General features: G+C 73.4%; 390 protein-coding genes, 1 tRNA gene, 1 rRNA gene, 14 pseudogenes and 2 riboswitches (2 of these 408 cut by a window edge). Of the genes and pseudogenes, 174 read left to right on the top strand and 232 right to left on the bottom strand.

The genetic code is table 11. From position 1 onward, the window contains the following. Positions 1-193: ribosomal RNA gene (locus J7462_RS04990) — 16S ribosomal RNA — on the bottom strand; it reaches 1,322 nt to the left of the window's first position. 946 nt (positions 194-1,139) lie between these two features. Between J7462_RS04990 and J7462_RS04995 the strand changes: the two genes are divergently transcribed. Together J7462_RS04995 and J7462_RS05000 are read left to right on the top strand one after the other, a co-directional pair. Beyond that, the gene (locus J7462_RS04995) at positions 1,140-2,489 is read left to right on the top strand and encodes a DivIVA domain-containing protein (RefSeq protein ID WP_219462199.1); all 1,350 of its coding nucleotides are present in this window, start codon (positions 1,140-1,142) and stop codon (positions 2,487-2,489) included. 240 nt (positions 2,490-2,729) lie between these two features. Continuing rightward, a complete protein-coding gene (locus J7462_RS05000; RefSeq protein ID WP_219462201.1) occupies positions 2,730-3,476 on the top strand; it encodes a cyclopropane-fatty-acyl-phospholipid synthase family protein in 747 nt (248 codons plus the stop codon). A 59-nt stretch (positions 3,477-3,535) separates the two neighbouring features. On the opposite strand, the gene J7462_RS05005 is transcribed toward J7462_RS05000, so the two are convergent. Beyond that, the gene (locus J7462_RS05005; RefSeq protein ID WP_219462204.1) at positions 3,536-4,306 is read right to left on the bottom strand and encodes a nucleotidyltransferase domain-containing protein; all 771 of its coding nucleotides are present in this window, start codon (positions 4,304-4,306) and stop codon (positions 3,536-3,538) included. 117 nt (positions 4,307-4,423) lie between these two features. Between J7462_RS05005 and J7462_RS05010 the strand changes: the two genes are divergently transcribed. Beyond that, positions 4,424-5,395 (top strand): helix-turn-helix transcriptional regulator, encoded by a 972-nt coding sequence (locus J7462_RS05010; protein ID WP_219462206.1) that lies wholly within the window; start codon positions 4,424-4,426, stop codon positions 5,393-5,395. A 236-nt stretch (positions 5,396-5,631) separates the two neighbouring features. After that, on the top strand, positions 5,632-6,582 hold the full coding sequence (locus J7462_RS05015) for an alpha/beta fold hydrolase (RefSeq protein ID WP_219462208.1): 951 nt from the start codon (positions 5,632-5,634) through the stop codon (positions 6,580-6,582). Here the strand turns inward: J7462_RS05015 and fxsT are convergent. From fxsT to J7462_RS05045, 6 genes are all read right to left on the bottom strand, one after another. After that, positions 6,576-10,484, bottom strand: a complete 3,909-nt coding sequence (fxsT, locus tag J7462_RS05020) for an FxSxx-COOH system tetratricopeptide repeat protein (protein WP_219462210.1) — start codon at positions 10,482-10,484, stop codon at positions 6,576-6,578. The two genes, J7462_RS05015 and fxsT, sit on opposite strands and share 7 nt — an antisense overlap. 2 nt (positions 10,485-10,486) lie before the next feature. Continuing rightward, on the bottom strand, positions 10,487-11,647 hold the full coding sequence (locus tag J7462_RS05025) for a TIR-like protein FxsC (protein WP_219462212.1): 1,161 nt from the start codon (positions 11,645-11,647) through the stop codon (positions 10,487-10,489). Further along, a complete protein-coding gene (locus tag J7462_RS05030) occupies positions 11,634-12,314 on the bottom strand; it encodes a TIR-like protein FxsC (RefSeq protein WP_208570628.1) in 681 nt (226 codons plus the stop codon). The genes J7462_RS05025 and J7462_RS05030 overlap by 14 nt, the downstream gene beginning before the upstream one ends. Before the next feature lie 213 nt (positions 12,315-12,527). Next, a complete protein-coding gene (locus J7462_RS05035; protein WP_219462213.1) occupies positions 12,528-14,807 on the bottom strand; it encodes an FxsB family cyclophane-forming radical SAM/SPASM peptide maturase in 2,280 nt (759 codons plus the stop codon). Between the two features lie 16 nt (positions 14,808-14,823). After that, complete coding sequence (locus J7462_RS05040; protein WP_219462215.1) at positions 14,824-14,997, bottom strand: hypothetical protein; 174 nt, start codon at positions 14,995-14,997, stop codon at positions 14,824-14,826. 96 nt (positions 14,998-15,093) lie between these two features. Next, on the bottom strand, positions 15,094-15,996 hold the full coding sequence (locus J7462_RS05045; protein WP_308290752.1) for a DUF4231 domain-containing protein: 903 nt from the start codon (positions 15,994-15,996) through the stop codon (positions 15,094-15,096). Positions 15,997-16,649: 653 nt separating this feature from the next. Here J7462_RS05045 and J7462_RS05050 point away from each other — a divergent pair. The 7 genes from J7462_RS05050 (at position 16,650) to J7462_RS05080 (ending at position 24,043) form a co-directional block, all read left to right on the top strand. Then, positions 16,650-18,509 carry a M4 family metallopeptidase gene (locus J7462_RS05050; RefSeq protein ID WP_308290753.1) on the top strand — a complete coding sequence of 620 codons (1,860 nt, stop codon included), beginning with the start codon at positions 16,650-16,652 and terminating at the stop codon, positions 18,507-18,509. Positions 18,510-18,862: 353 nt separating this feature from the next. Beyond that, positions 18,863-19,288: a helix-turn-helix domain-containing protein gene (locus J7462_RS05055; protein WP_219462217.1), complete on the top strand. Its 426-nt coding sequence runs from the start codon at positions 18,863-18,865 to the stop codon at positions 19,286-19,288. A 166-nt stretch (positions 19,289-19,454) separates the two neighbouring features. Next, on the top strand, positions 19,455-20,213 hold the full coding sequence (modA, locus tag J7462_RS05060; RefSeq protein WP_255598174.1) for a molybdate ABC transporter substrate-binding protein: 759 nt from the start codon (positions 19,455-19,457) through the stop codon (positions 20,211-20,213). Then, positions 20,210-21,019 (top strand): molybdate ABC transporter permease subunit, encoded by an 810-nt coding sequence (gene modB, locus J7462_RS05065; protein ID WP_219462226.1) that lies wholly within the window; start codon positions 20,210-20,212, stop codon positions 21,017-21,019. Before modA ends, modB begins: the two co-directional genes overlap by 4 nt. Continuing rightward, positions 21,016-22,077, top strand: coding sequence for an ABC transporter ATP-binding protein (locus J7462_RS05070; RefSeq protein ID WP_219462228.1), 1,062 nt, complete (start codon positions 21,016-21,018; stop codon positions 22,075-22,077). Before modB ends, J7462_RS05070 begins: the two co-directional genes overlap by 4 nt. A gap of 221 nt (positions 22,078-22,298) precedes the next feature. Continuing rightward, a complete protein-coding gene (locus J7462_RS05075) occupies positions 22,299-22,748 on the top strand; it encodes a CBS domain-containing protein (RefSeq protein WP_219462230.1) in 450 nt (149 codons plus the stop codon). Continuing rightward, the gene (locus J7462_RS05080; RefSeq protein WP_219462232.1) at positions 22,745-24,043 is read left to right on the top strand and encodes an SLC13 family permease; all 1,299 of its coding nucleotides are present in this window, start codon (positions 22,745-22,747) and stop codon (positions 24,041-24,043) included. The genes J7462_RS05075 and J7462_RS05080 overlap by 4 nt, the downstream gene beginning before the upstream one ends. Here the strand turns inward: J7462_RS05080 and J7462_RS05085 are convergent. The 5 genes from J7462_RS05085 to J7462_RS05105 form a co-directional block, all read right to left on the bottom strand. Beyond that, positions 24,025-25,314 carry a cation:proton antiporter gene (locus tag J7462_RS05085; protein WP_374197562.1) on the bottom strand — a complete coding sequence of 430 codons (1,290 nt, stop codon included), beginning with the start codon at positions 25,312-25,314 and terminating at the stop codon, positions 24,025-24,027. The genes J7462_RS05080 and J7462_RS05085 overlap by 19 nt on opposite strands. Positions 25,315-25,425: 111 nt before the next feature. Beyond that, a complete protein-coding gene (gene nhaA, locus J7462_RS05090; protein WP_219462234.1) occupies positions 25,426-26,754 on the bottom strand; it encodes a Na+/H+ antiporter NhaA in 1,329 nt (442 codons plus the stop codon). Between the two features lie 297 nt (positions 26,755-27,051). Next, positions 27,052-28,953, bottom strand: coding sequence for a molecular chaperone HtpG (gene htpG, locus J7462_RS05095; protein ID WP_219462236.1), 1,902 nt, complete (start codon positions 28,951-28,953; stop codon positions 27,052-27,054). 64 nt (positions 28,954-29,017) lie between these two features. Next, positions 29,018-29,680 (bottom strand): class I SAM-dependent methyltransferase, encoded by a 663-nt coding sequence (locus J7462_RS05100; RefSeq protein WP_308290755.1) that lies wholly within the window; start codon positions 29,678-29,680, stop codon positions 29,018-29,020. 102 nt (positions 29,681-29,782) lie between these two features. After that, positions 29,783-30,322, bottom strand: coding sequence for a DinB family protein (locus J7462_RS05105; protein WP_219462239.1), 540 nt, complete (start codon positions 30,320-30,322; stop codon positions 29,783-29,785). An 83-nt stretch (positions 30,323-30,405) separates the two neighbouring features. Between J7462_RS05105 and smpB the strand changes: the two genes are divergently transcribed. Continuing rightward, the gene (smpB, locus tag J7462_RS05110; RefSeq protein WP_219462247.1) at positions 30,406-30,909 is read left to right on the top strand and encodes an SsrA-binding protein SmpB; all 504 of its coding nucleotides are present in this window, start codon (positions 30,406-30,408) and stop codon (positions 30,907-30,909) included. Between the two features lie 25 nt (positions 30,910-30,934). Here smpB and J7462_RS05115 read toward each other — a convergent pair whose 3' ends face one another. Further along, positions 30,935-31,789 (bottom strand): hypothetical protein, encoded by an 855-nt coding sequence (locus J7462_RS05115; protein ID WP_219462248.1) that lies wholly within the window; start codon positions 31,787-31,789, stop codon positions 30,935-30,937. Positions 31,790-32,000: 211 nt separating this feature from the next. On the opposite strand from J7462_RS05115, the gene J7462_RS05120 reads away from it, so the two are divergent. Both J7462_RS05120 and J7462_RS05125 read left to right on the top strand, forming a co-directional pair. Continuing rightward, a complete protein-coding gene (locus J7462_RS05120) occupies positions 32,001-32,573 on the top strand; it encodes a helix-turn-helix domain-containing protein (RefSeq protein ID WP_219462249.1) in 573 nt (190 codons plus the stop codon). Beyond that, positions 32,570-33,832, top strand: a complete 1,263-nt coding sequence (locus J7462_RS05125) for an MFS transporter (protein WP_308290757.1) — start codon at positions 32,570-32,572, stop codon at positions 33,830-33,832. Before J7462_RS05120 ends, J7462_RS05125 begins: the two co-directional genes overlap by 4 nt. Positions 33,833-34,097: 265 nt before the next feature. Here J7462_RS05125 and J7462_RS05130 read toward each other — a convergent pair whose 3' ends face one another. Together J7462_RS05130 and J7462_RS05135 are read right to left on the bottom strand one after the other, a co-directional pair. Beyond that, positions 34,098-34,511: a type II toxin-antitoxin system Phd/YefM family antitoxin gene (locus J7462_RS05130; protein ID WP_219462250.1), complete on the bottom strand. Its 414-nt coding sequence runs from the start codon at positions 34,509-34,511 to the stop codon at positions 34,098-34,100. 85 nt (positions 34,512-34,596) lie between these two features. Beyond that, entirely contained in the window at positions 34,597-36,333 is a 1,737-nt protein-coding gene (locus J7462_RS05135; RefSeq protein WP_219462251.1) for a M28 family peptidase, read from the bottom strand. Positions 36,334-36,610: 277 nt separating this feature from the next. On the opposite strand from J7462_RS05135, the gene J7462_RS05140 reads away from it, so the two are divergent. Genes J7462_RS05140 through J7462_RS05150 form a run of 3 tightly spaced genes read left to right on the top strand, consistent with a single transcriptional unit; the run spans position 36,611 to position 40,088 of the window. Next, a complete protein-coding gene (locus J7462_RS05140; RefSeq protein ID WP_208570643.1) occupies positions 36,611-37,135 on the top strand; it encodes a PadR family transcriptional regulator in 525 nt (174 codons plus the stop codon). Next, entirely contained in the window at positions 37,132-37,812 is a 681-nt protein-coding gene (locus J7462_RS05145) for an ABC transporter ATP-binding protein (RefSeq protein WP_219462254.1), read from the top strand. The genes J7462_RS05140 and J7462_RS05145 overlap by 4 nt, the downstream gene beginning before the upstream one ends. Further along, a complete protein-coding gene (locus J7462_RS05150) occupies positions 37,809-40,088 on the top strand; it encodes an FtsX-like permease family protein (protein WP_219462257.1) in 2,280 nt (759 codons plus the stop codon). Before J7462_RS05145 ends, J7462_RS05150 begins: the two co-directional genes overlap by 4 nt. Positions 40,089-40,138: 50 nt before the next feature. Here the strand turns inward: J7462_RS05150 and J7462_RS05155 are convergent, their stop codons facing one another. Next, positions 40,139-40,600 (bottom strand): VOC family protein, encoded by a 462-nt coding sequence (locus tag J7462_RS05155; protein ID WP_219462260.1) that lies wholly within the window; start codon positions 40,598-40,600, stop codon positions 40,139-40,141. Positions 40,601-40,711: 111 nt separating this feature from the next. Here J7462_RS05155 and J7462_RS05160 point away from each other — a divergent pair, with 111 nt between their 5' ends. Further along, positions 40,712-41,779 carry a YafY family protein gene (locus J7462_RS05160; protein WP_219462262.1) on the top strand — a complete coding sequence of 356 codons (1,068 nt, stop codon included), beginning with the start codon at positions 40,712-40,714 and terminating at the stop codon, positions 41,777-41,779. Here the strand turns inward: J7462_RS05160 and J7462_RS05165 are convergent. The 5 genes and pseudogenes from J7462_RS05165 to J7462_RS05185 all read right to left on the bottom strand — a co-directional run bounded on the left by J7462_RS05165 (position 41,726) and on the right by J7462_RS05185 (position 45,491). Beyond that, positions 41,726-43,228, bottom strand: a complete 1,503-nt coding sequence (locus tag J7462_RS05165; protein WP_219462264.1) for a carboxylesterase/lipase family protein — start codon at positions 43,226-43,228, stop codon at positions 41,726-41,728. The two genes, J7462_RS05160 and J7462_RS05165, sit on opposite strands and share 54 nt — an antisense overlap. Before the next feature lie 152 nt (positions 43,229-43,380). After that, positions 43,381-43,815, bottom strand: coding sequence for an arsenate reductase ArsC (locus J7462_RS05170; RefSeq protein WP_219462268.1), 435 nt, complete (start codon positions 43,813-43,815; stop codon positions 43,381-43,383). 31 nt (positions 43,816-43,846) lie between these two features. Further along, a complete protein-coding gene (locus J7462_RS05175; RefSeq protein ID WP_219462270.1) occupies positions 43,847-44,326 on the bottom strand; it encodes a GNAT family N-acetyltransferase in 480 nt (159 codons plus the stop codon). A 59-nt stretch (positions 44,327-44,385) separates the two neighbouring features. Further along, positions 44,386-45,114, bottom strand: a pseudogene (locus J7462_RS05180) (aquaporin); the annotation flags it as partial. Further along, positions 45,111-45,491, bottom strand: a complete 381-nt coding sequence (locus tag J7462_RS05185) for an ArsR/SmtB family transcription factor (RefSeq protein ID WP_374197501.1) — start codon at positions 45,489-45,491, stop codon at positions 45,111-45,113. The pseudogene J7462_RS05180 and the gene J7462_RS05185, both read right to left, overlap by 4 nt. A gap of 76 nt (positions 45,492-45,567) precedes the next feature. On the opposite strand from J7462_RS05185, the gene J7462_RS05190 reads away from it, so the two are divergent. Beyond that, positions 45,568-46,014 (top strand): ArsI/CadI family heavy metal resistance metalloenzyme, encoded by a 447-nt coding sequence (locus tag J7462_RS05190; protein ID WP_219462273.1) that lies wholly within the window; start codon positions 45,568-45,570, stop codon positions 46,012-46,014. Between the two features lie 10 nt (positions 46,015-46,024). On the opposite strand, the pseudogene J7462_RS05195 reads toward J7462_RS05190, so the two are convergent. Then, positions 46,025-46,493, bottom strand: a pseudogene (locus tag J7462_RS05195) (HD family hydrolase); the annotation flags it as partial. A gap of 9 nt (positions 46,494-46,502) precedes the next feature. Next, positions 46,503-47,057 (bottom strand): hypothetical protein, encoded by a 555-nt coding sequence (locus J7462_RS05200; protein ID WP_219462275.1) that lies wholly within the window; start codon positions 47,055-47,057, stop codon positions 46,503-46,505. Positions 47,058-47,875: 818 nt separating this feature from the next. Here J7462_RS05200 and J7462_RS05205 point away from each other — a divergent pair. From J7462_RS05205 to J7462_RS05245, 9 genes are all read left to right on the top strand, one after another. Then, complete coding sequence (locus tag J7462_RS05205) at positions 47,876-48,667, top strand: GntR family transcriptional regulator (RefSeq protein WP_219462276.1); 792 nt, start codon at positions 47,876-47,878, stop codon at positions 48,665-48,667. Between the two features lie 231 nt (positions 48,668-48,898). Then, positions 48,899-49,045, top strand: coding sequence for a hypothetical protein (locus tag J7462_RS05210; protein ID WP_219462280.1), 147 nt, complete (start codon positions 48,899-48,901; stop codon positions 49,043-49,045). Positions 49,046-49,095: 50 nt separating this feature from the next. Continuing rightward, positions 49,096-50,259, top strand: coding sequence for a helix-turn-helix domain-containing protein (locus J7462_RS05215; RefSeq protein ID WP_219462281.1), 1,164 nt, complete (start codon positions 49,096-49,098; stop codon positions 50,257-50,259). A 59-nt stretch (positions 50,260-50,318) separates the two neighbouring features. Beyond that, the gene (locus J7462_RS05220) at positions 50,319-50,840 is read left to right on the top strand and encodes a hypothetical protein (RefSeq protein WP_219462284.1); all 522 of its coding nucleotides are present in this window, start codon (positions 50,319-50,321) and stop codon (positions 50,838-50,840) included. A 26-nt stretch (positions 50,841-50,866) separates the two neighbouring features. Then, entirely contained in the window at positions 50,867-51,535 is a 669-nt protein-coding gene (locus J7462_RS05225; protein WP_255597587.1) for a hypothetical protein, read from the top strand. A gap of 134 nt (positions 51,536-51,669) precedes the next feature. Continuing rightward, complete coding sequence (locus J7462_RS05230) at positions 51,670-52,350, top strand: response regulator transcription factor (RefSeq protein ID WP_219462286.1); 681 nt, start codon at positions 51,670-51,672, stop codon at positions 52,348-52,350. A 12-nt stretch (positions 52,351-52,362) separates the two neighbouring features. Further along, entirely contained in the window at positions 52,363-53,763 is a 1,401-nt protein-coding gene (locus tag J7462_RS05235) for an ATP-binding protein (protein WP_308290758.1), read from the top strand. 334 nt (positions 53,764-54,097) lie between these two features. Beyond that, on the top strand, positions 54,098-54,727 hold the full coding sequence (locus tag J7462_RS05240) for a Gmad2 immunoglobulin-like domain-containing protein (protein WP_219462290.1): 630 nt from the start codon (positions 54,098-54,100) through the stop codon (positions 54,725-54,727). A 204-nt stretch (positions 54,728-54,931) separates the two neighbouring features. Continuing rightward, the gene (locus tag J7462_RS05245; RefSeq protein WP_219462292.1) at positions 54,932-56,422 is read left to right on the top strand and encodes an MFS transporter; all 1,491 of its coding nucleotides are present in this window, start codon (positions 54,932-54,934) and stop codon (positions 56,420-56,422) included. A gap of 113 nt (positions 56,423-56,535) precedes the next feature. Here J7462_RS05245 and J7462_RS05250 read toward each other — a convergent pair. Together J7462_RS05250 and J7462_RS05255 are read right to left on the bottom strand one after the other, a co-directional pair. Then, positions 56,536-56,608 (bottom strand) — tRNA-Arg (locus J7462_RS05250). Positions 56,609-56,639: 31 nt separating this feature from the next. After that, the gene (locus tag J7462_RS05255; RefSeq protein ID WP_219462295.1) at positions 56,640-57,839 is read right to left on the bottom strand and encodes an RtcB family protein; all 1,200 of its coding nucleotides are present in this window, start codon (positions 57,837-57,839) and stop codon (positions 56,640-56,642) included. 617 nt (positions 57,840-58,456) lie between these two features. On the opposite strand from J7462_RS05255, the gene J7462_RS05260 reads away from it, so the two are divergent. Further along, complete coding sequence (locus tag J7462_RS05260) at positions 58,457-59,242, top strand: alpha/beta hydrolase family protein (RefSeq protein ID WP_219462297.1); 786 nt, start codon at positions 58,457-58,459, stop codon at positions 59,240-59,242. 73 nt (positions 59,243-59,315) lie between these two features. Here J7462_RS05260 and J7462_RS05265 read toward each other — a convergent pair whose 3' ends face one another. The 3 genes from J7462_RS05265 to J7462_RS05275 all read right to left on the bottom strand — a co-directional run bounded on the left by J7462_RS05265 (position 59,316) and on the right by J7462_RS05275 (position 62,115). Further along, complete coding sequence (locus J7462_RS05265) at positions 59,316-59,822, bottom strand: DinB family protein (RefSeq protein ID WP_219462299.1); 507 nt, start codon at positions 59,820-59,822, stop codon at positions 59,316-59,318. Positions 59,823-60,046: 224 nt separating this feature from the next. Continuing rightward, the gene (locus J7462_RS05270) at positions 60,047-60,889 is read right to left on the bottom strand and encodes a M15 family metallopeptidase (RefSeq protein WP_308290759.1); all 843 of its coding nucleotides are present in this window, start codon (positions 60,887-60,889) and stop codon (positions 60,047-60,049) included. After that, positions 60,886-62,115 carry a D-alanyl-D-alanine carboxypeptidase gene (locus tag J7462_RS05275; RefSeq protein WP_308290760.1) on the bottom strand — a complete coding sequence of 410 codons (1,230 nt, stop codon included), beginning with the start codon at positions 62,113-62,115 and terminating at the stop codon, positions 60,886-60,888. The genes J7462_RS05270 and J7462_RS05275 overlap by 4 nt, the downstream gene beginning before the upstream one ends. A 228-nt stretch (positions 62,116-62,343) precedes the next feature. On the opposite strand from J7462_RS05275, the gene J7462_RS05280 reads away from it, so the two are divergent. After that, positions 62,344-62,574: a hypothetical protein gene (locus J7462_RS05280; protein ID WP_219462300.1), complete on the top strand. Its 231-nt coding sequence runs from the start codon at positions 62,344-62,346 to the stop codon at positions 62,572-62,574. 141 nt (positions 62,575-62,715) lie between these two features. Here J7462_RS05280 and J7462_RS05285 read toward each other — a convergent pair whose 3' ends face one another. Both J7462_RS05285 and J7462_RS05290 read right to left on the bottom strand, forming a co-directional pair. Next, positions 62,716-63,495, bottom strand: a complete 780-nt coding sequence (locus J7462_RS05285) for a peptidylprolyl isomerase (RefSeq protein ID WP_308290761.1) — start codon at positions 63,493-63,495, stop codon at positions 62,716-62,718. 173 nt (positions 63,496-63,668) lie between these two features. Further along, positions 63,669-64,919 (bottom strand): D-alanyl-D-alanine carboxypeptidase family protein, encoded by a 1,251-nt coding sequence (locus J7462_RS05290; protein WP_219462303.1) that lies wholly within the window; start codon positions 64,917-64,919, stop codon positions 63,669-63,671. Between the two features lie 371 nt (positions 64,920-65,290). On the opposite strand from J7462_RS05290, the gene J7462_RS05295 reads away from it, so the two are divergent. Continuing rightward, entirely contained in the window at positions 65,291-66,484 is a 1,194-nt protein-coding gene (locus J7462_RS05295; protein WP_219462305.1) for a hypothetical protein, read from the top strand. Between the two features lie 186 nt (positions 66,485-66,670). On the opposite strand, the gene J7462_RS05300 is transcribed toward J7462_RS05295, so the two are convergent. After that, positions 66,671-67,390, bottom strand: a complete 720-nt coding sequence (locus J7462_RS05300) for a MerR family transcriptional regulator (RefSeq protein WP_219462307.1) — start codon at positions 67,388-67,390, stop codon at positions 66,671-66,673. Between the two features lie 134 nt (positions 67,391-67,524). On the opposite strand from J7462_RS05300, the gene J7462_RS05305 reads away from it, so the two are divergent. Next, the gene (locus tag J7462_RS05305) at positions 67,525-69,801 is read left to right on the top strand and encodes an excinuclease ABC subunit UvrA (RefSeq protein WP_219462308.1); all 2,277 of its coding nucleotides are present in this window, start codon (positions 67,525-67,527) and stop codon (positions 69,799-69,801) included. Between the two features lie 79 nt (positions 69,802-69,880). On the opposite strand, the gene J7462_RS05310 is transcribed toward J7462_RS05305, so the two are convergent. The 8 genes from J7462_RS05310 to J7462_RS31835 form a co-directional block, all read right to left on the bottom strand. Continuing rightward, positions 69,881-70,294 carry a protein-tyrosine phosphatase family protein gene (locus J7462_RS05310; protein WP_308290762.1) on the bottom strand — a complete coding sequence of 138 codons (414 nt, stop codon included), beginning with the start codon at positions 70,292-70,294 and terminating at the stop codon, positions 69,881-69,883. Positions 70,295-70,837: 543 nt separating this feature from the next. Further along, on the bottom strand, positions 70,838-71,431 hold the full coding sequence (locus J7462_RS05315) for a hypothetical protein (protein WP_219462312.1): 594 nt from the start codon (positions 71,429-71,431) through the stop codon (positions 70,838-70,840). A 463-nt stretch (positions 71,432-71,894) separates the two neighbouring features. Beyond that, complete coding sequence (locus J7462_RS05320; RefSeq protein WP_219462314.1) at positions 71,895-72,206, bottom strand: MazG-like family protein; 312 nt, start codon at positions 72,204-72,206, stop codon at positions 71,895-71,897. 210 nt (positions 72,207-72,416) lie between these two features. Beyond that, positions 72,417-73,055: a hypothetical protein gene (locus J7462_RS05325; protein ID WP_219462317.1), complete on the bottom strand. Its 639-nt coding sequence runs from the start codon at positions 73,053-73,055 to the stop codon at positions 72,417-72,419. A 12-nt stretch (positions 73,056-73,067) separates the two neighbouring features. Continuing rightward, positions 73,068-74,852 (bottom strand): DUF4012 domain-containing protein, encoded by a 1,785-nt coding sequence (locus J7462_RS05330; RefSeq protein ID WP_308290764.1) that lies wholly within the window; start codon positions 74,850-74,852, stop codon positions 73,068-73,070. A 119-nt stretch (positions 74,853-74,971) separates the two neighbouring features. Continuing rightward, positions 74,972-76,183, bottom strand: coding sequence for a glycosyltransferase family 4 protein (locus J7462_RS05335; protein ID WP_208570726.1), 1,212 nt, complete (start codon positions 76,181-76,183; stop codon positions 74,972-74,974). Between the two features lie 126 nt (positions 76,184-76,309). Then, complete coding sequence (locus tag J7462_RS31830; RefSeq protein ID WP_255598188.1) at positions 76,310-77,182, bottom strand: CpsD/CapB family tyrosine-protein kinase; 873 nt, start codon at positions 77,180-77,182, stop codon at positions 76,310-76,312. Next, a complete protein-coding gene (locus J7462_RS31835; RefSeq protein WP_255597588.1) occupies positions 77,077-77,766 on the bottom strand; it encodes a YveK family protein in 690 nt (229 codons plus the stop codon). The genes J7462_RS31830 and J7462_RS31835 overlap by 106 nt, the downstream gene beginning before the upstream one ends. Positions 77,767-77,953: 187 nt before the next feature. Between J7462_RS31835 and J7462_RS05345 the strand changes: the two genes are divergently transcribed. Further along, positions 77,954-79,831: a nucleoside-diphosphate sugar epimerase/dehydratase gene (locus tag J7462_RS05345; RefSeq protein ID WP_219462320.1), complete on the top strand. Its 1,878-nt coding sequence runs from the start codon at positions 77,954-77,956 to the stop codon at positions 79,829-79,831. A 60-nt stretch (positions 79,832-79,891) separates the two neighbouring features. Here the strand turns inward: J7462_RS05345 and J7462_RS05350 are convergent, their stop codons facing one another. The 11 genes from J7462_RS05350 to J7462_RS05400 all read right to left on the bottom strand — a co-directional run bounded on the left by J7462_RS05350 (position 79,892) and on the right by J7462_RS05400 (position 87,789). Next, entirely contained in the window at positions 79,892-80,095 is a 204-nt protein-coding gene (locus tag J7462_RS05350; protein ID WP_208570723.1) for a hypothetical protein, read from the bottom strand. 106 nt (positions 80,096-80,201) lie between these two features. After that, positions 80,202-80,471, bottom strand: coding sequence for a hypothetical protein (locus J7462_RS05355; RefSeq protein WP_219462322.1), 270 nt, complete (start codon positions 80,469-80,471; stop codon positions 80,202-80,204). A gap of 25 nt (positions 80,472-80,496) precedes the next feature. Further along, the gene (locus J7462_RS05360; RefSeq protein ID WP_219462324.1) at positions 80,497-80,916 is read right to left on the bottom strand and encodes a DUF1622 domain-containing protein; all 420 of its coding nucleotides are present in this window, start codon (positions 80,914-80,916) and stop codon (positions 80,497-80,499) included. Between the two features lie 57 nt (positions 80,917-80,973). Beyond that, a complete protein-coding gene (locus J7462_RS05365; RefSeq protein ID WP_219462326.1) occupies positions 80,974-81,561 on the bottom strand; it encodes a TMEM165/GDT1 family protein in 588 nt (195 codons plus the stop codon). A 338-nt stretch (positions 81,562-81,899) separates the two neighbouring features. Next, complete coding sequence (gene egtD / locus J7462_RS05370; protein ID WP_219462328.1) at positions 81,900-82,871, bottom strand: L-histidine N(alpha)-methyltransferase; 972 nt, start codon at positions 82,869-82,871, stop codon at positions 81,900-81,902. Positions 82,872-82,911: 40 nt separating this feature from the next. After that, on the bottom strand, positions 82,912-83,682 hold the full coding sequence (egtC, locus tag J7462_RS05375) for an ergothioneine biosynthesis protein EgtC (RefSeq protein ID WP_219462331.1): 771 nt from the start codon (positions 83,680-83,682) through the stop codon (positions 82,912-82,914). 16 nt (positions 83,683-83,698) lie between these two features. Further along, positions 83,699-85,036 (bottom strand): ergothioneine biosynthesis protein EgtB, encoded by a 1,338-nt coding sequence (gene egtB / locus J7462_RS05380; protein ID WP_219462333.1) that lies wholly within the window; start codon positions 85,034-85,036, stop codon positions 83,699-83,701. Beyond that, positions 85,033-86,268 carry an ergothioneine biosynthesis glutamate--cysteine ligase EgtA gene (gene egtA / locus J7462_RS05385; protein WP_219462335.1) on the bottom strand — a complete coding sequence of 412 codons (1,236 nt, stop codon included), beginning with the start codon at positions 86,266-86,268 and terminating at the stop codon, positions 85,033-85,035. The genes egtB and egtA overlap by 4 nt, the downstream gene beginning before the upstream one ends. A 147-nt stretch (positions 86,269-86,415) precedes the next feature. Further along, positions 86,416-86,616, bottom strand: coding sequence for a hypothetical protein (locus J7462_RS05390; protein WP_219462337.1), 201 nt, complete (start codon positions 86,614-86,616; stop codon positions 86,416-86,418). Next, a complete protein-coding gene (locus J7462_RS05395; RefSeq protein ID WP_219462339.1) occupies positions 86,613-87,149 on the bottom strand; it encodes a hypothetical protein in 537 nt (178 codons plus the stop codon). Before J7462_RS05395 ends, J7462_RS05390 begins: the two co-directional genes overlap by 4 nt. A 16-nt stretch (positions 87,150-87,165) precedes the next feature. Then, a complete protein-coding gene (locus tag J7462_RS05400) occupies positions 87,166-87,789 on the bottom strand; it encodes an RNA polymerase sigma factor (RefSeq protein WP_219462341.1) in 624 nt (207 codons plus the stop codon). A gap of 491 nt (positions 87,790-88,280) precedes the next feature. Here J7462_RS05400 and J7462_RS05405 point away from each other — a divergent pair, with 491 nt between their 5' ends. Together J7462_RS05405 and J7462_RS05410 are read left to right on the top strand one after the other, a co-directional pair. Next, entirely contained in the window at positions 88,281-89,705 is a 1,425-nt protein-coding gene (locus J7462_RS05405) for a serine/threonine-protein kinase (RefSeq protein ID WP_219462343.1), read from the top strand. Positions 89,706-89,821: 116 nt separating this feature from the next. After that, on the top strand, positions 89,822-91,084 hold the full coding sequence (locus J7462_RS05410; protein WP_219462351.1) for a nucleotide sugar dehydrogenase: 1,263 nt from the start codon (positions 89,822-89,824) through the stop codon (positions 91,082-91,084). 89 nt (positions 91,085-91,173) lie between these two features. Here the strand turns inward: J7462_RS05410 and J7462_RS05415 are convergent, their stop codons facing one another. The 4 genes from J7462_RS05415 to J7462_RS05430 form a co-directional block, all read right to left on the bottom strand. Further along, positions 91,174-93,651, bottom strand: a complete 2,478-nt coding sequence (locus tag J7462_RS05415) for an ABC transporter permease (RefSeq protein WP_219469997.1) — start codon at positions 93,649-93,651, stop codon at positions 91,174-91,176. A gap of 306 nt (positions 93,652-93,957) precedes the next feature. Next, complete coding sequence (locus J7462_RS05420; RefSeq protein WP_219462358.1) at positions 93,958-94,623, bottom strand: response regulator transcription factor; 666 nt, start codon at positions 94,621-94,623, stop codon at positions 93,958-93,960. Beyond that, a complete protein-coding gene (locus J7462_RS05425) occupies positions 94,620-95,852 on the bottom strand; it encodes a sensor histidine kinase (protein WP_219462360.1) in 1,233 nt (410 codons plus the stop codon). The genes J7462_RS05420 and J7462_RS05425 overlap by 4 nt, the downstream gene beginning before the upstream one ends. 57 nt (positions 95,853-95,909) lie before the next feature. Next, entirely contained in the window at positions 95,910-96,590 is a 681-nt protein-coding gene (locus tag J7462_RS05430) for a DUF305 domain-containing protein (protein WP_219462362.1), read from the bottom strand. A 139-nt stretch (positions 96,591-96,729) separates the two neighbouring features. Here J7462_RS05430 and J7462_RS05435 point away from each other — a divergent pair, with 139 nt between their 5' ends. After that, a complete protein-coding gene (locus tag J7462_RS05435; RefSeq protein WP_219462364.1) occupies positions 96,730-98,184 on the top strand; it encodes an LVIVD repeat-containing protein in 1,455 nt (484 codons plus the stop codon). A gap of 94 nt (positions 98,185-98,278) precedes the next feature. On the opposite strand, the gene J7462_RS05440 is transcribed toward J7462_RS05435, so the two are convergent. Next, positions 98,279-99,304, bottom strand: coding sequence for a linear amide C-N hydrolase (locus J7462_RS05440; RefSeq protein ID WP_255597590.1), 1,026 nt, complete (start codon positions 99,302-99,304; stop codon positions 98,279-98,281). A 160-nt stretch (positions 99,305-99,464) separates the two neighbouring features. Here J7462_RS05440 and J7462_RS05445 point away from each other — a divergent pair, with 160 nt between their 5' ends. Then, positions 99,465-100,691, top strand: coding sequence for an SLC13 family permease (locus J7462_RS05445; RefSeq protein WP_308290766.1), 1,227 nt, complete (start codon positions 99,465-99,467; stop codon positions 100,689-100,691). 40 nt (positions 100,692-100,731) lie between these two features. Here the strand turns inward: J7462_RS05445 and J7462_RS05450 are convergent, their stop codons facing one another. From J7462_RS05450 to J7462_RS05460, 4 genes are all read right to left on the bottom strand, one after another. Then, a complete protein-coding gene (locus J7462_RS05450) occupies positions 100,732-101,688 on the bottom strand; it encodes a hypothetical protein (RefSeq protein WP_219462370.1) in 957 nt (318 codons plus the stop codon). Positions 101,689-101,899: 211 nt separating this feature from the next. After that, entirely contained in the window at positions 101,900-102,205 is a 306-nt protein-coding gene (locus tag J7462_RS31840; protein ID WP_308290767.1) for a cellulose binding domain-containing protein, read from the bottom strand. Further along, on the bottom strand, positions 102,202-104,136 hold the full coding sequence (locus J7462_RS05455; protein ID WP_255597591.1) for a glycoside hydrolase family 9 protein: 1,935 nt from the start codon (positions 104,134-104,136) through the stop codon (positions 102,202-102,204). The genes J7462_RS31840 and J7462_RS05455 overlap by 4 nt, the downstream gene beginning before the upstream one ends. Positions 104,137-104,250: 114 nt before the next feature. Then, on the bottom strand, positions 104,251-104,778 hold the full coding sequence (locus J7462_RS05460; protein ID WP_219462372.1) for a 2'-5' RNA ligase family protein: 528 nt from the start codon (positions 104,776-104,778) through the stop codon (positions 104,251-104,253). A gap of 100 nt (positions 104,779-104,878) precedes the next feature. Between J7462_RS05460 and J7462_RS05465 the strand changes: the two genes are divergently transcribed. Further along, positions 104,879-106,597: a DEAD/DEAH box helicase gene (locus tag J7462_RS05465; protein WP_219462374.1), complete on the top strand. Its 1,719-nt coding sequence runs from the start codon at positions 104,879-104,881 to the stop codon at positions 106,595-106,597. Positions 106,598-106,654: 57 nt separating this feature from the next. Here J7462_RS05465 and J7462_RS05470 read toward each other — a convergent pair whose 3' ends face one another. After that, positions 106,655-107,026: a DoxX family protein gene (locus J7462_RS05470; protein WP_208570701.1), complete on the bottom strand. Its 372-nt coding sequence runs from the start codon at positions 107,024-107,026 to the stop codon at positions 106,655-106,657. 129 nt (positions 107,027-107,155) lie between these two features. After that, positions 107,156-109,492, bottom strand: coding sequence for an endopeptidase La (gene lon / locus J7462_RS05475; RefSeq protein WP_219462376.1), 2,337 nt, complete (start codon positions 109,490-109,492; stop codon positions 107,156-107,158). Positions 109,493-109,735: 243 nt separating this feature from the next. Between lon and J7462_RS05480 the strand changes: the two genes are divergently transcribed. Then, entirely contained in the window at positions 109,736-110,083 is a 348-nt protein-coding gene (locus tag J7462_RS05480) for an Lsr2 family protein (protein ID WP_208570699.1), read from the top strand. Between the two features lie 365 nt (positions 110,084-110,448). Here the strand turns inward: J7462_RS05480 and J7462_RS05485 are convergent, their stop codons facing one another. Next, complete coding sequence (locus J7462_RS05485) at positions 110,449-111,765, bottom strand: hypothetical protein (RefSeq protein ID WP_219462377.1); 1,317 nt, start codon at positions 111,763-111,765, stop codon at positions 110,449-110,451. Between the two features lie 306 nt (positions 111,766-112,071). After that, positions 112,072-113,196: a hypothetical protein gene (locus tag J7462_RS05490; protein ID WP_308290768.1), complete on the bottom strand. Its 1,125-nt coding sequence runs from the start codon at positions 113,194-113,196 to the stop codon at positions 112,072-112,074. Positions 113,197-113,199: 3 nt separating this feature from the next. Here J7462_RS05490 and J7462_RS05495 point away from each other — a divergent pair, with 3 nt between their 5' ends. Both J7462_RS05495 and J7462_RS05500 read left to right on the top strand, forming a co-directional pair. Then, the gene (locus J7462_RS05495; protein WP_308290769.1) at positions 113,200-114,309 is read left to right on the top strand and encodes a DICT sensory domain-containing protein; all 1,110 of its coding nucleotides are present in this window, start codon (positions 113,200-113,202) and stop codon (positions 114,307-114,309) included. 17 nt (positions 114,310-114,326) lie between these two features. After that, positions 114,327-115,043: a helical backbone metal receptor gene (locus tag J7462_RS05500; protein WP_219462379.1), complete on the top strand. Its 717-nt coding sequence runs from the start codon at positions 114,327-114,329 to the stop codon at positions 115,041-115,043. 32 nt (positions 115,044-115,075) lie between these two features. Here J7462_RS05500 and J7462_RS05505 read toward each other — a convergent pair whose 3' ends face one another. After that, positions 115,076-115,765 (bottom strand): CBS domain-containing protein, encoded by a 690-nt coding sequence (locus J7462_RS05505; protein WP_219462383.1) that lies wholly within the window; start codon positions 115,763-115,765, stop codon positions 115,076-115,078. Positions 115,766-115,988: 223 nt separating this feature from the next. Between J7462_RS05505 and J7462_RS05510 the strand changes: the two genes are divergently transcribed. After that, positions 115,989-116,552, top strand: a complete 564-nt coding sequence (locus J7462_RS05510) for a DoxX family membrane protein (RefSeq protein WP_219462385.1) — start codon at positions 115,989-115,991, stop codon at positions 116,550-116,552. 172 nt (positions 116,553-116,724) lie between these two features. Further along, positions 116,725-117,108 (top strand): FKBP-type peptidyl-prolyl cis-trans isomerase, encoded by a 384-nt coding sequence (locus J7462_RS05515; RefSeq protein ID WP_208570694.1) that lies wholly within the window; start codon positions 116,725-116,727, stop codon positions 117,106-117,108. 233 nt (positions 117,109-117,341) lie between these two features. Here J7462_RS05515 and J7462_RS05520 read toward each other — a convergent pair whose 3' ends face one another. From J7462_RS05520 to pdhA, 6 genes are all read right to left on the bottom strand, one after another. Then, complete coding sequence (locus J7462_RS05520; RefSeq protein ID WP_208570693.1) at positions 117,342-117,710, bottom strand: STAS domain-containing protein; 369 nt, start codon at positions 117,708-117,710, stop codon at positions 117,342-117,344. Positions 117,711-117,888: 178 nt separating this feature from the next. Beyond that, entirely contained in the window at positions 117,889-119,163 is a 1,275-nt protein-coding gene (locus J7462_RS05525) for an Ig-like domain-containing protein (protein ID WP_219462387.1), read from the bottom strand. 178 nt (positions 119,164-119,341) lie between these two features. Next, the gene (locus tag J7462_RS05530; RefSeq protein ID WP_219462388.1) at positions 119,342-121,021 is read right to left on the bottom strand and encodes a right-handed parallel beta-helix repeat-containing protein; all 1,680 of its coding nucleotides are present in this window, start codon (positions 121,019-121,021) and stop codon (positions 119,342-119,344) included. 203 nt (positions 121,022-121,224) lie between these two features. After that, positions 121,225-122,715, bottom strand: a complete 1,491-nt coding sequence (locus tag J7462_RS05535) for a dihydrolipoamide acetyltransferase family protein (protein ID WP_219462390.1) — start codon at positions 122,713-122,715, stop codon at positions 121,225-121,227. Beyond that, positions 122,712-123,728 (bottom strand): alpha-ketoacid dehydrogenase subunit beta, encoded by a 1,017-nt coding sequence (locus J7462_RS05540; RefSeq protein WP_219462392.1) that lies wholly within the window; start codon positions 123,726-123,728, stop codon positions 122,712-122,714. Before J7462_RS05540 ends, J7462_RS05535 begins: the two co-directional genes overlap by 4 nt. Next, positions 123,728-124,927 (bottom strand): pyruvate dehydrogenase (acetyl-transferring) E1 component subunit alpha, encoded by a 1,200-nt coding sequence (gene pdhA / locus J7462_RS05545; RefSeq protein ID WP_219470002.1) that lies wholly within the window; start codon positions 124,925-124,927, stop codon positions 123,728-123,730. Before pdhA ends, J7462_RS05540 begins: the two co-directional genes overlap by 1 nt. A gap of 72 nt (positions 124,928-124,999) precedes the next feature. Here pdhA and J7462_RS05550 point away from each other — a divergent pair, with 72 nt between their 5' ends. Then, positions 125,000-125,506: an Lrp/AsnC family transcriptional regulator gene (locus tag J7462_RS05550; protein ID WP_219462394.1), complete on the top strand. Its 507-nt coding sequence runs from the start codon at positions 125,000-125,002 to the stop codon at positions 125,504-125,506. 21 nt (positions 125,507-125,527) lie between these two features. Here J7462_RS05550 and J7462_RS05555 read toward each other — a convergent pair whose 3' ends face one another. Continuing rightward, positions 125,528-126,499, bottom strand: a complete 972-nt coding sequence (locus J7462_RS05555; protein ID WP_219462397.1) for a DNA polymerase domain-containing protein — start codon at positions 126,497-126,499, stop codon at positions 125,528-125,530. Between the two features lie 68 nt (positions 126,500-126,567). Further along, complete coding sequence (locus tag J7462_RS05560) at positions 126,568-126,804, bottom strand: winged helix-turn-helix domain-containing protein (protein ID WP_204922898.1); 237 nt, start codon at positions 126,802-126,804, stop codon at positions 126,568-126,570. Between the two features lie 187 nt (positions 126,805-126,991). Here J7462_RS05560 and J7462_RS05565 point away from each other — a divergent pair, with 187 nt between their 5' ends. Beyond that, a complete protein-coding gene (locus J7462_RS05565) occupies positions 126,992-127,186 on the top strand; it encodes a hypothetical protein (protein ID WP_219462398.1) in 195 nt (64 codons plus the stop codon). A gap of 10 nt (positions 127,187-127,196) precedes the next feature. After that, positions 127,197-127,817, top strand: coding sequence for an L-threonylcarbamoyladenylate synthase (locus tag J7462_RS05570; RefSeq protein WP_219462400.1), 621 nt, complete (start codon positions 127,197-127,199; stop codon positions 127,815-127,817). On the opposite strand, the gene J7462_RS05575 is transcribed toward J7462_RS05570, so the two are convergent. After that, positions 127,734-128,357 carry a hypothetical protein gene (locus J7462_RS05575; RefSeq protein WP_219462402.1) on the bottom strand — a complete coding sequence of 208 codons (624 nt, stop codon included), beginning with the start codon at positions 128,355-128,357 and terminating at the stop codon, positions 127,734-127,736. The two genes, J7462_RS05570 and J7462_RS05575, sit on opposite strands and share 84 nt — an antisense overlap. A 301-nt stretch (positions 128,358-128,658) precedes the next feature. On the opposite strand from J7462_RS05575, the gene J7462_RS05580 reads away from it, so the two are divergent. Then, positions 128,659-129,159: a hemerythrin domain-containing protein gene (locus tag J7462_RS05580; RefSeq protein WP_219462405.1), complete on the top strand. Its 501-nt coding sequence runs from the start codon at positions 128,659-128,661 to the stop codon at positions 129,157-129,159. A 105-nt stretch (positions 129,160-129,264) separates the two neighbouring features. On the opposite strand, the gene J7462_RS05585 is transcribed toward J7462_RS05580, so the two are convergent. Next, positions 129,265-129,702 (bottom strand): helix-turn-helix domain-containing protein, encoded by a 438-nt coding sequence (locus tag J7462_RS05585; protein WP_219462407.1) that lies wholly within the window; start codon positions 129,700-129,702, stop codon positions 129,265-129,267. A gap of 117 nt (positions 129,703-129,819) precedes the next feature. Here J7462_RS05585 and J7462_RS05590 point away from each other — a divergent pair, with 117 nt between their 5' ends. After that, positions 129,820-130,635, top strand: a complete 816-nt coding sequence (locus tag J7462_RS05590; RefSeq protein ID WP_219462410.1) for an SDR family NAD(P)-dependent oxidoreductase — start codon at positions 129,820-129,822, stop codon at positions 130,633-130,635. Between the two features lie 9 nt (positions 130,636-130,644). Here J7462_RS05590 and J7462_RS05595 read toward each other — a convergent pair whose 3' ends face one another. After that, positions 130,645-131,514 carry a metallophosphoesterase gene (locus J7462_RS05595; protein ID WP_219462412.1) on the bottom strand — a complete coding sequence of 290 codons (870 nt, stop codon included), beginning with the start codon at positions 131,512-131,514 and terminating at the stop codon, positions 130,645-130,647. Positions 131,515-131,695: 181 nt separating this feature from the next. After that, positions 131,696-131,785: riboswitch (ZMP/ZTP riboswitch) on the top strand. An 18-nt stretch (positions 131,786-131,803) separates the two neighbouring features. Between J7462_RS05595 and J7462_RS05600 the strand changes: the two genes are divergently transcribed. Then, entirely contained in the window at positions 131,804-133,240 is a 1,437-nt protein-coding gene (locus tag J7462_RS05600) for a glycine hydroxymethyltransferase (RefSeq protein ID WP_219462414.1), read from the top strand. Positions 133,241-133,589: 349 nt separating this feature from the next. Here the strand turns inward: J7462_RS05600 and J7462_RS05605 are convergent, their stop codons facing one another. From J7462_RS05605 to J7462_RS05630, 6 genes are all read right to left on the bottom strand, one after another. Beyond that, positions 133,590-133,841, bottom strand: coding sequence for a hypothetical protein (locus J7462_RS05605; protein WP_089003913.1), 252 nt, complete (start codon positions 133,839-133,841; stop codon positions 133,590-133,592). 115 nt (positions 133,842-133,956) lie between these two features. After that, entirely contained in the window at positions 133,957-135,264 is a 1,308-nt protein-coding gene (locus J7462_RS05610; protein ID WP_255597594.1) for a PLP-dependent aminotransferase family protein, read from the bottom strand. A 4-nt stretch (positions 135,265-135,268) separates the two neighbouring features. Continuing rightward, a complete protein-coding gene (locus J7462_RS05615) occupies positions 135,269-136,336 on the bottom strand; it encodes an alpha-hydroxy acid oxidase (RefSeq protein WP_219470006.1) in 1,068 nt (355 codons plus the stop codon). A gap of 161 nt (positions 136,337-136,497) precedes the next feature. Beyond that, positions 136,498-137,547, bottom strand: a complete 1,050-nt coding sequence (locus tag J7462_RS05620; protein ID WP_219462415.1) for an alpha/beta hydrolase — start codon at positions 137,545-137,547, stop codon at positions 136,498-136,500. 11 nt (positions 137,548-137,558) lie between these two features. After that, positions 137,559-138,776 carry a cytochrome P450 gene (locus J7462_RS05625; protein WP_374197502.1) on the bottom strand — a complete coding sequence of 406 codons (1,218 nt, stop codon included), beginning with the start codon at positions 138,774-138,776 and terminating at the stop codon, positions 137,559-137,561. A gap of 64 nt (positions 138,777-138,840) precedes the next feature. Then, complete coding sequence (locus J7462_RS05630) at positions 138,841-140,124, bottom strand: SGNH/GDSL hydrolase family protein (RefSeq protein WP_219470008.1); 1,284 nt, start codon at positions 140,122-140,124, stop codon at positions 138,841-138,843. Positions 140,125-140,480: 356 nt separating this feature from the next. Here J7462_RS05630 and J7462_RS05635 point away from each other — a divergent pair, with 356 nt between their 5' ends. From J7462_RS05635 to J7462_RS05645, 3 genes are all read left to right on the top strand, one after another. After that, entirely contained in the window at positions 140,481-142,097 is a 1,617-nt protein-coding gene (locus J7462_RS05635; RefSeq protein WP_219462417.1) for a class I adenylate-forming enzyme family protein, read from the top strand. A gap of 293 nt (positions 142,098-142,390) precedes the next feature. Further along, positions 142,391-143,596: an MFS transporter gene (locus tag J7462_RS05640; protein WP_219470013.1), complete on the top strand. Its 1,206-nt coding sequence runs from the start codon at positions 142,391-142,393 to the stop codon at positions 143,594-143,596. Positions 143,597-143,777: 181 nt separating this feature from the next. Continuing rightward, positions 143,778-144,461 carry an SGNH/GDSL hydrolase family protein gene (locus J7462_RS05645; protein ID WP_208566500.1) on the top strand — a complete coding sequence of 228 codons (684 nt, stop codon included), beginning with the start codon at positions 143,778-143,780 and terminating at the stop codon, positions 144,459-144,461. A 264-nt stretch (positions 144,462-144,725) separates the two neighbouring features. On the opposite strand, the gene J7462_RS05650 is transcribed toward J7462_RS05645, so the two are convergent. The 17 genes from J7462_RS05650 to J7462_RS05730 form a co-directional block, all read right to left on the bottom strand. Next, entirely contained in the window at positions 144,726-146,084 is a 1,359-nt protein-coding gene (locus J7462_RS05650) for a hypothetical protein (RefSeq protein WP_219462419.1), read from the bottom strand. Then, positions 146,081-147,055, bottom strand: a complete 975-nt coding sequence (locus J7462_RS05655) for an alpha-ketoacid dehydrogenase subunit beta (RefSeq protein ID WP_219462420.1) — start codon at positions 147,053-147,055, stop codon at positions 146,081-146,083. Before J7462_RS05655 ends, J7462_RS05650 begins: the two co-directional genes overlap by 4 nt. Before the next feature lies 1 nt (position 147,056). Next, entirely contained in the window at positions 147,057-148,025 is a 969-nt protein-coding gene (locus J7462_RS05660) for a thiamine pyrophosphate-dependent dehydrogenase E1 component subunit alpha (RefSeq protein WP_219462422.1), read from the bottom strand. After that, positions 148,022-148,819, bottom strand: coding sequence for a DUF3050 domain-containing protein (locus tag J7462_RS05665; protein ID WP_208566504.1), 798 nt, complete (start codon positions 148,817-148,819; stop codon positions 148,022-148,024). Before J7462_RS05665 ends, J7462_RS05660 begins: the two co-directional genes overlap by 4 nt. Positions 148,820-148,823: 4 nt before the next feature. Beyond that, positions 148,824-149,747 (bottom strand): phytanoyl-CoA dioxygenase family protein, encoded by a 924-nt coding sequence (locus J7462_RS05670; RefSeq protein WP_219462425.1) that lies wholly within the window; start codon positions 149,745-149,747, stop codon positions 148,824-148,826. Continuing rightward, complete coding sequence (hppD, locus tag J7462_RS05675; RefSeq protein WP_219462426.1) at positions 149,744-150,853, bottom strand: 4-hydroxyphenylpyruvate dioxygenase; 1,110 nt, start codon at positions 150,851-150,853, stop codon at positions 149,744-149,746. The genes J7462_RS05670 and hppD overlap by 4 nt, the downstream gene beginning before the upstream one ends. A gap of 70 nt (positions 150,854-150,923) precedes the next feature. Then, positions 150,924-152,183, bottom strand: coding sequence for a beta-ketoacyl synthase (locus J7462_RS05680; protein ID WP_219462428.1), 1,260 nt, complete (start codon positions 152,181-152,183; stop codon positions 150,924-150,926). Next, on the bottom strand, positions 152,180-153,796 hold the full coding sequence (locus tag J7462_RS05685; protein WP_219462430.1) for a class I adenylate-forming enzyme family protein: 1,617 nt from the start codon (positions 153,794-153,796) through the stop codon (positions 152,180-152,182). The genes J7462_RS05680 and J7462_RS05685 overlap by 4 nt, the downstream gene beginning before the upstream one ends. Then, positions 153,793-154,317 (bottom strand): beta-ketoacyl synthase chain length factor, encoded by a 525-nt coding sequence (locus J7462_RS05690; protein WP_308291096.1) that lies wholly within the window; start codon positions 154,315-154,317, stop codon positions 153,793-153,795. The genes J7462_RS05685 and J7462_RS05690 overlap by 4 nt, the downstream gene beginning before the upstream one ends. Before the next feature lie 26 nt (positions 154,318-154,343). Further along, on the bottom strand, positions 154,344-155,540 hold the full coding sequence (locus tag J7462_RS05695) for a beta-ketoacyl synthase (RefSeq protein WP_208566509.1): 1,197 nt from the start codon (positions 155,538-155,540) through the stop codon (positions 154,344-154,346). Continuing rightward, positions 155,533-155,778 carry an acyl carrier protein gene (locus tag J7462_RS05700; RefSeq protein ID WP_208566510.1) on the bottom strand — a complete coding sequence of 82 codons (246 nt, stop codon included), beginning with the start codon at positions 155,776-155,778 and terminating at the stop codon, positions 155,533-155,535. The genes J7462_RS05695 and J7462_RS05700 overlap by 8 nt, the downstream gene beginning before the upstream one ends. Then, complete coding sequence (locus J7462_RS05705; RefSeq protein ID WP_208566511.1) at positions 155,778-156,044, bottom strand: acyl carrier protein; 267 nt, start codon at positions 156,042-156,044, stop codon at positions 155,778-155,780. The genes J7462_RS05700 and J7462_RS05705 overlap by 1 nt, the downstream gene beginning before the upstream one ends. A gap of 158 nt (positions 156,045-156,202) precedes the next feature. Continuing rightward, on the bottom strand, positions 156,203-157,594 hold the full coding sequence (locus J7462_RS05710; protein ID WP_219470016.1) for a class I adenylate-forming enzyme family protein: 1,392 nt from the start codon (positions 157,592-157,594) through the stop codon (positions 156,203-156,205). A gap of 391 nt (positions 157,595-157,985) precedes the next feature. Then, positions 157,986-159,221, bottom strand: coding sequence for a beta-ketoacyl synthase N-terminal-like domain-containing protein (locus tag J7462_RS05715; RefSeq protein WP_308291097.1), 1,236 nt, complete (start codon positions 159,219-159,221; stop codon positions 157,986-157,988). A gap of 86 nt (positions 159,222-159,307) precedes the next feature. Then, the gene (locus J7462_RS05720; RefSeq protein WP_219462431.1) at positions 159,308-160,576 is read right to left on the bottom strand and encodes a beta-ketoacyl synthase; all 1,269 of its coding nucleotides are present in this window, start codon (positions 160,574-160,576) and stop codon (positions 159,308-159,310) included. Next, positions 160,573-160,977: a cupin domain-containing protein gene (locus tag J7462_RS05725; RefSeq protein WP_219462433.1), complete on the bottom strand. Its 405-nt coding sequence runs from the start codon at positions 160,975-160,977 to the stop codon at positions 160,573-160,575. Before J7462_RS05725 ends, J7462_RS05720 begins: the two co-directional genes overlap by 4 nt. Then, the gene (locus J7462_RS05730; protein WP_208566514.1) at positions 160,970-161,677 is read right to left on the bottom strand and encodes an SRPBCC family protein; all 708 of its coding nucleotides are present in this window, start codon (positions 161,675-161,677) and stop codon (positions 160,970-160,972) included. The genes J7462_RS05725 and J7462_RS05730 overlap by 8 nt, the downstream gene beginning before the upstream one ends. Positions 161,678-162,049: 372 nt before the next feature. Between J7462_RS05730 and J7462_RS05735 the strand changes: the two genes are divergently transcribed. The 4 genes from J7462_RS05735 (at position 162,050) to J7462_RS05750 (ending at position 165,352) form a co-directional block, all read left to right on the top strand. Then, complete coding sequence (locus J7462_RS05735; RefSeq protein ID WP_219462436.1) at positions 162,050-162,934, top strand: BTAD domain-containing putative transcriptional regulator; 885 nt, start codon at positions 162,050-162,052, stop codon at positions 162,932-162,934. Continuing rightward, positions 162,931-163,278, top strand: coding sequence for a TcmI family type II polyketide cyclase (locus tag J7462_RS05740; protein WP_208566516.1), 348 nt, complete (start codon positions 162,931-162,933; stop codon positions 163,276-163,278). Before J7462_RS05735 ends, J7462_RS05740 begins: the two co-directional genes overlap by 4 nt. 226 nt (positions 163,279-163,504) lie before the next feature. Continuing rightward, positions 163,505-164,785 (top strand): hypothetical protein, encoded by a 1,281-nt coding sequence (locus tag J7462_RS33560; protein ID WP_374197503.1) that lies wholly within the window; start codon positions 163,505-163,507, stop codon positions 164,783-164,785. Between the two features lie 360 nt (positions 164,786-165,145). After that, positions 165,146-165,352, top strand: coding sequence for a hypothetical protein (locus J7462_RS05750; RefSeq protein ID WP_145919792.1), 207 nt, complete (start codon positions 165,146-165,148; stop codon positions 165,350-165,352). 332 nt (positions 165,353-165,684) lie between these two features. Here the strand turns inward: J7462_RS05750 and J7462_RS05755 are convergent, their stop codons facing one another. From J7462_RS05755 to J7462_RS33565, 5 genes and pseudogenes are all read right to left on the bottom strand, one after another. Then, positions 165,685-167,793, bottom strand: a complete 2,109-nt coding sequence (locus J7462_RS05755; protein ID WP_255597596.1) for an amino acid transporter — start codon at positions 167,791-167,793, stop codon at positions 165,685-165,687. 261 nt (positions 167,794-168,054) lie between these two features. After that, a complete protein-coding gene (locus tag J7462_RS05760; protein ID WP_219462437.1) occupies positions 168,055-168,465 on the bottom strand; it encodes a hypothetical protein in 411 nt (136 codons plus the stop codon). Positions 168,466-168,581: 116 nt separating this feature from the next. Next, entirely contained in the window at positions 168,582-169,331 is a 750-nt protein-coding gene (locus J7462_RS05765) for a phosphotransferase (protein WP_219462439.1), read from the bottom strand. Between the two features lie 74 nt (positions 169,332-169,405). Further along, on the bottom strand, positions 169,406-170,176 hold the full coding sequence (locus tag J7462_RS05770) for a DUF5995 family protein (RefSeq protein ID WP_219462441.1): 771 nt from the start codon (positions 170,174-170,176) through the stop codon (positions 169,406-169,408). 116 nt (positions 170,177-170,292) lie between these two features. Then, positions 170,293-173,279, bottom strand: a pseudogene (locus J7462_RS33565) (helix-turn-helix transcriptional regulator). A gap of 186 nt (positions 173,280-173,465) precedes the next feature. On the opposite strand from J7462_RS33565, the gene J7462_RS05780 reads away from it, so the two are divergent. Next, entirely contained in the window at positions 173,466-175,655 is a 2,190-nt protein-coding gene (locus J7462_RS05780; protein ID WP_255597597.1) for an AAA family ATPase, read from the top strand. Positions 175,656-176,009: 354 nt separating this feature from the next. On the opposite strand, the gene J7462_RS05785 is transcribed toward J7462_RS05780, so the two are convergent. The 6 genes and pseudogenes from J7462_RS05785 to paaI all read right to left on the bottom strand — a co-directional run bounded on the left by J7462_RS05785 (position 176,010) and on the right by paaI (position 182,137). Next, on the bottom strand, positions 176,010-177,026 hold the full coding sequence (locus J7462_RS05785) for an ABC transporter ATP-binding protein (RefSeq protein WP_219462443.1): 1,017 nt from the start codon (positions 177,024-177,026) through the stop codon (positions 176,010-176,012). A 92-nt stretch (positions 177,027-177,118) separates the two neighbouring features. Next, a pseudogene (locus J7462_RS05790) lies at positions 177,119-178,114 on the bottom strand (ABC transporter ATP-binding protein); the annotation flags it as partial. Beyond that, positions 178,111-179,013, bottom strand: a complete 903-nt coding sequence (locus tag J7462_RS05795) for an ABC transporter permease (protein ID WP_219462447.1) — start codon at positions 179,011-179,013, stop codon at positions 178,111-178,113. The gene J7462_RS05795 and the pseudogene J7462_RS05790, both read right to left, overlap by 4 nt. Further along, a complete protein-coding gene (locus J7462_RS05800; protein ID WP_219462450.1) occupies positions 179,010-179,954 on the bottom strand; it encodes an ABC transporter permease in 945 nt (314 codons plus the stop codon). The genes J7462_RS05795 and J7462_RS05800 overlap by 4 nt, the downstream gene beginning before the upstream one ends. Positions 179,955-179,963: 9 nt before the next feature. Continuing rightward, complete coding sequence (locus J7462_RS05805) at positions 179,964-181,499, bottom strand: ABC transporter substrate-binding protein (protein ID WP_219462452.1); 1,536 nt, start codon at positions 181,497-181,499, stop codon at positions 179,964-179,966. Positions 181,500-181,756: 257 nt separating this feature from the next. Continuing rightward, the gene (paaI, locus tag J7462_RS05810) at positions 181,757-182,137 is read right to left on the bottom strand and encodes a hydroxyphenylacetyl-CoA thioesterase PaaI (RefSeq protein ID WP_255598210.1); all 381 of its coding nucleotides are present in this window, start codon (positions 182,135-182,137) and stop codon (positions 181,757-181,759) included. Between the two features lie 449 nt (positions 182,138-182,586). Here paaI and J7462_RS05815 point away from each other — a divergent pair, with 449 nt between their 5' ends. Together J7462_RS05815 and crcB are read left to right on the top strand one after the other, a co-directional pair. After that, positions 182,587-183,105: a CrcB family protein gene (locus tag J7462_RS05815; protein ID WP_219462454.1), complete on the top strand. Its 519-nt coding sequence runs from the start codon at positions 182,587-182,589 to the stop codon at positions 183,103-183,105. Next, positions 183,102-183,464 carry a fluoride efflux transporter CrcB gene (crcB, locus tag J7462_RS05820; RefSeq protein ID WP_219462456.1) on the top strand — a complete coding sequence of 121 codons (363 nt, stop codon included), beginning with the start codon at positions 183,102-183,104 and terminating at the stop codon, positions 183,462-183,464. The genes J7462_RS05815 and crcB overlap by 4 nt, the downstream gene beginning before the upstream one ends. A gap of 117 nt (positions 183,465-183,581) precedes the next feature. On the opposite strand, the pseudogene J7462_RS05825 reads toward crcB, so the two are convergent. From J7462_RS05825 to J7462_RS05895, 15 genes and pseudogenes are all read right to left on the bottom strand, one after another. Beyond that, positions 183,582-184,466: pseudogene (locus J7462_RS05825) on the bottom strand (sirohydrochlorin chelatase); the annotation flags it as partial. Beyond that, on the bottom strand, positions 184,463-185,056 hold the full coding sequence (locus J7462_RS05830; RefSeq protein WP_219462457.1) for a precorrin-8X methylmutase: 594 nt from the start codon (positions 185,054-185,056) through the stop codon (positions 184,463-184,465). The gene J7462_RS05830 and the pseudogene J7462_RS05825, both read right to left, overlap by 4 nt. Before the next feature lie 46 nt (positions 185,057-185,102). Further along, entirely contained in the window at positions 185,103-185,330 is a 228-nt protein-coding gene (locus tag J7462_RS05835; RefSeq protein ID WP_219462459.1) for a DUF362 domain-containing protein, read from the bottom strand. Positions 185,331-185,376: 46 nt separating this feature from the next. Next, on the bottom strand, positions 185,377-187,131 hold the full coding sequence (cobJ, locus tag J7462_RS05840) for a precorrin-3B C(17)-methyltransferase (RefSeq protein ID WP_219470029.1): 1,755 nt from the start codon (positions 187,129-187,131) through the stop codon (positions 185,377-185,379). A gap of 5 nt (positions 187,132-187,136) precedes the next feature. Next, positions 187,137-188,420, bottom strand: a complete 1,284-nt coding sequence (gene cbiE, locus J7462_RS05845) for a precorrin-6y C5,15-methyltransferase (decarboxylating) subunit CbiE (protein ID WP_219470031.1) — start codon at positions 188,418-188,420, stop codon at positions 187,137-187,139. 77 nt (positions 188,421-188,497) lie between these two features. Next, positions 188,498-189,649 (bottom strand): cobalt-precorrin-5B (C(1))-methyltransferase, encoded by a 1,152-nt coding sequence (locus J7462_RS05850; RefSeq protein WP_219462461.1) that lies wholly within the window; start codon positions 189,647-189,649, stop codon positions 188,498-188,500. After that, the gene (gene cobM, locus J7462_RS05855) at positions 189,646-190,476 is read right to left on the bottom strand and encodes a precorrin-4 C(11)-methyltransferase (RefSeq protein ID WP_208566531.1); all 831 of its coding nucleotides are present in this window, start codon (positions 190,474-190,476) and stop codon (positions 189,646-189,648) included. The genes J7462_RS05850 and cobM overlap by 4 nt, the downstream gene beginning before the upstream one ends. Then, positions 190,473-191,206 (bottom strand): annotated as a pseudogene (cobI, locus tag J7462_RS05860) (precorrin-2 C(20)-methyltransferase). The gene cobM and the pseudogene cobI overlap by 4 nt, the downstream one beginning before the upstream one ends. 122 nt (positions 191,207-191,328) lie before the next feature. Further along, entirely contained in the window at positions 191,329-192,654 is a 1,326-nt protein-coding gene (locus J7462_RS05865) for a cobyrinate a,c-diamide synthase (RefSeq protein WP_219462463.1), read from the bottom strand. Between the two features lie 136 nt (positions 192,655-192,790). Next, positions 192,791-193,402: a cob(I)yrinic acid a,c-diamide adenosyltransferase gene (gene cobO, locus J7462_RS05870; RefSeq protein WP_219462465.1), complete on the bottom strand. Its 612-nt coding sequence runs from the start codon at positions 193,400-193,402 to the stop codon at positions 192,791-192,793. Beyond that, a pseudogene (locus tag J7462_RS05875) lies at positions 193,402-195,752 on the bottom strand (VWA domain-containing protein). Before J7462_RS05875 ends, cobO begins: the two are co-directional and overlap by 1 nt. Positions 195,753-195,808: 56 nt before the next feature. Beyond that, complete coding sequence (gene cobN, locus J7462_RS05880) at positions 195,809-199,579, bottom strand: cobaltochelatase subunit CobN (RefSeq protein ID WP_219462467.1); 3,771 nt, start codon at positions 199,577-199,579, stop codon at positions 195,809-195,811. A 308-nt stretch (positions 199,580-199,887) separates the two neighbouring features. After that, a riboswitch (cobalamin riboswitch) is annotated at positions 199,888-200,017 on the bottom strand. A gap of 611 nt (positions 200,018-200,628) precedes the next feature. Then, complete coding sequence (locus J7462_RS05885) at positions 200,629-200,964, bottom strand: hypothetical protein (RefSeq protein ID WP_219462468.1); 336 nt, start codon at positions 200,962-200,964, stop codon at positions 200,629-200,631. Between the two features lie 131 nt (positions 200,965-201,095). After that, positions 201,096-201,989: an aldo/keto reductase gene (locus tag J7462_RS05890; RefSeq protein ID WP_219462469.1), complete on the bottom strand. Its 894-nt coding sequence runs from the start codon at positions 201,987-201,989 to the stop codon at positions 201,096-201,098. Positions 201,990-202,062: 73 nt separating this feature from the next. Further along, positions 202,063-203,304, bottom strand: a complete 1,242-nt coding sequence (locus J7462_RS05895; RefSeq protein WP_219462470.1) for an MFS transporter — start codon at positions 203,302-203,304, stop codon at positions 202,063-202,065. 536 nt (positions 203,305-203,840) lie between these two features. Between J7462_RS05895 and J7462_RS05900 the strand changes: the two genes are divergently transcribed. The 4 genes from J7462_RS05900 (at position 203,841) to J7462_RS05915 (ending at position 206,403) form a co-directional block, all read left to right on the top strand. After that, positions 203,841-204,647, top strand: a complete 807-nt coding sequence (locus tag J7462_RS05900; RefSeq protein WP_255597598.1) for a DUF3153 domain-containing protein — start codon at positions 203,841-203,843, stop codon at positions 204,645-204,647. Between the two features lie 100 nt (positions 204,648-204,747). Then, positions 204,748-205,092, top strand: a complete 345-nt coding sequence (locus J7462_RS05905; RefSeq protein WP_219462471.1) for a hypothetical protein — start codon at positions 204,748-204,750, stop codon at positions 205,090-205,092. 13 nt (positions 205,093-205,105) lie between these two features. After that, positions 205,106-205,714: a glycine zipper family protein gene (locus tag J7462_RS05910; RefSeq protein WP_219462473.1), complete on the top strand. Its 609-nt coding sequence runs from the start codon at positions 205,106-205,108 to the stop codon at positions 205,712-205,714. Next, positions 205,711-206,403 (top strand): carboxypeptidase-like regulatory domain-containing protein, encoded by a 693-nt coding sequence (locus tag J7462_RS05915; RefSeq protein ID WP_219462474.1) that lies wholly within the window; start codon positions 205,711-205,713, stop codon positions 206,401-206,403. Before J7462_RS05910 ends, J7462_RS05915 begins: the two co-directional genes overlap by 4 nt. 54 nt (positions 206,404-206,457) lie before the next feature. Here the strand turns inward: J7462_RS05915 and J7462_RS31865 are convergent, their stop codons facing one another. After that, positions 206,458-206,916, bottom strand: a complete 459-nt coding sequence (locus J7462_RS31865; RefSeq protein WP_255597599.1) for a hypothetical protein — start codon at positions 206,914-206,916, stop codon at positions 206,458-206,460. Between the two features lie 312 nt (positions 206,917-207,228). Between J7462_RS31865 and J7462_RS31870 the strand changes: the two genes are divergently transcribed. The 12 genes from J7462_RS31870 to J7462_RS05975 all read left to right on the top strand — a co-directional run bounded on the left by J7462_RS31870 (position 207,229) and on the right by J7462_RS05975 (position 218,822). Beyond that, the gene (locus tag J7462_RS31870) at positions 207,229-207,696 is read left to right on the top strand and encodes a phage tail sheath C-terminal domain-containing protein (RefSeq protein WP_255598217.1); all 468 of its coding nucleotides are present in this window, start codon (positions 207,229-207,231) and stop codon (positions 207,694-207,696) included. A 1-nt stretch (position 207,697) separates the two neighbouring features. Then, a complete protein-coding gene (locus J7462_RS05925) occupies positions 207,698-208,180 on the top strand; it encodes a phage tail protein (RefSeq protein ID WP_208566540.1) in 483 nt (160 codons plus the stop codon). A 1,035-nt stretch (positions 208,181-209,215) separates the two neighbouring features. Next, positions 209,216-209,995: a hypothetical protein gene (locus J7462_RS05930; protein WP_219462476.1), complete on the top strand. Its 780-nt coding sequence runs from the start codon at positions 209,216-209,218 to the stop codon at positions 209,993-209,995. After that, on the top strand, positions 209,995-210,870 hold the full coding sequence (locus tag J7462_RS05935) for a hypothetical protein (protein ID WP_219470035.1): 876 nt from the start codon (positions 209,995-209,997) through the stop codon (positions 210,868-210,870). The genes J7462_RS05930 and J7462_RS05935 overlap by 1 nt, the downstream gene beginning before the upstream one ends. Continuing rightward, on the top strand, positions 210,867-212,453 hold the full coding sequence (locus J7462_RS05940; RefSeq protein ID WP_219462479.1) for a phage baseplate assembly protein V: 1,587 nt from the start codon (positions 210,867-210,869) through the stop codon (positions 212,451-212,453). Before J7462_RS05935 ends, J7462_RS05940 begins: the two co-directional genes overlap by 4 nt. Continuing rightward, on the top strand, positions 212,453-212,791 hold the full coding sequence (locus J7462_RS05945) for a hypothetical protein (protein ID WP_219462480.1): 339 nt from the start codon (positions 212,453-212,455) through the stop codon (positions 212,789-212,791). Before J7462_RS05940 ends, J7462_RS05945 begins: the two co-directional genes overlap by 1 nt. After that, positions 212,788-213,294: a GPW/gp25 family protein gene (locus tag J7462_RS05950; protein ID WP_308290773.1), complete on the top strand. Its 507-nt coding sequence runs from the start codon at positions 212,788-212,790 to the stop codon at positions 213,292-213,294. Before J7462_RS05945 ends, J7462_RS05950 begins: the two co-directional genes overlap by 4 nt. Continuing rightward, the gene (locus J7462_RS05955) at positions 213,291-215,900 is read left to right on the top strand and encodes a putative baseplate assembly protein (protein ID WP_219462482.1); all 2,610 of its coding nucleotides are present in this window, start codon (positions 213,291-213,293) and stop codon (positions 215,898-215,900) included. Before J7462_RS05950 ends, J7462_RS05955 begins: the two co-directional genes overlap by 4 nt. Next, positions 215,881-216,570 carry a phage tail protein gene (locus J7462_RS05960; protein WP_219462484.1) on the top strand — a complete coding sequence of 230 codons (690 nt, stop codon included), beginning with the start codon at positions 215,881-215,883 and terminating at the stop codon, positions 216,568-216,570. The genes J7462_RS05955 and J7462_RS05960 overlap by 20 nt, the downstream gene beginning before the upstream one ends. Further along, positions 216,567-217,496, top strand: a complete 930-nt coding sequence (locus J7462_RS05965) for a hypothetical protein (protein ID WP_219462486.1) — start codon at positions 216,567-216,569, stop codon at positions 217,494-217,496. The genes J7462_RS05960 and J7462_RS05965 overlap by 4 nt, the downstream gene beginning before the upstream one ends. Then, positions 217,493-217,948, top strand: coding sequence for a hypothetical protein (locus tag J7462_RS05970; RefSeq protein WP_219462488.1), 456 nt, complete (start codon positions 217,493-217,495; stop codon positions 217,946-217,948). Before J7462_RS05965 ends, J7462_RS05970 begins: the two co-directional genes overlap by 4 nt. Before the next feature lie 124 nt (positions 217,949-218,072). Continuing rightward, positions 218,073-218,822 (top strand): hypothetical protein, encoded by a 750-nt coding sequence (locus J7462_RS05975; protein ID WP_219462490.1) that lies wholly within the window; start codon positions 218,073-218,075, stop codon positions 218,820-218,822. A gap of 361 nt (positions 218,823-219,183) precedes the next feature. Here the strand turns inward: J7462_RS05975 and J7462_RS05980 are convergent, their stop codons facing one another. Genes J7462_RS05980 through J7462_RS05990 form a run of 3 tightly spaced genes read right to left on the bottom strand, consistent with a single transcriptional unit; the run spans position 219,184 to position 222,334 of the window. After that, positions 219,184-220,008 carry a sugar phosphate isomerase/epimerase family protein gene (locus tag J7462_RS05980; protein ID WP_308290774.1) on the bottom strand — a complete coding sequence of 275 codons (825 nt, stop codon included), beginning with the start codon at positions 220,006-220,008 and terminating at the stop codon, positions 219,184-219,186. Positions 220,009-220,034: 26 nt separating this feature from the next. After that, positions 220,035-221,186 carry a dihydrodipicolinate synthase family protein gene (locus tag J7462_RS05985; protein ID WP_219462492.1) on the bottom strand — a complete coding sequence of 384 codons (1,152 nt, stop codon included), beginning with the start codon at positions 221,184-221,186 and terminating at the stop codon, positions 220,035-220,037. Further along, positions 221,183-222,334, bottom strand: a complete 1,152-nt coding sequence (locus J7462_RS05990) for a Gfo/Idh/MocA family protein (protein ID WP_208566549.1) — start codon at positions 222,332-222,334, stop codon at positions 221,183-221,185. The genes J7462_RS05985 and J7462_RS05990 overlap by 4 nt, the downstream gene beginning before the upstream one ends. A gap of 155 nt (positions 222,335-222,489) precedes the next feature. Between J7462_RS05990 and J7462_RS05995 the strand changes: the two genes are divergently transcribed. Next, the gene (locus J7462_RS05995; protein WP_208566815.1) at positions 222,490-223,506 is read left to right on the top strand and encodes a LacI family DNA-binding transcriptional regulator; all 1,017 of its coding nucleotides are present in this window, start codon (positions 222,490-222,492) and stop codon (positions 223,504-223,506) included. Between the two features lie 55 nt (positions 223,507-223,561). On the opposite strand, the gene J7462_RS06000 is transcribed toward J7462_RS05995, so the two are convergent. The 8 genes from J7462_RS06000 to J7462_RS06035 are packed head-to-tail and all read right to left on the bottom strand — an operon-like array spanning position 223,562 to position 231,239. Then, a complete protein-coding gene (locus J7462_RS06000) occupies positions 223,562-224,170 on the bottom strand; it encodes a bifunctional 4-hydroxy-2-oxoglutarate aldolase/2-dehydro-3-deoxy-phosphogluconate aldolase (protein ID WP_208566550.1) in 609 nt (202 codons plus the stop codon). Further along, on the bottom strand, positions 224,167-225,285 hold the full coding sequence (locus J7462_RS06005) for a sugar kinase (RefSeq protein ID WP_308290775.1): 1,119 nt from the start codon (positions 225,283-225,285) through the stop codon (positions 224,167-224,169). The genes J7462_RS06000 and J7462_RS06005 overlap by 4 nt, the downstream gene beginning before the upstream one ends. Beyond that, positions 225,282-226,244 (bottom strand): PmoA family protein, encoded by a 963-nt coding sequence (locus J7462_RS06010; RefSeq protein ID WP_308290776.1) that lies wholly within the window; start codon positions 226,242-226,244, stop codon positions 225,282-225,284. The genes J7462_RS06005 and J7462_RS06010 overlap by 4 nt, the downstream gene beginning before the upstream one ends. After that, positions 226,241-226,873: a hypothetical protein gene (locus tag J7462_RS06015; RefSeq protein ID WP_255597600.1), complete on the bottom strand. Its 633-nt coding sequence runs from the start codon at positions 226,871-226,873 to the stop codon at positions 226,241-226,243. The genes J7462_RS06010 and J7462_RS06015 overlap by 4 nt, the downstream gene beginning before the upstream one ends. Next, positions 226,870-227,751, bottom strand: a complete 882-nt coding sequence (locus J7462_RS06020; protein WP_255597601.1) for a carbohydrate ABC transporter permease — start codon at positions 227,749-227,751, stop codon at positions 226,870-226,872. Before J7462_RS06020 ends, J7462_RS06015 begins: the two co-directional genes overlap by 4 nt. Then, entirely contained in the window at positions 227,751-228,728 is a 978-nt protein-coding gene (locus tag J7462_RS06025; RefSeq protein ID WP_219462493.1) for a carbohydrate ABC transporter permease, read from the bottom strand. Before J7462_RS06025 ends, J7462_RS06020 begins: the two co-directional genes overlap by 1 nt. A 35-nt stretch (positions 228,729-228,763) precedes the next feature. Next, complete coding sequence (locus J7462_RS06030) at positions 228,764-230,104, bottom strand: ABC transporter substrate-binding protein (protein WP_219462496.1); 1,341 nt, start codon at positions 230,102-230,104, stop codon at positions 228,764-228,766. Between the two features lie 16 nt (positions 230,105-230,120). Beyond that, a complete protein-coding gene (locus tag J7462_RS06035) occupies positions 230,121-231,239 on the bottom strand; it encodes a LacI family DNA-binding transcriptional regulator (RefSeq protein ID WP_219462497.1) in 1,119 nt (372 codons plus the stop codon). Between the two features lie 240 nt (positions 231,240-231,479). On the opposite strand from J7462_RS06035, the gene J7462_RS06040 reads away from it, so the two are divergent. From J7462_RS06040 to J7462_RS06065, 6 genes and pseudogenes are all read left to right on the top strand, one after another. Continuing rightward, a complete protein-coding gene (locus J7462_RS06040) occupies positions 231,480-232,808 on the top strand; it encodes a Gfo/Idh/MocA family protein (protein ID WP_219462499.1) in 1,329 nt (442 codons plus the stop codon). Positions 232,809-232,947: 139 nt separating this feature from the next. Beyond that, a pseudogene (gene uxaC, locus J7462_RS06045) lies at positions 232,948-234,371 on the top strand (glucuronate isomerase). Further along, positions 234,368-235,672: an enolase C-terminal domain-like protein gene (locus J7462_RS06050; RefSeq protein ID WP_219462501.1), complete on the top strand. Its 1,305-nt coding sequence runs from the start codon at positions 234,368-234,370 to the stop codon at positions 235,670-235,672. Before uxaC ends, J7462_RS06050 begins: the two are co-directional and overlap by 4 nt. Next, the gene (locus J7462_RS06055; RefSeq protein WP_219462503.1) at positions 235,663-237,153 is read left to right on the top strand and encodes a mannitol dehydrogenase family protein; all 1,491 of its coding nucleotides are present in this window, start codon (positions 235,663-235,665) and stop codon (positions 237,151-237,153) included. Before J7462_RS06050 ends, J7462_RS06055 begins: the two co-directional genes overlap by 10 nt. Beyond that, complete coding sequence (locus tag J7462_RS06060; RefSeq protein ID WP_374197504.1) at positions 237,150-238,469, top strand: Gfo/Idh/MocA family protein; 1,320 nt, start codon at positions 237,150-237,152, stop codon at positions 238,467-238,469. The genes J7462_RS06055 and J7462_RS06060 overlap by 4 nt, the downstream gene beginning before the upstream one ends. A 43-nt stretch (positions 238,470-238,512) precedes the next feature. Continuing rightward, on the top strand, positions 238,513-239,859 hold the full coding sequence (locus J7462_RS06065; protein WP_219462506.1) for a polysaccharide lyase family 1 protein: 1,347 nt from the start codon (positions 238,513-238,515) through the stop codon (positions 239,857-239,859). Between the two features lie 128 nt (positions 239,860-239,987). Here J7462_RS06065 and map read toward each other — a convergent pair whose 3' ends face one another. Further along, positions 239,988-240,758 carry a type I methionyl aminopeptidase gene (gene map / locus J7462_RS06070; RefSeq protein WP_219462508.1) on the bottom strand — a complete coding sequence of 257 codons (771 nt, stop codon included), beginning with the start codon at positions 240,756-240,758 and terminating at the stop codon, positions 239,988-239,990. 66 nt (positions 240,759-240,824) lie between these two features. Between map and J7462_RS06075 the strand changes: the two genes are divergently transcribed. The 3 genes from J7462_RS06075 to J7462_RS06085 all read left to right on the top strand — a co-directional run bounded on the left by J7462_RS06075 (position 240,825) and on the right by J7462_RS06085 (position 242,590). Further along, positions 240,825-241,127 (top strand): helix-turn-helix domain-containing protein, encoded by a 303-nt coding sequence (locus tag J7462_RS06075; RefSeq protein WP_219462511.1) that lies wholly within the window; start codon positions 240,825-240,827, stop codon positions 241,125-241,127. 182 nt (positions 241,128-241,309) lie between these two features. Then, positions 241,310-241,813, top strand: coding sequence for an ATP-binding protein (locus J7462_RS06080; RefSeq protein WP_308290777.1), 504 nt, complete (start codon positions 241,310-241,312; stop codon positions 241,811-241,813). Positions 241,814-241,873: 60 nt separating this feature from the next. Further along, on the top strand, positions 241,874-242,590 hold the full coding sequence (locus tag J7462_RS06085; RefSeq protein ID WP_219462514.1) for an HD domain-containing protein: 717 nt from the start codon (positions 241,874-241,876) through the stop codon (positions 242,588-242,590). Positions 242,591-242,709: 119 nt separating this feature from the next. On the opposite strand, the gene J7462_RS06090 is transcribed toward J7462_RS06085, so the two are convergent. The 7 genes from J7462_RS06090 to J7462_RS06115 all read right to left on the bottom strand — a co-directional run bounded on the left by J7462_RS06090 (position 242,710) and on the right by J7462_RS06115 (position 249,294). Beyond that, positions 242,710-243,150 (bottom strand): barstar family protein, encoded by a 441-nt coding sequence (locus J7462_RS06090; RefSeq protein ID WP_219462516.1) that lies wholly within the window; start codon positions 243,148-243,150, stop codon positions 242,710-242,712. Between the two features lie 62 nt (positions 243,151-243,212). Then, a complete protein-coding gene (locus J7462_RS06095) occupies positions 243,213-243,584 on the bottom strand; it encodes a ribonuclease domain-containing protein (RefSeq protein ID WP_219462518.1) in 372 nt (123 codons plus the stop codon). Between the two features lie 341 nt (positions 243,585-243,925). Then, positions 243,926-244,540 carry a hypothetical protein gene (locus J7462_RS31875; protein WP_374197505.1) on the bottom strand — a complete coding sequence of 205 codons (615 nt, stop codon included), beginning with the start codon at positions 244,538-244,540 and terminating at the stop codon, positions 243,926-243,928. Beyond that, positions 244,473-245,168, bottom strand: coding sequence for a cellulose-binding domain-containing protein (locus tag J7462_RS31880; protein WP_308290778.1), 696 nt, complete (start codon positions 245,166-245,168; stop codon positions 244,473-244,475). The genes J7462_RS31875 and J7462_RS31880 overlap by 68 nt, the downstream gene beginning before the upstream one ends. Before the next feature lie 329 nt (positions 245,169-245,497). Beyond that, positions 245,498-246,352: a hypothetical protein gene (locus J7462_RS06105; protein ID WP_219462520.1), complete on the bottom strand. Its 855-nt coding sequence runs from the start codon at positions 246,350-246,352 to the stop codon at positions 245,498-245,500. A gap of 356 nt (positions 246,353-246,708) precedes the next feature. Next, entirely contained in the window at positions 246,709-247,413 is a 705-nt protein-coding gene (locus J7462_RS06110) for a glyoxalase/bleomycin resistance/extradiol dioxygenase family protein (protein ID WP_219462521.1), read from the bottom strand. Between the two features lie 78 nt (positions 247,414-247,491). Next, positions 247,492-249,294 carry an ABC transporter ATP-binding protein gene (locus J7462_RS06115; protein WP_219462523.1) on the bottom strand — a complete coding sequence of 601 codons (1,803 nt, stop codon included), beginning with the start codon at positions 249,292-249,294 and terminating at the stop codon, positions 247,492-247,494. A 248-nt stretch (positions 249,295-249,542) separates the two neighbouring features. Here J7462_RS06115 and J7462_RS06120 point away from each other — a divergent pair, with 248 nt between their 5' ends. From J7462_RS06120 to J7462_RS06155, 8 genes are all read left to right on the top strand, one after another. Continuing rightward, the gene (locus J7462_RS06120) at positions 249,543-249,968 is read left to right on the top strand and encodes a MarR family transcriptional regulator (protein ID WP_219470050.1); all 426 of its coding nucleotides are present in this window, start codon (positions 249,543-249,545) and stop codon (positions 249,966-249,968) included. A gap of 89 nt (positions 249,969-250,057) precedes the next feature. Beyond that, complete coding sequence (locus J7462_RS06125) at positions 250,058-251,395, top strand: FAD-dependent oxidoreductase (RefSeq protein WP_305072038.1); 1,338 nt, start codon at positions 250,058-250,060, stop codon at positions 251,393-251,395. A 230-nt stretch (positions 251,396-251,625) separates the two neighbouring features. Next, positions 251,626-252,360, top strand: a complete 735-nt coding sequence (locus tag J7462_RS06130; protein WP_219462525.1) for a lysozyme — start codon at positions 251,626-251,628, stop codon at positions 252,358-252,360. 113 nt (positions 252,361-252,473) lie between these two features. After that, complete coding sequence (locus J7462_RS06135) at positions 252,474-253,244, top strand: peptidoglycan recognition family protein (RefSeq protein WP_255597603.1); 771 nt, start codon at positions 252,474-252,476, stop codon at positions 253,242-253,244. Between the two features lie 36 nt (positions 253,245-253,280). Continuing rightward, on the top strand, positions 253,281-253,652 hold the full coding sequence (locus J7462_RS06140) for a helix-turn-helix transcriptional regulator (RefSeq protein ID WP_204922997.1): 372 nt from the start codon (positions 253,281-253,283) through the stop codon (positions 253,650-253,652). Beyond that, entirely contained in the window at positions 253,649-254,290 is a 642-nt protein-coding gene (locus J7462_RS06145; RefSeq protein WP_219462527.1) for an SRPBCC family protein, read from the top strand. Before J7462_RS06140 ends, J7462_RS06145 begins: the two co-directional genes overlap by 4 nt. A 73-nt stretch (positions 254,291-254,363) precedes the next feature. Further along, entirely contained in the window at positions 254,364-254,954 is a 591-nt protein-coding gene (locus tag J7462_RS06150; RefSeq protein ID WP_255597604.1) for an NADAR family protein, read from the top strand. A gap of 34 nt (positions 254,955-254,988) precedes the next feature. Then, complete coding sequence (locus tag J7462_RS06155) at positions 254,989-255,498, top strand: NUDIX domain-containing protein (protein WP_219462530.1); 510 nt, start codon at positions 254,989-254,991, stop codon at positions 255,496-255,498. 62 nt (positions 255,499-255,560) lie between these two features. On the opposite strand, the gene J7462_RS06160 is transcribed toward J7462_RS06155, so the two are convergent. Further along, the gene (locus J7462_RS06160) at positions 255,561-256,721 is read right to left on the bottom strand and encodes an LLM class flavin-dependent oxidoreductase (protein ID WP_219462532.1); all 1,161 of its coding nucleotides are present in this window, start codon (positions 256,719-256,721) and stop codon (positions 255,561-255,563) included. A gap of 129 nt (positions 256,722-256,850) precedes the next feature. Between J7462_RS06160 and J7462_RS06165 the strand changes: the two genes are divergently transcribed. From J7462_RS06165 to J7462_RS06190, 6 genes are all read left to right on the top strand, one after another. Beyond that, positions 256,851-257,819 carry an aliphatic sulfonate ABC transporter substrate-binding protein gene (locus J7462_RS06165; protein WP_219462533.1) on the top strand — a complete coding sequence of 323 codons (969 nt, stop codon included), beginning with the start codon at positions 256,851-256,853 and terminating at the stop codon, positions 257,817-257,819. Beyond that, on the top strand, positions 257,816-258,649 hold the full coding sequence (locus J7462_RS06170) for an ABC transporter permease (protein ID WP_219462557.1): 834 nt from the start codon (positions 257,816-257,818) through the stop codon (positions 258,647-258,649). Before J7462_RS06165 ends, J7462_RS06170 begins: the two co-directional genes overlap by 4 nt. Further along, positions 258,622-259,428, top strand: coding sequence for an ABC transporter ATP-binding protein (locus J7462_RS06175; protein ID WP_374197506.1), 807 nt, complete (start codon positions 258,622-258,624; stop codon positions 259,426-259,428). Before J7462_RS06170 ends, J7462_RS06175 begins: the two co-directional genes overlap by 28 nt. 14 nt (positions 259,429-259,442) lie before the next feature. Then, positions 259,443-260,861, top strand: coding sequence for a selenium-binding family protein (locus J7462_RS06180; RefSeq protein WP_219462559.1), 1,419 nt, complete (start codon positions 259,443-259,445; stop codon positions 260,859-260,861). Beyond that, entirely contained in the window at positions 260,858-261,493 is a 636-nt protein-coding gene (locus J7462_RS06185) for a hypothetical protein (RefSeq protein ID WP_219462561.1), read from the top strand. The genes J7462_RS06180 and J7462_RS06185 overlap by 4 nt, the downstream gene beginning before the upstream one ends. Positions 261,494-261,590: 97 nt before the next feature. Further along, positions 261,591-262,772 (top strand): molybdopterin-dependent oxidoreductase, encoded by a 1,182-nt coding sequence (locus tag J7462_RS06190; RefSeq protein ID WP_308290780.1) that lies wholly within the window; start codon positions 261,591-261,593, stop codon positions 262,770-262,772. 131 nt (positions 262,773-262,903) lie between these two features. Here the strand turns inward: J7462_RS06190 and J7462_RS06195 are convergent, their stop codons facing one another. Both J7462_RS06195 and J7462_RS06200 read right to left on the bottom strand, forming a co-directional pair. Further along, positions 262,904-264,280, bottom strand: a complete 1,377-nt coding sequence (locus J7462_RS06195) for an endo-1,4-beta-xylanase (RefSeq protein WP_219462564.1) — start codon at positions 264,278-264,280, stop codon at positions 262,904-262,906. A gap of 207 nt (positions 264,281-264,487) precedes the next feature. Then, complete coding sequence (locus J7462_RS06200) at positions 264,488-266,434, bottom strand: ABC transporter ATP-binding protein (RefSeq protein ID WP_219462566.1); 1,947 nt, start codon at positions 266,432-266,434, stop codon at positions 264,488-264,490. 234 nt (positions 266,435-266,668) lie between these two features. Between J7462_RS06200 and pgi the strand changes: the two genes are divergently transcribed. From pgi to J7462_RS06220, 4 genes are all read left to right on the top strand, one after another. Further along, positions 266,669-268,306, top strand: a complete 1,638-nt coding sequence (pgi, locus tag J7462_RS06205) for a glucose-6-phosphate isomerase (protein ID WP_219462568.1) — start codon at positions 266,669-266,671, stop codon at positions 268,304-268,306. 150 nt (positions 268,307-268,456) lie between these two features. Further along, a complete protein-coding gene (locus J7462_RS33190; protein WP_219462578.1) occupies positions 268,457-269,158 on the top strand; it encodes a FadR/GntR family transcriptional regulator in 702 nt (233 codons plus the stop codon). 119 nt (positions 269,159-269,277) lie between these two features. Then, on the top strand, positions 269,278-270,105 hold the full coding sequence (locus J7462_RS06215) for a sterol desaturase family protein (protein WP_219462579.1): 828 nt from the start codon (positions 269,278-269,280) through the stop codon (positions 270,103-270,105). Between the two features lie 146 nt (positions 270,106-270,251). Continuing rightward, complete coding sequence (locus tag J7462_RS06220; RefSeq protein WP_219462582.1) at positions 270,252-270,872, top strand: lysoplasmalogenase; 621 nt, start codon at positions 270,252-270,254, stop codon at positions 270,870-270,872. On the opposite strand, the gene J7462_RS06225 is transcribed toward J7462_RS06220, so the two are convergent. The 4 genes from J7462_RS06225 to J7462_RS06240 all read right to left on the bottom strand — a co-directional run bounded on the left by J7462_RS06225 (position 270,865) and on the right by J7462_RS06240 (position 274,806). Beyond that, positions 270,865-271,704, bottom strand: a complete 840-nt coding sequence (locus J7462_RS06225) for an ATP-grasp domain-containing protein (RefSeq protein WP_219462583.1) — start codon at positions 271,702-271,704, stop codon at positions 270,865-270,867. The genes J7462_RS06220 and J7462_RS06225 overlap by 8 nt on opposite strands. 202 nt (positions 271,705-271,906) lie before the next feature. Then, a complete protein-coding gene (locus tag J7462_RS06230) occupies positions 271,907-272,335 on the bottom strand; it encodes a YkvA family protein (RefSeq protein WP_219462585.1) in 429 nt (142 codons plus the stop codon). Positions 272,336-272,477: 142 nt separating this feature from the next. Beyond that, a complete protein-coding gene (locus J7462_RS06235; protein ID WP_255597605.1) occupies positions 272,478-274,202 on the bottom strand; it encodes an acyl-CoA dehydrogenase in 1,725 nt (574 codons plus the stop codon). Between the two features lie 52 nt (positions 274,203-274,254). Next, complete coding sequence (locus J7462_RS06240; RefSeq protein WP_219462588.1) at positions 274,255-274,806, bottom strand: PadR family transcriptional regulator; 552 nt, start codon at positions 274,804-274,806, stop codon at positions 274,255-274,257. 124 nt (positions 274,807-274,930) lie between these two features. Between J7462_RS06240 and J7462_RS06245 the strand changes: the two genes are divergently transcribed. Further along, positions 274,931-275,230, top strand: coding sequence for a hypothetical protein (locus tag J7462_RS06245; protein WP_219462590.1), 300 nt, complete (start codon positions 274,931-274,933; stop codon positions 275,228-275,230). A gap of 226 nt (positions 275,231-275,456) precedes the next feature. Here J7462_RS06245 and J7462_RS06250 read toward each other — a convergent pair whose 3' ends face one another. Beyond that, the gene (locus J7462_RS06250; protein ID WP_219462593.1) at positions 275,457-276,491 is read right to left on the bottom strand and encodes an ABC transporter substrate-binding protein; all 1,035 of its coding nucleotides are present in this window, start codon (positions 276,489-276,491) and stop codon (positions 275,457-275,459) included. Between the two features lie 72 nt (positions 276,492-276,563). Between J7462_RS06250 and J7462_RS06255 the strand changes: the two genes are divergently transcribed. Genes J7462_RS06255 through J7462_RS06265 form a run of 3 tightly spaced genes read left to right on the top strand, consistent with a single transcriptional unit; the run spans position 276,564 to position 279,530 of the window. Then, positions 276,564-277,637, top strand: a complete 1,074-nt coding sequence (locus J7462_RS06255) for a FecCD family ABC transporter permease (RefSeq protein ID WP_374197563.1) — start codon at positions 276,564-276,566, stop codon at positions 277,635-277,637. Beyond that, positions 277,634-278,698 (top strand): iron chelate uptake ABC transporter family permease subunit, encoded by a 1,065-nt coding sequence (locus J7462_RS06260; RefSeq protein ID WP_219462594.1) that lies wholly within the window; start codon positions 277,634-277,636, stop codon positions 278,696-278,698. Before J7462_RS06255 ends, J7462_RS06260 begins: the two co-directional genes overlap by 4 nt. Before the next feature lie 43 nt (positions 278,699-278,741). Beyond that, positions 278,742-279,530 carry an ABC transporter ATP-binding protein gene (locus J7462_RS06265; protein WP_219470065.1) on the top strand — a complete coding sequence of 263 codons (789 nt, stop codon included), beginning with the start codon at positions 278,742-278,744 and terminating at the stop codon, positions 279,528-279,530. Here the strand turns inward: J7462_RS06265 and J7462_RS06270 are convergent. Genes J7462_RS06270 through J7462_RS06280 form a run of 3 tightly spaced genes read right to left on the bottom strand, consistent with a single transcriptional unit; the run spans position 279,503 to position 282,134 of the window. Further along, on the bottom strand, positions 279,503-280,063 hold the full coding sequence (locus tag J7462_RS06270) for a GerMN domain-containing protein (RefSeq protein ID WP_374197564.1): 561 nt from the start codon (positions 280,061-280,063) through the stop codon (positions 279,503-279,505). The two genes, J7462_RS06265 and J7462_RS06270, sit on opposite strands and share 28 nt — an antisense overlap. A 35-nt stretch (positions 280,064-280,098) precedes the next feature. Continuing rightward, positions 280,099-281,454, bottom strand: a complete 1,356-nt coding sequence (locus tag J7462_RS06275; protein WP_208566597.1) for a cell wall metabolism sensor histidine kinase WalK — start codon at positions 281,452-281,454, stop codon at positions 280,099-280,101. Further along, on the bottom strand, positions 281,451-282,134 hold the full coding sequence (locus J7462_RS06280; protein WP_219462596.1) for a response regulator transcription factor: 684 nt from the start codon (positions 282,132-282,134) through the stop codon (positions 281,451-281,453). Before J7462_RS06280 ends, J7462_RS06275 begins: the two co-directional genes overlap by 4 nt. A 148-nt stretch (positions 282,135-282,282) precedes the next feature. Here J7462_RS06280 and J7462_RS06285 point away from each other — a divergent pair, with 148 nt between their 5' ends. The 4 genes from J7462_RS06285 to J7462_RS06300 all read left to right on the top strand — a co-directional run bounded on the left by J7462_RS06285 (position 282,283) and on the right by J7462_RS06300 (position 283,961). Then, positions 282,283-282,681 carry an STAS domain-containing protein gene (locus tag J7462_RS06285; RefSeq protein ID WP_308290781.1) on the top strand — a complete coding sequence of 133 codons (399 nt, stop codon included), beginning with the start codon at positions 282,283-282,285 and terminating at the stop codon, positions 282,679-282,681. Next, positions 282,678-282,947 carry a GlsB/YeaQ/YmgE family stress response membrane protein gene (locus tag J7462_RS06290; RefSeq protein WP_208566599.1) on the top strand — a complete coding sequence of 90 codons (270 nt, stop codon included), beginning with the start codon at positions 282,678-282,680 and terminating at the stop codon, positions 282,945-282,947. Before J7462_RS06285 ends, J7462_RS06290 begins: the two co-directional genes overlap by 4 nt. 124 nt (positions 282,948-283,071) lie before the next feature. Continuing rightward, positions 283,072-283,680: an STAS domain-containing protein gene (locus tag J7462_RS06295; RefSeq protein WP_219462599.1), complete on the top strand. Its 609-nt coding sequence runs from the start codon at positions 283,072-283,074 to the stop codon at positions 283,678-283,680. Continuing rightward, the gene (locus tag J7462_RS06300; RefSeq protein WP_219462601.1) at positions 283,674-283,961 is read left to right on the top strand and encodes a BON domain-containing protein; all 288 of its coding nucleotides are present in this window, start codon (positions 283,674-283,676) and stop codon (positions 283,959-283,961) included. The genes J7462_RS06295 and J7462_RS06300 overlap by 7 nt, the downstream gene beginning before the upstream one ends. A 118-nt stretch (positions 283,962-284,079) precedes the next feature. Here the strand turns inward: J7462_RS06300 and J7462_RS31895 are convergent, their stop codons facing one another. Beyond that, positions 284,080-286,794 (bottom strand): CDP-alcohol phosphatidyltransferase family protein, encoded by a 2,715-nt coding sequence (locus J7462_RS31895; RefSeq protein ID WP_308290782.1) that lies wholly within the window; start codon positions 286,792-286,794, stop codon positions 284,080-284,082. A gap of 95 nt (positions 286,795-286,889) precedes the next feature. Between J7462_RS31895 and J7462_RS06310 the strand changes: the two genes are divergently transcribed. From J7462_RS06310 to J7462_RS06360, 10 genes are all read left to right on the top strand, one after another. Next, positions 286,890-287,885: a zinc-binding alcohol dehydrogenase gene (locus tag J7462_RS06310; protein ID WP_208566604.1), complete on the top strand. Its 996-nt coding sequence runs from the start codon at positions 286,890-286,892 to the stop codon at positions 287,883-287,885. After that, positions 287,873-288,271 (top strand): 6-carboxytetrahydropterin synthase, encoded by a 399-nt coding sequence (locus J7462_RS06315; protein ID WP_219462602.1) that lies wholly within the window; start codon positions 287,873-287,875, stop codon positions 288,269-288,271. Before J7462_RS06310 ends, J7462_RS06315 begins: the two co-directional genes overlap by 13 nt. A gap of 3 nt (positions 288,272-288,274) precedes the next feature. Further along, a complete protein-coding gene (locus J7462_RS06320; RefSeq protein WP_219462605.1) occupies positions 288,275-289,309 on the top strand; it encodes a glycosyltransferase family 4 protein in 1,035 nt (344 codons plus the stop codon). Beyond that, entirely contained in the window at positions 289,306-290,283 is a 978-nt protein-coding gene (locus tag J7462_RS06330) for a class I SAM-dependent methyltransferase (RefSeq protein WP_255597606.1), read from the top strand. Before J7462_RS06320 ends, J7462_RS06330 begins: the two co-directional genes overlap by 4 nt. A gap of 135 nt (positions 290,284-290,418) precedes the next feature. Further along, positions 290,419-291,390, top strand: coding sequence for a lysylphosphatidylglycerol synthase domain-containing protein (locus J7462_RS06335; protein WP_374197565.1), 972 nt, complete (start codon positions 290,419-290,421; stop codon positions 291,388-291,390). Between the two features lie 12 nt (positions 291,391-291,402). Next, positions 291,403-292,059 (top strand): GTP cyclohydrolase II, encoded by a 657-nt coding sequence (gene ribA / locus J7462_RS06340; RefSeq protein ID WP_219462608.1) that lies wholly within the window; start codon positions 291,403-291,405, stop codon positions 292,057-292,059. Continuing rightward, a complete protein-coding gene (locus J7462_RS06345) occupies positions 292,059-292,796 on the top strand; it encodes a dihydrofolate reductase family protein (protein ID WP_219462611.1) in 738 nt (245 codons plus the stop codon). Before ribA ends, J7462_RS06345 begins: the two co-directional genes overlap by 1 nt. A 99-nt stretch (positions 292,797-292,895) precedes the next feature. Next, the gene (locus tag J7462_RS06350; RefSeq protein WP_219462613.1) at positions 292,896-293,639 is read left to right on the top strand and encodes a zf-HC2 domain-containing protein; all 744 of its coding nucleotides are present in this window, start codon (positions 292,896-292,898) and stop codon (positions 293,637-293,639) included. A 78-nt stretch (positions 293,640-293,717) separates the two neighbouring features. Further along, positions 293,718-294,413, top strand: a complete 696-nt coding sequence (locus tag J7462_RS06355) for a response regulator transcription factor (RefSeq protein ID WP_208566612.1) — start codon at positions 293,718-293,720, stop codon at positions 294,411-294,413. Next, positions 294,406-295,434, top strand: coding sequence for a sensor histidine kinase KdpD (locus tag J7462_RS06360; RefSeq protein ID WP_219462615.1), 1,029 nt, complete (start codon positions 294,406-294,408; stop codon positions 295,432-295,434). Before J7462_RS06355 ends, J7462_RS06360 begins: the two co-directional genes overlap by 8 nt. Before the next feature lie 59 nt (positions 295,435-295,493). On the opposite strand, the gene rfbA is transcribed toward J7462_RS06360, so the two are convergent. Together rfbA and J7462_RS06370 are read right to left on the bottom strand one after the other, a co-directional pair. Beyond that, the gene (gene rfbA / locus J7462_RS06365) at positions 295,494-296,369 is read right to left on the bottom strand and encodes a glucose-1-phosphate thymidylyltransferase RfbA (RefSeq protein WP_219462618.1); all 876 of its coding nucleotides are present in this window, start codon (positions 296,367-296,369) and stop codon (positions 295,494-295,496) included. Between the two features lie 44 nt (positions 296,370-296,413). Further along, positions 296,414-296,608 (bottom strand): hypothetical protein, encoded by a 195-nt coding sequence (locus J7462_RS06370; protein WP_219462621.1) that lies wholly within the window; start codon positions 296,606-296,608, stop codon positions 296,414-296,416. A 476-nt stretch (positions 296,609-297,084) separates the two neighbouring features. Here J7462_RS06370 and J7462_RS06375 point away from each other — a divergent pair, with 476 nt between their 5' ends. After that, positions 297,085-297,798 (top strand): AraC family transcriptional regulator, encoded by a 714-nt coding sequence (locus tag J7462_RS06375; protein WP_279632697.1) that lies wholly within the window; start codon positions 297,085-297,087, stop codon positions 297,796-297,798. A 116-nt stretch (positions 297,799-297,914) separates the two neighbouring features. On the opposite strand, the gene J7462_RS06380 is transcribed toward J7462_RS06375, so the two are convergent. Both J7462_RS06380 and J7462_RS06385 read right to left on the bottom strand, forming a co-directional pair. Continuing rightward, complete coding sequence (locus J7462_RS06380) at positions 297,915-298,952, bottom strand: enediyne biosynthesis protein (protein ID WP_219462623.1); 1,038 nt, start codon at positions 298,950-298,952, stop codon at positions 297,915-297,917. Continuing rightward, on the bottom strand, positions 298,949-300,856 hold the full coding sequence (locus tag J7462_RS06385) for a CRTAC1 family protein (protein ID WP_219462625.1): 1,908 nt from the start codon (positions 300,854-300,856) through the stop codon (positions 298,949-298,951). Before J7462_RS06385 ends, J7462_RS06380 begins: the two co-directional genes overlap by 4 nt. An 836-nt stretch (positions 300,857-301,692) precedes the next feature. Here J7462_RS06385 and J7462_RS06390 point away from each other — a divergent pair. After that, complete coding sequence (locus J7462_RS06390) at positions 301,693-302,478, top strand: helix-turn-helix domain-containing protein (protein WP_208566621.1); 786 nt, start codon at positions 301,693-301,695, stop codon at positions 302,476-302,478. 384 nt (positions 302,479-302,862) lie between these two features. Here J7462_RS06390 and J7462_RS06395 read toward each other — a convergent pair whose 3' ends face one another. The 9 genes from J7462_RS06395 to J7462_RS06435 all read right to left on the bottom strand — a co-directional run bounded on the left by J7462_RS06395 (position 302,863) and on the right by J7462_RS06435 (position 315,600). Continuing rightward, complete coding sequence (locus tag J7462_RS06395) at positions 302,863-303,450, bottom strand: copper resistance CopC family protein (protein ID WP_219462627.1); 588 nt, start codon at positions 303,448-303,450, stop codon at positions 302,863-302,865. Beyond that, entirely contained in the window at positions 303,447-304,028 is a 582-nt protein-coding gene (locus J7462_RS06400; protein WP_208566623.1) for a hypothetical protein, read from the bottom strand. Before J7462_RS06400 ends, J7462_RS06395 begins: the two co-directional genes overlap by 4 nt. Before the next feature lie 139 nt (positions 304,029-304,167). Beyond that, complete coding sequence (locus J7462_RS06405) at positions 304,168-304,803, bottom strand: MerR family transcriptional regulator (RefSeq protein WP_219462629.1); 636 nt, start codon at positions 304,801-304,803, stop codon at positions 304,168-304,170. Positions 304,804-305,181: 378 nt separating this feature from the next. Then, positions 305,182-306,540, bottom strand: a complete 1,359-nt coding sequence (locus J7462_RS06410) for a cytochrome P450 (protein ID WP_219462630.1) — start codon at positions 306,538-306,540, stop codon at positions 305,182-305,184. Continuing rightward, entirely contained in the window at positions 306,537-307,073 is a 537-nt protein-coding gene (locus tag J7462_RS06415) for a flavin reductase family protein (RefSeq protein ID WP_208566626.1), read from the bottom strand. Before J7462_RS06415 ends, J7462_RS06410 begins: the two co-directional genes overlap by 4 nt. A gap of 16 nt (positions 307,074-307,089) precedes the next feature. Beyond that, positions 307,090-307,533 (bottom strand): thioesterase family protein, encoded by a 444-nt coding sequence (locus J7462_RS06420; RefSeq protein ID WP_208566627.1) that lies wholly within the window; start codon positions 307,531-307,533, stop codon positions 307,090-307,092. A gap of 2 nt (positions 307,534-307,535) precedes the next feature. Then, positions 307,536-313,295, bottom strand: a complete 5,760-nt coding sequence (locus J7462_RS06425) for an SDR family NAD(P)-dependent oxidoreductase (protein WP_219462633.1) — start codon at positions 313,293-313,295, stop codon at positions 307,536-307,538. Between the two features lie 139 nt (positions 313,296-313,434). Beyond that, positions 313,435-314,409, bottom strand: coding sequence for a DUF1702 family protein (locus J7462_RS06430; protein ID WP_219462636.1), 975 nt, complete (start codon positions 314,407-314,409; stop codon positions 313,435-313,437). A gap of 135 nt (positions 314,410-314,544) precedes the next feature. Beyond that, positions 314,545-315,600, bottom strand: coding sequence for a carboxymuconolactone decarboxylase family protein (locus J7462_RS06435; RefSeq protein ID WP_219462637.1), 1,056 nt, complete (start codon positions 315,598-315,600; stop codon positions 314,545-314,547). A gap of 470 nt (positions 315,601-316,070) precedes the next feature. On the opposite strand from J7462_RS06435, the gene J7462_RS06440 reads away from it, so the two are divergent. After that, positions 316,071-316,817, top strand: coding sequence for a TIGR03084 family metal-binding protein (locus J7462_RS06440; protein ID WP_374197566.1), 747 nt, complete (start codon positions 316,071-316,073; stop codon positions 316,815-316,817). Positions 316,818-316,876: 59 nt separating this feature from the next. Here J7462_RS06440 and J7462_RS06445 read toward each other — a convergent pair whose 3' ends face one another. After that, complete coding sequence (locus J7462_RS06445) at positions 316,877-317,872, bottom strand: DUF1702 family protein (protein ID WP_219462641.1); 996 nt, start codon at positions 317,870-317,872, stop codon at positions 316,877-316,879. Between the two features lie 418 nt (positions 317,873-318,290). Here J7462_RS06445 and J7462_RS06450 point away from each other — a divergent pair, with 418 nt between their 5' ends. The 5 genes and pseudogenes from J7462_RS06450 (at position 318,291) to J7462_RS06470 (ending at position 323,898) form a co-directional block, all read left to right on the top strand. Continuing rightward, on the top strand, positions 318,291-318,860 hold the full coding sequence (locus J7462_RS06450) for a DUF5987 family protein (RefSeq protein WP_219462643.1): 570 nt from the start codon (positions 318,291-318,293) through the stop codon (positions 318,858-318,860). Beyond that, positions 318,857-320,494, top strand: a complete 1,638-nt coding sequence (locus tag J7462_RS06455) for an FAD-dependent oxidoreductase (RefSeq protein ID WP_219462644.1) — start codon at positions 318,857-318,859, stop codon at positions 320,492-320,494. The genes J7462_RS06450 and J7462_RS06455 overlap by 4 nt, the downstream gene beginning before the upstream one ends. A gap of 60 nt (positions 320,495-320,554) precedes the next feature. Beyond that, complete coding sequence (locus J7462_RS06460) at positions 320,555-321,625, top strand: carboxymuconolactone decarboxylase family protein (protein WP_308290783.1); 1,071 nt, start codon at positions 320,555-320,557, stop codon at positions 321,623-321,625. A 205-nt stretch (positions 321,626-321,830) separates the two neighbouring features. Next, positions 321,831-322,115 (top strand): annotated as a pseudogene (locus J7462_RS06465) (IS5/IS1182 family transposase); the annotation flags it as partial. Between the two features lie 502 nt (positions 322,116-322,617). Next, positions 322,618-323,898, top strand: coding sequence for an RCC1 domain-containing protein (locus tag J7462_RS06470; protein ID WP_374197567.1), 1,281 nt, complete (start codon positions 322,618-322,620; stop codon positions 323,896-323,898). Between the two features lie 233 nt (positions 323,899-324,131). On the opposite strand, the gene J7462_RS06475 is transcribed toward J7462_RS06470, so the two are convergent. After that, positions 324,132-325,808 carry an NAD(P)/FAD-dependent oxidoreductase gene (locus J7462_RS06475; RefSeq protein ID WP_255597610.1) on the bottom strand — a complete coding sequence of 559 codons (1,677 nt, stop codon included), beginning with the start codon at positions 325,806-325,808 and terminating at the stop codon, positions 324,132-324,134. A gap of 370 nt (positions 325,809-326,178) precedes the next feature. On the opposite strand from J7462_RS06475, the gene J7462_RS06480 reads away from it, so the two are divergent. From J7462_RS06480 to J7462_RS06535, 12 genes are all read left to right on the top strand, one after another. Further along, a complete protein-coding gene (locus J7462_RS06480; RefSeq protein WP_204960481.1) occupies positions 326,179-326,358 on the top strand; it encodes a hypothetical protein in 180 nt (59 codons plus the stop codon). Positions 326,359-326,458: 100 nt separating this feature from the next. Beyond that, positions 326,459-328,459, top strand: a complete 2,001-nt coding sequence (locus J7462_RS06485; protein WP_219462650.1) for an acyltransferase — start codon at positions 326,459-326,461, stop codon at positions 328,457-328,459. A 110-nt stretch (positions 328,460-328,569) separates the two neighbouring features. Beyond that, positions 328,570-329,496, top strand: coding sequence for an alpha/beta fold hydrolase (locus J7462_RS06490; RefSeq protein WP_219462652.1), 927 nt, complete (start codon positions 328,570-328,572; stop codon positions 329,494-329,496). A 215-nt stretch (positions 329,497-329,711) separates the two neighbouring features. Next, entirely contained in the window at positions 329,712-330,653 is a 942-nt protein-coding gene (locus J7462_RS06495) for an ABC transporter permease (protein WP_219462654.1), read from the top strand. After that, positions 330,650-332,611: a dipeptide/oligopeptide/nickel ABC transporter permease/ATP-binding protein gene (locus J7462_RS06500; RefSeq protein ID WP_219462656.1), complete on the top strand. Its 1,962-nt coding sequence runs from the start codon at positions 330,650-330,652 to the stop codon at positions 332,609-332,611. The genes J7462_RS06495 and J7462_RS06500 overlap by 4 nt, the downstream gene beginning before the upstream one ends. After that, positions 332,608-333,621, top strand: a complete 1,014-nt coding sequence (locus J7462_RS06505; RefSeq protein ID WP_219462658.1) for an ATP-binding cassette domain-containing protein — start codon at positions 332,608-332,610, stop codon at positions 333,619-333,621. The genes J7462_RS06500 and J7462_RS06505 overlap by 4 nt, the downstream gene beginning before the upstream one ends. Continuing rightward, on the top strand, positions 333,540-335,111 hold the full coding sequence (locus tag J7462_RS06510) for an ABC transporter substrate-binding protein (RefSeq protein WP_219462660.1): 1,572 nt from the start codon (positions 333,540-333,542) through the stop codon (positions 335,109-335,111). The genes J7462_RS06505 and J7462_RS06510 overlap by 82 nt, the downstream gene beginning before the upstream one ends. Before the next feature lie 157 nt (positions 335,112-335,268). Continuing rightward, a complete protein-coding gene (locus J7462_RS06515; protein ID WP_219462662.1) occupies positions 335,269-336,447 on the top strand; it encodes a nucleotide disphospho-sugar-binding domain-containing protein in 1,179 nt (392 codons plus the stop codon). A 105-nt stretch (positions 336,448-336,552) separates the two neighbouring features. Further along, the gene (rfbH, locus tag J7462_RS06520) at positions 336,553-337,857 is read left to right on the top strand and encodes a lipopolysaccharide biosynthesis protein RfbH (protein ID WP_219462664.1); all 1,305 of its coding nucleotides are present in this window, start codon (positions 336,553-336,555) and stop codon (positions 337,855-337,857) included. A gap of 218 nt (positions 337,858-338,075) precedes the next feature. Beyond that, complete coding sequence (locus tag J7462_RS06525; protein WP_219462666.1) at positions 338,076-338,447, top strand: YciI family protein; 372 nt, start codon at positions 338,076-338,078, stop codon at positions 338,445-338,447. Then, positions 338,444-339,661 (top strand): RNA polymerase sigma factor, encoded by a 1,218-nt coding sequence (locus J7462_RS06530; RefSeq protein ID WP_219462668.1) that lies wholly within the window; start codon positions 338,444-338,446, stop codon positions 339,659-339,661. Before J7462_RS06525 ends, J7462_RS06530 begins: the two co-directional genes overlap by 4 nt. Before the next feature lie 324 nt (positions 339,662-339,985). Next, positions 339,986-341,221 (top strand): acyltransferase family protein, encoded by a 1,236-nt coding sequence (locus tag J7462_RS06535; RefSeq protein ID WP_219462670.1) that lies wholly within the window; start codon positions 339,986-339,988, stop codon positions 341,219-341,221. Between the two features lie 293 nt (positions 341,222-341,514). Here the strand turns inward: J7462_RS06535 and J7462_RS06540 are convergent, their stop codons facing one another. Continuing rightward, positions 341,515-343,107, bottom strand: a complete 1,593-nt coding sequence (locus J7462_RS06540; protein WP_208566647.1) for a DHA2 family efflux MFS transporter permease subunit — start codon at positions 343,105-343,107, stop codon at positions 341,515-341,517. A 113-nt stretch (positions 343,108-343,220) separates the two neighbouring features. Between J7462_RS06540 and J7462_RS06545 the strand changes: the two genes are divergently transcribed. Beyond that, positions 343,221-343,592, top strand: coding sequence for a YciI family protein (locus tag J7462_RS06545; RefSeq protein WP_219462671.1), 372 nt, complete (start codon positions 343,221-343,223; stop codon positions 343,590-343,592). A 91-nt stretch (positions 343,593-343,683) separates the two neighbouring features. Here J7462_RS06545 and J7462_RS06550 read toward each other — a convergent pair whose 3' ends face one another. The 8 genes from J7462_RS06550 to J7462_RS06575 all read right to left on the bottom strand — a co-directional run bounded on the left by J7462_RS06550 (position 343,684) and on the right by J7462_RS06575 (position 353,837). Next, positions 343,684-344,811, bottom strand: coding sequence for an acyl-CoA dehydrogenase family protein (locus J7462_RS06550; protein ID WP_308290784.1), 1,128 nt, complete (start codon positions 344,809-344,811; stop codon positions 343,684-343,686). A gap of 138 nt (positions 344,812-344,949) precedes the next feature. Next, positions 344,950-346,527 carry a GMC family oxidoreductase gene (locus tag J7462_RS06555; RefSeq protein ID WP_219462673.1) on the bottom strand — a complete coding sequence of 526 codons (1,578 nt, stop codon included), beginning with the start codon at positions 346,525-346,527 and terminating at the stop codon, positions 344,950-344,952. A gap of 172 nt (positions 346,528-346,699) precedes the next feature. Next, complete coding sequence (locus J7462_RS06560; RefSeq protein ID WP_219462682.1) at positions 346,700-347,182, bottom strand: SgcJ/EcaC family oxidoreductase; 483 nt, start codon at positions 347,180-347,182, stop codon at positions 346,700-346,702. Positions 347,183-347,308: 126 nt separating this feature from the next. Further along, entirely contained in the window at positions 347,309-347,764 is a 456-nt protein-coding gene (locus J7462_RS06565; RefSeq protein WP_219462693.1) for an SgcJ/EcaC family oxidoreductase, read from the bottom strand. A gap of 31 nt (positions 347,765-347,795) precedes the next feature. Continuing rightward, complete coding sequence (locus tag J7462_RS06570; protein WP_219462701.1) at positions 347,796-348,278, bottom strand: SgcJ/EcaC family oxidoreductase; 483 nt, start codon at positions 348,276-348,278, stop codon at positions 347,796-347,798. A gap of 227 nt (positions 348,279-348,505) precedes the next feature. Next, complete coding sequence (locus J7462_RS31900) at positions 348,506-348,892, bottom strand: acyl carrier protein (protein WP_255597611.1); 387 nt, start codon at positions 348,890-348,892, stop codon at positions 348,506-348,508. Further along, a complete protein-coding gene (locus J7462_RS31905) occupies positions 348,877-349,563 on the bottom strand; it encodes a ketoreductase domain-containing protein (RefSeq protein ID WP_308291100.1) in 687 nt (228 codons plus the stop codon). The genes J7462_RS31900 and J7462_RS31905 overlap by 16 nt, the downstream gene beginning before the upstream one ends. Beyond that, a complete protein-coding gene (locus J7462_RS06575; protein WP_308290785.1) occupies positions 349,449-353,837 on the bottom strand; it encodes a beta-ketoacyl synthase N-terminal-like domain-containing protein in 4,389 nt (1,462 codons plus the stop codon). The genes J7462_RS31905 and J7462_RS06575 overlap by 115 nt, the downstream gene beginning before the upstream one ends. A gap of 397 nt (positions 353,838-354,234) precedes the next feature. Here J7462_RS06575 and J7462_RS06580 point away from each other — a divergent pair, with 397 nt between their 5' ends. Beyond that, positions 354,235-355,902 carry a (2,3-dihydroxybenzoyl)adenylate synthase gene (locus J7462_RS06580; RefSeq protein ID WP_219462703.1) on the top strand — a complete coding sequence of 556 codons (1,668 nt, stop codon included), beginning with the start codon at positions 354,235-354,237 and terminating at the stop codon, positions 355,900-355,902. Positions 355,903-355,967: 65 nt separating this feature from the next. Here the strand turns inward: J7462_RS06580 and J7462_RS06585 are convergent, their stop codons facing one another. Further along, positions 355,968-356,387, bottom strand: a complete 420-nt coding sequence (locus tag J7462_RS06585) for an SCP2 sterol-binding domain-containing protein (RefSeq protein WP_372443995.1) — start codon at positions 356,385-356,387, stop codon at positions 355,968-355,970. 390 nt (positions 356,388-356,777) lie between these two features. Here J7462_RS06585 and J7462_RS06590 point away from each other — a divergent pair, with 390 nt between their 5' ends. From J7462_RS06590 to J7462_RS06630, 9 genes are all read left to right on the top strand, one after another. After that, positions 356,778-358,067 (top strand): nucleotide disphospho-sugar-binding domain-containing protein, encoded by a 1,290-nt coding sequence (locus J7462_RS06590; protein WP_219462705.1) that lies wholly within the window; start codon positions 356,778-356,780, stop codon positions 358,065-358,067. Between the two features lie 8 nt (positions 358,068-358,075). Next, positions 358,076-358,906 carry an alpha/beta fold hydrolase gene (locus J7462_RS06595; RefSeq protein ID WP_374197568.1) on the top strand — a complete coding sequence of 277 codons (831 nt, stop codon included), beginning with the start codon at positions 358,076-358,078 and terminating at the stop codon, positions 358,904-358,906. 112 nt (positions 358,907-359,018) lie between these two features. Beyond that, a complete protein-coding gene (locus tag J7462_RS06600) occupies positions 359,019-360,260 on the top strand; it encodes a cytochrome P450 (RefSeq protein WP_208566658.1) in 1,242 nt (413 codons plus the stop codon). A 56-nt stretch (positions 360,261-360,316) separates the two neighbouring features. Further along, positions 360,317-360,547, top strand: coding sequence for a ferredoxin (locus J7462_RS06605; protein WP_208566830.1), 231 nt, complete (start codon positions 360,317-360,319; stop codon positions 360,545-360,547). Beyond that, entirely contained in the window at positions 360,547-361,293 is a 747-nt protein-coding gene (locus J7462_RS06610; RefSeq protein ID WP_219462709.1) for an SDR family NAD(P)-dependent oxidoreductase, read from the top strand. Before J7462_RS06605 ends, J7462_RS06610 begins: the two co-directional genes overlap by 1 nt. Before the next feature lie 195 nt (positions 361,294-361,488). After that, a complete protein-coding gene (locus J7462_RS06615) occupies positions 361,489-362,325 on the top strand; it encodes an alpha/beta fold hydrolase (RefSeq protein WP_219462711.1) in 837 nt (278 codons plus the stop codon). Continuing rightward, positions 362,318-362,887: a TetR/AcrR family transcriptional regulator gene (locus J7462_RS06620; RefSeq protein WP_219462713.1), complete on the top strand. Its 570-nt coding sequence runs from the start codon at positions 362,318-362,320 to the stop codon at positions 362,885-362,887. The genes J7462_RS06615 and J7462_RS06620 overlap by 8 nt, the downstream gene beginning before the upstream one ends. Beyond that, on the top strand, positions 362,884-363,258 hold the full coding sequence (locus tag J7462_RS06625) for a DUF4260 family protein (RefSeq protein WP_219462715.1): 375 nt from the start codon (positions 362,884-362,886) through the stop codon (positions 363,256-363,258). Before J7462_RS06620 ends, J7462_RS06625 begins: the two co-directional genes overlap by 4 nt. A gap of 298 nt (positions 363,259-363,556) precedes the next feature. Beyond that, positions 363,557-364,489 carry an oxidoreductase gene (locus tag J7462_RS06630; RefSeq protein WP_308290786.1) on the top strand — a complete coding sequence of 311 codons (933 nt, stop codon included), beginning with the start codon at positions 363,557-363,559 and terminating at the stop codon, positions 364,487-364,489. A 106-nt stretch (positions 364,490-364,595) separates the two neighbouring features. Here the strand turns inward: J7462_RS06630 and J7462_RS06635 are convergent, their stop codons facing one another. Beyond that, entirely contained in the window at positions 364,596-365,636 is a 1,041-nt protein-coding gene (locus tag J7462_RS06635) for an alpha/beta hydrolase (RefSeq protein ID WP_308290787.1), read from the bottom strand. A gap of 260 nt (positions 365,637-365,896) precedes the next feature. Here J7462_RS06635 and J7462_RS06640 point away from each other — a divergent pair, with 260 nt between their 5' ends. After that, the gene (locus J7462_RS06640) at positions 365,897-367,264 is read left to right on the top strand and encodes an NAD(P)/FAD-dependent oxidoreductase (RefSeq protein ID WP_219462716.1); all 1,368 of its coding nucleotides are present in this window, start codon (positions 365,897-365,899) and stop codon (positions 367,262-367,264) included. Between the two features lie 173 nt (positions 367,265-367,437). After that, positions 367,438-368,397: a hypothetical protein gene (locus J7462_RS06645; protein ID WP_255597612.1), complete on the top strand. Its 960-nt coding sequence runs from the start codon at positions 367,438-367,440 to the stop codon at positions 368,395-368,397. 124 nt (positions 368,398-368,521) lie between these two features. Here J7462_RS06645 and J7462_RS06650 read toward each other — a convergent pair. Then, positions 368,522-369,507, bottom strand: a pseudogene (locus tag J7462_RS06650) (LacI family DNA-binding transcriptional regulator). A gap of 219 nt (positions 369,508-369,726) precedes the next feature. Here J7462_RS06650 and J7462_RS06655 point away from each other — a divergent pair. From J7462_RS06655 to J7462_RS06670, 4 genes and pseudogenes are all read left to right on the top strand, one after another. Continuing rightward, positions 369,727-371,120, top strand: a pseudogene (locus J7462_RS06655) (PHB depolymerase family esterase). A gap of 306 nt (positions 371,121-371,426) precedes the next feature. Continuing rightward, the gene (locus tag J7462_RS06660; RefSeq protein ID WP_219462718.1) at positions 371,427-372,494 is read left to right on the top strand and encodes a hypothetical protein; all 1,068 of its coding nucleotides are present in this window, start codon (positions 371,427-371,429) and stop codon (positions 372,492-372,494) included. 117 nt (positions 372,495-372,611) lie between these two features. After that, on the top strand, positions 372,612-373,310 hold the full coding sequence (locus J7462_RS06665) for an SDR family oxidoreductase (protein WP_219462720.1): 699 nt from the start codon (positions 372,612-372,614) through the stop codon (positions 373,308-373,310). 299 nt (positions 373,311-373,609) lie between these two features. Further along, a complete protein-coding gene (locus J7462_RS06670) occupies positions 373,610-375,703 on the top strand; it encodes a cellulose binding domain-containing protein (protein ID WP_219462722.1) in 2,094 nt (697 codons plus the stop codon). A 52-nt stretch (positions 375,704-375,755) separates the two neighbouring features. Here J7462_RS06670 and J7462_RS06675 read toward each other — a convergent pair whose 3' ends face one another. From J7462_RS06675 to J7462_RS06690, 4 genes are all read right to left on the bottom strand, one after another. Continuing rightward, positions 375,756-377,651, bottom strand: a complete 1,896-nt coding sequence (locus tag J7462_RS06675) for a CocE/NonD family hydrolase (protein ID WP_255597613.1) — start codon at positions 377,649-377,651, stop codon at positions 375,756-375,758. Between the two features lie 127 nt (positions 377,652-377,778). Next, positions 377,779-378,690: a sulfotransferase gene (locus tag J7462_RS06680; protein ID WP_219462723.1), complete on the bottom strand. Its 912-nt coding sequence runs from the start codon at positions 378,688-378,690 to the stop codon at positions 377,779-377,781. A 3-nt stretch (positions 378,691-378,693) separates the two neighbouring features. Then, positions 378,694-379,731 carry a sulfotransferase gene (locus J7462_RS06685; RefSeq protein WP_219462725.1) on the bottom strand — a complete coding sequence of 346 codons (1,038 nt, stop codon included), beginning with the start codon at positions 379,729-379,731 and terminating at the stop codon, positions 378,694-378,696. Beyond that, the gene (locus tag J7462_RS06690; RefSeq protein WP_219462728.1) at positions 379,728-380,972 is read right to left on the bottom strand and encodes a glycosyltransferase; all 1,245 of its coding nucleotides are present in this window, start codon (positions 380,970-380,972) and stop codon (positions 379,728-379,730) included. Before J7462_RS06690 ends, J7462_RS06685 begins: the two co-directional genes overlap by 4 nt. Before the next feature lie 240 nt (positions 380,973-381,212). Here J7462_RS06690 and J7462_RS06695 point away from each other — a divergent pair, with 240 nt between their 5' ends. The 3 genes from J7462_RS06695 to J7462_RS06705 are packed head-to-tail and all read left to right on the top strand — an operon-like array spanning position 381,213 to position 384,602. Next, on the top strand, positions 381,213-382,148 hold the full coding sequence (locus tag J7462_RS06695; protein ID WP_219462730.1) for a sulfotransferase: 936 nt from the start codon (positions 381,213-381,215) through the stop codon (positions 382,146-382,148). Continuing rightward, the gene (locus tag J7462_RS06700; protein WP_219462732.1) at positions 382,141-383,031 is read left to right on the top strand and encodes a sulfotransferase; all 891 of its coding nucleotides are present in this window, start codon (positions 382,141-382,143) and stop codon (positions 383,029-383,031) included. Before J7462_RS06695 ends, J7462_RS06700 begins: the two co-directional genes overlap by 8 nt. Beyond that, positions 383,028-384,602, top strand: a complete 1,575-nt coding sequence (locus J7462_RS06705; protein ID WP_219462733.1) for a hypothetical protein — start codon at positions 383,028-383,030, stop codon at positions 384,600-384,602. Before J7462_RS06700 ends, J7462_RS06705 begins: the two co-directional genes overlap by 4 nt. Before the next feature lie 229 nt (positions 384,603-384,831). Here J7462_RS06705 and J7462_RS06710 read toward each other — a convergent pair whose 3' ends face one another. The 11 genes from J7462_RS06710 to J7462_RS06765 form a co-directional block, all read right to left on the bottom strand. Next, positions 384,832-385,677, bottom strand: a complete 846-nt coding sequence (locus J7462_RS06710) for a sulfotransferase (RefSeq protein ID WP_219462735.1) — start codon at positions 385,675-385,677, stop codon at positions 384,832-384,834. Further along, complete coding sequence (locus J7462_RS06715) at positions 385,674-387,287, bottom strand: flippase (RefSeq protein WP_219462738.1); 1,614 nt, start codon at positions 387,285-387,287, stop codon at positions 385,674-385,676. The genes J7462_RS06710 and J7462_RS06715 overlap by 4 nt, the downstream gene beginning before the upstream one ends. 6 nt (positions 387,288-387,293) lie before the next feature. Further along, positions 387,294-388,370, bottom strand: coding sequence for a Wzz/FepE/Etk N-terminal domain-containing protein (locus J7462_RS06720; protein WP_219462739.1), 1,077 nt, complete (start codon positions 388,368-388,370; stop codon positions 387,294-387,296). An 11-nt stretch (positions 388,371-388,381) separates the two neighbouring features. Then, entirely contained in the window at positions 388,382-389,881 is a 1,500-nt protein-coding gene (locus J7462_RS33195) for an O-antigen ligase (protein ID WP_219462740.1), read from the bottom strand. 64 nt (positions 389,882-389,945) lie between these two features. Next, entirely contained in the window at positions 389,946-391,172 is a 1,227-nt protein-coding gene (locus J7462_RS06730; protein WP_219462741.1) for a glycosyltransferase family 4 protein, read from the bottom strand. Positions 391,173-391,477: 305 nt separating this feature from the next. Beyond that, complete coding sequence (locus tag J7462_RS06735; protein ID WP_219462747.1) at positions 391,478-394,696, bottom strand: ThuA domain-containing protein; 3,219 nt, start codon at positions 394,694-394,696, stop codon at positions 391,478-391,480. A 443-nt stretch (positions 394,697-395,139) separates the two neighbouring features. Beyond that, positions 395,140-396,261 (bottom strand): sugar phosphate isomerase/epimerase, encoded by a 1,122-nt coding sequence (locus tag J7462_RS06740; RefSeq protein ID WP_308290788.1) that lies wholly within the window; start codon positions 396,259-396,261, stop codon positions 395,140-395,142. 466 nt (positions 396,262-396,727) lie between these two features. Beyond that, a complete protein-coding gene (locus J7462_RS31915; RefSeq protein WP_255598258.1) occupies positions 396,728-397,258 on the bottom strand; it encodes a TlpA disulfide reductase family protein in 531 nt (176 codons plus the stop codon). 43 nt (positions 397,259-397,301) lie between these two features. Then, positions 397,302-397,772, bottom strand: coding sequence for a hypothetical protein (locus J7462_RS06755; RefSeq protein ID WP_219462752.1), 471 nt, complete (start codon positions 397,770-397,772; stop codon positions 397,302-397,304). 76 nt (positions 397,773-397,848) lie between these two features. Continuing rightward, complete coding sequence (locus tag J7462_RS06760; RefSeq protein WP_308290789.1) at positions 397,849-399,894, bottom strand: M6 family metalloprotease domain-containing protein; 2,046 nt, start codon at positions 399,892-399,894, stop codon at positions 397,849-397,851. 273 nt (positions 399,895-400,167) lie between these two features. Beyond that, positions 400,168-401,085: a dihydrodipicolinate synthase family protein gene (locus J7462_RS06765; RefSeq protein ID WP_308290790.1), complete on the bottom strand. Its 918-nt coding sequence runs from the start codon at positions 401,083-401,085 to the stop codon at positions 400,168-400,170. Positions 401,086-401,308: 223 nt separating this feature from the next. Here J7462_RS06765 and J7462_RS06770 point away from each other — a divergent pair, with 223 nt between their 5' ends. The 3 genes from J7462_RS06770 to J7462_RS33200 all read left to right on the top strand — a co-directional run bounded on the left by J7462_RS06770 (position 401,309) and on the right by J7462_RS33200 (position 405,357). Then, on the top strand, positions 401,309-402,541 hold the full coding sequence (locus J7462_RS06770; RefSeq protein WP_219462757.1) for a CdaR family transcriptional regulator: 1,233 nt from the start codon (positions 401,309-401,311) through the stop codon (positions 402,539-402,541). Between the two features lie 381 nt (positions 402,542-402,922). Continuing rightward, a complete protein-coding gene (locus tag J7462_RS06775; protein WP_219462759.1) occupies positions 402,923-405,229 on the top strand; it encodes a M14 family zinc carboxypeptidase in 2,307 nt (768 codons plus the stop codon). Further along, complete coding sequence (locus J7462_RS33200) at positions 405,142-405,357, top strand: chitobiase/beta-hexosaminidase C-terminal domain-containing protein (protein ID WP_219462761.1); 216 nt, start codon at positions 405,142-405,144, stop codon at positions 405,355-405,357. The genes J7462_RS06775 and J7462_RS33200 overlap by 88 nt, the downstream gene beginning before the upstream one ends. Before the next feature lie 52 nt (positions 405,358-405,409). Here J7462_RS33200 and J7462_RS06785 read toward each other — a convergent pair whose 3' ends face one another. From J7462_RS06785 to araB, 12 genes are all read right to left on the bottom strand, one after another. Then, positions 405,410-406,081, bottom strand: a complete 672-nt coding sequence (locus tag J7462_RS06785) for a TcmI family type II polyketide cyclase (RefSeq protein WP_219462763.1) — start codon at positions 406,079-406,081, stop codon at positions 405,410-405,412. A 16-nt stretch (positions 406,082-406,097) separates the two neighbouring features. After that, positions 406,098-407,387 (bottom strand): cytochrome P450, encoded by a 1,290-nt coding sequence (locus J7462_RS06790; RefSeq protein ID WP_219462764.1) that lies wholly within the window; start codon positions 407,385-407,387, stop codon positions 406,098-406,100. Continuing rightward, on the bottom strand, positions 407,384-407,704 hold the full coding sequence (locus J7462_RS06795; protein ID WP_219462766.1) for a putative quinol monooxygenase: 321 nt from the start codon (positions 407,702-407,704) through the stop codon (positions 407,384-407,386). The genes J7462_RS06790 and J7462_RS06795 overlap by 4 nt, the downstream gene beginning before the upstream one ends. After that, a complete protein-coding gene (locus J7462_RS06800; protein WP_219462768.1) occupies positions 407,701-409,980 on the bottom strand; it encodes an FAD-dependent oxidoreductase in 2,280 nt (759 codons plus the stop codon). Before J7462_RS06800 ends, J7462_RS06795 begins: the two co-directional genes overlap by 4 nt. Positions 409,981-410,213: 233 nt before the next feature. Further along, the gene (locus J7462_RS06805) at positions 410,214-411,236 is read right to left on the bottom strand and encodes a LacI family DNA-binding transcriptional regulator (RefSeq protein ID WP_255597616.1); all 1,023 of its coding nucleotides are present in this window, start codon (positions 411,234-411,236) and stop codon (positions 410,214-410,216) included. A gap of 6 nt (positions 411,237-411,242) precedes the next feature. Next, positions 411,243-412,748: an L-arabinose isomerase gene (gene araA, locus J7462_RS06810; protein WP_208566690.1), complete on the bottom strand. Its 1,506-nt coding sequence runs from the start codon at positions 412,746-412,748 to the stop codon at positions 411,243-411,245. Positions 412,749-412,779: 31 nt separating this feature from the next. Beyond that, positions 412,780-413,772, bottom strand: a complete 993-nt coding sequence (yjfF, locus tag J7462_RS06815; protein ID WP_219462770.1) for a galactofuranose ABC transporter, permease protein YjfF — start codon at positions 413,770-413,772, stop codon at positions 412,780-412,782. Beyond that, the gene (locus J7462_RS06820; protein ID WP_208566692.1) at positions 413,769-414,839 is read right to left on the bottom strand and encodes an ABC transporter permease; all 1,071 of its coding nucleotides are present in this window, start codon (positions 414,837-414,839) and stop codon (positions 413,769-413,771) included. The genes yjfF and J7462_RS06820 overlap by 4 nt, the downstream gene beginning before the upstream one ends. Next, positions 414,836-416,383, bottom strand: a complete 1,548-nt coding sequence (locus J7462_RS06825; protein ID WP_219462771.1) for a sugar ABC transporter ATP-binding protein — start codon at positions 416,381-416,383, stop codon at positions 414,836-414,838. The genes J7462_RS06820 and J7462_RS06825 overlap by 4 nt, the downstream gene beginning before the upstream one ends. Before the next feature lie 62 nt (positions 416,384-416,445). Continuing rightward, positions 416,446-417,459 (bottom strand): ABC transporter substrate-binding protein, encoded by a 1,014-nt coding sequence (locus J7462_RS06830; RefSeq protein ID WP_219462773.1) that lies wholly within the window; start codon positions 417,457-417,459, stop codon positions 416,446-416,448. 167 nt (positions 417,460-417,626) lie between these two features. After that, the gene (locus J7462_RS06835; protein ID WP_219462775.1) at positions 417,627-418,304 is read right to left on the bottom strand and encodes an L-ribulose-5-phosphate 4-epimerase; all 678 of its coding nucleotides are present in this window, start codon (positions 418,302-418,304) and stop codon (positions 417,627-417,629) included. Beyond that, positions 418,301-419,998, bottom strand: a complete 1,698-nt coding sequence (gene araB, locus J7462_RS06840) for a ribulokinase (RefSeq protein ID WP_219462781.1) — start codon at positions 419,996-419,998, stop codon at positions 418,301-418,303. The genes J7462_RS06835 and araB overlap by 4 nt, the downstream gene beginning before the upstream one ends. A 384-nt stretch (positions 419,999-420,382) precedes the next feature. Between araB and manD the strand changes: the two genes are divergently transcribed. The 3 genes from manD (at position 420,383) to J7462_RS06855 (ending at position 422,500) form a co-directional block, all read left to right on the top strand. Further along, on the top strand, positions 420,383-421,591 hold the full coding sequence (manD, locus tag J7462_RS06845) for a D-mannonate dehydratase ManD (RefSeq protein WP_219462783.1): 1,209 nt from the start codon (positions 420,383-420,385) through the stop codon (positions 421,589-421,591). Between the two features lie 89 nt (positions 421,592-421,680). Then, the gene (locus J7462_RS06850) at positions 421,681-422,058 is read left to right on the top strand and encodes a hypothetical protein (protein WP_219462785.1); all 378 of its coding nucleotides are present in this window, start codon (positions 421,681-421,683) and stop codon (positions 422,056-422,058) included. Positions 422,059-422,212: 154 nt separating this feature from the next. After that, positions 422,213-422,500, top strand: a complete 288-nt coding sequence (locus tag J7462_RS06855; protein ID WP_219462787.1) for a hypothetical protein — start codon at positions 422,213-422,215, stop codon at positions 422,498-422,500. Between the two features lie 26 nt (positions 422,501-422,526). Here J7462_RS06855 and J7462_RS06860 read toward each other — a convergent pair whose 3' ends face one another. The 9 genes from J7462_RS06860 to J7462_RS06900 all read right to left on the bottom strand — a co-directional run bounded on the left by J7462_RS06860 (position 422,527) and on the right by J7462_RS06900 (position 433,909). Then, positions 422,527-422,937, bottom strand: coding sequence for a VOC family protein (locus tag J7462_RS06860; protein WP_219462789.1), 411 nt, complete (start codon positions 422,935-422,937; stop codon positions 422,527-422,529). Between the two features lie 10 nt (positions 422,938-422,947). Beyond that, a complete protein-coding gene (locus tag J7462_RS06865) occupies positions 422,948-423,391 on the bottom strand; it encodes a helix-turn-helix transcriptional regulator (protein ID WP_219462790.1) in 444 nt (147 codons plus the stop codon). Positions 423,392-423,458: 67 nt separating this feature from the next. Continuing rightward, the gene (locus J7462_RS06870) at positions 423,459-425,585 is read right to left on the bottom strand and encodes an alpha-glucuronidase (protein WP_219462792.1); all 2,127 of its coding nucleotides are present in this window, start codon (positions 425,583-425,585) and stop codon (positions 423,459-423,461) included. Then, positions 425,582-426,265, bottom strand: coding sequence for a DUF624 domain-containing protein (locus J7462_RS06875; RefSeq protein ID WP_219462794.1), 684 nt, complete (start codon positions 426,263-426,265; stop codon positions 425,582-425,584). Before J7462_RS06875 ends, J7462_RS06870 begins: the two co-directional genes overlap by 4 nt. Further along, complete coding sequence (locus J7462_RS06880; protein WP_219462797.1) at positions 426,262-427,815, bottom strand: xylan 1,4-beta-xylosidase; 1,554 nt, start codon at positions 427,813-427,815, stop codon at positions 426,262-426,264. The genes J7462_RS06875 and J7462_RS06880 overlap by 4 nt, the downstream gene beginning before the upstream one ends. Before the next feature lie 89 nt (positions 427,816-427,904). Continuing rightward, on the bottom strand, positions 427,905-429,542 hold the full coding sequence (locus J7462_RS06885; protein ID WP_219462799.1) for an extracellular solute-binding protein: 1,638 nt from the start codon (positions 429,540-429,542) through the stop codon (positions 427,905-427,907). A 53-nt stretch (positions 429,543-429,595) separates the two neighbouring features. Next, positions 429,596-430,537, bottom strand: a complete 942-nt coding sequence (locus J7462_RS06890; RefSeq protein WP_308290793.1) for a carbohydrate ABC transporter permease — start codon at positions 430,535-430,537, stop codon at positions 429,596-429,598. Further along, positions 430,534-431,514: a sugar ABC transporter permease gene (locus J7462_RS06895; protein WP_244252070.1), complete on the bottom strand. Its 981-nt coding sequence runs from the start codon at positions 431,512-431,514 to the stop codon at positions 430,534-430,536. Before J7462_RS06895 ends, J7462_RS06890 begins: the two co-directional genes overlap by 4 nt. Positions 431,515-431,524: 10 nt before the next feature. After that, on the bottom strand, positions 431,525-433,909 hold the full coding sequence (locus J7462_RS06900; protein ID WP_219462801.1) for a glycoside hydrolase family 3 N-terminal domain-containing protein: 2,385 nt from the start codon (positions 433,907-433,909) through the stop codon (positions 431,525-431,527). Positions 433,910-434,190: 281 nt separating this feature from the next. Between J7462_RS06900 and J7462_RS06905 the strand changes: the two genes are divergently transcribed. The 7 genes and pseudogenes from J7462_RS06905 to J7462_RS06930 all read left to right on the top strand — a co-directional run bounded on the left by J7462_RS06905 (position 434,191) and on the right by J7462_RS06930 (position 442,289). Beyond that, positions 434,191-435,231, top strand: a complete 1,041-nt coding sequence (locus J7462_RS06905; protein WP_219462803.1) for a LacI family DNA-binding transcriptional regulator — start codon at positions 434,191-434,193, stop codon at positions 435,229-435,231. 15 nt (positions 435,232-435,246) lie between these two features. Beyond that, on the top strand, positions 435,247-436,245 hold the full coding sequence (locus J7462_RS06910; protein WP_219462805.1) for an acetylxylan esterase: 999 nt from the start codon (positions 435,247-435,249) through the stop codon (positions 436,243-436,245). Positions 436,246-436,780: 535 nt separating this feature from the next. Then, positions 436,781-437,895 (top strand): annotated as a pseudogene (locus J7462_RS06915) (cellulose binding domain-containing protein). Positions 437,896-437,980: 85 nt separating this feature from the next. Further along, positions 437,981-440,034 (top strand): annotated as a pseudogene (locus J7462_RS06920) (family 43 glycosylhydrolase). Positions 440,035-440,114: 80 nt separating this feature from the next. Continuing rightward, complete coding sequence (locus J7462_RS31930; RefSeq protein ID WP_255597617.1) at positions 440,115-440,375, top strand: hypothetical protein; 261 nt, start codon at positions 440,115-440,117, stop codon at positions 440,373-440,375. After that, a complete protein-coding gene (locus J7462_RS06925; protein WP_308290794.1) occupies positions 440,345-441,640 on the top strand; it encodes a family 43 glycosylhydrolase in 1,296 nt (431 codons plus the stop codon). Before J7462_RS31930 ends, J7462_RS06925 begins: the two co-directional genes overlap by 31 nt. A 184-nt stretch (positions 441,641-441,824) precedes the next feature. Beyond that, a complete protein-coding gene (locus J7462_RS06930) occupies positions 441,825-442,289 on the top strand; it encodes a PaaI family thioesterase (protein WP_219462807.1) in 465 nt (154 codons plus the stop codon). Positions 442,290-442,420: 131 nt separating this feature from the next. On the opposite strand, the gene J7462_RS06935 is transcribed toward J7462_RS06930, so the two are convergent. The 12 genes and pseudogenes from J7462_RS06935 to J7462_RS06990 form a co-directional block, all read right to left on the bottom strand. Further along, the gene (locus tag J7462_RS06935; RefSeq protein WP_308290795.1) at positions 442,421-444,034 is read right to left on the bottom strand and encodes a polyketide synthase; all 1,614 of its coding nucleotides are present in this window, start codon (positions 444,032-444,034) and stop codon (positions 442,421-442,423) included. Next, on the bottom strand, positions 444,034-445,119 hold the full coding sequence (locus J7462_RS06940; RefSeq protein WP_208566712.1) for a branched-chain amino acid aminotransferase: 1,086 nt from the start codon (positions 445,117-445,119) through the stop codon (positions 444,034-444,036). The genes J7462_RS06935 and J7462_RS06940 overlap by 1 nt, the downstream gene beginning before the upstream one ends. Next, positions 445,116-446,396 (bottom strand): beta-ketoacyl-ACP synthase II, encoded by a 1,281-nt coding sequence (gene fabF / locus J7462_RS06945; RefSeq protein WP_255597618.1) that lies wholly within the window; start codon positions 446,394-446,396, stop codon positions 445,116-445,118. Before fabF ends, J7462_RS06940 begins: the two co-directional genes overlap by 4 nt. Before the next feature lie 141 nt (positions 446,397-446,537). Then, entirely contained in the window at positions 446,538-448,259 is a 1,722-nt protein-coding gene (locus J7462_RS06950) for a condensation domain-containing protein (RefSeq protein ID WP_219462809.1), read from the bottom strand. A gap of 32 nt (positions 448,260-448,291) precedes the next feature. Beyond that, the gene (locus J7462_RS06955) at positions 448,292-449,548 is read right to left on the bottom strand and encodes a cytochrome P450 (protein WP_219462811.1); all 1,257 of its coding nucleotides are present in this window, start codon (positions 449,546-449,548) and stop codon (positions 448,292-448,294) included. Positions 449,549-449,579: 31 nt separating this feature from the next. Then, positions 449,580-451,541 (bottom strand): ABC transporter ATP-binding protein, encoded by a 1,962-nt coding sequence (locus J7462_RS31935; RefSeq protein WP_255597619.1) that lies wholly within the window; start codon positions 451,539-451,541, stop codon positions 449,580-449,582. Continuing rightward, complete coding sequence (locus J7462_RS06965) at positions 451,538-453,601, bottom strand: ABC transporter ATP-binding protein (protein ID WP_219462812.1); 2,064 nt, start codon at positions 453,599-453,601, stop codon at positions 451,538-451,540. The genes J7462_RS31935 and J7462_RS06965 overlap by 4 nt, the downstream gene beginning before the upstream one ends. After that, a complete protein-coding gene (locus J7462_RS06970; RefSeq protein WP_219462814.1) occupies positions 453,598-455,787 on the bottom strand; it encodes an FAD-dependent oxidoreductase in 2,190 nt (729 codons plus the stop codon). Before J7462_RS06970 ends, J7462_RS06965 begins: the two co-directional genes overlap by 4 nt. Next, a pseudogene (locus tag J7462_RS06975) lies at positions 455,784-456,577 on the bottom strand (SDR family oxidoreductase). The gene J7462_RS06970 and the pseudogene J7462_RS06975 overlap by 4 nt, the downstream one beginning before the upstream one ends. Then, entirely contained in the window at positions 456,574-457,722 is a 1,149-nt protein-coding gene (locus J7462_RS06980) for an acyl-CoA dehydrogenase family protein (protein WP_208566718.1), read from the bottom strand. The pseudogene J7462_RS06975 and the gene J7462_RS06980 overlap by 4 nt, the downstream one beginning before the upstream one ends. Beyond that, complete coding sequence (gene aroA / locus J7462_RS06985) at positions 457,719-460,949, bottom strand: 3-phosphoshikimate 1-carboxyvinyltransferase (protein WP_219462817.1); 3,231 nt, start codon at positions 460,947-460,949, stop codon at positions 457,719-457,721. Before aroA ends, J7462_RS06980 begins: the two co-directional genes overlap by 4 nt. After that, positions 460,862-461,373 carry the 3' portion of an SDR family oxidoreductase gene (locus tag J7462_RS06990; RefSeq protein WP_255597620.1) on the bottom strand. 481 nt of this gene lie beyond the right edge of the window, so the window shows 512 of its 993 coding nt (coding positions 482-993); the start codon falls outside the window, past its right edge — the gene reads right to left on this strand; it ends in the stop codon at positions 460,862-460,864. Before J7462_RS06990 ends, aroA begins: the two co-directional genes overlap by 88 nt.

A 461,373-nucleotide genomic window follows, 5' to 3' on the forward strand; every position in this document is an offset into this window, starting at 1 on the left:
CCACCATGCGACAAGAGGTAATATTCGGTATTAGCCCCCGTTTCCGAGGGTTATCCCAAAGCCTAGGGCAGGTTGCTCACGTGTTACTCACCCGTTCGCCGCTCGAGTACCCCGAAGGGCCTTTCCGCTCGACTTGCATGTGTTAAGCACGCCGCCAGCGTTCGTCCTGAGCCAGGATCAAACTCTCCAACAAAAACCTGTTGAACAGCATCCTGACAACAAACAAATGTTGCCAAAGGAATCCCCACCAAACAAACCCGAAAGTCTGCCCAGCACGGGGTATAAATCATAATTGGCACTGGCTTATCAAGCACCCTGTTGAGTTCTCAAAGAACAACCACACACCACCCGAAAGCCCCGACCAACAGGACCCCCGACCTGGGGTATCTCGTTCACCGTGTCCAGCGCTTCCGCGCCAGGCACTTTTACTACGTTACCCGGTGGTATCCGCCGTGTCAAACCGCTCTGTCACGATCAACACCACATCAACCACAATTCCACACACCACGAAACCCCGGCTCACACCGGAAACCCCGCGATTGTCGACAAGCCGGCCGCTGCGGTCTCCCGCACGCTCGCCCGGTGCCCTGCCGGTTGTTCACCCTACTCGACTGCTCTCTGCCCACCAAATCGACCCACGGTCGATCGGGAGGCATTCCTGAGATCAGTGGTCGCGCTCCGGCCTTCGGGGCTTTCACCCCGGTGCGTCCGTTCCGCGCTGACAGAGAGAAAGTTACGCGCTCGCCGAGTTGACCGTCAAATCCAGCCGGTGCGTTCCCGGCCACACCCCCGGTCACCTGCGGCCGGGTGCCCCGACACCACCCGGGACGGCCGGCGGGACTCCACTGGTGACCCGCGCTGAGCTGCGGAAAGTCCACGGGGACGAGGCCAGGTGGGCCGAATGGACAAAACCCGGTGCGCACGGTGGACGCACCGGCCAGGGCAACCCCCGGACACCGGTGGACCCGACCGGAACGCGACCGTGCGGACGAGCGGCCGTCCCCGCCCGGATCGGTGCGTGGACCGCGCTCGGGGCCCGGTCACCCGCGGCACCGGTCGCCGGTAGTGTTTCGCCCCGTCGTGGCCCGCGGAGTCGCCCACGCGGACCTGGATCGCCGAGGAGTACGGAGGTTGGCTCTATGTCCACCGGGGAGGAGTCGTACGCGTCGCGTGACGACGGGACGTCACGGCCGAGCTTCGAGCTCGCGTTGCGGGGCTACGACAAGCGGCAGGTGGACCGCTACGTCGAGCAGATGGACGGGGCACTGTCGACGCTGACCGCCGACCGGGCCCGGGCCGCCGGCCAGATCCAGGGGCTGACCACGCACATCCAACGGTTGCAGGCGGAGCTGACCGAGTTGCGCCAACGGCCGGCCCAGGTGGACCGGGCGTCCTTCCGTGATCTCGGCCCGATGGTGGACCAGATCCTCGCCCTGGCCGAGAAGCAGGCTGCGGTGATCACCGACTCGGCCACCCAGCGGGCGAACCAGCTCCAGGGCGAGGCGGAGAAGACGCTGGTCGACGCCCGGGACCGGACCGCGCAGGCGCTGCGGGACCTGGAGGAGGAGTTGACCGCCCGGCGCGAGGAGCAGGACAAGGCGTACGAGCAGCGCCGGTCGACGGCTGACGCCGAGCTGGCCGAGGTCCGGGAGCGGGCCGAGAAGCTGCGGGCCGAAGGGGAAGCCGCCCACGAGCGGGCCCAGCAGGAGGCGAAGCGGATCAGCGAACAGACCGCCAAGCAGATCACCCAGACCCGGGCCGCCGCCGAGGCGTTGACCAAGGCCGCCCGGACCCAGATCCAGCAGGAGATCCAGGCGGCCCGGACCCAGAGCCAGCAGGAGCTGGCGCAGTGGCAGGCCACCGTGGAGCGGGAGGTCGGCGAGCGACGCGCCGCCGTCGAGCAGGAACTGGGCGAGCAGCGGGCGGCGGCGGAGCGGGAGCTGACCAACCAGCACAGCGCCGCCGAGCAGCAGATCGCCGCGCTGATCGCCGAGGCGCAGCAGTACGCCACGGAGGTCCGGCAGCGGGCCGACGAGCAGGCCAGCAGCCACCAGGAGCAACTGACCACGGTGCAGCGGGAGATCGCCGAGCGGCAGAAGGCCCTCACCGAGGTACAGGGTGAGCTGGACACGGCCCGTGCGCAATTGGCTGAGATCCAGCAGGAGGGCGACACCGTCGAGCGGGAGTTGGTGCGTACCCGACAGCTGTTGGAGGAGGTCCGACGCGACCTGACCACGGAGAACCGACGGTTGGACGAGGCCCGGCAGGCCGCCGAGAGTGTGGAGCGGCACGCCAAGGACGTGCGGGCCCGGGTGCAGCGGGAGGCCAAGCGGGTCGCCGACCTGGCTGCCGCCGCCGTGATGGCGGCTGCCGCCGGGGGCGGTGAGACCGCCGAGTATCCGACGGTGGCGGCCCGGCCGGCTGCGGAGCCAGCTGCCGACGCAGCGGTCAGCGAGCCGCCGGCCGACCGGGTGCCGACCAACGTCTGAGAGGTGGCGGGCGACCCGGGATGACATCGCTGGGCTCCGGTGGTGTCCCGCAGGCAGCCATGGCCCTGGAACTGCCCGGTGGCGGGCCGCCCGGGGCGAAATCACTGGGCTCCGGGCCGGTCGGGACGTAGCCTGACGGCCCGTCACCACGTCCCCCGATCGAGGTGTTTTCCGTGCCCGTGCTCCGCGTGCCGACCGTCCGCTCCCCGCGCCCGTTGCCGCACCCCTGGAGTCACCGACATGGACCTCGATCGTAGTTTCGTCATCCGCGAAGGCGACCTTCGCATCCTCAACCCGTTCGACGACGACAAGCTCGCCGCCCTGGGCCGGGCGATCCGGCTCCGCCCCGACGACACCCTGCTCGACCTGTGCAGCGGCAAGGGTGAACTGCTGTGCACCTGGTCCCGTACACACGGGGTCCGGGGCACCGGTGTCGACCTCAGCACCGTGTTCACGGCCGCCGCCCGGCGCCGTGCGGTCGAACTCGCCGTGGCCGACCGGGTCCGTTTCGTGCACGACGACGCCGCCGGGTACGTCCATCCCGAGAAGGTGGACGTGGCCGCCTGCGTCGGTGCCACCTGGATCGGTGGGGGCGTCGTCGGCACCATCGACATCCTGGCCAGGGCGCTGCGGCCCGGTGGGATGCTGCTGGTCGGGGAGCCGTACTGGCGGCGGGAACCGCCGGACCAGGAGACCGTCGCCGCGTGTCACGCCACCGCCCGGGACGACTTCGACGACCTGCCCGGGTTGATTCGCCGGGTCCAGGCGCACGGGTGGGACGTGGTCGAGATGGTCCTCGCCGACCAGGACAGCTGGGACCGGTACGCCGCGGCGCACTGGCTCACCCTGCGCCGCTGGCTGGACGCCCATCCGGACGACGACCTCGCCGAGGGGTTCCGGCAGGAGTTGACCGAGGACCCGGTCCGGCACGTGCGGTACCGGCGGGAGTACCTGGGGTGGGGGGTCTTCGCCCTGCTGCGGCGGTGACCACGGCGGTGGCGGCCCGACGTCGAGCGTCGGGCCGCGACCGGTGCCGCGGTGACCGGTCAGCCGGCGGTGATATCGGCCAGGATCTGCTGCTGGAAGGCGCGGGCTTCGGCGGCGGTCGGCGGTGGGCCGCCGTCGCGGGCGCGGACACAGCGGCGTAGCAGCTCCGGTTCGCGGCCGAGGGCGATCACCCGGTGGCCGGCGGCGGCCTTCGACAGCCAGGCGCCGTCACGGATCCGGACCAGGGCGCGGCAGGCGGCCAGGACCGCGTCCTCGACGCCGGGGGTGGGGCCGTCGCCGGGCGGGGCGGGCCGGGCCAGCCACCACCGCAGCGCCGCCACCAGCAACTGTCGCAGGTCACCCGGAGCCAGCTCGGCGAAGACCTCACCGGCTGGCGGCCCGGCCAACGGCAACCCCCGCTGGTGCAGGATGCTGCGGTCCAGGCCGTACCAGAAGTGGCCGTCGGCGGCGGGCCGGTCGGCCGGCGTGAAGGTGACCCGCGACGACATCCGCGCCCCGGTGTTGAGTTCCACCTCGAAACCGGGCTCCGGGGCGCCCGAGGCGGCCACCTCCCGCGAGTAGGTCACCAGTTCCAGGCCGCGCGCCGGGCAGGGCAGCGTCTCGTGCCGCAGCCGGTCCACCAGGGCCTGGCTGGTCCGTCGGGGCAGGGGGCCCCGGCAGACCAGCGCCACGTCGACGTCGCTGCGGCCGGGCCGGTAGGCGCCCAGCGCCACCGAACCGGCCGCGTAGGCACCGACCAGCTCCGGTCCGAGCACGTCCCGCGCACTGGTGACCAGGTCGGCGAGGTAGCGGCGTACGGCGGGATCCATGGTGGTCATCCTGCCCGCTGCCGGGGGGACCGGCGGCGGCGGAGTCGGTCGGCGGGCACCCCTGGCGCGGATGCCGTCGGTGGGACAGACTTGAGGCCCGACACCGAGGACGGGGGCATGGGCGGTTCCACACAGGACGATGCGGCGGCGGAATTCGTGCGGGAACTGGCCCACTGGCGACGCCAGCGGGGATTGTCCAAGAAGGAGCTGGCCGAGCGCACCGGCTTCGACCCGTCGTACGTCAGTCACATCGAGAACGGGCGGCACCAGCCCACCGAGGAGTTCGCCCGTCGGGTCGAGCTGGTGCTGGACAGCGGCAACCGGATCTGGCAGCAGTACGTCGCCTTCGCCGACGCCCGGGGGTCGGGGGGACGCCGCTCGGCACTCGGCCCGACCGCAGTGCCGCCGCCGGCCGGCTCGCACCTGGTGATCGAGGACGAGCAGGCCATGCTCTCCCTGGTGGACGGGGTGTACGAGTGCCGGTTCCGCCGGGTGCTGCACAGCGTGGGCACCGAGCCGATCACCCGGCACACCGTGCAGATCGACATCGACCGGTTCCCCGAGGATCCGGCCCGGTCCGCTCTTTTCCACAGCCACCACCCGCTCACCATCGACGAGGTGGCTTTCCGGGCGACCATCGGCACCGAGCAGGCCGAACCGATGCGGTGGCGGGTGAGTCGCAGCCGGGACGCCTTTCTCAAGATCGTGTTGTTGCTGGACGGTGGGGGCACCCCGATGCCGCTCTACCCCGGGCAGCGCACCGTCGTCGACTACGCCTACCGGGTGCCGGCGTGGAAGTTCGGTGACTGGTTGCAGCGTGACATCCGGCTACCCACCCGCAACCTGGTGATCCGGCTCGACTTTCCGGTCGAGACCGGCCCGACGGTCTGGGGCTCCGAGACCTCGTTCACCTCGGAGTCGACCGTCGAGGTGCACCCGGACCGCCGGGAGGGGCAGGGGCGGGTCGCGTACCGGTGGGTGGTGTCCCGGCCCCGACTGCGCGCGCAGTACCGGGTCGACTGGCGTTACGCCGACCCGCGTGCCGCGCTGGTCGACGCGCCGACGGATATCCGACCGTTGGCCTGCTGAGCACCGCCGCCGGGGCGCCCGGCGGCGCGGGCGGGCGGAGGCCGCCCGCAAGGCCGGCCCGTCCTGGCCGACAGGTGTCGCTTCCGACAGATCCGGCCTGTTGTCGGGCTCGGCATAGCGGTGCGGCGGGCTCGACCGTTAGGCTCGAAGGCTGAGCGGAGCCGACGGAAACCATCGTAGCTGCTCGATGCAAATCGCGAGTAACGGCTGGTAGTGGCACTGGAAGGCAGGCTGCAGTGACCCGAGAAGGTGAGCCTGGGCCGCGATACGCCCACCGTGCGGACAACAAGCGGGTGGCGTACGAGGAGTCCGGTGCTCCCGACGGGTTCCCCGTCTTCCTGATGCACGGCACACCCGGCAGCCGGCGGGGGCCGAAGCCCCGGGGCATCGTGCTCTATCGGATGGGGATCCGGTTGATCGCCTACGACCGCCCCGGATACGGCGACTCCGACCGGTTCGAGGGTCGGGACGTGGCCGACGCCGCGCGGGACGTGGAAGCCATCGCCGACCAGCTCCGGCTCGGCCGGTTCGCGGTGGCCGGCCGCTCCGGGGGCGGGCCGCACGCGCTGGCCTGTGCCGCCGACGAGCGCCTACGCGGCCGGGTGAGCCGGGTGGCGGTGCTGGTCAGTTTCGCGCCGTCGGAGGCCATCGGGCTGGACTGGTTCGACGGCATGAACCGCGACAACCAGCGCGGCTTCGGTGACGGTCGGCACGACACCGAGATCGTGGTCGAGGAGATCCGCCAGCGCGCCGCCCGGGCCGCCGAGGACCCCCGGTTCCTGCTGCGGGAGCTGATGACCCAGATGGGGCCACCGGACCGCCGGGCGATCAACGACGCGGCACTGCGCGGGATCATCTTCGACACCTACCAGGAGGCGTTGCGGGCCGGCCCGTACGGCTGGATCGACGACGTGCTGGCGCTGCGCCGCGACTGGAAGTTCGACCTCGACGCGATCGACACCACGGTCACCCCGGTACGCCTGTGGCACGGCGAGGAGGACACCTTCGCGCCGGCCAGCCACGGCCGGTGGCTGGCCGCCCGGATCCCCGGGGCCGAGATCGAGGTGCAGCCCGGCGCGGCCCACTTCGACGCCATGCAGCAGCTCCCGCGCATGCTGCGCTGGCTCGTCGACGGGCAGGCCCCGACGGGCACCGACGTGCTCATCGGGGCCCGACCCGGTCAGTAGGGGTGCGGGTCGAGGACCCGACGCACGTACCGTCCGGCGCGCAGCACCACCACACTCGGGTGTTCCTGCCCGATCCGGTCGGCGAGCCGGTCGGCCAGTCGCATCCGTCCGATGCTGACCGTCCCTCCGGTAGCCGCCTGTCGGGCCGTCTCCAGGTTGCCCAGGCTGCGCAGGGTGTCCGGGTGGTCGACGCCCAACGCCGCCGTCAACCGGTCCACCACCGCCTGCAACCGGGCGAAGCCCTCCTCGTCCTGGCCGGTGAGGATGGCGAAGACGGCGAGGTTGTTGTCCGCGCCCATGCTGAACGGATGCTCGGGCCCCAGCACCTCCCGTAGCCCGTCCGCCGCGGACACGGTGAGCGCGTACGCCTCGTCCTGCTCACCGATGTCCCACAGCGCCACCCCCCGGTTCAGTTCACACACCAGCGTGTAGGGGTGCCGCGCCCCGAACACCTCAGCGAGCGTCTGCTGCACCTCCTCCAGCTCCGCGCGGGCCTGCGCCCCGTCCCCCTCGAGCATCAGGTTGGCCGTCCGGCTCAACCGGCTGAGCAGGGTGTCCGGGTTGGTCGCCCCCAGGGTGGCCCGCAGCCGCGTGTAGGCGTCGTCGAGCAGCCGGCCGGCTTCGGCGATCCGGCCGGTGCTGCGCAGCGACGTGGCGAGGTTGGCCTGGCTGATCAGCAGCTCCCGGAACTGGTCGCCGAACAGCCGCCGGTAGCCCTCGATCACGTCCTGCAGCAGGGTCACCGAACCCTGGTAGTCGCCGGTCTCCCGCAGGTCGCGCGCGTAGTTGCCAGCTGAGAGCAGGGTGCGTGGGTGGTCGGGGCCGAGCACCACCCGCAGCCGACGGTAGGTGGCCTCGTCGAGGTCCAGGGCCCGGGTGAAGTCGCCGGCCAACCGGTGGGAGGCGGCCAGGTTGTTGGCCGCGTTGAGGGTCCGCCGGTGGTCCTCGCCGAACACCTCCACGCAGGCCCCGTGGGTACGCAGGTCGCGCTCCAGGGCCGGCCGGTAACGGCCGAGGGCCCGAAGGTCCGCCGCGTACCCCCCGGCGGTCATCAGGGTGTAGGGGTGGCTCTGGCCGATCAGCTCCTCCTGCTGGTGCAGGGTGTCCTCGTCGAGCGCCAGGGCCTGCTCGAAGCGGCCGAGGCTGCGCAGCAGGTTGGCCCGGTTGAAGCGCAGGTTGAGCAGTTGCACGCGCAGCGCCCGGTGCGCGCCGGTATCCGGGGAGAGCCCATCGAGCATCGTCGTCCAGGTCGTGTCCACCTCCCGGGCGTACTGCGCGCCCTGCGCGAAACCGCCGTTGAGGAAGATGTACCGGACCCGGTCGATGACCAACTGCCGGACGGTGTCGTCGTGACAGGAGACCGCGTCCGAGCCGTCCAGGTGCGGCCACAGGTGCCGGTACCGGACCTGGAAGACCGGGTCGTCCACCTCACCCGAGGGGCGGGAACCGGCGAGGATGCGGTGCACGTCGTGTTTGACCTCGGCCAGTTCCCGCTCGGACATCCGGGCCCGCAGCGCCGCCTGGAGCAGTCGGTGGATCTGCACCCGCTGGGCGTGCAGGTCCACCTTGATCAGGGCGAGCCGGTTGATCCGTTGGACCAGCGCCGCGGCGATGTCGCGTTCCGAGACCCGGTCGGTGACCTGCGCGGCGACCGACGGGTCGTGCGGGGCGATGACCTTCGCCACCTGGTCGCTGAAGAGCAGGTCGAGGGCGATGTCGGGGGCCAGCACCGAACCGAGTTGCAGCAGCCGGTAGGCGCCCGGGGACTGCTCCCGCAGGCCCTCCAACGACCGGCCCCACACGTCGCTGTCCGGGCCGGTACGCGCCAGGCCCGCCAGGTAGGTGGCGACCGAGTCGGGGCTCTCCGCGAGCCATGCCCCGGCCAGCGCCACCAGGATCGGGACGTCCTCCACCGCCTCGGCGACCTGCTGCGCCTCGGCGGCCGTCATGCCGCGACGGCCGGTACGACCGATCAGGTGGTTGACGCTCTCGCCCCGTTGGAAGGCTTCCACGTCGACCGCCCGCGCCAGGTCGCCCCAGTCCGGGTTACGGGTGGTCACCAGCACGTGCCCCTCGCCCTGGGGGAGGAAGTCCTTGACGTGGTCGTACTGGTCGACGTTGTCGAAGACGACCAGCCAGCGCAGCGGCGGCTCGTCGGCACCCCGGCCGCCGCCGTGGCTGAGCCAGTCCCGGACCGCCCGGGTGTTGTCCGGCACGTGCTGCAGGTCCGGCAGGTTGAGCCGCCGCCCCAGGTCGGCGAAGCGGACGTCGATGAACTGCGCCGGGTCCGCGTCCACCCACCACACGACGTCGTACGCGCCGTGGAAGCGGTAGGCGTACTCGGTGGCGACCTGCGTCTTGCCGATGCCCGCGCCACCGCGCAGCGCCACCGGGACGCGTTCGCGCGCCGCCGTCTTCAGCTCCTCCCGCAGGGCCAGCAGCAGGCCCTCCCGGCCGGTGAAGCGGACGTTGCGCGCCGGGGCGTAGAAGACCATCGGCTCGACGGCCGGGTAGCGGGTCGCCGGCACCGGCCGGTTCCGCCCGTCGACGGACCGCCCGACCAGTTCCCACACCTGCTCGGCGGCGGCCGAGACGCCGCGCTCGTGCACGGTGGCCCAGCTTCCCGGCGGGGTGTCCACCGACGGGGTGGTGTCGTCCAGATGCAACGCGAGCACGGGAGAACCCGCCTGCCGGGCGGCCCCGCCGAACGCCCGGCGGGCGGCGAGGTAGGACCGGGAGACCAGGTGCAGCTCACGCGAGGGCGTGCCGGCCGGCACCGACGCCGGGACACCCAGCGGGGTGGCCAACACCCGCAGGTCGACCGCGTGCAACGTGGACTGCACCCACTCCGCCCACGCCTGGTCCTCCGGCACGTACCGCAGCACGATCAACTCGTCGACGATCACCGGTTTGCGTTCGAAACGCTGGATCGTCTGCCGGCGCAGCCCGTCGTCCATCCGGGGCAGCCCGGTGACCGCACCACCGGTGATGTGCCGGGTCAACGCCTCGTACGCCGACAGCAGGCCCCGGCTGCCCGGCACGTCGCCGAAGGTCGCCAGGGTCTCCTCGTACGCGTAGTAGGCCCGGTAGGGCACCTCGACGGAGAGCCAGTAGTCCTGCCGTTCCAGGTCGGTCATGCCGCTGGGCAACCCGACGAACCGCTGCATGGCCAGCGCCCGGCCGGCGTCGGTCTTGGTCTTCTCCCCCTCGTCGACGCGCATCGGCACCGGCAGCACCCGGCGGGCCCGTCGCCCCTCGTAGCTGCGGACCCGGGCGGCGACCGTGGCGGCGCCGTCGATGCCCTGGTCGCTGAGGGTGAAGCAGTCGACCAGCAGGTCCGGCAGGTGGATGGTGCAGATCTCGGCGACGTCGCTGATGCCGGTGCGGCTGTCGATCAGGGCGTAGTCGTAGTGCCGCTTCATGTCCGCGCGCAGCGCGTCGAAGAACTGCGCCCCGCCGAGCCGGTTGTAGAAGTTCTCCCAGTTGAGTCCGGTGACGCTGGTCGCGTAGTCGGGGTTGTGCCGGCCGGCGAGCAGCAGGTCCAGGGTGCCGCCGCCGGGGAACTCCCAGCCCACCGAGAAGGCGTACTTGTGGACCCGGGCGTACTGCCGGTGCCAGTCGCCGGGGCGGGTGTCGACGCCCTCCTGCCGGCGGCGGGCGTTCTCCCACTCGTACTCCAGGATCAGGTCCATCACCCCGCCGGTGGAGGCGACCTGCTCCGGGTCGAGGAACGGTGCGAAGAACCGGTGCAGGCCGGGGGATTCCAGGTCCCAGTCGGCGACGAGCACCCGGTGGCCGTTCGCGGCGAGGATCCAGGCGGTGTTCGCCAACGCCATCGTGCGCCCGGTGCCGCCCTTGTACGAGTAGAAGGTGACGACCTGGCCGTCGTGGGGTGGAGTCATCGTCATGCCTTCCCTCGCCGTACGTCGAACGGTCCGGTCGCCCCCAGGGTCGGCTTCGGGTCGTGCGGGCCCTGCGGCGGATCGACCGGACCGTGCCGGAGGAACTGTTTACGCGCCTCGGTGACCAGCAGCGGGGCGCAGCGCTCAAACTCGTCGATGGTGCGCACCGGCAGCACCCAGGGGAACCGGGCGTCCTGCAAACTACCGGCGATCGCCTCGGGCGTCGGCTCGCCACGCGCGTGGTCGGCGGCGATGACGAGCGGGACCGCCCACCGCGGCAACCCGTCGAGTGCGGACCGGGCGGCGGCCACCCCGACGCCGGCGTCGACCAGCACTACCGCCGGGCTGCTGGCGGCCCGGTCCCGGGCCTCGGCCAGCTCGACGACCCGGGTGGGCAGGCCCAGCCGTTCCGCGGTCGCGGCCACGTAGTCGGCGACGGCCAGTTGGTGCTGGTCGCCGTAGGGCCGCCAGCGCGCCCGGTCGGCGGTGAGGGTGGTGACCACGAGCGCGGCGCCCGGCCCGTCGGGGACCGGGCTGCTGGTCAGCGTCGTCGCCCGGGACGGGGCCAGCGGCTCGTTCTCGGTCACCGTGACGATCCGGTCGGCCAACGCACCGAGCAGGGTGCGGTACTGGGTGCGGTAGGCGCTCAGCTTGCACAAAGCCCGCAGCCCGTTGTCGGCGTAGTCGGCGCGGTCGCCGGGGTCACCCACCAGGTCCAACGCCTGGACGGTCTCGGGACGGTCCCCCCAGGACGGCAGCGGCATCCAGAGCACCGGCAGCACGTGCCGCTCGGCCCGGCCGGCCGCCAGCCGGACCAGCCGGCTGCGGAAGGAGTCGCGTTCACCGAGCGCCCAGGCGTTGCGGAAGTAGTTCGGTGAGTAGAGGGGCACGAAGACGTGGGCGAGGCTCAACGCGTTGGTCAGCGTCCGCCTCAGGTCGACGCCGGGGCTGACCTGGCCGTCGAAGAATCCCGCGTCGAGCGGGCCGAGCCGGGTGGCGCGTTCCCGCACCGCGTCGGCGAGTTGGTGGAAGAACTGGCTGACCCAGTAGTCGGTGTCCGGCCGGGCGGCGTCGGACAGCGGGACGGAGTGCGCATAGCTGAGGAAGAAGTAGGTCTCCTGCCCGACGACGCCCGCCGGGGAGGAGGGGTCAGGCCAGGTCATGCCCGTCCTCCTCGAACTGGTCGGGCAGCTGCCGCAGATCGGTCGGCACCGCCGCCTCGACCCAGTGCGTGCGGTACGCGCGGGCGACCCGCTGGGCCAGTCGCCAGACCACCGCGTCGTAGGCGTCCTTGCCGTTGCTGCCGAGGCTGAGCAGTCCGTAGATGCCCTCCTCGTGATATTGCGGGGCGATGTCCGAGGGTAACCGGGTGGGGGTGAACATCTGCCGCTGCGACACGGGTGGGGGCATCCGCCGACGTTCCACCACCGACCAGTTGACGGGGATGACCGGGGTCTCCCCCGCCGACGGTTCGGCGTCCGGGCGGGGTACGACCCGCCGCCGGGTGAAGGCGTTCCACTCCCGGGCGCACCACGCGCTGCGCAGGTACTGCGGTGAGATCAGCGGGATGAACACCTGGCAGTGCCCGGCGGCGAAGGCCAGGTCGTCGGTCCACAGCTGTCCCCCGTCGAGCATCCGGTCCATGAAACCCGCCGTTCGTCCGGGGCCCAGGCCGAGCAGCTCGACGACGTGGTCGGAGAGGTCGACGAAGAGCTGGAAGACCTTCTGGTTGGTGTCCCGTGGGGGTGCCGCCACCCGGTTGCCGGTACGGGCGTAGCTGAGGAAGAACACGGGGGCGCTCTCGTCCTCCCGGAACTGTTCCTCCGCCACCTACCGCTCCCGCCCGGCGCCGCCACTCCCGACCGACCACAGTATCGATCGCCGCCAACTCCGCGCTGTCCCGTTCCTGCCGGTCGGGGTCCGGCGGCGTCGGCGACGGGCATCCGGGCCGGGGTCGGCCGGCACCCGGGCCGGTCCGTGGCCGGCGCACCGGGTCGCGACGCTGCGCACCACGACGATCCCCGCCGGCCGCTCCGGCGGGGGTCACCGCCAGTCGTCCAGGGTGGCACGCATCCGCTGGACGAAGCGCTGGCCGTCGGCGGTGAGGCTGCCCAGGTCGAGCAGCGCGTCGACCGTGCCGTCGGTCCATTCCCGGTAGCGCCGGTGGTGCGCCACCGCCTCGGCCCCGGGGCGGTGCCGCCACACGTCGGCGACGGCGAGGTGGGCGTAGACGCCGTGCAACGCGCCCTCCACCGGGCGCGGGTCGTCGCGCCAGGGCACCCGCAGCCGCCGGGCGTCGGCGGGGTCGAACAGGTCGCAGACGTCGAGGATCGCGTCGAGCTTGAGGTGCTGCACCTCGTGGACGAGCAGCACCGCCAGTGCGGCGGCGTCGACCGTCGGGGTGACGGCGACCGCGCCGAACGCGGACCGGGCGGCGGCGCTGCGGGACCGGCCGGACGGGTCGGGTCGCAGCGGCACCACGGCGCGCAGCAGGGCACGGACGCCGGTGGCGTAGCCGACGGCCTCGGCGTCGAGGCGGTGCACCGCCTGCCGGACCTGCGTCGTCCACCGGTCGGCGACCGCCGGGGTGAGCCGGGCCGCCACCGGCAGGTCGAAGCAGTCCCGGTACGGGTCGGTGTCCTCCAGGAGGATGGTCCCGTCGCCGGTGTACGCCGTCCGGGTCGGCTGCCACCGGTCCGGGTTCGGCCCCCGCAGTGGACGGACCCGGATCCGACGCCGGCCGGCCCGCAGCTCGACCGATCCGGCGCAGATGGCGACAGCGATAGTGTCGACGGGGGTGTCCACGACGAGCGTGCCGAGCGTCGGCAGGTGCACCGCGCCGGCCCGTACCGGCAGCACGAGGTCGGTGTCGACGCCGGCACGGACCGCTGCTGCGGCGGCGACGGCGGCGAGGTGGGGCAGCTCACCGGTCTCCCCGGCCCGGCACCGCTGGGCCCACCGCCGCACGAAGGGGTGGGTCAGGACGGTCTGGACGGCCTCGGGCGCGGCCACGTCCAGGTCCACCAGGAGCCGCCACCCGGCTGCCGCGACCGGGTCGGCGGTGGCGGCGGGGCTGAGCGCGACCGTCAGGGCGCGGGCGATGCCGTGGTGCACGGCGGCGAGCTGACCCATCGACTCCACACCGCCCCGCCCGGAGCCGAGGTCGTCCAGGACGGCGGACGGCAGCGCGTCGGCCGACCGGTCCGGCACCGGGCCGGCGGGCGTCGTGGTCGCGCGGACCAGCGCGGCCAGGTCGGCACAGTAGACGGACGGGTTGTCGAAGCCGCTGCCGGAGCGGTACCGGTGGGCGAAGAGGCCACCGCCGCACCGGCGTACCAACGGGCAGGACCGGCAGGTGGCGCAGAGGCCGGCCAGGCCGGTCTGCCGCACCGCGATGCCGGGATGGGCGGCCGCCTCGTCGACCGGGTGGCGGAACACGTCCAGGCCGGTGGCGGCCGCGCCGTGGAAGGCGGACTTGAGCGAGTCGACCTGTTCGAAGGTGCCGTCGGTCTCCACCACCACCAGATCGGCCGGGGCGAGCCCGACGGCCTCGGTGCTGGTGCTGCCCCCGGCGGCGGTGGCCAGCAGGGACTCCAGCAACCGGATCGGCACCGGTCGCCCGTCGGCCAGCCAACGCCGGTGGATCGTCAGCAGCCAGTCCGCGTAGGGGGTGGCCGCGCCGTCGGGGCGGGTGGGCGGCCGGTCCCAGTTGGCGTGCGGCAGCAGGAAGTCGATCCGGGGTGGTTGCTCGGCGAGCAGCGCCTGGTAGACCCGGAGCGGATCGTTGGCCAGGTCGACGGTGCACAGCAGGCCGGCGTAGGCGCTGCGGTAGTCGGGGCGGCGCAGCAGGGCCAGCCCCCGGCGCACCTGGTCGTAACTGCTCGCACCGGTGGCGTAGCGGCGGTGCCGGTCGTTGGCCGAACGGTCGCCGTCCAGGGAGACGCCGACCCGGATCTCGTGGGCGACGAGGACGTCGGCGATCTCGGGGGTGAGCAGCACCCCGTTGGACTGCATCCGCAGGTCGAGCCGGGCCACCGGGGTGATGGTCCGGCGCAGGGTGTCGGCGGTGGCGGCGAGCCGGGCCGCGCCGGCGAGTAGCGGCTCTCCGCCGTGCAGGACCACCCGGACGGTGCCGAGCCGGTGGTCGGCGGCGTGTTCGGCGATCCGCCGCGCGGTGGCCTCGACCGTGTCGGGCGTCATCAACCGGGGCTGACGACGCCACGACTGGTCGGGGTGTTCGTAGACGTAGCAGTGGTCACAGGACAGGTCGCATCGGCTGGTCAGCTTGAGGACGTACTGGCTGAGCGGGGCGACCGGAGGCACGGGCGGGTCGACCAGGTCAGACCGTCGAGCCGAAGGAGGCGACGTCGACCCGGGTCGGGTGGGCCGCCCGGCGGTCGTCGATGCGGGCCACGGCGACGGCCCGGTCGACCGGGATCTGGCCGAGTGGCGTACGCCGCACGTCGCTCATCGGCGCCGGGAACGGATCGGGCAGGCGTTGGGTGCGGTCCACGTGGGGCCCCATTTCGTGTCGGGAGTGGACGGAGGTCCGTCCACGTCGACGGCCAATCACAGATATCGATGATGCTATCCGCCACAGCGCGTCATGTCACTGCTGCGCAGCGCCATCTTCCTCGATCATCTTGGCCATCCAGGCGGCGTTGGACTGGGCGATGATCCGCTCGGCCTCGGCCACGAGCGCGTCGTCGTCGGTCCAGCCCAGGCCGGCCGCGCGGGTCGTCCGCAACCGGGTCAACTGGTCGGCCGTCCGGGCGTACTCCAGGTGCTGCTGCTCGAAACGCTGGGCCGCCCCGTAGCCGACCAGCGCCGTGGTGACCACCGCGGCCACCCCCACCCAGGCGGTCAGGCCCCACCCGTCACCCAGCACCCCGGCGGCGGCGGAGAGCAGTGCGGCCAGCACGGTCAGCCCGGTCGCGGCCCGGCCGATGCGCGCGGCGGACCGGCCGGCCCGCCGGGCGGCCGGCAGGTAGTAGCCCTCGACCTGCCGCTGCACCCGTTCGACGAGGTAGCTCGGCACGTCGGAGACGGGCGGTAGCGGACGCCGCCTGGCCGCGACGTCGAGGGTGTGCCCGACCAGGTCGCCGCCGTCGGCCAGGAGCAGGTCGTGGCGGCGCAGCAGGACGGCGTCGGCATCGGCGTCGGCGTACGGGGCGACGCGGGCGAGGTAGCGGTGCAGTTCCGCCTTCATCGCCTCGGAGGTCGCGCGGAACCGGGTCCAGGCCGCCACCGCGTCCCGGGAGGCCGCGCGGCCGGCCACCGGCACCAGCAGCAGCGACGTGGCGGCGACGAGTGCCAGCACCCGCCCGGCGGTGGGCGCGGGCTCGGCCAGTCGGGCCGCCGCGGTGCCGGCGACGGCGGCGGTGACGGTGAACGCGGCGACCAGCCGTCGTCCCCTGGTGATCCGTCGCTTGGCCCGTTGGGCGGCCTGCGACCAGATGCCCTGTCCCCGCCACACCTCGGCGGCGGCGAGAGTTCCGTCGATGTCCGGCACGCCCCGAATGGTAGGTGACCCGCGCATCCGACTCGTGCCCGCTGGGCCGAGCACGACGGACATGACGACGTTGTCGTACTGCTGGTCGACCGGGTGTATGCGCATCGGCCGCGCGTTCCGGCGAAAACGATCAACTGGGGCGGCCGACCGGACAGGATCCGGAGAGGACGACCTGTTCAGGGCGGGGTGCATGACGGTCGTTCATCGAGCGGCAACAGTCGTACCGACGACAGTGTCCGATGGTTGCCCCGGTCAACCCATTGATATGGGTGCCTACCCGTGTGATCGTGCCTCCAGTGGTCGCCAACCCCCGGCGACCTGCGACGGACAGTCACCCCCACCGGGCCGCCGGCAGCCCGGAGACCGCCCGACGCAACCACGCCTCAGCGCAGCATCGGCGCGCGACCCCACCGGGTCTCGCAGCGCCGCCCGAGAACAGGAGCACCCCCCTTGAAGCTCTCACCCCGCCTCGTCGCGCTCTCCGGCGCGGTCGCGGCCGGCCTGATCGCCGCGGGCACCACCGCAGCGGTACAGGCCGCGCCCTCCCACCCCGCCCCGACCCCGCCCAGGCCCGCGCCGCCGCCGTCGGCGCAGCCGGCTCGCTGGTCGCCAGCCGCCCCGGTTACCTGCACGCCAGCGCCGACGACGCGTTCGTGCAGCGGCCGGTCATCTCCTCCGAGGGCATGCAGTACGTGCCGTACGAACGCACCTACCGGGGCCTGCCCGTGGTCGGCGGCGACTTCGTCCTGGCGACCACCGCCACCGGGGAGGTCACCTACGCCTCCGTCGCCCAGCAGCAGAGCATCGGCGACCTGTCGACCACACCGAAGCTCACCACCACGGCGGCCGAGCGGATCGCCCGCGCCCAACTGCGCAAGGTCACCGGTGTCGAGGGCACCACGCTGGTCGTGCACACCCTCGGCGCCCGGCCCGCGCTGGCCTGGGAGACCACCGTCACCGGCACCGGCACGGACGGCCCCAGCCGGCTGACCGTCGACGTGGACGCCGTCACCGGCGCGGTGCTGGGCACCCAGGAACACGTCGTCCGGGGCACCGGCACCGGGGCGTGGAACGGCCCGGTCACCCTGACCACCACCCAGTCCGGCAGCACCTACTCGCTGAAGGACCCGGGCACCACCAACCTGAGCTGCCAGGACGCCGCGAACAACACCACCTTCTCCGGCCCGGACGACGTCTGGGGCAACGGCACCGGCACCAGCAAGGAGACCGGCTGCGTCGACGCGCTGTTCTCGGCGCAGACCGAGCACAAGATGCTGTCGCAGTGGCTGGGGCGCAACGGCGCGAACGGCAGCGGCGGCGCGTGGCCCATCCGGGTCGGCCTCAACGACCGGAACGCCTACTACGACGGCAGCCAGGTGCAGATCGGCAAGAACACCGCCGGGCAGTGGATCGGCTCGCTCGACGTGGTGGCCCACGAGATCGGCCACGGCATCGACGACACCACCCCCGGCGGCATCTCCCGGGGCAACACCCAGGAGTTCGTCGCCGACACCTTCGGCGCGGCCACCGAGTGGTTCGCCAACGAGCCGGCCAGCTACGACGCGCCGGACTTCCTCGTCGGCGAGAAGATCAACCTGGTCGGCAGCGGGCCGATCCGCAACATGTACAACCCGTCCGCGCTCGGCGACGCCAACTGCTACTCCAGCAGCATCCCGAGCCAGGAGGTGCACGCGGCGGCCGGCCCCGGCAACCACTGGTTCTACCTGCTGGCCATGGGCAGCAACCCGACCAACGGGCAGCCGACCAGCCCGACCTGCAACAGCAGCACGGTGACCGGTCTGGGCATCCAGAAGGCCATCAAGATCATGTACAACGCGATGCTGCTCAAGACGACCACCTCGTCGTACCTGAAGTACCGCACCTGGACGTTGCAGGCCGCCAAGACCCTCTACCCGGGCAGCTGCACCGAGTTCAACACGGTCAAGGCCGCCTGGGACGCGGTGAGCGTGCCCGCCCAGTCCGCCGACCCGACCTGCACCGGCGGCACCCCGACGCCCACCCCGACGGCGACCTCCACCCCGACGCCGACCCCGACCTCGGGCGGCTGCTCGGGCCAGAAACTGACCAACCCCGGCTTCGAGTCCGGCGGCACCGGCTGGACCGCCACCTCGGGCGTGATCACCTCGTCGGCCAGCCAGGCCGCGCACGGTGGCTCGTACAAGGCGTGGCTCAACGGGTACGGCTCGACCCACACCGACACCGTCACCCAGTCGGTGAGCATCCCGGCCGGTTGCCGGGCCACCCTGTCCTTCTGGCTGCACATCGACACGGCCGAGTCGGGCAGCACGGCGTACGACAAGCTGACCGTCAAGGCCGGCAGCACCACCCTGGCGACGTACTCCAACGTCAACGCCGCCAGCGGCTACGTGCAGCGCAGCTTCGACGTGTCGGCGTCGGCCGGCAGCACCGTCACCATCTCGTTCAGCGGGGTGGAGGACAGCAGCCTCCAGACGTCCTTCGTGGTGGACGACACCGCGCTTACCCTGAGCTGACCCCACACTGCCGGCAGCGGCCGGTCGTCGCACCCGCGACGGCCGGCCGTCGGCGTGTCGGCCCCCACCCGGCAGTCCGCGACGTGTCTGCCCGGTCGCGGCGACACCTGCGGCGGCCCACGATCCGGCTCGCTGATCTCCGATCGCCTCGTTCGCCCGACCCCGCCCGGCCCGGCACGGCGAACCGCTCTCCGGCCTCCGGGGCGGAGCCCACCGAGGTCGAGCTGGCCGCCGCCGTCACGGCCGCCTGCCACAGCCGGCCGCACATGCGACGATAGGACGGCATCGCACTTGGCTTCTACTAGTGATACGACCGCCTTCCGCCGGTAACTGCGAGTGGCTAGGGTGACCGGGTGAGCGTGTTTCGGATCAGTGAGGCCGCCGAGCTGCTCGGCGTCAGCGCCGACACCGTGCGGCGCTGGGTCGACGCCGGCCGGCTCCCCGCCCACCGGGACGCCCACGGGCACCGGCTCGTCGACGGCGTGGAGCTGGCCGCCTTCGTCCGCACCCAGTCCGCCGGCCCGGACGAGGGGGCCGAGTTCTCCTCGGCCCGCAACCGGCTGCGCGGGATCGTCACCGCCGTCGTCCGGGACACCGTGATGGCCCAGGTCGACATCCAGGCCGGGCCGTTCCGGATCGTCTCGCTGATGAGCCGCGAGGCGGTCGACGAGCTGGGACTCCAGGTCGGCTCGGTGGCCGTCGCGGTGATCAAGTCGACCACCGTCGTGGTGGAGCGACCCGCGCCCACCGGTCCGGCCAGGGGAAGGATCCAGCCGTGACCCACCCCGCCGCCGGCCCGGCCCCCGCCACGCCACCGACGGCACCGCCACCGCCGGCCCTGCCAACGCCGGTCCCGCCGACGGCACTGCCGGGACCGGCCCGGCCGTTTGCTTGCACCGGCTCGGCGGCGGCGCGGTCGGCCGGCGGGTCCGCGCCGTCGTCGGCCTGCTCGCCACGGCCACCCTCGCCCTGGCCGGATGTGGCGTGGACCGCACCGGTCCGGCTGACGACGGCGGCCCGACCGGCACGGTGACCGTCTTCGCCGCCGCGTCGCTGACCGAGTCGTTCACCGCCCTCGGCCGACGGTTCGAGGCGGACCACCCGGGCAGCACGGTCACCTTCAACTTCGCCGGCAGCTCCGCGCTGGCCACCCAGATCACCCAGGGTGCGCCCGCCGACGTCTTCGCCTCCGCCGCCCCGAGGAACATGGCCACCGTCACCGACGCCGGCCACGCCGCCGGCACCCCCACCGTCTTCGCCCGTAACCAGCTGGTCATCGCCGTACCCGAGGGCAACCCGCAGCGGCTCGCCGGGCTGGCCGACCTCACCCGGCCCGGGCTGAAGGTCGCCCTCTGCGCCACCCAGGTGCCATGCGGGGCGGCGGCGACCACCGCCCTGGACCGGGCCGGCGTCCGGGTCACCCCGGTCACCCTCGAACAGGACGTCAAGGGCGCGCTGGCCAAGGTGAAGCTCGGCGAGGTCGACGCCGCCCTGGTCTACCGCACCGACGCCCGCGCGGCCGACCGGGAGATCGACGGTATCGATTTCCCCGAGGCCACGCGGGCCGTCAACGACTACCCGATCGTGGTGCTGGCCGACGCGCCGAACCCGACGGCCGCCCGCGCCTTCGTCGCGCTGGTCCGTTCCGCGGCCGGCCGGACGGTCCTCACCGACGCCGGGTTCCAGCCCCCGTCGGGCCCGTGACCGCCCCCGCCCGCCGACGCGGCACCGGTCAACGGGTGCCGGTCGCGCTGCTCGTACCAGCTGCGCTCGGGTTGCTGTTCCTGGTGCTGCCGCTGGGCGGCCTGCTGCTGCGCACCCCGTGGACGTCGCTGGGACCGCGCCTCACCGCGCCCGGCGTGCTCACCGCGCTGCGGTTGTCCGTCCAGTGCGCCACCCTCGCCACGCTGCTCTGCCTCGCGCTGGGCGTACCCCTGGCCTGGTTGTTGGCCCGGGTCGAGTTCCCCGGGCGGCGGTGGGTCCGGGCGCTGGTCACCGTGCCGCTGGTGCTGCCGCCGGTGGTCGGCGGGGTGGCCCTCCTGCTGGTCTTCGGCCGGCGTGGACCGGTCGGCGGCTGGCTCGACACCACCTTCGGCGTCACCCTGCCGTTCACCACCACCGGTGTGGTGCTCGCCGAGGCGTTCGTGGCGATGCCGTTCCTGATCATCGCGGTGGAGGGGGCGCTGCGCGGCGCCGACCACCGCTACGAGGAGGCCGCCGCCACCCTCGGCGCGGGCCGATGGACCACCTTCACCCGGGTCACCCTGCCGTTGGTCGCCCCCGGCGTCGCCGCCGGGGCGGTGCTGTGCTGGGCCCGCGCGCTCGGCGAGTTCGGCGCGACCATCACCTTCGCCGGCAACTATCCGGGCCGCACCCAGACCATGCCGCTCGCGGTCTACCTGGCCCTGGAGACCGACGTGGAGGCCGCCGTCGTGCTCAGCCTGGTGCTGCTGACCGTCTCGGTGCTGATCCTCGCCGGGCTGCGCGACCGGTGGATCACCGGCCCGTGACCGGCCCGCTGCTGGACGGGCACCTGGTCGTCGACCGGGCCGACTTCCGGCTGGACGTCCGGCTGCGCGTCGCCGCCGGTGAGGTGGTCGCGCTGCTCGGCCCGAACGGCGCCGGCAAGACCACCGCGCTGCGTACCCTCGCCGGGTTGCACCCGCTCAGCGCCGGGTGGCTGCGCCTGGACGGGGTGGAACTGGACCGCCCGGACGCGCGGCGGTTCGTGCGGCCCGAGCATCGACCGGTCGGCGTGGTGTTCCAGGACTACCTGCTCTTCCCGCACCTGACCGCCCGGGACAACGTCGCCTTCGGTCCCCGCCGGCAGGGGCTGCCCCGGCGGGCCGCCCGGGAGCGGGCCACCGACTGGCTGGACCGGGTCGGCCTGGCCGCGCACGCCGGACGCCGACCCCGGCAGCTCTCCGGTGGGCAGGCCCAGCGGGTCGCCCTGGCCCGGGCGCTCGCCGTGCAACCGACCCTGCTGCTGCTCGACGAGCCACTGGCCGCGCTCGACGCGCGCACCCGGCTGGACACCCGGGCCGAACTGCACCGCCACCTCACCGACCACGCCGGGGCGGCCGTGCTGGTCACCCACGATCCACTGGACGCGCTGGCACTGGCCGACCGGCTGGTCATCGTCGAGGACGGCCGGGTGGTCCAGGAGGGCGACGCCGGCACGGTCACCACCCGGCCGCGCACCGACTACGTGGCCCGGCTGGTCGGGCTCAACCTGCACCGGGGCCGGGCCGAGGGCCGGCTCGTCCACCTCGCCGACGGGTGCGCCGTGCCGACCACCGACCGGCTCGACGGCGACGCCTTCGTGGTCTTCCCGCCCACCGCCGTCACCCTGCACCCGGAGCGGCCCGAGGGCGACGCCCCGCACACCTGGCCGGCCACCGTCGCCGGGGTGCACCGGCACGGGGACCACCTGCGGGTGCAGCTCACCGGGCCGGTCAGCACCGTCGCCGACGTCACCCCGGTCGTCGCCGCCGGGCTGCGGCTCCTACCCGGGCAGCAGGTCTGGGCGAGCGTCCAGACCGCCGCGACGCGCGTCTACCCGGTCTGAGCGCCATCCCGGTCGGCGACCGTGCCCTCTCCCGCCGGGGCGTGCGACAGCGGGCCGGCACGGCGACGGGCGGTGCCCGGGAGAAGACCGGGCTTCGGCTTCTCGGGCGACATGCCGACTCCTGTCCACCGACGGATCTCGTACTAGGGTGACGGCAGGTGTGCCGGGAAGACTGGTCGGCGTGCGGTAGCCCATGCCCGAAACACCTTCGAGGAGTCGCCGTGCGCGCCAAGGACCTGGCGGTGCCGTTTCCCACGATCACCCTCGACGCCCCGGTGCTGGAGGCTGCCCGGCTGCTCGCCGGGCACAACCTACCCGGGCTGATCGTCGTCGACGCCGCCGGTCGTCCCGTCGCGGTGCTGCCCGGCACCCAGGTGCTGCGTCTGGTCATCCCTGGCTACTGCCGGGAGGATCCGACGCTGGCCCGGATGATCGACGAGCCGTCGGCGGATGTCTTCCTGCGTGGGGCGGAGGGTCGTTCCGTGGCTGAGCTGCTGCCCCATGAGCAGCCCGGACCGCCCGTGGTCGAACCGCAGGCCACCGTCCTGGAGGTCGCTGCGGTGATGGCCCAGAAACGCAGCCCACTGGTCGCGGTCGCGGCCCGGGGCGCGGCGGTGACGGGCGGCATCACCCTGGACGCCCTGCTCGACCGGATGCTGGGTACGGCGTGAGCGGCCTGGCCTGGACGGCGGTGGCCGTCTTCACCGTCGCGTACATGCTGATCGCCACCGAGAAGATCCACCGGGTGGCCGCCGCCCTCGGCGGCGCGGCGGTGATGTTCCTGATCGGGGCAACCGACACCGAACACGCCTTCTTCTCCGAGCGGTCCGGCATCGACTGGAACGTCATCTTCCTGCTCATCGGCATGATGCTCATCGTCGCGGTGCTCAAACGCACCGGTGCTTTCGAGTACGTCGCCGTGTGGGCGGCCAAGCGCGCCCAGGGGCGACCGTTTCGGGTGATGGTGATCCTGGTGCTGATCACCGCCGTCGCCTCGGCGGCCCTGGACAACGTCACCACCGTGCTGCTCATCGCCCCGGTGACCTTCCTGGTGTGTGAACGCCTGGACGTGCCGGCGGTGCCGTTCCTCATCGCCGAGGCGATGGCATCGAACATCGGCGGCACCTCCACCCTGGTCGGCGACCCGCCGAACATCATCATCGGCAGCCGGGGCGGGCTGAGCTACAACGACTTCCTGATCCACCTCGCCCCACTGGTGGTGCTGCTGCTGGTGGTCTTCCTGGGCCTGTGCCGGGTGCTGTTCCGGCGGGCTTTCCGCTACGACCCGACCCGTGCCGCGCAGATCGCCTCGCTGCGGGAGAAGGACGCGATCCGGGACCCTCGCCTGCTCATCCTCGGGCTGGCGGTACTCGGCGCGGTGACCGCCGCATTCGTCCTGCACACCACCCTGCACCTCGAACCGGCGGTGGTCGCCCTGCTCGGCGGGCTGCTGCTGCTCGCGTTGTCCCGCCTCGACGCCGGGGAGGTCAGCCGGGACGTGGAGTGGCCCACCCTGGTCTTCTTCGCCGGCCTGTTCATCATGGTCGGCGCGCTGGTCAACACCGGGGTGGTCGAGCAGATCTCCCGGGCCGCGATCGACGCCACCGCCGACCGGCTGCTGCCCGCCACGATGGTGCTGCTGTGGGGATCGGCCGCGTTGTCGGCGATCGTCGACAACATCCCCTACGTCGCCACCATGAGCCCGGTCGTCGCCGACATGGTCAACGCCAACGGCGACACCGCCCAGTCCCGGGTGCTCTGGTGGGCGTTGGCCCTCGGTGCCGACCTGGGTGGCAACGCCACCGCCGTCGGCGCCTCCGCCAACGTCGTGGTGCTGGGACTGGCCGAACGCGCCGGGCAGCGGATCACCTTCTGGCAGTTCACCCGGTACGGGCTGATCGTGACCCTGGTCACGGTGGGGCTGGCCGTGCCGTACCTGTGGCTGCGTTACTTCGTGCTGGCCTGAGCGTCGTCGGTGTCGCCGGTCCGGTCGGGCCCGTCTCCCGGTCCCGGCCGGGAGACGGGCGCGGGGCGGGCGGCCCGCCGCCACCGGTGCACCACCCCGTGCCACGCCGGTGCCTCCCGGGCCTCGTCGAAGGCGCGCGCCACCACCACGTCGGTGGAGGAGTGCGCCAGGATCGAGATGACGATGGTCAGCGCGACCAGGTGGAACACCTCGTCACCGGCGGCGATACCGGACTCCAGGACCAGCAGTCCGTAGACGACCGAGGCGAACCCCTTGGGCCCGAACCACATCGCGGCGGCCTGCTCGCGCAGGCTCAGCCCCGAGCGCAGGAAGGAGATCCACAACGCGAGCGGGCGGGCCACCACGATCGCCAGCACCGCGAAGAGCCAGCCGGCCCACGAGATCTCGCCGAGGAACTCCACCGAGATCAACGCGCCGAACACCAGCAGCGCGGCCAGCTTCAGCAACTCGGCGACGTTCTCCCCGAAGTGCTCGAACGCGGCCCGTTCCCGGGGCCCGAACGTGGCCACCGTGATGCCGGCGGCGAAAGCGGCCAGGAACAGGTTGCCGTGGGTGACCTTGCCCAGCGCCAGCACGAGCAGACCGATGGCGACCCCGTTGAGCGGCGCGTACGCCGCCGAAGCGGCGAACCACCGGGTCCGCTCCAACGCGATCGCCGCCAACGGCACCAGCACCCCGATCAGCAACCCCACCGCCAACTCGGTGCCCAACTCCCCCAGGTGCAGGTCGTCCGAGCCGGCCGCGACCGCGAGCAGCACCACCACGAACGGCAGCGCCAGGCCGTCGTTGACACCGGACTCGACGTTGAGCAGGTGCCGCAGCCGGGACGGTACCTTGTCGTTGCCGACCAGCGCGGCGGCGAACACCGGGTCGGTGGGGGCCAGGATCGCGCCGATCAGCAACGCCTCCGGCCAGTCCAGCCCGGCCACGTAGTGCGCCAGCACCGCCGTCACCAGCAGGGTCAGTGGCAGGCCCCAGCCCAGCGCGCGGCCCGGCAGCCGCCAGGCCGCGCGCAGATCGGCCCAGCCGACCCGCATCCCGTCGGTGAACAGCACCGCGAACAACGCCAGCTCGGCCAGTTGCGCCACGATCGGCGAGTCGGCCCGTAGGTGCAGCACCCCGCCGGTGTTCTCACCGAGCAGGAACCCGGCGACCAGGAACAGCGCCGCGGTGGACAGGATCGTCCGGTGGGCCAACGCGGAAACCAGCACTGCGGCGAGCAGGACGGCGGCGAAGCAGAGCAGCAGCACGGCGAGACCTTCCAGGGGCACGGACCAGCACGGTGCCGACCAGACTTCCCGGCGCTCCTCGGATCGCCGTGATCATAGCGACCGGGTGGGGGCACCGCTGCGATGGCCGGGTCACCGCCCGGTGGGCCGCTCCGACTCCGGTTCGAAGACGTCCGGTACGCCGTCGCGGTCCAGGTCGATGCTCTCCGCGTCGTGCACCCGCCGGTAGACGCGTCCCCGGGCGCGCAGGATGACGCTGGCCAGCAGCGCAGACAGCAGTGAGCCGGCGAGTACGGCGATCTTGGCGTGGTCGTCCCGCTCACTGCCGAGGCCGAAGGCGAGTTCCCCGATCAGCAGCGAGACGGTGAAACCGATCCCGCCGAGCAGTGCGAGACCGAGCACGTCGAGCCAGTTGAGGCCCTCGTCGAGGTCGGCGCGGGTGAACCGGGACACCAGCCAGGTCGCGATCAGGATGCCGACCGGCTTGCCGATGATCAGGCCGACGACGATGCCGATCGCGACCCGGTCGGTCAACGCGGTGGCCAGGCCGGCGAGGCCGCCGACGGTGACGCCAGCGGAGAGGAACGCGAAGATCGGAACGGCGATCCCGGCGGAGATGGGCCGGACCCGGTGCTCGAAGTGTTCGGCCAGGCCGGGGCCGGCGTCCGGGCCACCGGCCGCCGCGCTGCGGACCACCGGGACGGTGAAGGCGAGCATGACGCCGGCCACCGTGGCGTGCACGCCCGACTCGTGCACCAGCACCCAGGTGAGGGCCGCCAGGGGCAGCAGCAGCCACCAGGACCGGACGCGGCGCTGCACCAGGAACGCGAAGGCGGCGAGCGGCAGCAGCGCGCCCAGCAGCGGGCCGACGGAAAGGTCCGAGGTGTAGAAGACCGCGATGATCATGATGGCGAGCAGGTCGTCGACCACCGCCAGGGTGAGCAGGAAGGTCCGCAGCGCCGACGGCAGGAACCGGCCCACCACGGCGAGCACCGCCAGGGCGAAGGCGATGTCGGTGGCGGTCGGAATGGCCCAGCCCCGGCCGGCGTCGGTACCCGCGCCGGCGGCGATCACGTAGTAGAGGACGGCGGGCACGACCACCCCGCCGACGGCCGCCGCCACCGGCACCGCAGCCCGGCGGGGATCCCGCAGGTCACCGGCGACGAACTCGCGCTTGAGTTCCAGACCGGCCACGAAGAAGAAAACGGCCAGCAGACCGTCGGCGGCCCAGGTGGCGAGGCTGAGATCCAGGTGCAGCGCCGCCGGGCCGACGGTGAGGTCCCGTAGCGCCTGGTACTGCTCCGACCAGGGAGTGTTGGACCAGACGAGGGCGATCAACGCCCCGACGAGCAGGAGTGCCCCGCCGACGGTCTCCTTGCGGAGAATGGTGGAGATGCGGCTGGTCTCGCCCCACGAGCGGCGGGCGAACAGGCTGGTACGGCGCCGGTCGGCGTCGGTCACGGAAACTCCTCGTCGGCAGGGGTCGCGTCATCCATCGCCGACCAGACTTCCCGGCACACCAGGACCCAGCCTATCCGCCGACGCGGCGAGCACATCGACGTTCGCGACCTGGGCACGAGGCCCGGACGCGGCCAGCACCCGCGGCGGCCCGCACAAGCTCCCGCGCGCCGGGGAATTCCCGTACCGCTTCCCCGACCGGGTGGCCCGGTCACCCGGTCGGAGGGGCGCTCGGCACGGTCCGACGAGACGCGGTGCGCTGGTCCCGGCCGGGCACCTCCCGGCCGGGACCGTGCCGGATCAGAGGGTACGGGCCAACCGGTCGGCGAGCAGCCGGGCGAACCGGGCCGGGTCGGCCAGGTCGCCCCCCTCGGCGAGCAGCGCCGTGCCGTAGACCAACTCGGCGGTCTCGGTCAGCCCCGACGTGTCGTCGCCCCGCTGGTGGGCGACGCGCAGGGCGCTGACCAGCGGGTGGGTCGGGTTGAGCTCGAGGATGCGCTTGACCGGGGGCAACTCCTGCCCCATCGCCCGGTACATCTTCTCCAGGGTCGGGGTGATGTCGTGGGCGTCGCCGACGATGCACGCCGGCGAGGTGGTCAGCCGGGACGAGAGCCGAACCTCCTTGACCGTGTCGGCGAGCGCCCCGCCGAGGAAGGTGAGCAGCTCGGCGTACTCCTTGTTCTGCTGTTCCCGGGCGACCTCGGTGTCCTTGCGTTCCTCCTCGGTCTCCAGGTCGACCTCGCCCTTGGCGATGGAGCGCAGCGGCTTGCCGTCGAACTGGCCGACCCGCTCCACCCACACCTCGTCGACCGGGTCGGTGAGCAGCAGCACCTCGAAGCCCTTGGCCCGGAACGCCTCCAGGTGCGGCGAGTTCTCCAGCATGGTGCGGTTCTCGCCGGTGGCGTAGTAGATCTCGCCCTGGCCGTCCTTCATCCGCGCCACGTACTCGCCCAGGGTGGTGGGCTCGGTGTCGTGGTGGGTGGAGGCGACCGAGACCAGCTCCAGGATCGTCTCGGTGTTGTCCGCGTCCTCCAGCAGGCCCTCCTTGACCACCCGGCCGAACTCACCCCAGAAGGTGGCGAAACGCTCCGGGTTGCCGGTGCGCATGTCCTTGACCGTGGCGAGCACCTTGCGGACCAGCCGGCGACGGACGATCTGGATCTGCCGGTCCTGCTGGAGGATCTCCCGGGAGATGTTGAGCGACAGATCGTGCGCGTCCACCACGCCCTTGACGAAGCGCAGGTAGTTCGGCATCAGCGCGGCGCAGTCGTCCATCACGAAGACCCGCTTGACGTAGAGCTGCACCCCGCGCCGGCCGTCGGCCTGGTACAGGTCGTACGGTGCGTGCGCGGGCAGGAACAGCAGCGCCTCGTACTCGAAGGTGCCCTCCCCCCGCATGTGGATGGTCTCCAGCGGGTCGGTCCAGTCGTGGCTGACGTGCCGGTAGAAGTCCCGGTACTCCTCCTCGGCGACCTCGTCGCGCGGACGCGCCCAGAGCGCCTTGCGGGAGTTGAGGGTCTCCTCGGTGGGTTCGCCGCCGTCGACGCCCGGCACGGTGGTGCGGATCGGCCAGGCGATGAAGTCCGAGTACCGCTTGACGATCTGCCGGACCGTGGCGAGATCGGCGTAGTCGTGCAGGTTGTCCTCGTCGTCGGCGGGCTTGAGGTGCACGGTGACCGAGGTGCCCTGCGGGGCGTCGTCGACCGTCTCCACCACGTACGTGCCCTCGCCGCTGGACTCCCACCGGGTGCCCTCGGTCTGCCCGGCCCGCCGGGTGAGCAGGGTGACCCGGTCGGCGACCATGAACGTCGAGTAGAACCCGACGCCGAACTGGCCGATCAGCTCGTTGCCCGCGTTGTCCTTGGACTCCTTGAGCTTGCGCAGCAACTCGGCGGTGCCGGAACGGGCGATGGTGCCGATCAGCGACACGACATCCTCGCGGGACATCCCGACGCCGTTGTCCCGGACGGTCAGGGTCCGGGCGTCCGGGTCGATCACCAGCTCGATGTGCAGGTCGGTGGTGTCCACGTCGAGGTCGGAGTCGACAAGCGACTCCAGCCGGAGCTTGTCCAACGCGTCGGAGGCGTTGGAGATCAACTCGCGCAGGAAGATGTCCTTGTGCGAATAGATGGAGTGCACCATCAGTTGCAACAGCTGGCGTGTCTCCGCCTGGAATTCCAGCGTCTCGGTCCGACTGCTCACACCAACCTCCTCGTACGGTGGGCCAGATCCGCGCAACAGGATACGAGGTATCGTGGCGGCCCGGTCACGCCCGGTCGTCGTCCCGACGAACCAGCAGGCTGGCCTGCGGGGTGCGTTCCATGGCACCGGCGAACTCCTGCGGCGCCCGGCACATCCGGGCCTGCTCCGGCAGTCCGGCGGCGCTCAGCAGCGCGGCCACGTGGTCCGGGCGGCGGCGACGGAACGCCAGCGCCACCGGGTGGCCCCACGCCTCGGTGTAGCGGACCGTCTCGTCGCCGACCTGGAAGGCGAGCAGGGCGTGCCCACCGGGGGCGAGGACCCGGCGGAATTCGGCGAACACCCGGGGCAGCCACTCGTCGGGCACGTGGATGACGCTGTACCAGGCGACCAGCCCGGCCAGCACCCCGTCGGCGACCGGCAGGTCCAGCATGGACCCCTCGACGAAGGTCAGGTCGGGGTGGGCGAGCCGGGCCTGCGCCAGCATGCCCGGGGACAGATCGAGCCCGGTGACGGCCAACCCGAGGTCGCGCAGGTGACCGGTGATCCGGCCAGGGCCGCAGCCGACCTCCAGCACCGGGCCGCCCCCGCCGGTCAGCACGGTCTCGGCGAACGCGGCGAGCATGGCCCGTTCGAGCGGCCGGGCGGCCAACTCACCACGGTTGCGGGTGGTGTACTCGGCGGCCATCGTGTCGTAGGAGGCGCGGGTCTCGGCGAGGAAGTCGGTCACGGCCGCGGACCCTACCGCCGGGCGGCTGCGCCGGGGGCTGCGCCACACCGCCCCTCGACGTCGGCCCCGGGCGGCCCCCGCCCGCGACGTCGCCCCGGGGGGTCAGCGGGTGGTCGTCGGGCGGGTGACGTCGTGTACGTGGTGCACCACGTCGTGCAGGAAGTAGACGGCGAAGCGGCGCACGGTGAACACCGAGCCGTTGCTGCGCCGGCCCGGCCGGTCCCACTGCACGGGCGTGACGGCGTCGAAGGCGGCGGCGGTCGACTCGGCCTGCGCGGCGAGTTCCCCGGCCACCCGGGCCGGTGACTGGTGGAAGTAGTCGTCCTCGACGGCGGTGGCGTCCTGGTCCCAGTTGGGGAAGACCGGGTCGTCCTCGTCGAGCATCAGCGCCAGCCGACCCCGGAAGATCCGGCAGGTGTCCCGCACGTGGCAGGCGTACTCCACCGGCGACCAGACGGTCGGCGCGGGCCGCCGGGTCGCGTCGGGCCGGGACAGCACGTCCCGCCAGACCGGGACGGTGGCGCGCAGCCGGCCCCCGGTGGCGTCGGCCCGCTGCGGCACGAAGCCGCACTCGGCGCAGCCGTCGTCGATGACGCCGGTCCAGTCCCGGTCCTCCGGTGTGATCGCCGCCCATTCCGACATGCGGCGATCCTGCCACGCGGGGGCCGGGCCGCAACCGACGGTAGGGTGTACGCCGCTGGCAGATCCGAGCGGAGGTGGTCGTCGTGTCGCGGGAAGCGGAGCGCAAGCTCATCGCCGCCAACAAGAAGGCCCGCCACGACTACACCGTGCTGAAGACCTACGAGGCGGGCATCGTGCTGGCCGGCACCGAGGTCAAGTCGCTGCGCGAGGGGCGGGTGTCGCTGGTCGACGCGTTCGCCCAGGAGAGCGACGGCGAGCTGCTGCTGCACGGCCTGCACATCGCCGAGTACGGCTACGGCACCTGGACCAACCACCAGCCCCGGCGGACCCGCAAGCTGCTGCTGCGTCGGGTGGAGATCGACCGGATCCTGGAGAAGCTGCGCGACGGCGGGGTGACCCTGGTGCCCCTGTCGATGTACTTCAGCAACGGCTGGGCCAAGGTGGAGATCGCGCTCGCCCGGGGCCGCCGCTCGTACGACAAGCGCCAGGTCCTCGCCGAACGCGACGCCAACCGGGAGATCGCCCGGGAGCTGGGTCGTCGGCTCAAGGGTCGTCGCCCGGCTGGCGGGGGCCGCCGGCAGGGCTGACCTTCTCCCGGAGTGCCCTGCGGGCTCAGCCGGGGGCGCGGTCGTCGGCTGCGGCGGTGTCGGCGGTGCCCGGGGCACCGGCCAGCACGATCGCGGCGGCCACCGTGGTCAGGGTGGCCAGGACCGCCCAGGGCAGCCAACCGGGCCGGACCCCGTCACCGAGCAGCAGCACCCCGGCGACCGACGGGACGACGATCTCGACCGCCCAGAGTACGGCGGTGACCGGCCCGACCGACCCGTGCCGCAGCGCGTGCGCGTAGAGGATCGTCCCGGCCACCCCGGAGACGACGAGTCCCCAGCTGACCGGCTCCCGCAGCAGGTCCCAGGCCGCCGCGCCGGGGTGGCCCAGCGGGTCGGGGGGCGGGGTGAGCGCCCGCGCGCACAGCGCGGTGATCCCCCAGGCGAGGCCGGCCAGGGTGGCGGCGACGACCGGTCGGGCCACCCGCAGGGCGGCGGCCCCGGCGGCGGCGGTCAGCACCGCCGTACCGGCCAGGCCGACCCGGAGCGCCGTCGACGCGGTGACCGGCGGTTCGGGGCCGGCGGCCAGCGAGATGACGGTCAGGGCGGCGACGGTGAGCAGGATCGCCGCGGTGTCGCGGCGGCGCAGTCGCGCGCCGAGCACGATCCGGGCGATGACCACGGTGACGGCGAGGGAGCCGGCGGTCACCGACTGGACCGCGTACACGGGCAGTTTCTGGAGGGCGACCAGGGAGGCGAGCCAGGCCAGCGTGTCGCAGGCCAGGCCGGCGAGGTAGAGCGGGTGCCCGAGGGCACGCAGGGTGCTGGCGCCGCGCCGCGCCCCGACGGCCTGGAGGACCGAGCCGACGCCGTAGGCGAATGCCGCGCCGAGCGCGAAGGTCAGCGCGAGCCCGGACGTCACCGCCCGCTCCCGGCCCGGTCGGATCCGGCCGCCACCGCCGATCCGCTCATCGACACCGCCTCCGGCTCGCGGGCCGGCCGGTCCCCCGGCCGATGCTCCCGTCGGATTGTCCCCGCCCCGCGTGCGGTCCGCAGCGCGTCGACCGGCGGCCCACTGGACCAGCTATACAAGAACTCTTGTACTTCATGTCTTGTTCTTTTACCGTAGCGGCATGACGGAGGAACACCCCCGGCACCTGACCGACCCCCGGGCGATGCGGGCGCTGGCCCACCCGACCCGGTTGCGGCTGCTCGGCGAGCTGCGCGTGCGGGGTCCGCAGAGCGTCGGCATGCTCAGCGACGCCATCGACGAGGCGGTCGGTTCGGTCAGTTACCACCTGGGCAAGCTGGCCGAGCACGGCTTCGTCGAGGAGGCCCCCGAGCACGCCCGCGACCGCCGCGAACGCTGGTGGCGGGCGACGCACACCCGGACCTCCTGGGAGCCGGTCGAGCTGCTCGCCGACCCGGAACGCCGGGCCGCCTCCGACCTGCTCCGCCGCGCGGTCCTCGACCGGTACACCGAACGGCTCGGCCACTACCTCGACGTCGAGGCGACCCTCGACCCGCAGTGGGTACGCGGCACCGCCAGCAGCGACTCATGGCTGCACCTGACCAGCGACGAGCTGATCGAGCTGCGGGCCGACCTGGAGGCGCTGGCCGCCCGCTGGCAGGCCCGCAGCGACCCGGCCCGGCCGGGAGCCGAGACCGTGTCGCTGATGTACCACGCCTTCCGGGACCAGCGGTGACGCCGCGCCACCGTGGGCCGTTGGTCGGCCTGCTGGTCGGTCACACGGTCTCGCTCACCGGCAACATGCTCACCCTGATCGCGCTGCCGCTCTACGTGCTCGCCGAGACCGGCTCGCCCGCCGCCACCGGCCTCACCGGTGCGGTCGCCGCCGTGCCGGTGGTGCTCGGCGGGGCGCTCGGCGGGGTGCTGGTGGACCGGATCGGCTACCGCCGGGCCAGCGTCCTGGCCGACGTGGTGTCAGGGCTGACGGTCGCCGCCGTGCCGCTGCTCGACGCCACCGTCGGCCTGCCGTTCTGGGCGCTGCTCGGGCTGGTCTTCGCCAGCGGCCTGCTCGACACCCCCGGGCAGACCGCCCGCAACGCCCTGCTGCCCGAGGCGGCCACCGCCGCCGGGGTGCCGCTGGAACGGGCCGTCGGCTGGTACGAGGCCAGCGAGCGGGGCGCCCGGCTGATCGGCGCCCCGATTGCCGGCCTGCTCGTCGCCACCCTCGGTGCGCTCCCCGTGCTGGCCCTGGACGCCGTCACCTTCGCGGTCTCCGCGCTGGTCGTGACGGTGCTGGTGCCCCGGTCGCTGCGTCCGGCCACGCCGACCGATCCGGCCGGCGGCGGCTACTGGCGGGAATTCGCCGCCGGGGTGCGGTTCCTGAGCCGGGAGCCGCTGCTGCGCGCGGTGGTGCTGCTGGTGCTGGTGACCAACTTCTTCGACGCGACCAAGAGCAACGTGCTGCTGCCGGTGGTGGCCGACCGGGAACTCGGCGGGCCCACCGCGTTCGGCCTGCTGGTCGGCGCGATGGGTGGCGGCGCGCTGGCCGGGTCGCTGCTGTTCAGCGGGGTCGGCCACCGGCTGCCCCGCCGGGCCACCCTCGTCACCGCGTTCGCCCTGGCCGGTGCGCCGCCCTTCTGGGCGCTGGCCGCCGCGCCGCCGCTGCCCTGGATCGTCGCGGTCTTCGCCCTGTCCGGCTTCGCCGCCGGTGCGATCAACCCGCTGCTCGGCGCGGTGGAGCTGGAACGGGTGCCGGCCCACCTGCGCGCCCGGGTCTTCGGGGTGATCGGGGCCGGCTGCTGGGCCGGCATCCCGCTGGGCGCGCTCGCCGCCGGGGTGGCCGTCGACGGCTTCGGCACCACGCCCGTCCTGCTCACCGTGGGCGGCTGCTACCTGCTGGTGGTGCTCACCCCACTGCTGGGCGGCCCCTGGCGCACGATGGACCACCCGACCACCCCCACCCGCCCAACACGAGCCCCCACACCGGTCAACTGAACCCCACCCACCCAGGCCCCGTGCCCCTTCCCGTTCTCGGTGATCAAGAGGTTTGCGTCAGCTTCGATCTTCAGATTGACGCAAACCTCTTGATCACTTGACGCAAACTTCTTGATCACCGGGGTGGGGTGGGGCGAGCGGGGCGGGAAGTGGAGTCGGGTGGGCATGACGCGTCTACCGGCGGGCGTGCCGGTCGTGGCACGGGTCGGGAGCGGCCCGGGCGTCGGGGTTGACGCGGTGGCCTTGGGTGTCGGGTGTGCCCGGGTCAGTCGCGGCGCAGGTCGGCCTGGGCGGCGCGGAGCCGGTCGACGGCGGGGTCGGTGCCGGGTGGGACGTGCCGGTCCAGCTCGGCCCAGACCTCGGCGAGGGCGTCGGTCATGGCCCGCAGCTCGGCGGCGTGCCGGCGGGCGCCCTGCCGGTGTGACTCCTCCAGCCGGCGGGCCCAACCCGCGGTCACCGTGCCCAGGCGTTCGTCGTCGGCGCGGGCCTGGGCGGCGCTGCGGGCGGCGGAGGCCGGCACGATCGCGGCGACCGGCCGGGGGTCGCCGTCGCGGGTGACCAGGGTGACCGTGTCGGTCAGCTCGGCCATCGCGATCAGCTGGGTCAGCCGGGTACGCAGCTCGCGCAGCGGCACGGATCGGGGTTGACCACTGTGGTGGGACAGCGCGGGGGCAGCCATGTCCCCATGGTCCGACCGGGGTATGACATTTATCGCCATGACGGTCCGGGTGGGGTGGACCAGGCGTCCACCCCACCCGGGTCGGTCAGCTCACCTGCAACGTCACGTCGTCGATGACGAAGCTGGTCTGCAACGAGGAGTCCTCGGTGCCGGTGAACTTCAGGGTCACCGTCTGGCCGGCGTACGCGCCGAGGTCGAACGAGCGCAGCGTGTAGCCGCTGGCCTTGTTGAGGTTGGAGTACGTCGCCAGCGTGGTGCTGCCGACCTGCACCACCAGCTTGTCGTACGCGACGGTGGTGGTCCGCTCGGCGGTGTCGATGTGCAGGTAGAAGGCGAGGGCGTAGGAGGAGCAGCCGGCCGGCACGGTCACCGACTGGGACAGGGTGTCGGTGCTGGTGCTGCCGTTGCCGTTGAGCCATGCCTTGTAGGAGCCGGTGCGGGCCGGCTGGCTGGACGAGTTGGTGATGACGCCGGAGGTGGCCGTCCACGGCGTGGTGCCGGACTCGAAGCTGCCGTTGCCGACGACCTGCCCGCCGGTGCAGCTACCGGTGCCGGTGACGGTGACGGTGTAGCTGGCCGTGCGGGTGGCCGAGCCGGTGCCGGTCACGGTGAGGGTGAAGCTGCCGAGGCTGGCGCTCGACGAGGCGCTGACCGTCATGGTGGCCGAGCCGCCGGAGGTGACCGACGACGGGCTGAACGAGACGCTCACGCCGCTGGGTGCACCGGAGGCCGACAGGGCGACGGTCTGGGCGCTGCCGCTGGTGGTGGCGGTGCTGACCGTGGCGGTGGTGGAGCCGCCCCGGGTGACGCCACCCGAGGTCGGGCTGACCGCGACGGAGAAGTCGTTGGTCGGGGTGCCGCCGCCGACCGCGAGGTCCCAGATGGCGTACGCGACGCCGTCGGCGCTGCGGTTGAGCCCGGTGGCGTTGATGTTGCTGGTGGTGTCGCAGGACGAGTGGTAGCACGGGTCGTACGCGGCGTTGGCGGTGCCGCCCCACTTGCTGGCCTGGGCGCTGGTCTTGCGGGCGCTGGCCCCCATCGCGTAGCCCGAGGTGGGGATGCCGGCCTGCTGGAACGAGTAGTCGTCGGAGCGGCCCTGGCCCTCGGTGTTCTCCTCCGGCGACAGCCCGAGGGAGTCCCAGTACGCCTTGAGCGGCGCGGCGGTGGTGGAGGTGACCCGGTTGATGAAGTAGCCGCCGTTGGTCGAGGCGACCATGTCGAAGTTGTAGTACCCCTTGATGTAGCCCTTCTGGGCGGTGGTCAGGGAGTTGACATAGAACTTGGAGCCCTGCAGGCCCTGCTCCTCGCCGTTCCACCAGGCGAACCGGACCCGCTTGCTCATGGTCGGGTTCTGCTGGGCGAGCACCAGGGCGTTCTCCAGCAGCACCGACGAGCCGGAGCCGTTGTCGTTGATGCCCGGTCCGGCGGCGACGCCGTCGAGGTGCGCGCCGAACATGACCACGTCGGTGGTCGGGCCCTGCGGCCACTCGGCGATCACGTTGTTGCCCTGGTAGGTGCAGCTGGTGCAGGTCTGCTCGGTGACCGTGTAGCCGGCGGCCTGGAGCTTGGACTTCACGTAGGCGACCGAGGCGGTGTAGCCGGCCGAGCCGGCCCGCCGGTTGCCGCCGTTGCTGGTGGCGATGCTCTGGAACTGGGCCAGGTGCGCCTGGACGTTGGCGACCTGGACGTCCGGCGCGGCGAGCGCGGCGACGGCCGGCGCGGCGGTGGCCGGCCGGGCGGTCGGGGCGGCCGTGGCCGGTGGCGCGGCCAGGGCGAGCGTCACCGCGGTGACGGCGGCGATCGCCAGGGTTCTGCGCTTCATGCGTGCTCCTCATGGGGGTCGGCGGGGCATCCGCCCGGGCGTCACCGTCCCGTCTGTCGGATGTGACCGGGGGTGGACGGGCGACCCGCGATCCGGGGGTGGGATCGCGGCGGAAACGCCGGGGAAGCAAACACTGACATGTATCAATCTGCGGGTCAATCCGTCGGACGGTGTCACATTCGCGGGCGACACCGCGGGGGTCACCGGGAGCCGGTCGCAACCACGTCGGCGCTGGGTGTAGACAACGCGCGTATACGCGGTGTGTATAGTCGCCGGCATGTCCATCGGCCAGACCTTCCTCGGCCTGCTGGAGGCGACCCCCCGGCACGGCTACGACATCAAACGGCGCTACGACGAACACTTCGGCCACTCCCGCCCGGTCGCCTACGGCCAGGTCTACGCGACCCTGTCCCGGCTGCTGCGCGGCGGCTTGGTCGAGGTGGAGGCGGTCGAGCCCGGCGAGGGCCCCGACCGCAAGCGGTACGCCATCACCGAGGCCGGCGTCGCCGACGTGGCGCAGTGGCTGGCCCGCCCGGAACAGCCCGAGCCCTATCTGCAGAGCATCCTCTACACCAAGGTGGTGCTCGCCCTGCTCACCGGCCGCGAGGCCGCCGAACTACTCGACGTGCAGCGCGCCGAGCACCTGCGGCTGATGCGGGAGCTGACCCGGCGCAAGCGCGGCGGCGATCTCGCCGAACAGTTGATCTGTGATCACGCGCTCTTCCACCTGGAGGCCGACTTGCGCTGGCTGGAACTGACCACCGCCCGCCTCGACGACCTGGCCGCGCGGGTGCGCGCATGAGCGCCCCGCTGCTGGTCGCCGAAGGCCTGCACCGCAGCTTCGGCGAGACGGCCGCACTGGTCGACGCCGGGCTGCGCATCGACGAGGGCGAGGTGGTCGCGGTGCTCGGGTCCTCCGGCTCCGGCAAGTCCACCCTGCTGCACTGCCTGGCCGGGATCGTCCGCCCCGACCGGGGCCGGGTCGTCTTCGACGGCCAGGACCTGGTGACGATGAGTGACGCCCGGCGCAGCGCCCTGCGCCGGGAGGCCTTCGGGTTCGTCTTCCAGTTCGGCCAGCTGGTGCCCGAGCTGACCTGCCTGGAGAACGTCGCGCTGCCGCTGCGGCTGGCCCGGGTCCCCCGGCGTGCGGCCGAGCAGCGGGCCGGGCAGTGGCTGGAACGGCTGGAGGTCACCGACGTGGCCGGCAAGCGCCCCGGCGAGGTCTCCGGCGGCCAGGGGCAACGCGTCGCCGTGGCCCGCGCGCTGGTCACCCGCCCCCGGGTGATCTTCGCCGACGAGCCGACCGGAGCGCTGGACTCACTCAACGGCGAACGGGTCATGCGGCTGCTCACCGAGGCCGCCCGGGACAGCGGGGCGGCGGTGGTCCTGGTCACCCACGAGGCACGGGTGGCCGCGTACTCCGACCGGGAGATCGTGGTGCGCGACGGGCGGACCCGCAACCTGGAGGTGGCGGCGTGACCGGTCGGGGCGCGCTCGCGGACCTGGCGATGGGTGCCCGGATGGCCGTCACCGGCGGCCGGGAGGGTTGGACCCGGGCGCTGCTCACCGCCGTCGGCGTCGGGATCGGGGTGGCCATGCTGTTGCTGGCCACCGCCGTGCCCGGGGCGCTCGACGCCCGGCAGGCGCGCGGCGACGCCCGCGACGACCTGCGGCTGGGCAAGCAGGTCGCGGCCGGCCCCGGCACCCTGCTGGTCCACCCGGTGGACGCCGAGTTCCGGGGCCGGCCGGTCCGGGGCCGGCTGCTGCGGCCGGAGGGACCGGCCGCGCCCGTCCCGCCAGGGCTGACCGCGCTGCCCGCGTCCGGCGAGGTGGTCGTCTCCCCCGCCCTGCGCCGGCTGCTCGACTCCCCCGACGGCCCGCTGTTCGCCCCCCGGCTGGGCGGCGCGAGGGTCAGCGGGACCATCGCCGACGAGGGCCTCGCCGGCCCCAACGAGCTGGCCTACTACCGGGGCGACGACCGGATCTCCGACGCGCAGGGGGCGACCCGGCTGGACAGGTTCGGCGGCGGGCTGCCCGGTGAGGGTCTCGGTCCGGTGCTGATGCTGCTGGTGGCGGTCATCTTCGTGGTGCTGCTGCTGCCCATCGCGGTGTTCCTCGGCTCCGCCGTGCGCTACGGCGGTGAACGACGCGACCGGCGGCTCGCCGCGCTGCGGCTGGTCGGCGCGGACACCACCATGGTCCGGCGGATCGCCGCCGGGGAGGCCGCCGCCGGTGCCCTGCTCGGGGTCGTCGTCGGCATCGGGCTGCTGCTCGCCGGCCGCCAGCTCGTCCCGCTGGTCACCCTCTACGACATCAGCGTGTACGCCTCCGACATCCGGCCCCCCACCGCGCTGCTGCTGGCCGTCGTGCTGGCCGTGCCGGCGCTGGCCGTGCTGGTGGCGATGCTGGCGCTGCGCGCGGTCGTGGTCGAGCCGCTCGGCGTGGCCCGGCGCAGCACCCCGGTCCGCCGTCGGCTCTGGTGGCGGCTGCTGCTGCCCGCCGCCGGCCTGGCCATGCTCCTGCCCGTGGCCGGTCTGCGCGAGGGCGACGGCGGGGTCACCCGCTGGGTGGTGCCGGCCGGCGCGGTGCTGCTGCTGACCGGCACGGTCACCGTGCTGCCCTGGCTGACCGACCTGCTGGTCCGACGGCTGCGCGGCGGCCCGGTGTCCTGGCAGCTGGCGGTCCGCCGGGTGCAGCTGGACAGCGCCACCTCCGCCCGGCTGGTCAACGGCATCGCCGTGGCCGTCGCCGGCACCATCGGCCTGCAGATGCTCTTCGCCGGGATCGCCGGTGACTTCACCACCGCCAGCGGGCAGGACACCACCCGGGCGCAGGTGCAGGTGCAGTTCCACGACCAGCCCGACCTGGCCAGGGTGCTGCGGCGGCTCGGCGGGGCCGAGGGGGTGACCGCCGCGACCGGCACCCTCAGCACCGTGGCCACCACCGACTCTCCGGACGGCCCACTGCTGGACATCCGGGTCGGCGACTGCGCCGCGCTGGCCGAGTTCGCCCGCCTCGACCGGTGCGTGGACGGGGACACCTTCCTGGCGTCCGATCCGGGTGACCCGATGGTCGTCCCCACCGGCGCGGTCCTGACCATCGAGGACGGACCCCGGTGGCGGGTGCCCACGACGGCGCGCACCGCGCAGGCCCGGCCCGACCCGGCGGGCTGGTTGCAGAACGCGGTGCTGGTCACTCCCGGTGCGGTCGGCTCGCGGGACCTCGGCCCGCTGCGGTCGACCGTCTACCTCAAGCTCGACCCGGCCGCCCCCGACGCGGTCGAACACGTCCGCAACGCCGCCGCCGCGATCGACCTGACCACGCCCGTGTCCGTGCTGTCCTCGACCATCGTGTCGCCCCGGTTCGCCGACATCCAGCGCGGCCTGGCCATCGGCACGGTCGTCACGCTGGTGCTGATCGCCACCAGCATGCTCGTCGGCACGCTGGAGCAGCTCCGGGAACGCCGCCGGCTGCTGGCGATGCTGGTGGCGGTGGGCACCCGACGCAGCACCCTCGGCTGGTCGGTGCTGTGGCAGACCGCCCTGCCGGTCGGGGTCGGGCTGGTGCTGGCGGTCGGGTTCGGGCTCGGCCTCGGCGCGGCCCTGCTGCGGATGGTGCAGGCCCCCGTCACGGTCGCCTGGCCGGTGGTGGGCTTCGCCGTCGGTCTCGGCGCGCTGGCCGTCCTGGCGATCAGCGGGCTGAGCATGCCGCTGCTGTGGCGGCTCACCCGCGCCGACGGGCTGCGCACCGAGTGACCGACCGGTCCGGGTCGGCGACGTCGCCGACCCGGACCGGATCAGGGCGGTCAGCCGGCGTACGGGGTGGCGACGTCGAGGACCCAGGTGACGCCGAACCGGTCGGTGAGCATGCCGAAACCGGGGGCCCACGGCGACGGGCCGTACTCCTCGATCAGGTCGGCGCCCTCGGCGAGCCGGTGCCAGAGCGCGCCGACCTCGTCGGCGTCGTCCCCCCGGACGGCGACGAAGAACCGCTCTCCGGTCAGCGTCGTGCCGTTCTTGCGGGTGGTGGTGGTCGGCGCGGCTGCGGCGGGGGCGCCGGCGGGCACGTCGTAGGCCATGATGGCGAAGCCGTTGTCGGCGGTGACCTGGCCGAAGACGACCCTGTCGGCGTCCGGCAGGTCCTTCGGCATCCCCAGGTCGCCGTAGCTGACGACGGTGCTGCGGCCACCGAAGACGGCCTGGTAGAACTCCAGCGCCGCGCGGGCGTCACCCCGGAAGTTGAGGTGTGTGGTGGCGGAGATGGCCATGGTCGACTCCTTGCTGATGGTGCTCGACGCCCGGAAGTGGGCTGGTCAGGAGCAAGATTCTCAGCAGTAGGTGACAGGTTGTGGCACCTACTGCGGGCAGAATCTCCACTCATGCCGACCACGTCCGCCCGCCTGCTCGCCCTGCTGTCGCTGTTGCAGAGCCGTCGGGACTGGCCCGGCGGGGTGCTGGCCGAACGCCTGGGCATCAGCCTGCGCACCGTGCGCCGCGACGTCGACCGGCTGCGGGAACTCGGCTACCCTGTCGCCGCCGTCAAGGGGCCCGACGGTGGTTACCGGCTCGACGCCGGCACCGAGCTGCCCCCGCTGCTGTTCGACGACGAGCAGGCCGTCGCCCTCACCGTCGCGCTCCAGGTCGCGGCGACCGGCGCGGACGGCGCACTCGCGGACGCCGCCGCGCGGGCGCTGCAGACCGTACGACAGGTGCTGCCGACCCGGCTGCGGCAGCGGGTCGGGGCACTCAGCGTGACCGCCGTCGCACGACCCGCCACCACGCCGACCCCGCCGGTCGACGGCGGGGTGCTGCTGGCGCTCAGTGCCGCCGTGCAGACCCGCGAGATCCTGCGCTTCGACTACGGGCCCGACAGCACCGAGCGCCCGGCCCGGCACGCCGAACCGCACCACGTCGTCACCTGGGGCGGCCGGTGGTACCTCGTCGCCTGGGACCTCGACCGGGCCGGCTGGCGGACCTTCCGCATCGACCGGATCACCCCGCGCCCACCCCACGGGCCGCGCTTCACCCCCCGACCGCTGCCCGGCGGGAACGTCGCCACCTATCTCACCGGGGTCTTCCGGGGGTCGGCCGGCGGGTCGGCGGACTGGCCCTGCCGGGGCACCGTGCTGCTCGACCTGCCCGCGGCGACCGTCGCCCGGTACACCCGCGACGGTCTCGTCGAGGAGGTCACCCCCGACCGGTGCCGGCTCACCCTCGGGTCGTGGTCCTGGGTGAGCCTCGCCGCCGCCGTCGCCCGCTACGACGCCGAGATCACCGTCGTCGGCCCGCCGCCGCTCACCGACGCGTTCGCGCTGCTGGCCGGCCGGTTCACCCGTACCGCCACCGGTGGTGTCGCCGCCGGGAAGTCAGCGGGTTCCGCCGCCGGGACGCGGTCAGGCCAGCAGGGGGAGCGCGGCGAAGGTGTGGTCCCGCCACAGCAGCCGTGACGTCTCCTCCGGGTACGCCACGACCGTCGGCCGCTCGTCGAAGATCCGGGTACGGCGACCGGCGTCGTACGGCGGCCAACCGGGGTCGCCGGTCGCGGCGAACGCCGTCCACGCCCGGCGGAACTGCCTGGACAGCTCGTGCGCCGCCGGCGGAGGCGGATCACCGATCAGCATCGCGGGCTGCCCGCTGGTCAGGTTGCCGAAGACCAGCGGCACGTCCAGGCCGTGACAGGCACCGAGGGCGCCGCCCAGGCCCGACGCCGGCCAGGTCAGCTCGTAGAGGTGGGCCCGGCCGCCACCGGCGACCTGCGCCTCGGCCAGGTGCAGGCTCGGCATCCGGAACAGCCAGTCCGCGTTGACCAGCTCGTACAGCTGCTCGTCGGTCGCGGCCGGGAACGCCTCCCGGTAGCGGCGGGCACCGTCCGGGCCCGGGGCCAGCATCCGCAGCGCGGTCCCGGTCTGCTCGGGCGTGACCTGGCCGAGCACGCCGTCGAGCAGGCTGAACAGGCGGTGCTCGTCGCGGGTGTGCCCGACGAGCAGGTCGACGTCGCGGGCGGCACCGTCGGCCAGCGCCCGCCACGGGGTCGCCGGCAGCACGTCACCGTCGACGACCGGCGCGAACGGGATCGGCCGGTGGGTGATCTGACCCCACCGTTCCCGCCACCTGACGATCCCGGCCGAGATCGCCTCGCCCACCGCCGGCAGCCGGTCCGCAGCCACCGTCGACAGGTCGGCCAGGGTCGGTCGTACCCCCAGCTCGGCGGCGCAGGCGGCGGTGACGTCGGCGGCCAGCTCGGGCGAGAGGAACGTCCCCGGGACGCTCTGCGCGACCGCCCGCCGCAACAGCCCGGCGGCGCGCGGCATGGCCAGCAGCGCGGCGACCGAACCGCCGCCGGCCGACTGCCCGAAGACCGTCACCCGTCCCGGGTCGCCACCGAAGGCGCGGATGTTGTCCCGCACCCACTCCAGGGCCGCCACCTGGTCGAGCAGCCCCCGGTTGGCCGGGACCCCGTCGAGCTGCCCGAAACCCTCGAAACCGAGGCGGTAGTTGAGCGTCACCACGACGGTCCCGCCGCCGGCCAGGTGCCCGCCGTCGTACTCCGGGAGGCCGGAACAGCCGACGAGGTAACCGCCACCGGGAATCCACACCAGGACCGGCAACCCCGCCGCCGGGTCCGGCTCCGGCGTCCACACGTTGAGCGTCAGCCAGTCGTCGCCGGTGCCCTGCGGGGACGTCCCGAACGCGTCGGGCTGCGGAGGCGGCGGACCGAAGGCGAGCGCCGGGCGTACGCCCTCCCAGCGGGATACCGGTTGCGGCGCGGCGAACCGGTGGGCACCGACGGGCGGCTCGGCGTACCGGATGCCCCGGAACACCGCGCGGCCCGCCTCCCGGCAGCCGCGCAGCACACCGGCCACGGTACGGACCTCCGGCTCGGACTCCGACGGCATGCTGGCCCCCTCCCCCGCTCCCGGTCGGCCGCAGCATCCCAGCGCCCGCCGACCACCGGCAAACCATTTAGGGCCTTCGAACGAGGTCGGTCACCAGGCCTGTCGGCGGGAGCCTCCACTGCGCTCGTGACGCGGGAGCCACCGGTGTCCGGTCAGGCCTCGATCCTGGCGTCCGGGGTCAGGTCGTCGAGGAGCCGGGCGACGTACTGGCGGATCTCGTCGCGGACCTCGCGGACGACGGACAGCGGCTGGCCGGCGGGGTCAGTGAGTTTCCAGTCCTCGTAGCGTTTGCCGGGGAAGACGGGACAGGCGTCGCCGCAGCCCATCGTGATGATCACGTCGCTGGCCTCGGCGGTGTCCCAGTCGAGGATCTTCGGCTCTTCGGCGGTGATGTCGATGCCGACCTCACGCATGGCGTCGACCGCGACGGGGTTGACGTGTTCGGCGGGTTCGGAGCCGGCGGAGCGGACCTCGACGGTGTTCCCGGCGAGGTGGCGCAGCCAGCCGGCGGCCATCTGGGAGCGGCCGGCGTTGTGGACGCAGACGAACAGCACCGATGGCGTGGTGGGCCGGGCGGGGGTGCTCATGGGTGGTGGACCTCTTCCGGTGCTGACGTGGCTAGGTGATGGTGGGGCTGCGGCGTTCGATGAGGATGACGTCGCGCCATCGGTCGTGGTGGCGGCCGAGGCGTTCGCGTACGCCGATGGTGCGGAAGCCGCAGGCGTGGTGCAGGGCGAGGCTGGCGGTGTTCTCGGGGAAGACCCCGGACTGGATGGTCCAGATGCCGGCCTGTTCGGTGGAGTCGATGAGTCGGTGGAGCAGGAGCCGGCCGACGCCTCGTCCTCGGGCGTCGGGGTGGACGTAGACGGAGTGCTCGACGACCCCGGCGTACACGCACCGGTCGGACACCGGGGTGCACGCGACCCAGCCGAGTACGCGGTCGGCAGCCGGGTGGTCGACGGCGACCCAGCGGTGTTCGGGCAGGCGGGTGCCGGTGAACCGGGCCCAGGTGGGTGGTTCGGTCTCGAAGGTGGCGTCGCCGGTGGCGATCCCGTGCCGGTAGATGTCGAGCACCGCCGGGGCGTGCTCGTCGGTCATCGGCACGAGATCGGGGCGGGGCGGCCGGACGCCGGTCATGAGGCGGCCCGTTCCGGCTGCGCCGGTGCCAGCTCGACCGCCACGCCGTCCGGCTGTCGAACCGTCGGATACCACCAGGTGATCGCGGCGACCGCGATCCCGACGGCGGCGAGCTGTGCGGCGACGAACCCGGCCGCCGAGGTGGGGGCGATGCCGGCGAAGGTGTCGGTGAACATGCGGCCGATCGTGACGGCCGGGTTGGCGAACGAGGTGGAGGCGGTGAACCAGTAGGCGCCACCGATCCACGCCCCGACCGCCGCCGGAGCGACCGCGGTCCGGCGGGCACGGGTGAGGGCGGCGATCAGCAGGAGGAGCCCGGCGGTCGCGACGACCTCGGCCAGCCACAGTCCGCCCCCGTCCCGCTGGCGGGTGGAGATCGTGACGGCGGGCAACCCGAACATCAGGTGTGCCAGCACCGTGCCGCCGATCGCACCGAGCACCTGCGCCACGACGTACGCGCCGAGATCACGGGTCGACAGACCCGCTCCCGTACGGCGGGCCTGCCACCAGTCGGCGAGCGACACGACGGGGTTGAGGTGGGCACCGGACACCGGGCCGAAGATGAGGATCAGCGCGCCGAGGGCGAACGCGGTGGCGATGCTGTTCTCCAGCAGTTGCAGCCCCACATCGCCCGGCGACAGGCGGGTGGCGGCGATCCCGGAGCCGACCACGGCGGTGACGAGCAGGCCGGTGCCGACCAGTTCCGCCGACGCCCGACGCAGCACGGCGTGCGGCGGGTCGGGCGTCACCGGGTCGGCCCGGTCGACGCAACGGCAGCCGAGACGTCCAGGAGCTGGGACAGGACGGCGAGGCGGGCCGGAACGATCCAGTAGTAGACCCAGGTGCCCCGGCGCTGGCAGTCGATCAGCCCGGCCTCGCGCAGCACCTTCAGGTGGTGGGAGATCGTCGGGCCGGTCAGGGTGAACGCGTCGGTCAGCTCGCACACGCACACCTCGCCGCCGGCCCGCGCGGCGATCAGGGACAGCAGCCGCAGTCGTACCGGATCACCGAGGGCCTTGAAGCCGCGTGCCAGACCGGCGGCGGCGTCTTCCGTCAGGGCCTCGGTGACCATCGGCGCGCAGCAGGCCGACGGGTCGGCGAGGACCGGCAGTTGTTGTCTCGACACCCGTCTAGTTTGACAAGCATCAAACCAGAGTGCAATCCTCTGCCTAGATAGTTATCTAAACAACCGGAGGTGTGGGATGTCCCGCGTCCAGCTCGCCCTGCGCGTCTCCGACCTGGAAGGGTCGATCGCGTTCTACTCGAAGCTGTTCGGCACCGAGCCGGCCAAGCGGCGGCCCGGCTACGCCAACTTCGCCATCGAGGAGCCGCCGCTGAAGCTGGTCCTGCTCGAAGGCACCCCAGACCAGGCCACCGCGATCGACCACCTCGGGGTCGAGGTGTTCGACGGCGCGCAGGTCACCTCCGCCACCGACCGACTCACCGAGGCCGGGCTGATCACCCTGACCGAGAACGACACCTCCTGCTGCTATGCCCTCCAGGACAAGGTCTGGGTTCGCGGCCCCGGCGACGAGCGCTGGGAGGTGTACGTGGTCAAGGGCGACTCCGACCAGTACGGCACCTCCGCGCAGACCCCGCCCGCAGCCGACGACGAAAGCACGTGTTGCGAGACCACGTCCCGCAGCTGACGCCTGGGGGCTACACCGGGGGCGGGGTGAGCCAGCCGAGGGGTTGACCGCTGAGGGCGGCGTCGGCCAGGCGGTGCGCGCCGGCGGTCCTCAGTGCCGCGCGTGAGCTGTCGATCCAGCGTTGGACGTCGCCGATGCCCTGGTGGCGGTATTCGACCGCCTGAACGAGGCATTCCAGCTTGTCGGCGTCGCGGGCGACGATGGCCTCAGGTGTCTCGCCCGCTTCGTACTCGGCGACGGCGGCGTTGACGAGGTCCGCGACGGCCGGCGGGCAGGCAGCGACCTGGTCGGCGGTGACCGTGGCGTTGGGTGCGGCGGCGAGATAGCGCCTGGCGATGTGCGGGATGTCGGTGATCCGGGTTTCCTGGGTGTCGTGCAGGACGCACAGCATCGACACCCGGGCCGGGTCGGCACCTTCCATGGCGGCGAGCATCATCCCGATCAGCGCCGGTCCGGAACGAGTGGTCGGCGATGGATTCGACGCTGGCTCAGTTCGCCGTCGCCAGCTCTGAGGCGTGCCCCTGCTCCACGCACAGCGCCGCCTTGGAGTAGCGGGCGAGCACCTTCCCGCCGTCGCGTTGCGGGTCAGCCAGGCCCACCGTCACGCACCTGCCGAAATCGGTGCCGACACTGTGCACCGTCACCCCACGCTGCTGCCAGAACGCCTGGTCGTCCCGAACCTTGGCGGCCCATTCCTCAAGATTCGCCGCCGAGTACGTGGCATCGACGAAGTCGACCAGCACCGCCGGCACCAGGGCGCGTACCGCCGCGTCCATACCGGCGGTCGGCACGCGGTAGACCAGCAGGCGCCCGCCCGGCATGTCCACGGCCACGCCGGCGTACGCGGCCGGCCACCGGCCCGGGGCGACCTCACCCACCCGAGCGCCAGCGTCCATCAGCGCCTCCTGACCTGGCCAGTACGACTGCCCCGGCACGGGCGACGAGGGCGGCGGCTGCGGCGCGGCCTGCGCGGCGACGGTGCCGCAGGCGGCGAGCGCGGCGAGCAGCGGCGCAACGAGCAGCGTAGTCAGACGACAGTGCACGGTCGGACCTCCTACGGGGCACGGCGAGCTGCACCATTCGGACACTACGGGTATAACGATCCGGTCGGTGAGGAGACTCACGGCCTCGACGCCCGGGGAGCATCAACGCGGACAATGACCCGACACCTGTGACGCCGCCTACGTAGCCGAACGAAGCACCTGGTGCCTGGTGGCTATGCCGGTGGTGGTGGAGTAGGCCAACCACTTCCGGTCCGGGGCGGTGCAGCTTATGCCGACCGCGACCAGCCGTTGTTTGAGCTGTTGAACGGCTTGCAGTGCTGTCGAATATGGCATTCAGGGGGACTCATTCCGGGCGGCACGCCTTGCCGCCATCGCGGACAGCTACTTCACTGTGACTCCGAGAAGTCTTTGTCGGAGTAGTAGGTAGAAGCCTGGGAGGCAGCCCAAGCATGAGCAGTAGGAGCTTGTCAATGACCGCACCAAGGAGGCGGAGGGATCAACCGAGGTTACCCGTCATGGCGGCCCCACGCCGTCGTGCGACTGAGGGAAACACAGACTCTCCTGCTGTCGATCGCGGCCGTACTCACTGCGGTGACGACGTTCGTGGTTTAGGTAGTCCAGCATTAGCCGACGCCGGGCGATCGAGGTCGAGCCGAAGGGCTTGACCTCGACACCTCGGCTGAGTGGCGTTGGAGCGTTAGACAGAAAGCACCGAAAAAGACACGTTAAGTAATCGATATTGTCTTATGACAGTCCATGCGACCCAGGTTAAATCTCTGGCGGCCGACCATTGGGTTGGTCGGATACCTGAACCGTCCCGCAAGTAGCCTTCTGTCAGACGACAGTTGGAGAATCCGATGAACGACGCGAGCGGCCACGGCCGGAAGCACAGCGCCGACAGCTTCGCTGCCGAGCTCAGGCGCAGGATCAAGGAAGGGATGAAGGGCTACGAAGCCGGCGCGAAGCTTCCCACCATTCGCGAGTTCGCCGCGAACCCCGACGAGGCCGTAGCACGCGGCGTTGCGGAGAAGGCCATCGATCGCCTGCGAGCTGAGGGCTTGATCGAGTCGCGCCGGGGCTCCGGCAGCTTCGTGCGGGCCAGCCGCATCCCGCGCACCTCGCCGGGCAGGCTCTCGCCAGATCGGTGGGGACGCGGGCTGTCGATCCAGGCACACGACTCGGCGAACCCACCGAAGGCCGTCGACGTCACAGTCGGCGATGTCGTACCACCGGCAGAGGTTTCCGATGCCCTCGGGGTGCCGCGTGGCGACGTCGTGCTGTCGAGGTATCGCCGTTACGTCCGGGACCGGCGTTCAGTCCAGCTCGCCACCGCCTATCTACCGACGGATCTGACCCGTGGCACGCGGATCGAACACACGGACACCGGACCCGGCGGCACGTTCGCCCGGCTCGCCGAGCAGGGCTTCCGACCGACGAGATTCGTGGAGCGGGTCATCAGCCGTGCACCGACTCCCGAGGAGATCAACGGGGTTGACGGGCGAGAGGGGCTGAGCCTGCGCCGAGAAGGCAGCCTGGTCTTCGAGATCACCAGGTATGCCTACGCGGACGATCGCTGCGTCGAGGTGTCCCTCATGGTGCTCGATGCCGAGATGTACGAGCTGGTATACGAGCTCCCCGCCGACAAGTAGCCCCAATAGACAGAAGACACGTTGATTGTCGGCGGACAATCTGCCATCCTTCCTGCGAGGGAAGGTCCCTGCACCGACCGGCTCCTTGTCGAGCACGGACGGGGTAGGGGCCACGGAATCGACCCCACGTAGGAGCGGCCCCATGCAGCACGATGCTGTCGTAACCCCCTGGTCCCATCACCACACCCGGGCAGACAGTCCCGCCGCCGGGGCCGGAGAGCGGGGGCGCTCGTGATCTCCAATGTGCTGTCGGTCCTGTTCGGGGGGTTGGTGCCGGGCTTCCTGCTCGGGTTGCTCGCCTTCCGGGTCAAGTCCCGGTGGTGTCCCCGCTGCGGCGAGTCCACCCACGCCCTGCCGGTGCCGGGGCACGACAGGTGACCGGCCCCGGCCGGCAGCGCACCGGCAGCGAGCCGCCGATCGGACGGAGGATGGCCGAGTTACGGGCCCGCCGGGGCATGAGCCAGCAGGTCTTCGCCGACCGGATCGGCAAGTCGAAGAGCTGGGTCGACAAGGTCGAACGGGGTGTGCGTACCCTCGATCGGCTCTCCGTCATCGAGACGGTGGCCGGGGCGCTCGGCGTCGCGCCGCAGCTCCTGCTCACCGGTCGGCACCCGCCGGCACCGGTCACCGACGTCGGTGCCGCCGTGGAACGGATCCGGGCCGCCCTCGCCCGGCACGACGCCCCGGCGTCCGCCCCGGTCGGGGCGGCGGTACGGCAGCTCGACGACCAGGCGGGCTACGCGTGGACGGCGTACCGCAACGGGCAGCACCCCCAGGTGTTGCGGATGCTGCCCGACCTCCTCGTCGACAGCCGCCACGCCTGCCACGTCAGCCTGGTGGACCCGCCCGTGCTCGCTCTGCTGGTGCGGGTCTATCGGCTCACCGCCCAGACACTGGTCAAGCTCGGCGACGCGCACCTGGCCTGGCTGGCCGCCGACCGGGCCATGATGGCCGCTACACGCGGTGACCCGATGCGGATCGGGCTCGCGGCGGTGTCGCTCGCGCAGGCGCTCCGCGCGCTGCGGCGGGGCCGGCTTGCCACGAACGCCGCGCTCACCGCCGTACGCCAACTCGACCCGGCGGTGACGCACGGCCACCCGCCGGCGGCGGCCCTGACCGGGACGCTGCTCGTCGAGGCCGCCCTCGCCGCCGCCGGTCACGGCGACGCCGTCACCGCCCACGACCTGACCGAACGCGCCGCCCACCTCGCCGCCGACCACGAACGGTACGACCAGGACGGCGTGACGTTCGGCCCCACCAGCGTCGACCTCGCCCGTGCCCTGACCGCGACCCGCCTCGGCGACCACCATCGGGCCGTCGCCCTGCACCGCCGGGCCACCGACCAGGAGGGTTGGCGGCGGCTCCCCGCCGAACACCGCGCCGCCCACCTCATCGACATCACCCGGGCCCACCTCGACCTCGGTGACCACGACGCTGCCGGGCGGGCCCTGGTCACCGCCGACCACATCGCCCCCGCCGAAGTCCGCACCCGCCCAGCCGCCCGGGCCGCCCTGACCGCCGTGCTCCGCGCCGGCCCCACCCCGGCCGACGTCACCCGCCTCGCCGCCACCATCGGCTTGACCCGGCCCTGACCTGTGCACCTGGTCGCCGGACCAGCCATGGATCTCCTGTGGGGCAGCACAATGACGGCATGAATCTTGCCGTGGTCCGTGCGGATGTCGCCGTGATCGACGATCTGTTGCGGTACATCGCCGAGCGCCCGGTCGACCTCAACGATCCGAACTGGATGGCCGAGCTCCGGCAAGCGCCGCCGCCGCTGGAAGAAGCCGGGGTGGTGGCCGAGGCGTCCGCCGCGCTCGATGCGCTGTTGGAGGCGTACGAAACCGGCGGAGCGCCGGCCCGTGCGGAGGTCCGAGACATCTTTCGGGCCTACCCCTCCTTCCGCTGGGCCGCCCACCTACCGGTGGCGTGGAATTCGGTCGGAGAGTTCCGCCGACGACTCGTCCATGTCTCCGCGATGGATCAGGGTGCCGATCCGCGCGACGAGCTGATGGCGATCTGGTCGCTGTGCAACCGAGCCCGCGAGTGCGCCATCGACGTCGAACCGGTGCTGCGCGAGGTGGCGAACCTGTCATCCGACGCGGATCTCCACGGGTTCGGCTCGATGCAGATGCTGATCATGCGAGGGCTGGAGGTACACGACCTCGGCTAGAAATCGCGACAGGGAGCCTGTCACGGTTGTTGCCCCGCTGTTACGTCACGGTGCGGGCGCTGTGGCACGGGCGGCGCACCGTCGACCTCGACCGGCCACCGTGGCCGGACACCGTCGACCGGGAGGACACCATGCGTACCACCAGGACCCTGATGGCGGTCACGGCCGTGCTGGCCGTGCTGCTCACCACCGTCGGCACGGCGACCGCCGCCGGCCGGCTCCGCGCCGGTGCCACCGCCGCACCCTACTGCGGGATCACCTGGGGCAGCGCGGGGAAGACCGGGGGCGACCTGAACCCGGCCCCACTGCTGACCACCCGCACCGGCCAACAGGACTGCTACGACCGGCTGGTCTTCGAGTTCGACGGGAGCGCCGACGGTTACTCGGTCGGCTACGGCGAGGTGTTCACCGAGGGGCAGGGGTTGGCGATGTCGCCGTACACGGCGGGCGGGGCGGTGCTGCGGGTGCAGTTGCGGGAGCCGGCCGTGGGCTACCCGTACCGGGCCGGCGACCACGTGGCGACGGTGCTCGGCTACCGCACCCTGCGCGACGTCGTCTACGGCGGCACCTTCGAGGGTTACAGCACCTTCGCCGTGGGCGTCCGGGCCCAGTTGCCGTTCCGGGTGCTGCTGCTCGCCGGCCCCGGCACGCACAGCCGGATCGTGCTGGACGTCGCCCACCAGTGGCAGGAGTGACCACCCGCCAGCCGCAGGAGTGAGCGCTCGTGGCAAGCGACCACCGGGCCGGGAGGCCGGCACCGACCGGCCCCCCGGCACCGACCGTTGCGCCGGGGCGGGACCGGCCGTCCCGGCACTACGCTGAGGACGTCATGGACGGCCGGGTGCTGCTGGTCGAGGACGATGCCTCCATCCGGGAGGTCACCGCCCTCGGGCTGCGTCGGGCCGGGTTCCGGGTGAGCACCGCCGTCGACGGTCGGGCCGCGCTGGCCGCCTGGCGGGCCCAACCCGTCGACCTGATCGTCCTGGACGTGATGCTGCCCGGCCTCGACGGCCTCCAGGTCTGCCGGGAGATCCGGCGCAGCAGCCAGGTGCCAATCCTGATGCTCACCGCGCGCGCCGACACCATCGACGTGGTGGTCGGCCTGGAGTGCGGGGCCGACGACTACCTGCGTAAACCCTTCGACCTGCCGGAGCTGGTGGCACGGGTCCGGGTGGCGCTGCGCCGGGGCGACGCCGGGCCCACCGAGCCCGTCCTGACGGTAGGGCCGCTGGAGGTCGACCCGGGCCGGTTCGTGGCCCGCCGCGACGGTCGGGAGCTGACCCTCACCGCCACCGAGTTCCGCCTGCTGCTGGAGCTGGCCCGCCGGCCCGGTCAGGTGTTCACCCGGGAACTGCTGCTGGACCGGGTCTGGCGGCACTCCCACCTCGGCGACTCCCGGCTGGTCGACGTCGCGGTGCAACGGCTGCGGGCCAAGGTCGACCACGACCCGGCCGCACCCCGGTTGGTCCGCACCGTACGCGGGGTCGGCTACAAGCTCGACCCGGCGTGACGGGAGGACACCGTGGCCGCCCGGGACGCCGTACCGCCGGGACGGTTGCGCCGCCGGCTGACCGTGGCGTTCCTGCTCGTCGCCGGGGTCTCCGCCGGGACGCTGGCCGGTGGGGCGTACCTGATGCTGCGGCAGGCCCGGTTGGACGCCTCCGTGCAGCGCGCCGCCGCCGACGCCCGCTACCAACTGGTGCTGGCCGGCCAGTTCACGCCGCTGACCGAGGCCCGCCGCGCCGAGCTGCTGGCCAGCTTCGAGGGCACCGGCCGGCACGTGCTGCTGGTGACCGACGACACCGTCGCCTCCGACCCGTCGTACGCCCCCTCCCCCGGCCCCGCGCTGCGGTCGGCCGTCGCCGCCGGTCAACTCGGCTACGAACGGATCGCCGCCGGTGACCATCGACAACTGCTCGTGGTGGGCGGGCGGATTCCCGGTGCCACCGCCGAGTTGTACGCGATCACCGACGAGACCGAGGTCGTCGGGGAGCTGACCCAACTCCGTACCGCGTTGCTGGTCGGCTGGTTGACGGTGGTGACCGTCGCCGCGCTGGTCGGCCACACCCTGGCCCGGCGCACCCTGGAACCGGTGGGCCGGGCCAGCCGGGCCGCCCGGGCCCTCGCCGAGGGGATGCTCGCCACCCGGCTGCCGGTGCGGGGCCGCGACGAGTTCAGCGACTGGGCGGCGGCGTTCAACGAGATGGCCCAGGCGCTCCAGGAGACCATCGACGACCTGTCCCAGGCCCAGGCCCGGGAGCGGCAGTTCACCGCCGACGTGGCGCACGAGCTGCGTACCCCGGTCACCGCGCTGGTGGCGGCGGCCTCGCTGCTGGCCGACCAGCTCGACGAGCTGCCCGGGGACGCCCGGCGGGCCGCCGAGCTGCTGACCTCGGACGTGGTGCGGCTGCGGGCCCTGGTCGAGGAGCTGATGGAGATCTCCCGCCTGGATGCCGGCGGCGAGCCGTTGGCCGTCCGGTCGGTGGACGCGCTGGCCCTGCTGCGCCTCCTCGTCGACGGGCACGGCTGGGCCGGCCGGGTCCGCGTCGACGGGGTCGCCGCCACCGTGCGGACCGACCCGCGTCGGCTGCGACGGGTGCTGGCCAACCTGGTCGGCAACGCCGTCGCGCACGGCGAGGGCACGCTGCGCGCCAGCACCTCGACCAGCGGCGGGAAGCTGGTGTACGAGGTGTCCGACGAGGGGCCGGGCATCGACCCGGTGCACCTGCCGCACCTGTTCGACCGGTTCTACAAGGCCGACCCGGCCCGGTCGGGGCGGGGCAGCGGGCTGGGCCTGGCCATCGCCCGGGAGAACGCCCGGTTGCTGGGCGGGCAGCTCACCGTGACCAGCACCGTCGGCGTCGGCACGACGTTCCGGTTGACGCTGCCGCACCACGGGCCACCCGGCGACGGTGGCCCGTGAACGGCCGTCACCTGCGGGGGCGGTGCCGGGGTCACCGTCACCGGGCGCGGTGGCCCCGGCACCGCCGGGCGGTCGTCCTGTTCGCCGCGCTCGCGGTGCTGACCGGCAGCTGTGCCGACACCCGGTCCGGCACCCTCGGGCCGGCCCCACCGCCGTCGCACCGGCCCACACCGCCACGGCCCCCGGCACGGCCGCACCCCTGCCGTCGGCTCCGACCGGCCGGCCGACCGCTCCCGACGACACCGGGCCGGCACCGGTGCCCCCGGCCGGCCCCACCGGCGGGGAACCGACCGGGACCGTCACCGTCGAGCTGTGGTTCACCAGGGACGGGACGTTGACGCCGACCCGGCGGACCCGCCCGGCGACGCCCGCCACCTCCCGGCTGGCACTGGCCGAGTTGGCGACCGGTCCCACCGCCGAGGAGGCCGCCGTCGGCCTGCGCACCGGGGTTCCGGCCGGGGTGGCGGTCACCCGGATCGACGGCGGCACCGCGACCGTCGTCACGCCCACCGCCTTCGCCGCCGCCGACGCCCCGCTGCTGCGGCTGCGCCGCGCCCAGGTGGTCTGGACGCTTACCCAGTTCCCCACCGTCCGCCGGGTCGTCTTCACCGGTGCCGACGCCGTGGTGCTCACCCGGGCGGACCTGGCAGACCTGCTGCCGCCGATCGTGGTCACCGAGCCGACCGTCGGCCGGCGGGTCAGCTCACCGGTCACCGTCGCCGGCACCGCCGACGTGTACGAGGCGACAGTGACCGTGCGGATCCTCGACGCCGCCGGGCGGATCCTCGGCACCGGCTTCACCACGGCCGACTGCGGCACCGGTTGTCGCGGCGACTACCGGAGCACCGTCGGCTACCGACTGACCGAGGACGGCGTCGGCGCGGTCGAGGTCTACCAGGTGTCCCCGCGCGACGGGGTCCCGGAGCACGTGGTCCGGATCCCCGTCCGGCTCGCCGCCGCCTGAGTCACCGACGCCGGCACACCGGGCCCGCCCGGGGCTCCGCACCCAGGTTCTCCGGCCGGCCCCGCGCCGTCGGCGTCGTTGCCCCGAAAGTGCGACCGGCTCCAGATCCGGCTGTGGGTCACCGACCCCGTCGATAACGTGAGGCCGAGATCGGCTCGGGTTTCCCCACCTCGGGCAGGTTCCCACCGTCACGGAAGGCGCGTCATGCCCGGTTCCTCCTCGGCCAGGCCGGGCGCATCCGACGCCGGGGCGTCGACTGCGGCGCACCCGCGACGCTGGCTGGTGCTGGCGGTCATCGCCGTCGCCCAGCTGATGGTCGTCCTCGACGCCACCATCGTCAACATCGCCCTCCCGCAGGCCCAGGCCGAACTCGGCATCTCCGACGCCGACCGGCAGTGGGTCGTCACCGCCTACACCCTGACCTTCGGCGGGCTGCTGCTGCTCGGCGGCCGGATCGCCGACTTCTGGGGGCGTAAGCGCACCTTCGCCACCGGCATGGTGGGCTTTGCGCTCGCCTCCGCCATCGGTGGCCTGGCCACCACCGGCACCCTGCTCTTCGCCGCCCGTGCCCTCCAGGGCGTCTTCGGCGCGCTGCTCGCCCCCGCCGCGTTGGCGCTGCTCACGGTGATCTTCACCGAGACGACGGAGCGGGCCAAGGCGTTCGCCGTCTACGGCGCCATCTCCGGTGGCGGCGCGGCCGTGGGTCTGGTCCTCGGCGGGGTGCTCACCGAGTACGCCGACTGGCGCTGGTGCCTGCTGGTGAACATCCCGATCGCCGCCGTCGCCCTCGCCGCCACGATCCCGCTGGTGCCGGAGAGCCGGGCGCACGGCGACACCCGGTACGACGTCCCCGGCGCCATCGCGGTCACCGCCGGGCTGGTCAGCCTGGTCTACGGCTTCACCAAGGCCGCCGAGGACGGTTGGGACGCCCCCGCCACCATCGGTTTCATCGCCGTGGGGGTGGTCCTGCTGGCGATCTTCGTGGTGATCGAGAGGCGCTCCCGCCACCCGCTGCTGCCGCTGCGCATCCTGCTCGACCGCAACCGGGGTGGCGCCTACCTCGCCTCCACCCTGATCGGCGCGGGCCTGTTCGGCGCGTTCCTCTTCCTGACCTTCTATTTCCAGGTGGTGCTGCGCTACACCCCGGTCGAGGCCGGCCTGGCGTCGCTGCCGGTCACCGGGGGCGTGCTGATCGCCGCCGGGGCGGCCAGCCAACTGCTGCCCCGCCTCGGCGCGAAGCCGCTGATGCTGGCCGGGGCCGCCCTCGCCGCCGGCGGCATGCTGCTGCTCACCCGGATCGACGTGGACACGTCCTTCGTCACCCACCTGCTGCCCGCGCAGGTGGTCATGGGCCTGGGCCTGGGCTTCACCTTCGTGCCCCTGTCCAGCCTGGCCCTCTTCGGCGTGCCGGAACACGACGCCGGGGCGGCCAGCGCCACCCTGAACGCCACCCAGCAGATCGGCGGGTCACTGGGCACCGCCCTGCTCAACACCATGTACACAAGCGCGGTCACCGCGTACCTGGCGACCCGGGTGCCGGACCCGGTCACCCAGGTCCGGGCGTTGGTGCACGGCTACACCGTCGCCTTCGCCTGGGGTGCCGGGCTGATCCTGCTGTCCGGGATCAGCACCCTGCTGCTGATCAGGGTACGCCGCCACGACCTGGGCTCCGGGGGCATGACGCACCTGGGCTGAGCCCTCGCAGACCGCGCAGCGCCGGCCCGTGCACCGCAGACCGCGCAGCGCCGGCCCGTGCACCGCAGACCGTGCACCGCAGACCGTGCGGCGCGGACGGGCCCCGCAGACCGTGCCCCGACCAGGATTCGAACCTGGGCTCTCCGGTTTCGTAGACCGGCGCGCTGTCCGCTGCGCCACCGGGGCTCACGGCCGACGCCCGGGGGCGTCGGCCGGTCTAACCCTTCACACACACCACCTGCTTGAGGTGGGCCACCACCTCGACCAGGTCGTCCTGCTGGGCCATCACCTCGGTGATGTCCTTGTACGCGCCGGGGATCTCGTCGACCACCCCGGTGTCCTTGCGGCACTCCACCCCGGCGGTCTGCACCGCCAGGTCGTCAACGGTGAACGTCCGCTTCGCCTGCCCCCGCGACATCCGCCGCCCGGCCCCGTGCGACGCCGAGCAGTACGCGTCCTCGTTCCCCCGCCCCCGCACGATGTACGACCCGGTGCCCATCGACCCCGGGATGATGCCCAGGTCCCCCCGGCCGGCCCGGATCGCCCCCTTGCGGGTCACCAGCACGTCCACCCCGTCGTAGTGCTCCTCGGCCACGTAGTTGTGGTGGCAGGAGATCGGCTCCCCGTAGCTGACCTGCGGGAACGTGTCCCGCACCACGCCGCAGAGCAGGGCCAGCATGACCGCCCGGTTGCGCCGCGCGTACTCCTGCGCCCACCACAGGTCCCGCCGGTAGGCGTCCATCTCCGGGGTGCCGGCGAGGAACACCGCCAGGTCCCGGTCGGGCAGGTCGGCGTTGTGCGGCAGGGCACGGGCCACCCCGATGTGCCGCTCGGCCAACTCCTTACCGATGTTGCGGGAACCGGAGTGCAGCATCAACCAGACCTGCCCGGCGTCCGGACCGTCCTGCTCGACGCAGACCTCGATGAAGTGGTTGCCCCCACCGAGGGTGCCGAGCTGGTGCCGGGCCCGGCTCTCCAGCTGCGCCACCTTCCGGTCCAGGGTCGAGAACCGGCCCCAGAAGTCGTCCCAGCCACGCTGCTCCAGGCCCCGGACCCGGCGCGGGTCGACCGGGTCGTCCCGCTTGGCGAAGCCGACCGGCACCACCGCCTCGATCGCGCTACGCAGCGGTGCCAGGTTGTCGGGCAGGTCGGCGGCGGTGAGCGAGGTCCGGACCGCGCTCATCCCGCAGCCGATGTCCACGCCGACGGCGGCCGGCGAGACGGCCTGCCGCATCGCGATCACCGAGCCGACGGTGGCGCCCTTGCCGTAGTGCACGTCGGGCATCACGGCGACGCCCTGCACCCAGGGCAGCGCGCCGATGTTGCGCAACTGCTGCGCCGCCTGCGGCTCGATGCCGTACGGGTCGGTCCAGACCCGTACCGGCGCCTTCGTGCCCGGCAGCGGGGTGAATGCCATGATCGTTCTCCTCGTTCCTGGGAGCAGGGGTGACAGGATTCGCACCTGCGACCGTCGGGTGTGGAATCCGGTGCGCTACCCGTTGAGCTACACCCCTCGGCGGGTGTCGGGGATCGAAAAAGCCGCCCGTTCCCCTGGTGGGGTGGGCGGCTGCGCAGGTCGCGCTGGCGCTATCCGCGCCGCCACCCCGATCGCCACCGACAACCCCGGGCTCGTTCGCCGGCTGTCAACAGCACGCCGCCGCGCGGCTGGGACCGCGTGGTCTCGGTGCTGAGGTACGGCGACACGGTGTGCTCCCCGGTTGGTCGGTGTGGCGTCGACGTCGAACCTAGGCGCGCACCCACCCGGGCCGCAACAGATATCGGTAGCTGCCGGCTATCGGGGCTCGCACATCCTGGACAGGATGTCGAGCCAGACGCTGCCCACGATGGCGACCGGGTAGGCCGCCTCCCGGACCTGCCCGTCGGCGGTCTGCACGGAGAGTGGATGCGTCGACCGGCCCGCGCCCGGGGGTGTCGAGGTCGATCACGGCGTCCTCGGTGGGCATGGCGACAGCCTAGGGCCGACGGCGGCGACGTCGTGTCCGGCAGGGCCGGCACGCGGTACGGTCCATGGCCATGGCATTGATGCGGTGCGAGTTCGACTCCGAGGCCCTGGGCATGAGCACGTCGATGACGGTGATCCTGCCGCAACCCGACCCGGCACGGCCGACGCCCACGGGGCCGGCCGACGCGGGCCCGCCGGTGCTCTACCTGCTGCACGGGCTCAGCGACGACGACACCGCCTGGACCCGCCAAACCTCGATCGAACGTTACGTGGCCCCGCTGGGTCTGGCCGTGGTGATGCCCCAGGTCGGCCGCAGCTTCTACACCGACGAGACGCACGGCAACCGGTACTGGACGTTCCTCACCGAGGAACTGCCCGAGGTCTGCCGGTCGTTCTTCCGGCTCTCCGACCGCCGGGAGGACACCTTCGTCGCCGGGCTGTCGATGGGCGGCTACGGGGCGGTGAAGTGGGCGCTGCGGCAGCCGGAACGCTTCGCCGCCGCAGCCAGCCTGTCGGGGGCGCTCAACGTCGCCCACCGCCGCTACAGCCCCGACCGGCCGCTCGACCCGGACGTCTGGCACACCGTCTGGGGTGACGCCCCGACCGCCGGCCCCGACGACGACACCGTGGCGCTGGTCGGCCGGGCCGGACCCGACACTCCCCCGCTCTACGTCGCCTGCGGCACCGAGGACTTCCTCTACGACGACAACGAGCGCTTCGTCGCCGCCGCCCGGGACCGGGGCGTGCCGGTGACCGTGGACTTCTCCCCCGGCGACCACGACTGGCCGTACTGGGACGCCACGATCCGCGACGTGCTGGCCTGGCTGCCGCTGCGCACCCGGCCCCCCGTCAGCTGAGCCGACGGGCGCGGCACCACCGACGGCGGCACCGCCACCGGGCCGCACGGCGCAGGGGCGCCACGGTGGGCGGTCAGACTCCCACGCTGCCGTCGACCGCCTCCCGCAGCAGGTCGGCGTGGCCGTTGTGGCGGGCGTACTCGTGCATCATGTGCAGCATCACCAGCCGCAGCGACACGTCCTCACCCCAGCGTGCCTGGTGGCCGGTGACGTCGAGCGAGGACGCCGCCAACTCGATACGTCGGGAGTGCGCCACCTCCCGCTGCCACGCCGCGAACGCCTCCGCTCCGGTGGACCCGGTCGGGTCGTACGCCTGCTGGTAGTCGCCGGTGTCCGACCAGAGCAGCGGCACGTCCTGCGCGTCGATCACCCGCCGGAACCAGGCGCGCTCCACCTCGGCGAGATGCCGCAACAGGCCGAGCAGGGTCAGCTGCGACGACGGCACGGCCCGCTGGCGCAGTTCCTCGTCGGTCAGGCCCTCGCACTTCATGGCGAGGGTGGCCCGGTGGAAGTCGAGGAAGGCACGCAGCGTCTCCCGCTCCCCGGCGAGCAGCGGCGGGCCGATCCGTTCGGTGGTCATGTCGGGTCCTTCACGGGACGGGACCGCCCCGGGCGGGCGGCCGGGAGCCGTCGGGCAGCCTAGCGGCCGATGGCTGCCCGACCCGCCGAAGTTCGTGCCGACCGGACGTGCGGGTGCTGGTCACCCGGCCGGCGTGGTGACGCGGCGGGCGCGGATCACACCGTCGGGTGGTGCCGGTGGTGGGCGTCCCGGCGACGTCCGTCCCGGGCCGGCGACCGGGCCGCTCAGCGGGGCAGGGACGCCCGGGCCACCGGGAAGTCGAAGTAGGTGTCGGGGTAGGGCTCGTCGGCGTACCGGTAGTGCCACCACTCCCGGTCGTAGTTGACGAAACCCTCCTGCGTCATCAGGCGTTCCAGCAGCTGCCGGTGGGTCCGGGCGGCCCCGGTGACCCGGGCGTCGGCGGTGTGCGCCAGCGGGTCGAAACAGTCGAAACCGGTGCCCATGTCGAGGCTGCCGTCGGCGAACCGTCGGTCGGCCGGGTCGGTGCAGGCCACCAGCGGCTGGCCCGGGGCGTACGAGGCGCGGGGCGGGGCCGGGCGGGGCTCCAGGGTCAGGTCGAGGGTGCTGCCCCGGCTGTGCGCGGTGGGGGCGCCGAGGTAGCCGTCGGCGAACAGCTTCGACTTGGCCACCCGGGGATAGAACTCCGCCTTCGTCTGCTGCGCTGCGGGGTCCTTCGCCCAGCGGACGAACTCGTCGGCGGCGCGCTGCGGCCGGTAGCAGTCGTACACCCGCAGGCTCAGCCGTTGGGCGCGGGCGGCGTCCTGCACCCGGCGCAACGCCTCGGCGGCGGTACGGGTGAGCAGGCACAACGGCTCGTCGTAGCCGTCCACCGGGCGGCCGACGAAGTTGTGCGGGCCGGCGTAGCGGATATCCACGACGATGCTCGGGTCGACCTCGGACAGCAACACCACGTCGGTGGGGGCACGTGGTCCGGTCGGGGTGGGCGTCGCGGCGTCCGCCTGCGGTGCGGGCTGCGGTGGCCGGTCGCAGCCCACCGCCACGAGCAGCACCGTGACGACCAGCAACCGGGCCAGCACCCACCGGGGGTGCTCCGCCCCGCGTCTCACCGCCGTCGGCGGACGTCGTGTGGTCGGTGGCGCAGGGCGAGCAGCAGCCCGGCGAGCCCGGCCACGACGGCGGCCAGGGAGACCGCGACCAGCGGACGTGACCAGGGGTGACCGGGCGGGTCGAGCCGGCCCGGACCACCGGCGGCGGCCAGCGGGGGCGGGGGGACGGCGGTCCCGGACGGGCCCGCCGTCAGCTCACCCGGGTTGACCAGTCGACCCACGGCCGCACCCCGGGGCACCCCGAACCCCCAGTCCAGCAGGGCCGCCCCCTGCTCCCAGCCCCGTTTGTCGACGACCTCCGCGCCGAGCAGGGTGACCACCAGCCGCCGTCCGCCCCGCTCGGCGGCCCCGACGTAGGTGTGCCGGGCCAGGTCGGTGTAGCCGGTCTTGCCGCCCAACGCCCCCGGGTAGCGGTAGAGCAGCTGGTTGTCGTTCTGGATCGGGAAGGCCTTCTCGCCCAACGCCGGCTGGGCCGGGATCATCGCCTCCCGCGTGGTGTCGTAGCGGCGGAAGGTGGTGTCGGCGAAGCAGGCGCGGGCGATCAGCGCCAGGTCGTACGCGCTGGTGAACTGGCCCGGCCCGTCCAACCCGGACGGGGTCACCGCGTGGGTCTGCAACGCGCCGAGCTGCCGGGCGTGCGCGTTCATCGCCCGCAGCCCACCGGGCAGCCCGTCGGGGCCACCGCCGAGGCGGGCCAGCGCGTTGGCCGCCTCGTTTCCGGACTTGAGCAGCAGGCCCAACCAGAGGGTCTCGATCCGGTACCGGCCACCCTCGGCGAAGCCCACGGCGGAGCTGCCGGGCTCGATGTCGAGGTCGCCGGGGGTGAGGGTGACCACCTGCCGGGGGTCGAGGGTCGGCAGCACGGTGGCGGCCAGCAGCAGCTTCTGCACGCTCGCCGGGGTGCCGTGTTCGTGCGGGCCGCAGCCGCCGAGCACGTCGCCGCTGTCCAGGTCGGCGACCAGCCAGGAGGTGGCCGGTACGGCGGGCGGCCTGGGTGTCCCGGCCGGCCGGACCTGGCCCGTGGTGGCCAGGGCGGGGCCGCCGACCGCCCGGTCGGCGGCCTCCGTGTGGGGCGGGACCGGTCGGGGCGGCCGGGACACCGCCGGCACCGGCGCACACGGACCGGTGGTCACCGCCCCGGCGGCGTCCGCCACACCGGCGGGTGCGACGACCGGCGACAGCAGCACGACGGCGATGACGGCGGCGGTACGTCCCCGAACTCTCACGCTGACGAAGGTAGTGACACCCGCCCCGCCGGTCCGGTGATCCGGCGAATCCCACCCGGTGGGGCGGCCGGGTCGCTAGCATGCGCCGGTCGACGGGGTGGCGCCGCCGGTCGGACCCGGGTCGGGGCCGATGGGCCGTGGCAGCTGCCAGCAGCCGGACGGCGGCGGGAGGTGTCGACGACGGTGGATGGGGGTAGCGGAGGGTAGGCACCGGTGAAGGAGGAGACCATGACCGATCCCCGTTACGCCCCGATCGGCCTCGCGGTCGGTAACGACCTGGTCGACGTCGACGACGTCGACACCCGTCCCGTGGTGGGTGCGGACGACGCCCGCGCCGACGCCGCCCGCGCCGGCGCGGAGGTGGACCTGTCCGACGGCACCCGGGACGGCGACGGCGTGCCGGTCGGTACGGCCGACGCGGACGCCGACCGGACCCGGGCGGCAGGCGAGCAGGGCTGACCGTCGGGCGGGGGTGGTCGCCCGCCCCCGCCCGGCAGGTGCGCCGGCCCGTCGGGCTGAGCCCGCACCGGCCGGCTCACCGGCGACCCGGGGTGCCCGCACCGGAGGGTGCGGTGGCCCGGGCCGCCGGGGCCGGACTGCTCAGTGGCCTCGGATCGCGCGGTGGATCTGCACCGGCAGGGCCGGGGCACCGTCCACCGGCGCGGGGTCCTCCGGGGTGGGCGCGATGCCACCGGCGGCGATCTTGTCCAGGGTCTTCAGCCCGGCCACGTCGATGGTGCCGAAGACGGTGTAGTTGGGGCGCAGCGCCGAGTCCGACTGGACCAGGAAGAACTGGCTGCCGTTGGTGTCCGGCCCGGCGTTGGCCATCGCGAGCGTGCCCCGGGCGTAGAGCCGGCGCACGCCGGTCGGGTCGGTCGGCGCGGGCGGCAGGTCGGTGGGCAGTTCGTCGCGGTAGCGGTAGCCCGGCCCGCCCTCACCCGTGCCGGACGGGTCACCGCACTGGAGCACCTTGAGCGTCGGGTAGGCGGTCAACCGGTGACAGGGCGTCCAGTCGTAGAACCGGTGCCGCGCCAGGTGCAGGAAGCTCTGCACCGTGCACGGGGCCTGCTCCCGGTCCAGGGTCAGGCCGATCGGTCCGTGGCTGGTGCGCAGGGTGACCCGGACCGTGCCCTCGTCCGGCGTCCGGCGCGGGTCCCGCGGCAGCGGCACCGGCCGGGCCGGTGGTTCGTCGGGCGTGGAGGTGTACGCGCACGGCCCCTTCGTGGTCCGGGCGGCGCTCGGCCCGTCGGCGGGCGCGGCGACGGCGGCGGTGCCACCGGCGACGACCAGTGCCGCCGAGGCCAGCGCCACCCCGGCGAGGCGGGTCAGCCGGCCGGCCGGACGCGACCCGGCGGCGAACGGTCGGGGTTCACTCGACACTGTGGTCCTCCTGGACTCGTGGTACCGGAGAGGCGGGCGGTACCGCAACGACCGGAGTCTATGGAGGGCCGGCCCGGTTGTCGACGCTGATCGACACCGGGCGGGGCGGCACCGCCGGTCCCCCGGGCGGGCCGCCGCGGGTCTCCGCGCGCCGCAGCCGGCAGTGCCGGCGGTCAGTCCCAGGCGACGCGTCGGCGGACCCGGCGACGGGTCCGCCGACGACCGACAGCGAACAGGACGGCCAACACCCCGACCAGGGCCGCCGCACCGCCGATCACCGCCGTGCCGAGCCAGTGCGGTGCGCCCACCGCCGCACCGGCGGGACCCGGGGCGGCGGCCACCGGGGCGGACGGCGACACCGACGCGCGGGGGGTGGTCACCTCCCCCGGCTCGACCAGCCGCCCGACCGAGGCGTCCCGGGGCAGGCTGAAGCCCCAGTCGAGCAGCCGCGCCCCCTGCTCCCAGCCACGCACCGGGCGGGCCTCCGCACCGAGCAGGGTCACCACCAGCCGACGCCCACCGCGTTGCGCGGCTCCGACGTAGGTGTGCCGGGCCAGATCCGTGAAGCCGGTCTTCCCGCCCAACGCCCCCGGGTACCGGTAGATCAACTGGTTCTCGTTCTGGATCTGGAAGCCGGGCTTGCGCAGTGCGGGTTGGGCCGGGATCTGGGTCCGCTCGGTCAGCGCGTACCGGCGGAAGGTGGGGTCGGCGAAACAGACCCGGGCGATCAGCGCCAGGTCGTACGCGCTGGTGAACTGGCCCGGCCCGTCCAACCCGGACGGGGTCACCGCCCGGGTCTGCCACGCGCCGAGCCGACGGGCCTCGGCGTTCATCTCGCGGACCCCGGCGGCGGAGCTGCCCGCGCCCAGCCGGGCCAGCAGGTTGGCCGCGTCGTTGCCGGACTGCAGCAGCAGGCCGAGCCAGGCGGTCTCGACCGAGTAGCGGCCACCGTCGAGCAGGCCGACGGCGGAGCTGCCGGGCTCGATGTCCAGGTCGGCGCGGGTCACCGTGACCACCTGTTTCGGGTTCAGCTTCGGCAGCATGGTGGCGGCGAGGAGCAGCTTCTGCACGCTGGCCGGGGTGGCGTACGCGTGTGGGCCGCAGCCGCCGAGGACCGCTCCGGTGTCCAGGTCGGCGACCAGCCACGACGTCGCGGTGACCGGCGGTGGCGCGGGCGTGCCCGGGGGAACGGTCAACCCTGGGGTGGCCAACGACTCTCCGCCCACCGTCTGCTGCTCGGGCACCGCCGGCGGCGGCGCGGGCCGGGGAGGCCGGGTGACCTTCGGCGTCGGCAGCTTCGGGCACGGCACGACGGTCGCGCGGGCCGAGCCGGCGCGGCCCGCGACGCCCGCGTGCGCGGGGACCGGCAGTGCCACGGTGAGGAGTACGGCCGCGACGGCGGCGGCCAGGACCCGGGCTCTCATGGTCAGGCACCCTACCGAGGCGGGGCGTCGCTCTCCCAGGGGGCGCGACCGGCCCGACGGGAGCGGGTCGCCTCACTGTCGATGATCACAGCATTACTCCACGTTACCGAAATTGCTGCCGCAGGGCACGGGCGGGATCGCTCCCATGCGCTCTGAGCTGCGGTTTTACCGACGACCACGGAGTGCGACCGGAAGCTCACCGAAATTCTTGAACGATCTCCGAGTGGTCCCCGTATCCATCGCCGCAAGGACGGACCGGGGCGCTGCCGAGTACGAGGCGGCGGACGACGGCCCACCTTCACCCCAGCCACCGTCGGACCGACCGGACGCGACACCCGTCGACGGTCCGCCGGAGATCAGAGGAGAGGTACATGGCCAGGCCAATGCGGAAGAATTCCGTTCTCAAGCTCGGCGGAGTGGGCGCCCTGGCGGTGCTGCTCCTGGGTGGCGGCCTGCAGCTCGCCTCCGCCGCCGAGAACACCGGCAGCAGCGCCGCGCAGACCGTGAACTGCCCCACCGTACGGGACAAGCTGCCGGCGGTCCCGGCGGCGGCCGCCGCCGGGGTGGAGCGGGAACTGGCCAACCTGGACGAGGAGATCGCCCGGCAGAACGAGCGGCTGGCCAAGCAGGCCGCCGACCCCCAGGGCGGCGCCAACTTCATCAACAACGCCATCCTCGGCCCGCTGAAGAGCAAGCGCGTCGCGGTGCTGGACCGCATCGAGATCAACTTCAACCGGGTCGGTGCGCAGCGGCCCAATCTGGACAGCCTGGCCACGTGCGGGTTGAACGCCCCGGGCGTCGCCAGTGTGCTGAACAGCTCCGTCAAGGCCGGCAACGCCGCCACCGGCGGGAACAACACCACTGCCGCCGCCCAGACGGTGAACTGCCCGACGCCGCAGATCCCCGCCGTCCCCGCCCAGGCCGCCGCGAACGTCCAGGCCGAACTGGCCAACCTCGACAAGCAGATCGGCGAAGCCAACGCCCGCCTCGCCCAGCAGGCCGCCAACCCCCAGGGCGGCGCCAACTTCATCAACAACGCCATCCTCGGCCCGCTGAAGGACAAGCGCCAAGCCGCCCTCGACCGCATCGAGATCGCCTTCAACCGCGTCGGCGCACAACGCCCCAACCTCGACAACTTCGCCGCCTGCGGCCTCAACGGCGCGGGTGCCGGGAACGCGGGCGCGGGCAACAACGGTGCCGGGAACAACGGCGCGGGTAACAACGGTGCCGGCAACAACGGCGCGGGCAACAACGGTGCCGGCAACGCGGGGAACGCCCGGACGGTGAACTGCCCGACGCCGCAGATCCCCGCCGTCCCCGCCCAGGCCGCCGCGAACGTCCAGGCCGAACTGGCCAACCTCGACAAGCAGATCGGCGAAGCCAACGCCCGCCTCGCCCAGCAGGCCGCCAACCCCCAGGGCGGCGCCAACTTCATCAACAACGCCATCCTCGGCCCGCTGAAGGACAAGCGCCAAGCCGCCCTCGACCGCATCGAGATCGCCTTCAACCGCGTCGGCGCACAACGCCCCAACCTCGACAACTTCGCCGCCTGCGGCCTCAACTGACCGGTCACTCACGGACGGCCCGGCGGATCATCCGCCGGGCCGTCCGGCTGTGCGCACCCACCCCGGCACACCCGACGTCCCACCCGGCTCAGCACACCCCCGCCGTGGTCAGCGCTCCCCCATCCAGCTCAGTGCGTCCCGACCGACCCGGTACGCCTCGGCCGACTCCAGCGCGCCTCGGTCGGCTCAGTGCGTCCCGGCCGGGCCGGTTTCGGCGAGGTAGTCGGCCAACGCGGCGGAGCCTCGCAGCCGACGCACGCTGCGGACGTGCAGGTCCTGCTCCCGCCGGGCGAGTTCGGCCCGCACCCGGTCCGGTCGGCCGGTGCTGCGCAACTCGTCGAGGACCGCGGTGATGATGTCGAACGGGTACCCGCCCCGACGCAGCAGCGCCACCACCTGCGCCGCCCGCCACTCGGCCACGTCGTACACCCGGTAGCCGGTGCCCCGCTGCCGGTGCGGGCGGAGCAGGCCGCGCTGCTCCCACAGGCGCAGCTGCGAGGTCCGCACCCCGACCTGGGCGGCCACCACACCGATCCGGGCGTCCCGGCGGGGCACAGCCGCCGCCGGACTGTCCAGCACCGTCTCGAAGGCGCCCAGCACCCGGGCGATCTCGGCCCGTTCGCGGTCCAGCTCGGCGTGCCCGGCGTCGAGCGCGGCGAGCGCCGCCGGCAGCTCACCCCGGTGCACGGCGGCCAACACCTCCCGGGTACGCGCCCAGCCGTGCCCTTCGGCCATCCGCCGGGCCACGGCCAGCGCCCGGACGTGGCGTTCGGTGAACATCCGGTAGCCGCTCGGGGTGCGGTCGGCCGGTGGTAGCAGTCCGTCGGCCAGATAGTTGCGCACCTGCTGGGTGGAGATCCCGGCACTGGCCGCGACGTCGACCAACCGCCACCGTCGCTCCCCCATCCGGCCCCTCCGCTCGCCCCCGTCCAGCCTAGTGGTTGCCACGTGGTTTGAGACTTTCCGCCCACCTGCACCCGGTCGGCTCGGCGTGCTCCGACGGAAGTCTCAACAGGAGCATGAATGAGAAAATCGAAGGTATGGAGCAATCAGCACGGTCCACCGCCGACCACCACGACATGATCGAGGTACGGGGCGCCCGGGAGAACAACCTCACCGGCGTCTCCGTCGACATACCCAAGCGACGGCTCACGGTCTTCACCGGGGTCTCCGGGTCGGGGAAGTCCTCCCTGGTGTTCGGCACCGTCGCCGCCGAGTCCCGCCGCCTGATCAACGAGACCTACAGCGCCTTCCTCCAGTCGTTCATGCCGAACCTGTCCCGCCCCGACGTCGACTCGCTGCGGAACCTGACCCCGGCGATCGTGGTCGACCAGGAACGGATGGGGGCGAACTCCCGCTCCACCGTGGGCACCGCGACCGACGCGTACGCGCTGCTGCGGATCCTGTTCAGCCGGCTCGGCGAGCCACACGTCGGCGGGGCCGGGGCGTTCAGTTTCAACCTCGCCGAGGGCATGTGCCCCACCTGTGAGGGGCTGGGCCGGGTCTCCGACCTCGACGTGTCGGCCATGGTGGACGTGGAACGCTCGCTCAACGACGGGGCGATCCTGGTGCCGAACTTCGCCGTCGACTCCTGGTACTGGCAGACCATCGTCGGGTCCGGCCTGTTCGACCCGGACGTCAAGCTCCAGGACTTCACCGCGCAGCAGTGGGCGGACTTCCTGCACAAGCCGGCCACCAAGATCAAGGTCGGGACCAACAGCTGGACGTACGAGGGGCTGGTGGTGAAGGTCCGCCGGCTCTACCTGGCCAAGGACCGGGAGTCCATGCAGCCGCACATCCGCGCCTTCGTGGACCGGGCGGTCGCCTTCGCCACCTGCGCCGCCTGCGGTGGTGCCCGGCTCAACGCGGCGACCCTCTCGTCGAGGATCGCCGGACGCAACATCGCCGAGTGCGCGGCCCAGCAGATCAGCGACCTGGCGGAGTTCGTCGGCGGGATCGACGCCCCGTCGGTGGCGCCGCTGGTGGCCGACCTGCGCGACACCCTGGACTCGCTGGTGGAGATCGGCCTCGGCTACCTCAGCCTGGACCGGGAGTCCGGCACCCTCTCCGGCGGCGAGGCGCAGCGGGTGAAGATGGTCCGCCACCTCGGGTCCAGTCTCTCCGACGTGACGTACGTGTTCGACGAGCCGACGGTGGGGCTGCACCCGCACGACATCAACCGGATGAACGACCTGCTGTTGCGGCTACGCGACAAGGGCAACACGGTGCTGGTCGTGGAACACAAGCCGGAGACCATCGCGATCGCCGACCACGTGGTCGACCTCGGCCCGGGAGCCGGCGCGGCGGGCGGTCGGATCTGCTACACCGGGGACGTGACCGGGCTACGGCGCTCCGGCACGCTGACCGGCCGGCACCTCGACCACCGGGTCACCCTGCGGACCGCCGTCCGCACACCCACCGGTCACCTGCCGATCCGGGGCGCCGACCTGCACAACCTGCGCGACGTCGACGTGGACCTGCCGCTGGGGGTGCTGACCGTGGTCACCGGCGTGGCCGGCTCGGGCAAGAGTTCACTGATCCACGGCTCGTTGCCCCGTCGGGACGGGGTCGTGGTGGTCGACCAGTCCGCCATCCGGGGCTCCCGACGCAGCAACCCGGCGACCTGGACCGGCCTGCTCGACCCGATCCGCACCGCGTTCGCCCGCGCCAACGGGGTGAAGGCCGCGCTGTTCAGCGCCAACTCCGAGGGCGCCTGCCCGACCTGCAAGGGAATCGGACTGGTCTACACCGACCTGGCCACGATGGCTGCCGTCGCCACCGTGTGCGAGGCGTGCGAGGGGCGGCGCTACACCCCCGAGGTGCTGAGATACACGCTGCGCGGCCGCAACATCAGCGAGGTGCTCGGCATGTCGGTCACCGAGGCCCGGGAGTTCTTCCCGTCCGGCCCGGCCAGGGTGGTGCTGGACCGGCTGGCCGAGGTCGGGCTGGGCTACCTGACCCTGGGGCAACCGCTGACCACCCTCTCCGGTGGGGAACGCCAGCGGCTCAAGCTCGCCGTGCACATGGCCGAGAAGGCCGCCACCTACGTGCTGGACGAGCCGACCACCGGTCTGCACCTGGCCGACGTGGACCAACTCCTGGCCCTGTTGGACCGGCTGGTCGACGCGGGCAACACGGTGGTCGTCATCGAGCACCACCAGGCGGTGATGGCGCACGCCGACTGGATCATCGACCTGGGTCCCGGTGCCGGACACGACGGCGGCCGGATCGTCTTCACCGGCACCCCCGCCGACCTGGTCGCGCACGGTGACACCCTGACCGCCAGCCACCTGCGGGAGTACGTCGCACCCCGGTGACCCCGGATCACCGCCAGCCCGTGGCCGACGCCCACGGACGCCCCTGACCGGCGGGCCGCGAGCACGGGACGCGGTGCGGTCAGCGGCCGGGAAGTCGCCGCAACCAGGCCCGCTGCCAGGGGGTCTCCACGGCTTTCGGGTGGTAGTGGTCGCGGACCCAACCCACCGCCTGTCGGGCCGGCAGTCCGTCGAGGATCGCCAGGGCGGCGAGGGCGGTGCCGGTCCGGCCGATCCCGCCCCGGCAGGCCACCTCCACCCGGGCACCGCCCTGCGCGCGCCGCAACGCCTCGCGCAGGGCGTCCAGGGCGTCCGCGCGGTCGACGGGCAGCCAGAAGTCGGGCCACCGGATGCGCCGGTACGGCCAGGCCGGGGCCGGGCCGGGCGCCAGGATCAGGGCGAAGTCGGCGGGTGACACCGCGTCGGCCACCCGCCGCCCGCGCACGGTCGCGCCGCTGGGCAGGGTGACCACGCCGGTCGAACTGGACCAGTCCACACCGCGATTCTGCCCGGTACGCACACAGCGCGCCGCCCCCGACCCGGGTGGGTCGGGGGCGGCGCGTGTCGATGTGCGGGTCGCCTCTCGGCGCGTGGCGCAACGCGGCTCCAGCCGAACGGAACTCCGCGACGGCATTTCAGGTGAGGCCCGGGGACACCGAACACACCGACACCCTCCACAACGCGGGACCCCACCTCCCCCTTCCCCACCCTCCAGTGACCCCCGTCACTCTCATGTGGCCGCCCCGCTACGACGCCGCACAGCCACGGCACCGGGCTGGCCGAGGTCGCCACCCGCCGCCGGCCACGACAGCAGTGCCGAGAACGAGGGTCTCCATGCACGAAGGAACCTTGCGTGGAGAGTTGTGGTGCCTGGGGCAGCGACAACTCTCCACGATCTTCGGCCGCTTCCGTCGGCCTCCCGGTCCGCCGGCATGACCACGTGCCGGCATGACGGCACGCCGGGCTGTCGGTGGGCGTGGTGTTGGCCGGCACCCCGGGCGGGGTGCCGGCCATCGTGGTCGTGCGGGTTTGCTGCGGGTCAGCTGTTCCAGTGGTGGGCGACGAGGTCGGCGGCCTGGGTTTCCCACTGGGCGTAGTGGTCGGGGTACGCCGACACCTGGACGGTCTGGGCGGCCTTGGTCAGGGGCATGTCGTGCCAGCCGTCGACCTGCTTGAGGCCCTTGAGGAACGCCAGGGTGGCGTACTCGGGGTCGGTGATCTGCTCCACCGTGCCCCAGCCGGAGGACGGGCGTTGCTGGAACAGGCCCTGGGAGTCGTGGTCGTTGCGGTCGCCGAGGTGGCCGAGGTTTTCCAGCTTCGACTCCTGTAGGGCGGTGGCGATGGAGACCACGGCGGCGCGTTCGTCCATGCCGGCCTTCTTCGTGGCGGCGATGATGGCCTTGGCGTTGCCGGTCTGCTCGTCGTTCAGGTCGATGCGGGACTGGTCGCCCTGGACGCCGTGGGGGATCAGCTTGGTCTTGTCCACGGCGGGCTTGTCGGCCTGCACGGTGGTGGCGGCGGGGTGGGTGTCGGTGGCGGCGTGGGCGTGGGTGGCGGGGCCGGCGAGGATGCCGCCGGTGAAGGCGAGGCCGGCGATGCCGAGGGCGGTCTTACGCAGGATGGTGGTGTTCATGGGGGTAGCTCCTTCGGGGTTGACGCCCGGGGACCGACCGGGGGGTCGGTGTGCCTGCCCGGGGGGCAGGCGTAGCGGGCGTGGGCACCACGTCGGGGCGCTCAGGTGGGGGGAGTTCGGGGGTCCCGGCCGGGGAGGTGGGCCGCTCGTGCCGGGGTCAGGTGTAACGACCGGGGTGCCGGGGCCATTCCCGCACGGATGCGGAGGCGGGCCGGTCGGGGGTGTTGCTGCGGTCGTCCGTGGGGGGTGTAACGACCGTCGGTGCCCGCTCATTCCGCCGGGGGGCGTCGGCCGGGCCGCCGGGGGGTGCTGCTGCGGTCGTACGCAGGGTGTAACGCCTGCGGGCCGGCCCGGATTCCGGCCCGGGGGTGCCGGCGGTCACCGTGGCGGAGAGCCGATGCAGACAAGGCGGACAATCGGCGCGTGCCCGCGACACCACACCACCCATCGGGGCCCGGAGGCGTCACGGGGTGATCCGCGACTCGACCTTCGCGGCGCAGGCGGTCACCACCGAACGGGCGTCCAGGCCCAGGCTCTCGATGGCGACCAGGGCGGTGAAGACCACGTCGGCGAGTTCGGCGGCCACCTCCGCGTGAGTGTGCGTGACTCCCTTGCGCGGGTTCTGGCCCAACGCCCCGATCCACGCCCCGGCCGCCTCACCTGCCTCCTCGGTGAGTTTGAGGATCCGGCAGGTCAGCTCCGTCTGGTCGGTGCCGTTCGCGGCGTCCAGCCAGGCGCGTGCGGACCGGGCCGCGTTCCAGATCGACTCGTCCATCCCGCCAGTGAACCGGACGGGGATGACGATCCGCGTCCGGGGGCGGTCGACACGCCCGACGTCGGTGGGCGGCGGCGGGCCACCCCGGCCGCCCGACGGCACACGCCCCGACGTCGGTGGGTGGCGGCGGGGCCACACCTGCCGCCCGACGGCAGGTGCCCGTCGGACCATGGGTCCGACGGGCACCTGTGCGTACCGGTGCGATCCGGGTCAGCGGGTCATACCGAACCGCTGGCGACGCCGCCAGCCGAACGCGGTGAGCATCAGCACCACACCGGCGCCGACCAGCCCGCCGCCGACCTTCAGGGGCGTGCTCAGGTTGTCACCGGTGACCGGCAGGTGCGGGTGCGGCTTCTTCTTCGGCAGCACGGTGATCGTCGTGCTGGCCGTACGGCCCGACGTACGCCCGGTCGCGGTGAAGGTGAGCCGACCCACGTCGCTCGGCCGGTAGCTCACGGTGAAGTTGCCATTCGCGTCGGTCTGCGCCGTGAAGTGCCGCGGCGCGGGCTGCGGCTGCGAATAGTCGACCTTCACCATCGCGACGGTGGTGCCGTCGCTGCGCCGGGCCGGCGCCTGCCCCGGAACGGCCGCGGCGAGGGGCGCCACGGTGACGTCGATGTCGACGATCTCGTTCGGCCCGAAGCCGGTGCCGGTGAGCACCACGGTCTCGCCGAGGAAGATGGTCGTCGGGTTGGCCGTCAGCGAGGGCGTGGTGGGCGGATAGTCCGGTGGCGGCTGCGGGGTGCTGGTGGTGGCGGGTGGCTGCGGCTGAGCAGCCCCCGCGGCGGTCGGCACGGCCACGATGGCCAGACCGACCGTCAGCGCCATGAGAATGCGGGATAGCCGCATGATGGTCTCCTCCTACTGTTTGCAGCTAGGTGCGGGAACTACTTGGGTGGTCCATGGGGTGGCGGTCGGTGTGTGCCAGAGTTCGGGGGTGCCGGTGGTGTTCCTGCCGGTGAGCAGGTCCACGTCGAGGGTCCGGGTGGTGCCGGGGGCGACGTCGACGGTGGCGATGACCACCTGCCGGCGACGCTCGATCCCACTGCCCAGCGGGGTCGCTTTTCCGTCGACCCGGGCGCTGAGCACCGTGCCGCCCGCCGGGCTGTAGATGGAGATCAGGGTCCGGGCCGTGTACGGGTCGCCGGCCATGCCGAGGCCGAGCACCGACTTGGCGAGACCCGAGTCGGGGGCCGACGAGTGCAGGGTGAAGCGCAGCTTGAGCTGCCGCCGCCCCTCGTCGGCGCAGTCACCGGCGGTGAGGGTCGCCGTCGGCCGCAGGTAGTAGCCGAGCTTCGCGCCACTGCCGTCGTTGAGGAAGACCCCGACGGTCGGGGCGGCCTCCTGTTCGGGGAGGGCACCGGCGAGCCGGGTGTCGGCGAACGTCCGCTGTTCCGTGGATCGGGCACTCCAGAACAGTATCCGTCTTTCCGTGATGGAGCGGTCTAAAGCCGACAAAAGCACTCTTGGGTTGACCTTCTTCGTGAGGAAGGCGTCGAACACGGCGGACGCCGACGCGGCGAAGAAGGCATCCTGGCCGTTGTCGTCCCGCCCCTGGTAGGCGTCGCTGAGCAGGGTGCGCACCACCTGACTGCTGACCAGGGTCGCGTCGCCCGGCACCTGCACCGGCCCGGTGGCCTGGAGCAGGTAGGACAGCATCACCGGGTCGACCGTCAGGACCCCGTCGACGGTCACCCCGCTGTGCCGCCGGTACATCTCCCGGTAGAGCTTCGCCGCGGCAGGGAAGTTCGGGCTCAGGTTGACGTCCGCCGGATAGATGCCCGGCAGGTCGGTGTAGAGCCGGCGTACCTCGTCGTCCACCCGCAGCGCGGGGGTGAACCGGCCGAACTGGGCGCTGGTGCCCTGCTCGCGCATCCGGATCCGCCCGTCGTCGGCGTGGATCACCGCGTACGCGCCGAACATCCCGCCGGTGGCGCGCAGTTCGGCGAGATTCTGCGACAGCAGCAGGTAACTGCGGGGCCCGTCCGCGCCGAGCAGGGCGGGCAGCACCCGGGCGCCCCGATCGGCCGCACCGGTCAGTCCGGCCAGCCGGTCGATCTCCGTACGCAGCTCCGCCAACGCGGTGCCGAGCTGACTGACCAGATCCTCGGCGCGCACCGCGTCGAGGCCGGCCCGGGACCTGCGGACGGCGGCGTCCGCCGCGCTCAGGTCCGCCGAGGCGGCCCGCAGCCGGGCCAGGTCCAGCCGCCCCCCGGACGGCACCAACGTGGTCAGGTCGGTACGCAGCAACGCCGGGAAAGCCTGCCGGGCCAGGTCGTCGATGGCCACCGCGATGGTCCGTACGGCCGCCACGTCGTCGCCGGCGTAGGGGACGTGCCGGGCGAGCCACCACCCGGGGTCACCGGTGGCGGTCCGGGCCGCACCGGCCTGCTCCTGCAACGCCGCCAGCGTGCGCTGGGCGCGGTCGAGGTCGCCGCCGAGCACCTGGGTGCTCAGCTCCCGGGCGAGCCCGGCCGCGTTGACCAGGTGGGCGCGTGCCTGCCAGCCACGGAAGCCCACCCACCCGGCCGCACCGAACAGCACCGACCCGACGACCAGGGCGACCAACAGGGCCCGCCGGACCCGCCGCCGGGTCCGCCGTCGCAGTCTTCGTCGGCCGCTGCGCGACCCACCGTTCTCCGCCACGCCGTGCTCCACTCTCGCCTGGGGCGATATGACCATCAGTGGGTTTTCTAGCATGATTGACGATGTTCTGAGGCTTGTACGGGCTTTTTACTAGTTGGTGGACCGGGCCCGGCCGATCGTCAGCGGCGGACCGCGATCTCCCGAAGCAACGCCTCGATCCGGTCCACCCCGGCCCGCAACGACATCTCCCGCAGATAGGTCTCCCGCCCTCGTCGGCCCATCTCGACCCGGGCCGGCGCGGGGATGGTGGTGGCCAGCCAGAACCGGTCGGCCAACGCGGCCCAGTCCTCGGGTGGGCAGGAGAGCCCGGCGCGGGCCCGCTCCACCAGGGCCGCGGTGTCCCCACCGGCCGAGGCCACCATCGGGGCGGCGCAGGCCAGCGCGGACTGCACCTTGCTCGGCACCGTCCCGCTCAGCTCGGGAAGGTCGCGCAGGGTCACCAGCTGGTAGTCGGCGGCGGCGTACAGCTCGGGCATGTCCAGCGGAGACCGCCGCTCGAGGAAGCGCACGTTGTCGGCGCCCAACTCGGTGGCGAGCCCCCGGACCCGCCGTTCCTGCGCCCCGGAGCCCACCAGCACCAGGTCCATCCGGTCGTCGAGCGCCGCCGCCGCCCGTACCGCGGTCTCCAGGCCCTGGCGTACGCCGATCGTGCCGGCGTGCATGACCACGCAGCGGGCGTCCCGGCGAACCAGCGCCTGGGCGTCGCGGCCCGGTCGCACCGGCTGGAAGATCCGTTCGTCGGTCCAGTTGAGCACCGTGCGCACCCGCGCCTCGGCCACCCCGTCGGCGACCACCAGCTCCCGCATGGACGGGGCGGTGACCGCCACCGCGTCGGCCTCCCGCAGCACCCGGCGCATGGTGGTGGCGATCCGGCCGGGCCGGGCCTGCGCGGCCTGCCCCGGGGCGACCTCCCCGGTCCACAGGTCCTGCACGTGCAGGACGGTGGGCACCCGGCCGAGCAGCCGCAGCAACCCGGCGGTGGCGAAGGTGGTCGCGGGAAACTGGAAGACGTACAGCACGTCGACGTCGGCCAGGTACCGCCGGCCCGCCAACGCGGCGCTGCCGGCGAAGGAGAGATAGCCGGCCATCCGGGCGACGGGCGAGGCGTCCCCGCCGGCATAGCGGGGCACCCGACGCACGGTCAACCGCTCGCTGCGGGTCACGTGCCGAAAGCGTTGCCGCCAGCCCGGATAGACCTGGCCGCCGGGATAGTCCGGAAAGCCGGTCAGCACCCGCACCTCGTGTCCGCGCCGGGCCAGCTCCTCGGCGAGGCTGCCGGGAATGAAGGCCGGTTCCGGCGGGAAGTGGTACGACAGGATCCCGACCTTCATCGTCGCGCTCCCCCGCCCGTACCGCCGCCGGCCGACCGGCGCACGCGGTCGGCCGGCGCCGGGGGCGGCGGCGAACCGCCGCCCCCGACCCGGGGCATCCCCGCGCTGCCGGACCCGGAGCAGCACTCATCGCGGCAGCCGGGTGAGTTCCTGCGTCCGGTCGCCGACGGGGGGCAGCCCCTGATCGCCGCGCTGGGCGGCGGTGGCCCGATCGGCCGGGACCGACGCCCCGGTCGCGGTGGCGATCCGGTACGCCTCGTACTGGTAGGCGTCCGCCCGGGCCACCTTGGCCATGTTGAGCACGCAGCCGAGCAGCCGCACCGACACGGAGTGCAGGGAGCGGGCCGCCGCGGCGGCCTGGGCACGCGAGGTACGCCCCTGCTGGGTGACCAGCAACGCGCCGTCGGCCTGCACGGCCACCACCACGCCGTCGGTGACGGCCAGCAGCGGTGCGGTGTCGATCACCACGATGTCCGCCGACTCGCGCAGGGCGAGCAGCAGGTCCGCCATCGCCTTCGAGCCCAGCAGTTCGCTGGGGTTCGGGGGGGTCGAGCCGCTGGGCAGCACCAGCAGCGACTTGTCGCCCCAACGCTGCACCACGTCGCCCACCTGGACGTCGCCGACGAGCACGTCGGTGAGGCCCACGCCGCCGTCGACCCCGAGATAGTCGGCGACCTTCGGGCGACGCAGGTCGGCGTCGACCAGCAGCACCCGCCAACCCGCCTCGGCCAACGCGATCGCCAGGTTGCAGGACAGGGTGGTCTTGCCCTCCCCCTGCAACGCGCTGGTCACCGCGATCACCCGGGCGGGCTCGTGCACGTCCACGAAGCGCAGGTTGGTCCGCAGTTTCCGGACCGCCTCCGCGCGGGCCGAGGTCGCCGCGTCCCCGACGATCAGCGGTGCCGCCTTGGCGCCCTGGTCGAAGGGGATGTCGCCGAGCAGGGGGCTACCGGTGGCCCGCTGCAACCCGGCGGCGTCGCGCAGCCGCACGTCGACCATGCCGCGCAGCACCGCGAGCGCCACGCCGAGCAGGAGCCCGACCAGGACACCGAGGGCGAGATTGCGGTTGGGCTGCGGGGAGACCGGGCTGGCGCTGACCCGGGGCCACCCACCACCTCGATCCGGGTGGGACCGGCCTTGCCGTCCGAGGTGGTCTCGATCTTCTTGACCAGCTCGACGAACTTCGCCGACAGGGCCTCGGTGACCTTCATGGCCCGGGCCTGGTCGGTGTCGGTGACGGTGGCACGCAGCAGCACGGTGCCCGGCTCGGTCGAGGTGGCGACCCGCCGCTGGACGTCGTCGGCGGTCAAGCCGAGGGCGGTCTCAGCGACCATGGCCTGCGCCAGGCGGTCACTGCGCAGCAGGTCGGCGTAGGACTTCACGCGTTGCTGGAGGAACAGCTCGCCCTGGTAGGCGTTGCTGACGCCCTGGTTGGGGGCGGTGACGAAGAAGGTCACCGAGGCCACGTACCGGGGCGCCGTACGGACGGTGACCAGCGCCGCCGAGCCGACCGTGAGCATCAGGGTGACCAGGACGATCCACCAGTGTCGGCGGACCAGGCGCAGGCAGGTGCGGACGTCCATCACGCCCTCCGTTCCGGCGGAACGGTCAGCTGGTGAAAAAGCACGAAGTCTCCCTAGGTTCCCATAACAGCGTGAGAGTATCTAAACCCTGCATGTAGTCCTTAGACGGCAAAAGCAACGTATACGATGCAAACCTCTTAGCAGTGCCGAATCCTCGCAATAGCGAAACAAAACGCAGAGGACGCCAATGAACCACGTAGACCCCCTGCCCGACGACGCCCCCATCCAGCGGCGCGATTGGGTGACCCGACGCGCGAAGGCCCTGTCATTGCTAACGCTCGACACCGCTTCCTGGTGCGCGGGCTTTCTGATCGCCTCCTGGGCGCGCTACGAGTTCGGCATCACGCCCCGGCAGTGCGCGCTCGCCCTCGGGGCCGCCGGCGTGTGCGCGGTCATCCACGCCGCCCTCGAACAGGTACGGTTCACCGCCCGGGGCCGGCACCCGGTCGGCAGCGTCGGCGAGGCCCGTGACCTGGGTGGCACCGTGGTGCTGGCCGCCGCCGTGGCCCTGGCCGCGCTGCTGCCGATGACGGACCGACCGGTCCCCGCCAGCGTGCCGGTCCTCGGTGCCGCCGTGGCGCTGCTGATGATGGGGGCCGGCCGGGTCACCTACCGGTGGCGACGCGACCGGGACGCCCGACCGGCCCGCTCCGCCGACCGGACCCTCATCTACGGTGTCGACGCCGCCAGCGAACGCCTGGTCCGGGTGCTGCTCGGCGACCCCGCCAGCGGATACCTGCCGGTGGGACTGCTCGACGACGACCCCGACAAACAGGGGCTGCGGGTGGCCGGGCTGCGGGTGCTCGGTGGTCGGGACCGGCTCACCCAGGCGGTCCGGGACACCCGGGCCAGCACCGTGATCTTCTCGATCAACGGCTCGGACGCGGCGTTGATGCGCGACGTGCGCAGCCGCACCCTGCAGGCCGGTGCCGCGTTCAAGGTGCTCCCGCCGGTACGGGAACTGCTCGACCGCCCGGTCACCGCCGACGCCGTACGCGACCTGCAACTCACCGACCTGCTCGGCCGGGCCCACCGGGTCGCCGAACTGACCGTGGAACGCAACGGTCTCGCCGGACGCCGGGTCCTGGTCACCGGGGCCGGAGGGTCGATCGGCTCGGAGCTGTGCCGGCAGATCGCCCGCTGCGACCCCGGTGAGCTGATGATGCTGGACCGGGACGAGTCCGCGTTGCACGCCCTGCAGATGTCCCTGCACGGCCGGGCGCTGCTGGACGGGCCGGAGCTGATCCTCGCCGACATCCGCGACGGTGACGGCATCGCCCGGGTCATCGCCGACCGGCGGCCCGACATCGTCTTCCACGCCGCCGCACTCAAGCACCTCACGCTGCTGCAACGGCACCCCGGCGAGGCGGTCAAAACCAACGTCCAGGGCACCCTCAACGTGCTGGAGGCATGCCGGGACGTCGCCGAGTTCGTGAACATCTCCACCGACAAGGCGGCCAACCCGATCAGCGTGCTGGGCTACTCCAAGCGGATCACCGAGCGGCTGATGGCGCACTACGCCGACCGGTACGGCGCGAAGTTCCTCAGCGTCCGCTTCGGCAACGTGCTCAGCAGCCGGGGCTCGGTGCTCACCGCCTTCCAGGCCCAGGTGCGGGCCGGACTCCCGATCACCGTGACCCACCCGGACGTGACCCGGTACTTCATGACCGTGCAGGAGGCGGTGCACCTGGTGCTCCAGGCCGCCGTCCTGGGCCGGGGCGGCGAGGCGTTGGTGCTGGACATGGGCGAGCCGGTACGCATCGCCGAGGTGGCCCAACGGCTGGCCGCCGAGGCGTCCCCGCCGCCCGAGATCGTCTACACCGGTCTGCGCCCCGGGGAGAAACTGCACGAGGACCTGTTCGGCGTCGACGAGGTCGACAGCCGGCCGATGCACCCGCTCATCTCCCACGTCCGGGTGCCCGCGCTGGCCCCCGAGGAGCTGGCCGGGCTCGACTCGTACGGCGACCCCGACGAGTTGGTCAAACGGCTGGCGGCGTGCTGCGACGACAACCTCGCCCGGCTCGGCGACACCACCCGGCTCTCCGCGCTGCCGTCCCCCCGCTGAGCCCACCGTCCGCCCGGTGCCGTCCCCAGCCGGGGACCACCGGGCGGACGGTCGTGACGGTCAACGACCGCGGTGCGCCGTACGGTCCCGCCCGTCCGGTTCGGTCTCGTCCAGCGCTTCGGTGACCGCCTCGGTCAGGTCGTCGCCCGGCACCGCGACCGCCTCCGCCCGGTCCTGCTCGTCGGGGCGACCGCCCGGCGGGGGCTGGGGGGCGGTGGCCCCGCCCGCGAAGCCGTACTCGTTGGGCTCGTCGTGCCGACTCATAGGGGAATCCTTCCCGTCACCTTCGGTCCGTGCCGTGCCACCCCCGGTTGGGGGTGTGCTCGGCTTACCCGTCCCGACGGGTCGGTAGTCCGCCAGCGGGTGGAAGTCAGCCAGCGGGCGGTGGCCCGCCCGTGGGCCCCGGGCCGCCAGCGGGCTGGTGGTCGGCGGGGGCCGGCGTGCCCAGGCCGGCCCAGAGCACCCGGCGCAGCACGATGACCGCCACCGCCGTCGCCAACGCCGGCCAGCTCCGCCCACCCGGCAGCCGGAGCAGACCCGCGGCGACCAGCAGTTCGAGCAGCACCCCCAGCGCGGTCCGCCAGGACCGCACCGTCAGCAGCACCACACCACCGACACCCAGGGCGAGGGCGCTCACCACGGCGGCGAGCGGGCGGCGAGACCGCTCATCCGGGCGACCCGCCGCCTGCGGCCCCGGTCGGCGTCGGCTGCGGGTCGGGCTGCGGTCGACCACCCGCGTCGGCGGTCACCTGCCGCTGCTCCTGGGCGATCTCCCGGCGCAGCACGACGTTCAACGCGGTCCGGATGGTGGCGATCGCGGCCAGCTGACCCAGCTGGGCGAAGGTCGGCGACACCGCGGTACGCAGGATGTCCGCCGCCAACTGGAACTCCAGGCCGAGGGTGAGGAACCGGCCGAGGGAGAGCCGGATCGGGGTGAACACGGCGGCGCTGCGGTGTCGCAGCCCTTCGACCACGAACCGCAGCGCCGCCCAGAGCGCGCCGACGACGATGACCGTCGCACCGAAGGTCTCCACCACGCCCACCACGACCGTGTCGCCGTGGCGCAGCAACTCGTCCACCCTCACCGGGTGGCGTTACCCGCCCCCGGACCAGCTAGTCGGAGGACCCGGCCAGCCGCACGGTCAGGACAGCTCCCGCACCGCCTCCAGGATCAACCACAGGCCGCAGATGGCGAAGAGCACCGCCGCGCCATACCGGATGGTCTTCTCCGGCAGGTGCCGACCGAGCAACCGGCCGACCAGGATGGCCAGGGCGTCGGCGGCCACCATGCCGAGGGTCGAGCCGAGCCAGGTGCCGAACCAGCCGTACTTGGTGGCCAGGGTGATGGTGGCAAGCATCGTCTTGTCGCCCAACTCGGCCAGGAAGAAGGCGACACCGACGGCGAAGATGGCGGACTTGCCGGTCTTCTCCGCCTTGCGTTTCTCCTCCTCGGTGAGCTTGTCCCCGCGCAGCGTCCAGACCCCGAAGCCGAGGAACGCCAGGCCGGCGACCAGCGAGATCCACCCGGTGGGCAGCGCGGCGTTCAGGCCGACCCCGATGGCCACCGAGGCCAGGTGCACGATCGCGGTAGCGACGGTGATGCCGATCAGCACCGGCACCGTCTTGAAGCGGGTGGCGAACGTGAGCGCCATGAGCTGGGACTTGTCCCCCAGCTCGGCGACAAAGATGACGCCGAAGCTGACCACCAGCGCGACGAGGAAACCGTCCATGAGAACCTTCCCGATCAGGCCGGGAGGAGGTGTGGGGCGCCCTCGACCCGGCTGTGACAGCCTGAGTCGAAGGTCTCGCCCGCCCCACCGTGAGGTGGGGCCGCGTGGCCGGGTGCGGAACGCACCAGTGTGTCGACCACGACATTGGGGGCTACTCCCCTTCGCGTCCACCAGCCTAGCCGAGCGGCCCGGCCGACGGGACGTCGGGTGCACATCGTCACCCGGACGCCCCGCCGGCCGACGGGCCGGGACGGTTCAGGCCACCTGGGCCAACGTCACCCCGAACGGCCAGGGCGGGTCAGGCCACCTGGGCCGGCACCCCGAACGGTCGGGGCGGGTCACGCCGCCTGGGCCAACGTCACCCCGAACAGGCTGTCCGGGTCGGTCCAGAACCGGGTGGGCAGGAAACCGGCCGCCGTCAGCTCGGCGGCGACCCCCGCCGGCCGGAACTTCGCCGACACCTCGGTGCGCATCTCCTCGTCGGCGGCGAAGTCGACCGTCAGATCGAGCGCCCCGATCCGTACCCGCATCGGGTGCCGGGCCCGTAGCCGCATCTCGATCCACTCCTGCGTGGGGTCCCAGTGGGCGACGTGGGCGAACGCGTCCGGATCGAAGTCGGCGGCCAACTCCCGGTTGATCACCCGGAGCACGTTGCGGTTGAACTCGGCGGTGACCCCGGCCGCGTCGTCGTAGGCGGGCACGATCACCGCCGGGTCCTTCACCAGGTCGGTGCCGATCAGCAGGTGGTCGCCCGGCTCCAGGGCCGCCCGCATGGCGGCCAGGAAGCCGGCCCGCTCGGCCGGCAGCAGGTTGCCGATGGTGCCGCCCAGGAAGGCCACCAGCCGTCGGCCACCGGTCGGCAACCGGTCCAGCTGCCGGGTGAAGTCACCGACGATGCCGCGGACCCGCAACGCCGGATAGTCGGTGGCGATCTGCGCGGTGGACTGCCGCAGCGCGCTCACCGACACGTCCAGCGGCACGAAGGTGCCCAGCCCGCCGTGCCGGGTGAACGCGTCCAGCAGCAGCCGCGTCTTCTCCGACGAACCGGAGCCCAGCTCGATCAGCGTCTTCGCCCCGGTCGACGCCGCGATGTCGGCCGCCCGCTCGGCGAGCACCGCCCGTTCCGCCCGGGTCGGGTAGTACTCCGGCAGCCGGGTGATCTCCTCGAACAACTCGCTGCCCCGGGCGTCGTAGAACCACTTCGGCGGCAGCCACTTCGGGTCGGCCGCGAGCCCGGTCCGCACATCGGACCGCAGCGCCCGGTCGAGGTCCCGCTCCTCCAGGTAGATCTCCAGCGGTTCCGCGCTCATGTCGTCCTCTCCTGCACCGAAAACGTCCTGTTCCGTCAGGTCACTCCAGCTCGCCGACGTGCACCCCGTCCGGTCCCGCCCGGACCCACCGCCGGTCGGGCACCTCCCGCCAGCCGGGCGCGTCGTCCACCGGCTCGGAAGCCAGCAGCGCCGTGCCGTCGTCGGCGCGCACCGACAACGCGTGCCCCCACACGCTCGCCACCACCGACACGCCGTCGGTGAGCAGCAGGTTCAGCCGTGATCCCGGGGCTGCGGCGGCGACCTGCCGGACGGTCGTGGTGACCGCCTCGGCCAGCGACGCGCCGGCCCGCAACCGGTGCCGGACCAGCGCCCACAGCAGCGCCGAGTCGGTCGGCGCGTCGAGGGTGACCAGGTCCCGCACCGGCAGTCCCCCGGCCAGTTCGACGACCGAGTCCGGCCAGCCGCGCACCACCCCGTTGTGGCTGAACAGCCAGCGCCCCTCGGCGAAGGGCGCCGCGGCGCTCTCCTGCACCGGCATGCCGACCGTGGCGGAGCGCACCGCCGCCAGCACCGCGCCGGAGGTGGTCACCCCGGCCAGCTCGGGCAGGGTCGGGTCGGACCAGATCGGGCCGGCCCGGCGGTACCGCACCGGAGCCCCGCCGCGACCGTCGTCCCCGCCCGGCCGGCCGGTGCCGGGATACCAGCCGACACCGAAGCCGTCGACGTTGACCGTGCCGCCGCCACGCATGTCCCGGGGGGCCCAGGACTGCCGCACCAGCGAGTGCGGCGGGTCGTACAGCAGCGACCGCAGGGTCACCGGGGGGCCGAGGTACGCCAGGTGCCGGCACATCAGGCGACACCGCCGGTCACCCGTGGGCCTCCTCGGGCCGGGCGTCACGGGCGCAGCGGAAGCCGCTGAAGATCTGCCGCCGGATCGGGTGGTCCCAGTTGCGGAAGGTGCCCCGGCAGGCCGCCCGGTCGGTGCCGAACGAGCCGCCACGCAGCACCCGGTAGTCGCCGCCGAAGAACACCTCCGAGTATTCCCGGTAGGGGAAGACGGCGAAGCCGGGGTGACCGTGGAAGGGGCTGGCCGTCCACTCCCAGACGTCGCCGATCAGCTGGTGCACACCGAGCGGCGAGGCACCCGCCGGGTAGGCCCCGACCGGCGCCGGCCACAGGTGCCGTTGCCCCAGGTTGGCGTGCTCGGCGGTCGGCTCGTCGTCGCCCCACGGCCAGCGCCGGGACCGGCCGGTCGACGGGTCCCACCGGGCCGCCTTCTCCCACTCCGCCTCGGTGGGCAGCCGCTTGCCGGCCCAGCGGGCGTACGCCTGCGCCTCGTGCCAGCAGACGTGCACCACCGGCTCGTCGTCACGGACCGGTGCCCACCTGCCGAACCGCTGGTAGGCCCAGCCGTCGCCGTCGCGTCGCCAGTGCATCGGCGCGGTCAGGCCGGCCTCGGTGCGGTGCCGCCAGCCGGCCGCGCTCCACCAGCGCGGGTCGTCGTACCCGCCGTCGGCGACGAACTCCCGGTACGCCCCGTTGGTCACCGGCGTGGCGTCGATGACGTACGCGGGCAGCTCGACGGTGTGGGCGGGGCGTTCGTTGTCCAGCGCCCACGGATCGGTGGAGGTGCCCATGGTGAACGGTCCCGCCGGCACCAGCACCTCGGCGGCGACCCGTTCCCGTGGCTCGGGGGGCGGGGGCGCGTCGAGCACCGGTGGGCCGCAACGCAGCTGGTGGGTGGCGAGCATGGTCTCGTCGTGCTGCTGCTCGTGCTGCACGATCATGCCGAAGACGAACCCGTCGGCGACCAGCGCCCGGTCGGTGAACCGGATCCCGTCGAGCAGGTCGTGGACCTTGTCACGGACGGTCGCCACGTAGGCCCGCGCCTCGGCCGGTGGCAGCAGCGGCAACGCGGGCCGGTCCTTGCGGGGCTGCTTGAAGGCGTCGTACAGGTCGTCGATGTCCTGCCGGACCGGCTCCCGCCCGCCGACGTCGCGGACGAGCCAGAGTTCCTCCTGGTTGCCCACGTGGGCGAGGTCCCAGACCAGGGGTGACATCAGCGTCGAGTGCTGACGGACCAGGTCGTCGTCGTCGACGGCGGTGGTGAGCGCGTCGGTGCGGGCCCGGGTCCGGGCGAGTTCGGCGGCGATCCGGCTGCGCAGCGGCTCGGTCCCCGTGCCCGGTTCTTCGGTGGTGGTCACCGGTCCCCCTTCTGTGCGGCGACGATCCGTCGACGGATCCCGCGGTCGATCTCGTGCTGGGTCTCGGTCGGCAGGTCCAGCGCCGGCAGCGTCTGCCGGGCCAGGTCGAGCAGGGCCGCGGCGGCCGTGGCCAGGGCCGGGTCGGCAAGTCCGTGCCGGGCGGCGAGGTGCCAGCGGTCGGCCACCGGTGCGGCGATCGTCCGGGCCGCCCGGACCGTGTGGTCGTCGTGCAGCAGCGCGGTCAGTACGGCCAGCGGGAGGGTCCAGTCCCGGCCGGGCTGGGCGTCGAGGTAGCGGACCTCCAGGTAGCCGCGCGGGCGGACCGGCGGGAAGAGCGTGCTGACGTGGTAGTCCAGGTCGTCGGTGGTCGGCGGGTGCGGCAGCGCCCCGGCGATCCAGTCGGCGAAGGTGATCCCCGGTGGTGGTGTCCAGTCCGGGCCGTCGTGGCGCAGGCAGAGCAGCGGCGCGGCCAGCACGTAGTCGATCCAGGCGGCCACCGGGTCCTGGTCCGGCTGCTGGGCCGACCAGACGGGACCGGTGCGGGCCGGGTCGATGTCCAGCCAGGCGGCCATCCGGGCGGACGCCCAGCCGGTGGGTCGGCCGGCGTGCCGGTCGGCGGTGGCGAAGGCCGCCACCAGTGCCGGCCCCACCGCGTGCACCGCCGCCCAGCGGTCGGCCAGTCCGGCGGGTTCACCGATGTCGAGGCAGATCTGGAGGCCGGCGGTGCTGTACATCATGGTCTGCCCGGCTGGACCACGGCGGTCGAAGACGCAGCGCATGGCGCGGTAGCGCGGGGTGTCGACCACCGGGCTCGGGGCCCGCCACGGGTCGATGCCGGTCCGCCCGAGCACCAGCCCGGCACGGGCGAGCAGCGCGTCGAGTTCGTCGATGTCTGCCTGGGTGGCCGAGACCAGCGCGGCGACCGAGGATCGCGGCGCGGTGGACACCTCCACCTGCCCACCCGGCTCGACGGTCACGGTGCTGCCGTGCCGCAGGGGGTGGGCGGGGCTGGTGTCGTCCAGGGTGGGTGGGCTGTGTGGCCCGAGTGCCGCTCGTAGCCTCGCCCGGTTCAACGGTCGGGCGGGGTCGGCGGCGTCGTGGACGGTCCATTCCAGTTCGACGCCGGTGAGGGTGGGTGGCCCGGTCTTGAAGCAGATCCGGGCGAGGTGGCCGGCGGCACCGGCGATCTCGCCGAGCACGCTCGTGTGGTCCAGCTCCGGCGATGTCACCACGAGACGGCCCCTCTCCGACGCTGGGATCCGGCCGCGCCGACCGGTCGGGAACGGCCGTGGCGGCCGACCCTGTCGTGCCTCCATCCTCTTTCTCCCGGACCGATCTCGCAGACCGGACGGGAAGAAATTTTTGTGAAGCCTTTTCGACTAGTTTTTACGGCCGGGGCCTCCGCCGGGACCGGCGGAGGGCGCCCCCGGTGGGCGTCCCGGGACGAGTTGGCGGCAGTACGCCTCCACCCGGTCCGCCCCGCCTGCGGCGGCCACCACCTCGGCGAAGCCAGGCTTGGTCAGTGCCTTCTCCCGCTGCTCGGGCGACTTGGCCAGGTAGGCCCGGCACTGCCCGGTCACCTTGGCGGTCCCGGCCGGACCGCCGGGGCCGGGGACCGTCCCGGGGGCGGAGGGGCGCCGCCCGGCCCCGAGGGGGGACGTCGCGTCGGGTCCTGCCGGACCGGGCCGGACCGCTGCGGGGTGGGTCGCGCCGACCCGGCGGCGGTGGGGGTGGCGGTGGTGGACGACGGAGCCGGGCCGGGCACCCGCTCGGCGGGCCCGTCCCGGGTGACGGCGGCGAAGGCCACCCCGGCGGTGGCGGTGGCGGCCAGCGCGGCGATCCACGTCACCACGCCGGTGGTCAACCGGCGGCCCCGGCGGGCGACCACGGCGGGGGCGGGAACCCCGGCGGCCCGCGCGGCCCGGAAGGCCACGACCGCCGCCTGCTCGCCGGCGAGTTCACCGGGCCGGGCCGGGGCGGCGGCAGCGGCCAGCAATCGGGCGAGCGGCTCGGCGGTGGCCGGCGGGGCGTCGACACCGGCCTGGTCGAGCAGCCGCTCGGCCTCGGCCCGGTCCACCGTCCGGCCGGCTCGGGCCGACCGGCCGACGTTCATCCAGTCTCCCCTCATGTCAGCCGTCCGCCGGCTCGGCCTGGGACACCTGGGGCGTCGGGCGGGGGCGGGGCGGGGCGACCCGCTCGCCGTCGGACGGCTCGGGTTCATCGCCACGGTCCAGCAACGCGGCCAGCCGGCGCAACCCCCGGTGGGCGGCCGTACGGACCGCACCCGGTCGCCGGCCGAGCACCCGCCCGGCGGTCTCGGCGTCGAGCCCGATCACCGCCCGCAGCAGCACCGCCTCCGCCTCCCGGGGTGGCAGGGTGGCGATCAGCGCGAGCGCGGACTCCGTCCCGATCGTCTCGCCGGCCCGCTCGGCGGTGTCGGCGTCCCCGGCGAGGTCGTTGAGTTCCTGCACCGGCACCGGCAGGGACGGGCGGCGACGTTGACGGCGCAGGTGGTCCATGGCCCGGTTCCGGGCGATGGTCACCGCCCAGGCACGGAACTCGCCGCCGGTGAACCGGGACAGGTCCCGGGAGATCTGCAACCAGGTCTCGGAGGCCACGTCCTCGGCGTCGGGGCCGACGAGCGCGGTGAGGTAGCGCAGCAGACCCGGCTGGAGGTTGCGGTAGAGGATGCGGAACGCCTCCTCGTCACCGGCCTGCGCTGCGACGACCGCTTCGGTCAGGTCACCGGTCACGGCCGCGTCGTTCCCAGCGGGCGACCCGGGCCGGTGGCGGGCGGACGCGTGCCGCAGCCCCGGCCCGCCCAGCGGACCACCTCGCGCACCTTCAGCCCCCCGCTGACCCGATCGCACCTCACGCCGGATGACTTCTCTGCCACCGCCGCGCGGGGTACGGCGTCGGTCTGCGCGCGGTACCGGCGCCGGGGCGGGCCAGAGTGGGCAACATTAGGAGCCGGAGGCGGCGGAGGCAAGCGGACATCGGGCCGGAAAGGGTGAGATAGATCAACTCCCTGGGTGGCGCGTCGCCGTGCCCGCATCGCCGCCGGGGCACCTGGCTCTCGACACCCCGGGTCATCCCATCGGGCGGACGACATCGACGACCCGTCACCGGTGACCATGGGTGGGGTGTCGGTCACCGCTGGTCAGGGGTGACCTCCACCGGGCCGCCTCCCGAAATCCCGGAAGGGATATCGCCGTCTGCCGGACGGGAGGACCCTGGGTACGGTATGGGGGTGTTGTCATCCGAGGTCGTGCTCAGCGGTCGCTACCGCCTGGACGAACGTGTCGCCACCGGCGGCATGGGCGATGTCTGGCGTGCCACCGACCTGGTTCTCGGTCGCCAGGTCGCGGTGAAGGTGCTGCTGCCGGCGCTCGTCTCGGACCCCGATTTCATCGCCCGGTTCCGCTCCGAGGCGCGGATCATGGCCGCGCTGCGCAATCCCGGCATCGTCCAGGTCTTCGACTGCGGTGAGGACCGGCTCGCCGATGGCACCCGGGCCGACTACCTCGTCATGGAGTTCGTCGAGGGCGAGCCGCTGTCGCGCCGGATCGAGTCGGCCGGCCACCTGGACGTGACCGAGACGATGTCGGTCGTGGCCCAGGTCGCCCAGGCCCTGCACGCCGCGCACGCCGGGGGGATCGTGCACCGCGACGTCAAGCCGAGCAACCTGCTGGTGCAGGAGGACGGCACGGTGGTGCTGGTCGACTTCGGCGTCGCCCGCTCCACCAATGTGACCAGTATCACCAGCACGAACGCGGTGCCGGGCACCGCCCTCTACATGGCACCCGAACAGGCGTCCGGTCGGCCGGTCTCGGCCGCCACCGACATCTACGCCCTGGGCGCGGTGGCCCACTGCTGCCTGACCGGGCAGCCGCCGTTCACCGGGGACAACCCGCTCCAGGTGGCCGTACGCCATCTGGACGACGAACCGCCGGAGCTGCCGGCGGACATCCCGGCTCCGGTGCGGGCCCTGGTGGCCCGGGCGTTGGAGAAGGACCCCGCAGACCGCTTCGCCACCGGCGCCGAGATGGCCGCCGCCGCCCGCGCCGCGAGTGGCGACGGCACCGCGACCGCCATGACCGCCCTGGTGACGCCGCCGCTGCGCGACCCGTCCGGGGCGAACACCCCCCGCCTCGTCGGGGCGCAGACGCCCAGGACGGTGGTCGGGGCGGGGTCGGGACGGACCCGTCGGGGCTCGCTGGTCGGCGCGTTGGCCGCGGTACTGGTCGCGTTGACCGCGCTCGGTGCCGCCCTGGGTGCCGCGAAGTCGCTCGACAACGGCGTGCCGAACATCCGCAGCACCGGTCCGGCGGTGGCGCCCACCGAGCAGAGCGAGCTCCCGGCGGTCGTCGAGCAGACCGGCCCCCAGGAGACGGACCGGCCGAACCGGCCGGGCAACCAGACTGCGAAGCCGTCGCCGTCGGCCTCGGTCAGTCCGACGCCGCTGCCGAACGGCTCGTCGCAGTCGCTGCCCACCAAGTCCGCACCACCCAGCGCGCCGGCGACGACGCCCCCTGTCGGACCCACCGCGACGGAGTCGTCGCTCCCTCCGGGGCCCACCGCGCCGGAACCGACGGCCGCCACGACCGACCCGGGCAGCGGCGGTGGTGGCGGCGGGGACGGCGACAGCCCCGCGTCGAACACCAACTGAACGATCCTCTCGTTTGGGCAGGAACGCCCCTAGAGCCCCCAGGAACGCCAAAACGGGCGTAGATCGCTATATCGCCATCTAGGCTCCGTGCAAGGACACGCTTGCAGGGAGCCCGGGTGAACGCAGAGAAACTCGTCGTCATCGGCCAGGGATACGTCGGACTGCCGCTGGCCATGCGCGCCGTCGAAGCCGGACTGGACGTGGTCGGGTTGGACGTCGACGCCGACCGGGTCAAGCGGCTCGCCTCCGGCGAATCCTTCGTCGAGGACATCGGGGCAGACCGGCTCGGCCGCGCCCTCGCCAGTGGCCGGTACCGGCCGAGCACCGAGTACCCGGACGCCGAGGGTTTCGACATCTGCGTGATCACCGTACCCACCCCGTTGCGCGACGGAGCCCCCGACCTGAGCTACGTCGAGCAGGCCGGCACCGCCGTCGGCCCGTACGTCCGGCCCGGCTGCACGGTGGTACTGGAGTCGACCACCTACCCGGGGACCACCGAGGACCTGCTCCGGCCGTTGCTGGAGGCGGCGAGCGGGCTGCGCAGCCCGGGTGACTTCCACCTCGGCTACAGCCCCGAACGGATCGACCCGGGCAACCCCACCTGGCGGCTGGAGAACACCCCGAAGGTGGTGTCCGGGGTGGACGCGGCGTCGCTGGCCCGGGTGGACGGCTTCTACCGGCGGTTGGTCGAACGGACGGTGCCGGTGGACTCCACCCGGGTCGCCGAGCTGACCAAACTGATCGAGAACACCTTCCGCCAGGTCAACATCGCGCTGATCAACGAACTGGCGATGGCCTCCCACCAACTGGGCATCGACGCCTGGCAGGCCATCGAGGCCGCGTCGTCCAAACCGTTCGGGTTCATGCCGTTCCGCCCCGGCCCAGGGGTCGGCGGGCACTGCCTGCCGATCGACCCGTGCTACCTGTCCTGGCAGGTCAAGCGCACCCTGGGCCGACCGTTCCGGTTCATCGAGCTGGCCGACGACATCAACCACCAGATGCCCGAGCACGTGGCCCAGCGGGTGATGGCCGGGTTGAACCGGATCGGCCGGCCGGTCAACGGGGCCCGGTTGCTGCTGCTCGGGCTGGCGTACAAGAAGAACACCGGGGACATGCGCGACTCGCCGGCGGTGGACGTGGCCCGGCGGTTGCAGGCGCTCGGCGCGGACGTACGCGCGGTCGAGCCGTACGCGGAGCCGCAGCACATCCCGGGCGGGGTGCTGGTCGTGGAGCTGACCGCGCGGGAGATCGCCGCAGCCGACGCGGTGGTCCTGGTGACCGACCACGACAGCTTCGACTACGACCTGGTCACCCGGCACGCCCGGTACGTCTTCGACACCCGGGACCGGTGCCGGGGTGACATGGTGGAACGCCTCTGACCGCTGCCCCGGGACGCGCGACGCCCCCGCCCGGGGCGCAGCGGCCCGCCGGCCGGCGACGACGCCGGGGCCGGCGGGCGACTACGGGGTCACTCCGCGCCGAGCGCCTCCACCACCGGACGGGCCAGGGCACGGCGGGCCGGCAGCACCGAGGCGGCCAGCGCGGCGAGCACGGCCACGGCCAGGATCAGCCCGAGCCGCCCCCAGGGCAGCACCAGCGTGAAGCCGCCACCCAGCCGGGCCACGAAGGCCACCGTCCCGGCGCTGACCGCGATGCCCAGCGCGGTGCCGAGCAACGCACCGACCAGGGCGGTCAGCACCGCCTCGACGGCCAGCAGCAGGCGCATCCGTCCCCGGGACAGCCCCACGGCACGCAGCACGGCGTTTTCCCGGCTCCGCTCCACCACCGACAGGCTGAGCGTGTTCGCCACGCCGACCAGGGCGATCACCACGGCCAGGCCGAGCAGCGCGGTGACGAAGGCGAGCAGCATGTCCACCGTGCCGGTGAGCGTCTTCTTGTAGGCGGCCTGGTCCAGCAGGTTCACCGTCGGGTACCGGGCGACCACCGCCCCGATGGCGGCGCGGGCCCGCTCGGCGGACACCCCGTCGGCCGGCTCGACCTCGGCCAGCTGGCCGCGTTCGTCGGGGTAGAGCGCGGTGAAGTCGGCGTCGGCCAGGTCGACCACGTGCCCGGCGGGCACCCCCTGCGACGTCGGGCCGTCGGCGGTGACCACGGCGGCCACCCGGAACGGACGCCCGGCGACGGTGACCGTCGACCCCACCCGCCAGCCCCGGGCGGCGGCCAGCTCCCGGTGCACCAGCACCGTCCCCGGCCCCAGGTCCGCGACGTCCCCGGCGTCGACCGCGTCGAGGGTACGCCGGGCCAGCGCCGGGTGCGCCGACCGCAGCTCGACGCCGTCGACGACCCGGTTACGGTGCTCGTGCACCACCCCCACCTCGGGTCGGGCGGCCAGTTCCCCGGCGAGCGGGGCGGGCAGCCCGACACCGACGCCGGTGACCACGAAGTCGACACCGATGCGAGCGTCGACCGCCCGCTCGACGCCCACCTTGACGCTGCCGGCACCGACCACGAACGCCGAGACCAGGCCGATGCCGATCACCAGGGCGGTGGCGGTCGCCGACACCCGGCGCGGGTTGCGGGCCGCGTTGGCCACGGCGAGCGCGGCGGTGGCCCCGAACACCGGTCGCAACGGCCGGCCGAGCAACCGGACCAGCACCGGCACCAGCAGCGGACCGAACATGACTATCCCGAAGAAGGACAGCACCCCACCCACGGCGACCAGGGCGATCTGCCCGACGGCGGCGGCCCCGGCCAACGCGGCGATGCCGGCGACGCCGACCAGCGCGCCGAGGGTCAGCCGGGCCCGCCCGGCACCCCGGGCCGGCTGCCCGGCGGCGTCGGTGAGGGCGGCCATCGGCGGCACCCGGGTGCCCTGCCAGGCGGGCAGCAGTGCGGACCCGACGGTGACCAGGGTGCCGAGCAGCAGGCTGAGCCCGACCGTCCGGGCGGTCACCGTCAGACCGGCGACGGACAGCGGCAGGTCGAGCCGGGGGGTCAGGGCCGCCGCCCCGGCGGCCAGCCCGACACCGAGCGCCACCCCGAGGGCCGAGCCGGCCAGCCCGAGCACCGCCGCCTCCAGCACGGCGGCCCGGAAGACCTGCCCCCGGCGGGCCCCCACCAGCCGCAGCAGCGCGGTCCGCCGGGTCCGCTGGGCGAGCACGATGGCGAAGGTGTTGGCGATGACGAACCCGGCCACCACCACCGCCACCCCGGCGAAGACGAGCAGCACCAGGCGGAACTGGTCCAGGTCACGCACCCCGTCCTCGACGGCCTCGTCGAGGATGCGCTGCCGCGACTTCACCATGGCGTCCCCACCGACCACGGCGGCCACCCGGCCGGCCAGGGCTGCCCCCGCCGTTTCCGGCGCGGCGGCCACCATGATCCGGTCGTAGCCCGGCCGCCCGCTGACGGCCAGCGCGTCCGCGCCGACCAACCCGACGAACGGGCCGCCGACGTCGCGTGTGGTTCCGGCCACGTCGACGGTGCCGACCAGGGTGTACGGGCGGGCCGGGCCGGTCGCGCCGCCGACGCCGACCGGGCCACCGAGCGTGAACCCCTGCGCGGCGACCGTGGGCGCGTCGAGGACCACCTCGCCGGGCCGGTCGGGCAGCCGTCCGGCGACCACGTCGTAGGAGCGCAACGCGGGCCCGGTGGGGATCGCGGCGAGCAACCCGACGCCGAGCACCGGCCGGCCGTCGACGCCGACCACCCCGACGAGGGCGGTCAGCTCCCCGGCGGCCTCGGCCACCCCGTCGACCGTGCGCACCCGGTCGACCAGGGACGGCGGAAGGGTGGTCCGGTCGGCGTAGACGCCCAGGTCGGTGTGCCGGTCGAAGGCACCGGCCCGCTCGTACGCCCCGGCCTGCATGCCGTCGGTGAGCATCAGCGTGCCGGCGACGAACGCGACCCCGAGCACGATCGCCACCGAGGAGAGCAGCAGGCGCAGGGCGTCGGCGCGCAGCGTACGCAGGGTCAGCCGCCACATCCCGGTCACCGCCGGTCCCGGCCGACGGCCCGGCGCGGCACGGCCCCGGACTCCACGGGCGGACGGCGGGCGGTGGACCCCACGGGCGGGCGGCAGCCGGTGGGGCGACGGCCGGCGACGGTGGGTGGGTGGGGCGCGGGGTGGGCGACGGTGGGCACGGACATGGGCACTCCCGGTCGGCGTGGTGCGGTCCCCTCCGACGCTAGGCAGCGGCCCGCCGCCCGGCGTCCACCCGCCCGCTCGGGCCGACTCCGCCACAGGTCGCCCCGAACCGGGACACCCGTACGCCCCAGGTCGTACCCGGGCTCAGCCGCCCGGGGTGACCAGGCCGCTCTCGTAGGCCAGGACCACCACCTGGACCCGGTCGCGGAGCTGGAGCTTGGCCAGGATCCGGCCGACGTGGGTCTTCACCGTCGCCTCGGCGACGTGCACCCGGGCGGCGATCTCGGCGTTGGCCAGGCCCTGCGCGACCAGCAGCAGGATCTCCCGCTCCCGGTCGGTGAGCTGGGCCAGGCGCGGGTCCTCGGTGGGGGCGGGGCCGAGCCGGTCGGCGAACCGGTCGAGCAGCCGGCGGGTGATCGACGGGGCGACCACCGAGTCGCCCTCGGCGACCACCCGGATGGCCGCCAGCAACTCCTCCGGTGGCACGTTCTTGAGCAGGAACCCGCTGGCCCCGGCGCGCAGCGCGGCGAACGCGTCCGCTTCGGTGTCAAAGGTGGTCAGCACCAGCACCCGGGGCCGGCCGTCGGCGGAGGCGGCACAGATGCGGCGGGTCGCCTCCACCCCGTCCATGGTCGGCATCCGCAGGTCCATCACCACCACGTCGGCCTGGACCCCGGCCAGCACCCGCAACGCGTCCGCCCCGTCGATCGCCTCGCCGACGACCGTCAGGTCAGGCTGGGAGTCCAGCACCATCCGGAAGCCGGCCCGCACCAGCGCCTGGTCGTCCACGATCACCACTCGTACCGTCATGCCGCGATCACCTCCGGGTCCGGGGTCGACGGTAGCGGCAGCCGTACCTCGACCTGCCACCCGCCACCGGTACGGGGTCCGGCGGTGAGCCGGCCGTCGTACACGCCGACCCGCTCGCGCATCCCGACCAGGCCGTGGCCGCCGGAGGGCGCCGGCCGGGTCGGCGGGCGTCCGCGCCCGTCGTCGCTCACCCGGACCACCAGCCCGTCGTCGACGCCCAGCGCGACCGTGGCGTGCGCGCCGACCCCGGCGTGCTTGAGGGCGTTGGTGAGGGCCTCCTGCACCACCCGGTAGACGGTGAGGTCGAGCCCGGGTGGCAGGGTGGCCGGCACCTCCCTGGCAAGGTACTCGACCCGCAGACCGGCGTCGCGGAACCGGCCCACCAGTGCGGGCAGCTCGGCGACGGTGGCGCGGCGGCGTTCCGGTTCGGTGCTCGGGGTGACCGCGCCCGGGCCGGTGGTCGGCTCCGGTGGGCTGGGCTCGCGCAGCACGTCGACCAACCGCCGCATCTCCTCCAGTGCCTGCCGGCCGGTGTCGGCGACCACCTTCACCGCCTGCCGGGCGGTCTCCGGCTCCCGGTCGAACAGCAGGCGGGCCCCGTCGGCCTGCACGATCATCACCGCCATGCTGTGGGCCACCACGTCGTGCAGCTCGCGGGCGATCCGGGCCCGTTCGCCGACCACCGCCGCGCGGGCCTCGGCCTCCCGCTCGCGTTCCAGCGTGGCGGCCCGTTCCTCCAGGCTGAGCACGTAGAGGCGGCGGGTGCGGACGTTCAACGCGGCCAGCCACACCCCGCCGGTGATCAGCCCGAAGTAGATCGCGGGGGCCCACCAGGCAACGTTGGTCTGGGCCTGCGAGGCGGCCAGCAGCACCCCGACGGCGGCGACGGCACCGGCCAGCATGCCGTCGCGCAGCCGGTCGGCGTACTTGACCACGCTGTAGAGGGCGATCAGCACGGCGACGTCGTAGGCCAGCGGACCCCAGCCGGCGACCACCTGGGTCAACGCCAGCCCGGCGACGAGCACCGCGACCAGCGACGGGTGGCCGCGCCGGAACAGCAGGGCCACCGCCATGGCCAGGCCGACCAGCGCGGACGGCCAGCCACCGGGCTGGGCCGACAGGCCGGGTTGGGCTGCCGCCGTGACCAGGGTGAAGAGCACCACCAGCGCGCTGACGCAGACGTCGAAGGCGACGCCGCGCAGCGGGCGACCGAAGAGGGTACGGCTCACGGTGACCGAGCGTAGTGCCCCGTTCGGGGTCGATGCGGGCCCTGGCCCGGCCGGGGCTCAGAGCAGCTCGCGTAGCCGGGTCATCTCCACGGTCTGCTCGGTCGCCACCGCGGTGGCGAACTCGTTGAGTTGCTGGTCGGCTCCGGCGGAGAGCAACTGGGTGGCCATCGTCACCGCGCCCTCGTGGTGGGCGGTCATCAGGCGCACGAAGAGCCGGTCGAAGGCGACGCCCCGGGCGTCGGTGAGCTGCCGGATCGCCTCGGGGGTCTGCATGCCCGGCATCCGGCCGTGCTCGTGGCCGGGTGCCTCGGCGGCCAGGCCACGGGCGTCGAGCCAGCCGCGCAGCAGCCCGACCTCGGGTGCCTGGGCACCCCGGATCCGCGCGGCGATCGCCTTGACCTGGGCGCTGGCGGCCCGGTCGGGGGCCAGCGCGGCCAACTGGAGGGCCTGCTGGTGGTGCGGGATCATCATCCGCACGAACCAGACGTCGAGGGTGTTGTACCGGGGCGTGCCGGGCTCGCGGACCTCCTGTGCGGGCCGGGTCACGGCGGGTTCGCCCGGCCGGCCGGGCACGATCACCGCCGGAGCGTCCGTCGGGAGGGTCGGCGTCGGGGTGGCCGTGCGGCCCTGGGCCGCCGGGGACGGCCGGTCGTCGGGGCGCAGGGCCACCCCGACCGACACCAGGACGGCGGCGGCGACTGTGACGGCGAGCAGGACGCGTCCACGTGGGCCGGTCATGCGACTCCCCCTCCGGTCGAGGTCGACGCGATCGTATCCATTCATCACCGCAGATTGATGTGGCGCGAATCACATCAACTGTCATCACTGGCCGGTAAGGTGTCAGGCACGCATCGTCCCCTTTCGAAGGGTTCCGCCGATGATCAGGTTCCCCCTGCCCCGACCACGGCAGTTGAAGATCGTCAGCGTGGTCGCCGCCGGCCTGCTGGTGGCGAGCGTCGCCACCAGCCCGGCAGGCAACGCCGCACCGGCCACCGCGACGGAGAGCGGGACGCCGGCGGCCCCCGGCCTCGACGTCGACGAGATCTCCAGCAGCCCCAACCTGCGCCAGGTCGCCAACCTGCCCAAGCAGGCGCCGTTCGACACCACCAGCGCGCTCGGCACCGACATGGCCTTCCAGGGCCGGTACGCCTTCGTCGGCAACTACAACGGCTTCGTCGTCTACGACATCGGCCGCCCCAGCGCCCCGAAGATCGTGTCGCAGGTGCTCTGCCCCGGCTCGCAGAACGACATCTCGGTCTACGGCGACCTGCTCTTCCTCTCCACCGACTCGTCCCGCACCGACGACTCGTGCGCCAGCGCGAGCCAACCGGCGACGGTGAAGGAGTCCTGGGAGGGCATCAAGGTCTTCGACATCAGCGACAAGGCCAACCCGCGCTACGTCAAGTCGGTGGAGACCGCCTGCGGCTCACACACCCACACCCTCGTCCCCGGCAAGGACCGCAGGGCCGTCTACCTGTACGTGTCGTCGTACAGCCCCCGGGCCGACTTCCCCGACTGCCAGCCGCCGCACGATTCGATCTCCATCGTGAAGGTCCCGGTGCACAAGCCCACCGAGGCGTCGGTGGTGGCCACCCCGAACCTCTTCCCCGACGGCGGCTACGAGGGCATCCCCGGGCAGACCTCGGCCACCACCGGCTGCCACGACATCACCGCCTACCCGGCCAAGGACCTGGCCGCCGGGGCGTGCATGGGCGACGGCGTCCTGCTCGACATCCGCGACCGGGAGGCACCCCGGGTGATCAACCGGGTGCGGGACACGGCGAACTTCGCGTTCTGGCACTCGGCGACGTTCAACAACGCCGGGACCAAGGTGGTGTTCACCGACGAACTCGGCGGCGGCGGCGCGGCCACCTGCAACGAGATCGTCGGCCCGAACCGGGGCGCGGACGCCGTCTACGACATCACCGGTCGGGGCGACGCCCGCACGATGGTCTTCCGCAGCTACTACAAGATCCCCCGCACCAACGCCGACACCGAGAACTGCGTGGCCCACAACGGCTCGCTGATCCCCGTACTCGGCAAGGACATCATGGTGCAGGCGTGGTACCAGGGCGGGGTCTCGGTCTGGGACTTCACCGACTCGACCCGGCCAAAGGAGATCGGCTTCTGGGAGCGCGGGCCGCTGTCGGACACCCAGCTCACCACCGGCGGCGCCTGGTCGACCTACTACTACAACGGGCACATCTACTCCAGCGACATCCAGAAAGGGCTGGACGTGCTCAAGCTCAACGACTGGCGCACCTGGACGGCCGACCTGGTCCGGATGCCCGAGCTGAACGTGCAGACCCAGGCCGGCTACCTGAGCTGGTAGCCCGACCAACCGACGACGAACGGCCCGGCCCGCTGGGGCCGGGCCGTTCGTGGTGCAGGGACGCCGTGCGTGCAGGGACGCGCGGGTGGCGGGGTCAGCGGATCGGCAACTGGTAACGGCGTTCCGTGCCACCGCCGGCCACGGTGACCAGCCGGACCTCACCGTCACGCAGCCCGTACGTCACCGACCAGCGGGTGTGCCCCTGCCGGACCTGGTCCAGCAGGCGCAGCGCCGCCGTCGGGTCGACCCGGCCGTCGGCCGCGTCCAGCGCCGCCGCGAGGACGCCGTAGCGGCGGTCGCGGCGACGCTGCTGCTCGGGTACGTCGACCACCGGCACGTTGGTCAGCGCCTGCCACCGCCCCTGCCCCCGCTGCACCCGCATCGTCCCGTCGACGAACTCGACCACCGCCGACCGGCCGCCCGCGTCGGCGAGCAGGTAGTGCAGTGGGGGCCCGCCGTCGAAGTCGAGGTTGTGCCGGCCGAACAGCGCCACCGCCTCGTCCACCGTGGCCGCCCGGTCCAGCACCAACCGGAGGATGCGCACCGACCCGACGGTGGGCCGGCCCGGCACCGGCTTCGCGGTGGCGTTGTCGTCGGCGGCCAGCCCGACGGCCAGCCCCCGCTCGTTCATCCCGTCGAAGGGCAGCAACGGCGCGTCGAGCAGCCGGCGGTCCCCGGTCGGGTCCGGGCCCACCCCCAGGTAGGACAGGTCGACCAGGGAGACCGAGGCGTAGCCCTCGGGTGGGTCGGTGCGCAGCACCATCGCCGGGTTGGCGTCCCAGTCGAAGTTGCGGGCGAACAACGGCCGGGCCGGGTCACCGGAGGCGACGAACAACGAGCAGCCGAACGGGCCGGTGTCCGGCCGGGCGTCGGTGCCCACCGTCGGGTCGTAGCCACCGACGTAGGTCATCTCGTAGAGCGGCAGGTCGTCGACCTTGCGCAGGCTGTCCAGCGTACGCCGGGCCTGCTCCGGGTCCTGCCGGGAGGCGACCGGCGGGCTCGCGGACGCCGATGCCGAGGCGGTCCGGTCCGATTCGGTCGGGGTGGCCCGATCCGTCGGGGTGGCCTGGGCACAGCCGGTGGCGACGAGCGACAGGGCCAGTCCGGCCCCCAGCAGCATCCTGCGCATATCTCCTGAACGCTAGGGCAGCCGTGCCGGGATGTCCACCGTGGCGGGAACCGCGCACGTCGATGTCGGGCCCACCGGTACGGGGTCGTCGGGCGGGCAGTTGCGGCCAACCGGCGTCGGAGCAGGGCCGGCTGTGCGAGGATCGTGCGCCGTGACACCTGCCGGCGGGACACCGCCCGTACCGACCCGACGGCACCGCCGTCCGAGGCTGCACCCGCTGGACCGGGTGGCGATCGGGCTGGCCCTGCTGGGCCTCGGCGCGGTGGCCACCGGGCTGCTGCCCCGGGCCGACGCCGCGGCGACCCTGCACCGCATCCTGCCACTGCTGCTCTTCCTCGGCGCGGTCGTGGTGCTCGCCGAGCTGACCGCCGTCGCCGGGGTGTTCGACGTGCTGGCCACCCGGCTGGCGATCGCCGCGCGGGGCAGCTTCGCCGGCCTGTTCCTGCTCTGCGTCGGGTTCGCCTCGCTCACCACCATCGCCCTCAACCTGGACACCACCGCGGTCCTGCTCACCCCCGTGATGATCGCGCTGGCCCGCCGGCTGGGCACCGCCCCGGGGCCGCTGGCGATGACCACGGTCTGGTTGGCCAACACCGCCAGCCTGCTGTTGCCGGTGTCGAACCTGACCAACCTGCTCGCCGCCGACCGGATCGCGCTGACCCCGGCGGCGTACGCGGCCCGGATGGCGTTGCCGCAGGTCGCGGCGATCGGGGTGACCATGGCGGGGTTGTGGCTGTGGTACTGGCGGCGGGGGCGGCGCGACGCCGACCGGTTCACCCCTCCCCCACCGCACCGGCCGGCGGACCGGCTGCTGTTCGGCACGGCGGTCGCCGGCTGTCTGCTGCTCGTCGCCGGCATCCTGGCCGGGGTGGAGATCGGGGTGGCCGCCGCCGTCGCCGCCGGGCTGGTGGTGGTCGGCTTCGCGGTCCGGTCCCGGCGGACCCTGCGCCCGGCGCTGCTGCCCTGGCGGCTGCTGGTCTTCGTGACCGGCCTGTTCCTGGTGGTGCAGACCCTCGGCCGGCACGGGCTGGACGACCTGGTCTCCGTGCTGCTCGGGGACGCCGGGGGCACGGTGGGGGCGCTGCGCGCCGGGGGCACCGGGGCGTTACTGGCCAACCTGGTCAACAACCTGCCCGCCTACCTGGCCGGTGAGGCGGTGCTCCCACCCGGAGACGGGACCCGGCTGCTGGCGCTGTTGATCGGCACCAACGTCGGCCCGCTGGCGGTGCCGTGGGCGTCGCTGGCGACCCTGCTGTGGTTCGAGCGTTGCCGCGCCGCCGGGGTGACCGTGCCGCTGGGCCGGTTCGTGGCGACCAGCGCGGTGGTCGCGGTGCTCGGCACCGTCGCCGCGGTGCTCGCCCTGCTGGTCGTCGGCTGACCCGGCGGCGGTGTCCCGCCCGCGTGGGCACGGTCGGCGTTCAGATCCCCATCTCGGCCTCGTACGCCGAGCGCAGCCGGGCGCGGGCGGCGGGGGCCAGGCAGACGTGCCAGGCGGGACCCTCGTCGATGACGTTCAGCTCACCGGCGGCCTGCCGGGCCAGCAGGATCTCGGCCAGCACGTCCCGCGCGCCGAACCGGGCGTACCAGGCCAGTTCCAGGTCCACCGCCCAGCCGAGGCAGTGGCCGCTGGGCAGCATGGCCGGCTGGCCGAGCCGGCGCAGCCGGTACCGGTGTTCGGCGCTGTGGGCCAGGTTGGTCACCCACAGCGGCGGGGTGCCGGGCGGGGCGGACCGGGCGAACTCCCGGGCCAGGTCGTTGAGGAGCGCGACGACCTCGCGGCGGGTCCGGCGCAACGGCACACCGGCGGTGGGCGGGGCGGTATCCGGCAGCAGCCGGCCCCGGACGGCGCGCACCCCCCGGCCCAGGACGCTTCCCGGTTGTTCCCGGTAGCGGAAGCCGAGCAGACCACGACGGCGCAGCCATTCCAGGTCGATCAGGTCGGGGTGCGTGTCGACCTGCTCGTCGGTCGCCAGGGCCGTCGTGTCCCGCCACCACATCAGGTCGATGCGGGACAGCAGGTAGATCCGGACCAGGGCGGTCAGGTCGGGGCCCGGGGCGGGCCGGTCGGGCTGGTGGCGGGCCAACTCCAGCAGCAGGGTCTCCCGGGCGCCCAGCACCCCCTGCCCGGTGGCGTCGAGCACGTCGGCGATCGCCGGCTCGCGCAGCCGCTGGTCGAGCAGCACCTGACGGGCGGCGGTGCCGGCGGTCCCCGCGAGCGCGCCGACCTCGACCAGCAGCTCGGCGACCGCCTGCCGGTAGGCGTCGAGGTCGGGGGCGGCCGGCCGCACGGGACGGGTCGGGGCGGGCGTCCGCCGGGCCGGGGCGGGCGGGGTGACGCCGGGTTGGGGGCCGGGGCTTCGGCTGGGCACGCGCATGGTCGGTCCTCTCCCGGTGCGACACGGTGCGGATGAACCTGAGGGCACCGTAACCGTGGTGAACCGGTGGAGACCGAGCATTCCTCCCACAGCCCCCGAAGGGCGACACACGGCCGGCGGCGTCGCCCGGTCCCGCACCGGCCGGGGCCCGTACGGGACCGTGACCGGACCGCCCGTCGACGTGCGACGGGCGGCCCGGTGCGGGCGCGGGTCAGCGCAGGGTGCAGGCCGTCCCGTTCACCGCGAACCCGGTCGGGGTCGCGTTGGTGCCGCTGTAGGTGGCGTTGAAGCCGAGGTTGACCGAGCCGTTCGGCGCGACCGCGCCGTTGTAGCTCTCGTTGGTCACCGTGACCTCGCTGCCGCTCTGGCTGAACCGGCCCGACCAGCCCTGGCTGATCTGCTGGTTACCGGTGAACCGGAACGTCAACCGCCACGACGACCAGGCCGCCGCGCTGGTGTTGGCCAACGTGACGCTGCCGGTGAAGCCGGTGCTCCAGCTGTTCGCCGAGTAGGTCACCGCGCACCCGCCGGCCGGCGGCGGCGTGGTGGTCGGCGGCGGCGTGGTGGTCGGCGGGGCGGCGTGGTGGTCGGCGGCGGCGTCACCGTGGGGGTCGGCGTCGGGTCCGGGCCGGTGCCGCTGCCGGCCTGCTCGGCCGCCCAGTGCACCAGCCAGGCCAGCGCCGCGTTCCAGTTGATCGCCACCTCGTTGACCGAGTACGCGCCGATGTCGTCGATGAAGCACTTCTGCGGCTTGCAGCCACCGAGCTGGGCCTGCACGACCGGGTCCTGCAACTCGCTGTTCGGGCCGCCGGAGAGCGAGCCGGGCGGCGCGGTGGGCAGCGAGCCGTCGTTCTGGTTGGCCCAGAACCGGTGGTGCAGGTTGCGCACCGGCTTGTCCCCGTACCCGGCCACGTAGGACTGGTTGAGCGGGTTGCGGCCGAGCAGGTAGTCGTAGGCGGCGAAGGCGCCGTTGCGGTACCGCGTCGTGCGGGTCAGGTCGTAGGCCAGGGCGAGCACATTGGCGTTGTTGGCGACCGCGCCGTTGGAACCCCAGTAGTACGTGCCGTTGCCGCTGCCCGGGGCCGGGTAGCCCTGGTTGGCGATCTGGGCGAGCATCCGGTCGGCGAAACCGACGATCGCCGACCGGATCGCGCTCACGTCGCCGCTGGCCAGGCCGGTCGGCACCAGCACGAGGGTGGTGTCACCCAGCCCGGCCGTCCAGCTCCAGTCGTACGCGCCCCGGGTGAAGCCCGCTCCCCGGGCGTGTGGGGAGCTGCTCAGGTCGTTGCGGTAGCCCGTCGAGCCGGTGGTGGCGTACAGCTCGGCAGCCGCCCAGTAGAACTCGTCGGTGACGGTGTTGTCCTCGTACGCGCCGCCGCCGGTGTTGTCGGTGGCGGGGGCGAGCCGGTTCGGGTTGGCCTTCGCCGCGGCGTACGCCTTCTCGGCGGCGGCCAGGGCCCGGGAGGCGAAGGAGGCGTCGAACGGCTTCCACAGCCGGGACGCCTGGGCCGCCACCGCCGCCATGTTGAGGGTGGCGGCGGTGCTCACCGGGGAGAGCAGCCGGGGCTCGCTGTCCAGCTCCGGACGGGTGGGCAGCGCGGTCCAGTTCTGGTCGTGGATCTTGTGGTGCACCATGCCGGCGTTGGTCCGGCCGTCCGGCACCTGCATCTTGAGCAGGAACTCCAACTCCCAGCGGGACTCGTCGAGCACGTCCGGCACCCCGTTGGACCGCTCGGGGATGGCCAGCGTGCCGTCGGCGACGGCGGACTTGTCGGCCCCGTTCACGTACAGCGTGCGCTCGTAGATGTTCTGCAGCTGCCAGGTGGACAGGCCGCCGTTGACCACGTACTTGCCCTGGTCACCGGCGTCGTACCAGCCACCGCGCACGTCCAGGGTGTAACCGCAGGAGGTGCGGCACGGCACGTTGTTGTCCCCCCGGTTGGGGGCGACGTTGACGTGCCCGGCCGGGCGGGCGTAGCGGGAACCGACGTACTGGGCGTCGATCGGGGTGCCGCTGCGCTGGTGGTAGAAGAACGCCAGCGAGTCACCGCGCAGCCGGCGCACCGGGTCGGCCGAGATGTCGAAGGGGTAGCTGTTGCTCCCGCCCACCGACAGCACGTAGCCGGTGCCCGGGGTGTCGTAGGCCGAGAAGTCCGCGATGTGCACCGGGTCGCCGGAGAGCGCGTCGGTGCCCCGTACCGTGGTCTGCCCGGAGGCGACCGTGGCGCCGCCGGCGTTGCGCAGCGTCCAGCCGAGCGGGGAGTTCGCGGAGTTCACGACGGTGGCCTGCTTGGGCAGCCCCGGCACGTAGGCGACCTGGTTGACCTTGACCGGTGAGCCGGGGTCGGGGGCGGCGGAGGCGAGCTGCGGCACAGCCGCGAGCCCGCCGAGGGCGAGCAGGGCGGCAGCCGCGAGCGCGACCGGACGCCGTCGGACATGGTGGGGCATGGGGCCTCTTCCGGTGGGGATGGCAGTGACACCCGACCGGACCGGCGCAGCAGTGACCCGCCGGGCGGTCGGATGGACCGTCGACGGGAGCGCTCCGCCCACCATAGACCACCGTCAGTCCGCCGGGAAGTCACCGCCCAACGGCCGGACGGTCCGGGTGTCGCCGTCGTAGCTGCGTGCCGCCACGAACCGGCCCTCCGGCCGGTCACCGCCGACCACCGCGCGGGCCCGCCGCCGGTCGTGGTCGCGGAAGCGCAGCGCGAGGCTCAGGTGCGGCACCCAGTTCCCCGGGGCGTGCCAGGGCCGCTGCCCGTCCGCGCCGTCCAGTGCCGCCCAGACGGCCCCGTGCAGGGCGGTCAGCTCCGCCGTGGGCCGGACCAACCAGACCAGCGGCGCGCTGCCGTCGAGCACCGCCACCCGTTCCAGCCGGACCGGCAGGGGCAGCGCGGCATCGAAGAGACCGGCGAGCCGGTCGACCGCGCCGGGCGGGAACGCCTCGACGGCGGCCAGCGTCAGGTGCGGCCGGTTCGTCGGGTGGCCGTGCCGGGCCAGGCTGGGCAGCCCCGCCCCGGCCAGCCTGTCCCACGCGGTGCGGACCGTCTCCTCCAGCACCGGGCAGCAGAGCAGTTCCACCGTACGCACGCCCGTCAGGCTAGCCGGCGGGCGGGCGCGGCTGTGCCGGTCGGCACGGTGGGGCCGGTCGGCGCGACGGCCCGACGGGGATGATGGAAAACTTTGTCCCATGAGTTCCGCACCTACACCGACCGACCTCTCCGCGCCCGACGACTCCGACGGCGTACCCGCCTTCGTCGATCTCGGGCTGCGCGCCGAGCTGTTGGGCGCGCTCGCCGCGCTCGGCTACGAGGAGCCCACCCCCATCCAGCGCGAGGCGATCCCGCTGCTGCTGGCGGGACGGGACCTGCTCGGGCAGGCGGCGACCGGTACGGGCAAGACCGCCGCGTTCGCCCTGCCCCTGTTGCAGCGGATGCCGGACGACCGCTCCGGCGGTGACCCGGTGTCGCTGGTGCTGGTGCCCACCCGGGAACTGGCCGTGCAGGTCTCCGAGGCGTTCCACCGGTACGGCAAGGACCTCGGGGCCCGGGTGCTGCCGATCTACGGCGGCCAGCCGATCGGCCGTCAACTGCGCGCCCTGGACCTGGGCGTGGACGTGGTGGTGGCGACCCCCGGCCGGGCGCTGGACCACATCGCCCGGGGCACCCTGCGGTTGGGCGCGCTGGCCACGGTGGTGCTGGACGAGGCCGACGAGATGCTCGACATGGGCTTCGCCGAGGACATCGAGGCGATCCTGGAGCACGCGCCCGCGCAGCGCCAGACGGTGCTCTTCTCGGCCACCATGCCGGCCCGGATCGACGGCCTGGCCCGCAAGCACCTGACCGACCCGGAGCGGATCCAGATCGGGCGGGAGCAGCCGGTCGCCGGGGAGGCGCCCCGGGTCCGGCAGAGCGCGTACATCGTCACCCGGGCGCACAAGCCCGCGGTGCTGGGCCGGGTGCTGGACGTGGAGTCGCCGACGGCGGCGATCGTGTTCTGCCGCAGCCGGGAGGAGGTGGACCGGCTCACCGAGACGATGAACGGGCGCGGCTACCGGGCCGAGGCGCTGCACGGCGGGATGAGCCAGGAGCAGCGGGACCGGGTGATGGGGCGGCTGCGCGCCGGCACCGCCGACCTGCTGGTGGCCACCGACGTGGCGGCCCGTGGGCTGGACGTCGAGCAGCTCACCCACGTGGTCAACTACGACGTGCCGTCGGCCCCGGAGTCGTACGTGCACCGGATCGGCCGGGTGGGCCGGGCCGGTCGGGAGGGGGTGGCGATCACCCTCGCCGAGCCCCGGGAACACCGGATGCTCAAGACCATCGAGCGGGTCACCGGCCAGCGGATCACCATCGACAAGATCCCGACGGTGGCCGACCTGCGGACCCGCCGGCTGGCGTTGACCCAGGCGGCGCTGCGGGAGAGCCTGCTGGAGGACGACCTGGACCCGTTCCGGGTGATCGTCGAGTCACTGTCCGACGAGTTCGACCTGATGGAGGTGGCGCTGGCAGCCGTCAAGCTGGCCCACGAGGCGGCCCTGCCCGGCTCCGACGACGACGAGGAGATCCCGCAGGTGGCGGTCCGTCCGCCCCGGGAGTCCCGGCCCGGGTTCGACAGCCGGGGCGGGGACCGGCGCGGTGGCGGCCGGCCCCGCACGGGCGGCACCGCGCAGGTCTTCATCGGCCTGGGCCGCCGCGCCGGGGTCCGCCCGCAGGACCTGGTCGGTGCGATCACCGGCGAGACTCGGGTGAGTGGCCGCGACATCGGCTCGATCGAGATCGCCGACCGGTTCTCCCTGGTGGAGGTGCCGCAGGGCGTCGCCGACGAGGTGATCGCGGGGCTGCGCAACAGCACCATCAAGGGCCGTAAGGCGACCGTACGGCGCGACCGTGGCGGCGAGGGGCACTGACCCGACACGCGACACCGGCCCGCACCCCAGGACGGGGGCGCGGGCCGGTCGCGTTCGTCAGAGCGGGTACGGCCCGAAGCGGCCCCAGGCGACGATCGCCGCCAGGATCAGCAGCACCACGGTCATCGCGGTGCCGGGGTGCTCCTTGGCGCGGGCGTGCACCACGATCGCGCCGATCATCACGATCACCAGCCCGACGGCGGCCAGCGGGGTGAGCACGGTGGCGATGCCGGTGAGGCCGGGCAGGACCAGTCCCAGCGCGGCCAGCACCTCGACCGCGCCGAGCGCCTTGACCTGGGTGGGCGGGACGTTCTCCACCCAGCCCATCCGGTCGCGCAACTTCTCCTTGGGCTGGGTCAGCTTGGTCAGCCCCGCGCCGGCGAAGAGCGCGGCGAGCAGGATCTGCAGGATCCACAGGAACAGGTTCATCGGCGGTCGCCTCCGGGGGGTGCCACCGTGGTGGCGGATGCGGTAACGGGGATGGTCAGGCTACGGCCCTGACGGCCCCCGACGCCCGGTGGGACGCCGAGGGCCGTGGAAGCGGTCGGGCGAGGCCGGTCAGGCGGCCCCGACCGGCCGGCCGCCGAGCGTCTCCGCGTCGATCTCGGCCGGGCGCAACGCCAGGGCGAGCACGTCGGCCACGTCGGCCAGGGTGTGCACGGTCAACGCCTCGCGTACCTCGGTGGGCAGGTCGTCGAGGTCCGGCTCGTTGCGGGCCGGGATGATCACCTCGGTCAGGCCGGCCCGGTGCGCGGCGAGCAGCTTCTGCTTCACCCCGCCGATGGGCAGCACCCGCCCGGACAGCGTCACCTCGCCGGTCATCCCGAACTCGGGCCGTACCGGCCGGCCGGTCACCAGGGACGCCAGCGCGGTGACCATGGTGATGCCGGCGCTCGGGCCGTCCTTGGGCACCGCGCCCGCCGGCACGTGCAGGTGGATCCGGCGTCCGGCCAGGACGTTCGGGTCGAGGCCGTAGCGCCGCCCGTTGGCGCGCAGGTAGGACAGCGCGATGTGGGCGGACTCCTTCATCACGTCGCCGAGTTGCCCGGTGAGGGTCAACCCGGGCTCACCGTCCATGCTGGTGGCCTCGATGAAGAGCACGTCACCGCCGGCGCCGGTGACGGCCAGGCCGGTGGCCACGCCGGGTACCGCCGTGCGCTCCGCCGACTCCGGGGTGAACTTCGGCCGGCCCAGGTAGCCGGCCAGGGTGTCGGTGTCCACCCGGACCGGGGTCGGGTCGGTCGTCAGGGTCACGGCGACCTTGCGCAGGATCTTCGCCAGGGCCCGTTCGAGCTGCCGGACGCCGGCCTCCCGGGTGTACTCGCCGGCGATCAGCGCCAGCACCTCGTCGGTGACGGTCACCTCGTCGGCGGTCAGGCCGGCCCGCTGGAGCTGCCGGGGCAGCAGGTGGTCGCGGGCGATGGCGACCTTCTCGTCCTCGGTGTAGCCGTCCAGGGTGACCAGTTCCATCCGGTCCAGCAGCGGGCCGGGGATGGCCTCCACCACGTTGGCGGTGGCCAGGAAGAGCACGTCGGACAGGTCGAGGTCGACTTCGAGGTAGTGGTCGCGGAAGGTGTGGTTCTGGGCCGGGTCGAGCACCTCCAGCAGGGCGGCGGCCGGGTCACCGGCGTACCCGGCGGCGAGCTTGTCGACCTCGTCGAGGAGCACCACCGGGTTCATCGAGCCGGCCTCGCGCAGCGCGCGGACGATCCGGCCGGGCAGCGCACCGACGTAGGTGCGCCGGTGCCCACGGATCTCGGCCTCGTCGCGGACGCCGCCGAGGGAGACCCGGACGAAGTTGCGGCCCAGCGCGCGGGCCACCGACTCGCCGAGGCTGGTCTTGCCGACTCCGGGCGGGCCGGCGAGGGCGAGCACCGCGCCGGAGCCGCGCCCGCCTACCACGCCGAGGTTGCGCTCGGCACGGCGGTTGCGCACCGCCAGGTATTCCAGGATGCGGTCCTTGACGTCGGCCAGGCCGGCGTGGTCGGCGTCGAGCACCGCCCGCGCCGTCGCCAGGTCGGTGTTGTCCTCGGTACGGGTGCTCCACGGCATCTCCAGCACCGTGTCCAGCCAGGTGCGGATCCACCCCGCCTCGGGTGAGGCGTCGCTGGCCCGTTCCAACTTGCCGACCTCACGCATCGCCGCCTCACGGACCTTGTCCGGCAGGTCGGCGGTCTCCACCCGGGAGCGGTAGTCAGCGGAGCCGTCCGGCTCGTCCTCGCCCAGTTCCTTGCGGATCGCGGCGAGCTGCTGGCGGAGCAGGAACTCCCGCTGGGACTTCTCCAGCCCCTCCCGGACGTCACTGGTGATCTGTTCGGTGACCTCCTGTTCGGCCAGGTGGTCCTTCACCCAGCCGACGAGCAGCTCCAGCCGGGCGGTGACGTCCTGAGCGGCGAGCAGTTCGGTCTTCTGCGCCAGGCTGAGCCACGGCGCGTAGCCGGCCGCGTCGGCCAGCTCGGACAGGTCGGTCATCCGTTCCATCGCGTCGATGACCTGCCAGGCGCCCCGCTGCTGGAGGACCGAGGTCATCAGGGCGCGGTACTCGCGGGCCAGGTCGCGGGCGCGGCCGGCGGGGGCGGGTTCGTCGAGTCGGGTGGCCTCCACCCAGAGGGCGGCGCCGGGTCCGGGGACGCCGGAGCCGATCCGGGCACGGGCCAGGCCACGCACCACGGCGGCGGGTTCGCCGTCGGGGAGGCGGCCCACCTTCTCGATGGTGGCGATCGTGCCGACGGGGCCGTACTCGCCGTCGATGCGGGGTACGGCGAGCAGGGTGTTGTCGCCGCCGGCCCGGGCGGCGTCGACGGCGGCCTGGGTGGTCGGGTCGAGGGTCACCGGGATGACCATGCCGGGGAGCAGGACGACGTCGGTCAGGGGAAGTACCGCGAGGGTTGCCATCGGACACCTGCCATCACTTGAGGTTGAGCGTGTCTCACTCAAGTCACAAACCGTGCCCCGTGTTCCGGGATGTGACCCAGGACACATCCCGCCCGCACCTCCACCCTCGGCCAGCATTGGCCAGACCCGGATTTCCCAGGATTGACCCGACCCGTCAAATGAAAGAGAGGCGTATTGTTGCGGATTTGCCGTCAGATACGTCAAACTCTTAGCACACCCCGCTCAACACAGGGAGTAATGGCGATGGCAAGGAAAGTAATCACCGTTCTGACCGACGACCTCGACGGCGGAAAGGCCGATCGGACCGTCGAGTTCAGCCTGGACGGGGCGGCGTACACCATCGATCTCTCCGACGAGAACGCGGGGGTGCTGCGCAAGACGCTCGACGCGTACATCACCGCTGGCCGCCGAATGGGGCGGGGCGCGGTCGAGACCGGTCGGCCGGCTCGCCGCCCCGCTCGCGCCGGAGTCTCGGGAATGGACCGCGAGCAGAACCGCGCCATCCGGGAATGGGCGACCAAGAACGGCCACGAGATTTCCGAGCGTGGCCGCATCCCGGTCTCGGTCGTGGAGGCGTGGAAGAGCCGCTGAGGGCGGTCAGGTCACGAACGGACGCGCCGGGGTCACGCTGAGATAACAGCGGCGACCCCGGCGCTTTTCGCCGTGTCCACAATTTCCACCCGCTGCGCCGTCACCGAAAACCCTTGCCGGCCCGCCCGGCCCTGGCCGCCCGGAACGCCCCGCACCGCGGGCCGCCCGGAACACACCGCACCGCGGGCCGTGGAATGCGTCGCTTCGCTGGCCGCCCGGAACGCGGGGCCTCCGGAACAGGATCGCCACCCGCCGGCCGCACCGGGCCTCAGCGTCGGCCTCCGGAGAAGTGGACCCACCCGAAAGGCCACGGGCCGCCCCGGGGAGTTCCCCGGGGCGGCCCGTGGCCTTTGTCGTCTGTCCGGTCAGTTGACCCGGATGCGCACCACGTCGAAGGCGGGGGTCTGGTTGGCCCGCTCCATCATCGGAACCCGGTGCGAACCGTCACCGGCCCAGACCGCGCACTGCGCCGTACCCGACTGCGGCAGGCCCGGGATCTGGATGGTCACGTCGTCGGACTGGTTGCCGCCCTTGCCGTCCTCGGTGGCCACGAAGAACGCCGGGACGTCCTGCGGGTTCGACGGGGCCTGGTTGGTGTTCTGCAGCATCCGGCAGGCGGTGTGGAAGTGACCACGGGTGAGGCCCTGACCGTTGAGCACCGAGCTCTCCAGGTAGTAGCCACCCTGCCCGGCCGCCAGGAACCGGTCACGGACCAGGTTGCGGGTGGAGACCTTCAGGCTGAAGGCCTGGTTGCGCTGCACCTGGTTGGGGAACTGCGTGATCAGCAGCGACGGGTTGTTGGCCGCCGCGCCGACCTCGCCGAACGCGGTGCTGACGCAGCGGTTGCCGTTCTGGAAGCCGTCGTGCGGCTGCAACCGGCTGTTGGCGCAGTCCTTGGCGAGCACGCCCAGGGCGTTGCCGTTGTTGCCGTTCTGGCCGCCGTTGTTGTTGCCGCCGTTCTGGCCGCCGTTGTTGCCGTTGTTGCCGCCGTTGTTGTTCTGGCCGCCGTTGTTGCCGTTCTGGCCGCCGTTGTTGTTGCCACCGTTCTGGCCGCCGTTGTTGGCGGCGGCGGCGACCTGGCAGCCGGCGAGCTGCTCCAGGCCCTGCGGGCGCTGGGCGAACCGGCCGATCGCGGTGGCGATCCGGTTGAGGGCGGACCGCCGCTTGTCGGCCAGCGGGCCGAGGATCGCGTTGTCGATGAACGCCTTGCCGTTGCGCCCCTCGGCCGCCAGCCGCTTGTTGGCGTCGTCGATCTGGGTCTTCAGTAGGGCGAGTTCCTTGTCCACCTCGGCCTTGGCCTGGGCCGGGATCTGCGGCAACCGGGGGGTGACCTCCGGGCAGGCCACCGTCGAGGCCAGCGTGGTCACCGGCGCGTTGCCGGCCTTGACGGCCTGGCACTCGGCGACGGACATCTGGCCGTCACCCCAGTGGTTGCGGACCCACCGGCCGTTCTGCCAGGTCTGGGTGGTGCTGCCCCGCCCGCTCGGCGAGGTGGCGCCGGGGCTCGGTGCGACACAGGCCGACGAGACGTTGCGGGCCTGCTGCCTCGGCTTGTCCCCGGCCGATGAGATCTGGGTGACGGCGGCGATGCCGCCGAAGACGACGAGCGCACCGACCGCCGCCAGCAGCCGCTTGCTCCGCGCGTTACCGGACGACCGGCGTGCCCCTGTGGACCTGCGCATCGAATTGCTCTCCTTCTCGATCCGGTACCTGACTCGTGTCCCCGACGAGGAGACGACCTTCGGGTCGGTCTCCCCCACCGGGGTCACTGCGACGTTCCGGTCGCACGTCGATGGCCGACGATGCCTTTCCGCACCGTCCGCCGCGTCGGGTGGCGCGGCTGGGAAGATCCTGTCCATTCCCGCTTAGGTACGGGCCGGCCCGGACGAAGGTTCAAAGCGGATCGAGGAATCCGGGACCATTTTTCGGCCGGGCCGGATTGTCACCACACGTCGCCGGAAAATGACGGCGGGTCGTTCCCGGAGGGGTCAGTCCCCGCAGAGGTGACCGAAGGCGAACGGCGTGGCCAACTCGTCGCGCCGGTCCCGCAGCACGCAGATCTGCCGGCGCAGCTCGTCCCGGTCGAGCAGGGCCGATTCGTCGGTCACAGCCACCGCCGGCCGGTCACCCACCGGCAACCGGTCGCCCACCGCCACCGCCGCGAGGTCCTCGGCCAGTCGGGCGGGGTCCACCCCGCAGTGCCACCGCGCCTCGGACACGGTGACCCGCTCCACCAGGCAGCGGCCGGGCCGCACCTCGACCCAGCTCCACCCCTCGGCCGTCCCGTCGCGCCACCGCACGTGCAGCCCGCGCACGATCGGATCACTGAGCCGCCGCGACACGTACGCCTCGACGGCCGCCGCCCGGGACAGCGCGCCGAGGTCGTTCACCGCTCCGGTGCGCCCGTCGGGCAACCGGCCGACGATGTCCCGGTAACCGACCGGGTTGTCGTCCGGGTCGTCGCCACCGGCACCGGCGGCGTAGGCGCGGGCGTCGATGACGTACGTGATGATCCGTCGGCCGTGGTCGGCGGCCCGCAGCGTCGGCGAGCCGATCCGCAGCACCGGCAGGCCCACGGCGGCGCAGACCGCCGAGACCATCCGCTCGGTCCGCTGCCCCGCCGAGCCGGCCGGCGCGGTCGGGCCGACGGTCAGGGCGAACAGTGGCACGCCGGTGTCGGCCGCGCAGACGACGTGGTCGAACTCCGCGCGCAACGCCGAACTCCACTGGTGCCCGGTGACCCCGGCCGGCCGCCGCGATACCAGGTCGCCGAGCCGACGGGCGGGGTACACCGCCTGGCCAGCCCGGACGAACAGCGGCGCGGCCCCGGCCGGAACCGGCCGCAGCCGGGCCCCGTCGTCGGTGGCGGTACGCGTCATCGTCGGGTCGGTCCGTCCGTGGCAGGAGAGGTGACCGGCCGAGTCTAGGACGTCGACCCCCGTGCCCGCCTCGTCGGTGCGGCCGGTGGACCCGTCGCCGAGCGGTCGATCCGGGCGGTGGGCCGGCACTGGGCCGTCGAAGCGGACGATGAGCCCGGCATCCGGGCCGTCGATGCGGGCGGCGGGTCCCGCACCAGGCGGTTGGTGTGCCCCGACCGGGATCTCTACGCTCACGGGGTGCTGCACGACGGACCGGCCCCGGAACTGTTGACCAAGCGGAGTCTCGTCACGGTCTCCCACGCCATCGAGCGGTCGGCGCTGGCCACCGCCGAGGACGGCCCGCTGGTGGTGATCGCCCTGTTCCAGCGGATGCCGTACTTCCAGCGGGAACGGGCCCGCTACACACGCATCGCCGCGGGTGCGGCGGTCACCGTGGTCGGACTGGTCGGGCAGACACCGCCGGAGCTGCCCGACGGGGCGTACCCGGTGGCGCTGGAGGAGACCGAGGAGCTGGCCCGGGAGTGGAGCGTGGTGGCCCTGACCCCCCGCTTCGGGGCCAGCCTGGTGGCCCGGGACCGGCGGGAGGTGGTGGCCGCCGACACGCTGGAGGAGGGCCGGCTCTTCGCCGGCCGCTGGGGGTTCCGCCGGGACGAGGCGCTGCACGAGGTGATCCGACTGCGGGCGCACCTCGGCGACCGGCTCCCCCCGGCCGCGCTGACCGCTATCGATCAGGTGCTGCGCCGGGTCAGGGACCTGCCGGCGACCCCCGGTGAGAGCCGGGCGGAGGCGGCGTTGCGGCTGATGGCCGAGCGCGTCGACCGGGCCCCCCGTGGCGGGCCGGGACGTTCCGCCGAACCGGTCGCGGGACCACCGGGCCTGGTGGACGAGCCGACCCTGCGCCGCTGGACCGGAATGGACGGGGTGACCGCCGCCGGCACCCTGCCGGTGGCCCTGATCGGGGTCCGGATCGGTGACCCGGCCCGCGCCGCCGAACGCTTCGGACGCCGCAGCACAGCCCGCGAGGCGCAGGCCGTGATCGCCGCGCTGACCGCCCCACTGCGCCCGCTCGACCGGGCGATCCGCCTCGCCCCCGACGAGTACCTGCTGGTCCTGCCCGCGTTGAGCCGGGAGGAGGCGCTGGCGGTGGCCGGTCAGGTGCACACCTCGGTCGCCGGGCTGGCCCGGTCGTACCCGTTCGTGTCCTTCGCGGTGCACACGGCGGTCACCGTGACCGACCGGCGGCCGATGCCGGTGGCCGAGGTCCGGCACGCCGTCGAGTGGGCGGCCCGGGAGGGCGTACCGATGGCTACGGTGTCCCGGGAGACCGTCGCGAGCTCCGCCCACTGAGCACGGTAGGGGACACGATGCGGGTCGTCTCGCTGGTGCCGTCGCTGACCGAGGCGGTGGCGGTGACAGTGCCGGAACTGCTGGTAGGGGCGACCGACTGGTGTGTGCACCCGTCGGGTCTGGACGTGGCCCGGGTCGGCGGCAGCAAGTACCCCGACCTGGATCGGGTCCGGGCGCTGCGGCCGGACCTGGTGCTGCTCAACGTGGAGGAGAACCGGCGGGCCGACGCCGACGCGCTCAGCGCGGCCGGGGTGCCGGTGCTGGTCACCTACCCGCGTACCGTGCCGCAGGCCCTGGACGAGTTGGCCGGGGTGCTCGCCGCGCTGGGGGTGACCGGGGAGCCGGGCTGGCTGACCGACGCCCGCCGGGCCTGGGCCGCACCCGCCGTCGGGGCCGGGGCACGCCGGGCCGTGGTGCCGGTGTGGCGACGGCCGTGGGTGGTGCTCGGCGGGGACACCTTCGCCGGGGACGTACTGCGCCGGCTCGGCGTGGTCAACCTCTACGACGACGACCCCGAGCGCTATCCGCGCCCCGACCTCGACGCGCTGCGGGCCCGCCGGCCCGACCTGGTGGTCCTGCCCGACGAGCCCTACGCGTTCACCGCCGACGACGGGCCGGACGCCTTCCCCGGCATCGACTGCGCGCTGGTGTCCGGCCGGCACCTCACCTGGTACGGCCCGTCGCTGGCCGAGGCGCCCGCCCTGCTCACCGCCCAACTCGCCACCCCGGTCTGACCATCCGTCCCGGGTGGGTGCTCGGGTGGCGGTCAGGCCACCGGGGTGATCCCCCGCTCCACCAGGCCGGCGTCGTCGACGTCGTACCCGATGGTGCTGGTGACCTGGACCACGCCGCTGACCTGGCCGGCGAGTTTCTCCGCCAGCTCGGCGTCGGTCCGCCGGTCCAGCCGGCCGTCCAACCGCACCGCGCCGTCGCGGACCTGTACGGTGACCAGCCCGTCCCGCACGGCCAGCACCCGCCGCAGCACCTCCTGCACCACGTCCTCGCGGATCTCGGCGTCGGTGCGCAGGTGCACCCGCAGCAGGTCGCCGCGGGTGACGATGCCGACCAGCCGGCCCAGGTCGTCGAGGACCGGTAGCCGCTTGACCGCCTCCCGGTCCATCAGCCGGGCCGCCGCCGGCAGCGACGCCCCGGGGTGGGTGGTGACGGCCGGCGCGGTCATCAGCTCCTTCGCCAGCAGCGCCTCGGCCTTCTCCCGGGACACCCGACGACGTCGCCCGGCGAAGACCCGCCGTTCCTCCTGCACCCCGGAGTGCTCCACCTTGTGCAGCAGGTCCGCCTCGGACACCACCCCCAGCACCCGCCGGAAGCCGTCCACCACCGGCACCGCGCTGATGCCGCGCCGGATCAGCACGTCGACGATCGCCCGGTAGGGGGTCTCCTCCCCCACCGTGGCGACCTCCCGGGTCATCACGTCGTCCACCTGCCATGTCCTCATCACGACCTCCTCGGGCTCTCCCGGCCGACGTTAGGGCCGGCCCGACCGGTCGGGGCAGAGGCGGACGGACCGGTACCGCGGAGGCCGAAGGTCCCGTCGGGAGGCCCGTGGCAGGGGACTTAGGTCCCGCCCCGGCACGTACCGGTCGGCCCTGCCGGGACGGCCGCGAACGGCGTGGAATGTAACTGCCACCGGGAAGTGCGGTGCCAGGCAGAGAAGGGACGTGGGAACCATGACCGCGACGATCGAGCGGAACACCACCGCAGGGACCGCACCGGTGGCCGGAACCGAGACCACCCGGCAGCGCGCCGCCCGCTACGTCTGGGCCGGGACCCGGATCGCCCTCGGCTGGATCTTCCTCTGGGCCTTCCTGGACAAGCTGTTCGGCCTCGGCCACGAGACCGCGACGAAGAACGCCTGGATCAACGGCGGCAGCCCGACCAAGGGTTTCCTGGCCTTCGGTGCGAAGGGTCCGTTCCAGGGGCTCTACCAGGACATCGCCGGTGCGGCCTGGGCCGACTGGCTGTTCATGATCGGCCTGGCCGGCATCGGGGTGGCCCTGCTGCTGGGCATCGGGATGCGGGTCGCCGCGATCGCCGGTGGCCTGCTCATGGTGCTGATGTGGACCGCCGTCCTGCCCCCCGAGAACAACCCCTTCATGGACGACCACCTGATCTACGCCGCGGTGCTGGCCGGTCTCGCCCTGGTCGGCGCGGGGAACACCCTCGGCTTCGGCCGGGTCTGGGCCACCCTCCCGCTGGTACGCCGGTTCGGCTGGCTCCGGTAACCGACCGCGAGCACCCGACCGGCCGGCAGGGGCGCCACCTCGACGGTGGCGCCCTGCCGCGCGTCCACCCCCGCCCGTGGGGTCCGGCGTCGGGCCCTACGGGAATAGGTCCGTCACGATCGGGCAGGATCGACACCGACCGGACGATCGTGCGACGACGAGGAGATCAGCAATGAACACGCCCCAGGCAGGTAAGCCGGAGATCGGCCCGATCGAGGGCGCACCCCCGGCCGACCTCGTCATCGAGGACATCACCGTCGGCGACGGCCCCGAGGCCCAGCCGGGCCAGCTGGCCAACGTGCACTACGTCGGGGTGTCCCACTCCACCGGGCGCGAGTTCGACGCCTCCTGGAACCGGGGTGAGGCGTTCGAGTTCCCGCTCGGCGGCGGCCAGGTCATCGCCGGCTGGGACCAGGGCGTGGTGGGCATGAAGGTCGGCGGTCGTCGCCGGCTCACCATCCCGCCGCACCTGGGCTACGGCAGCCGGGGCGCGGGCGGGGTCATCAAGCCGAACGAGACCCTGGTCTTCGTCGTCGACCTGCTCGGCGTCCGCTGACCACCGGCGGGGTCGCCGGCACCGGCCGGCGGCCCCGCCGGCACACCTACCGAGATCCTGTGCCGTGCCCGGGGGTCCTGTGCCGTGCCCGGGGGTCCGGTGCCGGACTGCCCGCCCCGGGGCCGGCGGCGTCGGCCGTCGAGGTGCCGGGCGGCCCGAGTCCACGTCACACCCGGCTCGACGAGCCGGCCGGACACGATACGACGCGGGCAGGCGGGCGGGCGCGTGGCCGGTCAGGCGCAGGCGGCCAGGGGGCGGTGCGTGACCCCGACCGGGGCGTCGCCGTGCCGGACCGCGATGATCCGGTGCAGGCCGGTGGCGCGCAGCACCCGGGCGACCACCGGATCGGGGTCGACCACGACCAGCTCGCCGCCCCGGGCCCGGACCCGCAGGTGCGCGGCGACCAACGCCCGCACCCCGGCGGCGGAGAGCACCCGGACACCGGAGAGGTCGAGCCGCAGCAGCGGACGGACCGGTGCGGCCCAGAGGGCGACCCGGAACTCGCCGACGGTGGCGATGTCGATCTCGCCCACCACGCGCACCTCGACCACGTCGTCGGCCACCCGGAGCCGCACGTGGAACCGGTCCTCTCCCTGCGTCATGCCCCGAATCTAGCCCCCACCTCCGACGTTTCCGCCCTGCCAGAGGCGGGTTTCCGGGTAGTCCCAGGGTCGCCCCGGAGCTGACCCTGACTCCTCCTCAGGGTGGACCCACGCGGTACGCCGTGGTCGGCCCGTCGCGACGGGCCGACCACGGCGTACCACACCTGCCCGGGCCTGGTCAGCCGCCGCTGGCCGACGGCGCGGGAGCCGGCGACGAGCCACCGGCGACCACCCCCGGATGCGGCGGGCTGGTGGCGGGCGCCGGCTTCAACCCCGGCGGTACGGGCAGCGCGCTGCCCCTGGCGAACTCGGCCCAGCCCGTGTTCCAGGCCGTCCAGCCGTTGCCCGGCCGCAGCGGCACCTCGGTGCCCTTCACGGTGACCAGGTCGCCGACCTGGGTGACGCCCATCAGCCAGTCGGCGGCGGTGGACGACACGTTGGCGCAGCCGTGCGAGACGTTGGTGTAGCCCTGGTCCCCCTCCGACCACGGCGCGGCGTGGATGAACTCGCCGCCCCAGGTGAGGCGCTGGGCGTCCTCGACGTCGACCACATAGCCGCCGTCGGGCTCACCCCGGGTGTCGAAGCGGGTCTGCTGGTGCTTCTCCATGATCACCATCTTGCCGCTGGAACTCGGGGTGCTCGGCTTGCCGAGACTGACCGGGATCCTGCGGACCAGCTTGCCGTCCTGGAAGACCGACATCTGCTTGGTGGCGTTGTCGATGTCCAGGGCGACCTGCCGGCCGATCTTCGAGGTGGACCGCCGGTCGGCGTCACCGACGTACTCCTTGCCGATCGGCAGCCCCTCCAGCGCGGACCGGACACTGATCGTCGTCCCGCTGCGCCAGAAGTCGGGCGCGCGGTAGTAGACCTGGCTGCCGTCCTCCAGCCACGACCAGGTGCCCGGCTGCGGCGGATCGGTCTTCACGAACAACCGTCGCTGCACGGCCGCTCTGGCCGCTGTGGGAACTGCCGGTTCGAACGCCACCGTCACCGGCATCGCGGTGCCGTACGTCTGGTTGCCGGCGAAGTAGAGCACGCTGGTCAACGCCGACCGGGTGGTGTTCGCCACCGTGGTGAACGTGGTGCGCCCGACGGTCGTGCGGCCCGCGTCACCGGTCGCGGTCACCTCCGCGGTGTAGGTCCGGCCACCACTCAACGGGGCCGCCGGCACCCAGCTCGACCCGTCCTCCCGCGGCTCCCCGGCGACGGACCTCCCCTTGTCGTCGGTGAGCTTCACACTGGTCACCCGCCCGTTGTTCACGGTGGTGCCGACCTCCGCGCTGACCGGTACGTCCTTCGCCCGATCGGCCGGCGTCACCGACACCGTGGGGGCCGCCGGCCCACCGGGCGCCGCCCCGGCCGCCGGCTTCCGCTCGGCGGTACACCCGCCGAGGACCAGCGGTGTGGCTGCGATGGTCACCGCCAGAAGCGTCAATCGCCGCCTCACGTCCATATTCCCGTCCCCCCGTTCCCCGTCCCCTTGGCCACATTCTGTACGGCGTTTCTCGGGCCGGGTCACGCTTTCGGGGAACCGGGCGGGCAACGGCCGGCCTTATCGACCCCATCGATGCCGGACGGGCCGGACGGGCACCGGATGTCCGGGATCGACCGCGTCGGGGCGGCACGGACAGTCAGTCCCAGTCCTGGTCACCGTGGTTGCGGTTCCACCGCCCACCGACCGGCGGGGTGTCCAGTCGGATGGCTGCCACCGCGTTACCGGCCAGGTCGTTGTCCTCCACCCGGCAGGAGACACAACTGCCCCGGGAGGTGATCCAGAGCCCGTGGGTCTGGGTGCGTTCGGGATGGTTGTCCCAGATCCGGTTGCCGCGCACCGTCGCCGAGTCGAACGCGGCGTCGATCGCGATGCCGGCCCGGGTCGGCGGCGCGTCAGGCAACTCGTACGGGGTGCCCGGCAGCGGGGTGTCCCCGCTCCACGCGGAGTAGGCGTCCGGGCGGACCGGGGCGAGGTGCAGTTCGGTGGCGGTGTTGGCGGCCACCACCGCCACCCGGGAGCCGACCCGCAGCACCTTGCCCCGGTGACTGTCCTGCGCCCAGTTCGCCGAGCGGTCGACCACGGACCGGGCGCTGTAGCGGACCGACTCGCCGCCGCCACAGGACGCCTCGGCACACTGCCGACCGTTGTTGCGGATCCGGTTGTCGAGCAGCATCGCGTCGGTCATCGGCCGGTCCACCCGGACGGCGTCCAGGCCGTTGCCCCAGAACTCGTTGCTCTCCACCACCACGTCCTGCGCCGGGTGCGGATAGCCGCGACCCAGATCGTGCTGGTGGTAGCCGTAACCGCCGTTGCTGCTGATCCGGTTGCCCCGCACCGTGTACGGGCCCGGCGTGTTGCCCACGCTGATCCCGTCGCCCACGTTGGCGTCGATGACGCAGTCGGTGAGCAGGCCGCCCCGGCCGGCGACCCCGGCGGTGCCGTTGCCGGACACGTCGTAGCCGGCCTCCAGGTTGCCGGTCATCGTGCAACCGGTGACGATCAGCCCGTCGGCACCCCAGTCCGAGATGCCGAAGCGGTTGCCCTGGCTGTGGCAGCCGATGATCCGGTAGCCACGCGGCGGCGTCCAGTGGTCCTTCTGGAGTTCGAGGAAGATGCCGTTGGTGCCGTTGGCGAGGGCCGTGCAGTTGGCGATGGTGAGCCGTTCCATGTCGCCCCAGCCACCGATGCCGATACCGATGCCCGCGCCGCCCATCTGCTCACCGTTGTCCAGCCGGCCGCAGCCGACCACCACCACCCCGTCGACCAGGGTGTCCTGGAGGAAGTCGCAACCCAGGCCGGTCGCACCGGTGTGGTGGATGTAGAGGTTGCGGAACACCCCGCGCACCACGTACTGCAAACCGAGCCCCTTGGCCAGGTAGTTGTACTCGGCCAGCGCCACCCCTGAGCCGTCGATCTCGAAGTCGGCGAAGGTGCAGTCGGCGATGTGCCGGTCCCGGTCCGCGCCGTGCTGCAACACCGTCCAGAACGCCAGCGGCGTCGGGTCGGTGCGGTTGCCCTCGTTGCTGAGCAGAAACCGGGTGGCCGCCGGGCCGGCGCCGATCAACGACACCCCGCTGCGCCACACCGTGCCGGCGTCCCGGATGGAGTAGATGCCCGGCGGGCACCAGATCACCCGGGCCCGCCCGTCGGCCGCGTAGCCGTCACCGAGCCGGTCCACCAGGGCGGCGAGCGCCGGCTGGTCGTTGGTCACCCCGTCGCCGGTCAACCCGTGGTCGTGGGCGTTGCACCACAGCGGTGCCCCGGCGACGGGGGGACGGCGGTCCCGCACGGCGACGGGCAGACCCTGGTACGGCACGGTGGCTCCTCTCGGCGGCGGGTTCGCGACCGACGCGGCGGGTTCGCGACCGACGCGGCGGGTTCGCGACCGACGGCGGTTTCCCGGCCCACCGACCGGAAAACCCGCCCGCCCACCGCCGGCCCGTCCGGAACCGGACGAACACCGGGCAGCGCGACGGAGCCGGTCACCCCGCCCAGGGTGACCGGCTCCGGGCGTACCGCTCAGACGTTCGCCACCAGCAACGCCGGCTGTTCGACGCAGTCGGCGACGTGCCGCAGGAAGCCACCGGCCACGCCACCGTCGCAGACCCGGTGGTCGAAGGTGAGGCTGAGCTGGGTCACCTTGCGGACGGCCAGCTGCCCGTCGACCACCCACGGCTTGTCCACGATCCGCCCCACCCCGAGCAGCGCCGCCTCCGGGTGGTTGATGATCGGGGTGGAACCGTCCACCCCGAACACGCCGTAGTTGTTGAGGGTGAAGGTGCCGCCGGTGAGCCGGGCCGGCGACAGGGTGCCGGCGCGGGCGGCGGCGGTGGTCTCGGCCAGCGCGGCGGCCAACTCCCTGGTGGTCAGCCGCTGGGCGTCGCGTAGCACCGGGACGAGCAGGCCCCGGTCGGTCTGCGCGGCGATGCCCAGGTGCACCCCGGCCGACTGGACGATGCGCTGCCCCTCGGTGTCGACGTGCGCATTGAGCTGCGGGAACCGCCGCAGTCCACTGAGGCAGATCCGGGCCAGTAGGGCCAGCACGCTGACCGGGGCGTCCGGGGTGGCCGCGTTGATCGCCGCCCGGGTGGTCAGCAACGCGGTGGCGTCCGCGTCCACCCAGATGGTGACCTCGGGAATCTCCCGACGGCTGCGGGAAAGCTTGTCGGCGATCACCCGGCGGATGCCGGTCAGCGGGATGACCACGTCGGACGCGTCGGCGGGGGCCGGCCCGACGTGTGCCGCCGGGGCCGGGTCCGCGACGGCGGCGGGCCGGTCCGGGTCGCCGGTGTGCCGCTGCGGCGCGGTGGTCAGGGCGGCCTCCACGTCGCTGCGGCGGATCACGCCGCCGGGGCCGGTGCCCCGCAGCCCGGCCAGGTCGACCCCGTGCTCGCGGGCGAGCCGGCGCACGATCGGCGAGATGACCAGGGGGGCCGTCCCGCCGGCCGGCGCGGTGCCGCCTCCGGCCGGCGGGACGACGCCGTCGGTGGACACCCCGGTGGCCGGGGTGTCCGTCCCCGCGCCGGCCGGGACCCTCGGCGCGGACGACGGGCCGACGGTGCCAACGGGGACGGGCCCGACGGCCGGCTCCGCGGCGGGCGCGGCGGCCGGCTCCGGGGCCAGGGTCAGCCGGGGGCGTCGCCGCCGCCGGGTGCCGCCGTGGCCGGTGCCGTACCCGATCAGGACGTTGCCGGAGCCGGCCCGTTCCTCCTCGCGGTAGGTGGCGTGCCCGGCGGGCTCGTCGCCGCCGTCGGCCGGCGCGACGGTGATCAGCGGCTGACCGACCGGGCGCGTCTCACCGGCCGCGCCGTGCAGGGCGACCACCCGCCCGGCGTACGGGCAGGGCACGTCGACCACGGCCTTGGCGGTCTCCACCTCCACCACGCTCTGGTCCACGGTGACCACGTCACCGACGGCGACCTTCCACTCGACGATCTCGGCCTCGCTCAGCCCCTCACCGAGGTCGGGCAGGAGGAAGACCCGGGTGCCGGTGGCGGTACGGGCGCTCACGCCGCGCTCCCCTGGGCCAGCCAGCGCGGATCGGGCCGGTCGTCCCACTGCAGGCGGGCCACGGTGTCGAGGACCCGGTCCACCCCGGGCAGGTGGGTGTGCTCCAGCATCGGCGCCGGGTAGGGGATGTCCAGCCCGGCGACCCGCAGCACCGGGGCGTGCAGGGCGTGGAAGCAGCGCTCCTGCACCCGGGCGGCGATCTCCGCGCCGACCCCGGCGAAGCCCTGCGCCTCGGTGATCACCACGCACCTGCCGGTACGGCGCACCGAGGCGGTGACGGTGGCGTCGTCGAACGGCACGATGGTGCGTACGTCGACGACCTCCAGGTCCCAGCCGTCCTCCCGGGCGGCTTCGGCGGCCTCCAGCGCCACCGGCACCGCCGGGCCGTACGCGACCAGGGTGGCGTCGGTGCCGGGACGGCGCACCACGGCTCGGCCGAACGGGGCGGTACGGGCGGGCAGTTCAGCCTCGCCGCTGGCGAAGTAGAGCTTCTTCGGCTCCAGGAACACCACCGGGTCCGGATCGGCGATCGCCTCCCGCAGCAGCGAGTACGCGTCCTCCACCGTCGCCGGGGTGACCACCTTCAGGCCGGGGGTGTGCGCGTAGTACGCCTCGGACGAGTCGCAGTGGTGCTCCACCCCACCGATGCCACCGGCGTACGGCACCCGGATGACCATCGGCACGCTCAACGCGCCCCGGGTGCGGTTGCGCAGCTTCGCCACGTGCGAGGCGATCTGCTCGAACGCCGGGTAGGCGAACGCGTCGAACTGCATCTCCACCACCGGCCGCAGCCCGGACATGGCCAGGCCGACGGCGAAGCCGACGATGCCGGCCTCGGCGAGCGGGGTGTCGAAGCAGCGCTTGTCACCGAACCGGGCCTGCAACCCGTCGGTGATCCGGAAGACCCCGCCGAGCTGTCCCACGTCCTCGCCGAAGACGAGCACCCGCTCGTCGTCGAGCATCGCGTCGGCCAGCGCGGCGTTGAGCGCCTTCGCCATGGTCATGGTGGCCATCAGGCGTCCCCCTCCGCGTCGGCGGCCAGCTCGGCCCGGACCATCTCGCGCTGCTCGACCAGTTGCGGGGTCGGTTCGGCGTAGACGTGCTCGAACAGGCTCAGCGGGTCGACGGTCGGCTGGGCGTGCATCCGGTCCCGCAGGTCGGCGGCGTACGCCTCGGCCTCGGCGGCGATCTGTGCGACCACCGCGTCGTCCAGCTCGCCCCGGCTGCGCAGGTACGCCTCCAGCCGGGCCACCGGGTCGCGGTCCCGCCACGCCTCGACCTCGTCGGGGTCCCGGTAGCGGCTGGCGTCGTCGGCGTTGGTGTGCGCCTCCATCCGGTAGGTGTGCGCCTCCACCAGGTACGGCCCGTGCCCGGCGCGGGCGTGCGCCACCGCCCGGGTGAGCACCGCCAGGACGGCGACGGGGTCGTTGCCGTCGACCTGCTCGCTGGGCACCCCGTAGCCGACGCCCTTGTAGGCCAGGCTCGGCGCGGCCGTCTGCCGGGACAGCGGCACGCTGATCGCGTACTTGTTGTTCTGCACGAAGTAGACGACCGGGGCCTTGAACACGGCGGCGAAGTTGAGCCCCTCGTGGAAGTCGCCCTCACTGGTCGCGCCGTCGCCGATGAAGGCCAGCGCGACCGTGTCCCGCCCCTGGTAGGACTCGCCGTAGGCCAGGCCGGCGGCGTGCACGCACTGGGTCGCCAGCGGGGTGCACTGCGGCGCGGTGTGCACCACCGTCGGGTCGTACCCGCAGTGCCAGTCGCCGCGCAGCAGGGTGAGCACCTCGACCGGGTCGATGCCCCGGGCGGTCAGCGCCATCGACTCCCGGTAGGTGGGGAACACCCAGTCGTCGTCGCGCAGCGCCAGCACCGCGCCGACCTGGCACGCCTCCTGGCCGCGCGAGGACGGGTAGACGGCGAGCCGGCCCTGCTTGGTCAGGGCGGTGGACTGTGCGTCGAAGCGCCGGCCGACGACCATCCGCCGGTACATCTCGCGCAGCGTCTCGACCGGCGGTTCGGGCAGGTCGGCGCGGGGCGGCAACGGGGTGCCGTCGGGGTCGAGCAACCGGACCGGCGCGGTCTGCGGGAGCAGGCCGGCGGTGGGGTCGGGGGCGACCGGGGTGGCCGGTCGACGGGTACGCGGGGATGCCCTGCGGACCGCCTGGGGTGTGGTCGTCACGGCGGGGACCTCCTGGACGTGTGGTGGCCCTATGCTCCATCCGTTGGATGATTGACTCAACATTCCCGGTGAACGCGGGACGATTGGCCTACCGAGGAGTATCTGATGAGCCAGCAGACCACCCCGCCGCCGGGCCCACCGGGCGCAACGGGACGTTCGGTCACGCCGCTGGACGAGGTGGACCGACGGGTCCTCGACGAACTCACCCGGGACGGCCGGCTGTCCATGCGCACCCTCGCCGAACGGGTGCACGTGTCGCGCACCAACGCGTACGCCCGGGTGGAGCGGCTGCTGCGCGACGGGGTGATCACCGGGTTCCGGGCCCGGGTGGCACCCGAGCCGGCCGGGCTGGGCACCTCGGCGTACATCTCGTTGACCATCCAGCAGAACACCTGGCGGGAGGTGTCGGCGGAGCTGGCCCGGGTGCGCTACATCGAGCACGTGGCGCTGCTCAGCGGGGAACACGACGTGTTGGCGCTGGTCCGCGCGCCGGACAACGCCACCCTGCGGGACGTGGTGCTCAGCCGGGTGCAGGGCATCGCCGGGGTGCTGTCCACCCGCACCTGGCTGGTCTTCGACGAGTTCGACGGGGCCGGCAGCCCCTGGGCCTGAGTGACGGCCCGGCGCGGTTGGTCAGCGTTCGGGTGGGGCGGCCAGGCCGGCGCGGTCGGCCAGGGCCAGCAGCGGCTCCAGGGAGTAGCGGTCGCCGTCCAGGCCGGCGTGCGGGTCGCCGCGCTCGGCGAACCGGGCCGGCATGGTCAGCACGTCGAAGTCCTCCGGGCGGGCGTCGTCCAGCTCCGCCCAGTCCAGCGGGGCCGACACCAGCGCCGCCGGGGTGGGCCGGATCGAGTACGCCGACGTGACGGTGTGGTCGCGGGCCATCTGGTTGTAGTCGATGAAGACCGGCCGGTCCCGCTGCTCGCGCCACCAGGTGGTGGTGACCAGGTCGGGCAGCCGACGCCCCAACTCGTGGCCCAGGGCGAGCACCGCGCGTCGGCACTCGCCGAAGCTCCACCGGGGCTCGATGGACAGATAGACGTGCAGGCCGCGCCCGCCCGTGGTCTTGGGGTAGCCGACCATGCCCAGCTCGGCGAGGAAGGCCCGGACCTCGTGCGCCACCGGCACCACCTGGTCGAAGCCGACCCCCGGCATCGGGTCCAGGTCGATCCGGAGCTGATCGGGGCGCTCCACGTCGGCCGCCGTCACCGGCCAGGGATGGAACCGCAGGGTGCCGAGGTTGGCCGCCCAGATCACCACCGCCAGCTCGCCCGGCGCGACCTCGTCGGCGGTACGGCCGCTGGGGAAGGTGAGGTGTGCGGTGCGCACCCAGTCGGGAGCGCCGGCCGGGAGCCGTTTCTGATAGAAGGCGTCACCCCGGTTGTCCTGCCGGGTGCCGATCTTCGCCCCCTCGAACACGCCGCGCGGCCAGCGCTCCAGCATCGTCGGCCGGTCCCGCAGGGCACGCAGGATGCCGTCGCCGACGGCGAGGAAGTAGCCGACCACGTCCCGCTTGGTCAGCCCGCGCTCGGGAAAGTAGGGCTTGTCGGGGCTGGAGACGCGGACCAGCCGCTCCCCCACCTGGATCTCCTCGGCCGCCGTCGCCACGCTCACACGGTAACGGCCACCCCCGACACCCGGAGCCGGCTCACCGGATCGCAGCGATACGCGGAGGGCTACGCCTCGGGTTGCCCGACGTAGGTGCCGCGCTGCGGCACGGTGTAGACCAGCCCACGCTCGCGAAGCTCCGCGACGGCACGCCGGGCGGTCCCCCGGGCCACCCCGAACTCCTGCACGATCGCCGCTTCGCTCGGAATCGGTCGATGCGCCGCGAGGTCACCGTTGCTGATCCGACCAGCCAAGATGTTTGCCACCTGGCGGTAGACCGGCACCGGGCCGTCTGGATCGATCATGGCAAGAAACTAATCGAGCCAAGACGAGGCAGGTTCTTTAGCTACGTCCCTAGACGTTCATGCTTGTACACCACTACCGTAAGTGGCAGCTCGTGACGATCAGTCATCTGGGCTGCCGGTAGCGGTCCGGGTACCTGATCGGGGATCGGTGCCCGGATCTGCCCGTACCCGGAGGGGTCCCATGCCGATGGACGACGGACCGGTCACGCCCGCCCTGGTCATCTGGACCGCGCAGCGGGTGGTGGCGCAGCACCACGAGGCACCGGACGGGCCGCCACCCCTGCGCCGTTGCTTCCAGTGCCGCGACGGCGGCTGCCACATGCTGACCTGGGCGCGCGACGTGCTCCGGGCTCACCGGCGACCGCCGCCACTCCCCCACTAGGCTCGCCGCCATGGCGATCTATCTCGACGTACACCCGGAGAACCCGCAGCCACGGACGATCGCCCGGGTGGTCGACCTGCTGCGCGGCGACGGCCTGATCGCCTATCCGACCGACTCGTGCTTCGCGCTCGGCTGCCAGCTGGGCAACCGGGACGGCCTCGACCGGATCCGGGAGATCCGGCACCTGGACAGCAAGCACCACTTCACCCTGGTGTGCCGGGACTTCGCGCAGCTCGGCCAGTTCGTGCACATCAACAACGCGGTGTTCCGGTCGCTGAAGGCGGCCACCCCGGGCAGCTACACCTTCATCCTGCCCGCGACCAAGGAGGTGCCGCGCCGGCTGCTGCACCCCAGGAAGAAGACCGTCGGGGTACGCATCCCCGACCATCCGGTCGCGCAGGCGCTGCTGGCGGCGCTGGGTGAACCGTTGGTGTCGAGCACCCTGCTGCTGCCCGGCGAGACGGAACCGATGACCCAGGGCTGGGAAATCAAGGAACGGCTCGACCACGCGATCGACGCGGTGATCGACTCCGGCGAGTGCGGCACCCTACCCACCACCGTGGTCGACTTCTCCGCCGACGAGCCGGAGATCGTCCGCTACGGCGCGGGCGACCCGACCCGCTTCGAGTAGGCCCGCCGGGTCAGGAACCGGGTTCCACGGGCGGCAGCGGCAACGGCTCGACCACCGGGTCGACGCCGTGGGTGGAGTGCGCGGGTGCCGGGCGGGCCGGCCCGGGGTCCGGCGGTGCCGGCGACCCGCGCCCACCGGCCCGGCCCGCCGGGCCACCTCGCAGGTGACCAGGTGGATCGGGGCCGGTGGCACGGCGAACCGCCCCGGACCCCAGCGCACCCAGAGGGCGACCCGGCCGGCGTCGGCCTCCGCCGCGAGCTTCTCCCAGGTACGCCGCCGGTCGGTGTGGTCAACCTCGACGACCACCGGCGGGCCGTCGCGGCGGGCACACGCCACGTCCACTACCGAGTGGCGGTCCGTCATCGGCGGCGGCAGCGGCAGCACGCTCGCCGCCCGACGGTATGAGCGCCAGCCCTGCTCGGCGGCCCAGACCAGCACGGCGTCGATGATCAGCGCGGTCACCTCGTCGGTGCCCAGGTCGACGAACTCCAGCCCGGCCAGCCGCCCGGTGAGTGATGCCGCCAGCCGTTCGCCGTCCACCCGGGCAGGATATCGACTCACCGATCACGGTCCACCTCCACCCAGACCCGGCGGGGACCGGGCGGGCCGCCGGGCGGAGGACTCCGGTCGACCGCACCGACCGTGCGCCCGGGATCCGGCTCGCGGCCGGTCAGGTGGTGCTGTTCGGCCGGATCGGGTTCCTCGCCCGCGACCTGCTCGACGAGATACCGCACACCGTCGCCACCGTCTGAGGTTGCCGGACATTCGTCGACCGCGATCCGTTTCCGCAGCTCACCCAGGGGTACCGGGATGGCCGTCAGCCGATCAAGGAGGTCTGCCGGTGTCCACCGACGCCATCGTCCTGCTCAAAGAGGACCACAAGGAGATGCGCCGCCTCTTCCGCGAGTTCGAAAAGGCGCAGGAGGGACCGGCCAGTCGCCGCCGCAAGGTGGTCGACGAGATCGTGGCAGCCCTCACCACCCACACCTACCTCGAGAACGAGGTGATGTACCCGCAGGTCCGCAAGCTCCTGCCGGACCTGGAGGACGACATCCTGGAGTCGTACGAGGAGCACCACGTCGCCGACGTGCTCTGCGCCGAACTGGCCGCGATGGACGCCTCCGACGACCACTTCGTCGCCAAGACCACGGTGCTGATCGAGAACGTCGAGCACCACGTCGAGGAGGAGGAGCAGGAGTGGTTCCCCAAGGTGCGGGAGGCGCTCGGCCGCAACCAGCTCCAGGAGATCGGCGAGCGGATGATCGCGCTGCGCCCGGACGCGCCCCGCTCGCCCAGTGACCCGAAGGCGATCAAGAGCGCCCGGCACGCCACCACCGCCTGACCCGACCGGCAACACCCGCACCGGAGTACGTCAAGGGGCCCGACCGGCTGGTCGGGCCCCGCTCGGTCCCGCCGGGGCGGTCAGCGAGGGCCCGCGTGGGTCCGGTCAGAGACCCGTGCGGTGCGGCAGGGACGACGCGGGGACGGTGGCCCGGTGCCGGGCGGCGGCCAGCTCGGGCCCGTGGCGGACCGCCCAGTCGGCGAGGCCGGACAGCGGACCGAGCAGGCTCTGCCCGAGCGGCGTGAGGCAATACTCGACGCTGGGCGGGACGGTGGGATGGACGTCCCGCAGCACCAGGCCGGCCCCCTCCAGGCCCCGCAGCGTGCGGGTCAGCATCCGCTGGCTGATGCCGTCGATGGTGCGGTGCAGCTCGTTGAACCGGTACGGCCGGCGGCCCAGCAGGGTCAGCACCAGCATCGACCACTTGTCGCTGAGTAGCCGCAGCACCTCGGTGACCGGGCAGTGCTCGTACTCGTCGGCCGGCACGGGCGTCGGCAGGACCGCCGCCACCAGGGAACGAACCTCCGTGTGCGGTACGGACATGAAAGTGCCTTCTTCCCTCGGTCGCCGAGCCCGAAGAGGATTGTGCCGTCCGCGATCCACGGTCGACGTCCGGTGCCTGACGGGGGCCACCGGCCGGCAGCAGCAGGGAGGGGCGGCATGCGCGTCACGGTCATCAGCGGCGGCACCGACGGCATGGGCCGGGCGACGCTCGAAGCCCGGATCCGCCGTGGCGACGAGGTCGTCGCCATCGGCAGCAACCCGGCGAAGGGGCAGGCCGTGCGGGCGCTCTCCGGCCGGGTGCACTTCCTCCGGGCGGATCTGCGCTCGGTGGCGGAGACCCGCAGGGTCGTCGACACCATCAGGCGACGGTGGCCGAAGGTGGACGCCCTGGCACTGTTCGCCAACCGGCCGGTACCCCGGCGGGTGGTCACCGACGAGGGCCTGGAGCAGACCTTCGCGCTCTACTACCTGAGCCGTTACCTGCTCAGTCACGGTCTACGCGACCAACTGGACGCCGCCGAACAGCCGGTGATCGTCAACGTCGCGGGGGTCGGCATCACCCGGGGATCGATCCACTGGGACGACCTCCAGCTCACCCGGAAGTACGGCATGGTCGACGCACAGTTGCAGGCCGGCCGGGCGAACGACCTGCTCGGGGTGGACTTCGCGGCGCGGTCCGGCTCGCGGGCACGGTATGTGCTCTACCACCCCGGCTTCACCCGCAGCGGCGACCTGTCCACCATGCCGGCGGCGATCCGTGGGGTGATCCGGGCGGCGTCGGTCGTCGCAAGGCCGGTCGGGAAGTCGATCCGCCCCGTCGTGGCGTGGATCGACAACCCACCGTCGGATGCCCTGACCGCCAACGACCGGGGCAGACCCGTTCCGCTGTCGACCACGACGCTCGACCCGGCCGCCGCCCGCCGCCTCGGCACGATGACCGACTCGCTGGTCACCCGCCTCGACGCCGGCTGAGCCGGTGGTTCACCAGAGGGTCACCGGTGCGCCCGTCGGCGCGGGCAGGATCTGCCGTACCCGGCCGGGGGCCACACTGCGCTGCCGCCACTCCCGGGGATAACCCACCGAGACCTCCTCGAACCGCACCCCGTCCTTCCAGGTGGTACGCGGAATGTGCAGGTGCCCGTAGACCACCGTGGTGGCGGCGAACCGGCGGTGCCAGTCGGCGGTGGCCTCCGTCCCGCACCACTGGGCAAAGATCGGATAGCGCAGCACCTCGGTCGGGTGGCGGTCCAACGGCCAGTGGTTGACCAGCACGGTGGGCAGCTCCGGGTCCCGGGCCGCCAACCGGCGGGCGGTCTCCTCCAGCCGGGCCGCACACCACTCCTGCCGGCTCGGATACGGGTCGGGATGCAGCAGGAACTCGTCGGTGCAGACGATCCCCGTCCGGTACGCCTCGGCCAGCGCGGCCTCCCGGGTGTCGAACCCCGGCGGTCGCCAGCTGTAGTCGTAGAGCAGGAACAGCGGGGCGACCAGCGCCGGACCGCCCGGCCCCCGCCACACCCGGTAGTCGTCCTCCGGGGTGACCACACCCAACTCCCGGCACCGTCGCACCAGCAGGTCGTAGCGGTCCACCCCGCGCAGGGTCACCGGGTCGGCCGGCGGGGTCCACAGCTCGTGGTTGCCGGGTGCCCAGATGACGGTGTCGAAGCGTTCGGCGAGCGTGCCGAGCGCCCACTCGATGTCGGCCACGGTGTCCGCCACGTCACCGGCGACGATCAGCCAGTCCCGTGGCGAGGTGGGCCGCAGCGCCTCGACCAGGGCACGATTCTCCGCGTACCCGATGTGCAGATCGCTGATCGCGACCAGACTGCCCTCGGTGTCCTCCCCCAGCATCCGCCGATCGTACGCAGCCGACCGCCCGGCGTGGGGCCACCGCAACGGCCACCGCAACGGCGGTGGCCGGCCGACCGAGCCGGTACCGGGGCACCGGAGCTCCGCACGATCGGAGAACCCGGCCGGCTGCCCGGCACCGGCAGGTACGCACGGGCAGCCCGAACGGCACCCGGTAGGATCATCGGTGGGCCGTGACTGGCGCGTGGGGATGGAGCACCATCGGGAAGCGGCCCCGTCATGAGGACGCACGCCGAGCGCCTGGGCCTTCCGCACGTCACCTGGAGGTCGCATGTCGCGCAACGCCGAATCCACCGCTTTCCTCAGCGCGCTCGAGGTGATCCGGGCGGTCGAACCCCGGGTGGCCGACGCGATCGGCGCGGAGCTGACCGACCAGCGTGAGTCGCTGAAGCTGATCGCCAGCGAGAACTACGCCTCCCCGGCGACCCTGCTCACCATGGGCAACTGGTTCAGCGACAAGTACGCCGAGGGCACCGTCGGCCGTCGCTTCTACGCCGGCTGCCAGAACGTCGACACCGTCGAAGCGCTCGCCGCCGAACACGCCAAGGCGCTGTTCGGGGCCTCCCACGCCTACGTGCAGCCGCACTCCGGCATCGACGCCAACCTGGTCGCCTTCTGGGCGATCCTGGCCGACCGGGTCGAGTCCCCCGCCCTCAAGAAGGCCCAGGTACGCCAGGTCAACGACCTGACCGAGGCGGACTGGTTCGCGCTGCGCCGCGAGCTGGGCAACCAGCGGATGCTGGGCATGTCGCTGGACGCCGGCGGGCACCTCACCCACGGTTTCCGACCCAACATCTCCGGCAAAATGTTCGACCAGCGCAGCTACGGCACCGACCCGGCCACCGGCCTGATCGACTATGACCGGGTCGCCGAGGCCGCCCGGGAGTTCAAGCCGCTGATCCTGGTCGCCGGCTACTCGGCGTACCCCCGGAAGGTGAACTTCCGGATCATGCGGGAGATCGCCGACTCGGTCGGGGCCACCTTCATGGTCGACATGGCGCACTTCGCCGGCCTGGTCGCCGGCAAGGTCTTCACCGGCGACTTCGACCCGGTGCCGCACGCGCACATCGTCACCACCACCACCCACAAGTCGCTGCGCGGGCCGCGCGGCGGCATGGTGCTCTGCGGCCCGGAGCTGGCCGACCAGGTCGACCGGGGCTGCCCGATGGTGCTCGGCGGTCCGCTGCCGCACGTGATGGCGGCCAAGGCGGTCGCGCTGGCCGAGGCACGCCGGCCCGACTTCGCCGACTACGCCCAGCGGATCGTCGACAACGCCCAGGCCCTCGCCGAAGGGCTGCTGCGCCGGGGCACCACCCTGGTCACCGGCGGCACCGACAACCACCTGGTGCTGCTCGACGTATCCGGCTACGGTCTCACCGGCCGGCAGGCCGAGCAGGCGCTGCTCGACTCGGGCATCGTGACCAACCGCAACGCCGTCCCGCAGGACCGCAACGGCGCCTGGTACACCTCCGGCATCCGGATCGGCACCCCGGCGCTGACCACCCGGGGTCTGGGCACCGCCGAGATGGACGTCACCGCCGAGCTGATCCACACCGTGCTCAGCCAGACCACGCCGGGCGCCAACGCCGACGGCACCCCGTCCAAGGCCAAGTACGTCCTCGACCCGGCGGTCGCCGACAAGATCAGCAAGCAGGCCACCGACCTCCTCGCCGCCCACCCCCTCTACCCCACCATCAACCTGGGCTGACTGTAAGCCCGGCCCGGCCCCGCCATTCCGGCACCCCGCCCCGCCCCGCTCCCTCCCGGTGATCAAGAGGTTTAGGTCACGAAAGCCCTCATCAGTGACCCAAACCTCTTGATCACCGACCCTCACCACCGTGCCGGCCCCACCACCGTGCCGACCCCGACCAGGGACAGCCGGAGGATGGGGTGAGGCCGGGTTGGGCTGCTGGGGTGATCAAGAGGTTTAGGTCAGGAAAGGTGGTTCTGGTGACCAAAACCTCTTGATCAACCGGGAGACCGGGGGCGGAGGCGGGGGCGGGGCGGGGGCGGGGCGGGGAGAGATCGGGGCGGGGACGGGCGGGCAGGGGTGGGGGTCAGGGGAGGGGGCGCTTGAGGTGGTAGCGGTGGACTTCGGTGCTGCCCTGGATGTTGTTGACGTCCTCGGCGGCGGAGACCAACTCCCAGCCCTCCCGACCGACCCGGTTGAGGTGGGCGATGGCGGTGTCGCCGTAGGCCGTGACGTCGGTGCGTGAGCCGTCCGGGCCGTACCAGACGAACGAGACGTGGAACTGGCGTCCCTGCCCCTGGTAGCGGCGGACCAACAGGGCGTACTCCCAAGCGATCATGCGTCCATTATGGCCACCGGCCCATCCGTCGCACAGCACGGGAGGTGGCGGTTCGATGACACGCGGTGCCGGTCGGCGCGGTGACCGGGTCGGCCGGAGCACGGCAACCGCGCGGTCAGCGGAGGCCGGTCAGTTCGTCGGTGATCAGGGCGGCCAACCGGTCCAGCCCGAGGTCGATCTGCTCCGGGGTGACGGCGCTGACCGACAGTCGCAGCGCGTCGACCGGGCGGCCGTCGTCGTAGAAGTGCGCCATCGGCGTCCAGAGCACACCGTACCGCTGCGCGGAGCGCCGCAGCAGCGCGTCGTCGACCGGGAACGGCACGGTGACCACCACGAAGAAGCCACCGGCCGGCGCGTTCCAGCGCACCGGCGAGCCGGCCGGGAAACGTCGCCGCAGGCCGGCCAGCAGGTGGTCCCGGTTGCGGGTGTACGCCGCCCGTTCCCGCCGGTTCGCGGTCACCAGTGAGCAGGCGTGCTCCAGCAACGCCCCGCCGATCACGGCCTGGGCCAGCGGCGACGTGTTCACCGAGACCATGCTCTTGATCTTGGCGAGCTGGTCGGCGAACAACCCCACCGCACCGTCGAGCCCGCCGACCCGCTGGTCGGCCACCAGATAGCCGATCCGGGCCCCGGGGAGCACCGTCTTGGCGAACGAGCCGAGGTAGACCACCCGGCGTCGGGTGTCGAGCGCCTTGAGCGTCGGCACCCGGTCGGCGTCCCCGGCCGGGAAGAGGCCGTACGGGTTGTCCTCGATCAGCAGCAGGTCCTCCTCGACGGCCAGGCCGAGCAACCGCCGCCGGTCGGCCACCGGGATGCTGGTGCCGGACGGGTTGGCGAAGTCGGGCATCACGTAGCAGGCCCGGGGCCGCAACCCCTCGTCGCGCGCCCGACGCACCTGGGCCCGCAGGTCGGCCAGGTCGATTCCGGTCGGGCCGGCGGCGACCGGGCGCACCGGCAGGTCCACCAGCCGGGCCGCGCCGGTCAGCCCCACGTACGTCGGGGCGACGGCGAGCAGCACGTCGGTCGGGCCGGCCCGTAACGCCCGCAGCACCAGCAGCATCGCCTCCTGGCAGCCGACGGTCACCACCACCGCCTCGTCGTCGACGTGGACGTCCTCGTCGACGGCGAGGTTGCGGGCGATCAGATGGTGGATGATCCCCTTGGTCCGGCCGTACTGGAACAGGGTGCGGCGGACCTGGTCGGGGCTCTGCCCGAGGTCGTCGGCGAGGTGCCGGCGGAACCGGTCCAGCCAGCGGCCCGGCGCGTCGTCGTCGAAGAACTCCTCGTAGGGTCGCCCGGCGGCCAGCGACACCGCGTCGGGCCAGTGCTGGGAGACCTCGTTGAGGAAGTTCATCGAGTTCAGCGCCGGGTCGTCGACCGCCGGGTGCAGGGTCGCCAGGTCCAGGTCCACCAGATGCTCCAACGGGTCAGCCTCCGGTCAGGGTACGCAGCCGCCGGGCCTGCCCCGGGTCGGCGCAGCCGGTCAGGGTCAGCGCGTCGCGCAACTCGACGGCGAGCAGGTCGAGGGCGGCCCGCGCGCCGGCCCGGCCACCGGCCGCGAGCGCCCACAGCATCGGGCGGCCGAGCAGCACCCCGGTCGCGCCGAGGGCGAGCGCGCGCAGCACGTCCGTGCCGGACCGTACCCCGCTGTCCAACAGCACCTCGATCCGCTCGCCGACGGCCGCGACCACCTCGGGCAGCATGGTGGCGGTGGCCGGTGCACCGTCGAGCTGCCGGCCACCGTGGTTGGAGACCACCACGGCGTCCACGCCGACGTCGGCGGCGCGGACCGCGTCACGCGGGTCGAGGATCCCCTTGACCAGCAGCGGCAGCCGGGTGCGCTCCCGCAGCCAGGCCAGGTCCGCCCAGGTCAGCGCGGGGGCGAAGGCGGCTTCGGTGTGCGCGGCGATGGCGGACACCCCGGGCGTGCCGGTGTGGGCCAGGTCGTCGCGGCCGGCAGGCAGGTTGGCGGCGGTCACCTCCGGCGGCAACGCGAAGCCGTTACGCACGTCGCGCAGCCGCCGGCCGAGCGCCGGCACGTCGACGGTGACCATCAGCGCGGCACAGCCGGCAGCCTGTGCCCGGTCGAGCAGATCGGCGACCAGGCCCCGGTCGCGTAGCCAGTAGAGCTGGAACCAGACGGGCCCGTCGGTGGCGGCGACGACCTGTTCGATCGGGGTGCTGCTCAACGTGCTCAGCACGTAGGGCACCCCCGCTGCGCCGGCCGCCGCCGCGAGCGCCGGTTCGCCGTCGGGATGCAGCAACCGTTGGTACGCCATCGGCGCGACCGCCACCGGCATCGCCTGTTCCCGCCCGAGCAGCACCGTGTCGGTGCGGGGCCGCTCCACCCCGGTCAGCACCCGGGGTAGCACGGCGACCCGGTCCAGGGCGGCCCGGTTGGCGGTGAGGGTGGTCTCGACGCCGCTGCCCCCGTCGACGAAGTCCCAGACCCCGGTTGGAAGGGTCGCCCGGGCCAGGTCGGCGAAGTCCGCCAGACTGACCGGCGGCCGGTCCGCCTGGCCGGCCCACCCGGCGGTGGCTGACCCGGCACCGACCGACCCGACGGACTCCGACCCGGCACCGGCCGAGCCGACGAGTGCCGAGCCGACGGAATCCGACCCGGCGGTGGCCGACCCGGCGGTGCGGGGGTGCTCCGTCACCGAGCGTCCCCGACCGTGGCGGTGGCCGGGGTGTCCGCTGCCGGGGTGGGCAGCCCGAAGACCTCCCGGAGGAAGGCGGCGGCCTCGTCCTGGGCACGCCGACCGGCGTCGAAGACACCGGGCATGGCGAAGAAGCCGTGGATCATGCCGGAGTAGCGGGTGGCCCGCACCGGCACGCCGGCCTCGCGCAGCCGCTGCGCGTACCGCTCCCCCTCGTCGCACAGCGGGTCGTGTTCGGCGGTGACCACCAGGGCCGGCGGCAGGCCGGACAGGTCGTCGGCGAGCAACGGCGAGGCCAGCGGGTCGGCCGCGTCCGCCGGGTCGGCCAGGTAGTGACCCCGGTACCAGTCGACGGAGTGCTTGTTGAACAGCAGCGGGTCCTGCTCGTCGGCGGCGGCCCGGGGTTCGGCGTCGGTTGCCGGGTCGACGGCGGTTGCCGGGTCGGTGCCCCGGCCGGGACGCGGGCGGTCGGCCCGCTGGTCGGTGTTCGGATAGACCAGCAGCTGCCCGGCCAGCCGGGGGCCGCCCTCGGCGCGGGCCAGCAGGGTCACCGCCGCCGCCAGGTTGCCACCGGCGCTGTCCCCGCCCACGACCAGTCGCTCCGGGTCCACCCCGAGGTCGGCGGCGTGCTCGGCCAGCCAACGGGTGGCGGCGTGGCAGTCCAGCACCGCCGCCGGGAACGGGTGCTCCGGGGCCAGCCGGTACCCGACCGTCACCACCTGGCAGGGAGTGGCGTTGGCCAGCCGGCGGCAGATCCCGTCGGCGGTCTCCACACTGCCCAGCGTCCAACCACCACCGAAGAAGTAGACCAGGGTGGGCAGCGGGCCGTCGCCGGCCGGCCGGTGCACCCGGACCCGCAGGTCCCCGGCGGGGCCGGGCACGGTCGTGTCGCGTACCTCGTGGACCGGCTCGACGTCGCCGCCGCCGGCCCGGATCGCGGCGAGGTCGGCGGCGCGGGCCTCGGCGAGGGTCTGGGTGTACAGCGGTGGGGTGCCGGCGGCGGCCCGCGCGGCCCGGTAGGCCACCACCTGGGGATCGAGGGACATGGGATCGGCTCCTATCCGCCGGTGGTGACGAAGAGCTTGTCGATGCCGCGCAGGAACAGGCTCCCGCTGTAGTCGGGCCGCTGGCTGACCGCGAGCCCGGGGAACCGGGCGAACAGCCGGGGCAGGCCGATGCGGCCCTCCAGGCGGGACACGGCCGCGCCGAGGCAGAAGTGCGGGCCGACGCCGAAAGCCAGCGACGGGGGGCCCTCGCGGCGCGGGTCGAACCGGTCCGGCTCGGGAAACCGGCGCGGGTCCCGGTTGGCCCCGGCGATGATCAGCAGCACGTTCTCGTCCCGGGCGACCGGCACGCCGCCCAGCACGGTGTCCCGGGGCGCGGCGCGGGCCAGGAAGTGCACCGGGCTCTGCAGCCGCAGCACCTCGTCCACGCAGCCCTGCGCCAGGGTCTCGTCACCCGGCAGCGCGGCCACGGTCTCCGGGTGGGCCAGCAGCACCGGCAGGCCGTTGCTGAACATGTAGACGGTGGTGACGAAGCTGGCGTTGAACAGCACGATCAGGTTGCTGATCAACTCCTCCTCGGTCAGGTCGACCTCACCGGAGTCCAGCGCCTCGACCAGCCCGGAGATCAGGTCCTCGCCCGGCTGGCGACGACGGTGCACGATCAGGTCCCGGTAGAGCGCCCGCAGCTCCTCGGCAGCCTGGTTGGCCAACGCCAGCCGCTCCGGGGTCTTGCCCGCCACGTCGAGAAACTCGTCGATCCAGTCGACCCGCTGCCGGTACCAGGCCAGCTCGCTCTCGGGCAGGCCGATGAACTCGGCCATCACCAGCGCCGGCACCGGGTAGGCGAAGTCCGCGACGAAGTCGACCTCGGAGCCGTCCGCGCCGGCGTCGGCCATCCGGTCCAGCAGGGTGTCGACCACCCGGACGATCACCGGTTCCAGCGCGCCGAGCCGGCGCGGGGTGAACGTACGGGAGAACACACCCCGCATCCGCCCGTGGTCGGGGGCGTTGACGAACATCATCGACGACTGGAAGGTCCGCAGGATCTCCTCGTCCTGCCAGCCCGGTGGGGCCTGCTTGTACCACTCCGGGTCGCGCAGCACCTGGTCGACCAGGTCGTAGCCGACGGCCACCGCGCTGACCGTACTGTGCTCCGGGCGGTTCGGGATGACGCTGATCGGCCCGTGCTCGTGCAGGGCCGCATACCACGGATAGGGGTCCTGCCGGCCGGCCTCGCTGTAGAGACCGGTCAGGATCTTGTCGACGTCCACGATGGTGCTTCCTCCCCAGGAATGACCGGGGGGCGACGGGGTCACCCCCGCCGCCCCACCGGTGTCACAGACCGAGCAGTCGAAGTGGTACGGCGTCCGCCAACGCCTGGTTGCCGGCGTCGTTCGGGTGGATGTGGTCACCGGCGTCGTACGCGGGCAGCAGCCGGCTCGGCTGGGCCGGGTCACGCAGCACCGCGTCGAAGTCGAGCAGCCCGTCGAACTCGGCCGCACCCGGGCCCCGCAGCCAGGTGTTCACCGCCTGCCGGGTGGCGTCCTTCTCCGGCGTCCACACCCCCGGGTTGCCGTGCCCCTCGTACGGGGTGAGGGTGACGGCGAGGCTGCGCAGGCCGCGCGCCTTGGCCTGCTTGTTGATCTGCCGCAGCGAGGCGATGATCCGGTCGGCGGAGTCGTCGGACATCCAGATGTCGTTGATGCCGAGGTGGGTCACCAGGGTCTTCACGCCGGTCTGCGGGAAGACGTCCTCGTTGAGCCGGGCCAACGCGTTCGGACCCAGCTCGTAGTAGCCGGGGAAACCGCCCGCGCCGGGCTCGGTGCCCTCGTGGTTGAGCCGGTTGCCGGCCAGGCTCAGGTTGAGCACCCCCGGGGTACGCACCTCGGGACGGGCGGCGACCAGCCGCCCGGCGAGCAGCTCCGGCCAGCGCTTGTTGGCGTTGACGGTGCTGCCGTTGGCGTCCCCGATCGAGTCGCTGAGCACCACCACCGCACCGGGGTTAGCCGGACGCAGCACGTCGATGCCGGACAGGAACATCCAGCAGCAGTCCGGACGGATGGTGAAGCCGGCGCCGTCGGCGGCGGTGGTCAGGTCGTTCGCCCCGATGAAGGTGGTGACCTTGGACTGGCCGTGGAAGGTGACCGGCCCGGTGAGCACCGGGAAGTGCAGGGTGACGACTAGGTCCTCCTGCTCGGCCACCTGGTAGGTCAGCGGGTCGCTGAGCAGCTCGGCACCCTTGTTCATGGTCGCCGAGGTGGCACCGCCGAACTTCAGCTCCCGCAGGGTGCCGGGGACGATGTCCGACCGGTCGGTGACGGTGGTCTTGTCGGGACGGGCGACGGTGGCGTGCCCGACCTGCACCGCCTGCTCGCCGTAGAGGTTGCTCAGCCGGACCCGCAGCCGCTCCCCGCCCACGGTGGTGCGCACGGTCATCCGGATGCTCTGGTTGTTCAGGCCGGTGTTGGTCAGCCCGGCGGTGTTGCCACGGGTGACCGCCGCGGCCCACGTACCCGCCCACTGCGGCCGGGCGGCTGCCTCGCCGCCGGCGTCGGACGGTCCGGCGCTGGCCACCACCGCCGGGGCGCTCACGACCAGCAACACGGCCGCGGACGCTATGACCTGCCATCTCTTCGGGGTCGACATTGAACCTCCATGTTGGGCCGCCCAGGGCCGGCGCCCATTGACGGCACCGCCCGGACGATGGTCCAGAAACCTAGCGGCGACGTCTGACAGGCGTCAATCAACCCGATAGACATGATCAAAAGTCCATGATGGCCGGTCACTCGCCGTTCGGCTCTGTCCCCCGGCGACACCGTCGGCCTAGGCTCGCTAGCGGCGGCGGTGCGGTCGCCCACTTCCCGCACCCCGTCGCGGGCCGGGCTCTGAACTGCTCGGACGCCATCCCGGCCGGTCGCCACGGCGGGTCCCACCGGGCCGCCGACGACCCGCCGCATCGACCTGGGGGCTGTGCGATGACCGACGGGGCCGACCGATCCACCACCTACGTACACGACGCGCTGGAGTTGTTCGCCGGGTTCGGCGACCGGGAGGCGCTGGTCGGCGACGGCCGGCGGCTGACCTACCCGCAGGTCGCCGCCGAGGTACGCGGGCTGGCGCACGCCCTCACCCGCCACGGGGTACGCCCCGGCGCGGCGGTGCTGGTGATGCTCGGCAACGCCGTGGAGGGCCCGCTGCTCCAACTCGCCCTGCACCTGCTCGGCTGCCGGACGATGTGGATCGCCCCGGTCACCTCCCGGCGGGAGATCGACGAGTTCGTCCGGCTGGCCCGCCCCGACGTGTTCGTGCACCACGCGTACGCCCCGGACGGGCTGGGTGACCAGATCGCCGCGTCGCTGCCCGGGGTGCCGGTGCTGCGACTGGGCATCGAGCTGACCGCCACCACCCCGCCGGCGGACCCGGACCCCGCCACCACCCCGCAGGTCGGCGTGGGCCTGAGCGCCGACGACCCGTCGGTCGGCCTACCGGCCGGGGTGCCCGTGCCGGAGTCGTTCCTGCAGACCAGTGGCACCACCGGCACCCCCAAGCTGGTGCACCACCGGGAGAGCTTCTACCGGCAGGTGCTGGCGCTGGCGGCCGACTTCCGGGCCGCCGGCTTCCCCCTGCTGCGGCACCTGTCGCACTCCCCGATGTGGCTGGCCAGCGGGCAGATCACCACCCTGTTCAACCTGTTCACCGGCGGCGTGCTCTTCCTGCGCCAGCAGTGGGACCCGGCCGCCTTCATCGCCACCGTGGACGCCGAGCGGCTCACCTCCACCTTCGTCACCCCGCCGATGCTCTACGAGGTGCTCGACCATCCGGCCCTGCCCGGCGCGGACTTCTCCGCCATGTTCATGTTCAACGTGGGTGCCGGGCCGGCCGCGCCCGCCCGGCTGCGCCAGGCCATCGCCCGGTTCGGCCCGTGCCTACGCATCGTGTACGGCCTCAGCGAGGCGGTGGTGATCTGCGCCCAGCCCGGCCTGACCGAGGACCCGGCGCACCCGGAGCGGCTCGGTTCCTGCGGCCGGCCCTACGGGGACGTCACCGTGGAGATCCGCGACGCCGACGGGCAGGCGCTGCCGGCCGGCACGGACGGCGAGGTGTGGGTGCGGACGAAACTGAGCTTCCACGGCTACCACGGTCAACCCGAACTGACCGCCGAGACGCTCGTCGACGGCTGGGTACGCACCCGCGACATCGGCCACCTCGACGACGACGGGTTCCTCTACCTGGTCGACCGGTTGCAGGACCGCATCCTCACCCGCCAGCGCAGCTGGCCGATCTACTCCCGGCCGATCGAGGACGTCCTCGCCGGGCATCCGCAGGTACGCGCGGCGGCGGTGATCGGGGTGCCCGACCCGGTCGCCGGGGAGCTGCCGTACGCGTACGTGGTGCGGACGCCGGGGGCGACGGTGACCGGGGCGGAGCTGATCGACCTGGTCACCGCCGAACTGAGCGACACCTGGGCGCCGGGTGCGGTGGAGTTCGTCGACGCGCTGCCCCTGAACCGGTCGGCGAAGGTGGACAAGCGGGCGCTGCGCGAGCGGTACACCACCGGCGCTCCCGCCGATCCGGTCGGCAGCCCGTCGTGACCGCCGACGCCGACACCGGCCCCCGTACGGCCACCCACGCCGACGGCGACCCGGCCGACGGCGACCCCCGTACGGCCACCGACGCCGACGGCTACCCGGCCGACGGCGACGCCGTCGGGGCTCCCGGCGGGGCGTCGGGCCTGCGGGCGGGAGCCGACCCGACCGGTCCCGGACCGGCCGCCGGTGAGGAACACACCGGAGCGGGTGGCGCCCAGGCGGGTAAGGCCGGGGCGGGCGACACCGGGTCACTCGCCGCGCCGCCGGGCCCCGAGCGGCGGGCCGCCCGGCGGGAACTGGTCACCCTGGTCGCCGCCGACCTGATCTCCAACCTGGGCAGCCGGATCTCGGTGATCGCGATCCCCTGGCTGGTGCTCACCACCACCGGCAGCCCGGCCAAGATGGGCATCGTCGCGGCGGCGGAGTTCCTGCCGTACATGCTGTCGAGTTCGTTGGCCACGCCGTGGGCGGACCGGTTCGGGGTACGACGTACCTCCATCACGGTGGACGCGGCGAGCGCGGCCGTGATCGCGGTGGTGGCGCTGGCCCCGTGGCTCGGCTTCGGGGCGCTCGTCGCCCTCGTCGCGGTGGCCGGCGGACTGCGCGGCATCGGCGACCGGGTCAAGCACGTGATGTTCCGGCCGGCCGCGCAGCGTGCCGGGGTGGAGCTGATCCGGCTCACCTCCGCCTACGACGGGCTGGCCCGCGGGGTGGCGCTGTTCGGCACGGTCATCGGCGGTCTGCTCATCGACTGGGTGGGGGTGACCCGGGCGATCTGGATCGACGCGGGCACCTTCGCGGTCTGTGCGCTGCTGGTCGGGGTGCTGGTACGCCCACCCGCCAGCGACGCGCCCGCCGCACCCCGGGAGGGCTACTTCCAGGCCCTGCGCACCGGATTCGGCTACCTGCGCACCGACCGGGTGCTGCTGACCATGCTGGTGGTGGTCTCCACGCTGAACATGTTCGCCGCCGCCAACACCGCCGTCTGGGTGCCGCTGTGGGTCCGCGACGAGTTCGGCGACCCGGCCGGGTTCGGCCTGGTGCTCGGGGTGTTCGGCGGTGGCGCGCTGCTCGGCAACGTGGTCTTCACGATGCTCGGCCCCCGGCTGCCCCGGACCCTGATCTTCGCGGCCGGGGCGGCGTTGAGCGGTGCGCCCCGGCTGCTGGTGCTGGCGCTGACCGACCACCTGGTGGTGGTGCTGGTGGTGACGTTCCTGTCCGGGATCGGCATCGCGGCGGTCAACCCGCTGCTCGGTGCGGCCCTCTACGAACGGGTGCCGGACGCGTTGCAGACCCGGGTGCTGGGGATCTCCGGCTCGCTGGCGTTCGTCGGACTGCCGGTGGGGGCGCTGCTCGGCGGCTGGTCGGTGGCGGCCCTCGGGCTGCGGCCGGCGCTGCTGGTGATGGCGGTGGTGTGCGCGGTGCTGACCGTCGCGCCGCTGGTCGCCGGGCCACTGCGGATGGGACGGTCCACCCCCGCACCACCCACCGTCAAGGCCTGACCCGGGCCCAGAGGTGTACGGCGTCGAGGGCCGATCCGGGGGCCGGGTGACCGCCGTCGAGGGCCGACCCGGGGGCCAGGTGACCGGCGTCGACGCGAGTCGGCGCACCGGGACGACCATCAGGCGATCCGCCCGGTCGCAGTGATCGACCACGCCGGTACGGTCGGCTAGATTGCCGGCCATGTCATCGATGTTGACCGAGGCCACCGATCCGTACTGCCTGCGTGAGGGGGAGAGTGCCGCGCTGCTGCGCGACCATCCGTGGCACCGGTTCGTGGTGCTCGGCGACAGCGTCGCGGAGGGCATGTGTGAGCCGGTCGAGGGGTACCCGGACGTGCAGTGGGCCGACCGGATCGCGGCCGAACTGGCGGCGGTACGCCCCGCGTTGGCGTACCTCAACCTGGGTCGGCGCGGGCTGCGGGCGCAACAGGTCCGGGCGGGCCAGCTGGACCGGGCGCTGGCCTTCTCCCCCGACCTGGCGCTGGTGGTCTGCGGCGGCAACGACGCCTTCCGCACGGCGTTCGACCCGGACGCGGTCGACACCGAGCTGACCGCGATCGTCGGCGCGCTGCGCGACGCCGGGGCCGACGTGATCACGGTGGGCATGTTCGACGTGTCGCACAGCCCGGCGGTCCCGGCGGCGCTGCGGCCCGGCCTCGGTGCCCGGATGCGGCTGCTCTCCTCGCGTACCGGCCGGCTCGCCGACCGGCTGGGCGCGCTGCACGTGAACCTGACCGACCACCCGGCCGGCACCGACCCCTCGATGTACAGCAGCGACGGACGGCACGGCAGCGCCCGCAGCGACGCCATCGCCGCCGCCGAAACCATCCGCCGCCTCGCCACCCACCTCGGCACCCACCCCTGACACCCCACCGCCCGCCGAAGCTCAACCAGCCCGCCGGGCCCAACCGGCCCGCCGGGCCCAACCGGCCCGCCGGGGTCGATCAAGAGGTTTACGTCATCCGAAGCCGCTATCCCGCCCCAAACCTCTTGATCACCGCACCCCAGCCCGGCCAGCGCCGGGTGATCAAGAGGTTTGCGTCAACATTCCGCGATCTGGTGACGCAAACCTCTTGATCACCGGGGCGGGGGGCGGAGGGGGGCGGGGCGGAGGGCGGGGCGGGGTGGGTCAGTTGGTGAGGAGGATGCCGGTGAGGAGGACGCCACGGGCCAGGTTGAGGACCTCGTCGCAGCCGGGGAAGCCGACCCGGGCCAGGGCACCCGAGCCGGTACGGCCGAACAGGTACGGGGCGATGCTGTAGGGCACCTCGGCGGTGACCGTCTCGCCGGTCTCGATCTGGACGAAGTCCATCTCCACCCGGTCGGCGGGCCAGTACCGCTGGAGGATGTCGCCGCCCCGGTCGAGGGCGGCGCGCAGGCCCTCGGCCCACTCCGCGTCGCCCATCTCCCGGCCGATGAGCACCCCGTGGCCGGCCGAGCCGTCGGCCGGCTTGACGACCAGGTTCTCCCGGTCGGCAAGTGCCCGGTCCAGTTCGGCGTCGGTGAACGCCACGGTGTGCGGCACGTACCGGCGGACCAGGGCCTGGTCGTCGACGGAGAGCAGGTCCAGGTCCTCGTAGAGCCAGGCGAAGTTGATTTTGTTGCCGAGCAGCCAGGCGGCGGTGCTGACGAACATCGGCAGGGTGCCGGCGTCGAGCGCCCCGGCCACCGCGTCCAGGCCGGCGCTCGGGGTGACCCGGTTGGGCACGAAGAGCCGGAACAGCGCGTCAACCGGTGCGCCGCCGACGACCAGCCGCTTCGCGTCATCGAGGGTGGCCGTGCCGACCGGGGCGATCACCAGGTCGATGCCGAAGCGGCGGGCCTGGTCGATCAGCGGCGAGAGGATCTTGATGAAGTCGTCCGGGGTCTCCAGGCCGGGGTAGTCGGCGTCGAAGTCGAGCAGCAGCGCCACCCGGGCCCCGTCGGGCAGGGACAGCCCGTCGCGGATCGCCACGAACCGCTGGTCCAGCAGGGAATCCGCCGGCCGCACCGGCAACCCGTCGAGGATGCCCTGCTCCTGGTAGAGCGCCGCGTACCGGCGGACCACCGTGTCGGCGTCGAAACCGCCGCCCAGGCTGCTGTCGATGTTGTACTCGACGATCCTCGGCACCCCACCGGAGATCAGCACGTCGGGCCGGTAGGCGGCGAGCAGCTCCTCGGACAGCTCCTCGGACTCGTCGAGCAGCCGCGTCGCCCCCGCGGGCACCCCGAGCAGCTCGCGCAGCTCCCCGGCGGTGCGGGCCCGCCGCCGGCAGGCGTCCAGGATGAGCTGGGCGATCCGGTCGCAGACCTCGTTCAGCTCACGGAACGCGTCCGCCGGCATGACCGGGGGCCGGGCCAGCCGCCACTGCTTGTTGTACGTCGCACAGCCGTAGAAGATCTCCCGCCAGGCGGCGGCCCCGCTGGACACCATCGCCGTACGGGCCGGCTCCGGCAGCTCGCGCCACGCCTGACCGGGCTCGGGCCAGAGGTAGTTCGGATCGGTCATGATCTGTCCTTCATGGTCAGTTGGATGGCGGCGGTGAGTTGCTCGCGGCCCGGCTGCACGGCCCGGTCGAGCACCGGCGCGAAGGGCAGCACCGCACCGTCCGGCCGGGTGACCCGGCGCGGCGGCGCGACCAGCGGCACCCGCTCCAGCACCGAGGTGATGATCTCGGCGGCGATGCCGCAGGACCGGTTGGAGTCGTCGACCACCACCAGCCGGCCGGTACGGGACACCGAGTCCAGCAGGCCGTCGAGGTCGAACGGGTAGATCGTGCGCGGGTCGAACACCTCCACCGACACCTGGTCGGCCAACTCCTCGGCGACGGCCAGCGCGTCGTGCACCAGGTGCCCGACGGCGACGACGGTGACGTCGTCGCCGGCCCGGCGGACCACCCCGCGCCCCAGCGGCACCGGGGCGAGGGTGGCGAAGTCGACGTCGTCGCGGACCTCCAGCGCGGCGGCCGGGGCGAAGACCACCACCGGGTCGTCGTGCCGGATCGCCGAGGCCAGCAGCCCGTACGCGTCGGCCGGGGTGGCCGGCACCACGGTGACGATCCCGACGTGCGCGAACAGCGAGTACGGGTGGTCGGAGTGCTGCCCCGCCCAGCCGGTACGGGAACCGGAGCCGGGCACCAGGTAGGTGACCGGCACCGAGCACTGCCCGCCGGTCATCATCGGGAACTTGTGCGCGTGGTTGACGATCTGCTCGAAGACCAGGAACAGCAGGGACGGGATCTGGAACTCCACCACCGGCCGCAACCCGGCCAGCGCGGCCCCGGTGGCGAAACTGGTGAACGCCTGCTCCGACAGCGGGGTGTCCAGCACCCGGTCCGGTCCGAACCGCTTCAGCAGGCCCGGGGTGACGTTGGACGCGCCCGCCCGGATGTCCTCGCCGAGCAGGAACACCGACTCGTCACGGGTCATCTCGTCGGTCAGCGCCCGGGTCAGCGCCTTGCGGTAGGACAACCGTGGCATCTCAGGAGCCTCCCCGGGCGGTCAGCCCACTGGCGTACAGGTGGTCCAACGCACCAGCCGGGTCCGGTTCGGGGCCGGCCAGGGCGAACGCGACGGCCGCGTCGAGGGTGGCCTCCACCTCGGCGTCGACCGTCTCCCGGTCGGCCGGGGACAGCCGGGCACCCTGGATGTCCACCGGGTCCCGGGACCGGCCGTCGGCCACCTCCTGCGGCGTGCGGTACGCCAGGCGTACCGCGTGTTCGAAGGTGTGGTGGGCGTCGAACCGGTAGGTGCGGGCCTCGACCAGCTCCGGCCCGCCGCCGTCGCGCATCCGCGCGACGGCGGCGGCCGTGACCTGCCGGACCGCCTCCGGGTCCTGTCCGTCGACGACGACGGCCGGGATGCCGAACGCCTCGGCCCGCCCGGTGATGGTGCCGGCGACCGCGCCGGCCACCGGCATGGTGGTGGCGTAGCCGTTGTTCTCGCAGACCAGCAGCACCGGCACCCGCCAGAGCGCGGCCAGGTTGAACGCCTCCAGCAGCATCCCCTCGTTGACCGCGCCGTCACCGAAGAAGCTCGCCCCGACCACGGGGTTGCCGCGCTGCCGGTGCGCCCACACCGCGCCGGTGAGGATCGCCGGGGACGCCCCGACGATGGCGTTGGCGCCGAGCACCCCGATGGAGAGGTCCGCGGCGTGCATCGAGCCGCCCCGGCCCCGGTTCAGTCCGGTTTCCCGGCCGCACAGTTCGGCCATCATCCGGGCCGGGTCGGCACCCTTGGCGAGCACGTGGCCGTGCCCCCGGTGGGTGCCGGTGACCAGGTCCCCCGCGTCGAGTGCGGCGCACACGCCGGCGGCGATCCCCTCCTGACCGAGGTAGGGGTGGATGCCGCCGACGATGTGCCCGGAGCGGACCAGGGCGATGGCCCGCTCCTCGAACCGACGGATCAGCCGTACCGTGCGGTAGAGCCGGGCCGGGTCGGCGTCGGTCACCGGTCGCGGCCCTCCTTGACGGCGGCGAGGATGTCGTCCCAGAGCTGCGCGCGGGCGGTCAGCGCCAGGTTGACCGTGTCGGCGCACTCCTGCCACTTGGTGTCGTCGTCGCCGCACAGGTCGGCGAGCATCTGCATCGCCATCGGGGTGTGCTGCTCACCGTCGACCTCGATGTGCCGCTCCAGGTAGTCGACGAAGGTGTGCAGCCGGTTGCTGCGCTCGTTGACGGCGACGACCTGGGTGAACATGTCGGGGATCAGGTCCTCCCGGCCGAACGCGAACGCGGCGGCCTGACAGTGCACCGGGGTCGAGGAGATGATCTGCCAGGTGGTGGCGGCGAAGGCCCGCGACGGTGCGGGCACGCCCGCCTCGACCAGCGCGTCGGTGACCGACGAGCCGGCGCGCAGCAGCTCGACCAGCCGGTCGACGGCGGTGGTGTCCGCGCCCGCCTCGCCCATCCCCCGCACGTACAGCTCGAAGTGGCTGATGAAGCCCTCGCCCAGCTCGTCGCTCTCCTCCACCATGACGATGTCGTTGATCAACCGGCGGCTGCCGGTCGGCCCGGTGGGGATCCACGGCACGTCGACGCAGGTGAGTTGCCGCTGCAACGACTTCAGCAGGGACATGAAGTCCCAGACCGCGAAGACGTGGTGCTCCATGAAGGTGACCAGCGCCTCGTGGGTGTCCAGGTTGGCGTAGAGCGGGTGCTTGACCACCACGTCGCGGCGGTCGGTCACCGCCTTCTCCAGCCGCTCGATGCCCGGGTGTGTCTTGCCCCAGTCGTACCGTGACATGTTTCTAGCCTTCCTGCTGGGCGCGCTCGCGCCAGATGACCGGGCAGTAGTCGGGGTCCGCGTAGTCCGGCCGACCCTCGGGGGTACGGCGGACCAGCACGTCGTGGTTGTACGCGGCGAGGGTGCCGTCGGAGAGCGGGAACTCCCGGTGGGCGTTGTCGCCGTCCTGCAGGTGCAGCGAGATCGCCCGGCGCGGGCGTCCGCTGACGTTCGCGCCACTGCCGTGGTAGGTGCGGCAGTGGTGGAAACTCATGTGCCCCTTGGGGATCACCATCGGGATCTTGCGGATCTGTGCGCCGTTGTGCGCCGCGTTCTCGGCCAGCATCTCCTCGAGCTGGTCGCGGTCCCGGTCGGCGAAGTGCCGGACCACGGTGTCGTCCGCGCCGATCTCCGACCACCGGTGCGAACCGTCGACCATGGTGATGGTGCCCATCTCCTCCCCGCAGTCGTGGAACGGGATGAACGCGGTGAGCATCCGCTCCGACGACGAGGACGACCAGTAGTGCTTGTCGAAGTGCCAGGGCACGATGTTCGACGGTTCACCCGAGATCGGCGGCTTGTAGATCAGCGTGGACTGGAAGATGCGGATCTCGTCGGCCTGCGCCAGCCGGGCGGCGACCGCGCCGATCAGCGGCTTGCGCAGGATCGCGGCGATCCCGTCGTGCTCGTAGTGGACGTAGTCGTTGTGCCGCTGCACCGGCCCCTTCGACGGGTCCCAGTAGGCCAGCTTCGGCGGGCGCACCGGCAGGGTGCGGTCCCGCTCACCGTCGTAGTAGCGGTCGGTGGCCGCGGTCAGGGCGTCCACCTCGGCGTCGGTGAGCAGCTTCTTCGTCAGGTACCAGCCGTGCTCGGCGTAGTGCCGCACGTCCTCCGCTGAGGGGAGCAGTGACTCCTCCTCGGCGGTCAACGTCGGATGTGTCGTGGTCATGCCCCTACTCCTCGTGCCGTGCCGACCGCGACGGCGGGGGTCGCCCCCGCCGCGGCCAGCTCCCGTTCCTTGGCCTCGTAGAGCGCCCGGATGTTGCCGCTGCCGAAGGTGCGCGCCCCCCGCCGCTCGATCAGCTCGAGGAACAGGGTGCGGCGGACGTGCATCGACTCGGTGAAGATCTGCAACAGCTGCCCGCCGTGGTCGGCGTCGACCAGGATGCTGAGGTCCCGCAGCCGGTCCAGCGGCGCGTCCACCTTGCCGACCCGCTGCTCCAGGGTGTCGTAGTAGGCGGCCGGCGTGCCGGCGAAGCGCACCCCGCGGGCGCCCAGCGCGCCGACCGCGCCGACGATGTCGTCGGTGCGCAGCCCCAGGTGCTGCACCCCGGCCCCGTGGTGCTCGGTGAGGAACTTGTCGATCTGACCGGGCCGCCGACCGGCGTCCGGCTCCAGCAGCACCAGGGTGACCCGTCCGGAGGCGTCCTGCACCACCTTGGAGTTCATCGCCTGCCCGGCGACCTCGATGTGCTCCTCGAAGATCTGCGCGAAGCCGAACACCCGCTCGTAGAGCGCGACGGTGTCGTCGAGCTGACCGGGCGGCACGCAGACCGCCAGGTGGTCGATCTCGGCGAGCAGCCGCGGGTCGGTCCCGCCGGCCGGGGTCGCCTCGATCGCGCCGGGCAGGAAGTCGTCGGAGTCTCCGCGCCGCTCCACCAGCCGGTGCAGCACGTCACCGAAGCCGCCCACCTCGGCGGTCACCACCTCGGCGTCCGCGCCGGTCCAGGTGCGCGGCGGCGTCACCGGCGTCGCACCCCGGGCCACCAGCTCCGCGTACGCCCCGGCGGCGTCGCCGACCTCCACCGCCACCACCGCGATCCCGTCACCGTGCCGGGACACGTACGTCGAGGCGGGATGGTCGGCGGTGAGCCCGGAGGTCAGCACCATCCGGATGTCGGCCTGACCCAGCAACAGGGAACGCTGCCCGACCAGCCCGGTCTCCGGACCGCCCTGGCCCCGCAGGGTGAAACCGACGGCGGTCCCGAAGTAGAAGGCCGCCTGTCGGGCGTCCCCCACGTACAGTTCAATGTGGTCTATGCCACGAATATCCATCTCTCCAGCCCTTCCCCATGTCCCCCCGTGACTGCCGTCCGGGCGCGTGCGGCCCGGGTCGCAGCGTCGATCACCTCCCCGGCCCGGCGGGCCGGACGCCAGCCCCGGTGGTACGCCGCAGCAGCAGGCTCACGTTCTGCCCGCCGAATCCGAAGGAGTTGGTGAGCGCGAATTCGGCCCGGCTCGCCCGTGGCACGTCGCGGACGTGGTCAGCCGGGCAGTCCGGGTCCGGGTCGTCCAGGTGGTACGTCGGCGGCAGCAGGCCGGCGCGCAACGCCAACGCGCAGGCCGCCGCCTCCACCACCCCGGACGCGCCGAGCAGGTGCCCGGTGAGCGCCTTGGTGGAGCTGACCGGCACCCCGCCGACCCCGAAGACCTTGCCCAGCGCGGTGCTCTCGGCGATGTCGCCGAGTTTGGTGCCGGTGCCGTGGGCGTTGACGTAGCCGACCTCGGCCGGCGGAACGTCGGCCCGGGCCAGGGCCTGCCGCATGCAGTCGGCCGCCCCCTCACCGTCGGGCCGGGGCATGGTCGGGTGGTGCGCGTCGGTGGTGCTGCCGTAGCCGGCCACCTCCGCATAGCTGCGGGCGCCCCGGGCGGCGGCGTGCCCGGCCCGTTCCAGCACCAGCAGGGCGGCCCCCTCGGCGAGCACGAACCCGTTGCGTCGCCTGTCGAACGGTCGGCTCGCCTCGCTCGGGTCGGCCCAGCCGCGGGCCAGCGCGCGGGCGTTGCCGAAGGTGTCGGCGAAGGTCGGGAAGAGCGGCGCCTCGCTGGCCCCGCAGAGCACCACGTCGGCCTCACCGGCCCGGATCAGCCGGGCCGCGTCGGCGACCGCCTGGGCCCCGGAGGCACAGGCCGTGCCGACCGACGAGCTGTAACCCCGGATGCCGTGGGCGATGGCGATCCGCGCCGACGCCATGTTGGGCAGGATGCCGGTCAGCAGGTACGGGCTGACCGCCGCCCGGCCCCGCTCGGTGCGGGCGATCACCTGCTGCTCCAGGGTGGACATCCCACCGACCCCGCCGACGATGACGCCGATCCGCGCCGGGTCGACGTCCCGGCCCACCTCGATGCCCGCGTCGGCGAGCGCTTCGGCGGCGGTGAGCAGGGCGAACAGCACGACCCGGTCGAGTACCTTGGTCTCCGGGCCGGTGGCGACCGTACGCGGGTCGATCGGCGGGAGCACCCCGGCGACCTCGAGCGACTCCCGGGCCGGGTGTCCCTCGGGCGGCCGGCTCAACCCGGACGTCCCGGTGGTCAACGCGGCGAAGGTGGCGTCCACCCCCCGCCCGACCGGGCTGAACAGGCCCATCCCGGTGATCACGACGGTCATGATGACGACCCGGCGAGGTAGCGTTCGCGCAGCGCCACCTTGCGGACCTTGCCGGTGACGGTGACCGGGATGTCGTCGGCGCTCACCGGCACCACCCGACGCAGGGTGGCTCCCACGTCCGCCCCGAGCGCGGCCCGGATCGCCTCGGTCCGGTCGACGGTCGGGTCCGCCCCGGCGGCCAGTTCCAGCAGCACGTCGGTGGTGACCGTGTCACCGTCGGCGACGATCAGCACCGTGCAGTCGGTGACGTCGGGGCAGGCGGCGAGCACCCGTTCCTCGGACAACGCGGTGAAGTAGCGCCGCCCGTCGGGCAGCGTCACCGAGTCGACCGCCCGGTCCAGGTGGTAGTAGCGACCGTCGGCGTCGGCGTGGACCAGGTCACCGGTGAGGTACCAGCCGCGCAGCCGGAACCGGTAGCTGGTCACCGAGTCGTTCCAGTAGCCCCGGAACAGCGACGGCGAGTCGATGCCGAGGAAGCCGACCTGACCGGGGGGCAGCTCGTTGCCCTCGGCGTCGAGGACGGCCACCCGGGCGAACCGGTAGGGGCGGCCCACGCAGCGGCCGTACCGGTCGGTGTCGGTGGTGTGCGTGATGTGGAACATCGAGTGCCCCATCTCGCTGGAGCCGAGGCCGTCGATGAAGACGGAACCGGGGACCCGGGTGACGCCCTGCCGGGTGAACACGTCCCGCGAGCCGACCGCGACGAGCCGGCGTACGTGCGGCTCGTGCGAGCAGTCGCCGGTGTTGAACCACAGCCGCACCGAGTCCAGGTCGTACCCGCTCAGGTCGAAGCGGGCCAGCTCCGCCCAGGTCATCGAGAAACCGAAGACCCCGTCGGGCCGCCACTGCCCGATGGCGTCGAGGACCCGCTCGCCGCCCTGCTCGGACAGCAGGAACATCTCCGCCTGGTTGCCCAACGCCTGGTTGACCATGAGCACCGTCGCGGTGTGCGGGGCGGGCAGCGCGTTGAGGATCCGCCGGGTGCCCTGCGCCTGCGGCATGGACAGCAGGTGCCGGGTGGCGGCGAAGAGGCTGGCGTGCGAGTGCAGCACCGCCTTCGGTACCCCGGTGGTGCCGGAGGTGTGGGTGATGACGATCGGGTCGTCGGGGTGGTGCCGGTAGTCGGCGGGGGCCTGCGCCGGGTCACCGCTGCCGGCCTCCTGCGGGGTGCCCAGCAGGGGTGCGCCGAGGTCGTGCCCGGCCAGCAGCTCGGTGTGCGCGGCGTCGGTGAGCACCCCGGCACCGCGCAGCCGGCGGATGTACTCGGCGGCGATCTCGGGGCGCAGCTTGCCGTTCATCAGCGCCGGGATCGCGCCGAGCCGGGCCAACGCCAGGAAGCTCAGCACCATGTCGGCGGCGGCGGTGGCCCAGACGGCGACCGGGTCACGGGGCCGCACCCCCCGGTCGTGCAGCCAGGCCGCCCGGGCGGCGACCCGCTCGTCGAGCTGACCCAGGGTGAGCGGCTGCCCGGCGGGGTGCCCGTCGACCGGGGTGTCGAAGGTCAGCCCCGGCCCCTGCGGGTCCGCACCGTGGGCGAGCACCCGGGCCAGCACGTTTCCCGCGCCGAGTTGCGGATCGGCGGCGAGCGCACCCCGCAGTCCCTTCGTCCTCATTGACTGTCTCCTCCCCCCAGCAGCACCGCGACCGCACCGGTAGGCGTCGCGTCGGGTGCCTCGTCGATCAGGACCAGCAACGCCTCGTCGGCGTCGCCGTCGTACAGCAGCAGTTCCCCCTCGGCGGTGGCGTCGGCCCGTGGGTCGCCGGTCGGGCTCAGGCACACCACCGGACCGGTCAGTCCCCAACGGGCGGCGACCTGCCCGGCCACGCTGTTGGGCACCGACTGGAAGAAGAACAGTGGACCGACCCGCCCCCCGGCGGCGACGGTCGACCGGACGTGCGTGGCACTGGGCCGGTCCCCGGCGGCGCTGACCAGCACCACCGCGCACCGGGCCCCGGCCGGGGCCGGGCTCGGGCGACGTTCCAGGCACCGCCCGGCCGCCGCCGCGACCAGCGGCGCGAACGCCGAGTGCACGAACCCGGGCAGCGGCGGTGGTGGCCCGTCGCCCGGCTCCGGCCAGCGCGCCTGCGCCAGCACCCGGGGTGCGCCGTGGCCGGCCGGACGGCCCGGGACGATCCCGTGCCCCGGGCCGCGCGTGCCGGTCACGGCGCACCCACCAGCAGTGCGGTGTTCGCGCCGCCGAAGGCGGCGTTGAGGCTGAGCGCGTACCGGCTGGTGACCGGGCGGGGCGCGGCGGTGACCACGTCCAGCGGGCAGGCCGGGTCGGGGCCGAGCCAGCCGGCGTTGACCGGCAGTTTCCCGTGCCCCAGCGCCGCCACGGTGACCACCAGTTCGAGCAGGCCGGACGCTTCCAGCGCGTGCCCGTGCAGCGCCTTGGTGGAGCTGACCGGCACCTGCCCGGCCTGCTCGCCCAGGGCCAGTCGCAGCGCCGCCGCCTCGGAGGCGTCACTGAAACCGGTGCCGGTGGCGTTCGCGTTGACGTAACCGACCGCCCCGGCGGGCAGGCCGGCCCGGCCCAGCGCCGCTCCGACCGCCCGGGCCAGCCCCGCGCCCTGCGGATCGGGTTGGCAGGGGTGGTGGGCGTCGCCGGCCCGCCCCCATCCGACCAGCGTCGCCACGGGGCTGCCACCCCGGGCGCGCAGCGCGGCGGCGGACTCCAGCACGACCGCGGCCACCCCGTCACCGAGCAGCAACCCCTGCCGTCCGACGCTGAACGGACGTACCGCCCCGTCGGCGGCGAGCGCACGGCCGGCGTCGAAGAGCGCGAACTGGTCCGGTTCCACCAGGTAGCCGGCGGCCACCACGACCCGGTCGGTGTCCCCCCGGTGGATCATCGCGGCGGCGTCGGCCACCGCGCTGCTCGCCGAGACGCAGGCGGTGGTGTAGACCCGGGTGGGGCCGCCGAGGCCGCACCGCCGGGCCAACCGGACGGCCAGTGTGGGCAGCTCCGGCCAGGCCGGACCGGCGTCGTCGCGTTCCCCGTCGGCCCACCACGGGTCGTCGGTGTCCGCGACCGGCCGGTCGTCGGTGTACGGGCCGGCCAGGGTGGCCGGGCCGCCGTGGGTGGCCAGCAACAGCGCCGCACCGGCCCGCTGTGCCGGGTCGAGCCCGGCGGTGACGCAGGCCGCGTCGACGGCGTCGGCCAGCTCCTGCGGCAGGGTCGCCACGTCGGGCCGGGTGGCCGCGACGGTCACCCGGCGGCCGGTGGTGGCGAAGCGGCCCACCGGCCGGAACGCCGGTACGCCGGACAGGACCCCGGCCAGCAGCGCGTCCACGCCCCTACCGAAGGCGCTGACCGCGTACGTGCCGGAGATCGTGACGGGTGCCCGCTCAACCATCGGCGGGGGCGGGTAGGTAGGTGTGGAACACGGTCAACGCGTCGTCGACGGTACGGATACCGGCGAGCTGGTCGTCGGTGAGGTCCAGCTGGGTGCCGTAACGCTGTTCGACGAGGTGCACCAGCCACGCCAGTTCCATCGAGCCGACCCGGTGCGGGACCTGCTCGACGGGTTTGCCGGTGAGTTCGGCGAGCATGCTCACCAGGTCAGCTCGCCCCAGGTCGGGCTGACCGGACATCAGCGGTTGTCGGTGGTCGCCCCGGCGACCCGGTCGGCGACCATGGTGGTGAACTCCCCCACCGTCATCAGGGCCAGCTTCTCCGACTCGTCGTCGGCGAACCGCAACCCGTACCGGTCCTCCACCCGGACGGACAGGTCGGACAGGGCGAGGGACTCCAGGTCCACCCCGGACGGGCCGAGGGTGGTGTCGTCGTCGATCCCGTCGACGTCGTAGTTCATGTCCTGGAGCTGCTCGATGACGAAGGTTCGGACCTCGTCTCGCATGACGGTTACCTCTCTCGATGGGCGAGTTGCCGGCACCCGGTCGGGGCACCGCGCGGGGACGGTTCGGGCGTACCGCCGACGGTCGGCCGGTGGCGACGCGGTGGTGACTCCCCGGCGGTCCTCGGGGACCGGCCGGGGGGTGGGATGGAGCGGACCGCTCACGGGGCCGCCGTTCGCAGCACGTCCAGCGAGCGGACCAGTTTGCCGGTGGTGGTACGCGGCAGTTGCGCCACCATGTGCAGGGTGCGGGGCCGCTTGTAGCCGGCCAGTCGTTCGGCGAGCAGCTTGTCCAGTACGTCCTCGGACAGCGGGCCGTCGGGCTGCACGAAGGCGGTGATCCCGTCGTCGTAGGTGACCACGGCGGCGGCCACCCCGGGCAGGCCGGTGAGGGTGGCCTCGACCTCGGTGAGGTCGACCTTCAGGCCCCCCACGGAGACCTGCGAGTCGAGCCGGCCCCGGACGGTGACCAGGCCGGTGTCCGGGTCGACGGTGCCCGCGTCGCGGGTACGCAGCCAGCCGTCGGCCCAGCGGTCGGGGTCGCTGAGCCCGACGTACGGCGAGGCGGGACAGCTGATCAGCAGCTCACCGTCGGACTCGCGGACCTCGATGCCGGGCGCGGGCATGATCGCCGGCCGGTGGCTGCCGTGCAGGTCGGTGCCGATGACACCGACCTCGGTCATCCCGTACATGTTGCCCAGTGGTACGCCGTGCCGGTCGGTGAACGCCTGCACGACGGCCGGCGGGACCAGCTCCCCACCGGTGGTCATCCGCTTGAACTGGGGCAGGGGCCCGTCCGGGCGGGTGGAGGCGAGCAGGCCGATGTGGAAGGGCACGCCGAGGACGGTGGCCGGGGTGTCCTGGGCGGCGATCGCGGCCAGCACGGCGTCGCCGCCGAGCCGCTGCGGCGGGACCAGCTCGACGCGGGCGTGCAGACCGTAGAGCAGCCCCCCGACCAGGCCGAGCACGTGCACCATGGACGGCAGCAGGATGATCCGCTCGCCGGGCAGCGCCACCCCGTCGATCCGGGTGTAGCGGTGCACCTCGGCGACCAGGTCGGCGGCGGTGCGTCCGATCACCTTGGACGGTCCGGTGGAGCCGGAGCTGAGCTGGATCACGGCGTGGCCGCTGACCGCCGGGCGGTCCGCGTAGCCGGTCACGCTCTCGGTGACGTCGACGAAGACCTTCAACGCGCCGCCGGTGGTGCGGGCCGGGGCCACCACCACCTGCGGGGTGAGCCGGTGCAGCGCGCGGTCGACCTCGTGGTCGGTGAGCCGGTGGTCGAGCAGCACCGCCTGGCCACCGCTGCGCCACGTGGCCAACAGATTGACCACATAGGACAAAGAGGGCGGCAGACGCAACGCGACGGCCCCGCCGGGGCGCAGTCCGGCGGCGCGCAGCCGGTCCTGTGCCTCGACGACCAAGCGGTGCAGGGTGGCCCGGTCCACCGGCTCGGGCAGCCGGAGACAAATGTCGGTCGGACGGCCGCAGAACAACACGTCGTCCACCCAACCGGGGTCTTGCGCCGCAGGATCTTCCGTCGGGCGATACATGGTCACCGCCGGTCACCGTCCAGCATAGAATCGGGCAAAAGCGCCCATAAATGATGTCTCTTGGCGTGCTCACGGCACCCTACGACAGCCCGGAAGAGCATTTCTAGATGCGAATGGCTAGATCATAAAAGGCGGCCGGCCGGATTGCCGCCGCTCGATCGGCCGGGCAGGATCGGGCGCGTACGCCGACCCGGGACACCGCCGGCGGCATCGCCGTGCCCGCCGATCCGATGTGGAACCAGGCAGCCCGACGACGCCCCACCCCTGGTCAGCACCGGTCATCATGGACGGTGGACCGGGCACCGCAGGCGGCACCGGCGGATGCGGACGGAGGTGTGCCCGGCGACAGGTCCCTGCCGCCGGGCACACCCCCGGAAGTGACGCACAGTGATCAGTCGGTGGCGCTCCTCGGTCGTGGGACGGCACCCCGCAACACCAGCGCGCTGTTGAACCCGTCGAAGCCACGCGCACAGACCAGCGCCACCCGACTGACAGGCCGACGCGGGGCCCGCAGGAAGTCCAGCTCGCAACCCGGGGCCGGATCGACCGGACCGGCCGAGGCGGGCAGCGTGTCGCGGTGGAAGGCGAGCAGCGCGGTCGCCACGTCCAGGGCCGACCCGCCCTGGTGGGCCCGACCGGTCAACGACTTGTGGGTGCTCACCGGCGGCGGCCGGTCACCGAAGACCGCCCGCAGCGCCGTCGCCTCACTGCGGTCGTAGCGGGGCACCCCGAGGGCGTCGGGCACGACCAGGTCCACCTCGTCGGCGGTGCTGCCGGCGCGGGCCAGCGCCAGTCGCATCGCCCGCGCGTACGTCGCCGGGTCGCCGGCGGTGTCCGGGCCGGTGTGCACCGCGTCGTGGGTGGCCGCCCAGCCGGTCACCTCCCCGTAGATCCGGGCACCCCGGGCCAGGGCGTGCTCCCGCTCCTCCACCACGAAGACCGCACCCCCCTCGGCCGGCACGTACCCGCCGGCCACCCGGTCGAACGGCCGGTACGCCGCCGCCGGCTCGTCGACGGCGCTGAGCAGCCCGGAGCGGAGCTGACAGGCCAACGCGTACGGGCTCAGCGGGCACTCGGTCGCCCCGGCGATCACCACCGACGTGCCCCGCCGGATGGTGCGTACCGCGTGCGCGAGGCTGTCCAGCCCACCGGCGGCCTCGGCGACCAGCACCCCCGACGGTCCCTTGAACTGGTGGTGGATGGACAACTGCCCGACGCTTGCCGCATAGAACCAGGCGATCGACTGGTACGCCCCGACGGTGCGGCTCGACCCGCCCCAGAGCCGTTGCAGCTCCCGCTGCCCGAACAGGTTCCCCCCCGACGAACTGGCCAGGGTGACCGCCCAGTCGTACGGGTCGGGGGCGCGGGCGGGCAGTCCGGCGTCGGCGAGCGCCAACGCGGTCGCGGCGAAGCCGAGCTGGGTCCACCGGTCGGTCTGCACGAGCTGCCGGGTGTCCACGTACGCGGCCGGGTGGAAGTCGGGGACCTCGCCGCCGACCCGGGTGGGGTAGCCGGTCGGGTCGAACAGGGTGATCGGCCCGGTCCGCCGGACGCCCCCGGTCACCGTCCGCCAGTGCGCGTCCACGCCGATGCCGCTGGGCGCGACCACCCCGATCCCGGTCACCACCGCCCGCCGGTCCCCGTCCGGGTCACCGGGGGCGGTCGCCCGGGGCGGGCCGGAACCGGCAGCGGTCACCCCGGCAGCGGAGCGCGTCACCGCGTCACCGCCAGCCGACGGAAGAGCATCGCGGACTGGAAGCCACCGAACCCGCTGCCCACCGACAACGCCACGTCGACCGGGGTCTCCCGGGCCACGTTCGGCACGTAGTCCAGGTCGCACTCCGGGTCCCGGGTGGTCCAGTTGGCCGTCGGCGGCACCACGCCGTACTCGATGGCCAGGGCGCAGGCGGCCATCTCGATGGCGCCGATCGCGCCCAGCGAGTGCCCGACCATCGACTTGATCGAGCTGACCGGCACCCGGTACGCCGTCGGGCCGAGGGCCCGCTTGAACGCCGCCGTCTCGTGCCTGTCGTTCTGCCGGGTCCCGGACCCGTGCGCGCTGACGTAGGAGACCGCCGACGGGTCGAGGCGGGCCTGCCGCAGTGCCGCCGCGATGGCCAACCCCATCTCCACCCCGTCAGGTCGCAACCCGGTCATGTGGAAACCGTTGCTGCGGCTGCCGTAACCGGCGACCTCGCAGTAGACGTGCGCGCCGCGCCGCCGGGCATGCTCCCACTCCTCCAGCACCAGCACCGCGGCCCCCTCGGCCAGCACGAAACCCTGCCGGTGGGCGTCAAAGGGTCGGCTGGCGTGCCCCGGGTCGTCGTTGTCCGGGCTGGTCGCCCGGATCGCGTCGAACGAGGCGACGGTGACCGGGGAGATCGGCGAGTCGGCGGCACCGGCCAGCACGATGTCCGCCTCCCCGTCGACGACGAGCTGGTGGGCGTACCCGATGGCGTCGATGCCGGAGGTGCAGCCGGTGGAGACCACCTGCGCCGGGCCGTGCAGCCCGTGCCGGCAGGCCACGTCGGCGGCGAGGCTGCTCGGCACCAGCGCCTGATAGAGGTACGGCCCACCGAGGGCGTGGTCGACCAGCCAGTGCCGACCCGAGTCGCTGACCCGGACGTACTCCTGCTCCAGGGCGGTGGTGCCGCCGACGGCGGTGCCCAGCACCACCCCGGCGACGTCCCGCTCGGCGTCGGTCAGGTCGAGCCCGCTGTCGGCCAGCGCCTCCGCCGCGCAGGCCAGCGCGAACTGCACGTACCGGTCGGAGCGTTGCCGCTGCGCCGGGGTGAGCCCGGCGGCGTCCGGGTCGAAGTCGCACTCGGCGGCGATCTGCGACCGGTACGGCGACGGGTCGAAGAAACTGATCCGCCGGGTGGCCGTGCGCCCCTCGGTGAGGGTCTTCCAGAACCGGTCCCGGGTGACGCCGCCCGGGGCGACCACCCCGACACCGGTCACCACCACGCGGCGGCCGGTCACGACGGGCCCCGCTGCTCGACCAGCTCGGTGTCGACATGGCCGAGTTCCGGGCGGGGGGCGAGCGGGCCGAGGTGGAAGACCACCTCGGCGGCGACGTCGCCGGTGTTACGCAGCCGGTGCCGCACGTTGCGCGGCACGAACAGCGCCTCCCCGGCGGCCAACGGCACCGGCACGTCGTCCAGGTCGACGGTGATCGTGCCGCGCACGAGATAGAGGAACTCCTCGCTGTACGGGTGGTAGTGCTCGGCCACCCGGTCACCGGGGTCCACCGTCACCACCCCCATGAACCCGGAGGTGCTGCCGACGGTACGCGGGCCGAGCAGCACCCGCAGTTCCCCGCCGCGCCGCCGGTCGGCCGGCACGTCCCGGGCGGCGACCAGTCCGGTGGTGACCTCACTCATCGCCGCCTCCCGCGTACGCCCGCTCGATCCGTTCCTTGATCACGGCCAGTTGCACCCGGCTGTTGGTGTTGATCCGCTCGGTCATCGCCGCGTCGTCCACCGGGGCGGTCGGCTTCATCGCGAAGTCCTGCACCCAGGTCATCCGGGTGCCCGCAGGCTCCGTGTCGTAGTACCAGTGGATCCGCATGTACTCGAACGGACCGGTCTCCACCCGGCGGGCCCGCACCTGCCAGGTCGCCGGATCGGTGGTGCGCTCGCTGACCCAGCTCCACGCGACGCCGTTCTCGTCGGGGTGCATGGTGAGCCGGAACCGCACCGTGTCCCCGTCGCGGTGCAGGATCTCCACCACGGCGTACTCGGTGAACAGGTCCGTCCAGCGCGCCACGTCGTTGGTGATCTCCCAGACCAGCGGCAGCGGGGCGGCGATGAGGATGCTGTTCTCGGTGTGCCCGGCCGGCCCGGCGGCGGCCACCAGGTCGGCCACACCGCCGATGCTGAGCTGCCCGGCCTGCTCGGGGATGCGTACCCGCCAGCGGTCGGCGACCACGGCGGACAGCTCCAGCAGGGCCAGCGAGTCCATGCCCAGTTCCTCCAGGCTGGCGGCGGGCGCGCGGGCGGCGGCGGCGGCGTCGAGGCCGCACCGGGTCACCAGGATCTCGGTGATCTCACTGGTGAGTGCCGTGCCATGGGTGACGGTCATCTCGGGTCCTCCTCCACCGGGCGGCTCACCCCGGTAGCCGTCACCTTCCGGCCGGGCCCGTCACCCGGGCGTCACCCGCCGACCCGCGACACCCCCACAAAGTGGTGACGTTGCGTTGACGCAGGCTGTGTATCGGCTATGCGAGAGCTGTCCATTGTGATGGAGGTTCGCAGTTCAGAGGCAATATCGCCCAGTCACGATACCTACACTATTGTTGACTGAGAGTAATCACATTGGTAGTGTTCGTGCCGGCCGGTCCGGTGGGAACGGCGGGTCCGGCAGCACAGCGAAGCGACCCGGCCACCGCGTCACGACCGACCGCGTCGGGACACCGGACGATCTGGACCCAGGCTTGCGTGCAGGGGGTGCGCCGTGACCGGTCATGCCAGCACGCCGACCAGTGACGTCCCGGCCGACCCACCGGTACGCCTGCACCTGCTCGGCGGCTTCCGGCTGCTGCACGGCGACCACCCGGTGGTGGTCCCCCGAGGGCTGCAACGGGTGATCGCCGTGATCGGCCTGCGCCCCGGCGCCACCCGCAGCAACCTCGCCGGCCTGCTCTGGCCCGAGGTGCCCGAGGAACGGGCGTTGTCGTCGCTGCGCACCGCACTGTGGCGGCTGCGCCAGGACCCCTGCTGCCCGCTACTGATCAGCGGAGACACCGTCCGCCTCGACCCGACGGTCCGCCTCGACGTGGACGACCTCGTCGCCACCGCGGCCCGGGTCCGCGACGGGGACGACCCGCGCACCACCGCCGTCGCGCTCGCCGCCGGCAGCCGTGACCTGCTCCCCGGCTGGTACGACGACTGGGTGCTGCTGGACCGGGAACGACTGCGCCAACTCCGCCTGCACATGCTGGAACAGCTCGCCGTCGACCACCTCGACGCCGGCCGGCACGGCGAGGCGTTGCAGGCCGCCCTGGCGGCGATGGCCGCCGAGCCGCTGCGCGAGACACCACACCGCCTGGTGGTACGCATCCACCTCGCCGAGGGCAACGCGTTCGAGGCGGTACACGCCTTCTACGTCTACCGGGACCTGCTCATGCGGGAACTGCGCCTGGAACCCTCCCCCACGATGTGCGCCCTGGTCGACGAGACCCTCGCCCCCATCCGGCAGGCCACCCGCCGCACCCCGGCGGCCCGCCGTCACGATCCGGACGAACGGTGTGACGACCAGGTGACACCTCCTGCGCCAGGGTGGATCCACCGAGAGCCCTGGACCGATCGGGGCGCACCACCGGCGAGAGGGGTCCGATGAGCCGTCTGGTGATCGTCAGCAGGATCATTCCCGGCGCGGAGGGGCGGGTCGCCCAGATCTTCGCCGAATCCGATGCCACCGAACTGCCCGGACTCACCGGGCTGCGCCACCGCTCCCTCTACCGCCTGCACGACCTGTGCGTACACCTGATGGAGACCACCGAGGTCGACCTGGACACCCTGGTCACCGCGTACAACCACCCGCTCTACCAACGGACCAACGAGCGGTTGTCGGCGCACACCTCGGCGTACCTGCCGACCTGGCGCTCCCCCCGGGACGCGCCGGCCGGCTGCTTCTACAGCTGGGACGTCTCCGACGCCCCCAGCCCGGAGGCCCTGCGCTGAGCAGCGCGGACACCGCCTCGGGCCACCACCGGGCCCGGTCACCACCACCGGTGGGTACGGCGACGGCGACACCGTGTCGTGACGTCGCCACCGCCCGACACCGGTCATTTCACCTGCGCAACGAGGGGCGGTCCTCCCTGTCGTCCGACATTCGCGTGTGCAAAGCTGCGGCGGGTCTTCGCGTTTTCCTCGCGACTTCAACGACATACGCAATAGGGAGGTAGCCGTGCCGTCGACTTTCGGGCAATGGCTGATCGTGATCCTGGCCCTGCTGGTGGGCCTGGGCGGAGGCTGGGCGCTGTGGGGACGGCAGAAGCCGGCCGCCACCTCGCCCATCGTGGAGGGTGACCCGGTCGTCGGGCTCTCCGCCGAGGAGAAGGCCGCCGCCGCCACGATCGACACACCGCGCCCGATCGCCACGGTCGACACCTCCCCGGCCCCCGCCGCCGTCGTGGACCAGCCCACCCCGCACACCGCGCCGGACACCGACCACGCCGCCCCGGCCACCGACTCGACCACCCTGACCGCCGACTCGACCGCCGACTCGACCGCCTCGACGATCTCGACCGCCGACTCGACCGTCGACGAGCACGCCATCACCGCCGTCGACGGCACGCCCACCACGATCGCCGCCGAGCGGTCCGCCCCGCTGGCCGACATCGACGACGAGTCGACCACCGCCGACCTGACCGGTCGTACCGTCTCGGACGAGAAGCCCGCGAGCACCGACGCCGACGAGACCGTCGCGCCGGTCCCCGCGCCCCGGGCGACCGTCGAGGACACCCCCGACACCCCGGGTACGGCGACCGCGCTGCCGCAGCCGACCACGGTCGACCCGGACGGCCCGGCCGCGAGCAGCACGGAGACCGGGGCCGACCCGCTCGCGGCTCCGAGCGCCGAGACCACGCAGCCCGCCGAACCGGCCATCGAGCCGGCCGCCGCCGAACCGGCCGCCGAACCGGCCGTGGCCGAGCCGGCCATCGAATCGGTCGCCGCTGAGCCGGCCATCGAGCCGGTCGCCGCTGAGCCGGCCACGCAGGTCGCCACCGTGGCGGACGGGGAGTCGACGATGCCGGCGAGCGTGCCGGACCCGGACCTGTCGGGCGCGGACGACGTGGACACCGCCCCCGTGGCCGTCGCGCCGGCGGTCCCGGCGCAGCGCACCTCCGTCGAGGACACCGCCCCCGCCGCAGAGGACACTCCGGTCCCGGCAGCCGCCCCGCTGTCGGACGCCTCCCCCACCCAGGGCGGGTCGGCGGACGACTTCCGTCGCATCCAGGGTGTCGGCCCGAAGATGGCCGCCGCGCTCCAGTCCGCCGGCATCCACACCTACCAGCAGCTCGCCGCGCTCGACGAGACGGGCCTGCGGGAGACGATCCGCGCCGCCGGACTGCGCGCCACCGCGAGCCTGGCCACCTGGCCGCAGCAGGCGAAGGTGCTGGCCGGTGCGGGTGCCGAGGCCGAGCGGGTGCTGCCCACGCCGACCGGTGGCGACACCCGGGACTGATCCAGCTCACCCGACAGGGCCGGTGGGCGGGCGTCATGCGCACCCGCCGGCCCTGTCGCGTTTTCGGCCGGAACCCCGCGATTCGGCCTGAACCCCGGCTCCTGCGGTCGCGCGACCGCACCAGACGCGGCACCGCGCCGAAACCCGTGGACTTCCACAGTGCCCAGCCGCACGGGCGTCCCCGGTGCCGGGTCGACCTTCAGCCGGCTGGGTGGGGGTCACCGACCACCGTCGCGTCGGGTCGATCGCCGGAGAATCCAGCATCATCGCGCTGACCGTTCCGGAATACCGTTTATCCGGTCCCGGCCGGTGGGTACATGGGCGTCACCTCGAACACAACACAAGCCGGGAGGCACCCCCATGCGCGGTTCGTCGATCCTCGGAGTCATCGTCGTCATCTGGCTGGTCATCGGCGCCATCGCCGCTGGTCAGCGAGGCTATTACGGAAACGATGACACCAACTGTGCCGAGGCCGGCACCATCCTGGTGACCATCGTGGCCGGGCCGCTCAACTACATCGGCGCCAACCCGAAGATCGACTGCAAGCTCCCCGAGCCGTCGAAGTAAACCGTCGCACCCCGGCCCGCGCCCACCCCTCGGGGCGCGGGCCGCATCATGTCCGCTCCAGATCACCCCCCACCCACCCCCGCCCTGAAACCCCCCACCCAACCCCTAAACCATCCTAGGAGCCTACCCCACTACCCCCACCTCCCGCCCCCACCTCCGCCCACCCCAAGCCGCCCCAAGCGCCCCAGGCCACCCCAGGCCGGTGATCAAGAGGTTTACGTCACGCCGACAGGGTTTTCTGACGTATACCTCTTGATCACCTGACGCAAAGCTCTTGATCACGGGAGGGAGGGAGGGAGGGAGGGGGGAGAGGGGCGGCGGGAGGGGGTGGGTCAGCCGCCCACGTGGATGCCGGGGCGGCGGGAAGGGTCGGGTTCACTCTTGCGGATGATCTCGCGGACCACGGGTGGGGTGTCGCCCCGACCGAGGATCAGGTAACGCAGCAGGTGGGCGAGCGGGTTGCCCTCGGACCACTCGAAGTGGGCGTGTGGTCGGACGCCGGTACCGTCGCGCAACGCCAGCAGGATCGCGGCGATCGCGTTCGGCACCGCCGGGCTGCTGGCCCGCAGCACCCGGAAACCGCCCACCTCGACCCCGTGCACCCGCAGCACCCGGCTGAACTCCGACGGGTCCACCACGTCGATCTCCAGGAAGAGCACGTCGGAGGCGCCCGGCACCGGGTTCATGCCCCGCTGGACCCGCTCCTTGACCCGGTACTCCTTGAGCGCGCCGGTGTCCCGCTTGTTGGCGATCAGGTGCAGTCGACCGTCGTGGGCCAGTGACTCGGCGACGAACCGCCGGGCCGGCCCGTCGAAGTCGATCCGCTCGGCCCGTAGCTCGGTGGTGCGGGTGATCCGGGAGACCAGCGAGACCACGACGATGCCGGCGATGAACAACCCGGAGATGGCGATCCCGTCCGGCTTCTCGATGACGTTCTCGACCAGCGCGTAGAGCAGCACCGCGGTCAGCACGGCGAAGCCGGACGCGGCGAACCGGTGCCGGGCCCGCAGGGTCGCGATGGTCACCGCCACCGCCCCGGAGACCATCATCGCCAGGATGCCGGTGGCGTACGCGCCGGCCTGGGCGTTGACGTCGGCCCGGAAGGCGACGGTGATGACGATGCTGATCAGGGTGTAGACCAGCACCACCGGTCGGACCGCCCGACCCCACTCCGGCGCCATCCCGTACGACGGCAGGTAGCGCGGCACGATGTTGATCAGGCCGGCCATCGCCGACGCCCCGGCGAACCAGAGGATCAACACGCTGCTGATGTCGTAGACGGTGCCGAACCCCTCGCCGAGGCGGGCGTGGGCCAGCCAGGCCAGCGCCCGGCCGTTCGCCGCGCCACCCGGCTGGAACTCCCGGGGCGGGATCAGCACGGTGGTGACGAAGGTGGTGGTCAGCAGGTACCCCGACATGATCAGCGCGGCGGCGGTGAGCAGCCGGCGGGTGTTGCGGATCCGGGCGGCCAACCGCTGCTCGCGGTCCGCGCCGGCCCCGCGTACCAGGGGCATCATGCTCACCCCGGTCTCGAAGCCGGACAGGCCCAGGACCAGCAGCGGGAAGGCCAGCACCGCCGGGCCGAGCAGATCCCCCACCCCGGAACCCCCGGCGGTCAGGGCCGCCGTCCAGTCCCGCACGGTGCCCGGATCGGCGGCGATCTCGGCCAGACCGACGGCCACCACCACCGCGTTGAGACCGAGAAAGACCACCACCAACGGTACGGCCACCAGCACCGCCTCGCTGAACCCGAGCAGGAAGACCCCACCGAGGACGAGCAGCAGCGCCACCGTGACCAGCACGGCCACCCCGTCACCGTGCGGTGCCGACGACGGCAGGTACGGGTTCTCCAACAGGTGCACCGTCGCGTCGGCGGCGGAGAGCGTGATCGTGATGATCCAGGAGGTGGCGACGAAGCCGAGCAGCACCAGCACGAACAGTTTGCCCCGCCAGAACGGCAGCAGCCGCTCCAGCATCGCCACCGACCCCTGCCCGTGTGGGCTCTCCCGGGCCACCCGCCGGTACATCGGCAGCATCCCGAGCAGGGTGAGCGCCACGATCAGCAGGGTGGCCAGCGGGGAGAGCGCCCCGGCGGCGAGCGCCGCGATGCCCGGCAGGTAGGACAGGGTGGAGAAGTAGTCGACCCCGGTCAGGCACATCACCTGCCACCAGGGGTGCCGGCGTTGGCTACCCTCCTCGGTCTCCGGGCCGACCGGCTGCACCCGGTACGCGAACAGCCACCGGCGCAACGCGCCACCGGGCTGCGCCGGCCGGGCATGGCTGTCCACGCACTCCGGGAGCCCCACCGGTCCCGGCCGGGTGCGTTCGCCCTGCCCGGCGGCCCGTGCCTCGCGCAGCGCCCGCCCATGCCCCGGCGGCGGCGTGCTCCCCCGCCGTTCCCGGGTCCGCCGCTCCCGCGCCCCGTCCCGCCCGTCCGCCATCCCCCGACCGCCCTCGTAGGCCCTGACCCGACGGTAGGCGCTGAACCGGCCCCCACCGGCCAGAACAGGGGAAGCCGGGCGGACCGGCCCGGCGACGCTACCCGGGCGGGCCGGGCCGGCAGACCGGGCAAACCGGGCCGGGCAGGGCCGGGCCGGGTCAGGGCGGTCAGGGCGGTCAGGGCAGGACTGTCGGGTCGGGGCCTGCCGGCCGAACCGGGTGGATGGTCGGTCGGGAGCCGGGCGCGGCCACCGGGCGGGTAGTCAGGTGCGGCGGGGATGGCCGGCCGGCACGCGGCGCAGGGCCGCCAACAGGGCCGCCGGGTCGGTCACCGTGACCGTGGCCGCCGGATGGCGCAGCCACCGGCCGGGGGCCAGCCCCGACACCGGTGTGCCGAAGCGCAGGCACACCCCGGCCGTGGTGCCGGTACCGAAGGTCACCCCCCGGTCGGCCAGGGACAGGTGCGGCCCGACCGCCCGCCACCAGCGGTACGGCCCACTGCGCTGCACGTCGACCACGTTCCCCCGCCCGGTCCGCAGCTGCCAGCGGCCGAACCGGATCACCAGTTCCTCGTCGTCGAGCAGCACGGCGCAGGTCTGCGGACGGATGCCGAGCAGCGCCAGCGGAACCCGGAACCCGGGGTCGAACCGGAAGGCGAACCGTTGTACGGGCATGACCGACGGGTACCCCGCGCGCGTGGCCCGACACCCGAACGGGCCGAACCGGTGGGGCCGCCCGAGGGCCGCCCGCCCACCGTGCGAGACGGCCGCCCCGGATGCCGCCCGCCGGGTCATTCCAGGGCGCGGGTCCAGTCCTCGACGTGGGTGCCCAGGTGGTCGGCGACGGAGCGCCAGTAGGGGCCGTCCTCGGCGTGGATCCGGGCCCACGGCTGCACGCCGTCGCGGGCCCCGGCGCACAGCAGGTCGTACATCGCCCGGGCCCGGGGGGCGAGGGTCGCGGCGAGCGCGGGACGCTCCGCCGCCGGTAGGTCGTACCCGTCGACGAGGGTGCGCAGCCGGTGGGCCGACTCCGCGACCGGCCGGTCGGGGCGCATCCCGGCCATCGCCTGGGCGGCGTACGCCAACTCCCAGCGGCGGGTGCCCGGCCCTGCGCCGTCCCAGTCGATCAGCACCCAGCCGCGTGGGGCGCGGACCAGGTTCCACGGTGCCGCGTCGTGGTGGCAGAGCAGGTCCGCGCCGTCGGGTCGGATCGGCACCTGCCAGCGGGCCGGCCCGGGGGGCGTGAAGTCGGCGACCGCGCGGTGCAGGTCGGCCAGCAGCCGGCCGATCGAGGCCAGTTCCGCCGTGCGGTAGAGACCCGAGGGGTGACCCAGCTCCCCCGGCACGTACTCCAGCACCTGGCGGCCCTGGTCGTCGCGGCCCAGCGGGCGGGGCGCACCGTCGAAACCGACGTCGTGCAGGTGGGTCAGCAGGGCGTCGACGGCGTCGGTCCACGGGCCGACCGGCCGGCGGACGGTGTCGCCGATGCGGACCACACCGGTGGTGACGTTGCCGGGCAGCGGTTGTTCGATCGGGCTCACCCGGCCATCCTGGTCGAACGGACGCGTCCCCGCGCGCCGGTTTCCCGGCGCGCGGGGACCCCCCGTCCCGGCTGCTACTGCAGGAACGCCCCCAGCGGTGAGAGCAGCAGCCGGCCGAGCGCCGCGGCGTTGTCGTCCAGCCGCGCGCGCTCGCCGTCTCGGGCCTGCGGGTCGTGCCGGCAGCGCCAGATCTTCTGCGCGTTGCGCCAGGCCACGTCCCGGGTGTACTCGACCAGTTCGCCCTGGTACCAGTCGTCGATGTCGCCGTTGAGCATGTCGATCAGCAGTTGCCACCGCTCCAGGTAGCCCCGCCGCAGCGACGGGATCTTGTCGGCGAAGATATCGTTGATCTTGAGATAGTCACGGTGCTGTTCGGTGCCGTCCACCGGCTCGGACTCCAGGTGGTCGAACGTGGTCACCAGGGCGAACGGCAGGTCGAAGTTGATGTGCGCGTTCACTCCCGCCGCCGCCGACGGCAACGGCCGGGCGTCCGGTCCCTTCATCCGCTTGAACAGGCACGACCAGGCGCGCGGGGTGGTCGGGCTCGACTCGGTCCACAGCCGCATCGCGTCGAAGTAGCGGGCGGCGAACTCCACGTCCAGCCGGGACAGGAACACCGGGTCCGCGAAGTAGTCGTCGTAGAGCCCCTCCAGCACCCGGCTGGTGATGGTCAGGTAGAGCCGGTTGAAGTCGGCCAGCGGGCAGCTGCCCTCCAACGGCGGTAGCCGGACCAGCAGGTCCTGAAGTTTGGTGAGGTGGTCGACCACCGCCGGGACGTCCTCCGGATGGTCGGCGAGCAGATCGACGATGTCCACGTGGACGGGGCCCCAGACCGGTTCCGTCATGTCTCCTCCACAGTGGTCGGGGCAGCGCCGTGCCGTCGTTGACGAGGGACAGCCTGGCAGCGTCGACCGGGCGCGGGATCAGTAGAACGACGTATTCGACCGCGCCGTACGTACGCTCACTCGCCCCGGTTCCGCAGGTGGATGGCGCTGGCCTGGACCCGGGTGCGCACCTGGAGCTTGTCGAAGATGTGCGACACGTGCACCCCGATGGTCCGCTCGCTGATGAACAGCCGCTGGCCGATCTCCTTGTTCGTCAGACCTTCGGCCACCGCGGCGAGCACCTCGCGTTCCCGCGCGGTCAGCGTGGTCAGCTCGTCGACGACCGGCCCGGCTACGACGGTGACCGACCCCGACCCCGCGGGCCGGCGGTGCCCCACCCCGGTCGACCGGGCACGGCCCTGCCGGCGGTCGACCCCGGTGGGTTGGGCACGGTCGGTCAGCTCCACCCGCGCCCGGCCGGCCAGCGTCCTGATCTCGCTGGTCAACGGCACCGCCCCCAGGCTCAACGCCATCTCGTGGGCCTGTCGCAACAACGTGCCGGCGGCGTTGCTGCGACCACGCCGGGCCAGCAACGCCTCAGCCTGGCGCAACCGCGAGTAGGCCGCCGGGTAGGGGTGGTTACGCTTGTCCCACTCGGCTGCCGAACGGGCCCAGGCGTCCGGGTCACCCCGGCCGTCGAGCCGGGTCAGCTCGGCCGTGCACAGCGCCAGGAACCCGTCGGCGACGACCCGTACCGGCCCGGCCGCCGTCGCGCTCTTGGCCGTCACCCGGTCGACCGCGTCGCGCAGCCGCCGCACCGCCGTCGGGTCCACCGCCACGGTACGGCTCGCGTGCGCCTCCGCCTCCGCGCGCAGCCCGTGCCAGGCCAGCGTGCCCAGCAGCACCACGTCGTCGGAGCGGCTCTCGGTCATTCCCCGCTGCACGGCCTGCCGGGCCACATCGTGCCGGCCCTGCCACATCGCCAGCCCGGCCCGCAGGATCAGCATCGGCAGGACGTGCCGGGGCGCACCGCCACCGGCGAGCATCGTCGCCACCGCCTCCAGGTCCCGGTCGGACGCCTCGACGTCGCCGTACCCGACGGAGAGCCGGCAGCGGGCCAGCAGCAGCTCCACCGCGTCGGCCCCGGACGGGCGGTGCCGCAGCGCCGCCGCGACGACCTTCTCCGCCTCCGCCCACTGGCCGACCCGGAACAGCCCGTTGGTGGCGATGGCCAGCAACCGGGTCTCGTAGGTGCGGCCCAGGCCCAGCTCGGCGACCCGCTCGGCACCCCGGCGGGCCACCACCACCCCCTCCTCCAGGATGTTCAGCGGCCCGGTCAGCAACTCTGCCAGGTGCAGGTACGCGCAGGCCACGTCCTCCGGGCCACCGGAACGTTCGGCGGTCTCCAGGGCCCGGCGGACCACGGCCAGGCCCGAGTCCGGGTCCTCCAGGAACGCCTCGCTGAAGCCGAGCGCCGCGCTGGCCAGCACCACCGAGTTGGTGCTCCCGTCGACCGTCGCGGCCAACTCCAGGGCCTCCCGGGCGCGCTGACCGGCGTCGGCGTAGCGGCCCTGGAGCACCAGCAGATGGGCCAGTTGGGCGGCGGCGGCGGCCCGTTCCCCCGCGGTGCAGTCGACGGACTCCAACACCCCCCGGTACTCCGCCTCGGCGGGCGCGGACCGGCCGGCGGCGGCCAGGTAGCGGGCCCGCCGGATGCGCAACCCGCAGGACGGATCGAGCGGTTCACCCCCGGCCAGCTCGGCCAGCAGGGACAACGCCCGGGCGTGCTCGCCGCTCTGGTGGGCGGTCTCGGCGGCGTGTTCGAGCAGCACCGCCCGGTCGACCTCGGGCGGTACGCCCCCGGCCCGCTGGTCGGGGTCGCGGCCAGCTGCAACGCCGCCGACCAGTGCCGGTGCGCCTCGGCGAAACCGTGCAGCCGTTGCGCCTCCCGGGCGGCGGCCATCGCCGCCGGCAGGGCCCGGGCGGGCTCGCCGGCCAGCCGCCAGTGATGGGCCAGCCGGGCCTGGTGCAGCTCCGCCGGGGCCTGGGTGAGCGCCTCCGCGTAGCGGCGGTGCAGGCCGGCGCGCTCCGCCGGGAGCAGTTCGTGGGCGAGCACCTCGGCGACCAGCCGGTGCCGCAGCCGGTAGCCGTCGTCCGCGCCGACGAGCAGCCGGTGGGCCACCGCCTCCCGCAGCGCCTCGATCAGTTCCGGCTCGGGCAGCCCGAGCACCTCGGCCAGCAGCCAGTGCTCGACCGGCTCGACCCCGGCGGCCACCGCGTGCACCGCCGCGTGCGCCTGCCGGGGCAGCACGTCCACCCGGGACAGGAAGATCTCCCGCAGCGTGTCGGACAGCCCGTCGCGGCCGTCACGCAGGTCACGGGCCAACTCCTCGACCACGAACGGGTTGCCGCCGCTGCGCTGCCAGACCTGGTCGGCGGCTTCCGGGGCGAGGGGTGTGCCGACGATCTCGCCCGCCAACCGGTCGGTGTCGGCCCGGTCGAGCGGGGCCAGGTCGAGCACCCGTACCGACCGCAGCCGGCGTAGCTCGGTGAGCACCCGGCGCAGTGGATGGGCCCCCTGCAACGACTCGGCCCGCACCGCCGCCAGCACCGACAGTTGCAGGTCACCCAGGCCGGCGAGCAGGTAGAGCAGCAGTTGCCGGGTGGTCCGGTCCACCCACTGGAGGTCGTCGAGGACGAGCACCAGCGGCCGGCCCTCGGCGATCAGGCTCAACCCCCGGGAGACCCGTTCCAGCAGCGCCCCGGCGCTGTCCGCGCCGCTGCTGTCCTCGGCGAAGGTCCGCAGCAGTCCGCGTACCGCCGAGGAGGTGCGGGCCTGCGCGGCGGTGAGGTCGGCGTCGAAGCGGCGCAACGCCTGGAGCACCGGATGCAGCGGGGAGGCGTCGCCGATGTCCAGGCAGGAGCCGGTGAGCACCACCGCTCCCGCGTCCCGCAGCCGTGCCGCAGCCTCGGTCAGGAGCCGGGTCTTACCCACCCCGCTCTCCCCGGTGACGAAGACGGCGGCGGTCTGCCCGGGGCCGATGTCGTCGTGGAGCGCGGCGCGCAGCGTCGCCAGCTGGTCGGCACGGCCGACGAGCGGCGCGCTGTCCACTTCGCTGGCCATGTCCGCAGCCTAGTCACAGGTCCCCGCACCGTTCTACGGGCTTGATTCGTCTCTGGTACCTCTCGCGTCGAGTTTGCGACTAAAGGTGGTCGCCCGCCGACATACGTCGTTCGGCAGATCCCCCGTCCTACCGGTGGTGACACTCTCCGGAAGTCATCAGACCACTGCGGAGGAAGGGTGGGTGGGATGCCACTGTCCACGGTCGGTACCGGTCGGGAAGACGTCACCACGACGCCCTGGCCGGTCCCGCAGGAACGCCGAACGCTGACCGTGCTCTTCGCCGACATCGTCGGCTCGACCGCGCTGACCGAACGGCTCGACCCGGAGGACGTCCGGGCGGTGCAGTCCGCCTACTTCGACACCGTCGCCGGGGTGCTGCGCCGCTGGCAGGGCACGGTGGAGAAGTACGTCGGCGACGCGGTGATGGCGTTGTTCGGGGCGCGTACCTCCGATGGTCTCGACGGTTACCGGGCGGTGCGGGCCGCCCTGGAGATCCAGGCCGCGCTGGAGCGCCGGGAGCTGCCCGGTGGGGTGACGCTGCGGGTCCGGGTGGGTGTCGCCACCGGCGAGGCGGTGGTCGACCTGGCCGCCGCCCGCGACGGTGGCCACGGCATGGCCTCCGGCGCGGTCCTCACCACCGCCGCCCGCATCCAGGAGTACGCCCCGCCGGGCGGCGTGGTCGTCTGCGCGGCGACCCACCGGGCCACCGCCGGCCTGGTCGAGCAGCACGCCCTCGCCCCCGCAGCGCTCACCGGCAAGGCCCGGCCGGTCGACGTCTGGCAGGTCACCCGCACGGCGAACCCGCGCCCGCCCCGCCACCACGGTCCGCTGGTCGGCCGACGCCGTGAACTCGCGACCGCCGTCGAACAGCTCACCCGGGTCGCCCGGGAACACCGTCCACGGTGGGTGGCCCTGGTCGGCCCGGACGGCATCGGCCGCAGCCGGCTGCTGGCCGAGCTGCGCCACCGGCTGCCGGCGGTCGACGGCACGCCGGTGCGCTGGGCGGTGGGGCACTGCCCGCCGTACCCGGAGCAGGTGTTCGGGCCGGTCGCGGAGCTGCTGCGGGACCTGCTGGGGCGGCCGGCCGACGACGCGGCGGGGACCGTCGCGGCACGGCTGGCCGCCCTGGTCGACGGACTGGTCCCGGCGGGTCAGGTCCCGGCGACGGTGGCGGCGCTCACCGCGCTGCTGGACGCGCCGGACCGGTCGGCGGTCGCCGGGGCGGCGGCGGTGCGCCGGGTGCTGCTCGCCCTGGCTGCCCGCCGGCCGGTGGTGGTCGGCGTGGACGACCTGGACCGGGCGGCCCCCGAACTGGGCCACTTCCTGCACTCGCTGTTCGCCGCCGCGACCGCCCGGGGACTGCCGCTGGCGGTGCTGGCCACCCACCGACCCGACCGGGCGGACCACGTCCCCGCGCCGGCGGGCGGACACCACCGGGTGGAGTTGGCGCCGCTGGGCACCCTCCACAGCGGCCGGTTGCTGCGCCTGCTGCTCGCCCACGCCGGTCAGCCGGTCACGTCGGCCGCCCGGATGGTGCCGCTGGTCGCCGGCCGTCCCGGTTACGCAACCGCCTACGTCCACGCGTCGGCGCTCCCGACCGGTGACCCGTCGGTGCGCCCGACCGAGCCGCCCCTGCCCGAACCGCTGCGACGTCGCGCCGCCGCCCGGTTGGACCGGTGTGACGGCCCGCACCGGGCGGTCCTGATGGCCGCGGCGACCCTCGACGGGGAGTTCGCCGCATCGGCGGTCGACGTGCTGCTCGGCTGGGCGGCGGGCCGGGCGGCGCAGGCGTTGCGTCGACTCACCGACGCCGGGCTGGTCCGGTCCGGTTCCCACGGCGGGCACGTCATCGTCGACCCCGCCCTGCGCCGCTGTGCGTACGACCGGCTGCCCCGGATGCTGCGCGCCGAGTTCGCCCGGCGGACCGAGGCCACCCGGTCCGCCGGGGCCGTCCGGCGGACCGGGACGGCCCGGCGCGCGCAGAGCATCCGACGGGCCGGGGTCGACCGGCGGACCGGCGTCGCCCGGCCGGCCGGGACCCGGCACCGCACCGGTACCGGCTGGTCGGTCGGGCCGACCGGCCGGTCGGCCACCCCGGGCCGGTCCCGGCCACGGTCAGCTCGCCGCACGGTCGGGAAGCCCGATGGCAGGCGGCCGCCCCCCACCACGCTCCGCTCCCCGCCGGCACCGCCGCATCCGCCACCGGGAGCAGGACCGGCGGGCCCCGACCGGCAGTCGCGGGCCCCGCCACCGCCGGTCCGGGGCCGGTGGCCGTCCTTTCCGACGGCGGCGGGCCGCGACCGGGGGTCGTCCTTCCCGGGGGCGGCGGGCCCCGACCGGGGGTCGTGGGCTGCCCGGAACCAGGGTTCATGCTGATCGCAGCCGGCCCGACGGGTCTGCCGCCGGCCGGTCTGATGCCGGGCACCGCCATCGGGCGACCGCGCGCCGGCTCGACGCGGGACGACCGGTGGGCGGGGGTGCCCGGCGGGTCCGCCGCCCGACCCGTCGACCCCGGGTTGCCGGGCCCGGGTGGCGTCGTCGTGCCGCTGCCCTCGCGCGGGACCGGCGTACCGACCGGCCGCCGGCCGACGACCGGCGGGCGGCGACGGGGGGAAGGGGTGCCCCGCACCGCCGTACCGTTACCGGCGCGGGCCGCCTGACCGTCGGCGGGCGTCCGCGCCTGACCGTCGGCCGTGCCGGATCCGTCCGGTCCGAGCACCCACCGCCTCGTCAGCGGGGCGCCCCGGTGACCGGGGGCGGATCGGCACCCATGGCCCGGACCGCCTCCCCGGCGTAGAGGCAGGCGACACGGTGGCCGGGGGCCACCTCGACCATGGGCGGGTCGGTCCCGGCGCAGGCGGCACGCGCCTGCGGGCAGCGGGTCCGGAACCGGCAGCCGCTCGGCGGGTCGGTCGGGCTGGGCAGTTCACCACTGAGGATGATCCGCCGCCGGTCGCGCTCCACCCGGGGATCGGCCACCGGGACCGCCGACAGCAACGCCGCCGTGTACGGGTGCGCCGGCTCCCGCCAGAGCTGCGCGGGGGTGCCCGTCTCCACGATCCGCCCCAGGTACATCACCGCGATCCGGTCACTGAGGTGTTCCACCGCGGCCAGGTCGTGCGCGATGAACAGGTAGGTCAACCCGAGGTCCCGTTGCAGCCGGCGTAGCAGGTTCATGATCTGTGCCTGCACGCTCAGGTCGAGCGACGCGATCGGTTCGTCGAGGACGATCAGGTCGGGTTCACCGGCCAGCGCGCGGGCGATCCCGACCCGCTGACGCTGGCCACCGGAGAGTTCGTGCGGGTGCCGACCGGCCGTCTCCGGTCGCAGCCCCACCAGGTCGAGCAGTTCGGTGACCCGACGTCGGCGGGCGTGGGCGGAGCCGGCCAACCGGTGCACGACCAGCGGTTCGGCGATGCTCGCACCGACGGTCAGGCGCGGGTCCAGCGACGCCTGCGGGTCCTGGAACACCATCGCCACCCGGCGGCGCAGCCCGCGCAGGCGGCGCCGCGACCACCCGGTGACGTCCTGCCCACCGACCCTGATCCGCCCGGTCGTCGGGTCGACCAGCCGCAGCAGCGCCAGGCCCGTGGTCGACTTGCCGCTGCCCGACTCCCCCACCAGGCCGAGGGTCTCGCCGGCCCGTACGGTCAGCGACACCCCGTCCACCGCGCGCACCGGTGGGCCACCGGGGCTGGGAAACCAGACCGTCAGATCGTCGATCTCGGCGACGGTTGCGGTGCTCATCGGTCCTCCCGGTGGAGCTGCTCGCGGTCACCGGAGACGCGACGGGCGTCCCCCGTGGGCGGGCCGCCGCCGGTGGGCGGGCCGCCGGGGAGGGGATAGAAGGTGCGGACCCGGTGCCCGGGGGTGATCGGCGTCAGCGGGGGCAGTTCGTGTGCGCAACGCGCGTCACCCCGGACCGGGCAGCGGGGCCAGAACGCGCAACCGTCCGGCAGGGCGAGCGGACTGGGCGGCGCGCCGGGGATCGCGGCCAGCTCCTCCCCCGCCGCGCCGGGCCGTGGCCGGGCGGCCAGCAGGGCCCGGGTGTACGGGTGCCCCGGTGCGGCGAACACCGCGTCGACCGGTCCCTGCTCGACGATCCGGCCCCCGTACATCACCGCGACGGTGTCGGCGATCCCGGCCACCACCCCGAGGTCGTGGGTGATCCAGACGACGGCGGTGCCGAGCCGGCGTCGCAGGTCGGCGACCAGCTCGACGATCTGCGCCTGGGTGGTGACGTCCAACGCGGTGGTCGGCTCGTCGGCGATGAGCAGCTCCGGTTCGCAGGCCAGGGCCATCGCGATGACGACCCGCTGCCGCATCCCCCCGGAGAACTGGTGCGGGTGCGCGTCCACCCTGCGGTCGGGGGCCGGGATGCCGACCAGGTCGAGCAGCTCGACGGCGCGGGCCCGGGCCTGCCGCCGACTCATCCCGAGGTGCTCCTCGCACGCCTCGGTGACCTGGCGGCCGACGGTCAACACCGGGTTGAGGGTGGTCATCGGGTCCTGGAAGACGAAACCGACGTGCCGGCCACGCCACCGGCGGCGCTCCGGCTCGGACATGGTGGTCAACTCCCGGCCGAGCAGCCGGACCCGGCCGGTGACGGTGGCGGAGCGCGGGGCCAGGCCGGTGGCGGCGAGCACGGTCATGCTCTTGCCGCTGCCGGACTCGCCGACCAGGGCGAGGGTCCGGCCGGGGGCCACCGACCAGTCGACGCCGGCGACCGCGCGGGCGGGACCGTTGCGGGTGCCGAGGGTGACCGTCAGGTCGTCGATGGCCAGCACCGGCGCGTCCCCGGCGGCCCGGGGCGACGGTACGACGGGCGCGTTCATCGGCTGCTCCTGCGGGCCTCGCTGACGGTGAGCTGACGCGGGTCGAGCACGTCCCGCAGCGCGTCACCGACCAGGTTGAAGGCGAGAACGGTGAGGAAGATCGCCGCGCCGGGGAAGAATCCCAACCACCAGGCGTCGGTGACGAACCCGCGCCCGTCGTAGAGCATCCGGCCCCAGGCCGGCGCGGGTGGCTGGACGCCGAGCCCGAGGAAGGACAGCGCCGCCTCGGACAGGATCGCGAAGGCCAGCGACAGCGAGGTCTGCACGATCAGCGGGGCGGCGATGTTGGGCAGCACGTGCCGGCGCAGGATGCGCAGGTCGGAGGTGCCGATGGAGACGGCGGCCCGGACGAACACCTGCTCCCGTACGGCGAGCACGCTGGCCCGGGTCACCCGGGCGAAGATCGGGGTGTAGACCACCCCGACGGCGACCATCGCGGTGACCAGCCCGGGGCCGAGCACCGCGACGATCGCCACCGCGAGCAGCAGGACCGGAAACGCGAAGAGCACGTCCATGCCCCGCATCGCGATGTTGTCCGCCCAGCCGCCGTACCAGCCGGCGAGCAGGCCGACGCTCACCCCGACGGCCAGGGCGATGCCGACGCTGACCAGGCCCACCTGCAACGACACCCGGGCCGCCACCAGCACCCGGCTGAGCACGTCGCGGCCCAGTTCGTCGGTGCCGAACGGGTGTGCGCCGCTGGGTGGGCGCAGCATCTGGTCGACGTCCACGTCGTTGGTCCCGGCCGGCGCGAGCCACTGCCCGGCCAGTCCGACGACCAGCAGGACCAGCAGGACGACCGTGCCGGCGACGGCCGGCGGGTCGTGCCGCAGCGCGGTCACCGTGCGCCGCAGGGTGCCCGGCTCGGTGGCCGTCGCCGCCGGGTGGTCGGCGCTCATCGCAGCCTGATCCTCGGGTCGAGGCGGGCGTAGAGGACGTCCACCAGCAGGTTCGTCAGCAGGAACAGGGTGGCCACGAAGAGCACCGCACCCTGCAGCACCGGATAGTCCCGGGCCTGCACGGCGTCGTAGGTGAGCCGACCGATGCCGGGCCAGGCGAACAGCACCTCGATCACGATCACCCCGCCGACCAGGCTGGCCAGCTGCACCCCGACCACCGTGACCACCGGGATCAGCGCGTTGCGCAGCACGTGCCGGACGACCACCACCCGGCGGCGCAGCCCCTTGGCCTCGGCGGTACGCACGTAGTCCTCGGCGAGCACCTCCAGCACCGAGGAACGGATGAACCGGGTGAGGATGGAGGCGGTGACCAGGCCGACGGCGGCGGCCGGCAGGGCCACGTGCGACGCCCAGCCGGCCGGGTCGTCGGTGAGCGCGACGTAGCCCGACGGGGGCAGCCAGCCGAGGACCCCGGCGAAGAGCAGGATGCCCATGATGCCCGTCCAGAAGTCGGGGACGGACACCCCGAACTGGCTGAACACCCGGGCGGCGTGGTCGACGAACGAGCCGCTGCGCACCGCGGAGAGCACGCCGAGCGGGAAGGCGACCAGCAGGGCGAGGAGCACGGCGGTCACCGCCAGGGACAGGGTGGCGGGGAGTCGCTCCAGCACGATCGTGGTGACCGGCTGGCCGCTGCGGAAGCTGACCCCGAGGTCACCGGTGAGCGCGTGGCCGACGTAGCTGAGGTACTGCACCACCAGCGGACGGTCCAACCCGGAGCGTTCCCGCAACGCGTCGTAGGTCTGCTGGTCGAAGCGGGTGCCCAGGGCGACCCGGACCGGGTCGCCGGGGACCAGTTGCAGCAGCAGGAAGACCACCAGGGTCACCCCGAGCAGGACGACGACCGACTGGAGCAGCCGCCGCAGGACGAAGCGTCCCACCTCGCCCCCTCAGCGGTTCAGGGCGACGTCGCGGAACCGGATCGCCCGGTCGGTGCGGACCTGGTAGCCGGTGACCTTCGCCGACCAGCCCTGCACCACGTCCGGGTTGTAGAGGTAGATGTAGCTGGCGTCGTCGACGATCTGCTTCGCCGCCCGCTCGTACGTCTGTCTGCGTACGCCCTCGTCGGTCTGGGTGCGGGCCTGGTCGAGCAGGGTGTCGACGGCGGGGTTGCTGTACCCGTGGAAGTTGAACGTGCCGCCGGTGCGGTGCTGGGCGTAGTAGAACTCGTCCGGGTCGATGTTGCCCAGCCAGCCGAGCAGGAACGCGTCGAAGTTGCCCTTGCCCTGCTCGTCGAGCCACTGGGCGAAGTCCAGGGTACGGATCTTCACGGTGATCCCGACGTCCTTCAACTGGGCGGCGATCACCTGGGCGGCGGTGACCGTCTCCGGGTACTCGCTGGTGACCATCAGGTCCATGGTGCGGCCGGTGACGCCGGCCTGGCCGAGCAGTTGCCGGGCCTGGTCCGGATCGTGCCGGTACGGAGCGTAGTCGTAGTACCAGGAGCTGCCCTTGGGGATGGCGGTCTGGTTGGCGGTGGCCTGCCCGAACTTGGCGGCCTTGGTGATCGCCTCCCGGTCCAGGGCGAACGCGACGGCCCGGCGCACGTTCACGTCGTCGTACGGTTTGCGTGCCTCGTTGAGGGCGAGGTACCAGTAGTCGGTCGAGGGGGTGGTGGCGACGGTCACCGCGTCGTCCTCCTTGAGGGCCGGCACCTGCTGCGGTGGCAGGTTGTCGGTCCACTGCACCTCACCGCCGCGCAGGTTCTGCCACGCCACCGTCGGGTCCTTGACGAAGGTGAAGGTGACCCCGTCGAGCTTCGGTTTCGGCCCCCAGTAGGCGTCGTTACGGGTCAGTTTGATGGTGTCGCCGGAGGTGTAGGAGGCCACCGTGAACGGGCCGCTGCCCACCGGCCGGGTCTTGATCGCACCGGACTCCACGTTGGACCGCTGGACGATCGCGACGCCCTTGAAGCCGCCGAGGTTGGCCAGCAGGTTGGGGGTGGGCGCGGTCAGCGTGATCACCACGGTGGCCGGGTCGGGCGCGGTCACGGTCTTGACGGTGGCGAACTTGTACGCCGCGTTCAGCTTCTCGTTGATGATCCGCTGGTACGAGTAGACGACGTCCTGCGCGGTCAGCGGCGACCCGTCGGAGAACCGCACGCCCTCGCGGAGGGTGAACGTCCAGGTGAGCTGGTCGCTGCTGGTCGTCCACTTCGCGGCCAGCGCGGGCCCCATCTTGAGGTCGGCGTCCGGCTCGACGAGGGTGTCGTAGACGTTCTCCAGGACCTGGAAGCTGTAGTAGGCCGACGTCCGGTGCGGGTCGAGCTGGTCCGGTTCGCCGCCGATCGCGGCGGTGAGCGTGCCACCGGCCGACCCGGTGGCGGTGGACCCGCCGTCGACGTCGACGCTCTCTCCGGCGCTGCACCCGGCCAGCCCGGTCAGGGCGACGGCGAGCGCCGCCGCGATGATCCTCGATCTGGTCATGGACTCGGTCACCCTTCGTCGCCTGGCAGATCAGAGAGCGAGTCTTCTCCGCCAGGTAGAGCGATGTCAATAAATCCCGGCAAAGTAGGGTGATTTTGGAGGAATCAGCGCGGTGCCGTGACCGTCCGGAGAGGACTGCGGCACCCTCGGCCACGAACCGGTCGCACCGCGCCGAGAGGCCGGGCCGTCACCCGTGGAGGGTGCACCACGGACCACCCTGTTACCCACTGTGGACCTGTCAAACCCTGGGCTGCCGGTCAGTCGTCGGCGGGTCGGGCGAGGGTGCGGCTGCGCCCCCGGAACTCGGCCACCACCTCGTCGCCCCGGGTCACGGTGACGTCGTAGATGCCGCTGCGGCCGTACCTGACGCGTTCGGTGGCGTACGCGGTCAGCAGGTCGCCCTCGCGGACCGGGCGCAGGAAACTGATCTCGCCGCCGGCCGCGACGGTGGCCGGGCCGTGGGTGTTGCAGGCCAGCGCGAAGGCGGTGTCGGCGAGCAGGAAGACGAAACCGCCGTGGCCGATCCGGTGCCCGTTGAGCATCCCGGCGGTCACCCGCATCCGGGCCACCGCCACGCCGTCCCCGGCCGAGACCAGCTCGATGCCGAGCCCCCGGGAGGCCACGTCGGCGTCGAACATGTCGTGGGCGGCCGTCCGCCCGGCACCATCGCCACGCGGTACCCGCCCGGGCACCCGACCGGTGCTGTCGCCGCGCGGCACCCCCTCGGCACCATCGCCACGCGACACCCGGCCAGTGCTGTCGCCGTCGGTCCCCCCGGTCGGGGCGGGTGCGCTGGGGGGTGGACTGTGGTCCGGCACGGGTTCCTCCTGGGGTCACGGCAGCGGCGGCCGGCACGGGCTACCGGCTGCCGCTGCCGACCGTACGCGGACGGGTCGGTCGCCACGCAGACGTGGCGGCGGGGGGTGGCCCCCGGCCTCCGCCTGCTTTCGCGGTGGGGGCCGGCCGGTCGGGCTATGCTCACGGACGTGTCGGCGGTGGGGCCCGCCGTCCCGGTCGGACCGGGAGAACCGCGTCGGAGACGCCAACGGTCCCTGCCAGTGGTCCGGGTGCTGGTGGGGAGGTCCTGATGACGCAGGGGGTACCGCGTCGCGTCGATCCCGACGTCGACCTGCGCGTGCCGGCCGACCGGAGCGAGCTGACCGCGCGGCCGGCGACCGTGCTGGGTGCGATCGCCGTCGGCGGGGTCCTCGGGGCGCTGGCCCGCGCCGGGGTGCAGGCCGCCCTGCCGCACACCCCGACCGGATTCCCCTGGTCCACCTTCGCCGTGAACGTCACCGGTTGCCTGCTGATCGGCACGCTGATGGCGGTGCTCGGCCGGCGTCGGGTCGGCCCGCTGGTCCGGCCGTTCCTGGGGGTCGGCGTGCTCGGCGGTTTCACCACCTTCTCCGCCTACGTGGTCGACGTGCACCGGGCGCTGGACGCCGGGGCCGCCCCGACGGCGTTGGCCTACCTGGCCGCCACCCTGGTCGGCGGGCTGCTGGCGGTCGCCGCCGGTGACGCCCTGGCCACCCGCCTGCTGGCGCGGGGGCCGGGCCGGGCCGGACCGCCGGGAGCGGGTCGGGTGGACGGGGAGGTTCCCCGGTGACCGTGTTGCTGATCGCGCTCGGCGCGGCGCTGGGTGCGCCGCTGCGCTACCTCACCGACCGGGCCGTGCAGGCCCGGCACGACTCCCGCTTCCCGTGGGGGACGCTGACCGTCAACGTCGCCGGTTCGCTGCTGCTCGGCGCGGTGGTCGGGATGCCCGCCGGGCCCGCCGTGACCGCGCTGGTCGGCACCGGCTTCTGCGGCGCACTGACCACCTGGTCGACGTTCGGCTACGAGACCGTCCGGCTGGCCCGAGCCGGCGACCGGTGGCACGCGGTGGCCAACGCCCTGGTCAGCGTGGTCGCCGGGTTGGGCGCGGCGACCCTCGGTTTCGCCCTGGCCCGAGCGCTCGCCGGCTGACCGCGGGCACCCTCAGCGGACCGGGGTCGCGTCCGGCGCGGCCTGCCGCTGACCGTGGTCGTGGGCGTCGTCGTGGGTGTGGGCGTCGTCGTGGGCGTGGTGGCCGTGGGCGTGCCCATGGTGGTGATGATGGTGGCCGTGGCCGTCGACCGGGTCGTCGGGGTGGTCGTGGGGGGTCTGCGGGCGGCCCACCTTGTCGGCGAACCCCGGCATCAGCACCCGGTAGGCACAGGTGTCGCAGTTCATCCGGATGTCCCCGCGCAGCGCCTCGGCGTACCGCTCCAGCACCAGGTCGGCCAAGGCGTCGCAGTCACCGATCAGGTCCGCGACCCGGATGTCGAGCTCGGGATGGTCGGCGGCGTACGCCTGCGACTGCGCCACGATCCGGTCCGGCAGCACCCCGGCGAACAGGAAGTACGGCGCGACCACGATCCGGCGGGCACCGAGGCGGCGTAACCGGTCGAGCACCGCCGGCACGGACGGCTCGGCCAGCGAGATGAACCCCGGTTCGACCCCGGCGTAGCCGCGCCCCTCCCACAGCAGCCGGGCCACCTTCGCCACCTCGGCGTTGGCGTCCGGGTCGGTGGCGCCCCGCCCGATCAACGCCACCCAGGTGCCGGCCCGGTCGGCCCCGGCCAGTGCCGCGTCGATCCGCTGCTCCAGCACGGTGTGCAGCAGCGGGTGCGGGCCGAGCGGTCGCCCGTACCGGTAGGTCAGGCCGGCGTGGCGTTCCTGCTCGCGGGCCATCGCGGCCGGGATGTCGCCCTTGCCGTGGCCGGCGGCGGTGAGCACCAGCGGCAACGCGACCAGCGCCCGGTGACCCTTCGCGACCAGCGCGGTCACCGCGTCGGTCAGCGGCGGCCGGGACAGCTCGATGAAGCCGCCCTCGACGTCGCCGACGACGGCCCCCGCCCGGTCCCGGACCCGGTCGACGAGCGCGGCGAACTGGTCGACCCCGGCCGCGCTGCGCGTGCCGTGTCCGACGATGACCAGAGCGGTCATGTTTCCTCCAGGTAGAGCAGGGCGTTGAGGGCGGCGGCGGCGACCGCCGAGCCACCCTTCTCGCCGATGTTGGACACGGCGGGCAGGCCACTGGCCCGCAACGCCGCCTTGGACTCGGCGGCCCCCACGAAGCCGACCGGCAACCCGACCACCAGCGCCGGGTCGGCGGCCACGCCGATCAGTTCGACCAGGGCCGTCGGCGCGCAGCCGACCACCCAGACCGCCCCCGGTCCGACCCGGTCCAGGGCGATCCGCACGGCCGCCGCCGACCGGGTCAGGCCGGTCTCCCGGGCCAGCGCGGCGGCGGCCGGGTCGGCGACCGGGCAGACGATCTCCCGCCCGGCCCCGGTGATCCCGGCGGCCACCATCGCCACGTCGGTGACGATCGGCGCCCCGGCCCGCAGTGCGGCCAGCCCATCGGCCAGCGCCACCTCGTCGCAGACCAGGTCGGTGACGTAGTCGAGGTCGGCGCTGGCGTGCACCACCCGCTCGACGACCGCCCGGGTCAGCGGCGGCAGGCCGCCCAGGTCGACCCGCTCGCGCAGGATCCGGTACGACTCCTGCTCGATGGGGTGGACGACCCGGCTCACCGGCCACCTCCCGGGGCGGGCCGGCAGCGGGCCGGGTGGGTACTGGTCATGGTGCTCCTCGTCGGTCGGTGACGGTCCGGATGGCGTCCACCGGGCAGACCTCCACGCACTCCAGGCAGCCGGTGCAACGGTCGGCCCGGACGGTCAGGCCGCCGGGCACCGGACGGATCGCGTGGGTGGGGCAGGTGAGCAGGCAGGCCCCGCAGCCCTGGCAGGCGTCGATGGACACCGGTGCCGTGGCCGGGCCGTCCGCTGCGGTGAACGGCGGATCCACCGCGGGCGGGACGACGGCGACCAGGTCGGGCGGGGCACCTCGGGGGTCATCCGCGCCACCGGTAACCCCGGGGGGTGACCATCCGGCCACCGACCAGCCGGGTCTGCGAACTACCCACGACCACCAGGCCGTACATGTCGACCACGCTCGGGTCGAAGGTGGCGAGGGTGGCCAGGTGCACCCGCTCGTCGGGTCGGCTGGCGTTGCGTACCACCCCGACCGGGGTCTGTGGCGGGCGGTGCGCGGCGAACGTCGCCAGCACCGCGCCGAGCTGCCAGTCCCGGGCCCGGCTACGCGGGTTGTAGAGCAGCGCCACCAGGTCCGCCTCGGCGGCTGCGGCGACCCGTCGTTCGATCACCGCCCACGGGGTGTGCAGGTCGGACAGGCTCAGGTAGACGTGGTCGTGGCCGATCGGCGCACCGAGCAGGGCGGCGGCGGCCAGCGCGGCGGTCACCCCGGGCACCCCGACCACGTCGATCCGCTCGTCGGCGTACTCCAGGGCGGGGCTGGCCATGGCGTACACCCCGGCGTCGCCGGAACCGACCAGCGCCACGGCCTGCCCGGCGGTGGCCTCGACGACGGCGCTGCGGGCCCGTTCCTCCTCCGCGCCGAGCCCGCTGGCCAGCACCCGGGTGCCCGGCCGCAGCAGGTCACGGACCTGGTCGACGTACTGGTCTAGGCCGACGACCACGGCGGCCCGGCGCAGCTCGGCGACGGCGCGCGGGGTACGCAGGTCGGCCGCGCCGGGGCCCAGGCCGACGATCGCCAACCGGCCGCGCGGGGCGTGCCGGGCGACCGCGACGGTGGCCATCGCCGAGGCGGTCTTGGGCACCAGCAGGGTGCCACCGCCGCGCAACGCCGCCGCCTCGGCGACGCTGGGCGTGCCGACGGCGGCCCGGACCACCTCGCTGGGGTGCGGCACGTCGACCGTCGCCAGCTCCGCCGCCGGCCAGGTCCGCAGCGGTACGCCCAGCGCGTCGGCGGTGGCCCGGATGCCCTCCTCGTCGGCCTTCACGTCCACGCTGGCCAGGCAGCTCAGGCTGGCCGGGCTCAAGCCGGCGTCGGCGAGCGCCCGGCGCAGCAGCGCCTCGACCTCGGCGGCGGGCACCCCCCGGCTCGATCCCACCCCGGCGACCAGGGACGGCGGCCGCAGCACGACGGTACGGTCGTCGACCGGCACGACCCGGTCGGTGACCAGCACCCGGTACCCGCCCTCCAGATCGGGCCCGACGGCCCGGTGTTCCCCGGTGGGCGGTTCACGGTGGACGTTCGGCGGCAGGGCGGGTAGTGGCCACACCGCGTCGGTGACCAGCCGGACCGGTTCGCCGTCGAGGATCGCCCGGGACACCGCAGCGACCGCCCCCTCGACCGGCCAGCCGAGGGTGTCCAGGCCGGGCAGGTCGACCGCGTCGGTGGCGGTGGTGACCACCGGCCGGGCGTCGAGCACCGCAGCCACCTCGACGGCGAGCGCGTTCGCGCCCCCCGCGTGGCCGCCGAGCAGGGCGACGGCGTGCCGGGCGGCCTCGTCGACCACCACCACCGCCGGGTCGGTGCGCTTGTCCCCGAGCAGTGGCGCCAGCACCCGCACCACCGCGCCGGTGGCCAGGAACGCCACCACCGCGTCGTACTCCGTCCAGGCCGTCCGCAGCGCGTCGGCGACCCCGTCGGCCTCGACGAGCCGGGCATGCGGCCAGGCGGCGGCCAGGGTGCGGGCGTGCCGGCGACCGGCGGCGGTGGCCGCGACGAGTCCGATCCGGTGCGGGCCGGTGCCGGGCGTGTCCTGCTGCCGGTGTGCTGCGATGCCGGTCACTGACGCTCCCCGGTGAGGACGACCACCGGGTTGGTGGCCGCGAGTCGGATGGATCCGCCGGGCAGGTCGGCGAGGCGGGCGGCGGTGAGCTGGCTGCCCGTCACCGTGTAGCCGGCGCGGCGCAGCAGGTGCACGGCCGGGGCGATTCGGTCCAGGGCGGCGAGGGTGACCACCACCCGGTCGGGGCGGCGGTCGGCGACGGCGCTCAGCACGTCGGTCCCCCCGCCGCCGACGAAGACGGCATCCGGATCGGGCAACCCGGCGAGGACGGCCGGCGCGTCACCGGTCACCACCCGGACGTCGACGCCGTGCCGGGCGGCGTTGCCGGCGACCGGTGCCGTCGGGTCCCGTTCCACGGCGATCACCGCCGCACCGAGCAACGCGCACTCGATGCCCACCGATCCGCTGCCCGCGCCGACGTCCCAGACCAGTCGACCGAGCCGGGGCCGCAACCGGGCGACGGCCAGGGCCCGCACCTCGGCCTTCGTGATCATCGAGTCCCGGTGCCGGTACGCGGACTCGGGCAGCGCCCAGCCCTCGGCGGGTGCGGCAGCCAGCTGGTTGTCCGCCCGCACCCGCCCGACCCGGACCGGAGCGTCATCGCCGGCCGGGTCGGTGTCACCCGACCGGCCGGCGACCTCGCCCCGCTCGGCGGTGCCGGGACGCCGGGCGGGCCGCGCCCCGGGGTCACCGTCGGTCGCGGCCAGGCTGAGCAGGACGTGCGGGTCGGCCCAGGCCCGGGTGGCGGCCTCCTGCGGGGTGGTCCAGGTGACCCGCTCGGCGGGGGTACCGAGGTACTCGGCGACCACCAGGCGGCGGGACCAGCCGACCAGACCGGCCCCGATCTCGGCGGCCCCGGCGTCCGGCGCGGTGAGCACGGCGACGGCGGGCAATGCCCGGCAGGCGTTGAGCGCGGGACCCAACTCCCGGCCGTGGGCGGTGACCACCACGGCACCGTCCCAGTCGAGCCCGGCGCGGGCGAAGGCGGCGGCCACACTGGACACCGCCGGGAGCACCCGGACCGGCAGTCCGGCGGCGCGCAGCCGGCGTACCACGCCGAAGAACCCGGGGTCGCCGCTGGCCAGCACGACGGCCGGCTGCCCGGCGGCGTGCGCGGCGGCGAGCCGGTCCAGCGCCGGGGCGAGCGGGCCGAGGGTGACGGTGTCGACGCCGGGCGGCACCGGCACGGCCGCCAGGTGCCGGGCCGCCCCGACGACCAACCCGGCCCCGGCCAGGGCGGCCACCGCCGACGGGGGCAACGGCCGGCCGGCCGCGTCCATCCCCACCACCACGACCGGCTCCGGCACCCCGACGAGCGACTCCGGCCCGGTCCCGCCAGGCACCGGCTCCTGGCGCGTCACGCCGGCCACCGGCCGGACGAGGCGACCAGGCGGTCGCCGGTGAAGTCGACCATCGCCACGTCGACGGTGAGCGCCGGCCCGGCGAAGCGGCGCAGCACCTGACGGACCCGGTCGCAGAGCAGGTCACCGGCGGGACGCAGCAGCCCGGCGGCCTCCCACAGCTCGTAGGCGTGCCGGCCGGTGTTGGCCGCCACCACCGCCGCCACCAGGTCGGCGTCGCCGCCGGCCTCGGCGGTGACCGCGCCGAGCAGGGACAGGTCCACCTTCGACCGGGTGTAGTGGGTCATCAGGATCCCGGCGGCGAGTTTGGCCAGCTTGCCGGCCATCCCGACGAAGACCACCCCGGTCATCGCGTCACCGACGGCGGCGGTGACGGCCGCGCCGGTGAAGTCGCCGACCTCGACGAAACACACCTCCGGCAGCTCCGGCAGCAGCGCGCGGGCGGCCCGTTCGGTGCGCCCACCGGTGCACAGCACCACGGTCCGCTGCCCCTGGGCGGCCATCACGTGCACCGCCTGCACCACGCTGGCCCGCCAGGAGGCGGTGGAGAACGGCCGGACGACGCCGGTGGTGCCGAGGATCGAGATGCCGCCGACGATGCCGAGCCGCCGGTTGGTGGTCTTGCGGGCCATCACCTCACCGCCCGGCACGCTGATCACCACCCGTACGCCCATCTCGGTCAGGTCGACCACCTCGGCGACGGCCTGGCCGATCATCCGGCGGGGGGTGTCGTTGATGGCCGGACCGCCGACGGCGAGGCCGAGCCCGGGGCGGGTGACGGTGCCGACGCCGTCCCCACCGGCGAGTTCCAGGCCGGGTCGGGGTCGCCAGCCGACGGTGGCGGTGAGGTGCGCGCCGTGGGTGACGTCCGGGTCGTCCCCGGCGTCCTTGACCACCACCGCCTCCGCTGTCGGTTCGGGCCGGGCGGTCAGGTCGCAGCGGGCCACCGCGAAGGTCACCCGCCGGCCGGCGGGCAGCCCGATCTCCACCTCCCCCGGCGGTACGCCGGTGACCAGGGCGGTCACCGCCGCCTTCGCCGCCGCCGTCGCGCACGCGCCGGTGGTCCAGCCGGTCCGCAACGCCACCGGCCGGACCTTCGCGGTACGCGGTAGGTCCGGCTCGCGCAGCGGCGGCTCGGGGTAGGTCACGGTGTCGCGTCCTCCGCTGCGGTGGCCCGGGAGCGGCGCAGCTCGGCGCGGGCGGCCGGCTCGGCCCGGCGGAAGGTGTGGAAGTGCCCGGGGTGGTAGAGGTGCGACCGGGTGCCGGTGGCGGCGAGTGCCGGCCCGACCAGGAACAGGGTGTGCTTCCACAACCGGTGTTCCTTGACGGTGGCCGCCAGGTCGCCGAGGGCGCACCGCACCACCAGTTCGTCCGGCCAGGTCGCCTGGTAGGCCACCACGACCGGGGTGTCGGCCGGGTAGCCGCCGGCGAGCAGTTCGGTCTGGGCCTGCCCGGCGCGGGCGGCGGACAGGAACAGCGCCATGGTGGTGCCGTGCCGGGCGAAGTCGCGGACCCGCTCCCCCGCCGGCATCGGCGTCTTGCCGCCCTCCAGCCGGGTGAGGATCACCGACTGGGCCACCTCGGGGATGGTCAACTCCCGGCCGACGATCGCGGCGACGGCGGTGAACGAGGAGACCCCGGGGACGATCTCCACGGCCAGGTCGAGGGCCCGGCACAGGTCGAGCTGCTCCTGCACGGCACCCCACAGCGCCGGGTCGCCCGAGTGGATCCGGGCCACGGTGAGCCCGTCGGCGGCGGCCCGCCGGTACAGCGGCAGCACCCCCTCGATGGGCAGCTGCGACGAGTCGACGATCTCGGCGTCGGGGCGGGCGTGGGCCAGCACGTCGGCGTGTACCAGGCTGGCCGCCCAGATCACCACGTCGGCGTCGGCGATCACCCGGGCGGCGCGCAGGGTGAGCAGGTCGGCGGCGCCGGGCCCGGCCCCCACGAACCACACCTTTCCGGTGGACGTCACAGTTTTCCTCCCCGCCCGTCCCGGCGGGCCGGGACCAGCAGCGTCGACAGGTAGGGCAGCTCGTCGTCCGGGCCGACCGGCCCGATCCGTTCGTCGGGCAGGCCGAGGCCGCAGCCGAGCACCGCATCGGCGAGCCGGTCGTGCCGGCGCAGCTCGTCGACGAGTTCCCGGTGCCGCCGCCAGCCCTTGTAGACCACGACGGTGCCGGGCCCGGCGAGGGCGTCGGCGACCAGCGCCGGGCCAGCGGTGGCCGGCAGCAGGGTCAGCGGCTCCCGCCCCTGGCACAGCGGGACGCCACTGCGCGCGGCCAACTCCTGCATGGCGGTGACGCCGGGCACGGTCCGCACCTCGACCGCCGGCCGCAGCGCGCGGACCCCGTCGGCCAGGTAGGTGAAGGTGGAGTAGACGTTGGGGTCGCCGATGGTGGCGAAGGCGACCGACCGGGCCCCGGCGGCGAACGCGTCGACCACGGCACGGGCCGCGGCGTCCCAGGCGGCCTCCCGACGGGCGGTCACCCCGCCCCGGTCGTCGAGGGCGAACGGCAGCCGGCGCAGCCGGTGCGCCGGCACGTGCGCGCGGACCGTCGTCTCGGCCCGGCCGGGGGCGTCGCCGGGTCCGCCGCCAGCCGGTCCAGCACCGGTACGACCACCAGGTCGGCCTCGGCCAGCACCCGGACCGCCTTGAGGGTGAGCAGTTCCGGGTCCCCCGGCCCGACCCCCACCCCGGTCAGCGTGACCGGCCCGGTCGGCGCGGCCCGGCCCGTGCCCCCCTCGACGACGGACGGGCGGTCCGGCCCGGTCGGCGCGGCCCGGTCAGTGGCGGCGACGGGCGGGTGGTCCGCCCCGGCGTCGGTCACCGGGCCGCCGCCTCGACCAGTCGGCGGGCGGCCCGGGGGTGACCCGCCCAGTGGGTGTGCAGGTACGAGGCGTGCACCTGCCCGGTGACGAACCCGTGGGCGGTGTCGTCCCAGCGCCAGGCGGGCCGGTCGCCGTGCCCGGGGTCGGTGACGGTGCGGTGGAACTCGTGGCCGCGTACCCGCTCACCGGCGGGGTGGACCGGGGATTCGGTGGCGGCGACCGCGTCGCGGTAGCCGAGGGTGAGCCGGCCGGACATCCGGGCGTGGTGGTCGAGCCGCCCGCACATCGGCACCCCGTCCAGGGAGCGGCCGAGGTAGAGCAGCCCGGCGCACTCGGCGACCACCGGCCCGGCGAAGCCGGCCAGCTCGGCACGGAGCCCGGTGTTGTCGCTCAGCGCCTCGACGTGCACCTCGGGGAAGCCGCCGCCGATGACCACGGCCCGGGTGCCGGCGGGCAGGGCCGGGTCGGCCAGCGGGTCGAACGGGGCCACGGTCGCCCCGGCGGCGGTGAGCAGTTCGGCGGTCTCGGCGTACGAGAAGGTGAAGGCGGCACCGGCGGCGACCGCGACGACCGGACGGTCCACGCCGGCCGGGCCACCGACGGCGGTGCCCGGGTCCCAGGCGTCCACGGTCAACGGTGGGGCGCTGCGGGCCAGGTCGAGCACCGCGTCGAGGTCGACGGTGGACGCGACGAGCCCGGCGAGCGCGTCGACGACGGCCAGCGACTCCGGTGCCCGTTCGGCGACCGGCACCAGCCCCAGGTGTCGGGCCGGCGCGGCCACCTCGACGGCCCGGGTGACCGCCCCCAGCACCGGTACGCCCACCTCGGCGAGCGCGTCGCGCAGCAGGGTCTCGTGCCGGGGCGAACCGACCCGGTTGAGGACCACCCCGCCGATCCGTACGGCCGGGTCGAAGGCGCGCATGCCGAGGACCAGCGCGGCGGCCGAGCGGCCCTGCGCGGTGGTGTCCAGGACCAGCAGCACCGGCGCGTCGATCAACGTGGCGACGTGGGCGGTGGAGGCGTACCCGGCCCGGCCGACCGCGCCGTCGTGCAGCCCCATCACCCCCTCGACCACGGCGACGTCGGCGGGGGTGGGGACGCTCGCGCCGTGCCGCAGCAGCGGGGCGATCAGCTCCTCCCCGACCAGCCACGGGTCGAGGTTGCGACCGGGGCGGCCGGCGGCGAGCGCGTGGTAGCCGGGGTCGATGTAGTCGGGGCCGACCTTGTGCGGGCTGACCGTGAGGCCCCGGCGGCGCAGCGCGGCGAGCAGCCCGGTGGCGACGGTGGTCTTGCCGTGCCCGCTGGCCGGGGCGGCGACCACCAGCCGGGGCAGCGCCCACGGGCCGACCGGCGCGGCGGGCCCGGCCGACGGTGGCCCGCCCGGCGCGGGCCGCCCGGGTGACCGGTCGGCGCGTTGCCCGGCGGGCGGCGCTGGTCGGTGCGGCGGGTCGGTCCGGTCACCACTCGATGCCCTTCTGGCCCTTCTGACCGGCGTCCATCGGGTGCTTGACCTTGGTCAGCTCGGCGACCAGGTCGGCCGCCTCGACCAGGCGCGGGTCGGCGTCCCGGCCGGTGATCACCACGTGTTGGAAGCCGGGCCGGTGGGTGAGGGTGTCGACCACCTCGTCGACGTCCACCCAACCCCACTTCATCGGGTAGGTGAACTCGTCCAGGACGTACAGGCCGTAGCGCTGCGCGGCCAGGTCACGCTGGATCTGCCGCCAGCCCTCCAGGGCGTCGGCGGCGTGGTCGGCCTCGCCGCCGCGCTGGATCCACGACCAGCCCTCGCCCATCTTGTGCCAGGCCACCGGGGCGCCCTGCCCGGTGTCGGCGTGCACCTGGCCGAGGGCCCGGAAGGCGTTCTCCTCACCCACCCGCCACTTGGCGCTCTTGACGAACTGGAACACCCCGATCGGCAGCCCGGCGGTCCAGGCCCGCAGTGCCAGGCCGAACGCGGCGGTGGACTTCCCCTTCATCTGCCCGGTGTGCACGATGGTCAGCGGACGGTGCCGCCGCTGCCGGGTGGTCAACCCGTCGGCGGGGACGTGTTCCGGCTTTCCCTGCGGCATCAGCGCACGCTCCGATTCGCTCCGACGGTGGCGAGCCCGGCCAGCGGGTCGGCGGTGACCGTGTCCAGGCGGTGGTGGGCCGCGCCGAGCTGGTCGGCCAGCCGGCGGGCCAGGTGCAACCGGACCGGGCCGGACTCACAGTCCACCACGACGCAGGGTGCGCCGGTGGCGGCGAGCACCGCCGCCGCGCGCGCCGACCGGTCCAGCGGCCGGTGCCCGGCGGTGGCCCGGCCGTCGGTGACGACCAGCACCAGCGGACGCCGGCGCGGGTCCCGCAGCCGCTGCACCCGCAGCAGGTCGACGGCGGCGAGCAATCCCTCCGCCAACGGGGTACGCCCCCCGGTGGGCAGCTCGGCCAGCCGCGCCGACGCGGCCAGCACCGACGAGGTGGCCGGGAGCAGCACCTGCGCCCCGGAACCCCGGAAGGCGACCACCGCCACCGTGTCCCGACGCTGGTAGGCGTCGGTGAGCAGGGCCAGCACCGCACCCTTGACCGCCGACATCCGCTGCCGCGCGCCCATCGACCCGCTGGCGTCGACCACGAACAGCACCAGGTTGCCCTCGCGGCCCTCCCGGACCGCCTCCCGCAGGTCGTCGGGGCGCAGCAGCAACCGCCCGCCGCACCGGCCCCGCCGGGCCTGGTGCGGGGCGGCGGCACGCAGGGTCGCCGGCAGGTGCACCGTGGCCGGCCGGCCGGCGGGCACCCGCGCGCCGGTGGTCCGCCCGCGCCCGGTCCGGGCCCGCGACCGCCGGCCGGGCACCCCGTCACCCACCCCCGGTGCGGTGAACAACCGGGCCGTCAACCCCCGCTGCGGTACGGCCACCGAGCCGGCGCCCGCCGGGTCACCCGGGTTCGCGGTGCCGCCCTGGCCTGGTCGCCCCGGACGGGCACCGGTGTGCTCGGCGGACCCGTCGTCGGGGCGTCCCGACCGGCCGTCGGCGCGGTGTCCGGTGTCCGGCCCGTCGTCGCCGTCCGGTCCGCCGTCGTCGATGCGGTCCGGCCACCGGTCGTCCCCGGACTGTGGGGAGGCCGGACCGGTCCGGGCGCGCGGGTGGTCGTCGTGGCCCAGCGGACCACCAGCGTCCTGCGGCCCACCGGTGGCATCCTGCGGCCCACCGGCGTCGTCGGGTGGCTGTGGACCGGACCCGCCGCCGGGGCCACCCGTCGAAGGGCCGCCCGGCCCACCGCCGTCCGGGCCGCCGGGGTCACCCGGACCGGCCGGGCCGGTATCCGGCGGATCGTCGTCGGGGTGCTCGTCGCGGGCCCGCTGCAACGCCTCGTCGAGGCGTTTCTCGTCCAGGCCGGGGGTGTCGAACGGGTCACGACGACGCCGGTGCGGCAGGGCCAACCGGGCGGCGACCCGCACGTCGTCGGCGGTCACCCGGTCCCGCCCCTGCCAGGCGGCGTGTGCCACGGCGGTCCGGGCGGTGACGATGTCGGCGCGCATCCCGTCCACGTCGAACGCGGCGCAGACCTCGGCGATCTGCCGCAACGCGGCGTCAGGCAGCAGCACCGCGTCGAGCCGCCCCCGGGCGGCAGCCACCCGGGCGGCCACCTCGGCGTCGGCGGCGGCCCAGCGGGCGGCGAACCCGGCCGGGTCGGCGTCGGCGGCGAGCCGGCGGCGCACCACCTCCACCCGGACGACCGGGTCCCGGCTGGCCGCCACCTCGACGGTCAGCCCGAACCGGTCGAGCAACTGCGGACGCAGCTCACCCTCCTCCGGGTTCATCGTGCCCACCAGCAGGAACCGGGCGGCGTGGCTGACCGAGACACCCTCCCGCTCGACGTGGCAACGGCCCATCGCGGCGGCGTCCAGCAGCAGGTCGACCAGGTGATCGTGGAGCAGGTTCACCTCGTCGACATAGAGCACCCCCCGGTGGGCGGCGGCGAGCAGGCCCGGCTCGAAGGCGCGTACCCCCTCGGCGAGGGCCTTCTCCAGGTCCAACGAGCCGACCACCCGGTCCTCGGCGGCACCGACCGGCAACTCCACCAGCCGGGCCGGACGGCTCTCGACCGACGCGGCGGCCGGGTCCTCGTGCCCGGCGACGCCCGGGTGCGGACCGTCCGGGCAGGTCGGATCCGGGGCAGCCGGGTCGCAGCCGAACCGGCACCCGGCGACCCGGTCCACCGGCGGGAGCAGCGCGGCCAGGGCCCGCACGGCGGTCGACTTGGCGGTGCCCTTCTCGCCCCGCACCAGCACCCCGCCGATCGCCGGGCTGACCGCGTTGAGCAGCAACGCCAACCGCATGTCGTCCATCCCGAGCACGGCCGAGAAGGGAAACCCGCTCACTGTGCTGCTCCGGCTCGCGACTGCGGGGCTCGCAAACCCGGCTCACTCCTCGCGCTCACAGAGCTGACCTCCGATCGCGACTGCGGGGCTCGCAAACCCGGCTCACTCCTCGCGCTCACTGCTTTTCCTCCAGGTCGCCCTCGGTGGCCAGGTACGTCTCCCGCAGCCGGTCCAGGGTGGCGGGCTCCGGCGCGGCCCACAGGCCCCGGTCGGCGGCCTCCAGCAACCGCTCGGTGATGCCGCGCAGCGCCCACGGGTTGGACCGTTCCAGGAACTCCCGGGTCTCCCCGTCGAACAGGTACGCCTCGGCGAGGCGCTCGTACATCCAGTCGTCGACGACACCGGCGGTGGCGTCGTAGCCGAACAGGTAGTCCACGGTGGCGGCCAGCTCGAACGCGCCCTTGTAGCCGTGCCGGCGCATCGCGGCGATCCACTTCGGGTTGACCACCCGGGCCCGGAACACCCGCCGGGTCTCCTCGCCGAGGGTGCGGGTGCGCACGTCGTGCGGCATCGCCGAGTCGCCCACATAGGCGGCCGGGGCGGCCCCGGTCAGGTGCCGCACCATCGCCACCATCCCACCGTGGTACTGGAAATAGTCGTCGGAGTCGACGATGTCGTGCTCGCGGGTGTCCTGGTTCTTGGCCGCCACCGCGATCCGGGCGAAGGACCGTTCCATGTCGGCCCGCGCCTCCCGCCCGTCCAGGCCCCGGCCGTAGGCGTAGCCACCCCAGACGGCGTACACCTCGGCCAGGTCGGCGTCGGTGCGCCAGTTCCGGGCGTCGATCAGCGGCAGCAGCCCCGCCCCGTACGCCCCGGGCTTGGAGCCGAAGATCCGGGCGGTGGCCCGCCGCTCGTCGCCGTGGGTGGCGAGGTCGGCGGCCACGTGCGCGCGCAGGTAGTTGTCCCCGGCCGGCTCGTCGAGGGCGGCGACCAGCCGTACCGCGTCGTCGAGGAGGGCGACGACGTGCGGGAACGCGTCCCGGAAGAAGCCCGAGATGCGGACCGTGACGTCGACCCGGGGCCGGCCCAGTTCCGCCACCGGCACCACCTCGACGCCGGTGACCCGCCGCGACCGGTCGTCCCACACCGGCCGGCAGCCGAGCAGGGCCAGCACCTCGGCGATGTCGTCACCCTGGGTACGCATGGCGCTGGTGCCCCACACGGTCAGCCCGACCGACCGCGGGTACTCGCCGGTGTCGGCGAGGTAGCGGGCGAGTAGCGAGTCGGCCAGCGCGACCCCGACGTCCCAGGCGTTGCGGCTGGGGATCGCCTTCGGGTCGACGGAGTAGAAGTTGCGGCCCGTGGGCAGCACGTTGACCAGCCCCCGGGTGGGCGACCCGGACGGACCGGGGGGCACGAACCGGCCGTCGAGCGCGCCGAGGGTGTGGGTGATCTCGTCGGTGGTGCGGTCCAGCCGGGGCACCACCTCGCGGGCGGCGAACCGCAGCACCTCGGCGGCGTCGGGGCAGGACCCACCGGTCACCTCGGTGACCACCTCGTCGACCCGGGCGGGGTCCCAACCGAGGGTCTCCATGCCGAGGACGAGCCGCCGGGCCAGCCCTTCGATCAGGTCCACCGCGTCGGCGGCGGTGACCGACGGCCCGTCGACGACGTCGGTCAGCGCCGCCGGCACCGCCACCCGCGCCCCGGGCTCGGCGAGCAGCGCCTGCTCGTCGAGGTCATAGCTGGCGGCGAGGGCCTGACGCAGGCCGGGCAGGGCCTGGGCGCCGCCCCACACCTGGGGGGCGCGCAGCACGGCGAGGACGAGGTTCACCCGGGGCTCACCGGTGGGCACCTCGGCCAGGATGTGCAGCCCGTCGCGGATCTGCACGTCCTTGACCTCGCACAGGTAACCGTCGAGGTGCAGCACGAAGTCGTCGAAGTCGTCGGCGTCGGGCATCGCCTCGGTGTGCAGGTCGTGGTGCAGTTCGGCGACGCGCACCAGCTCCCAGATCTGCCCCCGGACCACCGGCACCTTCGCCGGGTCGAGGGCCTGCACGGTGGCGTACTCGTCCAGCAGTTGTTCGAGTTTCGCCAGGTCGCCGTAGGCCTCGGCGCGGGCCATCGGGGGCACCAGGTGGTCGACGACGACGGCGTGCGCCCGCCGCTTGGCCTGGGTGCCCTCGCCGGGGTCGTTGACGATGAACGGGTAGACCAGCGGCAGGTCGCCGAGGACGGCGTCGGGGGCGCAGTCGGCGGCCAGGCCGAGGCCCTTGCCGGGCAGCCATTCCAGGGTGCCGTGTTTGCCGAGGTGCACCACCGCGTCGGCACCGAAGCCGCCGTCGGCGACCGGCGCGGCCAGCCACCGGTACGCGGCGAGGTAGTGGTGGCTGGGTGGCAGGTCGGGGTCGTGGTAGATGGCGATCGGGTTCTCACCGAAGCCGCGCGGCGGCTGGATCAGCAGGGTGACGTTGCCGAACCGCAGCCCGGCCAGGACGATGTCACCGTCGTCGGTGTAGAGCTGGCCGGGTGGCTCACCCCAGTGTTCCCGCATCCGGTCCCGCAGGTCGGCCGGCACCTGGTCGAACCAGCGCCGGTAGGTCTCCCCCGGCACCCGGGCCTCGGCGGCGGACAACTGTTGCGGGGTGAGCCACTCGACGTCGTGACCACCGGCGGCGATCAGTGCGTGGATCAGGGCGTCCCCGTCGGTGGGCGGGGGCGCGTCACCGAGGTGGTATCCGGCGGCGGCGAGGGCGGCGAGCAGGCGTACCGCCGAGGCGGGGGTGTCCAGGCCGACGGCGTTGCCGACCCGGGAGTGCTTCGTCGGGTAGGAGCTGAGCACGATCGCCAGCCGCCTGTCGGCGGGGGGCAGGTGCCGCAGCCGGGCCTGTCGGACGGCGATCCCGGCGACCCGGGCGGCCCGCTCGGCGTCGGCGGCGTAGACCGACAGCCCGTCGGCGTCGATGCGTTTGAACGAGAACGGCACGGTGACGATCCGGCCGTCGAACTCGGGGATCGCCACCTGCATCGCCGCGTCCAACGGGGACAGTCCGGCGTCGCTGCCGGCCCACTGGTCCCGGGTGCTGGTGAGGCAGAGCGCCTGGATCACCGGCACGTCGAGGGCGGCGAGCGCGCCGACGTCCCAGGCGTCCTCGTCGCCGCCACCGGAGGCGTCGGCGGCGACCGTCCCCCCGGCGGCGAGGACGGTGACGACGAGCGCGTCGCAGCGGGCGAAGAGGTCCAGCGGCCCGGCACCGGGGGTGAGCCCGCGCAGCGATCCGCAGTAGATCGGCAGCGGGTTCCCCCCGGCCGCGTCGACCGCGTCGGCCAGGGTGTGCACGAAGTCGGTGTTGCCGGCCAGCGCGTGCGCCCGGTAGAACACGATGCCCACCGTGGGCCGCCCGTCGCCGTCCGCCCGCCGCCCGTCCGGCCCGGCCGCCGGTTCCGCCGGGTCGATCGGGTCGACCGGGGCGGTCGGGTCGACCGGGGCGGTCGGGTCGACCGGGGCGGTCGGGGGTCGACGGTCGAGAATGCCGTACGGCGGGGTGGGGGTGGGCGGGTCGAAGCCCTCACCGGTGAGCAGGACCGTGTCGGACAGGAACCGGGCCAGCTGGGCGAGGTTTGCCGCACCCCCCTCGACCAGGTAGGACAGGGCTTCGGTGGCCACCCCGGAGGTCACCGTGGAGGCCGCCATCAGCTCCGCGTCGGGCACCGCCTCGCCGCCGAGCACGATCGTGGGGACGCCGGAGCCGAGCACCGCCGCGAGGCCGTCCGGCCACGCCTGCCGACCACCGAGCAGCCGTACGACGGCCAGGTCGACCCCGTCGAGCAGGGCCGGCACGGCGTCCACGTCGACCCGGGTGGGGTTGGCGAGCCGGTAGTCGGCGGCGCTGGCCCGGGCGGCGAGCAGATCGGTGTCGGCGGTGGACAGCAGCAGGATGCGCACGTTCGGCTCCGGAGAGTGACGTCCGGCTCGACCACAGGGCCGGGCCGAGCGGGGCGGGAGGGACGCCGGTCAGCGGCGGCGGAGGTACGACGCACCCGCCTGCGGCGGGGTACCCGGACCGGCCGTCAGCGGTACGTGGCAGGCCGACCGCCCCGGCGGCGGCCGGCGACGGTGGGAGAGGTGGGAGCACGCGGCGGCGCGGGCTCGACGGTGATGCAGAAATCACCGACCGTGATGGGGTCGGCAGTGACGCTGTGCGTCATCGGGTCCTCCTCGGGTGTCCACGCCCTGGGGTTCTCCGACGGCCGAAGTATCCTGGCTCCCGGATCGACGCTCACCCCCGGCCTTCCAACCGTGCACGCACGGTCGTGACTCACGAGGGGGGATCGCTCCCCGGTGACAGTGGCGGGACCGCGTCGGAATCGCACCGACTTCCTTCACTGCCGTCAGGCCGCGAATGCTGCCATACTCCTCACCCCGAGGTCAACGGTGGCCACCGGCCCCGCGACGGCACCGATCGACCCCTGTGGCGAGGCCGGCAGCCGCCCGCCCCGCGCATCCCACGGGTGGGTCCGGCCCCGCCCGACGGCCGACCCGCAGCCGCCCCGTGCGGCGCACCCGCAGATCCTCCGAGGCGACCCGCAACCCGCCTGAGGGAGGTCCGCCGGCCGCCACCAGCCGGTGCGGAGCCGATCGAGGCACCCATCCCGGGACCGACCGTCCCGGGACCGACCGTCCCGGGACCGACCGTCCCTGGCGGTCGGAACACCTCTCTCGCACCCTGTCGAGCTGATGACGTCAACGACTCGGGGTCGGCACGGTCCGACCCGACCGGACGGGCGTCGGGCCGGGCCGTCCCACCCGGGGGGACCGATCCGTCACCGTCATCAGCTCGAAAGGGCCCGCGACGACATACCCACACACCCCTGGCCCGCAGCCGCCGGCGCGGCCAACGGCCGCGCCCACCACCACGGCCGCACCCCACGGCCCGCCCCCACAGACACCCACCCCGCAGACCCCTGGCCACCCTCTACGCAGCGGCTGAGGGGTCAACGGAGGCGACGCTCGGGGTGGGTCCGGTTCCAGGCCCGCATCCGCTCCGGGTATCCGGTCTTCGCCGCCTCGTAGAGGGGCACCGCGTGCCGGTGGGCCAGCTTCGCCGCCGTACGTGGGGAGCCGGTGCGGCGGCGGATCCACTCCCCGTCGTGCGCGATCGCCACCACTGTGGTGTCGGTGGCGGTCGTCTCGGGTTCGAGATAGAACTCCACCCCCCGGTGGGCGGCCACGAAGTCCGCCAACGCGGTCAGGTCGTCCCGGGTGGCCTCCCGATCGAGCTTGGTCGGGATGCCCTCGTCAGCCCGGGTCCGTCGGCTGAACCAGCCCATCTGCCCGTCCTCTCCTCGGCGTCCCTCCAGTGGAACACCCCTGCCTGGCAGGGCGCTGCGAGCCCGGTGACAACCGGCTGGACGGGGCAGACCTCGACGCCCCAGGGCGTACGCGCCACGCCCGGGACCGTTCAGCCCAGGGCGGCCAGCTCGTCGGGGGTGAGTCGCAGCGCGGCGGCTGCGACGTTCTCGGCGAGGTGGGCCGGGTCACCGGTACCGGGGATGGCCAGCACGTGCGGGCCCTGGTGCAGCGTCCAGGCGAGGCGTACCTGCTGCGGGGTGGCGTCGTGGGCGCGGGCGACGGCGCGTACGGCCGCGTCGTGGTCGGTACGTGCCCCGCCTTCGCGGTTGACGCCGGTCAGGGAGAAGAACGGCACGTAGGCGATCCCCCGGGCACCGCACTCGCGGACCATGGCGTCCTGGTCGCCGCGGTTGTCCAGGGCGTAGTTGTTCTGCACGCAGACCACCGGGGCGATGGTCTGCGCCTCGTCGAGGTGGTCGACGCGGACGTTGGACAGGCCCAGGTGCCGGATCAGACCGGCGTCGCGCAGCTCGGCCAGCGCACCGAAGCGTTCGGCCACGGAGTCCGGCGCGGGCCGCTTGACGATCCGCAGGTTGACCAGGTCGAGGTGGTCGCGGCCGAGCCGACGCAGGTTCTCCTCAACCTGGGCGCGCAGCTGCGCCGGGCTGGCCTCCTCGCGCGTGCCGGTCGTCGGGTCGGCCCGGAAGCCGACCTTGGTGACGATGACCAGCCCTTCCGGGTACGGGGCGAGGGCGGCACGGATCAGTTCGGTGGCGTACCGGGCGGGGCCGGTGCCGACCTTCAGGGTGCCGCCCGGCGAGACGTAGAACGCGGCGGTGTCGATGTGGTCGACGCCCAGTTCGACGGCCCGGCGCAGGACGCGCAGCGCCCGGTCCCGGTCGGGGTGGGCGGTGAGCCGCATCGAGCCGAAGCCCATCCGGTGCACGGTGCGGTCGCCCAGGGTCCAGCGGCCCGCCGCTGCGGCGGTGATCTCAGTTGGCATCCGGCGACCCTAGCCAGCGGCGACGACCCGGCGTAACGGCCGCGCACCCGATACCGGTGCGGGCCGGGAACTGTTAGTTTTTCTGTACTGGGGCGGTGTGTTCCGACGGCCCGACGCCGGCCGGTGGACGAGTCGCCGGCACCAGGGCCAGCGTCGGGATCAGCAGCACCGGCACCACCAGCAGGGCATGCAGGATGCCGACGTGGTCACCGAGCAGGCCCAGCAGCGGCGGGCTGGCCAGGAACGACGTGTAACCGATCACCGCGACGACGCTGACCCGGGCGGGGGCGTGCTCCTCGTCGTCGGCGGCGGCGCTCATCCCGACCGGGAAGCCGAGCGACGCGCCGAGCCCCCAGAGGACCACCCCGACGACGGCCAGCGGGCCGGAGCCGGCCAGCACCGCCAGCAGCGAGCCGGCGGCGGCCAGCAGGATCGTGCCGATCAGCACCGGCACCCGGCCCCAGCGGTCGATGGCCACGGTGCCGACGGTCCGGCCGATGGTCATGCCGGCGACGAAGACCCCGAAGACGGCTGCCCCGGCGGCCTCGCTGACCCCGTAGCCGTCGACGAAGGCGACCGCCAGCCAGTCGTTGGCGCTGCCCTCGGTGAACGCCATCACCAGCACCAGTGCGCCGATGAGCAGGGTGCGCGGCTCCCGCCAGGCCGCGAGCAGGCCACCCCGGCGGGCCGACGCGGCACCGTCCGCGGTGGAGGCGGGCAGGGCGGGCAGGAAGTTCCGCGCCCCGAGCAGGGTGCCGCCGAGCACCACCGCCGCCAGCACCGCCAGGTGGACGGTGATCGGCACACCGAGCCGGGCCGCACCCGCGCCCAGCCCGGCACCGGCCACCGAGCCGAGGCTCCAGGCGGCGTGGAAGCGGGGCAGGATGGTGCGGCCCAGCCGTTTCTCCACCGCCGCGCCCTCGACGTTCATGCCCACGTCGCAGGTGCCGGAGCCGTAGCCGAGGGCGAACAGGCCGACCGCGACGCCGGGCAGCGAGCCGAGCGGGGTGGCGACGCCCACCCCGGCCAGCCCGACCGCGACCAGCACGGTGGAGGCGACGACGGTGCGGGCCGGGCCGAGCCGCTGGGTCACCAGGCCGGCGCTGGTCAGCGCCAGCACCGCGCCGCCGGACATGGCCAGCAGCAGCAGGCCGAGCCGGCCGGCGCTGAGGCCGAGCGCGTCGCGGACCGCCGGGACCCGGGAGAACCAGCTGGCCACGGCGAGGCCGTTGAGGGCGAAGACCACCGCGACTCCGGTACGGGCGGCCCGCACCACCCGGGGCGCGACGGTACGGGGCTCGGTGGCGGCGTTCACGGCAGTGCGGTCCCTTCGGCCGGGGGCCGTCCCCGGGGTGGGCACGACGGTCCTCACCGGAGATCTCACACCGGTTTCGTCACGGCCACAAGCACGATGTGCCCCTTACCGCAGCCCACTGCCCCGACGCCCCCACCCCCACCCCACCCCCCACCCCTCCCACTCAACGCCCCCGCCCCCGGCTTTCCCCGGTGATCAAGAGGTTTGCGTCACCTGCCGAGGATTTTCTGACGCAAACCTCTTGATCACCAAGCGGGGTACGGACCCAAGGGGGCGGGGACGGGGGTAGGGGGTGGGAGTGGGAGTGGGAGTGGGAGGGTCGGTTGTTTCGGGTTGGTGCCGTCGGGGTTCGATGCGGATCCGGTGCGCGCGGAAACGGAGCGGATAGTGTCGACAATGGTGGTCAACCGTCCAGGATATCTGCCTTTCACCATTTCCGTACTGTCCGAACAGTTGGGCGTTCCGGTAAGATCGGAGACAGGCGGATGACCGATCTAGGACTGCCGACTGTGAAGTGGATCACACACAATGTGACCATGACAACCGGACTCTGGCGCGGCCGGGCGGTACGGGCGGTGGCGTGCCTCGCCCTGGTGGCGTCGCTCGCCGGCTGCATGCAACTCAACCTCGGCCTGACCGTCAACGCCGACGACACCATCGACGGGCAACTCCTGTTGACCGCGGACAGGTCCGTGCTCAGCAACCGCAACAAGAACATCGCGGTGGCCTACGCCGAACTGCGGGAGAACATTCCCAGCCTCCCCGTCGGCGAGGAGACCGTCTACCAGGACGAGCGTTACTACGGCGCGCAGATCACCTATCGGCACACCCCGTTGAAGGATTTCACCAGCGAGAGTGTGAATCTTGTCCGCGACGGTGATCTCTATCGTTTCAGCCTGCCGCTCGATCCCAAGAAATACGGCGGAAAAGTGGCCGAGCAGAATCCACAGAACCAGCAGGCGTTCATGCAGCTGATGTCGTTCGAGATATCCGTGACCTTTCCCGGGCGGGTGATCGACACCAACGGCACCCTCAGCGGGCGCTCGGTCAGCTGGAAGGTCGTGGCCAACCAGCCCAAGCCGGCCGAGCTACGGGCGATCGCCGAGGCCCCGCCCCGGCCGACCCCGTCGGCCACCCCGGTCGCCGCCGCCGGCGACGACGACCCGGGTTCCTTCCCCTGGCTGCTGGTGGCCGGTGCGGTCCTGCTCCTGCTGCTGGCCGGTGGGGTGGTCACCGTGCTGCTGCGCCGCCGCGCCCGTGCCACCACCGTCCCGTCCACCCCGCCGGGCCCGACCGGCACCACGGGCGGGGCCGCACCGACCGATCGTCCGGGGCCGGTCTGACCCCGGCGCACCACCACGGCACCCGGGCGGCCCGCCCCACCGGCCGTCGCACCTCACCACCCGCACCTACCCTCCCCGCACCACTCGAAGGGAGATCGCCGTGAACGATCTCTTCACCTGGGCCGCTCTCGGCAGTGTGGCCGGCGCCAGCGCCGCCACCCTGCTCACCGCCAACGTCGTCGGCGGACTGATCGGCCCGAACAGCGACAAGGCCCGCAAGTGGATCGCCCTGGGCGTCGCGCTGACCCTGTCGTACGCCACCGCGGCGTTCGCCACCGGGGCCGGCGGCGAGAAGTGGCTGATCGCGTTCTTCAACGGCCTGGTCATCTTCTCCGCCGCGCTGGGCGTCAACCAGCTGCCGCCCGGCAACCGGCAGCCGACCCAGGCGTCGGCCGGCCAGCTCGCCCAGGGGCGCGAGCCCCGCTTCGTCCGTTCCTGGGTCTGAGCGGAGGCGCGTCATGATCTTCGGAATCGTCAGCGCCGCCGTCCACGTCCTGTGCGGGGCGACGCTCGGGGTCCTCACCGGCGGACCGGTCGGCCTGCTCGTCGGGGCGGTCGTCGGCCTGCTCGTCGGCGTCCCGTTCGGCTGGTCGGTCGCCGCCGCCCGGGTGTACGGCCCGGACGCCCGGGGCGTGCTGCTCTTCGTCGTCGACCACACCTGGAGCTTGCCGAACACCGCCGTCGGGGCGCTCTACCTCGCCCTGCACCTGGTCTTCGGCCACTCGCTGGACCGGCCCACCTCGCAGCACAGCTGCCGGGTCAACCTGGTCGAGGGGGTGTCCCCGCGCTACGCCACCACCATCGGCACCGTCTGCGCCGGGTCCGGCCCCGGCATCCAACGCCACGAGGACGTGCACATCTTCCAGGCCCGGCTGCTCGGGCCGCTCTACCTGCCGCTGGTCGTCGGAAACTACGTCCTGTTCACCGTCGCCCCGGTGTGGCTGCTCTGGCACGACCACACCAACGCCCCGATCAACCGGTTCACCCGGTACTTCGAGATCGGCGTCTACCCGCACGTGTGGAACGAGGCCATCGCGTACCGCATCCAGGGGACGCCGCCGCGATGACCGGCGACGGGCGGGGACCGGTCGAGGCGGCCACCGCCGCGCTGGCGGCCTGGCTGGCCGGGGTGGCCGGCGAGGACGTCCCGATCGGCCCGCCCACCGACGGCGGCACCGGGTTGACCCTGTGGCCGCTGGCCCTGCGGCCGGCCCGGCAGACCCGGGGCACCGGCACCCGGGAACCGTACCGGTTCACGATCCGCTACCTGGTCAGCGCCGCCGGTCCGACGGCGCTGGCCGGGTTGGACCGGGTCCTGACCGCCGCCGCCGAGGCGGGCGAACCGGAACTGGTCCTGGAGGCCGGCGACCCGGCGCTGTGGGTGACCCTGGGCGTCACCCCCCGCCCGGCGCTGCTGGTCGACGTGCCGGCCCAGGTGACAGCCGCGTCGCCGGTCGCACCACCGGTGCTGCACCCGCTGCGGTTGCACCGGCTGGCCCTGCGGGACCTGGCCGGCCGGGTGGTCGGCCCGCAGCAGCAGCCGTTGGCGGCGCTGCGGGTGGAACTGGTCGGCACCCCGTACGCCACCCACACCGACGCGGGCGGTCGGTTCCGGATCGCCGGGGTCCCGCACGACCCGGAGCACCCCGGACGACCGGTCCGGCTGCGCCTGGTCGGCCGGGGCCGCACCCTCACCGCCGAGGTCGACCCGGCCGACGCGGACCTCGTCATCGTCTGCGAACCCCCGGCCCGCTGACCCGGACCGCCCGCGTACAGGAGGACCGATGCCCCAATACTTCTCCCCCGGCATCTATGTCGAGGAGGTACCCAGCGGCGCCCGGCCGATCGGGCCGGTCGGCATGGCCACCGCCGCGTTCGTCGGGGTCGCGCCGAACCGCACGGCCCACGTCGACCGGGCGCTGGCGGTCAACAGCTGGTCGGAGTTCCTGCGCCTGTACGCCGACGGCGACGACCTGGAGAGCACCCCGCTGGCCCGCGCGGTCTTCGGCTTCCTCGACAACGGCGGCAGCCGCTGCTGGGTGGTCAACGTCGGCGCGGGCGGCCAGCTCACCGGCTCCGGACAGCGTCGCACCGGGCTGCAACTGGTGGAGGCGATCGACGAGGTGGCCATCCTCGCCGCGCCCGGCTTCCACGACCCGGTGTCGCACGACGCGCTGCTGAGCATGGCCGAGCGGCTGCGCACCATGGTGGCGATCTGCGACCCGCCGCCCGGCATCGAGGACATCTCGACGCTGACCCGGGTGGCCACCCCCGGCCCTCGCCCCACCACCGGCAAACCCACCGACGGCAAACCCGCCGACGGCAAACCCGCCGACGGCAGGAGTGGTGACGCGGCGACGTCGGGCGACGGGCCGGCCGGAACCGCCCACCGGGCCCGGCAGTCCGACTACGGCGCGTTCTACTTCCCCTGGCTGCGGGTGCGTGACCCGCTCACCGGCGAGCTGGTGCTCACCCCGCCGAGCGGGCACATGGCGGGCATCTGGGCCCGCACCGACGGGTTGCGCGGCGTCCACAAGGCCCCGCCAACGAGCCGGTACGCGGCGCCGTCGACCTGGAGTACCTGGTCACCCGCTCGGAACACGACGTGCTCAACCCCAAGGGGGTCAACGTCATCAGGTACTTCGCCGGGGAGGGCATCCGGGTGTGGGGGGCCCGGACCCTGGCCGCCGAGGCCAGCGAGTGGCGTTACCTCAACGTCCGCCGGCTGTCGATCTCCATCGAGCAGGCCATCGCCAACGGCACCCGGTGGATGGTGTTCGAGCCCAACGACTACTCGCTGTGGCGGTCCATCCGCCGCGACATCGGCGCGTTCCTGACCCGGGTGTGGCGTGACGGGGCGCTGCTGGGGCGTACCCCGGAGGAGGCGTTCTTCGTCAAGTGCGACGAGGAGACCAACCCGGTCGACGTCCGCGACGCCGGGATGGTGGTCGCGCACATCGGCATCGCGGTGGTCAAACCGGCGGAGTTCGTGGTGTTCAAGCTGAGCCAGTGGGCCGGCGGCACCGAGACCGAGACGATCGGAGGCTGACATGCCGACCACGGCCACGCCACAGCCGGGCGCCCCGGTCGACCCGTACCGGGCGTACAACTTCAAACTGCTCATCAACGGCGTCACCAACGGGCACTTCACCGAGGTCAGCGGCCTGGAGCTGACCATCGGCCGGCTGGCCTACCGGGAGGCCGGCAACGACCGGATCCGGTCGGTACCGGGGCAGGTCGACTATGCGCCGGTGACCCTGCACTTCGGACTGACCCCGTCCCGCGAGCTGTGGGACTGGGTGCACAGCGCGGCGACCGGGACGGTGAGCCGCCGCAACGTGTCGGTGGTGCTGCTGGACGCCGCCGGCACCGCCGAGGTGCTGCGCTGGAACCTGATCAACGCGTGGCCGATGCGGTGGCGCGGCGCACACCTGCACACCCTGTCCCAGGAGATCGCCATCGTGGCGCTGACCCTCGCGTACGAGGGGCTGGAACTGGAGGCCGGCGGTGCCACCGCGCCCACGACCGCGTAACTGGCTGGCCGCCCGGCTGCGGGCCGCCGCCGACGCGGTGGACCCGGCCGCCGGCCCGACCGCGCCGGTCCCGGACCCAGCCGGACACTTAGCGGCACCGGCCACGCCGTTCGCCGGTCCGGTGCTCGCCCCGCCCGCACGGCGGTCCGAACCGGTCGATCCGGCAGCGTCCCCACTGCGGCGGCCGGGGCAGCCGCCGGAGCACTGGCTGCGGGTGGTCGCCGCGCACGCCCCCGGCCTGCTGCACGACCTGGTCGGGCCGGGCGACGACCTCCCGCCGGGTCCGCCGCCGACCGCCGGTCCCGGGCAGGCAGCCCTCCCGGGGGTACCCGGGCGGTCCGCCCCGGCAGCCGCCGGGCACCCTGCGCACCCCTCCCGGCCCGGCTCCCCGCCGGTCGACCGGCCACCCGCGCCGACCGGAACCACCGGGCCCGACGACCGCTACGGAACCACCGACCCCTACGGAACCACCGGGCCCGACGCCCCACCGGTCGCAGCCGGCCCGACCGCCCCGCCCGGACGGGGGTCGACCAGCCGGCCACCGGCCGGCCGGGGTGGCGGACCGCGCAGCCGACGCCACGGTCGTACCCGACGGCTCCGGACCGCCGTGAACCTACGGCGACGGCCCGCTCCGGCCGCGCGGGTTCGCTCTGGTCCCGACTGCGCGGGGCGGCCGGGTCCGGCTGGCCCCACCGGTCGGCCAGACCCGGCGTGTCAGGACCGACCGGTCCGGCCGGGGCCGGGCAGCGCCCTGGACCGGGGCCGGCCGGGCGGCCGGCCGCAGCGGGCCCGCCGGTCGTCCCGGCGGGTCCGGGCTTCGCACCGCCGCCCGACGGCCCACCGCAGCCGGGCCCCGGCGGAACCCGGGAAACGGTCCCCAACCGGGCCGACGGGACCCGGTGGGGCGGCCCCGGCGGAGCACCGGGGGCGGGTGCCGCCGCCGCGCCGGAGACGGGTGCCGCCGGGCCGGAGACGGGTACCGCCGAGCCGGTGCCGCCGGGACGCCCCGGGCCGTCAGGTGGCCGACCACCATGGATGGTGGACCCGGGCGGCCCGACGGACACCGGCCCGGGCCGGCGGACGCCCGGCGGCCCGGCCGGTTCCCCGGCGACCGGACCCGGCGCGCGGATCGACGGGCCCGGCGGAAGTACCGGCCCCGTCGGCGGTGACGCCGCCGGTCCCCACCCGGCCGGGCCGTCGGACGGCCGCGCCGCCGCTGCGGCGACCCGGCGCTCGGGCGCGACACCCCCGGTGCTGCGGATCGCCCCCGACCCGACGACCCACCCCGGCGGCGCCCCGCCGGGACGGACGTCCGGACGGGAACCGACCGACCCCACATCCCCCGGCGCGGACGACAGATGGCGGGCCGACGCGGACGACAGATGGCGGGCCGACGCGGACGACAGATGGCGGGCCGGTGGGCGCGGCGGGTGGCGTGCCCGCGCGGATGACGGGTGGCGGCTCGGCGGGACGCCACCGCCGGGGCGGGACGCCGGCAGCGGCCGTCCGCCCCGGTACGCCGACGATCTCCGGCCGGACGACGGGAGCCGCTGGCCGACCGGCGAGCCGACCCCGCCCGACGACCCGTGGCCGGCCCTGCCCGACGAGCCCACCGTCCCGGCCGGCACGGTCTCGGCGACCGGTGCGCGGGACACCTGTCGCAGCGACGGGACGGCGTGGGCGGGCGTACCGGCGGGGGCGGTGGCCGGTCCGTGGCCGGCGCTGCCCGACGACGGCGGATGGCGTACGCCGCTGGTGGCCGGGCTCGACGACGTCCGGTGCGGCCGGCTCGACGCCGAACAGCGGGGGTGGTGATGGAACGGGTGGCGTTCCTGGTCGACGAGTCCGGGGTCCGGATCGACTGCCTGCTCAACCCGCAGACCGTGCAGGTCACCCGGGTCGCCGGGGTACGCCCCCGGGGCAGCGCGGACGGGCAGCTCACCGGCGTCGGGCTGGCCGACGACCCGCTGGTCTTCACCGGCGGCGGGCGCACCGAACTCGTGCTGGACCTGCTCTTCGACACCGACCTGGTGGAGGGACCGACCCCGCCCGAGGACGTCCGGATGCTGACCCGGCCGCTGTGGATGCTGGCCGAGAACTCGGCCGTGGCGCACGGCTGGCAGCGTCCACCGCTGGTCCGGCTGGTCTGGGGCAAGACGTGGAACGTGCCCGGGGTGGTGGTGGCCGTCGCCGAACGGTTCGACGTGTTCACCCGCACCGGCTCACCGCGCCGCTCCTGGCTGCGGTTGAAGCTGCTGCGGGTGGCCGAGTCGGCCGACGAGGCGCAGCAGGGCTTCGCCGAGGAGCTGGCCGCCGCGTCGACCCCCGCCGTCGGGGTGGGACAGGCGGTGGTGGCCACCGGGGACGGCTCGGCCGCCCCCGGCTACTCCGGCGTCCGCTTCGACCTGCTCGCCCACGACGCGCTCGGCTCGCCGCTGCGCTGGCGGCTGCTCGCCGAACACAACCGGATCACCGACCCGTTCGCCGTGCCGGCCGGCACCGCCCTCGCCGTACCCCCGCCGACCGGCACCGGCACCACCACCGGTACCGACCCCACCACCGGCACCGGCGCGGTGGCCGCCCTGGGCCTGCTGACCGGCGCGGGCCTGCTGGCCGGCACGGGACCGTGGCGCGGCGGGGACCTGTTCGCCGGCCCGGGTCCGGCCGGCATCGACGGAGGTGTCCGGTGAGCGCCCGGCCGTCGATCCTCCTCGACGGGGTGCCGCTGGACGGGACACCGGCCCACCGCATCCGGTCGGTACGGGTCGCCGCCCGGCTCGACCAGCCCACCCAGTGCGAGGTGGTGTACGCGGCCGACCCCGGCCCGGTCGCGCGGGGTCCCGGCCCCGGCCCGGTGGTGCCGACCGGCGCCACCCTCGACGTCCGGCTCGCCGGGGAACGGCTGTTCACCGGCGAGGTCACCTGCGTCGAGGTGGAGTACGCCGCCGACGGCACCGCCCTGTTCCGGTTGCGCGGCTACGACCTGCTGCACCGGCTGCGCAAGCGGCAGCAGCTGCGGGTCTTCGAGGCGGTCACCGCCGCCGACCTGGCCCGTGAGCTGTGCGCCGAGGTCGGGCTCGACGTCGACGCCGACGCCGACGGGCCGCGCCTGGAGCGGCTGCTCCAACACCGGCACAGCGACCTGGAGCTGCTGCTGGAGGTGGCCGGCCGGGCCGGCCTGCACCTGGCCGCCGACGGCGACCGGGTCCGCCTGGTCACCCTGGACGGGCACGGTGAGCCGCTGCCGTTGGCGCTGGGCCGGTCGCTGCACTCGGTGCGGTTGGCCACCAACCTGGACCGGGCCGCCGGGGGCAGCGCCGCCCTGGGCTGGCACCCGCAGCGGGCCGAGCCGCTCGGTCAGCAGGTCGACACCGCGCGGACCGGTCGACGGGTGCCGCTGCGGCCCGACCCGGCGGTGGTCGGCGCGGACGGCGTACGGACCCTGGTGGACCAGCCCGGTCGCAGCGACGACGAGTTGGCCGCGCTCGCCCAGGCCGGGCTGGACGCCCGGGTCGCCGCACTGGTCACCGCCGAGGGGGTGGCCGAGGGGGACCCGGCGTTGCGACCCGGTCGGCGGATCACGCTGACCGGGGTGGCCGAGGAGTTGTCCGGGGCGTACGTGCTCACCGAGGTGGTGCACACCATCGACGGCGCCGGCCACCGCACCTGGTTCTCCACCGCCCCGCCGCCCTCCCCGACGCGCGTCCCGGCCGGCGGGGCGGTGGTCACCCTCGGTGTCGTCACCTCCGTCGACGACCCGGACCAGCGCGGCCGGGTACGGGTGCGGCTGCCCGGCTACGGCGACCTGGACGCGGGCTGGCTGGCGGTGCTGTGTCCGGGGGCCGGACGGGACAAGGGCATCGTGGCGCTGCCCGACCCGGACGACACCGTGCTGCTGGCGTTGCCCGGCGGTGAACCGGTCTCCGGGGTGGTGCTGGGCTCGCTGTTCGGCGTCGTCGCGCCGTACGACACGGGGGTCGCCGACGGGCGCGCGGGCCGCTGGTCGGTGCGGACCGGCAGCGGTCAGACCATCGTGGTCGACGACGCGGCGCGGACGGTGCGGCTGGCCACCGACGCCGGCAGCTTCCTGGAGCTGACCCCCGAGCTGACCACCCTGCACGCCGCGACCGACCTGGTGCTCTCCGCGCCGGGCCGGGCGATGGTGGTACGGGCCCGCAGCGTCGACTTCCTGCACGCCGACACGACCGAGGACGCGGCGACCGCCCGGCAACAGGCCGGCGCGCTGGCCCGCGCCCACTCCGGAGGTGGCTGATGCGGTGGATCCACCTGAACTCGCTGGTCGCCTGCGACCACGACGGCCGGGTCACCAACCGGGCGTCACAGCACTGGTTGGCCGTCGCCGGGGTCCCGGTGCTGGTCGACGCCGACCCCGAGGGGCGCGACATCGTGGCCTGCCCCAACTACGGGCCGACGGTCAAACCCTGCGCGAAGACCCTCGCGGTGCGGGTCGGCTACAGCGACTGGCTGCGGGTCGACGGGCACCGGATCGTGCTGTCGCACCTGGACGGCTTCACCGACGGCACCCCGCCGGGCCTGGTCCACCACACGGTCCACGACCCCCGGCAGCGTCTGGTGGAGGCCGACCGGTGAGGGCGTTGCGGTTCGTCGGGGCCGGCTTCGACGCCGGCCGCACCGGTGGTCTGGCGACGACCGCGACCGGCGGGCTCGCCGTGACCGACGGCGACGAGACGGTACGCCAGGCGTTGTACCTGCTGCTGTCCACCACGCCGGGCGAGCGGCTGATGCGCCCCGGGTACGGCTCACGGCTGCACCGGCTGGTCTTCGCCCCCAACGACGACACCACCGCGGGACTGGCCATCCACTACGTCCGGCAGGCGATCCGCCGGTGGGAACCCCGGGTCGAGGTGATCGACGTGGACGCCGGCCCCGACCCGGACGACCCGTGGCGGCTGGTGATCCGACTGGACTACCGGGTCCGGGCCAGCCTCTCCCCCGGCCAGCTGATCCTCTCCGTCGACCTGCTCCCCGACGACACCGACCCGGCCGGTGGCCCGACCGCCGCCGGGGACCGGGCCGCCCGGCGTCCGGCGTCCGGCACCGACCGCCCTGCCGCCGAGGGGGACCCGTCATGACGCTGCCCGTGCCGCACCTCGACGACCGCACCTTCCTCGATCTGGTCACCGAGGCCCGGGAGCGGATCCGGCAGTCCTGCCCCGGCTGGACCGACCTGTCCGCGCACGATCCGGGCATCGCGCTGGTGGAGGCGTTCGCGCACCTCACCGAAGTGATGATCTTCCGGCTGAACCAGTTGCCGGACAAGGCGTACGTGCAGTTCCTCAACCTGCTCGGGGTGACCCGGCACGCGCCCACGGCGGCCTGGGCCGACGTGCGTCTCGTGCGTACCGGCGGCGACCGGGCGGCGGTGCGGATCCCGGCGGGCACCCGGATCGCGGCGGCCCGGGGCGCGGACCCGAAACCGGTCGTCTTCGTCACCACCGAGCCGGCGCTGCTGCCCGAGGGGGCCGCCGAGGTGACCGTGCGCACCCACCACTGCGACATCGTCGACGCGGAACTGCTCGGCGTCGGCACCGGCCAGCCGGGGCAGGTGCTGCGGGCCGCCCGGGCGCCGTTGGCGCGCACCGCCGAGGCGTGGGACCTGCTGCTCGGGGTGGAGGTGGCGGCCGGCGCGGTGGAGTTGGGTGCGGCGGCCCGGGAGCACGAGGGCACCCCGTACGAGCTGTGGCGGCCGGTGGACAGCTTCGCCGGGGTCGGCCCGCAGGCCCGGGTCTACCTGGTGGACCGCTGCTCCGGGGTGGTCACCTTCGCCCCGGCGCTGGACCTGCGCCCGGCCGGTGACGGGCCGGCCGGCGGGCCGGTGACGGTCGCGGCGGTGCCGCCGGCCGGCGCCCGGATCCGACTCTGGTACCGGGCCGGCGGTGGCCGGGCCGGCAACGTCGCCGCCGGCACCCTGACCAACCTGCGGGACCCCCTGCCCGGGGTACGCGCGGAGAACCCCGGGCCGGCCAGCGGCGGGCGGGACCTGGAGACGCTCGACTCGGCGCTGGTCCGGGGCCCGTACGAGTTCTTCGCCCAGCAACGCGCGGTCACCGCCCGGGACTTCGAGATCCTCGCCGCCGGTTCCGGCGGGGTGTCCCGGGCCCGGGCGTTCACCCGGTCGGCGGTGTACAGCTTCGCCCGCCCCGGCGAGGTCGAGGTGGTGCTGGTGCCGTACGTGCCGGACGAGGCCCGACCGGGTGGCCGGCTGCCGGTGTCGGTGCTGCGCGCGCACGAGGTGGAGGAGTCCCGCCGCCGGGTGGAGGCGGACCTGGACCGGCGGCGGGCGTTGGGCACCAGTTGCCGGGCCGGCTGGGCCCGCTACAAGGCGGTGTCGATCCGGGCCCGGGTGGTGGTCCGCCGGGAGGAGGACGCGGAGGCGGTCCGCCGGCGTATCCACGACCGGCTGCACCAGACGCTCAGCCCACTGCCCACCGGGCTCAATCCGACCGGTTGGGCGTTCGGCGAACCGCTGCGCGCCTCCAACGTGTACCGGATGCTGGAGCACGCCGAGCCGGGGGTGCGCTACGTCGAGTCGGTCCGGTTCGTGGTGGACGAGGCCCCCGACGCGCAGGTCCGTGCCCTCGCCGTCGACCAGTACCAGGCCCGCACCTGGTACGCCGGCCGGGGACCGGTGCTGTTCCGCTCGTCCAACGCCGGGGTCGGCTGGGAGCCGGCCGGCCGGTTCGACGACGACGAGACGGTCGTGCGGGTCGGCCCCGCCCCGGCCCCGGTACGTCCCGGCGTGGTGGCCCGTCCCGGCTCAGTGGCGGTGGTCACCACCCGGGCGGCGGGTGGGTCCCGGGTGCACCTGAGCACCGACCTCGGCGAGACCTGGTCGCCGCTGACCGGTCTGGACTCGCGGATAACCGACCTGGCCTGGATCGACCGGGACGGTGCGGGCGCGCTGCTGCTGGCCACCGACACCGGCCTGTACGAGGTGTCGCTGCTGCCCGGGGCGGTGCCGTTGCAGATCCTGGTCGACCCGGCCGACGCCGACCGGGGCTTCTACGCCGTCCGATCCTTCGTCTCCGAGCGGGGTGCGCCGGGGGTGGCGGTCGCCGCACAGGCCAGCTTCGGGGTCTACCTGTCCACCGCCGGTGGCCGCCCCGGCAGCTTCACCCACGTCGGGCTGGCCAACGTGGACAACCGCGTCCTCGCCGTGCAGTACGACGGCCCGGCCACCCTGCTGTGGGCCGGCGCGGGCGAGCCGGACCCGAAGAAGCCGGGCCAGGGCTGCCACCGCACCCGGCTGTTCGAATCCGACGTGAAGTGGCAGCAGGTGCAGGCCGGTTGGGTCGGCGGCACCTGCCGGGACCTCGCCTTCGTCGGCACCCTGGCGGTCGCCGCCACGCAGAGCGGCGGGGTGGTCCGGCTGGACACCCTGGCCGCGCAGGCGCAGTGGCAACCGGTGACGGTCAACTGCGGCCTGCCGCTGCGGGACCGCACCCGGTTCGTGCCGGTGGACGCGATCGCGGGCAGCGCCGCCGGGCCGGGCGGCACCGGACGGCTGATCCTCGCCGGTGGCGAACGCGGGGTGCACCGCAGCACCGACGCCGTCGACTGGACGGCCAGCGCCAACCAGGCCACCGCCGACGTGGTGACCGTCCCCGACACCTGGCTGCTCTGCTCCGGCGAGCACGACATCGAGGTGGTGGGCCACGATGCGCCGGGCGGCGATTGAGCGGCTGCTGCCGGCGGCCTACCAGCGGGCCGCCGGACCGGGCAGTGTGCTGGGCGCCCTGCTGGACGTGATGGAGGCGCTGCACGCCCCGGACGAGGCGCTGCTCGCCGAGGTGGACGCGCTGTTCGCCCCGTACCGCACGCCGGACGGGTTCGCCGGTTACCTGACCCGCTGGGTGGCGATGGACCACGTGCTCGGTCCACCCCGACCGGACGCCCCACCGGCGTTGCCCGTCGGGCGGCTGCGGGACCTGGTCGCGCACGGTGCGCTGCTGGCCCGCTGGCGGGGCACCCCGTACGGGATGCGGACCGCGTTGGAGCTGGCCACCGGGGTCACCGGTTTCGTCCTCGACGAACCGGTCGACCGGCCGTTCCACCTGGTGGTCCGGGTGCCGCCGGAGGCAGCCGGACTGCTGACCGTGGTCACCCGGATCGTCGAGGCGGAGAAGCCGGCGGCGGTGACCGCCGAGGTCGTCCTCGCCGACGATCCGCCTGCCGACGCCGAGATCGGGCCCGGTCCGTCCGGTGGCGTGTCCGGGCCTGGTCCGTCCGGTGGTGCGTCCGGCGTCGGCGGCGGGCCGGTGCCGTACGGGCCGGCGGTCGGTCGCGCCACTGTCCCCGCCCCGGGTTCCGTTCCCCCGCCCGGACCGTCGTCTGAGGAGCCGTCATGACCACCGAATGGGCCGTAGTCGCCGCCGCCGGACAGTTCACCCTCGACCCGGCCAACCGGGGCGAGCTGACCTTCACCGTCTCCAACCCGGGAGTCGCGCCGGACACCGTGGTCTTCGACGTCGCACCGGGCGACGGCAGTCAGCGGACCTGGTTCACGGTGGCCGAGCCGCAACGGGTGGTGCCGGGGCAGAACTCGGTGTCGTTCCTGGTCCGCCTGACGGTGCCGGCCGGCACCGCACCCCGGCGGTACGACATGACCGGCTTCGCGTACTCGGCGAACACCGCGCCGGAGGAGAGTTCCCGCTCCAGCGGCCGGGTGACGTACGAGGTCAGGGCGGTCGCCCCGCCGAAGCGGACACCGTGGCCGTGGATCGCGGCGGCGGTGGCGCTGGTGGTGCTGGTCGGCGCGGTGGTCGGTTACCTGCTGACCCGCCCGGACGACGCGCCGGCACCGACCGCACCGCAGGTGGTCGCGGTGGAGGCCGAGGCCCTGCTCCCCGGGGCGAAGACGGAGTCACCGGCGGGGGCCGCGGTGAAGGTGGTCACCCAGCCCGACTGTTGCGGGATCGCCTGGTCCGGTGGCGGGCAGCTGTTCTTCCAGGGGTTGGCGGTGGGTGACCGGGTGAGTCTCACCGTCACCCTGCCGACCGATGCCACCTGGTCGTTCGCCGCTTCCCGGACCACCTCCGCCGACTATGCCAACACCATCTGGCAGCTCGACGGCGTGCAGTTGGGCGGCACCTTCCTCGGCTTCTCGAAGCTGCCGGCGCTGCGGGCCGTCGAGGACGTCGGCACGGTCCGGCTGGGCCGGGGCCCGCACACCCTCACCCTGATCGCCGTCGGCAGGACGCAGGGCACCGAACGGTACTTCGCCGGGGTGGACCTGATCCGGTTCACCGAGCTGCCCGGGGCGGGCACGCCGTGACCGGTCGGCAGAAGCTGCTGCTGGTGACGGTGGCGGTGCTGCTGGTGGCCGCCTTCGTCACCGCGGTCGGGGTGGGCCGCGCCGACCGGGGCGACCCGGCCGACGCCGGTGCACTGGGCTGGCTGGGCCGGCTCGGCGGGGGCGGCAGCGCACTCGACCCGGCGACGGTCCGGGCCGACTGTGACCGTACCGGCGACGTACTGACCTTCGTCGGTGGGTGCGTGCTGCGGGTGGCCGACCCGGGCGCGCTGCGCACCCTGGTCCTGCGCAGCGCGGCGGCCTTCACGGTCGCCGCCCCCGCGCCCGGCGATGCCGACCTGACCGTACGCGACGACGTCACGCCCACCGACGGAGGCGGGGCCGTCGCGAAGATCGCCGTCGACCGGGCCACCGAGGTCGACCTGGGCTGCCCGGGAGGTGCCTCGTGCACGGTCACCATCGCCACCTCGTGACCCGGCACCCGTCCGGGCCCGGAATGGGCCGCAACGAGCTGGACCGGACCGGGACAGCCCACCGGGGTAGGCCGGACCGGCCAGGACTGGACCGGGGCGGTGTCGGAGCGGAGGGAGGCCGGGTGTGGGCGAGTTGCGCAAGCCGTTCCTGCTGTTGGCGCTGCTGGCGGTGGCGCTGGTGGTGGGATTGGAACTGGGGTCGTCGCTGCTCACCGGCGGCGGCGAGGCGGGTGGGGCGCTGCTGACCAGCGCCCGGGACCTGGGCGTGGATGTCGGCGACGTGGGCGGGATCAGTGAGCCCTCCGGGCGGGGCACCGGCTACCTGGCGCTGATCGACATGGTGGCGTTGTGGACGACCGGGCTGTTCTGCCTCAGCCTGGTGCTCTCCGACCGGGTGCAGGGCCGGGTGCAGGGGGTGGCCACCCTGGTCTTCTCGATCCTGCTGCTCCTGGCCTCGCTGGTGCTGCTGGTGATCGCCTTCGTCGAGTTGACGGTGATGGTGTCGCTCTTCCTGGCCGTGCCCTTCGGCACCCTGGCCTACCTGGCGCTGTGGGGGTTCTTCCCGGTCGGCGAGGCCAGCCTGCTGCTCGGTCTGGTGCTGCTGTTGAAACTGGTCTGGGGTGGGCTGCTGCTGCTCGCCCAGCCCCGGTTCCTCCAGAACAAGGGTTTGGTCCTGCTGGTGCTGACCACCCTGGTGTGCACGGTCGTGCTGGAGTTCCTGCACCGGCTGGTGCCGGTGATCCTGGTCAGCATTCTCGACGACGTCGGGGCCCTGGTCTTCGCGGTCGTGGCCATCGTCTGGGGCCTGGTGCTGTTGATCGGCTCCATCCCCGCCATCGTCAAGGCCGTCCGCGTCACCGCCACCGTCCGATGACCCGACCGGTCGGCAGGGGATCGGTCGGCCATCGCCGGTCCGGCGGGGATCGGTCGGCGCGCTGCGGGTCAGTGGGAAAGCCGCCCATCGTGGTGAGCCGGCGGCGGGGCATGGCAAGGCACGGACCGGTATGCCTGTCCGTCATATTCATGCCGCAGAGGCATACCGCTCCCTGAGGGAAACCACCTGCCTTCCACTACTCTGCGTGAAGCCGATTCCCCCCGGCCGAAGCCCAGGCACCTGCACGTCCCAGGCGACCCCGACCGACCACGACCGACCGGCCGGCCGGCGGACCCGGCAGCCAGCATCGTCCGCCACCGTGGCAGGGCGGACGTGCCCACCAGGCACGGCTCCGATCGGGTCAGGACACGTGGGCACGGTAGGCGTCGATGGTCGCGGCGAGGATCTCCGGGCCGGGCCGGGACCAGAGCGCCGCCTGGAACACCTCGACCTCGACCGGCCCGGTGTACCCGGCGGCGTCGACCGCCGCACGCAGCCGGCGCAGCTCCACACAGCCTTCCCCGGGCAGCGCCCGACCGAGCAGTACGCCCTCCGGCAGCGGGGTGACCCAGTCCGCCGCCTGGAACGCGGCGATCCGGGCGCCGGCCCGGGCGATCTGCGCGTACACCGTGTCGTCCCACCACACGTGGTAGGTGTCGACCACCACCCCGACCACCGCCGGGTCGAACCGTTCGGCGATGTCGAGCGCCTGGCCGAGGGTGGCGATCACACACCGGTCGGCGCTGAACATCGGGTGCAGCGGTTCGATGGCCAGCCGTACCCCGGCCGCCGCCGCCTCGTCGGCCAGGGCGGCGACGGCGTCGGCGACCTGCCGGCGGGCCCCGTCGACGTCCCGGCTGCCGGGCGGCAGCCCACCGGAGACCAGCACCAGTTCCCGGCTGCCGAGGGTGGCCGCCTCCTCGATGGCCCGCCGGTTCTCGTCCCACCAGTCCGGGGCGGTGAAGAACCCGCCCCGGCACAGCGAGGTGACGGTCAGCCCGGCGTCCCGGACCAGCCGGGCCGCCCGTTCGACGCCGAATTCCTGGACGGGTTCGCGCCACAGGCCGATGCCGGGCACCCCGGCCGCCGCGCAGCCGGCGACCGCCGCGGCCAGCGGCCAGTGCTGGGCGGTGGCCTGGTTGAACGAGAACCGTTCCAACCCGGCCGCCACGCCACCGCCAGGCACCGCACCACCCCCGGCCGCCGCCCCGGTCACTGGGTCACCCCGGCCACGGTGAAGTACGCCCGCGCCCGCGCGGCGGCCAGCTCCGCGTCGGGCAGCAGGCCGGCGTCGTCGGCGAGGACGAGCAGCCGGGCCAGGTGCGCCGGGGACCGGCCGGACTGCTGCCCGGCCAGCATGGTGAAGTGCTCCTGGTGCCCGGCCAGCCAGGCGAGGAACACGATGCCGGTCTTGTAGAACCAGGTCGGCGCGGCGAACAGGTGCCGGGCCAGCGGCAGGGTCGGGGCGAACACCGCCTCGTACCGGCCCAGGTCACCGGCGTCGAGGGCGGCGAGCGCGGCGGCGGCGGCCGGCGCGATGGCGGCGAAGACGCCGAGCAGCGCGTCGGAGTGCCCCTGCGCGTCGCCCCGGATCAGCTCCGGGTAGTGGAAGTCGTCGCCGGTGTAGAGGCGTATCCCGGCGGGCAGGCGACGGCGCAGTGCGACCTCCCGGTCGGCGTCGAGCAGGGACACCTTGATCCCGTCGACCTTCCCCTGGTGTTGCTTGATCAGGTGCAGCACCGTCTCGGTGGCCTCGTCGAGGTCGGTCGAGCCCCAGTAGCCGGCCAGCGCCGGGTCGAACATGTCGCCCAGCCAGTGCAGCACCACCGGCTGGTCGGCGGCGGTGAGCAGCTCGTCGTACACCCGTAGGTAGTCGTCGGGGCCGGTGGCGGCGGCGGCCAGGTGACGGCTGCACATCAGCACCGGGCGGGCGTCGGCGGCGGTGACGTCGGCGAGTTGCTCGGCGTACGCCCGGATCACCTGGGGCACCGTGGCCGGGCCGGGTGGGAGCTGGTCGGTGGCGACCCCGGCGACGATCCGGCCGCCGACCGCGCGGGCCTCGGCGGCGCTGCGCCGGATCAGCTCCCGGGTGGCCGGGTGGTCCAGGCCCGCGCCGCGCTGTGCGGTGTCCATCGCCTCGGCCACCCCCAGCCCGTACGACCAGAGGTGGTGCCGGAAGGCGAGGGTGCGGTCCCAGTCGACGGCGGCCGGGGCGCCCGGCACGTTCTCCGCGCGCGGGTCGGCGACGACGTGCGCCGCGGCGTACGCCACCCGGCTGGTGGACGGGCCGGTGGGCCGGGCGTGGCCCGTGCCCCCGCGCAGCCGGTGGGTGCCGCCGTCGGGCAGCCGGACGGTGGCGGTCACCGGGACAGCTCCGGCACCTCGACGCGGCGGCCCTCCCGCGCGGAGCGCAGCCCCAGCTCGGCCAGTTGCACCCCGCGCGCCCCGGCCAGGAAGTCCCAGGCGAACGGGGATCCGGTGACGACGTGCCGCAGGAACGCCTCCCACTGCACCTTGAACCCGTTGTCGAACTCCTCGTTGTCGGGCACCTCGGTCCACTGGGCGCGGAAGTCCTCGGTGGCGGGCAGGTCGGGGTTCCACACCGGTTTGGGGGTGACCGCCCGGTGCTGGACCCGGCAGCGGCGCAGCCCGGCGACGGCGCTGCCCTCGGTGCCGTCGACGTGGAACTCGACCAGTTCGTCGCGGTGCACCCGGGTGGCCCAGGACGAGTTGAGCGCGGCGACGATCCCGCCGTCGAGTTCGAAGATCCCGTAGGCCGCGTCGTCGGCGGTGGCGGGGTAGGGGCGGCCGGCCTCGTCGACGCGCTCGGGGATGTGGGTGGCGGCGAGGCAGGTGACCGCGCGGACCGGGGCGAACAGCTCCTCCAGCACGTACTGCCAGTGCGGGAACATGTCCATCACGATGCCGCCGCCGTCCTCGGTGCGGTAGTTCCACGAGGGCCGCTGGGCGGGTTGCCAGTCACCCTCGAACACCCAGTAGCCGAACTCGCCGCGGATGGACAGGATGCGGCCGAAGAAACCGCCGTCGATCAGCCGGCGGAGCTTGCGCAGCCCGGGGAGGAAGAGTTTGTCCTGCACGACGCCGGTGCGGATGCCCGCGGCGTCGGCGGCCCGGACCAGTTCGAGCGCGGCGGCGCTGGACTCGGCGAGGGGCTTCTCGGTGTAGATGTGCTTGCCGGCCTCGATGGCCTGTCGGATCGCCTTCTCCCGTTGCTGGGTCACCTGGGCGTCGAAGTAGATCTCCGCGTCGTCGCGGGCGAGGGCGGCGGCGAGGTCGGTGGTCCAGTCGGTGAGGCCGTGCCGTTGCGCGACCGCCTGCAGGCGGGTCTCGTCCCGGCCGACCAGGATCGGCTCGGGCCAGATCCGGGTGCCGTCGCCCAGCGGCAGTCCACCCTGCTCACGGATCGCGAGCAGGGAACGGACGAGGTGCTGGCGGTAGCCCATCCGACCGGTGACGCCGTTGACGATGATGCCGATCGACCTTCGGGTCATGGGTCGTCCTTCCCCTGTGCACGGTACATAGGTAAGCGCTTTCCTAGCAGCCTAGGTGGCGGCCCGACCACGGGCAAGGGCCCGCCCCGACCGTTGCGGTAACCTGTCCGCTACCGCGCGGCCCGGATCGGGTCCGGACACTTTCGGGGGTGCCCATGGCGACGCTGGCCGATGTCGCCCGTCGCGCCGGGGTCTCCCCCGCCACCGCCTCCCGGGTGATCAACGGCAGCAGCAAGCCCGTCGCCGACAACCTGCGCGAACGGGTGCTGCGGGCCGTCGCCGACCTGCGCTACGTGCCGAACGCGCACGCCCAGCTGCTGGCCCGCCCGCAGCGCAGCGTGGTCGGCGTGGTGGTGCACGACGTATCCGACCCGTACTTCGCCGAGCTGACCCGGGGGCTGCAACGGGTCGCCACCGACCACGGCCGGCTGGTCATCATCTGCAACAGCTACCGCGACCCGGAACGCGAGCTGGAGTACGTGGAGATGCTGCGCGCCCAGCAGGTCGCCGCGATCGTGCTGGCCGGTTCCGGCTACCACGACGCCACCTTCACCGCCCGGCTCGCCGAGAAGCTGGCCGCCTACGAGACGACCGGTGGCCGGGTGGCGGTGGTGGGCCGGCACGAACACCCGGGCGACGCGGTGATGCCGGCCAACACCGACGGCGGCCGGCTGCTCGGCACGGAACTGCTGCGCCGGGGGCACACCCGGATCGGGGTGGTCGCCGGCCCGCAGGTGCTGACCACGATCACCGACCGGCTCGACGGGCTGCGGGCCGCGCTCGCCGAGGGCGGCCACCCGCTGCCCGCCGAGCGCATCCGCTACGCCGACTTCGACCGCGACGGTGGCGCCCGCGCCGCCGGTGAACTGCTCGACGCCGTCCCCGGGTTGACCGCCCTGGTGGCGTTGAACGACTCGATGGCCGTCGGTGCGCTGACCCTGCTGCGCGCCCGCAACGTCGCGGTGCCCGGGCAGGTCTCGGTGGTGGGCTTCGACGACATGCCGGTCGCCGCCGACGTCACCCCGGCGCTGACCACCGTCCGGCTGCCGCTGGTGGAGCTGGGCGCGCGGGCGATGACCCTGGCCCTGGGCCCGGCGGCGGACCGGCCCCGGGTCGAGGTGCTGCCGGCCACCCTGGTCGTCCGGGACAGCCTCGGCCCCGCCCCGGACTGATCCGCCCGCACCGGGCAGGCACCACGGCGGGTGGGTGGGCGGGGTCGGCACCGGCTCAGGCCGGGGTCGTCGCCAGCTCGGCGAGCCGGTCGATCTGCCGAGGGTCGGACAGCGCCGAACCCACCGCCACCACCCGCACCCCGGCGGCGAGGAAGTCGGCGGCGTTACCGGCGTCGATCCCACCGGTCGCCACGAACCGCAGCTCCGGCAGCGGGCCGGCGACCGCCTTGAACCACTGTGGGCCGAGGCTGACCGCCGGGAACGCCTTGAGCCAGATCAGCCCGTGGTCGAGCGCGAGCTGCGCCTCGGTGGGGGTGGCCACCCCGGGCAGGTGCGGGATGCCGTAGCTGACCGCCGCGTCGGCCACCGCCAGGTCCAGCCCGGGGGCGACGGTGAACGCCGCCCCGGCGCTGGCGGCCTGCCGGACCTGGGCGGGGGTGCGCACCGTGCCGGCGCCGACCCGCCGGCCCCGGTCCTTGCCGGCCTCCACCGCCGCCCGCAGGGACAGCGTGGCGTCCGGGGTGCGGATCGGCACCTCGACCACGTCGATGCCGAGGTTCCAGGCCCGTTGGGCGAGCCGGACGGTCTCCGCCGGCGGCAGGTCCCGCAGGATCACCATCACCCGCGCGGTGCCGAACAGGGGTGCGAAGTCGTGCGCGGTCATCGACCGTTCCTTCCGGTGGCGGGGGTGGGGAGCAGTCCGGCGTCGACCAGGTCCAGGCTCGCCCAGTCCCCCGCCGGCAGGGCCAGGAGCCGGTCGGCCAGCGCCCGGCGCGGTGGCGGGGCGGTGTCCCCGGCCACGGTCAGGGCGGGGGCCGCGCAGAGGTGCCCGAGCCGCAGGCAGTGCTCCAGGTCGAGGCCGCGCAGCAGCCCCGACAGGCAGCCGGCGGCGAACGCGTCGCCGGCCCCGACCGGCTCGTGCACCGGCACCCGCAGCGCGGGGACGAAGACGTCCGGTCCGCCGCGGGGCAGCGCGGTGACACCGACGTCGGCGTCCTTGACCACCACCAGTTCCGGACCGGGCAGCAGGTCGCGTACGGCGTCCGGAGCGGTGACGCCCCACAGGGCGCGGGCCTCGTCGAGTCCGACGAGGACCACGTCGGCGGCGTCGGCGAGCCCGCGTAGCACCGGCGCGGCGGTCTCCGCCGACCACAGCCGGGCCCGGTGGTTGACATCGAAGGTGACCCGGGCGGCGGGCAGTGGCCGGTCGGTGAGCGCCCGGCGCACCAGGGCCGCACAGGACGGCGAGAGGGCCGCGGTGATCCCGGACAGGTGCAGCAGCCGGGTCCCGGCCAGCGCCGGGTCGTCCAGCACCTGCGGGTCGAGGTGGGACGCCGCCGAGCCGGACCGGTAGTAGTGCACGGCGGTGCCGCCGGGCATCGGGTCCTTGAGGTAGACGCCGGTCGGGGCGGTCGGGTCGACGGTGACCAGGCGGGTGTCCACGCCGGTGGCGGCGACGTGCCGCAGCACCCGCCGACCGAACGGGTCGTCGCCGACCCGGCTCACCCACGCCGTCCGGTGGCCGAGCCCGGCGAGCGCGGAGGCCACGTTGGACTCGGCACCGCCGACGGAGACGCCCAACCGGTCGGCCCGGTCCAGCGGACCCGTCGGATCGGGGCTGAGCACCACCATCGACTCGCCGACGGTGACCACCTCCGGCCCGACCGACGCCTGCTCAGCCGACCGGTCGGCGGACAGTCCCGCGGCCGACCGGTCGGCGGACACTCCCGTGGCCGGCCGGTCGGCGGATGGTGCCGTGGCCGGCCGGTCGGCGGTCACACCGGCTCCGCGGCGGCGAGCAGGGCGACCACGCCGGCCCGGTCGCGTACCCCGTCGGCGACCAGCACCCGGTGCCGGCCGGCGCGGCGGCCACCGGCGGGCACCACGGCCGGCCGGTCGAAGGCGAAGGCGACGCAGACCCCCGGGTACATCGCGGTCCGCACGAACCACCTGTCGCCCAACCCGAGGCCGGTGAAGACCAGGGTGTACGCCCCACCGTCCGGCGCGACGCCGGTCAGCGCGACCCAGCGGGCGGCGCTGCCGTTGGCCGCCTGCTCCCCGTCGGCGTCGGCGGTGAACGTGACCGGCTCCCCGTCGGCGACGGCCCGCCAGAAGAACCCGCCGTAGCCGGCCCCGTCGGGTCGCCCGTTGGTGGCCGGGCTGCCCAGATGGACGTCCCGATCGGTGGGGGCGGTGAGGGTGTAGTCGACGTCGAGGGCCCAGGCGTCGGGGGCCACCGGGGTCGCGGCGAGCCGGCGGTGCTCGGTGAGCAGCACCCCGCCGTCGCGGTCACGCCACTGCAACACGTGCGCCAACCGGTCCGGGGTGCGTTCGCGCCACCGCGTGTGGGCAATCACCCCGTGGTCGTCGCGCCAGGTGTAACCGGTGTCCCGGACGTACGTCCGGCCACCCCACAGGTTGGTGCCGGCGACGTCCTGCACCGCCAGCGACGCCCCGAGGTGCCAGACGTGGTCGGCGGGCAGGGCGTCGGTGACCGGGGTGCCGGCCAGCGTCCGCACCGGGTGCAGGTAGGGCCGGGGCCCGTGCTTCGGGTCCAGGTCGGGGCGCACCACGTACCGGGCCACCTCGACGTCACCGACGTGCAACCGGGGCTCGTCGTCGCCCGGGCCGTCCGGGTCGAACCGGACCTGCGGCCGGGCGGATCCGGTCGAGTCCGCGCCGGGGCGGGCCGGTTCCGGGCCGAGCTGGGCCGGGGTGGGGTGGGGGTGACCGGTCACGGTGCCTCCGTCCGGGTGGTGGACCGGCGGGCGGCGACGGCGTGCAGGGCGGCCAACGCGTAGCCGGCCAGGATCGGCACCGCCACCGGGGTGACCAGTATCCCCAACAGAGCGGCCACCGCGCAGACCCCGCCGGCCGCCGCCCAGGTCCCCGGCCGGGCCAGGCCGGTCCGGGCGGCGACCCGGGCCGCGGCCCGAAAGCCCCGGCCGCCGGTACGACCGATCGCCACCACGGTCAGCCCGGCGTACCCGGCCAGCGCGGCGGTGACCACGGCGGTGCCGGCCAGCGCGACGCCGCCACCGGGCACCCGGCCGGTGGCCAGCGCCACCAGGTCGACGCCGAGCGCGACGGCGACGGCCACCCCGACGGCGCTGGCCACCAGGCCGGCGGGCAGGGCCCGGCCGAACCGGGACAGCGTGGTGCGCAGGTCCGGCCAGCCGCCGAGGGTCAGCCGGTCGTGCACGGCGGCGCTGGCGGTGGCCAGGGCCGGTGCGAGGGTGAGCACCGGCAGCGCGGCCAGCGTCACGGCGAACCCGAGCAGCGCCAGGTCGGTGGCGTCGCGCAGGGTGTCGCGCCAGTCCCGGCGCAGGGGCGCCTCGGCCGGCTCCGTCACCGGTACGGCGGTCATCCCTTCAACCCGCTGGTGTTGATGCCCTCGACCAGCATCCGTTGGAAGGCCAGGAAGAACAGGAAGACCGGCAGCAGCGACAGCACCGACATGGCGAACATCGGGCCGACCGCGCTCTGGCTGGTGGAGTCGATGAACAGGGTCAGCGCCACCGGCACGGTGTAGTCGTCCAGGCTGGACAGGAAGACCAGTTGCCGGAAGAAGTCGTTCCAGGTCCAGATGAACGAGAAGATCGCCGTGGTGACCAGCGCCGGGCGGCTCAGCGGCAGGATGACGTGCCGGAAGATGCCGTACGGGCTGGCACCGTCGATCTTGGCGGCCTCGTCGAGTTCGCGCGGGATGCCCCGCATGAACTGCACCATGAGGAACACGAAGAACGCCTCGGTGGCCAGGAACTGCGGGATGAGCAGCGGCAGGTAGGGCCACTCCCCGCCGACCAGGCCCAGGCTGCGGAACAGGATGTACTGCGGCACGATCAGCACGTGGCCGGGCAGCAGCAGGGTGCCGATCATGACGGCGAACCAGACCCCCCGCAGCCGGAACCGCAACCGGGCCAGGGCGTACGCGGCGAGCAGGCAGGAGGCCGCGTTGCCGACCACGGTCAACAGGCTGACCATGGCGCTGTTGAGGAAGAACGTGCCGAAGCTGAGGTCGAAGTTGCCCCAGCCGGCGGTGTAGTTGCCCGGGGTGAACCGCTCGGGCAGCAGACCGATGTTGTTGACGATCTCTTCCTGCGACTTGACCGAGGTGCCCACCATCCACAGCAGCGGATAGAGCACCACCGCCACGATCACGATCAGGATCAGCAGGCGTACGGCCTGCCGGCCGCCCTGCCGGCGACGGCCGGGCCGCCGCGCCGTCGAGGTCACCGCCACCATCACTTCTCCCCGTCGGAGTAGTGCACCCAGAACCGCCCGGTGCTGAAGAAGACCACGGTGATCAGGCCGATCGCGATCAGGAACACCCAGGCCATCGCGGAGGCGTAGCCCATCTCCAGGTCGGTGAAGCCTGCGATGTAGAGCTTCAGGGTGTACATCAGGGTGGAGTCGACCGGGCCGCCGGTGCCGTTGCTGAGCACGAAGGCGGCGGTGAAACCCTGGAACCCGTTGATGGTCTCCAGCACCAGGTTGAAGAAGATGACCGGGGAGAGCATCGGCAGGGTGACGTGCCAGAACTGCGACCACCGGCTGGCGCCGTCGACGGAGGCGGCCTCGTACAGCTCGGTGGGCACCTGCTTCAACCCGGCCAGGAAGATCACCATCGGGGCCCCGAACTGCCAGATCGCCAGCACCATCAGGGTTTGCAGCGCCCAGTCCGGGTCGCTGACCCAGGGCAGTCCCTCGATGCCGAACAGCGCGAGGAACGAGTTGAACGCGCCGTCCCGATTGAACATGTTGACCCAGACGATGGCCAGCGCGACGCTGCCACCGAGCAGGGACGGCAGGTAGAACAGCGCCCGGAACAGGCCCACCCCCCGCCAGGCCTTGTTGAGCAGCAGCGCCACCCCGAGCGCTGCGGCCAGCTTCAACGGTACGGCCACCAGGGCGAAGGTCAACGTGACCCGGACCGCGTGCCAGTACGACGGGTCGGCGGTGAACATCCGCTCGTAGTTGGCCAGCCCCACCCACTGCACCTCGGACAGCGGGGTGAGGATGTCGTAGTTGGTGAAGCTCAGCCAGAGCGAGAGCAGCATGGGGATCGCCGTGACGCCCATCAGTCCGATGAGCCAGGGCGAGAGGAATACGTAACCCGCCAGTCCTTCGGCGTGCCGGTCCCGCCCACCCCGACGCCGGTTGGCGCGGGGGCGGGCGGAACCGGTGCGTCCGGTCCGGCCGGGGGCCGTGGTGAGGGCCACGGGGCCGGCTCCTTTCGTCGACCGCGATCCGTCGATCAGGCGATCGCGGACTTGCAGGCGGCGATGAACTGCTCCGCCGCCTGGGCCGGGGTGGCCCGCTTGTACTGGACGTTCTCGGCGGCCTTGACCAGCTCGGACTTGACCTTGCTGTGCCCCTTGATCGGCACCTGCGGCGACTGGCCGAACTTCTGCGCCAGCTCGGTCTCGACCTGGATGGACTGCTTCATCGCCGGGTCGGTCACCGTCTCGCTGACCTTGGCCCGCAGGTCCATGTTCGACGGCAGCCCCCGGTCGGTGCCGAGCAGCGCCGCCGCCTCCGGGTCGTTGGCCAGGAAGTTGATCACGTCGACGGCGGTGTCGCGGTGCTTGCTGCTCTTGAACACCGACCAGTACATCGAGGCGCGGGCCCACTGGGCGCTCGGGTCACCCGGGTAGGCGACGACGCCCAGCTCGTCCTTGGTGTTCTTCTTCAGGTCCGGCATCTGGTTGACCCACACCCAGGAGGTCGCGGCCTTGCCGGTGACCACCAGCTGCTTGGTCACGTCGCTGGCGTTGCCCTCGTGGATCACGTCGGGGGTGGGGGTGGCGCCCCGGTCCCGGGCGCCCTTCCACAGCTCGAACCACTTCGTCACGTCCTCGGCGGTGAAGCCGAGGTCCTTGCCGTTGTAGAGGTCCTTGCCCTGCTGGCGCAGCCACACCCAGAACGCCTTGTAGTCGGCGCTCGGGTCCTGGGTGCCCGGGACCTTGGTCTTCTTGGCCACCTGCTCGGCCCAGGCGATGTGCTCCTCCCAGCTCTGGCCGGTGGTCGGCTCCGGGAGGCCGTTGCTGGTCAGCAGGGTCTTGTTGTAGACCAGGCCCTGGGTGTTCTCGCCGGAGGCCACCCCGGCCAGCTTGCCGTCGACGACGCCGTACTCCAACAGGCTCTTGGGGAACTTGGACACGTCGAGCTTGCCGGAGTCCTGGTAGCTCTTGAGGTCGAGCACGGTGCTGCGGCCGGCGTACTCGGACAGGTAGTTGTCGTCGATCTGGAACAGGTCCGGCGGGTTGCCGCCGGCGGTGAGGGTGGCCAGCTTGTCGAAGTAGCCCTGGTTGGCCTGCCAGGTCTTCTCGAAGGTCACGTTCGGGTGCTTCTTGGTGTAGAGGGCGAGGGCGTCCTCGGTGAGCTTGGCCCGCGCCTCACCGCCCCACCAGAAGATGGAGAGCTTGATCTGGCCGTCGGCACCGGCGTCGTCGTCGCCGCAGGCCGCCGCGCCGAACATCAGCGGTACGGCGACGGCGGCGGCGACCAGGCCGCGCAGGAATCGACGACGGGGTGCGGGGGTACGGTGGTGCGGCTCGGCCGGCGTGCCGGCGGTGGGGGACGTTGCGGGGTGCATGCGCTCACTCCTCGGGCTAGGAGGCGACGACGCCACCGGTGGTCACGGTCGGGCTGCCCGGGTCCGCAAGGCGATGCGGGCCCGGGCCATCCGGAACGGATCCGGGACGGGATCGACCGGGTAGGGGTCCGGTCGAGTCGCGAATGACCAGTTCGGTCTGGAGCATTACCTGTGCGGTGGTGCGTCGGTCGCCGACGGCCGCTGCCCGTCCCCCGCCGCGGGGGCGGAGTTCGGAGTCGTGTTGCAGCAGCATGTCGACGGCCGTCCGGCCGGCGGCCGCGGTTGGCGTGGCCACCGTCGTCAACTTGGGGCGGGTGAGTCGGCTCAGCGCGATGTCGTCGACGCCGACCACGCTGACGTCCTGCGGCACCCGGATGCCGAGGTGGTCGAGCCCCTCGATCAGCCCGATCGCCATCAGGTCGTTGTAGGCGAGCACGGCGGTGACGCCGCTGTCGCGTACCTGGGTGGCCAGTGCGCTGCCGCCGGTCTCGGTGGGCGGGTTCGGCCCGAGCACGGTCAGCTCGGCCCCGCCGGAGCGGGCGGCGGCCCCGGCCGCCCGGCGTATCTGCTGGTTGGTCCAGGAGCCGCGCGGGCCGCCGAGCAGGGCGAGCTGCCGGTGGCCGAGGCCGAGCAGGTGCTCGATCGCGGCGCGGGCCCCCTGGCCGACGTCCATCATCACGCAGGGCAGGCCGGTGACCTGCCGGTTTATCACCACCACCGGGACTTCCCGGCTGACCTGCTCGATCAGCGCGTTGCTCATCCGGGGGCTGCACAGCAGCACCCCGTCGACCTGCTTGGCCAGCGCGTGGACCAGCTCCTCCTCGGCGGCCGGGTCCTCGTTGGTGTCGGCCACGAAGACGTGGTAGTCGCGGTGCCGGGCCTGCCCCTCGGCCGCCTTGATCAGCGGTGGGAAGAACGGGTTGGCGATGTCGGCGATGATCAGGCCGATGTTGTGGGTCCGGCCGGTGATCAGGGCGCGGGCGGCCCGGTTGGGGCGGTAGCCGAGTTCCTCGGCGCAGGCCAGCACCCGGACCCGGGTCTCCGGGTTGACCAGGTGGGGTGCGGAGAAGGTGCGGGACACCGTGGAGATGTGCACGCCCGAGGCCCGCGCGACGTCGCGGATGGTGGCTGGCACGGGCGGCCCTCTCGTCGATGGTGTGGTCGGGGTCACGTGGGTGCCGCCAATTAATGCAAACGGTTGCTCCACTGTCAACGGGAGTTTGTTACAGGTCGATTGCGGAGGCGCTCCCGCCATGCCCCTTTAAGCCCACGAAACGGGATCTATGACACGGGATTGGCATCGATCGTTGACGTGCTCTTCATCGCCGTGGTTTCTTCACTGCAAACCTTTGCAGCAACCGGGGAGGTCCACCCGATGTCACCACCAGCCGCGTCCCGCCGCCGGCACGCCCTGGTCGGCACCGGGGCGCGAGCCGAGATGTTCGTCCGCGCCCTGGTCACCGAGCACGCCGACACCGCCGAGCTGGTCGCCTTCGCCGACGTCAACCAGACCCGGATGGACGCGCACAACCGGTGGCTGACCGAGCTGGGCCACCCGCCCGTGCCGACCTACCGGGCCGACGACTTCACCGCCATGCTCGCCAAGGAACGGGTCGACGTGGTCCTGGTGACCAGCGTCGACGTCACCCACGACGAGTACATCGTGGCGGCCCTGCGGGCCGGCTGCGACGTGGTCACCGAGAAACCCATGACCACCGACGCCCCCCGCTGCCGACGCATCCTCGACGCGGTCGCCGAGACCGGCCGGCAGGTCACCGTCGCCTTCAACTACCGCTACAACCCGTTGCACGAGCAGGTCAGAAGGCTGCTCGCCGACGGCGCGGTCGGCGAGATCGGCTCGGTGCACTTCGAGTGGCTGCTCGACGTACGGCACGGCGCGGACTACTTCCGCCGCTGGCACCGGGACAAGGCCAGCTCCGGCGGGCTGATGGTGCACAAGGCCAGCCACCACTTCGACCTGGTCAACTGGTGGCTCGACGCCACCCCCGTCGAGGTGTACGCGGCCGGGCGGCTGTTCTTCTACGGCGACGACGGCCGCCGGCACGGCTACGCCCGCGACTACGACCGGGCGCACGACTCCCCCGCCGCCACCGACGACCCGTTCGCCCTGCGGCTGGCCGAGCACCCCCGACTGCGGGAGCTCTACCTCGACGCCGAGGGTGAGGACGGCTACCACCGCGACCAGAACGTCTTCGCCCCCGGCGTCACCATCGAGGACGACATGGCGGTGCTGGCCCGCTACTCCACCGGCGCGACGATGACCTACCACCTCACCGCGTACGCCCCCTGGGAGGGCTACCGGGTGATGGTCAACGGCAGCCGGGGCCGGCTGGAACTGGAGGTCACCGAGAGCGACTTCGTCAGCCCGGCCGCCGCCGGTGCGCTCAAGGGGGCGGCCCTGCACGGCGACGAGGCCGCCGCCGAGCACGGCGAGGCCACCCTGACCCTGCGCCCGTTCTGGGCCCCGCCCACCCGGATCCCCGTCGAGGGCTACACCCGGCAGGGCCACGGCGGCGCGGACACCCGGATGACCCGGGTGATCTTCGGTGGCGAACCGGACCCGCTGGACCGGGCCGCCACCGCCCACGACGGGGCACTGGCCCTGCTCACCGGCCTGGCCGCCAACCGGTCCTTCGCCACCGGCGACCCGGTGCGCGTCGCCGACCTGCTCACCCTGCCCTGACCGCTGCCGGCCGACCCTGCACCCACCCTGACCCGTTGCGGCCCAGCCACCTGCCTAGCCCGGCCGTTCGGGGCCCACCCCACCACCGTCCCCGCCCTGATCCGCCGACCCGCCGCCCGTACCCGAGGAGTCCCCCGACGTGCCGACCTCTCCTGACCTGCTCCTGCCGACCGACCCGGGCGTCCGGGCCATCGCCCGCGAGCTGTACGCCCTGGCCGGGCCGCAGCCGATCATCTCGCCGCACGGACACGTCGACCCGGCGCTGCTGGCCGAGGACCAGCCCTTCCCGGACCCGGCCCGGCTGCTCATCGTGCCCGACCACTACCTCACCCGGATGCTGCTCAGCCAGGGCGTCCCCCCGGCCGAACTGGGCGTGCCCAGCGTCGACGGCAGCCCGGTGGAGACCGACGGCCGGACGATCTGGCGGCGCTTCGCCGCGCACTGGCACCTGTTCCGGGGCACCCCGTCCCGACTGTGGCTGGAACGCACCTTCAGCGAGGTGTTCGGGGTGGACACGGCGCTGACCCCGGACACCGCCGACGCCGTCTACGACGAGGTGGCCGCCCGGCTGGCCGAGCCGGCGTACCGGCCCCGGGCGCTGTTCGAACGGTTCCGGATCGAGGTCCTCGCCACCACCGAGTCGCCCCTGGACGACCTCGCCGCGCACGCCAAGCTCGCCGCCGACGGCTGGGGCGGCCCGGGCGGCCGGGTGGTCACCACCTTCCGCCCGGACAACGTGGTCGACATGGAGTTCGACGGTTGGGCCGACAACGTGGCCCGGCTCGGCGAGGTGGCCGGCGTCGACACCGGCACGTACGCCGGTTACCTGGACGCGCTGCGGGCCCGCCGGGCGGCGTTCGTCGCGGCCGGCGCGACCTCCTCCGACCACGGCCACCCCACCGCGCGCACCCTGGCGCTGAGCGCCGACGAGGCGGCCCGGCTCTACGACAAGGGCCGGCGCGGGCTCGCCGACGCCGCCGACGCCGAGACGTTCCGGGCGCACATGCTGGTGGAGTTCGCCCGGATGTCCCTCGACGACGGGCTGGTGCTGCAACTGCACCCCGGGGCGGTGCGCAACCACAACCGCCGGCTGTACGCCACCCACGGCCGCGACGTCGGCGGCGACGTCCCGCACGCCACCGAGTACGTGCACGCGCTCGCCCCGCTGCTCGACGCGTACGGCAACGACCCGCGGCTGCGGGTGGTGCTCTACACCCTCGACGAGTACACGTTCACCCGGGAGCTGGCCCGCTGGCCGGGGGCTACGCCGCGCTCTACCTCGGGGCGCCCTGGTGGTTCCTGGACTCCCCGGAGGTGCTGCGCCGGTTCCGGGAGGCGGTCACCGAGTCCGCCGGGTTCTACAACACCGCCGGGTTCGTCGACGACACCCGCGCGTTCTGTTCCATCCCGGTCCGCCACGACGTGGCCCGCCGGATCGACGCCGGTTTCCTGGCCCGCCTCGTCGCCGAGCACCGGTTGACCGAGGACGAGGCCGCCGAGACGGTCGTCGACCTGGCGTACCGGCTGCCCAAGAAGGTCTTCAGGTTCGGAGGGTCCGCATGAGCACCAGGATCACCGACGTCGACGTGCACGACGTCCGGTTCCCCACCGCGGCGGCCGGCGACGGCTCCGACGCGATCAACCGGGGTGACTACTCGGCCAGCTACGTCGAGCTGCGCACCGACGGCGGCCCGACGGGTGCCGGGTTCACCTTCACCAACGGCCGGGGCAACGAGATCACCTGCGCGGCGATCGAGGCCCTCGCCCACCACGTGCGGGGGCGCACCGTCGAGGAGATCGCGGCCGAGCCGGTGGCGTTCTGGCGCTCGCTCACCGCCGACGTGCAGCTGCGCTGGCTGGGACCGGAGAAGGGGGTCATCCACATGGCCGCCGGCGCGCTGGTCAACGCCGTCTGGGACCTGCGGGCCAAGCTGGCCGGCAAGCCGATGTGGCGCTACCTCGCCGAGCTGTCCACCGACGAGCTGGTGGCCAACATCGACTTCCACCACATCACCGACGCGCTCACCCCCGACGAGGCGGCCACCCTGCTCGACAAGGGACTGGTCGGAGGGTCGGAACGGCTCGCGGAACTTGAGCAGAACGGTTTTCCGTCGTACACCACGTCGGTGGGGTGGTTGGGGTATCCGGACGAGAAGGTGCGGGCGCTGACCCGCGAGGCGTACGCCCAGGGGTGGCGGGCGATGAAGATGAAGGTCGGCGGCCCGCCGGCCGACGACCTGCGCCGGGCGCGGATCATCCGGGCCGAGATCGGCCCGGACGCGCTGCTGATGATGGACGCCAACCAGGTCTGGGACGTCGACGAGGCGATCACCAACATGACCGCGCTGGCCGAGGTCGACCCGTACTGGATCGAGGAGCCGACGCACGCCGACGACATCCTCGGCCACGCCCGGATCGCCCGCGCGGTGACCGCGTCGACCGACGGCCGGTGCCGGGTCGCCACCGGCGAGGTAGCCGCCAACCGGGTGATCTTCAAGCAGCTGCTCCAGGCCGAGGCGATCGGGGTGATGCAGATCGACGCCTGCCGGGTCGCCGGGGTCAACGAGGTGCTGGCGGAGATCCTGCTGGCGGCGAAGTTCGGGGTGCCGATCTGCCCGCACGCCGGTGGCGTCGGCCTCTGCGAGTACGTGCAGCACCTGGCGATCTTCGACTATCTGCGGGTCGGTGCCAGCCTGGACGGGCGGATGGTCGAGTACGTCGACCACCTGCACGAACACTTCGTCGACCCGGTCCGCACCCGGGGCGGCCGGTACCTGCTGCCCACCGCCCCCGGCTACAGCGCCACCATGCGCCCCGAGTCGATCGCCCGGTTCCGCTTCCCGGACGGCCCGGCATGGCGGTGAACGTCGGCACCGACCGGTTGGGGCTGGCCACCCTGCGCCGGGTGCCCGAGCAGAGCCGACCGCTGATCCGACCGGGCAGCGTGCCGGCCGGCATCGTCCACCTGGGACTGGGCGCGTTCCACCGGGCCCACCAGGCGGTCTACACCGAGGCCGCGGTCGACGCGGCCGGCGGCGACTGGGGCATCATCGGCGTCGCGCCGCGCAGCACCACGCTGGTCGAGGCCCTCGCGGCGCAGGACGCGCTGTTCAGCGTCACCGCGCTGGCCGTCGACCGGGCCGAGACCCGGGTCGTCGGCGCGCTGGCCGGGGTACGGCACGCCGCCAGCGACCCGGCGGCGGTGCTCGCGCTGCTGGCCGACCCGGCGATCCGGGTGGTGACGCTGACGGTGACCGAGAAGGCGTACCACCTGGACCCGGTCTCCGGGGTGCTGCGGGCCGACCCGGAGCTGACCCGCGACCTGACCACCGACCGGCTACCGGTCACCGTGCCCGGCCTGCTGGTGCGCGGGCTGCTCGCCCGTGCCGCCGCACAGGCGGGGCCGATCGCGCTGGTCAGCTGCGACAACCTGCCGTCCAACGGGCGTCGGCTGCGCGGCCTGGTGCAGCAGTCGCTGGCCCTGGCCGGGGTGCCGGACGCCGTGCTGGACGCCCTCGCCGGGCAGGTGAGCTTCCCCGGCACGATGGTGGACCGGATCGTCCCGGCCAGCACCGACGCGACGCTGGCGGACGCCCGCGCCGCGCTCGGGGTGACCGACCTGGCGGCGGTGGCCGCCGAGCCGTACACCCAGTGGGTGGTGGAGGACGACTTCCCCGGCGGCCGGCCCCGGTGGGAGCGGGCCGGTGCGGTGCTCACCACCGACGCCGGCCCGTGGGAACGGCTGAAGCTGCGCGGCCTCAACGGCGTGCACTCGGCGGTGGCCTACCTGGGTGCGGTGGCCGGCCGCGAGACGATCGCCGAGGCGCTGGCCCTGCCCGGCCTGACCGACGTGCTGCGCCGGTTCGTCGCCGACGACGTGGCCGAGAGCTTCACCCCACCCGACGGGGTACGGGTCACCGGGTACGGCGACGAGGTGCTGGCCCGCTTCGCCAACCCGGCGATCCGGCACCGCACCCTCCAGGTGGCGATGGACGGGTCGCAGAAGCTGCCGCAGCGGGTCCTGCACACCGCCGTCGACCTGCGCGCACAGGGCCGGCCGGCGTACTGGTCGGCGCTGGTCGTGGCGGCCTGGCTGCGGTTCCTCGACGGGCGGGCCGACGACGGCACGGTGCTGCCGCTGGACGACCCGCTGGCCGACCGGATCACCGCCGCGCTCGCCACCGCCGGGGGCACCCCCGCCGGCACGGTCGAGGCGCTGTTCGCCCTGCCGGAGGTCTTCCCGGCCGCGCTCGCCGACGACGACGGGTTCCGCACCGACGTCACCGGCTGGCTGGGCGCGTTGCGTACCCACCCGGTGGCGGCGGTCCTGGCCGGTGCGGCGTGACCGCCCCGGTGCCGCCGGCCGCCGTCGGCGGGCTCGCCGCCCAGGGCGCACCGGCGGCGACCACCGGGATACCGTCGGGCTCCCCCACCGGGACACCGCCGGGTGGCCCGGCTGGGGCCGCCCACCCCGACCACCCCGCCGGGACCGGGGTCGCGGTGCCCCGGGTGGCGATCGTCGGCGCGAACGGGCACGGCCGCTGGCACCGGCGGGCGGTGGCCCCGCTGCACGCGGCGGGACGGCTGCGGCTGGTGGCGCTGGTGGACGTACGGCCGATCGAGGACGAGCCGGCCGCGCCGGTGCCCACCGGGACCACCGTGCACACCGACCACCGGGAGATGCTCACCGCCGCCCGCCCCGACGTGGTGATCGTGTGCACCCCGCCGCACACCCACCTGCCGATCGCCCTGGACGTCCTCGCCGCCGGTGCCGACCTGCTGCTGGAGAAGCCTCCGGTGCTGTCCACCGCCGAACACCGGACGCTGGCCGGGGCGCTGGCCGCGACCGGCCGGGCCTGCCAGGTCGGCTTCCAGGCGCTCGGGTCGGTGGCGCTGGCGCAGTTGTCGGCCGCCGTCGGGCAGGGCCGGCTGGGCACCGTCACCGGCATCGGCACGGTCGCCTGCTGGCAACGCCCCGACAGCTACTACGCCCGTTCCCCGTGGGCCGGCCGGCGCACCCTGCACGGCCGACCGGTGCTCGACGGGACGTTGGCCAACCCGCTGGCGCACGCGGTGATGCAGTGCCTGGCGGTGGCCGAGACGGTGACCAGCGCCCCGGTCCGGCCGGCCCGCATCGAGCTGGAGCGCTACCGGGTCCGGCCGATCGAGGTGGACGACACCGCCACCCTGCGGATCGTCACCCCCGGCGGGCCGCCGATCGTGGCGGCGGTGACGCTGGCCGGGGAGGACTTCGTCGCCGGTGAGGTGATCGTCACCGGCACCACCGGGCGGGCGGTGCTGGAGTACCCGACCGACCGGCTACTGCTGCCCGGTGACCCGCACCCCCGGGAGGTGCCGGGCCGGCAGGGGCTGCTGGCGAACCTGCTCGCCCACCGCGCCGACCCGGACGGCACCCCGCTGATCGCCCCGCTGGCCCGCACCGCACCGTTCACCGCCGTGCTGGAACAGGTGCGGCAGGCCCCCGAGCCGACCCTGCTCGACGGCGACCTGGTCACGGCCGCCGGCAGCGGGCCGGAGCGGGTGGTGACGGTACGCGGGATCAACGCGGTGCTGCGCCGGGCCGCCGAGCAGGGCGCGCTGCTGTCGGAGCTGGCGGTGCCGTGGGCGGTGCCGCCGGCGCGTATCCCCCTGGCGGCATAGGACGACTGACGCACCACCCACCACCACCCTTCGGGAGAGTCCCATGCGTCCACGCACCACCGGGGCGGCCCTGGTCGCCCTCACCCTCCTGCTGACCTCGGGCACCGCCGCGTACGCCGCGCCACCCGACGGGCCGCCCCGGGGCGTCGAGCGGTTCGCCCGGCAGACCCTGCCGGCCGGTGACGGCTGGGCGGCCGACGGCCCCGGCACCACCGGCGGCGCGGCGGCCGCCCCGGACCAGGTCCACCTGGTGCGCAGCCGGGCCGACCTGGTCCGCGCGCTGGGCGGCGACAACGCCACCAACAAGAGCAACGCCACCCCGAAGGTGATCGTCGTGGACGGCACCGTCGACGGGTTCGCCGCCGACGACGGCCACCTGCTCGGCTGTGCCGACCTGGCCGACCCGGAGTACAGCCTGCCGGCGTACCTGGCCGCGTACGACCCTGCGGTATGGGGCATGGTGCCGCCGACCGGGGCGCTGGAGGCGGCCCGGGTGCGCTCGGTGGCCAACCAGACCCGCCAGACGCAGATCAACGTCGGGCCCAACACCACCATCGTCGGCCGGCACGGGGCCACCCTCACCGGGCTGACCCTGATGATCGACGGGGCCAGCAACGTCATCGTGCGCAACCTGACCTTCGACGACGCCCGGGACTGCTTCCCGGCCTGGTCGCCCACCGACGGCGCGACCGGCAACTGGAACTCCCAGTACGACCAGGTCTCGGTACGCCGCAGCGAGCACGTCTGGGTCGACCACAACACCTTCACCGACGGCGACAACCCGGACAGCGGGCAGCCGGTGTACTTCGGCCGGCCGTACCAGGTGCACGACGGCTCGCTGGACGTCACCCACACGGCGAGCCTGGTGACCGCCTCGTACAACCGGTTCACCGGACGGGACAAGCTGATGCTGATCGGCTCGTCCAACACGGTCGGGCCGGACGTCGGCCGGTTGAAGGTGACGCTGCACCACAACCTGTTCGACCGGGTGCTCCAGCGGCTGCCCCGGGTGCGGTTCGGCCAGGTCGACGTCTACAACAACTGGTACCGGCTGGCCGGCGACGACTTCGCGTACGCGATCGGGGTGGGCGTGCAGTCCGCCGCGTACGTGGAGAACAACTTCTTCACCCTGGGTGCCGGCATCGCCCCCGACGGCCTGCTCTACGACTGGGGTGGCACCGCCGTCACCACCCGGGGCAACTGGGTCGACGCCGACCGGGCGTTGCCCCGCCCGGTCGACCTGGTGGCCGCCTACAACGCGACCCACGACCCGGATCTGGGCGGCGACGCCGGCTGGACGCCGACCCTGCGCGCGGCGCAGCCGGTGCCCGCGCCGCTGGTGCCGCTCGTGGTGGGGCCGTTCGCCGGGGCCGGTCGACTGCCCTGGTGACCCGCGTCCGGGGCCGACTGTCACGGTGACCCGTTCCGGTCGGGCCGCGCCGTCGCCGGTGCGGTCCGACCGGTCGGTCGTCCCGGCCGGCGTGACATCGGCCGGGGCGGCGCTGACCGGGCCGGGGGCTACTTCGGCAGGGTCATCACCTCGGCGCCGTCGTCGGTGATGGCGATGGTGTGTTCGCTGTGTGCCGTCCGGCAGCCGGTCACGCTGCGCAGTGTCCAGCCGTCACGGTCGGTGACGAGTTCGGCGGTGTCCGCCATGATCCAGGGTTCCAGGGCCAGCAGCAGCCCGGGGCGCAGCCGGTAACCGCGACCGGGCCGGCCCGTGTTGGACACGTGCGGGTCCTGGTGCATGGTGGAGCCGACGCCGTGCCCCCCGAACTCGGTGTTGATCGGGTATCCCGCCGCGCCGAGGACGCTGCCGATGGCGTACGAGATGTCGCCGACGCGGGCTCCGGGGCCGGCGGCGGCGATCCCGGCGGCCAGCGCGCGTTCGGTCGCGTCGATCAGCGCGACGCTCTCCGGGGACGGTGTGTCGCCCACGACGAAGCTGATGGCCGAGTCGGCCACCACGCCGCCGAGGGAGACCGCGAGGTCGAGCGAGAGCAGGTCACCGTCGGCGAGCGGATAGTCGTGGGGCAGGCCGTGCAGCACCGCGTCGTTGACGGAGGTGCAGATGTAGTGGCCGAACGGCCCGCGTCCGAAGGACGGCTCGTAGTCGACGTAGCAGGACTGCGCACCGGCCTCGACGATCATCTGGTGCGCCCACCTGTCGATCTCCAGCAGGTTGGTGCCGACCACGCTGCGGCTCTTGAGCGTCCGCAGGATGTCGGCGACCAGCGCGCCGGTGTCCCGCGCGCGCAGGAGGTCGGCGGGGTTCAGGATCTCGATCATGCAGCGCCTTCCTCGGACCACCAATAAGTATCCCGGTCATGTTATCCCGGTACTAGAATCGCAGCCATGGTCAGGTTGCCGCTCACTCCCGCCGAGGTCGAACGCGGACAACGCCTCGGCGCCCTGCTGCGCCGCGCCCGGGGCCAACGGTCGATGCTCGGCACCGCGCTGGCCGCCGGGCTCTCCCCGGAGACCCTCCGCAAGATCGAATCCGGCCGGGTCGCCACCCCCGCCTTCCCGACCATCGCGGTACTCGCCGACGTCCTCGGCCTCTCCCTCGACGCGGTCTGGTCGGAGATCAACCAGTCCGACGGCGGCCTCGATCTCGCCGGCCCGGTGCACGACCCCGCCGGACGGCTGGCCTCCTAGCCCCCACCGCCGACCGACCCGGCCGGGCCCGGTGGCACCGAGCACCCGCCCGCCGGACCCGTGTGCGGCGTCACCGTCACGGGAAGACCCTGGTCCGGGTACGGCCGGCCGGGACAGGAAGAATGGCGGGAACGACGGTCGGGCCCGGCCCCGGCGGCGAGGATCAGCGGAGGTGGGCGCGGGTGACGGGTGGACGCGACGTCGGCGCGAGCTGCCCCGACCTGGTGGCCGCACGCCACCCCGCGCACGACCCGCCCGGCACGCCACCACCTGCCGGTCCGGCGGCCCGGGACGCGCCGGTGGTGTTCCGCGCCGCACTGGCCGCCGACCCGGCCCAGCTCTCCCCCACCCGGGAGGCGCTGCGGTCGTGGCTGACCGGGGCCGGGGTGGACGAGGCCGACGTGGAGGTGGTGCTGATCGCCGTCGGCGAGGCGTGCGCCAATGCCATCGAACACGGCTGCCGCTTCGCGTCCGGGGCCACCGTCACGGTACGGGCCGGACTGCACGCCGGCCGGCTGGAGATCGAGGTGTCCGACACCGGCGGCTGGCGCGACGGACCCTCCGACGGGCGCGACCGGGGCCGAGGGCGACTGATCATGGCCCGGCTGATGGACGAGGCACAGCTCGACGGCACCTCCGACGGGACGACGGTACGCCTGGTCAAGCACCTTTCCGGCAGGAGGTGACCCGGTCACATGCCCGACGACGGGGTCCGCTGGACAGTGAAGATCGGCTATAAGTAGGCGATGGAGTTCCCGCCGTACCTCGCCACCATGCCGATGCACGCGATCACCGAGCTGCACGGTGAGCCGGGCCTGCTGGCCCGGTTCCGGCTGGAGCTGCCGGCCTTCGCGGCGGCCGACCGGGACCGGCTGACCGCCGCCCTGGACCTCGCCGCCGAGCTGCACCGCGACGACCGCCGGTCCCGGGAGCCCTACCTCAACCACCTGCTGCGGGTGGCGATCCGGATGATGCACCACTACCAGGTGCGCGACGTCGACGTGATCGTCGCCGGTCTGCTGCACGACGCGGTGGAGGACCACCCCCGGGAGCTGGCCGGCACGCAGGCGTCCGACCCGACGGCGGCGGCGCTGGCCACGCTGGCCGACCGGTTCGGGACGCGGGTGGCCCGGCTCGTCGGCGCGGTCACCAACCCGGTGTACGACCCGGACCGGGACCCGCACGTGCAGTACCGCGAGCACGTCGCGGCCAGCCTGGACCGGGAGCCGTGGGCCCGGGTCATCAAGATCTCCGACTTCACCGACAACGGCGTGGGGGTGGTCTACGCCGTCGGGCCCAAGGTGGCCCGCTCGGCGGCGAAGTACCGCCCACTGGTGCCGGTGTTCCGGGATCTGATCGCCCGGCCGGACACCCCGCTGTCGGCACCGGTGAAGCGGCACATCTTCGCCCAGCTCGACCTGGCCGAGGAGCGGTTCAGCGCGATCCTCGACCACCCCAACTGACCTCGCCCCGCCGACACCTTCGCTGCGCCTCTCCCGCCGGCAGGTCGGGCGGGGCCGGCTCAGCGCCCCGGGCCTGCCGGTGGCCGGAAACGACCCGACCCGGCACGGCACCGCACGGCTCAGCGCGCCACGCCGCCGGGTGGGACGGCCACGCCACAGCCGCCGAGGACGGCGGAGAGCCGCAGTCGCAGGGCGGGCAACGCCTGCGGGGTGTCCCGCAGCACCAACCGGACCGGCTCCCGGGCACCCGCCGACACCCCGCCCACCACGTCGAGCAGTGTGCCGAGCTGGCCGGACGGCTCGTCGGCGAGCAGCAGGCCGGCGTCGATCACCTCCAGGGTGAGCGGGCCGGCGTCGAGCCGTTCGGCCAGCACGTCGGCGAGCGCGTCCCAGTTGCGGCCGAAGTGTCCGGGCAGGTCGAGGGCGACGGCGAGGGCGTCGAACAGCGCGGGACGGGTGCGGGCCGCCGCGCCGGCCACGGTGAGCGACGGCGTGGGATGCCCCGACGGCGACGGCTCGTCGGTCACCCGCAGCCAGCCCGGCTGGCGCTGTCCGGTCATCGTGCATCCTCCTGCTCACCCGGGGTGGGCCGGCCGACCGGCCCACCCCGATGGTTCCTGGCTCAGATCCGGTAGAAGTTCGCGTAGTGGTCGGGCGAGAACCAGGTCACCCCGGTGCTCCTGTTCACCACGATGCGGTACGCGTCCCGCGCCGCGCCGGAGACCCGCGGGTAGACGTCGTACTCGTAGTAGGTGGCGCCGCCGGGGAGCTGCCCCTCGTAGTTGTGGAACTGGCCGCCGGCGAAGTTCGACAGGCCGCCGCTCCAGGCGTACCAGCCCCGGCTGGTGGGGAAGCTCTTGGCCGACCAGCCGGATCGGGCGGTACGGGCGTCCGCGCAGCGGGACATCGTGCAGGAGCCGTAGACCGCCGCCGACGCGGAGTCGGCCAGCCTCGGGGTCACCACGGACGGCCCGACCAGCACCGCCGCGATCATGGCGGTCAGCAGCGCGAGGGTGCCCAGCAGCCGGTGCGGTCGGGTGACGGGGTGCGGGGTGGCGGGGTGCGGGGCGGCGGCGGTCGGGGCGGTGACGGGGTGACGGGGTTCGCGGGAGTGCGCAACGGGTCCTCCGGGTCGCGGGGGCCGACAGGAACGTATCGATCGGGATGGTTATCCCGGTCAGCCACATTCTGGCGGGAGGCGAACCCCGCCGACCAGAGGTCAGCCTGGCAACCGTGGATGAACGCACCATGATCGGCACGTCACCGCCGGCTGAAATGCTCGGGCGACACGGCCGGGACCGGGCAGCCCCGTCGGCCACCCGGTCCCGGCGGGGGTCAGCAGCCGATCCGGCTGCTGCCCAGGGCCACGTCGTCGTACCAGATGGTGTCCGCGCCCTCGCCGTAGCTCTCCCAGCCCAGCTTCAGGTCGGTCAGCCGGGGCCGCCAGGTGCGGTTGAGCCACTGGCCGTCGACGTCGTGGGTGGGCACCCCGTCGGCGGTCAGCCCGGTGATGGCGGTGCCGTCGAGCCAGGTACGCAGCTGACCCTGGTTGCCGTCGACCATGAACTCCAGGCACGTCCAGCGCCCGGTGGGCAGCGGCACGCTCAACGCCACCCCGGCCGGGCTCTGCTCGGGCAGGGTCGCGTCGTCGGAGGCCCGGTTCCACTGCAACGCGCCGTTCTGGCCGCCCATCCGCAGGTCCTTGTTGCCGTCGGCGGCGTCGGTCATCGCCGTCATGGTGACGTGCTGGGTCGGCAGGGCGGTGGTGTGGCGCAGCCAGATCCGGCCGTACCGGACGGTGCCCACGGCGCTGAGGTCCTTGTTGGACCGGACGAAGACGTGGTTGCAGTAACCGGCCGCGCCGTCGATGCGCAGCGAGCGGCTACCGCTGTGCGTGGTGGTCGTGTCCACCGCCGCCCGGCCCGCCCCGGAGCAGTCCGGGTTGACCACGCTCCAGTCGCCGGCCGGCGTCGAGCCGGTCTGGTTCTCGAATCCGTCGCAGAGCACCGCACCGGCGCACCCGGCCGGCGGCGGGGTGGTCGGCGGCGGGGTCGTGGGCGGGGGCGTCGTCGGCGGCGGCGTCGTGGGCGGCGGGGTCGTCGGCGGAGGCGTGGTCGGCGGCGGGGTCGTCGGGGCGGCGTGGTGGGCGGCGGCGTCGTCGGGGCGGGGTCGTGGGCGGCGGCGTGGTGGTCGGCGGCGGAGCGCCGTTGCACGGTACGCCGTTGAGCGCGAACCCGGTCGGCGCGGCGGAACCCGAGGTGCTGGTGCCCTGGACGCCGAACTCGGTCGAGCCGCCGGCCGGGACACTGCCGTTCCAGGCGGCGTTGCGGGCGGTGACCGTGCTGCCGACCTGGCTGACCTGGGCGTTCCAGCCACCGGTGATCCGCTGGCCGCCCGGGTAGGACCAGGTGACGGTCCAACTGCTCAGGGCGGTGTCGCCCGGGGAGACCCGGACGTTGGCGGTGAAGCCGCCGGTCCACTCGTTGGGCTGGTAGTCGACCCGGCAGCCCTGGGCCGCCGAGGCGGTGCCGGCGAGCACGGTGGTGACGGCCGCCGCCGCTGTGACGGTGGCAGCCACGGCGGCGGTGATACGGGTACGGGAAATCCTCACAGGGGTCCTTCCGGCTGGCCGTCGGGGAAACACCGACGGCGCGGGAGCATCGACATCGCTCGCGCGTCGACATGCCTCTCGGCACGTGGACAACAGCCCGGCTCAGGCCACACCGCCGCCCGGCAACAGGGCGGCACCCGGACCCCAATGTAGTGATGGTTGCCTATGGAAACAAGTGCCCCACCGCGTACGGCGATGGTCGCCGGCGCAAACCCCGGCGTCGAGCCCCACCCCGGTCGGCGTCACACTGCCGGCGTGCGGTCGACCCGCCACCGGGTCGACCGCACGCTGCCGCCTCAGCGGTCGGTGGACAGGCTGGCGCAGTCGGTCTCGTCGGGCAGCAGCGGCCGGAGGGTGATCGACCAGCGTTTCCCGCCGGAGGTCCACGGGGTCACCGCGTTGGCCTTGTCGGCGGCGGCGATCACCTGCTGCACGGCGGCCCCGGTGACCGTCACGCAACCCAGTTGGAGCCCCTCACCGAGACTGGTGCCGGGCAGCGCCGGGCCGGGCCACTCCACCCTGGGCTGCTTCGCGGTCTCCGGTGTGGCGACCCACGGCCCGGCCACCGCCGCGATGGCGGTCGGCTGGTACGGCTGCGTCGCGGCACCCGCCGGATCGGTCACCTTGTCGGCGAAGGTCCGCAGTTTCTCCCGGGCGGCCTGCTGGGCGGCGGTCAGGCCGGCCTCCGGGCCGGTCGCCTCACCCAGGGCGTAGACCTCCAACCGCTCGGTGCCGACCGGCCCCCGGATGGTGAACCGGGTGGTGGCCACGTCGGTGATCGACGGGGTGCCCACGTCGACGGAGCTGCCCACCCCGGCGGCGCGGGCCTGCTCGACCAGCTTCGCCACCTCGGCCTTGCTGATCGTGCGAACCTGGATGTTGGGCAGCGCCGGCCCGGGATAACTCAGGATCGTCGGCCCCTCGGTGATCACCCGACCGTCGCCGTAGACGCTGACGGCCGGCAGCCGGGTCACATTGGTCTCGGGCCGCACGAAGCCACCCGTGTAGTCGATCAGCAGCACCGGCACATCAGCGGGAAGAGCGGATGGGACCGCGTCGGGGGCCACACCCGCCCCGTCCTGCCCCGCACACGCCGCCGTGAGCAGGAGCACCGGAACAACCACCACCCACATGCCTCGAAAACTCGTCATACCCCTTGGACGCACCCAGACCCCCCACGGCTCCCACCACTTTCCCCACCCCCGCCCCGCTCCCACCCCACCCCCACCACGCCCCGCCCCACCCCGCCCCGCCCCGGTGATCAAGAGGTTTACGTCAACTTTGATCTTCTGAATGACCTAAACCTCTTGATCACCGGGGCATAACGCTCGACGTGGGGAGCGAACGAGGCGGAGCGGAGACAGAGGGACGCGGAGCCTGCCACGCGCCTGGTGATCAAGGAGTTTGCGTCATCGGGGAGATCAAAGTTGACGTAAACCTCTTGATCACCGGGTAGATCGCCGTGTGGGGGTGGGGTGGGTGGGGTGGGGTGGGGTGGGTGGACGGGTCAGGCACCCGGCGCGGGTTCGGAAACCTGCCGATCCGGCTGGGGTTGGCGGGCGCGCAGGAACGGGCCGAGGCCCATCCCGTCCTCGGTGGCCAGGAACGCGCCGCGTGCGGTCAGCAGGGTCTCGTCGGCGTGCGCCATGCACCCCCACGCCGTGTCGCCCCACGAGTCGGCGAGCTTGACCTCCGCCGGTTCGGGGCAGGGCTCACCGCGCGGGCCGCCGATCTGGCACCGGGCGGGTGCGCCGCCGCGCCGACCGGCCGCCTCGGCGGCCTCCCGGATCAGCGAGAACCGCACCTCACCGCCCGCCTGCGGGTCACGCTCCTGCGGCGGTACGGCCTGCCGCTGCCCGAAGGCGACCACGTTGCCGTCGGGGTCGGTGACCCGGCACTCGCCCCCGGGGGCGTGCTCCGGGTAACCGCTCTTCTCGACCGGGTGCCCGGCGGCGGTGAGCCGCTCGGCGGTCGCGGTCAGGTCGTCGACGTACAGGTAGACGAGCAGGGGCAGCTCGACGGTGACCAGGCGGGGGGTGACCGCCGCCAGGAGCAGCGTCAACTCCCCGCACCGCAGGTACGACCAGTGTGAGCCACCGTCGCCGCCGGCCCGGATCTCGGTGTAGCCGAAGTTCTCGTAGAACCGTCGGGCCGCGTCGGCGTCCGCCACGTACAGCACCGGCACCTGGGACCGCACACCACCACTTTGCACGGCGTCACTCTAGTCACCGATGATCGGGGATTCACGTTGTGCAGATCGGGGGTTCTCCGCCCGCCCGGTCGGCCCGGGTCAGCCGGCCAGGGTGGCGTACCGGCCGGCGCGGGCCAGCAGCGTCTCGTGGGTGCCGGACTCGACGATCCGGCCGTGGTCGAGCACCGCGATCTGGTCGGCGTGGCGCACCGTGGACAGCCGGTGCGCGATGGTGATCACCGTGCGTCCCTCGGCGAGGGTGTCGAAGGCCCGTTGGACGGCGCGTTCGGTCTCGGTGTCCAGCGCGCTGGTCGCCTCGTCGAGCACCAACACCCGGGGGTCGCGCAGCAGCGTACGGGCGATGGCCAGGCGCTGCTTCTCGCCACCGGAGAAGCGGTGGCCCCGGGAACCGACGACCGTGTCGTACCCGTCGGGCAGGGCGGCGATCAGGTCGTGGATCTGCGCGGCGCGGGCGGCGTCGGCCAACTGGGCGTCGGTGGCGTCGGGGCGCGCGTACCGCAGATTTTCCCGGATGGTGGTGTGCAGCAGGTAGGTCTCCTGGCTGACCACGCCCACGACGGCGGCCAGGTCGGTCAGCCGCAGGTCGCGCAGGTCGACACCGTCGATGGTGATCCGGCCGGCGTCCGGGTCGTGCAGCCGGCTGACCAGGGCCGCGAGGGTGCTCTTGCCGGAGCCGGTCTCGCCGACCAGGGCGAGGCTGGTGCCCGCCGGGACGTCCAGGCTGATGCCGGCGACGGCGGCGGTGTCGCTGCCCGGGTAGCTGAAGGTGACGTCCTCGACGCGCAGGTGCCCGCGCACCCGGGTCGGGTCGATGGTCACCGGCCGGGCCGGGTCGTCCACCTCCACCGGCAGGTCGAGGTACTCGAAGATCCGGGCGAACAGCGCCAGCGAGGCGGTCAGCGTGACACCCACGTTGAGCAGCCCCATCAGCGGCCGGAACAGCCCGCCCTGCAGGGCGGTGAAGGCGACCAGGGTGCCGATGCTGAGCGTGCCGGCGGTACCGGGCAGCCCCGCGCCGAGGTAGATCACCGCCGGGATGGCGGCGAAGATGATCGTCATGGTGGCCATCCGCCAGCGGCCGGCCAGCTCCGAGCGCAGCTCCAGATCGACCAGGCGGGCCGAGCTGCTGGTGAACCGGTCGATCAGTGCGTCACCCGCGCCGAGGGTCTTGCTGAGCTGCACGCCGCTGATCGACAGCCCCTCCTCGATGGTGACGTTGAGGTCGGCCAGCTCCTGCTGACGCTGGGCGGTGATCTCACGGCGCATCGCGGCGACCCGGCGGGTGAGCCAGATGGCCGGCGGCAGCACCACCAATGAGACCAGGGTGAGCCGCCAGGACAGCGCCACCATGGCGACCAGGGTGGCGACCACCGTGGTCAGGTTGGACGCGATCGAGGTGGCGGTGGAGGTGACCACCGTCTGCATGCCGCCGATGTCGTTGGTGATCCGCGACTGCACCTCGCCGGTGCGGGTGCGGGTGAAGAACGCGATCGACTGCCGGTGCAGGTGGGCGAAGACGTCGGTGCGCAGCCGGTGCATCACCAGCTGCCCGACCCGGGTGGAGATCCAGGTCTGCGCCACGCCGAGCACGGCGGTCACCGCCGCGACGGCGATCATGCCGACGACCAGCCAGACCAGCAGGGTCAGGTCGCGCTCGGGCAGCGCCCGGTCGATCACCGCCCGCAGCAGGAACGGCGAGGCCATCGCGACCATCGACGACACCACGATGATCGCGGTGACCACAGCCAGTTGACCACGGTACGCGGTGAACAGCCGGCCGATGCGGCGCAGCGAGACGGCACGGGCCTGGGTCTTCTCGGCGGCACTGGCGGTCCGGGGGGCGCCGCCGCGGCCCTCCCGGTGGGTCTGGGTGGTGTCCAAGGGGGTCCTTCTTCCGTTCGGGGTTGTCCGCGGGGGTGGAGGTTCACGCTCTGCGGCGCGGTGCGCTCGGCACAGCGGGCGAACCGGTGTTCCGTTCAGGTCCAGTTACTGAGGTTACCTCATCATGAGGTAGCAACAGTGAACACTGCTACCGTATTCCGGTGACCGGTGCGACATCCGACCCGCCAGCCGACCCCCTGGCCGACCCGCCCGCAGGCGCCCCGGCCGACCCGTCCGCAGGCGTTCCGGTGGAGCCGTCGGCCGAGCCGGTCGGGGAGAGCCTCGCCGAGTTGTTCTGGGCGGTGGCCCGTCGGCTGCGCCACCAGTCCCGACGTACCCTCGAACCCTGGGACGTCAACCCCGGACACGCCCGCGCCCTCGCGGTGCTCACCCGGCACGGGGCGATGCGGCTCAGCGCCCTCGCCGAGCACCTGCACATCGCCCCCCGCTCCACCACCGAGGTCGTCGACGGCCTGGAGGAACGCGGGCTCGTCGCGCGCCGCACCGACCCAGCCGACCGGCGGGCGACCCTGGTCGCGCCGACCGACGAGGGTACGCGGGTAGGCGCGGCCATCCGGACGGCCCGCGCGGCCGAAGCGGAGCGCTTCTTCGGCCACCTCTCCCCCACCGACCACGCCGACCTCACCCGCATCCTGCGCACCCTGCGCGACTGAGCCCACCCCGGCCCGGCGGCACCTCGACAGCCACACCGGCCCGACATGCCCGGACGCGGGAGCGGGTGGGTGGGCGTAGCGGCGGGTGGTTGGGGTATGCGCGGGCGGTGCGGGTGGTGGTGGTCGGTGGGGGTTTCTCGGGGCTCGCCGCTGCGGCGGTGTTGTGCCGGGGTGGGGCACGGGTGCTGGTGCTGGAGGCGCGGGAACGGGTCGGGGGGCGGGTGGCGACCCGGCGGCTGGACGACGGCACGGCGCTGGACCTGGGCGCGCAGTGGATCGGCCCGACCCAGGAACGGATGGCCGCCCTGGTGGCCGAGCACGGGCTGACCACGTTCCCGTCGGCCGCGTACGGGAGGCCGGTGGTGCGCTGGGACGGTCGGCTGCAGGAGACACCGCCGGAGTCGGTCCGGCAGACGGTCAACCTGCTCGACGACTTCGCCGCCGAGGTGGACCCGGCAGCCCCGTGGCGGGCGGCGCGGGCGGACGAGTGGGACCGGCTCACCCTCGGCGGCTGGTTGGCCACGGTCACGCCCGATCCGGTGACGGCCCGGTACGTGGGTCGGCTGATCGCCGGTGGGTTGCTGGCGGCGGACCCGGACGAGGTGTCGCTGTTGCAGGTGCTCTTCTACCTGCGCAGCGGCGGTGGGAGCGGGTTGCTGCTGGGGATGGCCGGGGGCGCCCAGCAGGATCGGATCGTGGGCGGGCCGGCCCTGCTGGCGCAGCGGATGGCGGCGGCGCTGCCCCCGGGGACGGTACGGTCCGGGGCACCGGTGCGGACGATCCACCAGGACGGGCACCCGGTGGTGGCGTACACCGATGACGGGGCGTACCCGGCGGAGGCGGTGGTGGTGGCGGTGGCCCCGACGCTGGCGGGCCGGATCGCGTACTCGCCGGCGCTGCCGGCCCTGCGCGACGCGTTGACCCAGCGGATGCCGATGGGGTCGGCGTTGAAGCTGCACGCGGTCTACCCGACGCCGTTCTGGCGGGCCGACGGGTGTTCCGGGGTGACCACGTCGACCGACGGGCCGCTGACCGAGACGGTGGACAACTCGACGCCGGGTTCGACGCGTGGGGTGCTGACCGCGTTCAGCTACGGCCGGCAGGCCCGGGAGCTGCGCCGGCTGTCGCCGGGCCGGCGACGGGCGGCGGTGCTGGCCGCGCTGGTGGGGCTGGTCGGCCCGGCCGCCGCCGAGCCTGACGACCTCGTCGAGTACGACTGGTCGGCCGACGAGTGGACCCGGGGCTGCTTCTGCGGGGCGTTGACCCCCGGCTCGTGGCGGGACCACGGTCCCGAGCTGCGCCGGCCGGTGGGGCGGGTGTACTGGGCGGGCACCGAGACGGCGACCCGGTGGGCCGGCTACCTGGAGGGCGCGGTGCTGGCCGGCGAGCGGGCGGCGGCCGAGGTCCTCGCCCACTACGCCGCCTGACCCGGGACCAGTCGACCCGCCCACCTCTCGACCGTCGGGCAGACCGCGCGACCCGGGCCCGGTGGATCCGCTCGCACCGCGATTGTCGGGCGGGTGGACGGTAGCGCCACGTGCAGAAATAGATAATCTTGATTCAGTCTATTGAAACCTATCTCCGGCCGTGACCTAATACCTGACAGTTCCTTTCGTCGCTCCCGCCGTAACCACGCGGCATCCCCCAGGGAGGAAAGATGAACCGTCTCCGTGCGGTCACGGGCGCGCTGCTGGCGGCCGTCACCATGGTCGCCGCCACCACCCTCGGCATCGTCACCCCGGCCACCGCCGCCCCGGCCGGCCTGCCCGGCATGGACGTCTCCAGCTACCAGGGCAACGTCAACTGGTCCGCCGCCTGGAACAACGGCGCCCGGTTCGCCTACGTGAAGGCCACCGAGGGCACGTACTACACCAACCCGTACTTCGCCCAGCAGTACAACGGGTCGTACACCGTCGGGATGATCCGGTGTTCGTACCATTTCGCCCGGCCGGACACCACGACCGGCGCGACCCAGGCCAACTACTTCGTCGACCACGGTGGCGGCTGGTCGAAGGACGGCCGGACGCTGCCCGGCGCGCTCGACATCGAGTACAACCCCTACGGCGCGACCTGTTACGGGCTGAGCCAGAGCGCGATGCGCAACTGGATCGCGTCCTTCGTCAACCAGTACTACGCCCGCACCGGGCGCTGGGCGACGATCTACACCACCACCGACTGGTGGACCACCTGCACCGGCAACTACAGCGGCTTCGCCGCCACCAACCCACTCTGGCTCGCCCGGTACGCCGGCACGGTGGGCACCCTGCCGGCCGGCTGGGCCACGTACTCCTTCTGGCAGTGGGCGTCGTCGGGCACCTTCCCGGGCGACCAGAACGTCTGGAACGGCACCCTCGACCGGCTCCGGGTGCTGGCCTGCAACGGCCCCTGCTGACCCGACCGGAGCGCCGCAGCCGCCCGGTCGGCCCGGCAACGACCCCCGGCCACCCCGGAGTCGTCGCAATGGTCGACCGGCCGGCACCTCCCCCACCCCCTGAGGAGCCCGCCATGTCCGTACCCGTGTCCCGGCGCAGCGTGCTGCGCGGCGCGGTCCTGCTCGGCACCGCCGGGGCGCTCGCGCCGAACCCGTTCGGCGGATCCGCCGCGAGCGCCGCCGCCGTGGGCCACTCCGCCGTCGACCCGGCCCTGACCACCGCCAGCGCCCTGACCCACGGCAGCGCCCTGACCACCGGCAGCACGTCGGCCGACGGCCGGGTCGTCCTCGGTCGGGTCGACCAGCCGGTGATCGCCAACTGCGCCACCTGGGGGGCCCGGCCGCCGTCCTCGCCGGTGAGCGTGGTCGGCAGCCGGCCCAACAAGATCATCGTGCATCACACGGCGTTCCCGAACTCGACCGACTACAGCCTGGCCCACGCGTACGCCAACTCGCGGGAGATCCAGGACCTGCACATGGACGGCAACGGCTGGCTGGACTCCGGGCAGCACTTCACCAACAGCCGGGGCGGCCAGCTCACCGAGGGCCGGCACGGCAGCCTGTACGCGCTGCTGCACGGGCAGACGATGGTGCAGGGCGCGCACTGCGTGGGGCAGAACAGCCAGGCCATCGGCATCGAGAACGACGGGATCTACGTCGACGTGCAGCCGCCGCAGGCACTCTGGGACAGCCTGGTGGTGTTCTGCGCGTTCACCTGCCAGCAGTACGCCATCCCGGCGAGCCAGATCTACGGCCACAAGGACTTCGCCAGCACCCAGTGCCCGGGTCTGCTGCACGACCGGTTGCCCGAACTGCGCTCCGCCGTCGCCGCTCGACTGGGTTGATTGCTTATATAAGCCATGCCTGATACAAAGGGGACCGTGCACGCCTTCGACGTCCTCGGCGACCCGGTACGCCGGCGCATCCTCGAACTGCTCGCGCAGGGCGAACGGAGCGCCGGTGGGGTCTGCGCGGTCATCCAGGAGGAGTTCGGGATCACCCAGCCCGCCGTCTCGCAGCACCTCAAGGTGCTGCGGGACAACGGGTTCGCCACGGTCCGCCCGCAGGGCGCCCGTCGGCTCTACGCGGTCGACCCCGCTCCGCTGCGGGAGGTCGACAGGTGGCTGGAGGGATTCCGCCGGTTCTGGACGCCGGCCCTGGACGCCCTGGCCACCGAGATCGCCCGGGGTCGGCGCGAACGGCGGGCGCACACCACGACGGACGACCCGACCGAGCACCGGAGCACCTCATGATCGAGACCAGCCACCAGATCAGCGCCGTACGACGCACCGTGGGCAGCCGCACCCTGGAGGCGGGTGAGGCACGGGTGCTGACCATCAGCCAGACGTACCCGACGACGCTGGACGACCTCTGGGACGCCTGCACCAGCGCCGAACGCATCCCGCGCTGGTTCCTGCCGATCTCAGGCGACCTGCGGCTGCACGGCCGCTACCAGTTCGAGGGCAACGCCGGGGGCGTGGTGCAGCGCTGCGACCCGCCGAAGAGCTTCGCCGCCACCTGGGAGATGGGCGACGAGACCAGCTGGATCGAGGTCCACCTGACCCCGGAGGGCGACGAGCGGACCCGGTTCACCCTGGAACACGTCGCCCACGTCGACGACGTCCGGTGGACCGAGTACGGCCCCGGCACGGTCGGCGTCGGCTGGGACTCCGGCCTGCTCGGCCTCGCCAGCCACCTCGACGCCGACGGTGGAGGCGTCACCCCCGACCAGGCCGCCGAATGGATCGGCTCGGCGGACGGGCGACGCTTCATGACGCTCAGCGGCGAGGCGTGGGCCGAGGCCGACATCGCCGGCGGCACCGACCCGCAGGCCGCCCGGGCCGCCGCCGCCCGGACCATCGCCGCGTACACCGGCACGCCGCCGGCCTGACCCCGGGGGCCCGCACCGGGTCCGGGCGAAACCCGGGCGCGGGTTGTCGGTGCCGGCAGGGACACTGTGCGGCATGTCGATGCGCCGCGCCGAAGACGTCCTCGCCCTGCACCGCGCCGGGCACCGGGTGCGCTACCTCTGCTTCTGGGGACACCAGCCGCAGCGGGACGGCACCGTCGGCCGCGGCTGCCTGAGCCAGTGGTGGCCGGCGGCGTTCACCGTCGACGGGCGGCGCTTCGCCACCGCCGAGCACTGGATGATGTGGCGCAAGGCGCTGCTGTTCGACGACGCCGACGCCGGGGAGCGGGTGCTCGCCGCCGGCCACCCGCAGCAGGCCAAGGGGGTCGGCCGCCAGGTCCGCGGGTTCGACCAGGCGGTGTGGGAGGCCGAGCGGTACGCCGTCGTGCTGGCCGGCAGCCTGGCCAAGTTCGGCCAGCACGCCGACCTGCGGGCGTACCTGCTGGGCACCGGGGACCGGGTGCTGGTGGAGGCCAGCCCGGTCGACCGGGTGTGGGGGGTCGGGCTGGCCCCCGACGACCCGCGCGCCGAGGACCCGGCCCGCTGGCGTGGGCTCAACCTGCTCGGGTTCGCCCTGATGGAGGCCCGGGAGATCCTGCGCGACGACCGGCCGACCGACCTCGGGCCGACGGCGGACCTGCCCTGAGCGGGGTGGCCCGGGGGCGGTAACGTGCGGCGGCATGACCGTCCTGCCGTACGCGCACTGCCACTACTGCGGGGCGGCCTACCCGCCGGACGCCGACTGGCCCCGGCTCTGCCCGGCCTGCGGCCAGACGGTGTGGCGCAACCCCACCCCGGTCGCGGTCGCGCTGCTGCCGGTACGGACCGACGCCGGGCTCGGCCTGGTGGTGGTGCGCCGGGACATCGAACCGGCCCGGGGCCAGCTCGCCCTGCCCGGCGGGTTCGTCGAGTACGGCGAGGAGTGGTCCGAGGCGCTGGTCCGGGAGCTGCGGGAGGAGACGGGGCTGGTCGACGAGGCGCAGCGGGCCCGGTTGTTCGCGGTGCACGGCGCCCCGCACGGCGGCACCATGATGATCTTCGGGGTGCTGCCGGAGCGGCCGGCCGCACAGCTCCCCCCGTCGACGCCGACCGAGGAGGCCACCGAGTGGCTGGTCCTCACCGAGCCGGTCGAGCTGGCCTTCTCGACCCACACCCGGGTGCTGGCCGACTTCCTGGCCAGCCGGCACTGACCCCGCCGCGCCCGGCCGGCGCGGACCCGCCGCAGGTGCCGGACCCGCCGGACGCGCCGTGGTCAGACCCGGGCGGGCTGCGGGGCGAACGGGACGCTCGGCGTCGGGTCGGGGGCCGGCTCACCGGCGGGATGCCGCCACAGGCCCCGGGCCCGCAGGATCGGCAGCACCCCCTCACCGAACCAGTACGCCTCCTCCAGGTGCGGGTGGCCGGAGAGGATGAACTCGTCGATGCCGAGCGCGTGGTACTCGGCGATCCGGTCGGCGACCTCGGTGTGGCTGCCCACCAGGGCGGTGCCGGCCCCGCCCCGGACCAGCCCCACTCCGGCCCAGAGGTTCGGGGCGACCTCCAGCCCGTCGCGGCTACCGCCGTGCAGGGCCAGCATCCGGCGCTGCCCCTCGGACTCGCTGCGCCGCAGCCCCTCCTGGGCGGCCCGGATGTCGGCCTCGTCGATGCCGTCGAGCAGCCGGCCGGCCTGCGCCCAGGCCGCCTCGGCGGTGTCCCGGGCGATGACGTGCAGCCGGATACCGAAGCGCGGCGACCGGCCGGCGGCGACCGCCAGGGCGCGGATGTGGTCGAGCTTGCCGGCCACCTGGGCGGGCGGCTCACCCCAGGTCAGGTAGACGTCGCTGTGCCGGGCGGCGACCGGGCCGGCGGCGGTGGACGAGCCACCGAAGTAGACGGGGGGCACCGGGTCGGGCAGCCGGGCCAGCCGGGCGCCCTCGACGCGCAGGTGTTCCCCGACGTGGTCGACGGTCTCCCCCCGCCACAGTGACCGCACGACGTGCAGGAACTCGTCGGTGCGGGCGTACCGGGCGTCCTTGTCGAGGAAGTCGCCGTAGGCGCGTTGCTCGGCGGACTCCCCGCCGGTGACCACGTTGAGCAGCAGCCGGCCGCCGGACAGGCGCTGGAAGGTGGCGGCCATCTGGGCGGCGAGGGTGGGTGAGAGCAGGCCGGGGCGGAACGCCACCAGGAACTTCAGTCGTTCGGTGACCTCGGCGAGCATCGCGGTGGCCAGCCAGGCGTCCTCGCACCAGGCCCCGGTTGGGGTGAGCGCGCCGACGAAGCCGAGTTGCTCGGCGCTGCGGGCGATCTGCCCGAGATAGGCGACGGTGGCGGGGCGGGCCCCACCGGCGGTGCCGACCGCGACGCCGTGACCACCGCCGACGATGTCGCGGCTGTCGCCGTAGGTGGGCAGGAACCAGTGGAAGGTCAGCGGCATCGGGGGTCCTCCTGAGGGATGGGACGACAACCAGGACAGGCTACCCATAAAACCTATCGGTTTGGTAGGTTACTGCCCGCCGCCGACCTGCGGCGTCGCGAGCACATCGTCCACTCCCGAGGAGCCGACATGTCCACCCCGCCGAGGAACCTGCGCCGGCTGGCCACCACCCTGTTCACCGCCCTGTCCCTGGTCGCCGTCGGCGGGGTCAGCGGCTGCACCGACGACGCCGACGCCCAGGCCGGCAGCGGCCCGCTGCGCATCGGCTACCAGCGCTTCGGCGGGCTGAGCCTGGTCAAGGCCCGCAACGCCGCCCCGGACGCGCAGTGGTCGCTGTTCGAGAGCGGCCCCGCCCTGACCGAGGCGCTCAAGGCCGGCGCGATCGACATCGGACAGGTCGGCGAGGCACCCCCGATCTTCGCCGCCGCCGCGAAGATCCCCTTCTCGGTGGTCGGCACCTCCGCCCCGATCCCCCAGGGCGAGGCGGTGCTGGTCAAGGAGAGCAGCGGCCTGAAGACCTTCGCCGACCTGCGCGGCCGGACGGTGGCGCTGAACAAGGGCAGCAACGTGCACTGGCTGCTGGTCCGGCTGCTGGCGGCCAACAACATGACGCTGAAGGACATCACCGTCAAGTACCTCAAGCCGGCCGAGGGACGGCCTGCGTTCGACAACGGCCAGATCGACGCCTGGATCATCTGGGACCCGTACTTCGCCCTCGCCGAGCAGCCCGGGGTGAAGGTCCTCGCCGACGCCACCGGCCTGGCCAGCAACCGGGAGTACGTGCTGGCCTCACCCGAGGTGGTCCGGGACCGCACCGACGACGTCCGCGCCTTCCTCACCACGTACCGGAAGGTCACCGACTGGGGGATCGCCAACCCGGCCGAACGCGCCACGGTGCTCGCCCCCGAGCTGAAGATCCCGCTGGACGTCACCACCCGGGCCCTGGCCCGCAGCGCCCGCCCGCTGGCCCCGGTCACCCCTGCCGTCGGCACCGAACTCCAGGCCATCGCGGACGGCTTCACCACCCTCGAGCTCGTCCCCGGCCCGGTCGACATCGCCGGTCGGGTGGACGACCGGTTCAGCGCGGTGTTCCAGTGAGCAGCACCGTGCTGGTCAGCGCGCCACCGGCCGCCGTCGCGGCACCACCCGACGCCGGCCCGCGACGACGTGCCGGCCTGCGCTGGCGGCGACTGGTCAGCCCGGTCGTGCTCGTCGCCGGGTGGGAGGCCGCCGCCCACGCCGGACTGCTCGCCCCGGAGAAACTGCCCGCGCCGAGCCGGGTGCTCGCCACCGGCGTACGACTGGCCGGCGACGGCACCCTCGGCGTCCACCTGCTCGACTCCCTCACCCGGGCCGGCGTCGGGTTGCTCCTCGGCGGGCTGCTGGCGCTGGTCCTCGGCGTCGCCGCCGGGCTGCTCCGCCTCGGCGACGACCTGGTCGACCCGCCGGTGCAGATGGCCCGGATGCTGCCCCACCTGGGACTCGTCCCGCTGCTGATCATCTGGGTGGGGATCGGCGAGTCGCTGAAGGTAACCCTGGTCGCACTCGGGGTGTTCTTTCCGATCTACTTCAACACCTACGCTGGCATCCGGGACATCGACGAACGGCTCGTCGAGGCAGCCCGCACCTGCGGCCTCGGGCCCGCCGCCCGGCTGCGGCACGTGGTGCTGCCCGGGGCGCTGCCGTCGCTGTTCCTCGGGCTGCGACTGGCGATCGGGGCGGCCTGGCTCAGCCTCGTCGTCGGCGAACAGATCAACGCCCAGACCGGCATCGGCTTTCTGATGATGGAGGCCCGGGAGTTCAGCCAGACCGACGTGGTGGTGCTCGGCCTGGTCGTCTACGCGCTGCTCGGCCTGCTGTCCGACCTCGCCCTACGGATCCTGGAGAGGAGGACCCTGACGTGGCGACGCGGCCTGCGCGCGACCTGACCGGCCCGGCCGGCGACGCGGACGGGGCACCCGCCCGGGCGGACGGGGTGACCGGTGGGGCCACGGTGCTGACCGCCCATGCGGTGCGGCGGGCCTTCGACGGCCGGCCGGTGCTCGCCGGGGTCGACCTGACCATCGCCGCCGGTGAGGTGGTGGCGCTACTCGGCGGCAGCGGGTCCGGCAAGAGCACCCTGCTGCGGGTCCTCGCCGGCCTGGACGCCGAGGCCACCGGCCGGACCCGGGTGCGCGGCACCGCCGCCGTGGTCTTCCAGGAACACCGGTTGCTGCCCTGGAAGCGGGTCGGCGACAACGTTGCGCTGGGGTTGACCGGTCCCCACGTGCGCTCCCGGGTGGACCGGGCGCTGACCGAGGTGGGGCTGGCCGACCGACACCGGGCCTGGCCGGCGGAACTCTCCGGCGGTCAGGCGCAACGGGTCGCGGTGGCCCGGGCCCTGGTCCGGGAGCCGGACCTGCTGCTGCTCGACGAGCCGTTCGGGGCACTCGACGCGCTGACCCGACTGCGGATGCAGTCCCTGCTGCGCCGGCTACGCGCCGAGCACGGCTTCGCCGCCCTGCTGGTCACCCACGACGTCGAGGAGGCGCTGCTGCTCGCCGACCGCATCCTGCTGCTCGACGGGGGCGTCATCGCCGAGGAGATCCCCGTCGACCTCGGCCCCGCCGGCCGGTCCGCCGACCGACCGGCCCGCTCCCCCGACCAGCCCGCCTTCGGCGCGTTGCGTCGCCGGCTACTCGACCGCCTCGGCGTACCCGCCGCCTGACCCCGGAGCCGACCATGACCCGCTGGACACCCGACCCGAGTTTCTACCCCTCCCCCCGCGAGGCGGCCACCGCGCCCGCCGAGAAGCTGGCCTACGTCGCCGCGTTCGACCGTGCGGCGCAGCGGCCGGACGCGATCGTCGTGCTCGACACCGACCCGGACTCCGCCGACTACGGCCGGGTGGTCGGCTGGACCGACCTGCCGCACACCGGCGACGAGCTGCACCACTTCGGGTGGAACGCGTGCAGCAGCGCGCTCTGCCCCACCGCACCGCACCCGCACGTCGAGCGGCGCTACCTGATCGTGCCGGGGCTGCGGTCGTCGCGCATCCACGTGTTCGACACCCGGCCGGACCCGCGCGCCCCGCAGCTGGTGAAGGTGATCGGCGCGCAGGAACTGGCCGAGAAGTCCGGCTACTCCCGCCCGCACACCGTGCACTGCGGCCCCGACGGCATCTACCTGTCGGCGCTCGGCGGCGTCGACGGTGCCGAGGGTCCCGGCGGCATCGCCGTGCTCGACCACACCACGTTCGCCGTCCGGGGCGCCTGGGAGGCCGACCGGGGCCCGCAGTTCCTGGCGTACGACGTGTGGTGGCACCTCACCCAGGACGTCCTGGTCACCAGCGAGTGGGGCACCCCGTCGATGATCGAGGACGGCATCGTCGGCGAGCTGCTGCTGGGGCGCAAATACGGGCACGCGATCCACTTCTGGGACCTCGCCAAGCGCCGGCACGTGCAGCGGGTCGACCTCGGCGACCAGTACCAGATGGCGCTCGAACTGCGCCCCGCGCACGACCCGACCCGGTCGTACGGCTTCGTGGGGGTGGTGATCAGCGTCGAGGACCTGTCCGCGTCGGTCTGGTTGTGGCACCGCGACGGCGCGGGTGCGGACGCCCCGTGGACGGTGACCCGGGTGATCGACATCCCGGCGGAACCCGCCGACCCGGCCGACCTGCCGGACCTGCTCAAGCCGTTCGGGGCGGTGCCACCGCTGGTCACCGACATCGACCTGTCGGTGGACGACAGGTTCCTCTACGTCTCCTGCTGGGGCACCGGGGAGCTGCGCCAGTACGACGTCAGCGACCCGTTCCACCCGGTGCTGGTCGGCTCGGTGCGGCTCGGCGGCATCGTGGCCCGCACCGCCCACCCGGCCGCGCCGGACGAGCCCCTGGCCGGTGGCCCGCAGATGGTGGAGATCAGCCGGGACGGCCGGCGGGTCTACGTCAGCAACTCGCTCTACGGTTCCTGGGACGACCAGTTCTATCCCGACGGGGTGGGCGCCTGGCTGGCCAAGCTGGACGTCGACCCGGAACGCGGCGGGCTCACCCCGGACGTGCGGTTCTTCCCGCGCGGCGAGGAGTTCCGGGGGCTGCGGGTGCACCAGACCCGGTTGCAGGGCGGCGACGCCAGCTCCGACTCGTACTGCTTCCCGTGACCGGGCGGACCCTGCTGGCGTTGGTGGCGCTCGGCGCGTTCCACGGGTTGAACCCGGCGATGGGGTGGCTCCTCGCGGTCGCCCGGGGGTTGCAGGAGCGTCGCCGGGCGGCGCTGCTGGCCGCGCTGCCCCCGGTCGCGGCGGGTCACCTGGCCTCGGTGGCGGTGGTCGCCGCGCTGGTCACCGCCACCCGCTCGGTCACGGCCAGCACCGCGCTGACGGTGACCGGCGGGGCGGTGCTGGTCGGTTTCGGGCTGTGGCGGCTGTTGTCGCAGCGGCACTTCCGCTGGGCCGGGATGCGGCTGTCGGCGGCGCAGGTGGCCGGTTGGTCGTTCCTGATGTCGTCGGCGCACGGCGCCGGGCTGATGCTGCTGCCGGTGCTGCTGGCCGACCCGCAGCCGGCCGGCGGGCACGCCGGGCACCTGGCGGCGGCGCCGGCCGGCGCGCTGCCGGGGCTGGTCGCGGCCGGGGTGCACACCCTGGTCATGCTGGGCGTCGCGTCGACCGTCGCGCTGGTGGTGTACGAGGTGCTGGGGGTCGGGGTGCTGCGCCGGGCCTGGTTCAACGTGGACCGGCTCTGGGCCGGGGTGCTGGTCGCGGCGGGGGTGGTGACGCTGGCCGCCGCGATCTGACCGAATGGCCCCGGCCGTGGTCGGCCAGTGGCCCTGCCCGGCGGGTAACTCCTACTGATTCAATAGGAGTTACCGTCGCCGAGCCGAAGGAGCCCCGGTGTCCACCGTTGTGTCGTACGACGAGGCAGACCACGACGCCCGCCGGGCCCGGCAGTGGCTGGCCGGTCAGGCCCGGGACCCCGGGGTGTCCCGCGCCGAGCTGATCGCGGTGGGCACGGCGATGAGCGCCCTCGCCACCGACACCCGGGAGCCGGTCACGCCCGCCACCGGGCCGGTCGGGGTGCCCCCGGGCATCGTCAAACCGCTCGACCCCGCGCAGCTCACGCCCCGCGAGGGCAACGCCGAGATGCGGTGGGAGGCGATGGCCGGCCAGGGATACGTGGTGCCGAACGACCGGTTCTTCGTCCGCAACCACACCCACACACCCCGCATCGACGCCGACACCTGGCGACTGCGGCTGCACGGCGACGGCCTGCGCGACGCCCCGACCCGGGACGCCCCGGTCGAGTTCGGCTACGCCGACCTGCGGGCGCTACCCGCCGTCGAGCTACCCGCCCTGGTCGAGTGCGCCGGCAACGGGCGGCACTTCTTCGCCAGCCAGCAGGACACCCCCGCCGCCGGGGTGCAGTGGCGGCTCGGCGGTGTCGGGGTGGCCCGCTGGCGCGGGGTGCCGCTGGCCACCGTGCTACGGCACGCCGGGCTGACCCCCGACGCGGTCGACGTGATGCCGGAGGGCCTGGACCCGCCGTACGTCACCGGGGGTGTCGACCTCGGCCGGGTACGCCGTCCGCTGCCGATCGGCAAGGCCCTCGACGACGTGCTGCTGGCGTACGAGATGAACGGTGCGCCGCTGCCACCCGACCACGGCTTCCCGGTCCGGGTGGTGGTGCCCGGCTGGATCGGGATCTCCTCGATCAAGTGGGTCGGTGCGATCGAGGTCTCCACCGTCGCGCTGTTCTCCCCGTGGAACACCAGCCTCTACCGGATGTTCGGACCCGGCCGGCCGGTCGACGGTGGGCCGGCCGACACGCAGTCGGTCAAGAGCGCGTTCGAGCTGCCCTGGGACGCCCGGCTGGCGGCCGGTGTCGAGACCACGCTGACCGGCCGGTCGTGGTCCGGGGCCGGTCCGATCGACCGGGTCGAGGTCGACACGGGCGACGGGTGGCAGCCCGCCACGCTGGTCGGGGCGGACCGGGCGGGCCCTGGCAGCGGTGGTCGACGCGGTGGTGTCCGCCGACCGCCGGCCGGTGGACGCTGCGGGCCCGCGCGGTGGACGTGACCGGCCGGGGTCAGCCCGACCGGGCCCCGGGCAACGACCTCGGGTACCTCTTCGACGGGGTGGTCCGGCATCCGGTGACGGCGGTCTGACCGCGACGGTCGCCGCCGCGCCGGGGTGGGGTCGGTGTCCGGTCAGGCGCGGGCGCAGGTCGCCGTGCCGGTGGGACCGTTGCCGGTGCCCTGGAAACCGAACTCGGTGCCGGCTCCCGCACCGACGGTGCCGTTGTAGCTGACGTTGCGGAAGCTGACCGCACCGGAGGTGCCGGTGTGCTGCGCGTTCCACGCGTTGGTGACGGTGGCGTCCGACGGCAGGGGCAGGTTGACCACCCAACCGTCGAGCCCGGCCGGGCCGGCGGTGACCTTGACGGTGGTCACGAAGCCGCCGGGCCAGGAGTTCACCGACACCGCCGCGGTGCAGGCACCGTCACCGGGCGGCGGCGGCGTGGTCGGCGGGACGGTGGTGCCGCCCGCGTTGAGCGCGTCCAACGTGGAGGCGTACGCGGCCTTCTTGGCGCCGTTGCCGTCGAAGAGCAGCGGGGTGGCGCTGGCCCGCCACGAGTCGGTGTCCCGGATGCCGGAGACGGTGATGCCGGTGCAGCGGGAGACCGCCAGGCAGGCGCTGACCACGCGGGAGTAGCTGTCGGCCTGGGAACTGCCGGAGCCCTCGATGTCCAGCTCGGTGATCTGCACCTCGACGCCGAGGTCGACGAATCGCTGGAGGTTGGCCTGGTAGTCCGACGGCACCGGCGACTGGGCGGTGAAGTGGGACTGGAAGCCGACGCAGTCGATCGGCACGCCCCGGGCCTTGAAGTCCTGGACCATGGCGTACACGCCGTTGCTCTTCGGGTTCTGCCCGTCGGTGTAGTAGTCGTTGTAGCAGAGCTTCGCGCCCGGGTCGGCGGCGCGGGCGGCCCGGAACGCCGCCTCGATCCAGTCGTCACCGGTGCGCTGCAGGTTGGAGTCCCGACGCGCACCGCTGCCACCGTCGGCGAACGCCTCGTTCACCACGTTCCACGCGTGGATCTTGCCCCGGTAGTGGGTGGCGACCTGGGTGACGTGGTTGAGCATGGCGTTGCGCAGGGCGGTGCCGGACAGGACCGCCGTCCAGCGCGGTTGCTGCTGGTGCCAGGCCAGCGTGTGACCGCGGACCCGCATCCCGTTGGCCTGGGCGTGGCTGACCAGCTTGTCGCCACTGGCGTAGGTGAACTGGTTCGGGCTGGGCTCGGTGGCGTCCCACTTCATCTCGTTCTCGGCGGTCACCGAGGTGAACTCACGGTTCAGGATGCCGACGTAGACGGAGTCGGCGAGCCTGTTCACCGCCACCGCGGTGCCGAAGTAGCGGCCCGTCTCGGCGGCGGCGGCACCGAGGGTGGTGCCGGCGCTGGCACTGGAGGCGAGGGCGACGGTGGTGCCGACGGCGACCACGCCGGTAACGATCGAGACCAGTGCGGCACGCAGCCGCGGTGGTGTGGTCCGACGCCCGCTGCTGCGGGCGGACACATGGTTCATGGCAGAGACCTTTCAAGACGGTGAGGGGTGCACCGTCCCGACCTTTCGCCCGAGTGCGGTGGCCGGCCCGGGGAGGCGGGGTGGTCGCCCGGAGGCCACACCCGCCTGTGCCGTCGCTCAGCCGCCACCGCCGAGGTCGAGGGGTTACCAGGTGACGCTATCGAAACATCCCCAAGAGTTCAACGAACGTCGATGCCTGAGCCGCCGTCACTCGGTGGCGGCGAGGTAGCCGCTCGCCTGCAACTCGAACAGCTCCCGGTAGGGCCCGTCGGCGGCCATCAGCGTGTCGTGGTCGCCCTGCTGCACCAGCCGACCGTGGTCCATCACGAAGATCTGGTCGGCGTGCCGGACGTTGGCCAACCGGTGGGTGATCAACACGACCGTCCGGTCGGGCCGCCGCCGCAGGTGCTCGAAGAGCGCGTGCTCGGCGCGGGCGTCGAGGGCGGCCGACGGCTCGTCGCAGATCAGCAACCGGGCGTCGCGGTAGAGGCCCCGGGCGGCCACCAGCCGCTGCCACTGCCCGCCGGAGAGGTCGTGGCCGTTCTTGAACTCCCGGGCCAGCAGGGTGTCGTAGCCGAACGGCAGCCCGGCGATCATGTCGTGCGCGGCGGCCGACCGGGCGGCGTCCTCGACGGTCGGGCCGGCCGCGTCCGGGGGCCGGTCGTGCCGGCCGATGCGGATGTTCTGCGCGGCGGTGAACGGGAACTTCCACCACTCCTGGGTCATCACCGCCACCTGGGCGGCCGTCGCCGCCGGGTCCAACTCGGCGACGTCGACGTCGTCCCACCGGATCACCCCGCCGGTGGGCCGGTAGAGGCCGGCGATCAGCTTGGCCAGGGTGGTCTTGCCGGAGCCGTTCTCACCGACCAGGGCGATCACCTCGCCCCGCCGGATGGTCAGGCTGACCTCGTCCACCGCCGGGGCGTCGGTGTCCGGGTAACGCAGGCTGACCCGGTCCAGCTCGATGTGCTCGAAGCCGGCGGTGGGCCGCCCCTGCCCGGCGGCGGTGCGGCTGTCGGCCCGGTCGAGGAAGTCCCGGTAGTCCTGGTAGTAGAGGGCGTCCTCGTAGAGGTTGTTGGTGGCGTAGACGGCGAGCGCGAGGCTGCTGCGCGCCGACTGGAGGGCGAGCAGGGCGGTCGCCGCCGCGGCGAGCGCGACCACGCCGGTGAGCAGCAGCCCGCCGAGCACGGCGTAGACCGCGAAGGCCGCGATCCCGCCGACGGACATCCCGACGGCCCTGGTCCGGCTCTGCGCCCGGGCCAGCCGCAGCAGCGCGGCCGTCTCGACGGTCATCATCCGGCGGAACTCGGCGAGCAGGAAGTCCCGCATCTGGTAGGCGCGTACCTCGGCGGCGGTGTGCCGGTTGGCCATCAGGTGGGCGAGCATCCACATCCGGCGGCGGCGGTTGATCCGGGCCAGCATGTCCAGGTACTGCCGGCGGGCCATCCGCACCGCGGTGACCGCCTCCGGCACGGCAGCCAGCAGCAGGCAGGGCAGCAGCACCGGTTGGATCACGGTCACCGCGGCGGCGGTGGCCAGCACGCCCACCACCCCGGTGATCAGGTTGACGGTGTGGTCGACGATCGACGCCGCCTCGGCCATCCCCCGGTCGCGGACCCGGTCCATCTCCTCGGCGAAACCGGCGTCGTCGAAGGCGGCCAGCTCGACCGCCGTGGTGGTCTCGAACAGCCGCAGCTCCACCGCGTAGTTGATCTGTGGGATCAGCCGGGCCTGCGCCCAGCCGGCGGTGACGGTCAACGTGCCCTTCACGGCCACCGCCGCGGCGGCCAGGACCAGCGCGGGCAGCGCGGCCCGGACCCGGTCGGGCGTCGGACCGGCGGCGAACAACTCGCGCAGCACCCCGGTGGTGGCGAGCAGGCCGAGGGTGGTCATCACCCCGGCGGCGAGGTTCAGACCGATCGCGGCGAGGGTGTCGCGACGGTTGGTCGCCCAGGCCAACGCGATGGCCTCGCGCACCAGCCGGGGCAGCCGGCGGGCCACCGACCGGAAACTGGTGTGCGCGAACTCGGTGGCATGGTGCATCCATCCGCCGTCCGCCAACTCCGGCAGATCCAGCCCGGCCTCCGCCGAACCGGCCTCCGCCGCAGGCTCGTCCGTGGGGGTCGAACGGCGGGGGCCGATCACCGTCGCCATGGGTCCTCCCGGGCCGAAGGGGGCAGGGCACGGCGAGCCTACTGTCGGCGACGAGGCGATGTCGCCCCGTGGTCGGCGTGTCGTACACCTGTCGCATTGGCGTGTCGCCGGCCACCCCGGGGCGGCGGCTGCGCCGGGTCGCGTCGCGTGGCCGCGCCCCGGGTGGCAGGCTGGGACGCGAACCGTCGGCGGCACCACGCGCCGACGACCGTCGTGAAGGAGAAGATCGACCCGATGGCTGCGAGTGTGACCACCACCGACGAATGGCAGGCGCTGCGCAAGCACGCCGAGACGATGCGCGGCACCCACCTGCGGGAGCTGTTCGCGGCCGACCGGCAACGGGGTGAGCGGCTCACCGGCGAGGTCGCCGACCTGCACGTCGACTACAGCAAGCACCTCGTCACCGACGAGACCATCGGGCTGCTCACCGCGCTGGCCGGGCGGGTCGGGCTGACCGACCGGATCGCCGCGATGTTCGCCGGGGAGCACATCAACTCCACCGAGGACCGGGCCGTGCTGCACACCGCGCTGCGGCTGCCGCGCGACGCCGCACTGACGGTGGACGGGCAGGACGTGGTCGCCGACGTGCACCGGGTGCTGGACCGGATGGCCGCGTTCAGCGAGCGGGTCCGCTCCGGGCAGTGGCGCGGGCACACCGGCGAGCGGATCAGCACGGTGGTCAACATCGGCATCGGCGGCTCCGACCTCGGCCCGGTGATGGCGTACGAGGCGCTCAAGGCGTACCGGGACGGCGGGATCGCCTGCCGGTTCGTCTCCAACATCGACCCGACCGACATCCACGACAAGACCCACGACCTCGACCCGGCGAGCACCCTGTTCGTGGTGGTGTCGAAGACCTTCTCCACGCAGGAGACGCTGGCCAACGCCGAGCAGGCCAAGACGTGGCTGCTGTCGGGCCTGGACGCCGACGACGACGCGGCGATCGCGAAGCACTTCGTGGCGGTGAGCACCAACGCGGGCCGGGTGGCCGACTTCGGCATCGACCCGGAGAACATGTTCGGCTTCTGGGACTGGGTGGGTGGCCGCTACTCGCTGCCGTCGGCGGTCGGGCTGTCGGTGATGCTGGCGGTCGGGCCGGACCGGTTCCGCGAGCTGCTGGCCGGCTACCACGCCGTCGACGAGCACTTCCGTACCGCGCCGGTGGAGCGGAACCTGCCGGCGCTGCTGGGCCTGCTCAACGTCTGGTACGTCGACTTCCTCGGCGCGCAGACCCACGCCGTGCTGCCGTACTCGCAGTACCTGCACCGGTTCCCGGCGTACCTGCAACAGCTGACCATGGAGAGCAACGGCAAGTCGGTGACCCTGGACGGCACGCCGGTCGACCACCCGACCGGGGAGATCTTCTGGGGCGAGCCGGGCACCAACGGCCAGCACGCCTTCTATCAGCTCATCCACCAGGGCACCGTGCTGATCCCGGCGGACTTCATCGCGTTCAGCCAGCCCAACCACGACCTGGGCGAGATGCACGACCTGTTCATGTCGAACTTCTTCGCGCAGACCGCCGCACTGGCCTTCGGCCGGACGGCGGAGCAGGTCGAGGCGGAGGGCACGCCCGCCGAGGTGGTGCCGCACCGGGTGATGCCGGGCAACCACCCGACCACCTCGATCATCGCGCCGAAGCTCACCCCGTCGACGCTGGGCCAGCTCATCGCGCTCTACGAGCACATCGTGTTCACCTGCGGCGCGGTGTGGAACATCAACCCGTTCGACCAGTGGGGGGTGGAGCTGGGGAAGGTGATGGCCAACCAGCTCGCGCCGAAGCTGACCGGGGACGCGCCGGACCTGTCCGACGTGGACTCCTCCACGGCGGCGCTGATCAGCCGCTACCGCCGGGAGCGCGGTCGGGCCTGAGGTCCGCGCGGCCGTTGCGGGCACCCGGCAACGGTCACCGGTGAGGTCCGTCGGGACGGCGGCCGGGTCACCCGACCCGGCCGCCGTTTCTTTCGGTACGACTGGTCCAACCAGTTGACGGGTTGATGGGTACGCCGGCACACTGCTGCCGTGGCCTTCGTCCCCGTGCCCCGCAGCTCCGTCTCCGACCACGTCTTCGCCCAGCTCCGCGACGCCATCGTCAGCGGGCGGCACGCCCCGGGCGACCCGCTGCCCGGTGAACGCGAACTCGCCGCCGCGTTCGCCGTCAACCGGCACGCCGTGCGGGAGGCGCTGCGCCGGCTCCAACAGCTCGGGCTGCTGCGGGTCAGCCAGGGCGGCGTCACCCGGGTGCTGGACTGGCGGGTGCACGCCGGCCTCGACCTGGCCCTGTCCCTCGTCCAGTCCGGCGACGTGCTGCCGGTGGAGCACCTGGTCCGGGACATGCTGGAAATGCGCGCCTGCGTCGGGGTCGACGCGGCCCGGCGCTGCGCCGTCCGGGCCACCGGGGCGGTGGGGCGGGTCGTGGTCGACACCGTGGAACGGTTCGCCGCGCTCGCACCCGACCTGGCCGCCATGGCCGAGGCGAACATCGCGCTGTGGCGGCACATCGTCACCGGCAGCGGCAACACCGCCTACCTGCTCTCCTTCAACAGCCTGGTGGCCGGGGCGCTGGCCGTCGGGGAGGTGCCGCCGCAGCGACGCGCAGCCGAGTTGCTGGACGTCGCCGGGCACCGCCGGCTGGCCGCCGCGATCGCCGACGGCCGGGGCGACGACGCCGCCACCGAGGCCCACACCCTGCTCACCGCGTCCCTCACCGCCCCCACCGGCTGACCGCCACCCACCCGCCGACCGCTACCCACCCCGACCCGCCGACCGCTACCCACCCCGACCCGCCGACCCGTCCCGGGCGTCCACCCCCGCCGCCCGTCCCCCGGAAGGGAACGTCGCGCATGATCCCCGCCGTGCTCTACGCCGTACCGGCGTTCCTGCTGCTCATCGCCGTCGAGGCGTGGTCGTACCGGTTCGCGCCGGACGACGACGAACGCGGCTACGAGCGGCGGGACACGACCACCAGCCTCACCATGGGCGCCGGCAGCCAACTGATCGGCTTCCCGTGGAAACTGCTCACCGTCGGTCTCTACGTCGCGCTGTGGACCGTCGCCCCGGTGCAGCTCTCCCCCACCAGCGTCGGGACCTGGGTGCTGCTGTTCCTCGCCGACGACCTGGCCTACTATTGGTTCCACCGCACCCACCACGAGGTACGCCTGTTCTGGGCCAGCCACGTGGTGCACCACTCCAGCACGCACTTCAACCTGTCCACCGCGCTGCGGCAGAGCTGGACGCCGATGACCTCGCTGCCGTTCTGGCTGCCGCTGGCGCTGCTCGGCATCCCGCCCTGGATGATCTTCCTCCAGCAGTCGGTCAGCCTGCTCTACCAGTTCTTCCTGCACACCGAGCGGATCGACCGGCTGCCCCGACCGGTCGAGTGGGTCTTCAACACCCCGTCGCACCACCGGGTGCACCACGGGGCGAACCGCGAGTACCTGGACCGCAACTACGGCGGCATCCTGATCGTCTGGGACCGGCTCTTCGGCAGCTTCGCCCCGGAACACACCCCCGTCCGGTACGGGCTGACCACGAACATCGGCACCTACAACCCGCTGCGGGTGGCCACCCACGAGTACGCGGCGATCTGGGCCGACGTCCGGCGGGCCGGCTCGTGGCGGCACCGGCTCGGGCATGTCCTCGGCCGCCCCGGTTGGCAGCCCGCCCGATGAGCCACTTTCGACCCGACCGCCCACCCGGGCGTCCCGGGCCGCACCAGGCGGGGGCCGGCGCGTCTCCGGCGGGAGTGCCGGTGCCGCCACCGCCGACCGGGGTGCCAGAGCCGGCGGGGGTGCCACAGCCCGCAGGGACGACCGGGGTGGCGGGACGGTGGCTTCTCGGGTCGTTCGGGCTGGTCACCGCCGTGGAGCTGACCGGGGTCGCGCTCGACTCGACAGCGGTGCAGTGGGCGGCCAAGCCGCTGCTCGCCCCGCTGCTGCTCGGCTGGCTGCTCGCCGTACGGCGGCGGTGGGACCCGGTGGCGACCGGGCTGGTCTGCGCGACGGCGGGTGACGTGGCGCTGCTGGTCCCCGGCACCACCGCGTTCCTGATCGGGATGGGGTGTTTCCTCGGCACCCAGGCTGCGTTCCTGGTGGCGTTCCTGCGCCACCGGCGGCCACCGGCGGGGGCAGTCGCCGGATACCTCACCCTGTGGGCGGCGGGGAACGCGCTGCTCTGGGGCCGGCTGGGCGACCTGCGGCTGCCGGTGCTCGGCTACAGCCTGGCGCTGAGCCTGATGGCCGCCGCCGGCTGGGGGGTGTCCCGGCGGGTGGCCGCCGGAGGTGCGCTGTTCCTCCTGTCCGACCTGCTGATCGGGGTCGAGGCGACGGGTGTCCGACTGCCCGGCCACGGGCTGTGGGTGATGACCACCTACCTGGCCGCGCTGCTGCTGATCACCACCGGCTGGGCGGGTCGCCCGGCACCGACCGCCGTCAGGTGAGGGCGGCGACCAGGGCTTGCGGGGCCATGGTGGACGGGCGGTCGCTGACCTGGCCGTCGCCGATCTCCACCAGCCGCCACCGACCGTCGGCATGCCGGGCCAGGTCGGCGGTGACGAACGGCAGACCGAGCGCGGACAGCACAGGGGCCAGCGGCCCGGTGTCCACCGGGGCGTCGGGAAGCTCCCCCGGGGTGTCCGGGTGCGGGCCGGTGAGCACGCACCGGCCGGCGACCCACCAGGTGCGCACCTCGACACCGGACAGCGGCTCGAACCGGCGCAGCACGAAACCACCGGTGAAGTCGTCGTCGCGCAGTTCGCGCAGCCGGGTCGCGATCCGCCAGGCGGCCTCCGCGTCGGCCAGCTCGGGGACGAAGCACGCCTCGTGCCAGTGGTGCTTGGCAGACTTCGTCCAGTCGCGCAGCACGGCCGGGCCGGCGCCCAGCCCGGCTCGCGCCCGGTCGAAGTCGGCCCGGTCGACGCCGACCGTCCAGCGGGACTCGGGGGTGAGCGTCGCCGCGGTGGCGTACCACCCGGGCAGCTCGTGGGCACGGCGGTACTGGTCGGGGTCGGTGCGTAGGGTCACCTGCCGGGCGCGGAGCGCCTCGGCGAATCCGGCGTACCCGGTGGCGGACAGCATCCAGCCCCGGTAGACCGCGTCGTCGTCGGCGGGGACCCCGGCGACCGCCCGCCCCGGGTCGCGGCCCGCCGCGAGCGCGTCGTGGTCGACGACGGCCACCCGGTGGCCGGCCTCGCGGGCGGCCTGTGCCTCCGGCGCGAAGTGCGGGTCCGCTCGACGGGGGCGCAGCGGGTCGGCGGGGACGATCAACAGCATGCCCGCATCCTCCCCCAGCCGCGCCACCCCGGGCCGCACGCCCCGGGCGGTGCGGCTCCCCGCGTCGGGGGTGGCTGAGCCGGCAGGTCGGCTCCGGGCGGTGCGGCTCTCCGGGCCGGGGGTGGCTGAGCCGCCGGGTCGGCGAGTCGGCCTGGGCGCGGGCCGTCGCGGGCCCCGACCGGTGCGGCGCGCGGCTGCGGCGTCAACCCGCTGCCGGCCGGTCGCCGTCGGGCGGGCGGATGCCGGTCAGCCGGCACAGCGCGGCGAAGCCGTCCTCGGTGCCCGGCCAGTGCCGGCGTACCGCGTCGACACCCGCCCGGCGGACCACCGCGCGCAGCACCGCGGCCACGATGATCGCGTCGTCGGCGTACCCGATGACCGGAACGAAGTCCGGGATCAGGTCGATCGGGACCGCCAGGTAGGCCATCAGCAGGCCGAGACGCACCCGTACCCCGCGCGGCAGGGTGGCGTCACCGGCCAGCCGGCGCAGCAGCCGCAGCAGGTCCGGCAGCAGCCGCAGCGCCTCCCTGAGCAGCGCACCCCGGGGCCGCACGATCAGCAGGCCGACCAGCAACGCCGCCCAGGTGGCCAGCGCCGCGACGGCGACACCGAGCAGGACGTCCCGGAGCATCTGCTGACTCCCTCCCCGCCGGACGACCTCCCGGAACGGGCCCGCCGCCCCGGCCCGGACCAGCGGCGCGACACCCGGGTCCGTTCCCCGCCGACGGGCCGACACCCGCACGGCATCCCACCACGGGACACCACGGGCGGGATCAGGGGGTCATCTCGTATCGGCCGGCCAGGGCCTGGACCCGGGACCAGACCCGGCCGGCGCGGGCCGCGTCGGCGACCGGGCGACGGACCTGGGTCAGCGCCCAGGCGGCCTGGGCGTCGGTGGTGGTCGGCTTGCCGTGCAGTTCGGTGGCGTGGCCGGCGAAGTCGCGGACCAGGACGTCGAAGATCTGGTCGAGCAGGTCGACGTCGAGCCCGGTCGCCCCGGCCTGCTCCAGGATGAGCTGACCGTAGACGACCAGCGCGAAGAGCTGCCCGAGGGCGAGCAGGAAGTCGAGGTCACCCTGCTGCTCCTCGCCCGGCGGGTGGGCGGCGAGCAACTCGCGCAACCCGTCGGCCTGGGCGGTGAACCGGGCCACGTTCGGCACCTCGGCCCGGGCGGCGTACGCGGCCCGCCAGTCGTGGAACCGGATCGCGCCCAGACCACGCGCCGGGCCCTGCCGGAACAGGAACCCGTCGTCGGCCGGGTCGTGCCGGGTGGGCACCGGGGGAAACTCGGCCGGGGCGAAGAAGTAGTTCGCCATGAACTTCAGGATCAGCGCCAGGTTGACGTGCACGGTGCCTTCGAGCTTGGGCAGCCCCCGGATGTCCCGGGCGGCCTTGTCGAAGTAGGTGTCCGCCTCGAACCCCTTGGCGGCGATGACGTCCCAGAGCAGATCGATCACCCGCTCGCCCTCGGTGGTCACCTTCATCTTGGTCATCGGGTTGAACAGCAGGTAACGCCGGTCGTCGGGGCCGGCCGAGCGGAAGTAGTCCACCGCCCGGTCGCTGAACAGCTTCATCGCGACCAACCGGGCGTACGCGTCGGTCAACTCCCGGCGCACGTGCGGGAAGTCGGTGACCCGCCGGCCGTAGAGCACCCGGCGGTGGGCGTGGGTGACCGCCTCGTACATGGCGTGTTCGCAGATGCCGATGCTGGCGGTGCAGAGGTTGAACTTGCCGACGTTGACGGTGTTCAACGCGGCGTCGAACGCAGCACGGCCGGTGTGCAGCACGTCCTCGGCGCGCACCGGGTAGTCCTCCAGCCGGAACTCACTGACGTACATCTGCGCGTTGACCACGTTGCGGACCAGCCGGTACGCCGGGTGCCGGCTGTCGGCGGCGAAGAAGACGTAGCCGTCGGGCCCCTCGACGTCGGCGCGGCGACCGAAGACCGAGACCAGCCCGGCGACGTTGCCGTTGCCGATGTAGTACTTGCCGCCGGTGGCCCGGAAGCCGTCCGCGCCGTCGGGGGTGAGCAGCATGTCGGTGGAGTAGATGTCGGCGCCGTGGGCCCGTTCGGAGAGGCCGAACGCCATCACGTGCCCGTCGTCGAGCAGCCCCGCCGCGCGGGCGCGGACGGCGGCGTTGTCGCTCTGCCAGACCGGGCCGAGACCGAGGACGGTGACCTGCCAGGTGTACCAGTAGCCGAGCCCGTAGAAGCCGAGCACCTCGCTGAGCGCGGCGTTGCGCGCGGTGTCCCAGCGTTTGGCCGGGTCACCGCCACCGTCGGCGGCCGGGGTGCAGAAGGCCGCGAACAGCCCCTGCGCGGCGACGAAGTCGAGGAAGTCGGCGTACCAGGTGTGGTCGTTGTAGCTGTCGACGAGCGCCTTCTTGCCCCGGCGCTCGAAGAAGTCGACCGTGGCCCGCAGCAGCCGGCGGGACTCCTCGTCCAGGTGGTCGGGGTCGTAACGGTGCGGGTCGAGCAGCAGGTTGTCGTCGGTCATCGCGAGGTGGTCCCTTCTCCGAAGGTGGTCAGCGGTCGGCGCGTGCGGGTGGTCAGTGGTCCAGGCCGCGCAGGATGGCCAGGACGTCGTCGAGCCAGGCCAGCACCATCCGCTCGTACGCGATGCCGCCGCGCAGCACGACGTGCTGGAGGGCGGCACGGTCGTCGCCGGAGACGCCCCCGGGGAAGTCGCGGCGCTCGCCGGCCAGGTAGCGGGCCAGCACCGCCTCGTGGTCGGCGCGGTACCGGGCGACCTCGACGAGCAGGGCGACCCGGCCGGCCCGGTCGGTGAAGGCGGCCCCCCGGACCTTGACGGCGAGTTCGTGGCGCACCGCCTCCGGTTGGACCTCCTCGCGGAGCCAGTCGGTGAGCACGGCGTGGCCGGTGCCGGTGACCGACCAGCGCCGCTTGTCGGGCCGGCCGTGCTGGCCCACCTGTTCGGCGGTGATCCAGCCGTCGGTCCCCATCCGGGCGAGCACCCGGTAGATCTGCTGGTGGGTGGCGGTCCAGAACCGACCGATGGAGCGGTCGAACCGGTGGGCCAACTCGTAGCCGGAGCCCGGCTGCTCCAGCAGCGAGACCAGGATCGCGTGTTCGAGGGCCATCCCGGCATCCTGCTATGCAACGAGTTGCACAACAAGGGTGGAGTGGTGATCCCCACCAAGGTCGGTTGGTTTTGCCACCCGACCCGGTGGAGACTCTTCTCCGGTACCGACAAAGGGGGAGACCATGCCCGACACCGACCGCCCGCAGCGACATACCCGCGCCGCCGTGCCCGCCGGGGTGACCGATCCGCTCCTGTGGCGGATGGCCCTCGACGTGATCGACGCACACCATCCGGACCAGGCGGGGCGTTGCGACAACCTGCTCTGCGAGCACCAGGAGTGGCCCTGCGACGCCGCGCGCAACGCGCAGCGGGCGCTGACCATGGCCGGTGACACGACGACCGGCGGCGCCGACGACCAGCGCACCGGCTGGGAGCAGCCCGGTCGGGCCGCGCGTCGCACCCGGTCCGTCGAAGCGGCCTGAACCGGCTTCCGTCGTCCTGTCCGCACCTGCGGCGGCTGGCGCACCGCAGCGGCGGACGGAGACGACCGCACCGGCACACCACCGGTGCAGCGGTCGGCACGGTGACGCCCGGTGGCGGGGTGTCCGCACGCGGGCACCCCGCCCACCACCGGTCGCGCCGGGCGACGGTCCGCCCGCTCTCGACGGGCCGACCCGGCCGGGCGGCTGCGGCGATCCGGTGGCAGCCTCAGCCGAGACGCTTGGCGGAACGGATCGCGGTGGCCAGGCTCTCCAGCAGCGGGGCCGCGCCCGCGTACGAGAAGCGGGGCACCGCGTCCCACGGGGTGACCTGGTTGGCCCGGACCGCCGGCAGCTGCGCCCAGGTCGGCTTGGCCGCGAGGTCCTTGGGCTGCAACGCGGTGGAACGGTTGTCCAGCAGGATCAGGTCGGCCGGGAACTTGCCGGCGTTCTCCCAGCTCAGCGCCTCGAAGTAGTCGCCGGACTCAAGTTTGGTCGGCACCACGATCTCCACGCCCAGCTCGGCGAAGTACATCAGGTCCGTGCTGACCTTCGGGTTGGAGACGTAGAACAGGTCGGGGCTGCCCGAGGAGGCCATCACCCGGATGCCCGGGTTGGCCTTGACCGCCGCCCGCACCTGCTCGGCGGCGGCCTCGAAGCGGGCCTTGGCCTCGGTGACCTTCGTGGCCGACAGGTCCGCGCCGAGCGAGCGGGCCAGCTCGGCATAGCGCTCGATCGGGCGGGTCATCGGAGTCCGGGCGGTGGTGATCGCCACGCTCGGCGCGAGCTGGAGGATCTTGTCGCGGCTCTCGTCCGGGACGTACCAGAGGGCGTCCGGGTCGTACATGTGGGTGACCAGCAGCTCGGGGCGCAGCGCGGCGTACTTCTCCACGTTGAACTCACCCCAGACGTTGCCGAGCACGGTGACCCGGTCGACGTCGAGGTCCCCGGCCTGCGGGTCGCGGGAACCGTCGGTCCGGGTGGTCTCCCCGAACACGCCCACGAGCTGGGAGTCGAGTCCGAAGTCGACGAGCGCGGCGGCCACCCCGGTGAAGGCGACCACCCGGGTCGGCGCGGCGGGCGCGTCGACCTTGCGCTGCCGGTCGTCGGTGAAGCTCCACGGGCCGGCGGAACCACCGGCGGCGGGCTTCGCCGGGTCGTCGCTCCCGCCGCAGGCGGCGAGGAGGGCGGTCAGGGCCACGCCACCACCGGCGGCGAGCAGGCCGCGGCGGGAGAGTCGGGGTGAGGACGAGGAAGGCAGCATGTGGCGTCTTTCGGTCAGGCCGGAGCCGCGCCGGTCCGCGACGGCATGGTTAGGGTAACCTAACCTAAATCGCTGTCAACAATCGGCGCGCGCCACTCTCGCCCCCTGGAGCCGACACTGTCCGCCACCCTGTCCCCACCCACCGTCCTGCCGGGAGCGACGACGAACCGTCGGCGCACCGGCGTCCGGACCGCCGGGCTCGGCGCGGGCCTGCTGCTGCTCGTCGCGGTGGCGGTGCTGAGCATCGCCGTCGGCGCGAAACAGCTCACCCTGGTCGAGGTGTGGCACGGTCTGACCTCCCCCACCTCCCCCGAGCATGCGGTGGTGCAGCAGATGCGGCTGCCCCGTACCCTGCTCGGGCTGCTCGCCGGGGCCGCCCTCGGGGTGGCCGGCGCGCTGATGCAGGCCCTCACCCGCAACCCCCTCGCCGACCCCGGTCTGCTCGGCATCAACGCCGGAGCGTCGGCCGCCGTGGCCACCAGCACCGCGCTGCTCGGCGTCGCGACGGTGCGGGGTTGGATCTGGTTCGCCCTGCTCGGCGCGGTCGTCGTCACCGTGGCGGTGCACGCGGTCGGCGGCGGCCGGCAGGCCACCCCGCAGCGGCTGGCGCTGGCCGGGGCCGCCCTCAACGCGGTGCTCTACTCGTACGTCAGCGCGGTGATGCTGCTCGACGCGGCAGCGCTGGACCGGCTGCGGTTCTGGACCGTCGGCTCGCTGGTCAACGCCGACTTCACCACCGTCGCCACGGTGGCCCCGTTCATCCTGGCCGGCCTGCTGGTCGGGCTGGCCGGGGCCCGCCCACTCAACGCCCTGGCCCTCGGCGACGACGCGGCCCGCGCGCTCGGCGCCCGCCCCGCCCTGGTCCGGGCCGGCACCGTCACCGCGGTCACCCTGCTCTGCGGCGCGGCCACCGCCGCCTGCGGCCCGATCGTCTTCGTCGGCCTGCTCGTCCCCCACCTGGTCCGCGCCCTGACCGGCCCCGACCTGCGCTGGCTGCTGCCCTACGCGGCGGTGCTCGCCCCGGTGCTGCTGCTCGGCGCCGACGTGCTCGGCCGGGTCCTCGGTCGACCCGGTGAACTCCAGGTCGGCCTGGTCACCGCCGTGCTCGGCGGGCCGCTGTTCCTGCGTCTGGTGGCCCGCCGATGAGCCGCGCCCGCGCCACCGCCGCACCGACCCGCCCACCGTCCCGGGTGGTCCGCATCGGCACCCGCTCGGTGCGCTGGCGCGGCCGGTCCCTGGTGGTCGGACTGGGGGCCACCGCCCTGGCCGTCGTCCTCGGGGTGCTCGCCATCGGTGGCGGCGACTACCCGATGAGCCCCACCGACGTGCTGCGCACCCTCACCGGCGGCGGTAGCGCCGCCGAGGACTTCATCGTCGGTGAGCTGCGGTTGCCCCGACTGGTGACCGCGCTCGCCGTCGGCGCCGCCCTGGCGCTGTCCGGCGCGGTCCTCCAGTCGCTGGTCCGCAACCCGCTGGGCAGCCCCGACGTGCTCGGGGTCACCCAGGGCGCGGCCACCGGTGCGCTGATCGTGGTGGTTGCCGGGGGCGGCACCCTGCTGCTGTCCGGCGCGGCGCTGCTCGGCGGCCTCGCCACCGGCCTGCTGCTGTGGGCGGTGGCCGGCCGGCACGGCCTGCACGGCTACCGGCTGGTGCTGGTCGGCATCGGCACCACGGCGATCCTCACCGGCGTCAACGGCTGGCTGCTCACCCGGGCCCCGCTGATGGACGCGGCCCGCGCGGTGCTCTGGCTCACCGGCAGCCTCGACGGGCGGGGCTGGGCGCAGGCCGTCCCGCTGCTCGGCCTGCTGGCGCTGCTGACGCCGGTGGTGGTCGGCACCGCCCGGGCGCTGTCGGTGATCGAACTGGGTGACGACACCGCCACCGCGCTCGGGGTGCCGGTGTCGCTGGTGCGGCAACTGCTGCTCGGGGCGGCGGTGCTGCTCGCCGCCGGGGCGGCCGCCGCCGCCGGGCCGGTCTCGTTCGTCGCCCTGGTCGCGCCGCACCTGGCCCGCCGGCTCACCCGGGCGCCCGGCCCCAACCTGGCCGCCGCCGCCGCGACCGGGGCGGTGCTGCTGCTCGCCGCCGACCTGGCCGCGCAGCGGGCGATCGACGGCCACCAACTGCCCGTCGGGGTGGTCACCGGCCTGGTCGGCGGGGCCTACCTGGTGTGGTTGCTCGCCGCGCAGGGACGCGCGGCCCGGATCTGAGGAGGACACGGTGACCGAGGACAGTCGACTCGGTGGGGTCGGGCTGACCCTGGCCTACGAGCGGCGGGTGGTGGCCCGGGACCTGTCGGTCGCCGTGCCCGACCGGTCGTTCACGGTGGTGATCGGCCCCAACGCCTGCGGCAAGTCCACCCTGCTGCGGGCCCTGGCCCGCACGCTGCGACCGACCGCCGGCACGGTGCTGCTCGACGGCCGCGACATCCACTCGCTGCGCTCCCGGGAGGTGGCCCGCACCCTCGGCCTGCTCCCGCAGTCGTCGGTCGCCCCGGAGGGCATCACCGTGGCCGACCTGGTCGCCCGGGGCCGCTACCCCCACCAGGGCCTGCTGCGCCAGTGGTCCACGCAGGACGAACAGGTGGTGACCGCGTCGATGGCCGCCACCGGCGTCGGTGAGCTGGCCGACCGACCCGTCGACGAACTCTCCGGCGGGCAGCGGCAGCGGGTCTGGATCGCGATGGCGCTGGCCCAGCAGACCTCCCTGCTGCTGCTCGACGAACCCACCACCTACCTGGACGTCGCGCACCAGATCGAGGTGCTCGACCTGTGCGCCCGACTGCACGAGGAGCAGGGCCGCACCCTGGTCGCGGTGCTGCACGACCTGCACCACGCCGCCCGCTACGCCACCCACCTGATCGCCATGCGCGACGGTCGGGTGGTGGCCCAGGGGGACCCGCGCGAGGTGGTCACCGCCGCGCTCGTCGAGGAGGTGTTCGGGCTGCCCTGCCGGATCGTCGAGGACCCGGAGACCGGCACCCCGCTGGTCGTACCCCGGGCCCGGCGCGGTCGTCAGTCCGGACCGGTGGCGGCGGGGTAGTCGGCGGCGGTAAACGGGCCCGACGACAGCGAACCGTCGGCCCGGGGCACCTCCAGCGGCCGGCCCCGCCGCAGGAACGACACCCCGGCGACGTCCGGTCGGCTGTCCAGGGTGCAGACGATCTGACCGTAGGCCAGCACCTCGTCGCTGCGACCGGACTCCTCCCCCAGTGGCTCCACCTCCACCTGGGCCCGCCCGTCGACCAGCCGGGCGCCCAGCACGTGCACCGCACCGGGCAGGGCGGTGCCGAGGCCGGCCACCCGCTCCGCGTCGTCGGGGCCGGCCAGCAGCCGCCGCAGGTGCCCGTCCACCCCGCCGGACGCGTCGACCTGCCGGACCACCCGGACCAGTCGACCGGCGCGGACCAGGCAGAACGCCTGTTCCACCCGACCCGGCACACTGCTCGCCGCCGGTGCGGCCGGCGGCCCGAACGGCGGCTCGACGGCCCGGGGCCGATCGTCGGCCGGCACCCCGCACCCGGCGAGCAGCAGGGCCGCCACCGCCGGCAGCAGCCACCGCCACGACCACGGCAACCGCCGGGTCACCGCCGGGGAACGCAGCGGGCGGGTCACGGCCGGGCCCCCGGCAGCTCCACCCGGAACCGGGCGCCGCCGCCGGGCCGGTCACCGACACCGGCCCGGCCACCATGCGCGGCGGCGTGCTGGGCGACCAGCGCCAACCCCAGGCCGGTGCCGTCCCCGCCGGCCCGGTCGTGCGCGGCCCGACCCCGGACGAACCGGTCGAAGACCACTTCCCGGTCGGCCACCGGCACCCCCGGCCCCTCGTCGTCGACCTCCACCACCCCGACCCCGTCGGACACCCACAGCCGCACCGCGACCGGGCCACCGCCGTAGCGGACCGCGTTGTCCAGCAGGTTGACCAGCACCTGCTCCACCCGCCGAGGGTCCACCGACCATCGCCCCGGCGCGGGTGGGCCGGGCTGGACCAGTGACTCGGGCAGCCCCCGCCCCCGGCACACCCCCCGGGCCAACGCCAGCACGTCGACCTCCTCCCGCTGCACCGGCCGGTCACTGCGGGCCAACTCGATCAGGTCGTTGACCAGCCGTTGGAACCGGGTGATCTCCTCGCTGACCAGGCCGGCGGCGGTGGCCGTCCGGTCGTCCAACCCGTCGCGACGCCGGGACAGCACGCTGGCCGCCGCCGACAGCGTCTGCAGGGGTGAGCGCAGCTCGTGGGCGACGTCGGCGGCGAACCGGCGGTCCCGTTCGATGCGGACCGCCACCTCGTCGGCCATCCGGTTGAACGAGGTGGAGAGCCGGGCCAGGTCCGGGTCGGTGCCCGGGGCGAGCCGGGCGGTCACGTCCCCCGCCGCGATCTTCTCCGCCGCGTCGGCCACCGCCGTCAACGGGCGCAGCCCGTGCCGGGTGGCGTACCAGCCCAGTGCCGCACCGGAGCCGGCCACGGTGACCGCCACCACGGTCAGCGCCAGCGCCAGCACCTGGAAGGTCTGCTCCAGCTCCCGCAGCGAGGTGATCTCGTAGTAACCGGTCGAGTCGGCCAGCGGCACCCCCACCAGCAGCGCCGGTTGCCCGTCGACCCGGATCCGCTGCACCGCCGGCTCACCGTCGGCGACCATCGCCATCAGCCCCGCCGGCACCGCCCCGGACGGGCCCTCGTCGGCGGTGCGGGCGTACCAGCGGCCGTCTCGGTGCACCAGCGCCCGGCGGGTGCCACCGGTGTCCAGGGTGCGCAGCACCTCGTAGACGTCCGGGGTGTCGGTGTCCAGGCCGGCCCGCACCACCGCTGCGTCGAAGTACGCCGCCCGTAGCGCCGTGCGCTCCCGCTCGTCGAGCAGCGAACGGCGCACCAGCTCGTACGAGATCAACGCCATCAGCGCCGACAGCAGCAGCGCCCCGATCGCGAACGCGGCGGTGACCCGGGCCCGCAGGCCGAGCCGCCTCATCGTTGCAGCTTGTAGCCGAGGCCCCGCAGGGTCACCAGGTGCCGGGGGTTGGCCGGGTCGGCCTCGATCTTCTGCCGCAGCCGCCCCACGTGCACGTCGACCAGTCGCTCGTCACCGGTCTCGTAGCCCCACACCCGGCTGAGCAGCTGCTGGCGGGACAGCACCCGGCCGGCATGCTCGGCCAGCTCGCAGAGCAACCGGAACTCGGTGCGGGTCACCGGCACCGGCTGTCCCGCCCGGCGCACCTCACCGGCCTCCGGGCTGATCTCCAACCGGCCGAAGACCAGCACCGGCACCGCCGCCGACGGCGCGACGGCGGTACGCCCCCGGCGGCGCAGCGCCCGCAACCGGGCCGAGAGTTCCTTGATGGCGACCGGCTTGACCAGGTAGTCGTCCGCGCCCGCCTCCAACGCGGCGACGATGTCGTGGGTGTCGTCGCGGGCGCTGACCACCACGATCGGCACGTCGTCGTCGCGGCGCAACTGCCGGATGCACTCGAAACCGTCGAGGCCGGGCAGCATCAGGTCCACCAGCACGTAGTCGGCCGCCTCCTGCCGCTGCGCCCGCAACCCCTCCTCCGCCGTGGCCGCCCCGCGCGCCAGATAGCCCTCGTCCTCCAGGGCCAGCAGCAGCGCCAGACGGATCCGGTCGTCGTCCTCGATCACCAGTACGCCCGCCATCGGGAAATCGTGCCCGGTGCGCGCCGACGATGACGAACCGGCTTCGGCGTACGCGGAATTTGTCACGCAACTGACATACGTCCGCGCGGCCCCCGCCAACCTCGCCCACCAGGCTGGGTCCGGACAGCGAGCCGGAAGGAGGCCGATCGTGGGAGCATCCCGCCCGGAGTGCACCGTACCGCTGGTGGAGGTGTGCGTCACCGACGACCTGGACCTGGCCGCGCTGGCCCGGTCCCGGGAGGTCTTCGACCGGCTCGTCGCGTTGCGCCCGGCCCACGTGGTGGTGGACCTCTCCGAATGCCGGCACCTCGACGCCGCCGCCGTCGGGCTGCTGCTCGACGTGCACCGGGAGCTGACCCGCCACGGCGGCGTGCTGACGCTGCGCGACCCCAGTCCTCGGGCGTTGCGCGTGCTGAGTGCCGCCCGGGTGTCCCGGGTGCTGCCCATGGTCACCACCCCGAGGGCACTGCCGGTGGGCGACGGGCTGGTCCCGTCCGCCGTCCACCGGCGACCCGCGCCGCGGCGGGTCCGGGAGCACAGCCGATGAGCGTGCCCGGCATCGTCGCCGCCGTCGTCGTGGGGCTCGTGGTCGGCACGCTGGGCCGGCTCGTCATCCCCGGCCGCAAGCAGGTCCCGGTCTGGCTCACGCTCGCCGTCGGCCTGGTCGCCGCGCTGCTCGGCACCATCCTGAGTCGGCTGGTCGGCATCGACGGTGACGGCTACACGCTGCGGCAGCTGATCGTGCAGGTCGGCCTGGCCGGGGTCGCCGTGGCGCTGGTCGTCGGCACCGCAGGCGGCCGCACCGAGCCCTGACCCACCGGAACCGGTCGTGGTCCGGCGCATGCGGGGTCTCCGGTCGACCACCGCGCGCCGGGCCACGACCACCGGGCCGCCGCGACCACCGGGCCGCCACGGCCATCCTCAAGGAGGAGATCCGATGACCGTCGTACCGGACGACCCGATGATGACCCTGATCTGTGACAGCTGCGGGACGGTCGCCACCGGCCCGGCCTGTGTCCTGCCCGACGCCGAGGTGGTCTGGACGTTCGTCGCCGAGCAGGGCTGGACCGGTTCGCCGTTCGCCACCGGCCCGCACCGCTGCCCCCGCTGCGAGCTGGTCCCCGAACCGGCCCCGGTGCCGGCCCGCGCGCCCCGCCGCACCGACCCCCCCGGGGTGCTCGGCGTCGAGCACACCGACCAGGTGGCGATCGTCACCGCCGCCGGGGACCTGGACATCGCCACCGGCGACGACCTGCACGGCGCGTTGTCGGAGGCGGTCGACGCCGACCGGCACGTGGTGGTCGACCTGGTCCGGGTGCACCTGATCGACTCCACCGCCCTCGGGGTGCTGGTCCGGGCCCGGCAGGACGCCCGGCAACGCGGCCGGCGGCTCAGCCTCGCCGGACCGTCCCGGTTCGTCCGCACCGCTCTGCACACCATGCGGCTCGACCGGGTCTTCCCGGTCTTCGACACCCGTCAGGAGGCGGTGGACTGGTCCCGGGCCGGCACGGCCGACCGGCCCCGGGAGAGGAGCGCGGCGTGGTGATGCCGTGGCCGCTGCCCGACGACAGCTGGTTGCGTCCCGAGCCCGACCCGCCCGGCCCACCGGGTGATGACGTCCGGCTGGCCGCCGAGGTGGCGTACCGGATCGTGGGCGGGGTGGGTGTGCGGGCCCGACGGATCACCGTCACCGTGCAGAACCGGATGGTGATCCTCGGTGGCGTGGTGCCCGACGTCGAGGCCCGGCAGCTCGCCGGTGAGGTCGCCTGGCAGGTGCCCGGCGTGGCCGACGTCTGCAACGCGCTGCGGCTGTCCACGAAGCGCTGATCCCCGGCGTCGGTGCCGCCGGGGATCAGCCGGGTGCCGGGCCGGCGGCGCAGCGCAGTGCCACCGACCAGCGCAGTGCAGGGCCGCCGACCGGCGTCGCGCTCGGCCGCCGCCGGGGTCAGCGTGGCGCGGCGACGTGGGCCGGCGGTTGCGGCCCGAACGTGGTGAGGAACCGGTCCCGGAAGGTGTCCATCGGCCACACCGGCGCGTCCGGGCCGGGACGCAGCCCCTCCTGCCAGCCCCAGCCACCCACCCGGGCCAGCACCGCCGGGTCGCGGGTGACCACCGTGATCGGCACGTCCCGGCTGGCGTTCGGGCCGGTGACCAGCGGGGACGGTTGGTGGTCACCGAGGAAGACCAGCACCAGGTCGTCGTCGCCGTACGTCTGGACGTAGGAGATCAGGCTGTTCAGCGAATATTCGATCGCCCGGCGGTAACCGGTACGCACCTCGGTGGTGCTCCGCCCCACCACGTTCTTCGGGTTGAACGCCACCGACGTCGGCCGGCGGTAGATCGAACCGTCCCCGACGTGGTCCCAGTCCAGCATGCGGGGGATCGCCACCCACGGGGAGTGGCTGGAGACCAGCGGAATCTGCGCCATGATCGGCGCGTGGTCAGGGTTGGCCCGCTCCCGGCGTTGGAAGGCGGACAGGGTGTACTGGTCGGGCATCGGCGCGTAGCTGAACTGCGGTCCCCGGTAGTCCAGCCCCGCCGCGTCGTGGTAGCGGTCGTAGCCGAAGAACGCCCCCTCCGGCCAGGGCGAGGTGGCCGCCGGCATCACCCCGACCGTCTGCCAGCCGGCCCGCCGGAACGCCCCGTTGAGGGTCAACCGGTCACTGGCCAGCAGGCTGTCGTGCCGTTGCTGGTTGTTGATCCACAGCCCGGACAGCAGGGTGTCGTGGGCCAGCCAGCTCCCGCCACCGGCGGTGGGTGAGGTCAGGAAGCCGCTGCGGGCGGTGAACCCGGCGGCGGCCAGTCGCCGGGTGCCACCGTCGAGCACCGCACCGACCTGCCCGGCGAACTCGGGGTCCTCGACCGCGTCCCGGCCGTAGCTCTCGACGAACGCCAGCACCACGTCCTTGCCGCGCAGCGCGGTGAGCAGCTGGTCGCCGGGCGTGTCACGGAACGCGTCCCGGGTGACCTGGTCGGTGAACTCCCGACGGTCCCGCAGGCCCGCGCCGACCTGACCGACGTGCTGCCCGACCAGGGTCGCCGTGCCGGAGTCGGCGACCGGCACACCGAGCGTCGCGGCGGCCACCCACAGCGCGGTGAGGCCGGCGACGACCCGGGTGGCGACCCGGTGGTGCCCGGCCGCCACCCGGGTCAACCGCAGCACCGACCAGCTGGTGAGCACCAGCAACGCGACCACCAGGGCGACCAGCCCGACGGCGGCGGCGACCGCGCCGCCGGTACCCACCGAGTCGGTGAGGAAGGCGTACCCGTCGTCGAGCAGCACCCAGTCGAGGACCAGGTCGAACGGGCGGGCCAGGCTGGCCGACATGCCCAGGTCGAGCACCTTGACGATGGCGACCAGCCCCAGCACCACCCCGATCGACACGGCGACCGGCCGTCGGGCCCGACCGGGCAGCGCCAGCAGCAGGGCGGCAGCCAGCAGCCCCTCGACCGGCACCCGCAGGAACGCGACCGGGGTGACCTGGTCGAGCCGGTCCGGTGCGGTCAGCACCGCCAGGACCAGCATCCCGGCCAGCACGGTGGTCACCCGGACCGCGACGGTCCGCCACCGGGCCCGCCCGGCCGCCGCCGGGGCCTGCGGCGTCGTCGGGTCCGCCTCCGGCGGGGTCGGGGTCGGCGCGTCGCCGGCGGGCCCGCCGGTCGGGGTGGACCGGTCGGCCCGGGCGGGGCCCGCCCGGTTGCCGTGCTCGGGCGACGCAGGCGTGACAACAACGACACTCCGGAAGGTCCTTCCTGGCAGGGAGCCCGGCGGCAGGGCCGGGCCGGATCGACGGTCCGGATCAGACCGGCTGGTGGGCGACGAACGGCGGCCGGTCGGCGACGGCTTCCACCCGGGCCGCACCGATGGTACGGACGGCAGCATCCCGACCGGCGACACCCGCGGGACGGAGATCGACGTGCCGGCGGTCGGCGCGACGGGCCTGACTGGCAGGACGGGCCTGACGGGCCGGATCGACCGGTGCCACCAGAGCCAGCCCACGTCGTGACCGAACGACTCGACCAGCAACGCCAGCGCCACCGCCGCCAGCACGGCGGTCAACGGTCGGGCCAGCACGTCCGCGGCGACCACGAGCAGCAGCACGCCCTGCGCGGCGGCGACCACCTTGCGCCAGAAGCGCGGCGGCAGCGCCCCACGCATCCAGGGCAGCAACCAGCCGGCGGCGACGAAGGCGTACCGCAGGCCGCCGATGGCAAGCACCCACGGCCCCACCGCCGGCGCCACCTGGATGCTGAGCACCAGGATGAGGAACGCGTCGACCTCCATGTCGAAACGTGCGCCGAGGGCGCTGACCGTGCCGGTGCGCCGGGCCACCCAGCCGTCCACCGCGTCCAGCGCCAACGCCACCGCGGTCATCGGCACCAGCACCGCCAGCGGGGCCGGTTCGGAAAAACCGGTGACGACCAGGGCGGTCACCCCGCCGACCAGCACCCCCCGGGTCAGCGTCACCCGGTCGGCCGGCCCGAGCCGGTCGACCCCCCGGCGGCGCAGACCGCGCTGCAACGCGACGCAGGTGACCACGCCGTACCCGAGGCCGGCCAGCCAACCGGCGACGTCGAGCCCGACGGTCGCGGCCAGCCCTGCCAGCAGGACGGTCTGTACGGTCAGGCCGAGCACCGGACCGGTTCGAACCCTGGACACCCTGCCTCCGTGTTTATGATCGACGACCTCGGCAGTGGGTACGCAGGACGCGGCCGTTTCGTTCGGTTCCGCCGGCAGAAGAGGAGAAAACCCGCGTGATCCGCGATGCCCGGGCCTTCTGGCTCCGCTCCCCCGGCGTCGGTGAGCTGCGGCCGGTGACCCTGCCCACGCCCGGCCCCGACGACGTGCTGGTCCGCAGCCGCTACTCCGGGGTGAGCCGCGGCACCGAGACGCTGGTCTTCACCGGCGGCGTGCCGGAGAGCCAGTACACGGCGATGCGTGCCCCGTTCCAGGAGGGCGACTTCCCCGCCCCGGTCAAGTATGGCTACCTCAGCGTCGGCGTGGTCGAGGTCGGCCCGGCGGCGCTGCGCGGGCGGACGGTGTTCTGCCTGCACCCGCACCAGAGCGCGTACGTGGTGCCGGCGTCGGCGGTGACCCCGGTGCCGGACGACGTGCCGGCGGCCCGCGCGGTGCTGGCCGGCACGGTGGAGACGGCGGTCAACGCCCTGTGGGACGCCGCGCCGCTGGTCGGCGACCGGGTCAGCGTGGTCGGCGGCGGGATGGTGGGGTGCAGTGTGGCGGCCCTGCTGGCCCGTTTCCCCGGGGTGCGGGTGGAGCTGGTCGACGCCGATCCGGCGCGGGCGGCGGTCGCCTCGGCGCTGGGCGTCGACTTCGCCCTGCCGGCGGCGGCGACCGGTGGACGGGACCTGGTGGTGCACGCCAGCGCCACCGCCGCCGGGTTGCAGCGCAGCCTGGACCTGCTCGCCCCGGAGGGCACCGTGGTCGAGCTGAGCTGGTACGGCGACCGGCCGGTCGAGCTGTCGCTGGGTGGGGCGTTCCACGCCGGGCGGTTGACCGTCCGCAGCAGTCAGGTCGGCACGGTCTCCCCGGCGCGGGCGTCCCGGCGCGGTTTCGCCGACCGGCTGGCGCTCGCCCTGGAGCTGCTCGCCGACCCGGTGTTCGACGCGCTGCTGACCGGGCGGTCCCGCTTCGCGGAGCTGCCCGAGGTGCTCGGCCGCCTGGCCTCGGGGGAGCTGCCCGCGCTGTGCCATCTGATCAGCTACGACGAGGAGACACCGTGTTCAGCGTGACCGTACGGGACCACATCATGATCGCCCACAGCTTCCGGGGCGAGGTGTTCGGGCCGGCCCAGAAGCTGCACGGGGCGACCTTCGTCGTCGACGCCACCTTCCGCCGCCCGGAGCTGGACGCCGACGGCATCGTGGTGGACATCGGCCGGGCGATCGACGAGCTGAAGGCGGTGCTGGCCGACCTGACGTACCGCAACCTGGACGAGGAGCCGGCCTTCGCCGGGCAGAACACCACCACCGAGGTGCTGTGCCGGGCCGTCGCCGACCGGCTCGCCGACCGGGTGCACGCCGGTGGGCTGGGCGAGGGCGCCCGGGAGCTGGCCGGGATCACCGTCACCCTGCACGAGTCGCACATCGCCTGGGCCAGCTACGAGCGGTCGCTGTAACCCGTGCCGGCGGTGCACGTCGTCCTGCCCGGCGACATCGACGATCCAGCCACCCCCAGCGGCGGCAACGCCTACGACCGGCGGGTCTGCGCCGGGCTCGCGGCGACCGGGTGGACGGTGCGCGAGCACGGGGTGCCCGGGGCGTGGCCGCACCCCGACGAGGCGGCGCGGGCCCGGCTGGCCGGGGTGCTCGCGGCCCTGCCGGAGGGCACGACGGTGCTCTACGACGGGTTGGTCGCCTCGGCCGTGCCGGAGCTGCTGGCGGCGCAGGCCGGCCGGCTGCGTCAGGTGGTGCTGGTGCACATGCCGCTCGGTGACGACGCCGAGGCGCGCGGGCTGCCGCACGCCGACGCGCTCGTCACCACCAGTGGCTGGACCCGGGAGCTGCTGCTGGCCCGGCACCGGATCGACCCGGACCGGGTGACGGTGGCCGTTCCCGGTGTCGACCCGGCGGACGTCGCCGCCGGCACGGCCACCGGCACGGCGCTGCTCTGCGTCGCGGCGGTCACCCCGGTCAAGGGGCACGACGTGCTGGTCGACGCCGTGACCGGGCTAGCCGGCCGGCCATGGACCCTGGACTGCGTCGGCGCGCTGGACCGCGATCCGGCCTTCGTGGCGGCGCTGCGGCAGCGGGTCGACCGGGGCGGGCTGGCCGGGCGGGTGCGCTGGCACGGTCCGCTGACCGGGCCGGCGTTGGCGGCGGCGTACGCGGGGGCGGATCTGCTGGTCCTGCCGTCGCGGGCCGAGACGTACGGGATGGTGGTGGTCGAGGCCCTGGCCCGGGGGCTGCCGGTGCTGGGCACCACCGCCGGTGGGGTTCCCGAGGCGCTGGGCCGGGCCGGCGACGGCACCCCGCCCGGGATGCTGGTGCCCCCGGACGACCCGGTGGCCCTGGCCGGCGCCCTGCGGCGCTGGCTGCACTCGGCCGACCTGCGGGACCGCCTCCGCCGGGCGGCCCGGGACCGGCGGGTCGACCTGCCCGGCTGGCCGGCCACCACGACCGTGATCTCCCAGGTGCTGGACGGAGTGAGGACATGACCGCGTACGCCACCGAACCGTTCGCCGACTGGCTGCGGCTGCGGGAGCCCGCCGACGCCGAGGCCCGCAGCGGGGAGCTGGTCGACCTGCTCCGCGCCCGGCTCACCGGCACCGGCACGGCGGGTGCCGGTGGTTCCGGCATGCCGACGACCGCCACCGGTGGCCCGGGTGCGGCAACCGGCGGTGCGGCGGGCCTGTCGCCGGCCGGTGAGGGGGGACCCGGGATGCAGGTGACCGGGGTCGGTTCCGTCACGTCGCTGCGCGGGGACCGCCCGTGGGTGGTGCACGACCTGGGCAGCGGGACCGGTTCGATGCTGCGCTGGCTGGCCCCGTTGCTGCCCGGCCCGCAGCGCTGGGTGCTGCACGACCGGGACCCGGGGTTGCTGGAGCGGGCCGGCGCGGCGGTGCCGGTCGCCGCCGACGGCAGCCCGGTCGAGGTGACCACCCGGCAGGGCGACCTCACCCGGTTGACCGCCGCCGACCTCGCCGACGCCGACCTGGTCACCGCGTCGGCGCTGCTGGACATGTTCAGCGCCGACGAGATCGGCCGGGTGGTGGGCGCCTGCGCGGGCGTCGGCTGCCCGAGCCTGTTCGTGCTCTCCGTGGTCGGTCGGGTGGCGTTCGACCCGGCCGACCCGCTGGACGCCGAGATCGCCGCCGCCTTCGACGCCCACCAGCGGCGTACCGTCGACGGCCGGGACCTGCTCGGGCCGGACGCCGCGGCGGCGACCGTCGCGGAGTTCGGCCGGCACGGGCTACCGGTGACCGTGCGGCCGAGCCCGTGGCGGCTCGGGCCGGACCGGGCGGAGCTGCTCGTCGAGTGGTTCGACGGCTGGCTCGACGCGGCGCTCGCGCAGCAGCCCGAGCTGGCCGACCGGACCGCCGACTACGTCCGGTGGCGACGGGCCGAGGCGCTGGCCGGTCGACTCACCGTCACCGTCGGCCACGACGACCTGCTCGCCGGGGTGGAATGAACCGGTTCGCCGGCCGGTACGTGAGAAAGGACAAGATCCCCGAGGAGGAACCGCGTGTCACCGGACCCCACCGGCACAGCTGTCGCCCGTACCCCGTCCTCCCCCGCGGCCCGGGGCTCCTCGGCCTGGGCCTGGCTGAGCAACCTCGCCGGGGTGGGCCTGGTGGGGGCGCTACTGTGGTGGTTGGGCACCGGCCCGGCGCTGGCCGGGCTGCGGCGGATCGACACCCCGGCGGTGCTGACCGCGCTGGCGTTGGGCGCGCTGGCCACGGTCGGCTGCGCGTGGCGGTGGCGGCTGGTCGCCGAGGCGCTCGGCATCCGGCTGCCGCTGGGCACGGCGGTGGCCGACTGCTACCGGGCGGTCTTCCTCAACGCGACACTGCCCGGCGGGGTGCTCGGCGACGTGCACCGGGCGGTCCGCCACGGCCGGGAGGCCGGTGACCTGGGTCGGGCCGTGCGGGCGGTGGTCTGGGAGCGGACCGCCGGGCAGGTGGTCCAGGTGGTGCTCGCGGTGGTGCTGCTGCTGGCCCTGCCGTCGCCGGTGCGGCCGTACCTGCCGATGGTGACGGGGGTGGCGGTCGCGGTGGGCCTGGTGCTGGTGGTGCTGGTCCGGGCGCTGCCCCGGTCGGGGCCGTCACGGCGGGCCCGCGCGGTGCGCGCCGTCGTCGCCGACGTGCGGGCCGGGCTGCTGGGTCGGCGCACCGGGCCGGGGGTGCTGCTGGCCTCGACCGTGGTGGTCGGCTGCCACCTGGCGACGTTCGTGCTGGCGGGCCGGGTGGCCGGGGTCACCGCGCCGCTGTCGGTGCTGGTGCCGCTGACGCTGCTCGCGCTGCTGGCGATGGGGCTGCCCGCCAACATGGCGGGCTTCGGGCCGCGCGAGGGCATGGCCGCCTGGGCGTTCGGGGCAGCCGGCCTCGGTGCCGCCGAGGGGGTGGCGACCGCCCTGGTGTACGGGGCGCTGGTGCTGGTGGCAGCCCTGCCGGGCGCCGCCGTGCTGGTGCTGCGGGGTCGCCCGTCCGCGCTGCGGGAACGACGGGGTGACCGTACGGTGGGAACTCAGGGTGGTTCCTCACCGGTACCCGCTGCCGGGCTGGCCGGCAGCGCCTGACAGAGGAGACACATGTACGACGCACTGCCGGCCGCGACGGTCCGGACACAGGTCACGGTCCCCCTGCGGTTCTCCGACGGGTTCGCCACCACCGCCCGGGTCTTCTCGTTCGACGGGCTGGTGGACGGCCGGGAGCACCTGGCGTTCGGGCTGGGCGACTGGTCGGGCGCGCTGCGCAGGCACGCGGCGGGCGGGGCGGCGCCGCTGGTCCGCCCGCACAGTGAGTGCCTGACCGGGGACGTCTTCGGCAGCCAGCGCTGCGACTGCGGTCCGCAGCTGCGCGAGGCGGTGCAGCGGATCACCGAGGCGGGCGGTTTCCTGCTCTACCTGCGTCAGGAGGGACGCGGCATCGGCCTCTACCCGAAGCTGGACGCGTACGCCCTGCAGGACGCCGGGTTGGACACCTACGAGGCGAACGTGGCGCTCGGGCACGATGAAGACGAACGGGACTACCGGGCCGCCGCGCAGATGCTGGCGGTGCTCGGTGTGCCGGAGCTGGTGCTGCTGAGCAGCAACCCGGACAAGGCCGAACAGCTGGCCCGGCTGGGCGTGGCGGTGGCCGATGTGGTGCCGACCGGGGTGTTCCTGTCCCCCGCCAACGCCGACTACCTGGCGGCCAAGGCGAGCCGGGCCGCGGCCCGGGCCGTCGACCTGCCGTCGTTGAACTGATGGGTGTCGTACCGGCGGGGACGGCGACCACCGCCGTGCCGGCGTCGACCGGGCGGCCGTACGTGCTGCTCAGCTGCGCCACGTCGATCGACGGTTACATCGACGACGCCACCGAGCAGCGGCTGCTGCTGTCCAACGCGGAGGACATGGACCGCATCGACGCCGTCCGGGCCGGTTGCGACGCCATCCTGGTCGGCGCGGGCACGATCCGGGCGGACGACCCCCGGCTGGTGGTCCGCTCGGCGCGGCTGCGGGCCGCCCGGCAGGCCGCCGGCCTGTCGCCGTCACCGGTGAAGGTGACCATGACCGCCCGGGGGTTACTGGACCCGGCGGCCCGGTTCTTCACCGTCGGTGACGCCGAGAAGATCGTCTACTGCGCGGGGCCGGCGGTGGACAAGACCACCGAGCTGCTCGCCGGGGCGGCCACCGTGGTCGACGCGGGTGACCCGCTGGACCCGGCCCGTGCCCTGGCGGACCTGGCCGGCCGGGGGGTGCAGCGGCTGATGGTGGAGGGCGGCGCGACGGTGCACGCCCAGTTCCTCACCGCCGGGCTCGCCGACGAGCTGCACCTGGTGGTCGCCCCGTTCTTCGTCGGCGACCGACGGGCCCCCCGGTTCGTCGGCGACGGTGCGTTCCCGTGGCACCCGGGTCGCCGGGCCCGGGTCGCCGAGGTACGCCAGATCGGCGACGTGGTGCTGGTCCGCTACGCCCTCTCGGAGCGCTGCGCCGACGGGTGAACCGGCGGACGGGTCCGGTCCGTACCATGCGGACGAGGGGACCGTCCGGTTCACTACGCTGCGTGGTAGCGGCCGACGGTACGGACGAGGAGTGGCGGGATGAGCGACCGGTGCGCGTCCTGGCGGGAGATCCTGTCGGCCCAGCTCGACGGGGAGGAGACCGCCGAGGAGCGGGGCGCGGTCCAGGCGCACCTCGACGGTTGCCCGGACTGCCGCGCCTGGCACGAGGTCGCCGCCATGGTGACCCGGCGGGCGCGTACCCGGGTGGTGGCGGCGGTGCCCGACCTGACCGAGTCGATCCTCGCCGCCGTGCCGCCACCGGGGCGACGACGGTTCGAGCGGTGGCGTGGCGGGTCGACCGCCGGCCTGCGGGTCGCCCTGGGGCTGCTCGGCGCGGTCCAGCTCGCCCTCGGGCTGGCCCAGGTGGGCCAGGGCGTCAACGCCGAGCACCTGCACCCGACCGGGCAGCACCTGTGGCACGAGTCGGCGGCGTGGAACGTCGCGGTGGGCGCCGGTTTCCTGTTCGTCGCGCTGCGCCGTACCCCGCCGGCCGGGTTGCTGCCGATGCTGAGCGCCTTCGTCGCGACCCTGGTCCTGCTGTCGGTCAACGACGTGGTCACCGCGCAGGTGGCGGTGCCCCGGCTGGTCAGCCACGGGTTCCTGGTCGGCGGTTACCTGATCACGGTGCTGTTGTTCCGGCTCGGTCCGCGTCCGAGCGGCCCACCGCAGGGACGACGGGCCGGCCGGTCCCGATGGCGGCTGCGTCTCGACGAGCTGGACGAGCCCGGCCGGGCCGTGGTGCAGCCCTACGGCGCGCAGGCCCGGGACCGCCGGGCGGCCTGAGCGGCGCACCGTAATCAGCTGGCAAGGTTCGGCGGCCCGTCGCGCCGTTACGCTGGCCGGCACGAGAGGGAGGTGCCGGTGGCGCAACGGGTGCTGGTGGTCGACGACGACCGGACGGTCAGCGACGTGGTGTGCCGCTATCTGGAGCACGCCGGCTACCAGGTGGACCACGTGGGGGACGGGGCCGCCGCGCTCGCCGCGGTGGCTGCCTCGCCTCCGCAGCTGGTCGTCCTGGACGTGATGCTGCCGGTGCTGGACGGGTTGGAGGTGTGCCGTCGGTTGCGGCAGCGCCCGGACGGCGTACCCATCGTGATGTTGACGGCCCGGGGTGACGAGGCGGACCGGATCCTCGGCCTGCAACTGGGTGCGGACGACTACCTGAGCAAGCCGTTCTCCCCCCGGGAGCTGGTGCTGCGGGTCCGTTCGGTGCTGCGCCGGGCCGGCGGTGAGCCGGTCACGGCGACGGCGCAGGTGCTCACCGACGGCGGGTTGAGCGTGCTGACCGGTCCCCGGGTGGCCCGGTTGCACGGTCGCGACCTGGCGTTGACCCTGCGCGAGTTCGACCTGCTCGCCCACCTGATGGGGCATCCCGCCCGGGCGCTGTCGCGCGCTGAGCTGCTGGAACGGGTCTGGGGGTGGCGGTTCGGCGACCAGTCCACGGTGACCGTGCACGTCCGCCGGCTGCGGGAGAAGATCGAGGACGACCCGGCCAACCCGCGCCGCATCGTCACGGTCTGGGGTGTGGGTTACCGGTACGAGCCGGCCGATGACTGACCTGGCGTTGATCTTCGGGGCGGCGCTGGCCGCGGCCGGCGGGGTGGGGCTGCTCGGCGCGGGGATGCTGCGGCTGCTGCGCGGCCGGTCCATCACCGTGCACGTCACGGTGCTGCTGGCGATGACGGTGAGCGCCGTGGTGGCCGGGGTCGCGGTGATCGCCGAGGCGATGTTCCTCTCCCCGCACGACCTGGAGGTGGTGCTGATCACCGTCTCGGCGGCGGCGCTGGTCAGCCTCGCGGTGGGTTGGCTGTTCGCCCGCCGGCTCGCCACCGCGGCGGTCTGGGCCGACCAGGCGCGGGCCCGGGAGCGGCGGATCGAGAAGGGCCGCCGGGACCTGGTCGCCTGGGTGTCGCACGACCTGCGGACCCCGCTGGCCGGGTTACGGGCGATGGCGGAGGCGCTGGAGGACCGGGTGGTCGCCGACCCGGTGACGGTCGACGAGTACCACCGCCGGATCCGGGTGGAGACCGACCGGATGACCCGGCTGGTCGACGACCTGTTCGAGCTGTCCCGGATCAACGCCGGGGCATTGCGGCTGTCACTGTCGGCGGTGCCGCTGGGTGACGTGGTCTCCGACGCCCTGGCCGGGACCGCGCCGCTGGCCGCCGCGCGCCGCATCCGGCTGCTGTCCGCCGAGTCGGGCTGGCCCACGGTGACCGCCAGCGAGCGCGAGCTGAGCCGGGTGGTGGGCAACCTGCTGCTCAACGCGGTGCGCTACACGCCGGCCGACGGCACCGTCCGGGTCGACGCCGGGCGCGACGGCGACGTCGCCTGGCTGGCCGTCGCCGACACCTGCGGCGGCATTCCCGAGGCCGACCTGCCCCGGTTGTTCGACGTGGCGTTCCGGGGCGAGCCGGCCCGCACCCCGCACGCGGGCAACGGCCCGATGGCGGGTTCCGGCGGGTTGGGGCTGGCCATCGTGCGCGGCCTGGTCGAGGCGCACGGCGGCCGGGTGGACGTGCACAACGTCGCCGAGGGCTGCCGGTTCGTCGTCCGGCTGCCGTTGGCCACCGGCTGACGGCGGCGGGCGGGGGGCCTGCGGCGCGACGCCGGACCGCACGGGCGGCACCGCACGGGTCAGGCGCCGAACTCCTCGGCGATGTCCATCACGTAGCGGCCGTAGTCGGAGCCGGCCATGGCGGCGCCGAGCCGGTGGCAGGCCGCCGCGTCGATGTAGCCCATCCGCAGCGCCGTCTCCTCCAGGCAGGCGATCCGGACGCCCTGGCGTTCCTGCATGGTCTGCACGTAGACGCTGGCCTGTAGCAGTGACTCCGGGGTGCCGGTGTCCAGCCAGGCGAAGCCGCGCCCGAGGTCGACCAGGCGGGCCCGACCCCGGTCGACGTACACCCGGTTGACGTCGGTGATCTCCAGTTCTCCCCGGCGGGACGGCCTGATGTTCTTGGCGATGTCGACGACCTCGTGGTCGTAGAGGTACAGGCCGGTGATGGCGCGGTTGGAGTGCGGTTGGGACGGTTTCTCCTGGATGTCGCGCAGGGTGCCGTCGGGGCCGGTGACGCCGACGCCGTAGCGCTGCGGGTCGTGGACCGGGTAGCCGAACAGGGTGCAGCCGCTGACCGCGGCGGTCTCCTCGCGCAGCAGCCGGGAGAACGCGGTGCCGTGGAAGATGTTGTCGCCCAGGATCAGCGCGCTGGGGTGGCCTGCGACGTGGTCCGCCCCGATCAGGAACGCCTCGGCGATGCCGCGTGGCTCGGGTTGCGCGGCGTAGGAGATGGCCAGGCCGAGCCGGGAGCCGTCGCCGAGCAGCAGGCGGAACTGCGGCAGGTCGGCCGGCTTGGCGATGACCAGGATGTCCCGGACGCCGGCCAGCATGAGCACCGACAGCGGGTAGTAGATCATGGGCTTGTCACCGACGGGCAGGAGCTGCTTGGACACCGGCACGGTCATCGGGTAGAGCCGGGTGCCCGACCCTCCGGCCAGGACGATTCCCTTCACGGTCCTTCTCCCTCCAGCGGCCGGCGCGGACGTGGTGGTCCGGTTCAGTCGAGACCGCGGATCAGGTGCGGCTCGGTCTCCGGGTCGGCCCAGTCGCACTGCCCACGCCGGTTCGCCCGCGCCCAGGCGTCCAGGGCGGAGGGCGTCCGGTGCGCCCCGTCCGCTGCGGCGGTACGGGGTCGGCCGGGCCGGGGGCGGGCCTCGTCGTCGTCGGCGTTGTCGGTCCTCACGTTGCCCATTTGCGGACGCCTCTCATCGTGACGCCGGCACCGGGTCCGGCGCACCTTCCTCGTTGCCCAGGTCAACGGTCGAATCGCCGGATGGCGACGGGCGATCCGCCCGCAGCGCTTTTCCGACATCAATCATTGAGCCGGGCGCATCGGGCCATGACGGCAATCATCACCGGATAGACAGGGGGTACGCATCCGGAAAAGACACCTGTTAGTGCCATTCGGATTTCGCGCCGTTGACCATGCTCAGAGGGTGCCCTAGCATTGAGGTCAGCTGATTCGACAAAACCGACAAAACCCTTTTGTCGGCGTCAACCGCCATTTGCCGATTCCGCCCCGGGGGACGTCGCGGAACCGGAACGACGCTGCATCGTCGCAGCTCAGCCAGACGATCCACGTCGTACAGACCAGCACCCACCATTACGCTCGCCGGGGGCACGATGGAAGACCACAGCAGCAGGGCGGTCCGGCGGGTCATCGCCGAAATGCACCAGAATCTGGGGAAGCAATTCAGCGTGGACGAGATGGCGCGAACCGCCCTGCTGAGCAAGTACCACTTCTGCCGGGTGTTCCACAGGGTAACCGGAGTGTCACCCGGGCGCTTTCTGTCGGCGATCCGATTCCAGCGGGCCAAACACCTGCTGCTGGCCACCTCGTGGAGTGTCACCGACATCAGCCACCAGGTCGGTTACACCAGTGTCGGCACGTTCAGCGCGCGGTTCAGCAGCAGCGTCGGTCTGCCCCCCTCCAGCTTCCGCCGGCTCGGCCGCGCCCTCGGCCGGGAGTTGCCCTACCGGCCGCCGTGCCCGATCCGCCCCGACCCGGCCGACGCCACCGGCCCGACCGTGCGGGGACAGATCAGGACGCTTCCCGGCGAGGCGCCCGACTGGATCTTCGTGGGGCTGTTCCCGGAGCGGATCCAGCAGGGAAAGCCGGTCAGCTCCACGGTCCTGCCCGGCCCCGGCGCGTACCTGCTGGGCCCGGTGCCGCCGGGCACCTGGTTCGTCCTGGCCCACGCGGTGCACCGCCGCCGGTCGACCACCGGGGTGCGACCGCTGCTGGTCGGCCACCACGGGCCGGTGACGGTCGGCTGCCCGTCCCGGTCGATCCGGGCCGACCTCACCCTGCGCCCCATGCGCACCTTCGATCCGCCCGTGGTGCACGCGGCCGGCCTGCCGCCGCTGCTGCGCACCGGCTGACCGGGCGGCACACCGGGCTCCCCCGCCCCGGCCGGCAGCCGGTCGCGGCGATCCGTCCCGCCGGGACGGACGTGGGGCCGCCCCGGCGGGACGGCCCCACGTCGTCACGGACCGGATCAGCGAACCAGCGCCGGCGCCGCCGGACTGACCGGCACCGACCCCCGAGCGCGCTCGCGACTGCGGTCACGCCACCAGATGCCCCACCACATCAGGCCACGGACGGCACAGACGATGGTGACGGCGAAGAAGAGGGTGTAGACCACGTTGAACGCGACCAGCACCCCGTAGACCCCGGCCACCGCGGAGCCGAACATGAACTGGTTGCGGCCCCGCGACGGCGTCGTACCCGGGTCGGTGATCATGTAGTTGGTGAACAGGACGAAGGCCACCCCGGTCATCGGCACCAGCGCGGCCCAGATCGCCACGTCCAGCACCAACGCCCGGACCACCGCCTGGATGACGAAACCGCCGAGCCAACCGACGATCAGCAGCACCTTGCGGGTGAGCATGGCGTTGAGCACCGTACCGGCGGTGATGATGACCAGCGGGACCATGATGCTGATCGCGTCCGGCACGTTCTCGGTGAACTGGTAGGGCGGCGCGATGTTGACCCAGGAGAAGGCCAGCAGCGTCACCGTGATCCCGAAGTTCGACGGGTTCATGAAGTGCCGCATCCGCCCGTTGACCGGCGCCCGCAGGGCGGTCTTCGCCCCGATCGCGACGACCACGGCGAACGCCACCGGCCAGAACCGGTCGTTGGCGTAGAGCAGCATGTTCGCCGCCAGCGCGGTGATGTGGGTGGGCAGCAGGAAGGTGTACATCCCCCACACCCCGTTGCCGCTGAAGGCGGGTCGCCGCTTGCCGGCCCACGCCGACACCATCTCGATCCCGATCTCGGCGGTGTAACCCACCAGCAGGGCGAAGAACGGCCAGGTCCACGGCTGCTCGAAACCGAGCAGGGTGTAGCCGATGATGTTGAAGATCGACATCGACATGGCGAAGTTGCGCAGCGCCAGATAGCGCGGGTCCTTGCCGTCCACCCGGGGCACCGCCGGTCGGGCCGTGGGCGGGGTCGCCGCATCGACGGGCCGGACCCCGCCCGGGACCGTACGCACCGCGGCGTCGGTCACGCCTTCCTGTCTGACGTCAGTCATCGGGTGATCTCCTGGGCGTCGGCGGTCAGCATCAGGTCGTGCCAACCGGAGGTGAGCGAGAGGGTCTGCTTGTGGGTCGCGCCGGTCAGGTCACGCCAGCACACCTCGGCCGACACCGGGCGGTCCCCGGCGGAGCCCAGCCCGAAGAAGACGTCGAAGCTGCGCTTGCCCGAGTGCCCGCCGCCGCCGTCGAGCTGGGCGACCTGGGTGAGCCCGTCGGCGGTACGGATCTTGACCTGGGCGCCGTAGGCCGGCGTCCGGGCGTCGGCCGGGCCACCCACCGTCGGCCGGTGCAGGCGCAGACCGAGGAAGCCACCCGGGGACGCGGCGGTGTTGCGGTAGAACGCCGGCGGACCCCACTGGCGGGCCACGGCGAAGTCCTGCACCCCGTCGGCGTTGGTGTCGGCCACCGCCACGCCCCGGGTCGGGATGGGCACGTCGAGGCCAAGCTCGGCGTTGAGGTTGACGAACGTCTTGCCCTGCCGCACCCAGAACGCCAGCTTGTCGTTACCGGCGATGTCGTCGCCCGGCTCCGCCTTCGGCCACATCGCCGGGTTGCGCAGCATCAGGTCGTTGGACATCGCCAACTCCTGGAGCCAGGCCCACCGGCTGGTGGTGCCCTTGATGAACCCGTCGGCCTGCACCACCTCCAGCGAACCGTTGTTGTCGAAGTCGGCCATCTTGGCGTCCCAGCCCCAGCCGGTCCAGGCCATGTTCAGTTTGGACGCCTTGTTGTCGTACGGCGCCACCCCGCGGGTGAGCTTGGCCCGCGCGTCCTGCGGACTGCCGGCGTTGTTCATCCAGACGAAGTTGCTCTCCTCCAGCCCCCAGGAGCTGGTGATGTTGCTGACGAACATGTCGAACCTGCCCCGGTTGTCGAGGTCACCGAAGTCGATCGACATGCCCTTGAAGGAGTCCTGACCGAGCACCATCGACTTCGGGGTGAACGCGCCCCGCCGGCCCTGCGTCTGGGCGAACCTGATCCGGCCCGGGGTCGAGACGTTGTGCAGCAGGTGGTCGTGGCCGAAGTCGTTGGCCAGGTACAGCTCGGGCAGCAGGTCACCGTCGATGTCGGCCGACGCCGCGCCGAGGGTCCAGCCGGTGGAGACCGGGCCGGGGACCGCCTTCTGCTCGACGTACCGCACCGAGGGCTGGTCACCACCGGTGGCCGCGTCCCAGCGCAGCACGTGCGCCCCGCCGGAGTTGCGGGCGTGCGACATGGAGGCGTTCATCTGGACGTTGGGCTGCCCGTCCGGATCGAGCACCTGGGTGTCGGGGAAGTAGTTGAACACGCCGATGTCCGGCCGACCGTCGCCGTCGAAGTCGGCGACCGCCACCGCGTTGGTGTTCCACAGTGCACCCTGGTAGCGGTTGGCCGGACCGGGCTGGGTGGGAATCAGCTCGGTCGGCGCGTAGCTGCCCAGGCGCAGGTCGGTGGCGGCGGCCCGGTGCAGGAAGAGCACCGGCGTCCGACCCCAGTAGTAGACCAGCAGGTCGGTGCGGCCGTCGAGGTTGTAGTCGCCGGGCACACAGCCCATCGGAGCCATGGTGGTGTCGGTGGGCAGGGGCCGGGGATCGAGGACGAAGGGCTGGTAGCGGGCCCCGCTGTCCGGTGCCGGAGTCACCACGGCCGTGTCGCTACGGGTGTCGACCAGGCAGAGGTCGTCGGCCACCCCGTTACCGTCCAGGTCGTTGAGGGCGATCGCGGCCCCGACCGAGGACACCCAGGACTTGATGTGCTCGTACTCCGGATTGACCTCGCGGACCTGGCGGGCGGCGGGTGCGGGTGGCAGCGCGATCGGCAGCTCGGCGAACTGGAACCGTGCGGCCAGCTCCGACCGCTCGGCAGCGGACGCCGCAGGGCGCTGTGCCACGACGAAGAGAATGCTCAGCAGAACGAGCACAAAGGCTGCGGGAGTTGCGCGGCGAAGGAAGCCGGCAGATTGAGACGGCAACAGTCCCCCTACGTTTTAGTGGGCGCGTCGTTCGCCCGTTGACTGGTCACTCGGAAGTGCCACCGACCGGGGCGGGGATACTGATGATTACCACCCTCCGCGGCGGGGTGAATAACCAACGGATTAACCGCCCATCAGATGACTGGAGCCCTTTCGGGGGCCACGAACATCGTCAGCCAGAAGACCAATGGAGTCTTCTCAGAGCGTGCTCTCCCGCCGGCACGGACCGGACGAGCGGGGCCCGGTCGTGCCATCACAGCGAGTCTCTCGCCGATCGCGATGCGTCAAAGTTCTCTGACTTTGCTCTCCTGAACGCCCGCTTGACCGCGATGCGGCTGCCTCGATACACCCCGAAATATGGCTATTGCCGGTTTAATGCCTGCCGATTGGGAGCGCCTCCAGCCCACCCAGCAGATCGGACGAATCATCTCGCACCGCCCCCGGCCCGCCCGGTACACCCAACCCAACAATGGCCGTACGCTGCGCGGACGACATCGGGGGCGGTCGGACGGATAGCGAGGATCTCCGCTGGCAAATACGGCCGGGATCGATAGCATGGCTATCCATACCGCCGGCATCGGCGCTCATTGCCGCCTATCTTTGGTCGCGCTAGCATCAACACGGCCCCGACGGCCAAGGCAATTTCGACGGCCGCATCCGCGTTTATGCATTGATCGAGATTTAACGCTCCGTCAATCAGCCGGCATAGACACCGTAGGCACGCAGTCGCCACAACTGTGCCCGGGGATGCCACCGACCGACGAATCGAACACCTGGGGGAGACCGTGGAAGACGTCATTGAACGGGCGGTGGAGCGGGCCATCGTCACGATGCGGGACAACATCGCCGAGCCGCTCACCATCGACGACATGGCCCGTGCCGCAATGTTCAGCAAGTTCCACTTCTCAAGGATCTTCCGCCGGGTCACCGGCGTCTCGCCCGGACGCTTCCTCTCCGCCATCCGCCTCCAGGAGGCGAAGCACCTGCTCGTCTCCACCACCCTGAACGTCGCCGACATCAGCCTGCGGGTCGGCTACAACAGTGTCGGCACCTTCAGCTCACGTTTCACCCGCAGCGTCGGCATGTCCCCCACCGCCTACCGGCGCTACCGGGGCTTCAGCACGCGCATTCCGCAGGACGAGACCAGGGGCGGCTCGGCCGGACGCACCTCGACGGTACGGGGGACCGTCACCGGACCGGACGACGAGGACCTCGGTTTCGTCTTCGTCGGGCTCTTCCCCGACCCGCTGCCCGAGGGCCGACCCGTCCGCTGTGCGGTGCTCAACGGCGCGGGCGCGTTCGAGCTGGAGACGGTCCCCGAGGGACACTGGTACCTGCTCGTCCAGTCGGTACGCACCGACGGCTCCCCCACAGACGCCCACGACCTGGACCCCGAGGACATCTTCGTCGGCTCGCACGGACCGATCATCGTCCGGCGTGACCAGGCCGTACCCCCGATCGAGATGGGCCTCAAGCCGGCCCGGTCCATCGACCCGCCGGTGCTGCTCGCCCTGCTCGACATCCGCCGGATGGCGCTGGACCAGGTCGGCTACCGGGTCGAAGCGGCCTGACGGCGGGTCGGACCGCGAACCGACCGGAGCCAGCGGCGCATCCCACGAAAGGTGGGATGCGCCGCATCGCCGTGTCAGCCGGTCGAACCGGGCCGAGTCGGGCCAGACCGGGCGCCGCCGCACAGGCCGGGCCCCGCCGCACAGGCCGGGCCCGCCGCACAGGCCGGGCCCCGCCGCACAGGCCGGGCCCCGCCGGACGGGTCACGGTCGGCCGGGCACGGCCCGGCGGTTCGACCCCGGTCGCGCCGGGCCGGGACCACGGGCGGTCGAGGTGACCACCGGCCGGCCGGACCACACGCGCCGGACCACAGGGGTTCGAGGGGCCCGCACGGTGGACCACCCGACGCCCGGGACCACCAGCGGGCCCGGACGCCAGGCGGCGGATCAGCGGTCCTGGGGCTCCTCCGGGTCGGACGCGACCCGGGGCCGGCGCAGCAGGAGCACCGACAGCGCGATCAGCAGCACCAGGTCCAGCACCAGCAGCAGACCGTCCAGGGGGTCGGTGCCGACGTGCTGGTGTCCGGTCTCGGGCACGACGGCGGCCGGCGGCAGCAGCGTTGCGGCGCCGACGGCGAACACGCTGCGCCCGGTGCTCTGCCGGCCGTCGGTGAGCCACACGTGGTAGGCGACGGTGTAGCTGCCCTGCGGCAGGGCCGGCACCGACACCACCAGGTCGCTGCCGTCGCGGCGGGAGGCACCGGTGGGCACCTGCGGGCCGTCCGCCGGCGTCAACGACACGTGCGCCTCGTTCGGATCCGGAGTTCCCGCCAGGCGCAGCCGCACCTCGGTCGGCCCGGTGGGCAACCGGCTGCCGTCCGCAGGCACCACGACGGCGGCGACCGTCTCGGCCGGTCCCGGCGGGTTCGGCGAACGCAGCCACAGCGCGGTCACCACGGTCACCAGCACCACGGCGACGGCCGCCGCGCGCGGCCCGAAGCCACGGCGGCGGCCGTCCTGTCCGGCGGCGGTCATGCCGGCGTGAGCGCCCTGACCGAGCGGGGGGCGCAGGTGCAGGCCATCGTCGCCTGCTCGGCGGGGGTGGGTCGCAGGTGCAGGTACATCGCCACCACCATCGGCAGGAAGACGATCGTGTTGTAGAACAGGTGCAGCTCCACCCGGGCAAAGACCAGCTGCAGCACGCTGGTCGGCACGGGACGGTCGAACAGGAAGTGCCCCGTCTGCGCCTGGAGCAGCAGCAACAGGTGCTCGATGTGGTGCCAGAACTGGATGGCCAGCGCCACCGTCCACCAGGTACGCGCACGACCGACGAAACCGGGGCGCAGCAGGGCCAGCCCGATGAGCATCACGATGGCGTACCCGTAGTGCAGCCACTCCGAGGTGACCAGCCACGGCACGGCCAGCCCGAGGACGCCCCGGGACTGCGGCACCGGCCAGCCCAGCACCCAGATCTGGAACGCCTGGACGAGGTGCTCGGCCCAGTGCGCCAACACCACGACCATGTACAGGTTCAGCGCCGTGCGGTGGTAGGGGCCGTTGAGCCGGCCGAGCGGGCCCGATCGGGAAGGGCGGGGTACGGCTTGGTTGGACATGTCGGGTGATCTCCCCCTCGGTCGACGGACACCGGCACCGCAGCGGGCCGGGGGACGGCAGCACGCCGCCTCTTCAGGCTGGGGCCCGGATGACCCACTGTCGTCTTCCAGCGTGCCGACATTCCATGGTGGTGGCCGCTCAGGCACCCGCCACCCGGTCGGCGGAGGTCGCGCAGCAGTGGGCCAGGTGGCTCTCCTGCGCCATCCGGCGCATCGCCTCGAAGGCCACCTCGGACAGCACGTTCCAGACCGCCATGGCGGTGGCGGAGTGCGCCGACTCGTGCCCGAACTCGTGCGTCACGATCCGCGCCGCGCTCTCGGCGTGCTCACTGAACACGTCGATGTCGCAGTTGGCGTCGAGCCGCTGCAACGCGGTCAGCACGTGGGCGAGGGTGTCCCGACCGGGTGAGGCGGCGTCGACCTCCCAGCCGAGGCGGTCGATGAAGTCGTCGACCTGGACCCGGGCCGGGCCGACGTCCGGGGCGTCCTCCTCGGGCTGGTCCGGGAAGAGCGCCCAGATCGTGGCCCGGCACTGGGCGCCCAGCGAGAGCCCCTTGTCGTCGAGGGCGGCCAGCACCCGACGGACCGAGGACAGACTCAGCCGCCCGATGCCGGCCAGCACCCGGATCAGCTGGAGCCGGGCGAGGTGCTCCTCGCCGTACTCCGCCTGGTTACGCGCGGTGGGTCGGCCCGGTGGGAGCAGCCGCTCCCGGATGTAGAACTTGATCGTCGGAAGTGGAACACCACTGATCCTGGCCAGATCTGAGATGCGCATCCGTCCCCCCAGGGTCCCGGTGACCACCGCCGGACGCCGCCAGCGGCGGGACTGCGCCGCCCGGCAGCGGCCGGTCCGAACGTATCGGCGGTGACGCCGCCGCGGACAGCGGGCGCCGGACAGCACGGCGGGTGACGGCCGTCGGCGCGTTCGCGATGACGGCGGTGCAGCCGCCCGTCGGTGCGACGGCGGCTCCTGGGACAGGGCGGGCACCTCGGGCCTCACCGGCCGGGGTGGTCGCCGCGCATCCGGGACTCATCGCACCTCCCCCAGCACGATGAGCAACCTGAGAGTTGCTCAGCGCAATAGTAACCAGTGTGGCCTGCGTGTCGGTTATTCGATGTTGCTGAACCGCACTTCGTGGCTGTGCCCCGAGGGTCACGTCAGGGCCTGCACCGTCATCGGCAGACCGCCCCGGATGCGCAGCGACAGCATGGGTTCGGGCACCACCCGGTGCCCGGCCGGGGTGTGCAGCCGCAACCGGCGGCTCACCATGGCCACCACGAAGACCGCCTCCATCAGACCGAGGTGGTTGCCGACGCAGAACCGGGGGCCGGCGCCGAACGGCACGTAGGCGTAGCGGGGCCGGCCGGCCGACACCGACGGCGAGAACCGCTCCGGGTCGAACCGGTCCGGCTCGTCCCAGTAGGCCCGGTGCCGGTGCAGGGTGTACGGGCAGATCAGCACGTCGGTACCGGCGGGCACCGCGTAGCCGCCGACCTCGTCGGCCTCCTGCGCCCGGCGGGACAGCATCCACACCGGCGGGTAGAGACGCATCGCCTCGCTGAGCACCATCGAGGTGTACGTCAACCGGGGCAGGTCCTCATAGGTCGGCGCCCGGTCGCCGAGCACCTCGAGCGCCTCGGCCCGTACCCGCTCCCACACCTGCGGGTGCCGGTCGAGCAGGTGGAAGGTCCAGCCGAGGGTGCTGGCGGTGGTCTCGTGCCCGGCCAGCAGCAGGGTGGTCAGCTCGTCGCGCAGCCGCCGCCGGCCGACCGCGGGGTCCGGCTCCCGGCGGGTCGAGGCCAGCAACCGCGACAGCGCGTCGTCGTGGTCCTCGTGGCCGGGCCGGGCACGCCGCCGCTCCGCCAACTCGTCGACGATCTCCGCCAGCTCGCGGCGGGCCCGGCGGAAGCGCATCTGCTGCGGCAGCGGCACCCACATCGGCACCATGTTCATCGACGCCATCTCGAACATGGCCTGGTCCTGCATCGACTCGAAGGCCGCCCCGAGCGACCGGAAGCCACTGAGGTCGGCGTCGAGCAGGGTACGCCCGAGCACCCCGAGGGTGAGCCCGGTCATCTCCCGCATCATGTCGACCGGCTCGCCACCGGCGTACGTCTCCAGCCGGTCGACCAGGCGGCCGGCCTCCTCGGCGACGATTCCGGCCTGCTGGGCGATGCGGCGGGCCTGGAACACCGGTTGGATCACCCGACGCTGCTCCCGCCACAACTCGCCCTCGCTGGTCAGCAGCCCGTCACCCAGGGCCCGCCGGGCGTGCATCAACCCGATGCCCTTGTGGTAGTTCTGACTGTTGTCGGCCAGCACGTGCTTGGCGTGGTCGGGGTGGTTGAAGAAGTGCAGCCCCCGCCCCGGGCCGAGGCGCACCGCGTCGCCGTAGGTCTCGGCGGCGGAGCGCATCAGGCCGAGCCGGTCGCGGCCCAGCTTCCACAGTGTGCCGAGCATCGCCACCCCGGTCGGGCCCCGGGGGACCACCCGGGGCGCGACCGTGGTCACCGGACCACCCCGCTCGGCATGGGGGTGATCTGCCGGAACCGTCCGTGCAGGAACAGCACCGCGTCCTCCTCGTGGAGTTTCTCGGCCGACAACAACCGGCCGACGAAGATGGTGTGGTCGCCGCCCTCGTAGTCGCGCCACAGTGCGCACTCGAAGGAGGCCAGCGCGCCGGTGATCAGCGGCGCTCCGGTGAGCCGGCCCGGCCGCCAGTCGACGACGTCGAACTGGGCGGCGCCGAGCGGCCGGCGGCGGTCGGCGAAGTGCCGCGCCACGTGTTCCTGGTCGGCGGCGAGCACCGACACCGCGAAGCTGCCGGCGGCCACCAGGTGACGGTGCATGACCGCCTCCCGGTCCACGCAGACCAGCAGCAACGGTGGGTCCAGCGACACCGAGGTGAAGGCGTTCGCGGTCATCCCGTGCGGGGTGCGTCCCCCGACGGTGACCACCGTGACGCCGGTGGCGAAGGCGGCGAAGGCCCGCCGCAGCGCGGCCGGGTCGACCACCGCGTCGTCAGCGCCCGCAGAGATGTCCATCGTGGTCCCCTCGCCGTCACTGGGCCCGGACGGTGGCCGTGTAGGGCGCCAGCGCCCGGGTCAGCGCCTCCGGCACCCGGGTGGGCGCGGTCCGGTTGTTGGGCCCGCGCATGCAGGCCACCCGCTGCCGACCCCGGGCGACCAGTGTCTCGCCGCCGCCCGGGTCGAGGCGTACGTAGTCGAAGCTGAACTCCAGCTGGGTCTGCACCAGGTCGACCAGGCGCATCCGGATCGACAGCTCGTCGAAGGCCGTGATCTCGGCGAAGAACTCGCAGTCGACCTTCAGGGTGAACAGCTTCAGGTCGTCCTGGAGGTCGGCCAGCACGTCCGGGGCGTGCTGCTTGAGGAACATCTCCCGGCACCGTCCCTGCCAGCGCAGGTAGTTGACGTAGTAGACGTTGCCGACGATGTTGGTCTCCTCGAAACCGACCGTGTGCGGATACTCGAAGAACTTGTCCATGATCAACTCCACCCGTCGGTGAGCACGGTGAACACCACCGGTTCCGGGATGTCCACCAGGCTCGTGGCGAACGTGGCGACACGCAGCGCACCCGAGGCCAGGACCACCCAGCCGTCGGGGCCGCCAGGCGTCAGGGTCAGCGGCGAATCCGCCGGCAGGCCGACCTTGCGCAGGCACTCCACCGCGCCCCACACCCGGGTCGACGCGGTGTGCGCGCTCTCCTCGCGGTCCCCGGCGACCAACGCGGCGAGACCGGCGTGGACGCCCAGCAGGCCCGCCCAGTCCGCCGCCGACCGCTCGGCCACCGGCTCGACGTCACAGCCGACCGTCCCGGTCGCCGCGACCGCGAGGGTGACCCCGGCACCGTGCGCCGCCGAGACACCGCGGTCACCGTCGACCTCCGGCCGGCCGTCCGGGCGGTAACGCACCTCGTGCCGGGCGCCGAGGGCCCGGCCGACGGCGACGGCGGTCCGGACCCGGCGGGGAGTGTCCGCCGCGCCGTCGGGTTCCACGGCGACCGCGACCCGGGCACCGAGCACGTCGCCCAGCCCCCGTTCCAGGTGCGAGCCGAGCAGCACCGGCAGCCACGGTCCCCGGCCACCCCGGTGCCGGACCGCCTGCAACCGCAGGCCCTCCCAGCGTTCGACGACCGCCCCGGACTCGTCGCGCACCGCGATGTCGTAGACGTAGGTGTCGCCGTCGCGGCTGCGTTCGGTGGCGCAGCAGCGCACCGTGCCGGTGCCCGACATCCGTGCCCCGGCCGGCCAGATCCGCTCCACGCCCACCGGCAGCAGGGTGGCGTCGGGTACGCAGACCTGGTTGCCGTGCATGAACGCGTCCCGGGTGCCGGGGTCGCCGAGCAGCAGCTCGTCGGGGAGGAAGCCGGCGAACCAGGCGTCACCCCCACCGACGGCCACCTCGGCGTCCACGTCGCGGGCGGCGGCCCGGTGGAACCCGCGCAGCCGTTGGAACCGGCCACCCTGGAACAGCCACTCGCCGTAGAGGTCCCGCTCGGGTGCCAGCGGCACCTGCGGCAGGCCCGGGTCGGTGCGTCCGGGCGGGCCGTCGGGGACGGCGGTGTCGGTGAACCGCAGCCGGGCCCGGAAGTGGTCGGTGGCGTACCCGGTCTCGGCGCTGCGGATCGCCACCTGGACGACGGCGTCGTCGGTGACGGTGGCCGCCACCCGGATGACGGTGCTGCCGTCGGGCGGCACCACGATCGGCCGGGGGAACTCCACCTGCTCGACGACCGGCACCGTGGACCGGCCGGTGACCGCGACCGCCACCTGCGTCATCGCCTCCATCCCGAAGACCGCCGGGAAGAGCAGGTTGCCGTCGAGCAGGTGGTCGGCGAGGTAGCGGTCGGTGCCGGCGGTCAGCTCGACCTCACTGACCAGTTCGACACCCGGGTAGTACGCCAGCGGTTTGTCCACGAACCGCAGCAACGGCAGCGGCGGACGGTCGTAGCGCAGGGTGTCCATCCCCTCGGCCCGGCCGCTGACCACCACCACGGGCGGCACGTCCGGGTCGGCGAGCAGCCGCAGCAGCACCTCGACGCCCTGGTCGGGGCTGATCGGGACGACCCCCTCCCGGCTGAGCGACTCCACCACCGACAGCCGTTCACCCATCCCCACCCCGGACCAGACCGACCACTCCAGGCACAGCGCCCGGCATCGGGGGAACTGTCGGCCGGTCTCCTCGGTGAGGCCGGCCAGCCAGTCGTTGGCGGTGGCGTAGTGCGCCTCACCACGCAGGCCGGCCCGGCCGATGATGCTGCCGAAGGTGACCAGCAGGCGCAGCTGCCCGGGGTCGACCGCGGCGAGCACCGCCCGTAGGCCGTCCAGCTTGGGGGCGAAGGTCCGCCGGACCGCCGCCTGGTCCAGCGCGGTCAGCGCGGCCGGCTCGTTGCGTCCCGCGCCGTGCAGCACCGCGGTCACCGGACCCAACGCCGCCCGCACCTCGGCCACCGCGGCGGCGACCTGCCCGGCGTCGGTGACGTCGGCCCGGGTGTAGTGCAGGGTCACCCCACGGGCGGCCATCCGCCGCAGGTTGTCCGCCAGCTCGGTGTCCTCGGCCGGATCGGAGCGGCCGACCAGCCCCAGCCGGGCCCCGGTCTGCTCCGCCACCGCCAGGGCGCACTCGGCGGTGATGCCCTTGCCCCCACCGGTGACCAGCAGCACGTCGGAGTCGTCGAGGGCGGGCCGGGTCTGCGCGGCGCGTACCGGCAGGGCCCGCAGCACGGGCAGCTGGCGCGTACCCGCGTCGTCGTAGTGGCTCTCCTGGTAGCCGGTGGTGGCACCGACCTCGGCGACCACCCGCTCGACGGCCCCGGGTCCCGCCGGGGTGTCCACCACTGTCACCCGCAGCTGCGGCGCCTCCAGGCGCAACGTCTTGGCCACCCCGGTCGCGCCCCGACCCCGCTGCACCAGCACGAACCGGGTGCCGGCCGGCCCGGCCAGGGCCTGCTTCGCCCCGTCCAGGGCCAGCGCGAGGTGCTCCTCGGTGCACTCGGCCGGCAGGCACACCAGCACACCGGAGTCGACGGCGGCCCGTTCCAGGGCGTGCCGCAGCGGCGCGGCCAGCGGGTGACCGTCGGGGGCGAAGACCTGCCACCGACCGGGTGCGCCACCGCCCACCGGGGTCGGTGGTGCGGCCGGCTCCCGGTCGACGGTGAAGGCCCGGGTCCAGGTCGCCGCGCCGGTCACGGCAGGCGACCGGTCGTGGTCGCCGGCCTGGCCGGTCGCGGACAGTTCGTCGAGCGCCACGGCCAGTTCCGCGACGGTGGCGGTGGCGAAGTTGGTGGGGGCCTGGGCCGGCGGCACGTTCACCAACCGGGACGCCTCGTTGATGATCTGCCCGACGGTGATCGAGCTGAGGTGCAGGTCGTCCAGGAGTCGGCTCTCGCCGTGCACCATGGTCAGTGGCAACTCGGCCCGCTCGGCGGCCAGCCGGCGCAGCATCTGCACCGTGGACTCACCGTCGACCGGCCCGTCGGCGTCGGTCGGGGCGGGGCGGTCCGCCCGGGTCGCCTCCGGCAGATCGACCAGCGGTGCCTGCTCGCAGGGGCTGGCGAAGAAGTGCTGCTCGGCCCCGATGCGCAGCGGCCGGCGCAGCCGGTCGTCGAACAGCGCCGGGTAGTCGTGCGCGGCACCCACCACGAACGCGGCGGCGGCCACCCGCAGCAGCCCGCGCAGCGACTCGTCGTCGGTGTCCAGGGCCACCGCCGGCACGTCGGTGATCGCCCCGGCCAGGCCGCTGAGGATGCGCCCCGGACCGACCTCCACGAACAGGTCGATGTCCTTGGCGGCCAACGCCACCGCCTGCGCGAACAGCACCGGGTCGGTGATCTGGCGGTGCAGCAGCCCCCGCAGGTCGGTCTCGGCGGCCAGGGTCTCGCCGGTCACGGTGGAGACCACCCGGCGGCGGACCGGGCCGAAGGACTCCCGGGTCAGGTGCCCCGCGAACGCGTCCGCCGCCGGTGCCACCAGCGGTGAGTGGAAGGCGTGCGAGACCCGCAGCAGGGACGCCCCGATCCCGGCGTCGGCGGCCAGGTCGAGGGCGGCCCGGACCGCGTCCTCGGTGCCGGCCACCACCGTCTGCTCCGGCCCGTTGTACCCGGCGATCACCACGGGCACGCCGGCCACCAGCGCGGAGACCCGCTCCGGCCCGGCGTTGACGCTGGCCATCACCCCGGAGGAGCTGTGCTCGGTCATCGTCGCGCCCCGGGCGCGGGTCACCCGCAGCAGGGTCTCGTCGTCCATCGCGCCGGCCCAGTGCAGGGCGGACAACTCACCGAGGCTGTGCCCGACCGCGACGGTCGCGTCCAGACCCAGCAGGTCCAGGGCGGCCAGGCCGGCCCGGGACCCGGTGACGATGCGCGGCTGGGCCAGCGCGGTGGCCACCATGTCCCCGGTGACCGGCAGGTCGGCCCGGCGGAACACCTGGTCCACCTCGGTCAGCCGGCGGCGCAGCGCCCCGCCGCTGGTCCCGCGGCCGGCACCCTGACCGGGGAAGAGGTAACCGATGCGGCCGGCGCCGCCGACGTGGCCGAGGAAGCTGCGCCCGTCGCCGTCGACCAGCCGGGTCTCGCCGGAGTCGAGCAACTCACACAGCCGCCGCAGCCGCTGCTGCGCGTCGGTGGGCGAGGAAACCACCACCGCCGCCCGGTACGGTCGGTCGGCCAACTGGTCGTGCAGGGTGGCCGCCACGTCGGCGAGCTGCCCCTGGGCCAGGGTCGGCACGTGCTCGAGCAGTTCCCCCAGCCGGTCGCGCAGCTCGTCCCGCGAGGACCCGTCGACCAGGAACAGCTCCACGTCCTGCACGGAGGTGGCGAGGCGGGCCGTCCGGGTGTCGAAGGCGACCCGACGGGCCGTCCCGGCCCGCTCCAGCACCACATGGGTGTTGATGCCGCCGAACCCCATCGCGGTGATGCCGGCACGCACCGGCTGACCCTCCGGCCACGGTTCGGCCGCCCGCAGCACCCGCAGCGTCGCGTCGTCGCGGGTGAGCAACTCGTGCGGGTCGACGCAGCCGAGCGCGGGCGGCAGCACCTGGTGGTGCACGGCCAGCGCCGCCTTGATCAGGCCGGCCACCCCGGCAGCCGCCTTGGTGTGCCCGATCATGCCCTTGATCGAGGTGATCACGGCGGGCGGGGCGGTCGGGTCGGCCTGCCGGCGGGCCTCCGACAGGGCGGTCAACTCGGTGGCGTCCCCGACCGCCGTACCGGTGCCGTGCCCCTCGAACAGCGGCACCGACTCGATGCCGAACCCGGCCCGCTCGTACGCCCGGCGCAGGGCGAGCTGGTAGCCGTTGACCTCGGGACGGGTGATGCCGCCCTTACCGTCGGAGGAGATGCCCCAGCCGGCGATGGTGGCGTAGCTGCGGTGGCCGGCGGCGAGCGCGTCGGCCTCCCGCATCAGCACCACCATCCCGCACCCCTCCCCCGGCCAGAAGCCGTTGGAGTGCCGGTCGTAGACCCGCATCTCGTCGCGGGCCAACGCGCCGGTCTTGGCGAAGCCGACGATCTCGAACGGGTCGATCGACAGGTCCACCCCACCGGCCACCGCGACGTCGAGGTCACCGTCGAGCAGGGCCCGGCAGGCGGTGGCGACCGACAGCAACGACGAGGAACAGGCGCCGTCGACGGTGTACCCGCCGCCGTTGAGGTCGAAGTAGTTGCAGATCCGGCCGGCGATGGTGTTGGACAGGCCACCGGCGAGGGTGTCCTCGTCGATCTCCGGGAAGGGCGCCTTGTAGCGCTGCTCCAACCCGTCGAGGAAGGTCGCCAACCGGTCGTCGTCCCAGCCCTGCTGTTGCAGCGCGGTGGCGACCGTACGACGGACGAACGGCCAGCGCAGCCGCATGACGTTGGCGCGGGCGAACTCACCGGTGAGGGTGTTGCCCACGACCACACCGGTGCGGTCGCGGGGCAGCCCCTCCCCCAGCGGGAAGCCCGCGTCGCCCAACGCCTTGGTGGCCATGTCCAGGGCGAGCCAGTGGGTCAGGTCGGTGGAGCGGTAGGTGCTACCGGCGATCTTGTAGGCGAGCCGGTCGAACTCGTACCCCTCGATGACGGCGGCGGTGCGGGCGTAGAACCGGTCCGGGGCGCTCGGGTCCGCGTCCCAGTAGTCCGCCAACCGCATACGGACGTCGGGCAGCGCGCGGAAGGCCCGGCGACCGGCGAGGGCGTTCTCCCACAGTTCTCGGGGCGAGGTGGCGTCCGGGTATCGGCACGCCATGCCAACGATGGCGATCCTGGTCATGCGGGCACGATCTCCTTACCGTTCGGGTCGCCACGGGCGTGGCGAGGCGCCTGCCGAGTCGTGGGCAGGTGTGGGGAGGCTGCGCCGGGACCACCCGGCGGCCGGCGGGACGGGAACAGGGACGGGGACGGAGTCCCGGTCAGTGCCTTCCGCGTACCCGCAGCTCGTCGGCGATGGCACGACGCCAGACCTCGTAGGCGGGCTCCAGCGGGCTGTCGGCGCCGGTCGGCCGCTGCGCGGCGCAGATCCGGTCCGCCTCCGCCGGGGTGGTACCGGCCAGCACCGCCGTGGCCCGGGCCGTGTGCGGGGTCTGGAGGCCGGCCGTCAGCCGGGCGGTCGCCGCGAACGCGCTGCCCTGGGCGACCTGGGCACGGTGCGAACCGGCCCGGTCGAGGAACACGCGCAGTTCGTCGGCGTCGACGCCACCGGCGTACGTGGCGGCCAGGCCGGCACCGCCGTAGAGGTCGGCCCGGCGCTCGGCCGGGAACCTGTCGATCAGATCGGCGACCACCGCCGCGTCGGTGCCGCCGACGAACCACATCGCCCGACCGATGCCCTGGTCGATGGCGCGTTGGGCGTACCAGCGGGGGCCGTCGGCAGGCCACGGGAAGTCCGACTCCTGGTAGTGCTCGTGCACGTACCGACGGGTGTGGAAGTACGCCTGGTGGAAGCCGTACCCGTCGAGCACCAGCCAGCGCAGCAGCGGGTCCGGGGCGGACAGCTTCGACCAGCGGAACCGGGGCACCCGGGCCATCGCCCAGCCGACACCGACGTAGGCCATGTAGACGTGGTCGGCACCCCGGCCGGACAGGAACGTCGCCACCCGGTCCGACCGGCCGCCGGGCAGGGCGTCCAGCACGGCGAAGCCCATCGCGGCACCCTCGTAGGCGAAGCCGCGGAACTGCGCGCGCACCGCCTCCAGCGCCGGCTCCGCGTCGGCGGGCTCCCGGGCCTCGGCCGCTGCGGCGTACCCGGTCAGAAATGACTCACCGACGGTTTCCAACAGTTCGACGGCGGCCGGGTCCTTACGGTGGAAACCGCGCACATCCAGTTTGGTCTCCGACAACGAGGGCGTGAGAATGCGTCGCCGCAATCTCCGGAATGTATTCGACACCTGGCGTCCCCCTATCTTCTCGCACGTCAGGAGGGATGCCTCCTGAAGTTATGTTTTCAGCGGCGAAACAGATCGTCTACTTCAAAGGTGCGCCACCGGCGCATTACCCGATGGCCCCGGAATTGATCGGCGACGTCATCGGGTGGCGGGGCCGGCACAGCGTCGGCCGACCTCCCGCGCCGCCGCGTACGCCGCCCAGGCCACCGCCTGCACCAGCGCCCGGTCGGTCGGCTCGACCCGGCGGAACCCCGCGACCACCTCGTCGTCGACCAGGTAGGAGGCGAACGCGGTCAGCAGCGCCAGTCGACCGGCCGCCCGGTCCCGCTCCGGCAGCCCGCCGACGGCCTCGTCGCACCAGCGTCGACCGGGTCCCGGCGGCTGCCCGTCCCAACCGTCGAGCCGGTCGCGCACCAGCGCCCGTACCGACGCCGGCACCGCCTCCGCACCGGCCAGGTCGAACGCCCGGTAGGCGCGGGCCGCCGCACCGGCGACCACCGGATCGGCGGCGGCCCACCCGGCGTCGAGCGGCAGCGCCGCCACCGGCAGCAACGCCAGCGACCGACCCGGCCGGGGCGCGGCCCGCAGGGTGGGTCGCAGCAACCGACCGACGGCCCGCTTGAACCGGCGGCGGGCGGCACCGGACAGGCCGGCGGGCAGCAGATGGTCGGGCAGGAAGACGTTGACCACCCGGGCCAGGTAGTGGAAGGCCACCACCACGCCCACCAGCTCCGGGCCGTGGGCGGCCGGGAACGGGGGGACCGTCGCACCGGTGTGGGCCTGCCGGGCCCAACCGGCCACCGCCCGCACCACCGGATCACCCAGGTCGGCCATCCGGTCGTCGGCGACGGCCTCCGCGTCGTCCTCGGTGGCCAGGTCGTACAGGCTGATGCTGTGCATGTCCACGCAGTACGGGCAGGTGTTGGCCACGGACACCCCGGCGGCCACCGCCTCCTTGGTGCGCCGGTCCACCACCCGGCCCGCGATCAGCGGCTCCCGCATCAACATCCAGTACGCGGCGAGCACCGGCGGCGCCGGGGAGTGCAGCAGCACCGGCGGAACCACCAGCTTCTGCTCGTCCTGCGCCTGGGCGTACACCTCGGCCACCAGGCCCCGGGCGGTGCCGGCCGGCACCGGCGCGACGTACCTGACCTGGCGGCGTACCACCGATGACGCGACCCGTGCGGCGACCATGGTCCCTCCCCCTGGCGGGCCCGCCGGCGTGCCGGGGTTGGCCGGACGTCGACGGCCGGGCCCATCGTGGTCAGCATGCGCCGCGCGGCCCGGCCGGCGGTTCTTCCACGGTGCGCAACCCGGCGCACGGGCCCGGATGCGTCCCCGTCGACGCGGGTCCACCATCGACCGCGGGCGCGGCCCGCGACCGCGGTGACACCGGGGTACGGCCCGGCCGCAGCGCATGACGAGAGAAGACAGCGCCCACGCCCGGCCCGCATGCTGCTGGTGCTGACGTGACGCCGTCGGCGCGGGCCCGGCCACCGGCCGCCCGACGCGGCGGCGACGGGATCGGCGTCGTGCGTGGCAACCGGCGCCCTCGGACGCGCCGGGCCACGCTCGCCACTGCTGACGAGCGAGAGGACAGCCGCGTGAGCGCACAAAACGACGTCTTCGTCGACCTGGGCCTGGAGGGTGACGCCGTCGACCGGATGGTCGCCGACCTCGACGAGGCGCAGTGGGCGCTGGACACCCCCGCGCCGGAGTGGACCGTCGCCCACCAGATCGCCCACCTGGCGGCGACCTTCCGGCTGGCGGGACTGGCCGCGGCGGACCCGGCGGGGTTCGTCGCGCTCGCCCAGCAGTTCGGGCCCGACTTCAACCGCAACGTACGGACCGCCCTGTCGCCGTACCTGTCCGCGCCGCCACCGGCGCTGCTGGCCAAGTGGCGCGAGGAACGGGCCACCGCCGAGCAGGCCCTGGCCGCGGTGCCGGCCGGGCAGACGGTGCCCTGGCTGGTCCGGCCGCTGCCCGCGCCGGTGCTGGCCGCCGCCGGCATGATGGAACTGTTCGGCCACGGGCAGGACATCGCCGACGCGCTCGGGCTGCGCCCCGAACGCACCGACCGGCTCCGGCACCTGGTCGACTTCGCCGTCCGCACCTGGGACTTCGGCTACCAGGCGCGCGGGCTGGACACCCCGGACGTCGCATTCCGCTTCGAGATCACCGCCCCCTCCGGCGACGCGGTCTGGGAGTTCGGGCCGGCGGACGCCACCGAGCGGATCAGCGGGCCGGCGGCCGACCTGTGCCTGCTCGTCACCCGCCGCCGGCACCGCGCCGACCTGGCGCTCACCGCCGTCGGGGCGGAAGCCGACCGCTGGCTGGACCTGGCGCAGGCCTACCGGGGCCCGGCCGGTCCCGGCCGCACCCCGGGCCAGTTCGACAGCGTCCGGGCCTGACCGGCCGGCGGCCCCCGTCCCGAGCCGGGACGGGGGCCGCCGACTGCGCACCGACCGGATCAGGCCGGGGTCGCCGGGTCGGCGACCGGCACCCGGTCGCGCACCCGGGCCCGCCACAGCTCGTACGCCGGCAGGGCCGGCCCGGCGGCGGAGTCCACCGCGACCTCGTCGGCCAACACGGAGGCGTGCTCCACCGTCATCCCGGCGAGGGCGTGCAGCGCCACCCCGGTGTGCCCGGGGATGTGACCCGAGTAGTCGCGGGCCTTCGCGGCGAACACCGCGCCCTGGCCGAGGTGCGGGCGGTCGACGCCGCTGAGCCGGGCCAGCAGGGCCAACCCCTCCGCGTCGCAGCCACCGGCGAAGGTGGCCGCCAGTCCGACGCCGCTCCACAGGTCGGCCTGCCGGGACCGGTCGAACCGCTGCACCGCCGCCGCCACCTGGGTCGGCTGCGCACCGTGGATGAACCACAGCGCCCGGCCGACGCCCTGGTCGCAGGCGCGCGCGAAGTAGTCGGGGTGCCCCTGCCAGGGGTACGGCGACGGACGGTACTGCCCACCCACCCAACGGTCGGTGTCGAAGTAGGCCCGGTCGAAGCCGTACCCGTCGACGGCCAGCCAGCTCATCGTCGGGTAGTACCGCATGCCGGTCAGGTCGGGCAGGACCCGCCGCCACAGCGGGCGGGGCAACCGGGCCATCGCGAAGCCGATCCCGATGTAGGTGAGGAAGGTGTGCCGCTCGGCCCGGCCCCGCAGCAGGTCCCGGGCCCGGTGGCTACGTCCGCCGGCCATCGCGTCACGCACCGTGCAGGCCATCGTCGCCCCCTCGTAGGCGAACCCGCGCAACTCGACGTCGACCAGTTCCAGGCGACGCTCCACCTCCCACTGGTCGCGGGCGTCGATCGCCCACTCGAACCCGCAGATCACCGTCTGCGGGATGGCCTCCAACCGCCGGGTGACCGCCGACTCCTCGACGGGGAAGCCGCGTCGGGCGAAGCTCACCTCGGCCAACGACGGGGTGAGCAGCAGCCTGCGGATCGAACCAAGGGTGGTCGGCATGGGCATCTCCCTGGGCAACGCCGGAGTCGGCAACGGTCGGGACCCGCCGGGGCACCTCGGGGCGCACGCCGGTCACGGGTGCACTCATCGTCCGGGCCGCACCCGTTTCCCCGCTTCTCCCGACGTGCGCAGGTGTCCACCCGGACGGTGCACGGCGGGGTGGACCGGACCGTCGGTGGCGGGTCACCGGGGGGTGCCGGCCGTACCGGCGTCGGGTCACGGCACCCACCGCACTTCGGAAGGTGTTTCGGTGCGCCCGATGCGTGCACGATGTGCGGCAGCGGAATCGCGCGGGGCGGTGCCCGGATTCCACCGCCGACCGGCCGGCACCGACATTCGCGCGACCCGTCGTGTACGCGGAGAAAGAGTTTCCCCGGAACCGCCCGGAACAATTTCGCACCGGACAGGAGGCGTCGCCGTGCAGTCCAGTACCACCGACGCAGACAACTCGCGGACTATGACCATCGAGGCCTTTGCCGACACCATTGTTCCGGGCGAGAAGAGAAGCCCGGACGACCAGGCCGTGGCCGGCGCCGCCCCCGGTGGCGGTGCGGTCGCCGCCGGGGCGGTGGAGCTGCTGGAGTTGCCGGCCGGCGGCCTGGCCGACTCGCTCGACGGGCTGGCCCTCACCCTCGACATGCACGCCGGCGAGTACGCCGCCGAGCAGGGGATCGCCCTGGACCCGGCGCTGCCGGCGTTCGTGGCCCTGCCGTTCGCACACCGCACCGAGCTGGTCCGCCGGCTGACCGACCCGGAGCACCCGGAGAAGCAGATGTGGGTGGGCCTGGCGCTGTTCAGCAACATGGCCTTCGACAGCGCGGCGCACCTACCGACCGTGGCGGCGCTCGCCGACGGGCACCCCGGCCTGCTGCACATCGGCTACCACCGGCCGGACGCCGACGGGTTGTGGCGCTACCCGAACTACTCCTACGGCCGTCCCCTGGCCCCCCTGCACCCCGACACCACCCCCACCGGGAGCCCGGCATGAGCAGCACCGAGAAGACCGACGTCCTGATCATCGGCAGTGGTTTCGGTGGCGCGATCACCGCCTACCACCTGGCCGCCGGGGGCGCGAAGGTGGTGATCCTGGAGCGCGGGCCGTGGCTGTCCGGTCAGGACTTCGACCACGACTTCGAGCTGGGTTCGTCGTACACCCGGGCGTTCGACTTCGTCGTCGGGGACGGGATGAGCGTGCTCAGCGGCAACTGCGTGGGCGGCGGCAGCGTCGTCTACTTCGCCACCATGCCCCGGGCGCCCCGGTTCGTCTTCGAACGCCAGGGCTCGATCGGCCGGCGGATGTGGCCGGCCGCGATCAACCGGGACACCCTGGACCCGTGGTACGACCGGGTGGTCGAGGCCCTGCCGGTCACCGGCCAGAGCTGGGACCAGGTGCCGTACCCCGGCGGGCTGTGGGCGGCGGCCTGCGCCCACGCGGGTCGCACCGCCAACCCGGTGCCGTCGGCGATCGACCTGGACAAGTGCACCAACTGCAACTGGATGATGGCCGGCTGCCGGTTCGACGCCAAACGGTCGCTGCTGCTGAACTACCTACCGGCGGCGCTGGCCCACGGGGCGACGATCCGGCCGCTGCACGAGGTGCAGCACCTGTCGCGCACCGACGACGGCGGCTACCGGGTGCACTACCGGGTCGTCGACGACGAGGACTACCGCGTCCTGCACGACGCCGGCACCATCGACGCGAAGATCGTCATCGTCGCGGCCGGCGCCGGGGCGACCCCGGTCATCCTGCAACGCTCCGAGCCGACGCTGGGCAAGATGCCGTCGGCGGTCGGCCGCTACTTCTCCGGCAACGGGGAACGGCTCAACACCGCCGTGTTCGACGAGGACCGGGTCCGTGAGGTACTGGGCCTGGACCGGGGCGACGGGGTCGCCTACGAGGCGTACCAGATCGGCCGGGGGCCGACGGTGGCCAGCTGGGACAAGCTCGACGCCAGCCTGCCCGAGTACGAGCGGTACTCGTTGGAGCAGCTCTACTTCCCGCCCGGCCTGGGCACCATCCTCGCCCAGGTGCCCGACGCGACCGGCCCGAGCTGGTTCGGGGTGGAGAAGAAGGAGCTGATGCGGCACTTCAAGTCGTGGCTGACCGTCTTCACCATGTCCGAGGACGACAACGAGGGCGTGTTCGGGCCGCCGCCGGAGACCGGCAACGCGCACCGCTTCTCCCAGCAGATGCTGGGGCACGGCCCGCTGCGCTACCAGCCCACCGCCAACACGTGGCGGGGCTGGAACCTGTCCGACGCCGACGTCAAGGACATCGTCGAACGCGACGGCCTGGCGAAGGTGATGCCGTGGACCAACGACCTGGTGGGCGCGTACACCGTGCACCCGCTGGCGTCGTGCCGCATCGGTGACGACCCGGCGACGTCGGCCCTGGACGACCGGCACGAACTGCGCGGGCACCCGGGCATCTTCGTCACCGACGGGTCTGCGGTGCCCGGCGCCCTCACCGTCAACCCGGCCCTGACGATCAGCGCGCTGGCCGAACGGGCCGTCCCCGGCATCGTCCGGGCCGCCCGGGAACGTGGGGTCGCGGTCACCTACGGCGCTCCCGCGCCGGACGGCGCGACCGCCGGCCGCCGCGCCGTGCTCCAGGCCCGCTGACCCGACCACGGTCCCCCGGCATCCGGCCGGGGGACCGCCCCGACCTGGAAGGGGATGACCGTGGCGACCCTGTTGGCCCGCGCCACCCGGCGCACCGTGCTCGCCCACGTCCGGCACGTCCGCCCGGTCGCCCCCCATCGGGCGGACGGCCTCGTCGCCCAGGTGTACGGGCAGGTCGAGCGGGACTTCGGCATGTTGGCGCCACCGGTGGCGCTGCACTCCCCCGCCCCGGAGGTGCTGGCGGCGAGCTGGACGATGCTGCGGGAGACCCTGGTGGCCACCGGTCCGGCCGGCCGGCCGGCGAAGGAGGCGGTGGCGGCGGCGGTCTCCGCGGCGAACCGCTGCCCGTACTGCGTCGACGTGCACGGGGCGGCCCTGGTCGGGCTGCTGCCCGGTGGCGGCGGGGCCGGCCCGGCGGTGGCGGGGCTCGACGACGGGCCGTGGGGGCCGTTGGCCCGTTGGGCCCGGCGGCCGTCCCCGCACGGCCCGGCCGGGCCGCCGCCGGCACCCCCGGACCAGCTGCCGGAGCTGGTCGGCGTGGCGGTGGTCTTCCACTACCTGAACCGGATGGTCAACGTGTTCCTGCGGGACTCCCCGCTGCCCGAGACCCCGTCGGTGGCCCGGGGTGTCGTGCAGCGGACGGCGGCCCGGGTGATGGGGGCGCTGGCCCGCCGGCCCTGCCCGCCGGGGGCGGCGGTGGCGTTGCTCCCGGCCGCCCCACGCCCGGCCGACCTGGTCTGGGCCGGTCCGACGGTGCTCGCCGAGGCGCTGGCCCGTGGTTACGCCGCGATCGAGGACGGCGGCCGGCAGGTCGTCCCCGCCGGGGTACGGGAGCTGGTCGCCGCCCGCTGCGCCGACCCGAAGGACGGTCCGACCGGCATCAGCGCCCGCCCCTGGGTGGAGGACGTCGTCGCCGGTCTGTCCCCGGTGGAGCGCCCGGCGGGACGACTCGCCCTGCTCACCGCGTTCGCCTCCTATCAGGTCACCGACGCCGTGGTGGCGGACTTCCGGGCGCACCACCCCGGCGACGACGCCCTGGTGACGCTCACCGCCTGGGCGGCCCTGACCGCGGCCCGCCGCTACGGCCCGGCACTGGCCGGTGTCCCGGACGTGCCGGACCCGACCAGCTGACCCCAGCCCTCGCCCAAGCCCTCGGTGCCCCGGCTTCGACCCGCACATCTGCCCCGGCTCCGACCCCCGGCACCTGATCCTCCGGCCCTGGCTCCGGCCCGGCCCCGGCTTTGGCCCTGGCTCCGGCCCGGCCCTGGCCCTGGCTCCGGCCCCGGCTCAGGACAGCTGTCGACCAAGACTCGAAGCCCCGACCGGGGGTCTCGCCATGCTGGCCTACCCCGCCGCGATTCCGTTGTCCAGCCGCGCCCTGAACTACCTGGCCGAACGGATCCGCGGCCACCGTAGACAGCGCCGATCCCGGCGGCGGCGCCTTGAGCCGGGCCGGCAGGCGCTGCTGGCTCTGGCCCATCTGCGTAACGGTGACACCTCCACCGACTCGCGGCCGGCTTCGAGGCCCTACTACAGCGGCAAGCACAAACGCCACGGCGTGAACGTGCAGGTCATCGCGGACGCCGCCGGCCGACTCGTGTGGGCAAGCCGTCCTCGTCCTGCACCACGTCGAAACCAACCGCTACGCAGGATGAAATGGCTCGATACGCGCGACGCACGCGCCGTGGTCGACTTCGCGCACCGGCGAGTCCCGCCTACTTGTGAGTACTTAACTCGTTCAGGAAGCCTATTCGCTGATCATGCTGCCTTGACTTATATTTCCATCAAACCCGGGCAGCGCCCCCGGGTCGACAAGCTGAATCTCGGTCGCGTTCCCTCGACTCGCACCGTTGTCGCTCCCGGCCTCTTTCGGACCTCGGGAAGAGCGTAGACCTTCTCTGTCGCACGGCTGACCGGCTCTTGCGATCGGACTGCATCGAATCCAAAAGCTGCCTCGGGAAGGAGAGCAGATGGGCACAGGAAATGATTTTCATCCTACGCCAGCCGCAACGTCCGCCCATCGCCGGCGGTCGGAATTCCTCGCCACGGTGGTGGCGCTGGCCGTGGTCCTGATGATCGGTGATGCTCTCGGCGCAACGGCCGGCCGTGCAGTCGCCTTCGCGATGCCACCCAACCCCGGGACGCAACAGGTTCCAGCGAAACTCGGCGGCGTGAGAGCCATCGCCGCCGGCGACGCGCACAGCATCGCCCTGCTCTCGGACGGCACCGTCGTCACCTGGGGCGAGAACTTTTTCGGGCAGCTTGGCGACGGCACCAACGCCCGCCGCACCACTGCGGTACGAGTGTGCGCCGTCGGCCAGAGCGCCCCCTGCGCCAGGTTCCTCACCGGCGTGATCGCTATCGCCGCCAACCGGAACGACAACCTCGCCTTGCTCAGGGACCGCACGGTCGTCGCCTGGGGCCACAACAGTTCTGGGCAGCTTGGCGACGGCACCTGGACCAACCGCACCACTCCGGTACGGGTATGTGCGGTGGGGCAGGTCGCACCCTGTGGCAAGTTCCTGAGCGGAGTCAGATCCATCGCGGCCGGCTGGACCCACACTCTGGCCGTGGTGGAGAACGGGTCGGCCGTCGCCTGGGGCTGGAACGGACAAGGCCAGCTCGGTGACGGCACCACCGCCACCCGCCTCACTCCGGTACGAGTGTGCGCGGTGGGGCAGGTCGCACCCTGTGGCAAGTTCCTGAGCGGAGTCAGATCCATCGCGGCCGGCTGGGGTCACAGCCTGGCGGTGGTGGGTAACGCCCTGGCCGTGGCCTGGGGTCGGAACTACGAAGGTCAGCTTGGTGACGGCACCACCGTCGGCCGCACCACCCCGGTACGGGTATGCGCGGTGGGACAGGTCGCGCCCTGCGATCAATTTCTGTACGCGGTGAAAGCCATAGCAGGTGGCGAACTTCATAGCATGTCGCTGCGGGGTGACGGTGGCCCTGTCGGTTGGGGCGCGAACTATGTCAATCAGCTTGGTGACGGCACCGTCGTCAACCGGGCCATTCCCGTGCGGGTGTGTGCGATGGGAGAGATCGCCCCCTGCCACCGCTTCCTGTACGGAATCCGGCACATCACGGTCGGCGCGTCGCACAGCATGGCGCAGCTGAGTAGCGGTGGCGTCCTGGGCTGGGGGTTCAACGGTTATGGCCAACTCGGCAACGGCACATGGGACACCCGTTTGCAGGCCACCCGGGTCTGCGCTGTGGGGGAGGCTGCTCCCTGCGACCGGTTCCTGAGCGGGATCAGATCCATCGCGGCTGGCACAGCCCATAGTCTGGCTCTACAGCCTGACTATACGGTGGCCGCCTGGGGTTACAACGCCCAACGCCAACTCGGTGACGGCACCACAACATGGCGTCCCACCCCTGTGCAGGTCCTCGCACCCCAAACCTAGTGCCGCATCGATGACGCCCAGGCATGACACCTTCCCGGCACACCACGCCCTCCCGGCACACCGGCTGGCCGGCTCGCCTGGCCCGCCTTGCGGCACTCGTCGTCGTCCTGGGTCTCGGCGGGCAGCTCAAGCGGCGATCCGGTCCTACGCAGCTCGGCGGCGGTCGGGGTGGGCGGGCAGGGCGCAGCCGGAGCCGGTTCCCGCGCCGGCTCCGGCTGCTGTCCCTGGGCCGGTCAGGACCCCGACCGTTGCCCGGCGTCCACCGGGCCGTCCTCCACCCCGGTCGCCGACGGGGCCGACGGCGGCGTCGACGCGGCACCCGTCGAGGGCACCGGGGCAGCCGCAGGTGACGGGACCGGCATGGACGGGCCACCCGACGGAGGCGACAGCACCGGCTTGGGTGAGGAATCCGGCGCGGCCGACAGGACCGGCGCGGGCGAGAGACCCGGTGCGGGCGCCGGTGCGGGTGGCGGGACAGGGGAGGTGGCCGGCATGTCCCGGGCCAGGCGGAGCACCCGCACCAGCAGCGGCAGCCGCCACAGTGTGCGCGGCGGGTCGACCAGCCCGGCGACCCGCATGTACGCCCGGGTGACCTCCGGGTCCTTGGTCATCGCGTACTGGAGGCGGACCAGATAGGCGTTGTGCAGCCGGATCGGCAGCGACCGCGGCCCCACCCCGGGGAAGTCCAGGTCGGTGCGGGTGGACAGCTGCCACGGGTGGCGCATCAGCCGTGCCACGTCCCGCAGGTAGGAACGGCCGTCGGCGGCCGGTTGCCGGTCGAGGAACCGGCGCAGCGCGGTCACCTGCATCGCTGCCGCGGTCATCCCCTGGCCGTAGACCGGGTTGAAGCTGCACACCGCGTCGCCGAGCACGGCCAGCCCGGCGGGGAACCGGGACAGCCGCTCGTAGTGCCGCCAGACGCTGGCCGGGAAGGTGAACGACACCGCGTCGCCGGTCGGGTCGGCGTCGCGGACCGCCTGGTGGATGTCGGCCACCGGCAGGGTCCGGACGTACTCCTCGAAGCCCGTCGGGTCGGTCGGCGGGTGGTCGCCGAGGATGCCGGTGAGGCTGAGCCGGAAGTCGCCGGTGGCGGTCTGCCCGAAGAACGCCCCCCGGGGGTGCTCGGGAGAGGCCACCGGGTTGATCGCCACCGGCCCGTCGAAGGTGCCGGGCCGTCTGCGGTAGGTGCGGGTGGTGTACGCCAGCCCGATCGTCATCCGCTCCTCGACCGGCCGTTCGTAGCCCAGCTCGGTCAGCCAGACGGGCAGCCGGGACCCCCGGCCCGTGGCGTCGACCACCAGGTCGGCGTCGAGGCGTTCCTCGGGGCTGCCCGGGGTGCGTTCCTGGATGCGGATTCCGGTGACCCGGCCCCGGTCCCCGGTGGCCACCAGCCCCAGCACGTCGGTGTGCTGCCGGTAGGTCACGTTGGGCAGCCCGGCCACCCGGGAGCGCAGGTAGTTCTCCAGCACCGGCCGGTTACCGGCGACGGAGAGCAGCCCGGTCTCGGTACGGGCGATCGGGCGGGCGTTGAAGTACCAGCGCATCAGCCCGAAGTCGCGTACCGGCAGGCCCAACTCCTTGGCGTCGTCGAGCAGGCCGGGGAAGAGGTCGGACAGGATCAGGTAGCCCCGGGCGTGCAGCCCGTGCGCGTGCACGGCGTGCGACGCGCCCTTGCGCATGCCGGTGACCCCGAGCACCTCGTCGCGGTCCACGACGACGACCTCGCGGTACCAGTCGGACAGCACCCGGGCGGCCAGCGTGCCGGCGATGCTGCCGCCGGCCACCACCGCCCGGTCGCCCAGGATGCGTGGCGTCACCGGGGCCGACGGCCGACCGCCGAAGACGGCGCGTAGCCGGTCGGTCACCCCACCGCTTCGCGCGGTACTGCTCGCTGCGACGTGGTCGCCCATCTGCGGTGCCTCCCTGAACTCGGTCGGCGGCCCACGCGGGGCGGGGACGGGAAGCGCCCCGCCGCGCACACCGCCGGGCGTGCGGCTCGCCAGGTGTGCTGCCCATGGAAGCAGAGGACGCGGGTGCCGCACGTCCTCGAACGTGCCCAATGCGGACGGTCACCGGTGCTGCGGCGGCCCCGCCGGTCGGCACGGCGCGGGCCGGCCGGCGGGGTCGACCCGCCGGGGCTGAGCACGCTCGGAGATGACCCCCCACCTCGGCGGTTCCATCCTCGAACCGGGTACGACGGGTGCCGCCGACAGTCGCGGCCCCGGCGGCGCGGTACCGGCACCGGCACCGCGCGGACGGCCGAGACGAGGAGGCGGACACGTGCCGCAGGTGACCGAGAACGAGGACGGGACCACGACCTTCAGCATCAACTCCGCCGAGCTGCGCCGGCTGCGGGACCTGGTCCTCGACCGGGTGCCCGAGCTGAAGCGGGCGGTGGAGCTGGCGGAGAGCCCCGAGGTGCGCACGACGCTGCGGTTCGTGCGGTCCGTCATCCGCTGACCTCCGGCCCGCAGGACGCCGGCGACGACCATCCCGCGTGCCGTGGGTCCCGGCCGGCTTCCGGTCGGCGCACCGCCGGCCGGACCGAAAGGACGAGTAGATGAGCGTGACGACCAGGGACGGCGGGGCCTCGGCCACCGCGGGCAGGGCGGGCGGTGACCGGGACCCGTCGATCTTCGGCATCCGCGGGTTGGCGGCGTTGGCACTGCTGACGGTGCACGTGGCGATGTTCTCCGGGCTGTTGGGCACCAAGGCGCTGGGTACGCCCCGACCACCGAGCAACTTCCTCGGCGCGTTCTTCGTCAGCGGGCTGCCCTCGTTCATCGGGGTGTTCTTCGTCCTGCCCGCGCTCTACCTCTACCTGCCGCTGGCGCGGGCGATCATCGCGGGCCGGCCGCGTCCGCCGCAGGGCGCGACGATGGTCCGCCGGCTGATGCGGCTGCTGCCGGCGTACTACCTGATGTACCTGGTGGTGCTGGTGGCGTTGAACCGGGACGCCATCGACGGCCCCTGGTACGTGCTGCGCCCGCTGCTGCTGTTGCAGATCTACTCGCCGAGCCCGTTCGCGCCGCACTTCATCAACGGGATGGAGGTCAGCTGGACGGTGCCGAGCATGGTGCAGTGGTACCTGGCGCTGCCGCTGATCGCCTGGGCGAGCCACCGCTTCGCCGCCCGGGGGGCGACCCCGGTGGCGCGGGCGCGACGGCTGCTGCTGCCGGTGCCGGTGCTGATCGCCATCGGTGTCGGTTGGCTCTTCTTCGTCAAGGGCAACGGCTGGGACAACCGGATGGTGTTCTGGTGGCCGCAGGGGTTCGCGCCGACCATCGGCATCGGCCTCGGCTTGGCCGTGCTGCTGGCGTTGTCGCAGGTGTCGCCCGGGGACACCCCCCGGCTGCTGCGGTTCGCCGCGCTGCGCCCGGGGCTGTTCTGGGTCGCCGCGATCGCGGTCTACCTGGTCAACTGCGCCCGCCCGTTCAGTGTGATCGGGATGGACGCGATCTACTCGACCAGTGGCCTGTTCATGACGTACCTGATGGTGGCCCTGTTCGGGTTGTTCGCGTCGCTGCCGCTGGTGTCGCCGGGCGCGGCCCGGACCCGGATGGTGGACGCGGTGCTGACCGCCCGCCCGGTGGTCCATCTCGGCAAGGTCTCCTACGGCGTCTACCTGTGGCACTTCGCGGTGATGCACTTCTACCTCCAGCCGGGGGCGGTGTTCAGCGGCGCCGTCCGCCCGATCCGCGAGCTGTACGGCACGGCCGGGTTCTGGGAGTTGGAGACGGTGACCCTGCTCGGTGCGGTGCTGCTGGCCACGCTCAGCCACCGGCTGTTCGAGCAGCCGCTGGCCGCCCTGGTGGACGCCGCGCTGGCCCGGCGACGGCGGTCGACGCCGCGACCACCGGCGCTGCTGCGGGCTCCGCTGCTGGCGGCCGCCACCGTCGACGTGCTGTCCCCGCCACAGGCCGGGGCGGCGGTGGCGGCGGCGGTCACCGACCGGGACGCCATCCAGGCCAATCTGGTGGACCTGGAACGGCACCTGGACCGGCATCTGCTGGCCGCCGCCGAGCTGACCGGGGAGTCGGCCCGCCGGTGGGCCGCCGCGCGGGCGGATCTGGCGCAGTTGTGGACCGTCTACCACGCCTACTCGGCGGTGGTCGACGAGGTGGTCGGGCCGTTCGCCGGCCCCGGCCAGCCTTCGGGGGCGGAGCTGGCCCGGGTCAGTGCCCTGCTCGACCAGGCGTCGGTGGTGGTCACCGGCCCGCCTCCGCCGCTGGCGCGGCGGCGGATCACCGACGACGGCCGGGTGGAGTTGACGGTCGCGGCGGCGGTGGCCCGGATGGACGAGCTGTTCCGGGGTATCGCCGAGGTGGTGACGGCGGCGGAGGCGGTGTGGGAGACGGCCGGGGCGCGGTTGGACCGGATCGACGCGGCCCTGGCCCACCGGGCCACCGGGGACGGGACGGACCCGGAGCCGACGGTGCAGCGGGCCGGGCGGCTGCGGGCGGCGGTACGGACGGACCCGTTGGCCCGCTGGCGGGACGGGACCGTGGTCACCGACGACCTCGACGAGTTGCTCCGCTCGTTGGAACATCTCGTGGCATAGCCGGCGTTTTACGCGGTTTGCTCAGGCGGCGGGGCGGATAATCATCCCGCACGGTGACCGGCGGTGGTCGCGGAATTCCCGCGCGTGGTCCGAGGCATGAGGAGACCGTCTTGAGTACACATCGGACCGTTGGCGACGAGGACCTGTTGGCGGGGACGGAACGACACGTCCCCGCCAACGGCGTGCGGCTCTGCGTGGGCACCTTCGGCTCGCCGGAGCACCCGGCCCTGCTGCTGGTCAGCGGGGCGTCCAACTCGATGGACTGGTGGGCCGACGGGCTGTGCCGGCGCCTCGCCGACGGCGGCCGGTACGTGGTGCGCTACGACCACCGCGACACCGGCCGGTCCACCGGCTGGCCGGCCGGCTCCCCCGACTACCACTTCGACGACCTGGTCGCCGACGCCGCCGCCCTGGTGGAGCAGCTCGACCTGGGGGCCGCCCACGTGTGGGGCATCTCGATGGGCGGCGCGATCGCGCAGCGGCTGGCCGTGGAGCATCCACAGCGGGTCGCCTCGCTGACGTTGAGTTCGACCAGTCCCGCCCTGCGGATCGGCGAGCGCCCCTACAACGACCTGCCGCCGATGTCGAAGTCGCTGATGGCCAGCTTCGGCGAGTCCCGCCCCGACCCGGACTGGGCCGACCCGGACTCCGTCGTGGAGCACATCGCCACCGGTCAGCGACCGTTGACCGGCAGCGTCGCGCTGGCCGGGGCGGAGCTTCGGGAACTCGTGGCGCGGGCGGTGGCGCGGACCGTCGACATCCGGGCCAGCCTGGCCAACCACTGGTCGATCGACGGCGGGGCGGAGTACCGCGACGCGCTGGGCGGGATCACCGTACCGGCCCTGGTGGTGCACGGCACCGAGGACCCGCTCTTCCCGTACGGGCACGGGCAGGCGCTGGCCGACGAACTCCCGGTCGCCCGGCTGCTGCCGCTGCCCGGGGTGGGGCACCAGATGCCGCCCCGGGCGACGTGGGACACGCTCGTGCCGGCAGTCCTGGCGCACACCGGTGGCGGCCCCGGGAAACCCACCGGGTGAGCACGTCTGCGGAAGACAACCGCGCCTCCGCTCTGCCAGCGTGGACACGGCCCCTGACGCGCCGCTGATCACGGACGTCGGTGGGTCGACCCTGACCACCGACGGCTGGAGCGTGACGCCATCAGATTCGACCACGTCGGCGACCCGGCCGGCCGTACGTCCACAGGGGGGATCGACACCCGGCGGGGTGCCGGTGCGGACGGCCACCGGTGGCCATGGTCCGGCTAGTCCTGCGCCGGCTGGCCTGGACCGGGCCGTTGCTGTTCGTCGTGTCGGTCCTGTGCTTCCTGCTGATCTCCCTGGTGCCCGGTGACCCGGCCCGCACGGTGCTCGGCCCGCTGGCCCCGCCCGAACAGGTCGAGGCCCTGCACCGGCAGATGGGGCTGGACCGCCCGCTGACCGTGCAGTACCTCAGCTGGCTGGTCGACGCCGTGCACGGTGACCTGGGCCGGTCGGTGAGCACCGGCACTGCGGTCGGCCCGCTGATCGCCAGCCGGTTGGCCCCGACGCTGTCGCTGATCCTGCTGGCCACGTTGACCGTCGGCGTGGTCGGCACCGCCCTCGGCGTGCTCAGCGCCGTCCGGGGTGGACCGTTCGGGCGGCTGGTCGACGTGGCCTCCGTGGTGGGTCTCGCCGTACCCGGATTCTGGCTGGCCCTGGTGCTGATCACCTGGTTGGCGGTGCGGTGGCGGCTGTTCCCGGCCACCGGCTACGTCCCCTTCGGGGAGTCCCCGGTGGGGTGGCTGCGGTCGCTGGCGTTGCCGGTGGCCGCGACGTCGCTGGCGGCGGTCACCGCGGTGGCCAAACAGACCCGCGACTCCATGTTGGACGTGTTGAGCCGCGACTTCGTGCGGGTGATGCAGGCCAACGGCCTGTCCATCCGCTCGATCGTCTACCGGCACGCGTTGCGCACCGCCGCGGTGCCGGTGGTCGCCCTGCTGGGAGTGATCTCCGCCAGCCTGCTCGGCGCGACCGTGCTGATCGAGAACATCTTCGGCCTGCCCGGCCTGGGCTCCGGGGCCGCGCTCGCCGCCGCCCAGCACGACATTCCGGTCCTCCAGGGGGCGGTGGTCTGCTACACCCTGATCGTCGTGGTGATCGGCCTGCTCGCCGACCTCGCCCAGGCGTGGTTGGACCCCCGGGTGGGGGCCCGGTGAGCCGGCCGGCGGCGGTGGCGGTGCGGGTGTCGCGCCGCCCGCTGGTGCTGCTCGCCGTGCTGTGGCTGCTGCTGGTGCTGGCCTGCGCCCTGCACCCTGAGCTGGTCACCGGCCGGGACCCGGTCGACCAGGACCTGCCGGCCGCCCTGGGGGGGCCGTCGGCCGCCCACCCGCTGGGCACCGACCGCCTCGGCCAGGACCTGCTCAGCCGGCTCGCGTACGGCGCGGCGGGCACGCTGTGGGGGGTGCTGGTGGCGGTGCTGACGGCCACCGTGGTCGGGGTGGGTCTGGGCCTGCTCGCCGGCTACCTCGGCGGGGTCGTCGACGCGCTGGTCGGCCGGCTGGCCGACCTGCTGTTCTCGTTGCCGGCCATCGTGATCCTGCTGGTGGTGGTGGCCGTCTTCCCGGGCGACGTCACGACCGCCATGCTGACCTTCGGGTTGCTGCTCTCCTCCGGCCTGATCCGGGTGGTCCGGGCCGCCACCCGGTCGACCCGGGAGGAGCTGTTCATCGCGGCGGCCCGGCTGGCCGGGCTCTCCACGCCGCAGATCCTGCGCCGCCACGTGCTGCCCCGGCTGCGCGGCCTGGTCATCGTCCAGGCGTCCCTGGTCGCGGCGATCGCCCTGGTGATGCAGGCGAGCCTGGCCTTCCTCGGGTTCGGGCCCCCACCGCCGGAGCCGAGCTGGGGCGGCATGATCGACGAGGCCCGGATGGTCATCGTCCGCCACCCGTGGGCCCTGGTTCCGCCGGGGCTGGCGGTCGCGTTGACCGTGCTCTCCTTCGTGCTGCTCGGCGACGCCGCCCGCGACGGCGCGACCGCCGCCTGGGCGACGACGAAACTGGCCCGCCGACGCCGGCGGTCCGGCCGGCGCGGAACCCACCCCACGGGGTCCGCACCGCCCCACCCCGTGGGGTCCGCGCCCGCCCACCCCGTCGAACCGCCGCCGGCCGGCCGGCCGGGCCACGCCGACACGTTGCTGTCGGTACGCCGCCTGTCGGTCCAGCTCCCGGGTGGTCCCGGCCGGGGGGCGCGGACCGGCACCACCGTGGTCAGCGACGTCGACCTCGACGTCGGTCCGGGGGAGATCGTCGGACTGGTCGGCGAGTCGGGCTGCGGCAAGACGGTCACCGCGTTGAGCATCCTCGGGCTGCCCCCGGGTGACGGGCAGCTCACCGGCAGCTGCCACTTCGCCGGCCTCGACCTGGTCAGGGCCGGCGACCGGCAGTGGCGCACGGTGCGGGGCCGCCGGATCGGCTACGTCGCGCAGGACCCGATGGTGAGCCTGGACCCGACCCTGCGCGTCGGCGTGCAACTCGCCGAGGCGGTCCGCCGGCACACCGGGCTGGGTCGACGACCGGCCCGGGCCCGGGTGCTGGCGCTGCTGCGCGACGTCGGCCTACCCGAACCGGATACCGCCGCGCGACGGTATCCGCACCAGTTGTCCGGCGGGATGGCCCAGCGGGTGGCGATCGCGTTCGCGTTGGCCGGGGACCCGGAGCTGCTGATCGCCGACGAGCCGACCACCGCCCTGGACGTGACCCGGCAGGCCGAGATCCTGGCCCTGCTCGCCCGGACCAGCCGGGAACGGCGGTTGGCCGTGCTGCTGGTGACCCACGACCTGGGGGTGGTGGCGGCGCTCTGTGACCGGGCGGTGGTGATGTACGCCGGTCAGGTCGTCGAGTCCTGCCCGGTGACCGAGCTGTTCGCCCGCCCCCGGCACCCGTACACCCGGGGGTTGCTGGCGGCCGATCCGCACCGGGCGTCCCGGGCGGGCCGGCTGCCCACGATCACCGGCACGGTGCCCGCCCCCGGGCAGTGGCCGACGGGGTGCCGGTTCGCGCCGCGCTGCCCGCTGGCCACCGAGTCCTGCCGGCACGCCCCGGTGCCGCTGGACCGGCTCGGCCCGGCCCACGCCGTGCGCTGCGTACGGCCGGACGAGGACCGGGCGGCGGCGTGAGCGGGCGGCCGTTGCTCGCGGTGCACGACCTGGTGGTCGACCTCGGACACCGACGGTCGGCGACGCGGGTGGTGGACGGGGTGAGTCTGACCGTGGCCGCCGGTGAGACGGTCGGGCTGGTCGGTGAGTCCGGTTCGGGCAAGTCGACGATCGCCCGCGCGGTCCTGGGCCTGACGCCGGTGACCGACGGCCGGATCCTCATCGACGGGGTGGACGTCACCCGTGCCGGCCGGCGGCAGCGCCGGGCGCTCAGCGGCGACGTGCAGCTGGTGTTCCAGGACCCGTTCAGCTCGCTCAACCCGGCCCGCCGGATCGGCGACAGCCTGGTCGAGCCGCTGCTCAACCGGCGGGGCGTCGACCCGGCGCGGCGGCGGGTGCTGGTCGCCGAGGCGCTGCACCGGGTGGGCCTGCCGGCCGAGTCGGCGCACCGCTATCCGGGGCAGTTCTCCGGTGGGCAGCGGCAGCGCATCGCCCTGGCACGGGCCCTGGTCGGCAGCCCCCGCCTGCTGGTCACCGACGAGCCGGTGTCCGCGCTGGACCTGTCCGTCCGCGCCCAGATCATCAACCTGCTCGCCGATCTGCAGGCCGAGCTCGGTTTCGGTCACCTGTTCATCGCCCACGACCTGGCGGTGGTGCGGCACCTGTCGCACCGGATGGTGGTGCTGCACCGGGGACGGGTGGTCGAGGCCGGTGACGCCGAGACCGTGTACCGGCGGCCCACGCACCCGTACACCCGTGCGCTGCTGGCCGCCGTGCCGGTGCCGGACCCCGTCCGGGCCCGCGCCGCGCTGGCCGCCTTCGCCCGGCAGCCGCCCCGGCCGGTCCGGCCCCCGACCTCGGGGTCGACCCGGCAGCCGACCGGCACCCGACCTCCTGACCACACACCCTGCTCCCCCTCGACACCGGCGTCCGCCGGGAAAGGATGGCCATGTTCGCGCATCGTCCGCGCCGAAGCGTCCACCAGGTACGAGTCCTGGTCGCCGCCGCGCTGCTCACGGTCGGCTCGCTGACCGCCTGTTCCGGCACCGCCGAGCCGGGGGGCGGCGCCGACGACGCCGTCCTGACCATGGCGGTGGCGGCCCCGCCGACGCTGGACCCCTACAAGGCCAACATCGACCTGAACAACATTCCGACGGTGGCGCTGGCGTACGCCCCACTGATCCGGATGAACGCCGACCGGACGTTCACCGGGGAGCTGGCCGAGTCGTTCGGCTACGTCGACCGGCAGAACAAGGTCTTCCAGCTCAAGCTGCGCCCGGGGCTGACCTTCGCCGACGGCACCCCGCTGGACGCCCCGGCGGTGGTCAAGTCGCTGGAGTACATGCGGACGGTCAGCCCGAAGGCGAAGACCTGGGCGGCCACCATCACCAGCGTCACCGCACCCGACGCCGCCACGGTGGTGGTCACCAACAGCGCCCCGAACCCGGTGATGCGGCAGCTGTTCAGCCAGGCGATCCTGTCCGGCTCGGTGGTCTCCCCCGCCGGGCTGACCGATCCGGGCCAGCTCGCCCAGCGCACCTTCGGGGCCGGCCCGTACCAGCTCGACCCGGCCGGCACGGTGGCCGGCGACCACTACACCTACCTGCCCAACCCCCGGTACTGGAACAAGGAGGGGCAGCACTGGAAGAAGGTCGTGGTCCGGGTGCTGCCGGACGCGAACGCCACCGTGCAGGCCATCCAGGCGGGGCAGATCGACTACGCCGCGCTCAACGCCGACGCCGGTCCGGCGGTCGTCGCCGCCGGGCTCAAGCACATCACGGCGAGCGTGGCGGTGCTCGGCATGGTGCTCGCCGACCGCGACGGCACCGTCGCCGCGCCGCTGCGCGACGTGCGGGTACGCCAGGCGTTGAACCACGCCATCGACCGGGCCACGATCGCCAAGACCATCTTCGGCGAGTTCGCGCACCCGACCAGCCAGATCGCCGCCCCCGGCTTCGACGGCTACCAGGCGGCCCTGGACGACCGCTACCCGTACGACCCGGACCGGGCCAAGGCGCTGCTCACCGAGGCGGGTTACCCGAACGGCTTCACCGTGAAGGCCGAGGCGCACACCCCCGGCATCGCCGCCGTCGCGCAGGTGGTGGCCGGGCAGTGGAAGAAGATCGGGGTGACCGTCGAGCTGACCACCGACACCCAGGTGCCGCAGTGGCTGGAGCACGTGATGTCGCGCAAGTTCCCGGTCACCGCGTTCGGCTACGGCAACCTGCCGACCTACCTGTCCTCACTGGACTTCATGCGGCCGGTGGCCAACCCGTTCAACCCGTACGCCACCGACGACGCGCAGTTGAAGCAGTTGCTGCAGCGGGCGGTCGCCGAGCCGGAGCCGACCACCCAGGCTGGGTTGTTCCAGCAGGCGGTGGCCCGGCTCACCGAACTGGCCTGGTTCGCCCCGGTGGTGCGGATGGACGGTATCGCGGTGACCGGCACCCGGGTCGCCCCGCTGGAGGCGGCGGCCGACAACGGGCTACCGAGCGTGGTGACGGTCCGCCCGGCCGGCTGACCACCGTCGGTCCACAGTGGTCGTACGGGCGGCGGGTACGACGGCACGCTGGGAGGTGTCCGGCCTCCCGGCCTCTGCCACGATCTACTGGTAATGGTCACTACCGGTATCCGTCGCCGCGCAGTTCCGGCGGCGCCCTGAGCCGTCGGAGCCGCAGATGCGCGTGCTGATCACCAGCGCACCGATGCACGGCCACCTATTCCCGTTGGTGCCGCTCGCCTGGGCGCTGCGGGCGGCGGGGCACGAGGTGCTGGTCGCCTGCACCGAGCACTTCGTGCCGACCGTGACCCAGGCGGGTCTGCCGGCGGTCTCCGCCGGGCCGGGGATGGACATCCGCGAGCTGGTGCGGCCGGATTCGCCGCACGGCATCGAGGACGACCCCTACGGACACGGCGAGGTCTTCGCGACAATGGCGTCGCGGAACCTCGCCGGCACCCTGGCGACCGTCCGGTCCTGGCGACCGGACCTGGTGCTCGCCGAGCGCTCCGAGTACGCCGGCCCGGTGGCCGCCCGCGCCGCCGGTGTCCCGTACGTCGAGCTGCACTGGGGTGTCGCGGAACTCGTCGAGTACCGGGCCGCCGCCGAGACGGTGCTCCGGGGTGACCTGCACCGGCTCGGGTTGACCCGGCTGCCCCGGGCCGATCTGGTGCTCGACCCGTGGCCGCCGAGCCTGCGGCTGCCGCACGCCCGGGCCCACCTGGGGTTGCGGCCGGTGCCGTACAACGGTGCCGCCCGGGTGCCGGAGTGGCTGCTCGACCCGCCGCCGCGGCCCCGGATCGGGCTGACCATGGGGACCGTCCTGCCGCACCTGACCGACGCCGGGATGGGTGGTCTGCTCACCGGGCTGGTCGAGGAGCTGGCGACCCTCGACGCCGAACTGGTCCTGGCCATCGACGACGAGGCCGCCCGTCAGCTGCCACCGCTGCCGTCGGCGGTCCGGTACGCGGGCCGGATTCCGCTGTCGGAGCTGGTGGCGACCTGCCGGTTGCTGATCCACCACGGCGGACAGGGTTCCGCCCTGACCGCGCTGGCCGCGGGTTGTCCGCAGCTCGTGCTGCCCAAGTTCGACGACGCGTTGGACAACGCGGAGGCGATCGCCGCCGCCGGGGTGGGGTTGGCCGTCCGGTTGGACGTGGCGACCCCGCGCGGGGTGGCCGACGCGGCGGGGCTGGTGCTGGGCCAGTCCCGGTTCGCGGTCGCGGCCGGTGCGGTGGCCGACGAGGTCGCGGCACAGCCGTCCCCGGCCGAGACCGTCCGGGCGCTCACGCGGTTGGCCCGGCGGGAGACCGCCGATGCCGCGCCGGCCGGCGGGTCGGCCGTCCGGTGGCCGCGGTGAGCGCCGACGGCCGCCGGGTCCCGCCGGCATCCGGCCCGACCGGCGACCGGCGCGGCCCCACCGCCGGTACGCACACCTGTCGCGATCACGAGAAGGAGTCCGGGCATGAGTGACCGTAGAGCGCTGCTGCTCGACGAGGTCCGTAAGTTCCACCAGGACGCACAGCCCAACCAGCCCTTCATCCCGGGGGTGACCGAGATCTGGCCCTCCGGGGCGCTGCTCGACGCCGAGGACCGGGTGGCGCTGGTGGAGGCCGCGCTGGACATGCGGATCGCGGCCGGCCCGCTGGCCCGCAGGTTCGAGTCGGAGTTCGCCCGCAAGATGCACCGCCGCAAGGCGCACCTGACCAACTCCGGCTCGTCGGCGAACCTGCTGGCGGTGAGCGCGCTCACCTCCGACCTGCTGGAGGACCGGCAGCTGCGCCCCGGCGACGAGGTGGTCACGGTGGCCGCCGGGTTCCCCACCACGGTCAACCCGATCCTGCAGAACGGGTTGGTGCCGGTCTTCGTCGACATCGATCTGGGCACCTACAACACCAGCGTGGAGCGGGTGGCCGCGGCGATCGGCCCGAAGACCCGGGCGATCATCCTGGCCCACACGCTGGGCAACCCGTATCCGGCCCGGGAGATGGCGGAGCTGGCGGACGCGCACGACCTGTTCTTCGTCGAGGACAACTGTGACGCGGTGGGCTCCACCTACGACGGTGCGCTGACCGGCACGTTCGGCGACCTGTCCACGGTGAGTTTCTATCCGGCCCACCACCTGACCATGGGTGAGGGTGGCTGCGTGCTCACCTCGAACCTGGCGTTGGCCCGGATCGTCGAGTCGCTGCGCGACTGGGGTCGGGACTGCTGGTGTCCGCCGGGCGAGTCGAACACCTGCCTGAAGCGGTTCAAGTACCAGCTCGGCACGCTCCCCCAGGGCTACGACCACAAGTACATCTACTCGCACGTCGGCTACAACCTGAAGGCGACCGACCTGCAGGCCGCGTTGGGGTTGACCCAGTTGGCCAAGCTGGACGAGTTCACCGCGCTGCGGCGGCGCAACTGGCGTCGGCTGCGCGAGCGCCTCGACGGGGTGCCGCACCTGCTGCTGCCCGAGGCCACCCCGAACAGCGAGCCGAGTTGGTTCGGGTTCGTCATCACCGTCGACCCGGCGGCGCCGTTCACCCGCTCCGAGCTGGTGGCGTTCCTGGAGGACCGGCGGATCGGCACCCGGCAGCTGTTCGCCGGCAACCTGACCCGGCACCCGGCCTACCTGAACCAGCATTACCGGGTGGTCGGCGAGCTGACCAACAGCGACATCGTCACCGAGCAGACCCTCTGGGTGGGGATCTATCCGGCACTCACCGACGAGATGATCGACTATGTCGGAGCGTCGATCCTGGATTTCGTCGCCGCCCGGGGATGACCGACGGGGAAACGCCTGAAGTCGAGAGGACGAATTCCTTTTCGGCTGCCCTCGCCGACCAGCCGACCCGATGTCGCCGACCCCACCGACGAAAACGACGCGGCACCCTGTGGCCGCGTCGACCTACCCACGCTGAGCTGCACGTCTGTATTGTGTCGTAGCGACGGTGCTGGTTGTGACCTACCGGTGGGACAATCATCTCCGACCTTGGAGGTGCGGTGAAATATCTGATCCTGATCAGCCACAACGAGCAGGCTCGTGACGCGTGGCAGGACATGTCCGACACCGAACGGCAACTGGGCGTCAAGGCCCACGCCGCCCTCGTCGAAGACCTCGCCGCCGCCGGTGAACTGATCGTCTCCGAAGCGCTGGCCGATCCGGCGACGGCCCGTCGGGTCCGGGTCGACCGGGGCCGCACCATCGCCACCGACGGCCCGTTTCCCGAGGTGAAGGAGTATCTCGCCGGCTTCTACCTGGTGGAGTGCGACACCATCGAGCAGGCGGTGGCGCACGCGGCCCGGGTGCCGGAGGCGCAACTCGGCCTGGTCGAGGTGCGCCCGGTCCTCGACGCCGCCCGGCCGGACGCGTGACCGTCACCACCGACGTCGAGGACCTGCTGCGCGAGCACGCGCCGCAGGTGCTCTCCACCCTGGTACGCCTGCACGGCGGCTTCGACACCTGTGAGGACGCCGTGCAGGAGGCCCTGCTCGCGGCGGCCGTGCAGTGGCCGGAGGAAGGGTTACCGGCCAACCCCCGGGGCTGGCTGACCACGGTCGCCTCCCGCCGCTGGACGGAGTTGTGGCGCAACGACGCCGCCCGCCGCCGCCGGGAACGTGCGGTGGCCGCCCTGACCGCCCCGGAGCCCGGTCGGGTCTCCGCCGTGGACGACACGCTGACCCTGCTGATGCTCTGCTGCCATCCGGCGCTCACCCGGGTTTCCCAGGTGGCGCTCACCCTGCGGGCGGTCGGCGGGCTCAGCACCGCCGAGATCGCCCGGGCGTTCCTGGTGCCGGAGTCCACCGTCGCCCAACGGATCAGCCGGGCCAAGCAGCGCATCCGGGCCAGTGGCGCCGAGTTCCGGATGCCGGCGCCCGAGGATCGGCCGGCCCGGGTGGCCGCCGTGATGGAGGTCCTCTACCTGATCTTCAACGAGGGTTACACGGCCAGTTCGGGGCCGGCGCTCAACCGGATCGAGCTGACCGCCGAGGCGATCCGGCTGACCCGGCAACTGCACGAGCGCCTGCCCGACGAACCGGAGGTCACCGGGCTGCTGGCGCTGATGCTGCTCACCGACGCCCGACGGCCGGCCCGCACCGGCCCGGACGGGGCGCTCATTCCGCTGGCCGAGCAGGACCGGTCCCGGTGGGACGGGCGGGCTATCGCGGAGGGCGTCGCGTTGATCACCCGCACCCTGGCGACTGCGCCGGTCGGGCCGTACCAGGTGCAGGCGGCGATCGCGGCGGTGCACGACGAGGCGGCCCGTGCCGAGGACACCGACTGGCCCCAGATCCTCGGGCTCTACAACCTGTTGCGGCGCATCGCGCCCGGTCCGATGGTCGCCCTGAACCGGATCGTGGCGGTCGCCATGGTGGACGGGCCGGAGGCCGCGCTCGCGGAGCTGACCGCCGCCCAGACCGATCCGGTGCTGGCCGGTAACCACCGGGTGCACGTCGTGCGGGCCCATCTGCTCGACCTGCTCGGTGACCGGGCGGAGGCCCGGCGGCACTACCTGCTGGCCGCCCAGGCGACGCTCAGCGTCCCGGAGCAGCGGTTCCTGCGGCTACGCGCGACCCAACGGGCCTGACCGGTCGGTGAGTCCGGCGGCCCACGGGCTCCCGAATTCGCTCCCGACCGAGACGCAGAAACGACGAATTAGCCGGAAAGGCCGAAAGGCCGATGCCGGCAACCGAAAGATGAAACAATTTTGACGCAAGCGCGGATGACCATGATTGTCTATGTTTTATAGCCTCCCCGTAGCGGTCGACAGCAACTCCCTCAGTGCTGTCCGGCCGGTCGGCCCGGAGCACGCACCACCTCTTCCGGGGCTACCGGCGCCGCCTATTCCCGACGCCCGACGAACGCGCGGAATCGGGACGGACCCGAGACCGCGGGTAGTGGAGAGCAGAACATGGCCATCCCCTCGACCCCTGTCCCCGGCGCCGCCACGAGCGCCTCCGAACGACTGCACGCCCTCGACGCGGTACGCGCGGGAGCCCTGCTCCTCGGCGTCGTGCTGCACACGACACTGTCCTTCCTGGAGCCCCGCACCTGGGTGGTGGGGGACGTGTCGACGAGCCCGGTGATGAACGGCACCTACTTCGTCATCCACGTGTTCCGGATGACGCTGTTCTTCCTGATCGCCGGCTTCTTCGCCCGGCTGCTGCTGCACCGGCGCGGCACCGCCGGGTTCGTCCGCAACCGGGCCGTGCGCATCCTCGCCCCACTGGCGATCTTCTGGCCGGTGGTGATGGTCTCCACCGTGGTGGCGATCATCATCGCGGCGAACCTGGCCGGTGAGGAGGTGCCCGGGGCCACCCCGATGACCCTGCGCACCTTCCCGCTGACCCACCTGTGGTTCCTCTACTGGCTGCTGGTCCTCTACGTGCTGGCACTGGTCGTCCGCGCGGTGGTCAACCTGCTCGACCCCGACGGCAGCCGGCGCAGCGGACTGGTCGACCCGATCGTCCGGAACGTCGTCGCCCGTGACCTCACCCCGCTGGTCGTCGGCGCCCCGCTCTGCGTCGCCTTCCTGCTCAAGCAGGACTGGCTGCTCTGGTACGGGGTGCCGCCGGCCGAGAACGGGCTGATCCCCAACCCGGTGGGCCTGGTCGCCTACGGGTGCGCGTTCGGCTTCGGCTGGCTGCTCAACCGCCAGGTGGACGTGATCCGGGTGTGGGAGCGGCGGTACCCCCGTAACCTGGTGGCGGCGGTCGTGCTCACCGCGATCGCGCTGGCCATGGTGGGGCTCACCCCGGACACCGAACCCGAGTCGCTGGGCTGGCACAAGATCGGCTACGCGGTCGTCTACACGCTGGCCGTGTGGGCGTGGACGATGGGCCTGATCGGGGCGGCCATGCGGCACCTGTCCCGGCCGAACCCGTCGATCCGGTACGTGGCCGACGCGTCGTACTGGGTCTATGTCGTCCACCTCCCGCTGGTGATGGCGCTACAGGCGGCGGTGTCGCAGGTGGCGGTGCCGTGGTTCGTCAAGTTCCCGGCCATCCTGCTGGTCACCTATCCCCTCACCCTGCTCAGCTACCGCTACCTGGTCCGTTACACGTTCATCGGGGCGCTGCTCAACGGGCGGCGTCGCCGGAGCACGGAGCCGGCCGAGGTGGCCGTGCCACAGACCGCCGCACACTGACCGCCGCACACCGACCGCCGCGCCGCGCGGGCGCCGGTGGTCGCGTGGGCCGAGTCAGCCCCGCCGGAAGGGGGATCCGGCGGGGCTGACGCCTGCCGGGGGGACGGCAGGTTCTCCGGCCCGGACCGGGGGGACGGTCCGGGTGGCACACCGGGACCGGTGCGGCCGGTCCCGGGCTGCCGGCCGGCCCGGGGGAAGGGCCGGCCGGCCCGTCCCGCACCGACCCGGGGGGGTGGGTCAGTGCGGGGCGGGAACGGCGTCCCGGCGGCGGCAACCACCCGGACGCCGACCGGTCAACGTGCGGGTGGAGCACCGGTCCGGTCGTCGGCGGCGGCCGGGGCACCCGACGGGGTGTCGGCGTCGCCGGTACCGGCCAACGGGGCGTCGGCGGTGGTCTTGTCGGACGGCGTCTTGTCGTCGGGGGTGGCCCAGTCGCCCTGGATGCCGATCTTCTCCAGCAGCAGGAGCACGACGAGGGCGACGACCAGGAGCAGCACCGCGGAGACCCGGTAGGACAGCACGTACCCCTCGGTGGCCGCGACCCTCGCGTTCACCCCCTCGGCGAGCCGGTCCCCGCCCAGCCGCAGGGCCAGCGCCACCAGGACCGACAGGCCGAGCGCGCCACCGACCTGCTGCATCACGTTCTGCATGGCGGAGGCGAGCCCGGTGTCCTGGGTGCCCACCTTGTAGAGCGCGGTGTTGGCGGTGCCGGGCATCGCCAGGCCGAAGAAGACGCCCAGCACCAGCATGCCGGGCAGGATGCCGCTGGCGTAGTGGGTGTCGACGGAGATCCCGCTGAGCAGCAACAGGCCGCCGGTGACCCCGAGCAGACCCACGATGATCACCGGCTTGACGCCGAACTTCGGGATCATGCCGGTGGACAGCCCGACGCCGAAGGCGATGCCCAGACCCACCGGGATGAAGGAGAGGCCGCCCTTGAGCGGCGAGTAGCCGAGCACCTGCTGCTCGAAGAGGGTGGTCAGGAAGGTGAACCCGAAGAAGGCGCAGGAGAGGGTCAGACCGACCAGGTAACCCACCGCGCGGGTGCGGTTGGTGAAGAACCGCAGCGGGATCAGCGGTGCGGCGGCCCGCGACTCGATCAGCAGCATCAGCCCGATCAGCGCCAGACCGCCGAAGAGCGGCAGCAGCACCTGCGTCGACAGCCAGGACCGCTCGGCGGCCTGGAGCAGGCCGTAGACGATGGCCACCAGACCCGCCGTGGCCGTCAGCACGCCGGCGAAGTTGAACTTCTGCCCGGTGCGCTCCATCCGGGTCTCGCCGACCAGCCGGCCCACCAGGGCCAGCGCGATCACCGCGACCGGGACGTTGACGTAGAAGATCCAGCGCCAGCTGGCGTCGGCGACGATGAGCCCACCGACGACCGGGCCGAGCGTGCCGGCCAGGCCCGACAGGCCACCCCAGATGCCGACCGCCTTGACCCGGTCGGCCGGGGCCGAGAAGAGCAGGAAGACGATGCCCAGCGCGGCCGGGGCGGCCAGCGCCTCACCGACGCCCTGGAGGAAGCGGCTGTAGATGAGCATCTCGGGGTTCATCGCGGCCCCGGAGATGACCGAGGCGATGGCGAAGATGACCACGCCGGTGACGAAGATCCGCCGCCGGCCGAACAGGTCGGCGAGCCGGCCGCCGAACAGCAGCAGACCGCCGGCCATCAGCACGTAGCCGTTGACGACCCAGGCCAGCCCGGTCCGGGACATGTCGAGTTCGCCCTGGATGCGCGGCAGCGCGACGCTGACCACGGTCATGTCGATGACGAACATGAACTGGACGAAGCCGAGCAGCGCCAGCGCCTTCCACCGACGGGGATCCGGCCGGTCCGCGGACGCGTCAAGCGCCTCGTCCGAACTCGGTGTGGTACCGGTGCTCATGTGCCCTCCTCGACATCGGCGCACGTCACGTGCGCTTCTGCCTGGATGTCGAAGCTGGCTCGTTGGTTTCGACATACGGGTAAGCAAATAGTTCGAGCCTTCAGGAGGCACCCATGAAGTACCTGATCATGATCAGCCACAACCAGCAGACCCGGGACGCCTGGCAGAACATGTCCGACACCGAGCGGGAGCTGGGTTTCAAGGCGCACATGTCGCTGGTGGAGGATCTGGCCGAGTCGGGCGAGCTGATCGTCTCCGAGGCCCTCGCCGACCAGGGTCAGGCCAAGAAGGTCCTGGTCAGCGACGGCAAGGTCACCACCACCGACGGCCCGTTCCCCGAGGTCAAGGAGTACGTCGCCGGGATCTACCTGATCGAGTGCGACACCATCGAGCAGGCGGTCGGGCACGCCGCCCGGATCCCGGAGGCCAACTTCGGCCTCGTCGAGGTCCGTCCGGTGCTCGGCGCAGGTGGCCCCGACATGTGACGACCCGCACATGCGGGCGGACCCGCGGCACCGACCGGTGCCGCGGGTCCGTTTCTTCGTCCCACCGTCCGCCGTGCCCGGCGGGCGGCACTCAGATGTACGGCGAGTTGGGCTCCAGCCCGCACAGCACCCGACCGTAGAGTTCGAGGTTCGTCGACGGGACCATCAGCGCGTGCAGGTTGACCGCGTACATGTCCCGGACCACCCGCTGCATCGGGGCCTGGCGCAGGATCGACGAGCCACCGCTGGCCATCCCGAGCAGGTCGACGGCGGCCCGCCCGAGCTGGCAGATCGCCCCGATGTCGGCCCGGGTCCGGGCCCGCTCCTCCAGCGTCCACGGCTCACCGCTGACACCCTTGGTGTCGACCAGGTCGGTGATCCGCTGGGCGTGGAACTCGGCCTCGTCGATCTTCATGGTCGCCTCGGCCAGCTGCAGGTGGGTGACCGGGGCCTCCCGCTGCGTCGCGTAGTCGGTGTAGGTGATCTTGCGGTCGAGCCGCTCCAGGAAGAACTCCCGGGCCGCCCGGGCCAGCCCGATCACCGTACCGGCCGAGGAGGCGTTCGCCACCCCGAGCAGCGGGTTGCGGTACATCGGCAGGTCCCGGTTGAGCGCCGAGGCGCTCTGCCCCTGGAGCACGGCGGGCATCGGCACGATCCGCTCCTGCGGCACGAAGACGTCCCGGGCCACCGTGGTGATGCTGCCCGAACCCTGCAGGCCGGCGGTGTACCAGTCGTCCACGATCTCCAGGTCGGACAGCGGCACCAGGGCCATCACCGGCCACTGGTTCACCCCGTCCGGGGCGGGGGCCATCGCGATGACCTCCTGCCAGTGGCTGTGCAGGGCGCCGCTGATGAAACTCCAGCTGCCGTTGAGCACCATCCCGCCGCCGGGCTTCGGGGTGCCGCTGGCCGACGGGCTCAACGTCCCGCAGATCCGCACGTCGGGGGTGGAGTAGACCTCGTCCTGCACCGCGTCGGGGAACATCCCGACCATCCAGCCGGGGATCGCCCACACCGACGCCGTCCAGGCCACCGAGCCGTCGCCCCGGCCCAGCTCCACCATCACCTCGTGCAGGGTGCGGGTGTCCGACTCGTAGCCGCCGTAGCGGCGCGGCACCCGCATCCGGAACAGGCCGGCGTCGGCCAGCGCCTCGACCGTCTCGTCGTGCAGCCGCCGGTTCTCCTCCTGCCAGCTGGCGTGCCGGCGCAGCAGCGGCACCAGCTCGCTGGCGCGGCGTACCAGTTCTTCCCTCGGGGGGCCTCGGTCGCGCTGGTCATCTCACTCCTCCTGTGCGGGTACGGTCGGCGGACAGGACGCCGCCCACCGGAACGGACGGGTCGGTGGGCGGGAGGCAGGTCACCGGGCGACCGCCTCGGCCTGCCGGGGCAGCGGCGCGACCCCGGCGATCAGGTCCGCCGCCTTTTCCGCGATGGCGATCACGGCGGCGTTCGGGTTGCCCCGGACCAGGGTGGGCATGACGCTGGCGTCGACCACCCGCAGCCCTTCCAGCCCGTTGACCCGCAACTGCTCGTCGACCACGGCGCCCATCGCGCAGGTGCCCGCCGGGTGGAAGATCGAGTGGGCGTACTGCCGGACGTAGTGCCGCAGGTCCTCGTCGGAGTCCGAGGCCGGCGGCGCGAACTGTCCCTCGGTGTACGGGGCCAGCGCCTTCTGCTGGGCGATCCGGATGCCGATCCGGGTCGCCGCGACCGCGTCGTCGAGGTCGCGCTCGTCCTGGAAGTAGTTGTGCACGATCTTCGGCTTGGCCGTCGGGTCGGCCGAGGCCAGCAGCACGTACCCCCGGCTGCGCGGGGCGATCATCGACGGGCCGTACGAGATCGAGTGGTGGGTGGGGGTGCCGAGCCCGCTGTCGGCGAACATCACCGGCGCGGCCAGGAACTCCGCGTCCGGGGCGGTCAGGTCGTCGCGGGTACGCACGAAGCCGCCGGCCTCCGGCCCGTTGGCCGTCATCGGGCCACGCCCCTCGGCCATGAAGCGTTGCAGGTGCTCGGGCTGGTTGGCGGCGAGCAGGCTGATCGGCTGCGAGTGGGTGTAGACCAGCGGGATCAGCGCGTGGTCCTGGAGGTTCTGCCCCACCTGCGGCTGGTCCAGCAGCACCGGCACGCCGAGCGCGCCCAGCAGCGGGGCCGGGCCGACCCCGGAGAGCATCAGCAGCTGCGGCGAGTTGTACGCCCCGGCGGCGAGGATGACCTCCCGGGACGCGGTGACGGTCAGCGTGTCGTCCAGCCGGGTCCCGGTCACCCCGACCGCCCGACCGTTCTCGATCAGCACCCGGTGCACGTGGACGTTGGTCTCCACGGTCAGGTTGGGCCGGTCGAGGGCGGGGTGCAGGAACGCGGTCGCGGTGCTCTCCCGGCGGCCGTCGCGCTGGGTGAGCTGGAAGAAGCCGAAACCCTCCTGCCCCGCGCCGTTGAAGTCGTCGTTGACCCCGTAGCCGGCGTCGGTGGCCGCCTCGACGAACGCCGACGACATCGGGTTGTTGGCCCGCCCCTCGGAGACCGCCATCGGCCCGCCGACCCCGTGGTAGGTCGACGCCCCCCGCTCGTTGTCCTCGGACCGCTTGAAGTACGGCAGCAGGTCGTCGAAGCCCCAGCCGGGCTGCGCCCAGCCGTCGAAGTCGCCGCGCGCGCCCCGGATGTAGACCATCGTGTTGATCGAGCTGGTGCCGCCCAGCACCCGCCCCCGGGGCAGGTAGACCCGCCGCCGACCCAGCGCCGGCTCCTCGTGGGTGTCGTAGTCCCAGTCCAGGGCGGTGCGGAACAGGGTGCCGAAGGCCACCGGGACGTGGATGTTGTCGGCGGTGTCCCGGGGACCCGCCTCGATCAGGCACACCGTGACGTCGGGGTCCTCGGTGAGCCGGGCGGCCAGGACACACCCCGCTGATCCCGCGCCGACGATGACGTAGTCGTACACCACTGCACCCTCCAAGGTCAGGTTCTCGGTTGTCGGTCGCGGGTCTCCGCGCCACCGGCGGGGACCGGGCGGTCCCCGCCGGGCGTGCCCCGGGGCCGTGGTGATCCGTGATCGGGATCCCGTCGTCACCACGACCGCGGCGGTCGGGCGGTCGTCGTCGACCGCGTCGGCGTCAGCCCCTGATCGGGCTGCTCTGGTGCGAGACCAGCCGGAGCTGGCCGTCGGGTTGGCGCAGCATCACCCAGGTGGCCCGGATGAAGTTCTCCGGCGCGATGTCGTCCTGGCCGGCCATGATGATGCCGCCCTCGGTCACCACCAGAGCGACGTCGTCGGTGAGGAAGCTGACCTCGACCGGCCAACCCTTCACCCGGGCGCCTCGCAGCGGCCCGGCGAAACCCCGGGACATGTACGCCCGGATCTCCTCCCGGCTGGTGAGCTGCTCGTCGCGCATCAGCAGGCTGCCGTTGTCGGTGAACACGTCGGCGAACATGTCGGCGTCGTTGGCCGCCCAGGCCGCCTGGATGCGCATGGCCACCGTCAACGCCGCCCGCTCGTCGGCGTCGGTGTACCCCCGGTAGTAGGACGGGTCCTCGGGGACACCCGCGGCGGCCAGCAGCGCCGAGGCGTCTCCCCAGGGTGCCATGGTCGTGGTCATCGGTTCCTCTTCTCCTCTCGTCGTCCAGGGCCGGGCCGACCCCTCGTCGTCCCGGCCCTGGACGGCCCGCTGGTCACCCGGCGCGCACCGGGGCGCTCGTCGCCCCCGGCGCTGGCCGGGACCGGTTCAGCCGGTGATCGGGCTGCTCTGGTAGGAGGCGATCCGCCAGTCGCCGTCCTGCTTGACGACGACCCACATGATGCGGACGTTGTCGCCCGGGGCGAGGGCGGCGGCGTCGGCGTAGACGACCCCGCCGACGCTGACCGCCAGCGCCATCGACTCCGAGACGACCTGGATCTCGCTGAACTCCAGGGTCAACCGGGAGCCCTTGTACGGGCCGGCGAACAGCTCGCCGAGGTAGGACCGGATCTCGTCGCGGCTCATCAGCTGGTTGTCGCCGACCAGCATGCTGCCGTTGTCGATGAAGAGGGAGGCGAAGCCCTCGGCGTCGTTGGCGTCCCACGCCGCCCGGCAGCGCAGCGGCGCGGTCAGCACCGCCCCTTCCACCCCGTTGGGGAAGTCGCCGTAGTACGAGGCCCACTGCTTGGCGCCGGCCACGAGCGATGCGCCCTCGGTGCTCATGCTGTCTCCTCCTGTCCGAGTGGGTGACCGGTCACCAGCGCAGCGTCGCGCCGGCGCCGCGCGGGCTGTTCTGGTAGCCGGCGAGCTGCCACTGGCCGTCGCGCTTGACGACGACCCAGGTGGAACGCACGGCCAGCTCCTCCGCGATGTCCGTCTGGCCGGCGGCGAGGATGCCACCGTGGGTACGGATCAGGGCGGCGTCGTCGGCGATGATCCGCACGTCGACCGGGCGGCCGGTGACCCCGGTGCCCTTGAACGGCCCGGCGTACGCGGCGGCCATGAACGAGCGGATCTCGTCGCGGCCCTTCTTGAACACGTCACCCGGCAGGATCATCACGCCGTCCTCGGTGAACGCATTCGCCACCCCGGCGGCGTCGTTGCGGGACCAGGCCTGCACCAGGCGCAACGGAACGGTGAGGACCTCCTTTTCCTGGTCGCTGGTGAACGACCCGTAATACGCGTCGAGTGCCTTTTCTCCGTCAATGGCCGGAGCCACCTGGGTACCAGTGGACATCGTGGTCGCTTCCTCTCCTGGGACTACTGCGGACAGTGGACACATTCACCCCCGAACGGTCCGTCCGTCCCCCCTATCCTCCGGCGGTCCGACACCGCTGACATCTCCGCGATTGCGATGTCGGAGACCGTTTCCGAGAAATCGTTTCCGGGGGCGGACGAGAAATAGCCGTACCCCGGCCGGTGGGTGCACCGGCCGGGGTACGGCGGGATCGCCGCAGGTGGGGGTCAGCCCACCCGCAACGCGGCCGGGTCGTCGGCCGGGTCGTCGTCGGTGGGCTCCGCGGGGCGCAGACTGTCGACGATGTGGTCGGCCAGGGCGGCGATGGTCGGCTTGTTCCACAGGATGTTCGGCGGCAGCTCCAGGCCGTACCGGCCCTGCAGCCGCACCCGCAGCGCCACCGTCATCACCGAGTCCACGCCCAGCTCGACCAGCGGCCGGCGCAGCTCCAGGTCCTCGGCGGCCAGGCTCAGCTCGGCGGCGGCCTGCTCCCGCACGTCGGCGGTGACCAGTTCCCGCAGCTCCTGCTCCGGGGTGTCGACCCAGTCGACGCTGAACGCCTGACCGGTGCCGCCCTCGGTGGTCGACCTGGTCGCGGTCAGCTCCCGCAGCATCGGCAGCCGGGGGCGTTGGTGGTGGGCGCCAGCACCCGCAGGATCGCGTGGTACGGGCTGTGGAAACGGTCGGCGAAGGCCCAGGCCCGGAACGCCTCGGTCACCGAGATCGCGTCCAGGCCACGGGAGTTGGCCTCCAGCATGGTCGACGAGATCGACTCGGACATGCCGACCCCGCGCCAGGACGTCCAGCCGAGGCTGGTCGTCTCGGTGTGACCGTCGGCGTGCCGGTGCGCCGCTAGGGCGTCCAGGAACGAGTTGGCCGCCGCGTAGGTGGTCTGCCCGGTCAGCCGGGTGAACTGCCCGCAGGACGAGAACATTACGAAGAAGTCCAGCGTGCCCGGGGGGAAGAGCCGGTGCAGCACCATCGCCCCGTTCACCTTGGGCCCGAGGACGTCGTGCAGCCCCTCCCGGTCGACCTTGTCCACCATCGCGTCGCGTACCACGCCGGCGGCGTGCACGATGCCGCGTACCGCCGGCATGCCGTGCGAGGCCGGGTCGAGCGCCGCCGCGACCTCCACCGGGTCGGTGATGTCCAACGCCAGGGTCCGGACGGTCACCCCGAGCGCCTCCAGTTCGAGCACCCCGTCGATCTGCCGACGGGTCCGCACGTCGTGGTCGCCGTCCCAGTCGGCGCGCGGCGGCAGGCCACGGCGGCCGGCGAGCAGGATCCGCCGGGCCCCCGGTCGGCCAGCCACCGGGCCACCATCAGGCCGAGTGCCCCGAGGCCACCGGTGATCAGGTAGGTGTCGGTCGGCCGGCACTGCAACGCGGTGCCGTCGGCGGGCCGCTCGACCTGCCCGAGCCGCTGCACCGCCACCTCACCACCGGTGACCGAGACGACGTCCTCGTCGCCGGTGAGCCGGCGCAGCACCGTCGCGAGGGTCTCGGCGGGGACGTCGGCGTCGTCGGCGAGGTCGACGACCCCACCCCACAGGTCCGGGTGTTCCCCGGCGATGATCCGGGCGATGCCCCACAGCGGGGCGTGGGCCAGCGACCGCTCCGCCACCGCCTGCCGCACGCCCCGGGTCAGGCACCAGAGCCGGGGCTGGGCGGCGGCCGGGTCGCCCCCGGCCGCCTGGGCCTCGATCAGTGCCTGCGCGCTGTGGATCAGCTCCCAGCCGCACCGTTCGGCGGCCTGCTCGGCCGACTCGCCGGCGTCGCCGGCACCCGGTGCGACCAGGACCGCGTCACGCGGGGTGAGACCGACCGTGGCCAGCTCGTCCGGGCCGTCCACCCGCACGGTACGCAGCCCGGTGCCGGCCAGCGCCCCGGCCAGGTCACCGGCGGCGGCGTCACCGCCGACCACGACCACCCGGGACAGCTCGGTGCTGCTGCCGTCGACGGTGAGGTCCAGCGACCGCCAGACCACCTCGTGCACCAGCTCTCGGGGGGCGGCCACCGCGCTGTCGGTGTCCGAGATGGCGGAGAACCGCAGGCCGCGCACCTGGCAGACCACTTCGCCGTGCTCGTTCGCCACCTGCACGTCCACCGTGTCCTGCGGCGACCTGGGCGACCGCACCGAGTGGACGGTGATGTGCGCCGGTGGTTCCCCCGTGAAGACGACCGACTCGATGTGCGAGGACATCCACTGGTGCCTGGCGTACTCCGGGGTGACCAGCACCGCGCTGATGGTCAGCGCGCCGTCGATGACGTGCGCCCAACTGGTGGCCGTCTGCGCCGGGGGCGGCACGATGACGATGTCGGCGAGTTGCTCCTCGTCGTTGCGGCGCAGCTCCACGACGTCCCAGGGGAACGCGTAGCCGCCGACGCCCATCCGGCGGAACATCTCGTCGACCCGCTGCCAGGACCACTCCTGCGGGCACCGGGCCCGCACCTCGTCGACGTCGACCCGGCCGTCGACCAGTTCGGTGCTCCAGTCGATGGTCGCCGTCGAGTGGGTGATCCACTCGTATTCCTCGTCGTCGACGACGGGGGCGCCGTCCTGCGGGGCGACCCGGGTGGCCAGCCGGGCGGTGTTCTCCGACAGGACGATCTGCACCACCCGGGGCGGCGCGACGGCCAGCGGGGTACGCAGCACGATGTCGGCCAGCGCGGGCAGCCGGCCGTCCTCCGCGGCGGCCAGGGCGAAGCTGTTGATCAGGACGGCGGCCGGGGTGATCTCGACGTCGACCACCTCGTGGTCGAGCGGGTAGGGCCGCGACGACATGTCCAGGTAGGTCTGCCACACCTGCCGGGGCGGGGCGCCGGAGACCGTCATCCGGCCGCCGAGCAGGCTGTGCCGCTCCGGGTCGTGCCCCCCGCCGGGACCGGACTCGGCCCGGGCCTCCGGGAAGATCCAGTACGGCCGGTGCTGCCAGGCCACCGAGGGCATCGGCAGCAACGAACCGGTCGGGTGCAGCCGCTCCCAGTCCACCGCCGCGCCCGCGCAGTGCAGCCGGGCCAGGCCGGCCAGCAGGGCACGTTCCTCGTCGGTGTCGCGGCGCAGGCTGTGCACGACGGTGGCGTCCTCGACGCCGAGGTGGGCGAGGGTCTCCCCGATGGAGTGGGTGACCACCGGGTGGGTGGAGACCTCCAGGAAGACCCGGTGCCCGTCGGCGACCGCCGCCGTCACCGCGTCGGTGAAGCGCACCGGCTCACGCAGGTTCGCCACCCAGTACGCGCCGTCACGCGGCGCGGTCGACCGGGGGTCGGTCAACGCGGTGCTGTAGAGGGGGGTGCGGGGCGTTCCGGGCCGCAGCGCACCGGCCGCCGCGGCGACCTCGGCCACCGCGGCGTCGACGTGCGGGCTGTGGAAGGCGATGTCGGTGTCGACCCGCCACACCGCCACCCCCTCCTCGCGCCAACGCGTCACGATCTGCTCGACGGTCTCCCGGTCCCCGGACAGCACGGTGGAGGTGGGGCTGGCCGAGATGGCGGCGACCACGCCGACCGAACCGGCGAGCCGCTGCCGGGCCTCGTCGAAGCCGAGCCCGACCATGGCCATCCCGCCCTGGCCCTGGAGGCGTTCCAGGGCGCGCGCCCGCTGGCAGGCGAACCGGGCGGCAGCCAGCACGTCCAGGCTGCCGGCGACGGCGGCGGCGGCGATCTCCCCCACCGAGTGCCCGATCACGGCGGCCGGGGTGAGCCCCCGGGACCGCCAGGTCTGCGCCAGGGCGACCTGGGTGGCGAAGGTCAACGCCTGCACCTCGACGCCGTTCCACGGGCCGCCGGCGGTGAGCGCCTCGCGGGGCGTCCAGCCGAGTTCCTCGCGGAACACCTCGGCCAGCGCGTCGACGGCGGCGGCGAAGACCGGCTCGTCGCGCAGCAACTGCCGGCCCATGCCCGCCCACTGCGCGCCGTGGCCGGAGAAGACCCAGACCACCGGGGCCGGATCGGCCACCGTCCGACCCCGGGCGACCTGCGGGGTCGTGCGGCCGTCGGCCACCTCCCGCAGCCGCTCGACGAGTTCCCCGGGTGAGGCGGCCAGCACGGCGGCCCGCTGCGGCAGGTGCGAGCGGCGCTGCGCCAGGGTGTGCCCCACCGACGGCAGGGACGCCCCCGGGTGCTCCACCAGCCAGTCGGCGGTGCGGCTGGCCAGCGCCGCCACCCCGGCCTCGGACATCGCCGAGAGCGGGTACACCGACGGCCGGGCCCCGGCGACGACCTCGGTCGAGGCGGTACCGGCCTGCGCCGGGTCGGCCGTGGCCCCGGTCGAGGCGGCCACGGCGGGCGGCGCCTCCTGGAGGATGACGTGCGAGATGGACCCGCCGACGCCGTAGCTGGACACGCCGGCCCGGCGCGGGCTGTCGCCGGCCGGCCACGGGGACCGCTCGCCGATCAGCCGCAGCCCGGAGGCGGCCCAGTCGAAGTCCGGGTTCGGCTCGCGGTGCAGGCTCGGCGGGATCTCGGCGTGCCGCAACGCCAGCACCGCCTTGATCACACCGGCGATGCCCGAGCCCGCCTCGACGTGACCGATGTTGGGTTTCACCGAACCGATCAGGCAGGGCTCGTCGGCGGGCCGTCCGGCGCCGAAGACGGCGGCCAACGCTTTGGCCTCCTCCCGGTCGCCGACCGGGGTGCCGGTGCCGTGCGCCTCGACGTAGTGCACCGTCTCCGGGGCGATGCCGGCACGCTCGTAGGCCACCCGGAGCATGTGCTCCTGGGCGGAGCCGTTGGGCGCCATCATCCCGTCGGAGCGGCCGTCCTGGAACACCCCGCTGCCGGGGATCAGCGCGAGCACCTCGTCGCCGTCACGGCGGGCGTCGGACAGCCGCTTGAGCACCACCACGCCGGCGCCCTCGCCCCGGCCGTAGCCGTCGGCGTCGGCGGCGAACGCCTTGCTGCGCCCGTCCGGGGCGGTCGCCCCGGCCGCGTCCAGGGCGACGAACAGGGTCGGGCTGGCCATGATGTTGACCCCGCCGACGACGGCCAGCGGGATCTCCCCCTCGCGCAGGCTCTGGCAGGCCAGGTGCAGCGCGGTGAGGGAACCGGCACAGGCGGTGTCGACCGCCATGCTGGGGCCCCGCAGGTCGAGGAAGTACGAGATGCGGTTGGCGATGCCGTAGTAGGTGGTGCCGTTGACCGCCCATGCCCCGGTCCGCGGAATGTCCTCCAGCAGGCGGCGGCCGTAGTCGTTGGAATTGGCCGCCACGAAGACACCGGCGTCCGAACCGCGCAGCGACAACGGCGGCACACCCGCGTTGCCCAGCGCCTCCCAGGCCAACTCCAACACGATCCGCTGCTGCGGGTCGAGGAAGTCCGCCTCCCGGGGAGAGATGCCGAAGAAGTCCGCGTCGAATCCCTCGATGTCGTCGAGGAATGAGCCCAGTCGGGTCGTCTTCCGCAGGATCGCGGTGGCCTGGGGGCTGGTCGAGGCGTACGGTTCCCACCGCTTGTCGGGCATGGCGCTCACGGCATGTCGACCACCGATGAGAAATGCCCAGAACTTCTCCAACGAGTCAAGGTCAGGGGCGAACCGGCAGCTCATACCGACAATGGCCACTGCCTCAGAAAATTCCCCATCCTGGCTCACGTCCAGGCTCCTCTCCACATCGCCGACCGCACCCGGAACACAGCCGGATGCGGTGGTCGCTGTCCTTCGGAAATGTCGCGGTGACGGTCAGGTCCGGACGCTGACCTCAACTGCGGAACATCCTGTTCCCCCACCGATCACAGGGGCACCTTCCTGAGTGCGATCGTCGGCGGCCGACGGCGGCCACCGGCACCCGCCGTGACCTCCGTTAATGCCCGGCGGCGCAATAGCGCAATGCGGGAGAAGGAACTCGGCGGTGCGCCTCCGTACGGTTTCCCCGCGAGTTCGACACGCGAATTCCTCGGTCGCGCCGCGCGGGCCCCGACGCCGGTGCGCCGCGTCGACCCACCGGATCGGGAGGACCCACATGTCCGCAGAAGCGACCCGACCTACCCTCGACGGGACCGTGCCGTGGCCACCGGAGCTGGTGGCGCGGTACACCGAGCGGGGGTACTGGACTCACCGTTCGCTGGGGGCGCAGCTGTACGCCGCCGCCGACGCCGACCCCACCGCGACGTGCCTGGTCGACGGCCCGGTACGGCTCACCTTCGCCGAGCTGACCGCCCGCGCGGACGGGGCCGCCACCCGCCTGCGGGAGCTGGGGATACGCCCCGACGACCGGGTGGTGGTGCAGCTGCCCAACTGCTGGGAGTTCGTCGTGCTGACGGTGGCCTGCTTCCGGCTGGGCGCGGTCCCGGTGATGGCGCTGCCGGCGCACCGTCGGCAGGAGATCGCCGCGATCGTGGCGTTGACGGGGGCGCGGGCGCTGGTCGTACCGGACTTGTTGAAGGACTTCGACCACCAGGCGTTGGCGCACGAGGTGGCCGCCGACGCCCCGACCCTGCGGCACGTGCTGGTGGCCGGGGCGGAGGTCCGCGCGGACAGTGTCGACCTGCGGCGGCTGTGCCGGCCGGCGGACGACCCGGCGGCGGCCCGGTCGGCGCTCGACGCCGCCGCTCCCGCCGGCTCGGCGGTCGCCCTGTTCCTGCTCTCCGGCGGCACCACCGGGGTGCCGAAGCTGATCGCCCGGACCCACGACGACTACGGGTACATGATGCGCCGGGCGGCCGAGCTGTCCGACGTGGACGCGTCGACGGTCTACCTGGCGGTGCTGCCGCTGGCGCACGGTTACCCGATGGCCGGGCCGGGTCTGCTGGGCACGTTGCTGGCCGGTGGCCGGGTGGTGATCCTGCCGTCGCCCGCACCGGAGCGCGCGTTCGAGACGGTGCAGCGGGAGCAGGTCACCTTCACCTCGCTGGTGCCGGCCGCCGTGCAACGCTGGCTGGAGTACCGGGAGAAGGACCCCGACCGGGACCTCGGTTCGCTGCGCCGGGTGCAGGTCGCCGGCTCCCGGCTGGCCGACCAGGTGGCCCAGCGGGTCACCCCGGTCCTGGGCTGCGCGTTGCAGCAGGTGTACGGGATGGCGGAGGGGCTGCTCTGCCTGACCCGCCCGGCCGACCCGCCGGACGTGGTGTGCCACACCCAGGGCCGCCCGATCTGCCCGGACGACGAGTTGCGGCTGGTCGACGAGGACGGTCGGCCGGTGCCGCCGGGCGAGGCGGGGGTGCTGTTGACCCGGGGGCCGTACACGCCGCGCGGCTACTACCGGTCGCCGGAGCTGACCGCGCGGGCCTTCGTCGACGGCTGGTACAACACCGGCGACATCGTGCGGCTGCGGCCGGACGGGAACCTGGTCATCGAGGGGCGGGACAAGGACCTGATCAACCGGGGTGGGGAGAAGATCTCCGCCGAGGAGGTGGAGAACTTCGCCTACCAGCTCGACGCGGTGAGCCTGGCCGCCGCGGTCGCCATGCCGGACGCCGAGCTGGGTGAGCGGGTCTGCCTCTACGTGGTGCCGCAGCCGGGCCGGGCGGTGGCCCTGGAGGACGTAAGGGCGGTGATGCAGCGGGCCGGGGTGGCCGCGTTCAAGCTGCCGGAGCGGCTGGTGACCGTCGACGAGCTGCCGTTCACGGCGGTGGGCAAGGTGAACAAGAAGCAGCTGCGGGCGGACATCAGCCGCCGGTTGGCCGGCTGATCCGGGCCGGCGACGGGGACGCGGCGGCGGGGCGCACCGGGTGCGCCCCCGCCGCCGCGTCCGGGTCAGGGTTTCGGGATGTCGAACAGGGTGGGGATGCGCATGGCCAGTCCCCGGTCGCCCTTGGCCTTCATCCGGCCCAGCACGAACATGGTGACCGGGTTGGCGCTGCTGCTGACCAGCTTGAGGAAGTCGATGTCGCTGAGGGTCAGGGTGAGCCGGGGCTCCCGGTCCGGCCGCTCCGACAGCACACACTCGCCGCCGGCGATCACCATCTCGTAGGTGTCCACCGTGCCCTCGCGCCGGTCGCCGACGCTCCAGTGCAGGACGGCCTCGGTGTTGCCGGCCCGGTCGGCCCGGAACAGGGTGGGCATCCGGACGAAGATGCCGTCGAGGATGGTGCGGCGGTGCGGGCCGCCCATCACCCGGCGCAGTTCGTCGACGGGGGTGGCGGTGACCAGTCGGGCGAAGTCTCGGGGTTCCATCAGGGCAGGGTCGGCGTCGGCGAACATGGGGGTCCCTTTCGTCGTACGGGCAGGGAAGGCCGTGCCGGCAGCTGGCCGGGCGGTCGCGCGCGGCGCGAGCACGACGGCGGCCGGCGGTGCCGCCGTGCGGGGCACCCGACCGGTGGGCGGCCGGTAGCTGGGGTGGGGCCGCCTGTCCGTCGAGTATGGAGAGGTCGGCGGCGGGTTCCTACTTCGACGATGCCCGGTGGCCGACGGGGAAAGGGCATGTATGGAGATGTCCGGGGGCGACCGGGCCGAGATCATGGTGGGGAGGAGGTCGACGGGGGGCGCAGCAGCATGTCCGCGTGCCGGTCGTGTCCCGGCCGCCGCGCCTGCCGAGCCAGGCCACACCGAGCTGAGGGAGACCGGATGAGAGTGCTCTTCGTGCCGCACGCCAACAAGGCGCACCTGCACATCATGACGCCGTTGGCGTGGGCGCTGCGCACGGCCGGACACGACGTCCGCGTCGCCAGTCAGCCCGAGATCGCCGACGCCATCATCGCGGCCGGGTTCGTCCCGGTCGAGGTGGGTCGGACGCGCACGGAGATGCCGGCGTTCTACCCCGGGGTACGCCCCGGCGAGGCGCCTGCGGTGGTGATGGCGCCCGGTGAACGCCAGGAGATGCCGTTGCAGCAGGACTTCCCCCGGGACAACCCGTTGGAGAAGCTGTCCCGCGCGTCCTGGGGTTTCGCGTTGTTCTCCACCGACGAGATGATCGCCGACCTGGTCGCGCTGATCGGCTCGTGGCGGCCCGACCTGGTGGTCTGGGACTCCATGGTGTACGCCGCGCCGGCCGCGGCCACCGTGTGCGGGGTGCCGCACGCCCGGATGATGATGGGCCCGGACGGGATCACCCAGCTGCGCCGGGCCGCCCGGGACGAGGGCGATCCGCTGCGTGACTGGCTGGACCGGGTGTTGACCGGCTACGGCACCCGGTTCGACGAGGACGTCGCCGTCGGGCACTTCACCATCGACCCGATGCCGCCGTGGCAGTACCAGCCCGACGGGCTGCACCTGGTGCCGGTGCGGCACATCGCGGTGAACCCGCCGGCCCGGATCCCCGACTGGTTGCGGGAGCCGCAGCAGCGGCCCCGGATCTGCCTCACCCTCGGCGAGTCGCACCGCAACGGGCGCGGCACCGAGGCTCCCGCCGCCGATCTGCTGGACGCGGTGAGCGGGTTGGACGCCGAGGTGATCGCCACCTTCAACGCCAAGCAGCTCGCCACCATCCCGAAGCTGCCGGACAACGTCCGGGTGGTCGACTTCGTGCCGCTGGCCATGCTGCTGCCGAGCTGCGCGGCGATCGTGCACCACGGCGGGGCGGGCACCTTCGCCACCGCCATCGAGCAGGCCGTCCCGCAGTTGATCATTCCGGGGACGCACTGGGGCTTCCAGTGGTGGGGGCCGCTGGCCCACGCCAACGGCCTGCAACAGCAGGGGGCCGGCCGGTTCGTCGCCGACGCCGACCACCTCACCTCCGAGGCGCTCGCCGAGGATCTGGCCCGGGTGCTCAAGGACCCGTCGTTCAAGGCGAACGCCGAACGGCTGCGGACCCAGGTGGCCGGCCTGCCCACCCCGAACGACCTGGTCCCGGCGCTGCACCGGCTGGTCGACCAGTACCGCGACGTGGCCGCCGCACGGGCCGGGCGGCCGGCATGACCACACCGCTGCGGTTGACCACCGACGCCGGCACCTTCGACGCGCTGACCGCCGGCCCCGCCGACGGCCGGGGCGTGCTGCTGCTGCACGGCTTCCCCGAGGGGGCCGTCGAGTGGGAGCACCAACTCGCCGCGCTGGGCGCCGCCGGTCACCACGCCGTCGCACCGGACCAGCGCGGCTACTCCCCCGGGGTACGCCCCGACGACGTCGACGCGTACCGGATGGACGCCCTGGTCACCGACGTCGTCGCGGTCGCCGGGCAGCTCGGCTGGGACCGGTTCGACCTGGTCGGGCACGACTGGGGGGCGGCGATCGGTTGGGCGGTGGCCGATCGGCACCCGGAGCTGCTGCGCACCTTCACCGCGGTGTCGGTGCCGCATCCCCGGCCGTTCGCCGACGCGCTGGCCGCCGATCCCGACCAGCAGAGCCGCTCGGCGTACCTGGCGATGTTCCGGCAGCCGGGGCAGGCCGAGGGGATGCTGCTGGCCGACGACGCGGCGTTGCTGCGCCGGATGCTGGGCGCGGCGGTGGGGCCGGCGAAGCTGGCGACCTACCTGGACCGGTTGACCGCGCCGGGCGCGCTGACCGCCGCGCTGAACTGGTACCGGGCGACCCGGCCGGAGGACGTCGAGGCCGGACCGGTCGACGTGCCGACGCTCTATGTCTGGGGCAGTGCCGACATCGGTGTCGGGCCGGTCGCCGCGCACGGCACCGCCGCCTGGGTGAAGGGCCCGTACGAGTTCCTCGCCCTGGACGGGGTGTCGCACTGGGTGCCCGAGGAGGCCCCCGACCGGCTCTCCGCGGCCCTGCTCGCCCATCTCGCCCGGCATCCGGGATGAGCCGGCCCGCGCCGCCGCGGCGCGTCCCGGGTCGCCACCGGGTACGCCGTCGGCTCCGCGTGCCGGGTCGCCACCGTCCGGGCCCACCGACGCACACCGCGAAAGGACCGTGATGACCGTCAACAGCACATACGCCGCCGATGCGGCGTCCACCGGGGAGGCACCCGACTTCCCGATGCCCCGGACCTGCCCGTTCGCCCCTGCCCCCGAGTACGTCGGGCTGCGCGCCGAGGCGCCGGTCAGCCGGGTCCGGGTGCCGGACGGGCAACTCGCCTGGCTGGTCACCCGCTACGCCGACGTCCGCCGGCTGCTGACCGACCCCCGGGTGAGCGCCAACCGGTTCCACCCCAACCTGCCGCTGACCGAGCCGGTGACCCCGCAGACCCGGCGCAACATCGCCGCGGTCGGCCGCTCGCTGATCGGGCTCGACCAGCCGGAGCACGGTCCGCAGCGGCGGATGCTGATCGGTGACTTCACGCTGCGCCGGGCGCAGGAGATGCGTCCGCACATCCAACGCACCGTCGACGAGTGCATCGACGCGATCCTGGCCGGGCCGAAACCGGTGGACCTGGTCGCCGCGTTGGCGCTGCCGGTCCCCGCCTCGATGATCACCAAACTGCTCGGCATGCCGTACGAGGACCGCGACCTGATCGTGCGCAGCGCCGACGCGCAGCTGCGCCGGACGGTCTCCGCCGAGCAGCGCCAGCAGACCAGCAGCGAGCTGCGGGCCTACGTCGACCGCCTGGTGACCGCCAAGGAGGCGGAACCGACCGACGACCTGCTCGGTCGGCTGGTGGTGCAGAACCGGCAGACCCCGCTGTTCGACCACGACATGCTCGTCGGGTTGGCGATGTTGCTGCTGGTCGCCGGCTTCGAGACCACCGCCAGCATGATCTCCCTGGGGGTGGCCGGGTTGTTGGAGAACCCCGACCAGCTCGCCGTGGTCACCGGTGATCCGGCGGCGATGGGCCTGGCGGTGGAGGAGCTGCTGCGCTACTTCACCGTCGTGGACGCGCTGCCCCGGGTGGCCACCGCCGACATCGAGGTCGGCGGGGTGACCGTCCGGGCCGGCGACGGGCTGCTGCTGTCGTTCGCCTCCGCGAACTGGGACACCGACGTCTTCCCCGACGCGGAGGTGTTGGACGTCCACCGGGGCGCCCGGCACCACATGGCCTTCGGCTACGGCATCCACCAGTGCATCGGGCAGAACCTGGCCCGCGCCGAGCTGGAGATCGTCTTCCGTTCCCTGTTCACCCGGATCCCCGGGTTGCGGTTGGCCGAGGAGCTCGACGGCCTGCCGTTCCGCAAGGAGTCGAACATCTACGGCCTCGACCGGCTGCCGGTGACCTGGTGAGGGGGACCGCGGTGGAGGGGGGTGACCCGGTGGGCGCGGAGGAACCGACGACGACGCTGGTGGTGAGCCGTGGCCTGTGCATCGGCGCCGGGCAGTGCGTGCTGTCCACGCCGGACCTGTTCGACCAGAGCGAGGACGGCCGGGTGCTGCTGCGTCGGCAACCGGTCGACACCGAGGAGGCCCGGGTCGCGGTCGACCTCTGCCCGTCGGGCGCGCTGCGGCTGGCCGCCGGGCGGTCCGGGCCGGTCGTCGACGACCAGGACGCCACGGCGAAGGGGTGGGGCTGATGACGGGCACGGGTAACCGGATCGCCGTGGTGACCGGCGGCGGGCGGGGCATCGGGCAGGCGATCTGTCAGGGCCTGGCCCGCCGGGGCATGGACGTGGTGGCGGTGGACCTGGTCGACCCGATCGAGACGGTGGCGCTGGTGGAGGGCGAGGGGCGCAAGGCCCTCGGTGTCACCGGGGACGTCTCGGACCCCGACGAGGTGGCCCGGATCGGCGCGGAGATCACCGCCGGGATGGGCGGCTGCCACGTCCTGGTCAACAACGCCGGCATCTATCCGGCCAAGAACATCTTCAAGCTGGAGTACGAGGCCTGGCGCAAGGTGCTGTCGGTCAACCTCGACTCGCAGTTCCTGATGACCAAGGCGGTGCTGCACCACATGTGCGAGGCGCGGTGGGGGCGGATCGTCAACCTCACCTCCAACTCGGTCGGCCTGGCCCTGCCCGGGTTCACCCACTACATGGCCAGCAAGATGGGGGTGATCGGGTTCACCCGGGCGCTCGCCAGCGACGTCGCCTCGTACGGCATCACGGTCAACGCGGTCGGGCCGACGCTGTCGCGTACCCCCGGGCTCGCGGAGAGCCCGATGGCGGGGGCGGCGCAGGAGCACGTGGCGGCGATGCAGGCCATCAAGCGGCCGGGCGAGGCGCAGGACGTGGTCGGCACGGTGGCCTTCCTGGCCAGCGACGACGCCGCCTTCGTCACCGGGCAGACCATCATGGCCGACGGTGGTCTGGTCCGGCTGTGAGCCGCACCGGGCCACAGAGTCACTTTTAAGACATCAACTACCAATTCGTGAGGATTGTCCGACCGGACCGGCGTGCGGGTTTCCCGATCCCGCCCGCCGGTCCGGCTGGCGTGCTGAGCTGGTCACGAACCCCGCCGACCTCCCCCGACAGCAAAAGCTATTGCGATTAGCTTTTGAGCTAGCTAAGCTAGCCTCATGACCGGTTCCCGGAACGCTGACCCGCCCCCGACCCGCTACCTGCACCGCGCCGAGGGCCGCATCGCCTACGACGTCCAGGGCAGCGGCCCGCTCGTGCTCCTCGTGCCCGGCATGGCGGAACTGCGCTCGTCGTACCGTTTCCTCACCCCGACCCTGGTCGACGCCGGCTACACGGTGGTCACCACCGACCTGCGCGGCCACGGCGACAGCGACACCACCTTCACCTCCTACGGCGACCCCGAGACGGCCGCCGACATCAGCGCCCTGATCGACGAACTCGGCCGACCGGCCGTCGTCGTCGGCAACTCACTGGCCGCCGGTGCCGGCGTCATCGTCGCCGCCGAGCACCCCGCGCAGGTCTGCGGGCTCGTGCTCGTCGGGCCGTTCGTCCGCAACCCCCGACAGCCGCCGGGCATGCGCAGCCTCTTCCACCTGCTCATGTCGCCGCTGTGGGTGGCCCACGTCTGGAAGGCCTACCTGCCCACCCTCTACGCCGGCGCCAAGCCGGCCGACTTCGCCGACTACCGGGCGGCCGTCGTGGCCAAGCTCCGGCAGCCCGGCTACGGCGCGGCGTTCTCCCGCACCGCCCGGCAGACCGACCACCGCTTCGCCGAGGCGCGGCTCGCCGAGGTGGACACCGCCGTGCTGGTCGTCATGGGCGAGCGCGACCCCGACTTCAAGGACCCGGCGGCCGAGGCGGCCTGGATCGGCGAGACCCTGCGCGGTGAGGTCGTCATGGTGCCCGACGCCGGCCACTACCCGCAGTCCCAGCAGCCCGAGCTGACCGCCCGGGCCGTGCTCGACTTCCTCAGCAGGGTGCACGCCCGTGCCTAGGGCCGGCCTCACGACCGACGTCGTCGTCGCGCGCGGCGCACAACTGCTCGAAGCCCACCCCACCGACGAACTGACCCTCGCCGCGCTCGCCGACAGCCTCGGCGTCCGCGTCCCGTCGCTCTACAAGCACATCGACGGCCTTCCCGGGCTCCGCCGGGGCATCATGCTCCGCGCCAAGGCGAACCTGTCGGCGGCCGTCGCCCAGGCGTGCATCGGCCGCGCCCGCGACGACGCGGTCCGCAGCCTGGCCGCCACCTACCGCACCTGGGCCCGGCAACACCCGATGCAGTACCCGATGACCATCCGGGCACCCGAACCCGACGACGTCGAGGACCAGCAGGCGAGCGCCGCAGCCCTCCAGGTGATCTACAGCGTGCTCGCCGGCTACCAGCTCCTCGGCGACGACGCGATCGACGCCACCCGGTTCCTACGCTCGGTCATCCACGGCTTCGTCAGCCTGGAGACGGCCGGCGCGTTCAAGCTCGCCGCCGACCTCGAACGCAGCTACGACAGGGCCGTCAACAGCATGCTGACCGCCCTGGAGAACTGGAAGCACCCGTGAGCGCCGTGCCCGCCCGGGGCACCCCGCCGGCCACCCCGGTGCCGGTCCTGCACCGCGTCGAGGGCGCAGCCGTCGCCGGGGCCGCCGTCGTCCTGCTCGTCCTGACGGGCTTCGCCTGGTGGTGGCTGTTCGCCCTGTTCCTCGTCTTCGACCTGTCGATGCTCGGCTACGCGGTCGACCACCGAGTCGGCGCGATCGTCTACAACCTGGGACACACCTACGTCGCCCCCTTCGTCCTGCTCGCCGGGTACGGCCTCGCGCACGCCCTCGACGCGACCGGATGGTCGGTGCTCGCGCTCGTGGCCGCCTGCTGGTTCTTCCACATCGGCGTGGACCGGGCACTCGGCTTCGGCCCGCGTCCCCTGCACTGAACCCGGTCGACGGCACCGGGTCGGCGACGCCCCCGCAGCCCCGCACGGAACCCGCCGACGGCACCGGGTCCGCGACGCCCGCCGCACGCCCCGGCGCGTCCCGGCCGCCGCGTGGCGGCCACCACCAGGCTCACGCAGGGTCACCCGGTGCCCGACACGCTGCACCGGCCTGCCGGATGGTGACCGGGTCGTCCGGAAGGATGGCCGACGGGTGGCGGGCGTCCCGCCGGCTCCCGCCGCCCGGCAGACCCGCACACACGGGCGTCGCCCCGCGCGGCGTCCCCCGAGGGGAGCAACGGTGACACTGTCGGACAGGCTCGCACCGGAGGCCGGCCGGCTCCGGCTGGGCGACGGGTCGAGCGTCAACCGGTTGGGCTTCGGCACCATGCAACTGCCCGGTCCCGGTTCCTTCGGCCCCCCGGACGACCACGCGGCGGCGCTGACCGTGCTGCGCAGGGCGGTCGAGCTGGGGGTGAACTACCTCGACACCAGTGACTTCTACGGCCCGCACGTGGCCAACGACCTGATCCGCGAGGCCCTCCACCCGTACCCCGACGACCTGGTGATCGGCACGAAGATCGGGGTGGTACGCGACAACTGGGGCGACTTCGTGCCCGCCGGGGCCCCTGACCAGCTGCGGCGGCAGGTGCAGGAGAACCTGCGCCGGCTGGGCCGGGACCGGTTGGAGCTGGTCTACCTGCGGGTCGGCGGGGACGGGCTGCTCCGCCCGGGCGGGGCCCGGTTCTCCGAGTCGTTCGCGATGCTGGTGCGGCTGCGGGAGGAGGGCCTGGTCGGCGACGTCGGGCTCAGCGGGGTCACCCTGAAACAACTGGACCAGGCCCGGGCGACGATCCCGATCGCCGCGGTACAGAACCGGTTCCACCTGCTCGACCGGGACTGCCTGGACGTGCTGCACCGGTGCACCGAGGAGCAGATCGCCTTCGTGCCGTACTTCCCGCTGGGTGCGGGGCTGCTCAGCGGGCGTACCGGGCGACCGCAGCTGCCGTTCGGGCCGGACTTCAGCGCCACGCAGCGGCGTACCGTCGACCGGATCGCCGACGGGCACGACGCCACCCGCGCGCAGATCGCGATCGCGTGGTTGCTGGCGTGCTCACCCGCGATCCTGGTCATTCCCGGCACCAGCTCGGTGCGGCACCTCGAGGAGAACATGGCCGCGGCCCGGCTGCGCCTGACCCCGGCGGACCGCGCCGCGCTCGACGCGCTGGCCTGACCGGCTCCACCCGGGCACCCACGTCCCGGCCGGCTGGCGGCACCCGTGCCGGGCCCCGATCCGCCGGTGCCCCGCACGTACGACGTGCGGGGCACCGGGCCGTGGATCAGGCGGCGCAGCCGGCCAGCGCCGGAGTCGGAGTCGGCGCCCCGGGCAGGCCGAGGAACAACCTGGTGCAGTCGATGAGGAACTGCGGGTTCTCCTCCGGGACCCAGTGGCCCGAGTCCGGTACGACGACCTGCCGCACGTCGGTGGCGACCTGCCGGTAGGAGGCGGCGACCCCGGGGCCGAAGGAGAACGCCGCGCCCATCGCCACCACCGGCACGGTCACCGGCTTGGCGGCGGCCTGTGCCCGGTTGTCGGCGATGTCGGTGTTGAACGCGCGGTAGTACTCGTAGCCGGCCGTCCGGTCGGCCGGGTCGCGGTAGGCGCGGTAGTAGACCGGCCGGTCGATGGTGTCGTGCTGGGACGAGAAGTCGAAGATCCGGTCCAGGTAGACCTCGACGTCCGAGTTGTCGATGAGCAGCTCGGGCGTCGGCGCCGGGGTGGCGTTGAACAGGAAGTGCCAGCTGCGGCTGTAGAGGTCCTCCAGGCCGAAGCCGGAGAGCGCGGTCTCGATGACGATCATCCGGGACACGTCGGCCGGGTAGTCCCGCGCCCACGGGTAGGCCACCAACGCGCCGACGTCGTGGCCGAGCAACTCCACCCGGCCGAGGCCGAGCTGCTGGGTCGCGGCGTGCAACCGGCGGGCGGTGGTGGCCTTGTCGTACCCGCCGGCCGGCGCGGCGGAGTCCCCCAGACCGGGCAGGTCGAACGCGACGACCGTCCGGCCGGCGCGCAGCGCGGGCAGCACCGGCCGCCATGCCTGCCAGGTCTGCGGCCAACCGTGCAGCAGCACCAACGCCGGTCCGTTCCCCCCACGCACGTAGTGCAGCCGGGTCCCCTCGACCTCGACGAAGCCGTGCCGGAACCCGGGGGGCAGCGCCCGGTCGGCCGTCCCGGCCGGACCGGGCGGACCGGCGACCGCGTTGGGGGCGGCGACCAGCAGGAGCACGAGCCCGGCCACGGCGGCGACGACCCGACGCCACGGGTGGCGGCGCGGCACCGGGTCACCGGCAAAGACGGACGTTCGCGGGAAGCGGCGCACGAGGAGTCCTTTCGTCCGGATCAGCACTGTCAGGTGACGCGGAGGCCGCGGCCGGGGCAGGCCCCGACCCGCCCGTGCCGGACCGGGCGACGGCGCCCCGGCGGGTCGGTACGGTCGCCCCGCAACACGTCGTACGACGACGGATGGGATTCGCGCCGTCGCATCATGTCACCCTTCCCCGGTACGGTGACCACGTCAATGGTCGATGAAGCGCACGTTGCGAGACGACAGGACGACAGCCGTACGCCTAGCGTCGGAGTATGGCGACCGACAGCGCGGTGGTGGTCGGCGCGAGTATCGGCGGGCTGCTGGCCGCCCGCGTGCTCAGCGAAACCCACGGCCGGGTCACCCTGGTCGACCGCGATCCCCTGCCCGAGCAGGCCGCCAGTCGACGCGGGGTGCCGCAGGGCCGACAGCTGCACGTGCTGCTGGACCGGGGACGGCAGGTACTGGAGGAACTGCTGCCCGGGGTGACCGACGAGCTGGTCGCGCTCGGTGCGCCCCTGATCGACCTGCACGGCGACGTGCGCTGGTACAACGACGGTTACCTGATGCAGCCGGCGGCGTCCGGACTGCGGGCGATCGGGGTGGGCCGCCCCCTGCTGGAGCAGGTCATCCGCAACCGGGTGGCCGCGTTGCCCGGGGTGACCATCCTGCCCGGCCACGAGGTCACCGCCCTGACCACCACACCGGACCGGCGACGGGTGACCGGCGTACGCGTGCACCGCCGGGCCGACGGCCCCTCGACCACCCGGGAACTCTCCGCCGAACTGGTGGTCGACGCCGGTGGGCGGGGCACCCGCAGCCCGGTGTGGCTGGCGGAACTCGGCTACCGCCCCGCCCCGGAGGAACAGGTGCCGGTCGGGCTGACCTACGTCACCCGGCTCTACCACCGTCAACCACAGCAGCTCGACGGGCTGCTCGGGGTCCTCACCAACGCGGTGCCCGGTCGTACCCGCGGTGGGATCGTGGCGGTGCAGGAGCAGGACCGGTTCGCGGTGGCCCTCAGCGGCATGTTCGGCGAGGAACCGCCGCTCGACGACGCCGGCCTGCTCGCCTTCGCCGACAGCCTGCCGGCGCCGGAGATCGGCGCGTTGCTGCGGCAGGCCCGCCCGCTCGGTGCGCCGGCCCGGATGCGGTTCCCGGCCAGCGTCCGCCGCCGCTACGAGCGGCTGCGCCGCTTCCCCGCCGGTTACCTGGTCTTCGGCGACGCGCTGTGCAGCTTCAACCCGATCTACGGGCAGGGCATCACGGCGGCCGCGTTGCAGGCGGTGGAGCTGGCCCGACTGCTGCCCGCCGGGCCGCACGGGCTGGCCCGGCGGTTCTTCCGGCGGGCGGCCCGGGTGATCGACATGCCGTGGTCCATCGCGGTCGGCACCGACCTGCGCTTCCCCGAGGTCCCCGGCCCCCGGTCGGCGCGGGTCCGGCTGACCAACGCCTACGTGCACCGGCTGCACGCCGCCGCCACCGCGAACCCGACGCTCGGTGCGGCGTTCCTGCGGGTGCTCAACCTGGTCGACCCACCGCGCCGGCTGCTCGCGCCGACGGTGGCGGCGCGGGTGCTGCGCGGGTCGGACGGTTCGGCCCGGCGGTTCGACAGGCCGAGAAAAGTCGGCACGCTCGAATAAGACCGCACCGGTACGCGTCGGCATGCTGTGAGCGGGCAGCGGTCGCTGCCCGGCGGGTGCGACGGCACACGGCGTCACCCGTCAGGCCCGGGGCCCGGTGGGCCGGGCGCCTGCCGGGTCGGGTCGCTGTCGGTCGGCCGTGGGCCCGCCCGGATCGGCAGAGACGAGGCACCATGGCCCTGCGAGAAAGCCCCGATTCCCCGGCACCCCGCCGGCCGGTGTCGCCGACGCCGGTGCGACCGGTCTCACCGGCACCCGCCCGGCACGGCACCGCCGCCCTGGTCAGCGCTGCCGCCGGGGTGCTGTTGGCGGTGCTCTGGTCGTTCGAGTTCGTCGACTCGGTCATCGGTGACACGGTGGCCAACAACCTGCTCGGCCACGACGCGAAGGCGACCGCTATCGGCGGCACCGGCGCGGGGCTGCTGTTCGCCTTCGTGTCCGGGTTCGCCGGCACCTTCACCGCCTGCAACATCGCGATGGTCGCGTCGGTCGGGCCGCTGAGCCAGGCCGGATCGCCCACCCGGCTGCGCCACCAACTGCGTACGCTGGTCCGCCCGGTGGGCTGGCTGGCACTGGGGATGATCGCGGTCTCCGCGACGTACGGCGCGGTGGGGGTGCTGATCGGCGACAGCCTGCCGCAGCTGTCCACCGAGACGGTAGGTGGCATGCCGGTCCGGCTGATCCAGTCGTCGGTGGTCTTCGGGGTGATCGGGTTGGTGCTCGCCCTGCTCGGGCTGGGTGCTCTCGGGCTGGTGCCCGACGTGTTCGCCCGGCGGCCGGTGGCCCGGGTGGTGCTCATCGGGGCGCTGATCGGCGGTTTCCTCATCGGACGGCCGTACCCGCTGTTCAACAAGCTCTTCCACTGGGCGGTGGAGACCGGCAACCCGCTGTACGGCGCGGCGGCGTTCACCCTCCAGTCGCTGGGCAACATCGTCATCGTGACGCTGCTCTTCGTCGTCGTCGTGCTGGTCACCCGGGGAGGCTTCCTGCGCTGGATGACCGACCCGACCCGCTCGGCGCTGGTCACCGGCGCCCTGCTGGTCGCCCTCGGCGTCTTCACCGTCGTCTACTGGGACCTCCGGGTCCCGGCGATCTTCGGCATCGGCTGGTTCCCCACCATGCCCTACAACTGACCCACCCCAACCCCGCCGCCAACCCCGTTGATCAAGAGGTTTGCGTCACCGTTGATCTCCAACCTGACGCAAACCTCTTGATCACCGCCGCCAGGTGGGGGTGGGGGTGGGGGTTAGGTAGGGGTTAGGTGGGGGGTGCGGTGACGCTGGAGCGGTGGACCAGGGTGGGGGCGATGGTGTGCCGTTCGACCGCTCCCGGGCCGGCCTCGATCTGGCGTAGCAGCATCGCCAGGCCGGCGCGGGCCACCGCGTCGAAGTCGGGGCGCACGGTGGTCAACGGCGGGATGAAGTACGCCGCCTCCGGCACGTCGTCGAAGCCGACCACGCTGATCTCCTCCGGCACCCGACGCCCCCGCTCGCTCAGCGCCCGCAGCACCCCCAGCGCGAGGTGGTCGTTGGCCGCGAAGATCGCCGTCACCTCCGGCATCCGGGCCAGCATCTGCCCGCAGCGGTAGCCGGACGCCGCGCTCCAGTCGGCCGACAGCACCGGCGGCACCTCCGCGCCGGCCGCCCGCAGCGCCGCCCGCCAGCCCTCGACCCGCCCGGCGCTGTCGAACCAGTCCGCCGGGCCGGAGACGTGCCACACCGTGCGGTGCCCGGCGTCCAACAGGTGCCGGGTGGCCAGCCCGGCCCCGCCGCCTGGTCGACGGTGACCAGCGCCGCCTCCCGGGCCGGATCGCCGTCGACGGTGACCAGCGGCACCCCGTGCGGCAGGTGGTCGAGCGCCTCGTCGGCCGAGGCCACCGGGGCGATCACCACGATGCCGGCGACCCGGTGGTCGAGGTGCCGCTCCACGGCGGCGGAGATGGACCGCCGGTCGAGGGTGCTGACGCTGCCGACGCTGACCGCGAAGCCGGCCGACGCGGCGGCCTGCTCCAGGGCCGCCAGCAGCGACGCCGGACCGTACAGGGTGCTGTTCTGGGCGACCACCCCGATCAGCTGGGAGCGGCCGGTGACCAGTGCCCGCGCCGCCCGGTTCGGTCGGTAGCCCAGCTCGGCGATGGCCGCGCGGACCCGTACCCGGGTCTGTTCCCGGACGTTCGGGTGGTCGTTGAGCACCCGGGAGACCGTCTGGTGGGAGACTCCCGCGAGGCGGGCGACGTCCGTCATCGCAGGACCACGCATGGGGTCATTATCCACTGGCGTGGTCCCGCCGTTCGCCGGTGTCCACGCCCGGCGGCGACCGGAAGTTCCGGTGGTACGGGTCGCCTTGCGAGCCGACGACAGGCTAACGATACTCATGGATGTTCCTGAGCCGGACATGATCGAGCGCCGGGCAGCCTCGATCGGTAGATCCGTATGTCCGCGATCCTCCGGAGGAACCCGCCCATGAGATCCAGGATCAAACTGTTCGGCACCGCCCTGGTCGCCGCCGCGCTCACCGCGCTGGCCGCGGTCGCCGCCCCCACCCCGGCCTCGGCGGCGGCGCTGACCCAGGTGACCAACTTCGGGGCCAACCCGAGCAACCTCCAGATGTACCTGTACGTGCCGAACACCGTGGCTCCCCGACCGGGCCTGCTGGTGGCGGTGCACTACTGCACCGGCAGCGGTCCGGCGTTCTACTCCGGCACCCAGTACGCGGCCCTGGCCGACCGGTACGGCTACATCGTCATCTACCCGTCGGTGACCCGCAGCAGCAAGTGCTTCGACGTCTCCTCCCCGCAGGCGCTGCGCCGCGACGGGGGCAGCGATCCGGTGGGCATCAAGTCGATGGTCGACTACGTCCGGGCCCGGTACCCCGTCGACCCGAACCGGATCTTCGCCACCGGCACCTCGTCCGGGGCGATGATGACCAACGTGCTGCTCGGTGACTACCCGGACGTGTTCGCGGCGGGTGCGGCCTTCGCCGGGGTGCCGTTCGGCTGCTTCGCCACCACCGACGGTTCGGAGTGGAACAGCCAGTGCGCCAACGGGCAGGTGACGAAGACCGCGCAGCAGTGGGGTGACCTGGTCCGCAACGCCTACCCGGGGTACACCGGCAAGCGGCCCCGGATGCAGTTGTGGCACGGCACCAACGACGAGACCCTGCGCTATCCGAACTTCGGCGAGGAGGTCAAGCAGTGGACCAACGTGCAGGGGTTGAGCCAGACGCCGACGTTCACCGACACCCCGCAGGCCGGCTACACCCGTACCCGGTACGGCGGTAGCGGCGGCACCGCGCCGGTCGAGGCGATCAGCATGCAGGGAGTGACGCACAACCTGCCGGTCGACGCGGCGCAGGCGATCCGGTTCTTCGGCCTGGACGCCCCGCCGACCACCACCCCGCCCCGACCACGGCACCGCCGACCACCCCGCCCCCGACCACTCCGCCGCCCACCACCACGCCGCCTCCGACGACGCCGCCGGTGCCGACCACCACGCCGCCGACGCCGTTCCCGCCCACGCCCACCACCCCGGGCCCGGGGGCCGAGTGCCGGATCGCCTACACCGTGAACGCCTGGAACACGGGCCTGACCACCGCGATCACGATCACCACCCTCAGGGACACCGGGATCAACGGCTGGAACCTGGCGTTCACCCTGCCCGCCGGGCAGACCATCACCAGCGGCTGGAACGCGACCTACTCGCCGACCAGCGGGGCGGTCACCGCCACCAACGTCTCCTACAACGGCTCGATCCCCCCGGGTGGCTCGGTCAGCATCGGCTTCCAGGCCAACCACACCGGCAACACCGCGAAACCGCCCTTCTTCACCCTCAACGGCTCCCCCTGCGCGGTCGTCTGACCGCACCCACTGGCGGTGATCAAGAGCTTTGCGTCAGGAGAACCGGTCCGGGTGACGTAAACCTCTTGATCACCGCCGCCACCGGGACCGCCGGCGGCGGCGGTCCGCACTAGCGGGTGGGGGTGGTTTGGTGGGGGTGGTTTGGTGGATGTGGGGACGGGGGTGGGTGGATAGGGTGGCGGCGACGGGGGGTCGCCCGGGGATGCGGGGCGGCGGCCGGCGCGGGAACGGCGGGTTCGCAGCCCGGTGGGCCAGCCGCAAGCGACCGAGCCGTCGTCACCACCGGTCGTCCACAAGGGAGCATGCATGCGTCTGAATCGATCGATGAAACTGGTGCGGTACCGGTTGCCCGCGTTCGCTCTCGGTCTGGGCGTGGTCACCCTCGTCGCCACCCCCGCCGCCGCCGTGCCGGCGGGCGTCCACCCGGCGGGCCCCGCCACGGGCGTCGCCTCCGCAGCCGCCCGTCCGGGCGACGCGGCGGCGCAGGCCCGCACCGTGGGCACCGCCACCCGCCCCTCGGCTGCGCGGGCGGCGGGCTGGACGCCGGTGCCGGGTACGGCGCAGGCCCGGTCCGCGCCGGCCACCGCCACCTACGGGGGCGACCTGCACGTCTTCGTGCAGGGCCCCGACGGGCAGGTACGGGTCGACCGGTACGACACGAACACCGACGCCTGGTCCGGCTGGTCCACCGTCCCCGGTGACGCCATGGCGACCTCGGCACCGGCGGCGGCCGTCTACGGCGGGGAACTGCACCTGTTCGTGCAGTCCGACCAGAAGATCCGCACCAACCGGTACGCCCTGGACACCGGCGCCTGGTCCGGCTGGAGCACGGTCGGTGGCACCACGTCGGCGTCGTCGGCCCCGTCCGCCACCGTCTACGGCGGCCAACTGCACCTGTTCGTCCGGGGCGCGAACGGCAAGGTCCGCACCAACCAGTACACGCTGGACACCGCCGCCTGGTCCGGCTGGGCGACCCTGGCCGGCCCGACCGGTGCCAACTCGGCCCCGTCCGCCGCCATCTACGGCGGTGACCTGCACGTCTTCGTCCGGGGCACGAACGGCAACGTGCGCACCAACAGGTACTCGCTGTCCACCGGGGCCTGGTCGGGGTGGGGCGACGTGCCGGGGACCGCACGGGCGGCGTCCGCGCCGGCCGCCCTGGTCTACGGTGGCGGGCTGCACGTCTTCGTCCGTACCGGCGGCGACGACCTGCGCACCGCCTGGTATCTCCAGGATTCCGGCGCGTGGACGGGCTGGAGCACGGTCGACGGCCCGGGCCAGACGATCTCCGCTCCGGCGGGAAGCGTCTACGGCGGTCTGGTGCGGCTCTTCGTCCGGGGTGCCGACGACGAGATCTACCAGGGCCAGCCCTGACGGTTGCCGCTGCGCCGCCGCCCCGTCCACCGACCCGGTGGGCGGGGTGGCGTCGTGTCGCGGGCCGGGCGGTGGTCTGCGGAGTCCGGGCCGGACGGTGGTGGCTAGAGTCCGGGCATGGATGCGCAGGGGCGACGGGCGGTCGTGGTGGGCAACAGCGACGGCGTCGGGCTGGCCCTGACCCGGCAACTGGTGGCGGCCGGCTGGACGGTCGCCGGGGTGTCCCGCAGCGGCAGCGACCTGACCGCCCCCGGGTACACCCACCACGTCGCCGACGTCACCGGCGACACCTACCGCACGGTGCTGGCCGGGGCGGTCGACCGGCTCGGCGGGGTGGACGTGTGCGTCTACGCGGCGGGGGTCGGTGAGTTCTTCGACCTCGGTGACCTGGCGGCGCAGACCCGGGCGCTGGAGGTCAACCTGATCGGTGCGGCGCGCACCGTGGAGGTGGTCGTGCCGGCGATGGTGGCCGGGGGCGGCGGGCACCTCGTGGGCCTGTCCAGCCTCGCCGACGCCGCCCCGTCGGCCCAGGCACCCGGGTACGCCGCCGCCAAGGCCGGGTTGACGTCGTACCTGGTGGGGTTGCGGGGCGCGCTGCGCCCGCACGGGGTGCGGGTGACCGTCGTGCGGTTCGGGTTCGTCGACACCAAGATGGCGAAGTCACCGGTCAAGCCGATGCTGCTCAGCGTGGAGCGGGCCGCCGACGTGGTGCGCGACTGCCTGCGTACCCGGCCGGCGGTCGTCTCCCGGCCCCGGCGGATGGCCGTGGTGGTGCGGGTGGCCGGGGTCGCGGCGAGGGTGGCTGCCCGGCGTTGAGCCGTCCCGGCCGTGCGACCGGGCCGACCGGCGGCACGGCACGGCATCACCCGGGCCCACCGCCTTGAATTCGCGACGATCGTCGTGGGATTCTGGTGCGTCGATGGCTGCCGCGCGCGGGGCTGACAGTCGTCCAGGGCAACCGGGAGCCGTTGGGTTTCCGGGGGACGGCGACAAGCACGACGGAACGACGCCAGCACTCCCGTCCATCAGTCCCGCCCGCCGTCTCGACGCCCTCGTGGGCGACGCAACCCCGACCGGCCGGGCGGTGTGCTGTGGTGACCCACGAAGGAACCCGTATGAACAGAGATTCCGCCCCGTCGTCGCGCCCGTCGCGTCGCCGGGAGCGCTGGACGGCGCTCGCCGCGAGCCTGCTGCTCGCCACCGGTGGGCTCGCCGTGACCGCCCCGTCGCCCGCCGACGCGGCGGCCGACCCGGTGGCCGTGACCGTCAACGCCAACGCCGGGCTGGCCACCGTGCCGGCCACCGCGTTGGGCGTCAACCACGCCATCTGGGACTCCCAGCTCGGCACGGCCGAGACGTCGGACCTGCTCAAGGCCGCCGGGGTGCGGATGATGCGCTACCCGGGCGGCTCGTACGCCGACATCTACCACTGGCGTGACCACACCGCGCCCGGCGGGTACGTCGCCCCGAACACCGACTTCGACACGTTCATGGCCGCCGCCCGGCGGGTCGGCGCGCAGCCGATGATCATCGCGAACTACGGCACCGGCTCCCCCGCCGAGGCCGCCGACTGGGTGCGCTACGCCAACGTCACCAAGGGGTACGGCGCGAAGTGGTGGACGGTCGGCAACGAGAACTACGGCAACGGGCACTACGGGTCGGCCTGGGAGGCAGACGACCACCCCGACAAGAGCGCCAGCCAGTACGCCCGGCTGGTGGTCGACTACGCCGACGCGATGAAGGCGGTCGACCCCACGGTCAAGGTCGGCGCGGTGCTGACCATGCCGGGCAACTGGCCGGACGGGATCACCGCCGGCAGTGACCCGGGCCCGTGGAACCGGACCGTGCTCTCCATCGCCGGCCCCAAGATCGACTTCGTGGACGTGCACTGGTACCCGGGTGGCACCGCCGCCGAGTCGCTGGCCCGCACGGCCCACATCGACGAGGCCGCCCACCTGCTGCGCGACCAGCTCGCCCGGTACGCCGGCCCGAACGCCACCCGGATCGGCATCAGCTTCACCGAGCTGAACGTCGGCACCGGGCAGAACACCCAGCCGGGCGCGCTGTTCCTCGCCGACGCCTACAGCGACCTGCTGGAGAACGGCGTCTTCACCGTGCAGTGGTGGAACGTGCACAACGGCATCGGCACCGTGTCGCAGGTGGGCGGGCAGACCGACTACGGCGACTTCGGGCTGCTGTCCAGCGGCGGGTGCACCGCCGACAACTCGGTCTGCGAACCGCCGCTGAACACCCCGTTCGCGCCGTACCACGGGCTGTCGATGATGAACCTCTTCGCCCGGCCGGGTGACCAGTTCGTCCGCGCCGCCACCGACGAGCCGCTGGTCACCGCGCACGCCGTGCGGCGGGCCGACGGGGATCTCGCGGTGCTGCTGGTCAACAAGGACCCGGCCAACGCCCGACCGGTCACCATCGACTACGCCGGCTTCACCCCGTCGGACGCCGCGCCGACGACGTACTCGCTGACCAACGGGGCGTCCGGCGTGGTCACCGGGCAGTCGGGCAGCGCCGCCAGCCGGACGCTGCCGGCGTACTCGCTGACCACGCTGGTGCTGCGGCCCTCGTCCCCGGTCACCGCGCACCCGGCCCCGCCGGGGCAGCCGACGGCGAGCGGGGTGACCGACAGGTCGGCGACGATCTCCTGGTCGCCGGCCCCGCCGAAGGGCGCCCCGATCGCCAAGTACGAGGTGTACCGGCAGAACGGCACGGTCAGCGAGCAGCTCGGTGAGACGGCCGGCACCTCGTTCACCGTGGACAACCTCGTCCCGGGCACCCGGTACACGCTCAACGTGCTGACCCGGGACACCGCCGGGAAGGTGTCCTGGTCGTCGTCGCCGGTCACGTTCACCACCGCCGGCCCGGCCGACAGCGCCTGCACCGTCCGGCTCACCACCGCCAGCGACTGGGGCAACGGCTGGGTCGGCAACGTCGAGATCGTCAACAACGGGGCGAACCCCGTCGACGGTTGGACGTTGACCTGGAGCTGGCCGACCGGCTGGCAGCAGGTGAGCAGCGGCTGGAGCGCCACCTGGACGCAGACCGGGCGTACCGTGACGGTCGCCAGCACCGACGACAACCGGCGGATCGCCGCCGGGGGCAGCACCACCGCCGGTTTCGTCGGGTCCTACGGCGGCCCGAACGTCCCGCCCACCGGTTTCGTGCTCAACGGCACCCCCTGCACGGTGGGGTGACCGGGCGGGGTGGCCGCCGCAGCGGTGCTGCGGCGGCCACCCCGGGGAGCGGTCAGAAACCTGCCGCGTGGGCGGCGGTGGTGCCGCCGACCACCGGAAGAACGATCTTGCTGCTCTTCAGGGCGACCTGGATGTTCGCGGCGGTGGTGTCCGCCTGGCTGGAGTACTGCGGGTAGCTGGCCACGATGATCACGCCGATCCGGTGGCCCGGCTTGAACACGTAGTCCTCCGGCAGCAGCGGGAAGGTGAAGTTGTACGACTCCCCCACCACCAGTGGCACGGCGGTCCGGATCGACTGCCGGTTCTGGGCGTCCATGATGCCCTTGGTGACCAGCTCGTAGTCGGCGGTGGCGACCCGCTTGGCGGTCTGCTTGTAGCAGCCGTCGTCGGTCGGGCTGTTCAGCCCCCAGCAGTCCTCGGTGGCCAGGGTGACGATGCCCTCACCGGAGGCCCGGTGCGCCACCCGCTCGTCGGTGCCGTAGTCGACCAGGATCGCCCCGAAGTTGGTGTCGGTCTGGTCGGCCGAGGCCCGCAGCTGCACCTTCGGCGTGCCCGAGATGTGCAGGGGCGCGGTCAGCGGCGCGGACAGGAACGCCAGCCGGTTCGGCTGCACGGTGTCCGGGTTGAGGATCATGGTGTTCTGGCTCTGGGTCCGGCTGTCCTGGAACGCGCCGGTCGCCGGCTTGGCCGTCGGCACCAGCTTCAGGCCCCCCGCCCCGGTGGTGCCGGGCTGGAGGAACACCTCGGTGTCGGCCTTGCCGGGGATCGGCCAGTCGGCGTGGGTCTCCCACACGTCGGCGGCCCGCTCCAGGTCGACCCGGGGCTCGTCCATGATGCCGTTGGCGATCCCGTGCAGCCAGAAGTCGAACCACCGGTGCAGGGTGGACACCCACACCGCGCGCCGCGAGTCGAACGGGTCGACGTGCCCCTCCTGGGAGAGCCACAGCTTGCGCTGGACGTTGTTCTCCGCCAGGGCGTACCAGAATTTGCTGAAGTGGTCCGCGCGGACGTTGTCGTCGTTGAGACCGTGGTAGAGCAGCACGCTGGCGGTCATGTTGGGGACCTTCTTGACGTAGCTGCGCTCGTTCCAGAAGGCGGTGTAGTCACCGGTCTCGTCGCCGTCGGCGGCGGCCATCGCGTCGCGTACCGGCTTGCAGTAGTCCCGCCGCTCCGGGTTGGTGACCGTGTTGGCCAGCGACGCCACGTAGCTGTTACCCCGGGTGACCACGCCGTTACTGCGTACGTAGTCGTAGTACTCGGTCGGGCCGCTGATCGGCACCACCGTGGTCAGGCCCTTGACGCCGGTCACCGCCGTCGCCATGGCCAGCGAGCCGTCGTACGACTTGCCGATCATGCCCGACTTGCCGTTGTGCCAGTCGGCGGTGACCACCTGACCGGCGGCGTTGCGCGCGGTGGCCCGGCCGTTGAGCCAGTTGATCGCCTGCTTGGCGCTGAGATTGTCCTGGTTGGCGTTGGTGGTGGGGCAGCCGGTGGAGTTGTTGGTGCCCACCATGTCCAGCAGGATCACCGCGTAGCCGCGCGGCACGAAGTAGTTGTCGTAGAACAGCGGCCACTTGTCGAGCAGTCCGTCGCCGTCCAGGTCGGCCTTGCACTCGGACTCGTTGCCCCGGCAGACCGTCGAGTAGTACGGGCTGGCGTCCATGATGACCGGCACCTTGAGCCCGTTCGCGGTGGCCGCCGGTCGCATCAGGTCGAACGCGATGATGTCGCGCAGACCGTCGTTGTCGCTGTCGAAGGTGGAGTCGATGAACAGGCGTTCCCGGATGGCGTCGCCATAGCCGAACACCGGCTGGGTGACCCCGTCCTGGACCACGATCGTCGGTACGTCCTGCGCCGCCAGCGCCTGTGGTGCCGCGCCCAGGGCGGCGAGCACCATCGCGGACAGTGCGGCCACCCCGGCGCGGAGGGGTGTTCCCGATCCAGCCATGCGGTCTCCTTGAATCTCGGCGAGACCGCGCACGTTATGGGCCGACCGACCGGCACCACCACCTGCACCTGTAGGAACTTTGCCCCGGCCGCCCCGACGACACCGGGCGGGGCGGTGGACGTGCCGGTCAGTCCCGGTAGCCCCACTGCCGCAGCGGCTTGTCCAGCACCCGTTCCACGGCGGCGAGCTGCGCGTCGCCCAACTCCTCGTGGTACGCGGCCCGCCGCCCGGCGTGGAACCGGTACCGCCCGAACCCCTTCTCGAAGGCCGGTGACCAGTCCAGGTCGAGGAAGTCGAGCATCCGGGCCACCTCGCCGCGCGGGTCGGCGAGCAGGTCCTCGTAGCGCACGTCGAGCCACTGCCCCTCGGGGTGCGCGGCCCGCGCCTCGGCGAAGGAGTCCATCAGCATCTTCCAGCCCAGCGCGGCGAGCACCGGGAACGACCTGTCGTATTCTTCCCACTCCTGGCGCAGGTCGGTCGGCAGCGGCCCGAGGAACCAGTTGTCCGGCCCGCGCCAGCCGTCCCACCAGCCCATCTGGAGCCAGGAGTTGGTCACCGCCCGACCGTCGCGGACCACGTTGACCACCCGCAGCTGCGGGTAGCCGGCCCGCAGGAACCCGGCGCGCGGCCAACCCGTCACGTGGTGCAGCAGCAGCCGGCAACCCTGCCGTTCGATCCGGGCGTCGAAGAAGGCCCGCAGCCGCCGCCGCAGGTACGGGGTGAGATCGTCGGCGGTCAGGTCCCGGCACGGGCGGGAGAAACCGGCCACCACGTGCCGGTCCAGCAGGTCGTACGCCTCCGACGGGGCGACCCGCAACCGGCCCTTCTCCAGCAGCCGGCGGCTGTGCCGCAGCGACGTCATACCCGCCGGGCGGGGCGCGGAACGCCGGTACAGCGGCCCGTTGAACCGGCCGGCCAGGTTGAGCCGGGACAGCTTGTCGTCGACCCCGGAGACGAACCCGACCCCTGGGTGCCGGGACAACAACTCCTGCACCAGCGTCGAGCCGCACCGCCCGGTGCCCACCACCACCGCCAACATCGCTCAGCCCTCCTCGTGCCCGGTCGACCCCGCCCGCCCGACGCCCACCGACCGTCCACCGGTCGCAGCCGGCCCACCCCGCGCGGGCCGCCCCGCCCCGGCCGGTGCCGGGACGCCGCGCCGCCACGGGTAGCCGAACCGGCGCAGCCCCGGCGCGGTGAGCCCGGTGACCAGCGCGTACGACCAGCGGGACAGGTCGCGCCGCCACTGCACGTCGGCGGTGATCGGCACCGGGCCGGTCCGGTGCCGCGACGGGTTGCCGGCCACCGAGTGCGTCGGCGTCAGCCGTACCGTCGCCGGGCCGGTGAACGGGCCGCCGTCGGGGTCGACCCCGGCGAAGGCGACGATCCGGCGCAGCGTCGCCTCCGGGTCGGCGGTCAGATCCTCGTAGCGCACCCGCAGGTAACCCGCCGGTGCACGGTCACCCCACAGCCGGACGGTCACCGTGTTCCAGACCAGCCAGAGCAGGGCCGCCTTCCACACCGGCGGTCGGCTCATCAGCTCCGGGTCGGTGTCGCCGTCGAGACCCCGGCGACGACGCCAGGAGAAGGCGGTGGCCCGGGGGTCACGGACCAGGTGCAGCACCCGCAGCTCGATGCCGGGCAGCGCGCCGAGCAACGCACCGTACGGGGGCAGCTTCGACGAGTCGACCACCACCCGTGCCCCGGTGTGCCGGGCCACGGCCGCGTACAGGTCGGCCAGGACCGCGTCGTCGGGGTGCGCGGGCACCGGCCGGAGACCGCGGCGGTGCCGGCGCAGCAGCGCAGGCAGCCCGCGCATCCGCAGCCGGCCGCGCAGCCCGGCGGCGATCGCGGCGGCCCGGTCGGTCGGCAGTTCCCGGCGCACCCGGTCCCACAGGGGGCAGTCCCGCAGCGGCCGGCCACAGCCGCAGGGCCGGTTCTCCAGCTCCCCGCGCTGCCACAGGTACCGCAGCTCCCCGGCGGCGAAGACCCCGTCGTACTGGCCCAGCACGGTGGTGACCAGGGTGCTGCCGCTGCGTCCGCTGCCGGCCAGGTAGAGCACCCGCACCGGCGGGTTCACACCGGCTCCCGCACGGCCTGCGCGGCGCTCGCGTAGACCTCCCGCAGCCGGGTCAGGTGCGCCTGTGGGGAGAAGTCCCGCTCCACCCGCGCCCGACCGGCCCGCCCCATCCGGTACGCCCGCTGCGGGTCGGCCAGCACCCGGTGCAACCCGGCGGCCAGCGCGACCGGTTCGTCGGCGGGCACCACCTCACCGTCCACCCCCGGGGTCACCAGCTCCGGCAGGCCACCCAGGTCGGAGGCGACCACCGGAACCCCGCAGCCGTACGCCTCCAGCACCGCCATCGGCTGGTTCTCGTTCCACCGCGACGGCACCGCCACCACCGTGGCCGAGCGGACCAGCTCGTGCAGCCGGGCCTTGTCCAACCGGCCGTGGAACCGGACCCGGCCGGGGGCCCGCCGCCGGGCCAGCTCGGTCAGCCCGTCGCGGGCCGGGCCGTCCCCGGCCACCTCCAGCACCACGTCGTCGGGCAGCCGGGTGAGCGCCTCGATCAGCACGTCGACGCCCTTCTCGGCGGCCAGTCTGCCGGCGAAGACCACCGGCCCGCCGGGTGCCGTCTTGACCGCCGTCGCGGCGACGTCGACGAAGTGCGACACCACGTGCATCCGGTCGGGGAAGACCCCGGCCCGGCGCATCACGTCGGCCAGGAACCGGCTCGGGCTGACGAACGCCTGCACCGGCCCGTACGCCCGGGTGGTGCGGTGCAGCCACGACTCGACGGCGAGCAGCGAGCTGGCCCCCAACGAGCCGTCCTTGCAGCGGCGGCGGGCCGCGCGCAGCGGACCGCCGGTCACGCAGGCGTCGCAGACCGCGCCCCGGTCGAGCATCTGGTAGCTGGGGCAGGCCAGCTTGTAGTCGTGCAGGGTCATCACCGCCGGCACCCGGGCGGCGCGCACCGCGGCCAGCACCGACGGGGAGAGCTGGTGGTAGATGTTGTGCAGGTGGACCACGTCGGGCCGGAACTCGTCGAGCACCCGGGCCAGGCCCCGCCGGCTGGCCGGCGACCAGATCATCCGGGCCGCGACCGCCGCCCGGGCGCCCGCGCCGCGCGGCGTCGGGTCCAGCTCCACGTGGGACGGGAAGTGCCTGGCGTACGGGGTGGGCGCGTCGTTGTCCGGGTGGGTCATGCCGAAGAAGGCCACCTCGTCGCCGTCGCCCCGTTGCAGCTCGGCGACGTCGAGCAGGTAGCCCTCGGCGCCGCCGCGCCGGTAGAGGAACTTGTTGACGTGGAGGACACGCATCGGCCTGCTCCGGAGGTGGCTGCTGGGGTCCGTCGGGGGTCGGGAGGTGGGGTGGTCGCCCCGGACAGCAGCGGTGACCAGGGGCCCCACCGTATGCAACACCGGTGTCGTGAGTCCAGCTCATGATCCCCAAGTAGCCACACGGCCCATCGCCGGCTGACCACACGGCCACGTGGTCAGCCGCGATGATCTGCCGGTACCGTGTGCCCCACCCCGCCCGACGTGCCCGAGGAGGACCCGGTGCCCCACCCCGACGAACCTTCGGCGCTGGCGTACACCGCCCGTCGGGTCCGCCGGCACCTGCGCTGGGCGCGTACCGAGGGCATCCGGCGACTGGTCGAGGAGGACCGGCTCGACCCGGTCGACCGGGCCCGCACCGCCCTGGCCAAGTGGCGCTGGCGACGGACCCATCCCGGGCCGCCCGGCCGGGCCGTCCCGGTCTACCTGGTGGGCCTGCAACGCTCCGGCACCAACATGCTGACCCGGGGGTTGGACGCCGACCCGTCGGTGGAGGTCCGCAACGAGAACGACCGGGTGGTGTTCCACCGTTTCCGGCTGCGCCCCGACCCGGTGCTGACCGCCGTCATCCGGCGCAGCCGGCACCGGTACGTGCTGGTCAAGCCGCTGTGCGACACGCACCGGGTGGACGAGCTGCTCGACCTGTCCGGGGTCGCGCCGGGGCGGGCGCTGTGGGCGTACCGGGACGTCGACGACCGGGCCCGCTCCGAGGTGGCGAAGTTCGGTGACGCCAACCTGCGGGCGTTGCGGGCGATCGCCGACGGCACGATCGGGGACCGCTGGCAGGGGCAACGCCTGGACCCGTCGACGCGGGAGCTGGTCGCCGGCTTCGACCACGACCGGATGACCCCGCACACCGCCGCCGCCCTGTTCTGGTACGTCCGCAACTCGCTGTACTTCTCCCTGGGCCTGGCCGACCGCCCGGACACCCTGCTCTGCTCGTACGACGCGCTGGTCGCCGACCCGGCCGGGTACACCCGGCGGTTGTGCGCCTTCCTCGACCTGCCGTACGACCCGGTGTTGCACGCGCACGTCGGCGTCCGCAGCCCGGCGCGGCCCCGGCTGGACATCGACCCCCGAGTACGGGCGCTGTGCACCGAGCTGACGGGCCGGTTGGACGCGTCGGCCGGCCGACCCGAGGCGGTGGAGCATGGCTGACCCCACCGACCCGGCCCCGCACACCGCACCGGACCTGCAGGCCCGGCCCGCACGGACGGCCGACCCCGCACCGGACCCGCAGGCCCGGCCCGCGCCGGACGCGGCAGCCGGGGCGGGTCGGCCGCAGGGGCCGATCTTCCTGGTCGGGTGCCAGCGGTCCGGCACCACGATGCTGCGGCTGGTGCTCGACTCGCACTCCCGGGTCAGCTGCGGCCCGGAGACCCGGTTCCTGGCCGACATGCAACGCATCGTCGGGCGGGACTGGGAGCGGTTGTCCCGCTTCGGATTCCCCCGCGATTACTGGCTGGGCCGCATCGCCGACTTCTTCGGCGGCATCCAGGCCGACTACGCCCGCTCCCGGGGCAAGACCCGCTGGGCCGACAAGACCCCGCTGTACGCGCTCTCCATCGACTTCCTGGCCGAGGTCTTCCCCGACGCGCAGTTCGTGCACGTCGTGCGGGACGGCCGGGACGTGGTGGTGTCGCACCGCAAACGGTTCGGCTACTGGTCGGCGGTCAAGTGCGTGGTGAAGTGGCCGCGCTACATCCGGATCGCCCGCGCCGCCGGGGCCCGGCTGCCGGCCGACCGCTACCACGAACTGCGCTACGAGGAGACGGTCACCGACCCGGAGAAGGCCATGCGTGGCCTGTTCGAGTTCCTCGGCGAACCCTGGGAGGCTGGCGTGCTCGACTACGACGGCAAGCAGCACGACGTGGCGGGCAAGTACACCGCCGAGGCGGAGCGACGGCGGGCCGCCGCCGGCACCGACGCCCCGATCTACGGCTCCCGGGTCGGCACCTACCGCCGGGAGCTGGACCCCTTCCTGCGGGTGCTGGTCCGGGTCTTCTCCGGTGCCACCCTGCGCGAACTGGGCTACCGGTGAACCGCCGGGACGGGTCGCCGGGGCGGCGGGCGGCCGGACCACCGGCGACCGGCCGGGCCGGGTCGTCGGCACACCGTCGGGCCGGGGCGGCGGTGGCCCGCCGGGCCGGGCGGCGGACGCTGATCGCCGGTGCGCTGCTGTTCGCCCTGGTCGCCGGGGCGGCCTGTTCGGACGATCCCGCTCCTGCTCCCCGGCCCGCCCCGTCGGCGACCGGGCCGTCGGCCGGTGCCAGCGGTACGCCGCTGCCGGCCGGTGCGCCGGTCCGCAACCCGTTCGGTGCGCACTGGGACTTCTCCCGGCACGACCAGTTCGTGCCCTACCTGGAGAAGCTCACCGGCTCGACGACGTACCACGAGTTGAGCTGGTGTGACATCGAGAAGACCCAGGGCAGCCCGGACTTCGCGGCGGTGGACCAGATCGCCGAACGCAGCCGCAAGCTCGGCATCACCCTGCACCTGAAGATCCGCACCGGGGTGTGCTGGGCGACCGGCGGGACGGCGAAGTTCACCCGGGGCCAGGCCAACAAGACCGAGTCGGCGATGCCGACGGACCTGGCCGCCTACCAGAACTTCGTCCGCACACTGGTGCAGCGGTACGCGCCGTACGGCGTCGGCGAGTACGCCATCGAGAACGAGGTCAACGCGCAGCAGTACTGGGCGGGCAGCCCGGAGGACTACCGCCGGCTGGTCACCGCCGCCGCCGAGGCGATCCGGTCGGCCGACCCGAAGGCCAAGGTGGTCGACTCGGGCATGAGCAGCGTCGCGTACGGGATGGGGGTCGCCGACCGTTTGCTGCGCGCCGGGCAACCCGACCAGGCCGTCGCCGCGTACCAGGCGTACTTCCAGCGGCGGATCGGCACCCGGGGGCGGCTGATCCCGGCGGTGAACGACCCGACGGCGTTGCGCACGGCGTTGGACAACGCGCAGAACTCCCGCAACCTGGCCTACCTCGCGGTCACCGAGAAACTGCTCGACGACCGGGTGGTCGACGTCCGGCAACTGCACTTCTACGAGCACTTCTCCGGGGTGCCGGCGCTGCTGGACTACCTGCGGGCCGAGACGCCGTCCGGGGTGCCGGTGCAGGCGTGGGAGGTCGGGCAGTTCTGGAAGGACGGCGGCGACGCCGCCGCGGCCCGGGGTGACGAGATGGTCAAGGTGGTCAGCATGCTGGTCGCCGGGGGCATCCACGAGGTGCTCTGGTTGCCGCTGGCGTACAACCCGAACAACCGGGCCGGTGCGGAGGTCCGCTACGGGCTGCTCGACCCGGACGGCACCCAACGGCAGGCCGGCGCGATGATGGCCGCCCTGGCGGCGGCGGCCCGGGACGCGACCGTCGAGCCGGTGAACGGCAAGGGCCTGACCGGGGTGGCGTTCCGGCGGGGTGCGGAGAGCACCCTGGTGGTCTGGTCGACCTCCACCGGCACTGTGTCGTTGCCGGCCACGGGCGGGGTGACCGGGGGGCCGGTCGGTGCCGACCCGACCGCCCGCACCGGTGCGCTGCCGATCGGCCCGAGCCCGGTGCTGGTGCGGGCGCAGGGTGACCCGGCCAGCGTCCTCGCCCCGATCCGCTGACCGGCTCCCCACCGCACGCGGTCCGATGGTAGGTGCGGTGGGGCCCCGGGCCGGTGCTCTCGGGGCAGGCGGTGTGCGGCGGGCGCGGGTGAGCCCGGTGGGCTCCCATGATCACATTGCGATTTTGCGCACTGTCCTCGGCGTGCCGTCTACATAATCGCCAGCTGTTCATGGTCCCGCACGTTGGCGCAGCGGCGTTCAGCCCGGCGACGGGGCGTGGCCCGCTCGCTCACCAGGTACGGGGCCAGCCGAGCAGCTCGGCGAGGCGGGCGTTGTGCGGGGCGAACCCGGCGGCCAGCTCGGCCCGTAACGCCGGGGTGAGCTGGGACGGGCCGGTGTCCGCCCGGCGGGTGTGCCGGGCGAACTCCGCCGGGGTGAACGGGGCCAGCCCGAGGAACCGCAGCACGCCCGCATAGGTGGCCGCCGGGTCGGCGTACAGGTCCTCGCTGCGGATCACGTGCAGCCGGTCGGCGGGCAGGTGGGCGTACCAGCGGTCGAGCTGTTCGGCGTAGCGGCCCCGGGCGGCGTAGGAGAAGTTGCGCAGCGCGTGGTGGGCCGCCGGGGTGTCCGGCCCGTCGGCCAGCGCCCCGGCCAGCCGCCCCGACTCGGCGGCGAGCGCCTCGGCGAAGCCCAACGGCTCCAGCCCGTACGAGCGGGTGTGCAGGTAGTGCGAGTAGGCCCGCTCGACCGGGTCGCGCAGCAGCGCCACGAACCGGGCCTCGGGCAGCGTCGCCGCCACCCGGGCCGGCACGCTGGGGTGGAACAGGTAGTAGGGGCTGGCCTCGAAGCTGCGCCGGCCCGGGGCGGCCGGCGGGAAGTGCGCCCGGTACCAGCGGGTCCCCCGCCCGAAGTGCAGGCTGAAGAACTGGAGTTCCTTGCCGGTGGCGGCCCGCACGTCGGGATGCGCGGCGAGGTAGTGGTGCAGCGAGGTGGTGCCGCACCGCTGCCCGCCGATGATCAGGAAGTCGGGCAGTACGCCGACCCGGCCGGGCCGCGCCGCCCGCGCCCAGGCGCGGGTGCCGCGTACCACCCGACGGAGCCGGTCCACGGCGACCCGGCGCGGCCCCGCGCTCACCGCGACACCGCCCGGTCGGAGGTGTCCCGGCCACCCTCGCCCACCCCGGAGGGGGGCGGACCGTCGTCGGACGGGACGCCGCCCGGGACGTCCCCGGCGGCGGTGTCGGGCGGGTCGCCGCGACGGCGGCGGGCCAGGGTGCGCAGCACCATCAGATCCTCCCGGCTGAGCCCCAGCGCCAGCACGGTCCCCAGGTAGACGGCGACGATCGTGGTCAGGCCGACGAACGGCCGCCACGGCCAGCCCGGCACCAGCCAGCGCACCAGCAGCCCGGCGGCCAGCGCGACCACCCCGGCGGCGAGCCCCTTGGCCATCCCGACGGTGAACGGCAACGCGCCGGTCAGGTGGCGGACCTGCACCACCCGGGCGATGTTGACCACGATCAGCGAGGCGCTCCACGCCGCCGCCGCGCCGACGATCCCGTACGCGGGGATGAGCCACAGGTTGAGCAGCACGTTGAGCACCAGGGCGACCAGGTTGTCGGCCATGTTCAGCGCCACCCGGCCGGACATGTTCAACACCGTGCCGCACGGCCCGGTGGCCGCGTTGACGAGCTGGCCGAGGGCGAGGATCACGGTCACCGCCGCACCGGTGGCGACCTCGCCGCCGAAGACGCGCAGCAGGTCACCGGGGAGGACCAGCAGCGCCACGAACGCCGGCAGCGACAACCGGACCACCCAGCCGGTGGCCACCGCGTAGACCCGGCGGACGTCGTCGAGGTCCCCCCGGTGGTAGAGGTGCGCGAGGTACGGGCCGAACGCCGCGTTGACCGGCGCGAGGACGAAGATGGCCACGGTGACCAGCCGGGTCGCGACGTTGTAGACGCCGATCTCCGGGTTGGCGAAGAAGCCGAGCAGCAGGGTGTCGACCCAGATCAGCCCGGTCGACGACAGCGACGACACCCAACTGACCGTGGAGAAGCGGAACAGCTCCCCCGGCCGGTGCACCGGGCGGGCCGGCGGCACCCGGCGCACCAGCCGGGCCAGCGACAGCAGGGCGAGCAGGGCGGCCGACCAGCCGGCCACCACCAGCGCCCAGAACGCCCCGGTCAACCCGGCCCCGGTGACCAGGGCGAGCACGGTGAGCAGCAGCCGGGTGCCCGGCTCGTAGAGCTGGCCGATGAAGGTGTACGGCCGCTGGGTGCGCCAGCCCCGGGTCGCCGCCAGCGCCGCCTCACAGATCGTCGACGCGGGCAGGGTCAGCGCGACCAGTCGTAGGCCGGTGACCAGTCCCGGGTCGTGGAGCCGGTCGGCGAGCCACGGTGCCCCCCAGGCCAGGGCCCCGGCGAGGACGACCGACGAGCCGGCGGAGACGGCCAGCCCCAACCGGACGGTGCCGCGCAGTGCCGGGGCGTCGTCGTCGGCCAGGTGCACCGCCACGAACCGGGTCAGCCCGGCCCGGAACCCGGACAGCGACAGCAGCCCGGCCAGCGACAGCACCGCGTAGCACTGGGCGTACCGGCCGACCTCCCGGATGCCCAGCACCCGGGCCAGCAGCAGCATGACCAGGAAGACCGCCGCCTGGCTGAGCAGGGCACCGAGCAGGTTGAGACCGCCGCCCCGGGCCATCCCCCGCACGTGCTGGTCGCCCCGGGTGGACGCTTCGGTCACCCCGGCCTACCGGCGGCGGGAGTGCTGCTCGGGCACGGTCGCCGTCACCGCCGGCAGCACCACCGTGTCGTCACTGCTGCGCCGCCCACCGGTCGGGGCCGGGGTGGCCCGGCCGACGGCCGCCGGCTGTCCGGCCCGACGGCTGCGCGCCAGCCACTCCAGCACCGCCACCAGCAGCACGGCCAGCAGCAGGCCGGCACCGGACACCGGGAGCACCAGCGCGACCAGCGCCTTCATCCGGGACACCGGCTGCGCCTCGCCGACGCTGGTCACCTTGTCGGGGTCGGCCGCCTGAGACTGGGCGCGGGCCTGTTGCAGGCCCTGCCGGGCCGAGGCCAGCGCACTGGTGGCGCTGTCCCGCTGGGCGATCAACGCCTGGTAGTCGGGCAGCTTGGGGCCGAGTTCGTCGAGCCGCTTCTGCCCGGCGCTGATCGAGTCGGCGGCGGCGTCGGCGCCCCGGCTGTTGCCGACCGCCTGCATCTGCAACTGCTGCTGCCGCAGGCTGGCGATCTCCTGCAGCGTCGACTGGTAGAGCTTGTCCGGCTGGCTGACCTTGTTGGTCTTCTCCCAGTCGTTGATCGCCCGGGTGGCGCCGGTCAGCTCGTCGGTGGCCGCCTTCACCTCGTCGGTGGCGATGTTGACCTGGCTGGTGAACAGGAACGCCAGCGCGCGCTTGCCGGTGGCGGTGAGCACCGGGGCGACCGTGGACCGGTCGTCGGCGGTGTAGGTCACGGTGAGCTGGCTGCTCGCGCCGACCTGCTTGACCGCCAGGCCGTCGCGCAGCGCGTCGGCGGGGACCCCGGTGTCGGCGGCCACCTGGTCGACCACCTGCGGGGAGGTGACCGCCGCGGCGAAGGCCGCCGCGAACTGGTTGGCGGCCTGGGTGCCGGTGTACTGCTGGGCGGCGCTACCGCCGACCAGGGCGGGCGCGGCGACGTAGGAGGTGGCGGCGTACTGCTGCGGGCCGAGCAGGACGATCGACGCGGCTGCCGCCCCGGCGACCAGCGGAATGCCCACCAGCAGCCAGAGTCGACGCCGCGCGACCCGCAGATAGTCGACGATCTCCACCCTGGTGCTCCCCACTGCTTGATCCTTCATCGGTTGGTCCGGCCGGTCGTCACCGGTCGGGGCGTCGCCGGCCGGGACAGGTCGTCCGGTAGCCCGCGGGCGACCGCGCCGGCTGCCGCGGCGAACGCCGCGAAATACCACAGGGTGACCACGTTCGAGATCACGTTGGACGCGGCGCTGACCGCGACGAAGGCGACCGCGCAGCCCAGGAAGCCGATCGCGATGCCCCGGCCGAGCGTGCCCGGTGGGGCCCGGCGCAGCGCGTTGAGCCCGGTGTGCAGGCACAGCGCCATCATCGCCAGGTACGCCAGCAGCCCGGCCAGCCCGGTCTCCACGTACGCGCGCAGGAAGTCGTTGTGCGGCTTCTTCGCCTCGTCGGCCTCGAACTTCGTCATGTTGGGGCCGATCCCGGTGACCGGGTTGCGGTTGGCCAGCGACACGATCTCCGACCAGTAGCCGACCCGCCAGGCGAGGGTGTTGCCGGTCGGGCCGCCGCCCACGGCGCTGCTGTCGGCGAGTTGCCCGAAGCGGTGCGCCACGCTCGGCAGCAGGGCCACCCCGGCCACCGTGACCAGGCAGAGCGCCACCAGCATCCGCCGGCTGCGGTGCAGCACCGCGACCACCAGCAGGCCCAGCCCCGCACCCAGGATGGCGCTACGGGTGTTGGTGAGCAGCAGGAACAGCAGCGACGCGGCGAGCAGCACGCCGAGGCCGAGGCGCAGTCGGCGGCTCAGGTAGCGGTGGATGCCGAACCCGAAGATCACCATGAACATGAGGTAGCGGCCGAACGTGGTGGACTGGCTGAACGGGCCGCTGATCCGGGTGAAGTCTCCCTTGACCTCTGCCGGTGGGTGGCCGAGCAGGGACAGCACGACGGTGTAGCCGACCGCCAGCGCCAGCGAGACGTAGGCGGCGAGCAGCACCCGGCGGACCGCCGGCAGGTCCGGCATGAGCTGTTCCAGGACGACGAACATCACCACCACGGTGCCGATCCGCAGCGCCTCCAGGGCGCTGGGCACCGGCTGGGCGGCACCGACGGCGCTGACCAGGCAGGTTGCCCCGACCAGCAGCATCGCCACGCCGAGCGGGGAGCCGCGCAGCCGGCCGTGCTGCCGCAGTTGGGCGGCGAGCCAGAGGCCGGCGGCGAGCAGGAACAGCACCGCGAGGATCGTCGAGGGGTCCATCGTGCGGGTCGCCCCGGCACCGTCGGCCCGGCCGGCCGTCGGGCCGCTGAGCTTGAACAGGTCGACGCAGGACCGGACCGCCAGCATCAGCAGCACGTACGCCGAGAAGCGGGTCAGCGCGAGCGCGCCGACGGCCAGCCCGGCGAGGATCACCAGGGGCAGCACGGCGGCGATCCGGCCGCCCCCGGTCGCGGCCAGCCCGGCGCCGACCGCCACCACGGCGCAGAGCAGCGCCGCGCCGCCGGTCAGCAGGCGGGTGGTCCGGTCACCGGCGGACCACCGGCGGGGTCGCCCCCCGGGCAGGCCGAGGTCGCCCTCCGTGCCGTGTCGCTGTCCGTCCACCGCTCGCCGACCACTCGTTTCCAGGGAACTGTTGCCGGTCGCCGCCGACGGCCGGGAGAACGGCCTAATCTAACGGGCGACGCGATCGGGGGACATGGGCCGTTACGTCGGCCGTGGGCGACCCAACGTCCGGTTCCTCGGGACGGGGGGCGCGCAGGGCCAGCGAGAAGTAGAGTTTTTCCAGCTCGCGGGCTGCCGCGTCCCAGCTGTACTCGGCCAGGACCCGGTCACGCAGCAGCGCGGCACCGGCCCGTTCGGCCGGTACGTCGGCGGTCACCGTGGCCAACGCCCGCAGCAGGTCGTCGGCGTCGCCGTCACGGAACAGCCGGTGCCCGGGGCCGTCGTGGGCCAACACCTCACGGTGGGGTTCGATGTCGCTGGCCACCACCGGCAACCCGTACGAGGCTGCCTCCAGCAGGGTCAGCGGCAGCCCCTCCAGGCGGGACGGCTGCACGAAGGCCGCCGCGTGCGAGTACAGCTCGGCGAGCACGTCGCCGTAGACGAAGTCGGTGAACACGATGCGCGGGTCGTCACCGGCGGCCTGCCGCAGCCCGGCGACGTACTCGTCGGTGAAGGACGAACCGCCGACGATGGCCAGCCGCAGGTCGGTCGGCAGCCGCCGGAACGCCCGGACGAGCAGGTCGGCGGCCTTCTCCGGGACGAGCCGACCGACCAGCAGCAGGTAGCCACCGGGGCGCAGGCCGAACCGGGACAGCTCCCGGGGCGGCCGGTGGGTGGGGGTGGCCACCCCGTTGGGGATGTAGCGGGCCGGCCGGCCGAACCTGCTGGTGTAGTGCGCCGCCAGCCCCTGCGACACGGTCACCCGGGCGTCCGGCAGGTGTCCGCTGAGCCGGTACGCGGTGCCGAGCACCGCCCGCGCCGCCCGGCCCCACTTGTCGCGCTGGTTGTCCAGCCCGTGCACGGTGAGCACCACCCGGGCCCGGGAGGCATAGCGGGCCAGCGGCGCGGTCAGCACCGGGCCGAGACCGTGGTAGTGCACGATGTCGGGGCGCTCGGTCAGCGCCGCCAGGGTCGAGGTGGCCGAGTGCACGATGGCGTCGAGGTGCTTGCTGGGCACGGTGCGGGCCCGCCGCAACCGGATGCCCCGGTGCCGGGTCGTCTCCACCGCGCCGTAGCTGTCCCGGCAGTAGACGGTGATCTCGTGGCCGAGCCCGGCCAGCCGGCTGGCCATCTCCTCCACGTGCCGTTCGATCCCCCCGTAGGTGGCCGGCACGCCCTTCTGGCCGATCATCGCCACCCGCAGCGGACGCCAGCCCGGCGGGCAGGTCACGGTCGGCCCCGAACGGTCGGGGCGGAGTTGCTCTCCCCGATCGGCGGCTTCGTCACGCAACGGCACTGTCCCCCCTCGTTTCTGCTCCTCACCGGGTTGGTGGCGCTGTCCCCGGCGCACGGGACGCTAGATCATCGACGATCGGCCGGCCACTGGCCGGTCAGTCAGACCTGGCCGGACACCGGTGGTGTCCGGCCAGGTCGGACACCACCGGTGTCCGGCCGGTCGACCGCCGGTGACCGCCCGGTGCCGATACGACGCCGGGAGGACGGAGTCTCCGTCCTCCCGGCGACCGGAGGGTGACGTCAGGAGGTCGGGCCGCCGAACTCCACCCAGTTGAGGTTGAACAGGCTGGTCGTGGGTCCGCCGGAGACGGGCTTGAAGACCAGGTAGAGCGCGTGGGTGCCGGCGGCCTGGCTGACCGGGAAGGTCTGGCTGGCCCAGGCGCTGGTGCCGGTGGTCGCGTTGAGCGTCGCGCTGGTCACCAGCGCACCGGTCGGCGAGTCGAGCCGCAGCTCGACGATGCCGCGCGGGGTTCCGACGGTGGCCGTGGAGCCACCGGCGTACCGGAAGGTGATCTTGTCGATCCCGCCCAGGTTGATCGGGTCGAGCGCGATGTGGTCACCGCTGTCGATGCCGGCCACGTGCTGGCCGCCACCGGCGTCGGTGGTGTTGGCCAGGGTGACGCCCTGCTGGACCTGGGCGAACTCGGCCTGCTGCCGGAAGGTCTGCAGGACGATCTGGTCGAGCGAGGACAGCGCCGGCTGGCCGTTGGCGCCCTTGTCGGTGTAGGTGGCGCTGATCGCGCCGTACAGGTAGCCACCGGCGTGGTCGGCGCCGTCGGCCGGGGTCTCGAACGAGCCGGAGCAGCCGTTGGCGTCGCTCATGCCGTGGCCGTGGGTGTCGTGGCCGAGCACGAACGAGACCGTGACCCGGCTGCAGTCGATCGGGCCGTCCTCGGGGTCGGTCACGGTGACCGTCCACGGCACGGTGTCACCCCAGTTGAAGAACGTGCCGGACAGCGGCGAGGTGACCTTCACGGTGGGCGCGGTGTTGCCCACGGTGATCTCGCGGGTGAGCACCGCCGTCTTGCCGCTGGTGTCGGTGACCGTCAGCTTGGCGGTGAACACCCCGACGGTGGTGTAGGTGTGCGACGCGTCCCGCTGGGTCGAGTCGGTGCTGCCGTTGCCGTCGAAGTCCCAGGCGTAGGTGATGGTCTCGCCCGGGTCCGCGTCGTAGGAGCCCTCGGCGGAGAACTGCACGGTCAGCGGTGCCGCACCCGAGGTGGGGCTGGCCTTCAGTTCGGCCACCGGCGCCCGGGTGCCCTTGGCGTAGCGGATCACCGACAGCGCGGCGTCCGGGTTGGCCCGGAAGAAGCCGTCGCCGTACTCCAGCAGGTAGAGGCTGCCGTCCGGGCCGAACTCCATGTCCATCGGGTTGTCGAAGACGAAGCCCGGCAGGAACTGCTCCACCCCGACCAGCTTGCCGCTGCCGTTGGTGCGCATCATGTAGATCTTGTCCCGGGTGAACTCCCCGAAGACCACCGCGTCGTTGTAGTACTCCGGGAACTTGGTCTCGGAGGCCAGCGCCGCGTCGTACTTGTAGACCGGGCCGCCCATCGGGCCGACGCCCCCGGTGCCGAGCACCGGCCACTGGAACTCACAGGTGCCGGGCGGGGTGCTCAGGTACGCCTCGGCGCAGGTGGTGGTGGCCCGGAAGGTGTAGTTGAGCTGCGGGTCCTGCACCGGCGGGAGGACCCGACGGCCGGTGTTGCGCGGCGAGTCGTTCACCGGTGCGGCGCAGTTGAACGCACCCTTGGACTGCTTGGTGACGAAGTCGTAGTCGATGTACGGCAGGGTCGGCGAGTAGCAGTACGGCCAGCCGTAGTTGCCTGCCTTGTTGGCGGCGATCCACCGCCCGGTGCCCTCCGGCCCCCGGGCCGCGTTCGGCACCTGCGAGTCCGGCGAGTAGTCACCGATGTAGACGAAGCCCCGCGAGTCCACGTCGAAGCGGAACGGGTTGCGCAGGCCCATCAGGAAGATCTCCGGGCGGGTCTTGTCGTCGCGGTCCTCGGCCTCGGGGAAGAGGTTGCCGGCCGGGACGCTGTACGACCCGTCCGCCTTCACCTTGATCCGCAGCACCTTGCCCCGCAGGTCGTTGGTGTTGCCGGCGGAACGCTGCGCGTCGTAGCCCGGCCCCTGGGTAGGCGACTCGTTGATCGGGGTGAAGCCGTCCGAGCCGCCGGCGTTGGTGTCGTCGCCGGTGACCAGGTAGAGCAGCCCCTTGCCGTCGAACTTGATCTCACCGGCGACGTGGCAGCAGACGCCCCGGTCGGTGTCGACCTTCATGATCTTCTGCTCGCTGGCCAGGTCCAGGTGCGGGGTCGGCTCCTCCACCCACTTGAACCGGGAGAGCTGGTTGTGTCCCTTGTAGGCGTCCCACGCGCTCGGGTCGGTGCTGGTCACCGGCGCGTCGGTGATGGGGGTGTCGAGCTTCGGCGCGTAGTAGACGTAGACCCACTTGTCGGTGGCGAAGTCCGGGCCGACGGTGACCGACTGGAGGCCGTCCTCGTCGTGCTGGTACACCGGGAGGGTGGTGATGACCGGGCTCGCGCCGGTCTTCGGGTCGTAGAGCCGGATCTCGCCGGCCCGGGTGTTGTGCAGCACCCGGCCGTCGGGCAGCACCGACAGGGTCATCGGCTCGCCCGGCTCGTCGTTGAGGATGACCTTCTCGTAGTTGGCCTTGACCGTCGCACCGCAGTCGCCCTGGACCATGCCGGCCGACCACTGGATCGCGCCGAGCAGGTGCTTGCGGAACGCCCCGTTGGCGTACGTGTCGGCGGAGTCGCCGAGTCCGGTGTAGAACGACCGGCCGCCCTGGAAGTCCTTGCACCAGGAGATCGGGTGGTCGAAGCCCATGGTGCCGCCGGTGAAGGACTTCTCGTCCACCGTGGCCAACACGTGCGCGGTGCCCCGGACGTTGGTGGTGAAGTTGTACCACTGGTCGTTGAGGGTGAGCTGCCGGGCGAGCGGCTTGCTCGCCGGGTGCGCCCGGTCGGCCACGTCGATGGTCGCCGACCCGCTCGACGCCGTACCGGCCACGGTGGTGCCGACGATGTCGCGGTAGAACGTCCACGATGGTTCGGCCTCGACCGCGGCATGCACGCCGAGGTAGCCACCACCGTTGCGGATGTAGCGCTCGAAGGCCGCCTCCTGGCCGCCGTTGAGCACGTCGCCCGTGGTGTTGAGGAAGACGACCGCGCCGTAGCTGGCCAGGTTGTCGTCGGAGAAGGCGGTCGCGTTCTGGGTGACGTCGACGGTGAAGCCGTTGCCGTTGCCCAGGGTGCGGATCGCGTTGACGCCCTTGTCGATCGACGGGTGACGCTCACCGTCGGTCTTGGTGAACACCAGGACGCTTGTCTGGTCCTGGGCCGGCTGGGCCAACGCCGGGGCGGTCGCGGCGAGCGGGACGACGATCCCGACCCCTGCGATCGCGGCGAGCCATCGGTGTACCGATCTTGCCATCTGGTTCCTCCGGTGGGGGACGATGTGCTACCTGCTCCGGGCGGGTGCCGGGGCCACCCGGGGTGTCGTGGTGCTGCGCCTGGCTCTCCGGTGGGGCGGGACGACGCCGTCCCTGCCCCGGGGTGGTTCGCCGACCGGTGAGCTGCCGCACGGTCCGGGGGCGCGGCCCGTGCTGCGGGCACGGGGCATCGCGGCCCGGGGTACGGGTCGGAAGAGGTGACGTGGTGGCGGGCGGGGCCTGCGGGGGCGTACCGCCCGGGGACCGTGCCGACATCCTGCCCGGGTCTGCCGGGGCGGGGTCGGGGCGTGGCGGTCGGAAAGCGACGGCGTCCGGGCGGTGGCGGTCGCGTCAGGGGACGCGACCGCCACCCGGGAGCCGCCGACGGTGGTGCGAACCGCCGGTCGGTGCCCAGCTGCGGCCGGTAACCGGCCGTCGGGGGCGGTCAGTCGTTGCGGTAGATGGTCAGGTCGGCCATGTTGGCGTAGCTGAGCCGGGCGAAGTCCAGCGACTGGCCCGGGTTGGCGGCACCGCCGGGGGCGGTGTCCATCTCCCAGTTGGCGTGGTGGAACTCGGACTCGCCGATGGTCTCGAAGAACTGCTGGAAGTTGATGTCGCCCTCACCGAGCGGGATCATCTCGTAGCCGTTGGCCAGCGTGCTGTTGCGGTTGCCGTCCTTGGCGTGGAACAGCGGGAACCGCTTGGTACGCCGGGCCACGTTGAGGATCGGGTCGAACAGCGAGGTCTTCTGCTGGCCGGCGGAGTTGGTGTACTTGGTGTGCTTGAACCGGGCCACGTACGCCCAGTAGATGTCGCACTCGAAGTAGACGTACTTCGGGTCGGTCTTGGCGAAGAAGTACTCCAGCCGGCGCACGCCGGAGGAGCGGGTCGGCTTGCCGTTGGCGTCCAGCGGGCCGCTGTCGAGCAGGAACGAGTAGGCCACGTCGTGGTTGTGGGTGTAGAGACGCATCTTGCGTTCCTTGGCCTGCCGGCCCAGCTCGTTCCACAGGTCGGCGGCGGCGTCCCAGTCGGCCTGGTAGGCGCTGTTGGTCGGGTCGCTGCCGGTGCCGATGTTCTTCATGCCGAGTTCCTCGGCGATGTCGAGCTGCTGCTGGAAGGTGGCCGCGTTGATCGACGTGTGGGTGCCGTTGGCGACGAGGCCGTTGTCGTCCAGGATCTTGCGGATCTCGGTCGGGGTGATCTGCCGGCCCAGGATCGAGGTGTGCTGGTTGTAGCCGGCGAACTCGATCTCCTTGTAGCCCATCTCGGCCAGGCTGGCGAGCACCCGCTCGAAGCCGTAGGGCACGCCGCTGTCGTCGGGGGCGGCGGAGATCCGGTCCCGGACGCTGTAGAGGATGATGCCGCGGTTCTGCGTCGGGATGAGCGGGTCGACCCGCCACTTGCCGTCCGCGCGGGCCGGGCCCTTGGTCTGGAGCACCGGCAGTCCGGCCGCGCCGAGGACGGCGGCGGCGCCGGCCGACGCGGCGAGCAGCCGACGACGGGTGACCTGGGCACGGTACTGCGGGTCGGCGGCCAAACGGCGTTGTTCCTCGTTCACAATTTCCACCTTTCGAGGGTGGCCCTGCGGCCACGGAGACGTGCGAGTCCTGCTGGGAGGGTCGGTAAGGACCTGCGCCGCCGAATACGCGTGGCCCGGTGGATGACTGGTCGATCAAGGGGGGATGTCAGCCGTGTTACGTCCGTGAACCGGACACTAACGGTGGCTGACGGCTAAAGATAGACCTCGAACGGAGAAACTTTTGCACGTCTAAACAAAAGTTCTCGACGGTCGGAGACCCTGCCCGAACGGCCGCCCAGACCCGGCTCCCCGGTCGATTCCCCGACCCCCACCAGCGCGAACAGCGACGGCGCCCCGGGAGGCGGGCAGGCGGACACGGCGCGGGGCACGGTGTCGACCCCACCATCGAATCGACACCGTGCCCGACGCGCCTCGACACCGTGCCCGACGCGTCGCCGTGGACCGCTGCGGCACCGGCCGGCGTGCCACTCCCCCGAGCGGGTGACCCGGCCCGTTATCCGGAACCGGCCAGCACCAGCTCCTCCAACCGCTGCTCCAGCGCCGCCGCGTCCAACCCGCCCGGCCAGCCCCGCAGCAACGCACCGCCCTTGGCGACCAGCACGACGGCCGGTGGCTCCCGCACCGCGTACGACCGCCAGACGGTCTGCTGCTCGTCGACCACGACCGGGTACTCCACCCGGTGCGTACGCAGGTAGTCCTGCAACTCGTCGGCCTGGTCCGCGCCGGCCACCCCGACGAAGACCACCCGGTCCCGGTGGCGGCGGGCCAGCTCGCTCAGCGCGTCCTGCCGGGCGACGCAGGTGGTGCACCAGGAACTGAAGAAGGTGAACACCACCGGCCGGTCCGCCCACAGCCCGGCGGCGGTGAGCGGGGTGCCGTCGGTGAGCGCACCGGTGAACGCGGGGCGGCCGGGGCGGTGCCGGGGGGCGGGCGCAACGCCAGGTCGGCGGGGACCGGACCGGGCAACGTGGACGCGCCCCCGGCGAGCACCGGCGCGGTCTCCCCGGTCGGCCCGGCGGAGCAGCCGGCCAGCACCAGCACCGCCAGCAGCGCCGCGAGCAGCCGCCTCATGCCGGCACCACCGCCACCAGCGCCGGCCCCTCGCTGCTGTCCGGGGTCAGCTCCAGCGCGGGCCGGCCGGCCACCTCCAGCCGGTACCCGGCCCGCTGCGGCACCTGCACCGGTACCGCGAACTCGCAGTAGGTCGGCACCCGTTCCACCTCGAGGTCCTCGGCGAACGCGGCCACCGCCGTGCCCGCCGGCAGGGTCCCGGTGACCAGGGCCGCCCCGTCGGGGTCGAGCACCCGGAACGGCGCCCGGTGGTGGAAGTAGAGGTACGGCCCGGTGCCGGCGCAGTCCACACCCTCGGCCCGGATGTTGATGTCACGGACCAGGACCCGGACGGTGGTCGGGGTGACCGCCTCCGGTCCGCCGTCGGTGCCGGCACAGCCGGTCGCCCCGGCCAGCAGCGTCGCCCCGGCCGACAGCAGGGTCAGCAGCGCGCCGGTGCCGCGCCGGGCACCCGTGGACAGCCGCACGTCGTCTCCTCCCACCCGTGCGTCGGGCCCGGGGCGGCGTGTGCCGTCCCGGACCCGACGCGACGATCGATCCCGGTCAGGACTTCTCCACCCGGCACTGCTTCGTCACGGTCTTCGACGGGTCGCTCTCCGAGGTCGCGGTGAGCTTGACGAAACCGGTGTCCGCGGCGGCGGCGGTGGCCCCCACCGACACCCGGACGGTGGTGGACTTGCCGAACTGGGCGGTGGCCAGCGGGTTGGGCAGCCAGGTCCGCCAGCCCTTGCCGGCCACCTCGGTCGAGAGCCGGTAGACGTCCGACTTGAGGTACGCGGTCACGTCCTCCGGGTGCTGCTGCCCACCGGCGGAGTACGCGCCGGTGTTGGTCAGCTCGAACGAGCAGGTCACACCCCGGTTCGTCGGCTTGCCGGTGCTGGTCACCTCGCCCTTGCCCAGCGTCACGCCGTGGCTGCTCGGCCCCCCGGTGCCGTCCAGCGACCGCACCGCCACCGTGTACGACAGCGAGCCGGCGGCGTCCCGCTTGAGGTCGATGACGTAGAAGTGCAGCCGGTTGGCCTCGTCGACGTACTCGTACTGGCTGCCGGTGTCCGCCCCGGCGTGGAACAGCGCGTCGGAGAGCTGCCGGTAGTCACCCATGGTGATCTTCTGCGGGGTGCCGTCCGGCCGGTAGAAGTCGATCATGTCGATGTCCTGCGGGTTGGCGTCCACCACCCACTGGAACGGCGCGCTGTCGGCGTTCTTGGTCTTGCTCAGCAGCACACCCCGGTCCGGGGTGAACGAGTCGGCCCCCATCCGGTCGACGACCTCGACGGTGTAGTTGTTGAAGCTGCCGCCGTCGCACAGCGGGTTCGTGGCGACCGTGCAGGCCGGCGCGAGGTCCTTGTTCAGCGCGATGTTCACGCCGGTCAGCCCCTTCGGGCCGGCATCGACCGCGCGGGCGGTCACCTGGGCGGTGACCAGGCCCGAGGAGGCCAACGCCTCCCGGGACAGCCGCAGCACGTGCTCCTCACCGAGCAGGCCGATCTTGAGCTTGTCCCGCACCGTGTGCAACGACCCCATCGAGCCACCGTTGGTCGGCGGGATCTGCCAGCGGGTGTGCGGGCCACCGGGGCCGTTGAACGAGCCCCGCGACATCATGCTCCAGATGCCGGTGTACGCCCGGCGTAACGGCTCGCCGTACGGGTTGTTGTAGTTGTCGCCGATGCCGAGCAGGTGGGTCAGCTCGTGGGCGTACACCCCCATGCCGGAGCTCTCCCCCTGGGTGGACGAGCCGGAACCGGCGTTGGGCCACAGGGTCGCCGCCGCCTTCCAGGACGTCCACTCGACGTAGCGGGTCTTGGCCCAGTTCGGCAGGTTGGGGTCCGGCGGGCCCCAGGAGTCCGGCACGTCCTCCTTGTTCTGGAAGATCATCTGCCCGAACTCCTGCCAGGTGGACGACTCGTCCTGCCCGGCGCTGAGGATGAAGACCAGCTCGTACTGGTTGGCGACCTCGTCACCGACCGCCGCCCGCCACGCGCCCAGCCCGTCGGTGCGGATGTTCTTGTTGCAGGCCTCCCCGCCCGGGCAGGCGCCGGGGTTGAAGCTGTTGTCCAGCCCGTACTGGTAGGACTTCGCCGGCAGCTGGTACGGCCCGAACCCGGCCAGGTCCACGCCGTAGCGCCCGTTGGAGTCCTGCATCCAGTACTCGTGCAGGGTGTGCCCCTTGTTCAGGGTGTTCGGGGTGTTGAGGAAGTCCTGGTAGAACTTCGGCACGTCGGCGCGGGGGATGTTGGCCGCGACCGACTGGGGGTTGCCGAAGACCGTCGAGCGGGCCCGTTGGGACACCGCGAACGTCTGGTCCGGATAGTCGAGCGCGACCAGGGCGATCTTGAAGTTGCGGATCGCGCCCCGCACGCTCGGGTCGGCCCAGTTCTTACCCGGCACCGCCTGGTAGTCGTCCCAGGTCATGGTGTCGGGGTTCTGCCAGGCCTGCGGGTCGAGGACCTGGAACGGCGCGGTGCCGCCGGCCGGATTGGCCGGGGCCGCGGCGGCCTGCGCCGCGCCGGTCACCACCAGCGTGCCGGCCAGCACCGCGGCCAGCACGGAACGCCTCAGTCGGGGTTTGTTGCGGGTAACACGGTGCACAGGTTCACCTCTCGTCGGGAGGGACACGGCGTCCGGTCCGGTGTCGGCGGGGGGTGGCTGCCGGGGCACCTGTCACTGGGCCGCGCAGCGAATCTAGGAGGACGGGCCGGGGCCGGTCACCGTGCAGATGTCGGCAGGTGGGCCGGCCGCTTCCGACACCTGAAGGACCCGCGTCGGGTCACGGCGGGCCACCAGCGTCCGCCGGGACCTCCCCGACCCGCCCGGTCCACCCGCCCGACCCGCCCGTCGACCGGCCCCGCCGGCCGGGGTGGTTCACCGGGGACGACCGTCGACGACCGGATCGACGGTGACCGACAGGGCCCGGACCAGGTCCCGGCGCAACCGGGCGACGGCCGGCGGCGGCAGCGGACCGCGCGGCGGGCGACACCGGCCGCCGAACCGTCCGGCGCAGTCCATCGCCAGCTTGATGGCCTGCACCGCCTCCGGCCGGGAGCCCCAACCGAACGCCGGGTGCAGCTCGGCGTAGAGCGGCAACGCCCGGGCCAGATCCCCGGCGACACAGAGGTCGTAGAGCCGCAGGGCCTGCCGGGGCAGCGCGTTGGACAGGCCGGAGACCCAGCCCCGGGCCCCGCACAGCACCAGTTCGAGCAGCACGTCGTCCGCGCCGGCCAGCACGTCCACGTGCGGGCAGAGGTCCCTGATCCGGTGCACCCGCCGCACGTCACCGGAGAACTCCTCGACCGCGACGATCCCGTCGGTCTCGGCGACCCGGGCGAGCAGCTCCGGCGTCAGGTCCACCCGGGTGTCGTACGGGTCGTTGTGGGCCACCACCGGCAGGCCGACGGCGGCCACCTCCCGGTAGTGGGCGACCACGTCGGCGTCGCCTGCGGGGTAGCCGTCCGGGGGTGGGGCGAGCACCCCGGCGGCCCCGGCGGCGGCGGCCTGCTCCGCCCAACGACGGGACTGCCGGCTGCCGTACCCGCCGACGCCGGGCAGCACCGCGCAGCCGGGTGGCGCGGCCTGCACCGTCGCCCGTACCACGTCGGCCCGCTCGTCGTCGGACAGCGCCCGGTACTCCCCCACCGACGCACACGGCGTCACCCCGTGGCAGCCCGCCTCGGCGAGCCACCGCACGTGCTCCTGGAGCCGGTCGAAGTCGACGCCGAGGTCGTCACGCAACGGCGTGGTGATGGCGACCAGCACCCCCCGCCAGGGCCTACCAGCTGTCACTCGGGCGTTCCCTCCTACGCGCCGGCGGCCCGCTGCCCACCGCAGGTGGAACCCTACGATCGTCGATCGCCGTGGCTCTTCGGACAATTGCCGGAACAGTCGCCGTGGGGGCCGTCCTTTTGTCGGTATATCCGCGGTGGACCTTGCGCACAGGCCCACCGGCCGCACAGGGTAGGGCACCGGCTGTCGCACCCCCTGCCGCGCAGCCAACCAGGGGAGATCCATGCACGGTGAGCTTCAGCGCATAGTCGACGCCGTCGCCGCCCGGGTGGGGCGTCCCGCCCTCATCGAGGACCGGCGGCAGCGGGTGGTCGTCTACAGCGAACACGACGGGCCGATGGACGAGGTACGCCGGATGTCGATCCTGCGCCGGCAGACCACCCCGGAGGTGATCGCCTGGTTCCGCCGGATGGGTGTGCTCACCGCCCGCGAGCCGGTGCGTACCCCCGCCGACGTGGCCCTCGACCTGCTCCCCCGGGTCTGCGTGCCGATCTGGCACGACGACCTGCTGCTCGGTTTCGTCTGGTTCATCGACGACGACGGGTCGATGACCGACGCGGACATCGCCACCGCGACCGGTGCCTTCACCGACCTGTCGCTGGCCCTCTACCGGGAGAACCTGCTCGGTGAGCTGGCCTCGCAGCGGGAGTCCGAGGCCACCCGGACCCTGCTGGTGGAGAGCGCGCAGGCCCGTGCGCACGCCGTGCGTGCCCTGCTGGAGGAGGGCACGGTCGCCGGTGACGGCACGACCACTGCGGTGGTGGCCCAACTCGCCCCCGTCACCGGGCGGCACCCCGACGAGATGGCCCGGATCGCGCTGGAACAGGCACTGGTGGCGACCCGCCGGTGGCTCGGCGTACGCGAGTCGCTGCACATGGTCTGGCCCGACCACGGGGTGCTGCTGATCTGCGGTGGTCGGATCGCCGGCCGGCCCACCCCGGAAATCGCCGCCGGGCACCTCGACGAGGCGCTGGGGCAGGCGACCCGGGGGCTGTCCTCGGTGGAGCGCACGGTGACCGGGATCGGTCAGTCCCGCCCGGGGCTGGCCGACGCGGTGCAGTCGTACCGGGAGGCGGTGCAGGCGGCCCGGGTCGGTGTCCAACTGCCGGCGCTCGGCCGGGTGGTCTCCTGGGCCGGCCTGGGCATCTACCGGGTGTTGTCGCAGCTGGACGCGCGGCACCTCGACGTCGCCGGGGTGCACCCCGGGTTGGAGCGGCTGCTGCGCGACGACGCCCACCAGGTGCTGCTGGAGACCCTGGAGGCCTACCTCGACCTGGCCGGCAACGCCCACGCCACGGCCGAGAAGCTGCGGCTGCACCGGACCACCCTCTACTACCGGCTGCAACGCGTCGAGCAGCTCGCCGACACCGACCTCAAGGACGGCAACGAACGGTTGTGCCTGCACCTGGCGATGAAGCTGGGCCGACTCACCGGCCACTACCGCACCCCGTCCTGACCGTGCCGGCCGCCCGGCGACCGTCGGGACAGGACACCCGCACCGCCGCACTGTGACAGCCCGTGTCCGGCCGGACAGATCATTGACAGATCCGAGCGGGTACGGCCAGGATGGGCGCACCGATCGGCAATGCCCCCAGGACCGACCGTAACCAGGTACGCCCCCCGCCCGTCACGCAGACCGGATCGGCGCCGGTCCGTCGCCGCCGCGCGTCCGGGAGACACCCCGTGTCCCCCGTCCTGCGGCGGGTCGACGTCATGACCGGCCGCCCACCGTCGCCCGACTGTCGGCGTCCGACCTCCCCGTCTCGTACCCCGCCCGACGGCGGGCGCTGCCGCGCGCCGTCGGCCCGTCGTGCACCCCCAGGAAAGGTGGCCCGAGATGTCTCGTTCCGCACTGCCCCGCCGCTGGCGGCGGCTACCCGCCGCCACGGCTGCCGGCGTGGCGTTACTGCTGCTCGCCGGCCCGGCGACCGCCGGCACCGCCGCCCCGCCCGACCGGGAGGCCGACGCCCCGATCGGGCTCGAACGCTCCGCCGACGAGCAGGCCGACGTGGTGGAGGTGGTGGTCGACGGCACCGCTGCGCTGGACGAGCTGGTCGCCACCGGGGTCGACCTCGACCACCATGTCACCCAGACCGCGCAGGGCATCGTGGTGCACGCCGTGGTCACCCCGACCGAGGTCGCCGCGCTCAAGCGGAGGGGCTACCGGGTCGGTGCCGTGCTGCACGACGCGGCCGACTCCGCGCAGCGGGTCAGCGAGCGGGACGCGACGATCGCCGCCCACCAGGCCGAGAACCGGGCGTACACGGCGACCCTGCAGCGCAGCGCCGCCGCCTCCGACGTGAAGATCATCCGGGCCGACTACTACACCTCCGGCACCAACCAGGTGCTCTCGGTGGAGGCGAAGTGGGCCCAGGGTCAGACCTCCACCAGCACGCTGACCGTGGCCCGCGACAGCGGCCCCGGCACCGAGATCGGCTCCGGCGGCACCCAGAACATCTCCCGGTTCGTCGACGCCGGGGTCTACCTCTATCACCGGGGCGCCGCCGCCGTCACCGCCCGGCCGCAGCGCATCCAGATCACCAGCCCCACCGGGGACGTGGCGGTCGCCGAGGTGAAGGAGTGGCTGCCCATCCCGGCCGACAGCCCGGAGGGCCCCGGATACCAGAAGGACTTCGTCACCAGCTACCTCACCCCGACCGAGCTGTACGACCGGATCAAGCGGCTGGCCGACGCCTACCCGCAGCTCGCCGAGGTGGTGAAGCTGCCTTACCAGACCAACGGGTACCGGCGTAAGGCCCAGGTCGTGCTCGGCGGGACCAACGCCACCCGGGTCGCGGTCGATTCGCTCGCCTGGGGGCACGAGGGCGGCAACGACCTCACCGTCGAACTGGCCGACCCGGGCGCCGCCGACCGGCCGCTCACGGTCACGGTGACCGGCAAGGCTATCCGGGTCAGCCTGGCCACCGACGCCACCGGGGTGGTGACCAGCACCGCCGCCCAGGTCGCCGCGGCGCTGACGGCCGAGGCGGGTGCGCTGGTCACGGCGTACACCTATCGGGGGGACGCCGGCGCCGGGGTGGTCACGCCGGTCGCGCCGACGCCGCTGTCGGACAACCTGAAGGCACCGGCGGGGGTCTCCCGCGACCCGCACCCGGTGTACGCCATCCGGATCGGCAAGTACCGCGACGGCTCCCGCACCGGGGTGCTCGCCTACGCCCAGGAGCACGCCCGCGAGTGGGTCCCGCCGCTGGTGACCATCGAGACCGCCGAGCGGCTGCTGCGCAACCACGCCACCGACGAGAACACCAAGCAGCTGCTGCGCACCCTGGACATCTGGATCGTGCCGTCGATCAACCCGGACGGCGGGCACTACTCGTTCTACGACTACGCCTCGCAGCGACGCAACATGACCAACCACTGTGCCCCGGGCGGCGCCACCGACGCGCTGGCCCGCAACTCGTGGGGGGTGGACAACAACCGCAACTACACCGAGTACAGCCTCTTCGACGGCTACTCGGGGGCGTCGGCGAGCTGCACCGGTGACACCTACGCGGGGCCGAGTGAGCTGTCCGAGCCGGAGAACCGCAACGTCGACTGGCTGGCCCAGCGGCCCAACATGAAGTTCTCGATGAACCTGCACTCCTCCGGCAACTACTTCATGTGGTCGCCGGGCGCGTACGCCACCCCGGGCCGGATCTCCGCGCCCGGCCGACGCTGGCCGACGAGTCGTTCTTCTGGGGCGCGTCGTCGCGCATCCTCACCGCGATCAAGCGGCACCGCAACATGGCGGTCACCCCGGCCCGGACCGGCCCGATCTCCGACGTGCTGTACTCGGCGGCGGGCAACTCCGGCGACATGCTGTGGTACAAGTACGGCATCTACGCCTGGAACTTCGAGGTGGGCACCAGCTTCCAGCCCACCTGGGACGAGGCGCACCAGGAGACCATGGAGTTCAGCAACGGCCTGGTCGAGCTGCTGCGGGTGGCCCGGGACTTCGACAAGGACAAGAAACGCCCGACCAGCACCCTGGCGGTCACGCCGAGCGCCACCGAGGGCACCGTCAGCGTCCGGTTCGACACCAGCGAGCCGGCGGCGGTGTTCTACACCCTCGACGGCTCCCGGCCGACGTTCGACTCCACCCTGTACGCCTCGGCGGGCATCCGGGAGGGGGGCGAGACGCTGACCGTCCCGGCCGGCACCAAGGTGCACTGGTTCTCGGTGGACGCCGCCGGCAACATCGAGCGCAACTACCGGCCGGACGACGACAGCTTGACCTTCAACCGGGGCTGGGCGACCCTGCCCACCGGCTGAGGCCGACACCAGCGGGGGTCCGCGCGGTCGGACCCCCGCTGGTCGGCCCGGGTCAGTCCTGCGCCCGCCACCGGTAGAACTCGGTGGCCACGGCATCGAGCGGGCTGCCCCAGGTGTCCGGGTCGAACGGGCTGATGTACGGGCTGAGATCGTCCATGATCTTGGCGAAGACCGGTTGGTCGTGGCGTTGCTCCACGGCGCCGTCGAACGGCTCGCCGACGCGCTCCAGCACGTGCAGGTAGACGTCGTCGATCGAGTACAGCCACCGCCCGGTGACCCCCATCATGGCGGGCAGCGGGCCGGCGTCGGACTCGGCGAAGATCTGCGCGACGGTGGGTTCCGCACCGGGCTTGATCCGGGCCACGATGACCGTCCGGCTCGGCTCGCCCGCGTCGGCCGGCGGCTCGGCCGGCGCCCAGGAGTAGAACTCCTTCGCCACCGAGTCCGACGGGTTCTTCCAGTCCCTCGGGTAGGGCGTCACGTACGGGGCGATCTGCTCGGCGATCTGCTGGAAGGCGGGCAGGCCCCGGGTCTGCCCGGTCACCTTCGGGTCCGCGTCGCGCTCGATCAGGTGGATGTAGAGGCCGTGAAACGACAGCAGGGTCCGCCCGACCACGCCCAGGTCCTGCGGCCGGGTGGTCCGGTCGTAGTACCCGAACACGTCGGCGACGGTCTGCTCGCTGCCCGGCACCATGGAACAGACGATCACGTTGCGGAAGGTCATCGGAACTCCTCGGGGATCAGACGGTACGGGTCGGCTCGGTGGGACGGGGGCGACTGGCCGGCGGGTACGACACCGGCGGGGCGGAGGCGGTGAACCGGACCGGCAGCTCCAGCAGCCCCCGGAACGGGGACGCCGCCGGCAACCGGCGCAGCTCGGTGGGCGGCACCCCGAGGCGCAGCCCGGGCAACCGGCGCAGCAGTGCCGCCAGGGCGATCTGGGCCTCCATCCGGGCCAGGGAGACCCCGAGGCAGTAGTGCACGCCGTGGCCGAAACCGAGGTGCGGGCCACGGACCCGGCGCAGGTCCAGCCGGTCCGGGTCGACGAAGTGCGCCGGATCGTGGTTGGCGGCGTTGAGCACCACCCCGACGATCGACCCGGCCGGGATGCGTACCCCCTGGTATTCGACGTCCTCGGTGGCGACCCGAGGGCTGGCCACCGGCAGCGGGCCGTCGAAGCGCAGCAGTTCCTCGATCGCCGAGGGCAGCAGGTCCGGGGTGTCGCGCAGCAGGTCGAGCTGGTCGGGGTGGGTCAGCAGGGCCACCGTCGCGTTGCCCAGGAAGTCGGCGGTGGTCTGGTGCCCGGCGAACAGCAGCAGGAAGGTGGTGGTGACCAGCTCCGCCTCGGACAGCCGGCCGTCCTGGTCGCAGGCGTCGATCAGCGCACTGATCATGTCGTCGGCCGGGACCACCCGTTTGGCGGCCACCAGCTCCACCAGGTAGTGGTGCAGCCGTACCTGCGCCTCGCCGACCGCCGCCCGCTCCTGCGCCGGGGGTCGCCGCGCCGACCCCGAGGTCCGGATCACCTGGGTCCAGTCCAGCACCCGCTCCTGGTCGGCCCGGGGCACCCCGAGCAGCTCACAGATCACCACCATCGGCAGCGGGATCGCGAAGTCGTGCATCAGCTCGGCCCGACCCTGCGCGACGAACCCGTCGATCAGGTCGTCGACGATCTGCCGTACCCGGGGGCGCAACGCCTCGATCCGACGCGGCGCGAACGCCTGCGACACCATCCGGCGCAACCGGGTGTGCTCCGGCGGGTCCGCGTTGAGCATGTTGCGGTTCAACGCCTCGGAGTTCGGGCCGAAGAGCTGCAGGTAGTGCTGGCCGGGTCCGTAGAGGTCCTTGGACAGCCGGGGGTCGGTCAGCGCCGCCCGCGCGTCGTCGAACCGGGTGAGCAGGTACGAGTCGAACCGGGGCGAGCTGACCGGGCAGACCGGGGCGTCGGCCCGCAGCCGGGCGAAGGACGGGTAGGGGTCGACGGCGAACTGGTCGGTGTAGAGCTGCGCGGCGGGTACCGGCTCGGTCATCTGGTCTCCTCGGGTGCGCTGGGCATGCTGTGCAGCACCTGGTAGGTGTGCCGTTCGGCGGATTCCCGCAGGTCCCGCACCACCCGCAGCAGCCGGTCACGGTGTTCGCTGCGGCCGAAGGCGTCCAACCGTTCCCGGTCCACCCAGTCACTGATGATCAGATAGCTGCGCGGGTCGTCGGCGTCGCGGACGAGGTCCTGGCGCAGGCACCCGTCGAGCAGCCGGATCTGTGCCGCCGCCGAGAGCCACTCCGCCTCGAACCGCTCCGCGCAACCCTCCCGGGTCCGCATCGCGAGCACCGTGCGCACCGCCGTCATCGCGCACCCCCGAACACCAGGTGCAGGTTCTTGCGCAGCGCGTCGGCGTCGACCGGTTGGCTGCGGAAGCCGACGTGCCCGTCCGGGCGGATCAGGTACAGGGCGGTGCCGGTCACCCCGTACCGGGCGCGGAACTCACCCCCGGCGTCGCGCAGCACCGGCGGCGCGAGCAGCCCCGGGTCGTCGGCGTCCGGGCTGATCAGCAGGTACGCGTCGACCTCACCCCGGGTCAGGGCACGGACGTCGGCGCAGAGCCCCGACACGGCCGCCACCGCCGCCGGTTCGGCCGAGGCGTCGGCGTAGACCAGCAGGGTGTGCCGGGTGCCGCCGGTCAGCTCGCGCAGCCGCAACGGGTGCCCCACCCCCCGCCGGGTCAACCCGCCCAGGTCGGGGGCGCACTCACCGGGGCGCGGGCCGGCGCGCAGCCCCTCCGGGTCGGTCACGCACTCCCCGACCAGCGGGCTGTCGGCATAGCTGAGCAGCAGCGACATCTCCTGGCGGAACTGCCGTTCCAGGTCGGCACGGTCCAGTTCGTCGGTGAACGCCATCCGAACCGCCCGGCCGACGATCTCCTCGCCCTCCGGGCGACGTTCGGCCTCGTAACTGTCGAGCAGGCCGGGGGCGGCCAGCCCCCGCGCCGCCAGCGCCACCTTCCAGGCCAGGTTCCAGGCGTCCTGGATGCCGGTGTTCATCCCCTGTCCCCCGGCCGGCGGGTGCAGGTGGGCCGCGTCACCGGCGACGAAGACCCGGCCGTGGCCGTACCGGTCGACGATGCCGTGGCTGATCCGGAACACCGACGACCAGCGCAGGTTCGCCGCCCGGGTGCCCGGTGGGGCCAGCCGGGTAAGCGCCGCCTGCACGTCGTCGAGGGTCGGCTCGGCCAACTCCTCGCTGAACCCGGGCGGGGCGTCCCGACCGCCGGTCTGGGCGAAGAACCGGGGTGGCGCGAGGGTCGCGATCCGGTACCGGCCCGCACCGCGCAGCGGTACGCAGACCAGCATGCCGTCCATCTGACCGTCGGTCTCGTGCAGGAACCGCAGCAGGTGCCCCGGCGGCATGTCCCAGTTCACCTCGACGTCGGCGAGCATGAACAGCTGCGGGAACCGGCCCAGCCCGCCCGAGAACGTCAACCCGAGCAGGTCACGGACCCGGCTGTGCGCGCCGTCGGCGCCGATCAGGTACTGCGCCCGGACCGTCTGGGTGCCGCCCCCGGCGAGCGCCAGGGTGGCCAGTACGCCGTCCGCGCCCTGGGTGAACCCGGTCAGCTCCGCCCCGCGCTGCGGCCGTACGCCGAGGGTGGCCAGCCGCTCGGTGAGGATCCGCTCGGTCTCGTACTGGGGCAGGCCGAGGTGCGCGTACGGCAGGTCGGGCAGCTCCCAGCTCATCCGGTGGGTCTGGGTGCCGTTGACGAACACCACGTTGCCGGTGAGCCAGATCCCGGCGTCCATCGCCTCCCGCGCGATGCCCTGCTGCGCCCAGATCTCCATCGTGCGGCAGTGCACCCCGATGGCCTTGTCCGCCTGACCGGGCGGGGCGGCCCGCTTCTCCACCACCTGGCAGTCGATGCCGCGCCGGGCCAGCTCGACGGCGGCGGTCAGCCCGGTCGGCCCCGCCCCGACGATGAGTACGTCCGTTGTCGTGTGCACGTCGGTCTCCCTACCGGTACTGGCTGCCCGGTCGGTGCCGGGGTGAGCCGCGAGGTGGAACAGTCGGCGGCGGAAGTCGAGCAGGAACGGCGCGATCGGCCCGGCCTCCTCCCGCGCGTGCGCCGGGTTGGCCACCCAGCGGTGGAACTCCGCCTCGGTGCGCCACTCGGCGAAGATGTGGTGGACGTCGGTGTCGGGCTCGCGCAGCAGCTCCTCGCGCAGGTAGCCGGGGACCCCGGCCATCCGGGCGGTCACCTCGGCGTGGCCGCGGTGGAACTCGGCGAGCCGGGCGGCCGGGACGGTGACCTCGACGTCCACCAGGAGCGTCGGGTGCCCGCCGGGCCGGTCGCGCATCACCCGCCGGTCGGCGGCGGTGGGCGGCGCGCACCCGGCACGCAGGGCGTCGGCGAGGCCGGCGGCCACCGGGCCGCGCTCGTAGTCGAGCAGGGCGTCGTCGTCGACCCACTCGGTGGCGATGACGAACGTACGCGGGTCGTGCGCGTCCACGAACAGGTCCCGACGCAGGTTGCCGGGCAGCGCGTCGAGCTGTGCCGCAGCCGTGCGCCAGGCCGACCGGACGGCCTGTTCGGCACCGGGGCGCGCGCGGATCCGGAGCATTGTCCTGATCATGGAGTCTCCTTGACGGCCTGCCCGTGACGAGGGTCCCGACCGCCGGGACCTGCACCGGCGCGTCGTCGCTCGACCCTGTCGCAGCGCGCGTCACCCCGGCGTCACCGGCCGGGCGGCCCGGGTCGACCCCCGTTGACGCCGCCGGGACGGCCCACCCACCCGGACCGTTCCCGCCGCCGGACGCACACCGACGGCCGGTACCGCACGCTCACGGCGGGACCGGTCGGGGTGGCTCAGGGGCGGCGGTTGCCGCTGCTCGCACGGACGACGAGGACCGGTTCGACCTGGGGGCGGGGCGCGTCCGCGCCCGCACCGTCGAAGAGTTCCAGCAGCGCCGCCACGCACCGCCGGCCGACCTCGTCGAAGTCCTGCCGCACCGTGGTCAGTGGCGGGGAGAGGTATTCGGCCTCGGGGATGTCGTCGAAACCGACCACGCTGACGTCTTCGGGAATCCGGGCGCCCCGCTGGTGCAGGGCGCGCAGCAGACCCAGCGCCTGGTGGTCGTTGGCGCAGAAGACCGCCGTCACGTCGGGGCGCTCCACCAGGGACTGGCCCAGCTCGTAGCCGGCCCGGGGGCTCCAGTCGCCGACGATGACCGGCGGGACGCAGCGGCCCGCCTGCTCCAGGGTCTGCCGCCACCCGTCGACCCGGTCGCGGGCCTCCAGCCAGTCCCGGGGCCCGGCGATGTGCCACACCGTCTCGTGGCCGAGGTCGAGCAGGTGCCGCACCGCCAGCCGGGCACCGGCCACCTGGTCGACGGAGATGCTGGGCAGTTCGCCGCGTTCCCCGCTGGCCTCGACCACCACCGCGGGCACCCCGGTGGGCAGGCCGTGCACGGCGACCGACGCCGTCATCATCGGGGTGATGACGACGACGCCGGCCACCGACTGCTCGGTCAGCGCGTCGATGGCCGAGCGCATCCCGCTACGGTCCAGCCGCTCCAGGGTGACGATGCTGATGCCGTACCCGGCGGCGCGGGCGGCCCGCTCGATGCCCAGCAGGGTGGCCGCCGGGCCGAACAGGATGGTGTCGAAGCTGACCACGCCGATGACCCGGGAGCGGCGGCCGGCCAGCCCCCGGGCCAACGCGTTGGGCCGGTAGTTGAGCTGGTGCACGGCACGCAGCACCCGCTCCCGGGTCTCCGGCCGAACGCTCGGGTGGTTGTTGAGCACCCGGGACACGGTCTGGTGCGACACCCCGGCGAGTTGCGCGACGTCGCTCATCACCGCGGCGCGTTCGGGCCGCTGCTGGCCCATGGCGGGTCAGAAACCCCGGGCCAGGCGGTAGTAGGCCTGGTTCCAGCGCAGCTCGTCGGCGAACCGGCGGGGGGTCGTGTCGGCGTCGATGACGACCAGTTCGGTGCCGACCATCTCGGCGAGGTCGTGCAGCTCCTCGACCCCGACGGCCTGGGACAGCACAGTGTGGTGCGGGGCGCCGGCGGTGAGCCAGGCCTCCGCCGACGCGGCCAGGTCCGGCCGGGGCCGCCACACCGCCCGCGCCACCGGCAACTTCGGCAGCGGGTACGGCGGCGCGACCACGTCGATCTCGTTGGCGACCAGCCGGAACCGCTCCCCCATGTCGGCCAGGCCGAGCACCACGGCCGGGCCGGGCTGGGCGTCGAAGACCATCCGGACCGGGTCCTCCCGGCCACCGATGCCCAGCGGGTGGATCTCGACGTTCGGGGTGGCCGCCGCGATGGTCGGGCAGACCTCCAGCATGTGCGCCCCGAGCACCAGTTCCCGACCCGGGGTGAGGTCGTAGGTGTAGTCCTCCATGAACGAGGTGCCACCGGTGGTGCCGACGGACATCGACTTGAGCGTGCGCACCAGCACCGAGGTCTTCCAGTCGCCCTCGCCGCCGAAGCCGTACCCGTCGGCCATCAACCGCTGCACGGCCAGGCCGGGCAGCTGGCGCAGCCCGCCCAGGTCCTCGAAGTTGGTGGTGAAGGCGCGGAACCCACCGGCGTCGAGGAAGTCGCGCAGCCCCGCCTCGATCCGGGCGGCGTAGCGCAGCGAGTCGTGCCGGTCGCCGCCGGAGCGCAGCGCGGCGACCAGGCGGTAGCTGTCGTCGTACTCCTTGACCAGGTCGTCGATGCGCGCGTCGGCGACCGCGTCGACGGCCTCGACCAGGTCGTTGACCCCGTAGGTGTTGACCGAGACGCCAAAGCGCAGCTCGGCCTCGACCTTGTCCCCCTCGGTCACCGCGACGTCGCGCATGTTGTCGCCGAAGCGGGCCAGCCGCAGCGACCGCATCTCGGCGTGCCCGATCGCGGCCCGGGTCCACGCGCCGATCCGGGCGGCGACCCGGGGGTCGCTGACGTGCCCGGCGACGGTCTTGCGGGCGACACCGAGCCGGGTCTGGACGTACCCGAACTCCCGGTCGCCGTGGGCGGCCTGGTTGAGGTTCATGAAGTCCATGTCGATCTCGGACCAGGGCAGTTCCACGTTGGCCTGGGTGTGCAGGTGCAGCAGCGGGGTACGCAGCGCGTCCAGCCCCGAGATCCACATCTTGGCCGGCGAGAAGGTGTGCATCCACGCGATCACCCCGACCGCACCCTGCACGGCGGCGTCGCGGCAGACGGCCAGGATCTCGGCGCTGGAGGTCAGCACCGGCTTCCAGACCACCCGGGCCGGGACGGCCGGGTCGGCGTCGAGCCGTTCGGCGATCCGTCGGGACTGCTCGGCCACCTGGCGCAGGGTCTCCGGGCCGTACAGGCCCTGGCTGCCGGTGAGGAACCAGACCTCGGCGACCGGGGATGGGTTGGTCATGGGCGTTGCCTTCCGGTGGGACTGGCGAGGGTCACTTGGTACGGATACCAACGAGGCGTTGGAGCAGGATGAACACGAACAGCAGGCCACCAATGACGATCTTGGTCCACCACGAGTTGAGCGTGCCGTCAAAGGTGATCAACGTCTGGATGATGCTGAGCACCAGCACCCCGAGCAGGGTGCCGAAGACGTACCCGGAGCCGCCGGTGAGCAGGGTGCCGCCGATGACGACCGCCGCGATCACGTCCAACTCCATGCCCACCGCGATCAGCGGGGCACCCGACAGGGTGTAGAACGACAGCAGGATGCCGCCGATCGCCGAGCAGAGGCCGCTGATCGTGTAGACCGCGATCTTCGTACGGCCCACCGGCAGGCCCATCAGCAGCGCGGACTGCTGGTTGCCGCCGATGGCGTACACGTTGCGCCCGAGCCGGGTGTACGCCAGCACGGCCGCCGCCACGGCCACCACCGCGACGGCGATCAGCGCGCCGACCGAGACGAAGTTCTCGCCGAGGTGGATGCGGTGCTGGGCGGCGCTGGTCCAGAACCCGTCGGTGATCGGGATCGAGGTGGTGCTGATCCAGGTGCACACCCCCCGGGCGAAGAACATCCCGGCCAGCGTGACGATGAAGGGTTGGATGTCGAAGAAGTGGATCACGCAGCCCATCGCGAACCCGAGGATCGGGCCGAGCAGCAACGCGATCACCAGCACCAGGGCGGGGTGCAGGCCGTTGCCCAGCAGGGAGGCCGACACCATCGCGGTCATCGCCACCACCGACCCGACCGACAGGTCGATGCCCCCGGTGAGGATGACGAAGGTCATCCCCACCGCGACGACCAGCAGGAAGCCGTTGTCGATGAAGACGTTGAAGACGACCTGGATGTTGGAGAACGCCTGGTACTGCGAAACACCGATGGAGTACATAACCAGCAGCAGCGCTGCGGTGGCGAGCACCGGCACGTGCCGGGGTGGCACCCGCCACCAGGCACGGCCCGGGCGGGCGGCCAACGGGGTCGTGGTCATGCCGGAACCTGCTCCTTCTCTGTGCCGACCGGCTCCACCGGAGTCACCGGGACGCTGCGCCGACGGCGGAACCGCGCCCGGAAGGCCGGGGCCTGGATGAGACAGACCACGATCACCACGACCGCCTTGAACAGCAGGGACGTCTGCGGGTCGATGTTCATGGCGTACACCGAGGTGGTGAGGGTCTGGATGAGCAACGCGCCGACCACCGTGCCGCCGAGGTAGAACCGGCCGCCGGCCAACGCGGTGCCGCCGATGACCACGGCCAGGATGGCGTCCAGCTCGACCCAGAGCCCGACCGCGTTGCCGTCGGCGCTGGAGACGTTCGCCGTCATCATGAACCCGGCGATGGCCGCGCAGGCGGCGCTCACCACGTACACCAGGAAGGTGATCCGCCGGGAACGGATGCCGGCCAACCGGCTGGCCTCGGCGTTGCCGCCGACCGACTCGATGATCATGCCGAGCGCGGTACGCCGGGTCAGCACCGCCACCAGCAGGGTCACCGCGAGGGCGATGACGATCGCGAACGGCAGGGTCAGCAGGTGCCCCACCCCGATCACCTTGTAGGGCCCGCTGTTGATGGTGATGATCTGCCCTTCGGCGATCAACTGGGCCAGGCCCCGGCCGGCCACCATCAGGATCAGCGTGGCGATGATCGGTTGGATGCCGATGCCGGCGACCAGGATGCCGTTCCAGGCACCGAGCAGCAGGGCCACCCCGAAGCCGAGCGCCACCGCGGTGAGCACCACGCCCAGACTGTTCTGGTCGGGCTGCTCGCTGATGTAGAGGCAGGCCACCGCACCGGCGACCGCCGCCACCGCACCCACCGAGAGGTCGATGCCGCCGGTGGCGATCACCAGGGACATGCCCAGGGCGACCAGGATCAGCGGGGCGCTGAGCCGGACGATGTCGATCAGACTGCCGTAGAGGTGGCCGTTCTTCAGCTCGATCGACAGGAAGCTCGGCCGGTAGACGGCGTTCGCGACCAGCAGCAGCACCAGCACCACGAGCGGCCAGAACAGCCGGTGGCTGGTGACGCCCGCAGCGCGGGCCCGTACGGTGCTCATGCCGGCACCGACCCTTCCTGGGAGCTGCCGCTGGCGATGACCTGCATGACGCGGGCGGCATCGAGGCTGTCGTCGTTGGTGAGTTCGGTGACCAGCTGCCGGTCGCGCATCACGGCGACCTTGTGGCTGAGCCGCAGCACCTCCTCCAGCTCGGCGGAGATGAACAGCACCGCCATTCCGCCGTCGGACAGCTGCGCCACCAGACGCTGGATCTCGGTCTTGGCGCCGATGTCGATGCCCCGGGTCGGCTCGTCGAGGATCAGCAGCCGGGGTTCGGTGATCAGCCACCGGGCCAGCAGCACCTTCTGCTGGTTGCCGCCGGACAGGTTGCGCACCGGCATCTCCGGATCGGCCGGCCGGATGCTCAGCGCCTTGATCCAGTGCTGGACCAGTTCGTCCTGCCGGCGGCGCGGCACCGGCCGCAGCCAGCCCCGGGCCGCCTGCATGGCCAGGATGATGTTCTCCCGCACCGACAGCTCGCCGACCAGTCCCTCGGTGCGGCGGTTCTCGGAGCAGAACGCGATGTCCCGGTCGATGGCGGCCACCGGGTTGCGGATCGCCACCGGGGCACCGTCCACGGCGAGCCGGCCGGCATCGGCGCGGTCCGCGCCGAAGAACAACCGGGCCACCTCGGTACGCCCCGAGCCGAGCAGGCCGGCCAGGCCGACCACCTCGCCCTGGTGGATGGTGAGGCTGAACGGCGCGACGGAACCGGACCGGCCGAGCCCGTCGGCCGCCACCAGGGGGGTGCCCTGTTCGAGGGCCGCCCGGTCGCCGCCGCTGGTCGCCTCGTCGAGGCGCTCCAGGGCGTCCAGCTCCTTACCGATCATCTTCTCCACCAACGCGATCTGCGGCAGTTCGCTGGTGAGGTACTCGCCGACGAGCCGGCCGTTGCGCAGCACGGTGATCCGGTCGGCGATGGCGTACACCTGGTCGAGGAAGTGGGTGACGAAGATGATCGCGATGCCGTCGTCGCGCAGCTGCCGCATGATCCGCATCAGCTGGGCCACCTCGTCGGCGTCCAGGCTGGAGGTGGGCTCGTCGAGGATCAGCACCCGGGCCCGGATGTCGACGGCGCGGGCGATCGCGACCATCTGCTGCACGGCCAGTGAGTAGTTGCCGAGCAGTTCGCTGACGTCGATGTGCAGGTCGATGCGGGCCAACAGCTCCTGCGCCCGGCGGCGCATCTCGCGCCAGTTGACCGCGCCGAGCCGGCGCGGCTCCCGGCCGATGTAGATGTTCTCCGCCACCGACAGGTTGGGTAGGAGGTTGACCTCCTGGTAGACGGTGCTCACCCCGGCGGCGGTGGCCTGCATCGGGCCGGAGAAGGAGACCTCGTCGCCGTCGAGTGTGATGGTGCCGGAATCGGTGCCGTAGACGCCGGTCAGCACTTTGATGAGGGTGGACTTCCCGGCGCCGTTCTCGCCCATCAGGGCGTGCACCTCACCGGGGAAGAGCCGGAGGTCGACGCCGTCGAGGGCGCGGACCCCGGGGAAGAGCTTGCTGATCGCGGTCATCGTCAGGACCGGATGCCTATCCGACATCCCACCGAACCTTTCCTCGGAAGCGGAGGCCGCCGCGCCGAACGCGGCGGCCTCCGGTCAGATCAGTACTTCCGGTTGGGCAGAGCAGTCTTGGCCTGCTCCTGGGTGAAGGTGGTCTCCTCGGTCTCGACCCGGGCGGGGACCTCCTCGCCGGCCTTGACCTTCTTGGCCAGGTCCATCAGCTGCGGGCCGAGCAGCGGGCTGCACTCCGCGATGAAGTTGAACTTGCCGTCGGCCAGCGCCTGCATGCCGTCCTTGACCGCGTCGATGGTGATGATGGTGATGTCCTTGCCGGGCGTCTTGCCCGCCGCGGTGATCGCCTCCAGCGCACCCAGGCCCATGTCGTCGTTGTGCGCGAAGAGCACGTCGATCTTCGGGTTGGCCTTGAGGAACTGCTCCATGACCTGCTTGCCGCCGGCCCGGGTGAAGTCACCGCTCTGCGAGGCGACGACCTTCAGGTTGGGGTTGGCGGCGATCGCCTCGGCGAAGCCCTTCTTGCGGTCGTTGGCCGGGGCCGAACCGGTGGTGCCCTGCAGCTCCACGATGTTCACCGGGCCGGTCGCGGCCGACTTCTCCTTGACCAGCCACTCGCCGGCGAGCTTGCCCTCCTTGACGAAGTCCGAGCCGATGAAGGTCTTGTAGAGGCTCTTGTCGGCCGAGTCGACGGCCCGGTCGGTCAGGATCACCGGGATCTTGGCGTCCTTGGCCTCCTTGAGCACGGTGTCCCAGCCCGACTCCACCACCGGCGAGAAGGCGATCACGTCGACCTTCTGCTGGATGAAGTTGCGGATCGCCTTGATCTGGTTCTCCTGCTTGCCCTGGGCGTCGTCGAACTTCAGCTCGTAGCCGGCCTCGGTGGCCGACTCCTTGATCGAGTTGGTGTTCGCCGTGCGCCAGCCGCTCTCCGCGCCGACCTGCGAGAAGCCGATGACCAGCTTGCCGCTGCCGCTGCCGCCGCTCTTGTCGTCACCGCCGGTGTCGCTGTTGCCGCAGCCGGCGAGTCCGCCGGCCAGCAGGCCGACGGCGAGCATCGCGCCGAGGCCACGTCGGGTGAGGGTAATACCGGTCTTCGCCATGTGAAGACTCCTTGTACGGGGATGAGGTGGGGGATGGTGCTACTTCGGGAAGGACCGGCCGGACGGCACGCCGGACGGACCGGACCTTCCAGGGGTGGTGCATCGGGTTGCGGTGGATCGACCGGACCGCACGGGGCGGCCGGTGGCGAGGACGGGCGGGGCCGCGGTTACGGCCCCGGTTGCCCGTAGACGTTCTGGTAGCGGTGGTAGAGGGAGTCGATGTCGGCCTGGGCCATCGGCACGGGGGTGCCGAGCGACCGGGCCAGGTGCGCGGTCCGGGCCACGTCCTCGCACATGACGGCGGCCTTCACCGCCGAGCGGGCGTCCCGGCCGATGGTGAACACGCCGTGGTTGCGCATCAGCACCGCCGGTGAGCGGTGCCCGGACAGGGTCGCCACGATGCCCTTGCCGATGTCGTCGCCGCCGATGAGCGCGAACGGACCGACCGGGATCTCGCCGCCGAACTCGTCGGCCTGGGCGGTGAGGTGGCACGGGATCGCCTCGCCGCAGGCGGCCCAGGCGGTGGCGTACCCGCTGTGGGTGTGCACCACGCCGCCGACCTCGGGCATCGCCCGGTAGACGTAGGCGTGGGCGGCGGTGTCGCTCGACGGTGACAGGTCACCGTCGACCACGACCCCGTCGAGGTCGCAGACGATCATGTTGTCGGGCCGCAGGTCGTCGTAGGACACCCCGCTCGGCTTGATCACCATCAGCTCCCGGCCGGGCACCCGGGCCGAGACGTTGCCGGCCGTCCAGGCCACCAGGTTGTAGCGCACCAGCTCGCCGTGCAGGGTGGCCACCTGCTCGCGCAGCCGGGCCACCTCGGCGTCGAGGTCGAGGGTCATGCCGGCACCTCCAGGGGGTGGGTGGTCGGGTCGGCCGTGGGGTTGACGGCGGGGCGGCGGGCCGCGTTGCGGATCGCCCGCAGCCGCAGCAGCACGTCGTCGCCGCCCCGACCGAAGTGGTCGTGCAGCCGGCGGTACTCGGCGTAGAGCGCGTCGTAGGCGCGGGCCCGCTCCGGGTCGGGCCGGTAGACCTCGCGGTCGACCCGGCCCATCGCCGCCGAGGCGGTCGGCACGTCGGGGTACGCCCCGGCCGCGACCGCCGCGTGGATCGCCGACCCGAGGGCCGGACCCTGCGCCGAACCGATGATGCCCAGCGGACGCCGGGTCACGTCGGCGTAGATCTGCATCAGCAGGCTGTTGTTGGTGAGCCCGCCGGCCACGATCAGCTCGTCGACCGGGACGCCCGCCTCGGCGAACGCCTCGATGATCATGCGGGTGCCGTACGCGGTGGACTCCAGCAGCGCGCGGTAGACGTCCGGCGGCCGGGTGGCCAGGGTCAGCCCGACGAGCACCCCGCTGAGGTCGTGGTTGACCAGCAGGGAGCGGTTGCCGTTCCACCAGTCCAGGGCCACCAGGCCGTGTGCGCCGACGGGCTGGGCCGCGGCGGCGGCGGTCAGCTCCTCGTGGGAGGCGAACCCGGCGGGGGCGGCGTGCTTGACGAACCAGCCGAAGATGTCACCGACGCCGCTCTGGCCGGCCTCGTAGCCCCAGGAGCCGGCGCTGATCCCGCCGTCGACCACCCCGCACATGCCGGCGACCTCGGCCCGCTCGGTACCGTTGACCACGTGGCAGGTGGAGGTGCCCATGATGGCGACCAACCGACCGGGGGTCAGCGCCTGCGCGGCGGCGGCGGTGACGTGGGCGTCGACGTTGCCGACGGCCACCGCGATCCCCTCCGGCAGCCCGGTCCAGGCGGCGGCCTGCGCGGTGAGCCCGCCGGCCCGCGTGCCGAGCTGCGCCAGCGGCCCGTCGATCTTGGCGACGAAGTCGGCGAAGCCGGGGTTCAGCGCGGACAGGTAGGCCGGGGACGGGTAGTGGCCGTCCTGGAGCAGCCCCTTGTAGCCCGCGGTACAGACGTTACGGGTCTCGATGCCGCACAGCTGCCAGACGATCCAGTCGGCTGCCTCGATCCAGCGCTCGGCGCGGGCGTAGACCTCCGGGTCCTCCTCCAGCAGCTGCAGCCCCTTGGCGTACTGCCACTCGGCGGAGATCTTGCCGCCGTAGCGGCCGATCCAGGACTCGCCCCGGGAGTGGGCCAGCGCGTTGATCCGGTCGGCCTGCGGCTGGGCGGCGTGGTGCTTCCACAGCTTCACCCAGGCGTGCGGGCGGGTACGCAGGTCCGGCAGCTCGCACAGCGGCGTGCCGTCGGCCAGGGTGGGCAGCACGGTGCAGGCGGTGAAGTCGATGCCGATGGCGACCACCTGGGCCGGGTCGACGCCGCTCGCGGCGAGCGCGGCGGGTACCGCCTCGCGCAGCACCTCGCGGTAGTCGTCCGGGTCCTGCAGCGCCCAGTCGGCCGGCAGGGGCTGGCCGTCGGCGGCGAGCGTCGTCTCCATCACCGCGTGGCGGTACTCGTGCACCGCCGTGCCCAGCTCGGCGCCGTCGCCGACCCGCACCACCAGCGCCCGACCCGACAGCGTGCCGTAGTCGACGCCGACGACGTACCGGTTCTGCGGGTTCGCGCCTGCATCCATGCCGTTCTCCGTTCAATCGTTGGGGGCAAGTGTTAGCGCTCACATGGAATCCGTCAAGGCGCATCCATGTAACACTGCCGTAACCATCCTGAGCGGCCCCGGCACGGCATCCACCATCACCGCTGCGACCAGCCATCGAGCAGCCGGCATGCGACGACCAGGTGAGCGGTCACATCCCTTCGTCCGGGCCGGCCCTTGACACGCCCGCGCGGGCGGTTCCAGACTTCGGGGCGACCACGTGGCGGGCCGACAGCCGGGCCGGACGGGCGACGACGGATGCCATCCGGCGTCGTCGCCGCCCACCGGCCACCCACGCGGAACGGACCACGGCCTTCGTCCGCGCGGCGGACCACACGGCCTTCGTCGCCACCCGAAGGAGGCCGTGTGCGGATCGTCGACGCCCGGGTCATCGTCACCTGCCCGGGCCGCAACTTCGTCACCCTCAAGATCGTCACCGACGAGGGGGTCACCGGCGTCGGGGACGCCACCCTCAACGGCCGCGAGCTGGCCGTCGCGTCCTACCTGCGCGACCACGTGGTGCCGCTGCTGATCGGGCGGGACCCGGCCCGGATCGAGGACACCTGGCAGTACCTCTACCAGGGCGCCTACTGGCGACGGGGGCCGGTGACGATGAGCGCCATCGCCGCCGTGGACACCGCGCTGTGGGACATCAAGGGCAAGGTCGCCGGCCTGCCGGTCTACCAGCTGCTCGGCGGCCGGTCCCGCGACGGGGTCACCGTCTACGGGCACGCCAACGGCGAGACCGTCGAGGACGTGCTGGTCGAGGTCGCCCGCTACGTCGACCTCGGCTACCGGGCCGTCCGGGTGCAGTGCGGCGTGCCCGGCCTACCCAAGACCTACGGGGTCAGCACCGACAAGCTGTTCTACGAGCCGGCCGACGCGGCCCTGCCCAGCGAGGCCACCTGGTCCACCGCGCGTTACCTCGCGCACGTCCCGACGGTCTTCGCCCGGGTACGCGACGAGTTCGGCCCCACCCTGCGGCTGCTGCACGACGTGCACCACCGGCTCAGCCCGATCGAGGCCGCCCGGCTCGGCAAGAGCCTGGAACCGTACGCGCTGACCTGGATGGAGGACCCGGTCCCCGCCGAGTTGCCGGAGGGCTTCCGGCTGATCCGGCAGCACACCACCACCCCGGTCGCCGTCGGCGAGGTGTTCAACACCATCTGGGACGCCGCCCAGCTCATCCGGGAACAGCTCATCGACTACATCCGCACCACGGTGGTGCACGCCGGTGGGATCACCCACCTGCGACGCATCTTCGACCTGGCGGCGCTGCACCACGTGCGCAGCGGCTCGCACGGGGCCACCGACCTCTCCCCCGTCTGCATGGCCGCCGCCCTCCACGTCGACCTGGCCATCCCCAACTTCGGGCTGCAGGAGTACATGCGGCACACCGACGCCACCGACGAGGTCTTCCCGCACGGCTACCACTACGCCGACGGCTACCTGCACCCGGCGGAAACCCCCGGCCTCGGGGTGGACATCGACGAACAGGCGGCGGCCCGCTACCCGTACGCCCCGGCGTACCTGCCGGTCAACCGGCTGGAGGACGGCACCGTCCACCCCTGGTGAGCGCGGGACCGCCGGGGACGTCTGGGCATCCACCCCGCCGGGGTCTACCGTACGTACACAGGCGGCCACAGTAGGGTGAGGATGGTGTCATGACGACAGCACGGACCGGCGCGGGCCGGGCCCGGACGGGCCGGCTCCTCGCCACGACAGTCGCGGTGGCGGTGGGTGTGGCCGGCGGCCTGTCCGCCGGGACGCCGGCCCGGGCCGGCTCGAACGGGCAACAGGTCTACTTCGACTGGGGTCCCGCCTGGGGCCGCGCCACCCTCGAGGGCTCCAACAACAACGGGCAGTACGTGACCTCCCCGTCGATCTACCTCGGCGCCACCGGCTACGGGGCGTTGAGCGACTGGTGGTGGAAGGGGTGGGTCACCGTGCACTTCTACTACGCCGACGGGACCAGCCGGGACAGCCGTACCTGCTGGGTACCGACCGAGCAGAGCGGTTCGGACTGGACCTCCTGCTTCTGACGGTCACCGCCGGTCCCGCCGGCGGCAGGAGACCCGGCCCGCGCGCCTGCGGCCACCGCCAGCCACGTCGACGCCACGGTCAGAAGAGGTGAACATGCGGATACCGACGAGAATCGGCAGGATCGCTGTCGGTGCGGCCGTCACGATGGCGGCCGTGACCGCCGCCGCCCCGCCTGCGGTGGCCGGCTCCAACGGTCAGCAGATCGCGTTCAACTACAGCGGCCCGGCCTACGGGTTCGTCTACCTGGAGGGATACAACCAGTCAGGCGACTGGGTCTACTCCCCCTCGATCCCGCTCGACTCGTCCGGCTACGGTCAGCTCTACGGCTGGTGGTGGCGCGGGTTCGTGACCGTCAACTTCTACTATTCCAACGGGACCTGGGCCCGGGGCAGCACCTGCAACGTACCGACCGACCAGTGGGGCGACTGGACCTACTGCTGACCGTGCACCCCACCGGACGGGCGGGGTCAGCGCAGCTGCTTGACGCGGATCAGGTTGCCGGCCGGGTCGCGGAAGGCGCAGTCGCGCACCCCGTACGGCTGGTCGATCGGCTCCTGGACGACCTCGGCGGCACTGGCCTGTACCGTCTCGAAGGTGCCGTCGAGGTCGGGGGTGGCCAGCATGAGCCAGCCGTAGGTGCCCTTGGCCATCATCTCGGCGATGGTCCGGCGTTCCTCGTCGGTGACCCCGGGGTCGACCGCCGGTGGGGCCAGCAGGATCGACGTGCCGGGCTGGCCGGGTGGCCCGACGGTGATCCAGCGCATCTTGCCCGAGCCGACGTCGTTGCGGACCTCGAAGCCGAGGATGTCGCGGTAGAAGACCAGCGAGGCGTCCGGGTCGTCGTGCGGCAGGACGCAGGTGTCGATGGTGAGATCCATGCCGCTCACGCTAGGTGATGATCGTGGCGGGTGCTTCTCGATTCCTGACCGGTCGGGTCACCTGTTTGGTCAGGCACGGCGGCAACTGGGCCGACCCCTGCTCCGCCAGCGTCCGGTAGCTGCTCGGCGGCATGCCGACCAGCTCGGCGAAGCGGGTGCTGAAGGTGCCCAGCGACGAGCAGCCGACCGCGAAGCAGACCTCGGTGACGCTGAGGTCGCCCCGACGCAGCAGCGCCATCGCCCGCTCGATGCGCCGGGTCATCAGATAGGAGTACGGTGACTCGCCGTAGGCGCGGCGGAACTGCCGGCTCAGGTGACCGGCCGACATGTGCACGCCCCGGGCGAGCGCCTCGACGTCCAGCGGTCGGGCGTACTCCCGGTCGATGCGGTCCCGCACCCGGCGCAGCCGGGCCAGGTCGCGGAGCTGCTGGTCGGGGGCGGATCTGCTGCTCACCCCCGTGATCGTGCCACGTCCCGGCGTCCGGCGGGTCGGCCCACGCCGGCCGGATACGCGGTGCTGGTCAGTGGATGCGGCGGCCCCGGGCGTCGGGCACCCCGGACTTGCGGAAGAAGTACGTGTTGACCTGGTCCCGCCACTCGGTCGCACAGCGCAACTGCTCGTCGAGACGCTCGACGACCCGGTCGTACACCGCCTGGTCGATCACCCCGGCGAGCCGGGTCCACCGGTCCCGCATCGCCACCACCTCCGCCACCCCGGAGAAGTGCGTGTCGTAGATGTGCTGGATGACGGTGACGCCGCTGTGCAGGACGTGCGAGTAGGGCACGTGGTGGAAGAACAGCAGCAGCTCGTCCGGGCACCGCTCCAGCGACTCGTACACCTGGGACCAGGGCGGCGGGTACTGCCCGGCGAAACCGGTGCCGGTCGCGCAGGTCCGGTCCACGCCGACGCCGTCACGGTCGGCGAAGTGGTAGGTGCCCCACCGGCTGTACTCGTAGCCGTCCACCCCCGGCCCGTAGTGACCGGCCGGATTGACCATGAAGCCGACCCCCAACGGGGCGGTGTAGCGCTCGTAGGTGCGCCAGGAGTCGTCGAGCACCGCGTGCAGCGTCTCACGGACCAACGCCGGGTCACCCACCGTCGACGCCGGGAAGGTCAGGTCGATCCACTCGTCGAGGATCACGTCGGCCGCCAGGCCCGGATCCCAGGCCAGCCGCCCGAAGGCGTACAGGTTGGCCTGGGCGAGCGGGTGCCCGCACCAGAACGGGTCGTCACCGACGTTGGCGACGGCGACCAGGTCACCACCCCGGTGCGGCCCGGGACCGGGCACGTCCGCCAGCACGTCGGTGACGCTGCGCTCCGCCGGCCCCCACGGCCGGAAGGCCAGCACCTCGTGCCACCAGGGGGCGAGGTAGCACGCGTGCCACTGCTGGCCGGTGTACTCCTGGGTCACCTGCAACTCCACCGCCACCCGGGTGGCCGGCATCGCCGCGATCACCGGCGACACCGGCTCCCGGGGCTGGAAGTCGACCGGGCCGAACTTCACCTGGAGGACGACGTTGTCGGCGAACCGCCCGTCCAGTGGGGCGAAGTGGTCGTACGCGGCGCGGGCCCGGTCGGTCGTCCGGTCCCGCCAGTCCTGCCGGTGGTCGTAGACGAACGCCCGCCAGTGCACCACTGCCCCGTGCGGGGCGAGCGCGGCGGCCAGCAGGTTCGCCCCGTCGGCGTGGTCGCGCCCGTAGCTGAACGGGCCGGGCTGCCCCTCCGAGTCGGCCTTCACCACGTACCCGCCGAAGTCGGGGATGCGCGCGTAGACCCGGCGGGTGGTGCTCTCCCACCAGTCCCGCACGCCGTCGTCGAGGGGGTCGGCGGTGGGCAGGCCACCGAGGACCACGGGAGCGGCGAAGGTCACCGACAGGTGCACCCGGATGCCGTACGGGCGCAGCAGGTCGGCGAGGTCGACCACGTCGTCGAGCCGGTCGGTCAACAGCCGCGCCTCGGTCAGGCCCACGTTGACGTTGTTGACCGAGATCGCGTTGACGCCCATGGCGGCGAGCAGCCGGCCGTACGCCCGCAGCCGGTCCCGGTCGCCGCGCGGGCCGCCGTCGCGCCAGAAGATCGAGCCGCCGGCGTAGCCGCGCTCCACCTGCCCCATCACCGGGTGCACGGCCACGTTGTCCCAGTGGTCGAGCATCCGGCGGCGCAGCGCGGGTCGGTGCGCCCGCGCCGGATGGTCCCCGGTGTGGGCGGCCTCGCCGAGCCGGACCAGGTGGAACAGCCCGTACAGCAGCCCGGCCGGGGCGTCGGCCAGCACCACCGTCACGTCGTCGACCCGGGTCAGCAGGAACCCCTCGTCGCCGAGCGGCCCGTCGGGGGCCGGGACCGCCGTGACGGCGGCCGGCACCGCCGACGGCAGCGGTCCCGGGTCACGCAGGGCGAGCACCAGGTCGACGGGGTCGACCGCCGACGCGCCGTCGGTGCCGGTGCCGGTGCGGTCCACCCGTCCGCCGTGTGCGGCGCAGGCCTGCGCCACCTCGGCGAAGACCGTGTCGACCAGCAGACCGTCGCCGTGCACCAGCACCCGGCGTACGCCGAGGGGCCGCCACGCCTCCGGCGGCAGCCAGGCGGGATGCGGCCGGGGTTCCCCGGCGCCGCTCACTCCGGCCGGGACGGTGACGGGCCTGGTCATCCGGTGAAGTCCTTCCGCACGATGTCGGTCATCGCCGTGGCGACCCGCAGGTACGCCACGACGAACAGCACGGCCAGCAACGCCAGCAGCGCCTCGGAGAAGAGCACGGTGAGCGCCGCGGCGGCGGCCAGCAACAGCAGGTTGCCGACGGTGACGCCCGGGGTGCGGATCAGGAAGTGCACCGCCAGCCGCAGCACGTCGCGGGTGCGGAAGGTGAACAGCGAGGCGATCACCAGGGCGTTGCCGCCGATCAGCACGAGCAGCACGCCGAGCCCGACCAGCGGCACCGCCCAGCCGGCCGGGACGCCCGCGGCGGACAGGTGGGTGAGGTTGACCCCGAGGACGGTCAGCCACAGCAGCAGCGGCACCCAGAGCCGCAGCACCTGCGGCAGGTTGGCCCGGTAGCCCTGCCAGAACCGGGCCGCGGGATGCAGGTCGGTCAGGTCGGGGCGTTGGTGGTACAGGGCGTACAGGGCGGCGGAGACCGCCGGGCCGACGGGGAGCAGGCAGACCGCGACCAGCGGCAGGTTGCTGGCGTCCCGGCCGAGCAGGAGCAGCGGGACCAGTCCGGGCAGGGTGACCAGTGCCAGCAGCAGCCCGACGACGAGCACCGTGTAGATCGACGCGGCGGCCCGCGACAGTGGACCGTCGCCGAACTCCCGCCAGGGCTGCGCGCTCACGACCGCTCGTCCCGGTTCGTCGGCGGGGTGCGCTCGGTGGGGCCGCCGAGCAGCCGGGCCTCGTCCCACCACGGCGGGGTCTCGTCGCGCACCGCCGCCAACTCGACCAGGGTGACCTCGTGCCGGGCCAGGGTGAGGTCGAGGTCGACCCGGCCGGCGGTGACCGGCAGGGCCCGGTGGGAGCGGGCCGGCTCGGCGGCCTCCCGCAGGCTGTCCAACTGCCCTGGGCGGGGAGACCGGGGACGGCCCATCTCGCTCCAGGCGGTCCAGGCGTTACCGGCCTCCTCGCTGACCGACGAGCGGAGCAGGAACACCGACGAGGCACCGGGCGGGCCCACCGGCACCGACAGGGCCAGCGGGTGCCGGTCGGGCACCGGCGTGTGGCCCGTCACGTCCACCGGCGCCCAGGCCAGCACGGCGACCCGGCCGTCGGGATGCCGGGTGACCAGGTGGTCCGCACCGCGCGCCAGCACCTCGTCGCCGAGGCGGGCCATGAAGGCGTACAGGTGGTAGGTGGGTTTCTTGATCTGCCGGTGGGTGAGCAGGCCGAACCCGCCGTGGAACAGCGCGGTCGGCACCCCCGTCTCCTCGAACATGTCGCTGAACGTCCAGTACGAGAAGGAGTCGACCAGGTCACCGCCGGCCGCCAGCACCGGGGCCAGGTACGCGGCGTGGAAGGCCGTGTCGTGGATCGGGTTGTCCGGCCGGTAGGAGGAGTTGAACTCGGTGATGTGCACCGGCAGCTCCGCCAGGGCGGTGCCGTACAGATGCCGCCGGGGCGCGGCGAACTGCTCCAGCAGCGACGACGCCGGGGCCAGCGTCTGGTGGGTGCCGAAGGGTACGTGCTGGGCGGGACCGGAGGTGTAGGCGTGCCGGCTGACGAAGTCGACAGGCACGCCGCGTGCGGCGACGAAGTCGGCGAAGGGTTCCAGCCAGTCGTCCGCGCCGGGTGAGATGGCCGGGCCGCCGACCTGCAACCCGGCGTCGACCTCCTTGACCGCGTGCGCGGTGACCTCGTAGAGGCGGTGGTAGGCGTCCCGGTCCGCACCCTGCCAGAAGTCGGGCAGGTTGGGCTCGTTCCACACCTCGATCGGCCAGCCCCGCACCTCGTCGAGGCCGTACCGGTCGACCAGGTGGGCCACCGTGGCGCGGACCAGGTCGGCCCACTCCGACCAGCAGCGGGGTGGGGTGACGTTGCCCTGCCACCAGAACACCGTCTGCTCGCCGGAGGCCAGCGCCTCGGGCATGAAGCCCAACTCCACGAAGGGTCGGACGCCCAGCCCGAGGTAGGCGTCGACGACCTGGTCGACGTACGTGAAGGAGTGGTGCACCCGCCGTTCGCCGCCGTGCTGGTAGGGACGGTGGACACCGACGCCGTCGCTGAGCAGGCCGTGCCCGCGGATGTGCCGGAAGCCGATGTCCTGCTGGATCAGGGCCAGCGAGTCCTGGTAGTCGCGGCGCAGGGCCAGCTCGAAGCGCCCGGTGCCGACACAGTGCCGCCAGGCGTCGGTGAGCCGCCCCACGGGCTGGGCGGGAACGGTGATCCGCATCGTGGTCGTCCTCCGGTGGTCGCCGCGTCGGTGACCGGTCCGGCCGGGCCCGTGGCAGGGCCCGGCCGGACCGGGTCGGACCGGGTCGGTCAGCCGTTGTCCTTCTCGAACCGCTCGTGCGCCTTGTTGACCAGGCCGATGTACTGGTCGGCGTTCTTGGCCTTCAGCTCACCGACGTAGGCGTCCCACTCGGTGAGGGGACGCTGGCCGAGGATGAACTTCAGCGTGTTCTGCACGACGTGGTCCTTCAGCGGGGTCTCCCACAGCGACGCCTGCTCCCGCTCCTCGTCGGTGAGCGGGGCCGGCGGGTCCACCGGCAGCGGCGTCCGGGCGTTCATCACCTTCTGGAACTCCATCTCCTCCGGCGAGAAGAACGACTGCACCAGGTCGAGCTTGCCGCCGTAGGAGAACACCCCGTTGCCGAAGCCGAAGTCCTTCTGCAGGTGCTTGCTGCCCTTGGGGTTGAGCCCGATCATGTCGACGTCGGGGTTCAGGGTGTACTTGCCAGCGGCGTCCCTGGTGAAGGTGGTGCCCTCGACGCCCCACTTGGCGAACTCCTCGCCGGCCTCGGAGTAGTACAGCCAGTCGATGAACTGCATCATCGCCACGAAGTTCTTGCTGTCCCGGGCCTTCTTGGAGATCATGATGCCGTTCTCCAGCCGGCTGGCCGGGTTGATCTCGCCGGCCGGGCCGACCAGCAGCGGGATCTTCGTCAGCTTGGCGTTCGGCAGGGTCTTGGCCAGGTCGGGGCGGTAGTCGTTGACCAGGGTCTGGGCGTTGCTGCCGATGACGAAGGACTTGCCGTTGGCGAGCTTCTGCCTGGCCTGCTCATCGGTCTGGGTGAAGCTCTCCGGGTCGAGCAGCTTCTCGGCGACCAGCTTGTTGAGGTAGACGATCACCTGCTTGTACTGCTCGGTGGCGCCGGTGTAGACGAACTTCTTCGCCGCCGGGTCCCAGGTGGCGGGGTTCCAGCTCCAGCCGGTCCGGATGCCGTGCGCGGCGCCGACGATGCTCAGCAGCTCACCGCCCGGGTTCGGCTTGCTCCACCGGTCCGAGTACGGGTACGAGTCGGGGTAGCGCGCCTTCATCGCCTTGAGCACGGTGTACAGCTCGTCCCAGGTCTTGGGGATCTGGAGGTTGAGCTGCTGGAGGATGTCGGTACGCACCGCGATCGAGTACTCCGCCCACGGCTTCTCGTGCAGGCCGGGCAGCAGGTAGAACTTGCCGTCGGACTGTCGCAGCGTGTCGAACTCCGGTTGGAGGTTCCACTTGGCGATCTTGTCCTTGAGGTTGGGCATCAGGTCCAGGTAGTCGCTCACCGGCAGGATCGCGCCGGAGGAGACGAAGGCGTTCTCCTGCGGGTGATAGGTCTTCGGCATGATCAGTGGGGCGTCGCCGGCACCGATCAGCAGGCTGCGCTTCTGCTCGTAGTCGCTCAGCGGCACGGCAACCGGGGCGAGCTTGACGTTGGTCCGCTTGGTCAGCTCCGACCAGAACAACCAGTCGTCCTTGAGCGGATAGTTCGGATGGTTGTTGTAGAGGATGGAGAAGGACAGCGGTTCGGTGGCCTTGAACTGCTTGTCGATCCCGTAGTCGGCCATCGCGCCGGCCCGGTTGCCGTCGAGGTTCTTGGCCTCCGGGGCGTCGTCGGAGCAGGCCCCGACGAGGGTGAGGGTGAGCAGCCCGGCAGTGGCTATCGCCACGCGGCGCCACGTCCTGTGGAACATGGCTCGTCCTTTCGATCGGGTGGTGTGGGGTGCGGTGGAGTGGAACGGTCGGGCTACCCCTTGACCGCGCCGAGCATCACGCCGGACACGAAGAACCGTTGGATGAAGGGGTAGACCGCGAGGATCGGCAGGGTGGTGAGCACGATGGTCACGGCCTGGATGGTGGCCGCCGCCTGCACCGCGTCGGACTCGGCGACACCGCCTGCCGACTGCGCCCCGGTCGCCCCGGCGATGAGGTTGCGCAGGTAGACCGTGACCGGGAGCAGGTCCTGCTGGTCCAGGTAGAGGAACGCGGTGAACCAGGAGTTCCAGAAGGACACCGCGTAGAACAGCAGCATCGTGGCGATGATCGCCTTGGACAGCGGCAACACGATCCGCAGCAGGGTGCCGTACGTACTGAGCCCGTCGACGGCGGCGGCCTCCTCCAACTCGACCGGCAGGCTCTCGAAGAACGCCTTCATCACCAGCAGGTTGAACACGTTGATCGCGTTGGGCAGCACCACCGCCCAGATGCTGTTCTTCATCCCCAGGCTGGTGATGAGCACATAGTTGGGGATCAGCCCGCCGGAGAAGAACATGGTGAACACGGCGATCCCGACGAGCACCCCACGCCCTCGGAGCTGGTGCTTGGACAACACGTACGCGTAGCAGGTGGTCAGCACGATCGAGATGGCGGTGGCCACGACGGTGTAGACCACGGTGTTGCGGTAGTTGGTCCAGAACATCGGGTCGGACATCACCAACCGGTAGGCGGTGAGGTTGAAGCCCTGCGGGACGAGGTTGACCCGGCCCGCGATGATCGGCGCCTCGTCGCTGAGCGACCGGGCCACGATGTTGACGAACGGGTAGAGCGTCACGATCACCACGAGGGTCAGCACGACCCCGTTGACCGCCTGGAACACCCGGTAACCCCGGGTGGGCCGGATGCCCCGCGACCGGCGGGCCCGCGCGGGTGGTGTCGTCTTCGGGCCGGCCGTGCCGGGGGCCACGGTCACCACAGGCTCGTCCCGACCGTACGCCGGGAGATGGTGTTCGCCCCGAGGACCAGGATCAGCCCGATCACCGCCTCGAACAGGCCGATGGCGGCGGCGTAGCTGAAGTTGCTCGACTCGAAGCCCAACCGGAACAGGTACGTGGAGATCACGTCGGCGGTCGGGTACGTCAACGGGTTGTACAGCAGCAGGATCTTCTCGAACCCGACGGCCATGAAGGTGCCGATGTTGAGGATCAGCAGGGTCACCATCGTCGGCCGGATCCCGGGCAGCGTGACGTGCCAGGTCTGCCGCCACCGGTTGGCCCCGTCGATGCGGGCCGCCTCGTAGAGGTTCTCGTCGATGGTGGTGAGTGCCGCCAGGTAGAGGATCGTCCCCCAGCCGACGGTCTGCCAGACCTCCGAGGAGACGTAGATGGCCCGGAACCAGCCCGGCTGCTGCAGGAACGGCACGCCCTCCCCGCCGAGACCCCGGACCAGCTGGTTGACCGAGCCGTCCATCGACAGCAACTGCATCACCATCGCCGCGACGATCACGATGGACAGGAAGTGCGGCAGGTAGGACACCGACTGGACGAACCGCTTGAGCCGGCGGGCCCGGACCTCGTTGAGCAGCAGCGCCAGCACGATCGGCAGTGGGAAGCAGAACAGCAGGGTCAGCGTGCCCAGGACCAGGGTGTTGGTGAACACCTGCCAGAAGGTGGGGTCGGCGAGGAACAGCCGGAAGTACCGCAGGCCCACCCAGTATTCGCCGAAGACGCTGCCGCCGGGGCTGAACCGGCGGAACGCGATCACGTTGCCGATCATCGGCAGGTAGCGGAACACCAGGAAGAACAGCAGCGGCACGACGGCCAGCGAGTAGAGCTGCCAGTCCCGACGCAGGGACCGCCGCCAGGAGCGTCGGCGACGGCGTCGCGGGGCCGGGTTCGCCGCTGCCTGTCCCGGGGTCGCCGGGGGCGGCCGTAACGTCTCGGATGTCATCCTCGGCCTCCTATCCGGCGTGCGGGCCGGTCGCGACGGGCTCGACCCGTACCGACGTGAGCAGGTGCCGCTGGACGCCGACCTGACGTTCGTCGCCGGTCAGGCGCAGCGGCAGGGCCGCCGCGGTGTCGCCGCTGGAGCGGCCGAACCGCAGCTCGACGTCGCCGGGTTCGACGATGCGCCGGCCGTCGCGCCCGGTGAACGAGGTGAGGTCGGCCGGCACGGTGAAGCTGACGTGCGCCGCCGCGCCGGGGTCCAGCGGCACCCGGGCGAAGCCGACCAGCCGGACCACGGGCCGGGTGGTCTGCGCCACCGGGTCGTGCAGGTAGAGCTGGACCACCTCGGTGCCGGCCCGGTGCCCGGTGTTGCGCACGGTGATCCGTACCGTCGTCTCGCCGTCGACCGGCCAGGCCGGCGGCCCGTCGGCCGGCCCGACGCCCGGCACCACCGGGTCGGTCCACGCGAAGGTGGTGTAGCTCAACCCGTGGCCGAACGGGTACGCCGGGGTGGGGTCGATCGAGGAGACCTCGGAGCGTCGGCCCAGCGGCGGCGTCAGGTAGGTGCCCGGCAGGCCACCCGCGTCGCGGGGGACGCTGACCGGTAGCCGCCCGGACGGGTTCACCGCGCCGGTGAGCACCTCGGCGAGCGCCTGCCCGCCGCGCTGGCCGAGGAAGAACGCCTGGACGACGGCGGCGGCCCGGTCGTGGTCGGGGCCGAGCGCGTAGGGCCGGCCGGTCATCAGCACCAGGACCACCGGCGTGCCGGTGTCGAGCACGGCCCGGACCAGGTCGGCCTGGACGCCGGGCAGCCGCAGGTCGTCGGCGTCGCAGCCCTCGCCGGAGGTGCCCCGGCCGAACATGCCGGCGCGGTCGCCGACGGCGAGCACGCACACGTCGGCCGCCGCCGCCGCGGCGACCGCCGCCGGGATGCCGGAGGTGTCCCCGTCGGTGATGGCGCAGCCCGGCTCGTGCACGAGGCCGGGAACCAACCGGGTGAGTTCGTCGCGCAGCGAGGGGATCTCCAGGCCCAACCCGTGCTCCGGGTGCCGGACGCCGACGTGGTTGGGGAAGGAGTAGCAGCCGAGCAGGGCCATCGGGTCGTCGGCGACCGGGCCGACCAGGGCGACCCGCAGGTCGGGGGCGAGCGGCAGCGCGCCGTCGTTGCGCAGCAGCACCACCGACTCGCGGGCCAGCCGGACGGCGACGTCCCGGCTGGTCTCGTCGTCGAGGCGTAGGTTTTCCACGTCCTCGGGCAGTTCCTGCCAGTCCGCGTCGAGCAGCCCCAGCTCGATCTTCTGGATCAGCACCCGGCGCAGCGCGCGGTCGATCAGCGCCTCGTCGACCTCGCCGGCCCGCACCGCCGCCACCAGCGGTTCGCCGAAGGCGTCCACGGTGGGCAGTTCCACGTCGATGCCGGCGCGCAGGGCGAGTCGGGCGGCGTCGGCGGCGTCGGCGGCCACCCCGTGCAGGGTCTCCAGGAACCGCACCGCGAAGTAGTCGGCGACGAGGGTGCCGGTGAACCCCCACTCGTCACGCAGCAGCCGGGTGAGCAGCCCTTCGTCGGCGGCGACGGGCAGGCCGTCGATCTCGGCGTACGAGTGCATCACCGAGCGGGCCCCACCGAGGCGCAGCGCCATCTCGAACGGCGGCAGGATGACGTCGGCCAGCTCCCGGTGGCCCATCGACACCGGGGCGAGGTTCCGGCCGCCCCGGGAGGCGGAGTAGCCGGCGAAGTGCTTGAGGGTGGCGACGACACCGGCCCGTTCCAGGCCCCGCACGTACGCCGCACCGGTCGTCCCGACCAGGTAGGGATCCTCGCCGATGGTCTCCTCGGTGCGTCCCCACCGGTAGTCCCGGGTGACGTCGAGTACCGGGGCGAGTCCCTGGTGGACGCCGGCGGCCCGCATCGACCGGCCGATTCGACCGGCCATCTCCTCGACCAGCGCGGGGTCGAAGGACGCGCCCCAGCCCAGCGGGGTCGGATAGACCGTGGCCCGCCAGGCGGCGAACCCGGTGAGGCACTCCTCGTGCACCTGGGCCGGGATGCCGAACCGGCTCGCCGCGGCGATCTGCGCCTGGGAGGCGGCCAGCGAGCGGGCGCCCACGACGGGGTCGACCGGCGCGGTGCCGAACGGTCGGGTCAGTTGCCCGAGCCCGTACCGGATGATGTCACTCCACGGCGGGGCCCCGTCGATCATGTCGGCCTGGTGCGGGGCGACCCCCTCGCCGGAGGCCTCCGCGCCGACCCAGACCCCGACGAGCTGGGCGATCTTCTCCTCCAGCGACATGACCGGGACCAGCGCGTCGGCCCGTTGCGCGGGTGAGCGTCGCGGATCCCGCCACGGCTGGGTGTCCTGGGGCGTCGGGCCGTCGTCGACGGGCACCTGACTTCTCATGCCACACCTCTCACCATCGACCGCTCCCCCGCCCGCGCCGAACTGACCGACGCGGTGTGCCGGCGGAGGGTTCGAAAATTTCGTAAACAGCGCGTTACCTTTTTCGGGCAACTTAGGAGGCATCCCGGAGACTGTCAAGGGTCTCAAATGCGACATCCGGGAGCGCTCCTCCCGCAAAGGGCATTCACCCCCGTCAAAATCTTCCATCGACGCCGATCCCGCTTTCGCAGCCGACGTGTTAGAGTCCTCCGAAACTTTCGGAAGTGCCTGGTGAGGCTTCGATGACCGCGTCCCGCCCGCCCACCCCACAGTCCTCGGCCACCATCGCCACCATCGCCGAGGAGGTCGGCGTCTCCGTGGCGACCGTCTCGAAGGTGCTCAACGGGCGTGCGGACGTCGCCGCAGAGACCCGGGCGCGGGTCGAGGAGAGCCTGGAGCGCCACCGGTACCGCCGTCGCATCCGCCGGCAGTCGCCCGGCATCGACCAGATCGACCTCGTCTTCCACGAGTTCAACTCCGGCTGGGCGATGGAGATCATGAGCGGGGTGGAGGCGGTGGCCAGCGCCGCCGGGCTCGGCATCGCCATCTCCCAGCTCGACGGGGAGCACCGGCCCGCGCCCCGCCGGTTGGACGCCCTGATCGCCCGCCGGCCGCTGGGCCTGCTCTTCGTGCTCTGCCACCCGACCCCGTCCCAACAACTCCTGCTGGCCGAGCACCGCATCCCGTTCGTGGTGGTCGACACCGACAGCGCGACCTCGGCGTCGGTGCCGACCGTCGGGTCGAACAACTGGAACGGCGGCCTGTTGGCCACCCGGCACCTGATGGAGCTGGGACACCGGCGGATCGCCGTCATCTCCGGCCCCCGGGACGTGCTGTGCAGCCAGGCCCGCGCCGCCGGCTTCCGCTCCGCGCACGACCAGTTGGGGCTGGCCGTGGACGTCGACCTGGTGCGCTACGGCAGCTTCTACGTCGACGGCGGGCACGCCCACGGGTTGGAGCTGCTGGCCGGGCCCGACCGGCCCACCGCGATCTTCGCCGGCTCCGACCTGCAGGCCATCGGCGTGCTCCGGGCCGCCCGCCAGCTCGGCCTGCGGGTGCCCGACGACCTCTCGGTGATCGGGTACGACGACCTGCCGGTGGCCGGTTGGACCGACCCGCCGCTGACCACCGTGCACCAACCGCTGCGGGACATGGCCGGCACCGCCACCCAGATGCTGCTGGAGCTGGCCCGGGGTGGCTCCGTCGCGACCAGCCGGATCGACCTGGTGACCGAGCTGGTCGTCCGGGAGAGCACCGCACCACCCGCCACCACCCGCCCCTGACCACCCGAGGAACCCATGTCTGCCACCGAAGACCTGCGGCGGTACACGCCGGCTGTCGTCGAGCCCGCCGACTTCGACGCGTTCTGGCGTACCACGCTCGCCGAGGCGACCGTCCGGCCGGTGCTCGTCGACGTCCGCCCACACCGGACCGACCTGCGCCTGGTCGACACCTGGGACGTCACCTTCGCCGGTTTCGCCGGTGACCCGGTGCGGGCCTGGTACACCCGCCCGGCCGGAATCGACGCCGCGCTGCCCGCCGTGGTCGAGTACGCCGGTTACGGGCGCGGCCGGGGCCTGCCGCACGAGCGGCTGACCTGGCCGGTGGCCGGGTACGCGCACCTGCTGATGGACAACCGGGGCCAGTCCGGGCTGCACGGCGCGGGCGACACCCCGGACCCGCACGGGGCGTCCGGTGGCCCGTGGCCCGCCACCTGGGGCATCCTCGACCCGTACGACTACCACTACCGTCGGCTGATCACCGACGCGGTCCGGGCGGTCGATGCCCTGCGCGCGCTGCCCGGGGTGGACCCGGCCCGGGTCGCCGCCGTCGGCAACAGCCAGGGCGGCGGGCTGGCCCTGGCGGTCGCCGGCCTGCGCGACGACCTCGCGGCGCTGCTGACCACCGCGCCGTTCCTCTGCGACGTCCAGCGCGGGATCGAACTGACCGACGCCGCCCCGTACGGTGAGATCGCCAGGTACCTGGCGGTGCACCGGCAGGTCGAGGAGGCTGTCCGGCACACGCTGTCCTACGTCGACGGGGTGACCTTCGCCCGACGGGCCACCGCGCCCGCGCACTTCGGCATCGGCCTGCGCGACAACGTCTGCCCACCGAGCACCGGCTTCGCCGCCTACAACCAGTACGGCGCGGCGAACGGTCGGGAGGGGACACCGGCGCGGCAGCTGCACACCTACCCGTTCAACGGCCACGAGGGTGGCGAGGCGTGGCAGGTCGAACGGCAACTGCGCTGGCTCGACGCGCTGCTGGTGGGGGGCACGGAGCACGCGGCGCGGTGACCGGCGGTCGGCCCGCCCGAGCCAGGTCGCCGCGTCCCGCCCCCGGCCCCCGGAGGGTGGTTCGTCCGGTCGGCAGCCCACCCGGGCATCGTCACTCACCGATGTTGCTGATGTTAGCGATAACACGATATGGTGCATCCCGGCGGGAGCGCAGGGCACGCTCCGGCTGTGGGTCACCGGTTCGTCCACGTCGCGACCGGCGGCCAGCGGCACCTCACGGCGTCCACGACCAGTGACGAGTCCGGGATCCTGGCCGTTGCGCGCGGCGCACCGTCCGCCCATCACCCCATGCAGATCCGCCGGGAAGCGGTGGTCGGTCCGCCCCGCGAGCCGGCGTCCGGGTGGTGCCGACGCACTCCTTCGTCCACCAGCCGGACGAGACGGCGACCCCCGGGACGGTCGCCGTGCTGCACCGTCCGCACCGCCACCCCAGGGAGTTTTCATGAGCGGCACGAGCTGCCCGAACGTCGGGCCACCCCCGTCCGACCGATCCCACCTCGTCGACGCCGCCCCCGCCGGCCGACGCCTGCCCACCATGCGTCGGGGCCTGCGCCTGCTCGGCCTGGCCACCGCGGCCCTGGTGGCCGCGGTCGCCACCGGGTCCGTGGTGACCGCACCCGCCGCCGCCGAGTCCAACGGCGGGGTACGGGTGATGCCCCTCGGCGACTCGATCACCGACGGGTTCAACGTCCCCGGCGGCTACCGCATCGAGCTGTGGCAGCGGCTGGTCGCCGACGGCTACCGGGTCGACTTCGTCGGGTCGATGTTCAACGGTCCGTCCAACCTGGGCGACCACGACCACGAGGGCCACTCCGGCTGGACCATCGCCCAGATCGACGCCAACGTGGTGAACTGGCTGCGTAACACCACCCCGCGCACGGTGCTGCTGCACATCGGCACCAACGACATGTACAACGCCTCCGGCGCCCCGGCCCGGCTCTCCACCCTGATCGACAAGATCACCAACACCGCGCCGAACGCGGACGTCTTCGTCGCCACCATCATCCCGCGCAACGGCACCGAGTCGGCGGTGCGCACCTTCAACGCGGCGATCCCCGGGATCGTGCAGAGCAAGGTCACCGCCGGCAAGCGGGTGCACCTGGTGGACATGTTCAGCGCGGTGGGCACGGCCGACCTGGCCGACGGCATCCACCCCAACGCCACCGGCTACCGCAAGATGGCCACCACCTGGTACAACGCCCTGCGCGCCGTGCCCGGCAGCCTCGGCGGTAACACGCCGACCACCCCGCCGCCGACCACGCCCCGCCGACCACTCCGCCGCCCACCACGCCCCCGCCGACGACGCCCCCGCCCACCACGCCCCCGCCGTCGGCAGGTTGCCGGGTCGGGTACACGGTCAACGCCTGGAACTCCGGTCTCACCGCCTCCATCAGCGTCACCAACACCAGCAGTACGGCGGTCAACGGCTGGGCGCTGGAGTTCACCCTGCCCGGTGGGCAGACCATCACCAGCGGCTGGAACGCCACCTACACGCCCACTAGCGGGGCGGTGACCGCCCGCAACGTGTCCTACAACGGCACCATCGCGCCGAACACCTCGGTCGACGTCGGCTTCCAGGCCACCCACACCGGCAGCACGGCCCGACCGTCCTCGTTCACGCTCAACGGCACCGCCTGCACGGTCGCCTGACCGCCGTCCGGCACCGGGGTGACCGCACCCCGGTGCCGGACTGCTCCCGACCCTCCGACTCCCACCACCCCAGTAGGAGTACCGCATGCCATTGAACAGAAAGTTGCCGGCCCGGCTGGCTCTGGCCATCGGCCTGATCGCCGCCGGGACAGCCGTCGCCCTACCAGCCGAGGCCGCCGCGGCCGGCTGCACGGTCGACTACACCGTCTCGTCCGAGTGGGGTGGTGGCTTCGGCGCGAACGTGGCCATCACCAACCTGGGTGACCCGATCAACGGCTGGACCCTGACCTGGTCGTACGCGGCCGGGCAGCAGGTCACCCAGGCGTGGAACGCCACCGTCACGCAGTCGGGGGCGGAGGTGACCGCCCGCAACGTCAGCTACAACGGCACCATCGCCACCGGTGCCAACGTGTCGTTCGGGTTCAACGGCTCGTGGAACGGCAGCAACCCGAAGCCGACGAGCTTCACCCTCAACGGCACCGTGTGCAACGGCGGCCCGAACCCCACCACCCCGCCGCCGACCACACCCCGCCGACCACCCCGCCGCCGACCACACCCCCGCCCACCACGCCACCACCGACCACCCCGCCGCCGACCACGCCGCCCCCCACCACCCCGCCGCCGGGGCAGTGGCCGCCCTCGTCGACCTTCGCCAACCCGGTGCTCTGGCAGGACTTCGCGGACATCGACATCCTGCGGGTGGACGACACCTACTACTACTCCGCGTCGACCATGCACTACTCCCCCGGCGCTCCGGTGCTGCGCTCCTACGACCTGGTCAACTGGGAGTTCGCCGGGCACTCGGTGCCCAAGCTGGACTTCGGCCAGAAGTACGACATGACCGCCGGGCGCGGATACGTCCGGGGCATCTGGGCGTCGTTCCTGGGCTACCGCAAGAGCAACAAGACGTTCTACTGGGGCGGCTGCATCGACTTCAACAAGACCTACATCTACACCGCGCCGTCGGCCGAGGGACCCTGGACCAGGCACACCACCCTCGACCAGTGCTACTACGACGCCGGCCTGCTGGTCGACGACAACGACACCATGTACGTGGCGTACGGCAACACGAACATCAGTGTCGCCCAGCTCTCCGCCGACGGGAAGACCCAGGTCCGCTCGCAGCAGGTGTTCACCACCCCGTCGAACGTGGGCACCCTGGAGGGGGCCCGGTTCTACAAGCGCAACGGCAGCTACTACATCTTCCTCACCCGACCGGCCAACGGGCAGTACATCCTCAAGGCGTCCAGCCCGTTCGGGCCGTACACCATGCAACAGGTGCTGCTGAACCTGCCCGGACCCATCGCCGGCGGTGGCGTGCCGCACCAGGGTGGCATGGTGCAGACGCAGAACGGTGACTGGTACTACATGGGGTTCGTGGACGCCTACCCCGGCGGCCGGGTGCCCGTGCTCGCCCCGGTCACCTGGAACGCCAGCGGCTGGCCCGTCCTCCAGCTGGTCAACAACACCTGGGGTGCCTCCTACCCGTACCCGAACGTGCCCCGACCACCACGCCAGGTCAAACCCATGATCGGGACCGACACGTTCGCCGGCACCACCCTCGGCCCGCAGTACGAGTGGAACCACAACCCGGACAACACCAAGTGGTCGGTCAACGACGGCCTGCGGTTGCAGACCGCCACGGTGACCAACGACCTCTACAATGCCCGCAACACGCTGACCCACCGGATCCAGGGTCCCCGGTCCACCGCGACCATCGAACTCGACTACTCCACCATGCGCGACGGTGACCGCAGCGGCCTGGCGATGCTGCGCGACCAGTCGGCCTGGATCGGCGTACGCCGGGACAACGGCGCGACCCGGGTGGCCGTGGTCAACAACCTGACCATGGACAGCAACTGGAACACCACCAACACCGGCACCGAGGTCGCCGGGGCCGGTATCTCCGGCGGTAAGATCTGGCTGCGGGTCAACGCCGACATCAGTCCCGGCTCGGGTCGGCAGGCCCGCTTCTCGTACAGCACCGACGGGGTGAACTTCACCTCGCTCGGTCCCGCCTTCACCCTCAACAACGCCTGGCAGTTCTTCATGGGCTACCGGTTCGCCATGTTCAACTACGCCACCAGTTCCCTCGGTGGCGCGGTGACCGTCCGGAAGTTCGACCTGGCCAAGTCGTAGGACCCGTCCCTCCTCGCCGGCCGCCCACCCCCGTGGTCGGCCGGCGAGGCGTATCCCCCACCTCCGACAGGAGCACCCCCATGTCCGCCTCACACCACCCCCGCTCGGCCGTCCCGCCGTACCCGCACCCGCCCGCCACCGCACCCCGCACCGACCTGCCGCCCGCCCGCCACCCCGGCCGGGCCCGGACGGCGGCGCTGATCGTGCTGACCCTGCTGGCCACCCTGCTGACCGCCGCCGCCCCGGCCGGGGCGGCCCCGCCGTCCGGGTCACCAACCCGCTGGTCGCGCAGCGCGCCGACCCGCACATCGTGCGGCACACCGACGGCTACTACTACATGACCGCCACCGCCCCCGAGTACGACCGGATCGTGCTGCGCCGGGCCACCACCCTCCAAGGCCTGTCCACCGCACCGGAGACCGTCATCTGGCGGCGGCACACCAGCGGGATCATGGGCGCGCACATCTGGGCCCCGGAGATCCACTTCATCGACGGCCGGTGGTACGTCTACTTCGCCGCCGGCGCCACCGACAACGTCTGGGCGATCCGGATGTACGTCCTGGAGGGCACCGGGGCGAACCCGCTGACCGCCAGTTGGGCGGAGAAGGGGCAGATCCGTACCCCCTGGGAGACCTTCGCCCTGGACGCGTCGACGTTCGTCACCAACGGTGTGCGCTACCTGATCTGGGCGCAGGCCGAACCGGGCATCGCCACCAACTCCAACCTCTACATCGCCCGGATGGCGAACCCGTGGACGCTCAGCGGCACCCCCACCCGGATCGCCGTGCCGACCCTGGAATGGGAGATGCGCGGCGGGGTGAAGGTCAACGAGGGGCCGACCGTGCTGCAACGCAACGGCCGGATCTTCCTCACCTACTCGGCCAGCGCCACCGACGCCAACTACTGCCTCGGGCTGCTGACCGCGTCGGCCGGCAGTGACCTGCTCCGGGCGTCGTCCTGGGTGAAGTCGCCGCAACCGGTCTTCACCAGCAACGCCGCGACCGGCCAGTGGGGGCCGGGGCACAACTCGTTCACCGTCTCCGAGGACGGGCAGAGCGACATCCTCGTCTACCACGACCGCAACTACCGGGACATCAGCGGTGACCCGCTGCGCGACCCCAACCGGCGCACCCGCGTCCAGAAGGTCTACTGGAACGCCGACGGCACCCCGAACTTCGGCATCCCGGTGCCCGACGGGGTCACCCCGGTCCGGCTGCGGTCGGACAACCAGCCCGACCGGTTCGTCCGCCACTGGGAGTACCGGGCCCGGTTGGAGGCGAACGTGACCAACCTCGCCGACTCGCAGTTCCGCCTGGTGCCCGGCCTGGCCGGCGGCAACACGGTCTCCCTGGAGTCCACCAACTTCCCCGGCTACCACCTGCGGCACCGCAACTGGGAGGTGTGGGTCGAGCGGGACGACGCGTCGTCGACGTACCGCGCCGACGCCAGCTTCGTGCAGCGGCCCGGCCTGTCCAACGCCGCCGGGGTGTCGTTCGAGGCGGTCAACTACCCCGGCCAGTACCTGCGGCACAGCAACGGCCTGCTCTATCTGCGGACCGTCACCGACGCCACCGGCAACGCCGACGCCACGTTCGTGCTGGAGTGACCGCCGCCCGCCGGGCCGCCCTGACACAGGGGGTGGCCCGGCGGGTGTCGTCCGAGGTGGCCGGCCTGCCGGGCCGGTGGACCGTCGGGCCGGGCGGACGGGGCCGTCCGGGTGGGCAACCCGCCACGTCGGGGTGACCGTTCGGGGACGGAGCGCTACCCGGTCATCGCCTATAGTGGCGTCCATGGCTAGTCCAGCGGTGATGTCGGTCGATGAAGCGCGGGCCTGGCTCGCCGAGGTCATCTCCGGGGCCGAGCGCCTGCACCTGGAGTCGGTCGACGACGGGCGGGTCGTCTCGGTGACCGGCCCCGACTGCCTCGAACTCCGCCTCGACGGCACCATCTCCGGGCCGGCCACGTTCTGGGCGATGGACCTGACCGGCTTCGTCGCGGTCACCGTGCTGATCGGCCCGACACCCGCGATGGTCCTGGCGCACAGCAGCATCAGCTTCCTCGAACCCGCCGAGCCCGGCCAGCTGCGGGTCACCGCCGAGGTGATCAAACTGGCCAGCCGGTCGGCGGTGGTCGACGCCCGCGCCAACGACCGCCGGGGCGTCCTGGTCGCCGCCTCCACCCTGCACTTCGCCCTGCCGTCCCGGGCCACCCGGGCGGCCCTGCGCGCCGAGCACGCCGTCCGGGCCGGCGGCTGACCCGTCCGCCCCTGCCCCGGCCGGGACACCGGCGCGTGCACCGTCCGGCCGGGCCGCCGGTCGATCCAGCCCACGGCGGGGGCACCGGTGCGCCCACACGTCGACAGCCCACGGCCGGGTCACCGGGTGACTCAGTCCGGGCGGTCCACGACATGGGTGCGCCGCTGCCAGGGGTAGGTCGGCAGCGCGGTCACCGCCCGGCCCTTCGGCATGGGCACCGGATCGTCCGCGCCGAGCACCCGCACATCCGGATGGGCGGTGCCGGCCGCCACCGCCGTCAGCGCCGCCACCGCCTCCACCGGCCCGGACGCCCGCACCCACACGGCGTGCGCCAGCCGGGTCCGCCCCCCGGCGGCGGTGCCGGCGAACGCCGGATAGTCCACCGCCGGCAGTGCGGCCAACCGGTCGGCGTAGCGGCGGGCCAACTCACTCAGCGCCGGCCCGGTGGCCGCCGACACCGGGAACCCGTCCACCGACGACGGCGCGGTCGACGGCACCGGCGGGGCCGGCGACAGCACCGCGAAGGCGTTCGTGCCGCTCATCCCGTACGAGCTGGTCGACGCGCAGGCCCCGAACCCGTCGTCCCAGGCGACCGGGGCGACCGGGATCTCGATGCCGGTGCCGGTGAGGTCGATGCGGGGGTTGAGGGTGCGGAAGTTCGCCTGCGGGGCGATCGTCCGACGCCGCAGACAGAGCACCGCCTTCACCAGCCCGAGCACCCCGGCGGCGGACTCGGTGTGCCCGATGTTGCCCTTCACCGAACCCACATACAGCGGCGGGCCGTCGGCACGACCGAGCGCCGCCGTGATCGCCGACATCTCTGCCGGGTCACCCAGCGGGGTCCCGGTGCCGTGCGCCTCGTGGTAACCGACCTCCGACGGGGTGATCCCGGCGGCGGCCAGCACCGTGTCGATCAGCCCCGACTGGGCGGACACGTTCGGCGTGGTGAACGTCGCCGTCCGGCCGTCGTGGTTGATGCCGGTGCCGCGCAGCACCGCGAGCACCCGGTCGCCGTCGCGCTGCGCGTCGGCCAGCCGCTTCAACACCAGCATCGCGCAGCCCTCGCCCCGGACGAACCCGTTGGCGTCGGCGTCGAACGGGCGCGACCGGCCGTCCGGCGACAACGCGCCGGTCTGCGCCACCGACCGGGTGGTGCTCGGCGCGAGGATCAGGTTGACCCCGCCCGCGACCGCCGCGTCACAGTCACCCGCCGCCAGCGCCCGCGCCGCCGTGTGCACCGCCACCAGCGACGACGAACAGGCCGTGTCCAGCGCGAACACCGGACCCCGCAACCCCAGGGTGTACGCGACCCGCCCGGCGGTGAAGCTGTGCCCGTTGCCGATCGTCCAGTACGAGTTGGGGTCCCCGGTCAGCCACTGCCGGTAGTCCCGGCCGGTCACCCCGACGAAGACCCCGGTGCCCCCGGCGACGGTGGCGACCGGGATCGCGGCGTCCTCGAACGCCTCCCACACCACTTCCAGCAGCAGCCGGTGCTGCGGGTCGAGGACCCGCGCCTCCCGGGGCGAGATGCCGAAGAACTTCGCGTCGAAGTCGAACACGGCGTCGCAGTAGCCGCCCCGGGTGACCATCCCGTCCCACTGCGTGCCGAACCCGGCCCGGCGGTCGTCGGGCAGCTCGCCGGTGAGGTCCCGGCCGGCCAGGATCGCCGACCAGTACGCGTCGAGGCTCGACACCCCGCCGGGCGCGCGGACCGCCATCCCGACGACCGCGATCGGGGTGGGCACTACAGCACCCGACGCATCCAGCCGTGGGTGTCGGCAGCCCGGCCGGACTGGATGTCGAGCAGCCGCTCCCGGAACTGCTGGGTGTACTTGCCCGGTGCCCCGTCGCCGATGGTGAGGGCGAAGTCGTCGCTCTTGAGCCCGATGATCGGGGTGATCACCGCTGCCGTACCGGCGGCGAACGCCTCCGTCATCGACCCGTCGGCGAACCCGGCCCGCATCTCGTCCAGGTCGATGGTGCGCTGCACCGGCTCCAACCCGTGCTCGGCGGCGAGGGTCAGCACGCTGTCGCGGGTCACCCCGTCGAGGATGGTGCCCAGCCCGGGGGTGAGCAGCTGGTGGTCGCGGGTGACGAAGAAGACGTTCATGGTGCCCGACTCGTCGATGCTGCGCCGCCCCTCACCGCCCAGGTAGAGCACCTGCTCGCAGCCGTGACCGAGGGCCTCCCGCTGCGGGGCGAGGCTGGCCGCGTAGTTGCCGCCGCACTTCGCCGCGCCGGTGCCACCGATCGACGCCCGGCTGTAGGTGGTGCTGACCCAGAGCGTGACGCCGGTGACCCCGTTGGGGAAGTACGACCCGGCCGGGCAGGCCAGCACGCAGTAGGTGACCTGCTGGGCGGGACGCACCCCGAGGAACGCCTCCGAGGCGAACATGAACGGACGCAGGTAGAGGCTCTGCTCACCGCCGTACGGCGGGACCCACGCCTCGTCGGCGCGGACCAGCGCGGCCACGCTCTCGACGAAGGTCTCCTCGTCCAGCTCCGGCAGGACCATCCGGCGGGCGGACGCGGCGAACCGGCGGGCGTTGAGCTCCGGGCGGAACAGCCAGACGCTGCCGTCGGCGTGCCGGAACGCCTTGAGCCCTTCGAGGATCTCCTGCGCGTAGTGCAGGACCGCCGCGCCGGGATGCATGGTGAACGGCTCCAGCGCACCCACCCGGTGGTCGTGCCAGCCGGCGTCCGGCGACCACACGGCGGTCGCCATGTGGTCGGTGAAGTACCGGCCGAACCCCGGGTCGGCGAGGATCTCCTCCCGGGTCTGCGGCGGAGTGGGGTGGTCGGTGGGGACCAACGGGAACTGCGCGGTCATCCGGGCTCTCCTCGCGACGGGGTTTCGGTGAACACGACGACGCAGTTCTGCCCACCGAAGCCGAACGCGTTGGTGAGGGCCGCCCGCACCGGCGTCTCCCGGGCCTGGTGGGGCACGTAGTCCAGGTCGCAGGCCGGATCGGGCTGGTGCAGGTTGACCGTCGGCGGGACGATGCCCTCGCGGATCGCCAGCGCACACACCATCGCGCCGAGGGCACCCGCCGCGCCGATCAGGTGACCGAGCATCGACTTCGGGGCGCTGACCGCGACCCGGTCGGCCGCCGCGCCGAGGGCCGCCCGGATCGCCACCGTCTCGGTCAGGTCGTTGGCCTTCGTCGAGGTGCCGTGGGCGCAGACGTAGTCGACCTGGTCGGGGCGCACCCCGGACCGGTCGAGCGCCTGCCGGATCGCCTCGGCGGCGTACACCCCGCCGGGGCGGGGAGCGCTGACGTGGAACGCGTCGCTGGTCAGCGCTCCACCGGCGACCGTCGCATACGGGGTGGCACCCCGGCGGCGGGCGTGCGCGGCGGACTCCAGCACCAGGATCACCGCGCCCTCACCGAAGACGAAGCCGTCCCGGTCGGCGGAGAAGGGCCGGCTCGCGCCGGTCGGGTCGTCGTTGCGCTGGGACATCGCCCCCATGCTGACCAGACCGGCGAACATGGCCGGGGTGATCGCCGCGTCGGTGCCACCGCAGATGACCACGTCGGCCTCCCCGGCCAGGATCAGCCGGCGGGCGTCGAGCAGCGCGTACGCGCCACTGGCACAGGCCAGCGCGCTGGCGTTGACCGGCCCGTGCGCGCCCACCTCGATGGCCACCTCACAGGCCGGCATGTTGGTCAACGAGGACGGCACGAAGTGCGACAGGGGCGCGGTCGGATCGGGGGCGAGCAGCCCGCGTACCGTCGCCTCGACGGTGTCGAAGCCGGCGACGGCGGCGTTGACGACCACACCGACCCGGGCGGCGTTGTCGGCGTCGACGGTGAGCCCGGCGTCAGCGACCGCCTCGCGGGTGGCGACCACCGCGAACTGGCTGAACCGGGCCATCCGTCGCAGCTGTTTGCCGGAGAAGTGCTCGGCCGGCTCGAAGCCGCGCACCTCGGCGGCGATCCGGGTGGGCAACGCGGCGGCGTCGAACGCGGTGACCGGGCCGACGCCGGACTTGCCGGCCAACAGGCCCTGCCAGGTGCTGTCCCGGTCGAGACCCAGTGGCGTGACGGCACCGATGCCGGTGATGACGACGTCGTCGGTCACCATCTCGCCGTCGCCCCCCAGCATCCCGCTCCGGCTCCGCTCTCCCGCCACCGAACGACCGATAGAACACTATCAGTCACCATCGACGTCCGGCAGCCGTCCACCGCACCGCCCGGCGCACCCGGACGGCCACCCCGGTCGGGCCGACCCCCGGGCCGCCACGCCCTACCCATCACGCCCGAGCCCCGGGCGAGCACGGGCAGGGCACGCCACGCGTCGGGCCCGCACCGGGGGCGGCGTCGACCCGCAGATCACGTACCCGGTCGGCGCGACGAGCCCCGGGCGGCCCGCCAGCGCGTCGAGGACGCGCCGGTGCAGTTCCTCGGGCGAACCCGGACCGGACACGTAGGCGGTGATTGCGCCGTCGGCCGCCGGTTCGGCGAAGGCCGCCGTCCCGGCCACCTCGCCGACCAGCTCCGCCACCGCCTGCGGGCGGACCCAGCCGGCCGGGGTGGACACCCAGTCGGGACCCCGCCGGGCCGGGGTCAGGCCGATCCGGTCGGCGATCTCGGCGACCCGGACCACACCGGTGACCGCCGCGCAGAGCAGGGTCTCGATGCCCCGGATGACGGTCTCGCCGAGCCCTCCGGGGAAGAAGGCCGTGTCGACCAGCAGCCCGAGCCGGCACCGGCCGCCCCCCTGGTTGCTGGCCGCGACGTAGAACCGCATGTCGCTCTTGGACAGCGGCTCCAGCCGCGAGTAACGGGAGTCCCGGCGCAGCTCGGCGAGGCGGTCCGGCCCCGGGTCCGGGTCGGCCGTCGCCCAGTCGCTGCCCCGGTGCCCGTTGTTGAAATAGGCCGACAGGTCGAACGTCAGGCCACGCCGCCGGCCCACCTCGTCGACCACCGTCCGCACCCCCGCCGGGTCGCACGGGGCCCGCCGGTACGCCTCGAACGCCGGCCGGTGCAGTTGCCGGATCGCGGTGAGCAGGTCGACGTCCCCGTCGACCGGGTGCACCAGCAGGGCGTCCAACGTGTTCAGGGCGATCAGGTCGCGGCTGTCGCGGTCCAGGCGGTTGCCGGCGATCAACTTGAACACGGCGGTGCGGTGCCCGTTGTAGGCGGTCAGGACCAGCGTGGTCAGGCACAGCAGCACGGTCGAGAACGAGGTACGGGTCCGGGCGGCCAACGCCGTCGCCGCCGCGGTGACCGCGGTGGAATCCAGCAGGTGCCGTTCGATGGGCTGGTCGCCGGTCGCCGCGCGGGGCAGGTCGAACATCGAGGCCGGTGCGGTCGACAGGCCCTGCTCCCAGTGTCGCAGCCCCAGCCGGCTCTGCTGCCGGCCGGCCGCCGACTGCTGGTGGGCGGCCTGCGCCAGCGGCTGCGCCCCGCTGCCGGTCGCCGGTGCCGGCGGTGCTGGCGGGTCGGCGAGTCGGGCGAGCAGCAGCGCGGTGAGGGTGTTGAAGGCCCAGCCGTCGAACGCCAGGTGGGAGCCGACGAGCGCGACCGCGCTGATCCGGTCGGTCCGGTCCCGGGCACAGCCGACCCGCAGCGGCCATTCGGCCTCGTGGTCGAACGCCGTCGCGGTCAGGTCGGCGACGAGTTCGTCGCCGACCCGGGCCGGGTCACCGTGGTCGTCGACCACCACGACGTCGTACGCCCCGGCCGCGGCGACCTGCTGCTGCGGCTGGTCACCCCGCTCGACGTACCGGGTGCGCAGGGTCTGGTGCGCCTCGACCAGGGCCCGCAGGGTGGCGTGCAGCCGGGCCGGCGCGACCGGCGCGGGCAGCACCAGGGACCGGCCGATGTTGAACTGGTTCGCCTCCTTGCCGAACCACTGCATCGGCCCCCACATCACGCTCTGCGCCCAGGTCAGCGGCGCGGTCGCGTTCTCGCCCGTGGCGAACGGCACGCTGATCGTGGCGACGCCGGTGGTCGTGTCACGCACCCGGTCCCCCTGCGCACGGTCGTCGGTGCCCACTACGCCCGCCCCACCGACGCGTACGGACCGGACGAGCGCGGGGTCAACCGCAGCGGCAGGTGGTCGAGCCCCCGGAACGCCGGACTCTTGACCTTGACCAGCTCACCGATGAGTGCGATGTCGTCGGTGCGTTCGATGAGCATCCGCAGGAACGTGGTGGCCTGCAGGCGGGCGAGATGCGCGCCGACGCAGGTGTGGATGCCCGCACCGAAACCGAGGTGACCGTCGGTCACCCGGTCGATCCGGTAGTCGTCGGGGTCGGGGAACTTGCGCGGGTCCCGGTTGCCGGCGGCGAACGACAGCTCCACCCGGGCCCCCTGCGGGATGGTGGTGTTGCCGACCACCACGTCGGTGGTGGCGGTACGGAAGACGTTCTGCACCGGCGGGTAGAACCGGGCCGTCTCCTCGATCGTCGGCCCGATCAGCTCCGGCCGCTCGCGCACCAGCCGGAACTGGTCGGGGTGGTTGAGCAGCGCGTCGAGCATGTTGCCCAGGAAGTGGGTCATCGTCTCCTGCCCGCCCACCAGCAGGGTGAGGCACAGCCAGAGGATCTCGTTCTCTGTCACCCCGCCGGAGGCCGCGGCGGCGAACAGCTTCGACACCACGTCGTCGCGGGCCGGCTCGTCGCGCCGCCGGGTGAGCAGGTTGCCCAGGTACCCGGAGAGGCCGGCGACCGACGACAGGGCGGCCTTGGCCGCCTGCAACCGCAACGCGTTCTCGGTCGGGTCGTCGGGTGCGTCCTCGCCGACCTTGGCGTTGGCGATGAAGCTCTCCAATACGCCGGCGGTGAGCTTGAGCTTGGCGAGGTTGTCGTCGGGCACCCCGACGATGGTGGTGATGACCTTCACCGGTTGCAGGATGATCGCCTGCTGGACGAGGTCGATGTCGCCGGTGGCCACGGCCTCGTCGAGCAGCTCGCCGCAGACCTGCTCGATGAACGGCCGCCAGAACTGCACCCCGCGCGGGGAGAAGTCGTGCCGGATCAGGGCCCGCAGCCGGGTGTGGTCCGGCTGGTCGAGCCCGAAGAGCACCGGCAACGTCGAACGGTGGTAGGCGATCCCGTCGGCCGAGGACAGTGCGGCGTGGTTCTTCGCCGCCAACCGGACGTGCTCGTAACGGATCACCAACCACATGTCGCGCTGTGCCAGGTAGAGCGGCTCCTCGGCGCGCAGCAGCTCGGCGTACGCGGGGTACGGGTCGTCCATGGACTCGGGCGAGAAGGGGTCGAACTCGTCGGTACGCGTCGCGCTGGTCACTGCCTTGTCCTCCGGAATCGATGGGGGCCGGTCACCGGTACGCCCTGGCCTGGAGTTCGAACATCTCGGCGTAGTGGCCGCCGGCGGCGAGCAGGTCGGCGTGGCTGCCGACCTCGGCGACGCCACCGTCGGCGAGCACCACGATCACGTCGGCCAGTTGCACAGTGGAGAACCGGTGGGACACGAACACGCTGACCGCGCCGGTGCGGCCGGCCACCTCCCGCGCCTGGTCGCGGTAGCGGGCGAACAACGCGTGCTCGGCCTCCGCGTCGAGCGCGGCGGTCGGCTCGTCCAGCACCACCAGCAGTGGATCGTCGCGCATGAACGCCCGGCCGAGGGCGAGTTTCTGCCACTGCCCGCCGGACAGCTCGGCGCCATCGGTGTGGCTACGGCCGAGCGGGGTGTCCAGGCCGGCGTCGAGCTGCCCGATCAGATCCTCGGCGCCGGCCCGGCCCAGCGCCGCCCGTACCGCCGGGTCGTCGTCGCGGCGCGGCAGGTCACCGACGCCGACGGTGTGCCGGGCCGGCAGCTCGAACCGGACGAAGTCCTGGAAACCGGCGGCGATCCGCTCACGCCAGCGCGGCACCGACAGCTCCCCCAGCTCGACACCGTCGACGAGAATCCGGCCGGACGTCGGTGACAGCAGGCCGCAGAGCAGTTTGACCACTGTGGTCTTGCCGGCGCCGTTCTCGCCGACGACGGCGACGGTGGCGCCCGCCGGCAGGTGCAGGTCGATGCCCGTGACCACCGGCTGCGACCCACCGGGGTAGCGCAGCGTCACCCCGGCCAGCCGGATGCCCTCCCGCAGCCGGGCCGGCGGCAGACCCGCACCCCCGGTGTCCCGGGCGGTGTCGCCGCCGGACGTCGGGTCGCCGCCCACCGACCACGCGTCGACCGACCCGGGGTGGTCGACCGGAGACGGTTCGTCGACCGGGGTGGGCAGGTCGACCGACGCGGGGTGGTCGACCGACGCGGGATGACCGGGCGCGGCGGCATGACCGGGCGGCGCGGGGCGGTCGGCGGTACGCACCAGGTCGTGCACCTCGTCGAGCCGACGGTAGACGCTGCGCAGCCGCTGGAGGTCCTGCAACACCCCGACCGCCGCCGCGACCTGCTGATTGACCTGCGCCGCGATGGTGACGACCAGGATTACGTCACCCACCCCGCGCCGGCCGGCGACGGCGTCGCGCAGGATCACCAGGACCGCCCCGATGTAACCGGCCGTGAACGCCAACTGCCCGGTCATCCGCACCAGGCTCGCCACCAGCTGGGCCCGCCACAACCGTCGGGTGGCGTCCTGCCAGTGCCCGCGGTGCCGCCGCCGCACCTCGCCGGTCAGGCCGAAGATCCGCAACTCCTTGCCGGCGGCGGCATCGGTGCTGAGCCGGAACAGCCCGAGGGCGCGGCGGGTGGATTCGGCACCCCCCTCCCGGGCCCGGTTCACCATCCGCTCGGCCCGCCGCCCGGCCAGCAGCGGCGGCACGGCGGCCAACGGCAGCAGCAACAGCAACGGATGCAGTACGGCCAGCACCACCGTCGTCAGCGTCATCGCCACGGCCAGCCCGACACCGGTGAGTACGGCCTGGAGACCGACCCGGAGCTGTTGGACGTCCTGCTCCAACACGGTGATCTTGTCGGCGAAGTCGGGCCGCTCGACGTGCGCCATCCCGGACGACCCGTTGGTGACGTCCATCAGCTGCTGGTGCACGTGCAGGACGTCGAGTTCGGCGAGTTCGAAGTAGGCGATGTGGGCGAAGTGGCCGAGGGTCAGGCCGGCGATCAGCAGGACCGCCACGCCGACGCCGGCGACGCTCGCGGTGACCGGCCGGCCGGCGGTGACCGCATCGAAGAGCACCCGCAGCAACACCGCCACCAGGGGCCACGCCACCGCCCCGGCGACGACCAGGGCCAGCGCGGTGAGCGCCTTACGCCGGTCCTGGTGCAGCGACGTCCGCCACAGCGACCACCCGGCGGAGAGTAGCCCGCGGCTCATCGGGTGCTCCCCGGCGACCCGACGTCCGCCGCCGCGCCACCGGCATCCAGCGGGCCGCCGTCGAGATCGCCGTCCACCGCGCCGCCGTCCACCGGGCCGGCCGTTGGCGGGCCGGCCGTTGGCGGGCCGGCGTCGGTGGCGTCGGACGTCACGGGGTCGGGGTGGGCGGCGAAGCGCTGCGCCTGGAGGCTGAACAGCCGGGCGTACCGGCCGCCCCGGCTGAGCAGTTCCTCGTGCGAACCCTGCTCCACCACCCGCCCCTGCTCCAGCACGACGATGTGGTCCGCCCGGCGTACGGTGGCGAACCGGTGCGAGATCAGCACCGTGGTGACCCCCGTGGTGGCGGCGATGATCTCGTCGAAGAACCGTGCCTCGGCCCGGACGTCCAGGCTCGCCGTCGGCTCGTCGAGGACCAGCACCGATGCGCCGTGCCGGACGGCGAACAACGCCCGCGCGATGGCCACCCGCTGCCACTGACCGCCGGACAGGTCCACCCCGTCGCGGAGCTGACCGGTCAGCGGGGTGTCCAGCCCCAGCGGCAACGCGTCGAGGGTGTCGAGGATGCCGGCGGCGTCGGCGGCGGCACGGATGCCCTCCCGGTCGTCGGCGTGGGCGATCGCACCCAACGCGATGTTGTCGGCGGCGCTGGTCTCGTAGCGCAGAAAGTCCTGGAAGATGACCGCCAGGTGGCGTCGCCAGTGTGCCGGCGGGAGGTCGTCGACCGGTGTCGCGCCGACGGTGATCCGGCCCGCGTCGGGCAGCGCCAGCCGGGACAGCAGCTTGACCAGGGTGGTCTTGCCGGCACCGTTGAGCCCGACGATCGCGGTGCACGCCCCGGCCGGCAGGGTGAGGTCCAGGTCGGTGAAGACCGGTGTGCTGCGGTGCGGGTAACGGAACGACACCGCCTCGAAGCGGATGTCCACCGGGCCGGCCGGCCGGTCGCCGGCCCGACCCGACGCAGGCTCGACGGCGGGGCCGGCGGCCACGTCCCCGGTGGCCGTCCGGTCGCGCATCCCGGCCCGGAACTCGCCCACCGCCCGGTAGGCGTTCATGCCGAACTGGGTCTGCACGTCGGCCTCGGGATAGAACTCCCCGAGCTGGACCGCCGCCAGCACGGCCTGGATCACCAGCGCCAGCCGGGTCAGCCCGAGCTGCCCGTCGCCACCGGCCAGGCCCAGCGCGGCGAGCACGGCGACGAGCACCGTCAGGCCGACCGCCGTGTAGAGGAAGTAGGGCTTGAGGTAGACCCGTCGCCGCTGCGCCCACACCGGGCGCATCCAGTCCAGGTACGCCTCCCGGTACTGCTCACGCAACCATGGCAGCAGGCCGAAGATACGGATCTCCTTGGCCGCCGGCCGGCCCATCGCCACACCCCGGAAGTAGGTCAGCCGGCGGATCCGGGCCACCACCGACCCGTAGATCGCCGCGTACCGGCGCAGGCCACCGCGTTGCCCGTGCCGGAACGCCAGCACGGCCACCAGCAGGCCCAGCCCCGCCGACCAGGCGAAGGCCGCTCCGACGATCACCGCGTACCCGAGGAGTTGTCCGTAGCGGGCGAGCAGGGCCAGCATCCCGGCACCCGCCGCCCCCGGACTCTGAATGCCGTGCTCGACCTCACGGGACGCCTCGGTGAGCTGTTCGAGCAGCGCCTGGTCTTCCAGCGGGGTCGTGCTGACGCTGCTCAACGCCGCCGTCATCAGCTCGTCGGCCACCCACCCGTCGATCCGCCGCTGCACCAGCAGACCCGTGGCGACCTGCAGCTGGGCCAGCAACTGCTGGGCGCTGAGCGCGCCCGCCGCCACCACGAACGCGGTCACCAGGTGACCGAAGGCCGGCGCGTCGACGCCGTCGCGGACCGCCTGCGGCAGCCACCCGATCATCCGGCTCGTCGCGACGACGAACAGCACGGGCGCGGCGGCGAGCAGCAGGTTGACCACCACGGCGGCATACACCGCCGGGCCACCCGCCCGGGGCAGCAACCTGACGATGCGCCACCGGTCCTCGGCGGTCCGCCGCAGCACCCCGGCCACGGTGTCGGGGTGCGTCGCGTCGGCGGTCATGCCGGCTCCCCGACCCGCAGGGCCCGGCCGGTGCCACGGGCGGCCCGCTGGAACGCCAACGCCGCAGCGTGCCCCTCGGCGATCGCCCGGACCGCGTCCAAGCCGACGGTGTCGCGGGCTCCGCCCACCACCCGGTGCCAGACCCCGACCCGGCGTACGGTCCGCACCAGGGCGTCGGCGGGCAGCTGGCCGGCGGCGACCACCACCGTGTCGGCGGGTACGGACCGGGCCGCGCCGGTGCCGTCGACCAGGTGCACGGCGTCGGGGTCGACACGCAGGCCCCGGACGCCCGTCACCACCGTCACCTGCCGGCGGCGCAACTCGGCGAGCACCGCCCACCGGGTGGATCGTCCCATCCGGGGGGCGAGCCGGTCACCGCGCAGCAGGATGGTGACCTGCCGGGGCGGGCCGGCACCCGGCTCGCTGGCCAGGTGGGCCAGGTCCACGGCGATGCCACCGCCGCCGATCACGGCGACCCGCCGGCCGAGCGCGTCGTCGGTGAAGGCCGTGCCGTAGTCGCGCACGTGCGGCAGGGCCCCGCCGGGCAGGTCCGGCCGCCTCGGCACCACCCCGGTGGCGACGATCACCCCGTCGTAGCGGCGCAGCAGGTCCTCGTCGGCCCCGGCGACCGGCCGGCCGGTGTGCAGCACCACGCCCAGCCGGGTCAGCTCGGCGGTGAGGAACCGGATCGTCTCGGCGTAGTCGGCCTTGCCGGGCACCCGGCAGGCCAGCCGGAACTGCCCGCCGGGTTCGCGGTCCGCCTCGTAGACGGTGACCCGGTGCCCGGCCAGGGCCAGGTCGTGGGCGGCGCGCAGCCCGGCGGGACCCGCACCGACCACCGCCACCGCCCGGGACCCGGCCACCGCCCCGACCCGCACCACCGGCCCGGCGCGGGTCACCGGCTCGACGTGGATCGCCGGCTCGGGCGGCATCGGCTCGACGTGGATCGCCGGCTCGGCCGGCATCGGCAGGCCGGCCGAGCCGGTCGGGTCGGCCGGCATCGGCGGGTCGACCGAGGCCGGCAGTTCGGCCGAGGCCGTCGGGTCGGTCCCGGCCGGCGCGGCACCGGACCCGGGGTCGGCCTCCCTGCCGACGAGCGGGTTGACCATGCAGGACACCACCGCACCGACCAGCGAACGGTCTATGCAGGCCTGGTTGCAGGCCACACAGATGTTCACCGGGCGGCCCGCACGGCTGCGCTCGACCAGCGCCGGGTCCGCCAGGAACGGCCGGGCCATCGACACCAGGTCCAGCGTGGTGCCGGCCAGGATCGCCTCGGCCTGCGTCAGCCGGTTGATCCGGTTGCTGGCCAGTACGGGCAGCCCACCCACGGCGGCCTTGACCACCGACGCCACCGGCACCCAGTGCCCCGGCGGCACCACCGCCTGCACCGTCGGGACGGGTGACTCGTGCCAGCCGACGCCGACGTTCAACGCGTCGGCACCGGCGGCGGCGAGCGCCCGCGCGTACTGCGCCACCGTGTCCCGGTCGGTGCCGCCGGGCAGCAGGTCGTCGCCGGTCATCCGCATCACCACCGGGAAGTCGGCGCCCACCGCGGCGCGGACCGCCCGCACCACGGCCACCCCGAACCGCATCCGGCGCTGCGGATCGCCGCCCCACTCGTCGTCGCGCCGGTTGGTCAACGGGGAGAGGAACTGGTCGATCAGATAGCCCTCCGAGCCCATGATCTCCACGGCGCTGAAGCCGAGGTCCCGGGCATGGTGTGCGCCCCGGGCGAAGTCCTCGACGATCCGGGCGACCCCGGCGGCGGGCAGCGCGTCCGGGGTGAGCCGGGAGATCGGGCTGGGCACCGCCGACGGGGCGACCGGGCGGGGACCGCCGGCCGCCGGCCGGGCGTACCGTCCGGCGTGGAACAGCTGGAGGGCGAGCAGGCCACCGGCCGCGCCGACCTCACCGGCGACCCGACGCAGCCGGTCCCGGAAGGCGGCGTCGTCGAGCACCCCGAAGCCGGGCACGTCGGCACCGGCGGCGCTGACCGCAGCACCCCCGGTGACCATCAGCCCGGCACCCCCGGCGACCCGGGCCAGATAGAACGCCGCCAACGCCCGACCGTCGTCGTCCCGGTTCTCCCAACCCAGGTGCATCGCCCCCATCACGATCCGGTGCGGCAGCGCCAGCCGACCGATGCGGCCGGGACGCAACACCCGCTCCAGCCCGGTCGTCATGCCAGCGGACCGCTCAGGTCCCGGGTGAACGGCGGCGCGACGATCGACAGCCCGCCGTCCACCACCAGGGTCTGCCCGGTGACGTACTCGGCGGCCGGGGAGAGCAGGAAGGCGATCACGTCGGCGACCTCCTGGGCGGTGCCCATCCGCTGCTTGGGGATCAGCGGCAGCACCCCCGACAGCGGGGCCATGCCGGGCACGTCATAGAAGTAGCCCGACGACTCGGTCTCGATGATGCCGCCGTTGACCGCGTTGACGTTGATGCCCCGGCCGGCGAACTCCACGGCCATGTACCGCACCCACGCCTCGATCGCGGCCTTGGCCGCACCCAGGTTCGCGTACGTCGGGTAGGCGCGGATGCTGCCGTAGCTGGACAGCGCGACGATCCGGCCGCCGTCGGGCATCAGCCGCACCGCCTGCTGCGCGCCCAGCACGAACGAGCGCATGTTCATCGCGTACGACCGGTCCAGGTGGTGCGGCTTGAGGTCCATGATGTTCTTGAAGGAGCTGGCCGCCGCGTTGCACACGAAGTAGTCGAGGGTGCCGAACTCCCGCTCGACCACCGCGAAGAGCCGTTCGATCTCCTCGGGTTGCTCCACGTCGGCGGCGACCGCGACGGCCCGCCCCCGAGCTGCTCGATCTCCTTGCGGACCTGCTCGGCGAGTTCGGCGTTCTTCTTGTAGTTGACCACCACCGAGGCGCCGCCCCGGGCCAGGGTGAGCGCCAGCGCCCGGCCGATGCCCCGGGAGCTGCCGGTGATCAGGGCGGTACGCCCCTGGTAGCCGGTCATCGTCCGGCCGCCAGGATCTCCCGGGCGATCACGGTCTTCTGGATCTCGTTGGTGCCCTCCTCGAAGCGCTGCGCGCGGGCGTCGCGGTAGACCCGTTCGATGGTGCTGCCCTCCCAGTAGCCGATGCCGCCGTGCGCCTGCAACGCCTTGTCGGTGACCCGGGTCAGCATGTCCACCGCGACCAGCTTGGCCATCGAGGACAGCGCCCCGGCGTCGCTCTGACCCGCTTCCCAGCGGCGGGCGGCGTGCAGGGTGAGCTGCCGGGCGGCCTCGATGTCGGCGGCGTTCTCGGCGAGCGCGAACGCGACCGCCTGCCGGGCCGCCAGCGGTTTGCCGAAGGTGACCCGGTTGCCGGCGTGCTCGACGGCCAGCTCCTGCGCCCGACGGGCCAGCCCCACGCAGGTCATCGCCACGCCGATCCGGCTCGGGGTGAGGAAGCCGCCGAGCGCGACGGCCAACCCGTCGCCCTCCTCGCCGAGCCGGTTGGCGACCGGCACGGGCGCCCGGTCGAAGGTCAGGTGCGCGTGGTCGGTGCCGCGTACGCCCATGGTGTCGGGCATCGGTTGGACCCGGACGCCCTCGACGTTCCGGTCCACCATCAGCGCCACCGTGCCGTCCTTGCCGGTGCTGCCCGCGCACCGGGCGAACAGCAGCCAGTAGTCGCAGCTCACCCCGAAGGTGATCAGGTGCTTCTCCCCGCTGAGCAGGTAGCTGTCGCCGTCGCGGGTCACGCTGGCGCGCAGGTCGGCCCCGGTGCCGGCGGTCGGTTCGGTGAGCGTGAACGCGACCCGCAGGTCCCCGGCGACCTGCGGCAGCACGAACTTCTTGCGTTGCTCGTCGGAGGCGAACTGGTCGATGGAGCGCCACACCCCGTTGGACACGTGCACGATCATCCGCAGCGAGGCGTGCGACATCGAGAACAGTTCGAGCAGGTGCAGGTACTGGGTGAAGGACAGGCCGGCCCCGCCGTAGTCGACCGGCGCGGCGAGGCGCAGGTAGCCCCGGTCGCGCAGGTCGGTCCAGAGCTGCGCGGGGACACTGCGGTCGCGTTCGATCACCGTCGCGTACGCCTCGCCGGGGCCCCGGACGAACGCCTCGACCTCACGGGCCAACGTCTCGAACGACGTGCCATCGGCCTGGGTCACTCTGCCTCCTCGCCGATCGTTGCGCTGATCTGGTCACGCAACACGAACTTCTGCACCTTGCCGACCACGTTGCGGGGCAGCGCGGTGACGGTCTCCAGCCGCTCGGGCCAGTACTGTTTGGCGACCTTGTGGGCGTCGAGGAACCGCTGCATCTCGGCGAAGCCGAATGCCCCGCGGGTCACCACGAACGCGCAGGCCCGCTCGCCGAGGCGCGGGTCGGGCATCGCCACGATCGCCACCTCGCGCACGGCGGGGTGGGTGTGCAGCAGTTGCTCCACCTCCGCCACCGGGATCTTCTCGCCACCCCGGTTGACCACGTCGGTCACCCGACCGGTGATCCGCAGGTAGCCGGCGTCGTCGATGGTGGCCAGGTCGCCGCTGCGGTACCAGCCGTCCGGGGTGAGCGCCGCCGCGGTCAGGTCGGGGCGGTCGAGGTAGCCGGCGAACAGGCAGTCCCCGGCGACCTCGAAGTTGCCCTCCACGCCGGGGCCGAGCACGGTGCCGGCGTCGTCGGTCACCCTGATCCGGATCCCCTCCAGCGCCCGCCCGTCCGTGCCCCAGGCGTGTGCCGGCGCGTCGGTCGGCGCGCTGAGCGTGCCGAGGCACGATTCGGTGGAGCCCCAGGCCCCGCAGACCGCCGCGCCGAGGGTCCGGGTGGCGTGCTCGGCGAGGTTGCGGGGCACCGCCGCGCCGGTGGCGACGAAGACCCGCAGCGCCGGTGGTGGCTGCCCGCCCGTCTCCACGGCCTCGACGAGGTCGGCGAGGAAGGGGGTGGCCGCCTGGACGAAGGTGGATCGGGTGTGGTGCAGCGTCTCCAGCGCGGTCCGGCCGTCCCAGATCGGTTGCAGCACCACGGGTGCGCCGATGGTGAACCCCAGCCACATGCCGTAGAGGAAGCCGGTCTGGTGGGCCAACGGCGACGGGATGAACAACCGGTCGGCGGCGGTCAGGCCGAGGTGCCGGGCCTGCATCGCGGCGGCCCGGGTCAGCGTGTCGACGCGGTGCAGCACGCCCTTCGGCTCCCCGGACGTGCCGGAGGTGAACATCAACTGGGCCAGCGCCGCCGGGTGGGGCCGGTGGGCGGCCGGTGCCGCGCCGTCGGGACGTTGCCGGGCCAGCGCCGGGCCGAACCACTGCCAGCGCAGGTCCGTGGTGTCCGCCGGCAGTCCGGCGGCGTCGGCCGGTGCGGCGGTGCCGGCCGGGATGACGGTGCCGTCGGCGGTGGGGTGGCCGTCCGGGGTGGTGTGGCCGGCGACGACGAGGACGTGTGCCACGCCCGGGGCGTCCGGGCCGGCCAGCATCGCCGCGGTCTCGGCGAGGTGCGCGCGACCCCGGAACCGGTCGGGGACCACCAGCACCCGGGCCCGGGAGCGGCGCAGCAGCCGGCCCATCTCGCGTTCCCGGAAGAACGGCATCAGCGGGCAGCAGACCGCGCCGATCCGGGTGGTGGCCAGCGTGAGCACCACGAACTCGGTCCAGTTCGGCAGCTGCCAGGCGACCACCTCGCCGGGGCCCACCCCCAGCTCCCGCAGCAACGACGCGGCCTGGTCGGCCCGGCGGTCCAACTCGCCCCAGCTCAGCGTGGTGCCGGGCCGCCCCGGCGAGGCCGCCTCGATCACGGCCTCGGCGTCGGGGCGCGCACCGGCGTGCCGACGGACCAGCTCGGCGACGGGTGTCTCGGCCAACCGCGCCGGTGACGGCAGCGCCACGGACCGCCCCCGTGCCGACACCCCGCCCGACGGCGTCGGCGTCACCACCGGCGGGGTCGGTGCCGGCAACCCGACCGACGACGTCGGCGTCGGTGCCGGCGTCACACCCGGTGGTGTCCCGGCCGGCGACACCGGGGACGGGCGGGCCGGCGGCGGGTTGTCGGGGCGTAACCGACCGGCCGGCTCGCCGGCGGCGGGTCGGGGCAGGCGGCGGGCGCGGGCCCGGTCGACCGACATGTTGAGGCCGACGGCGTTCATCTGTTCGAGGAACTGCGGGAAGGAGATCCGGTGGGCGTTCGGGTAGGTCAGCCGGGTCTCGCCGGTGGCCCGGGAAGCGGCCACCGCCAGCGCCATCAACACCCGGTGGTCGTTGAACGAGGACAGGTCGGCCTCCCGCAACTGGCCGACCCCCTCGCAGACGAGCCGGTCGCCGTCGAGCCGCAGCCGGCCGCCCATCCGGTTGAGTTGCAACATCGCCGTCACCCGGTCGGACTCCTTGAGCCGTACGTGGGCCACGTTGTCCAGCACGGTGGTGCCGTGCGCGTGGGAGCCGAGGACGCTGAGCACCGGCAGCATGTCGGGCACCGCACGGCAGTCCACCCGCACCGGGGCCAGCCGCAGCCCGTCGTGGCGCACCCTGATCCAGCCGGTCGCCGGGTCACGGGTCAACGGCACGCCCATGGTGGTGAGGCTGTCCAGCAGGTGCGCCTCCGGATGGTCCAGCTCCCCGGCGGGGACCGCCGGCAGGCCCCGGAACAGCACGTCGGACGGGTGCAGGGCGGTCGCGGCCAGGCCGAACGCGGCGGCGCCGACGTCCGGGGGCAGCCGTACCACCGCCGGGGTAGGCCGCTGGCCGGGCTCGACGTCGTACCGGCGGCCGTCGCCACTGACCTGCACGTGCAGGCCGAACTGGCGCATCATCGCGACCGTCAGGTCGACGTAGGACCGCTCGTTGAACTCACCGACCACCTCGATCGTGGTGGGCCCGGTGGCGAACGGGCTGACCAGCAGCAGGCTGGAGATCCACTGGGAGAGGGTGCCGGGGATCCGCACCCGGCCCCCGGTCGGCGGGCGGGCGGCGACCCGGATCGGCAGCAGTCCGCCGGTCGAGCTGATCTCCACGCCGATGCCGGCGAGGGCGTCGAGCAGCGGGCGGATCGGCCGCCGTCGGAAGTACTTCTGCCCGGTGATGCCGACCGGGGTGTCGGCCAGGGCGGCCAGCCCGGTGAGGAAGTAGAGCGTGGTGCCGGAGCTGCCGACCGAGATCTCCGGCCGCACCGGACGGTACCGGCCGCCGTGCACCACGAAGGCGTCGTCCTCGACGGTGACGGCCGTGCCGAGGTCACGCAGCGCCCGGATGGTGTGCTGCACGTGGCCGGCGTGGCAGGCGCCGTGGATGCGACTGGTCCCGTCGGCCAGCGACGCGAGCATCAGCGCCCGGTGCGCGTGGTACTTCGACGCCGGGACGTCGAACTCCCCCACAAGTGGCTCGGCCGTGCCTTTGATGACGAGACGCACAGTCCCTCCCCGCAGTGTGTGTCAGCCGGCGGTGTCTGGTGGCGACGGTGCCGCCGGAACCGGGGCTGGCCCCGGGGCCGCAGCCGGTCCGGGGCCGCAGCCGGTCCGGGGGCCGGGACGCCGCCGAAGACGGCGTGCATGCCGCCGTCGGCGTGCACCACCTGCCCGGTGGTGTACCGGGACAGGTCCGACAGCAGGAACAGCACCGCCCCGACCACCCGGGCCGGGTCGGCGCGGTCCCAGCCCAGCGGCGCCCACCGCTCGTACTGGTCGGCCAGGGCGGAGAAGGTGCGCACCCCGCGCGCCGACACGGTCTCGACCGGCCCGGCGGCGACGAGGTTGACCCTGATCCCGGTCGGGCCGAGGTGCATCGCCAGGTAGCGGCAGACCGCCTCCAGCGCCGACTTGTAGACCCCCATCCACC

Origin of the sequence: Micromonospora sp. RL09-050-HVF-A, from assembly GCF_019374995.1 — a bacterium.
GTDB classification, from domain to species: domain Bacteria; phylum Actinomycetota; class Actinomycetes; order Mycobacteriales; family Micromonosporaceae; genus Micromonospora; species Micromonospora antibiotica.

Bases quoted from the DNA above. Each gene is read 5' to 3' on its own strand.
- J7462_RS06930 (WP_219462807.1), top strand. From the start codon at position 441,825: ATGGCTAGTCCAGCGGTGATGTCGGTCGATGAAGCGCGGGCCTGGCTC.
- J7462_RS06015 (WP_255597600.1), bottom strand. From the start codon at position 226,873: ATGACCGCCGTACCGGTGACGGAGCCGGCCGAGGCGCCCCTGCGCCGG.
- J7462_RS06860 (WP_219462789.1), bottom strand. From the start codon at position 422,937: ATGGATCTCACCATCGACACCTGCGTCCTGCCGCACGACGACCCGGAC.
- J7462_RS06275 (WP_208566597.1), bottom strand. From the start codon at position 281,454: ATGAGGCGGCTCGGCCTGCGGGCCCGGGTCACCGCCGCGTTCGCGATC.
- J7462_RS06645 (WP_255597612.1), top strand. From the start codon at position 367,438: ATGGCCCTGCGAGAAAGCCCCGATTCCCCGGCACCCCGCCGGCCGGTG.
- J7462_RS06640 (WP_219462716.1), top strand. From the start codon at position 365,897: ATGGCGACCGACAGCGCGGTGGTGGTCGGCGCGAGTATCGGCGGGCTG.
- J7462_RS05335 (WP_208570726.1), bottom strand. From the start codon at position 76,183: ATGAAGGTCGGGATCCTGTCGTACCACTTCCCGCCGGAACCGGCCTTC.
- J7462_RS06260 (WP_219462594.1), top strand. From the start codon at position 277,634: ATGAGCCGCGCCCGCGCCACCGCCGCACCGACCCGCCCACCGTCCCGG.
- J7462_RS06800 (WP_219462768.1), bottom strand. From the start codon at position 409,980: ATGATCAGGACAATGCTCCGGATCCGCGCGCGCCCCGGTGCCGAACAG.
- J7462_RS05505 (WP_219462383.1), bottom strand. From the start codon at position 115,765: ATGAGGACATGGCAGGTGGACGACGTGATGACCCGGGAGGTCGCCACG.
- J7462_RS05500 (WP_219462379.1), top strand. From the start codon at position 114,327: ATGCGGGTCGTCTCGCTGGTGCCGTCGCTGACCGAGGCGGTGGCGGTG.
- J7462_RS05215 (WP_219462281.1), top strand. From the start codon at position 49,096: ATGGCCGAGTTACGGGCCCGCCGGGGCATGAGCCAGCAGGTCTTCGCC.
- J7462_RS06680 (WP_219462723.1), bottom strand. From the start codon at position 378,690: ATGTTGGCGGTGGTGGTGGGCACCGGGCGGTGCGGCTCGACGCTGGTG.
- J7462_RS05695 (WP_208566509.1), bottom strand. From the start codon at position 155,540: ATGGTTGAGCGGGCACCCGTCACGATCTCCGGCACGTACGCGGTCAGC.
- J7462_RS05725 (WP_219462433.1), bottom strand. From the start codon at position 160,977: ATGAGTGAGGTCACCACCGGACTGGTCGCCGCCCGGGACGTGCCGGCC.
- J7462_RS05435 (WP_219462364.1), top strand. From the start codon at position 96,730: ATGATCAGGTTCCCCCTGCCCCGACCACGGCAGTTGAAGATCGTCAGC.
- araB (WP_219462781.1), bottom strand. From the start codon at position 419,998: ATGGATGCAGGCGCGAACCCGCAGAACCGGTACGTCGTCGGCGTCGAC.
- J7462_RS06870 (WP_219462792.1), bottom strand. From the start codon at position 425,585: ATGACCAGGCCCGTCACCGTCCCGGCCGGAGTGAGCGGCGCCGGGGAA.
- J7462_RS05900 (WP_255597598.1), top strand. From the start codon at position 203,841: ATGACAACCGGACTCTGGCGCGGCCGGGCGGTACGGGCGGTGGCGTGC.
- J7462_RS06940 (WP_208566712.1), bottom strand. From the start codon at position 445,119: ATGACCGCGCAGTTCCCGTTGGTCCCCACCGACCACCCCACTCCGCCG.
- J7462_RS06360 (WP_219462615.1), top strand. From the start codon at position 294,406: ATGACTGACCTGGCGTTGATCTTCGGGGCGGCGCTGGCCGCGGCCGGC.
- J7462_RS05290 (WP_219462303.1), bottom strand. From the start codon at position 64,919: ATGAGAGCCCGGGTCCTGGCCGCCGCCGTCGCGGCCGTACTCCTCACC.
- J7462_RS05750 (WP_145919792.1), top strand. From the start codon at position 165,146: ATGCGCGGTTCGTCGATCCTCGGAGTCATCGTCGTCATCTGGCTGGTC.
- fxsT (WP_219462210.1), bottom strand. From the start codon at position 10,484: ATGACTCCACCCCACGACGGCCAGGTCGTCACCTTCTACTCGTACAAG.
- J7462_RS06150 (WP_255597604.1), top strand. From the start codon at position 254,364: ATGTCGATGCGCCGCGCCGAAGACGTCCTCGCCCTGCACCGCGCCGGG.
- J7462_RS31835 (WP_255597588.1), bottom strand. From the start codon at position 77,766: ATGGACGTCCGCACCTGCCTGCGCCTGGTCCGCCGACACTGGTGGATC.
- yjfF (WP_219462770.1), bottom strand. From the start codon at position 413,772: ATGACCACGACCCCGTTGGCCGCCCGCCCGGGCCGTGCCTGGTGGCGG.
- lon (WP_219462376.1), bottom strand. From the start codon at position 109,492: ATGGCAACCCTCGCGGTACTTCCCCTGACCGACGTCGTCCTGCTCCCC.
- J7462_RS06085 (WP_219462514.1), top strand. From the start codon at position 241,874: ATGGAGTTCCCGCCGTACCTCGCCACCATGCCGATGCACGCGATCACC.
- J7462_RS05415 (WP_219469997.1), bottom strand. From the start codon at position 93,651: ATGTGGCGGCTGACCCTGCGTACGCTGCGCGCCGACGCCCTGCGCCTG.
- J7462_RS06435 (WP_219462637.1), bottom strand. From the start codon at position 315,600: ATGGTCGCCGCACGGGTCGCGTCATCGGTGGTACGCCGCCAGGTCAGG.
- J7462_RS04995 (WP_219462199.1), top strand. From the start codon at position 1,140: ATGTCCACCGGGGAGGAGTCGTACGCGTCGCGTGACGACGGGACGTCA.
- J7462_RS05485 (WP_219462377.1), bottom strand. From the start codon at position 111,765: ATGCGCAGGTCCACAGGGGCACGCCGGTCGTCCGGTAACGCGCGGAGC.
- J7462_RS06900 (WP_219462801.1), bottom strand. From the start codon at position 433,909: ATGAGAAGTCAGGTGCCCGTCGACGACGGCCCGACGCCCCAGGACACC.
- J7462_RS05700 (WP_208566510.1), bottom strand. From the start codon at position 155,778: ATGTCCGGTCAGCCCGACCTGGGGCGAGCTGACCTGGTGAGCATGCTC.
- J7462_RS05140 (WP_208570643.1), top strand. From the start codon at position 36,611: ATGTCCATCGGCCAGACCTTCCTCGGCCTGCTGGAGGCGACCCCCCGG.
- J7462_RS05245 (WP_219462292.1), top strand. From the start codon at position 54,932: ATGCCCGGTTCCTCCTCGGCCAGGCCGGGCGCATCCGACGCCGGGGCG.
- J7462_RS05440 (WP_255597590.1), bottom strand. From the start codon at position 99,304: ATGCTGCTGGGGGCCGGACTGGCCCTGTCGCTCGTCGCCACCGGCTGT.
- J7462_RS05995 (WP_208566815.1), top strand. From the start codon at position 222,490: ATGGCGACGCTGGCCGATGTCGCCCGTCGCGCCGGGGTCTCCCCCGCC.
- J7462_RS05305 (WP_219462308.1), top strand. From the start codon at position 67,525: ATGGAGCAATCAGCACGGTCCACCGCCGACCACCACGACATGATCGAG.
- J7462_RS06970 (WP_219462814.1), bottom strand. From the start codon at position 455,787: ATGACGACCGGGCTGGAGCGGGTGTTGCGTCCCGGCCGCATCGGTCGG.
- J7462_RS05760 (WP_219462437.1), bottom strand. From the start codon at position 168,465: ATGCCCGTACAACGGTTCGCCTTCCGGTTCGACCCCGGGTTCCGGGTT.
- J7462_RS06055 (WP_219462503.1), top strand. From the start codon at position 235,663: ATGGCGGTGAACGTCGGCACCGACCGGTTGGGGCTGGCCACCCTGCGC.
- J7462_RS06590 (WP_219462705.1), top strand. From the start codon at position 356,778: ATGAGAGTGCTCTTCGTGCCGCACGCCAACAAGGCGCACCTGCACATC.
- J7462_RS05220 (WP_219462284.1), top strand. From the start codon at position 50,319: ATGAATCTTGCCGTGGTCCGTGCGGATGTCGCCGTGATCGACGATCTG.
- J7462_RS05730 (WP_208566514.1), bottom strand. From the start codon at position 161,677: ATGACCGTCACCCATGGCACGGCACTCACCAGTGAGATCACCGAGATC.
- J7462_RS06280 (WP_219462596.1), bottom strand. From the start codon at position 282,134: ATGGCGGGCGTACTGGTGATCGAGGACGACGACCGGATCCGTCTGGCG.
- rfbH (WP_219462664.1), top strand. From the start codon at position 336,553: ATGAGTGACCGTAGAGCGCTGCTGCTCGACGAGGTCCGTAAGTTCCAC.
- J7462_RS05465 (WP_219462374.1), top strand. From the start codon at position 104,879: ATGAGTTCCGCACCTACACCGACCGACCTCTCCGCGCCCGACGACTCC.
- J7462_RS06020 (WP_255597601.1), bottom strand. From the start codon at position 227,751: ATGGTGGCGGTGACCTCGACGGCGCGGCGGCCCGGCCGTCGCCGGCAG.
- J7462_RS05365 (WP_219462326.1), bottom strand. From the start codon at position 81,561: ATGGACGGTTTCCTCGTCGCGCTGGTGGTCAGCTTCGGCGTCATCTTT.
- J7462_RS31830 (WP_255598188.1), bottom strand. From the start codon at position 77,182: ATGGTCGACGTGCGGCTGCGCGACGCCGCCGGGTTGCAGCGGGCCACC.
- J7462_RS05590 (WP_219462410.1), top strand. From the start codon at position 129,820: ATGCGCGTCACGGTCATCAGCGGCGGCACCGACGGCATGGGCCGGGCG.
- cobO (WP_219462465.1), bottom strand. From the start codon at position 193,402: ATGCCGCAGGGAAAGCCGGAACACGTCCCCGCCGACGGGTTGACCACC.
- J7462_RS06540 (WP_208566647.1), bottom strand. From the start codon at position 343,107: ATGAGCACCGGTACCACACCGAGTTCGGACGAGGCGCTTGACGCGTCC.
- J7462_RS05165 (WP_219462264.1), bottom strand. From the start codon at position 43,228: ATGCCGTCGGAGTCCGAGCCGGAGGTCCGTACCGTGGCCGGTGTGCTG.
- J7462_RS06615 (WP_219462711.1), top strand. From the start codon at position 361,489: ATGACCGGTTCCCGGAACGCTGACCCGCCCCCGACCCGCTACCTGCAC.
- J7462_RS06850 (WP_219462785.1), top strand. From the start codon at position 421,681: ATGACGACAGCACGGACCGGCGCGGGCCGGGCCCGGACGGGCCGGCTC.
- J7462_RS06370 (WP_219462621.1), bottom strand. From the start codon at position 296,608: ATGGGCAACGTGAGGACCGACAACGCCGACGACGACGAGGCCCGCCCC.
- J7462_RS06245 (WP_219462590.1), top strand. From the start codon at position 274,931: ATGCCCGACACCGACCGCCCGCAGCGACATACCCGCGCCGCCGTGCCC.
- J7462_RS06565 (WP_219462693.1), bottom strand. From the start codon at position 347,764: ATGAGCACCGAGGGCGCATCGCTCGTGGCCGGCGCCAAGCAGTGGGCC.
- J7462_RS05395 (WP_219462339.1), bottom strand. From the start codon at position 87,149: ATGAACGTCGGCCGGTCGGCCCGAGCCGGCCGGACGGTGGACCGGGCC.
- J7462_RS06585 (WP_372443995.1), bottom strand. From the start codon at position 356,387: ATGGAACCCCGAGACTTCGCCCGACTGGTCACCGCCACCCCCGTCGAC.
- J7462_RS06215 (WP_219462579.1), top strand. From the start codon at position 269,278: ATGATCCCCGCCGTGCTCTACGCCGTACCGGCGTTCCTGCTGCTCATC.
- J7462_RS06380 (WP_219462623.1), bottom strand. From the start codon at position 298,952: ATGACTGACGTCAGACAGGAAGGCGTGACCGACGCCGCGGTGCGTACG.
- J7462_RS06440 (WP_374197566.1), top strand. From the start codon at position 316,071: ATGGTCGCCGACCTCGACGAGGCGCAGTGGGCGCTGGACACCCCCGCG.
- J7462_RS05345 (WP_219462320.1), top strand. From the start codon at position 77,954: ATGAACCACGTAGACCCCCTGCCCGACGACGCCCCCATCCAGCGGCGC.
- J7462_RS05450 (WP_219462370.1), bottom strand. From the start codon at position 101,688: ATGCGCGTGCCCAGCCGAAGCCCCGGCCCCCAACCCGGCGTCACCCCG.
- J7462_RS05740 (WP_208566516.1), top strand. From the start codon at position 162,931: ATGAGCCGTCTGGTGATCGTCAGCAGGATCATTCCCGGCGCGGAGGGG.
- J7462_RS05565 (WP_219462398.1), top strand. From the start codon at position 126,992: ATGGACGACGGACCGGTCACGCCCGCCCTGGTCATCTGGACCGCGCAG.
- J7462_RS05280 (WP_219462300.1), top strand. From the start codon at position 62,344: ATGACCGATCCCCGTTACGCCCCGATCGGCCTCGCGGTCGGTAACGAC.
- J7462_RS06160 (WP_219462532.1), bottom strand. From the start codon at position 256,721: ATGCCGCTGACCTTCCACTGGTTCCTGCCCACCTACGGCGACAGCCGC.
- J7462_RS05705 (WP_208566511.1), bottom strand. From the start codon at position 156,044: ATGCGAGACGAGGTCCGAACCTTCGTCATCGAGCAGCTCCAGGACATG.
- J7462_RS06330 (WP_255597606.1), top strand. From the start codon at position 289,306: ATGACCGCGTACGCCACCGAACCGTTCGCCGACTGGCTGCGGCTGCGG.
- J7462_RS05430 (WP_219462362.1), bottom strand. From the start codon at position 96,590: ATGACCGGCCCACGTGGACGCGTCCTGCTCGCCGTCACAGTCGCCGCC.
- J7462_RS06910 (WP_219462805.1), top strand. From the start codon at position 435,247: ATGTCTGCCACCGAAGACCTGCGGCGGTACACGCCGGCTGTCGTCGAG.
- J7462_RS05405 (WP_219462343.1), top strand. From the start codon at position 88,281: ATGGGGGTGTTGTCATCCGAGGTCGTGCTCAGCGGTCGCTACCGCCTG.
- J7462_RS05230 (WP_219462286.1), top strand. From the start codon at position 51,670: ATGGACGGCCGGGTGCTGCTGGTCGAGGACGATGCCTCCATCCGGGAG.
- J7462_RS05795 (WP_219462447.1), bottom strand. From the start codon at position 179,013: ATGAGCGCCGACCACCCGGCGGCGACGGCCACCGAGCCGGGCACCCTG.
- J7462_RS05655 (WP_219462420.1), bottom strand. From the start codon at position 147,055: ATGCCACGGTTGTCCTACCGCAAGGCGCTGACCCGGGCGCTGACCGAC.
- J7462_RS06560 (WP_219462682.1), bottom strand. From the start codon at position 347,182: ATGACCACGACCATGGCACCCTGGGGAGACGCCTCGGCGCTGCTGGCC.
- J7462_RS05945 (WP_219462480.1), top strand. From the start codon at position 212,453: ATGCGGTGGATCCACCTGAACTCGCTGGTCGCCTGCGACCACGACGGC.
- J7462_RS05770 (WP_219462441.1), bottom strand. From the start codon at position 170,176: ATGACGGAACCGGTCTGGGGCCCCGTCCACGTGGACATCGTCGATCTG.
- J7462_RS05155 (WP_219462260.1), bottom strand. From the start codon at position 40,600: ATGGCCATCTCCGCCACCACACACCTCAACTTCCGGGGTGACGCCCGC.
- J7462_RS05910 (WP_219462473.1), top strand. From the start codon at position 205,106: ATGATCTTCGGAATCGTCAGCGCCGCCGTCCACGTCCTGTGCGGGGCG.
- J7462_RS05635 (WP_219462417.1), top strand. From the start codon at position 140,481: ATGACCGACGGGGCCGACCGATCCACCACCTACGTACACGACGCGCTG.
- J7462_RS06545 (WP_219462671.1), top strand. From the start codon at position 343,221: ATGAAGTACCTGATCATGATCAGCCACAACCAGCAGACCCGGGACGCC.
- J7462_RS31935 (WP_255597619.1), bottom strand. From the start codon at position 451,541: ATGAGCCGCGGGCTACTCTCCGCCGGGTGGTCGCTGTGGCGGACGTCG.
- J7462_RS06495 (WP_219462654.1), top strand. From the start codon at position 329,712: ATGGTCCGGCTAGTCCTGCGCCGGCTGGCCTGGACCGGGCCGTTGCTG.
- J7462_RS06795 (WP_219462766.1), bottom strand. From the start codon at position 407,704: ATGACGGCGGTGCGCACGGTGCTCGCGATGCGGACCCGGGAGGGTTGC.
- J7462_RS06195 (WP_219462564.1), bottom strand. From the start codon at position 264,280: ATGAACCATGTGTCCGCCCGCAGCAGCGGGCGTCGGACCACACCACCG.
- J7462_RS05025 (WP_219462212.1), bottom strand. From the start codon at position 11,647: ATGACCTGGCCTGACCCCTCCTCCCCGGCGGGCGTCGTCGGGCAGGAG.
- J7462_RS05320 (WP_219462314.1), bottom strand. From the start codon at position 72,206: ATGGACGAGTCGATCTGGAACGCGGCCCGGTCCGCACGCGCCTGGCTG.
- J7462_RS06200 (WP_219462566.1), bottom strand. From the start codon at position 266,434: ATGGCGACGGTGATCGGCCCCCGCCGTTCGACCCCCACGGACGAGCCT.
- J7462_RS05295 (WP_219462305.1), top strand. From the start codon at position 65,291: ATGGCCAGGCCAATGCGGAAGAATTCCGTTCTCAAGCTCGGCGGAGTG.
- J7462_RS06485 (WP_219462650.1), top strand. From the start codon at position 326,459: ATGAGCGTGACGACCAGGGACGGCGGGGCCTCGGCCACCGCGGGCAGG.
- J7462_RS06420 (WP_208566627.1), bottom strand. From the start codon at position 307,533: ATGGACAAGTTCTTCGAGTATCCGCACACGGTCGGTTTCGAGGAGACC.
- J7462_RS05670 (WP_219462425.1), bottom strand. From the start codon at position 149,747: ATGACCACGACACATCCGACGTTGACCGCCGAGGAGGAGTCACTGCTC.
- J7462_RS06040 (WP_219462499.1), top strand. From the start codon at position 231,480: ATGTCACCACCAGCCGCGTCCCGCCGCCGGCACGCCCTGGTCGGCACC.
- J7462_RS05925 (WP_208566540.1), top strand. From the start codon at position 207,698: ATGCCGACCACGGCCACGCCACAGCCGGGCGCCCCGGTCGACCCGTAC.
- J7462_RS05960 (WP_219462484.1), top strand. From the start codon at position 215,881: ATGCGCCGGGCGGCGATTGAGCGGCTGCTGCCGGCGGCCTACCAGCGG.
- J7462_RS05265 (WP_219462299.1), bottom strand. From the start codon at position 59,822: ATGACCACCGAACGGATCGGCCCGCCGCTGCTCGCCGGGGAGCGGGAG.
- J7462_RS05520 (WP_208570693.1), bottom strand. From the start codon at position 117,710: ATGACGCAGGGAGAGGACCGGTTCCACGTGCGGCTCCGGGTGGCCGAC.
- J7462_RS06405 (WP_219462629.1), bottom strand. From the start codon at position 304,803: ATGCGCATCTCAGATCTGGCCAGGATCAGTGGTGTTCCACTTCCGACG.
- J7462_RS05650 (WP_219462419.1), bottom strand. From the start codon at position 146,084: ATGACCGATCCGAACTACCTCTGGCCCGAGCCCGGTCAGGCGTGGCGC.
- J7462_RS05600 (WP_219462414.1), top strand. From the start codon at position 131,804: ATGTCGCGCAACGCCGAATCCACCGCTTTCCTCAGCGCGCTCGAGGTG.
- J7462_RS06880 (WP_219462797.1), bottom strand. From the start codon at position 427,815: ATGCGGATCACCGTTCCCGCCCAGCCCGTGGGGCGGCTCACCGACGCC.
- J7462_RS06130 (WP_219462525.1), top strand. From the start codon at position 251,626: ATGAACCGTCTCCGTGCGGTCACGGGCGCGCTGCTGGCGGCCGTCACC.
- J7462_RS06690 (WP_219462728.1), bottom strand. From the start codon at position 380,972: ATGCGTGTCCTCCACGTCAACAAGTTCCTCTACCGGCGCGGCGGCGCC.
- J7462_RS05665 (WP_208566504.1), bottom strand. From the start codon at position 148,819: ATGTCACGGTACGACTGGGGCAAGACACACCCGGGCATCGAGCGGCTG.
- J7462_RS06825 (WP_219462771.1), bottom strand. From the start codon at position 416,383: ATGTCGGATAGGCATCCGGTCCTGACGATGACCGCGATCAGCAAGCTC.
- J7462_RS06155 (WP_219462530.1), top strand. From the start codon at position 254,989: ATGACCGTCCTGCCGTACGCGCACTGCCACTACTGCGGGGCGGCCTAC.
- J7462_RS05585 (WP_219462407.1), bottom strand. From the start codon at position 129,702: ATGTCCGTACCGCACACGGAGGTTCGTTCCCTGGTGGCGGCGGTCCTG.
- J7462_RS05645 (WP_208566500.1), top strand. From the start codon at position 143,778: ATGTCATCGATGTTGACCGAGGCCACCGATCCGTACTGCCTGCGTGAG.
- J7462_RS05315 (WP_219462312.1), bottom strand. From the start codon at position 71,431: ATGAACACCACCATCCTGCGTAAGACCGCCCTCGGCATCGCCGGCCTC.
- J7462_RS05560 (WP_204922898.1), bottom strand. From the start codon at position 126,804: ATGATCGATCCAGACGGCCCGGTGCCGGTCTACCGCCAGGTGGCAAAC.
- J7462_RS06145 (WP_219462527.1), top strand. From the start codon at position 253,649: ATGATCGAGACCAGCCACCAGATCAGCGCCGTACGACGCACCGTGGGC.
- J7462_RS31900 (WP_255597611.1), bottom strand. From the start codon at position 348,892: ATGCTGCGGGAGCTGACCGCGACCAGGTCGACCACCGAGGGCGGCACC.
- J7462_RS05005 (WP_219462204.1), bottom strand. From the start codon at position 4,306: ATGGATCCCGCCGTACGCCGCTACCTCGCCGACCTGGTCACCAGTGCG.
- J7462_RS06610 (WP_219462709.1), top strand. From the start codon at position 360,547: ATGACGGGCACGGGTAACCGGATCGCCGTGGTGACCGGCGGCGGGCGG.
- J7462_RS05550 (WP_219462394.1), top strand. From the start codon at position 125,000: ATGAGCCAGCAGACCACCCCGCCGCCGGGCCCACCGGGCGCAACGGGA.
- J7462_RS05470 (WP_208570701.1), bottom strand. From the start codon at position 107,026: ATGAACCTGTTCCTGTGGATCCTGCAGATCCTGCTCGCCGCGCTCTTC.
- J7462_RS05135 (WP_219462251.1), bottom strand. From the start codon at position 36,333: ATGAAGCGCAGAACCCTGGCGATCGCCGCCGTCACCGCGGTGACGCTC.
- hppD (WP_219462426.1), bottom strand. From the start codon at position 150,853: ATGGATATTCGTGGCATAGACCACATTGAACTGTACGTGGGGGACGCC.
- J7462_RS05815 (WP_219462454.1), top strand. From the start codon at position 182,587: ATGACGCAGGGGGTACCGCGTCGCGTCGATCCCGACGTCGACCTGCGC.
- J7462_RS06830 (WP_219462773.1), bottom strand. From the start codon at position 417,459: ATGGCGAAGACCGGTATTACCCTCACCCGACGTGGCCTCGGCGCGATG.
- J7462_RS06785 (WP_219462763.1), bottom strand. From the start codon at position 406,081: ATGACCTTCCGCAACGTGATCGTCTGTTCCATGGTGCCGGGCAGCGAG.
- J7462_RS06090 (WP_219462516.1), bottom strand. From the start codon at position 243,150: ATGACCGGACAGCGCCAGCCGGGCTGGCTGCGGGTGACCGACGAGCCG.
- J7462_RS05300 (WP_219462307.1), bottom strand. From the start codon at position 67,390: ATGGGGGAGCGACGGTGGCGGTTGGTCGACGTCGCGGCCAGTGCCGGG.
- J7462_RS05605 (WP_089003913.1), bottom strand. From the start codon at position 133,841: ATGATCGCTTGGGAGTACGCCCTGTTGGTCCGCCGCTACCAGGGGCAG.
- egtC (WP_219462331.1), bottom strand. From the start codon at position 83,682: ATGTGCCGGCACCTGGCGTACCTCGGCCCCCCGGTGACCCTGCGGTCG.
- J7462_RS05190 (WP_219462273.1), top strand. From the start codon at position 45,568: ATGTCCCGCGTCCAGCTCGCCCTGCGCGTCTCCGACCTGGAAGGGTCG.
- J7462_RS06570 (WP_219462701.1), bottom strand. From the start codon at position 348,278: ATGTCCACTGGTACCCAGGTGGCTCCGGCCATTGACGGAGAAAAGGCA.
- J7462_RS06415 (WP_208566626.1), bottom strand. From the start codon at position 307,073: ATGGACATCTCTGCGGGCGCTGACGACGCGGTGGTCGACCCGGCCGCG.
- J7462_RS05525 (WP_219462387.1), bottom strand. From the start codon at position 119,163: ATGGACGTGAGGCGGCGATTGACGCTTCTGGCGGTGACCATCGCAGCC.
- J7462_RS06230 (WP_219462585.1), bottom strand. From the start codon at position 272,335: ATGCTCCGGGACGTCCTGCTCGGTGTCGCCGTCGCGGCGCTGGCCACC.
- J7462_RS05685 (WP_219462430.1), bottom strand. From the start codon at position 153,796: ATGAGGACGAAGGGACTGCGGGGTGCGCTCGCCGCCGATCCGCAACTC.
- J7462_RS05785 (WP_219462443.1), bottom strand. From the start codon at position 177,026: ATGAGCACCGCAACCGTCGCCGAGATCGACGATCTGACGGTCTGGTTT.
- J7462_RS05145 (WP_219462254.1), top strand. From the start codon at position 37,132: ATGAGCGCCCCGCTGCTGGTCGCCGAAGGCCTGCACCGCAGCTTCGGC.
- J7462_RS31930 (WP_255597617.1), top strand. From the start codon at position 440,115: ATGTCCGCCTCACACCACCCCCGCTCGGCCGTCCCGCCGTACCCGCAC.
- J7462_RS05255 (WP_219462295.1), bottom strand. From the start codon at position 57,839: ATGGCATTCACCCCGCTGCCGGGCACGAAGGCGCCGGTACGGGTCTGG.
- J7462_RS06165 (WP_219462533.1), top strand. From the start codon at position 256,851: ATGTCCACCCCGCCGAGGAACCTGCGCCGGCTGGCCACCACCCTGTTC.
- egtD (WP_219462328.1), bottom strand. From the start codon at position 82,871: ATGAGCGCGGAACCGCTGGAGATCTACCTGGAGGAGCGGGACCTCGAC.
- J7462_RS05805 (WP_219462452.1), bottom strand. From the start codon at position 181,499: ATGACCAGATCGAGGATCATCGCGGCGGCGCTCGCCGTCGCCCTGACC.
- J7462_RS05455 (WP_255597591.1), bottom strand. From the start codon at position 104,136: ATGCCCCACCATGTCCGACGGCGTCCGGTCGCGCTCGCGGCTGCCGCC.
- J7462_RS06820 (WP_208566692.1), bottom strand. From the start codon at position 414,839: ATGAGCACCGTACGGGCCCGCGCTGCGGGCGTCACCAGCCACCGGCTG.
- J7462_RS05105 (WP_219462239.1), bottom strand. From the start codon at position 30,322: ATGTCGGAATGGGCGGCGATCACACCGGAGGACCGGGACTGGACCGGC.
- J7462_RS06515 (WP_219462662.1), top strand. From the start codon at position 335,269: ATGCGCGTGCTGATCACCAGCGCACCGATGCACGGCCACCTATTCCCG.
- J7462_RS06225 (WP_219462583.1), bottom strand. From the start codon at position 271,704: ATGCTGTTGATCGTCCCCGCCGACCCGCTGCGCCCCCGTCGAGCGGAC.
- J7462_RS06295 (WP_219462599.1), top strand. From the start codon at position 283,072: ATGACCGTCGTACCGGACGACCCGATGATGACCCTGATCTGTGACAGC.
- J7462_RS06235 (WP_255597605.1), bottom strand. From the start codon at position 274,202: ATGACCGACGACAACCTGCTGCTCGACCCGCACCGTTACGACCCCGAC.
- J7462_RS06770 (WP_219462757.1), top strand. From the start codon at position 401,309: ATGCACGGTGAGCTTCAGCGCATAGTCGACGCCGTCGCCGCCCGGGTG.
- J7462_RS06470 (WP_374197567.1), top strand. From the start codon at position 322,618: ATGCCACCCAACCCCGGGACGCAACAGGTTCCAGCGAAACTCGGCGGC.
- J7462_RS05350 (WP_208570723.1), bottom strand. From the start codon at position 80,095: ATGAGTCGGCACGACGAGCCCAACGAGTACGGCTTCGCGGGCGGGGCC.
- J7462_RS06805 (WP_255597616.1), bottom strand. From the start codon at position 411,236: ATGGGCCAGCAGCGGCCCGAACGCGCCGCGGTGATGAGCGACGTCGCG.
- J7462_RS06535 (WP_219462670.1), top strand. From the start codon at position 339,986: ATGGCCATCCCCTCGACCCCTGTCCCCGGCGCCGCCACGAGCGCCTCC.
- J7462_RS06790 (WP_219462764.1), bottom strand. From the start codon at position 407,387: ATGACCGAGCCGGTACCCGCCGCGCAGCTCTACACCGACCAGTTCGCC.
- J7462_RS06395 (WP_219462627.1), bottom strand. From the start codon at position 303,450: ATGACCGCCGCCGGACAGGACGGCCGCCGCCGTGGCTTCGGGCCGCGC.
- J7462_RS05680 (WP_219462428.1), bottom strand. From the start codon at position 152,183: ATGACCGTCGTGATCACCGGGATGGGCCTGTTCAGCCCGGTCGGGCGG.
- J7462_RS06835 (WP_219462775.1), bottom strand. From the start codon at position 418,304: ATGACCCTCGACCTCGACGCCGAGGTGGCCCGGCTGCGCGAGCAGGTG.
- J7462_RS05885 (WP_219462468.1), bottom strand. From the start codon at position 200,964: ATGGGCTGGTTCAGCCGACGGACCCGGGCTGACGAGGGCATCCCGACC.
- J7462_RS05130 (WP_219462250.1), bottom strand. From the start codon at position 34,511: ATGGCTGCCCCCGCGCTGTCCCACCACAGTGGTCAACCCCGATCCGTG.
- J7462_RS06425 (WP_219462633.1), bottom strand. From the start codon at position 313,295: ATGACCAGGATCGCCATCGTTGGCATGGCGTGCCGATACCCGGACGCC.
- J7462_RS06665 (WP_219462720.1), top strand. From the start codon at position 372,612: ATGGATGCGCAGGGGCGACGGGCGGTCGTGGTGGGCAACAGCGACGGC.
- J7462_RS06180 (WP_219462559.1), top strand. From the start codon at position 259,443: ATGACCCGCTGGACACCCGACCCGAGTTTCTACCCCTCCCCCCGCGAG.
- J7462_RS06895 (WP_244252070.1), bottom strand. From the start codon at position 431,514: ATGACATCCGAGACGTTACGGCCGCCCCCGGCGACCCCGGGACAGGCA.
- J7462_RS06290 (WP_208566599.1), top strand. From the start codon at position 282,678: ATGAGCGTGCCCGGCATCGTCGCCGCCGTCGTCGTGGGGCTCGTGGTC.
- J7462_RS05620 (WP_219462415.1), bottom strand. From the start codon at position 137,547: ATGTCCCTCGATCCCCAGGTGGTGGCCTACCGGGCCGCGCGGGCCGCC.
- J7462_RS06475 (WP_255597610.1), bottom strand. From the start codon at position 325,808: ATGGGCGACCACGTCGCAGCGAGCAGTACCGCGCGAAGCGGTGGGGTG.
- J7462_RS06670 (WP_219462722.1), top strand. From the start codon at position 373,610: ATGAACAGAGATTCCGCCCCGTCGTCGCGCCCGTCGCGTCGCCGGGAG.
- J7462_RS05480 (WP_208570699.1), top strand. From the start codon at position 109,736: ATGGCAAGGAAAGTAATCACCGTTCTGACCGACGACCTCGACGGCGGA.
- J7462_RS06965 (WP_219462812.1), bottom strand. From the start codon at position 453,601: ATGACCGCCGACGCGACGCACCCCGACACCGTGGCCGGGGTGCTGCGG.
- J7462_RS05160 (WP_219462262.1), top strand. From the start codon at position 40,712: ATGCCGACCACGTCCGCCCGCCTGCTCGCCCTGCTGTCGCTGTTGCAG.
- J7462_RS06105 (WP_219462520.1), bottom strand. From the start codon at position 246,352: ATGACGAGTTTTCGAGGCATGTGGGTGGTGGTTGTTCCGGTGCTCCTG.
- J7462_RS06455 (WP_219462644.1), top strand. From the start codon at position 318,857: ATGAGCAGCACCGAGAAGACCGACGTCCTGATCATCGGCAGTGGTTTC.
- map (WP_219462508.1), bottom strand. From the start codon at position 240,758: ATGATCGAGATCCTGAACCCCGCCGACCTCCTGCGCGCGCGGGACACC.
- J7462_RS05930 (WP_219462476.1), top strand. From the start codon at position 209,216: ATGGTGGACCCGGGCGGCCCGACGGACACCGGCCCGGGCCGGCGGACG.
- J7462_RS05890 (WP_219462469.1), bottom strand. From the start codon at position 201,989: ATGCCAACTGAGATCACCGCCGCAGCGGCGGGCCGCTGGACCCTGGGC.
- J7462_RS06375 (WP_279632697.1), top strand. From the start codon at position 297,085: ATGCACCAGAATCTGGGGAAGCAATTCAGCGTGGACGAGATGGCGCGA.
- J7462_RS06250 (WP_219462593.1), bottom strand. From the start codon at position 276,491: ATGCTGCCTTCCTCGTCCTCACCCCGACTCTCCCGCCGCGGCCTGCTC.
- J7462_RS06885 (WP_219462799.1), bottom strand. From the start codon at position 429,542: ATGTTCCACAGGACGTGGCGCCGCGTGGCGATAGCCACTGCCGGGCTG.
- J7462_RS05990 (WP_208566549.1), bottom strand. From the start codon at position 222,334: ATGACCCGAAGGTCGATCGGCATCATCGTCAACGGCGTCACCGGTCGG.
- J7462_RS06735 (WP_219462747.1), bottom strand. From the start codon at position 394,696: ATGGCAAGATCGGTACACCGATGGCTCGCCGCGATCGCAGGGGTCGGG.
- J7462_RS06905 (WP_219462803.1), top strand. From the start codon at position 434,191: ATGACCGCGTCCCGCCCGCCCACCCCACAGTCCTCGGCCACCATCGCC.
- J7462_RS05965 (WP_219462486.1), top strand. From the start codon at position 216,567: ATGACCACCGAATGGGCCGTAGTCGCCGCCGCCGGACAGTTCACCCTC.
- J7462_RS06075 (WP_219462511.1), top strand. From the start codon at position 240,825: ATGGTCAGGTTGCCGCTCACTCCCGCCGAGGTCGAACGCGGACAACGC.
- J7462_RS05780 (WP_255597597.1), top strand. From the start codon at position 173,466: ATGCCACTGTCCACGGTCGGTACCGGTCGGGAAGACGTCACCACGACG.
- J7462_RS06135 (WP_255597603.1), top strand. From the start codon at position 252,474: ATGTCCGTACCCGTGTCCCGGCGCAGCGTGCTGCGCGGCGCGGTCCTG.
- J7462_RS06445 (WP_219462641.1), bottom strand. From the start codon at position 317,872: ATGCCGACCACCCTTGGTTCGATCCGCAGGCTGCTGCTCACCCCGTCG.
- J7462_RS05175 (WP_219462270.1), bottom strand. From the start codon at position 44,326: ATGACCGACGAGCACGCCCCGGCGGTGCTCGACATCTACCGGCACGGG.
- fabF (WP_255597618.1), bottom strand. From the start codon at position 446,396: ATGCTGGGGGGCGACGGCGAGATGGTGACCGACGACGTCGTCATCACC.
- J7462_RS06600 (WP_208566658.1), top strand. From the start codon at position 359,019: ATGACCGTCAACAGCACATACGCCGCCGATGCGGCGTCCACCGGGGAG.
- J7462_RS05325 (WP_219462317.1), bottom strand. From the start codon at position 73,055: ATGCGGCTATCCCGCATTCTCATGGCGCTGACGGTCGGTCTGGCCATC.
- J7462_RS06580 (WP_219462703.1), top strand. From the start codon at position 354,235: ATGTCCGCAGAAGCGACCCGACCTACCCTCGACGGGACCGTGCCGTGG.
- ribA (WP_219462608.1), top strand. From the start codon at position 291,403: ATGTACGACGCACTGCCGGCCGCGACGGTCCGGACACAGGTCACGGTC.
- J7462_RS06400 (WP_208566623.1), bottom strand. From the start codon at position 304,028: ATGTCCAACCAAGCCGTACCCCGCCCTTCCCGATCGGGCCCGCTCGGC.
- J7462_RS06000 (WP_208566550.1), bottom strand. From the start codon at position 224,170: ATGACCGCGCACGACTTCGCACCCCTGTTCGGCACCGCGCGGGTGATG.
- J7462_RS06030 (WP_219462496.1), bottom strand. From the start codon at position 230,104: ATGCACCCCGCAACGTCCCCCACCGCCGGCACGCCGGCCGAGCCGCAC.
- J7462_RS06240 (WP_219462588.1), bottom strand. From the start codon at position 274,806: ATGGCCCTCGAACACGCGATCCTGGTCTCGCTGCTGGAGCAGCCGGGC.
- J7462_RS06065 (WP_219462506.1), top strand. From the start codon at position 238,513: ATGCGTCCACGCACCACCGGGGCGGCCCTGGTCGCCCTCACCCTCCTG.
- J7462_RS05420 (WP_219462358.1), bottom strand. From the start codon at position 94,623: ATGACGGTACGAGTGGTGATCGTGGACGACCAGGCGCTGGTGCGGGCC.
- J7462_RS06345 (WP_219462611.1), top strand. From the start codon at position 292,059: ATGGGTGTCGTACCGGCGGGGACGGCGACCACCGCCGTGCCGGCGTCG.
- J7462_RS05515 (WP_208570694.1), top strand. From the start codon at position 116,725: ATGAACACGCCCCAGGCAGGTAAGCCGGAGATCGGCCCGATCGAGGGC.
- araA (WP_208566690.1), bottom strand. From the start codon at position 412,748: ATGACCAACCCATCCCCGGTCGCCGAGGTCTGGTTCCTCACCGGCAGC.
- J7462_RS05170 (WP_219462268.1), bottom strand. From the start codon at position 43,815: ATGAGCACCCCCGCCCGGCCCACCACGCCATCGGTGCTGTTCGTCTGC.
- cbiE (WP_219470031.1), bottom strand. From the start codon at position 188,420: ATGGACGCGGCCGGCCGGCCGTTGCCCCCGTCGGCGGTGGCCGCCCTG.
- J7462_RS05260 (WP_219462297.1), top strand. From the start codon at position 58,457: ATGGCATTGATGCGGTGCGAGTTCGACTCCGAGGCCCTGGGCATGAGC.
- J7462_RS05000 (WP_219462201.1), top strand. From the start codon at position 2,730: ATGGACCTCGATCGTAGTTTCGTCATCCGCGAAGGCGACCTTCGCATC.
- pgi (WP_219462568.1), top strand. From the start codon at position 266,669: ATGGCTGCGAGTGTGACCACCACCGACGAATGGCAGGCGCTGCGCAAG.
- J7462_RS05710 (WP_219470016.1), bottom strand. From the start codon at position 157,594: ATGTATCGCCCGACGGAAGATCCTGCGGCGCAAGACCCCGGTTGGGTG.
- paaI (WP_255598210.1), bottom strand. From the start codon at position 182,137: ATGTTCGACGCCGACGTGGCCTCCCGGGGGCTCGGCATCGAGCTGGTC.
- J7462_RS05120 (WP_219462249.1), top strand. From the start codon at position 32,001: ATGACGGAGGAACACCCCCGGCACCTGACCGACCCCCGGGCGATGCGG.
- J7462_RS05570 (WP_219462400.1), top strand. From the start codon at position 127,197: ATGGCGATCTATCTCGACGTACACCCGGAGAACCCGCAGCCACGGACG.
- J7462_RS06700 (WP_219462732.1), top strand. From the start codon at position 382,141: ATGGCTGACCCCACCGACCCGGCCCCGCACACCGCACCGGACCTGCAG.
- J7462_RS05010 (WP_219462206.1), top strand. From the start codon at position 4,424: ATGGGCGGTTCCACACAGGACGATGCGGCGGCGGAATTCGTGCGGGAA.
- J7462_RS06350 (WP_219462613.1), top strand. From the start codon at position 292,896: ATGAGCGACCGGTGCGCGTCCTGGCGGGAGATCCTGTCGGCCCAGCTC.
- J7462_RS05915 (WP_219462474.1), top strand. From the start codon at position 205,711: ATGACCGGCGACGGGCGGGGACCGGTCGAGGCGGCCACCGCCGCGCTG.
- J7462_RS06050 (WP_219462501.1), top strand. From the start codon at position 234,368: ATGAGCACCAGGATCACCGACGTCGACGTGCACGACGTCCGGTTCCCC.
- J7462_RS05595 (WP_219462412.1), bottom strand. From the start codon at position 131,514: ATGCTGGGGGAGGACACCGAGGGCAGTCTGGTCGCGATCAGCGATCTG.
- J7462_RS06775 (WP_219462759.1), top strand. From the start codon at position 402,923: ATGTCTCGTTCCGCACTGCCCCGCCGCTGGCGGCGGCTACCCGCCGCC.
- J7462_RS05755 (WP_255597596.1), bottom strand. From the start codon at position 167,793: ATGGCGGACGGGCGGGACGGGGCGCGGGAGCGGCGGACCCGGGAACGG.
- J7462_RS05935 (WP_219470035.1), top strand. From the start codon at position 209,995: ATGGAACGGGTGGCGTTCCTGGTCGACGAGTCCGGGGTCCGGATCGAC.
- J7462_RS06675 (WP_255597613.1), bottom strand. From the start codon at position 377,651: ATGGCTGGATCGGGAACACCCCTCCGCGCCGGGGTGGCCGCACTGTCC.
- J7462_RS06095 (WP_219462518.1), bottom strand. From the start codon at position 243,584: ATGATCGCGGCGGTGCTGGTCGGGCCGTCCGTGGTGACCCCGAGGCTG.
- J7462_RS05955 (WP_219462482.1), top strand. From the start codon at position 213,291: ATGACGCTGCCCGTGCCGCACCTCGACGACCGCACCTTCCTCGATCTG.
- J7462_RS06510 (WP_219462660.1), top strand. From the start codon at position 333,540: ATGTTCGCGCATCGTCCGCGCCGAAGCGTCCACCAGGTACGAGTCCTG.
- J7462_RS05205 (WP_219462276.1), top strand. From the start codon at position 47,876: ATGAACGACGCGAGCGGCCACGGCCGGAAGCACAGCGCCGACAGCTTC.
- J7462_RS05540 (WP_219462392.1), bottom strand. From the start codon at position 123,728: ATGGCCACCATGACCATGGCGAAGGCGCTCAACGCCGCGCTGGCCGAC.
- J7462_RS06660 (WP_219462718.1), top strand. From the start codon at position 371,427: ATGCGTCTGAATCGATCGATGAAACTGGTGCGGTACCGGTTGCCCGCG.